This is a genomic window from Streptomyces sp. NPDC013457 (genome assembly GCF_043089925.1).
Taxonomy (GTDB): Bacteria; Actinomycetota; Actinomycetes; order Streptomycetales; family Streptomycetaceae; genus Streptomyces.
This window is the reverse complement of record NZ_JBICBL010000009.1, coordinates 1-368,442: the sequence shown is the minus strand read 5'-3', so window position 1 is coordinate 368,442 and position 368,442 is coordinate 1. Positions and strand designations below refer to the sequence as shown.

333 protein-coding genes, 1 tRNA gene, 1 rRNA gene, 5 pseudogenes and 1 riboswitch are annotated in these 368,442 nt (G+C 72.0%); of the genes and pseudogenes, 159 read left to right on the top strand and 181 right to left on the bottom strand.

What is annotated here, in order from left to right:
* Window positions 1-128: pseudogene (locus ACF1G2_RS25745) on the top strand (2-oxoacid:ferredoxin oxidoreductase subunit beta); the annotation flags it as partial.
* A gap of 42 nt (window positions 129-170) precedes the next feature.
* Here ACF1G2_RS25745 and ACF1G2_RS25740 read toward each other — a convergent pair.
* The 4 genes from ACF1G2_RS25740 to ACF1G2_RS25725 all read right to left on the bottom strand — a co-directional run bounded on the left by ACF1G2_RS25740 (window position 171) and on the right by ACF1G2_RS25725 (window position 5,871).
* Window positions 171-2,369 carry a bifunctional serine/threonine-protein kinase/ABC transporter substrate-binding protein gene (locus ACF1G2_RS25740; protein WP_391800521.1) on the bottom strand — a complete coding sequence of 733 codons (2,199 nt, stop codon included), beginning with the start codon at window positions 2,367-2,369 and terminating at the stop codon, window positions 171-173.
* A gap of 2 nt (window positions 2,370-2,371) precedes the next feature.
* Entirely contained in the window at window positions 2,372-4,558 is a 2,187-nt protein-coding gene (locus tag ACF1G2_RS25735; RefSeq protein ID WP_391800520.1) for a bifunctional serine/threonine-protein kinase/ABC transporter substrate-binding protein, read from the bottom strand.
* Window positions 4,555-5,379: a hypothetical protein gene (locus ACF1G2_RS25730; RefSeq protein WP_391800519.1), complete on the bottom strand. Its 825-nt coding sequence runs from the start codon at window positions 5,377-5,379 to the stop codon at window positions 4,555-4,557. Before ACF1G2_RS25730 ends, ACF1G2_RS25735 begins: the two co-directional genes overlap by 4 nt.
* 84 nt (window positions 5,380-5,463) lie before the next feature.
* Window positions 5,464-5,871 (bottom strand): winged helix-turn-helix transcriptional regulator, encoded by a 408-nt coding sequence (locus ACF1G2_RS25725; protein WP_391800518.1) that lies wholly within the window; start codon window positions 5,869-5,871, stop codon window positions 5,464-5,466.
* Between the two features lie 98 nt (window positions 5,872-5,969).
* Here ACF1G2_RS25725 and ACF1G2_RS25720 point away from each other — a divergent pair, with 98 nt between their 5' ends.
* Both ACF1G2_RS25720 and rarD read left to right on the top strand, forming a co-directional pair.
* The gene (locus tag ACF1G2_RS25720) at window positions 5,970-6,830 is read left to right on the top strand and encodes an NAD(P)H-binding protein (protein ID WP_391800517.1); all 861 of its coding nucleotides are present in this window, start codon (window positions 5,970-5,972) and stop codon (window positions 6,828-6,830) included.
* Between the two features lie 154 nt (window positions 6,831-6,984).
* A complete protein-coding gene (gene rarD / locus ACF1G2_RS25715) occupies window positions 6,985-7,998 on the top strand; it encodes an EamA family transporter RarD (RefSeq protein WP_391800516.1) in 1,014 nt (337 codons plus the stop codon).
* A 47-nt stretch (window positions 7,999-8,045) separates the two neighbouring features.
* Here the strand turns inward: rarD and ACF1G2_RS25710 are convergent, their stop codons facing one another.
* Window positions 8,046-8,381 (bottom strand): DUF6401 family natural product biosynthesis protein, encoded by a 336-nt coding sequence (locus ACF1G2_RS25710; RefSeq protein WP_391800515.1) that lies wholly within the window; start codon window positions 8,379-8,381, stop codon window positions 8,046-8,048.
* Window positions 8,382-8,669: 288 nt separating this feature from the next.
* Between ACF1G2_RS25710 and ACF1G2_RS25705 the strand changes: the two genes are divergently transcribed.
* The gene (locus ACF1G2_RS25705; RefSeq protein ID WP_391800514.1) at window positions 8,670-9,125 is read left to right on the top strand and encodes a VOC family protein; all 456 of its coding nucleotides are present in this window, start codon (window positions 8,670-8,672) and stop codon (window positions 9,123-9,125) included.
* Between the two features lie 25 nt (window positions 9,126-9,150).
* Here ACF1G2_RS25705 and ACF1G2_RS25700 read toward each other — a convergent pair whose 3' ends face one another.
* Window positions 9,151-9,660, bottom strand: coding sequence for a DUF1203 domain-containing protein (locus tag ACF1G2_RS25700; protein ID WP_391800513.1), 510 nt, complete (start codon window positions 9,658-9,660; stop codon window positions 9,151-9,153).
* Window positions 9,661-9,950: 290 nt separating this feature from the next.
* Here ACF1G2_RS25700 and ACF1G2_RS25695 point away from each other — a divergent pair, with 290 nt between their 5' ends.
* Window positions 9,951-11,267 (top strand): M28 family metallopeptidase, encoded by a 1,317-nt coding sequence (locus ACF1G2_RS25695; RefSeq protein ID WP_391800512.1) that lies wholly within the window; start codon window positions 9,951-9,953, stop codon window positions 11,265-11,267.
* Between the two features lie 92 nt (window positions 11,268-11,359).
* On the opposite strand, the gene ACF1G2_RS25690 is transcribed toward ACF1G2_RS25695, so the two are convergent.
* Both ACF1G2_RS25690 and ACF1G2_RS25685 read right to left on the bottom strand, forming a co-directional pair.
* Complete coding sequence (locus ACF1G2_RS25690; protein WP_391800511.1) at window positions 11,360-12,553, bottom strand: outer membrane lipoprotein carrier protein LolA; 1,194 nt, start codon at window positions 12,551-12,553, stop codon at window positions 11,360-11,362.
* Between the two features lie 157 nt (window positions 12,554-12,710).
* Window positions 12,711-13,721, bottom strand: coding sequence for a polyprenyl synthetase family protein (locus ACF1G2_RS25685; RefSeq protein WP_391800510.1), 1,011 nt, complete (start codon window positions 13,719-13,721; stop codon window positions 12,711-12,713).
* Window positions 13,722-13,896: 175 nt separating this feature from the next.
* Between ACF1G2_RS25685 and ACF1G2_RS25680 the strand changes: the two are divergent.
* Window positions 13,897-14,418 (top strand): annotated as a pseudogene (locus tag ACF1G2_RS25680) (MFS transporter); the annotation flags it as partial.
* A 35-nt stretch (window positions 14,419-14,453) separates the two neighbouring features.
* Window positions 14,454-16,451 (top strand): CocE/NonD family hydrolase, encoded by a 1,998-nt coding sequence (locus tag ACF1G2_RS25675; protein ID WP_391800509.1) that lies wholly within the window; start codon window positions 14,454-14,456, stop codon window positions 16,449-16,451.
* A 61-nt stretch (window positions 16,452-16,512) separates the two neighbouring features.
* Here ACF1G2_RS25675 and ACF1G2_RS25670 read toward each other — a convergent pair whose 3' ends face one another.
* The gene (locus ACF1G2_RS25670) at window positions 16,513-17,778 is read right to left on the bottom strand and encodes an LPXTG cell wall anchor domain-containing protein (RefSeq protein WP_391800508.1); all 1,266 of its coding nucleotides are present in this window, start codon (window positions 17,776-17,778) and stop codon (window positions 16,513-16,515) included.
* A 301-nt stretch (window positions 17,779-18,079) separates the two neighbouring features.
* On the opposite strand from ACF1G2_RS25670, the gene fahA reads away from it, so the two are divergent.
* Window positions 18,080-19,306 carry a fumarylacetoacetase gene (gene fahA, locus ACF1G2_RS25665; protein ID WP_391800507.1) on the top strand — a complete coding sequence of 409 codons (1,227 nt, stop codon included), beginning with the start codon at window positions 18,080-18,082 and terminating at the stop codon, window positions 19,304-19,306.
* 69 nt (window positions 19,307-19,375) lie between these two features.
* Here fahA and nuoN read toward each other — a convergent pair whose 3' ends face one another.
* The 14 genes from nuoN to ACF1G2_RS25595 are packed head-to-tail and all read right to left on the bottom strand — an operon-like array spanning window position 19,376 to window position 35,136.
* Entirely contained in the window at window positions 19,376-21,037 is a 1,662-nt protein-coding gene (gene nuoN / locus ACF1G2_RS25660; protein ID WP_391800506.1) for an NADH-quinone oxidoreductase subunit NuoN, read from the bottom strand.
* Window positions 21,034-22,626, bottom strand: coding sequence for an NADH-quinone oxidoreductase subunit M (locus tag ACF1G2_RS25655; protein ID WP_391800505.1), 1,593 nt, complete (start codon window positions 22,624-22,626; stop codon window positions 21,034-21,036). The genes nuoN and ACF1G2_RS25655 overlap by 4 nt, the downstream gene beginning before the upstream one ends.
* A gap of 3 nt (window positions 22,627-22,629) precedes the next feature.
* Window positions 22,630-24,525, bottom strand: coding sequence for an NADH-quinone oxidoreductase subunit L (gene nuoL / locus ACF1G2_RS25650; protein WP_391800504.1), 1,896 nt, complete (start codon window positions 24,523-24,525; stop codon window positions 22,630-22,632).
* 11 nt (window positions 24,526-24,536) lie between these two features.
* Complete coding sequence (gene nuoK / locus ACF1G2_RS25645; protein ID WP_260229523.1) at window positions 24,537-24,836, bottom strand: NADH-quinone oxidoreductase subunit NuoK; 300 nt, start codon at window positions 24,834-24,836, stop codon at window positions 24,537-24,539.
* Complete coding sequence (locus tag ACF1G2_RS25640) at window positions 24,833-25,660, bottom strand: NADH-quinone oxidoreductase subunit J (protein ID WP_391800503.1); 828 nt, start codon at window positions 25,658-25,660, stop codon at window positions 24,833-24,835. Before ACF1G2_RS25640 ends, nuoK begins: the two co-directional genes overlap by 4 nt.
* Window positions 25,657-26,253 (bottom strand): NADH-quinone oxidoreductase subunit NuoI, encoded by a 597-nt coding sequence (nuoI, locus tag ACF1G2_RS25635; protein ID WP_391800502.1) that lies wholly within the window; start codon window positions 26,251-26,253, stop codon window positions 25,657-25,659. Before nuoI ends, ACF1G2_RS25640 begins: the two co-directional genes overlap by 4 nt.
* Window positions 26,228-27,589, bottom strand: a complete 1,362-nt coding sequence (nuoH, locus tag ACF1G2_RS25630; protein ID WP_391800501.1) for an NADH-quinone oxidoreductase subunit NuoH — start codon at window positions 27,587-27,589, stop codon at window positions 26,228-26,230. Before nuoH ends, nuoI begins: the two co-directional genes overlap by 26 nt.
* The gene (locus ACF1G2_RS25625; protein WP_391800500.1) at window positions 27,586-30,069 is read right to left on the bottom strand and encodes an NADH-quinone oxidoreductase subunit G; all 2,484 of its coding nucleotides are present in this window, start codon (window positions 30,067-30,069) and stop codon (window positions 27,586-27,588) included. Before ACF1G2_RS25625 ends, nuoH begins: the two co-directional genes overlap by 4 nt.
* Window positions 30,066-31,418, bottom strand: coding sequence for an NADH-quinone oxidoreductase subunit NuoF (gene nuoF, locus ACF1G2_RS25620; protein WP_391800499.1), 1,353 nt, complete (start codon window positions 31,416-31,418; stop codon window positions 30,066-30,068). The genes ACF1G2_RS25625 and nuoF overlap by 4 nt, the downstream gene beginning before the upstream one ends.
* Window positions 31,415-32,158, bottom strand: coding sequence for an NADH-quinone oxidoreductase subunit NuoE (gene nuoE, locus ACF1G2_RS25615; RefSeq protein WP_383165782.1), 744 nt, complete (start codon window positions 32,156-32,158; stop codon window positions 31,415-31,417). Before nuoE ends, nuoF begins: the two co-directional genes overlap by 4 nt.
* Window positions 32,155-33,480 carry an NADH-quinone oxidoreductase subunit D gene (locus ACF1G2_RS25610; protein WP_391800498.1) on the bottom strand — a complete coding sequence of 442 codons (1,326 nt, stop codon included), beginning with the start codon at window positions 33,478-33,480 and terminating at the stop codon, window positions 32,155-32,157. Before ACF1G2_RS25610 ends, nuoE begins: the two co-directional genes overlap by 4 nt.
* Entirely contained in the window at window positions 33,477-34,208 is a 732-nt protein-coding gene (locus tag ACF1G2_RS25605; RefSeq protein WP_391800497.1) for an NADH-quinone oxidoreductase subunit C, read from the bottom strand. The genes ACF1G2_RS25610 and ACF1G2_RS25605 overlap by 4 nt, the downstream gene beginning before the upstream one ends.
* Entirely contained in the window at window positions 34,205-34,759 is a 555-nt protein-coding gene (locus ACF1G2_RS25600) for an NADH-quinone oxidoreductase subunit B family protein (RefSeq protein ID WP_003998928.1), read from the bottom strand. The genes ACF1G2_RS25605 and ACF1G2_RS25600 overlap by 4 nt, the downstream gene beginning before the upstream one ends.
* Window positions 34,760-34,776: 17 nt before the next feature.
* Window positions 34,777-35,136 carry an NADH-quinone oxidoreductase subunit A gene (locus ACF1G2_RS25595; RefSeq protein ID WP_030494815.1) on the bottom strand — a complete coding sequence of 120 codons (360 nt, stop codon included), beginning with the start codon at window positions 35,134-35,136 and terminating at the stop codon, window positions 34,777-34,779.
* A gap of 680 nt (window positions 35,137-35,816) precedes the next feature.
* Here ACF1G2_RS25595 and ACF1G2_RS25590 point away from each other — a divergent pair.
* Window positions 35,817-36,641: a C40 family peptidase gene (locus ACF1G2_RS25590; protein WP_391800496.1), complete on the top strand. Its 825-nt coding sequence runs from the start codon at window positions 35,817-35,819 to the stop codon at window positions 36,639-36,641.
* A gap of 80 nt (window positions 36,642-36,721) precedes the next feature.
* On the opposite strand, the gene ACF1G2_RS25585 is transcribed toward ACF1G2_RS25590, so the two are convergent.
* A complete protein-coding gene (locus ACF1G2_RS25585) occupies window positions 36,722-37,594 on the bottom strand; it encodes an NAD(P)-dependent oxidoreductase (protein ID WP_391800495.1) in 873 nt (290 codons plus the stop codon).
* Window positions 37,595-37,680: 86 nt separating this feature from the next.
* Between ACF1G2_RS25585 and ACF1G2_RS25580 the strand changes: the two genes are divergently transcribed.
* A complete protein-coding gene (locus tag ACF1G2_RS25580; RefSeq protein ID WP_391800494.1) occupies window positions 37,681-38,676 on the top strand; it encodes a helix-turn-helix domain-containing protein in 996 nt (331 codons plus the stop codon).
* Here ACF1G2_RS25580 and ACF1G2_RS25575 read toward each other — a convergent pair.
* From ACF1G2_RS25575 to ACF1G2_RS25555, 5 genes are all read right to left on the bottom strand, one after another.
* On the bottom strand, window positions 38,642-39,928 hold the full coding sequence (locus ACF1G2_RS25575; RefSeq protein WP_391800493.1) for a geranylgeranyl reductase family protein: 1,287 nt from the start codon (window positions 39,926-39,928) through the stop codon (window positions 38,642-38,644). The genes ACF1G2_RS25580 and ACF1G2_RS25575 overlap by 35 nt on opposite strands.
* 101 nt (window positions 39,929-40,029) lie before the next feature.
* The gene (locus ACF1G2_RS25570) at window positions 40,030-40,722 is read right to left on the bottom strand and encodes a demethylmenaquinone methyltransferase (protein WP_391800492.1); all 693 of its coding nucleotides are present in this window, start codon (window positions 40,720-40,722) and stop codon (window positions 40,030-40,032) included.
* Between the two features lie 143 nt (window positions 40,723-40,865).
* Window positions 40,866-41,504 carry a hypothetical protein gene (locus tag ACF1G2_RS25565; protein ID WP_391800491.1) on the bottom strand — a complete coding sequence of 213 codons (639 nt, stop codon included), beginning with the start codon at window positions 41,502-41,504 and terminating at the stop codon, window positions 40,866-40,868.
* A 7-nt stretch (window positions 41,505-41,511) separates the two neighbouring features.
* Window positions 41,512-42,711 carry a cyclic dehypoxanthinyl futalosine synthase gene (gene mqnC / locus ACF1G2_RS25560; protein ID WP_361437361.1) on the bottom strand — a complete coding sequence of 400 codons (1,200 nt, stop codon included), beginning with the start codon at window positions 42,709-42,711 and terminating at the stop codon, window positions 41,512-41,514.
* A gap of 60 nt (window positions 42,712-42,771) precedes the next feature.
* Entirely contained in the window at window positions 42,772-44,619 is a 1,848-nt protein-coding gene (locus tag ACF1G2_RS25555) for a serine/threonine-protein kinase (RefSeq protein ID WP_391800490.1), read from the bottom strand.
* Between the two features lie 226 nt (window positions 44,620-44,845).
* Here ACF1G2_RS25555 and ACF1G2_RS25550 point away from each other — a divergent pair, with 226 nt between their 5' ends.
* The gene (locus ACF1G2_RS25550; protein ID WP_391800489.1) at window positions 44,846-45,901 is read left to right on the top strand and encodes an alpha/beta hydrolase; all 1,056 of its coding nucleotides are present in this window, start codon (window positions 44,846-44,848) and stop codon (window positions 45,899-45,901) included.
* Between the two features lie 45 nt (window positions 45,902-45,946).
* Here ACF1G2_RS25550 and ACF1G2_RS25545 read toward each other — a convergent pair whose 3' ends face one another.
* On the bottom strand, window positions 45,947-46,819 hold the full coding sequence (locus ACF1G2_RS25545; RefSeq protein ID WP_391800488.1) for a menaquinone biosynthetic enzyme MqnA/MqnD family protein: 873 nt from the start codon (window positions 46,817-46,819) through the stop codon (window positions 45,947-45,949).
* Between the two features lie 270 nt (window positions 46,820-47,089).
* Between ACF1G2_RS25545 and ACF1G2_RS25540 the strand changes: the two genes are divergently transcribed.
* The 6 genes from ACF1G2_RS25540 (at window position 47,090) to ACF1G2_RS25515 (ending at window position 55,687) form a co-directional block, all read left to right on the top strand.
* Window positions 47,090-47,293, top strand: a complete 204-nt coding sequence (locus ACF1G2_RS25540) for a cold-shock protein (RefSeq protein ID WP_003967102.1) — start codon at window positions 47,090-47,092, stop codon at window positions 47,291-47,293.
* A gap of 101 nt (window positions 47,294-47,394) precedes the next feature.
* Window positions 47,395-47,832, top strand: coding sequence for a DUF1992 domain-containing protein (locus tag ACF1G2_RS25535; RefSeq protein WP_391800487.1), 438 nt, complete (start codon window positions 47,395-47,397; stop codon window positions 47,830-47,832).
* 151 nt (window positions 47,833-47,983) lie between these two features.
* On the top strand, window positions 47,984-48,499 hold the full coding sequence (locus ACF1G2_RS25530) for a DinB family protein (RefSeq protein WP_391800486.1): 516 nt from the start codon (window positions 47,984-47,986) through the stop codon (window positions 48,497-48,499).
* 156 nt (window positions 48,500-48,655) lie between these two features.
* The gene (locus tag ACF1G2_RS25525; RefSeq protein WP_391800485.1) at window positions 48,656-50,944 is read left to right on the top strand and encodes an FG-GAP repeat domain-containing protein; all 2,289 of its coding nucleotides are present in this window, start codon (window positions 48,656-48,658) and stop codon (window positions 50,942-50,944) included.
* A 102-nt stretch (window positions 50,945-51,046) separates the two neighbouring features.
* Complete coding sequence (locus ACF1G2_RS25520) at window positions 51,047-53,290, top strand: FG-GAP repeat domain-containing protein (RefSeq protein WP_391800484.1); 2,244 nt, start codon at window positions 51,047-51,049, stop codon at window positions 53,288-53,290.
* 108 nt (window positions 53,291-53,398) lie between these two features.
* Window positions 53,399-55,687 carry an FG-GAP repeat domain-containing protein gene (locus ACF1G2_RS25515; RefSeq protein WP_391800483.1) on the top strand — a complete coding sequence of 763 codons (2,289 nt, stop codon included), beginning with the start codon at window positions 53,399-53,401 and terminating at the stop codon, window positions 55,685-55,687.
* On the opposite strand, the gene ACF1G2_RS25510 is transcribed toward ACF1G2_RS25515, so the two are convergent.
* Window positions 55,684-56,100, bottom strand: a complete 417-nt coding sequence (locus tag ACF1G2_RS25510; protein WP_391800482.1) for an ATP-binding protein — start codon at window positions 56,098-56,100, stop codon at window positions 55,684-55,686. The genes ACF1G2_RS25515 and ACF1G2_RS25510 overlap by 4 nt on opposite strands.
* A gap of 91 nt (window positions 56,101-56,191) precedes the next feature.
* Here ACF1G2_RS25510 and ACF1G2_RS25505 point away from each other — a divergent pair, with 91 nt between their 5' ends.
* Both ACF1G2_RS25505 and ACF1G2_RS25500 read left to right on the top strand, forming a co-directional pair.
* Window positions 56,192-57,055, top strand: coding sequence for a Scr1 family TA system antitoxin-like transcriptional regulator (locus tag ACF1G2_RS25505; RefSeq protein ID WP_391800481.1), 864 nt, complete (start codon window positions 56,192-56,194; stop codon window positions 57,053-57,055).
* Window positions 57,052-57,294, top strand: coding sequence for a DUF397 domain-containing protein (locus tag ACF1G2_RS25500; RefSeq protein ID WP_391800480.1), 243 nt, complete (start codon window positions 57,052-57,054; stop codon window positions 57,292-57,294). Before ACF1G2_RS25505 ends, ACF1G2_RS25500 begins: the two co-directional genes overlap by 4 nt.
* Before the next feature lie 21 nt (window positions 57,295-57,315).
* On the opposite strand, the gene ACF1G2_RS25495 is transcribed toward ACF1G2_RS25500, so the two are convergent.
* Window positions 57,316-57,705 carry an SSI family serine proteinase inhibitor gene (locus tag ACF1G2_RS25495; protein ID WP_391800479.1) on the bottom strand — a complete coding sequence of 130 codons (390 nt, stop codon included), beginning with the start codon at window positions 57,703-57,705 and terminating at the stop codon, window positions 57,316-57,318.
* A gap of 48 nt (window positions 57,706-57,753) precedes the next feature.
* Between ACF1G2_RS25495 and ACF1G2_RS25490 the strand changes: the two genes are divergently transcribed.
* Window positions 57,754-58,389, top strand: coding sequence for an HAD family hydrolase (locus tag ACF1G2_RS25490; RefSeq protein ID WP_391800478.1), 636 nt, complete (start codon window positions 57,754-57,756; stop codon window positions 58,387-58,389).
* Window positions 58,390-58,616: 227 nt separating this feature from the next.
* Window positions 58,617-60,611, top strand: coding sequence for a protein kinase (locus tag ACF1G2_RS25485; RefSeq protein ID WP_391800477.1), 1,995 nt, complete (start codon window positions 58,617-58,619; stop codon window positions 60,609-60,611).
* Here ACF1G2_RS25485 and ACF1G2_RS25480 read toward each other — a convergent pair.
* Complete coding sequence (locus tag ACF1G2_RS25480; RefSeq protein ID WP_391800476.1) at window positions 60,600-61,004, bottom strand: Zn-ribbon domain-containing OB-fold protein; 405 nt, start codon at window positions 61,002-61,004, stop codon at window positions 60,600-60,602. The two genes, ACF1G2_RS25485 and ACF1G2_RS25480, sit on opposite strands and share 12 nt — an antisense overlap.
* Entirely contained in the window at window positions 61,004-61,453 is a 450-nt protein-coding gene (locus ACF1G2_RS25475) for a DoxX family membrane protein (RefSeq protein ID WP_391800475.1), read from the bottom strand. Before ACF1G2_RS25475 ends, ACF1G2_RS25480 begins: the two co-directional genes overlap by 1 nt.
* Before the next feature lie 180 nt (window positions 61,454-61,633).
* Between ACF1G2_RS25475 and ACF1G2_RS25470 the strand changes: the two genes are divergently transcribed.
* From ACF1G2_RS25470 to ACF1G2_RS25455, 4 genes are all read left to right on the top strand, one after another.
* Window positions 61,634-62,806, top strand: a complete 1,173-nt coding sequence (locus ACF1G2_RS25470) for a flavin-containing monooxygenase (RefSeq protein ID WP_391800474.1) — start codon at window positions 61,634-61,636, stop codon at window positions 62,804-62,806.
* A 163-nt stretch (window positions 62,807-62,969) separates the two neighbouring features.
* Complete coding sequence (locus ACF1G2_RS25465; RefSeq protein ID WP_391800473.1) at window positions 62,970-65,201, top strand: acetate--CoA ligase family protein; 2,232 nt, start codon at window positions 62,970-62,972, stop codon at window positions 65,199-65,201.
* 12 nt (window positions 65,202-65,213) lie between these two features.
* Window positions 65,214-66,002 (top strand): enoyl-CoA hydratase/isomerase family protein, encoded by a 789-nt coding sequence (locus tag ACF1G2_RS25460; RefSeq protein ID WP_391800472.1) that lies wholly within the window; start codon window positions 65,214-65,216, stop codon window positions 66,000-66,002.
* A gap of 68 nt (window positions 66,003-66,070) precedes the next feature.
* Complete coding sequence (locus ACF1G2_RS25455; RefSeq protein ID WP_391800537.1) at window positions 66,071-66,658, top strand: flavin reductase family protein; 588 nt, start codon at window positions 66,071-66,073, stop codon at window positions 66,656-66,658.
* Window positions 66,659-66,721: 63 nt separating this feature from the next.
* Here the strand turns inward: ACF1G2_RS25455 and ACF1G2_RS25450 are convergent, their stop codons facing one another.
* The 6 genes from ACF1G2_RS25450 to ACF1G2_RS25425 form a co-directional block, all read right to left on the bottom strand.
* Window positions 66,722-69,985: an ATP-binding protein gene (locus tag ACF1G2_RS25450; RefSeq protein ID WP_391800471.1), complete on the bottom strand. Its 3,264-nt coding sequence runs from the start codon at window positions 69,983-69,985 to the stop codon at window positions 66,722-66,724.
* 79 nt (window positions 69,986-70,064) lie between these two features.
* Complete coding sequence (locus ACF1G2_RS25445; RefSeq protein ID WP_391800470.1) at window positions 70,065-70,799, bottom strand: hypothetical protein; 735 nt, start codon at window positions 70,797-70,799, stop codon at window positions 70,065-70,067.
* A 168-nt stretch (window positions 70,800-70,967) separates the two neighbouring features.
* Window positions 70,968-72,269 carry an MFS transporter gene (locus ACF1G2_RS25440; RefSeq protein WP_391800469.1) on the bottom strand — a complete coding sequence of 434 codons (1,302 nt, stop codon included), beginning with the start codon at window positions 72,267-72,269 and terminating at the stop codon, window positions 70,968-70,970.
* A gap of 72 nt (window positions 72,270-72,341) precedes the next feature.
* Complete coding sequence (locus ACF1G2_RS25435; protein ID WP_391800468.1) at window positions 72,342-73,187, bottom strand: hypothetical protein; 846 nt, start codon at window positions 73,185-73,187, stop codon at window positions 72,342-72,344.
* Window positions 73,184-74,416, bottom strand: coding sequence for a DUF2306 domain-containing protein (locus ACF1G2_RS25430; protein WP_391800467.1), 1,233 nt, complete (start codon window positions 74,414-74,416; stop codon window positions 73,184-73,186). Before ACF1G2_RS25430 ends, ACF1G2_RS25435 begins: the two co-directional genes overlap by 4 nt.
* Before the next feature lie 109 nt (window positions 74,417-74,525).
* Complete coding sequence (locus ACF1G2_RS25425; protein WP_391800466.1) at window positions 74,526-75,041, bottom strand: helix-turn-helix transcriptional regulator; 516 nt, start codon at window positions 75,039-75,041, stop codon at window positions 74,526-74,528.
* Between the two features lie 153 nt (window positions 75,042-75,194).
* Here ACF1G2_RS25425 and ACF1G2_RS25420 point away from each other — a divergent pair, with 153 nt between their 5' ends.
* Window positions 75,195-76,172, top strand: a complete 978-nt coding sequence (locus tag ACF1G2_RS25420; protein WP_391800465.1) for a GlxA family transcriptional regulator — start codon at window positions 75,195-75,197, stop codon at window positions 76,170-76,172.
* A 59-nt stretch (window positions 76,173-76,231) separates the two neighbouring features.
* On the opposite strand, the gene ACF1G2_RS25415 is transcribed toward ACF1G2_RS25420, so the two are convergent.
* The 3 genes from ACF1G2_RS25415 to ACF1G2_RS25405 form a co-directional block, all read right to left on the bottom strand.
* On the bottom strand, window positions 76,232-77,485 hold the full coding sequence (locus tag ACF1G2_RS25415) for an MFS transporter (protein ID WP_391800464.1): 1,254 nt from the start codon (window positions 77,483-77,485) through the stop codon (window positions 76,232-76,234).
* An 84-nt stretch (window positions 77,486-77,569) separates the two neighbouring features.
* Window positions 77,570-78,625, bottom strand: a complete 1,056-nt coding sequence (locus ACF1G2_RS25410; protein ID WP_391800463.1) for a Zn-dependent alcohol dehydrogenase — start codon at window positions 78,623-78,625, stop codon at window positions 77,570-77,572.
* Between the two features lie 187 nt (window positions 78,626-78,812).
* Window positions 78,813-79,727, bottom strand: coding sequence for an SDR family NAD(P)-dependent oxidoreductase (locus ACF1G2_RS25405; protein WP_391800462.1), 915 nt, complete (start codon window positions 79,725-79,727; stop codon window positions 78,813-78,815).
* A gap of 71 nt (window positions 79,728-79,798) precedes the next feature.
* Between ACF1G2_RS25405 and ACF1G2_RS25400 the strand changes: the two genes are divergently transcribed.
* Window positions 79,799-80,767, top strand: a complete 969-nt coding sequence (locus ACF1G2_RS25400; RefSeq protein ID WP_391800461.1) for a cyclase family protein — start codon at window positions 79,799-79,801, stop codon at window positions 80,765-80,767.
* 230 nt (window positions 80,768-80,997) lie between these two features.
* Here the strand turns inward: ACF1G2_RS25400 and ACF1G2_RS25395 are convergent, their stop codons facing one another.
* The 4 genes from ACF1G2_RS25395 to ACF1G2_RS25380 all read right to left on the bottom strand — a co-directional run bounded on the left by ACF1G2_RS25395 (window position 80,998) and on the right by ACF1G2_RS25380 (window position 85,122).
* Window positions 80,998-81,453: an ATP-binding protein gene (locus tag ACF1G2_RS25395; protein ID WP_391800460.1), complete on the bottom strand. Its 456-nt coding sequence runs from the start codon at window positions 81,451-81,453 to the stop codon at window positions 80,998-81,000.
* Between the two features lie 401 nt (window positions 81,454-81,854).
* Complete coding sequence (locus ACF1G2_RS25390) at window positions 81,855-82,781, bottom strand: acyl-CoA dehydrogenase family protein (RefSeq protein ID WP_391800459.1); 927 nt, start codon at window positions 82,779-82,781, stop codon at window positions 81,855-81,857.
* Between the two features lie 14 nt (window positions 82,782-82,795).
* Complete coding sequence (locus ACF1G2_RS25385) at window positions 82,796-83,932, bottom strand: acyl-CoA dehydrogenase family protein (RefSeq protein WP_391800458.1); 1,137 nt, start codon at window positions 83,930-83,932, stop codon at window positions 82,796-82,798.
* A complete protein-coding gene (locus tag ACF1G2_RS25380) occupies window positions 83,932-85,122 on the bottom strand; it encodes an amidohydrolase family protein (protein WP_391800457.1) in 1,191 nt (396 codons plus the stop codon). The genes ACF1G2_RS25385 and ACF1G2_RS25380 overlap by 1 nt, the downstream gene beginning before the upstream one ends.
* Before the next feature lie 152 nt (window positions 85,123-85,274).
* Between ACF1G2_RS25380 and ACF1G2_RS25375 the strand changes: the two genes are divergently transcribed.
* Window positions 85,275-86,789, top strand: coding sequence for a class I adenylate-forming enzyme family protein (locus tag ACF1G2_RS25375; protein ID WP_391800456.1), 1,515 nt, complete (start codon window positions 85,275-85,277; stop codon window positions 86,787-86,789).
* Window positions 86,790-86,829: 40 nt separating this feature from the next.
* Here the strand turns inward: ACF1G2_RS25375 and ACF1G2_RS25370 are convergent, their stop codons facing one another.
* A complete protein-coding gene (locus tag ACF1G2_RS25370) occupies window positions 86,830-87,342 on the bottom strand; it encodes an EF-hand domain-containing protein (protein WP_391800455.1) in 513 nt (170 codons plus the stop codon).
* 89 nt (window positions 87,343-87,431) lie between these two features.
* Entirely contained in the window at window positions 87,432-87,806 is a 375-nt protein-coding gene (locus ACF1G2_RS25365) for an STAS domain-containing protein (RefSeq protein WP_352188791.1), read from the bottom strand.
* A 240-nt stretch (window positions 87,807-88,046) separates the two neighbouring features.
* Between ACF1G2_RS25365 and ACF1G2_RS25360 the strand changes: the two genes are divergently transcribed.
* Both ACF1G2_RS25360 and ACF1G2_RS25355 read left to right on the top strand, forming a co-directional pair.
* Entirely contained in the window at window positions 88,047-88,628 is a 582-nt protein-coding gene (locus ACF1G2_RS25360) for a sigma-70 family RNA polymerase sigma factor (protein ID WP_391800454.1), read from the top strand.
* Entirely contained in the window at window positions 88,625-89,935 is a 1,311-nt protein-coding gene (locus ACF1G2_RS25355; protein WP_391800453.1) for a maleylpyruvate isomerase N-terminal domain-containing protein, read from the top strand. The genes ACF1G2_RS25360 and ACF1G2_RS25355 overlap by 4 nt, the downstream gene beginning before the upstream one ends.
* A gap of 13 nt (window positions 89,936-89,948) precedes the next feature.
* Here the strand turns inward: ACF1G2_RS25355 and purU are convergent, their stop codons facing one another.
* Together purU and ACF1G2_RS25345 are read right to left on the bottom strand one after the other, a co-directional pair.
* A complete protein-coding gene (gene purU / locus ACF1G2_RS25350) occupies window positions 89,949-90,800 on the bottom strand; it encodes a formyltetrahydrofolate deformylase (protein WP_391800452.1) in 852 nt (283 codons plus the stop codon).
* A 46-nt stretch (window positions 90,801-90,846) separates the two neighbouring features.
* A complete protein-coding gene (locus ACF1G2_RS25345; protein WP_391800536.1) occupies window positions 90,847-91,293 on the bottom strand; it encodes a hypothetical protein in 447 nt (148 codons plus the stop codon).
* A 203-nt stretch (window positions 91,294-91,496) separates the two neighbouring features.
* On the opposite strand from ACF1G2_RS25345, the gene ACF1G2_RS25340 reads away from it, so the two are divergent.
* Window positions 91,497-92,783 (top strand): ABC transporter substrate-binding protein, encoded by a 1,287-nt coding sequence (locus ACF1G2_RS25340; protein WP_391800535.1) that lies wholly within the window; start codon window positions 91,497-91,499, stop codon window positions 92,781-92,783.
* Between the two features lie 54 nt (window positions 92,784-92,837).
* Here the strand turns inward: ACF1G2_RS25340 and ACF1G2_RS25335 are convergent, their stop codons facing one another.
* Together ACF1G2_RS25335 and ACF1G2_RS25330 are read right to left on the bottom strand one after the other, a co-directional pair.
* Window positions 92,838-94,394 carry a hypothetical protein gene (locus tag ACF1G2_RS25335; RefSeq protein WP_391800451.1) on the bottom strand — a complete coding sequence of 519 codons (1,557 nt, stop codon included), beginning with the start codon at window positions 94,392-94,394 and terminating at the stop codon, window positions 92,838-92,840.
* A gap of 180 nt (window positions 94,395-94,574) precedes the next feature.
* Window positions 94,575-95,957, bottom strand: coding sequence for a transcriptional regulator (locus ACF1G2_RS25330; protein WP_391800450.1), 1,383 nt, complete (start codon window positions 95,955-95,957; stop codon window positions 94,575-94,577).
* A 267-nt stretch (window positions 95,958-96,224) separates the two neighbouring features.
* Here ACF1G2_RS25330 and ACF1G2_RS25325 point away from each other — a divergent pair, with 267 nt between their 5' ends.
* Genes ACF1G2_RS25325 through ACF1G2_RS25315 form a run of 3 tightly spaced genes read left to right on the top strand, consistent with a single transcriptional unit; the run spans window position 96,225 to window position 99,453 of the window.
* On the top strand, window positions 96,225-96,902 hold the full coding sequence (locus ACF1G2_RS25325; RefSeq protein WP_391800449.1) for a bifunctional DNA primase/polymerase: 678 nt from the start codon (window positions 96,225-96,227) through the stop codon (window positions 96,900-96,902).
* 59 nt (window positions 96,903-96,961) lie between these two features.
* A complete protein-coding gene (locus ACF1G2_RS25320) occupies window positions 96,962-97,843 on the top strand; it encodes an ABC transporter ATP-binding protein (RefSeq protein ID WP_391800448.1) in 882 nt (293 codons plus the stop codon).
* Window positions 97,840-99,453: a transporter gene (locus tag ACF1G2_RS25315; RefSeq protein ID WP_391800447.1), complete on the top strand. Its 1,614-nt coding sequence runs from the start codon at window positions 97,840-97,842 to the stop codon at window positions 99,451-99,453. The genes ACF1G2_RS25320 and ACF1G2_RS25315 overlap by 4 nt, the downstream gene beginning before the upstream one ends.
* Before the next feature lie 159 nt (window positions 99,454-99,612).
* Here the strand turns inward: ACF1G2_RS25315 and ACF1G2_RS25310 are convergent, their stop codons facing one another.
* Window positions 99,613-100,338, bottom strand: a complete 726-nt coding sequence (locus ACF1G2_RS25310) for a dienelactone hydrolase family protein (RefSeq protein ID WP_391800446.1) — start codon at window positions 100,336-100,338, stop codon at window positions 99,613-99,615.
* Between the two features lie 389 nt (window positions 100,339-100,727).
* Between ACF1G2_RS25310 and ACF1G2_RS25305 the strand changes: the two genes are divergently transcribed.
* Window positions 100,728-101,174 carry a subtilase-type protease inhibitor gene (locus ACF1G2_RS25305; protein ID WP_391800445.1) on the top strand — a complete coding sequence of 149 codons (447 nt, stop codon included), beginning with the start codon at window positions 100,728-100,730 and terminating at the stop codon, window positions 101,172-101,174.
* Window positions 101,175-101,261: 87 nt separating this feature from the next.
* Here ACF1G2_RS25305 and ACF1G2_RS25300 read toward each other — a convergent pair whose 3' ends face one another.
* The gene (locus tag ACF1G2_RS25300) at window positions 101,262-101,657 is read right to left on the bottom strand and encodes a RidA family protein (protein WP_391800534.1); all 396 of its coding nucleotides are present in this window, start codon (window positions 101,655-101,657) and stop codon (window positions 101,262-101,264) included.
* 105 nt (window positions 101,658-101,762) lie between these two features.
* On the opposite strand from ACF1G2_RS25300, the gene ACF1G2_RS25295 reads away from it, so the two are divergent.
* Window positions 101,763-102,776, top strand: coding sequence for a helix-turn-helix transcriptional regulator (locus tag ACF1G2_RS25295; RefSeq protein ID WP_391800444.1), 1,014 nt, complete (start codon window positions 101,763-101,765; stop codon window positions 102,774-102,776).
* A gap of 473 nt (window positions 102,777-103,249) precedes the next feature.
* Complete coding sequence (locus tag ACF1G2_RS25290; protein ID WP_391800443.1) at window positions 103,250-103,798, top strand: DUF1062 domain-containing protein; 549 nt, start codon at window positions 103,250-103,252, stop codon at window positions 103,796-103,798.
* Between the two features lie 62 nt (window positions 103,799-103,860).
* Here the strand turns inward: ACF1G2_RS25290 and ACF1G2_RS25285 are convergent, their stop codons facing one another.
* Window positions 103,861-105,069, bottom strand: coding sequence for a hypothetical protein (locus ACF1G2_RS25285; protein WP_391800442.1), 1,209 nt, complete (start codon window positions 105,067-105,069; stop codon window positions 103,861-103,863).
* A gap of 86 nt (window positions 105,070-105,155) precedes the next feature.
* On the opposite strand from ACF1G2_RS25285, the gene ACF1G2_RS25280 reads away from it, so the two are divergent.
* Window positions 105,156-106,022: an arginase family protein gene (locus ACF1G2_RS25280; RefSeq protein ID WP_391800441.1), complete on the top strand. Its 867-nt coding sequence runs from the start codon at window positions 105,156-105,158 to the stop codon at window positions 106,020-106,022.
* Here the strand turns inward: ACF1G2_RS25280 and ACF1G2_RS25275 are convergent.
* Window positions 106,019-107,632 carry a DUF4157 domain-containing protein gene (locus ACF1G2_RS25275; RefSeq protein WP_391800440.1) on the bottom strand — a complete coding sequence of 538 codons (1,614 nt, stop codon included), beginning with the start codon at window positions 107,630-107,632 and terminating at the stop codon, window positions 106,019-106,021. The genes ACF1G2_RS25280 and ACF1G2_RS25275 overlap by 4 nt on opposite strands.
* Before the next feature lie 276 nt (window positions 107,633-107,908).
* On the opposite strand from ACF1G2_RS25275, the gene ACF1G2_RS25270 reads away from it, so the two are divergent.
* On the top strand, window positions 107,909-109,135 hold the full coding sequence (locus tag ACF1G2_RS25270) for a serine hydrolase domain-containing protein (protein WP_391800439.1): 1,227 nt from the start codon (window positions 107,909-107,911) through the stop codon (window positions 109,133-109,135).
* A 38-nt stretch (window positions 109,136-109,173) separates the two neighbouring features.
* On the opposite strand, the gene ACF1G2_RS25265 is transcribed toward ACF1G2_RS25270, so the two are convergent.
* Window positions 109,174-110,025, bottom strand: coding sequence for an alpha/beta fold hydrolase (locus tag ACF1G2_RS25265; protein ID WP_391800438.1), 852 nt, complete (start codon window positions 110,023-110,025; stop codon window positions 109,174-109,176).
* A 534-nt stretch (window positions 110,026-110,559) separates the two neighbouring features.
* On the bottom strand, window positions 110,560-111,252 hold the full coding sequence (locus ACF1G2_RS25260; protein ID WP_352190820.1) for a metal-dependent transcriptional regulator: 693 nt from the start codon (window positions 111,250-111,252) through the stop codon (window positions 110,560-110,562).
* Window positions 111,253-111,412: 160 nt separating this feature from the next.
* Here ACF1G2_RS25260 and ACF1G2_RS25255 point away from each other — a divergent pair, with 160 nt between their 5' ends.
* Complete coding sequence (locus tag ACF1G2_RS25255; RefSeq protein ID WP_391800437.1) at window positions 111,413-112,180, top strand: SIS domain-containing protein; 768 nt, start codon at window positions 111,413-111,415, stop codon at window positions 112,178-112,180.
* 26 nt (window positions 112,181-112,206) lie between these two features.
* Here the strand turns inward: ACF1G2_RS25255 and ACF1G2_RS25250 are convergent, their stop codons facing one another.
* The gene (locus ACF1G2_RS25250; RefSeq protein ID WP_391800436.1) at window positions 112,207-113,634 is read right to left on the bottom strand and encodes a PAS domain-containing protein; all 1,428 of its coding nucleotides are present in this window, start codon (window positions 113,632-113,634) and stop codon (window positions 112,207-112,209) included.
* Between the two features lie 244 nt (window positions 113,635-113,878).
* Here ACF1G2_RS25250 and ACF1G2_RS25245 point away from each other — a divergent pair, with 244 nt between their 5' ends.
* From ACF1G2_RS25245 to ACF1G2_RS25235, 3 genes are all read left to right on the top strand, one after another.
* Window positions 113,879-114,670 (top strand): Scr1 family TA system antitoxin-like transcriptional regulator, encoded by a 792-nt coding sequence (locus ACF1G2_RS25245; RefSeq protein WP_391800435.1) that lies wholly within the window; start codon window positions 113,879-113,881, stop codon window positions 114,668-114,670.
* A complete protein-coding gene (locus ACF1G2_RS25240) occupies window positions 114,663-114,869 on the top strand; it encodes a DUF397 domain-containing protein (protein ID WP_391800434.1) in 207 nt (68 codons plus the stop codon). The genes ACF1G2_RS25245 and ACF1G2_RS25240 overlap by 8 nt, the downstream gene beginning before the upstream one ends.
* Before the next feature lie 385 nt (window positions 114,870-115,254).
* Window positions 115,255-117,072, top strand: a complete 1,818-nt coding sequence (locus ACF1G2_RS25235; RefSeq protein WP_391800433.1) for an FG-GAP-like repeat-containing protein — start codon at window positions 115,255-115,257, stop codon at window positions 117,070-117,072.
* A gap of 9 nt (window positions 117,073-117,081) precedes the next feature.
* Here ACF1G2_RS25235 and ACF1G2_RS25230 read toward each other — a convergent pair whose 3' ends face one another.
* From ACF1G2_RS25230 to ACF1G2_RS25220, 3 genes are read right to left on the bottom strand one after another with little or no spacing between them, the layout of a single operon-like run.
* Window positions 117,082-117,903, bottom strand: a complete 822-nt coding sequence (locus ACF1G2_RS25230; RefSeq protein WP_391800432.1) for an ABC transporter permease — start codon at window positions 117,901-117,903, stop codon at window positions 117,082-117,084.
* Window positions 117,900-118,874: an ABC transporter ATP-binding protein gene (locus ACF1G2_RS25225; RefSeq protein ID WP_391800431.1), complete on the bottom strand. Its 975-nt coding sequence runs from the start codon at window positions 118,872-118,874 to the stop codon at window positions 117,900-117,902. Before ACF1G2_RS25225 ends, ACF1G2_RS25230 begins: the two co-directional genes overlap by 4 nt.
* A gap of 1 nt (window position 118,875) precedes the next feature.
* Window positions 118,876-119,679 carry an ABC transporter permease gene (locus tag ACF1G2_RS25220; RefSeq protein WP_391800430.1) on the bottom strand — a complete coding sequence of 268 codons (804 nt, stop codon included), beginning with the start codon at window positions 119,677-119,679 and terminating at the stop codon, window positions 118,876-118,878.
* Between the two features lie 166 nt (window positions 119,680-119,845).
* Between ACF1G2_RS25220 and ACF1G2_RS25215 the strand changes: the two genes are divergently transcribed.
* Window positions 119,846-120,727, top strand: coding sequence for a winged helix-turn-helix transcriptional regulator (locus ACF1G2_RS25215; RefSeq protein ID WP_391800429.1), 882 nt, complete (start codon window positions 119,846-119,848; stop codon window positions 120,725-120,727).
* Here the strand turns inward: ACF1G2_RS25215 and pdxH are convergent.
* A complete protein-coding gene (gene pdxH / locus ACF1G2_RS25210; RefSeq protein WP_391800533.1) occupies window positions 120,719-121,426 on the bottom strand; it encodes a pyridoxamine 5'-phosphate oxidase in 708 nt (235 codons plus the stop codon). The two genes, ACF1G2_RS25215 and pdxH, sit on opposite strands and share 9 nt — an antisense overlap.
* 285 nt (window positions 121,427-121,711) lie before the next feature.
* Between pdxH and ACF1G2_RS25205 the strand changes: the two genes are divergently transcribed.
* Window positions 121,712-122,821, top strand: a complete 1,110-nt coding sequence (locus ACF1G2_RS25205; RefSeq protein ID WP_383171123.1) for a citrate synthase 2 — start codon at window positions 121,712-121,714, stop codon at window positions 122,819-122,821.
* A gap of 121 nt (window positions 122,822-122,942) precedes the next feature.
* Here ACF1G2_RS25205 and ACF1G2_RS25200 read toward each other — a convergent pair whose 3' ends face one another.
* Window positions 122,943-123,995, bottom strand: coding sequence for an isopenicillin N synthase family dioxygenase (locus ACF1G2_RS25200; RefSeq protein WP_391800428.1), 1,053 nt, complete (start codon window positions 123,993-123,995; stop codon window positions 122,943-122,945).
* A 353-nt stretch (window positions 123,996-124,348) separates the two neighbouring features.
* Between ACF1G2_RS25200 and ACF1G2_RS25195 the strand changes: the two genes are divergently transcribed.
* Complete coding sequence (locus ACF1G2_RS25195; protein ID WP_391800427.1) at window positions 124,349-126,133, top strand: FAD-dependent monooxygenase; 1,785 nt, start codon at window positions 124,349-124,351, stop codon at window positions 126,131-126,133.
* A gap of 58 nt (window positions 126,134-126,191) precedes the next feature.
* On the opposite strand, the gene ACF1G2_RS25190 is transcribed toward ACF1G2_RS25195, so the two are convergent.
* The 9 genes from ACF1G2_RS25190 to ACF1G2_RS25150 form a co-directional block, all read right to left on the bottom strand.
* A complete protein-coding gene (locus ACF1G2_RS25190; RefSeq protein ID WP_391800426.1) occupies window positions 126,192-126,770 on the bottom strand; it encodes a TetR/AcrR family transcriptional regulator in 579 nt (192 codons plus the stop codon).
* Window positions 126,758-127,465, bottom strand: a complete 708-nt coding sequence (locus ACF1G2_RS25185; protein ID WP_391800425.1) for an enoyl-CoA hydratase family protein — start codon at window positions 127,463-127,465, stop codon at window positions 126,758-126,760. Before ACF1G2_RS25185 ends, ACF1G2_RS25190 begins: the two co-directional genes overlap by 13 nt.
* Before the next feature lie 19 nt (window positions 127,466-127,484).
* Complete coding sequence (locus ACF1G2_RS25180; protein ID WP_391800424.1) at window positions 127,485-129,062, bottom strand: 4-coumarate--CoA ligase family protein; 1,578 nt, start codon at window positions 129,060-129,062, stop codon at window positions 127,485-127,487.
* Between the two features lie 61 nt (window positions 129,063-129,123).
* Window positions 129,124-130,257 carry an acyl-CoA dehydrogenase family protein gene (locus ACF1G2_RS25175; RefSeq protein ID WP_391800423.1) on the bottom strand — a complete coding sequence of 378 codons (1,134 nt, stop codon included), beginning with the start codon at window positions 130,255-130,257 and terminating at the stop codon, window positions 129,124-129,126.
* Window positions 130,254-132,176 (bottom strand): biotin carboxylase N-terminal domain-containing protein, encoded by a 1,923-nt coding sequence (locus ACF1G2_RS25170; RefSeq protein WP_391800422.1) that lies wholly within the window; start codon window positions 132,174-132,176, stop codon window positions 130,254-130,256. The genes ACF1G2_RS25175 and ACF1G2_RS25170 overlap by 4 nt, the downstream gene beginning before the upstream one ends.
* Before the next feature lie 8 nt (window positions 132,177-132,184).
* On the bottom strand, window positions 132,185-133,783 hold the full coding sequence (locus ACF1G2_RS25165; protein WP_391800421.1) for an acyl-CoA carboxylase subunit beta: 1,599 nt from the start codon (window positions 133,781-133,783) through the stop codon (window positions 132,185-132,187).
* A gap of 19 nt (window positions 133,784-133,802) precedes the next feature.
* A complete protein-coding gene (locus ACF1G2_RS25160; RefSeq protein WP_391800420.1) occupies window positions 133,803-135,500 on the bottom strand; it encodes an acyclic terpene utilization AtuA family protein in 1,698 nt (565 codons plus the stop codon).
* The gene (locus tag ACF1G2_RS25155) at window positions 135,501-136,289 is read right to left on the bottom strand and encodes a TIGR03084 family metal-binding protein (RefSeq protein WP_391800419.1); all 789 of its coding nucleotides are present in this window, start codon (window positions 136,287-136,289) and stop codon (window positions 135,501-135,503) included.
* 153 nt (window positions 136,290-136,442) lie between these two features.
* Window positions 136,443-137,051: a TetR/AcrR family transcriptional regulator gene (locus ACF1G2_RS25150; RefSeq protein ID WP_391800532.1), complete on the bottom strand. Its 609-nt coding sequence runs from the start codon at window positions 137,049-137,051 to the stop codon at window positions 136,443-136,445.
* Window positions 137,052-137,155: 104 nt separating this feature from the next.
* Between ACF1G2_RS25150 and ACF1G2_RS25145 the strand changes: the two genes are divergently transcribed.
* Complete coding sequence (locus ACF1G2_RS25145; protein ID WP_391800418.1) at window positions 137,156-137,578, top strand: VOC family protein; 423 nt, start codon at window positions 137,156-137,158, stop codon at window positions 137,576-137,578.
* A gap of 81 nt (window positions 137,579-137,659) precedes the next feature.
* On the opposite strand, the gene ACF1G2_RS25140 is transcribed toward ACF1G2_RS25145, so the two are convergent.
* Window positions 137,660-138,706, bottom strand: coding sequence for a DMT family transporter (locus ACF1G2_RS25140; protein WP_391800417.1), 1,047 nt, complete (start codon window positions 138,704-138,706; stop codon window positions 137,660-137,662).
* A 117-nt stretch (window positions 138,707-138,823) separates the two neighbouring features.
* Between ACF1G2_RS25140 and ACF1G2_RS25135 the strand changes: the two genes are divergently transcribed.
* Complete coding sequence (locus ACF1G2_RS25135) at window positions 138,824-139,681, top strand: LysR family transcriptional regulator (RefSeq protein WP_391800416.1); 858 nt, start codon at window positions 138,824-138,826, stop codon at window positions 139,679-139,681.
* A gap of 22 nt (window positions 139,682-139,703) precedes the next feature.
* Here ACF1G2_RS25135 and ACF1G2_RS25130 read toward each other — a convergent pair whose 3' ends face one another.
* Entirely contained in the window at window positions 139,704-140,297 is a 594-nt protein-coding gene (locus ACF1G2_RS25130; protein ID WP_391800415.1) for an MBL fold metallo-hydrolase, read from the bottom strand.
* A gap of 94 nt (window positions 140,298-140,391) precedes the next feature.
* Between ACF1G2_RS25130 and ACF1G2_RS25125 the strand changes: the two genes are divergently transcribed.
* On the top strand, window positions 140,392-141,375 hold the full coding sequence (locus tag ACF1G2_RS25125; RefSeq protein ID WP_391800414.1) for a GlxA family transcriptional regulator: 984 nt from the start codon (window positions 140,392-140,394) through the stop codon (window positions 141,373-141,375).
* 10 nt (window positions 141,376-141,385) lie between these two features.
* Here the strand turns inward: ACF1G2_RS25125 and ACF1G2_RS25120 are convergent, their stop codons facing one another.
* Genes ACF1G2_RS25120 through ACF1G2_RS25110 form a run of 3 tightly spaced genes read right to left on the bottom strand, consistent with a single transcriptional unit; the run spans window position 141,386 to window position 145,478 of the window.
* Window positions 141,386-141,973: a DUF2867 domain-containing protein gene (locus ACF1G2_RS25120; RefSeq protein ID WP_391800413.1), complete on the bottom strand. Its 588-nt coding sequence runs from the start codon at window positions 141,971-141,973 to the stop codon at window positions 141,386-141,388.
* Window positions 141,912-142,742, bottom strand: coding sequence for a TetR/AcrR family transcriptional regulator (locus tag ACF1G2_RS25115; protein ID WP_391800412.1), 831 nt, complete (start codon window positions 142,740-142,742; stop codon window positions 141,912-141,914). The genes ACF1G2_RS25120 and ACF1G2_RS25115 overlap by 62 nt, the downstream gene beginning before the upstream one ends.
* Window positions 142,743-142,751: 9 nt before the next feature.
* Entirely contained in the window at window positions 142,752-145,478 is a 2,727-nt protein-coding gene (locus tag ACF1G2_RS25110) for an FAD-binding and (Fe-S)-binding domain-containing protein (RefSeq protein ID WP_391800411.1), read from the bottom strand.
* 50 nt (window positions 145,479-145,528) lie between these two features.
* Between ACF1G2_RS25110 and serC the strand changes: the two genes are divergently transcribed.
* Entirely contained in the window at window positions 145,529-146,647 is a 1,119-nt protein-coding gene (gene serC, locus ACF1G2_RS25105; protein ID WP_391800410.1) for a phosphoserine transaminase, read from the top strand.
* A gap of 84 nt (window positions 146,648-146,731) precedes the next feature.
* On the opposite strand, the gene ACF1G2_RS25100 is transcribed toward serC, so the two are convergent.
* The 3 genes from ACF1G2_RS25100 to ACF1G2_RS25090 all read right to left on the bottom strand — a co-directional run bounded on the left by ACF1G2_RS25100 (window position 146,732) and on the right by ACF1G2_RS25090 (window position 149,033).
* Window positions 146,732-147,097 (bottom strand): hypothetical protein, encoded by a 366-nt coding sequence (locus ACF1G2_RS25100; protein ID WP_391800409.1) that lies wholly within the window; start codon window positions 147,095-147,097, stop codon window positions 146,732-146,734.
* Window positions 147,098-147,165: 68 nt separating this feature from the next.
* Window positions 147,166-148,020, bottom strand: coding sequence for an ABC transporter permease (locus tag ACF1G2_RS25095; RefSeq protein WP_391800408.1), 855 nt, complete (start codon window positions 148,018-148,020; stop codon window positions 147,166-147,168).
* A complete protein-coding gene (locus ACF1G2_RS25090) occupies window positions 148,017-149,033 on the bottom strand; it encodes an ATP-binding cassette domain-containing protein (protein WP_391800407.1) in 1,017 nt (338 codons plus the stop codon). The genes ACF1G2_RS25095 and ACF1G2_RS25090 overlap by 4 nt, the downstream gene beginning before the upstream one ends.
* Before the next feature lie 77 nt (window positions 149,034-149,110).
* Here ACF1G2_RS25090 and ACF1G2_RS25085 point away from each other — a divergent pair, with 77 nt between their 5' ends.
* A complete protein-coding gene (locus ACF1G2_RS25085) occupies window positions 149,111-149,866 on the top strand; it encodes a TetR/AcrR family transcriptional regulator (protein ID WP_391800406.1) in 756 nt (251 codons plus the stop codon).
* Here the strand turns inward: ACF1G2_RS25085 and ACF1G2_RS25080 are convergent.
* On the bottom strand, window positions 149,832-150,824 hold the full coding sequence (locus ACF1G2_RS25080) for a WD40 repeat domain-containing protein (RefSeq protein ID WP_391800405.1): 993 nt from the start codon (window positions 150,822-150,824) through the stop codon (window positions 149,832-149,834). The two genes, ACF1G2_RS25085 and ACF1G2_RS25080, sit on opposite strands and share 35 nt — an antisense overlap.
* Window positions 150,825-150,975: 151 nt before the next feature.
* Here ACF1G2_RS25080 and ACF1G2_RS25075 point away from each other — a divergent pair, with 151 nt between their 5' ends.
* Together ACF1G2_RS25075 and ACF1G2_RS25070 are read left to right on the top strand one after the other, a co-directional pair.
* Window positions 150,976-151,671: a GDSL-type esterase/lipase family protein gene (locus ACF1G2_RS25075; protein WP_391800404.1), complete on the top strand. Its 696-nt coding sequence runs from the start codon at window positions 150,976-150,978 to the stop codon at window positions 151,669-151,671.
* Window positions 151,672-151,799: 128 nt separating this feature from the next.
* On the top strand, window positions 151,800-152,318 hold the full coding sequence (locus ACF1G2_RS25070; RefSeq protein ID WP_391800403.1) for a hypothetical protein: 519 nt from the start codon (window positions 151,800-151,802) through the stop codon (window positions 152,316-152,318).
* A 61-nt stretch (window positions 152,319-152,379) separates the two neighbouring features.
* Here the strand turns inward: ACF1G2_RS25070 and ACF1G2_RS25065 are convergent, their stop codons facing one another.
* The gene (locus ACF1G2_RS25065; RefSeq protein WP_391800402.1) at window positions 152,380-152,850 is read right to left on the bottom strand and encodes a carboxymuconolactone decarboxylase family protein; all 471 of its coding nucleotides are present in this window, start codon (window positions 152,848-152,850) and stop codon (window positions 152,380-152,382) included.
* 43 nt (window positions 152,851-152,893) lie between these two features.
* Here ACF1G2_RS25065 and ACF1G2_RS25060 point away from each other — a divergent pair, with 43 nt between their 5' ends.
* The 3 genes from ACF1G2_RS25060 (at window position 152,894) to ACF1G2_RS25050 (ending at window position 155,238) form a co-directional block, all read left to right on the top strand.
* A complete protein-coding gene (locus ACF1G2_RS25060; protein WP_391800401.1) occupies window positions 152,894-153,430 on the top strand; it encodes a MarR family winged helix-turn-helix transcriptional regulator in 537 nt (178 codons plus the stop codon).
* 87 nt (window positions 153,431-153,517) lie between these two features.
* Entirely contained in the window at window positions 153,518-154,507 is a 990-nt protein-coding gene (locus ACF1G2_RS25055; RefSeq protein ID WP_391800400.1) for an aldo/keto reductase, read from the top strand.
* A gap of 134 nt (window positions 154,508-154,641) precedes the next feature.
* Window positions 154,642-155,238 (top strand): HD domain-containing protein, encoded by a 597-nt coding sequence (locus ACF1G2_RS25050; RefSeq protein WP_391800399.1) that lies wholly within the window; start codon window positions 154,642-154,644, stop codon window positions 155,236-155,238.
* 99 nt (window positions 155,239-155,337) lie between these two features.
* On the opposite strand, the gene thpR is transcribed toward ACF1G2_RS25050, so the two are convergent.
* The 3 genes from thpR to ACF1G2_RS25035 all read right to left on the bottom strand — a co-directional run bounded on the left by thpR (window position 155,338) and on the right by ACF1G2_RS25035 (window position 158,085).
* Window positions 155,338-155,910 carry an RNA 2',3'-cyclic phosphodiesterase gene (thpR, locus tag ACF1G2_RS25045; protein WP_391800398.1) on the bottom strand — a complete coding sequence of 191 codons (573 nt, stop codon included), beginning with the start codon at window positions 155,908-155,910 and terminating at the stop codon, window positions 155,338-155,340.
* Window positions 155,911-156,247: 337 nt separating this feature from the next.
* Window positions 156,248-157,585, bottom strand: a complete 1,338-nt coding sequence (locus ACF1G2_RS25040) for an MFS transporter (RefSeq protein WP_391800397.1) — start codon at window positions 157,583-157,585, stop codon at window positions 156,248-156,250.
* Between the two features lie 56 nt (window positions 157,586-157,641).
* Window positions 157,642-158,085, bottom strand: a complete 444-nt coding sequence (locus ACF1G2_RS25035; RefSeq protein ID WP_391800396.1) for a MarR family winged helix-turn-helix transcriptional regulator — start codon at window positions 158,083-158,085, stop codon at window positions 157,642-157,644.
* A 132-nt stretch (window positions 158,086-158,217) separates the two neighbouring features.
* Between ACF1G2_RS25035 and ACF1G2_RS25030 the strand changes: the two genes are divergently transcribed.
* A complete protein-coding gene (locus ACF1G2_RS25030; RefSeq protein ID WP_391800395.1) occupies window positions 158,218-158,427 on the top strand; it encodes a ribbon-helix-helix protein, CopG family in 210 nt (69 codons plus the stop codon).
* Here the strand turns inward: ACF1G2_RS25030 and ACF1G2_RS25025 are convergent.
* Window positions 158,420-159,841 carry an NCS2 family permease gene (locus ACF1G2_RS25025; protein WP_391800531.1) on the bottom strand — a complete coding sequence of 474 codons (1,422 nt, stop codon included), beginning with the start codon at window positions 159,839-159,841 and terminating at the stop codon, window positions 158,420-158,422. The two genes, ACF1G2_RS25030 and ACF1G2_RS25025, sit on opposite strands and share 8 nt — an antisense overlap.
* Window positions 159,842-160,009: 168 nt before the next feature.
* Here ACF1G2_RS25025 and ACF1G2_RS25020 point away from each other — a divergent pair, with 168 nt between their 5' ends.
* Together ACF1G2_RS25020 and ACF1G2_RS25015 are read left to right on the top strand one after the other, a co-directional pair.
* On the top strand, window positions 160,010-160,288 hold the full coding sequence (locus tag ACF1G2_RS25020; RefSeq protein ID WP_391800394.1) for a DUF2530 domain-containing protein: 279 nt from the start codon (window positions 160,010-160,012) through the stop codon (window positions 160,286-160,288).
* 128 nt (window positions 160,289-160,416) lie between these two features.
* Window positions 160,417-162,825 (top strand): HAD-IC family P-type ATPase, encoded by a 2,409-nt coding sequence (locus ACF1G2_RS25015; RefSeq protein WP_391800393.1) that lies wholly within the window; start codon window positions 160,417-160,419, stop codon window positions 162,823-162,825.
* A 50-nt stretch (window positions 162,826-162,875) separates the two neighbouring features.
* Here ACF1G2_RS25015 and ACF1G2_RS25010 read toward each other — a convergent pair whose 3' ends face one another.
* The 3 genes from ACF1G2_RS25010 to ACF1G2_RS25000 all read right to left on the bottom strand — a co-directional run bounded on the left by ACF1G2_RS25010 (window position 162,876) and on the right by ACF1G2_RS25000 (window position 168,535).
* On the bottom strand, window positions 162,876-164,240 hold the full coding sequence (locus tag ACF1G2_RS25010) for a glycosyltransferase 87 family protein (protein WP_391800392.1): 1,365 nt from the start codon (window positions 164,238-164,240) through the stop codon (window positions 162,876-162,878).
* A gap of 96 nt (window positions 164,241-164,336) precedes the next feature.
* Window positions 164,337-167,492, bottom strand: coding sequence for a sacsin N-terminal ATP-binding-like domain-containing protein (locus tag ACF1G2_RS25005; RefSeq protein ID WP_391800391.1), 3,156 nt, complete (start codon window positions 167,490-167,492; stop codon window positions 164,337-164,339).
* 131 nt (window positions 167,493-167,623) lie between these two features.
* Window positions 167,624-168,535: a DUF3027 domain-containing protein gene (locus ACF1G2_RS25000; protein WP_391800390.1), complete on the bottom strand. Its 912-nt coding sequence runs from the start codon at window positions 168,533-168,535 to the stop codon at window positions 167,624-167,626.
* Between the two features lie 325 nt (window positions 168,536-168,860).
* On the opposite strand from ACF1G2_RS25000, the gene ACF1G2_RS24995 reads away from it, so the two are divergent.
* From ACF1G2_RS24995 to ACF1G2_RS24980, 4 genes are all read left to right on the top strand, one after another.
* Window positions 168,861-170,225, top strand: coding sequence for an MFS transporter (locus tag ACF1G2_RS24995; protein WP_391800389.1), 1,365 nt, complete (start codon window positions 168,861-168,863; stop codon window positions 170,223-170,225).
* 243 nt (window positions 170,226-170,468) lie between these two features.
* Window positions 170,469-170,948 carry a DUF2771 domain-containing protein gene (locus ACF1G2_RS24990; RefSeq protein WP_391800388.1) on the top strand — a complete coding sequence of 160 codons (480 nt, stop codon included), beginning with the start codon at window positions 170,469-170,471 and terminating at the stop codon, window positions 170,946-170,948.
* A gap of 7 nt (window positions 170,949-170,955) precedes the next feature.
* The gene (locus tag ACF1G2_RS24985; RefSeq protein WP_391800387.1) at window positions 170,956-171,633 is read left to right on the top strand and encodes a futalosine hydrolase; all 678 of its coding nucleotides are present in this window, start codon (window positions 170,956-170,958) and stop codon (window positions 171,631-171,633) included.
* The gene (locus tag ACF1G2_RS24980; RefSeq protein ID WP_391800386.1) at window positions 171,630-172,481 is read left to right on the top strand and encodes a 1,4-dihydroxy-6-naphthoate synthase; all 852 of its coding nucleotides are present in this window, start codon (window positions 171,630-171,632) and stop codon (window positions 172,479-172,481) included. Before ACF1G2_RS24985 ends, ACF1G2_RS24980 begins: the two co-directional genes overlap by 4 nt.
* Before the next feature lie 32 nt (window positions 172,482-172,513).
* Here the strand turns inward: ACF1G2_RS24980 and ACF1G2_RS24975 are convergent, their stop codons facing one another.
* Window positions 172,514-172,897 carry a cold-shock protein gene (locus tag ACF1G2_RS24975; protein WP_129767066.1) on the bottom strand — a complete coding sequence of 128 codons (384 nt, stop codon included), beginning with the start codon at window positions 172,895-172,897 and terminating at the stop codon, window positions 172,514-172,516.
* Between the two features lie 154 nt (window positions 172,898-173,051).
* On the opposite strand from ACF1G2_RS24975, the gene ACF1G2_RS24970 reads away from it, so the two are divergent.
* Entirely contained in the window at window positions 173,052-173,321 is a 270-nt protein-coding gene (locus ACF1G2_RS24970) for a hypothetical protein (protein ID WP_391800385.1), read from the top strand.
* On the opposite strand, the gene ACF1G2_RS24965 is transcribed toward ACF1G2_RS24970, so the two are convergent.
* On the bottom strand, window positions 173,309-173,947 hold the full coding sequence (locus tag ACF1G2_RS24965) for an HAD family hydrolase (RefSeq protein ID WP_391800384.1): 639 nt from the start codon (window positions 173,945-173,947) through the stop codon (window positions 173,309-173,311). The genes ACF1G2_RS24970 and ACF1G2_RS24965 overlap by 13 nt on opposite strands.
* A 156-nt stretch (window positions 173,948-174,103) precedes the next feature.
* Between ACF1G2_RS24965 and ACF1G2_RS24960 the strand changes: the two genes are divergently transcribed.
* From ACF1G2_RS24960 to ACF1G2_RS24950, 3 genes are read left to right on the top strand one after another with little or no spacing between them, the layout of a single operon-like run.
* Entirely contained in the window at window positions 174,104-175,108 is a 1,005-nt protein-coding gene (locus ACF1G2_RS24960) for a FecCD family ABC transporter permease (protein ID WP_391800383.1), read from the top strand.
* A complete protein-coding gene (locus ACF1G2_RS24955; RefSeq protein WP_391800382.1) occupies window positions 175,105-176,205 on the top strand; it encodes a FecCD family ABC transporter permease in 1,101 nt (366 codons plus the stop codon). The genes ACF1G2_RS24960 and ACF1G2_RS24955 overlap by 4 nt, the downstream gene beginning before the upstream one ends.
* Entirely contained in the window at window positions 176,202-177,059 is an 858-nt protein-coding gene (locus ACF1G2_RS24950; protein WP_391800381.1) for an ABC transporter ATP-binding protein, read from the top strand. The genes ACF1G2_RS24955 and ACF1G2_RS24950 overlap by 4 nt, the downstream gene beginning before the upstream one ends.
* Window positions 177,060-177,075: 16 nt before the next feature.
* Here the strand turns inward: ACF1G2_RS24950 and ACF1G2_RS24945 are convergent, their stop codons facing one another.
* Window positions 177,076-177,993 carry a hypothetical protein gene (locus tag ACF1G2_RS24945; RefSeq protein ID WP_391800380.1) on the bottom strand — a complete coding sequence of 306 codons (918 nt, stop codon included), beginning with the start codon at window positions 177,991-177,993 and terminating at the stop codon, window positions 177,076-177,078.
* Between the two features lie 62 nt (window positions 177,994-178,055).
* Here ACF1G2_RS24945 and ACF1G2_RS24940 point away from each other — a divergent pair, with 62 nt between their 5' ends.
* On the top strand, window positions 178,056-180,812 hold the full coding sequence (locus tag ACF1G2_RS24940; RefSeq protein WP_391800379.1) for a helicase-associated domain-containing protein: 2,757 nt from the start codon (window positions 178,056-178,058) through the stop codon (window positions 180,810-180,812).
* A 74-nt stretch (window positions 180,813-180,886) separates the two neighbouring features.
* Entirely contained in the window at window positions 180,887-182,545 is a 1,659-nt protein-coding gene (locus ACF1G2_RS24935) for a DNA repair helicase XPB (protein ID WP_391800378.1), read from the top strand.
* Between the two features lie 23 nt (window positions 182,546-182,568).
* Here ACF1G2_RS24935 and ACF1G2_RS24930 read toward each other — a convergent pair whose 3' ends face one another.
* Together ACF1G2_RS24930 and ACF1G2_RS24925 are read right to left on the bottom strand one after the other, a co-directional pair.
* Window positions 182,569-182,943: a hypothetical protein gene (locus ACF1G2_RS24930; protein ID WP_391800377.1), complete on the bottom strand. Its 375-nt coding sequence runs from the start codon at window positions 182,941-182,943 to the stop codon at window positions 182,569-182,571.
* Window positions 182,944-182,991: 48 nt separating this feature from the next.
* Window positions 182,992-183,171 carry a hypothetical protein gene (locus ACF1G2_RS24925; RefSeq protein WP_391800376.1) on the bottom strand — a complete coding sequence of 60 codons (180 nt, stop codon included), beginning with the start codon at window positions 183,169-183,171 and terminating at the stop codon, window positions 182,992-182,994.
* Window positions 183,172-183,406: 235 nt separating this feature from the next.
* Here ACF1G2_RS24925 and ACF1G2_RS24920 point away from each other — a divergent pair, with 235 nt between their 5' ends.
* Entirely contained in the window at window positions 183,407-185,437 is a 2,031-nt protein-coding gene (locus ACF1G2_RS24920; protein WP_391800375.1) for a HelD family protein, read from the top strand.
* Here the strand turns inward: ACF1G2_RS24920 and ACF1G2_RS24915 are convergent.
* Together ACF1G2_RS24915 and ACF1G2_RS24910 are read right to left on the bottom strand one after the other, a co-directional pair.
* Window positions 185,434-186,153 carry an esterase/lipase family protein gene (locus tag ACF1G2_RS24915; RefSeq protein ID WP_391800374.1) on the bottom strand — a complete coding sequence of 240 codons (720 nt, stop codon included), beginning with the start codon at window positions 186,151-186,153 and terminating at the stop codon, window positions 185,434-185,436. The genes ACF1G2_RS24920 and ACF1G2_RS24915 overlap by 4 nt on opposite strands.
* An 85-nt stretch (window positions 186,154-186,238) precedes the next feature.
* Window positions 186,239-187,108: an aminoglycoside phosphotransferase family protein gene (locus ACF1G2_RS24910; protein WP_391800373.1), complete on the bottom strand. Its 870-nt coding sequence runs from the start codon at window positions 187,106-187,108 to the stop codon at window positions 186,239-186,241.
* Window positions 187,109-187,191: 83 nt separating this feature from the next.
* Between ACF1G2_RS24910 and ACF1G2_RS24905 the strand changes: the two genes are divergently transcribed.
* Complete coding sequence (locus ACF1G2_RS24905) at window positions 187,192-187,929, top strand: SDR family NAD(P)-dependent oxidoreductase (RefSeq protein WP_391800372.1); 738 nt, start codon at window positions 187,192-187,194, stop codon at window positions 187,927-187,929.
* A 140-nt stretch (window positions 187,930-188,069) separates the two neighbouring features.
* Here the strand turns inward: ACF1G2_RS24905 and ACF1G2_RS24900 are convergent, their stop codons facing one another.
* Window positions 188,070-188,759, bottom strand: a complete 690-nt coding sequence (locus ACF1G2_RS24900) for a copper homeostasis protein CutC (protein WP_391800371.1) — start codon at window positions 188,757-188,759, stop codon at window positions 188,070-188,072.
* A 51-nt stretch (window positions 188,760-188,810) separates the two neighbouring features.
* A complete protein-coding gene (locus ACF1G2_RS24895) occupies window positions 188,811-189,776 on the bottom strand; it encodes a hypothetical protein (protein ID WP_391800370.1) in 966 nt (321 codons plus the stop codon).
* Between the two features lie 166 nt (window positions 189,777-189,942).
* Between ACF1G2_RS24895 and ACF1G2_RS24890 the strand changes: the two genes are divergently transcribed.
* Complete coding sequence (locus ACF1G2_RS24890; RefSeq protein WP_391800369.1) at window positions 189,943-190,233, top strand: heavy-metal-associated domain-containing protein; 291 nt, start codon at window positions 189,943-189,945, stop codon at window positions 190,231-190,233.
* A 114-nt stretch (window positions 190,234-190,347) separates the two neighbouring features.
* Window positions 190,348-192,612 (top strand): heavy metal translocating P-type ATPase, encoded by a 2,265-nt coding sequence (locus tag ACF1G2_RS24885; RefSeq protein ID WP_391800368.1) that lies wholly within the window; start codon window positions 190,348-190,350, stop codon window positions 192,610-192,612.
* 109 nt (window positions 192,613-192,721) lie between these two features.
* Here the strand turns inward: ACF1G2_RS24885 and ACF1G2_RS24880 are convergent, their stop codons facing one another.
* From ACF1G2_RS24880 to ACF1G2_RS24870, 3 genes are all read right to left on the bottom strand, one after another.
* Window positions 192,722-193,426, bottom strand: coding sequence for a hypothetical protein (locus ACF1G2_RS24880; protein ID WP_391800367.1), 705 nt, complete (start codon window positions 193,424-193,426; stop codon window positions 192,722-192,724).
* A gap of 35 nt (window positions 193,427-193,461) precedes the next feature.
* Window positions 193,462-199,959, bottom strand: coding sequence for an RHS repeat domain-containing protein (locus tag ACF1G2_RS24875; RefSeq protein WP_391800366.1), 6,498 nt, complete (start codon window positions 199,957-199,959; stop codon window positions 193,462-193,464).
* Between the two features lie 155 nt (window positions 199,960-200,114).
* Window positions 200,115-203,801, bottom strand: coding sequence for a LamG-like jellyroll fold domain-containing protein (locus tag ACF1G2_RS24870; RefSeq protein ID WP_391800530.1), 3,687 nt, complete (start codon window positions 203,799-203,801; stop codon window positions 200,115-200,117).
* Window positions 203,802-204,117: 316 nt separating this feature from the next.
* On the opposite strand from ACF1G2_RS24870, the gene ACF1G2_RS24865 reads away from it, so the two are divergent.
* Window positions 204,118-204,426, top strand: coding sequence for a hypothetical protein (locus tag ACF1G2_RS24865; RefSeq protein WP_391800365.1), 309 nt, complete (start codon window positions 204,118-204,120; stop codon window positions 204,424-204,426).
* A gap of 37 nt (window positions 204,427-204,463) precedes the next feature.
* On the opposite strand, the gene ACF1G2_RS24860 is transcribed toward ACF1G2_RS24865, so the two are convergent.
* The 3 genes from ACF1G2_RS24860 to ACF1G2_RS24850 all read right to left on the bottom strand — a co-directional run bounded on the left by ACF1G2_RS24860 (window position 204,464) and on the right by ACF1G2_RS24850 (window position 205,723).
* Window positions 204,464-205,090: a LysE family transporter gene (locus ACF1G2_RS24860; protein WP_391800364.1), complete on the bottom strand. Its 627-nt coding sequence runs from the start codon at window positions 205,088-205,090 to the stop codon at window positions 204,464-204,466.
* Complete coding sequence (locus ACF1G2_RS24855) at window positions 205,087-205,386, bottom strand: DUF2087 domain-containing protein (RefSeq protein WP_391800363.1); 300 nt, start codon at window positions 205,384-205,386, stop codon at window positions 205,087-205,089. The genes ACF1G2_RS24860 and ACF1G2_RS24855 overlap by 4 nt, the downstream gene beginning before the upstream one ends.
* Window positions 205,387-205,453: 67 nt before the next feature.
* Window positions 205,454-205,723 carry a hypothetical protein gene (locus tag ACF1G2_RS24850; RefSeq protein WP_391800362.1) on the bottom strand — a complete coding sequence of 90 codons (270 nt, stop codon included), beginning with the start codon at window positions 205,721-205,723 and terminating at the stop codon, window positions 205,454-205,456.
* 205 nt (window positions 205,724-205,928) lie between these two features.
* Between ACF1G2_RS24850 and ACF1G2_RS24845 the strand changes: the two genes are divergently transcribed.
* Complete coding sequence (locus tag ACF1G2_RS24845; protein WP_391800361.1) at window positions 205,929-206,588, top strand: hypothetical protein; 660 nt, start codon at window positions 205,929-205,931, stop codon at window positions 206,586-206,588.
* Between the two features lie 144 nt (window positions 206,589-206,732).
* Window positions 206,733-208,016: a Cmx/CmrA family chloramphenicol efflux MFS transporter gene (locus ACF1G2_RS24840; RefSeq protein WP_391800529.1), complete on the top strand. Its 1,284-nt coding sequence runs from the start codon at window positions 206,733-206,735 to the stop codon at window positions 208,014-208,016.
* Window positions 208,017-208,060: 44 nt separating this feature from the next.
* Here the strand turns inward: ACF1G2_RS24840 and ACF1G2_RS24835 are convergent, their stop codons facing one another.
* Together ACF1G2_RS24835 and ACF1G2_RS24830 are read right to left on the bottom strand one after the other, a co-directional pair.
* Window positions 208,061-208,336, bottom strand: coding sequence for a DUF4031 domain-containing protein (locus ACF1G2_RS24835; protein ID WP_391800360.1), 276 nt, complete (start codon window positions 208,334-208,336; stop codon window positions 208,061-208,063).
* On the bottom strand, window positions 208,333-208,689 hold the full coding sequence (locus tag ACF1G2_RS24830; RefSeq protein ID WP_391800359.1) for a hypothetical protein: 357 nt from the start codon (window positions 208,687-208,689) through the stop codon (window positions 208,333-208,335). The genes ACF1G2_RS24835 and ACF1G2_RS24830 overlap by 4 nt, the downstream gene beginning before the upstream one ends.
* Before the next feature lie 122 nt (window positions 208,690-208,811).
* Here ACF1G2_RS24830 and ACF1G2_RS24825 point away from each other — a divergent pair, with 122 nt between their 5' ends.
* The 3 genes from ACF1G2_RS24825 to ACF1G2_RS24815 are packed head-to-tail and all read left to right on the top strand — an operon-like array spanning window position 208,812 to window position 212,344.
* Window positions 208,812-209,831, top strand: a complete 1,020-nt coding sequence (locus tag ACF1G2_RS24825; RefSeq protein WP_391800358.1) for a MurR/RpiR family transcriptional regulator — start codon at window positions 208,812-208,814, stop codon at window positions 209,829-209,831.
* A gap of 29 nt (window positions 209,832-209,860) precedes the next feature.
* Window positions 209,861-210,796 carry an N-acetylmuramic acid 6-phosphate etherase gene (murQ, locus tag ACF1G2_RS24820; protein ID WP_391800357.1) on the top strand — a complete coding sequence of 312 codons (936 nt, stop codon included), beginning with the start codon at window positions 209,861-209,863 and terminating at the stop codon, window positions 210,794-210,796.
* Window positions 210,797-210,835: 39 nt separating this feature from the next.
* Complete coding sequence (locus ACF1G2_RS24815; protein WP_391800356.1) at window positions 210,836-212,344, top strand: PTS transporter subunit EIIC; 1,509 nt, start codon at window positions 210,836-210,838, stop codon at window positions 212,342-212,344.
* Between the two features lie 114 nt (window positions 212,345-212,458).
* Here ACF1G2_RS24815 and ACF1G2_RS24810 read toward each other — a convergent pair whose 3' ends face one another.
* The 3 genes from ACF1G2_RS24810 to ACF1G2_RS24800 all read right to left on the bottom strand — a co-directional run bounded on the left by ACF1G2_RS24810 (window position 212,459) and on the right by ACF1G2_RS24800 (window position 216,020).
* Window positions 212,459-213,970, bottom strand: a complete 1,512-nt coding sequence (locus ACF1G2_RS24810) for an alpha/beta hydrolase (RefSeq protein WP_391800355.1) — start codon at window positions 213,968-213,970, stop codon at window positions 212,459-212,461.
* 219 nt (window positions 213,971-214,189) lie between these two features.
* Window positions 214,190-215,284 (bottom strand): calcium-binding protein, encoded by a 1,095-nt coding sequence (locus ACF1G2_RS24805; RefSeq protein WP_391800354.1) that lies wholly within the window; start codon window positions 215,282-215,284, stop codon window positions 214,190-214,192.
* Between the two features lie 121 nt (window positions 215,285-215,405).
* The gene (locus tag ACF1G2_RS24800) at window positions 215,406-216,020 is read right to left on the bottom strand and encodes an isochorismatase family protein (RefSeq protein ID WP_391800353.1); all 615 of its coding nucleotides are present in this window, start codon (window positions 216,018-216,020) and stop codon (window positions 215,406-215,408) included.
* 104 nt (window positions 216,021-216,124) lie between these two features.
* On the opposite strand from ACF1G2_RS24800, the gene ACF1G2_RS24795 reads away from it, so the two are divergent.
* Window positions 216,125-217,147 carry a GlxA family transcriptional regulator gene (locus ACF1G2_RS24795; RefSeq protein WP_391800352.1) on the top strand — a complete coding sequence of 341 codons (1,023 nt, stop codon included), beginning with the start codon at window positions 216,125-216,127 and terminating at the stop codon, window positions 217,145-217,147.
* Here the strand turns inward: ACF1G2_RS24795 and ACF1G2_RS24790 are convergent.
* Window positions 217,122-217,514 (bottom strand): DUF2000 family protein, encoded by a 393-nt coding sequence (locus ACF1G2_RS24790; protein ID WP_391800528.1) that lies wholly within the window; start codon window positions 217,512-217,514, stop codon window positions 217,122-217,124. The genes ACF1G2_RS24795 and ACF1G2_RS24790 overlap by 26 nt on opposite strands.
* A gap of 107 nt (window positions 217,515-217,621) precedes the next feature.
* Here ACF1G2_RS24790 and ACF1G2_RS24785 point away from each other — a divergent pair.
* Window positions 217,622-218,370, top strand: a pseudogene (locus tag ACF1G2_RS24785) (AraC family transcriptional regulator).
* Window positions 218,371-218,423: 53 nt separating this feature from the next.
* Here ACF1G2_RS24785 and ACF1G2_RS24780 read toward each other — a convergent pair.
* The 7 genes from ACF1G2_RS24780 to thrC form a co-directional block, all read right to left on the bottom strand.
* A complete protein-coding gene (locus ACF1G2_RS24780) occupies window positions 218,424-221,486 on the bottom strand; it encodes an FG-GAP-like repeat-containing protein (RefSeq protein WP_391800351.1) in 3,063 nt (1,020 codons plus the stop codon).
* A gap of 244 nt (window positions 221,487-221,730) precedes the next feature.
* Entirely contained in the window at window positions 221,731-222,270 is a 540-nt protein-coding gene (locus ACF1G2_RS24775) for a GNAT family N-acetyltransferase (RefSeq protein WP_391800350.1), read from the bottom strand.
* Entirely contained in the window at window positions 222,267-222,734 is a 468-nt protein-coding gene (locus ACF1G2_RS24770) for an SRPBCC family protein (protein WP_391800349.1), read from the bottom strand. The genes ACF1G2_RS24775 and ACF1G2_RS24770 overlap by 4 nt, the downstream gene beginning before the upstream one ends.
* Window positions 222,735-222,882: 148 nt before the next feature.
* Complete coding sequence (groL, locus tag ACF1G2_RS24765) at window positions 222,883-224,511, bottom strand: chaperonin GroEL (RefSeq protein WP_391800348.1); 1,629 nt, start codon at window positions 224,509-224,511, stop codon at window positions 222,883-222,885.
* A 323-nt stretch (window positions 224,512-224,834) separates the two neighbouring features.
* Entirely contained in the window at window positions 224,835-225,038 is a 204-nt protein-coding gene (locus tag ACF1G2_RS24760; RefSeq protein ID WP_005315736.1) for a cold-shock protein, read from the bottom strand.
* 444 nt (window positions 225,039-225,482) lie between these two features.
* A complete protein-coding gene (locus ACF1G2_RS24755) occupies window positions 225,483-225,758 on the bottom strand; it encodes a MoaD/ThiS family protein (RefSeq protein WP_352191605.1) in 276 nt (91 codons plus the stop codon).
* Window positions 225,759-225,873: 115 nt separating this feature from the next.
* The gene (thrC, locus tag ACF1G2_RS24750; RefSeq protein ID WP_352191643.1) at window positions 225,874-227,190 is read right to left on the bottom strand and encodes a threonine synthase; all 1,317 of its coding nucleotides are present in this window, start codon (window positions 227,188-227,190) and stop codon (window positions 225,874-225,876) included.
* A riboswitch (SAM riboswitch) is annotated at window positions 227,184-227,336 on the bottom strand. (Overlaps the previous gene by 7 nt.)
* A gap of 133 nt (window positions 227,337-227,469) precedes the next feature.
* On the opposite strand from thrC, the gene ACF1G2_RS24745 reads away from it, so the two are divergent.
* From ACF1G2_RS24745 to ACF1G2_RS24730, 4 genes are all read left to right on the top strand, one after another.
* Window positions 227,470-228,411 carry a glucosyl-3-phosphoglycerate synthase gene (locus ACF1G2_RS24745; RefSeq protein WP_391800347.1) on the top strand — a complete coding sequence of 314 codons (942 nt, stop codon included), beginning with the start codon at window positions 227,470-227,472 and terminating at the stop codon, window positions 228,409-228,411.
* 56 nt (window positions 228,412-228,467) lie between these two features.
* Entirely contained in the window at window positions 228,468-230,255 is a 1,788-nt protein-coding gene (locus tag ACF1G2_RS24740) for a hypothetical protein (protein WP_391800346.1), read from the top strand.
* A 65-nt stretch (window positions 230,256-230,320) separates the two neighbouring features.
* Window positions 230,321-231,760: a trehalose-6-phosphate synthase gene (locus tag ACF1G2_RS24735; RefSeq protein ID WP_391800345.1), complete on the top strand. Its 1,440-nt coding sequence runs from the start codon at window positions 230,321-230,323 to the stop codon at window positions 231,758-231,760.
* A 186-nt stretch (window positions 231,761-231,946) separates the two neighbouring features.
* On the top strand, window positions 231,947-234,262 hold the full coding sequence (locus tag ACF1G2_RS24730) for an immune inhibitor A domain-containing protein (RefSeq protein ID WP_391800344.1): 2,316 nt from the start codon (window positions 231,947-231,949) through the stop codon (window positions 234,260-234,262).
* 40 nt (window positions 234,263-234,302) lie between these two features.
* On the opposite strand, the gene otsB is transcribed toward ACF1G2_RS24730, so the two are convergent.
* From otsB to ACF1G2_RS24715, 3 genes are read right to left on the bottom strand one after another with little or no spacing between them, the layout of a single operon-like run.
* Entirely contained in the window at window positions 234,303-235,145 is an 843-nt protein-coding gene (otsB, locus tag ACF1G2_RS24725; protein ID WP_391800343.1) for a trehalose-phosphatase, read from the bottom strand.
* A 23-nt stretch (window positions 235,146-235,168) separates the two neighbouring features.
* On the bottom strand, window positions 235,169-235,468 hold the full coding sequence (locus tag ACF1G2_RS24720; protein WP_391800342.1) for a DUF3263 domain-containing protein: 300 nt from the start codon (window positions 235,466-235,468) through the stop codon (window positions 235,169-235,171).
* 12 nt (window positions 235,469-235,480) lie between these two features.
* Window positions 235,481-236,752 (bottom strand): ABC transporter substrate-binding protein, encoded by a 1,272-nt coding sequence (locus tag ACF1G2_RS24715; protein ID WP_391800341.1) that lies wholly within the window; start codon window positions 236,750-236,752, stop codon window positions 235,481-235,483.
* A 209-nt stretch (window positions 236,753-236,961) separates the two neighbouring features.
* On the opposite strand from ACF1G2_RS24715, the gene ACF1G2_RS24710 reads away from it, so the two are divergent.
* From ACF1G2_RS24710 to ACF1G2_RS24690, 5 genes are all read left to right on the top strand, one after another.
* Complete coding sequence (locus ACF1G2_RS24710) at window positions 236,962-237,900, top strand: ROK family protein (protein ID WP_391800340.1); 939 nt, start codon at window positions 236,962-236,964, stop codon at window positions 237,898-237,900.
* Window positions 237,900-239,045 (top strand): N-acetylglucosamine-6-phosphate deacetylase, encoded by a 1,146-nt coding sequence (nagA, locus tag ACF1G2_RS24705; protein WP_391800339.1) that lies wholly within the window; start codon window positions 237,900-237,902, stop codon window positions 239,043-239,045. Before ACF1G2_RS24710 ends, nagA begins: the two co-directional genes overlap by 1 nt.
* A gap of 124 nt (window positions 239,046-239,169) precedes the next feature.
* Entirely contained in the window at window positions 239,170-240,096 is a 927-nt protein-coding gene (locus ACF1G2_RS24700; RefSeq protein WP_391800338.1) for a 1-phosphofructokinase family hexose kinase, read from the top strand.
* A 187-nt stretch (window positions 240,097-240,283) separates the two neighbouring features.
* A complete protein-coding gene (locus tag ACF1G2_RS24695; RefSeq protein ID WP_391800337.1) occupies window positions 240,284-241,429 on the top strand; it encodes a hypothetical protein in 1,146 nt (381 codons plus the stop codon).
* A 38-nt stretch (window positions 241,430-241,467) separates the two neighbouring features.
* Entirely contained in the window at window positions 241,468-243,333 is a 1,866-nt protein-coding gene (locus ACF1G2_RS24690) for a glycosyltransferase (RefSeq protein ID WP_391800336.1), read from the top strand.
* Between the two features lie 76 nt (window positions 243,334-243,409).
* Here ACF1G2_RS24690 and ACF1G2_RS24685 read toward each other — a convergent pair whose 3' ends face one another.
* Together ACF1G2_RS24685 and cdgB are read right to left on the bottom strand one after the other, a co-directional pair.
* Window positions 243,410-244,378, bottom strand: coding sequence for a CBM35 domain-containing protein (locus ACF1G2_RS24685; RefSeq protein WP_391800335.1), 969 nt, complete (start codon window positions 244,376-244,378; stop codon window positions 243,410-243,412).
* A gap of 107 nt (window positions 244,379-244,485) precedes the next feature.
* Entirely contained in the window at window positions 244,486-246,108 is a 1,623-nt protein-coding gene (gene cdgB / locus ACF1G2_RS24680; RefSeq protein WP_391800334.1) for a diguanylate cyclase CdgB, read from the bottom strand.
* Between the two features lie 337 nt (window positions 246,109-246,445).
* Here cdgB and ACF1G2_RS24675 point away from each other — a divergent pair, with 337 nt between their 5' ends.
* A complete protein-coding gene (locus ACF1G2_RS24675) occupies window positions 246,446-247,012 on the top strand; it encodes a flavin reductase family protein (RefSeq protein WP_391800333.1) in 567 nt (188 codons plus the stop codon).
* Between the two features lie 84 nt (window positions 247,013-247,096).
* On the opposite strand, the gene arfB is transcribed toward ACF1G2_RS24675, so the two are convergent.
* Entirely contained in the window at window positions 247,097-247,534 is a 438-nt protein-coding gene (gene arfB, locus ACF1G2_RS24670) for an alternative ribosome rescue aminoacyl-tRNA hydrolase ArfB (protein ID WP_361676583.1), read from the bottom strand.
* A 138-nt stretch (window positions 247,535-247,672) separates the two neighbouring features.
* On the opposite strand from arfB, the gene ACF1G2_RS24665 reads away from it, so the two are divergent.
* The 4 genes from ACF1G2_RS24665 to ACF1G2_RS24650 all read left to right on the top strand — a co-directional run bounded on the left by ACF1G2_RS24665 (window position 247,673) and on the right by ACF1G2_RS24650 (window position 250,601).
* On the top strand, window positions 247,673-248,248 hold the full coding sequence (locus tag ACF1G2_RS24665) for a TerD family protein (protein WP_352190192.1): 576 nt from the start codon (window positions 247,673-247,675) through the stop codon (window positions 248,246-248,248).
* 179 nt (window positions 248,249-248,427) lie between these two features.
* On the top strand, window positions 248,428-248,997 hold the full coding sequence (locus ACF1G2_RS24660) for a GNAT family N-acetyltransferase (RefSeq protein ID WP_391800332.1): 570 nt from the start codon (window positions 248,428-248,430) through the stop codon (window positions 248,995-248,997).
* 42 nt (window positions 248,998-249,039) lie between these two features.
* Window positions 249,040-249,447 (top strand): YciI family protein, encoded by a 408-nt coding sequence (locus ACF1G2_RS24655; protein WP_391800331.1) that lies wholly within the window; start codon window positions 249,040-249,042, stop codon window positions 249,445-249,447.
* A gap of 8 nt (window positions 249,448-249,455) precedes the next feature.
* The gene (locus ACF1G2_RS24650; protein ID WP_391800527.1) at window positions 249,456-250,601 is read left to right on the top strand and encodes an RNA polymerase sigma factor; all 1,146 of its coding nucleotides are present in this window, start codon (window positions 249,456-249,458) and stop codon (window positions 250,599-250,601) included.
* 46 nt (window positions 250,602-250,647) lie between these two features.
* On the opposite strand, the gene ACF1G2_RS24645 is transcribed toward ACF1G2_RS24650, so the two are convergent.
* Window positions 250,648-252,057, bottom strand: coding sequence for a M1 family metallopeptidase (locus ACF1G2_RS24645; RefSeq protein ID WP_391800330.1), 1,410 nt, complete (start codon window positions 252,055-252,057; stop codon window positions 250,648-250,650).
* A gap of 144 nt (window positions 252,058-252,201) precedes the next feature.
* Window positions 252,202-252,744: a heme-binding protein gene (locus ACF1G2_RS24640; protein WP_391800329.1), complete on the bottom strand. Its 543-nt coding sequence runs from the start codon at window positions 252,742-252,744 to the stop codon at window positions 252,202-252,204.
* Between the two features lie 294 nt (window positions 252,745-253,038).
* Between ACF1G2_RS24640 and ACF1G2_RS24635 the strand changes: the two genes are divergently transcribed.
* The 4 genes from ACF1G2_RS24635 (at window position 253,039) to ACF1G2_RS24620 (ending at window position 256,753) form a co-directional block, all read left to right on the top strand.
* Window positions 253,039-254,169 carry a sensor histidine kinase gene (locus ACF1G2_RS24635; protein WP_391800526.1) on the top strand — a complete coding sequence of 377 codons (1,131 nt, stop codon included), beginning with the start codon at window positions 253,039-253,041 and terminating at the stop codon, window positions 254,167-254,169.
* A gap of 25 nt (window positions 254,170-254,194) precedes the next feature.
* Window positions 254,195-254,821: a response regulator gene (locus ACF1G2_RS24630; protein WP_391800328.1), complete on the top strand. Its 627-nt coding sequence runs from the start codon at window positions 254,195-254,197 to the stop codon at window positions 254,819-254,821.
* 68 nt (window positions 254,822-254,889) lie between these two features.
* A complete protein-coding gene (locus ACF1G2_RS24625; protein WP_391800327.1) occupies window positions 254,890-256,101 on the top strand; it encodes an FAD-dependent monooxygenase in 1,212 nt (403 codons plus the stop codon).
* Between the two features lie 151 nt (window positions 256,102-256,252).
* Window positions 256,253-256,753, top strand: a complete 501-nt coding sequence (locus tag ACF1G2_RS24620; protein ID WP_391800326.1) for a hypothetical protein — start codon at window positions 256,253-256,255, stop codon at window positions 256,751-256,753.
* 9 nt (window positions 256,754-256,762) lie between these two features.
* Here the strand turns inward: ACF1G2_RS24620 and ACF1G2_RS24615 are convergent, their stop codons facing one another.
* Window positions 256,763-257,452 (bottom strand): pentapeptide repeat-containing protein, encoded by a 690-nt coding sequence (locus ACF1G2_RS24615; protein ID WP_391800325.1) that lies wholly within the window; start codon window positions 257,450-257,452, stop codon window positions 256,763-256,765.
* Between the two features lie 98 nt (window positions 257,453-257,550).
* On the opposite strand from ACF1G2_RS24615, the gene ACF1G2_RS24610 reads away from it, so the two are divergent.
* Both ACF1G2_RS24610 and ACF1G2_RS24605 read left to right on the top strand, forming a co-directional pair.
* Entirely contained in the window at window positions 257,551-258,750 is a 1,200-nt protein-coding gene (locus ACF1G2_RS24610) for an NAD(P)-binding protein (protein WP_391800324.1), read from the top strand.
* Between the two features lie 68 nt (window positions 258,751-258,818).
* On the top strand, window positions 258,819-259,817 hold the full coding sequence (locus tag ACF1G2_RS24605) for a zinc-binding dehydrogenase (protein ID WP_391800323.1): 999 nt from the start codon (window positions 258,819-258,821) through the stop codon (window positions 259,815-259,817).
* Between the two features lie 86 nt (window positions 259,818-259,903).
* On the opposite strand, the gene ACF1G2_RS24600 is transcribed toward ACF1G2_RS24605, so the two are convergent.
* The 3 genes from ACF1G2_RS24600 to ACF1G2_RS24590 form a co-directional block, all read right to left on the bottom strand.
* Window positions 259,904-260,380, bottom strand: coding sequence for a GNAT family N-acetyltransferase (locus ACF1G2_RS24600; RefSeq protein ID WP_391800322.1), 477 nt, complete (start codon window positions 260,378-260,380; stop codon window positions 259,904-259,906).
* A gap of 30 nt (window positions 260,381-260,410) precedes the next feature.
* The gene (locus ACF1G2_RS24595) at window positions 260,411-261,310 is read right to left on the bottom strand and encodes an aminoglycoside phosphotransferase family protein (RefSeq protein ID WP_391800321.1); all 900 of its coding nucleotides are present in this window, start codon (window positions 261,308-261,310) and stop codon (window positions 260,411-260,413) included.
* Window positions 261,311-261,418: 108 nt separating this feature from the next.
* Entirely contained in the window at window positions 261,419-262,084 is a 666-nt protein-coding gene (locus ACF1G2_RS24590) for a DsbA family protein (RefSeq protein ID WP_391800320.1), read from the bottom strand.
* A 129-nt stretch (window positions 262,085-262,213) separates the two neighbouring features.
* On the opposite strand from ACF1G2_RS24590, the gene ACF1G2_RS24585 reads away from it, so the two are divergent.
* Together ACF1G2_RS24585 and ACF1G2_RS24580 are read left to right on the top strand one after the other, a co-directional pair.
* On the top strand, window positions 262,214-263,614 hold the full coding sequence (locus ACF1G2_RS24585) for an NAD(P)/FAD-dependent oxidoreductase (RefSeq protein ID WP_391800319.1): 1,401 nt from the start codon (window positions 262,214-262,216) through the stop codon (window positions 263,612-263,614).
* A gap of 37 nt (window positions 263,615-263,651) precedes the next feature.
* Window positions 263,652-264,401 (top strand): ATP-grasp domain-containing protein, encoded by a 750-nt coding sequence (locus ACF1G2_RS24580; RefSeq protein WP_391800525.1) that lies wholly within the window; start codon window positions 263,652-263,654, stop codon window positions 264,399-264,401.
* Between the two features lie 22 nt (window positions 264,402-264,423).
* Here the strand turns inward: ACF1G2_RS24580 and ACF1G2_RS24575 are convergent, their stop codons facing one another.
* The 4 genes from ACF1G2_RS24575 to ACF1G2_RS24560 all read right to left on the bottom strand — a co-directional run bounded on the left by ACF1G2_RS24575 (window position 264,424) and on the right by ACF1G2_RS24560 (window position 267,379).
* On the bottom strand, window positions 264,424-264,684 hold the full coding sequence (locus ACF1G2_RS24575) for a hypothetical protein (protein ID WP_391800318.1): 261 nt from the start codon (window positions 264,682-264,684) through the stop codon (window positions 264,424-264,426).
* A gap of 35 nt (window positions 264,685-264,719) precedes the next feature.
* Entirely contained in the window at window positions 264,720-264,974 is a 255-nt protein-coding gene (locus ACF1G2_RS24570; RefSeq protein ID WP_391800317.1) for a hypothetical protein, read from the bottom strand.
* A 143-nt stretch (window positions 264,975-265,117) separates the two neighbouring features.
* On the bottom strand, window positions 265,118-267,211 hold the full coding sequence (locus ACF1G2_RS24565) for a restriction endonuclease (RefSeq protein ID WP_391800316.1): 2,094 nt from the start codon (window positions 267,209-267,211) through the stop codon (window positions 265,118-265,120).
* A gap of 90 nt (window positions 267,212-267,301) precedes the next feature.
* Window positions 267,302-267,379, bottom strand: a tRNA-Thr gene (locus tag ACF1G2_RS24560).
* A gap of 157 nt (window positions 267,380-267,536) precedes the next feature.
* Here ACF1G2_RS24560 and ACF1G2_RS24555 point away from each other — a divergent pair.
* The 4 genes from ACF1G2_RS24555 (at window position 267,537) to ACF1G2_RS24540 (ending at window position 271,790) form a co-directional block, all read left to right on the top strand.
* On the top strand, window positions 267,537-269,000 hold the full coding sequence (locus ACF1G2_RS24555) for an RNA-guided endonuclease InsQ/TnpB family protein (RefSeq protein ID WP_391800315.1): 1,464 nt from the start codon (window positions 267,537-267,539) through the stop codon (window positions 268,998-269,000).
* Window positions 269,001-269,259: 259 nt separating this feature from the next.
* Window positions 269,260-270,357, top strand: coding sequence for an ABC transporter ATP-binding protein (locus ACF1G2_RS24550; protein WP_391800314.1), 1,098 nt, complete (start codon window positions 269,260-269,262; stop codon window positions 270,355-270,357).
* Window positions 270,358-270,560: 203 nt separating this feature from the next.
* A complete protein-coding gene (locus ACF1G2_RS24545; RefSeq protein WP_391800313.1) occupies window positions 270,561-270,974 on the top strand; it encodes a hypothetical protein in 414 nt (137 codons plus the stop codon).
* Between the two features lie 99 nt (window positions 270,975-271,073).
* On the top strand, window positions 271,074-271,790 hold the full coding sequence (locus tag ACF1G2_RS24540) for an NDP-sugar synthase (protein ID WP_391800312.1): 717 nt from the start codon (window positions 271,074-271,076) through the stop codon (window positions 271,788-271,790).
* A 311-nt stretch (window positions 271,791-272,101) separates the two neighbouring features.
* Here ACF1G2_RS24540 and ACF1G2_RS24535 read toward each other — a convergent pair whose 3' ends face one another.
* From ACF1G2_RS24535 to ACF1G2_RS24510, 6 genes are all read right to left on the bottom strand, one after another.
* Window positions 272,102-273,700: a DoxX family membrane protein gene (locus ACF1G2_RS24535; RefSeq protein WP_391800311.1), complete on the bottom strand. Its 1,599-nt coding sequence runs from the start codon at window positions 273,698-273,700 to the stop codon at window positions 272,102-272,104.
* A gap of 143 nt (window positions 273,701-273,843) precedes the next feature.
* A complete protein-coding gene (gene rlmB, locus ACF1G2_RS24530; RefSeq protein ID WP_391800310.1) occupies window positions 273,844-274,803 on the bottom strand; it encodes a 23S rRNA (guanosine(2251)-2'-O)-methyltransferase RlmB in 960 nt (319 codons plus the stop codon).
* A 98-nt stretch (window positions 274,804-274,901) separates the two neighbouring features.
* Complete coding sequence (gene cysS, locus ACF1G2_RS24525) at window positions 274,902-276,302, bottom strand: cysteine--tRNA ligase (protein ID WP_391800309.1); 1,401 nt, start codon at window positions 276,300-276,302, stop codon at window positions 274,902-274,904.
* A gap of 348 nt (window positions 276,303-276,650) precedes the next feature.
* The gene (ispF, locus tag ACF1G2_RS24520) at window positions 276,651-277,154 is read right to left on the bottom strand and encodes a 2-C-methyl-D-erythritol 2,4-cyclodiphosphate synthase (protein ID WP_391800308.1); all 504 of its coding nucleotides are present in this window, start codon (window positions 277,152-277,154) and stop codon (window positions 276,651-276,653) included.
* Window positions 277,144-277,893, bottom strand: coding sequence for a 2-C-methyl-D-erythritol 4-phosphate cytidylyltransferase (gene ispD, locus ACF1G2_RS24515; protein ID WP_391800307.1), 750 nt, complete (start codon window positions 277,891-277,893; stop codon window positions 277,144-277,146). The genes ispF and ispD overlap by 11 nt, the downstream gene beginning before the upstream one ends.
* Window positions 277,894-278,283: 390 nt before the next feature.
* Window positions 278,284-278,766 carry a CarD family transcriptional regulator gene (locus ACF1G2_RS24510; RefSeq protein WP_003953493.1) on the bottom strand — a complete coding sequence of 161 codons (483 nt, stop codon included), beginning with the start codon at window positions 278,764-278,766 and terminating at the stop codon, window positions 278,284-278,286.
* A 638-nt stretch (window positions 278,767-279,404) separates the two neighbouring features.
* Between ACF1G2_RS24510 and ACF1G2_RS24505 the strand changes: the two genes are divergently transcribed.
* Window positions 279,405-280,085 carry a DUF461 domain-containing protein gene (locus ACF1G2_RS24505; protein WP_391800306.1) on the top strand — a complete coding sequence of 227 codons (681 nt, stop codon included), beginning with the start codon at window positions 279,405-279,407 and terminating at the stop codon, window positions 280,083-280,085.
* Window positions 280,086-280,186: 101 nt separating this feature from the next.
* On the opposite strand, the gene ACF1G2_RS24500 is transcribed toward ACF1G2_RS24505, so the two are convergent.
* Complete coding sequence (locus ACF1G2_RS24500) at window positions 280,187-280,867, bottom strand: response regulator transcription factor (protein WP_017242433.1); 681 nt, start codon at window positions 280,865-280,867, stop codon at window positions 280,187-280,189.
* Window positions 280,864-282,093 (bottom strand): sensor histidine kinase, encoded by a 1,230-nt coding sequence (locus ACF1G2_RS24495; RefSeq protein WP_391800305.1) that lies wholly within the window; start codon window positions 282,091-282,093, stop codon window positions 280,864-280,866. The genes ACF1G2_RS24500 and ACF1G2_RS24495 overlap by 4 nt, the downstream gene beginning before the upstream one ends.
* Window positions 282,094-282,355: 262 nt before the next feature.
* On the opposite strand from ACF1G2_RS24495, the gene phoU reads away from it, so the two are divergent.
* Window positions 282,356-283,036 carry a phosphate signaling complex protein PhoU gene (gene phoU / locus ACF1G2_RS24490; RefSeq protein WP_391800304.1) on the top strand — a complete coding sequence of 227 codons (681 nt, stop codon included), beginning with the start codon at window positions 282,356-282,358 and terminating at the stop codon, window positions 283,034-283,036.
* 292 nt (window positions 283,037-283,328) lie between these two features.
* On the top strand, window positions 283,329-283,481 hold the full coding sequence (locus ACF1G2_RS24485; RefSeq protein ID WP_391800303.1) for a hypothetical protein: 153 nt from the start codon (window positions 283,329-283,331) through the stop codon (window positions 283,479-283,481).
* A gap of 130 nt (window positions 283,482-283,611) precedes the next feature.
* Here ACF1G2_RS24485 and ACF1G2_RS24480 read toward each other — a convergent pair whose 3' ends face one another.
* The 4 genes from ACF1G2_RS24480 to ACF1G2_RS24465 form a co-directional block, all read right to left on the bottom strand.
* Window positions 283,612-284,079, bottom strand: a complete 468-nt coding sequence (locus ACF1G2_RS24480; RefSeq protein ID WP_391800302.1) for a GNAT family N-acetyltransferase — start codon at window positions 284,077-284,079, stop codon at window positions 283,612-283,614.
* A gap of 229 nt (window positions 284,080-284,308) precedes the next feature.
* Window positions 284,309-285,283, bottom strand: a complete 975-nt coding sequence (locus tag ACF1G2_RS24475; RefSeq protein WP_391800301.1) for a GNAT family N-acetyltransferase — start codon at window positions 285,281-285,283, stop codon at window positions 284,309-284,311.
* Between the two features lie 1,175 nt (window positions 285,284-286,458).
* On the bottom strand, window positions 286,459-287,142 hold the full coding sequence (locus tag ACF1G2_RS24470) for a DUF6082 family protein (protein WP_391800524.1): 684 nt from the start codon (window positions 287,140-287,142) through the stop codon (window positions 286,459-286,461).
* A 118-nt stretch (window positions 287,143-287,260) separates the two neighbouring features.
* Window positions 287,261-287,461, bottom strand: coding sequence for a hypothetical protein (locus ACF1G2_RS24465; protein ID WP_391800300.1), 201 nt, complete (start codon window positions 287,459-287,461; stop codon window positions 287,261-287,263).
* 384 nt (window positions 287,462-287,845) lie between these two features.
* Between ACF1G2_RS24465 and ACF1G2_RS24460 the strand changes: the two genes are divergently transcribed.
* The 3 genes and pseudogenes from ACF1G2_RS24460 (at window position 287,846) to ACF1G2_RS24450 (ending at window position 288,953) form a co-directional block, all read left to right on the top strand.
* Entirely contained in the window at window positions 287,846-287,986 is a 141-nt protein-coding gene (locus ACF1G2_RS24460) for a hypothetical protein (RefSeq protein ID WP_391800299.1), read from the top strand.
* 494 nt (window positions 287,987-288,480) lie between these two features.
* Window positions 288,481-288,642, top strand: a pseudogene (locus ACF1G2_RS24455) (site-specific integrase); the annotation flags it as partial.
* 14 nt (window positions 288,643-288,656) lie between these two features.
* Window positions 288,657-288,953, top strand: a complete 297-nt coding sequence (locus ACF1G2_RS24450) for a ribosomal protein L7/L12 (protein WP_391800298.1) — start codon at window positions 288,657-288,659, stop codon at window positions 288,951-288,953.
* A gap of 83 nt (window positions 288,954-289,036) precedes the next feature.
* Here the strand turns inward: ACF1G2_RS24450 and ACF1G2_RS24445 are convergent, their stop codons facing one another.
* Window positions 289,037-289,795 carry a phosphoglyceromutase gene (locus ACF1G2_RS24445; RefSeq protein WP_391800297.1) on the bottom strand — a complete coding sequence of 253 codons (759 nt, stop codon included), beginning with the start codon at window positions 289,793-289,795 and terminating at the stop codon, window positions 289,037-289,039.
* A gap of 124 nt (window positions 289,796-289,919) precedes the next feature.
* Here ACF1G2_RS24445 and ACF1G2_RS24440 point away from each other — a divergent pair, with 124 nt between their 5' ends.
* The gene (locus ACF1G2_RS24440) at window positions 289,920-291,257 is read left to right on the top strand and encodes an MDR family MFS transporter (protein ID WP_391800296.1); all 1,338 of its coding nucleotides are present in this window, start codon (window positions 289,920-289,922) and stop codon (window positions 291,255-291,257) included.
* Window positions 291,258-291,515: 258 nt separating this feature from the next.
* On the opposite strand, the gene ACF1G2_RS24435 is transcribed toward ACF1G2_RS24440, so the two are convergent.
* Window positions 291,516-292,019 carry a YbjN domain-containing protein gene (locus ACF1G2_RS24435; RefSeq protein ID WP_391800295.1) on the bottom strand — a complete coding sequence of 168 codons (504 nt, stop codon included), beginning with the start codon at window positions 292,017-292,019 and terminating at the stop codon, window positions 291,516-291,518.
* Entirely contained in the window at window positions 292,012-293,355 is a 1,344-nt protein-coding gene (gene mshA, locus ACF1G2_RS24430) for a D-inositol-3-phosphate glycosyltransferase (RefSeq protein ID WP_391800294.1), read from the bottom strand. The genes ACF1G2_RS24435 and mshA overlap by 8 nt, the downstream gene beginning before the upstream one ends.
* A gap of 165 nt (window positions 293,356-293,520) precedes the next feature.
* On the opposite strand from mshA, the gene ACF1G2_RS24425 reads away from it, so the two are divergent.
* The 3 genes from ACF1G2_RS24425 to ACF1G2_RS24415 all read left to right on the top strand — a co-directional run bounded on the left by ACF1G2_RS24425 (window position 293,521) and on the right by ACF1G2_RS24415 (window position 297,159).
* The gene (locus ACF1G2_RS24425) at window positions 293,521-294,327 is read left to right on the top strand and encodes a class I SAM-dependent methyltransferase (protein ID WP_391800293.1); all 807 of its coding nucleotides are present in this window, start codon (window positions 293,521-293,523) and stop codon (window positions 294,325-294,327) included.
* Between the two features lie 261 nt (window positions 294,328-294,588).
* Window positions 294,589-295,686, top strand: a complete 1,098-nt coding sequence (locus ACF1G2_RS24420) for an NlpC/P60 family protein (RefSeq protein ID WP_391800292.1) — start codon at window positions 294,589-294,591, stop codon at window positions 295,684-295,686.
* A 225-nt stretch (window positions 295,687-295,911) separates the two neighbouring features.
* Window positions 295,912-297,159, top strand: a complete 1,248-nt coding sequence (locus ACF1G2_RS24415; protein ID WP_391800291.1) for a PP2C family protein-serine/threonine phosphatase — start codon at window positions 295,912-295,914, stop codon at window positions 297,157-297,159.
* Window positions 297,160-297,287: 128 nt separating this feature from the next.
* Here ACF1G2_RS24415 and ACF1G2_RS24410 read toward each other — a convergent pair whose 3' ends face one another.
* The 3 genes from ACF1G2_RS24410 to ACF1G2_RS24400 all read right to left on the bottom strand — a co-directional run bounded on the left by ACF1G2_RS24410 (window position 297,288) and on the right by ACF1G2_RS24400 (window position 298,772).
* A complete protein-coding gene (locus ACF1G2_RS24410) occupies window positions 297,288-297,623 on the bottom strand; it encodes a DUF2516 family protein (protein WP_391800290.1) in 336 nt (111 codons plus the stop codon).
* 86 nt (window positions 297,624-297,709) lie between these two features.
* The gene (locus ACF1G2_RS24405; protein WP_391800289.1) at window positions 297,710-298,306 is read right to left on the bottom strand and encodes a hypothetical protein; all 597 of its coding nucleotides are present in this window, start codon (window positions 298,304-298,306) and stop codon (window positions 297,710-297,712) included.
* A gap of 28 nt (window positions 298,307-298,334) precedes the next feature.
* Entirely contained in the window at window positions 298,335-298,772 is a 438-nt protein-coding gene (locus tag ACF1G2_RS24400; RefSeq protein ID WP_391800288.1) for a helix-turn-helix domain-containing protein, read from the bottom strand.
* A gap of 180 nt (window positions 298,773-298,952) precedes the next feature.
* Here ACF1G2_RS24400 and ACF1G2_RS24395 point away from each other — a divergent pair, with 180 nt between their 5' ends.
* Window positions 298,953-299,438: a MarR family winged helix-turn-helix transcriptional regulator gene (locus ACF1G2_RS24395; RefSeq protein ID WP_391800287.1), complete on the top strand. Its 486-nt coding sequence runs from the start codon at window positions 298,953-298,955 to the stop codon at window positions 299,436-299,438.
* 99 nt (window positions 299,439-299,537) lie between these two features.
* Complete coding sequence (locus ACF1G2_RS24390; protein WP_391800286.1) at window positions 299,538-301,019, top strand: MFS transporter; 1,482 nt, start codon at window positions 299,538-299,540, stop codon at window positions 301,017-301,019.
* Here ACF1G2_RS24390 and ACF1G2_RS24385 read toward each other — a convergent pair.
* Window positions 300,925-301,866, bottom strand: coding sequence for a DMT family transporter (locus ACF1G2_RS24385; protein ID WP_391800285.1), 942 nt, complete (start codon window positions 301,864-301,866; stop codon window positions 300,925-300,927). The two genes, ACF1G2_RS24390 and ACF1G2_RS24385, sit on opposite strands and share 95 nt — an antisense overlap.
* 72 nt (window positions 301,867-301,938) lie before the next feature.
* On the opposite strand from ACF1G2_RS24385, the gene ACF1G2_RS24380 reads away from it, so the two are divergent.
* The 3 genes from ACF1G2_RS24380 (at window position 301,939) to ACF1G2_RS24370 (ending at window position 304,688) form a co-directional block, all read left to right on the top strand.
* Window positions 301,939-302,808 carry a LysR family transcriptional regulator gene (locus tag ACF1G2_RS24380; RefSeq protein WP_391800284.1) on the top strand — a complete coding sequence of 290 codons (870 nt, stop codon included), beginning with the start codon at window positions 301,939-301,941 and terminating at the stop codon, window positions 302,806-302,808.
* A gap of 170 nt (window positions 302,809-302,978) precedes the next feature.
* Entirely contained in the window at window positions 302,979-303,725 is a 747-nt protein-coding gene (locus ACF1G2_RS24375; RefSeq protein ID WP_391800283.1) for a hypothetical protein, read from the top strand.
* Between the two features lie 66 nt (window positions 303,726-303,791).
* A complete protein-coding gene (locus tag ACF1G2_RS24370; RefSeq protein WP_391800282.1) occupies window positions 303,792-304,688 on the top strand; it encodes a hypothetical protein in 897 nt (298 codons plus the stop codon).
* On the opposite strand, the gene ACF1G2_RS24365 is transcribed toward ACF1G2_RS24370, so the two are convergent.
* The gene (locus ACF1G2_RS24365) at window positions 304,613-305,380 is read right to left on the bottom strand and encodes a TetR/AcrR family transcriptional regulator (protein ID WP_391800281.1); all 768 of its coding nucleotides are present in this window, start codon (window positions 305,378-305,380) and stop codon (window positions 304,613-304,615) included. The two genes, ACF1G2_RS24370 and ACF1G2_RS24365, sit on opposite strands and share 76 nt — an antisense overlap.
* A gap of 97 nt (window positions 305,381-305,477) precedes the next feature.
* Between ACF1G2_RS24365 and ACF1G2_RS24360 the strand changes: the two genes are divergently transcribed.
* Window positions 305,478-306,455, top strand: coding sequence for an ATP-binding cassette domain-containing protein (locus ACF1G2_RS24360; protein ID WP_391800280.1), 978 nt, complete (start codon window positions 305,478-305,480; stop codon window positions 306,453-306,455).
* Window positions 306,448-307,191, top strand: a complete 744-nt coding sequence (locus tag ACF1G2_RS24355; protein ID WP_391800279.1) for an ABC transporter permease — start codon at window positions 306,448-306,450, stop codon at window positions 307,189-307,191. The genes ACF1G2_RS24360 and ACF1G2_RS24355 overlap by 8 nt, the downstream gene beginning before the upstream one ends.
* Window positions 307,192-307,201: 10 nt before the next feature.
* On the opposite strand, the gene ACF1G2_RS24350 is transcribed toward ACF1G2_RS24355, so the two are convergent.
* Both ACF1G2_RS24350 and ACF1G2_RS24345 read right to left on the bottom strand, forming a co-directional pair.
* Window positions 307,202-308,446 carry a GNAT family N-acetyltransferase gene (locus ACF1G2_RS24350; protein ID WP_391800278.1) on the bottom strand — a complete coding sequence of 415 codons (1,245 nt, stop codon included), beginning with the start codon at window positions 308,444-308,446 and terminating at the stop codon, window positions 307,202-307,204.
* A 105-nt stretch (window positions 308,447-308,551) separates the two neighbouring features.
* Window positions 308,552-309,127 (bottom strand): ABC transporter substrate-binding protein, encoded by a 576-nt coding sequence (locus ACF1G2_RS24345; RefSeq protein ID WP_391800277.1) that lies wholly within the window; start codon window positions 309,125-309,127, stop codon window positions 308,552-308,554.
* A 126-nt stretch (window positions 309,128-309,253) separates the two neighbouring features.
* Between ACF1G2_RS24345 and dtd the strand changes: the two genes are divergently transcribed.
* Complete coding sequence (gene dtd, locus ACF1G2_RS24340; RefSeq protein ID WP_383167877.1) at window positions 309,254-309,679, top strand: D-aminoacyl-tRNA deacylase; 426 nt, start codon at window positions 309,254-309,256, stop codon at window positions 309,677-309,679.
* A 42-nt stretch (window positions 309,680-309,721) separates the two neighbouring features.
* Here the strand turns inward: dtd and ACF1G2_RS24335 are convergent, their stop codons facing one another.
* From ACF1G2_RS24335 to ACF1G2_RS24310, 6 genes are all read right to left on the bottom strand, one after another.
* Window positions 309,722-310,702, bottom strand: a complete 981-nt coding sequence (locus tag ACF1G2_RS24335) for a YgfZ/GcvT domain-containing protein (protein WP_391800276.1) — start codon at window positions 310,700-310,702, stop codon at window positions 309,722-309,724.
* Window positions 310,703-310,711: 9 nt separating this feature from the next.
* Window positions 310,712-311,149 carry a Fur family transcriptional regulator gene (locus ACF1G2_RS24330; RefSeq protein ID WP_391800275.1) on the bottom strand — a complete coding sequence of 146 codons (438 nt, stop codon included), beginning with the start codon at window positions 311,147-311,149 and terminating at the stop codon, window positions 310,712-310,714.
* A gap of 104 nt (window positions 311,150-311,253) precedes the next feature.
* Window positions 311,254-311,826 carry an FABP family protein gene (locus tag ACF1G2_RS24325; RefSeq protein WP_391800274.1) on the bottom strand — a complete coding sequence of 191 codons (573 nt, stop codon included), beginning with the start codon at window positions 311,824-311,826 and terminating at the stop codon, window positions 311,254-311,256.
* Window positions 311,827-312,052: 226 nt separating this feature from the next.
* Window positions 312,053-313,006, bottom strand: a complete 954-nt coding sequence (locus ACF1G2_RS24320; protein ID WP_391800273.1) for a hypothetical protein — start codon at window positions 313,004-313,006, stop codon at window positions 312,053-312,055.
* Window positions 313,003-313,782, bottom strand: coding sequence for a hypothetical protein (locus ACF1G2_RS24315; RefSeq protein WP_391800272.1), 780 nt, complete (start codon window positions 313,780-313,782; stop codon window positions 313,003-313,005). Before ACF1G2_RS24315 ends, ACF1G2_RS24320 begins: the two co-directional genes overlap by 4 nt.
* Before the next feature lie 17 nt (window positions 313,783-313,799).
* The gene (locus tag ACF1G2_RS24310; protein ID WP_391800271.1) at window positions 313,800-314,558 is read right to left on the bottom strand and encodes a hypothetical protein; all 759 of its coding nucleotides are present in this window, start codon (window positions 314,556-314,558) and stop codon (window positions 313,800-313,802) included.
* Window positions 314,559-314,665: 107 nt separating this feature from the next.
* Here ACF1G2_RS24310 and ACF1G2_RS24305 point away from each other — a divergent pair, with 107 nt between their 5' ends.
* Window positions 314,666-315,028 (top strand): DsrE family protein, encoded by a 363-nt coding sequence (locus ACF1G2_RS24305; protein ID WP_137994334.1) that lies wholly within the window; start codon window positions 314,666-314,668, stop codon window positions 315,026-315,028.
* Between the two features lie 26 nt (window positions 315,029-315,054).
* Here ACF1G2_RS24305 and ACF1G2_RS24300 read toward each other — a convergent pair.
* From ACF1G2_RS24300 to ACF1G2_RS24270, 7 genes and pseudogenes are all read right to left on the bottom strand, one after another.
* Window positions 315,055-315,333: pseudogene (locus ACF1G2_RS24300) on the bottom strand (DUF3099 domain-containing protein); the annotation flags it as partial.
* A gap of 107 nt (window positions 315,334-315,440) precedes the next feature.
* Complete coding sequence (locus tag ACF1G2_RS24295) at window positions 315,441-315,728, bottom strand: DUF1416 domain-containing protein (protein WP_352191368.1); 288 nt, start codon at window positions 315,726-315,728, stop codon at window positions 315,441-315,443.
* A 39-nt stretch (window positions 315,729-315,767) separates the two neighbouring features.
* Window positions 315,768-316,607, bottom strand: coding sequence for a sulfurtransferase (locus ACF1G2_RS24290; RefSeq protein ID WP_260230573.1), 840 nt, complete (start codon window positions 316,605-316,607; stop codon window positions 315,768-315,770).
* A gap of 496 nt (window positions 316,608-317,103) precedes the next feature.
* Window positions 317,104-317,793 carry a DUF2993 domain-containing protein gene (locus ACF1G2_RS24285; RefSeq protein WP_391800270.1) on the bottom strand — a complete coding sequence of 230 codons (690 nt, stop codon included), beginning with the start codon at window positions 317,791-317,793 and terminating at the stop codon, window positions 317,104-317,106.
* A 79-nt stretch (window positions 317,794-317,872) separates the two neighbouring features.
* A complete protein-coding gene (locus ACF1G2_RS24280; protein WP_391800269.1) occupies window positions 317,873-318,991 on the bottom strand; it encodes a hypothetical protein in 1,119 nt (372 codons plus the stop codon).
* Window positions 318,992-319,001: 10 nt separating this feature from the next.
* Window positions 319,002-319,256: a MoaD/ThiS family protein gene (locus ACF1G2_RS24275; RefSeq protein WP_391800268.1), complete on the bottom strand. Its 255-nt coding sequence runs from the start codon at window positions 319,254-319,256 to the stop codon at window positions 319,002-319,004.
* Window positions 319,257-319,301: 45 nt separating this feature from the next.
* A complete protein-coding gene (locus ACF1G2_RS24270; protein ID WP_391800267.1) occupies window positions 319,302-320,105 on the bottom strand; it encodes an alpha/beta hydrolase in 804 nt (267 codons plus the stop codon).
* 227 nt (window positions 320,106-320,332) lie between these two features.
* Here ACF1G2_RS24270 and ACF1G2_RS24265 point away from each other — a divergent pair, with 227 nt between their 5' ends.
* The 5 genes from ACF1G2_RS24265 (at window position 320,333) to ACF1G2_RS24245 (ending at window position 325,525) form a co-directional block, all read left to right on the top strand.
* The gene (locus ACF1G2_RS24265; RefSeq protein ID WP_391800266.1) at window positions 320,333-321,130 is read left to right on the top strand and encodes a response regulator transcription factor; all 798 of its coding nucleotides are present in this window, start codon (window positions 320,333-320,335) and stop codon (window positions 321,128-321,130) included.
* A gap of 24 nt (window positions 321,131-321,154) precedes the next feature.
* Window positions 321,155-322,183: a LacI family DNA-binding transcriptional regulator gene (locus tag ACF1G2_RS24260; protein ID WP_391800265.1), complete on the top strand. Its 1,029-nt coding sequence runs from the start codon at window positions 321,155-321,157 to the stop codon at window positions 322,181-322,183.
* 110 nt (window positions 322,184-322,293) lie between these two features.
* Entirely contained in the window at window positions 322,294-323,355 is a 1,062-nt protein-coding gene (locus tag ACF1G2_RS24255; RefSeq protein ID WP_391800264.1) for a S1C family serine protease, read from the top strand.
* A 20-nt stretch (window positions 323,356-323,375) separates the two neighbouring features.
* Window positions 323,376-324,101 carry a response regulator transcription factor gene (locus tag ACF1G2_RS24250; RefSeq protein ID WP_391800263.1) on the top strand — a complete coding sequence of 242 codons (726 nt, stop codon included), beginning with the start codon at window positions 323,376-323,378 and terminating at the stop codon, window positions 324,099-324,101.
* Window positions 324,098-325,525 (top strand): sensor histidine kinase, encoded by a 1,428-nt coding sequence (locus ACF1G2_RS24245; RefSeq protein ID WP_391800262.1) that lies wholly within the window; start codon window positions 324,098-324,100, stop codon window positions 325,523-325,525. Before ACF1G2_RS24250 ends, ACF1G2_RS24245 begins: the two co-directional genes overlap by 4 nt.
* On the opposite strand, the gene ACF1G2_RS24240 is transcribed toward ACF1G2_RS24245, so the two are convergent.
* On the bottom strand, window positions 325,490-326,341 hold the full coding sequence (locus tag ACF1G2_RS24240; RefSeq protein WP_391800261.1) for a phosphatidylinositol-specific phospholipase C: 852 nt from the start codon (window positions 326,339-326,341) through the stop codon (window positions 325,490-325,492). The genes ACF1G2_RS24245 and ACF1G2_RS24240 overlap by 36 nt on opposite strands.
* Window positions 326,342-326,456: 115 nt before the next feature.
* Window positions 326,457-328,277, bottom strand: a complete 1,821-nt coding sequence (locus ACF1G2_RS24235) for a bifunctional metallophosphatase/5'-nucleotidase (protein ID WP_391800260.1) — start codon at window positions 328,275-328,277, stop codon at window positions 326,457-326,459.
* Window positions 328,278-328,412: 135 nt separating this feature from the next.
* Here ACF1G2_RS24235 and mshD point away from each other — a divergent pair, with 135 nt between their 5' ends.
* From mshD to pstB, 16 genes are all read left to right on the top strand, one after another.
* Window positions 328,413-329,339, top strand: coding sequence for a mycothiol synthase (gene mshD, locus ACF1G2_RS24230; protein ID WP_391800259.1), 927 nt, complete (start codon window positions 328,413-328,415; stop codon window positions 329,337-329,339).
* A 101-nt stretch (window positions 329,340-329,440) separates the two neighbouring features.
* Entirely contained in the window at window positions 329,441-329,824 is a 384-nt protein-coding gene (locus ACF1G2_RS24225) for a GntR family transcriptional regulator (protein ID WP_352191354.1), read from the top strand.
* On the top strand, window positions 329,821-330,672 hold the full coding sequence (locus tag ACF1G2_RS24220; RefSeq protein WP_391800258.1) for an ATP-binding cassette domain-containing protein: 852 nt from the start codon (window positions 329,821-329,823) through the stop codon (window positions 330,670-330,672). Before ACF1G2_RS24225 ends, ACF1G2_RS24220 begins: the two co-directional genes overlap by 4 nt.
* Window positions 330,669-331,637, top strand: a complete 969-nt coding sequence (locus tag ACF1G2_RS24215; protein ID WP_391800257.1) for an ABC transporter permease — start codon at window positions 330,669-330,671, stop codon at window positions 331,635-331,637. Before ACF1G2_RS24220 ends, ACF1G2_RS24215 begins: the two co-directional genes overlap by 4 nt.
* Window positions 331,638-332,121: 484 nt before the next feature.
* A complete protein-coding gene (locus ACF1G2_RS24210; RefSeq protein ID WP_391800256.1) occupies window positions 332,122-334,287 on the top strand; it encodes a BTAD domain-containing putative transcriptional regulator in 2,166 nt (721 codons plus the stop codon).
* Window positions 334,288-334,416: 129 nt separating this feature from the next.
* Window positions 334,417-335,775, top strand: a complete 1,359-nt coding sequence (locus tag ACF1G2_RS24205) for an iron-containing redox enzyme family protein (protein WP_391800255.1) — start codon at window positions 334,417-334,419, stop codon at window positions 335,773-335,775.
* Entirely contained in the window at window positions 335,772-336,140 is a 369-nt protein-coding gene (locus tag ACF1G2_RS24200; protein ID WP_352191349.1) for a Rieske 2Fe-2S domain-containing protein, read from the top strand. Before ACF1G2_RS24205 ends, ACF1G2_RS24200 begins: the two co-directional genes overlap by 4 nt.
* Entirely contained in the window at window positions 336,137-337,240 is a 1,104-nt protein-coding gene (locus ACF1G2_RS24195; protein WP_391800254.1) for a 50S ribosomal protein L11 methyltransferase, read from the top strand. Before ACF1G2_RS24200 ends, ACF1G2_RS24195 begins: the two co-directional genes overlap by 4 nt.
* A gap of 4 nt (window positions 337,241-337,244) precedes the next feature.
* Window positions 337,245-338,603 carry an APC family permease gene (locus ACF1G2_RS24190; RefSeq protein ID WP_391800253.1) on the top strand — a complete coding sequence of 453 codons (1,359 nt, stop codon included), beginning with the start codon at window positions 337,245-337,247 and terminating at the stop codon, window positions 338,601-338,603.
* A 294-nt stretch (window positions 338,604-338,897) separates the two neighbouring features.
* Window positions 338,898-341,225: an RNA degradosome polyphosphate kinase gene (locus tag ACF1G2_RS24185; protein ID WP_391800252.1), complete on the top strand. Its 2,328-nt coding sequence runs from the start codon at window positions 338,898-338,900 to the stop codon at window positions 341,223-341,225.
* A complete protein-coding gene (locus tag ACF1G2_RS24180; protein WP_391800251.1) occupies window positions 341,212-342,231 on the top strand; it encodes a CHAD domain-containing protein in 1,020 nt (339 codons plus the stop codon). The genes ACF1G2_RS24185 and ACF1G2_RS24180 overlap by 14 nt, the downstream gene beginning before the upstream one ends.
* Window positions 342,228-342,614 (top strand): NUDIX hydrolase, encoded by a 387-nt coding sequence (locus ACF1G2_RS24175; RefSeq protein ID WP_391800250.1) that lies wholly within the window; start codon window positions 342,228-342,230, stop codon window positions 342,612-342,614. Before ACF1G2_RS24180 ends, ACF1G2_RS24175 begins: the two co-directional genes overlap by 4 nt.
* Window positions 342,615-343,283: 669 nt before the next feature.
* Entirely contained in the window at window positions 343,284-344,420 is a 1,137-nt protein-coding gene (gene pstS, locus ACF1G2_RS24170; RefSeq protein ID WP_391800249.1) for a phosphate ABC transporter substrate-binding protein PstS, read from the top strand.
* 107 nt (window positions 344,421-344,527) lie between these two features.
* On the top strand, window positions 344,528-345,505 hold the full coding sequence (gene pstC / locus ACF1G2_RS24165) for a phosphate ABC transporter permease subunit PstC (RefSeq protein ID WP_391800248.1): 978 nt from the start codon (window positions 344,528-344,530) through the stop codon (window positions 345,503-345,505).
* Window positions 345,502-346,581: a phosphate ABC transporter permease PstA gene (gene pstA / locus ACF1G2_RS24160; RefSeq protein ID WP_391800247.1), complete on the top strand. Its 1,080-nt coding sequence runs from the start codon at window positions 345,502-345,504 to the stop codon at window positions 346,579-346,581. The genes pstC and pstA overlap by 4 nt, the downstream gene beginning before the upstream one ends.
* Before the next feature lie 28 nt (window positions 346,582-346,609).
* Window positions 346,610-347,386, top strand: a complete 777-nt coding sequence (gene pstB / locus ACF1G2_RS24155) for a phosphate ABC transporter ATP-binding protein PstB (protein WP_352191341.1) — start codon at window positions 346,610-346,612, stop codon at window positions 347,384-347,386.
* A gap of 287 nt (window positions 347,387-347,673) precedes the next feature.
* Here pstB and ACF1G2_RS24150 read toward each other — a convergent pair whose 3' ends face one another.
* Both ACF1G2_RS24150 and ACF1G2_RS24145 read right to left on the bottom strand, forming a co-directional pair.
* Window positions 347,674-348,672, bottom strand: coding sequence for an inorganic phosphate transporter (locus tag ACF1G2_RS24150; RefSeq protein WP_352192558.1), 999 nt, complete (start codon window positions 348,670-348,672; stop codon window positions 347,674-347,676).
* Between the two features lie 6 nt (window positions 348,673-348,678).
* A complete protein-coding gene (locus ACF1G2_RS24145) occupies window positions 348,679-349,299 on the bottom strand; it encodes a DUF47 family protein (protein ID WP_361436756.1) in 621 nt (206 codons plus the stop codon).
* 193 nt (window positions 349,300-349,492) lie between these two features.
* Here ACF1G2_RS24145 and ACF1G2_RS24140 point away from each other — a divergent pair, with 193 nt between their 5' ends.
* On the top strand, window positions 349,493-349,843 hold the full coding sequence (locus tag ACF1G2_RS24140) for a metal-sensitive transcriptional regulator (RefSeq protein WP_391800246.1): 351 nt from the start codon (window positions 349,493-349,495) through the stop codon (window positions 349,841-349,843).
* Window positions 349,844-349,929: 86 nt separating this feature from the next.
* Here the strand turns inward: ACF1G2_RS24140 and ACF1G2_RS24135 are convergent, their stop codons facing one another.
* The 4 genes from ACF1G2_RS24135 to ACF1G2_RS24120 form a co-directional block, all read right to left on the bottom strand.
* Entirely contained in the window at window positions 349,930-350,115 is a 186-nt protein-coding gene (locus tag ACF1G2_RS24135) for a hypothetical protein (RefSeq protein ID WP_391800245.1), read from the bottom strand.
* Window positions 350,116-350,224: 109 nt separating this feature from the next.
* The gene (locus ACF1G2_RS24130; protein ID WP_391800244.1) at window positions 350,225-351,031 is read right to left on the bottom strand and encodes a hypothetical protein; all 807 of its coding nucleotides are present in this window, start codon (window positions 351,029-351,031) and stop codon (window positions 350,225-350,227) included.
* Between the two features lie 555 nt (window positions 351,032-351,586).
* Window positions 351,587-352,303, bottom strand: a complete 717-nt coding sequence (locus tag ACF1G2_RS24125) for a phosphatase PAP2 family protein (protein ID WP_391800243.1) — start codon at window positions 352,301-352,303, stop codon at window positions 351,587-351,589.
* A 193-nt stretch (window positions 352,304-352,496) separates the two neighbouring features.
* Entirely contained in the window at window positions 352,497-353,525 is a 1,029-nt protein-coding gene (locus ACF1G2_RS24120; RefSeq protein ID WP_391800242.1) for an NlpC/P60 family protein, read from the bottom strand.
* A gap of 176 nt (window positions 353,526-353,701) precedes the next feature.
* Here ACF1G2_RS24120 and ACF1G2_RS24115 point away from each other — a divergent pair, with 176 nt between their 5' ends.
* The 7 genes from ACF1G2_RS24115 to ACF1G2_RS24085 all read left to right on the top strand — a co-directional run bounded on the left by ACF1G2_RS24115 (window position 353,702) and on the right by ACF1G2_RS24085 (window position 361,813).
* Window positions 353,702-354,490 carry a hypothetical protein gene (locus ACF1G2_RS24115; RefSeq protein ID WP_391800241.1) on the top strand — a complete coding sequence of 263 codons (789 nt, stop codon included), beginning with the start codon at window positions 353,702-353,704 and terminating at the stop codon, window positions 354,488-354,490.
* Between the two features lie 278 nt (window positions 354,491-354,768).
* Window positions 354,769-355,077 carry a hypothetical protein gene (locus ACF1G2_RS24110; protein ID WP_260230621.1) on the top strand — a complete coding sequence of 103 codons (309 nt, stop codon included), beginning with the start codon at window positions 354,769-354,771 and terminating at the stop codon, window positions 355,075-355,077.
* A 62-nt stretch (window positions 355,078-355,139) separates the two neighbouring features.
* A complete protein-coding gene (locus ACF1G2_RS24105; protein ID WP_391800523.1) occupies window positions 355,140-355,967 on the top strand; it encodes a hypothetical protein in 828 nt (275 codons plus the stop codon).
* Entirely contained in the window at window positions 355,957-357,309 is a 1,353-nt protein-coding gene (locus ACF1G2_RS24100) for a hypothetical protein (RefSeq protein WP_391800240.1), read from the top strand. Before ACF1G2_RS24105 ends, ACF1G2_RS24100 begins: the two co-directional genes overlap by 11 nt.
* A complete protein-coding gene (locus ACF1G2_RS24095) occupies window positions 357,306-358,859 on the top strand; it encodes an SCO6880 family protein (RefSeq protein WP_391800239.1) in 1,554 nt (517 codons plus the stop codon). The genes ACF1G2_RS24100 and ACF1G2_RS24095 overlap by 4 nt, the downstream gene beginning before the upstream one ends.
* Before the next feature lie 36 nt (window positions 358,860-358,895).
* On the top strand, window positions 358,896-360,299 hold the full coding sequence (locus tag ACF1G2_RS24090; RefSeq protein WP_391800238.1) for an ATP-binding protein: 1,404 nt from the start codon (window positions 358,896-358,898) through the stop codon (window positions 360,297-360,299).
* A 2-nt stretch (window positions 360,300-360,301) separates the two neighbouring features.
* Window positions 360,302-361,813 (top strand): type IV secretory system conjugative DNA transfer family protein, encoded by a 1,512-nt coding sequence (locus ACF1G2_RS24085; protein ID WP_391800237.1) that lies wholly within the window; start codon window positions 360,302-360,304, stop codon window positions 361,811-361,813.
* A 55-nt stretch (window positions 361,814-361,868) separates the two neighbouring features.
* Here ACF1G2_RS24085 and ACF1G2_RS24080 read toward each other — a convergent pair whose 3' ends face one another.
* Window positions 361,869-362,429, bottom strand: a complete 561-nt coding sequence (locus ACF1G2_RS24080; protein WP_391800236.1) for a GNAT family N-acetyltransferase — start codon at window positions 362,427-362,429, stop codon at window positions 361,869-361,871.
* Between the two features lie 134 nt (window positions 362,430-362,563).
* Between ACF1G2_RS24080 and ACF1G2_RS24075 the strand changes: the two genes are divergently transcribed.
* The 4 genes from ACF1G2_RS24075 to ACF1G2_RS24060 are packed head-to-tail and all read left to right on the top strand — an operon-like array spanning window position 362,564 to window position 366,284.
* On the top strand, window positions 362,564-363,466 hold the full coding sequence (locus ACF1G2_RS24075; protein WP_391800235.1) for an ABC transporter ATP-binding protein: 903 nt from the start codon (window positions 362,564-362,566) through the stop codon (window positions 363,464-363,466).
* Entirely contained in the window at window positions 363,463-364,293 is an 831-nt protein-coding gene (locus ACF1G2_RS24070; protein ID WP_391800234.1) for an ABC transporter permease, read from the top strand. Before ACF1G2_RS24075 ends, ACF1G2_RS24070 begins: the two co-directional genes overlap by 4 nt.
* A gap of 27 nt (window positions 364,294-364,320) precedes the next feature.
* Entirely contained in the window at window positions 364,321-365,622 is a 1,302-nt protein-coding gene (locus ACF1G2_RS24065) for a sensor histidine kinase (RefSeq protein WP_391800522.1), read from the top strand.
* Window positions 365,619-366,284 carry a response regulator gene (locus ACF1G2_RS24060; RefSeq protein WP_391800233.1) on the top strand — a complete coding sequence of 222 codons (666 nt, stop codon included), beginning with the start codon at window positions 365,619-365,621 and terminating at the stop codon, window positions 366,282-366,284. The genes ACF1G2_RS24065 and ACF1G2_RS24060 overlap by 4 nt, the downstream gene beginning before the upstream one ends.
* A 23-nt stretch (window positions 366,285-366,307) precedes the next feature.
* On the opposite strand, the gene ACF1G2_RS24055 is transcribed toward ACF1G2_RS24060, so the two are convergent.
* Together ACF1G2_RS24055 and rrf are read right to left on the bottom strand one after the other, a co-directional pair.
* Entirely contained in the window at window positions 366,308-368,299 is a 1,992-nt protein-coding gene (locus ACF1G2_RS24055) for a pentapeptide repeat-containing protein (RefSeq protein ID WP_391800232.1), read from the bottom strand.
* 55 nt (window positions 368,300-368,354) lie between these two features.
* Window positions 368,355-368,442: ribosomal RNA gene (gene rrf / locus ACF1G2_RS24050) — 5S ribosomal RNA — on the bottom strand; the annotation flags it as partial.

The window sequence follows — 368,442 nt, the reverse complement described above, 5'->3', positions numbered from 1 at the left end:
GCTCCGTCCGACGCCCCGTCTACGACACCCTCATGGCCGACCAGCTGGAGACCGCCATCGAGCAGCACGGCAAGGGCGACCTCGGCCAGCTCCTCGCGGGGAACGACACCTGGACCGTCGTCGGCTGACACCCGCCGCACCCTGAAGGGGTGAGGGGCCGCTGCGGCCCCTCACCCCTTCAGACGCTTCTTCTCCTCGTCCGTGAACTTCTCGAACTGCCCGAGGTAGCGCGGGGCGCCGTGCTCGATCCGGTACACGAACACCTCTTTGTTGTACCGGTACATCATCACGTTCTGTTCGTCGAAGCCGTACATCTTCGCGACGCCCTGGAACGAGAACGCGCGCATCGCGCCGCGCACGGCGATCCGTGTCATCGCCAGCTTCCGGCCCGACACCAGGTCCCTCATGCGGTCGGCCAGGCACGTCACCGCGTCGTACGCCTCCACCGCGAACCGCTCGACGGGCGCCGTGCCCGACAGGCCCCAGCGCCTGCGATAGGCGGCCGTGAACCCCTTGGCCGCGGGCACGAGCGCCGGATCGACGTAGGTGGTGCCGAAGTACCAGCCCTCGGCCGCCGGTCCGGCGGTGGAGAGGAACTCCGGTCCCAGCGCGTACTCGACGCTCCCGCACAGCCCGCCGTAGCCCTGCTGCTTCAGCGCCTTGGCGCACAGTCCGGCGCGGCGTGGGGAGACGCCCCCGTAGAGCACGGCGTCGGGGCGGGCGGCGACGACCTCGCGCGTCACCGGACCGAAGTCCTCCTCGTCCGCAGCGATCTGGTGGACGGTCACCGTCTCGCCCACCGCAGCCATGGTGGTCTGCGCGGAGTGGGCCGTACGCCAGGCGTAGTCGCCCGCCGCCCGGTCCTGCACGACGGCCGTCCGCTTGGCGCCGTGCACGAGGGCGATGCTGGTGAAGGGCAGTTGCAGCATGTCGTGATGGACGCGCAGCTCGCGGTAGACGGGGTTGATGGTCTGGAAGGGCAGGTCGCCCTGGTCGATCCCGACGGCGACGGTCGCCGTCACCAGCAGGTTCGCGTCGTAGGTGGGGGCGGCTGCGAGCAGGGTCTCGCGGGTGGTCGGGCCGATCAGGGCCATGACGGACGGGTCCTTCACGAACTCCCGTGCCAGGGCTCCGGCCCGGGGAGGGTGGCCCTCGTCGTCCAGCACCTTCAGCGCCAGGTCGAAAGGCCGGTCGGGGCGGGCGTTGAAGGTCTCGGCGGCCAGCCTGGCCCCGCGCTCCTGGGCGCGCCCGTCCGCCGCCCGGGGTCCGCTCAGGTCGGTCTGGATCCCGATCCGGTACGTGGGCAGGGCCCCGGGCGGCCCGCCGGTCGCCGGGGTGGCGGGGGTGCGGTTCACGAGCCAGGCCGTCAGTCCGCCCGCCCCGGCGACGGCGGCCGCGGAGCCGAGCGCCAGGAAGCGGCGCCGTGACGGGGAGGCGGCGTCCGGGGTGCCGGAGGCGACGACGACGGTGGGCTCCGCGACGGGCAGGTCCAGGACCCGTCCGGAGCGTTCGGCGATCAGTGCGGGCAGCCCGGGCGGCAGCCAGTCGCCCGCCGGCCCCTCGGCGGACCCCAGCCGCGCACGGACCTCCACGGCCGTCGGCCGGTCCGCCGGGTCCTTGGCGAGGCACGCGGTCACCAGCGGCAGCATCGCCTGCGGTACGTCGTCGAGGTCGGGTTCCTGGTGGACCGTGCGGTACACGACGGCGGCCACCCCGCCCGTACCGAAGGGGGGCCGTCCGGTCGTCGCGTAGGCGAGGACGCAGCCGAGCGAGAAGACGTCGCTCGGCGGACCGACCTCGCCCGCACCGGCGGCGCGGGCCTGCTCGGGGGCGAGGAAGCCGGGCGTGCCGATCATCGCGTCGGTGGCGGTGAGGGCGGTGGCCCCGGCCGACCTGGCGATGCCGAAGTCGATCAGCCGCGGCCCGTCGAGGGCGAGGAGGACGTTGCCCGGCTTGACGTCCCGGTGGACGAGTCCGGCCTCGTGCATGTCCGCGAGCGCGTCGGCGAGCCGGGCGCCCAGGGCCCGTACGCTCTCCTCGGGCAGGGCGCCGTGGAGGGCGACGGCCTCGGCGAGCGAGGGGCCGGGCACGAACTCGGTGGCGAGCCAGGGCTCGCGGGCCTCCGGGTCGGAACCGAGGACGCGGACCACCCAGCGGCCGGTGATGCGCTCGGCGACCCTGGCCTCCCGCCGGAACCGCTCACGGAAGCCGGGGTCGGCGGCGTGCTCGGCCAGGATCAGCTTGAGCGCGACGAGCGCACCGCGGGCGGACCGGGCGAGGTAGACCACGCCCATGCCACCGGCGCCGAGCCGGCCCAGCAGACGGTATCCGGCGATCGTGGAGGGATCGGCGGGACGGAGGGGCCGCACGGTCAGACCTGTCTGTTCTTGGGCGGTACGGCGGGGGCGAACTCCAGCGGTTTGTAACGGCCGTTCTCGACGGCGTACATGAAGGTGCCGACCCCCGTCAGGTGTCCGTCCTCGTGGTCGAAGACGTAGCCGCCCATGGCGCCGGTGTACTTGGCCTTGCGCAACGAGGCGACGAGCGACGTGCGGTCGGGGCGCTTCCCGCCCTTCGACGCCTTCTCCACCTCCTGGATCAGGAGGTTGACCATGTCGTAGTACTCGCCCGTGTAGAAGGCGGGGGTCCCGCCGTACCGCTTGCGGTGCGCGGCGATGAGGGCCGAGGCCTCCTTGCGGGTCGTGGGGTCGACGACCGGCGCGCCGATGATCCAGCCCTCCGCCGACTTCCCCGCCTCGGTGAGGAACTGCGGCGTGAACACGTGCTGCCCGGTGATCCTCATGCCGGTGAAGCCGAGTTCGTCGAGTGCGCGGGCGGCGATGACGGCGCTCGGGGCGAGGCCGCAGTGGACGTACGCGTCCATGCCCTCCGCGATCATGCTGCCGAGTACCCGCTTGTAGTCGGTGGTGGGTCCGGGGACGACACGGGGGAAGGGGACGACCTTCGCCTGCCGGAAGCCGAAGGTGGCGCCGCCGATGTACTGCCAGGCGTAGGTGTCGTCGGTCCGCTCCTGGAGGACGCCCGGCCGCACGCTCGGGGTCTTCGTCAGGACGTAGTAGGCGAGGCACATGCCCGCGTAGACGTGTTGCGGGCACGCCTGAACCATCGAGAGCCCCTGGCCGCCGGCCCGGTTGGAGAGCAGGTTGAGCCCGGCGGAGACCGTGATCACGGGCAGGAGCGCCTCGTCGTACGCGGGGAGGGCGGCCAGTCCCGTGTAGTCGGAGGTGGGCCCGATGACGCCGAGGACGTCGGGGTCGCCGGTGAGGACGCGGGCCGCGGCCAGGGCCCTGTTCTTGTCCCCGCCGTCGTCGGAGACCTTGAGTTCGAGGGTGAAGGGCTTGTTCTCACGGGCGTTGAACTGCTCGACCGCGAGTCGGGCGCCCCGCTCCTGCGCACGGCCGATGTCCTTGGCGGGGCCGGTCAGGTCGGTGTGGACGCCGATGACCCATCGTCGCTTCTTCGGCCCGGTGGCCGCCTTCCGGTCCTTGTCGTCGTTCCGCAGCGCGGCCCAGGCGGCGATGCCGCCTCCGGCGGCGAGGACGGCGCCGCCGGAGGCCAGGAGCAGGAACCTCCGTCTGCCGGTGCCCTGTTGGCCTCCGTCGTCCGCCGTGCCGAGCTGGGTGGACTCGATCTCGGGCAGGGCGAGCATGGCGGCGGAACGCTCGGCGATGGTCCGTACGACCGGGGCGGGCAGCCAGTCGTTCCCGGCGCCGGGCGCGTCCTCCGTCAGACGCTCGGCGATCTCCTCGGCGGTGGGCCGCCCGGCCGGGTCCTTGGTGAGGCAGGCGCGCAGGAGGTCCAGGAGCCCGTCCGGTACGCCGGCGAGGTCGGGCTCGTCGTGGACCGTGCGGTACAGCAGGGCGTCGACCGCTCCCGTACCGAAGGGCGGGCGGCCGGTCACCGCGTGCGCGAGGAGGCAGCCGAGTGCGAAGACGTCGCTGGGCGGGCCGATCTCGGCGGCGCGGGCCTCGGCCTGTTCGGGCGCGAGGAAGCCGGGGGTGCCGACGACCATGTCGGTGGAGGTGAGCGCGGTCTCGCCGGTGGCCCGGGCGATGCCGAAGTCGATCAGGCGTGGGCCGTCGACGGCGAGGAGGACGTTGCCGGGTTTGACGTCGCGGTGGACGAGTCCGGCCGCGTGCACGGCGGCCAGCGCGCGGGCGAGCGCGCCGCCGAGGATGCGTACGCTCCGCTCCGGCAGCGGGCCGTGCGCGGCGACGGCCTCGCCGAGGGAGGGGCCGGGGACGAAGGCGGTGGCCATCCACGGCTCGGGGGCGTCCGGGTCCGCGCCGGTGACGGGGACGGCCCAGGGGCTGGCCACCCGGCCGGCGGCCTCGACCTCGCGGCGGAAGCGGGCGCGGAAGTCGGCTTGGTCGGCCTGGTCGGCGTGGGTGACCTTCACGGCGGCGAGTTCGCCGTTGTCCGTACGGCCGAGGTAGACCACGCCCATGCCACCGGCGCCGAGCCGGCCGAGCAGCCGGTATCCGGCGATCGCCGAGGGATCGGAGGTCCTGAGCGGCTGAAGAGCTGCGGGGGTCATGACTGCACCTCCAGGCTGTCCTCGGCGCGCCCGACCATGGCGACCAGGGCCTGGATCTGCGCGTTGTCGACCTCCTTGGCCACGTGCCCGGGAGCGCCCTTGACGACGGCGGCGACGGTGATCTGTCCCACGCGGGACTGGTACCAGGAGTACGTCTGCTCGCCCTTGACCGCGTCGTTGACGTACGACCCCGCCTCTCTGAGCGAGTCCGCGGCGGTGAAGTTGCCACCGACGCCGAAGGGGCTGCCGAGGGACATCAGGCCGGTGATCCGCTCACCGTCGCGCAGTCGCTGTGCGGGGCAGCGGAGTGCCTCCTCCAGGGTCTCGGCCATCTCCCAGTCGGCGTCCGTCTCGGTGCGGTGGACGGTGACGGTGGCGGAGACCCGGAGGGCGCCCCGGCCCGCTCGTGCGGGGATCTCGCCGTAGGCGGTGACGCTGTGGAGCACGGTCCGCGGGCGGGTTCCGGTCTCCCAGGTGCACTGTGCGGAGAGGACCGGCCAGTAGTCGTCGGCGCTGAGGTACGGGGTGCGTCTGACGAAGTCCGCCCCCCAGGACTCGGGGCCCGCGACGATCGCGAAGGCGAGCCGCTTGGCCTCGGCCTCGTTCTTCGGGGCCCGCTTCGGGTCGGCGGTGAAGCCGAGTTTCGAGGGCGTCGGGGCGGGCTGGGCGGTCGCCGTTCCGGACGCCGTCGCCGAGGGTGTGCCCCCCTTGCCGTCGTCGCCTCCGCCGTCGTCGCCCGCGTCGGAGCACGCCGTCAGGATCAGGCCGCACGCGAGGGCTCCCCCGCAGGCGCGCAGCACTCTTCGGTACCCGTATGTCACGTATCCCCCACGCACGCTCACACTTGCCCCGAGTGGTGAGGAGATCGTACGACGTGTGGACACCAACTCGCCGCGTTTACAACATCATTGGGGCGAACCTGTGGCCTTTCCGGGACGTGCCTGGTCGTAGCGGGCGCGGGCCTCCCGGACCTGCGGGACCCGGGCGTCGGTCCAGCGCGCCAGCTCCCAGACCCGGCCGGCGGCCTCCTCGCCCAGTTCGGTCAGGCTGTAGTCGACGCGGGGCGGGATGACCGGCTTGGCGTCGCGGTGGACGAAGCCGTCGCGCTCCAGGGTCTGGAGCGTCTGCGTCAGCATCTTCTCGCTGACTCCGCCCACCTGCCGGCGCAGCTCGCTGAAGCGGTACGAGCGCTCCCGCAGCGCGATCAGGATCAGGACGCCCCAGCGGCTGGTGACGTGCTCCAGGACGAGCCGCGCCGGGCACATCGCACCGTCGACGTCGGCCAGCAGACTCTTCGGGCCACTTACTTCCATGCCAGTACCTTACTTCAAAGTGGGTACTTTCTCAGAGTTAGCGCCTCCCGTACGGTGAGTGCATCGCCCACCGCACCCCACGGGAGAAGGAACCACCCATGAGCATCGTCGTCACCGGAGCCACCGGACAGCTCGGCCGTCTCGTCATCGACGAGCTCCTGGCCCAGGTGGCCGCCGAGTCCGTCGTCGCCGTCGTCCGCGACAAGGCGAAGGCCGCCGCCCTCGCCGAGCGCGGCGTCGAGCTGCGGATCGCCGACTACAGCAGGCCGGAGACCCTCGCGGGGGCCTTCGAGCCCGGCGACCGCGTCCTGCTGATCTCCGGCAGCGAGGTCGGGCAGCGCGTGGCCCAGCACGCCGCCGTGATCGACGCGGCCAAGGCCGCCGGCGTCGCCCAGCTCGCGTACACCGGCATCCTCGGCGGGCCGGAAGCCGACTTCGACCTGGCCGCCGAGCACCGCGCGACGGAGACGCTGATCCTCGACTCGGGGCTGCCGTACACCTTCCTGCGCAACGGCTGGTACACCGAGAACTACACCGCGAACCTCGCCCCCGTCCTCGCCCACGGCGCCGTCGTCGCCAACGCCGGCGAGGGCCGCGTCGCCTCCGCCGCGCGCGCCGACTACGCCGCCGCGGCCGCCGCCGTCCTGACCGGCCCCGCCGAGGAGCACGTCAACAGGGCGTACGAGCTGAGCGGCGACGTCGCCTGGTCGCTGGCCGAGTACGCGGCCGAGGTCGCCCGCCAGACGGGCCGGGAGATCGGGTACGACAACGTCCCGGCCGGGACGCACGAGGCGATCCTGACCGGTGCCGGCGTCCCGGCGCCCTTCGCCGCGATCCTCGTGGACGTCGACAAGGCCATCGAGCGCGGGGCGCTCGCCCGGCGGACCGGCGACCTGTCCCGCCTCATCGGCCGCCCCACCACCCCGCTCGCCGAGACGGTCGCGAAGGCCCTCGGGTAGGCCGTGGGCCCCGCGCGGGCCCTCACCCGGGCGCCCTCAGGCCCCGGGAAAGGGCCGACGCGAAAGTCATGACCGTATCGCGGTACGGACATGACAGCCTGCCCTGTGCGGCGCTACCTTCATCAGGACGGCGTGGCGCAGGGCAGGAGGTTCGGTGAAGACGGACAACGAGGGACGAGCGGGTCTCCTCTACGGGATCGGTGCCTACGGGATGTGGGGTCTGGTCCCGCTCTTCTGGCCGCTCCTGAAGCCCGCCGGGGCGGTCGAGATCCTCGCCCACCGCATGGTGTGGTCCCTGGCCTTCGTCGTCGTCGCGCTCCTCGCGGTCCGCCGGTGGGGCTGGATACGGGAGCTGGTGCGCAGCCCGCGCAAGCTCGGCCTGATCACGCTTGCCGCGGCGGTGATCACCGTCAACTGGGGCGTCTACATCTGGGCGGTCAACGCCGGCCACGTCGTCGAGGCGTCCCTCGGCTACTTCATCAACCCGCTCGTCACGATCGCGCTGGGCGTCCTGCTACTGAAGGAGCGGCTGCGGCCCGCGCAGTGGGCGGCGGTCGGCGTGGCGGCGACGGCCGTGCTCGTCCTCTCCGTCGGCTACGGACAGCCGCCGTGGATCTCGCTGATCCTGGCCTTCTCCTTCGGTATCTACGGCCTGGTGAAGAAGAAGGTCAACATCGGCGGCCTGGAGTCCCTGGCGGCCGAGACCGCGATCCAGTTCCTGCCCGCCCTCGCCTACCTGCTGTGGCTCGGCTCGCAGGGTTCGGCCACCTTCGGCACCGGGGGCACCGGGCACGCGGCCCTGCTCGCCGCGACCGGCATCGTCACCGCCGTACCCCTGATCTGCTTCGGAGCGGCGGCGATCCGCGTACCCCTGTCGACGCTGGGACTGCTCCAGTACCTGGCCCCGATGTTCCAGTTCGTGCTGGGGATCGCGTACTTCCACGAGGCGATGCCGCCGGAGCGCTGGGCGGGCTTCTCACTGGTGTGGCTGGCGCTGACGATCCTGACCTGGGACGCGCTGCGGACGGCCCGGCGGAGCCGGGCGGCGCTGGCGGCCGCGGAGCGCGCGGCGGCCGGGTCGGCTGTGGTGGCGGCGACGGCGAGCAGTGCTGTGCGCGCCGACGCCGGGGCCGCCTCCGACCCCGGCCGGACGCCTGCCGTCTCCTGAAGAGGCCCACGAGGCCGTGAGCCCCGGGTCGCCGTGACCGCGGCGGCTCAGGCCGCCAGCAGGTCGTGCTCCCGGATCAGCCAGCACACGGCCGTCAGGCGCAGCGTCGCGAAGTCGTGGCCGACCGGCTCGCTCCAGTCGGCCTCCGACAGCGAGTCCGTGAAGCCGAGGACGTAGTCGGCCAGGTCCTCCCGGCGCACGCTCCGCCGGAGCGCGGGGGCCGTCTCGTCCGGCCGGCGCGGGGCGGGGACCAGGGCGTCGCACACGGCCGCCGCGTGCTGGTCGACAGCGGCCACGAGCCCCGGCTCGAAGGCGAACTCCGCCAGCCGGGGCAGGTAGGTGGCGACCACTCCGACCAGCGGACAGTCGGGCGAGTCGTTCATTCCTCCACACTAAGGGCGCCTCCGCTCACCCCGCCGTGACCTTCGTCGCAGCGTCCGGGACCTCCGGCGCCTCGTTCACGGCCCTGGCGCCCCGCAGCCCCGTCGCCGAGACCAGCGCCACCATCGCCACCGGCACGGGCGGCGGGCGACGGGCGACGGGCGACGGGCGACGGTCGGCGGGCGACGGGCGACGGTCGGCGGGCGACGGAGCCGGAACGACTGCCCATCGGGGTGAACGCGGGTCATGCCTCTCGCGACCCGGATCGCGCGAGCAGTACGACTGGTGGCATGACTCCGCTCCACTGGAAGCTCGTGATCGACACCGCCGACCCGCACGCCCAGGCCGCCTTCTGGGCCGCCGCCCTCGGCTACGTGGAGGAGGACCACAACGCTCTCGTCGAGCGCCTCCTCGACGCCGGCGCGGCCCCGCCCGAGCTGACGGTCATGCTCCCGGACGGCCGCCACGGCTGGCGCGATCTGGCCGCTGTCCGGCATCCGGACGATCCTTTCGAGGAGGAGTCGGGCACCGGGCGCGGCCGCCGCATCCTCTTCCAGCGCGTCCCCGAGCCGAAGACCGTCAAGAACCGCGTCCACCTCGACCTCCACCCGGGCCCCGACGCCCGCGACGGGGAGGTGGAGCGGCTGGAGTCCCTGGGCGCCTCGGTCCAGCGCCGGGTGTCGGAGTGGGGGACGACATGGGTGGTCATGACCGACCCCGAGGGGAACGAGTTCTGCGTGGAGTGACGGTGTCCGGGCGGGCGGCGCGCCGTCAGGCTCCCCGCCGTACCTCGAACTGGAAGCAGCCGTACTCGACGGCCCTGATGTGCACGAGCGCGACCCGCTCATCGGCGAAAGCCTCCGCGAAGGCCTGGTCGAAGGCCTCGGTCGCCTCGGCCGGGATCTCCAGGAGCCGCCCGCCGACGATCCGCCCCTCGGCGTCGTAACGGCGCAGCGTCCGCAGCGCTCCGGATCGGTCGAAGGGGTACGACTCCGGGGCGGCGGGCGGTCCGGCGCACTCCTCCGCGTGGACGAAGACCGGCCCCTGCTCGTCGTACGCCCCGGGGGCGGCCCCGCTCGCGGCGGCCCAGCGGCGGAGCGGCGCGTACGAGACGAGGGCGATCCGCTCCCCCGGCACGATGCTCCGCAGGCAGCAGCGCAGCGGGCTGCCCTCCTCGGCGGTTCCGGCGGTGTACGGCGCCACGGGCCGGCCGGCGTCGTCCGTGACCCGGAGTCCGGCGAGGACGGCGGGCTCGATGGCACGTGCGGTGTAGGTCGTCATGGCTCCAGCGTCACGCGCGCGCGATCCGCCCGCTGGCGGGATTCGGACCTGGCGTTCGGGGCGCGCACGGCACGTCCGCCCGCACACTCGTCCGGTGAGCGAACGCTTCTGACCGGTTTCCGCTCTTGACGCTCAGTCAAACTCTCGTTGAACATTCACCACGCACATCACACCACCCCGCATCGACACGCACAGCGCCACCGCACAGCTCCAACGCCCCGCGACTGCACAGCCGTCGGGGCGTCTCGCACGTTCCGTTCCCATCCCCGTTCGGAATCCGGAGCCCCCACATGAACCTCTCCGTTCCCAGACGTGCCGCCGCGCTCGCGGCCGTGACCGCCATGGCCCTCGCCGGGTTCACCGGCGCCACGGCGAACGCCGCGCCCAGTGCGCCCTCCGCCGCCGCTGCCGCGCCGGACATACCGCTCGCCAACGTCAAGCAGCACCTCACCGACCTCCAGGCCATCGCCACCGCCAACGGCGGCAACCGCGCCCACGGCCGCCCCGGCTACAAGGCGTCCATCGACTTCGTGAAGGCCAAGCTGGACGCGGCCGGATTCACCACCAGCATCCAGCAGTTCACCTCCAGCGGCGCCACCGGCTACAACCTGATAGCCGACTGGCCAGGCGGTGACCCCAACCAGGTCCTCATGGCCGGCGCCCACCTCGACTCCGTCTCGTCCGGTGCCGGGATCAACGACAACGGCTCCGGTTCCGCGGCCGTCCTGGAGACCGCGCTCGCCGTCTCCCGCGCCAACCTCCAGCCCACGAAGCACCTGCGCTTCGGCTGGTGGGGCGCCGAGGAGCTCGGACTCGTCGGGTCGAAGTACTACGTCAACCAGCTTCCCAGCACCGAGCGTTCGAAGTTCTCCGGGTATCTGAACTTCGACATGATCGGGTCGCCCAACCCCGGCTACTTCGTCTACGACGACGACCCCACCATCGAGCAGACCTTCAAGAGCTACTTCGCCGGCATCGGTGTGCCCACCGAGATCGAGACCGAAGGCGACGGCCGCTCCGACCACGCCTCGTTCAAGAACGTGGGCATCCCCGTCGGCGGCCTGTTCACCGGCGCCAGCCGGGTCAAGTCCAGCGCCCAGGTCCAGAAGTGGGGCGGAACGGCCACGGCCTTCGACCGCTGCTACCACTCCTCCTGCGACACGACGTCGAACATCAACGACACGGCCCTGGACCGCAACAGCGACGCCGTCGCCCACGCGATCTGGACCCTGTCGGCCGGTACGACCACCCCGCCCACCGGCACGGTCTTCGAGAACACGGCCGACGTGTCCATCCCGGACAACGGCGCCGCGGTGACCTCGACGGTCAACGTCACCGGCATCACCGGCAACGCGCCCTCGAACCTCGCGGTGGACGTCAACATCGTCCACACCTACCGCGGTGACCTCGTCGTCGACCTCGTCGCCCCCGACGGCTCGGTCTACAACCTGCACAACCGGTCCGGCGGCAGCGCCGACAACATCGTGCAGACCTACACCGTGAACGCCTCCTCGGAGGTCGCCAACGGTGCCTGGAAGCTCCGCGCCCAGGACCGGGCCGCGATCGACACCGGCTACATCAACAGCTTCAAGCTGACGTTCCCGTAAGACCGCAGGCCGTACGCCGGCCGTAGGCACGAAGAACTCCCGGGTGGGTCGGTGACCATCGCCCCCGACCCGCCCGGGGTCCCAATCCCGCGCTACTTCCCGGCGTTCGCCGCGTCCACCAGCGCCTGCTTCGTCACGGCGCCGACGTAGACCTTGCCGTCGTCCGTCATCAGCGCGTTCACGAGCTTCGTCTTGAAGACGGTGCCCGAGCCGAACTTCCCGCTGACCTTGTCCCCGAGCGCGTCCAGGAAGCCCTGGACCTCCTGCGGGGCCTCGCCCGTCTTCGGGGCCGGGGCGCCGGTGTCGATCTTCGCGATCGTGGTCCAGCCCTCACCGATGACGTTCATGCCCTCGGCCCCCGCGCCGCCGGCGCCGGGAACCATGCCGCCGAAGAGGCCGTCGAACTCCTTCTCCAGGTCCTCGGGCGCCTTGCCGTGCGCCGCGCCGTCCGCGCCGTCCGCGCCGGCCGCGCCCTCGGTCACCTTCGCACCCTTGGGCGCCTTGAAGTCGAACGTCGAGGCCGCCGGCCTGGCGAAGTCGACCTTCGTGAAGCCCGCGTCGACGACCGGCTTGCCACCCTCGACCGACGCCAGCGTGAACTTCAGCGGCGTCCCGGTCTTCGCGTCCACCGCGATCTTGACCGAGTCGACCGTCGAGCCGCCCTGCTTCGGCTTGATGACGAGCTGGTACGCGTCCCGGCCGGCCACCTTCGCCGTACCGCCCACGGTGATCGACGTGGTGTCGCCCGCCGCCTTCAGGACCTCGTCCGCGAGCTCCTTCGGGGTGCCCGGGAGCTCCTTCTCCTCGGCGGGGCGGTCCGAGGCGTCCCCCTTCTCGTGGAACACCTCGTTCGACGCGCTGTCGTACGCCCACACGTCGTCGCCGTTGTGGATCAGGCTGTACTCGTCCGAGCCGTCCACGATCGTCAGCTTCTGCTTCTCGGGGCCGTCCGCCGCCACCCGCAGGGTGTGCGTGCCCGAGACCAGCTGCGTCAGCCGCTCCTGCGGATCCACGGACGACGAGCCGCCGGACGGGGAACCGCCCGCGAAGCTGTCGGCCAGGCCCGCCACCGACGGCAGCCCCAGGTCCGTGGTCACCTTGAACGTGCCGGACAGCGTCTGCGTGTCCGACGCCGCGATCTTCTCGATCAGCTGCTGTGCCGTGATCTCCGGCAGGTCGGGGTCGCCGGACGCCGCCAGCGCCGGTACGAGTCCGATCGTCGCCGCGGCCACTCCGGCCACCGCCAACGGGACGACGTAGCGGCTCGCCTTACGGGTCTCTGCCATGGTCTGTCCTAACCTCCGTGGTCGATGACTCCATCTGACCAAAGCGGCGGCGCCGAATCGTCAGCCTCCGGCATCAACCTGACGTACTGCTACGGGATGACAACCCCTAGGGCATCTAGCCCGTCCGGCCACCCCGCCCGGCATCGACCCTCCGGCGTCAGCCCGCCCGGTGGACCACCGCGTCGCACAGCTCCTCCAGAGCCGACTTCGCGTATCCCCCGGGCAGCGGCGCCAGCATCGCCCGCGCCTCCTGCGCGTACCTGACGGTGTCCCGCCGGGCCTGCTCCAGGGCCGGGTGGACGCGCAGCCGGCGCAGGACCTCGGCGTGCCGCTCGTCGTCCGTCAGGTCGCCGTCGATGAGCTCGACCAGCTCCACGTCCTCGGAACGTCCGAAAGTCGCCGCCGCGGCGCGCAGGCGGAGGACGGGAAGGGTCGGGATGCCCTCCCTGAGGTCCGTCCCCGGGGTCTTGCCGGACTCGTGGGAGTCGGAGGCGATGTCGAGGACGTCGTCGGCGAGCTGGAACGCGACGCCGAGCCGCTCGCCGTACTGGGTGAGGATGTCGACGACGGACTCGTCCGCGCCGGACATCATCGCGCCGAAGCGGCAGGAGACGGCGACGAGCGAGCCGGTCTTGCCGGCGAGGACGTCGAGGTAGTGGTCGACGGGGTCGCGGTCGCCCTGCGGTCCTGCGGTCTCCAGGATCTGACCGGTGACCAGGCGTTCGAACGCCTCGGACTGGATGCGTACGGCCTCGGGGCCGAGGTCCGCCAGCGTGTGCGACGCGCGGGCGAACAGGAAGTCACCCGTCAGGACGGCGATGGAGTTCCCCCATCGGGTGTTCGCGCTGTCGACGCCGCGCCGGACGTCCGCCTCGTCCATGACGTCGTCGTGGTAGAGCGTGGCGAGGTGGGTGAGCTCGACGACGACGGCCGAGGGCACGACACCCGGCGCGTAGGGGTCGCCGAACTGGGCGGCGAGCATCACGAGCAGCGGCCTGAAGCGCTTGCCGCCCGCCAGCACGAGGTGCTGGGCGGCCTCCGTGATGAACGGGATCTCGCTCTTGGTGGCGTCGAGGAGCCCTGCCTCCACGGCCGCCAATCCGGTCTGGACATCGGCCTCAAGAGCCTGGTCCCGCACGCTAAGACCGAACGGCCCGACGACGGTCACGAGGGGGTCTCCTGTCTGCTGACGCCTGCTTCTGCTGCCGACGATCACACGGATTGTCGATGTGTCGCTCGATTCACTCAAGTCAGCGTATCCGGTCGCCTTTCGATCACCATGGGCGCCTTCCCGCCACCCCCGGTATGTTCGTGATCAGCTGATACGACCAGGAGTAGGCGATTTGTCCCGAACAGTGATCGAGCCGGACGCGAACGACGAGCGGCCTCCGCCCGAAGACGATCATGCCTTCTTCGGCCGGCCGAAGGGGCTCCTCACCCTCTCGGGCCTGGAGGCCTGGGAGCGGTTCTCGTTCCTCGGCATGCAGGCGGTCCTCGTCCTCTACTTCGCCGACACCGTGGCGAACGAGGGACTCGGCATGGACGCGGGCACGGCCGCCTCCTTCGCCGCCGCCTACGGCACGCTCGTCTACCTGGTCTCCGTCGCGGGCGGCTGGCTCGCCGACCGCAACAGCGCCGGCACGGGCCTCGCCGACCACCAGGGCTACCACTGTGGCTTCTCGGCGGCGGCGGTCGGCATGACCCTCGGCCTGCTCCGGTACGTCCTCGGCCGCCGTCACCTGGCCGGGCGCAAGCACTCGGCCGAGTTCGCGCTCGCCCCCGACGCCATGCGCCGTGCCGTACGGCTGATCGTCACCGGTGTGGTCGCCGCGGGCCTCGTCGTGATCGCCCTGGCGCCCTGGCTGCGCCGCACCATGCACCCCGTCCACTGAGGTACGACATGCGCATCCGCACCGAGTTCCCGTACGAGACGACCCACGAGGACGTCCGGATCCCCCTCCCGGACGGCACGAGGCTCTACGCCCGGATCTGGCGGCCGGTCACCGACGAGCCCGTCCCCGCCCTCCTGGAGTACCTGCCGTACCGCCTGACCGACTGGACGGCGCCCAGGGACCGGCAGCGCCACCCCTGGTACGCCGGGCACGGCTACGCCTCCGTACGGGTCGACGTGCGCGGGCACGGGAACAGCGAGGGCCTCCCGGGCGACGAGTACGACGCCGTCGAGCTGGCCGACGGCGTGGCGGTGGTGAACTGGCTCGCCGAGCAGCCCTGGTGCACGGGGAAGGTCGGCATGTTCGGGATCTCCTGGGGCGGCTTCAACGCGCTCCAGATCGCCGCGCTGGCCCCCGAGCCGCTGAAGGCGATCGTCACCGTCTGCTCGACCGACGACCGCTACGACAACGACGTCCACTACATGGGCGGCTCCGTCCTCGCCGTGGACATGCACGCCTGGGCCGCGACGATGCTCGCCTTCGTCTGCCGGCCGCCGGACCCCCGGTACCTGGGCGAGGAGTGGCGCGAGCTGTGGCTGCGGCGCCTGGAGTCCGTGGAGCCCCTCGTGCACACCTGGCTCGCGCACCAGACCCGGGACGCGTACTGGCGGCACGGGAGCGTCTGCGAGGACTACGGCGCGATCCGCTCGGCCGTGCTCGCCGTGGGCGGCTGGCACGACCCGTACCGGGACACCGTGCTGAGGCTGGTCGAGCACCTCCCCCAGGACCGGGTGCGGGGCATCATCGGGCCGTGGTCGCACCAGTACCCGGACCGCGGTCTGCCGCCCGGCCCGGCGATCGGCTTCCTCCAGGAGACCCTGCGCTGGTGGGACCACCACCTGAAGGGCGTCGATAACGACGTGATGGCCGAGCCGCTGCTGCGCTCCTGGATCAGCGGCTCCCACCCGCCGGCCACCGTCTACGACGAGCTCCCGGGCCGGTGGGTCGCCGACCCCGCCTGGCCGTCCCCGAACGTCACCCCGGTCACCTACGCCTTCGCGGGCGAACCGGTCCTGGTCGAATCCCCGCAGCAGACCGGTCTCGACGCCGGGCGCTTCTTCCCCTTCGGCAACGACGCCGATCTGCCGCCCGACCAGCGCGAGGAGGACGCCCATTCGGCCTGCTTCGACTTCCCCGTGCCGGAGGACGGCGAGCCGATCGAGATCCTGGGCCGGCCGCGCGTGAGCCTGAACCTGCGGGCCGGCGCCCCCACCGGGCAGGTCGTCGCCCGGCTCTGCGACATCGCCCCGGACGGCTCCTCGACGCTCGTCACCCGCGGCGTCCTGAACCTCTCCGCCCGCTACGGCCGCGACCGGGCCGTGGAGGCGCAGATCGGGGAGCCCGAGGACGTCGTCTTCGACCTCAACGGCATCGGCCACACCTTCCCGCCCGGCCACCGGGTCCGCCTCGCCGTCTCCTCCGCGTACTGGCCGTGGATCTGGCCCCAGCCGGACGCGGCGGGCTTCACCCTCGACCCGGTCACCTCCCACCTGACACTGCCGGTGCGCCGCCCCACGGACGACGCGGTGGAGTGGGAGCCGCCGGAGCAGTCCGAGCCGCTGGGCGTGAGCGTCCCGGAGACGCTGGAGGAGCCCCGCCCGGAGCGGCTGGTGGTACGGGACGTGGCCAGGGGCGAGTGGCGCCTCGAGGTGGACCCCCGGTACGGCGGTACGCGGGTCTATCCGGACGGCCTGGAATTCACCGAGGACGCCCTGGAGACGTACACGATCGTCGAGGACGATCCACTGTCGGCCCGCGCCCGCTCGGACTGGTCGATCCGGCTGCACCGGCCGGAGATGGCGTGGGACGTGACGATCGAAACGCGCTCGGAGATCTCGTGCGACGCGGACGCATTCCTCACGTCGAACGAGGTGGTGTGCAGACGGGGCGACGAGGTCGCCTTCCACCGGACATGGGAGAAACGCATTCCGCGCACGGCGGGATGACCGGAAAGGCGAAAGGGCTCGCATTCCGGGTGGAATGCGAGCCCCTCACCTATCGCGCGGATCAGGCGTCGGCGCCGGCCTTGCGGCGGCGGACGACGAACATCGCGCCGGCACCGAGGGCCACGGCAGCGGCGCCCGCGAGGGCGAACTGCGGCATGACGTCGTTCGCACCGGTCTTCGCCAGCTGGCCGGTGGACGTCACGGACGTGGTGGAGGTGCCGCCCTGCTGGGTGGTGCCGGTGTTGCCGCCGGACGTGGAGCCGCCCGTCGAACCGGTGGAGGGCTTCTCCTCGTCCTTGGCCTTGGCGGCGACGTCGAAGCCGACGAAGGCGCCCTCGGCGATGTAGCCGCAGGACCCGTCCTTGTTGTCATAGCCGGCTTCGGCCACGAACATGGCTTCGGACTTGGGGGCCTTGGCGTCGACCGTCAGGCGGACCAGGAGGTCGACCTTCTCGCCCGGCTTCATCGTCTCCAGGTCGATGAACCCGTGCTCCGCGTCCAGGTCCGCCCACTCGCTGTTCAGCGGACCCCACTCGAGCTTCGCGTGGTCGAGCAGGCTGTCCTTCTCGGCGAGCAGGTCGGTGGTGACGTAGGCCGCGTCGAGCGTCTGCTTGGAGTCGTTGGTGACCCGCAGCTTGAACTCGGCGCTGCCGCCGGCGACGACCTTCTTCGGGCCGGTCATCGAGATCGCCAGCTGGTCGCTGACGTCCTTGCAGTCCGGGTGCGGCGGCACGGCGTCCGCGAGCGCCTTCTTGGCCGCGTCGAGGAGCTTGAGGGCGGCCTCCTTGGCGATCCGCAGACGCTCGACCTCGGCAGAGGCGGCGTCGCGCGCGGCCTTGATGTCGCTCCGGGCCTTGGTCAGCTTCTCACCGGCGGCCTTGCGGTCGGCGGTGGCCGTCGTCAGGCCGGTCTTGGCGGTCTCGACGGCCTGCTCCGCGGCCGCCTTCTGCTCGGGGGTGGCATCGACGGGCAGTGCCTTCAGGTCGGCCTCGGCCTTGGACAGCTTCTCGTTCGCGGCACTCACCGCGGTGTCGGCCGTCGCGACGGCCTTCTCCGCGTCGGCGACGGCGAGCTTCAGCTTGCTGTCGGCGGCGTCGACGGCAGCGAGCGCCTTCTCGGCGCCGTCGTACGCGGCGACAGCGTCGTCGTACGCCTTCTGCGCCTCGGCGACCTTCTTCTGCAGCTCCTCGATCGTCGGCTGCTGCTCCTGCGTCTGCGACGGCGCGGACGGCTTGGTGTCGGCGAACGCCGGAGCGGCCGAGAGGAAGACGACGGGAGTCGTCACGGCGGCGGCCACGGCCGTCGCGAGAATACGGCGAATCTTCAAGGTGGACCTTCTGGTCAGGATCGGTCGACGAAAAGAAAGAAAAGGTGGGTCGCTCCTGCGGGGAAACTCACGCGGTGCGACTTCTCCAAGATCGTATGACCCGGATTACGCCCTGGAAAGGGGGAGTTGAACGCGCTCAAGCGCACAGGTCACGCACACGGCGCACACAGGACGAATAAAGCGCGCGAACATGGACAGTTGTGCACGGAGGCCCATCTTTTTGTGTGACCCATGTCATCCGCGTCGAGCGGTCCGCCCCGTAACGTGTCCCCCACACCTGTGGAAAGCGAGGCAAGCACCGATGCCCGAGCAGTCCCCGCTCGATCTGGCCGAAGGCGATCCCTTCGGCCCGCACAACCTTCCGTACGGCGTCTTCTCCCCCGCCGACGAGCCCGACCGGCGGAGGGTCGGCGTCCGCATCGGCGGCCATGTCCTCGACGCGGGGGCCGCGGCGCACGCGCTGGGCTCGCCCTACGCCGCGCTGCTCGACCGGCCGAGCCTCAACCCGCTGCTCGCCGCCGGCCGGACCGCCTGGCGCGACGTGCGCAGGGCGCTCACGGCCTGGGTGACGGTGCCCGCGCACCGCCCCGTCATAGAGCCGCTGCTCCACCCGCTGGACACCGTGACGCTGCACCTCCCGTTCGAGGTCGCGGACTACGTCGACTTCTACGCGAGCGAGCACCACGCCACCAACGTGGGCCGGATCTTCCGCCCCGACGGTGACGCGCTCACCCCCAACTGGAAGCACCTGCCCATCGGTTACCACGGCCGCTCGGGCACCGTCGTGGTCTCCGGCACCGATGTCGTACGCCCCGCGGGGCAGCGCAAGGCACCCACGGACCCGGCCCCGGTCTTCGGGCCCTCGGTGAAGCTGGACATCGAGGCCGAGGTCGGCTTCGTCGTCGGCACCCCCTCGACGATGGGCACCCCGGTCCCGCTGGCCGACTTCCGCGAGCACGTCTTCGGTCTGACGCTCCTCAACGACTGGTCGGCGCGCGACATCCAGGCCTGGGAGTACGTCCCGCTCGGCCCGTTCCTCGGCAAGTCGTTCACGACATCCGTCTCGGCCTGGGTGACCCCGCTGGAGGCCCTGGACGCGGCCCGTACGGCCCCGCCGGCCCGGGACTTCGACCTGCTGCCGTACCTGGACGACTCCGCCGACGAGGAGCCGGGCGGCTTCGACCTGCGGATCACGGTCGAGATCAACGGCGAGGTCGTCTCCGAGCCGCCGTTCGCCACGATGTACTGGACCGCCGCGCAGCAGCTCGCGCACATGACGGTCAACGGCGCCTCGCTGCGGACCGGTGACCTGTACGGTTCCGGCACGGTCTCCGGGCCCGAGACGCACCAGCGCGGCTCGCTCCTCGAACTGACCTGGAACGGCCGCGACCCGCTCGAACTGCCCATCGGCAAGCGCACGTTCCTCGAGGACGGCGACGTGGTCACGCTCACCGCCTGGGCCCCGGGCCCCGACGGCACGCAGGTCGCGCTCGGCGAGGTGACGGGCCGGATCGTCCCGGCGCCGTAACGAGCCCCGCACAGACGTCAGGGCCCGGCCCCCGCGCGAGCGGGGACCGGGCCCTGACGGCATCTCCGTCTACCGCACGAACACGCTCGCCTGGCCCGCCAGGTCCAGGAAGTACTGCGGCGCGAACCCGAGCACCAGCGTGACCGCGACGCCCACCGTGATGGTGGCCGCGGTGAAGGCCGAGGGCACGGCGACCGTGGGGCCGTCCGCCTTCGGCTCGCTGAAGAACATCAGCACGATCACCCGGATGTAGAAGAAGGCGGCGATCGCCGACGAGATGACACCGACGACGACCAGCGCGCCCGCGCCGCCCTCCGCCGCCGCCGAGAAGACCGCGAACTTGCCGGAGAAGCCGGAGGTGAGCGGAATGCCGGCGAAGGCCAGCAGGAACACCGCGAAGACCGCCGCCACGAGTGGCGAACGGCGGCCCAGCCCCGCCCACTTGGACAGGTGCGTCGCCTCGCCGCCCGCGTCCCGCACCAGCGTGACGACCGCGAAGGCGCCGATCGTCACGAAGGAGTACGCGCCCAGGTAGAAGAGCACGGAGGAGATGCCGGTGGGCGTGACGGCGATGACACCGGCCAGCAGGAAGCCGGCGTGCGCGATGGAGGAGTACGCGAGGAGCCGCTTGATGTCGGTCTGGGTGATCGCGACGATCGCGCCGCCCAGCATGGTGACGATGGCGACGCCCCACATGACCGGCCGCCAGTCCCAGGTGAGGCCCGGCAGCACCACGTACAGCAGGCGCAGCAGGGCGCCGAACGCGGCGACCTTCGTCGCGGCCGCCATGAAGCCGGTGACGGGGGTCGGCGCGCCCTGGTAGACGTCCGGGGTCCACATGTGGAACGGCACGGCGCCGACCTTGAAGAGCAGCCCCATGAGGACCATGGCGAAGCCGATGAGCAGCAGGGCGTCGTTGCCCATGGTGTCGGCGAGCGCCGGGTCGATCGAGCCGACCGCGCCGTCGACGACGTTCGCGATGGTGGCGTACGAGACGGAGCCCGCGTAGCCGTAGAGCAGCGCGATACCGAAGAGCAGGAAGGCCGAGGAGAAGGCGCCGAGGAGGAAGTACTTGACCGCGGCCTCCTGCGACATGAGCCGCTTGCGGCGGGCGACGGCGCAGAGCAGGTAGAGCGGGAGGGAGAAGACCTCGAGGGCGATGAAGAGCGTCAGGAGGTCGTTGGCCGCGGGGAAGACCAGCATGCCGGCGATGGCGAACAGCGCCAGCGGGAACACCTCGGTGGTGGTGAACCCGGCCTTGGCCGCGGCCTTCTCCTGGTCGCTGCCGGGTACGGCGGCGGCCTCGGCGGCGAAGGAGTCGACGCGGTGGCCGTGTCCGGCCGGGTCGAGCCTGCGCTCGGCGAAGGTGAAGACGGCGACGAGCGAGGCCAGCAGGATGGTGCCCTGGAGGAAGAGCGCCGGGCCGTCGACGGCGATGGCTCCCATGGCGGCGATGTGCGCCTTGGTGGAGCCGTAGCCGCCGGCGGCGAGGCCGACGATCGCGGCGAACGCGGCGACCAGCGCGAGCACGCTGAGGAACACCTGGCTGAGCCAGCGGCCCTTGCGCGGCACGAAGGCCTCGACCAGGACGCTGAGGACCGCGGCGCCGACGACGATGAGGACGGGCGAGAGCTGCACGTACTCGATGTGGGGTGACGGGATCTTGGTCACCGGTTCGGCGGCGGTCGTCCACAGGCTGTGGACGACGGGCGCGACGGCGGATGCACTCACTTGGCCGCCTCCACTTCGGGCTGGGGGTCCTTTTGCTGGACGTCGGACATGGTGTGCGTGACGGCGGGGTTCACGATGTCCGTCAGCGGCTTCGGGAACACCCCGAGGAAGATCAGCAGAGCGATCAGCGGGGCGACCACGACCAGCTCCCGCACCCGCAGGTCCGGCATCGTCCGGACCTCCTCCGTCGCCACCGGGCCCGTCATCGTCCGCTGGTAGAGGACGAGGGTGTAGAGCGCGGCGAGGACGATGCCGGTGGTGGCGATGATGCCGGCCACCGGATAGCGGGCGAACGTGCCGACCAGGACCAGGAACTCGCTGACGAAGGGGGCGAGGCCCGGCAGCGAGAGGGTGGCGAGTCCGCCGATCAGGAACGTGCCGGCGAGGACCGGGGCGACCTTCTGCACACCGCCGTAGTCGGCGATGAGCCGCGAGCCGCGCCGGGTGATCAGGAAGCCGGCCACCAGCATCAGGGCGGCCGTCGAGATCCCGTGGTTGACCATGTACAGCGTCGCGCCGCTCTGGCCCTGGCTGGTCATCGCGAAGATGCCCATGATGATGAAGCCGAAGTGCGAGATCGAGGCGTACGCCACCAGGCGCTTGATGTCCCGCTGGCCGACCGCGACCAGCGCCCCGTAGACGATGCTCACCAGGGCGAGCGCGATGATCACCGGGGTGGCCCACTTCGACGCCTCCGGGAAGAGCTGGAGGCAGAAGCGGAGCATCGCGAACGTGCCGACCTTGTCGACGACCGCGGTGATGAGCACGGCGACCGGTGCGGTCGCCTCTCCCATCGCGTTCGGCAGCCAGGTGTGCAGCGGCCACAGCGGCGCCTTCACGGCGAAGGCGAAGAAGAAGCCGAGGAACAGCAGCCGTTCGGTGTTGGTCGCCATCTCCAGCTGACCGGACGCCCGTGCCTCGGCGATCTCCGTGAGGGAGAAGTTCCCGGCGACGACGTAGAGACCGATGACGGCGGCCAGCATGATCAGTCCGCCGACCAGGTTGTACAGCAGGAACTTCACGGCCGCGTACGAACGCTGGGCCGCCGCGTTCTCGTCCGAGCCCGCGTGCGCCCGGTCGCCGAAGCCGCCGATGAGGAAGTACATCGGGATGAGCATGGCTTCGAACAGGATGTAGAAGAGGAAGACGTCGGTGGCCTCGAAGGAGAGGATCACCATCGCCTCGACCATAAGGATCAGGGCGAAGAAGCCCTGCGTCGGCCGCCAGCGGCTGGACTTGGTCTCCAGCGGGTCGGCGTCGTGCCAGCCCGCGAGGATGATGAAGGGGATCAGCAGGGCGGTGAGCGCGATCAGCGCCACCCCGATGCCGTCCACGCCCAGTTCGTAACGGACCCCGAAGTCCGCGATCCAGGAGTAGGACTCGACGAACTGGTACCGGTCTCCGCCGGGCTCGAAGTCGACGAGCACGACGACGGCGAGCACCAGGGTGACGAGTGAGACGAGCAGCGCCAGCCATTTGGCGGCGGTGCGGCGGGCGGCGGGGACGGCGGCGGTCAGGATCGCACCGACCGCCGGCACCGCTGCCGTCGCCGTCAGGATCGGAAAGCCCGCGTTGACTGCTTGCGACATCGGTTACACCGCCCTCATCAGCAGGGTCGCGGCGATCAGCACCGCAGTACCTCCGAACATGGAGACCGCATACGAGCGGGCGTAGCCGTTCTGCAGCTTGCGCAGCCGGCCGGACAGACCGCCGACCGAGGCGGCCGTGCCGTTGACCACCCCGTCGACCAGGGAGTGGTCGACGTAGACGAGCGAGCGGGTGAGGTGCGTGCCGCCCGTCACGAAGACGGCGTGGTTGAAGTCGTCCTGGAGCAGGTCGCGGCGGGCGGCCCGGGTGAGCAGCGAGCCGCGCGGGGCGGTGACCGGGACGGGCCTGCGTCCGTACTGGAGGTAGGCGATCCCGACGCCGATCACCATGACCGCGACCGTGGCCGAGGTGATGGCTCCGGCGCTGATCGGCGGGTGTCCGTGCTCGAACTCGGTCACGGGCTTCAGCCAGGTCACGAACCGGTCGCCGATGGAGAAGAAGCCACCCGCGAGGACGGAGCCGAAGGCCAGCAGGACCATCGGGATGGTCATCGACTTCGGCGACTCGTGCGGATGCGGCAGCTCGCCCTTTTCGTCGGCCTGCCAGCGCTTCTCGCCGAAGAAGGTCATCAGCATCACGCGCGTCATGTAGTACGCGGTGATGGCCGCGCCGAGCAGGGTGACCGCCCCGAGGATCCAGCCCTCGGTGCCGCCCTTGGCGAAGGCGGCCTCGATGATCTTGTCCTTGGAGAAGAAGCCGGACAGGCCCGGGAAGCCGATGATCGCGAGGTAGCCGAGGCCGAAGGTGACGAAGGTGACCGGCATGTACTTCCGCAGGCCGCCGTAACGGCGCATGTCCACCTCGTCGTTCATGCCGTGCATGACCGACCCGGCACCGAGGAAGAGCCCGGCCTTGAAGAAGCCGTGCGTGACCAGGTGCATGATCGCGAAGACGTAGCCGATGGGGCCGAGGCCGGCCGCCAGGACCATGTAGCCGATCTGCGACATCGTCGAGCCGGCCAGCGCCTTCTTGATGTCGTCCTTCGCGCAACCGACGATCGCACCGAAGAGGAGCGTGACCGCGCCGACCACGACGACCACGAGCTGGGCGTCCGGGGAGGCGTTGAAGATGTCGGCGGAGCGGACGATCAGATAGACACCGGCGGTGACCATCGTGGCCGCGTGGATGAGGGCGGAGACCGGGGTCGGGCCCTCCATAGCGTCCCCGAGCCAGGACTGCAGCGGCACCTGGGCCGACTTGCCGCAGGCGGCGAGGAGGAGCATCAGGGCGATCGCCGTCAGCTTGCCCTCGGAGGCCTCGCCGGTCGCCTCCAGGACCGGCCCGAAGGCGAAGGTCCCGAAGGTGGTGAACATGAGCATGATCGCGATCGACAGGCCCATGTCGCCGACCCGGTTGACCAGGAACGCCTTCTTCGCGGCGGTGGCCGCGCTGGGCTTGTGCTGCCAGAAGCCGATCAGGAGGTACGAGGCGAGACCGACGCCCTCCCAGCCGAAGTACAGCAGCAGGTAGTTGTCGGCGAGGACGAGGAGCAGCATCGCCGCGAGGAACAGGTTCAGATAGCCGAAGAAGCGGCGCTTGCGCTCGTCGTGCTCCATGTACCCGATCGAGTACACGTGGATCAGCGAGCCCACGCCGGTGATCAGCAGCACGAAGGTCATCGACAGCTGGTCGAGCTGGAACGCGATGTCCGCCTGGAAGTCACCGACGGCGATCCAGCTCCACAGGTGCTGGTACATGGCCCGGTCGTCCACGCTCCTGCCGAGCATGTCGGCGAAGAGGACGAGGCCGATGACGAAGGAGGCGGCCGCGAGCAGCGTGCCGAGCAGGGGCCCGGCCTTGTCGAGGCGCCGCCCGCCGCAGAGCAGGACGGTCGCCCCCAGCAGAGGCGCCGCGACGAGCAGCGCAATCAGGTTCTCCACGATTCAGCCCCTTACAGCTTCATCAGGCTGGCGTCGTCGACCGAAGCCGAGTGGCGGGAACGGAACAGCGACACGATGATCGCGAGCCCGACCACGACCTCCGCGGCGGCGACGACCATCGTGAAGAAGGCGATGATCTGGCCGTCGAGGTTGCCGTGCATCCGGGAGAAGGTGACGAGCGCGAGGTTGCAGGCGTTGAGCATCAGCTCGACGCACATGAAGACCACGATCGCGTTGCGCCGGATCAGCACCCCGGCCGCACCGATCGTGAACAACAGGGCGGCGAGATAGAGATAGTTCACGGGGTTCATCGCGTGGCCTCCTCGTCGTCCCGGTCGCGGCCGAGCCGCTCCTGCGCCCGCTGCTCCAGCGCCTTGAGGTCGGCCAGAGCCTCGCCGGACACGTCGCGGACCTGGCCGCGCTTGCGCAGCGTCTGCATCACGGTCAGCTCGGAGGGGGTGCCGTCGGGGAGCAGACCGGCGATGTCCACCGCGTTGTGCCGGGCGTAGACACCCGGCGCGGGAAGCGGCGGAACGTGCTTGCCCTCGCGGACGCGCTGCTCGGACAGCTCGCGCTGTGTGCGGGCCCGTTCGGTCCGCTCGCGGTGCGTGAGGACCATCGCGCCGACGGCCGCGGTGATGAGCAGCGCGCCGGTGATCTCGAAGGCGAAGACGTACTTGGTGAAGATGAGGGCGGCGAGGCCCTCCACGTTTCCGCCGTACGCGCCGTTCGCCGCGCCGAGCCCGTTGAACTCCGTCAGGGAGGCCTGGCCGATACCGCCGATCAGCAGGATGCCGAAGCCGAGCCCGCAGGCGACGGCCCACCAGCGCTGGCCCCTGATGGTCTCCTTCAGGGAGTCGGCGGCCGTGACGCCGACGAGCATGACGATGAAGAGGAACAGCATCATGATCGCGCCGGTGTAGACGACGATCTGGACGATGCCCAGGAAGTACGCGCCGTTGGCGAGGTAGAAGACCGCGAGGACGATCATCGTGCCGGCCAGACAGAGGGCGCTGTGCATGGCCTTCCTCATCAGGACCGTGCACAGGGCGCCGATGACGGCGATCGTGCCGAGGACCCAGAACTGGAAGGCCTCTCCGCCGGAGGTGGCGTAGGCGGCGAGCTGGGCGTTCATGCGTCCACCTCTTCCGCGTCGCCCTTCTCCCCCTTGGAGGTGGCGACCTGCTGGACGGTGCCCGGCGCGGCCTCGGTGACCAGGCCCCGGTAGTAGTCCTGCTCGTCCGTCCCCGGGAAGATGGCGTGCGGCGAGTCGACCATGCCCTCCTCCAGGCCCGCGAGGAGCTGCTCCTTGGTGTAGATCAGGTTCTCGCGGGAGGAGTCGGCCAGTTCGAACTCGTTCGTCATCGTCAGCGCGCGGGTGGGGCAGGCCTCGATGCACAGTCCGCACAGGATGCAGCGGGCGTAGTTGATCTGGTAGACGCGGCCGTAGCGCTCGCCCGGGGAGTAGCGCTCCTCCTCGGTGTTGTCCGCGCCCTCCACGTAGATGGCGTCCGCGGGGCAGGCCCAGGCGCACAGCTCACAGCCCACGCACTTCTCAAGTCCGTCCGGATGACGGTTGAGCTGGTGGCGGCCGTGGAAGCGCGGCGCCGTCGTCTTGCGCTCCTCCGGGTACTGCTCGGTCAGCCGCTTCTTGAACATGGCCTTGAAGGTCACGCCGAAGCCGGCCACCGGATTCTGGAAATCAGACACCGTCCGTCTCCTTTCCATCACTCGCAGTAGCAGTATCGGGGGCACCACTGACAACCAGGTCCCGGTCGCCGCGCGGCCTGCGCCGCGGTACGGGCGGCAGGGTCTGGCCGGGCTTGGGCGGTACGGGGAAGCCGCCGGCCATCGGGTCGAAGGGGAGCTCGTCCTCGGCCGGGCCCTCGGCCTCCTTCGCCCGCCTGTCGCGGTACATGTCGGCGACGAAGGAGAGCAGCAGGACGCCGATGACGGCTCCGGCGACGTACAGCACGATCGTCTGGAACTCGAAGTTCTCGTTGCGCAGGGCCCGGACGGTGGCGACCAGCATCAGCCAGAGCACCGAGACCGGGATGAGGACCTTCCAGCCGAGCTTCATCAGCTGGTCGTAGCGGACCCGGGGCAGCGTGCCGCGCAGCCAGATGAAGAAGAAGAGCAGCAGCTGCACCTTGAGGATGAACCAGAGCATCGGCCACCAGCCGTGGTTCGCGCCCTCCCAGAAGGTGGAGACCGGGTACGGGGCGCGCCAGCCGCCGAGGAAGAGCGTCACGGAGACGGCGGAGACCGTCACCATGTTCACGTACTCGGCGAGCATGAACATCGCGAACTTGATGGACGAGTACTCGGTGTTGAAGCCGCCGACGAGGTCGCCCTCGGACTCCGGCATGTCGAACGGGGCGCGGTTGGTCTCGCCGACCATCGTGACGACGTAGATGATGAACGAGACCGGCAGCAGGATGACGAACCAGCGGTCCGCCTGCGCCTCGACGATCGCCGAGGTCGACATCGACCCGGAGTAGAGGAAGACGGAGGCGAACGCGGCGCCCATGGCGATCTCGTAGGAGATCATCTGGGCGCAGGAGCGCAGACCGCCGAGGAGCGGGTACGTGGAGCCCGAGGACCAGCCGGCGAGGACGATGCCGTAGATGCCGACGGAGGCGATCGCGAGGACGTACAGCATCGCGATCGGCAGGTCGGTGAGCTGCATCGTGGTGCGGTGCCCGAAGATCGAGACCTCGTTGCCGGCCGGGCCGAACGGGATCACGGCGATGGCCATGAACGCGGGGGCCGCGGCGATGATCGGCGCGAGGATGTAGACGACCTTGTCGGCGCGCTTGACGACGACGTCCTCCTTCAGCATCAGCTTGATGCCGTCCGCGAGGGACTGGAGGAAACCCCAGGGTCCGTGCCGGTTGGGCCCGATGCGCAGCTGCATCCAGGCGACGACCTTGCGCTCCCACACGATGGAGAAGAGCACGGTGACCATGAGGAAGGCGAAGCAGAAGACCGCCTTGATCGCGACGAGCCACCAGGGGTCCGTCCCGAACATGGAGAGGTCTTCCGCGGCGAGCGGCGTGATCATGCCTGCACCTCCGTCGAGGTCGCCGGGCCGATACGGACCAGGTCGCCCGGGTGGGCGCCCGTGTCGGAGAGGACTCCGCCCCCGGTCGAGTTGAGCGGGAGCCAGACCACGCGGTCGGGCATCTCGGCGACCTGGAGCGGGAGTCGGGTCGACCCCGCCGGACCGGAGACGGCGAGCAGGTCGCCGTCCTTGACGCCCGCCTCCTCGGCGGTCGCGGCGGAGAGCCGGGCGACCGCCGCGTGGCGGGTGCCGGCCAGCGCCGTGTCGCCCTCCTGGAGGCGGCCGAGGTCGAGCAGGAGCCGGTGTCCGGCGAGGACCGCCTCGCCCTCGCCCGGACGGGGCGCGGCCTGCGCGGGCTCGGTGGGCTCGGAGGCCCGCTCGCCGTCCCAGCCGCCGAGCCGGTCCAGCTCGCGGCGGACCGCGCGCAGGTCGGGCAGGGCCAGGTGCGCGTCGAGGGCGTCGGCGAGCATGTGGAGCACGCGCGCGTCCGCCGGCGGCAGCGTCCGGGTCATCTGCTCGGGCTTGAGCGCGGCCTCGAAGAGCCTCGCCCTGCCCTCCCAGTTGAGGAACGTGCCGGGCTTCTCGGCGACCGCGGCGACCGGGAGGACCACGTCGGCCCGCTCGGTGACCTCGCTCGGCCGCAGTTCGAGGGAGACCACGAACGCCGCGTCGAGCGCCTCACGCGCCCGTGCCGGGTCCGGCAGGTCGCGGACCTCGACGCCGCCGACGAGCAGCGCGCCCAGTTCGCCGATGGCCGCTGCCTCGACGATCTGGCCGGTGTCGCGGCCGTAGCCGTGCGGGAGTTCGCGTACGCCCCAGGCCGCCGCGACCTCCTCACGCGCGCGCGGGTCGGTCGCGGGGCGGCCGCCGGGCAGCAGCGTCGGGATGGCGCCGGCTTCGAGCGCCCCGCGCTCCCCGGCCCGGCGCGGGATCCACACGAGCTTCGCGCCGGTCGCCGTCGCGGTCCGGACGGCGGCTGTCAGCCCACCGGGCACGGCGGCCAGCCGCTCGCCGACCACGATGACGGCGCCGTCCTGGCGCAGCGCCTCCGCGGCCCGCGTGCCGGCCTCGTCGAGTCCGACGCGGGACGTGAGCGCGTCCAGCCACTCGGTCTCGGTGCCGGGCGCCGCCGGGAGCAGCGTGCCGCCCGCCTTCGCCAGGCCCCGGGTCGCGAACGCGGCCAGCGCGTAGGTCTTCTGGCCCTTCGTGCGCCAGGCCTTGCGCAGCCGCAGGAAGACGCCGGGCGCCTCCTCCTCGGACTCGAAGCCGACGAGCAGCACGGCCGGGGCGGCTTCGAGGGCGGTGTACGTGACGCCCGTGCCGTCCAGGTCCCGGCCGCGGCCGGCGACGGTGGAGGCCAGGAAGTCGGCCTCCTCGCTGGAGTGGACCCGGGCCCGGAAGTCGACGTCGTTGGTGTCGAGGGCGACCCGGGCGAACTTGGCGTACGCGTAGGAGTCCTCGACGGTCAGCCGCCCGCCGGCCAGGACGCCGGTACGGCCCCTGACCAGTCCGCGGGCCGCCGCCTCCAGGGCCTCCGGCCAGGAGGCCGCTTCGAGGACTCCCGTCTCCGGGTTCCGTACGAGCGGCGTCGTCAGCCGGTCACGCTGCTGGGCGTACCGGAACGCGAACCGCCCCTTGTCGCACACCCACTCCTCGTTGACCTCCGGGTCCTCGGCCGCGAGCCGCCGCATGACCTTGCCGCGCCGGTGGTCGGTGCGCGTGGCGCAGCCGCCCGCGCAGTGCTCGCAGACGCTCGGCGAGGAGACGAGGTCGAAGGGGCGGGAGCGGAACCGGTACGCCGCCGAGGTCAGCGCGCCGACCGGGCAGATCTGGATCGTGTTCCCGGAGAAGTACGACTCGAACGGGTCGCCCTCGCCGGTGCCGACCTGCTGGAGCGCGCCGCGCTCGACCAGCTCGATCATCGGGTCGCCGGCGATCTGGTTCGAGAACCGGGTGCAGCGCGCGCAGAGCACGCACCGCTCACGGTCGAGCAGCACCTGGGCCGAGATCGGCACCGGCTTCTCGTAGGTCCGCTTGTGGCCCTCGAAGCGGGACTCCGCCTGCCCGTGGGACATCGCCTGGTTCTGCAGCGGGCACTCGCCGCCCTTGTCGCAGACCGGGCAGTCCAGCGGGTGGTTGATGAGCAGCAGCTCCATCACGCCGTGCTGGGCCTTCTCGGCGACCTGCGAGGTCAGCTGGGACTTCACCACCATGCCGTCGGTGCAGGTGATGGTGCAGGACGCCATCGGCTTGCGCTGGCCCTCGACCTCGACGATGCACTGCCGGCAGGCGCCGGCCGGGTCGAGGAGCGGGTGGTCGCAGAACCGCGGGATCTCGATCCCGAGCTGCTCGGCGGCGCGGATGACCAGGGTCCCCTTGGGGACGGAGATCTCGGCACCGTCGATGGTCAGCGTGACCATGTCCTCCGGCGGTACCGCCGGGGAACCGCCGCCCGCGGGGCCGGCCGTGGTGACCGTCATGCCGTCACCTCCTTGTGGTTGTCCGCCCAGGCGGTCGACTTGGCCGGGTCGAAGGGGCAGCCCCGGCCGGTGATGTGCTGCTCGTACTCCTCGCGGAAGTACTTCAGCGAGGAGAAGATCGGGGAGGCCGCGCCGTCGCCGAGCGCGCAGAACGACTTGCCGTTGATGTTGTCGGCGATGTCGTTGAGCTTGTCGAGGTCGGACATCACGCCCTTGCCCGCCTCGATGTCGCGGAGCAACTGCACCAGCCAGTACGTGCCTTCGCGGCAGGGCGTGCACTTGCCGCAGGACTCGTGGGCGTAGAACTCGGTCCACCGGGTCACCGCGCGGACCACGCACGTCGTCTCGTCGAAGCACTGGAGCGCCTTCGTGCCGAGCATCGAGCCGGCCGCGCCCACGCCCTCGTAGTCCAGCGGGACGTCGAGGTGCTCGTCGGTGAACATCGGGGTGGAGGAGCCGCCCGGGGTCCAGAACTTCAGCCGGTGCCCGGGGCGCATCCCCCCGCTCATGTCGAGGAGCTGGCGCAGCGTGATCCCGAGCGGGGCCTCGTACTGTCCGGGCGAGACGACGTGTCCGCTGAGCGAGTAGAGCGTGAAGCCCGGGGACTTCTCGCTGCCCATCGACTTGAACCAGTCCTTGCCCCGGTTGAGGATCGCGGGAACGGAGGCGATGGACTCGACGTTGTTCACCACGGTGGGGCAGGCGTACAGACCGGCGACCGCGGGGAAGGGCGGACGGAGCCGGGGCTGGCCGCGCCGCCCTTCGAGCGAGTCGAGCAGCGCGGTCTCCTCGCCGCAGATGTACGCGCCGGCGCCGGCGTGCACGGTGATGTCGAGGTTCAGGCCGCTGCCGAGGATGTTCCGGCCGAGGAAGCCGGCGTCGTACGCCTCGCGCACCGCCTCGTGCAGGCGGCGCAGGACGGGTACGACCTCGCCGCGCAGGTAGATGAACGCGTGCTCGGAGCGGATCGCGTAGCAGGCGATGATCATTCCCTCGATGAGGGAGTGCGGGTTGGCGAAGAGGAGCGGGATGTCCTTGCAGGTGCCCGGCTCGGACTCGTCGGCGTTGACGACGAGGTAGTGCGGCTTGCCGTCGCCCTGCGGAATGAACTGCCACTTCATCCCGGTGGGGAATCCGGCGCCGCCACGGCCGCGCAGACCGGAGTCCTTGACGTACGCGATGAGGTCGTCGGGCGACATCGCGAGGGCCTTGCGCAGACCCTCGTACCCCTCGTGCCTCCGGTACGTCTCCAGGGTCCAGGATTCGGGCTGGTCCCAGAACGCCGAGAGGACCGGCGCCAGAAGCTTCTCGGGGCTGCTGTTGTTGATCTCGGCTGCCAAGGTCATCACTCCCCCTCCCCACTGGCCGATTCGCCGCGCGGGTGGACGATCTTGTGGTGCGGGGTCTCGCCCTTGGCCAGCCGCAGCCCGACGAGCGAGGCCGGGCCGGCCCCACCGGTGGCCTCGACGGCCCCCTCGCGCTCGTCGGGGAAACCGGCCAGGATGCGGGCGGTCTCCTTGTACGTGCAGAGCGGCGCGCCCCGGGTCGGCTCGACCGGACGGCCGGCCCGCAGATCGTCGACGATCTTCTTGGCGGACTCGGGCGTCTGGTTGTCGAAGAACTCCCAGTTGACCATCACCACGGGCGCGAAGTCGCAGGCCGCGTTGCACTCGATGTGCTCCAGCGTGACCTTGCCGTCCTCGGTCGTCTCGTTGTTGCCGACCCCGAGGTGCTCCTTCAGCTCCTCGAAGATGGCGTCGCCGCCCATGACCGCGCAGAGCGTGTTGGTGCAGACGCCGACCTGGTAGTCGCCGGAGGGCTTGCGGCGGTACATCGTGTAGAAGGTGGCGACCGCGGTGACCTCGGCGGTGGTCAGGCCGAGGACCTCGGCGCAGAACTTCATGCCGGTACGGGTCACGTGGCCCTCCTCCGCCTGCACGAGGTGCAGCAGCGGCAGGAGCGCGGAGCGGGACCCCGGATAGCGGGCGATGATCTCCCGGGCGTCCGCCTCGAGCCGGGCGCGTACCTCGGCCGGGTAGTCGGGGGCGGGGAGCTGGGGCATCCCGAGACTGGTCTGTCCGTCCGTCATCGGTCGACGCCTCCCATCACGGGGTCGATGGACGCGACGGCGACGATGACGTCGGCGACCTGGCCGCCCTCGCACATCGCCGCCATGGCCTGCAGGTTGGTGAAGGACGGGTCGCGGAAGTGGACCCGGTAGGGGCGGGTGCCGCCGTCGGAGACGACGTGCACGCCGAGCTCGCCCTTGGGCGACTCCACGGCCGCGTAGGCCTGTCCGGCCGGGACACGGAAGCCCTCGGTGACCAGCTTGAAGTGGTGGATCAGGGCCTCCATGGAGGTGCCCATGATCTTCTTGATGTGGTCGAGGGAGTTGCCGAGTCCGTCCGGTCCGAGCGCGAGCTGCGCGGGCCAGGCAATCTTCTTGTCGGCGACCATGACCGCGCCGGGAGCCAGGCGGTCGAGGCACTGCTCGACGATCCGCAGCGACTGGCGCATCTCCTCCAGGCGGACGAGGAAGCGGCCGTAGGAGTCGCAGCTGTCGGCGGTCGGGACGTCGAACTCGTAGTTCTCGTAGCCGCAGTACGGGTCGGTCTTGCGCAGGTCGTGCGGGAGGCCCGCGGAGCGCAGGATCGGTCCGGTGGCGCCGAGCGCCATGCAGCCGGCGAGGTCGAGGTAGCCGACGTCCTGCATGCGGGCCTTGAAGATGGGGTTGCCGGTGGCGAGCTTGTCGTACTCCGGCAGGTTCTTCTTCATGGTCTTCACGAACTCGCGCACGGCGTCGACGGCGCCGGGCGGGAGGTCCTGGGCGAGGCCGCCGGGGCGGATGAACGCGTGGTTCATGCGCAGGCCGGTGATCAGCTCGTACAGGTCCAGGATCATCTCGCGGTCCCGGAAGCCGTAGATCATGATCGTGGTGGCGCCCAGCTCCATGCCGCCGGTGGCGATGCACACCAGGTGGGAGGAGAGCCGGTTGAGCTCCATCAGGAGGACCCGGATGACGCTGGCCCGGTCCGGGATCTGGTCGGTGATGCCGAGCAGCTTCTCGACGCCCAGGCAGTACGCCGTCTCGTTGTAGAACGAGGTGAGGTAGTCCATGCGCGTGACGAAGGTGGTGCCCTGCGTCCAGTTCCGGAATTCGAGGTTCTTCTCGATGCCGGTGTGGAGGTAGCCGATGCCGCAGCGGGCCTCGGTGACGGTCTCACCGTCGATCTCCAGGATCAGCCGCAGCACGCCGTGCGTGGACGGGTGCTGGGGACCCATGTTGACGATGATCCGCTCGTCGTCCGCCTTGGCCGCGGACTCGACGACCTCTTCCCAGTCGCCACCGGTGACGGTGTAGACGGTGCCTTCGGTGGTCTCGCGGGCTTCCGAAGCGTTGGGGTTGTTCACGAGTACGACCTCCGCTGGTCCGGAGCCGGGATCTGGGCGCCCTTGTACTCGACGGCGATGCCGCCGAGGGGGTAGTCCTTGCGCTGCGGGAAGCCCTGCCAGTCGTCCGGCATCATGATCCGGGTGAGGGCGGGGTGGCCGTCGAAGACGATGCCGAAGAAGTCGTACGTCTCGCGCTCGTGCCAGTCGTTGGTCGGGTAGACCGAGGTGAGCGACGGGATGTGCGGGTCGGCGTCCGGGGCGGACACCTCCAGGCGGATCAGCCGGCCGTGGGTGAGCGAGCGCAGGTGGTAGACGGCGTGCAGCTCGCGGCCCTTGTCGCCGAGGTAGTGGACGCCGGAGACGCCCGTACAGAGCTCGAAGCGCAGCGCCGGGTCGTCGCGCAGGGTGCGGGCGACGCGGACGAGGTGCTCGCGGGCGATGTGGAAGGTGAGCTCGTCGCGGTCGACGACCGTCTTCTCGATGGCGTTCCCGGGCAGGAGCCCCTGCTCGTCGAGGGCACCTTCGAGCTCGTCGGCGACCTCGTCGAACCAGCCGCCGTACGGGCGGGCCGCCGCGCCGGGCAGGCGCACGGAGCGGACGAGGCCGCCGTAGCCGGAGGTGTCGCCGCCGTTGTTCGCGCCGAACATCCCGCGCTGGACGCGGACCTCCTCGCCGTGCTCCCCGCGCTGCCCGGGCAGGTTCTGCTCGGAGAGCTCCTTCTCGGGGTTCGGTGTCTCGTCACTCACCGGAGAAGACCCTTCATCTCAATCGTCGGCAGGGCCTTGAGCGCCGCTTCCTCCGCCTCGCGGGCCGCCTCCTCGGCGTTCACGCCGAGCTTGGAGGTCTGGATCTTCTGGTGGAGCTTGAGAATCGCGTCCATCAGCATCTCCGGGCGCGGCGGGCAACCCGGCAAATAGATGTCGACCGGCACGATGTGGTCGACGCCCTGCACAATCGCGTAATTGTTGAACATTCCGCCCGACGAGGCGCAGACCCCCATGGAGATGACCCACTTGGGGTTCGGCATCTGGTCGTAGACCTGCCGCAGGACGGGCGCCATCTTCTGGCTGACCCGGCCCGCCACGATCATCAGGTCGGCCTGCCGCGGTGAGCCGCGGAAGACCTCCATGCCGAAGCGCGCCAGGTCGTAGCGGCCGGCGCCGGTCGTCATCATCTCGATGGCGCAGCAGGCGAGGCCGAACGTCGCGGGGAAGACGGACGCCTTGCGCACCCAGCCCGCGGCCTGTTCGACCGTCGTCAGCAGAAAACCGCTCGGCAGCTTCTCTTCGAGTCCCATAGGTGCCCCTCAGCCCCTCAGTCCCATTCCAGGCCGCCGCGCCGCCACACGTAGGCGTAGGCGACGAAGACGGTGAGCACGAAGAGCAACATCTCCACGAGCCCGAAAAGCCCCAGGGCGTCGAAGGTGACCGCCCAGGGGTAGAGGAAGACGATCTCGATGTCGAAGACGATGAAGAGCATCGCCGTCAGGTAGTACTTGATGGGGAAGCGGCCGCCTCCGGCCGGAGTGGGCGTCGGCTCGATGCCGCACTCGTATGCCTCAAGCTTTGCCCTGTTGTACCGCTTTGGGCCGATTAGCGTGGCCATGACCACGGAGAAGATCGCAAACCCCGCACCCAGGGCACCGAGCACGAGGATGGGCGCGTACGCATTCACGCTCCTCGCTCCTTCCAGTCGTCCTTGACCGTTGGACCGCACGGTCGGGCCATGGAAGATCGCCCCCATGTGAGGCAGTTCACAAGCCCGACTGCCCCGCATCCTATGCCCGCCCCTCTGTGATCTGCGACACGGGGTACAGCAACGACTTTGTGATCTCCACCACCTGACGAAGGATCATGAAGCCGGATGAGGGGTGATCTTGGTACTCGAAGCGCCCAGGTGATCACCAGTTGTGACATCCGGACCCGAAACCGCTGGTCGGAGGGGTGCCGCACTATCAAGAGGTGGCACCTACAGGCAAATTGGCGATGGACCCGGGTGAGTGATAAAGAACCGGCCCGTCGCCCGGTCGGGGGTCTCGCGGGAGCGAAGTGGACGTGTGCACCGATTCACGAGCGTCCCGACCGCCTGGCGGACATCATGCTGTGACCTGCGTCACAGGATTCCGTCGCAGAGAAAACGGGGCTTGGCCATCCGTGTGAAGAGGTGGTAAGCGGCGGTCAATTCGGACGTTTCATTGAAAACCCGTGATCAAGGGCCAGATGAGTCGTGCCCGTATTGTCCGTTACGGCGTCAATAAGGGCGCCAGATAAGCGGATTAGGTGGTTCCGAACGTAACTGTGGCGCAACCCACGTTTCTTGAAGGGAACCGTGAAGCCCTGATAGCGGTTGTACTCATGTCCCAGACCGCTCACATACCCAGCCACCGGAAGCCCCGCCGAAGCGCCTCCAAGCTCGCGCTCCGCGCCGGAGTTGCCGGTGGCGTCCTCAGCACCATCGCGGTGGCCGGTGCTGCCGGGCCGGCGAACGCCGATCCCGTGACCGAGACCATCGAGATGCCCACGCTCGGCTCGCTCGACACGGGCCTGGCGAGCGCCGTCTCCGCCTCCGCCGAGGCCTCCCAGCAGGAAGCCCTCGACCTGAGCCTCCAGGCCCAGGAGACGGCCGCCCTGGAGAAGGCCGCCAAGGACGCCAAGAAGGCCAAGGCCGAGGCCGACCGCAAGGCCGAGGCCGAGAAGGCGGAGCGGGCCGAGAAGGCCCGCGCCGAGGCCCGCGAGCGCGCCTCCCGGACACAGGAGCGCACCACGCTCTCCTCGTCCTCCGGCTCCTCCGACAGCGATTCCTCGTACAGCAGCGACGCCCCCACCGGGTCCGCCGCCGCGATCGTGGCCTTCGCCCGCGCCCAGATCGGCGACGCCTACATCTCCGGCGGCACCGGCCCCAACTCCTGGGACTGCTCCGGTCTCGTCCAGGCGGCCTACCGCCAGGCCGGCGTCGACCTGCCGCGCATCTCGAACCAGCAGTCCTCGATGGGTACGTCGGTCTCGCTGAGCAACCTGCAGCCGGGCGACATCCTGTACTGGGGCAGCCGCAGCGGCTCGTACCACGTGGCGATCTACGTGGGCGGCGGCAAGTACGTGGGCGCGCAGAACCCGTCGACCGGTGTCGTCGAGCGCTCCCTCGACTGGGACATGCCCTCCGGCGCGGTCCGCATCCTCTGATCGTCCGCACGCCGGCACACGTGAGAAGCCGTCACTCCTCGGGGGAGTGACGGCTTTTCCCTGTTTCGGGTTGATATGCCCTACTTGCGGAAGGCCTCGATGATCCGGGCGTAGCTGTCCCCGCCGTGGCCCGCCTCGACCGCGGCGCGCATCAGCTCCAGATGCAGCCTCGGCAGCCGGTCGTCGATGCCCCGCTCCTCCCCCGCGTGCAGCAGATGCCCGATCGCCGCCACCTGGACGTCGATCGTGGCGTCCGCGCCCGGATACTCCCCGGCGTCGATCTGCTCGGCGTACCCCGTCATGAACCAGGAGACCGTCGACAGCCAGCGGGTGGCCACCGCCGTGAAGTCCCGGGCCGGCACTCCGTCCGCGCCCGCGAGCGCGGTGGCGTGCAGCCAGCCGCCGAAGACGGACCACATGAGGCCGAGCAGCCCCGCGTCGTAGAGCGAGGCGAGCCCCGCGTCCGGGCCGAGGTCCACCGGGTCGCCCAGGACGGCGAGCGTCGCCCGGTGCGCGGCGAACAGCTCGGTGTCGCCCGCGTAGAGGATCATGTTGGAGCTGTCGCCGACCCCCGGCGGGGTCGTCATGACGGCGCCCACGAGATGGCCGATGCCGTGCTCGCCGGCCCACCGCGCCTCCTCGCGGGCCTGCTCGGGCGAACCGGTGGTGAGGTCGACCAGGGCCTTGCCCCGGAGCGAACCGGCCACGGGGGCGAGGAGTTCGCGTACGGCGGTGTGGTCGAGGACGCAGACCACGACGAGCTCGCTCGCGGCGACGGCCTCGGCGACGGTCGCGGCCCGGACGGCGCCCCGGGCGACCAGGGCGTCGGCCTTCGCCGGGGTGCGGTTCCAGACGGTGGTGCGGTGGCCGGCGGCGAGGAAGGCGTCGGCGAGGGCGGAGCCCATCTGCCCGAGACCGATGACCGTGATGTTCTGTGCGTTCATGGGATCCACGCTCGCAGCGGCGGAATCCGGCCGACAGTGGCAGGACCGACGACGAACGCACGATTCCTGCCGCACTTCTGGCGTACGGTCGGGGCATGAGCGCAGGGGTGGTGGCCATCGCCGTCGTACCGGACCGGCGGACCGGGACGTCACTGTGGGAGCTGTACGAACTCTCCCTGGCGTGCGGGGTCTTCGGCATCCCGCACCCCGACCTGGCCGACCCCTGGTACGAGCTGCGGCTCTGCGGGGACTCCGGCGACGGCGGGATCTTCTCCCTGCGCACCATCCACGGTCTCGACGGACTCGTCGGCGCGGACACCGTCATCGTGCCCTCCGTGCCCGACGCGGTCGTTGAGGAGGGCGAGGAGGTGCCGGCCGAGCTCGTCGAGGCACTGCGCGCGGCGGCCGCCTCCGGCGCCCGGATGGTCTCGCTGTGCACCGGCGCCTTCGCGCTCGCCGCCGCCGGACTGCTCGACGGCCGCCGGGCCACCGCCCACTGGCAGCACACCGCGCAGCTGGCCGCCCGGCACCCCGGGGTGATCGTGGACGACTCGGTGCTCTACACGGACGAGGGGACGGTCCTGACGAGCGCCGGGGCCACCGCCGCGCTCGACCTCTGTCTGCACCTGGTGCGCACCGACCTCGGCGCGGCCGTCGCCGGACAGCTCGCCCGCCGCCTCGTCGTCCCGGCCCACCGTCCCGGCGGCCAGGCCCAGTTCATCGAGGCCCCGCTCCCGCCGAGCGACGACGACAGCCTGGGACCCGTACTGCAGTGGGCGACCGAGCACCTGGCCGAGCCCCTGACCGTGGAGGAGCTGGCGCGGCGGGCCCGGATGAGCCCGCGCACCTTCCACCGGAGGGTGCGCGAGGAGTACGGGACCACCCCGCTGCAGTGGCTGCTCCAGCAGCGCGTGGCCCGGGCCCAGTCCCTGCTCGAGTGCACCGACCTGCCCGTGGAGCTGGTCGGTGACCACAGCGGTCTGGGGTCGGCGGCCAATCTGCGCCGCCACTTCACCCGGGCCGTCGGGGTGTCCCCGTCCGGGTACCGGAAGGCGTTCAGGCCTTCGGGGCCACCTTCGAGAGACCGTTGATGATGCGGTCCATCGCGTCGCCGCCCGTCGGGTCGGTCAGGTTGGCGAGCATCTTCAGCGTGAACTTCATCAGGACCGGGTGCGACAGGCCGCGCTGGGTCGCGATCTTCATGATCTTCGGGTTGCCGATGATCTTCACGAAGGCGCGGCCGAGCGTGTAGTACCCGCCGTAGGTGTCCTTGAGGATCTTCGGGTAGTTGTGCAGCGCCAGTTCGCGCTGGGCCGGGGTCGCGCGGGCGTGCGCCTGGACGATGACGTCGGCCGCGATCTGGCCCGACTCCATGGCGTACGCGATGCCCTCGCCGTTGAACGGGTTGACCAGGCCGCCCGCGTCACCGACGAGCAGCAGGCCCTTGGTGTAGTGCGGCTGGCGGTTGAAGGCCATCGGCAGCGCGGCGCCCCGGATCGGGATCGTCATGTTCTCCGGCGTGAAGCCCCAGTCCTCCGGCATCGAGGCGCACCATGCCTTGAGCACCTCGCGCCAGTCCAGCTCGCGGAAGGCGGAGGAGGAGTTGAGGATGCCGAGGCCGACGTTGGAGGTGCCGTCGCCCATGCCGAAGATCCAGCCGTAGCCCGGCAGCAGACGGTCCTGGGGGCCGCGCCGGTCCCACAGCTCCAGCCAGGACTCCAGGTAGTCGTCGTCGTGGCGGGGGCTGGTGAAGTACGTCCGTACGGCCACGCCCATCGGCCGGTCCTCGCGCCGGTGCAGGCCCATGGCGAGCGAGAGCCGGGTCGAGTTGCCGTCGGCGGCGACGACCAGCGGCGCGTGGAACGTGACCTCGCGCTTCTCCTCGCCGAGCTTGGCGTGCACGCCCGTGATGCGGCCGGTGCGGTCGTCGATGATCGGGGCGCCCACGTTGCAGCGCTCGTACAGCCGTGCGCCGGCCTTCTGCGCCTGGCGGGCGAGCTGCTCGTCGAAGTCGTCCCGCTTGCGGACGAGTCCGTAGTCGGGGTACGAGGCGAGGTCCGGCCAGTCCAGCTGGAGCCGGACACCGCCGCCGATGATGCGCAGGCCCTTGTTGCGCAGCCAGCCGGCCTCCTCGGAGATGTCGATCCCCATGGAGACGAGCTGCTTGGTGGCGCGGGGCGTGAGCCCGTCGCCGCAGACCTTCTCGCGCGGGAACGCCGTCTTCTCCAGGAGCAGGACGTCGAGCCCCGCCTTGGCCAGGTAGTACGCCGTCGTCGATCCCGCCGGGCCCGCCCCGACGACGATGACGTCCGCGCTGTGCTCGGAGAGGGGCTGCTCGGTCACGGCGATGTCTCCCGAAGGTCGAGGGGTGAGGGGTCAGGCGGCGTGAGGCACGTCGGCTGAAGTCTAGGAGAAGAGTGCTGGGCGTCCGGGGCCCGGGGCGTTCAGTCCTTGAAGCCCCGGTGCAGGGCGACGATGCCGCCCGACAGGTTCCGCCAGGCCACCTTCGACCAGCCGGCCTTCTGGAGCAGACCGGCGAGGGTGGGCTGGTCCGGCCAGGACCTGATGGACTCGGCGAGGTAGACGTACGCGTCCGGGTTGGAGGAGATCGCGCGGGCCACCGGCGGCAGCGCGCGCATCAGGTACTCCTCGTAGACCGTGCGGAACGGCGCCCAGGTCGCGTGCGAGAACTCGCAGATCACGACCCGCCCGCCGGGCTTCGTGACCCGGTACAGCTCGCGCAGGGCCGCCTCGGTGTCCTGGATGTTGCGCAGGCCGAAGGAGATCGTCACGGCGTCGAAGACGTCGTCGCGGAACGGGAGATTCATCCCGTCGCCGGCCGTGAACGGCATCCACGGGTGCCGCTTCTTGCCGACCTGGAGCATCCCCAGGGAGAAGTCGCACGGCACGACGTACGCCCCCGCGCGGGCGAAGGGCTGCGAGGAGGTCGCCGTCCCGGCCGCCAGGTCCAGGATCCGCTGCGCCGGGCGCGCGTCGACGGCCTTGGCGACCTCCTTGCGCCAGCGCCGGTCCTGACCGAGCGAGAGCACGTCGTTGGTGAGGTCGTAGTTCGCCGCCACGTCGTCGAACATCGAGGCGACTTCGTGCGGCTGCTTGTCCAGGGATGCGCGGGTCACTGGCGTTCGGCCTCGCAGACTCGGGTACGGAACGGACCCGCCCATTCTCGCAGGCGGCGGAGGGAAATCGACGGCGGGCATGCCCGTGCGTACGACGACCCGGCGGACGGGCCCCGACTCCCGTCCGGGCGGGACGCGCACGCTCAGCGGCGGCGGAAGACGAGGCGGCCGTCGAGAACGGTCGCGACGCAGGCCCGGGCGCCCCGGGCGAGGAGTTCGGACTCGTCGGCGACGGCGAAGACGGCGAACCGGGCGTGGTTGCCGGCCGCCAGCTGGTGCAGGTGCGCCACGGGGATGCCCGTCGCGTACGGATCGAGCGCGGGGACTCCTTCCGGCGGTGCCGGGGCCCGGCCCGCCTGGATCAGCCCCGACCTGCGCACCGCCTCCTGGACCGCCGGGCGCTCGTACGCCCCGGCCACCGCGACCGTGCCGTGCGCCAGCATCCGCTGGAGGCCGCGCCGGGCGCTCGCTCCCCAGCGCGCCTCGTCCATGGCGAGAGCGGTGAGCGCCTCGCCCGTGACCGGCTCGGTGCCGAGCTCGTCCGCCTCGCGCGGGTCCGGGTGGTAGGCCCGCTCGAGCAGCTCGGGTCCGAACGGGTTGAGGAGCGCGCGGGTCAGGACGCCCGGCCATCGCCGTACCCGTGCCTGCGGGTGGGCGGCGGACACCTCCTCGTACGGGCCGACGGCCGCGATCTCCGCGCCGCGGACGACGACGGCGCCGCCGGGCACGGGGGCGCGGCCCCCGCCCGGCAGCACCAGGTCCGCCGCGTGGATCGTCAGCACGGAGGCGTCAGTTGGCGTTCAGGAGCTTCAGCTCCGGGTGCGCCGTGCCGCCCTCGATCGCCGTGGAGGAGATGTGCGAGGCGACGCGCTCGTCGACGGGATCGTTCGCCGGGTCGTCGTGGACGACGAGGTGCTCGTACGTCGTGGAACGCTGCGCCGGCACACGGTCCGCCGTACGGATCATGTCGATCATCTCGCGCAGGTTGGAACGGTGCTTGGCCCCCGCGGACGAGACGACGTTCTCCTCCAGCATGATCGAACCGAGGTCGTCCGCGCCGTAGTGCAGCGTCAGCTGGCCGATCTCCTTGCCCGTGGTCAGCCACGAGCCCTGGATGTGCGCGATGTTGTCCATGAAGAGCCGCGAGATCGCGATCATCCGCAGGTACTCGAAGAGCGTGGCCTGCGTGCGGCCCTTCAGGTGGTTGTTCTCGGGCTGGTACGTGTACGGGATGAAGGCCCGGAAGCCGCCCGTCCGGTCCTGCACGTCACGGATCATCCGCAGGTGCTCGATGCGCTCGGCGTTCGTCTCTCCGGTGCCCATCAGCATCGTGGACGTCGACTCCACGCCCAGGCCGTGCGCGATCTCCATGATCTCCAGCCACCGCTCGCCGCTCTCCTTGAGCGGGGCGATCGCCTTGCGCGGGCGCTCCGGCAGCAGCTCGGCGCCGGCGCCGGCGAAGGAGTCGAGACCGGCCTTGTGGATGCGGGTGATCGCCTCCTCGACGGAGACGCCCGAGATGCGGGCCATGTGCTCGACCTCGGACGCGCCGAGGGAGTGGATGACCAGCTGCGGGAAGTCCTTCTTGATCGCCGCGAAGTGCTTCTCGTAGTACTCGACACCGAAGTCCGGGTGGTGGCCGCCCTGGAACATGATCTGGGTGCCGCCCAGCTCCACGGTCTCCGCGCAGCGGCGCAGGATGTCGTCGAGGTCACGGGTCCAGCCCTTGGCCGTGTCCTTCGGCGGGGCGTAGAAGGCGCAGAACTTGCAGGCCGTCACGCAGACGTTCGTGTAGTTGATGTTCCGCTCGATGATGTACGTCGCGATGTGCTCCGTACCGGCGTAGCGGCGTCGGCGTACGGCGTCGGCGGCCGCGCCCAGCGCGTGCAGCGGCGCCGAGCGGTAGAGGTCGAGCGCCTCTTCGGGGGTGATCCTGCCACCCTCTGCGGCGCGGTCGAGGACGGACTGAAGGTCGGCCTTCTCGGTCACCGGCTGAGTCCCTTTCGGAGGGTGGAATCTAAGGACCGAACCAGCCTACGCCAGCGCTTCTCAGGACTTCCGCAGGGTGCCGCTCGGGCGGCCCGCGGCCGCCTCGTCCGAGCGGTAGCGGAGCGTCCCGTCGGGGGCGAGGGTGAGGGTGAAGGAGGACTCGCCGGTGGTGCACAGGCCCTCGGTGCCGGGGCGGTCGGGGTCGGTGCGGTCCTCGATCCGGAGTTCGGTGGCGGTGGCGGAGGCGAGTGCGCCGATGCCGTGGCACCGCACGGTGGTACCGAGAAGGCTGATCGTGTGGGTGGTGCGGACGACGTCCTCACCGGTACCGCCCTCGGTCACCACGGCGGTCAGGTCTCCGTGCGGCGAGCCGTTGCGCTCGGTGGTGGGCCCGGTCCAGGTGCCGACGAAGGCGGCGGGGACCGAGCCGACGGCCGGGGCGGTGGTCGCGGTGGCGGACGGCTTGGGCGTGGGGGTGGGCGTGGGCGCGGTGGTGGGGGTGCGGTGCGTGGGCTCCGCGTCGGCCGGAGGGCTCGCCGTGCTCCCGCCCGTCCTGCCCGCGTCGGCGGCGCGCCGCCCGCCGGGCATCAGGTCGAAGAGGTACCCCGCCCCCAGGGTCACCGCGGCGAGCGCACCGGCGACGGCCAGCGCGACCGTGCAGCTGACCCGCCGCCCCGCGGCGAGCGAGAGCGTGGCCTGCCGCCGCCGGGGGGCTTCGCCTCCTGGGGCGGTGGAGTCCCGCACCCCGGCCGGGGTGCCCGGGTGGTGCGGCGGGTCCGGGGAGAACGAGCCGCCCGGGGAGACCGAGGAGAACGGCGGGCCGAAGACGCCCAACTCGGGAGCGGGCGGCCCGGGGTGGCCTCCCGGGCCGTCGGGCGTCAGGACGGGCGGAGGGCCGTAGACCCCCGACGGCGGACCGGTCATGGGCCCCTCGGGGGCGGGTTCCCACGCCGAAGGCGCCGTGAAGGGCACGGGACCCGAGACGTTCGGATCCGCCCCGATCCCTCCCGTGCGCGCGTCGAGCTCCAGGATCTGCACGGCCGTTCGGCTGATCTGCTCCACCAGCGGGGTCGGCAGCCAGCCCGCCGCCACCAGGGCGGCCGCACCCGCGGGGGCCAGCGCCGCCGCGAGCGCGGACGGGGCCGGGCGGGCGGCCGGATCCTTCGCGAGGCAGGACGCCACCAGCTCGCGCAGATCCCCCTCCAGCGCGCCCAGTTCGGGCTCCTCGTGGACCACCTTGTAGAGCAGGGCCGCCGAGGTGTCGCCGGGGAACGGCGGTGCGCCCGTCGCCGCGTACGCGAGGACCGCGCCGAGCGAGAAGACGTCCGACGCGCCGGTCGCGCCCTGCCCGACGATCTGTTCGGGCGCCATGTAGCCGGGTGAACCGATCGAGACCCCGCTCGCGGTGAGCGACGCCGTGCCGTCCGTGGCCCGCGCGATGCCGAAGTCGATGAGCCGGGGGCCTTCCAGGGTGGCCAGTACGTTCGAGGGCTTCACGTCGCGGTGCACCAGGCCGAGCGCGTGCACCCCCGCCAGCGCCTCGGCGAGGCCGGCGCCCAGCGTCCGTACCGTGTGCTCGGGCAGCGGGCCGACCGCCTCCACGGCCCGGGCGAGCGTCGGCCCGGCGACGTATCCGGTCGCGACCCACGGCACGGGCGCCTCGGGATCCGCGTCGAGGACGGGCGCGGTCCACCGGCCGCCGACCCGGCGGGCGGCCTCGACCTCGCGCCGGAACCGCGCCCGGAACTGCTCGTCCAGGGCGAAGTGCGGGTGCACGATCTTGACGGCGACGGTCCGGCCGCCCTCGTTGCGGGCCAGATAGACGCGGCCCATCCCGCCGGAACCGAGCCGGCCGAGGAGCCGGTAGGCGCCGATGGTCCTCGGCTCCCCTGCGTCGAGCGGCTGCATCTCTCCCCCTGGATGGACCGGAGCGTGGACCGGTTCGGTGGACCGGAACGCGGACCGGGCCGGGTCGTGGGCCGACTGTGCACCGAACCCCCGTAGGCCGACTGTGTCACCGAACCGTGGGCCGGATCACCACGATTCGGAACCGTACCCAGCCAACCGATCGCCCACCACGTCCCTCCTCCCTTCCGTAATCAGCCGCCGTGTCCGAAACACCCGGAGTCGCCCCGTGTCCCGCCTCCCCAGGTTCCTCGCCACCGCCCTCGCCCTCGGTACGGCCGCCGCGCTGCTGACCGGCTGCTCGCAGGAGGGCGCACCCGTCACGTTCGACACCCCCGAGTCGGCGTCGCGGGCCCGGGGCGCGGGCACCGGGGGCGCCGCGAAGAACGGCGACGGGCGGGGCCCCGAAACGGTTCTCCCCACCGGCCCCAAGGCGAGTTTCACGACGGCGAACACCCTGGACGACGGCACCCGGATCGGCGTGACCACGCTCGCGGGCGCGAAGTCCGGTTTCACGGGCAAGGTGTGGGTGTGGGCGCCGAAGCAGTATTTCGACCCGAAGTACGCCGGCAGCGGCTTCCCGGTCCTCGTGGCACTGCCGGGCGGAAACGGTTATCCGATGAATTACTGGATGGGCACGGACCTCAAACTCCAGTCGAGCATCACCGCGTGGTCGCAGGAGGGAAAGAGCCTGCCGTTCATTGTCGTGATGCCCGTCCTCAACCCGGACGACAACTACTACTACGACGGCAGCGATATACCCGGGCAGCCGAGAATGGGCACCTGGCTGGCCGAGGACGTGCCCGATTTCGTCCGCGCGAATTTCCGCACCTTCGCCTCCCGCGACGGCTGGGCTTTCATGGGCTCGTCCTCGGGCGGCTTCGCCGGGCTCAAGGCCGTGCTCCAACGGCCGGACCGCTTCAAGGCGGTGATCGCGTCGGGCCCCGACACCGTCCCCGACTCCCCGCTGTGGGCGGGTCACGAGGCCGAGCGGCAGGCGAACAACCCGGAGAAGCTGGCCGAGGCGCTCGGCGCGAAGCCGGACACGGAGCGGAACCGGGTCTATCTCGCGTTCCAGATAGGAACCGAGGAGTCCGGCATGGGCCGCCTGAAGTCCTTCATGAGGAACCACACGAAAGGCCCGGTGAAGACCCGGCTGCAGGTCATCCAGGGCGGCGGGCACAACGCCAGGAGTTATGTCCAGGGCATGGGGGACGGCTCGATCGCGTGGATCAGCCGGCAGATGCAGGGCCCGGTCCCGTCGGACCCGGTCCCGTCCCCCTGACCCGCCGGCCCGTCGACTGACCCGCCGCCCCCGTCCCCCGGCCCGTCAGCGCCGCGACGCGCCGAGCAGCTCGACCCGTACGTCCGCCGGGAAACCGGTCGTCGGACCGGTGCGGCGGGCGAACTCACGCACCCCCGCCAGCTGCTCGGGACCGAACCGGAAGTCCAGGGTCCGGAAGTACCGCTCCAGGAGCTCGGCGTCGAAGGACTCCCAGCGGGCCGCCTGCTCGGCGACCTTGGTGACCTCCACCAGCGACAGGTCCCGCGAGGCCAGAAACGCCTGGTGGACCTCGCGCACGGTCTCCGGCTCGCGGGCCAGGAAGTCCTTGCGCGCCGCCCACACCGCGAAGACGAACGGCAGGCCCGTCCACTCCTTCCACATCAGCCCCAGGTCGTGAACCTGGAGACCGAGCCGCGGGGCGTCGTGCAGGGAGGCCCGCAGCGCGGCGTCTCCGATGAGGACGGCGGCGTCCGCCTCCTGCATCATCAGGCCGAGGTCGGGCGGGCACGTGTAGTAGTCGGGGTGTACGCCGTACTGCTCGGCGAGCAGCAGCTGCGCGAGCCGTACGGAGGTACGGGAGGTGGACCCGAGCGCCACCCGCGCACCGTCGAGCCGCTCCAGGGGCCGCTGGGAGACGATCACGCAGGACATGACGGGGCCGTCGCAGCCCACGGCGATGTCCGGCAGGGCGACGAGACCCTCCGCGTTGCGGAGGTATTCGACGAGGGTGATGGGGCCGATATCGAGCCCGCCGCCCACCAGCCGCTCGCTGAGCTTCTCCGGAGTGTCCTTGGTCAGCTCCAGATCGAGCAGCGTTCCGGTGCGGGCCAGGCCCCAGTAGAGGGGCAGACAGTTCAGGAACTGGATGTGTCCGACGCGGGGCCGGCTGCGCTGGTGGTCATCGGTTGCATTGTCCACAGCGCGAGGCTAGACCCGTCTCGTACGGTGGACATCGCCGGGGCCACGCGTGGCGCGGACGTCAGCACATCGGGAGTTCGTCAAACGTGTGAGTGACGTGATCTTTCCCTCTAGTGCCACGCACACCCTGCGTGCTACGCTCATCGCAAGTTGCAGTTTGGTTTCCCTTGCAGTACAGAGCCTGCGGAGCATGTGACCCGCAGGCTTTTGTAGTTTTCAGACTTGTTTCAGGTTCTGGAGCAGGGCAACCCTTTGGCCCAAGGAGGGCTTATGGCTACCGGAACCGTCAAGTGGTTCAACGCTGAAAAGGGCTTCGGCTTCATCGCCCAGGACGGCGGCGGCCCGGATGTCTTCGTCCACTACTCCGCGATCAACGCGTCCGGGTTCCGCTCCCTCGAGGAGAACCAGGTCGTGAACTTCGACGTCACCCAGGGCCCGAAGGGCCCGCAGGCGGAGAACGTCACCCCGGCCTAAGTTGCCCGGGTCGGCGATCGCGCACGGCTAGAGAAGTACCCAAGGAGCCCCGCTCCGTGCTTTCGGGCACGAGCGGGGCTCCTGCCTTTTAGGCTGGACACATGACCGAACGGAAACCCCCCGGGGTCAGCTTCGAGTCGTTCGTGGACAAGCAGATCCGCGAGGCGACGGAGCGAGGTGACTTCCGGAACCTGCCCGGCTTCGGCAGACCGCTGGAAGACGACAGCGCGCCGTACGACGCGCTGTGGTGGGTCAAGAGCAAGCTGCACCGCGAAGGCACCCCCGTCCTCCCGCCCTCACTGGCGCTGCGCAAGGAGGCCGAGGACGCGAGGGAGGCGGTGGACCGGGCGGTCTCGGAGTCACAGGTCCGGCGGATCCTCGGCGAGATCAACACCAAGATCGCCGCGGCTCTGCTCCGCCCGCCGGCGGGCCCGCCGCTGAACCTCAAGCCGTTCGAGGTGGAGACGGTGCTGAGGGAGTGGCGTGCGACCCGGGCCGCCCGCGCCGAGCGTGACGACGAGGGCGGCCCGGGCACGTAGCTCGGAGGCGGTCCGGACCGCGATCCAGGAGCCGGCCACCACCGAGCAGGTGAACTCGCCGGCCTCCCGGCCGTCTCCCCGGCCTTTCTGACCTGCCCCGCGCCTCCTCGGTGGCCCACTGAAGGGAACACCGAGCGAGGAGTTGAGGGACATGAAGAGCGCCGACCTGCTGCTGGACGCGTTCGGGCGCGTCCAGGAGGCCGTACACGGGGCCGTCGAAGGGCTGTCGGAGGACGAGCTGGCTGAGCGGATCGACGAGGACGCGAACTCGATCGCCTGGCTGGTCTGGCATCTGACCCGCATCCAGGACGACCACGTCGCCGGCGTCTTCGGCACCGAGCAGCTCTGGACGGAGGACGGCTGGAAGGCCCGTTTCGACCTGCCCTTCTCCGCGCGCGCCACCGGTTACGGCCAGTCGAGCAACCAGGTCGCCAAGGTCAGGGTCTCGGCGGAGCTGCTGCTCGGTTACTACGACGCGGTGCACGCGCGGTCCCTGGAACACCTCGGAACCCTGACGGACGCGGACCTGGACCGCGTCGTGGACGAGGCCTGGGACCCGCCGGTCACGCTGGGCGTGCGCCTGGTGAGCGTGATCGCGGAGGACAACCAGCACGCGGGGCAGGCGGCGTTCGTACGGGGTGTGGTGGAGCGGCGGGAACCCGTGTGACGCCTGTCGGCGCGGATTGCTATTCTCCGGCGATCAGATCACGTGAGGCGATGATCCGGATGGGGGGAAACCTCCGGCCGCCTCCGTTGCTTCCGACCGCCTGCGCGCCCGCCCTTGGCCGCGCGCTGCGGTCGCCTAGGGGAGGGCCTCCGGTCCATGCGTCACCAGTCTCTTGCCGTACGCCGCAGATTCACCGTGTCGGTCGCCGTCGCGCTCGCCGCGACCCTGGGCGCCGCCCCGGCGGTCGCCGCCGACACGGCACCCGAGGTCACACCGGCCACCGCCGCCGACACGGCACCCGCAGTCACACCGGCCACGGTCGCCGGGCAGCAGCAGGCGGTGGTCCCGTTCCCCAAGGACGCCGAACTCGTGAGCGCGGGCAGGACCGGCTTCCTCACCTGGGGGAACGACGGCCACCCGATTCCGGCCCGTTGGACCCGGTACGCGGACGGGTCGACGACCGACGTCACGGCGTCGTTCACCTTCGGCTCACGCGACTCCGACGTGGTGGTCCAGGAGTCCGGCCGCTTCCTGTCCCTCCGGGACATGGAGACCGACTCCCGGGTCCTCTCCGTCGATCTGGAAGCCCTCGGCGGCAGAGCCCAGTTCGCCGGAGCCGTCCGCTCGACGCTCTTCGTCAGCTCGACGGACCCGGCGACCGGACGCAAGAGCCTCCGCCTGATCGAGAAGGGCGACGACGGCGCCCTCGGCCAGCGCACGGTGACCGGCCTGCCGGCGAACACCGACTCCGCCTTCGTCGTGGGCGCCGCGGGCGGACACGCGCTGGTCTCGGTCGGTACGGCCTCTCCCTCCGCCACCCACTGGGCCCTGGTCGACCTCGCGACGGCGGCCGTCACCGAGATCCGCGAGACGACCAACGTCGCCGGGGGGCCCGCGCTCTCCTCCACCCACGTCGCCTGGGTCGAGCAGACCGCCGTCCAGATGAAGACGCTCGTCGTCCTCGACCGCGCGACCCACGCCGTCCAGCGCATCCCGCTGGGCGCGACGGGCGACCTCACGATCGGGCTCGTCGGCAACTCGGTCGTCTACGCCCAGCGCGACGGGCTCCTGGAGCACAACCCCAGCCCTGTGTACGCGCTCACCGCGCGCGACCTGACGACGAAGACCACCCGCAGACTCCTCGACACCGTGACGTCCCTCCTCCCCGGCCCGGACGGCACGCTGACCGTCCAGGGCGGCACGCTGGCGGGCGGCGAGGGGCTCTACCGCATCTCCGCCGGGGCCGACGGCGCGCCTGCCGTCACCCAGGTCGCCACGAGCGGTGAGCCGACGAAGGTGACGCTGCTGGGCCACAGCATCCCCGCGACGATCGACCTGAGCCGGAACGGCGGCCGGGCGCGGCTGGAGTGGCGGCTCTCGCGCATCAACGTGACCATGACCGTCACCCTGCGCAACACCCGGACCGGCGAGACGCGGACGGATGACGTCCACCCCCTCTCCGACAGCTACGAGGACCCGAACCGCGCCTTCTACGACTGGGCGGGCGACGTGGCCTGGAACGGCACGCGCGACCTCTGGAGCGGGGCGACCGCGGGCCCGTACACCTGGCAGATCGTCGCCAAGCCGCTGAACGGCATCGGCCCCGACCTGCGCGCCTCCGGCACGTTCACCGTCACCCGCACGCCCGCGCCGCACGACTACGACAGCGACGGCTCCCCCGACGTGCTCACCCGGGACACGTCGGGACGGCTGTGGCGGGGCGACACGTTCTACCGCTCCGAGCTCGGCCGGCTCGACCAGAACATCGGCGAACTCATCGGCAGCGGCTGGCAGACGTACGACCACGTCGAGTCCACCGGCAACCTCGGTGGCCAGGCCACCGCCGACCTCGTCGCCCGGGACAGGGCCGGTGTCCTCTGGCTCTACCTCGGCAAGGGCGACGGCACCTTCGCCGCCCGTACGAAGATCGGCTCCGGCTGGAACACGTACACCCGGCTCGCCGGCGGCAGCGACCTGACCGGCGACGGACGTCCCGACCTCGTCGCCACCGACAGGGCCGGCGACCTCTACCTCTACACCGCCACCGGGAACTACAACGCCCCCTTCTCCGCACGGAAGAAGATCGGCCGCGGCTGGGGCATCTACAACGACCTCACCGCCGTCGGCGACATCGCCGGAGGCCCCGCCGGAGACCTCGTCGCCCGCGACCGGGCCGGTGTCCTCTGGCTCTACCTCGGCAAGGGCGACGGCACCTTCGCCGCCCGTACGAAGATCGGCTCCGGCTGGAACGCGTACACCCACCTCGTCGGCGTCGGCGACGCGAACCGCGACGGCCGCGCCGACCTGTACGCGGTGAACACGGCCGACCCCCACGGCCCGGTCCTCTACAAGGGCACGGGCGACTGGCGCGCGCCGTTCCGCTCGCGCGAGCAGATCGGCGCGCACTCCGACGGCTCCGACCGCCGGTACGACCACTTCGCCTGACCTCCGACAGACGTCGGACGCTCGTACAACCCTTCGTATCGATCACGAGTCTGACCGGGCGCGTAACCCCCCGCTGCGCCCGGTCGCCTGAGAGGAACCCCCTTGATCCACGCTCGTCCCGCCCGTCGCCGCCTCGTCGCCGCCGTCGTCACCGTGCTGGCCGTCACCGCCGGCGGGGGCGCGCTCACCGCTCCGGCGGTCGCCGCTCCGGCCGTCGAGGCGGCCCACGCCACCGCGGCGGCCGACGTGGCGCCGTTCCCGGTCAAGAGCACCGTCTTCGGTGCCACCGAGACGGGCTTCCTGGCCTCCGTGCAGGGCCCGCCGATGGATGAGTCCGGCCCCACCTACAGCGCCCACTGGGTCCCGGCGGACGGCTCCGCCGCGAAGGAGATCGGCTGGGGGTACACGAGCACGGGCTCGGGGAACCTCGTGGTCTCCTCCGGCACCACCGGAGCCACCCTCACCGACATCGCGACGGGTACGAAGTTCAAGTCGATCTCCTTCGGGACCGGCCACACGTACGCGGGCGCCGCCGGCAAGGCCCTCTTCACCACCGTGCTCAACGACAACGGCGACCGGCTCATCCACATGTACAGCGCCGCGAGCGCGTGGACGGGCAAGATGACCACCGGCCTCCCGGGCAACGCCACGGAGATCAAGGTCAGGCCCGGCACGGCCGCGCACGCCCTGGTGACCTACACGACCGGCACCGGCGCGGACGCGAAGAAGCACGTCGCCCTGCTCGACCTCGCCGCCAACGCGATCACGGAGACGTACGAGCTGCCCGCGGCGGCCACGACCGGCAAGAGCAACCTCGCCGTCTCCGCCACGCACCTCGCGTGGGTCGAGTACGACGAGAACGAGAACGTCACCGTCGTGGCCGTCGACCGTGCCGCCAAGTCCTCACAGAAGTTCGCGGTCGGTTCGGCCTGGCGCAAGGACATCGAGGTCGGCCTGGTCGGCGACTGGGTCACGTACGGCACCCGCAGCGGCCTCTCGGCCGACGTCGAGCCCGAGCCGCTGGCCGCCCTGACCGCGCGCAGCCTGAAGGACGGCACCACCACCCGCAAGCTCCTCGACCACACCCTCACCGCCGCCGTCGCGCCCGACGGCAGCCAGATGGTGCGTGGCGGCACCGTCGACCAGGGCGAGGGCGTCTACCGGATCGCCGCCGGCGCCGACGGCACTCCGGCCGCCACGCTCGTCGCGAGCAGCGGCGAGTCCACCAGGGTCGCCCTGCTCGGCAGCAAGGTCCCGAGCACGATCGACCTCGACGCCAACGGCGGCAGGACGCCTCTGGAGTTCACCCTCTCCCGGTACAACGTGCGGGGCACGGTGACCCTCCGGCACACGGCGACCGGCAAGGTGTACGTCATCGGCTTCGTCCAGCCCGCGAACGGCGTCGTTCGCTTCGACTGGACGGCCGACCTCGAGAACGAGACGTTCGGCGCCGAGAACGCTCTTGCCGGCGCCTACACCTGGGAGATCAGCGCCGAGCCGATGAACGCCATCGGGCCGACGCTGAAGGAGACGGGGGCCTTCACGGCCACCCGCAAGGCCGCCCCGCACGACTTCGACGACAACGGCTCGCCCGACGTGCTCGTGCGTGACAGCGCGGGCAAGCTGTGGCGTACCGACACCCACTACGACGCCACCAACAAGCAGCTGCGCCCGGCGGAGCAGACGCTCGTCGGCAGCGGCTGGAACATGTTCAACCAGATCGAGGCCGCGGGGAACATCGCCGGCAGCCCGGCCGGTGACCTGGTCGCCCGCGACACCACCGGCGTCCTCTATCACTACCTCGGCAAGGGTGACGGCACCTTCGCGAGCCGGGTGAAGATCGGCACCGGCTGGCAGATCTACAACAAGATCGCCGCCGGCTCCGACCTCAACGGCGACGGGAAGGCCGACCTCCTCGCCACCGACACCAGCGGGGCGCTCTACCTCTACAAGGGCACCGGCAGCGCCACGGCGCCGTACGCCGCCCGCGTCAAGGTCGGCACCGGCTGGGGCATCTTCAACCAGCTCACCGCCGTCGGCAACATCGCCGGCACCGCCGCCGGCGACCTCGTCGCCCGCGACACCTCCGGCGTCCTCTGGCTCTACCAGGGCCGTGGCGACGGTACGTTCGCGCCCCGGACGAAGATCGGCTCCGGCTGGAACGCGTACACCCACCTCGTCGGCGTCGGCGACGCGAACCGCGACGGCCGCCCCGACCTGTACGCGTACGGAGCCAACGGCACGTACCTGTACAAGAGCACCGGCAGCGCGACCGCTCCGTTCGGGGCGAGGGAGTGGGCCGACGTTCCCTACGGCATGCCGCTGACGCACACCTCGGTCGTGTGAGAGAAAATCCGCACCGCTGACGAACAGTTGTACAACCATCCCCCGCGATCATGAGTCTGACCGGGCGTGGCGCATGGTGCGCCCGGTCTCTCTGGGGGAGGACCTCTCTTGTTCCACGTACGAGCCGCAGCTCGTCATCGCCTCGCCGCCGCCGTGACCACGGTCCTCGCGGTCACGGCTGGTGCGGCCCTGACCACGGCCGCCCCTGCGAACGCCGCACCCACGGCACTTTCCGGCGTCCGGGCGGCCTCCACCGCGCCCGCCGACGCGCAGGACGCCGTCATCTCCATTCCCGCGACCTCCCGGATCGTCGGCGCCGGCCAGAGCGGCTTCCTGGCCGCCGAGGCCACCGACAGCGGAGCCGTCTTCCGCTGGACGAGCACCGCGACCGGCACGACCACGGAGCTGCCGAAGCGGTACAGCGGGTACTACGCCGGTGGTACCGACACCATCGCGACCGCGGAAGACGGCAAGACCAGCTACCTGCTCCACGACATGGCCTCGCCCGGCAGCACCCCGAAGACCATCGAGCAGCCGGACACCCGCCTGCGGTGGCGGGGGCTCGTCGGCCGGCAGCTCGTGTTCTCGTCCTGGGACTCGAACGCCGAGCAGGGCGAGCTCCGTCTCATCGGCGAAGGTATCCACGAGGGCTCCGACCGCAAGGTGACGGGCCTCCCGGCGAACTTCGTGTTCCAGGGCATGCAGCCGGTCTCGGCCACGACGATGGCCGTCCGCTACCTCGTGGACGATCCGGACGCCCGCCGCTTCCACTTCGCCGTCATCGACGTCGACACCGCCTCCGTCGTCGAGCGGCGCGAAGTCGGCCCTGCCGGGGGCGGTGCCGACTCGGCGGTCTCCGCGGACCGTGTGGCCTGGGTCGAGGGCGGGGGCCTCACGGCGGAACTGAAGTACGCCGACCGCGGCGGGGAGGGCAGCGCTCCGGCCGCGAAGGCCGTAGACCTGGGCAACGCCACCAACGCCCACGTCAGCATCCTGGGCGACTGGCTGGCCTACACCCCGGTGCCGTACGCGCAGTCTTCCCAGTACAAGAGCGGCGATCGCTACGCGTTCACCGCGCTCAACGTCGTCGACAAGCGGACGGTGAAGCTGCTCGACCACGCCACGACCGCCGTCCCCACCCCCGACGGCGCCCTCCTGGTGCGCGGCGGAACCCTGGCCCAGGGCGAGGGCGTCTACCGGGTCGCGCTCGGGGCCGACGGCACGCCCACGGCCACGCTCGTCGCGAGCACCGGCATTCCCACGGCACTCGAACTGCTCAAGACGGACGTTCCCGCGGTCGTCGACCTGGACAAGAACGACGGCACGGCGACGCTGTCCTGGACCCTCTCCCGGTACAACGCCGACGGCACCGTGACGATCCGTCACAACCGTACGGGGAAGACCGCGCAGCGCACGTTCGTCGGCGGGTCGGCCACCCACGGCACCCGGGTCGTCGACTTCCGCTGGGACGGGCTCCTCTCCAGCCCCGGGGACACCTCGTCCTTCGCGCCGGCCGGCGACTACACGTGGCAGTTCGACGCCACGCCCCAGAACGGCATCGGCCCGGACCTCAAGGAGTCCGGCACGTTCAAGGTCACCCGCACGACCGGACTGCACGACTACACGGACAACAGCAGCCCGGACCTCCTGTCCCGCGACGCCTCGGGCGTGCTGTGGCGCGACGACGCGGTCAACACGTCGTCCGTGCCGTACCCGTACTCGTCCGGCCGGGTGAAGATCGGCAGCGGCTGGCAGATCTACGACCAGCTGGAGGCCGTCGGCAACCTCGCCGGCAGCCCGGCCGGCGACCTCGTCGCCCGCGACAGGACCGGCGTCCTCTGGCTCTACCAGGGCAAGGGCGACGGCGGCTTCGCGGGCCGTACGAAGATCGGCGGCGGCTGGAACACGTACGACAAGATCACCGGCGGCAGCGACCTCGACGGTGACGGCCGGTCCGACCTGCTCGCCACCGACACCACGGGTGCGCTGTGGTTCTACAAGGGCACGGGCAACGCGGCCTCGCCGTTCGGCGCCCGGGTGAAGGTCGGCGGCGGCTGGGGCATCTTCAACCAGCTCACCGCCGTCGGCGACATCGCCGGCACCACCGCCGGCGACCTCGTCGCCCGCGACACCTCCGGCGTCCTGTGGCTGTACGAGGGCAGGGGCAACGGCACCTTCGCCCCGCGTACGAAGATCGGCGGGGGCTGGGGTTCCTTCACCCACCTCGTCGGCATCGGCGACGCGGACCGCGACGGCCGCAACGACCTCTACGCGGTCGGAAGCTCGGTCTCGGTCTCCAAATTCTACGCGGGCACCGGCAGCACGACGTCCCCCTTCAAGCCGGCCGCGTCCGGCGGCCTGCTCTGGAACTCGGGACCGGTCAACTCGGTGTTCTAGCCGCCCGAGCGGGGGCGACCGTACGGCACGGTCGCCCAGACCGTCTTGCCGACGCAGCGGTCCTTGACGCCCCAGGCGTCGGCGAGGGCGGATACGATCAGCAGCCCGTATCCGCCCTCGTCGGGCACGGCCACCGGTCGCGGTGCGCACTCCCCCCGCGCGTCCGAGACCTCGATCCGTACGTGGTCGTCCTCCCGCGCCATCCGCACCTCGAAGTCCCTCCCGGGCACCCGCCCGTGGGTCGCGGCGTTGCCGGCGAGCTCGGCGACGACCAGCTCCGCGGCGGACGGGTCCGGTACGCCCCAGTCCCGTAGCTGCTGCACGGCGAAGAGACGGGCCAGCCGGGCGCCGCGGCGGGTCGCCGACAGGCGCAGGACGAATTCCCCGGTGGGGGTGGCGTTTTCGGACTTCATGAGGCCGAGCCTGGCGCCCCGGGCCTACCCTGACCAGCAGCGACGGCACGACGCTGAGTGACGGTACGGGTACGCCAAGAAGGCGGTACGGATGTCGGGGAACCAGGAGGAACGGCCGGAACGGCCGTCCGAGGTCGACGGTACGGCGCACCTCTTCAGGGCGGTGGGCAGAATCATCAAGACCCTGCGGGTCAACGCCCGCATGAGCCAGGCCGACCTGGCCAAGGCCACGCATGTCAGCGAGGACCTGATCTCGTCGATCGAGCGCGGGGTCCGGACGCCCCAGCCGGAGTTCCTCCAGCGGGCCGACCCGGCGCTGGGGGCGGGGGGCGTACTGACGGCGGCGGTGGACGACGTCCGGGAGGCGCTGGCGCGGGCGCGGACGCGGCATCCGGACTGGTTCCGGCGTTTCGCCGACGCGGAGGCGCAGGCGGTGGCGCTGCACTATTACGAGGTGCAAGCGGTGCCTGGCTTGCTGCAGACCGAGGCGTACGCGAGGGCGGTGTTCCGCCACCGCCGCCCGGTCTGGGACGAGGAGACGATCGAACAGTGGGTCGCGGATCGCATGGCACGTCAGGCGATCTTCGACAAATGGCCCTCCACGACGATCAGTTTCGTCCTGGAGGAGGCGATCCTGCACCGCCCCACGGGGGGCATGGAAGTGCTGCGTGAGCAGTTGCGCAGGCTTCTCGACATCGGTAGTCGGCGCACCGTCCATCTCCAGGTGATGCCGCTGCAGAGGCAGGAACACCCGTCACTGGACGGCTCGTTCACGCTGCTGACCCCGAAGGGACGGCGCGAGGTCGCGTACACCGAGATCTACGGTCATGCCCGGTTGATCACCGATCCGGAGGAGGTACGCCAGTACGCCGAACGCTATGGGATCATCCGGGCGCAGGCACTCACGCCCCACGAGTCCCTCGCGAAGATCGAGAAGATGCTGGGAGAGCTATGAGCAGCACGGAACTGACCTGGTTCAAGAGCAGCTACAGCAGCGGCGAGGGCGGCAACTGCATCGAAGTCGCCTACGACTGGCGCAAGTCGAGCTACAGCAGCGCCGAAGGCGGCGAGTGCATCGAGGTGGCCGCCCACCCCACCACCATCCACGTCCGTGACTCCAAGGTTCCCCACGGGCCCCAGCTCGCCGTCGCCCCGACGGCGTGGGCGGCGTTCGTGGCGTACGCCGGAGTCTGACACCCCGCCGACTGCCGAGCGTCAGAACGCGAAGACGACGCCCGTCTTCGCGTTCAGCTCGCACGCGTTCCCGAACTCCTTCTTCCAGCCCACCGGCAGGTTGTCGAACGTGCCCTGCGCCTCCGCCACCACCGGTTCGTAGATCATCGGGCACACCATGTCGGCCTTGCCCGTCAGCCTGTCGAAGTCGCCGGCCGCCGCGTCCAGGGCGCCGCACGCGATCTCGGCGTGGGGGTGGTTGCCGCCGGTGGGGCCGCATCCGAGGTAGACCTCCTTCACGTCGCCGGTCGCGCCGGAGGTGATCGTGAGGAAGATCCGGGTGGGCGGGGTCGGCGCGGCGTCCGCCGCGCTCGCGAGGCCGAGGCCCGCGACGGTGGCCGTGGCCACGGCGAGGGGAAGGGTGCTCTTCATGCCCCGGGCAACGAGGCGCGCCGACCCCGGTCACTAAGCTCCACCCACATGACCGGGAAGTTCATCCTCTTCGACGTCGACGGCACGCTGATGGACGCCGTCGCCAACCAGCGCCGCGTCTGGCACGACTGGGCGGCCCGTCACGGGCTCGACGGGGAGGAGGTGTACGCGGTCGCGCTGCGTACCCGGCCCGTCGAGACCTTCGCCGCCGTCGCGCCCGGCCGCGACCCCGACGTGTGCCTGGCGCTGCTGCACGAGCTGGAGGACGCGGACGTACGGACCGGTGTGTACTCGGCCTTCGCGGGCGCGGCCGAGCTTCTCGCCGCGCTCCGTCCCGGCTCCTGGGCGCTCGTCACCTCCAACTACGAGCACCGGGTCCGGGGCCGTTTCGAGCGGACCGGCCTTCCGCTCCCCCACCTCGTCGTGGACGCCGCCGCCGTCGCCGAGGGCAAGCCGTCCCCGGCGCCCTACCTGCTGGCGGCCGAGCAACTGGGCGCCTCGCCCGCCGACTGTCTGGTGATCGAGGACGCGCCGTCCGGCGTCCGCTCGGGTCTCGACGCCGGCATGACGGTGTGGACGGTCAACGCCCCCGCGCCGACGGCCGGTGCGCACCGCCACTTCGCCACCCTGGCCGAGGCGGCTCCCGAGATCCTGGCCTTCTCCCTCCCCGCGACGGCCTCTTGATCGTCTTCGGGGGCCGGCGAGTCTCTTCCGCGTCGACCTGACCCAGGCGGCCCTGGCCTCGGTCGACCTGCGGCACGCCGATCTCACGACCGGGATCCTCCGGCGTGCCCGCTGCGTCCTGGCCGCAGGAACTCCATGATCGGCGAGGGCCGTGCCCGTCGCGTCCCCGCGGCCGCCTGCCTCCTAATAGCTTGATCTGCAAGCGACTTGACGGAGCGTAGGGTTCCATGGATAGCTCGGCTATCCTGCTGGCCATGCAGGGGGAGCTGGAAGACAACTCGTTCATGACCGGTAGCGGAGCCACGCCGTTGGAGTCAGGGGATCCCCGGCGGATCGGCGCGTTCAGGCTGCTCGGGGTCCTGGGGTCCGGCGGCATGGGGCGGGTCTATCTCGGTGCCGTGCCGGGGAGGTTCGCGGCGGTCAAGCGGGTGCTTCCCGTGCTGGCCGAGGACCCGGACTTCCTGAGCCACTTCGGGCACGAGCTCGACAACCTGGCGCGACTGCCCGGCGGGGCGAGCGTGAGGCTGCTGGCGAGCGACCGTACGGCCAGGCCGCCGTGGTTCGCGACCGAGTACATCCCCGGGATCACCCTCAACGAGGCGCTCAGGCTCCACGGCGGGCCGCTTCCCGTCCCCGCCCTGTGGCGGCTGCTGCGGGAGGCGGCGGCCGGGCTGAAGGCCGTGCACGCCGCCGACATGGTGCACCGCGACCTCAAGCCGTCCAACGTGATGCTGACGCCCGACGGTCTGTCGCTCATCGACTTCGGCGTGGCGCGCGCGGCCGACCAGAGCCGGCTGACCCGTACCGGCATGGTCATCGGCACGCCCGCGTACATGGCGCCCGAACAGGCCGTCGCCGAGCGCGAACTGACGGGCGCGGCCGACGTCTTCGGGCTGGGGAGCCTGCTCCTGTACGCGGCGACCGGCCGTCCGCCGTTCGGCGACGGCTCCGGGCCCGGCCTGCTCTACCGCGTCGTCCACGGGGAGCCCGACTTCGGGCGGCTCGCGGAGAGCGCCCCCGCCCTGGCACATCTCGTACGGGCCTGCCTCGCCAAGGACCCCACGGCCCGGCCGACCGCCGCGCAGGTCGTCGAGCTCGCGGACGGGTACGTGGAGGACACCCCGTGGCCGGCGGCCGTCATGACGCGGGTCGAGGCGCGGGCCGCGTTCGCCGCGGCGGCGCCGACGGCCGAGCAGCTCGCGGACCTGGACGCGGAGGCGGAGCCCACGGAGGACGGGCAGGCCGTGGACATCGGGACGGTGGCGCTCGTCCAGCGGGGGTCCGTGCCGCGGGGGTCCGAGGAGCCCGCGACGGCGGGATCCGACCCGGCCGCCGCCACCGGGGCCGGCGCCACGGGCAGGCCACGGGATCGGCGGAATCGGTTCTTCATGCTCGCCGTGCCCGTCGTCGTGACCACCGGCACCACCCTCACCTTCGCCCTCGGCCCCTACGAGATCGGCCGCCAGGGCGCCGGCCCCGATTCCTCGGCGGCACGGCCGTCCGCCACCTCGTCGCAGCCCGGGCCAGGCAACCCCGCGCCGACGGCCGCGACCGCGTCCGCCTCGCCCTCCTCCACCTCCCCCTCCTCCGCTTCGGGATCACCCTCGGGCCCCCCGCCCGGCCCCGGCATGGACGGTGCCGCGGCCGGGGGTGCGGCGGCCGGGGGCGGCGGCGCCGCGCCCGGCGGGGGCTCGGCATCGGGCGGCGGTTCGGGCGGTTCCAGCGCCTCGGGAGGCGCTGGAGGCTCCACCCCCTCCACGCCGAGAACCACGCGGCCGGCGTCCCCTCCCCCGGGCGGCGGCAGCGGGCCCTCGGGGACGTACTCCCTGGAGAACGCCTCCAGCGGCGAGTGCGTGGGCGAGTACAACCCGGGGTACGGCGTCTTCGCCAACACCTACGAGTGCGGTTCCGTGCCCAACAACAGCGGCACCATGTCGTACTCCTGGACCTACTCGGCGGGCTCGAACGGCACGTTCCGGCTGGTCAACAGGAAGACCGGGCGCTGCCTCCAGGCGGGCGGGAACCCCGGCGGCGTCGGCGTCGGGGACTGCAACGGCTCCAGCAGGCAGGCGTGGAGGTTCCACGCCACGACGTCCTCCGGCCGCACGATCATGAACGTGAGCAACGAGGAGTGCATGACGGTCGGGCCGCCGTTCCTGACCACGTACGCCTGCGACGCGGGCAGCCGCGCCCAGCTCTGGCGGAACATCTCAGCCCTCTGACGGCGGCCCGAAGACAGGTACAGCGAGCTCGCCCTCCGCCCGGAACGCGACCTCCAGATCCATCCCGATCCGGAGGGCGCCCTCCGTCACGCCCACGATCTCGGTCATCATCCGGGGACCCTCCGCCAGGTCGACCACGGCCGCCACGTAGGGCACGCGCCCGCCGAAGGGCGGGAGGTCGTTGCGGTGGACGACGGACCAGGTGTAGAGCGTGGCCCGGCCGCTCGCCCGCTCCCACGTCACGTCCTCGCTCCAGCAGTGCGGGCAGAACTCGCGCGGGTAGTGGTGCGCCCGGCCACACGCGGCACAGCGTCTGAGCAGCAGGCTCCCCTCCCCCGCCGCCTGCCAGTACGGGCGGGTGAAGGCGTCGACGTCGGGGTCGGCGGCCGTCATCAGAAGAGTCCGATCGCGTGGTCGAGGGACCAGGTCTGCCAGGACATGGCGAAGAGGGCGACGAGCGAGATGAGCGCCATCATGGCGTTCTGCCCCTGTTCGGCCCAGTCGTGGATCATCAGGCCGAGGTAGAGGAGGTTGAGGAGCAGCCCGCCGACCAGGGCGACCGGCGTGAGGAGGCCGAGGGTCAGCCCGAGGCCCAGGGCCAGTTCGGCGTAGACGACGACGTACGCCATCAGCTTGGGGCGGGGGGCGACGACCGACTCGAAGCCCCGCTGCACGAAGGGCCACCGGTGCTTTCCGGCGACGTCGGCCGCCCAGGCGATTCCCGTGCCGCGCTCGAACCAGCCCTTCTTGTCCTTGTGGCGCCAGCTCTCCAGCCACCAGAGGCCGAGGCCGATGCGGAGGACGGCGAGCCATTCGGCGCCGGTGAGCCAGACGGTCTGCATCGGTCGGTACCTGCCCCTCCTCGATCCTTATCTGACGGTACGTCAGTTCAGCGGATGGGCCGCCCTCTCCGCAAGACCCCCGCACGCCCCCGCAGATCCCACCCACGCGTGACCGTTTCGCAACCGATTCCCCTCTTGACCGAGACCCAACAAGTGAGCACGCCGTTACGCTGAGCACTCATGGCCAACACCCCCCATTCCAGACCCGCTCCACCCGAACGGCCCGATCACCCGGTCTATGTCATCGGAGGCGGACCCGGCGGGCTCGCCGTCGCCGCCGCGCTGCGTGCGAAGGGAGTCCGGGCCGTCGTCCTGGAGAAGTCCGACGCCGTGGGCGCCTCGTGGCGCTCCCACTACGACCGGCTGCGGCTGCACACCACCCGGCGCCTCTCCGCGCTCCCCGGCCTGCCCATGCCCCGCTCCTTCGGGCGGTGGGTCGCCCGCGCGGACGTGGTGCGGTACCTGGAGAAGTACGCCGAGGTCCACGAGCTGGAGATCGTGACCGGCGTCGAGGTCACGCGGGTCGAGCGGGCCGGCGAGGACTGGCTGCTGCACGCGACGGGCGGGCGCCGGCTGACCGGGCGCGCCGTCGTCGTCGCCACCGGGTTCAACCACAGCCCGCGCATACCGGAGTGGCCGGGCCTGGACGCGTACGGCGGCGAACTGGCGCACGCGAGCGCGTACCGCAACCCCGCGCCGTACGCGGGGCGGGACGTCCTCGTCGTGGGCGCCGGGAACACGGGCGCCGAGATCGCCGCCGACCTCGTCGAGGGCGGGGCGGCGCGGGTGCGGCTCGCCGTGCGCACGGTGCCGCACATCGTGCGCCGCTCGACGGCCGGCTGGCCGGCACAGCGCACGGGCATCCTGGTGCGGCGGCTGCCGGTCCGCCTGGTCGACCGGGCGGGCGGGCTGATGGCCCGCGTCGCCGTGCCGGACCTCTCGGAGCACGGCCTGCCGCGGCCGGACACCGGGCTGTACTCCCGGGTGCGGGAAGGGGCGATCCCGGTGCAGGACGTCGGGCTGATCGACGCCGTGCGGCAGGGGAAGGTGGAGATCGTGGGCGCGGTCGAATCCTTCGACGGCGACAAGGTCGTGCTGGCCGACGGCTCGGCGATCACTCCGGACGCCGTGATCGCGGCGACGGGCTACCGCCGGGGCCTGGAGCCCGTCCTCGGCCACCTGGGCGTTCTCGACGACCGCGGACGGCCGGTGACGCACGGGCGGCGGACTCCGCCTGAGGCGCCGGGGCTCTACTTCACGGGGTTCACGAACCCGATCAGCGGGATGTTCCGCGAGATGGCGATCGACGCGGAGAAGATCGCGCGGGCGATCGCACGACAGCCCCGCCGCTGACCCGCTTCAGGGGCGATCGTCCCGCCGGGCGGAACGATCGCCCCTGACGGGGCACGCGCCGTTCTGGATCGGTCCGGTCACGACCATTCCTGACTTGCCGTCAGATCTGTAATCTGACAGTGCGTCAGGTCAATTGTCATGGGCGGAAGGGTGGAGCGGAACGATGCTCGGATCGACTCACGGCACCTTCACCACCGATCTCCGCGCCCGCGTGGTCGCCTGCGGCGAACACTCCGGGGCGCCCGGGAACGCCGTGCACGGCTTCACCGCCGTCGAGGGCGACCTGGACGTCAGCGGGCGGCCGCTGCACGCTCCCGTGCCGGACCTGGACCGGTTCTTCCGGCCCGGGTCCGTCGCCGTCGTCGGGGCCTCCGACGCCGAGGGGCGGCCCAACACCGGGATCACGCGGCAGCTGATCGCCTGGGCCGAGCGGGTCGGCGCCCGGCTCGTGCCCGTGCACCCGACCCGTACGACCGTCTTCGGCATCGACTGCGTGCCCTCCGTCGGCGCGCTCGCCGAGCCCGTCGACCTCGCCGTCCTGCTCGTGGCCGACCCGCTCCCGGTGGTCGAGGAACTCAGCCAGGCGAAGGTGCGGTTCGCCGTCGTCTTCGCCTCCGGGTTCGCCGAGACCGGCGGCGAGGGCGCCGCAGCGCAGGAACGTCTCGCCGACGCCGTGCGCCGCTCCGGGATGCGCCTCCTCGGTCCGAACACCAACCTCAACGCCTTCGAGCGCTTCCGCGACGACCTCGACGGGCCCGCGATCGCGCTCATCACCCAGTCCGGCCACCAGGGGCGGCCCGTCCACACCCTCCAGGAGCTGGGGGTACGGCTCTCCCACTGGGCGCCGACGGGCAACGAGGCCGACCTGGAGACCGCCGACTTCATCTCGTACTTCGCGACCCGCCCCGAGGTCGGGGCCATCGCCTGTTACGTCGAGGGCCTCAAGGACGGCCGCTCCTTCCTCCTCGCCGCCGACCGCGCCGCCCGCCAGGGCGTGCCGGTCGTCGCGGTCAAGGTCGGGCGGACGGAGACCGGCGCGCGCATGGCCGCCTCGCACACGGGCAAGCTGACCGGCGCGGACCAGGTCGTGGACGCGGCGATGCGGCAGTTCGGGGTGATCCGGGTCGACGGTCTCGACGAACTCCAGGACACCGCCGCGCTGCTGGCACGGGCGCGCAAGCCGCTCGCCGACGGGGTGGTCGTGTACTCGATCTCCGGCGGGACCGGCGCGCACTTCTCCGACCTCGCCACCGCCGCCGGGCTGCGGCTGCCGACCCTGCCGCAGGCCAAACAGGACGAGCTCCACCAGTGGATACCGCCGTACCTGAACGTCGCCAACCCCGTGGACAACGGCGGGCACCCGGTGGGCGACTGGCGCGGACGGAAGATCATCGACGCGATCCTCGCCGACCCGTCGGTCGGCGTCCTCATCTGTCCCATCACCGGCCCCTTCCCGCCCATGAGCGACAGGCTCGCGCAGGACCTGGTGGAGGCGGCCGAGGCCACCGACAAGCTGGTGTGCGTGGTGTGGGGTTCGCCGGTCGGGACGGAGGCGGCCTACCGCAAGACCCTGCTCGGCTCGTCGCGCGTCGCCACCTTCCGTACGTTCTCCAACTGCATCGGCGCCGTGAAGGCCTACCTCGACCACCACCGCTTCAGCACCGCCTACCGCTCCCCCTTCGACGAGGCCCCGCGCACGCCCTCCCCCTCCTTCCGCAAGGCCCAGGCGCTGATGCGGCCGGGCCGCCAGCTCAGCGAGCACGCGGCGAAGCAGCTGCTGCGGGCCTACGGGATCAGGGTGCCGCGCGAGCAGCTGGTGACGAGCGCGGCGGCGGCGGTCCGGGCGGCGGCGCTCGTCGGCTATCCGGTGGTGATGAAGGCGTCGGGGGCGCAGCTCGCCCACAAGACGGAGCTGGGGCTCGTCAAGGTCGGGCTGACGTCGGCGAGCCAGGTGCGGGACGCGTACCGGGAGCTCACCGACATCGCCCGCTACGAGGGCGTCGACCTCGACGGGATCCTGGTCTGCCAGATGGTGGGGCGGGGCGTGGAGATGGTGGTGGGCGTGACCCGCGACCCGCTCTTCGGGCCGACGGTCACGGTGGGCCTGGGGGGCGTCCTGGTCGAGGTCCTGAACGACGCGGCGGTGCGCGTGCCGCCGTTCGGCGAGGACCAGGCCAGGGACATGCTCGGCGAGCTGCGCGGGCAGGCCCTGCTGAAGGGCGTACGGGGGGCTCCGCCGGCGGACGTGGACGCGCTGGTGGAGGTCGTGCTGCGGGTGCAGCGGATGGCCCTCGAACTGGACGGCGACCTCGCCGAACTCGACATCAACCCGCTGATGGTGCTGCCACGGGGGCAGGGCGCGGTGGCGCTCGACGCGCTCGCGGTCTGCCGATAGGAGCCCTGAGCCGTGACGGATGACCTGCTGCACGCGGTCGAGAACGGCGTCTCGTGGATCACGCTCGACCGGCCCGAGGCGATGAACGCGGTCACCTGGGACCAGCGCGAGCGGATCATCGCGCTGCTCGGGGAGGCGTCCGCCGACCCGGACGTACGGGCGGTGGTGGTGACGGCCACCGGGCGGGGCTTCTGCGCGGGCGCGGACCTGCGGGGCGGGCCGCCGTCGGGCGAACGTGTGCCGGGGGACGTGGCGCGGACGATCCGGCAGGGCGCGCAGCGCTTCATCGGGGCCGTACTGGACTGCGAGAAGCCGGTGGTCGCGGCGGTGAACGGGACGGCGGCCGGGATCGGGGCGCATCTGGCGTTCGCGTGCGATCTCGTCCTGGCGGCCGAGTCGGCGAAGTTCGTCGAGGTGTTCGTGCGCCGGGGTCTGGTGCCGGACGGCGGCGGGGCGTATCTGCTCCCGCGGCTGATCGGGCCGCAGCGGGCGAAGGAGCTGATGTTCTTCGGCGACGCGGTCTCGGCGCGGGAGGCCCGGGAGCTGGGCCTGGTGAACCGGGTCGTGCCGGCGGAGGAGCTGGAGAAGACCGCGCGGGAGTGGGCGGAGCGCCTGGCCCAGGGCCCGACGCGGGCGCTGGCGCTCACCAAGCAGCTGGTGAACGCCTCGCTCGACGTGGACCGCGCCACGGCCTTCGCGGCGGAGGCGGCGGCGCAGGAGATCAACATGACGACCCGGGACGCGAACGACGGCGTGCGGAGCTTCGTGGAACGCCGCACGCCTCGGTTCGAGGGGCGCTGAGGCGGGCACGGGGGTTCTCATCTGACGATCCGTCAGGTTCAATGGACGGTGTGATGGGACACGCTGGGATGGCGGCCACCGCCGTCCGATACCTCAGGTCGGCCGGATCACCGACGGCCGTCGAACCGCATCCACGACCGCTGCTGCGGGCGGTACGGGAAGACGAGCGGCTGCCCGTCGACCCGGCCGAGTTCCGGCGCGTGCTGGGGCACTTCGCGAGCGGGGTCACCGTCGTGACGGCCCTCGATCCGGACGGACCGACCGGGTTCGCCTGCCAGTCCTTCGCCTCGCTCTCCCTGGACCCGCCCCTGGTGGCCTTCATGGTCGCCCGTACGTCGACGACCTGGCCCCGGCTCGCCCGGGCCGGGGTCTTCTGCGTCAACGTCCTGGGCGCGGACCAGCGGGACCTCTGCCTGGGGTTCGCCAGGAGCGGCGCGGACAAGTTCGCGGGGGTGCCGTACGACGCCGCCCCGGCGACCGGCTCACCTCGCCTGACCGGCGCCCCGGCCTGGATCGACTGCACGATCGCCCAGGTCCACACGGGCGGCGACCACCTGATCGTGGTCGGCCGGGTGGAGGCCCTGGGCACCCCGGCGGACGACGACGGCGAACCGCTGCTCTTCCACCGGGGCCGGTTCGGCCGCTTCGGCGGCTAGAAGCCGCGCGGGCGGGGGGCCTCAGGCCGTCGCGGTTGTGCGCGGTTGTGCCTCCTGGACCCGTCAGATCGGGATGCCCGGTCCCTTCCGACGCAGTTCCTTGACCTTCGGGCCGTATTCGTCGACCGCGTACCCGACCTGATTGTTCTCCGGGCAGCACTGCCTCCCCAGAGCGATGCCCTCCGCGATCTGGTCCAGGACGTCCTCGTACTCACGCGGAGTCAGCGCCTCGCCGCACTTCTCCAGCCATCGACTGCCCTCTCGGGCAAGGACGACGAAAGCGTGCGGGGCCTGACCCCGGTACTTGACGGTCACGGTCGACAGGTCGTGCACGGCCCGAACCGCCGCCCTCACCAGCTGCAGACTGGCCGGGGTCTGCATCGAGGAACGCAGCCGCACTCGCGCGTCGGCCGTGATGACGAGACGGTCCTCACCCCCGTCGGGACAGCCTGTCGCGGCCGCGAGGTGGTTCTTGGCGAGATCGAACCTGCCCTGTTCGGCCTCGTACTCGGCGCGCTGCAACCAGTAGTGGTGATCGTTCTCCAGGAACTGGTGCGCGGCGTCATAGATCCGTCGAACGGCGTCGGCGTCGAGTTCAAGACGGCGCATGGTGTCGTGATTGAGCAGCTTGATCATGGCGCTGCGGTCGCGGTGCCGATTGTCCTTGATGTGCCAGGCGCGTCCCGCGTAGAACAGCAACAGCTTGGCGATCACCATTTCCAGATCGCTCTTGCGGTGATGCAGCACGGTCTCGACGACCGTGTCGGCGATGGTCCGCTGCCGACAGCGCAGGCGGCCGTCGCCGGTGCGCACCAGCAGCTTCATGCCCAGAAGCTCCTTGACCGCGGCACGGTGGCTCCAGTCCGGGGCGTCCGGGTGGGAGACGATCTCCAGCAGGTCCGCCTCGTCGATGCCTCGCTGCTGGAAGACGAGTGAGGAGTCGGAGAACGACACCACCGCGTAGGGAGCACGCTGGCTCTGCTTCAGTTCCTCGAACTCGCTCTTCACCTTCTGCGTCAGGGAAGTCCCGGTCACCGCTTCGATCATGGCGGCCAGCAGACCTTGGTCGCACTTGTCCCGGAGACTCGCGACCTTCTGGTGCATGAAGAAGTGATGCTTCAACTTCCCGATCAGCGCGTTCTTGTTCAGCGCCTTGATGATCTTCTCAAGGTCGTCGTCCGTCAGGAGCTGATCGGAGCTGACGGCCTCAGCGGGGAACTCGGCACCCAGCTCCCCTTCACGGGTAGCACGGATCGCCGCGATCACCAGCGTGCTGCCGTTCGCGTTCAAGTTCCTCAGGAGAGATGCCGCGCGCCCTGTGAACATGTCCACGTCGTCCACGAAGATGGTGTCGAAACCCTGCTGACGAGCCTGGTGCTCGATTTCCTGCGGCGACAGCGACGCCCCACGGTCCACCCAGCCGGCGTTCCGGCCCTTGTTGTGCAACCGATAGGCGACCTGCATCAGCGCGGTCGTCTTGCCGGACCCCGCAGTGCCCTTGACCAGGATGATCGGCAGCCGGTCCCCCTCAGCGGGGCGGCTGCGCCGCTCGATCGTGTCCACCAACGACAGCTGTGGCGCGATCTTCTTGCTCATGATGTCGCCCCACGTCGGGTCACGCCCTATCAGGAACTCACGACTCCCCGCGGGTGCCTCCTCGACCAGGCGGGCCACCCGGACGACTCCGACACCGTCGCGGGTCTCCGTGTACGCCTGGGTGAGCACCCGACGCCCCTGGACCAGCTGGCTGATTCCCGTGCTGAGGCGGCGCCGCACGAAGTCCGCGGGAACCACACGAATGTGGCGCAGGCCGGCATCCTCCAGCCGCGCCCGCTCGGCGGAACTTCCCTCAGGGCTGATGAGGAACGCAGGCAAGTCGTGCTGGCCGACGGCGCGTCCCGCGATCCTCAGGGTCTCCCAAAGGGCGGGGCTGCTCGGCGTACTGGACACGAAGGCCACCGGCCGAGTCAGAAGTTCCGCCCGAAGGCGTCGGAACCACAGGCTCCGCGCATCGCTTTCGGGCACCGACCAGGCATCGCTGAAGTCCTGCGGGGATCCGTCCTTGCCCAGCCAGCCGTGCATCGCCACGGCCTCCTGGGCGCTGCGCTTACCGGTCGGGAAGTGCTCGCGGGCGTCTATGAAGGACACGACGTCCGCGAGACCGGCATTCCGTTCGGCAGTCAGTGCGTCGCTCCCGGTGAAGTCGTACACGCGCGACCACGGGGCGCGGAGCAGCCCGTACGCCGTGCGCCCGTCCCGGTCGCTCGGCACCGACAAGGCCTTGAGATGCTCCTCCAACTGCTGTTCCGGGAGCTGCCGCCGTGCCGCGGCCCACGTCTCGTGGAGCGCGGGAACGGGATGCGGCACGGCACCGAAAGCGGCTTCGGCGAGCCGCTGGTTGAGCTCGTCGGTGGTGAGGACTCCATCGTCGGTCCCCGAGACCACCACGAGCACCATCTGGCCCGTCGCCATGTAGCGGTAGAAGTCGTCGACCAGAGCCTTCTCGTCGTACGCGTCCTCCGGCCGGCGGGCTGACGGCACGCGCGCGGGCTCGGATACGCGGGGCCGGACGGTCGTCGGCAGGACGCGGCCGTCGACGGTATCGGCAACCACCGGATCGGCGCGCAGGTCGATGCGCAGAAGCATGTGAGCCACACCGTTCCCGAAGGGCAGGTGCCAGCCCTCAGCGGTCCCCTCCCCTCCTCCGGCCACGGCGAGCAACGGCGCCACCTGCGGGGGCAACTCGGGCATCGCGCCGCTGTGCCCCGCCAGCAGCAGGGTGATGTCGTTGTGCTCGGCCCAGGTGGTGAAGGTTTCGCCGACGGCCTGGTCGAGCTGCTCGGCCGCGACTCCGGCGAGCGCTGTCGGAGCATCCTCGGCGACCATACGGAAGACCGTGTTCACACAGACCAGACCGATCGTGCGCTCCCCCACCTGCAAGCGCAGGGAGCCATCACCGGGCAGGAGACCGGGGTGCCGGCCGGGACAGGTGTCGGCGACCGCCTCCCCCCAGGCCACGAACTCCGGAAACACGTCGGAGCGCAGTGGCTGGACGATGTCTTCGGCCATCGCTCCGCCCCACACGTCAGGGGCGACCTGGTCCCAGCCGTTGGCCAGGTTCCTTGCGAGGAGGCGGGTGGCAGACATGGTGCGACGATCGCCCGCGCCCGGGACCAGACAGACGAACGGTTCGTAGTTCGCCTGCAGGCAGGCGAACTGGACCTCCAGGACGAAGTCCTTGGCATCGGCCAGGTCACCGCACGTGCCGAGCACGACGATCCCGGCCAGTCTGTGTCCCGCCCCGTGCACCCGCGCGACGTCCTCCAAGACGGCTTGCCGTGCGGGGCCGGCGTCGGGCGGCAGCGGTCCGAGGAGGAGAAGGTGAGCGACCGTCTCGGGTTGCGGCTCAGGCATCCTGCCACCTCACGGCCGTGACCTTCCCTCGTGGAACGTGCAGGGTCGCGCCCTGAGCCTCACAGACGCCCTTGGCCGGGTCGATCTCGACGAACGACGCCTTGAGGGAGGCCTTGACGATCTCTCCCTCGACTCGGCCGGAGGAGCCGGCCTCCTTCGAGCAGAGAGCGTCCAAGGCCTTCGCGTACGAGGGGTCGACCACGAGAACTCCCTTGGCGGTCTCCCTCTCCGGGTCGGTCAGGACGGCCAGCGAGAAGGCGGCCAGGCTCAGGGCTACGGCCACCGCCGCCACTCCGTTCGCCAACCGCTGACGCCGGTCGATCGTCTGGGTCTCGTCGCGCACCTTGTCGATCACGCTGTTGAGCAGCTGCTGCCGCGTGGCCACTTTCATCCCGTCCAGGGACTCCGGCACGGGAGAAGCGATGGCCCACAGGTAGAGCAGGGCGGCCGTCAACCAGAGCGCGACGGACGCGATGCCCAGCCACTGCATGACGGGCGGCCTGTCAGCGAGGGTCGTGACACTCAGAGCCGCCATGAGCCCGCCCGCGAACAGCGTCACGGTGGACTGCGCGGCCTGCGCCCGGCCACGGGCGAAACTGACGGATTGGACGAGTTGGGAGTAGTAGGTCTCCGAGACCGAGGTGACCACGGAGTCCAGAATCTGTTCGTATTCCCCGCGATCCTGGGGGGATTCCGGATGACCGACCACATGCTGCTCAGCGATCACTGAGCCCCCCTTCGCGTGAACAGGCCGCGAAGGTACCACCATTCATGACTGTCAATCAGAGGATCTTCGGACTGTGGATGCAGAGTTCCAGCCATCCGCCAAATCCCGCCCGCACCGCAGTCGGACGCCCACGCGCACGGGCGCGAACAAGTGCCCGAAGGGTGCTCCTCATACGCTCGGCAGCCCGACCGTGGGCGTCGTCGGCCGGCGGCGGATGACCAGGGCCATCAGTGCCGCCGCCGCGCACAGGGCGCCCGAGGCGTACCAGACCACGTCGTACGAGCCGAAGGCGTCCCGCGCCACTCCGCCCGCGAAGGCGACGACCGCCGCGCCCACCTGGTGGGAGGCGAGCACCCAGCCGAAGACGATCGCGCTGTCCTCCCCGTAGTGCTCGCGGCACAGGGCGATCGTCGGCGGAACCGTGGCCACCCAGTCCAGGCCGTAGAAGACGATGAAGAAGATCATCGGTGGGTGGACGGAGGGTGCGAGGAGCATCGGGAGGAAGAGCAGGGACACCCCGCGCAGGGCGTAGTAGACCGCCAGCAGGCGCCGCGCCTCGAAGCGGTCCGTGAACCAGCCCGAGGCGATCGTGCCGACGACGTCGAAGACGCCGATCACGGCGAGGAGCGAGGCCGCCGCGGTGATCGGCATGCCGTGGTCGTGGGCGGCGGGCACGAAGTGGGTCTTGACGAGCCCGTTCGTCGAGGCGCCGCAGATCGCGAAAGTGCCGGCCAGGAGCCAGAAGGGGCCGGTGCGGGCCGCCTTGAGGAGGACGGTCACGGCCCGGCGGGCCGCGCCGGTGACCGGGGCGGGCTTCGGGACGAACTCGCCGCCGTACGGGGCGAGGCCCACGTCCGCCGGGTGGTCGCGCAGCAGCAGCCAGACGAAGGGGACGACCGCGAGCGCGGAGAGCGCGACGGTGACCGCGGCCGGCCGCCAGCCCTCGTTCTCGACCAGCCAGGACAGCAGGGGCAGGAAGACCAGTTGGCCCGAGGCACCGGCCGCCGTGAGGATGCCGGTGACGAGCCCGCGCCGGGCCGTGAACCAGCGGTTCGTCACCGTCGCCGCGAACGCCAGCGCCATCGAACCGCTGCCGAGGCCGACGAGGACGCCCCAGTACAGGACGAGTTGCCAGGAGGCGGTCATCCACACCGTCAGCAGCGAGCCGATCGCGATGACGCTCAGCGCGACGGCGACGACCCGGCGGATGCCGAAGCGGTCCATCAGCGCGGCGGCGAACGGCGCCGTCAGGCCGTAGAGCGCGAGGTTCACGGAGACCGCGAAGCCGATCGTCCCGCGCGACCAGTCGAACTCGCCGTGCAGCGGTTCGATCAGCAGCCCCGGCAGTGAGGCGAAGGCCGCGGCGCCGATGATCGTGACGAAGGTGACGACCGCGACGAACCAGGCGCGGTGGACACGGGGCGTGCGGGAGGAGACGGGCGACGCGGGGGTCTCGGTTGTCTGGGTCACGTCACTCAGCTTCGTGGCCGGGAACCGCACCCGCCATTGGCCCGAATGACAGCTTTCGCAAGGATCGGGACATCAGCCTGTCGCGGAGCGACCCGTGGCGCGTACCCACAGCAGGCGCCCGGTCATCCCTGTCACGAGGAGGCCGCTGAGCAGCGCGAGGAGCGAGAGCCCGGGGCCCGACGCCCAGTCCACGTCCGGCGCGTGGACGGCGAGGACCACCAGCGACGCGAGCGCCACGGAGGGGACGGCGAGCAGTGCGGGGCGCAGACGGGACAGGTCGTCCTCGGCCAGGGAGCCCAGGACCCCGGCCCCGAGCGCGAGCGCCCATACCCCCAGGCCCTGCGCGTCGGCGCGGTTCACCGTCCACGGCACGAACCCCGACCAGAAGCCGGGCATCGCGAGCAGCCCCGCGCCGATGCCGGCCCACCCCGAACCCAGCACGGCGAGCGGGGGCTTCGACCAGCCGGGGAGCGGCACGATCCGCTCCGGCGGGCCGTGCACCGGCCGCCGGTACTGGAGGGCGAGGCAGAGCACCGCCGCGACCGCGAGCACGCCCAGGGTGGCGACCCAGCCGAGGCTGAACAGGACGAGGAACAGCGAGCCGCCCTTCGCCACCCACAGGGCCTCGCCGTTGAGCAGGCTCACCGTGAAGAGGCCCACCAGCACGACCACGAGGGGCAGGACGAGCGTCCGCGCCTCCTCCCAGACCCGCGCCCGGCCGACCGTGAACAGCGCGGGAGCCACGCCCAGCATGGCCGCCCCGACCAGGCCGGGGCTGAGCGCCTCGGGAGAGGTCCAGGCGCCGGCGGCACGACCGGCGGCGCTCGCCAGGGCGAGCAGCGCGCCCACCATGAGGCTGACGACCGCCACGACGGAGGCCAGCATCGCCACGCCGGGCGAAAGCTCCCGCCCGCTCATCGCCGCCCCACCTCCTGCTCCTGCTCTTCCGCCGCCACCGGCGCCGCCGCCACCGGCGCGGGTTCCACCGGCGCGGGTTCCCCCGCCTGCCCCGCGTCGGACGGGGCCTTCCTGGCCAGGAGTTCACGGCCGTACATCACCCGCAGGCTCACCACCGTCGTGGCCGCGAAGGCCAGCACCCCGCAGCCGATGGCGACGCCCGTGACCAGGGACGTCCACGCGTCGAGGCGGACGAACCGCTCCAGTACGAACGCCGCTCCGACCGAGAACACCGGGGCCAGGCAGAGCGCCACGAGGTGCAGCCGCCACTCCTCCCGCGCCCACCCGGCCCCGCGCCGCCCCGCGCTCCGGTGCCCGGCGGCCATGACCGCGTAGGTCACGGCGTACGGGACCAGATAGCCGACGAGCAGGCGCGGGCCCTCGTCCGCCGGTCCGTCGAGGAGGGAGACGGTCAGCCGGACCAGCGCGGCGGCACCGGCGACGTGCGCCGCGACGAACAGCGGGGCCGGGCACCAGCTGCCGTGGACGCCGGGGACGGCGGTCCGCCGGTCGAGCGCGCGCGAGGCGAGCAGCGCGCCGAAGACGACCACGGAGCCGAGGTGCATGATCGCGATCCGGTTGATCTCGGCCATGGACAGGCCGGGGAACAGCAGGGGCAGGCCGCCCCATTCGAGGCGGAGCAGCGGCGCGGTCAGCAGGAAGCCGTAGCAGAGCAGCATCCACCGCTGGTGCAGGTCGGGGAGGCGGGCGAGAGCGGCGAGGACGCCGAACGTCACACTGCCCACGGTGCCGACGAGGATGGTCGCGAGGACGACCCAGAACGCCGGGCCGCTGTACGCGTCCTCCGGTGCCGTACGGGCCAGGTAGAGAGCGGCGCCCGCCATCGAGGCGTACACCGTGACCGCGAACACGATGCCGGCGGCGCGGTGCAGGCGGCGGCGCCGACGGACCGCCGACAGGTACTGGACCGGCCCGAGCAGCATCAGCAGGCCGCCCAGGACCGAGTGCACGATCATCGGGACCAGGCTGCGCCCGTACGGTCCGATCCGGTCCCGCACGGCCTCGGCGACGTACTCCGGCGACACGATCCTGCCCATGAGCCACTCGCCGGGCGCGGGCGCACCGGGCGAGGCGTACGGCCACAACTGGGTCATGGCGACCGGCGCGTAGGCCACGCAGCCCACGGTCAGGGCGACGGCGGCCACCCTGCCCCACCTGGTGACACCCATGAGCACCCCTCGGCTTCCTCCATAGTCCTTTCTGGACTATGGAGGAAGGTAGAGGCGGGTGTTACCCACGGTCAACGGTTCTGCCCGACGCACTGCGGCACGCGTGCGGTCAGGGCTCCCGCCGCTCGACCCACTCCCAGAAGTCGACCATCATCCGCTCGTAGCGGATGCCGAACTCCAGCGCCTCGCGCTGCCCCCGGGTCAGCAGCTCGCCGACACGGTCCGCCAGGCCCTCGTACTCGTCGAGCGCCCGGCGGTGCTCGTCGACCTGCACCGGGGCGTGCACCCGCGGGCTCGCCCCGAACCAGAGCTTGAGGATGCCGCGTTCGCGGGCCTCGACCGGAACGAAGGCGGGGTCGTCGAGCCAGGCCGCCAGGGCGGTAGCACCCGCCTCGGTGAGCCGCATCAGACGCCGGTTCCGCCCGCCCGACTGCCGCGCCTCGGACAGCAGGCCCGCCTCCACCAGACGGTCGCACTGGGCGTAGACCTGCGCGTGCGGCATCGACCAGAACGGCGCCACGGTGCGCGCCGCCTCCACCTTCACGTCGTACGGACTGGCTTCGCCGAGCTTGTCGACGATGCCGAGCACGAGGTACGAGGGTGTGGTCAACCGGACTTCAGCCATGCCGGGACCGTACCGCCCACCGGAGCGGCGCCCCGAACGGTCCGGTCCGGGAATGCGCTCCCGGGCCGCGGACTTGTAGCTGGTGCGCCGAGGAGTGGCGCTCCGCCTGCCCGCCGGCCCCGGCGAGCGGTCTGGATCACAAAGGATTCTCTCGTGGCTCACCGTATCGCCGTCCTCGCCCTGCCCGGCCTCCTCCCCTTCGAGCTGGGCATCGCCCACCGGATCTTCGGCCGTGCCAAAGACGCCGAGGGCAGGCCGCTCTACACGATCGTGACCTGCGCCCCGGCCGCGGGACCGGTCCAGACGGACGCGGACTTCGCGATCCACGTGGAACACGGCCCGGAGGCGCTCGCCACGGCGGACACGGTCGTCGTCCCCGCCTCGTACGAACTCGGCCCCGTCTACGACGAGGGCCGGCTGACCGACGAGCTGGCGGCGGCGCTCGGGCACATCCGGCCCGGGACGCGGCTCGTCTCCATCTGTACGGGCGGGTACGTGCTGGCCGCCGCCGGCTACCTCGACGGGCGGCCGGCCACCACGCACTGGGCCTCCGCCGCGCACTTCCAGCGGCTCTTCCCGAAGGTGCGGGTCGACGCCGACGTGCTCTTCGTCGACGACGGGGACGTCCTGACCTCGGCGGGCGTCGCCGCCGGAATCGACCTGTGCCTGCACATCGTGCGCCGGGACCACGGAAGCGCCGTCGCCAACGACGTGGCCCGCAGGACCGTCGTACCGCCGCACCGGCACGGCGGGCAGGCCCAGTACATCGAGCGGCCGCTCCCGGAGGCGGGGACGGCGACCACGACATCGGCACGGGCCTGGGCACTCGCCCATCTGCACGAGCCGATCCAGCTGCGGGACCTGGCGGTACGGGAGTCGATGAGCGTACGGACGTTCACGCGCCGCTTCCGGGAGGAGGTCGGCGTCAGCCCCGGCCAGTGGCTGACCCAGCAGCGGGTGGAACGCGCCCGCCACCTCCTGGAGTCCACGGACCTGGCGGTCGACCAGGTGGCGCGGGACGCGGGCTTCGGCACGCCCCAGTCGCTGCGCTCGCACCTCCAGGCGGCGATCGGCGTGACCCCGACGACGTACCGCCGCACGTTCCGGACGGGGGCCGCCCCGGGCGGGTGAGCGCGCGGTCGATCGGTCCGCGCGGTCGGTCGGTCCGCCCGCAGTCGGTCCGTCCGCAGTCAGTCCGTCCGCGCGCGGTCGCGGCTCTCCGCGCCCGCCCCGGTGACCGGCGGCGCGTCCGCCGGGGAGCGCGGCGCGGCAGCGCGCACCCGGCGCCCCTCGCCCACCGCGCCGACCGCCGTGAGCAGCAGGGTCAGGGCGACGCCCCACAGGATCGCCGTCGAGGGCGGGACCACCTTCAGCAGACCGCCCGCCAGGGAGCCGCTCGCCGCGTAACCGGCGCCCACGGCCGCGTACATCACCGAGTACCCGGCGGCCAGGGCGTTCGGCGGGAGGATCTGGCGGAGCGCCAGGTTGCGCGTGAGCATGGCGGGGGCCTGGAGCAGCCCGGCGAGGACGAGGGCGAGGGCGATCGCGCCCGCCCACGGCAGGACGGCGACCAGCACGACGCCCGCCGAGACGCCGAGGATGAGGACCAGGCTCTGCACCGGCAGCGGCCCCGGCCAGCCGCCGCGGAGCCCGTACACGAACGCGCCGGCCGCCGAGCCGATCGAGAACCCGGCGAGCAGCGGGCCCGCCCAGCCGATCGCGATCCCGCGCTGTTCGAGGAGGGCGGGAAGGATCAGCTCGGCGAGGGCGAGCAGGGTCAGGCTCGCCGCGCCCGTCACGTACACCGGCCAGGCCCGTACGAGAACGCGCCGCATCGGTTCGCCGGGCCCCTCGGCGTCGTCCGCCTCCTTCCAGCCGGCGGGGAGCGCCCACAGGCCGGCGACGGAGGCGGCCATCAGGCCGCCCGCGAGCAGCAGGGGGACGCCGGGACCGGCGCCGAGGGCCAGGCCCGTCGCGAGCGCGGGGGCGGCGGCCCAGATGGCGAAGGTCAGGACGGACTCCATGGAGAGCGCCTGGGTGACCGCCTTCTCCGGGACCATGCCGGTCAGGAGGGCCCGCATCCCGCCGGGCGCGGCGCCGGGACCGGCGCCCGCGAGGAAGGCGAGGACGCCGAGGAGTGCGGGGTGCCCGGTTCCGGCGGGTACGAGGCCGAGACCGGCGAAGGCGAGGGCGCCCACCCCGAGCCCGGCGGCGAGCTGCGGCCGGGCCCGCCCGGCGTTCATCCGGATGCCGAGGACGGGGGCGGCGACGATCTCGCCGAGGACGTACGCGGCGGCGAGTACGGCTCCGAGGGTGTACCCGCCGGGCTGCTCACGCACCAGGAACACCAGGGCCAGCGGCGCCATCGCCACGGGCATCCGGGCCGCGACGGCGACGGCCGACCAGGCGAGCACGGGACGGGTGAAGAGGTCGCGGTAGGCCATGGCCACGACCGTAACGGCCGCCGCCCGACGGCCGACAGGGTCTGTCGGCCGGGGGCGTCCGGCGGGCGTCGGCAGGGCGCCGGGCTAGAAGGTCAGGACGCCCCGCGCGACCCTGCCCTGTTCCGCGTCCTCCGCCGCCTTCGCGAACTCCTCCACCGGGTAGGTGGCGGTGACGAGTTCGTCGAGGAGGAGACGGCCCTCGCGGTACAGCTCCGCGTAGAGGGCGATGTCCTTCTGCGGGCGCGAGGAGCCGTAGCGGCAGCCGAGGATCGACTTGTCGAGGAACATCGCGGCGGGCGGGAAGCTCGCCTCCGCGGTGGGGGCGGTCATGCCGAGGAGGACGGCCTGACCGTGACGGTCGAGGAGGTCGATCGCCGTACGGACGAGGCCCGTGTGGCCTACGCACTCGAAGACGTGGTCGGCCCCGGTGGGCAGGATGTCGCGGACGGACTCCGCCGAGTCGAGGAAGTGCGTGGCGCCGAAGCGGCGGGCGACCTCCTCCTTGGCCGGGTTGGTGTCGACGGCGACGATCGTGAGCGCGCCGGCGATCCGGGCGCCTTGGATCACGTTGAGCCCGATGCCGCCGGTCCCGATCACGACGACCGTCTCGCCGCGGTCGACCTTGGCGCGGTTGAGCACGGCGCCGACGCCGGTGAGAACGCCGCAGCCCATGAGGGCGGCGGAGGTGAGGGGGATGTCCTCGGGGATCTTCACGGCCTGGACGGCCTTGACGACGGTCCGCTCGGCGAAGGAGGAGTTGGAGGCGAACTGGAAGAGGGGCAGGCCTGTGCTGCCGCGCGAGAAGGGCTGCTTGGGCATCCCGATGGCCTTGCGGCACATGGTGGGGCGGCCGCGGTCGCAGTCGGCGCAGGCGCCGCAGTTGGCGAGCGTGGAGAGCGCGACGTGGTCGCCTTCGGCGACGTGGGTGACGCCGGGGCCGACGGCCTCGACGACGCCGGCGCCTTCGTGGCCGAGGACGACGGGCGCGGGGAAGGGGATGGTGCCGTCGAGGACGGCGAGATCGCTGTGGCAGAGCCCGGCGGCGCGGACGCCGACGAGGACTTCGCCGGGGCCGGGGTCGCGTACCACCAGGTCGTCGACGACCTGGACGTGCTTGCCGTCGTAGACGACGCCTCTCATGTGCGGCTCCTTGTCGTGAGCGGTGCGGTTGGGGTGTGCCCTGGAGGGTGGCCGGCCTTGTGGTGGGGCCCGGACTGGAGGCGCCCGTAAGGGCACCGTCCCGTGTGCCCACCCGTCCCGCTCTGCGGGACGATTGCCCACACCGGGGGGGTGGGGCATTCGGGCGAATGCCCGCACCGGTGGGTGGCTACTGGTTCGGGCGGGTGCCTTCTGCTGCCGCTCTGGCCATCTCCTCCAGGCGGGTCAGGAGTGGCATCGGATCCACGCCCACCGTTCCCGGCAGGAAGTCCGCGATGCGTTCCGGGGTCCACGGGCCCCCCTCCGCGTACCCCGCCCGCAGTTCCCTCGGCTGGGCCCAGACCGCGATCTTGGGGCCCGCGATCGTGTAGACCTGGCCGGTGATCTTCTCCTCGCGGGCCCGCTCCGAGAGCAGGTAGACGACCAGCGCCGCCACGTCCTCCGGCTCCCCGATCTCCTTCAGCTCCATCGGCACGTTCGCCGACATCCGCGTCCGCGCCACCGGCGCCACCGCGTTCGCCGTGACCCCGTACTTGTGCAGGCCCAGGGCCGCCGACCGGACCAGCGAGATGATCCCGCCCTTGGCCGCCGAGTAGTTCGCCTGCGCCACCGACCCCTGGTGGTTCCCGCTCGTGAAGCCGATCAGGGTCCCGGTGCGCTGCTTGCGCATCACCGCCGACGCCGCCCGGAAGACCGTGAACGTCCCCTTCAGGTGCGTCGCGACGACCGGGTCCCACTCCTCCTCGGCCATGTTGAAGAGCATCCGTTCGCGCAGGATGCCCGCCACGCACACGACCCCGTCGATCCGCCCGTACTCGGCGAGCGCGACGTCGACGATCCGCTGACCGCCCGCCATCGTCGAGATGTCGTCGGCGACGGCGACGGCCGAACCGCCCGCCGCCACGATCTCCTTCACCACCGACAGCGCGACCTCCGACGTCGGCTCCCCGCCCTCGATGGAGACCCCGTAGTCGTTGACGACGACCTTCGCCCCCTCCGCCGCGCACGCGAGAGCCACGGCGCGCCCGATTCCGCGCCCCGCGCCCGTCACCGCCACGACCTTGCCTGCCAAGAAGTTCCCCACGCCCGGCCCCTTCCCGCGTTTTCTGACGGTCCGTTAGATTCGTTCGTCGACAGGATTCTACGGTCCGTCAGATGCAGGAAAACAAGACCCTGGAGGCCCCGATGTCAGTCACCTCGCAGCTACCCGCCGAGTTCCACGACATCGCCAAGCGCGTCAACAACTGGGGGCGTTGGGGCCGGGACGACGAGATCGGCACCCTCAACCTGATCACCGACGACGTCGTACGGGACGCCGTCGCGACCGTCCGCTCCGGTCACCGCGTCCCCCTCGCCCTCGACCTCACCCAGGACGGCGTGCAGACCGGGATGATCCCGGGCCGGGTCAATCCCCTCCACGTCATGGTCCAGATCAACCAGGAGCTCTTCGGCCCGGGCACGGTCGCCACCAGCGACGACGCCGTGACCCTCGGCCTCCAGGCGGCCACCCACTGGGACGCCCTCACCCACGCCTCGCACTCCGGCAAGATCTACAACGGCCGCCCCGCCTCCACCATCACCCCGCACGGCCGCTCCGAGTTCAGCGGCATCCACACCGCCCGCCACGTCGTCAGCCGCGGCGTCCTGCTCGACGTGGCCGCCGCCAAGGGTGTCGACCGGCTGCCGGGCGACCACGCCGTCACCCCCGAAGACCTCGACGAAGCCGCCGAATTCGGCCGTGTCACCGTCCGGGCCGGCGACATCGTCCTCGTACGGACGGGGCAGATACGGCAGTACCTCGCCGGGGACAAGCACGCCTACGCGTTCCCCTCCCCGGGCCTCTCCCTCCGTACGCCCGAGTGGTTCCACGCCCGCGACGTCGCCGCCGTCGCCAACGACACGCTCACCTTCGAGATCTTCCCGCCCGAGGTCGAGAACCTGTGGCTGCCCGTGCACGCACTCGATCTCGTCGAGATGGGCATGCTCCAGGGGCAGAACTGGAATCTGGAAGGCCTGTCCACAGCCTGTGCACAGCGCGAGCAGTACGCGTTCCTGCTCTCCGCGATGCCGGAGCCCTTCGTGGGCGGTACGGGCACACCGGTGGCCCCGGTGGCGATCCTCTGAACCGTGGAAGCCGCAGGCGACAGACGTCGTAAGCGGCCGACGTCGTAAGCGGCCGACGTCGTAAGCAGAGACAGTCATACGCGGGTGGCGGCGCACTCGCGCGCGCCCCGAGCACGGCACGGCCGCCGCCACCCAAGACACGACCCGCACTCGTCGAGGGCGGCATCGCGCCCTCGTCGTCCCCTCACGTCGAATCGCTCACTCCAGAGTGAACAAAACGACACGAACCGTCAACAGTGCACCGAGGCGGTCGGCGTGGCCGGTGAGGCCTCCGAGGCCTTCACCACTCCCCGGTCCACCTCGCACCAGATGCTCTTGCCGGCCCCCTCACGCTGCCAGCCCCACCGGTCGGCCAGACCGTCCACCAGCTCCAGGCCTCGCCCGTTGGTGTCCTCGCCCTGCGCGTGGCGCGGCATCGGCGGCCGGTCGCTGGAGTCGGCGACCTCCACCCGTACCGTCCCGGCATCCGGGCAGCCCGCGCCGAACAGCATCCGCAGCACGGCCGGACAGCCCGTGTGGACCACCGCGTTGGTCACCAGTTCGGAGATGAGCAGCACCAGCGTCTCGGCCAGCGGCTCGTCATCCTCTATGCCCGATCCGGCGAGCCTCGAACGCGCCCAGCGCCGGGCGCGTCCCACCTCCGCCGGGTCCGGCCCGACCTCCAACTGAACCTGAAGCACCTGCACCGTTCACACCATCCGAACCGGCGGACACATCGCCTCGCGCCTCACAGCCATCGACGCCCTCACGGAACGTGATTCCCTTGTGAGACAGCATGGTTGACGTACAGTCACCGCAACAAGCGCTTCGGGCATATTCCAGCGCGAAGGAGTACGCATGGTCCATACTGTGCGACGCACGCTGCGGGGAGTCGAACAGGAGGGCGCCCAGCGCCTCCACGGGGTACGAGCGGCGGGCATCGCCCGCTCCGGGGCCGCCGTTTCGGCGACACCGGGACGATCCGGGCTCACAACCACTCGCATCCCACGGAGAGTACCGGAGCGGGACCCCGACTCCGGGCCGTGACGGCCCGCCCGAAGGACACAACCCGATATCGACGCTCCGTGAGCGCCCGCCCACGCCGCGCCTACAGGGCAAGCGCCTCCACCTCCTCCGCCCGTGCTCGCGTGAGGCCGCGCTCGGCCCTCACCCAGGCCCGTTTGAGGTGCAGGTGCACGTCCGCCTCCCAGGTGAAGCCCATGCCGCCGTGCACCTGGAGGCAGTCCCGCGCGCAGTCGACGGCCGCCTCGTCGGCGAGCAGCTTGGCGCCGGCGATCTCGACGGGGTCGCCGGTGACGGCGGCGGCGTAGACGGCGGCGCGGGCGACCTCCGTGCGCACGAGCATCTGCGCGCAGAGATGCTTGACGGCCTGGAACGCCCCGATGGCCTGCCCGAACTGGACGCGCGTCCGCGCGTAGGAGACGGCCGTCTCGGTGGTCCGAGCGGCACTCCCCACCTGCTCGGCAGCGGTGAGAAGCGCGACCTCCGGCCACGACACCGGACGGCGCCCGCGCGGGCGTGTTCCGCCCGTGCCCGTGCCCCCCGCGCCCACGGCCGCCCCTCCCACCGGGCCCGGCACGCGATGCAGCGGCGTCAGCGGATCCACCGACCGCACGGCCACCGCCCCCGTCACATCACCGAGCACCACGTCCGCCTCGTCGAGCCACTCCACCAACCCGCCGTCGACCGCCGTCACCACCACCTCCCCCTCCGCGGCCCCGTCCACCGCCCCCGCCGCCAGGTGCGTCGCCGCCAACGGCCCCGGCAGCAGCACCCGCCCCGCCTCCTCGAAGACGAGCACCGCCTCAGGCAGCCCGAGGCCCACGCCCCCCTCCGCCTCCGGCAGCCGGAGCGCGAAGAACCCGGCAGCGCCCAGCTCACGCCAGAGCGCCCGGTCGAGCGTGCCGCCCGCCTCCACCGCCGCCCGCATCGCCTCCCGGCCGAAGCGGCCGGCGAGCAGCTCCCGTACCCCCGCCTTCAGCGCCTTCTGGTCGTCCGTCAGCCGGAAGTCCACGAGACCACCACCCCTCACCGGCCCTTCGCCAGGCCGAGTATCCGCTCGGCGACGATGTTCGCCTGGATCTGCGACGTACCGGCCGCGATCGTGTACGACAGCGAGGAGAGCCGGTCCAGGTTCCACTCGCGCCCGAGGTCGAGCGCGTCGGGCCCGAGAACGGCGGCCGCCGCGTCGTACAGCTCCTGCCGCGCGTGCGAGTACCGCAGCTTGAAGACCGAGCCGCCGATCCCCGGCACTCCGCCCGTCGCCTCCGCCTCGCTGACGTTCCACTGGGTCAGCCGCCACAGCGCCCGGAACTCGGCGCTCAGCCGCCCGAGCCGCCTCCGCACCCCCGGGTCGTCCCAGGTGCCGTTCTTCCGCGCCGCCCCCGCGAGTTCGCCCAGCACGCGCCGGCACGCGACGACCTCGCCGACGAACGCCGTACCGCGCTCGAAGGAGAGGGTCACCATCGTCACGCGCCAGCCGTCGTTCTCCTCCCCGACCCGGTTGGCGACCGGTACGCGCACCTCGTCGAGGAACATCTCCGCGAACTCCGCCGACCCGGCGAGCGTCCGCAGCGGCCGTACGGTGATCCCGGGCGCGTCCATGGGCATCGCGAGCCAGCTGATCCCCCGGTGCTTCGAGGGCGCGTCCGGGTCCGTCCGTACGAGCAGCTCGCACCAGTCGGCGACCTCGGCGTGCGATGTCCAGATCTTGGATCCGGAGACCACGTACGCGTCCCCGTCCCGCACCGCCCGCGTCCGCAGCCCGGCCAGGTCGGATCCGGCGTCGGGCTCGCTGAACCCCTGGCACCAGACCTCGTCGCCGCGCAGCACGGGCGGCAGCCAGCGCTCCCGCTGCCCGGGCGTCCCCTCGGCGGCGATCGTCGGCCCCGCGTGCAGCAGTCCGACGAAGTTCGCACCCACGTACGGGGCTCCGGCGCGCTCGGTCTCCTCCAGGAAGATCAGCCGCTGGGTCGGGGAGGCGTCCCAGTGCACGTCCGCGTACCCGGCGTCGTACAGCCGCCGCTGCCAGCCGCAGTCGTACGCCCGCCGCCCCGGCCAGTCCAGCGGATCGGGCTTCGGCGGCAGCGTCGGCAGGACCCGGGCGAGCCACTCCCGCAGCCGCGCCCGGAACTCCTCCTGTGCCGCGCCGTCCGCGAGGTCCATCAGACGATGCCCAGGTCCAGCATGCGGATGGCGTTGCCGCGCATCAGCTTGTAGACCGTCTCGTCGTCGAGTCCCTTGACGTGGTCGAGTGCGACTTCCTTCGTGTGCGGGAACGTGGAGTCGACGTGCGGGTAGTCCGTCTCGAAGGTGGCGTTGTCGCGGCCGACGACGTCGAGCGAGGCGATGCCGTGCTTGTCGCGGAAGAAGCAGCAGAAGATCTGCCGGTAGTAGTACGTGGACGGGGGCTCGGGGATGAGGTCCCTGACCCCGCCCCACGCCCGGTGCTCCTCCCACACGTCGTCGGCGCGTTCCAGGGCGTACGGGATCCAGCCCATCTGGCCCTCGCTGTAGGCGAGCTTGAGCCGGGGGAACTTCACCAGCACCCCGCTGAAGAGGAAGTCCATCATCGAGGCCATGGCGTTGTTGAAGCTGAGGGAGGCCTGGACGGCGGGCGGGGCGTCGGGGGAGGCGGCGGGCATCTGGCTGCTGGAGCCGATGTGCATGTTGACGACGGTCCCGGTCTCCTGGCAGACGGCGAAGAACGGGTCCCAGTGGCCGGAGTGGATCGACGGGAGCCCCAGATGGGTCGGGATCTCCGAGAAGGTGACCGCCTTGACGCCGCGTGCCGCGTTCCGCCGGATCTCGGCGACGGCGAGGTCGATGTCCCAGAGCGGGATGATGCAGAGCGGGATGAGCCGGCCGCCGCTGTCTCCGCACCACTCCTCGACCATCCAGTCGTTGTAGGCGCGGACGCAGGCGAGGGCGACCTCCTTGTCCTTGGCCTCGGCGAAGGTCTGTCCGCAGAACCGCGGGAAGGTCGGGAAGCAGAGGCTGGCCTCGACGTGGTTGAGGTCCATGTCCTTGAGCCGCTCGACCGGGTCCCAGCAGCCGCGGCGCATCTCCTCGCGGGTGATGCCCTCCAGGGTCATCTCGTCGCGGTCGAAGCCGACGGCGGCGATGTTCCGCTTGTACGGGAACCTGAGGTCCTCGTAGATCCACCAGTCGGTCGGCGGACCGTCCGGGTCCATCGTGATCTGGTACTTGCCCCCGACGTAGGCGAGCTCCCCGATCCCGGCCGTCAGCGGCTGCGGCCCGCGGTCGCGGTACCTGGCCGGCAGCCAGGTCCTGAAGAGGTGGGCCGGTTCGATCACATGGTCGTCGACGCTGATGATCCGTGGAAGTTCCGTCATGAGACCCTCTCCCGTTCCCGCGTTTTCTGATGACCCGTCAGATATCGATCGGTCTCAGGCTAGCCCCCGCCCCCTGGACCGACAAGCAGCGCGCCTCTACGCTCTCCAGGCAATCTGACTGACCGTCAGTTGCGGACGGAGAGGGGAACGTCGTGACCGACACCGCACACACCCTGGGCACCTCCCGCACCCTCTGGGAGCTCGTCGAGCGGCGGGCCGCGCTCACGCCCGACCGGCCCGTCCTCCTCCAGGGGGACCGCGCCCTGACCTTCGGCGAGCTGCGCGAACGAGCCGAGCGGTGCGCCGCCGGACTGTACGGGCGGGGAGTGCGGCCGGGCACCGTCGTGGCCTGGCAGCTGCCCACCCGGATCGAGACCGCGGTGCTCTCCTTCGCGCTGGCCCGCATCGGCGCCGTGCAGTCCCCGGTGATCCCCTTCTACCGGGACCGCGAGGTCGGCTTCGCGCTGCGCGAGTCGAAGGCCGAGTTCTTCGCCGTGCCGGGCGTCTGGCGCGGCTTCGACCACACGGAGATGGCCCGCCGGCTCGGCGCGCGCGGGGTCTTCGAGGCGTACGACTCCCTGCCCGACGGGGACCCGGACGTCCTGCCGCCCCCGCCGGCCGACGGGACCGGCGTGCGGTGGATCTACTGGACCTCCGGCACGACCTCCGACCCCAAGGGGGTCCTGCACACCGACCGCTCGCTCATCGCGGGCGGCTCCTGCCTCGCCCACGCGCTGCGCCTGACCGCGGACGACATCGGCTCGATGGCCTTCCCGTACGCGCACATCGCCGGGCCCGACTACACGGTGATGCTCCTGCTGTACGGATTCCCGGCGGTGATGTTCGAACAGTTCGCGCTGCCCGAGGCGCTGGCGGAGTACCGCAGGCACGGGGTGACCGTGGCGGGCGGCTCCACCGCCTTCTACTCGATGTTCCTCGCCGAGCAGCGCAAGCAGCCCGGGCGGAAGCTGATACCGAGCCTGCGGCTGCTCGCGGGCGGCGGGGCGCCCAAGCCGCCGGATATCTACCACGCCGTCGTACGGGAGATGGGCTGCCAGCTCACCCACGGGTACGGCATGACCGAGGTCCCGATGATCACGATGGGCTCGCCGGACGACACGGTGGAGAACCTGGCGACCACCGAGGGCCGGCCGCCCGCGGGCATGGAGATACGGATCGCCGACGGCGGGGAGGTCCGGCTGCGCGGCGAGGCCGTCTGCCAGGGCTATCTGGACCCGGCGCAGAGCGCCGCCGCCTTCGACGAGGACGGCTTCCTGATCACCGGCGACGTGGGCCATGTGACCGCGACCGGACATCTCGTGCTGACCGGACGGATCAAGGACATCATCATCCGCAAGGGCGAGAACATCTCCGCCAAGGAGATCGAGGACCTCCTCCACCTGCATCCGGCGGTCGGCGACGCGGCCGTCATCGGCCTTCCGGACCCCGACCGCGGCGAACGCGTCTGCGCGGTGGTCGAGCAGCCCCCCGGCGCGGGCCCGCTGACCCTGGCGGGGATCATCGCGTTCCTGCGCGAGCAGGGGCTCTCCGTCCACAAGCTGCCGGAGCAGCTGGAGGTGGTGGAGGCCCTGCCCCGCAACGACGCCCTGCGGAAGGTGCTGAAGTACAAGCTCCGCGAGCGGTACTCCGGCACTCCCACCCCGTGAAGGCCCCCGTGAGAGCCCCCGGGAGGGGCCTGATCCGTGCCTACTCCGTCATGAAGTAGCGGGCGAACGCCGTCACCGCCTGCTCCTCGTCGACCGCGCCCGAGGCGACGGTCGGCAGCTTGCGGGCGCCCAGCGCGGCGCCGACGGGGGCGATGCCGAGGGCCAGCAGGGCTCGTTCCACGTCGGCGGGGGTCGTGGCGATGGCGAGGACGGCGTGCAGGAAGGGCCGGGCGATCTCGGCGAAGCGGTCGGGGTGGTCGTGCAGACGCTTCACCGCACCGCCCGCGAACTCCTCGCGGCTGACCTTCTGGTCGCCGTCGACGTCGGCGATCCCCGCCATGCCCTGCCAGAAGGCCTCGGCGCCGTCGGCGAGCGCCTGGCCCCGGTCGGAGCGGAAGGACACGCCGAACTCCGCCAGGACGCGTTTCGCCGCCGTACTGAAGTCCTCGCGCGAGATGGTCCCGTCGCCGTCCTGGTCGAAGGCGGCGAAACGGGACGCGATCCGGCGCTGGTAGACCTCTCCGGGTCCCTGCTCGGGTTCCATGGGCTCCATTCCGGGAGGGTACGACGAGACGGGCCACCGTGCCGAGGGGGCGGCGGGGCGGACGCGGGTGCGTTGCCGGGCGTCCTCCGAGGCAGGCCCTAGGCGGAGAGCGGCTGGGCCTCGTCGTCGACGGCGGCCTCCGCGTCGCCGTACACGTCGAAGAGGCGGCGCACGCCCAGCGCGGCGAGGACCCGGTTGACGTGCGAGGCGTCCTCCGAGCCCCGTGCGGGCAGCACGACGCGCAGCCGACCGCGGCAGGACCGCATCAGACGGCGCGAGGCGATGAGCACGCCCACCCCGCTGGAGTCGCAGAAGAGCACGCCCGAGAGGTCGAGGACCACGTCGTGGCGTCCGCCCGCGACGGCGTCGTGGACGCGTCTCCTGACCAGGGGTGAACTCAGCAGATCCAGCTCTCCGCGGATCCGCAGGACGGTCCAGGGGCCCTGCTCGTCTTCGTCGACGTCGAGGTTCACGCGATCGCGCCCTTCAAGCGGAAGCAGTCGTTCAAGCGGAGGCAGTCGTTCCCGTGCCCTCCCGCTGCCCAGGCGCGGCGTGCCGAAACCCCTCGTCCCGTGGATGGCGCTTTCCTTACCATCCGGTACCTCCCCGAGGGCGCAGTTGTCCCAAAGCGGAGTGCGCCGTCGGACGGGCCACTACTTTGGACGGAGAACTCGGGTCGGGAGGGCCGCGGAAGAGCACCGGAGGGTCGACGGATGGCGAAGGACACACCACCGCGCTGGGACCGCAGGATGCAGCAGCGGCTGGCGCGGGGTGAGGCCGCCGCGCTCGGCGAGCTCTACGACCGGTTCGCCTCGCTGGTGCACAGCCTCGCCCACCGGGTCCTGGACGACGACAGGGCCGCCGACCAGGTCACCCGCGAGGTCTTCGGCTACATCTGGGAGAACCCCGACGCCTACGACCCGAAGCAGGGCAACATGCGCTCGTGGGTCGCCAGGCTGACCCAGCGGCAGGCCGTGCACCGGCTGCGGGAGACCGAGGCCACTGCGTTCGCGGAGACCGGCGAGGGGTCGGCGGAGGAGCTGGAGCAGAAGGTCCGCCAGGCCTCGGTCGCCGCCCGCGCCGACTACATCGTGACGTCGATGCCCGCGCCGCTGCGGGCCGCCCTCGAGCTGGCGTACTTCCAGCGGCGCGACTACCGCCAGACCGCCGCGGATCTCGGGGTGACCGAGGACGAGGCGCGGCGCCGGCTGCGGCTCGGGCTGCAGCTGCTGTCCACGGCGAACACCCGCCCGCTGGAGGGGTCCTCGCCGCCCGGTTACGGACGCTCTCTGTGAACGGGCCCGACGACACGCCCGACGAGGTGGCGCGCGCTCCCCGGATACCGGGACCGCGCGTCGCGGCGGACGACCACGCGGACCTGACCGGGGACGTCGCCGTGACCACGCCCGAGCCGGCCGGGGAACCCGAACCCGCTCAGGCGCCCGCGCCGCCTCTCCCGGCACCGACACCGACACCGACACCGATGCCGACGCCACCGGCACCGCCGCCCCACAGCGTGCTCAAGTCCCTCCTCGGGGCGTGGGCGCTGTCGGCGTGCTCGCCGGAGGAGACACAGGCGGTCGAGGACCATCTGACCGTGTGCGCCCCGTGCGCCGACGAGGCGCTGCGGCTGCGGGACGCGGTCGGCCTGCTCCACTCCGAGCGTGACCTGGACCTCGACCCGCTGCTGCGCTCCCGGGTCCTGGAGAACTGCCTGGGGCGCCGTCCCGCCCGTATCCCCGTGCCCGCCTGGGCGGCTCCGTACGACGCGGAGACCGCCCGGCTCGACGCGCTGCTGCGGGACATCGGCGACTCGGAATGGCACGCGCCGGTACGCCTGAAGTGGTTCGAGGGCGAGCGAGGCGTGAGCCGTCGGACGACCGTGGCCGGGGTGATCGGCCATCTGCTGACGGTGGACGGCCTGGTCGCCACCTCCCTCGGCCTGGACGACCCGCTCGGCCCGAAGGCGACGGAGGTGTCGCCGCAGGAGCGTACGGAGGCGTACTGGCAGGGCTCGTACCATCCGCCGACGCGCGGGGTCCGCGAGCCGTGGCGCGAGCAGAGCCACACACTGATCCGCACGGTGTCGTTCGCGGGGCGGGGCGTGGCCGACCTGACGGTGACGTACGGCGACTTCGCGCTGCCGATGCGGGACTCGCTCCTCGAGCGGGCCTTCGAGTGCTGGGTGCACGCGGACGACATCGCGAACGCGGTGGCGTATCCGTACGAGCCGCCGAGCGGCGCGCATCTGCACGGCATGATCGACCTGGCGGCGCGGCTGCTCCCGGCGGCCCTGGCCGGCCGGCGCCGCGCGGGCCTGGCCTCCCCGCCGCGGCAGCTGGTCGCGGCGGGCGCGCCCGGTCGCTCGCTCCATCTGGAGGTCGAGGGCTCGGGCGGCGGCCACTGGTACATCGCCCTGGACTCCCCGGCGGCCGTCGGCTCCCCGGACCACGCGGTGGCCCAGGTGGCGATGGACGGCGTGGAGTTCTGCCAGCTCGTGGCGGGCCACGTCCCGCCCGAGGAGGCGGCGGCCGGCCAGGACGGCGACCGCGAGGCGATCCGTGACGTCCTGTTCGCGGCAGCCGGCCTGAGCCGCCTCTAGCGGGGCCGGGCCCTTACGCGAAGACGACCGTGCGGCGGCCGTTCAGGAGGATCCGGCGTTCCGCGTGCCACTTCACCGCGCGGGCCAGCGCCTGGCACTCCACGTCGCGGCCGACCGCCACCAGCTGGTCAGGGGTGACCTCGTGGCCCACCCGCTCGACCTCCTGCTCGATGATCGGGCCCTCGTCGAGGTCGGCCGTCACGTAGTGGGCCGTCGCGCCGATGAGCTTCACACCGCGCGCGTGCGCCTGGTGGTAGGGCTTGGCGCCCTTGAAGCTCGGGAGGAAGGAGTGGTGGATGTTGATGATCCGGCCCGACAGCTGCTTGCACAGGTCGTCGGAGAGGACCTGCATGTAGCGGGCGAGGACGACCAGCTCGACGCTCTCGGTGCGCACGAGCTCCAGGAGTTCGGCCTCCGCCTCCGGCTTGTTCTCCTTCGTGACCGGAATGTGCCGGAACGGGATGCCGTACGAGCCGACGAGCTCGGAGAAGTCCGTGTGGTTGGAGACCACCGCGACGATGTCGACGGGCAGCGCCCCGATCCGCGAGCGGAAGAGCAGATCGTTCAGGCAGTGGCCGAACTTCGACACCATCAGCACGACGCGCATGCGCTCGTCGGCCCGGTTGATGTGCCAGTCCATCGCGAACGAGTCGCCCACCGCCGCGAAGCTCGCCCGGAGCTTCTCCACGGTCACCGGCTCCTCCGCGGAGAAGTGGACGCGCATGAAGAACAGGCCCGTGTCCCGGTCCTTGAACTGCTGACTGTCCTCGATGTTGCAGCCCGTGATGAACAGATAGCTCGAAACGGCGTGCACGATGCCCTGTTTGTCCGGGCAGGAAAGCGTGAGGACGTACTGGTCGGTCATCCCCGTAGGGTGCCACACCGCGCAACGGCGGCAGGGCCCGCGTCCGTCAGGCGGACCGCGTGATGATACGGAGGACGTCCAGGGAACGAGGGGGCGTGTCGGGGTCCTCGCCGTCCGCGGACGCCATCCGTATGTGTGCCTCACGGGCGGCCCGTACGGCCTCCGGCCACCCGTGGTGCTCCATGTACGCCGAGAACGGCGCGTCCGGCCCCACCTGGTGCATGATCCGCAGCACCCGCAGCACGGCGACGTCCACCAGGGCGGCCTCGCCCGAGTCGCGGAAGATCGTCCCGACGTACTTCTCGGCCGACCAGTTGTCCAGCCAGGTGTCCTCCACGAGGCGGTAGACGGCGTCGGTGACGTCGCCGTACCCGTCGTGGCCGGCCAGCCAGGTCGTCTCGTGGAACCCGGGGTCGGAGAGCATGTGCAGCGCCGAGCGCACGTTGCTGCGCCAGCGCCACCAGGGCAAGTCGTTGAGCGGCATGCCGCCCATGGTGGAGGAGCGACGGCCGCGACGGGAAGAGTTCACCGAACCCGAGACTGGACTGGACACCGTTCGATCGTACGTTCCCTTCCAAGATCGGCGGACCGGGCCCCTCCCGAGCGGCTCCCGGCCCCGTCAATTCACCTTCACGTCACTTCCTGTTGAACCATGCACACTTCTGCGTTACCCGTGAGGCGGAATTGTGCATGGCCATGACCGGTAGGCGACTGACCTCACTCCTCGCGTATGTCACGACGGCGGCGGCCGGGGCGTCGCTGCTCACCGGCTGTGGCGTACTCCCTGGGACCACGGGGGGATCCAGGGAGCCCGTCACGGTGATGACCTGGGCCCCCGACGGCACCCGGGCCACCAACCAGCCCGGCATGCCCGCCATGGCGCAGGCCTTCGCCCGCTGGGTCAACGCCTCGGGCGGCATCGACGGCCACGAGCTGAAGATCCTCACCTGCAACGAGAAGAACACCTCGTCGGGCGCGGCGGACTGCGCCCGCCGCGCCGTCCGCGAGGACGTCGTCGCCGTCGTCGGCTCGTACAGCCAGAACGGGCGCGCCTTCATGGCCCCGCTGGAGGCGGCCGAGATCCCGTACATCGGCGGCTACGGCATCTCCGAGGACGAGTTCACCAGCCCGCTCTCGTACCCCGTGAACGGCGGCCTCGCCTCGCTCATGGCCGGTCACGGCCGCCAGCTCGCCGAGTCCTGCCGCAAGGTCTCCCTCGTACGCCCCGACACCCTCGCCGGGGACAAGCTGCCCGACCTGCTCAACTCGGGCCTGCGCAAGGGCAGTCACGACGGCGCGGTCGACATCCCGGCCGTCGAGGACGCCGCCGAGTACACCACGCAGGCCGAACGCGCCCGCGCCAAGGCCGGCGGCAAGGACGGCTGCGTGGCCGCCGTCCTCGGCGAGCGCACGCAGACGTTCTTCGACTCCTTCCGCCGCCTGCCCGGGGACGAGGACGGCGAGAGCGGCCCGGACGACGGCAAGGGCAGGGACGACCTCCGGATCTCCTCCGTGCTCGGCAGCGTCAGCCAGCCTCTCGTCGACCGCACCGGCGGCGCTCACAGTCCCTTCGAGGGCGCGTACGTCACGGGCTGGTACCCGGAGGCGAACGACACGCGCTGGGCGCCGATGCGCAAGGTGATCAAGGAGCACGCGTTCGCCGACAACCGGGTCGACCCGACCGACGCCGGCGTCCAGACGACGTGGATCGCGTACACCGTCCTGAAGAAGGTCATCGAGTCGCTCGACAGCGAGACGATCACGGCGGGCGCCGTCGCGCACGCCCTGGACCGCGGTGTCCAGATCGACACCGGCGGCCTCACGCCCGAACTGCGCTGGCGCTACGAGGACATGCTCGGCGCGCCCCGCTTCCCCCGGATCGTCAACCACGAGGTGACGTTCCAGGTCGTCCGCAAGGGACAGCTCGTGGCGCAGAAGCCCGGCTTCGTCGACGTCGGCGAGACCGTCCTCAGCGCCCCGTAGCGCCGACGACCGGCGCCCGGGGCCCGGGGCCGCGATGCGGCCCCGGGCGCCCTCCTACAGCTGGGTCGGAGCCCGCTTCGACAGCCCGTACTTGTCGGCGGTCGGGTTCCAGAGCGAGGCGGCCTCGCGCTTGGCGATCGTGGCGTCGGAGCTCTTCTTGCCCGCCTCGACCGTGTGCGTGGTCCCGCGGGCCTTGCCGCCCTTGCAGAGCTTCTTGTTGCCCTTCACCTGGTCCGCCCAGGCGGCGTAGTGGTCGTCGGCGGACGCCGAGGCCTGCCAGGCCTTGGTGAGGGCGGCGGTCAGGGCCGCGTTGTCCGGCAGCTTGTCCACGGTCAGGCCCTGCAGCCGGGTCACCAGGGCGCGGCGCTGCCCGGCGGCGTCCCTCAGATCGGTGGCGGCCTGGTCGAGGTTCTTGCACTGCTTGATGCTCTCGACCGAACGGATCACCGCGTCACGGCTGTTGTTGCTGTCGGCGAGCAGCTTGTCCAGCTCCTTCGCCTGCGGCTCGGCCGGGTCGGCGGCCGCCTTGCCGGTCGGCTCGGCCGAGGGAGCGCCGGAGCTGGCGGCCACGTTCTGGGCGGGCCCCTTGCCCTTGTCCTCGTCCCCGCCGCTGAGCAGCGCCCCGGCGCCGAGGCCGACGACCGCGCAGCCGACGACCACGGCGGCGATCAGCGCGACGGGCGACCTGCGGCGCGGCTCGGGCTCGTCGTCGTACTCGTCGTCGTACCCGCCCTGGAAGGGGGGCGCCGCGGCGGTCTGCTGGAACTGCCGCTGCGGCTGCTGCTGGCCGTACGGGGGCTGCTGGAACTGCGGCGGCATCTGCTGCTGCCGGGCCTGCTGCGGCTGCTGCGGCATGTGCTGCGTCGCGTCGCTGCGGAAGAGGTTGTCGAACTCGGCGGGCGGCTGCCGCTCACCGTGCGTCTGCGCCGGTACGGGAGCGATGTACTGGGTCGCGTCCGAGGCGCCCGCGGGCTGCTGCTGCCGCCCCAGGGGGCCGGTGCCGAGGAACTGGGTGTCCGAGCCGCCGCCCGCCGCGACGGGAGGGATGTGCTGTGTCGCCTGCATGTCACCCGCGGACGGTCCGGGGCCGGAGAGGCCCGGAGCGTTGTGGCCGGGCATCGGCTGTCCGGCGCCGGGGTGCGTGGGGGCGGCGGGCGGGTAGCCGTAGCCGCCCTCGGGGCCGGGCTGAGCGGGCGCTGCCTGGTGCGGGTATCCGTAACCGCCGGGCGGCGGGGTGTGGGACGGCAACGGCTGCCCGCCCGGTATCCGGCCCTGCGTCCCCGGCATCGCGCCGGGCATCGGCCCCGGTCCGCCGGCGGGCGGGCCCTGCGGCGGGACCGGCGCGAGGTACTGCGTCGCCTGCATGTCCGCGGCCCCGCCGGGTCCGGCCTCGGGCGGAAGCGGCTGGGCCGGCGGCATCGGCTGCGAGGGCTGGGGCTGCTGTCCCTGCGGTCCACCACCGGGACCCCAGGCGCCGCCCCACGGCAGGCCGCCGGCCGGGCCCGCGCCCTGGCCGGTCTCCACGCCGCCCTCCGCGGGCAGCACGACACCTTCGTGCGTGGGCCGTACCGCCGGATACTGCGGCTCCGGACCCTGTCCGCTCTGCGTCACCGGGACTCCTACTGATGGACCTACGGAATCGTCGGTTCACGCTACCGGGTGCGTCCGGCGCCGCGCACACGTGTGTGAGCCCGGTAACAGACGCACAACGCGACCACCGTCAACTGCCGTACCGGCGCGCCCCGATCGCCCCACAGCACGCACTGTGACGGTGACGCCCATCACACCAGGTCACGCCGCATGCAGCTCCAGCCGCGCGCCGAACTCCCGCACCACCGACTCCCCCGCGAACGGCTCCAGTCGCTCCTTGAGGTCGTCCAGGTACTCCGCACCGCGCGAGGACCGCAGCGTCGCGAGGAGTTCGAGTGCCCGCGTCCCCGTGTGGCAGGCCTGCTCCACCTCGCGCCGCTGCACCTGCGCCGAGGCGAGCAGCACCAGACCGATCGCCCGCCGCCTCGCCCGCGTGCCGGGATGGCCGGCGAGCGACTCCTCCGCCGCCCGCGCCGCCGCCTCCGCCTGCCCCAGATCCCGGTGGCAGTGCGCCAGTTCGTCGGCGAGGTACGCCCGGTCGAAGTGCGCGATCCACGACGGGTCGTCACCCGACTCCGGATCAGCCCGCTCCATGGCCCGTACGGCGCGGCCCGCGACCGCCTCGAAGGCGTGGGCGTCCCCGAGCAGCGCGTGGCCCCGGGCCTCCGCCGCGTAGAACATCGCCTCGGCCCGCGGTGTCACCCGCCCCCGCGCGCCCTCCTGCGCCGCCCGCGCCAGCTGCGCGATCTCCCGCGGGTTCCCGAGCTGGGCGGCCAGATGGCTCATCGACGCGGCCAGCACATAACCGCCGTAACCCCGGTCTCCCGCGGCCTGCGCGAGCCTCAGCGCCTGGATGTAGTACCGCTGCGCGAGCCCCGGCTGCCCGGTGTCCACGGCCATGTACCCGGCCAGCTCCGTGAGCCGCGCCACCGCCGCGAACAGCTGCCGCCCGACCGCCTCCCGGTACGAGCCCGAGAGCAGCCCCGCCACCACGCTGTTCAGGTAGTGCACGACCACCGGCCGGACATGACCGCTGCCGAACCGCCGGTCCAGGTCGACCAGCGCGGCCGTCATCGCCCGGACCGCCTCCACGTCCGAGACCCCCACGCGCGCCCCGGCCGACCGGGCCACGTGCGCGTCCGCGCCCGTGATCAGCCAGTCCCGGCTCGGCTCCACGAGCGCCGAGGCGGCCACCGTGGAACCGGAGAGGAAGTCCCGGCGCCCCACGTCGCTGCGCCACAGCTCGCAGACCTGCTCGATCGCGCCCAGCACGGTCGGCGAGAACTGCAGCCCGACGCCCGCCGCCAGGTTCCTGCCGTTAGCCATCCCGATCTCGTCGATCGTGACCGTACGGCCCAGCTTGCGCCCCAGCGCCTCCGCGATGATCCCCGGCGCCCGCCCGCGCGGCTGCTGCCCGCGCAGCCAGCGCGCCACCGACGTCTTGTCGTACCGCAGGTCGAGTCCGCGCTCGGAGCCGACCATGTTCACCCTGCGGGCGAGACCGGCGTTGGAGCACCCGGCCTCCTGAATGAGCGCCTGCAGCCGTTCGTTCGGCTGACGGGCGACGAGTGGCCTGGCTGACATGACTACCCCCTGAGGCCGGCGTGATCGAAGAGAACTGATCACTGCCCGGCGGATATCCGGTCAATGCCGATGTGAACACGCGAAACCGGACGCATCGGCCACGGGCAGCCGGCCGACACCCCCCACCACTGGCTACCCCGCCACCGCTCGCCGGCCCCACGCGCGCCCCCGTCCGTGCACCCATGCGCCCCGCCGTGCAGGATCGATGCTCCACAGCGCGCCGCACGCCGCCCGTAACCCCAGGTGACGGCGGGAGTTGAGTTCACCGTGGAAGAGACCATCGGAGTCACGGAAGCCGCACAGATCCCCAAGCAGCGAGGCGAGCAGCTGCTGGACAGCGCCGTGCGGTATGCGGAAGAGCGGCACTGGGACGTGTTCCCGGGGACCTGGCTGGAGGCGGTCGAGGGCCGGGAGCGCTGCTCCTGCGGCGCCGACGCGTGCGCCTCCCCCGGCGCGCACCCGGCCAGGCCCGACTGGTCGACCCAGGCGACCGGCAGCGCGGTCGGCGCGCGGCGCATGTGGTCGAAGCAGCCCAAGGCCTCGATCCTGCTGCCGACCGGCCGCACCTTCGACGCGATCGAGGTGCCGGAGTCGGCGGGCTTCCTGGCGCTCGCGCGGATGGAGCGGATGGAGCTCACCCTCGGCCCGGTGACCTGTACGCCGGAGCGCCGGATGTTCTTCTTCGTCCTGCCGGGCGCGGCAACCAAGGTCCCCGATCTCGTCCGCAAGCTGGGCTGGGCCCCGGCCTCGATCGACCTGACCACGCGCGGCGAGGGCTTCTACGTGGCGGCCCCGCCCACCCGCGTCGGCGGTCACGGCGCGGTGCAGTGGGCCCGGCGGCCCACCCCGGCGAACCGCTGGCTTCCGGACGCCGAGGAGCTGATCAGCGCACTCGCGTACGCCTGCGGGCGGGAAGCGGCGGCCGAGAGGGCTCGCAGGCCTTAGGGGTGCCCTCTAGGGTGTGCCCGTACGGAGTACGGGGACGACCGGAGGGTTGACGGACCATGCCTGACCAGGCATTTGACGATGTATACGAAGAAGGCGGCGCCGCACGGGCGGACGCCGCGACGGCGGGCGGCGCATCCGGGGCGGACGGTGATGCGGTGCCCGCCGTCCGTGTCGAGGGGCTCTGGAAGCGCTTCGGGCAGCAGGTCGCCGTCAACGGGATCGACCTGGTCCTGCCCGCGGGCAGGTTCATCGGTCTCGTCGGCCCCAACGGCGCGGGCAAGACCACCACTCTCTCCATGATCACCGGCCTCCTCCGGCCCGACGCGGGGCGGGTGCTCGTCGCGGGGCACGACGTCTGGCGCGACCCGGAGTCGGTGGCCCGGGTCAAGGCCAGGATCGGGATCCTTCCCGAGGGGCTGCGGCTCTTCGAGCGGCTCTCCGGCCGCGAACTCCTCGCGTACAGCGGGCGGCTGCGGGGGCTGCCCGGTGCGGAGGTCGACAAGCGGGCCGCCCAGCTCCTCGACGTGCTCGACCTGTCGGGGGCGCAGAACAAGCTGGTCGTGGACTACTCCACCGGTATGCGCAAGAAGATCGGGCTCGCCGCCGCGCTGCTGCACAACCCCGAAGTCCTCTTCCTCGACGAGCCGTTCGAGGGCGTCGACCCGGTGTCGGCGCAGACCATCCGGGGCGTCCTGGAGCGGTACACCGGCTCGGGCGCGACCGTCGTCTTCTCCAGCCATGTGATGGAGCTGGTGGAGTCGCTCTGCGACTGGGTCGCCGTGATGGCCGCCGGCCAGATCCGCGCCCAGGGACCGCTCGCGGCCGTCCGGGGCGACGCGCCGTCGCTGCAGGCCGCGTTCCTGGAGCTGGTCGGCGCCAACGGGCGGGAGGCGGCCGGGGACTCCCTGGACTGGCTGGGCGGCGGTACCGCCCGATGACCACGGCCTCCCCTCCCGACTCCCTGACCTCCGTCTTCGTCCGGCTCAAACTGTCGCTGCTGCGCAACGGGCTGCGGCAGTCGGCCGGCCGGACCGCCGCGTACATCGTCTCGATCGTGATCACTGCCGTCTTCGCGGCGGCGATGGTCCTCGCGTTCGTGCTGATGCGCGGCAGCGCGGACGCGGACTCGATCGTGATCCTGCTGACCGGTGTCCTCGCGCTGTCGTGGGCCGTGATGCCGCTCTTCGTGCCGGGCGGCGACGAGACGCTCGACCCGTCACGGCTCGTGATGCTGCCGCTGCCCCCCCGGCCGCTGGTGCGGTCGCTGCTCGTGGCCTCGCTGGTGGGCACCGGCCCGGCGTTCACCCTGCTCATAGGGGTGGGTGCGGCTCTCGCGCTCGCGCGGGGAGCGGCCGGCGTCGTGGTGGCGGTCCTCGCCGTGCCGCTCGTCGTCCTGGTGTGCGTGGCGCTCTCGCGGGCCGTCGCCGCCGCCAACGTACGGCTGCTGACCTCGCGCAAGGGCCGTGATCTCGCGGTGCTGAGCGGTCTGTTGATCGCGGTCGGCATCCAGGTGGTCAACTTCGGCGCGCAGCGGCTCAGCCGCGCCGGCGGACTCTCGTCGCTCGAACCGGCCGCCGAGGTGGTGGGCTGGCTGCCGCCGGCCTCGGCGATCGCGGCGGTGGACTCGGCGAGCGAGGGCGACCACGCGGTGGCGGCCGTCCAGCTGCTGCTGACCGTCGCCGTTCTCGTGGCGCTGCTGTACTGGTGGCAGCGGAGCCTGGTGAAGCTGATGACGACACCGGACGGTTCGACGATCGGCGCGTCGTCGGAGTCGTCCGGCCGGGACCGGTCGGGTACGGGACTCCTCGGGCGGCTGCTGCCGGGCGGGCGTACGGGAACGGTGATGGAGCGCACCCTGCGCTACATCGCGCGCGATCCGAAGACGAAGGCGGCCTGGATCACCTCGCTCGCGATCGGCGCGATCGTGCCGCTCTTCAACGCCGTCCAGGGCACGGGCTCGATCTACTTCGCGTGCTTCGCCTCGGGGATGCTCGGCATCCAGATGTACAACCAGTTCGGGCAGGACACCTCGGCGTTCTGGATGGTCGCCCAGACGATCTCGACGACGAGGGACGCGTACGCCGAACTGCGGGCGCGGGCGTTCGCGCTGCTCCTGATCACCCTGCCGTACACGGTCCTGGTGACGGCGGCGACGGCGGCGGTGCTCGGCGACTGGTCCTCCCTGCCGGAGGCGCTGGGCCTGGCGTTCGCCCTGCTCGGCGCGATGCTGGCGACGGGGGCGGTGACCTCGGCGAGCTTCCCGTACTCGATCCCGCAGGACAGCGCGTACAAGAACGTCGCGCCCGGGCAGGGCAGTCTGGCGTGGATCTCGATCTTCGGCGGAATGATCGGGGGCGCGCTGCTGTGCGCCCCGGTGATCGGGGCGACGATCTACCTCCACCTCGCGGACGAGGAGTCCCTGCTCTGGATCCTGCTGCCGGCCGGAGCGCTGTACGGCGCGCTGATCGCCTGGGGCGGCCTGAGACTGGCGGCCCCGCGGACGGCGAACCGGCTGCCGGAGATCCTCTCGGCGGTCAGCAAGGGATGACGGGGCCGTGCGGGCGGCGGGTCCGGTGACCGGCCGCCCGCACGGGCTTCCGCGCGGGCGGCCGCCTGTCAGCAGGCGCCGCCCAGGCCCCGCCCAGGCCCCACCACTCGCCGCCGGCGCGCTCAGCCGCCGCGAGGCTCGTACCTCGGGCGCGTCGGATCAACCCGTGACGGGCAGGCACTCGGCGAGCAGGGCGACGATGTCATGCCAGGCTCGCTGTGCGTGCCGTGGGTGATGGCCGACGCCGGGAGGCACGCTGTGGTCGACCGTCGGGTGGTGGAAGGCGTGAAGGGCTCCTCCGTAGACCACGAGGCGCCAGTCGACGCCGGCGGCCTGCATCTCTTCGGTGAACGCGATCCGTTGCGCGGGCGGCATGATCGGGTCTTCCGACCCGACCCCGGCCCATACCGGGCAGCGGATGCGGGCCGCCTCGCCCGGTCGGCCCGTGGTCAGTGCGTTGACGGTCCCGATCGCGCGCAGGTCGACGCCGTCGCGACCGAGCTCCAGCGCAATCGCGCCACCGGTGCCGTAGCCGACGGCGGCGATCCGGTCGAGGTCGGCCCGTGGTTCGGCGCGCAGGACGTCGAGCGCCGCGTGGCCGATGCCCCGCATCCGGTCGGGGTCGTCGAGCAGCGGCAGGCAACGGGCCAGCATGTCCTCGGGGTTGCTGAAATAGCGCCCGCCGTGAATGTCGAAGGCAAGCGCCACGTACCCCAGCTCGGCCAGAGCCTCGGCCCGGCGGCGCTCGACATCGCTGAGCCCCGTCCCCTCGGGTCCGATCAGGACTGCGGGCCGGCGCTCGGCACCGGCCGGGAGCGCGAGGTGTCCGATCATCGTCAGGTCGTCGGCCGGGTATTCGACCGCACGGGTTGTGATCGTCGTCATGCCACTGGACGGTAATGACCGTTGTGCCCGGTCGGGGTGGTGTTCACCGATGGCGGAGTGATCTGTCCCGACCGCACCACCTGGACACCGGACCATGATCGTTCTCGGCGCCGAACGCCGTACCGGTATCCCCCGAGGCCAGCTTCCGGTCGAACAGAGCCTCAGACAGCTGCTCCAATTTCGAACAAATTCTGCATCACCGCAGCTCAGACGGTCGTTCGAGATTGCACGACCATCCGTGGAGCGCTCTCGACCAGGCCGCGCACCCGCCCCCAACAGGCCGAACGTTCGGTCGTGACCGGAAAGCGGCGAAGGATGTGCGATCACCCTCCGCAGCAACAAGACTCCGAGGCGCAATCAGGAAGCACTCGTCTCGAAGGGACACCCCCGTGCGTTACGTCCTCCGCAACACCGCCCTCACCACGGCTCTCGCCACCGGCCTCGCCCTCGTCGGCGTCGCCGCGACGTCCGGCAGCGCCCAGGCCGAGCCGTCCGGGCTGTACCCGCCGTCGGCACTCGTCCTCACGATCGGCAAGGGCGAAGACGCGGCGACGGCGACGATCGACCGGGCGGTCACGCTGAACTGCGCCCCGACCGCGTCCGGCACCCACCCCGCCCCGAAGTCGGCCTGCGCCGACCTGAAGACGATCAACGGCGACTTCGCCCAGCTGGGCACCGCCTGGAGCAGCTCCGCGCCCTGTACGCGCATCTGGGAGCCGGTCACGGTCACCGGCGAGGGCGTCTGGGAGGGCAAGCGGATCAACTGGTCCGCCACGTACGGCAACACGTGCGAGATGCGCAGCGGGCTGGCGAAGACCGCGGTCTTCTCGTTCTGACCCGTAGAACACACAGCGCAGCGGCCGTCGGAAGGGCATCCCGACGGCCGCTGCCGTGTGCGCGGTCCTGGCCGGAGGCGCCTCACCTCACGCGACGGCGGTTCCCTCCAGCTCGATCATCTGGCCGGGGATCGCCAGCCGGGCCACCCCGAGCATGGTCGTGGTCGGCGCGACCCCGGCGGCGGCGAGGCGCGCTGCCAGCGTGCCGTAGTGCCGGAAGAGCAGGTCGACGTCGGTCGTGTAGACGTTGAGCCGGACCAGGTTCGCGACGGACATGCCGGCCGCGCCGAGCACGGCCTCCAGGTTGGCGACGCTCAGCGCGAGCTGCGCCGCCATGTCGCCCTCGTGCCGAGGTCTGCCGTCCTCGCCCATCGCGGTCTGCCCCGAGATGTAGAGGGTCCGGGTGTGCCCGGAGACGACCTCGCCCTGGTTGAACCCCATGTCCACCGACCAGGTCACCGGGTTGACCGCCGTTCGTTCCATCGCCACGTCAGCTCCATTCGTCTCGGGGAGAGTTGTGTCAGGGAGCCTCGCAAGAAATCACGACACCCTCCGTCACGTATTCCGGCGCTCGGTTAAGGTCCTCGCATGCGCGCCGACCGGCTGGTCTCCCTGGTGCTCCTGCTGCGCGGGCGCGGCCGGCTGACCGCGGAGACACTGGCCCGCGAGCTGGAGGTGTCCACCCGTACCGTGCTGCGCGACATCGAGGCGCTGTCGGCGGCCGGTGTCCCGGTCTACTCCGAGCGCGGGCGGCACGGCGGCTTCGCGCTGCTGCCCGGCTTCCGGACCGAGCTCACCGGGCTGAACCACGACGAGGCCCTCGCGTTGCTGACCGCCGCGTCGGGGCGCGGCGAGCGGGCGTTCGGGCTCGGGCCGGCACTCGCCTCGGCCCGGCGGAAGGTGGTCGACGCGCTGCCCGAGAGCCACCGGGCGACCGCGAGCGACGCGGCCAGGCGGATTCTCGTCGAGCCGGAGACCGACCTGCTCTCACGCCGGCAGACCGCCGACGAGGTACCCGTCGCCACGATGGCCGAGGTGCGGCGCGCCGTGCTCGCCGGGCACAAGCTGCGCATCCACTACGCGGCCACGGGCCGGCCACCGCAGTGGCGCACGGTGGACCCCATCGGCCTGGTGACCGTACGCGACCGGGGCTACCTGCTGGCCACGCGAGCCGGCGCGGACCGCACCTACCGGCTGTCGCGGGTGCTGGCCGCCGAGGAGCTCCCGGAGACGGCGGAGCGCCCGGGCGGGGTCGACCTCGCCCGGATCTGGCGGGAGCGCGCCGCGCGGTTCCTCTCCGACGACCACCTCACCGTGCAGGTACGGGTGGACCCGGCGCGCCGGGAGGAGCTCCTGGACACCGCGCTTGCCGTCCGCGCGGAGGAACCCGACGCGGACGGGCTGCTGCGGCTGGAGGTGACGTACCAGGACGCCCGGCACGCCGAATGGGCGCTGTGGCAGCTCGGCCCGGACGCGGAAGTCCTGGCCCCGGAGTCCCTGCGCACCGCCCTCCGCACCCGAGCAGCCACCATGGCCACCCGCTACGGCGACAGCGCCGGCCCGTCCACGCCTCGGCCACCCGCGCGGAGGACGCCCGGATGACGGCGGTCTTCACCGGAAGGCTGTCGTCCACCGTCCGCCCAGGGACATCGGTTCAGTTGGCGGACGCCAGGGCCCCCGTGGATGGCCCGGAGACTGAAGAACGATTCTGCGCGGGGTGTCATCGGACAGGGCGACTACCCGTGCCAGGCGCTCCCTTCAGGCGTGCCCTCGATCTGGGACGGCAGTTCATGCACGAGCGGCAGCCCGCCCTGGACGCCCTCCGGGAGCCGCGACCTGACCCTCGTCACCCTCCGCGTCCAGGGCCGGTAGCCCCGCCCCGTACACCCCGCGAAAAGCGGTGGATCGGCACCACCGTTCGCCCGTACCGTGCTGCCGAGCCACGTCGCCGAGCCAAAGGCAGGCCCTTGTACACCGTGTGAGAACCCCCCGAGCGCTGAACCGTCGCGCGTCGCGCCCTGCGTGCGCCGCGCTCCTTCTTGCTGCGGATTTCTCACTGAAACCGGTGTACTCCTGTGCTCAACAGCTGGGTGGTCATGCCCACCTGCCTTCCTGTCGTCCTCCGCCGCTGCCACAGCTGCGGCTCCGAACGCTTCCGGCCGAACGGCAGGTTCCGCGTCAACGCGAACCACAAGCTGCTCGACGCCTGGCTCCTCGTGCTCTGCACCTCCTGCGGGGATACGGCGAAGCTCACGGTCCTGGAGCGGGCGCACGTCCGCTCCGTACGACCCGAGCTGCTCGACCGGATGCACGACAACGACCCGCGCCTGGCGGCCGAGTTGCTGCAGGACCCGCTCCTACGGCGCCGCAACCGCGTCGCCCTCGACTGGGACGGGGCCTGGCGCCTCGACACCGGCGGACGGGATCACCTGGGCGGCGACGCCGTCGACGTCTCGGTACGCTTCGCCGCCCGGATTCCCGTACGGCCGGTCCGGCTGATCGCCGAAGGCTTCGGTCTGTCACGGGCCGAGGTCGAGCGACTGATCGCGGAGGGCAGGCTCGTCTCGGCGGACCGGCTGAGCGGCCGGCTCTCCGGCGACTTCGCCTTCCTGCTCAAGCGCTGAGCCCTCCACGGGAGCAGAGGTCTGTCCGGCGGCGACCGCCGCCGGACAGACCCGAGGCCCGCCTAGTCCTGCCAGTGGAAGAGCGCCGTGTCGACCGTGACGGCGTTCCGTCCGCCGAAGTAGTAGACGCAGAGGTCCGTGACCCGGATCGCGCCCGTGTCCCCGTCGATCCAGCGGAAACCCGCCGCCTCGAGCGCGCGCCGGGCGGCCTCCGAGAACTCGTACTCGGCGGTCGCGAACGGGCCGAGGGTGCTGATCAGGAGCCGGTCCCCACCGGCCTCGACGACGTGGTACGTCCCGTCCCCCTGCTGGTTGTCCTCGCCGCAGGAGACCGGCGGCTTCGGCGCCAGGCCGGCCTCGGTGAGGGCGGCCGTCGCCCGGCGGAGCTGGTCGTCCACGTCGACGCGGGCCGGCGGCTCGGCGCAGACGGCCTCGAGCCGCCACCGCGGGTCGCTCAGGCGCTCGCAGCCGGGACCGTACTCGTGGACGATCGGGCCGCGGAGCTCCTCGTCCAGGCCCTCGACCTCGACCCGGGGGCGCCCCAGGCGCTCGTAGACCGCACGGGCCTCGGCCCTGTCCTCGGTGAGGCGGTACAGCGCGTACGCCGCCCAGACCTTCGCCTCGGTCGTCGCCGCCTCGTCGAGGCAGGCGCGCAGACGGTCCGCGTCGGTCGCGAGCGACTGCGCGGCGTGCGCGACCCCGCGGTCCGGGTCCGCGAACGCGTAGGTCACGTCCTCGTCGGCGCGGTACCGCATCCAGACGCGGAACTCCCGGTCCTGGGGGCGCTCCTCGCCGAGTTGGGCCAGGATCGCCTCCGCTCCGTACCGGTCCACGAGACCGTCCAGACCGGCGTCGCCGGCGTCGCGGGAGTGCCGCCACGGCGAGGCGGCGATCGTCGCCAGCTCCCGCGCGGCCGTGCGGTCCCCGAGCAGGCCCCGCGCCTTCAGGAATGCGTCGCCCATGCCGTACGCGGTGTCGGACGCGCGGTCCTCGTGCCGCAGCCACGGCAGCAGCTCCGTCCGGTCGGCGAGCAGGTCGAGGAGGGCCCTGCGCACCTCGGGGGTCTCCTGGGGGTCCTGGACGCGCGCGATCAGCCCGGGGACGGACCGCTCGGGGACCCGGCCGGTCAGCGCGATCACGCACGGCCTGCGGCGCCACCACGGATTCCCGGGGTCCGCCACGTACCGTGCGAGTTCCTCGGCGTCGACCTCCCGCAGACCTGCGGTGTCGGCGGATCCGGCCTCCGGTATCAGGGCCCCGATGCTTCGCATCCGGGGATGCTACTGCCCCGGCAACGCCCTGGGCAGGCCCATTTCACCGGCGCGCACGGTCCGCCCGATGGGGACACCATGGACGTATGACGCTGCCCGGCGAGCGTGGCCTCGCCGTCGTCGAGGCCCCGTCCGTGCTCGGGTTGCGGCCGTCCGGTGTCCAGGAGCTGCCGGATGCCGTGCTCGGCGGAGTGGCTCGGGTCGCGCGGGTCGAACCGCCCGCGTACGACCCGGTGAGGGACCTCGGGACCGGCGTGCTCAACCCCGGCGGGATCGCGCGGTACTCCGTACAGCTGGCCGACACCGTCGGCGAGGTGCTCGACTCCGGGCGCTTCCCCGTCGTCCTGGGCGGCGACTGCAGCATCCTGCTCGGCAACCTGCTCGCTCTGCGGCGCCGGGGTCGGTACGGCCTGCTGTTCCTCGACGGGCACACGGACTTCTACCAGCCGTCCGCAGAGCCCACCGGCGAGGTCGCGTCCATGGAACTCGCCGTCGCCACCGGACGCGGCCCCCGCATGCTCGCCGACCTGGAGGGGCGGGGGCCGCTGGTGCGGGACGAGGACGTCGTCGCGTTCGGCTTCCGGGACGCGGACGAGTCCGCCGCGGCGGGGAGCCGGCCGCTCCCGCCCCGGCTGTACGCCCTCGACCTCGACGACGTGCGCGCGGCCGGGGCGGGCGAGGCCGCGCGCGGCGCCGTCGCCCGGCTCGCCGAACGGGAGGGCTACTGGGTCCACCTCGACGTCGACGTCCTGGACGACACGGTCATGCCCGCCGTCGACTACCGGCAGCCCGGCGGGCTGAGCTGGGCCGAGCTGGAGGACGTGCTGAGGACGGCCCTGGGCCACGAGCGTGCCGTCGGCTTCGACGTCACGATCTTCAACCCGCGGCTCGACCCCGACGGGACGATCGCCGCCCGCCTGACCGCCTGCCTGCGGCGGGCCCTGGCGGTCTAGGGGGTGCTGCGTCCGAGGATGTCGGCGAACACGATCACGGCGGCGCTCTTGCCGTACTTCTCCTCCTTCTCCGACGCGTAGTCGCCCTTCCTCACGAGCACCTGCTTGATGTTGATCCTGGTTCCGACGGGGAAGGTCATCTCCTGCTCGGACGCGTTGTTCTTGCCGAGCGACCTTCCCTGGTGCTCGGCAGGCAGGCCGAACTCCCAGACGACCTCCTTGCCCGCCACATACGTGTGGGTCAGCGGATCGCCGAAGGTCGTCGACAGGATCGCCGGCCATTCGATCGTCTGGTTGAGCGTCACGTAGCCGCCGTCCGGGTGGTTCTCGTCCTGCTTCAGGATCCCCTCGAACGAGTCGTAGATGTACTTGCTGTCGCCGCGCACCACCTGGCCGTCGGCGTTGGCCGGCGGCGTCTCGAAGTCGCTCCACACGCCGTTGATGCGGGCGAAGATGTCGTACGTGTTCCGGAGGTGCTGCGCGTCCCATCCCTCGACCGTGTCGTCGGTCGCGTAGTTCCGGGCGACGGCCAGGCGCTTCCACGCGTCGAGGACCTGCGTCTCCTTCGCCTGGAAGGAGAACTCGGGGGACGCGATCTCGGAGGGGCTGTAGCCGACCTCGCCGAGTGCGGCGAGCAGCGGGTTGATCCGGCGGTAGTCCGCGCTGAGGTAGTTCTCGCCGAGGTTGAGGTCCTGCTGCTTCTGCTTGGCGGCGAGGACCGCCGGATCGAGCTCCTGCGCGCGGGACTCGAGGTAGGCCCTGCGGGACTCCTCCCGGCCTTCGGCCGTTCCCCAGTCCTTGGCGACCGGGGACACACGGACCTTCTTGCCGCCGTCCTCGGGGGCGACGAGATAGGACCCGAAGCTGAATCCGGCGATCGAGTAGCCCATCGGACTGTCCGCGTCGTCCTCGTGCTTGACGACGGGCGTCCCCTTCGCCAGACCCGGAGCCAGGACGCGCTGGACGGCCGCCTCGCCGCCCGTCCCGGTGGAGTGGTCGTGCGCGTCGTGGGCGTGGTCGTGCGCGTCGTGGGCGTGGTCGTGCGTGTCGTGGGCGTCGTCGGTCGGTGCCGGGCCGGACATCGCGCGGACGGCGTTGGCCTCGGCCTCCCGCTCGAACCTGTCCGAGGGGTCACTGACCTTGAGACCGTCGCCCGTCTCGGTGCCCGCGACAGGTCCCTTGCGTTGCTGGATCACATGGGTCAGCTCATGCGCGAGCGTGTGCTTGTCCCCGCCGCCCCTGCCGACGACGACGTGGTTCCCCGAGGTGTAGGCCCGGGCACCGACATCGGCGGCCGAGCGCTGGGCCGCCTGGTCGGAGTGGATGCGTACGTCGGAGAAGTCCGCTCCGAGCCGGGCCTCCATCTCGCCGCGCAGCGAGGGTTCGAGCGGCCGACCCCGCGAGCCGATCACCTGGTGCACGGAGGAGCGCTGCACCATCCGCGTCACCGCCGCGTTGCCCACGCTGCGTTGCAGCGCGGCGAGCGAGTCCGGGGCGGGTACGGAGGCGCCCGGGGCCGTCGACTCGCTCTCGGCCCGCGGCCGGCTGCGGGCGCCCCGGGACGCGGCGGCGGGCCGCCCCGGCTCTTCGCGTTCGCGTTCGCGTTTCATCCTGGCTCCTGTTGCTGGGCGGCTTGCCTCCACTCCTAGCACCGGGGGCAGACCGCGCGAGAGGGCTGTGAAGGCAAGGCCGAGGGCAGACATCGCCGCCCCCGCGTCCCGACGGCGGCTCCCGTACGGGTCCGGTCCGGACTGCGGGGCGGGGGGGCCGGTCCGGGTCCGAACGAGTGGACTCACCGGGGGCCGTGGGCGTGGAAGGAGCGTGCGCGGCCGCCGCAGGGGTCACGTTGGCGTTCCTGATCCTGAACCGGAAGAGGCGCCCCCGACATGCGACGTACCCCCTCCCGCAGACTCTTCGCCGCAGCGCTCCTCGTGGCGTCCGTGCTGGCCCCCATGGCCACCGCTCCCGCCACCGCCGTACCCGTGTCCGCCCCCGCCGGCACCGGACACCACCGCGGCGAGGAGTGCCGGGACGGCGGTCTCGGACCCGAGCTGACCGCCCGTCTGGACAAGGCCATCGAGGACGCGCGTGCGCAGGCCGGCATCCCCGGCGTCGTCGCCGGGGTGTGGATGCCGGGCAAGGGCTGCTACGTCCACGCCACCGGTGTCGCCGACAAGGCCACCGGCAGGCCGATGACCACCTACGGCTCCGTGCGGATCGGCAGCGAGACCAAGACCTTCACGGTCACCGCGCTCCTGAAGCTCGTCGACGACGGCAGGATCGGCCTCGACGACCCGATCTCCCGCTACGTCGACGGCGTTCCCAACGGCGCCGCCATCACCCTTCGCCACCTGGCCGAGATGCGCAGCGGCCTCTTCCCGTACACCTCCGACCCGGACTTCATCGATGATCTGGAGAGCCACCCGAGCCGCCGGTTCACACCGCACGAGGTGCTCGCGTACGGCTACCGGCACGACAACACCTTCGCGCCGGGGGCCCGGTTCGAGTACTGCAACAGCAACCTCGTCCTCCTCGGCCTCGTGATCGAGAAGGTCACCGGCCGGCGTCTCGCCGACGTCATCGACCGGCGGGTGCTGCGCCCGGCGGGCCTTCGGGAGACGCTGTTCCCGCACGCGGCGGAGTTCCCCGAGCCGCACCCGCGCGGGTACACCGACCAGACGCCGGACGGCTCGGTCGTCGACTCCACGGACTGGAACCCCAGTTGGGCCTGGGCGGCGGGTGCGATGATCTCGGATCTGCACGACCTGCGCCGCTGGGCGAAGGTCGTCGCCACCGGCGAGCTGCTCAGCCCGGAGACCCAGGCCGAGCGGCTCAGGACGCTGCCGACGGGCATCCCCGGCACGAGCTACGGCCTCGGCATCTTCGAGACCGACGGCTGGATCGGGCACAACGGCTCGATCCCCGGCTACGAGACCGTGACCGTCTATCTGCCCTCGCAGAAGGCGACCATGGTGCTGATGCTCAACACGGACATCACCTCCGCGGGCCAGGAGCCGAGCACGCTGATCGCCCGGGCGGTCACCCAGGTCGTGACGCCCGACAACGTCTACGACCGGCCGGTCCCCCCGCCGCTGAGCGGCTCGGCCCACTAGGCGCCGCTGCGGGGACGCAGCCCCGCAGGGACGCGGGCCTAAGGAGTCAGGACGCCGTTGAGGAACGGCTCGATCGCCGTCCGCCAGGCGTCCGGGTGGTCGTAGTGGAGGAGATGACCGGCGTCCGGAATCTCTGCGTACGCCCCGCGCGGGAGGACGCGGACCATCTCCTGGGCCTCGGCGCGGCCCAGCTCGCCGTCCAGGCCGCGGACGATCAGCGTCGGGCAGCGGACCTGGGCGAGCGAGTCCCAGTGGGCGTCGTGGACCCAGGTCTCGCGGGAGGTGAGCATCTGGGCGGGGTCGAAGACCGGGTACCAGCCGTCGGGGCGCTCGGTCATCACCTCGGCGAAGAACTCGCCGCGCGCGGGGTTCGGCCGCTCGACCCAGGGGTCCTCGTCGCCGAACCACCGCCGTACGCCGTCGAGCGAGGGGAACGGCACCGGCCAACGGCGGAACCAGTCCTGCCACTCCCGCTGCGAGGCGGCCCCGAGGGCCGAGGCCCGCATGTCGCAGACGACCAGGGCCTGGACGAGATCGGGGCGCTCGGCGGCGAGCTGCCAGGCGGTGAGCGCGCCCATGGAGTGGCCGACGAGGGTGACGGGGCCGAGGCCGAGCTGCTCGACGGCGGCGGCCGCGTCGGAGACGTACGCCTCGCGGGTGAAGGGGCCCGCGGGGGGCTTGTCGCTGAGGCCGTGACCGCGCTGGTCGAGGGCGACGACGCGATGCCGCCCGGCCAGCCAGCGGGCCGTGGGGGCCCAGTGGGAGGCGCGGCCCATCAGGCCGTGCAGGAGTAAGACTCCGGACCCGGTCGTACCTGCCTGCTCTTCCGTGAACTCCCAGGCCGCCAGGCGTACGCCGCCGGCCCCGGTGACGTCGAGTCGTCGCACCATGTTCCCTGGCACCCCCTCTTTCCCATCGAGCGTGTCGAGCACCGCCAGACTATCGAACCCATATTCGAAAATGGGGTTCTGCCACGTAACACCCCTCGTTCGAGTGACCGCGCTCAAGGATTGACGAGCGCCGCCGAGGGGAGATCTTCAGCGGGAGGCGGACCGCTCGGGGAAAACGGTCCGAGGGGAATGACCCTGGGAGCTCGGGGCTCCGGGTCAGCACAGGGGAGGACAGGCCCCGGCGCCGATGGGCGCCGGGGCCCTCTGTCTGTCGGCACACCGCCCCGGACGACTCCATCGCACCCACCCCTCCCCGGCCGTACGGCTGCCCCCAGCGTGGCACGCCGAGGGCCACGGGCGTGGCGATTCCGCCGTAAAACGGGCCGCGAAGGCCCCAACGGGCCCGGGACCTGGGCGGAAGCGGGAATCCGGTGCTGCGCAGGACCCCGGAAACGCGGAGTCCCCGCGGGCTCACGGGAACTCCCGTCGATCCCGCGGGGACTCCGCGTCTCGCTTCCGCCGCGGGACCGGTCCTCAGCGCTTCGCCACGAAGACGTGGGCCGCCACGTCCGGCTCCAGCTCGGCCGCCTCGCCGCTGCTGCCGACCAGGACGCCTCCGGCCGACTCCGTCACGCTCACGACCGAGCCGGGCTGCACGCCCGCGCGGCGCAGCGTGTACATCAGCTGGGCGTCCGTCTGGATCGGCTCCCCGATCCGGCGCACGATCACGGTCTTGCCGTCCGCGCCCGGGTCCAGGTCGGCGAGGGAGACCATCGAGTCGTCCAGGAAGGACTCCGCCTCGGCCTTCTCGCCCAGCTCCTCGAGACCCGGGATCGGGTTGCCGTACGGCGACTCCGTCGGGTGCCGCAGGAGCTCCAGGACGCGCCGCTCCACGGCCTCGCTCATCACGTGCTCCCAGCGACAGGCCTCCGCGTGGACCTGCTCCCACTCCAGACCGATCACATCGACGAGCAGACACTCCGCGAGCCGGTGCTTGCGCATCACCCGCGTGGCCAGCCGCCTGCCCTCGTCCGTCAGCTCCAGGTGCCGATCGCTCGCGACGGCCACCAGACCGTCCCGCTCCATGCGGGCCACCGTCTGGCTGACCGTCGGGCCGCTCTGGTCGAGCCGCTCCGCGATCCGGGCGCGCATGGGGACCACACCTTCCTCCTCCAGTTCGAGGATGGTGCGGAGATACATCTCCGTTGTGTCGATCAGTCCGGACATACGTGCCCCTCGATGAGTCGTGCGCTGGCCCTGCACCAATTCTTACGCATCCCACCGACAACCGTGCCCCGCCGGTGAAACGAAGAGGAAAGGCAGTATTGACAGAGCAATGGTCCAGACCGCACCGTGATCCGCGACACGACGACAAGGAGCTTCGGGTATGGGCGACAGCGCGCGCGAGTCCAAGCTGGCAGGACAGTTCTTTGACGCGGCGATCGACCTGCTGCAGCAGGTCCGCGACCAGGACGCCGAGGAGATCGCCGCCGCCGGGACCGCGATCGCCGAAGCCGTCGCCGCCGGCGGCCGGCTCTTCGCCTTCGGCGCCGGCCACTCCTCGCTGGCCGCCCAGGACGTCGTCTACCGCGCGGGCGGTCTCGCCCTGATGAACCTGCTGGCCGTCCCCGGGGCCGTCGGCGTGGACGTCATGCCCGCGACGCTGGGCTCCGCCCTGGAACGTGTGGACGGTCTCGCCGGAGCGGTGCTCGACTCCTCGCCCGCCAGGGCCGGCGACGTGCTGATCATCATCTCGCTCTCCGGCCGCAACGCCCTGCCCGTCGAGATGGCGATGAACGCGCGCGCCCTGGGGCTCACCGTGATCGGTGTGACGTCGGTGGCGTACGCGACGGAGACGAAGTCCCGGCACGTCTCGGGGTCGTACCTGAAGGACCACTGCGACATCGTCCTCGACTCGCGGATCGCGATCGGCGACGCCGAGCTGACGCACGAGGCCATCGAGGCGCCCTTCGCCCCCGCCTCGACCGTCGTCACCAGCGCCCTGATGCAGGCCACGATGGCCGCGGCGGCCGAGGAGATGGTCCGCCTGGGCATCGAGCCGCCGCTGCTGCGGTCGGGGAACGTCGACGGCGGGCACGAGTGGAACGGCCGCGTGATGACCGAGTACGCCGACCGGATCTTCTTCCGCCACTGACCGAACCGGGAGCCCGGGCCACCCGGCTAACGCCGCCCGGGCCATCCCGAACCGGCCCCCGAACCGGATCCGGACCCCGGACCGGAGCCGGACCCCGGACCGGCCCCTGACCCCGGACCCGGACCCGCCAGGTCCAGCGAGGCCGCCACCCGTACCGCCACCGCCTCCGCGTAGACCGCGTCCGGGCGCTCGAAGGCCGTACGGGACGCGCCGCGCAGGAACGTCACCGCGCCCACCGTCCTGCCCCGGCTGCGCAGCGGCAGGCAGAGCGCGTGGACCGCGTCACGGGGCCAGTGGCGTGTCGTCGCCCAGTCCTCGGCCGCCTGCGGACCCGCCGTGGGGGGCGCCGACGCCCGTACCGGTCCCGTACGGGAGAGGGCCTGAAGCACCGGATGGCCCGAGGGGTATCGCAGCGGGATGCCGCCGCCCGCGACGGGGACGACCGGGCCCGGCTCGCCCGCCGGCGTCGCCGCCACCCGTACGAGTCTGCGCTCCCCCGCCGCCACGTCGACGAGCGCGTGGTCGGCGAACCCTGCCAGGGCGAAGTCGAGCAGGACCGTCGCCGCCTCCCTCGGGTCCTCGCACTCGGCCGCCACGGCGCCCGCCCGGTGCAGCTGGCTGTACCGGAACCGCAGCCGGTCCGCCTCCTGCTCGGCGAGCCGTTCCTCGGTGACGTCCTGGAACAGCCATCCGACGCCCAGCGGAACCGGCTCCTCGGCGAGCGGCGACGCCAGCCGCACGAACCCGCTGCGCCAGCACCGCCGCCGCTCGCCCTCCGGCGAGCGGAGCGTCACCCACACCTCGGCCGCCCCCTTCGGCGCGCCCTCCGCGAGCACATGCTCCAGCGCGGACTCCAGCTCCTCCACGCCCTGGACGATCAGCTCCCCCAGCGGCCGCCCGAGCAGGGTCGTACGGCCCGCGCCCATGGCCCGGGCGGCGTGGTCGTTGACGACGGTGGGGCGCAGGTCCACGTCGACGAGGACCACACCCCAGGACGCGTCCTCGAACAGCGCCTCGCTGAGCGCGATCGAGCGCTCCAGATCGATCTGCGCGTGGACCTCGCTGAAGGCGCAGTACACCCCGGCGGGCTTCCCGTCCGCGCCGCGCACGCCGGCGGACTGTGTCCGCACGAGGACGCGGCCGCCGTCCTTCCGTACCAGCGCGAACTCGTGGACGAGCCGCCCCGGCGCCTCCATCGCGGCCATCAGGCGGGCCAGCGCCTCGACCGCGTCGGCGGGCCGCGCCGCCCACCCCTCGAAGCCCCGGCGGCCGACGGCCTCGTCGGCGGACCAGCCGAGGATCCGCTCGGCCTCCTTGTTCCAGTGCGTGACGGTGCCGTCCGCGTCGAAGGCGCAGAGCGCCGCGTCCATTCCGTCGAGGAGCGCGGCGAGCAGATCGGCCCCCGGCCCCTCCGCGTCTCGCCGCTCCGCGGTCCCACTCCTGGCAGCACTCATCCCGGAACCCCCTGCAGGACGGTGTACGCACGTGCATCCGCACGCCTCAGATCATTCAACTTGAACGTGACGCAGGACACACCCGGTTCAATGAAATCGTTGCGTCCCGGAAACGAACGCGAGGCGCCTTGTACCGGAAGAGCCGCTCTCCCGCGGTCTGTTCGGGGAAACGCAGGGCGTGCCGAATGCCCCGACGCGGAGCGTGGGTAGACCAGGTCAAGGCGTTGAGGCACGGGAGTGGGGCATGGCCAGTGCGTACGGGAAATGGCTCAGGGAACGGCGCGAGGCGGCGGGGCTCACCCAGCAGGAGCTGGCGGACGCGACGATCATGAGCCGCACGCACATCGCGCACGTCGAGGCGGGGCGGCGCGTTCCGTCGAAGGAGGACGCGCAGCGGCTGGACAGGGCGCTGAACACGGACGTGTTGAGCAAGTTTCGGCCCGGCGAGGACGGAGCGGTCGCCGACTACTTCGAGGCCGCCCGGCTGCTGGAGCAACAGGCCACGATGATCCGTGAGTTCGCGCTGTCGTGCGTTCCCGGCATCCTCCAGACGCCGCGCTACGCCCGTGCGGCCCTGGGCGTCTCGTTCCCGCCGAGGAGCGAGGAGGAGCAGGCCGCCTTCATCGCCGGCCGGCTCGAGCGCGCGAAGATCCTGGACGATCCGGCGACTCCCGTGGTGTGGGCCGTGCTCGACGAGTCGGTGCTGCGTCGCCGGGTCGGCGGGCCGGCGGTCATGGCCGAGCAGCTGGAGCGGCTCGTGCACCTGGTGGAGACGGAGCGGGTCCGCGTGCACGTCCTGCCGTTCGGCCTGGGTGTCCACCCCCTGCTCCAGGGAATGCTGTCCCTGATGTGGTTCGAGGACCAGCCCCCGGCGGCATACAGCGAGGGCGTGTCCATCGGCAGGATGCACGACTCCCCGGCCGTGGTGGAGCGCCTCCAGGGCGCTTACGATCTTGCGCTGAGCGACGCCCTGCCCCTGACGGAATCACTCGCCCTGCTGCGAGCGACAGCGAAGGACTACGGACACCATGACTGAGCGCGCCATCCCCGACTCCTCCGCCCTGAACGGCTGGCGGAAGTCGTCCTACAGCGGAAACGAGGGCGGCAGCTGTGTCGAGGTGATCGACCACCACCCCGCCGGCGTCCCCGTCCGCGACTCCAAGTCGCTCGGGGGCCCCGCCCTGGTCTTCCCGCGCTCCGTCTGGTCGACGTTCGTCGCCGGGCTCAAAGGCTGACCGGCGGTCCGAAGCCGGAGAATAAACAGCTTGAGGCTTCGCGGAAGGGCTCCTAGGGTGTGGAGCACACGCGAAAGGAGGTGATCCGAAAAAATGGTTTCTTTTCGGACTCGTGAGGTGACTGCGGGCTAACGGCCTGCCGTCGCACTCTGTGCACCTCGGCAGGTCACCTGTCGACACCCAAGCAGTCACCCGACCCGTGGGCCGCCGGTAAGTCCGGCCGGCTCTCGTCCGAACTCGAGCGGACGGGACCAAGGCCCACGGGTCGTCTGCGTTCTCGGGTCAATCTTCCGGGCCCCTGCGTACAACCGGTTCTTCCGTTCGGTGGTCGAACCGGGTGGCGCGCATCCCTGTGCGACCGCCCAGCCGCCCAGGAGGACACCTCTTGCTTCCCGTACGCATGCCCCGGCGCCTCGGCGCCGCCGTCGCCACGGTCCTCGCCGTCACCCTGGGCGCCGGCCTCCTGACCGCCGCACCGGCAGGCGCCACCGTCTCCCTCCCGACAGCCGCCGCGGCGGACCCGATCGAGGTCCGTACGCTCGTGCCCGGCGCCGCGCTGCTGAGCGCGAGCGCAACCGGGTACATCACGATGGTCCCGAGCGACGACCAGTTCGCCAGGACGCTGCGATGGACCCCGTACGGGACGGGCGCGAGCCGTGACAGGGCGTACTCCGGACTCCGGGGCATCGTCGAGGCATCCGGGGACTTGATGGTCGTCTCCCCCGACGGGTTCGGTGCCTCGGCCACGGACATGGCCACCGGGGAGTCGTTCGGCCCGGACGAGATACCCGGCACGCTGGACCTGGAGTACAAGGGCACCGCCGGTGAGGCGGTCTTCGTGACCGCGCGTGATGGGCTGTACCTGCAGACGATGGGCTCCGGCCAACGTCATGTGACCGGTCTGCCGACCGGGACCTCGTACGAGAAGGTGACGCCGCTCGACGCCGGGCACGGCCTGCTCGCCTACGGCACCGCGGAGCGCGAGCAGCGGCGCGCGCTCGTCGACCTGGCCACGGCCTCCGTCACGGAGACGTTCCCGTACCCGGAGGGCGCACGGAACCGCGATGTCGCCCTCTCCGCCGGGCAGTTCGCCTGGGTCGAGGCCGACACCGGCGCGGACACCCTCCGGGTCGTCGTCCGCGACCGGACGACCGGGGCGGAGAGCGTCGTCCCCGTCCCGGACAGGACCGCCTCCTACCCACTGGACATCGAGCTGCTCGGTGACTGGCTGATGTTCGACGGGACCGCCCGCCATCTGCGGTCGGGCGAGACGGTCCAGGTGCTCGACCACGCCTTCGGGACGACCGCCACCCCGGACGGCTCGGTCAAGATCACGCAAGGCCGCAGCGGCGACGTCACCGGCGTCTTCCGCCTCACGCTCGGGGCCGACGGCCGGCCCGTCGTCCGGCTCCTGGGTCGCCAGTGGTCCGACACCTCCGTGATGCACGACGTGAACGCCGACGGCCTGCCGGACGTGCTCGCCCGGGACGCCAAGGGCGCGCTGTGGACCGACGACCTCGGGAAGGGCTCCGGTCCGGTCCGCCTGGGCACCGGCTATCAGGTCTACGACAAGATCGAGGTCGTCGGGAACATCGTCGGGTGGGGCGTGACCGCGGATGTGATCGCTCGCGACAAGGACGGCGTCCTCTGGATGCCCCAGCTCCACGGCGGAGGCGGCGTCCATGGGCGCCAGCGGGTCGGCGGAGGGTGGCAGACGTACGCCACCCTCACCGGCGGCGGTGACCTGAACTCGGACGGACGCGCGGACGTCGTCGCCATCGACAAGGCCGGAGTCCTCTGGCTGTACGCGGGCACCGGCGACGCCAACCGGCCCTTCGAGGCCCGCACGCGCATCGGCAGCGGCTGGAGCATCTACGACCAGCTCGTCGCCGTCGGCAACCTCGCCGGCGGTCCGGCCGGCGATCTCGTCGCCCGCGACAGGAACGGCGTCCTCTGGCTCTACCTCGGCAGGGGCGACGGCACCTTCGTCCAGCGCACGAAGATCGGCGGCGGCTGGCAGATCTACACCCAGCTCCTCAGCGCGGGGGACGCTGACCACGACGGCAAGGCCGATCTCTTCGCCGTCCACCCGGGCTCGAAGTCCGTCTACCTGTACTCCGGCACCGGCGACCGCCACCGGCCGTTCCACTCCCGCAAGGTCACCGACGTCCACGCGGGGGCCACGTACAACCACATGAGCTGATCAGCCGCACTAGGCCATCGACAGCCTCCCCGTGCGCTGTGAGCGGGCCTCGCCCGCGTGGAGGATGAGCGCGGCCGCCCCCAGGAGCAGGGCGCTCAGGGCCGTGAGGCCGAGGAGGGCCGGGGCGAGGTCCGTGAGCGTGCGGTGTTCCAGGAGGGCTCCGCGGACGGCGATCAGGCTGCCGGTGAGCGGGAAGGCCGCGCCGACGACCTGGATCACCGCCGGCAGGGCGAAGTGCGGCAGGCGGACGGCCGAGACGAACCAGAGCGGCTCGTCGAGGATCGTGTACAGGAACGCCGAGTCGCGCGAGAAGACCAGCAGGCTGTTGAGGAACGCGCCCCACGCGACCGCCGGGACGAGCAGGGCGAGGAAGACCACCGCGTACATCCACCAGGCCGAGACCGAGAGCGCGCCGAAGCCGGTGAGGGCCGCGACGGTGAAACAGGTGAGCAGCCAGGCGTTCTGGAGGAGCGCTCCCGCCCCGTTGGCGATCATGAGGGTGAGGCGGCCGGCCGGGGAGAGGAAGAGGAGCTCCAGGGTGCCCGTGGAGCGCTCGAAGGAGAAGTGCCAGGCGCTCTGGACGAGGGAGAAGAAGAAGGCGTACGCGAGCGTGCCGGTGGCCAGGAAGGCGAGGAGGCGGTCCGGGTCGGCGGCGAGCGGCCAGTTCGCGGCGGCCGGCGAGGCCGTGGCGACGGGGCGCAGCGTGTAGTAGGTGGTGGCCAGTTGGAGCACCGGCCAGACGAGCATCGAGAAGGCGACGAGCGGCTGGCCGAAGAGACGGCGGTGCTGCTTCAGCGCCTCCGCCGCGAAGACCCTCAGCGCGTGGTTCATACGAGGGCCTCCTCGCCGGTCTCCGCGAGGGCGAGGATCGCGTCCTCCAGGCTCGCCTCCGCGATCTCCAGGCCGCCGATCGAGCCGCCCGCCTCGACGACGGCCGCGGCGAGGGGGCCCGCCATGTCGTCCGGGTGGCGCAGGGTGATCAGCTCGGCCCCCTCGGGCAGGGGCTCGCGCGCCGCTCCGAAGCGTTCCGCGACCGCGGCGGTCGCCGGGCTCGGGTCGGTGACCGTGAGGCGGATCGTGCGGTGGCTGCCGGTGGCCGCCTTGAGCTCCGCCGGGCTGCCTTCGGCGAGGTGGCGGCCCGCGGAGATCACGTACACATGGCCGCAGAGCTCCTCGACCTCGGCGAGGTAGTGGGAGGTGAGGAGGACGCCCGTACCCTCCTCGGCGAGGCGGGCGACGACGCGGCGCAGGTCGCGGGCGATCGGGGCGTCGAGGCCGAGGGTGGGCTCGTCAAGCAGGAGGTAGGCGGGGCGGTTGATCAGCCCGCGGGCGATGGCGAGGCGCTGGGTCATGCCGCGCGAGTACCGCTCGACCATGGTGTCCGCCGCGTCCGTCAGGCCGACCAGGGCCAGCAGCTCGTCGATCCGGGGCCGCAGTTCACGCTTGGGCACGTCGTAGAGCTGGCCGAAGTACCAGAGGTTCTCCCGGCCGGTCATCCGGGTGTAGACCATGCGCTCGCCGCCCGCGATGAGGTTGATGCGGCGGCGGACGGCGCGGGCGTCGGCGACGGTGTCGAGGCCGTCGACCGTGACCTGTCCGGAGGTGGGGCGCAGCAGGGTGGCGAGGACCTTGATGGTGGTGGTCTTGCCGGCGCCGTTGAGGCCGAGGAGGCCGGTGATCCGGCCGGGCGGGATGTCGAGGTCGAGGCCGTCGACCGCCCGCTTGAGCGAACGCGGGCCGAAGAGGCCCTTGTCGCGTACGGGGAAGTCCTTGCGCAGCGCGCGCACCTGGATGCCCGTCATGTCAGTAACTCCTCTCTACGGCCCGGGCCTCGGCCCGCGGCAGGTACGTCAGGCCGAGCAGCAGGTACACGGCGCTCACCGCGACGCCCACCGCCAGCCTCGGCAGGAGGCCGGGCAGCGACTGGCCGCCGGTGGTCGCCGCGTGCAGGACGTCCGTCGCCGCGGTCGTCGGGAGCAGTTCGGCGAACCACTGGACGGGCTCGGGCAGGTAGGCGCGGGGGAAGGTGAAGCCGCCGACGAGGCCGAGGACGATGAAGACGGTGTTCTGCGAGATGTGGGCCTCGCCGGCGGCGATCATCAGCCCGCCGAGCCCGACCGAGAGCGCGAAGACCGCGCCGGCGAGGGCGAGGACGCCGAGGAGCAGCCCGGCGGCGGAGGCCACGGGGACGGAGAGACCCAGCAGGGCCACGAAGACGCCGAGCGCGAGGAACTCGACCAGGCTGCTGAGCACGGCGAAGGCGGTGAAGCCGGCGAGGTACGGGAAGCGGCCGGCCGGGGCGACGAGGAGGGCGCCGAGCGTGCCCTCACGCTGCTCGGTGATCAGCGCCTTGGCGGACCAGAGGATGAGGCGGACGGTGAACTGGAAGGCGGTGGCGCCGACGACGATGTAGGCGAGGTAGGCGGTGGTGCCGCTGCCCGTGGCGAAGTCGTCGGCGACGGCTCCGCCTCCGACGACGTGGTAGCCGAGGTACGCCAGCGAGATGGCGAGCGCGGCGGGCAGGACCGTGCCGACGGCGTAGGTCCATGGGTAGGCGCGGCGGGTCATCTGCCAGGTGCGCCAGGCGGTTGCCCGGGCTATGGGCATGCGGGTGTTCCCCTCCCCCTGTGGATCTCCGTGGATTCCGATGGCTCTCCGCGATCGGTCTCTGCCGGTCGACGCGCGAGTTCCTTTTCGGAACTTACAATGAGTTTCTATCGGGAACTCACTCGATGGCGCAAGATGGAGCGGTTGCCCGCCCGAGGAGGAGCGCATGGTCCGAGCCGTGCCCGAGCGCGACGCCGCCTGCGCGATCGCCCACGCCGCCGCCGTCGTCGGCGACTGGTGGAGCCTGCTGCTCGTCCGGGAGACCGCACGCGGCCGGCACCGCTTCGACGAGCTCCAGGGCGAGCTCGGCATCTCCCGCAAGGTCCTCGCCGAGCGCCTCGGTCACCTCGTCGACAGCGGCCTGCTCGACAAGGTGCCGTACCAGGAGGGACCGGTGCGCTACGAGTACCGGCTCAGCCCGGCCGGGCGCGCCCTCCTCCCCGTCCTGGTCGCGATGCAGGACTGGTCCGATCGCTGGCTGCTCGGCGACGGCACCCTCACCGCCTCCGCGGACGAGGACAGTGCCGAGGCCGTCCGCGTCCACGAGCTGCCCGGCACCCGGCTGCCGCGCCTGACCCTGCCCGCGCACACCGGCGCCGAGCGGGACCCCGTGGACCCGGACGCCGCCGCCACCGTCCTCTTCTGCTACCCCGCCACCGGGCGGCCGAGCCCGCTGCCCGAAGGCTGGGACGACATCCCCGGAGCGGTGGGCTGCACCCTGGAGAACCGGCTGTTCAGGGACGCGTACGGAGACTTCACCGCGGCCGGGATCGCCGTCCACGGGGTCTCGACGCAGCGACCCGACGAGCAGCGGGCCTTCGCCGCCGCCGAGGAGATCCCGTTCCCGCTGCTCTCCGACATGGACGCCCGGCTCTCGGCGGCGCTCCGGCTGCCGACCTTCCGCACGGCCGGTCAGGCGCTTCGGCTCAGGCGCGCGGTGCTGGTCGTGGACCGGGACCGGACCGTACGGCACGCGCGCTTCCCGGTCACCGACATCCCGCACGCCGTCGGGGAAGCGCTCGCGGAGGCGACGAAGCTGTCAGGGTGAGAGGCGCTCCACGCGCCAGTGGGCCTCGCCCGCCACGCCCTCTCCCCCACCCGCGGCATCGCGCACCGCGTCCTCGCCCCCGCGCACCGCGTCGCCCACCCCGTCGCCCTCGCGTACGTACCGCAGCCGGTCGTGCAGCCGGTTCTCGTGCCCCTGCCAGAACTCCACCGCCTCCGGCACGACCCGGATGCCGCCCCACTCCGGCGGCACCGGCACCTGCTCGTCCGCCGGGTAGCGCGCCGCCAGCTCCTCGTACCGGGCGAGCAGCTCCTCGCGCGACTCGATCACCGCGGACTGGTGGCTGGCCCAGGCGCCCAGCTGGGAGCCGTGCGGGCGGGTCCGGAAGTACGCGACGGTCTCGTCCCTGCCCGTACGGACCGCGCGGCCCGTGACGATGACCTGGCGCGCCAGCGGATGCCAGGGGAAGAGCAGCGAGACCTGCGGATTGGCCGCGAGCTCGCCGCCCTTGCGGGAGCCGTAGTTCGTGTAGAAGACGAAGCCGGCCTCGTCGTAGTGCTTCAGGAGCACCGTGCGGGAGGAGGGGCGGCCGTCAGGCGTCGCCGTCGAGACGATCATGGCGTTCGGCTCGTGGATCGCCGGGTTCGTGGCGGCGGTCTTGAACCAGCGCGTGAACTGTTCGATCGGTTCGGGGGCGAGGTCGGCCACAGTGAGCTCCGTGGTGCGGTACTGCTCGCGCATGTCGGCGGGATCGAAGGCGTCGGTCACAGGAATCATCCTGCCGCAGAGGCGGAGCCTGCCCGGCATCACGTGCCGCTAATCCTTCCTCGCCGGATCGGCGCACTGTGCCGGATGTCACGCTTCCCCGCATCATCGGAACCGTACAGACTCTTGGGCTGGGCGACTGTTCATATCCGACCAAGAGGCCTCAGCGGGCCGACAGGTCCCCCTCAGACCTCCCGGTCCTTCCGACCGAAAGGTCCGCCAACCCGCCGGATGATTGATCATCGATTGAGGAGCCGCATGATGTCCGACTTCGTACCCGGGCTCGAGGGAGTCGTCGCGTTCGAGACGGAGATCGCCGAACCGGACAAGGAGGGCGGCGCCCTGCGGTACCGCGGCGTCGACATCGAGGATCTGGTCGGTCACGTCTCGTTCGGCAACGTCTGGGGCCTGCTGGTGGACGGGGCGTTCGACCCCGGTCTGCCGCCGGCCGAGCCCTTCCCGATCCCCGTGCACTCCGGTGACATCCGTGTCGACGTGCAGTCCGCGCTCGCCATGCTCGCCCCGGTCTGGGGTCTCAAGCCGCTGCTCGACATCGACGCCGAGCAGGCCCGCGAGGACCTCGCCCGCGCCGCCGTCATGGCCCTGTCGTACGTCGCCCAGTCGGCGCGCGGCCAGGGGCTGCCGATGGTGCCGCAGAGCGAGATCGACAAGGCGCAGTCGGTCGTCGAGCGGTTCATGATCCGCTGGCGTGGCGAGCCGGACCCGCGGCACGTCAAGGCCGTCGACGCGTACTGGACCTCGGCCGCCGAGCACGGCATGAACGCCTCCACGTTCACCGCCCGCGTCATCGCCTCGACCGGCGCGGACGTGGCCGCGGCGCTGTCCGGCGCCGTGGGCGCGATGTCCGGCCCGCTGCACGGCGGCGCCCCCTCCCGGGTCCTCGGCATGATCGAGGAGATCGAGCGGACCGGTGACGCCACCGCGTACGTGAAGAAGGCGCTGGACAAGGGCGAACGCCTGATGGGCTTCGGCCACCGCGTCTACCGCGCCGAGGACCCGCGCGCCCGCGTCCTGCGCCGTACGGCCAAGGAGCTGGCCGCACCGCGGTTCGAGGTCGCGGAGGCGCTGGAGAAGGCGGCGCTGGAGGAGCTGCACAACCGCCGCCCGGACCGTGTCCTGGCGACGAACGTGGAGTTCTGGGCGGCGATCATGCTGGACTTCGCGGAGGTCCCGGCGCACATGTTCACGTCGATGTTCACCTGCGCGCGCACGGCGGGCTGGTCGGCGCACATCCTGGAGCAGAAGCGCACCGGCCGCCTGGTCCGGCCCTCGGCGCGGTACATCGGCCCTGGCCAGCGCAACCCGCAGGAGATCGCGGGCTACGCCGACATGGCGGCGTACGCGGGCTGAGCCCGCGGCAGCGCAGGAACTCTCCCGGGGCCGGCCCGCACAGCCCGCCCCGGCCCGAGCCCGGGACCGCCACGCGGTCCCGGGCTCGGCCCTGCGGGCGACGGACCGCGGGCCCCGGGCGTCAGGCCGTGGTGAGGCGGCGGTCCTCGGCGAGGAGGAGGTCCGCGTGGTGGCGGGCCGCGGCCAGCGGGTGGGCGCGGAGCTTGCCCTTCAGCTCGTTGCGGCCGTACTCGGCGAACAGCGGGTTCGCCGGGTCGGTCGTGATCCCGGGCGCCGCCGCGGCGTGCGGGAACGGCAGCGGCGCGATCCGGGCGTCGAGCCTCGGGTTGTAGAAGAACGGGACCGAGAAGCGCTCCGTTGCCCCGCGCGGGGAGACCACCCGGTGGTTGGTGGCGCGCAGATAGCCGTCCGTCGCCACTTCGAGCAGCTCCCCCAGGTTGACGACGAACGCGCCCGGCAGCGGCGGGACGTCGTGGAAGAGGCCGTCCTCCCGCTCGACCTGGAGACCCCCGACGTGGTCCTGCAGGAGCAGCGTCAGGAAGCCGTAGTCCTTGTGGGCGCCCACGCCCTGGTCGGCGCCGTCCCCGGCGCTTCCCGGGTAGCGCACCAGCTTCAGGTGCGGGTGGGCCCGCGCCCCGAAGATGTCGTCGTAGAAGCCCGTCGGCGCGCCGATCGAGGCCAGCAGCTCGTGCAGCAGCCGCTGGGCGACCGCGCTGAGCCGCTCGACCCAGTTGAGCGCGGCGAGACGCAGCTCGGGGAGGGCGGCGGGCCACTGGTTCGGGCCCTGGAGCCACCAGTACGGGGCCTCGCCGGGGCCCGGGACGCGCGCGGGACGCTCGGCTCCGATGTCGAGCTGGTCGCGCCAGTCGCGGGAGCCGCCGGTGCGCTCGTCGCCGATGCGGGTGTAGCCGCGGAAGTGCGGCGAGTTGGTGGTGTCGAGGGCGAGCCGGTCGGCCTCCGGGAGGGCGAAGAACGCCTTCATCGCGGAGGTGAGGGCCGCCGTCTCGGCCTGCGTGATCCCGTGCCCGACGAGCTGGAAGAAGCCGACGTCGTGGGCGGCGGAGTGCAGCTGGGCATGGAGGAGACGTCGGTCCTGCGGGCCGCGGTCGGCGGCGGAGAGGTCGACGATCGGGAGCTGGGAGCTGTACGGCTGGGTGTGCGACGAGTGCGTCATGGTGTGCGTCCGCGGGGTGTACGGGTGCCCGGGCGCACCGCCGGGGATGGGGCGGGGGCGCGGGTGCCTGAAGAGAAGAGGGGCTCGGGGGTCAGGCGGAGCGCCGACAGCCCATGCTCGTGACGCGGACGAAGTCCACGTGGCGGCGGCGTACGAGCGGAAGCATGGAACCAGCGTACTGCGGGGCGGCCGGGACGTATGTGGCGTGGGTCACGACGGCCTGTGGGGTCGGTCACGGCGCCCGCCCCGGCCGGCGACGGCCCCTCGGTCCCGCCCGGCTCGCCGCCCGCGGCCCGGCGGGCGACCATGGTGGTCGGGACCGGTCCGGGGGCCCGACGCGGTGGGAGGCACCCGTGGCAGAGACCCGTACGACCGACGTACTGATCGTGGGCGCCGGCCCGGTGGGGCTGAGCGCCGCCGCGGAGCTGCGCCGCCGCGGCGTGGAGTGCCGGCTCGTCGACCGGCTGCCGGCCCGCCTCCCGTACGCGAAGGCGGTCGGTGTCCAGCCGCGCACGCTGGAGATCTGGGACCGGATGGGACTGGCCCGCGCCGTCCTGGAGCGCGCCGTCCCGCTGCGCGGCCAGCTCGTCTACGTCGACGGCCGGGAGCAGGCCCGGTTCGAGCTCGCCCTGCCGCCGGAGGTCCCCTACCGGTTCGCCGCGCTGCCGCAGTACGAGACGGAGCGGCTCCTCGAGGAGTACGTCGCGGGTCTGGGCACGGTGATCGAGCGCGGCACCGAGCTGCTGTCGTTCGCCCAGGACGCGGACGGGGTGACCGCCCGGCTCCGTATCGCCTCCGGCGCCGAGGAGGAGCTGCGCGCCCGCTTCCTGGTCGGCTGCGACGGCGCGCACAGCACCGTCCGCAAGGGACTCGGCCTCAGCTACGAGGGCGGGGCCTTCCCCGAGGAGTACATGCTCGGTGATGTCGAGACCGACTGGGACCTGCCGTACGGGTACGGCCTGCGGTCCCTGCACCGCGCCGAGGACGGCTCGACCGACGACGTGCTGGTCTGCATCCCGCTGCCGGGAACGCGCCGGTACCGGATGTCCATGAGGGTGCCACCCGAGCTGTCCACGGACGGCGCGGGGAAGGCGCGGGGCGATGGCATCGCGCCCGGCCTGGAGCACGGCCGCGACAGCGTCGCGCACGGCCTGGAGGGCGGCCGGGTCCCCGAGCTGGCCCACATCCAGGCCGTCGTCGACCGGCTGGCCCCGACCCCGGCCCGGGTCTCCGCGCTGCGCTGGTCCTCCGTCTTCCGCGTCAGCCACCGGATCGTCGACCGGTACGGCGCGGGCCGGGTCTTCGTCGCGGGCGACGCCGCCCACATCCACCCGCCCACCGGCGCACAGGGCATGAACACCGGCATCCAGGACGCCTGCAACCTGGCCTGGAAGATCGCGCTCGTCGTACGCGGTGAGGCCGGGCTCGCGCTGCTCACCAGCTACGACGCCGAACGCCGCCCGGTCGGCGAGGAGGTCGTGGGCCGGACCGTGCGGCACGCGAACCGGGGCATCGAGAACGACTCCGAGGACCCGGCCACCCTGATGCTCCGGGAGGCACAGCTGCTCGTCTCCTACCGGGGCGGGCCACTCGCGGGCAGCCCCTACGGGCCGGACGACGCGCCCCAGCCCGGCGACCGGGCTCCCGACTGCGGCGGCCTGGCGCTCCCCCTCGCCGGCTACCCGCTGCGGCTCCTCGACGTCCTGCGCGGCCGCACCGGGCACGTCCTGCTGCTCTACGCGGACCAGGCCGCCGAGCTGGCCAGGGCCGCCGAGGCGGGCGCCGTGGTCGCCGCGGCCGTCGGCGGACGGGAGCCCTCGGAGACCGGCCTCGCTTCGGAAGGCGGTCTGGCCGCGGAGGACGGCCTGGCCCCGGCCGAAGGCCGCCCGTCCGGCGGGGGCGGCGCGGCGCCGGATGGCGGGCTCGCGACGGTCGCCGTGCTCGCCCGCGACGCCGACGCCGACGGGGCCGACGGGCTCTACGGGGACGCGGCGGGAGAGTTCGCCCGGCTCTACCGGCCCGAGGGCCCGACCGGCTTCCTGGTCCGTCCGGACGGGCAGCTCGGCGCCCGTTTCCCGCTCGCCGGCACGGCGGCGGCGCTGACGGGCTACCTCGCGGCCCTGTCGGTACCGTCCTGACCGCCGTGGCCGACGGGTCCGTTGTCCGGCCCGTCCCCGGCGGGTCGGGCTGCCCGCCTCAGCCCAGCGCCTCGTCCAGGAGCCTCGACCACTGGGCCACCACCCGGTCCCGGCGGGCCCGGTCGTCCGTCAGCAGGGTCGCGAGGCCGAGGCCACGGGCCATGTCCAGGAAGCCCTGGACGGTCTCCCGCACACCGGGGACCGACTCGTCCGCGGCGAGGAGGGTCACCGCCATGCGGTGGGACTCACGGCCGACGCGCGCCTCCAGCTCGGTCACGCGCGCGTGGAGCTGCGGTTCGTGGGCCGCCGCCACCCAGAGGTGGAGGGCGGCGCGGAAGAGCGGCCCGGTGAAGAGGTCGACCAGGGCCGACACGGCCTCGCGGCGGTCGCGGGCCGGAAGGGTGCGCAGCGCCTCCGACCGCTCCTCGGCGACGTACTCGACGGCCGCCGTGAAGAGGTCCTCCCGGGTCGGGAAGTGATGCTGGGCCGCGCCCCGCGAGACGCCCGCCCGCTCGGCGACCACCGCGACGGTGGAGCCCGCCCAGCCGTGTTCGGCCAGGCAGGACACCGCCGCCTCCAGGAGCCGCTGCCGGGTGGCGCGGCTCCTGTCCTGCTTCGGGCCGGTCACAACCGCCATTCGGGGTCCCGTCGTTCGAGGAAGGCCGTCATCCCTTCGCGTGCCTCGGCGGAGGCGAAGAGCGTGGCCGACCTCTGGACCAGGTCCTCCGCTTCGCGTTCGAAGGTTTCCAGGACTTTAGCCGTGACCAGGCGCTTCGATTCGGCCAGCCCCTGCGGTGAACCCTTGCGCAGCCCGTCGAGGATCGCGTCCAGGGCGTCCTCGCCGGCGGTCACCAGGCCCATCGCCCGGGCCTCCGCCGTCCCGAAGCGCTCCCCGGTGACGTAGTACCGGGCCGCCGCGCGCGGCTCCAGCTTCGGCAGCAGCGTCAGAGAGATGACGGCGGGCGCGACCCCGATCCGTACCTCCGTGAGCGCGAAGTCCGACGCGTCCGAGGCCACCACGATGTCGCACGCCCCGAGGAGCCCGAGTCCGCCCGCCCGGACGTGTCCGCGCACCACGCCCACCACCGGCTTGGGCAGCTCGACGATCTGCCGGAGCAGGTCCACGAAGGCGTACGGGCTCGGCGGGGCCTTCAGGTCGGCGCCCGCGCTGAACGTCGAGCCGGAGTGGGTGAGGACCACCGCCCGTACGGCGGGATCGCGCCCGCATTCGCCGAGCGCCCGCGCCAGCTCGGCGACCAGCGCCGCCGAGAGCGCGTTGCGGTTCTCCGGGGAGTCCAGCGTCAGTGTGGCGATGCCACCGTCCAGCTTCATGCGTCGTCCCTCAGCTCGGTCACTCGCGGTCCCTCAACTCACGACGCAGGATCTTCCCCGACGCGGCGCGCGGCACTCCGTCGATGAACTCCACGCGCCTGATCTTCTTGTACGGGGCGACCTTTCCGGCCACGTACGCCATGACGTCCCCGGCGCTCAGCCCCGGGGCGGTCGGCTGCCGGACGACGTATGCCTTGGGGATCTCCGTGCCCTCCTCGTCGGTGACGCCGATCACGGCCGCGTCGGCGATGCCCTCGTGGGTGAGCAGCAGGGCTTCGAGTTCGGCCGGGGCGACCTGGAAGCCCTTGTACTTGATGAGTTCCTTGACCCGGTCGACGACGAACAGCCAGCCGTCCTCGTCGACGCGGCCGATGTCGCCGGTGTGGACCCAGCCGTCGGCGTCGATCATCGCGGCGGTGGCGTCGGGGCGTCCCAGGTACCCCTTCATGACCTGCGGGCCCCGGATGGCGACCTCGCCCTCGGCCCCGGGCGCGGCGTCCTTCGACGGGTCGTCGAGGGACAGGATCCGCATCTCGGTGGAGGGCAGCAGCCTGCCGACGGCGCCGGGCGGAGGGCTGTCGGCGTCGAGGGGCACGACGTGCGTGCCGGGTGACAGCTCGGTCATCCCGTACGCCTGACGCACGGGCGGCAGCCCCAGCCGGGCCGAGCAGGCCTGGGCGAGGGAGGCGTCGAGCGGTGCGGCGGCGCTGACGATGTACTCCAGGGAGGAGAGGTCGTGGTCGGCGACGGCCGGGTGCTTGGCGAGCGCGAGGACGATCGGCGGAGCCACGTACAGGCCGTTGATGCGGTGCTTCTCGATCGCCGAGAGGAACTGGTCCAGGTCGAAGCGGGGCAGGACGACGACGGTCGCGCCCTGCCGCAGGGGCGCGTTCATCAGGGCTGTGAGGCCGTAGATGTGGAAGAACGGCAGGACGGCGAGGATGCGGTCGCCGGGACCCATGGGGACGAGGGGGTCGAGCTGGGCGAGGTTGGTGGCGATCGAGGTGTGGGTGAGCATCACGCCCTTGGGGACTCCGGTGGTGCCGGAGGAGTACGGCAGGGCGGCGACGTCCTCGTCGGGGTCGAAGGCGATGTCCGGTTCGGGGGCGGTGGTGGCCGCCATGGACTGGAGGGAGCGGATCCCCTCGCCCTCGGGTGCCTGGTCGCAGACGAAGATCTCCTCGACGCCGCCGGCGAGTTCGGCGGCCCGGCGGGCCGGGGCGAGCAGCGGGGAGACGGTGACGATCCAGCGCGCGGAGGAGTCCTGGAGCTGCTTGGCGAACTCCTCCGGAGTGGCGAGCGGGTGGACGGTGGTGACGGACGCGCCGGCGCGGGTGGCCGCGTAGAACGCGACGGGGAACAGGACGGTGTTGGGGCTGTGCAGGGCGACGACGTCCCCCTTGCGGACCCCGGCCTCGGCGAGCCCGGCGGCGACGCGCCGGTGGAGGGCGTCGACCTGGGCGTGGCTGAGGGTCGTCCCGCCCACCCCGTCGATCAGGGCCGGCGCGTCCCCGAACTCGGCGGACCGGCCGAGGACGGCCTCGTGGATGGGGAGGGAGACGACCGGGACGTCCGCGTACTCGCTGTGAAACACCATGCGTGCCCCCTGGGAGAGGTGGAAGGTGCGGAGATGGCGTGCCGGGTCAGGATGGACCGGCTCAGTACGACTTGGGGAGACCCAGGGACTGGTGGGACACGTAGTTGAGGATCATCTCCCGGCTGACCGGTGCGATCCGGGCGACGCGGGAGGCGGCGATCAGGCGGGCGAGGCCGAACTCGCGGGTGAGGCCGTTGCCGCCGAGGGTGTGGACGGACTGGTCGACGGCCTTCACGCAGGCCTCTCCGGCGGCGTACTTGGCCATGTTGGCGGCCTCGCCCGCGCCGATGTCGTCGCCCGCGTCGTACAGGGCGGCGGCCTTCTGCATCATCAGCCGGGCCAGCTCCAGTTCGATGTGGGCCTGGGCGAGGGGGTGGGCGATGGCCTGGTGGGCGCCGATGGGGGCCTTCCAGACGGTGCGCTCCTTGGCGTACTTCACGGCCTGGGCGAGGGCGTAGCGGCCCATGCCGATCGCGAACGCCGCCGTCATGATGCGCTCGGGGTTGAGCCCGGCGAAGAGCTGGAGCAGGCCGGCGTCCTCGTCGCCCACGAGGGCGTCGGCGGGGAGGTGGACGTCGTCGAGGATCAGCTCGAACTGCTTCTCGTTGGCGTCGAGTTCCATGTCGATCTGACGCCGCTGGAAGCCGGGGGCGTCCCGGTCCACGACGAAGAGACAGGGCTTGAGGTTGCCCGTCCTGGCGTCGGAGGTCCTGCCGACGATCAGGGTGGCGTCGGCGATGTCGACACCCGACACGAACACCTTGCGGCCGTTGAGGACCCAGCCCTCCTCGGTCTTCGTGGCCGTGGTCGTGATCCGGTGGGAGTTGGAGCCGGCGTCGGGCTCGGTGATGCCGAAGGCCATGGTGCGCGAGCCGTCGGCCAGGCCCGGCAGCCAGGCCGCCTTCTGCTCCTCGGTCCCGAAGCGGGCGATGACAGTGCCGCAGATGGCGGGCGAGACGATCATCATCAGGAGCGGGGCTCCGGCGGCCCCCGCCTCCTCCAGGACGATCGACAGCTCGGCCATGCCGCCGCCCCCGCCGCCGTACTCCTCGGGCAGGTTCACGCCCAGGTAGCCGAGCTTGCCCGCCTCCGCCCAGAGCGCGGCCCGGTCGAAGCCGGGACCGTGGCGGTGTCCGAGCGCCGCGACGGCGGCCCGGAGCGCGGTGAGCTCTTCGCTTTCGATCATGGTGCTCATACGGTCTGGTCCTCCTGTGCTTCGGTCTGTACGGACTGCTGTACGACGGCGAGCAGGGCGCCGACCTCGACCTGGCGGCCGGGGGCGGCGTGGAGCGCGGTGAGCGTGCCGGAGGCGGGAGCGACGACGCGGTGCTCCATCTTCATGGCCTCGAGCCAGAGGAGCGGCTGCCCGGCGGTGACGTGCGCGCCCGGCGCGAGGCCTTCGGCGACTCGGACGACGGTGCCGGGCATGGGGGCGAGCAGGGAGCCGGGTTCGCGCTGCTCGGCGGGGTCGGGGAAGCGGGGTACGGCGGTGAGGCGGTGCGGACCGACGTACACGGTGTCGCCGTGCCGGGCGACCTCGAAGTCCCGTACGACACCGTCGACTTCGAGCCGTACGCGATCGGCGGTGACGTTCACGGGCCGGACGCCCTCGGGGGCGGTGACGGCGTACCCCTCGCGGGTGGGCCGGTAGCGGACCTCGTGCTCGCCGTACGCGGCGATCCGGTCCTGCGAGCGCACGTTCCGCCAACCGCCGCCGAACCGGCCCCCGTGGGCGGCGGCCTGCGCGAGCGCGGCGGCGACGGCCGCGTACGCCCCGCCGGGCGGGGCCTGGGTGAGCGCGTCGAGGTTCCGTTCGTAGAACCCGGTGCCGAGACGGGCAGGATCGCCGAACTCCGGATGCCGCAGGCTCGCCACCAGCAGGTCGCGGTTGGTCACGGGCCCGTGGATCCTGGCCCGTTCCAGCACGTGGGCGAGCTTGCGCACGGCCTCGGCGCGGGTGGCCGCGTGCACGACGACCTTCGCGAGCATGGGGTCGTAGTGCACGCCGACGGCGTCCCCGGAGACGTAACCGGTGTCGACACGGACGCCCGCCGGGAACTCCAGGGCGTGCAGCGTGCCCGTCTGCGGGGTCCAGCCCGAGGCCGGGTCCTCCGCGTAGAGGCGGGCCTCGATCGCGTGGCCCTGCGCGGCGGGCGGCTCCGGGGCCAGCTGCCCGCCCTCCGCGACGGTGATCTGGAGGGCCACCAGGTCCACGCCGTGGACCTCCTCCGTCACCGGGTGCTCCACCTGGAGGCGGGTGTTCATCTCCAGGAAGTGCGCCTTGGGGGTCCCCCCTGCCCGAGCGGAGCCGAGAGTTGGGGGGACGTCGGCGACCAGGAACTCGACCGTGCCCGCGCCGACGTACCCGACCGCCTTCGCCGCCGACACCGAACGGTCGTAGAGCTCCGCGAGCAGCGACGGCGGCAGACCCGGCGCCGGCGCCTCCTCGATCACCTTCTGGTGGCGGCGCTGGAGCGAGCAGTCGCGGGTGCCGAGCGCCCACACCGTGCCGTGCGTGTCGGCGAGGATCTGCACCTCCACATGGCGGCCGTTCTCCACGTACGGCTCGACGAACACCTCGCCGTCCCCGAACGCGCTCGCCGCCTCCGCCGAGGCGGCCGCCATCTCCTCCTCGAGTGCGGCCAGTTCGCGCACGATCCGCATGCCACGGCCGCCGCCGCCCGCGGCCGCCTTCACCAGGACCGGCAGGTCCGCCTCGGTGACGGCCACCAGGGGCTCGACCCCGAGGAGCTCCTTCGCCCGGGTCTTCGAGGCCATCGCCTCGATCGCCTCCGGCGGAGGGCCGATCCAGACCAGGCCCGCGTCGAGGACGGCCCGCGCGAACTCCGCGTTCTCCGACAGGAAGCCGTACCCCGGGTGCACGGCGTCCGCGCCCGCCGCGAGCGCCGCCTTCACCACCAGGTCCCCGCGCAGATACGTCTCGGCGGGCGTCGCCCCCGGCAGCCGTACGGCCGCGTCGGCCTCCCGTACGTGCAGGGCGGAGGCGTCCGCGTCCGAGTACACGGCGACCGTCCCGACGCCCAGCTCGCGGCAGGTGCGGAACACCCGGCAGGCGATCTCGCCCCGGTTGGCGACCAGCAGCCTGGAGATCATCACTCGCCTCACATTCGGAAGACGCCGAAGCCGCCGCGCGCGCCCTCGACCGGTGCCGTGTGGATCGCGGACAGGCACAGCCCGAGGACCGTGCGGGTGTCGCGGGGGTCGATGACGCCGTCGTCGTACAGCCGCCCCGACAGGAACATCGGCAGCGACTCCGACTCGATCTGCGCCTCGACCATGGCGCGCAGCCCCGCGTCGGCCTCGTCGTCGTACGGCTGCCCCTTCGCGGCGGCGCTCGCGCGCGCGACGATGGAGAGCACGCCGGCCAGCTGCTGGGGGCCCATGACGGCCGACTTGGCGCTCGGCCAGGCGAAGAGGAAGCGCGGGTCGTAGGCCCGGCCGCACATGCCGTAGTGCCCGGCGCCGTACGACGCGCCCATCAGCACGCTCAGATGCGGCACGCGCGAGTTCGAGACCGCGTTGATCATCATCGCGCCGTGCTTGATGATGCCGCCCTGCTCGTACTCCCTGCCGACCATGTACCCGGTGGTGTTGTGCAGGAAGACCAGCGGGATGTCGCGCTGGTTGGCCAGCTGGATGAACTGCGCCGCCTTCTGCGACTCCGCGCTGAACAGCACGCCCTGGGCGTTCGCCAGGATGCCCACCGGATAGCCGTGCAGCTCCGCCCAGCCCGTCACCAGGCTCGGCCCGTACAGCGGCTTGAACTCGTCGAAGTCGGAGCCGTCGACGATCCGGGCGATCACCTCGCGCGGGTCGAAGGGGGTCTTCAGGTCCCCCGGAACGATCCCGAGCAGCTCCTCCTCGTCGTACTTCGGGGGCTCCGCGAGGGCCGGATCGGCGTGCGCCTTGCGGTGGTTGAGACGCGCGACGATCCGCCGGGCCTGGCGCAGGGCGTCGACCTCGTCGACGGCGTAGTGGTCGGCGAGACCGGAGGTGCGGGCGTGCATCTCGGCGCCGCCGAGCGACTCGTCGTCGCTCTCCTCGCCCGTGGCCATCTTCACCAGCGGCGGACCGCCGAGGAAGACCTTCGACCGCTCCTTGATCATCACGGTGTGGTCGGACATCCCCGGGACGTACGCGCCGCCGGCCGTGGAGTTGCCGAAGACCACGGCGATCGTGGGGATGCCGGCGGCGGAGAGCCGGGTCAGGTCGCGGAAGAGCGCGCCCCCGGGGACGAAGATCTCCTTCTGGGAGGGGAGATCGGCGCCGCCGGACTCGACGAGCGAGATGACCGGGAGCCGGTTGGCGTACGCGATCTCGTTGGCGCGCAGGGCCTTCTTCAGCGTCCACGGGTTGGAGGCGCCGCCGCGCACGGTCGGGTCGTTGGCGGTGATCAGGCACTCGACGCCCTCGACGACACCGATGCCGGTGACGATCGACGCGCCGACGGGGTAGTCGCTGCCCCAGGCGGCGAGCGGGGACAGCTCCAGGAAGGGGGAGTCGGGGTCGACGAGCAGCTCGATCCGCTCGCGGGCGAGCAGCTTGCCGCGCCCCCGATGACGCGCGATGTACTTCTCGCCCCCGCCCGCGAGCGCCTTGGCGTGCTCGGTGTCGAGGGCGGCCAGCTTGTCGAGCATGGCGGCACGGTGGGCCGCGTAGTCGGGTCCGCCCGTGTCGAGGGCGGAGGCGAGGACGGTCACAGCAGTTCCTCCGGGGCGGTCACAGGAGTTCCTCCGGTACGTCGAGTTCGCGGGCGCGCAGCCATTCGCCGAGGGCCTTCGCCTGCGGGTCGAAGCGGGCCTGGGAGGCGACGCCCTCGCCGAGGATCCCGGTCACGACGAAGTTCACGGCGCGCAGGTTCGGCAGGACGTGCCGTACGACGTCCAGGCCGGCGGTCTCCGGGAGGAGCCGCTTGAACCGTTCGACCGTGAGCGTGTGGACGAGCCAGCGCCACCCGGCTTCGGTCCGGACCCAGACGCCGATGTTCGCGTCGCCGCCCTTGTCGCCACTGCGGGCCCCGGCGACGCGGCCGAGGGGCACGCGCCGCGTCGGCCCCTGCGGGGGCGGCTCCGGCAGCGGTGGCTCGTCGACCGGCTCCAGCTCGCGCGTCCGGTCGGGCACGGGCAGGCCGACGCGGCTCCCGTCGGGCAGGACGGCCGTGTGCGGGACGTCGGCGGCGGGGACGTACACGGCCTCGAAGACGCCGTAGGGCGCGCCCCTGCCGGGTGGGGCGGTGACGTGGAAGCCGGGATAGCTCGCGAGGGCGAGTTCGATCGCGGCGCCGCTGAGGGCGCGGCCGACGGGCTCGGGCGCGGGGTCGCGGACGACGAGCCGGAGGAGCGCGCTCGCGGTCTCCTCGGTGTCGGCGTCCGCCCGGTCCGTCCGGGCGAGCTCCCAACGGACCTCGGCGGGGCGGGACCTGGAGTGCTCGAAGGCGTTCTCGACCTGCTCCCTGAGGAGTTGGGCCTTGGCGTCGATGTCGAGTCCGGTGAGGACGAAGACGACCTCGTTGCGGTGGCCGCCGATCCGGGTGAGCCCGGCCTTGAGGGTGGGTGGCGGGGCCTCGCCCCGTACGCCGTCGATCCGCACCCGGTCCGGCCCGTCCTGGGTGAGCCGTACGGTGTCGAGCCGGGCGGTCACGTCGGGACCGGCGTAGCGGGCGCCGGACGTCTCGTACAGGAGCTGCGCGGTGACGGTGCCGAGGTCGACGACGCCGCCGGTGCCGGGGTGCTTGGTGATGACGGCGCTGCCGTCGGCGTGGAGTTCGGCGACCGGGAAGCCGGGGCGGCGCATCGCGCGCCGGTCGTGGGCGGTGAAGAAGGCGTAGTTGCCGCCGGTGGCCTGGGTGCCGCACTCCAGGACGTGTCCGGCGACGACGGCGCCGGCCAGCTTGTCGTACTCCTGCGCGCCCCAGCCGAAGCGCCACTGTGCGGGGCCGGTGACGAGGGCGGCGTCGGTGACGCGGCCGGTGACGACCACGTCGGCGCCGGCGGTCAGGCAGGCGGCGATCCCGGCGCCGCCGAGGTAGGCGTTGGCGGTCAGGACTCCGTCCCGGGGCGGCAGCCGGTCGCCCTCGACGTACGCGACCCGGGTGGGCAGGCCGAGCCGGGCGGCGAGCGCGTCGAGGGCCTCGGCGAGACCGGCGGGGTTGAGGCCGCCCGCGTTGGTGACGATCCGGACGCCGCGCTCGTGGGCGAGGCCGAGGCCCTCCTCCATCTGGCGCAGAAAGGTCTTGGCGTACCCGGCCTTCGGGTCCTTCAGGAGGTCCCGGCCGAGGATGAGCATGGTCAGTTCGGCGAGGTAGTCGCCGGTGAGGACGTCGAGGGAGCCCGGTTCGCCGCCGGTGAGCATCTCGCGGACGGCGTCGAAGCGGTCGCCGTAGAAGCCGGAGGCGTTGCCGATGCGCAGGAGGTCCACCTACGCCCCCTGCGGTGCGCGGCCGGTCCCGGCAGGGCCGGCGAAGGCCTGGGCGACGGTGAGCCAGTGCGCGGCGTCGGCGCCCTCGGCGTCGAGCGCGGTGTCGTCGAGGTGGACGCGCTGGGTGACGAGGAGGCAGAAGTCGAGGGCCGGGCCGGTGATCCGCTGAGCGGCGTCTTCGGGTCCGTACGCCCACTCCTGGCCGTCGGGGGCGGCCAGTTCGACCCGGAACGGCTCGGCGGGCGGGGTGATCCCGCGGACGAGATAGGCGTAGTCGCGGGCCCGGACGCCGATCCAGGCGACGTGGCGCAGCCGGGCGGTCGGCTCGCGGACGACGCCGAGGGCGTCGGCGATGTCCTGGCCGTGCGCCCAGGTCTCCATGAGCCGGGCGGTGCCCATCGAGGGGGCGCTCATGGGCGGCCCGTACCAGGGGAAGCGGGCGCCGGGCGGGGCGGTGCGCAGGGCCATCTGCAGCCGCTCGCGTCCGACGCGCCACCGCCCGAGGAGTTCGGCGGGCGGCAGCGCGGCCCCCGTCTCCGCTCCCTCGTCGACGAACGTATCGGGCGCGGCGAGCGCCTTCTCGGCCTCGGCGCCGAACCCCTCGGGGTCGGTGACGGCGAGCAGGGCGGCCCGGTCGGTCCAGGCGAGGTGGGCGATCTGATGGGCGACGGTCCAGCCGGCGGCGGGGGTGGGCGCGGCCCATCCGTCGTCGCTCAGCTCCCGTACGAGCCGGTCGACGTCCTCGCTCTCACTGCGCAGATCGTCGAGTACGACGACAGGGTCGGACACGGTTCGCTCCCCTCGGGACACGGGCGTGTGCCGAGGAGCATGGCAGCGGCGCGAGAAACAATCAAGCGTGCTTGCTTTACTTTTTCGGCCGACTCTCGGTGCGACGGGGGCGCTTGGCGGCGCGCCGGGGTCCTCGGGGCGGCGCGGCGCGCGTCACGCCCCCGGGCCGCGGATCCCGGCCAGGAGGCCGTCCAGCGCGCTCACCGTGAGGTCGAGCGACTCGGGCGTACCGCTCCGGGCCAGCCAGAGGGCGGCCTCGTTCATCGCACCCGACAGCAGGCGCGCCAAGGGCTCGACGGGCTGCCGGGCGATGATCCCGGCCTCGACCAGGGCGGTCAGGGCCTCGGTCAGGTGCCGGGCGGAGGACTCCTCGTCCAGGGCCCGCCACTCCTCCCACCCCAGCACCGTCGGCGCGTCGACCAGCACGATCCGCCGTACGGCGGGGTCGGAACCGGCGGCCAGGAAGGCCCGGCAGCCGGCGCGCAGCTGCTCCCAGGGATCGTCCCGCTCCTCCGCGGCGGCCGCGACCCGCTCACCCAGCTCCCGCTGGACCTCGGCGACGACGGCCCGGAAGAGCCCGGCCTTGCTCTCGAAGTGGTGGTAGGCGGCGCCCTTGGTGACCCCGACGGCCTGGGCCACTTCGGCGAGGACCACGCCGTGGTAGCCGTCCTCGGCGAACCGTCGCCGCCCTTCGGCCAGCAGCGCCCGCCGGGTCGCCGCCCGCTGCTCCGCCCGGCTGCCCGCCGCCCGCGCGTCCGCCATCACTCCGTACCGCCCTTCCCGTTTCACATACCCCGGGTATGCTAACCGTACGATTCACATACTCTGGGTATGTGAAATGGACACACGCGCAGAGGAGTCATGCCATGAGGACCGGGCTCGACAGCTTCTATCCCGTGATCTGCACCCGCGACGTCGCCGCCGCACGCGACTTCTACACCCGCCACCTCGGCTTCACGACGACCTTCGAGGCCGACTGGTACGTGAGCCTGCGCCGCCCCGACGCCCCGCACTACGAACTCGCGCTGCTCGACCACACTCACCCGACCCTCCCCGAGGGATACCGCACGCCCACCCGGGGCGGCCTGCTGCTCAACTTCGAGGTGCAGGACGTCGACGCGGAACACCGCCGACTGGTCGGCGAGGCGGGCCTGCCCGAACTGCTGCCGCTGCGCACGGAGGAGTTCGGGCAGCGGCACTTCATCGTCGGGGCCCCGGACGGGGTGCTCGTCGACGTGATCACCCCGACCCCGCCGACCGGGGAGTACGCGGAGCAGTACGTGCCCTAGGGGGCGTCTCGCCGATCAGGCTCCGCGAGCCCGGCATGACCGGCGAGACACCCCCAGGACATGGAGTCCCGGGCCTGGACCCTAGGCCTGCGGCGGCAGGGCGGCGGCGCGCTTCATCTGGGTACGGACGGCGCCCATGCTCGCCGCGATGACCAGGGCGATCGCGAGCGCGTCGGTCAGGGAGAGCGCCTGGCTCAGGACGAGGAAGCCGGCGCCCGCCGCGATGGCCGGTTCCAGGCTCATCAGGATCGCGAAGGTGGGGGCGGGGAGGCGGCGCAGCGCGAGGAGTTCGAGGGTGTAGGGGAGGACGGAGGACATCAGCGCGACAGCGAGGCCGAGGCCGATCGTGGAGGGGACGAGGAGCTTGTCGCCCGCCTCGACGATGCCGAACGGCAGGCTCAGGACCGCGCCGAACGCCATCGCCAGCGCCAGCCCGTCCGCCTGCGGGAAGCGGCGGCCGGTGCGGGCGCTGAAGACGATGTACGTCGCCCACATCGCGCCCGCCGCGAGCGCGAAGGCCGCGCCGACCGGGTCCAGCCGGTCGAAGCCGCCGCCGCTGAGCAGGACGACGCCGCCGAGGGCGAGCCCGGCCCAGAGCAGGTTCATCAGCCGGCGCGAGGCGATCACGGAGAGGACGAGCGGGCCGAGGACCTCCAGGGTCACGGCGGCGCCGAGCGGGATCCGGTCCGCGGCCTGGTAGAAGAGGATGTTCATGCCCGCCATGGCGGTGCCGAAGGCGACGACCGTGCCCCAGTCGGCGCGACCGTAGCCGCGCACCTTGGGGCGGCAGACGATCAGCAGGACGAGGGCGGCGAGGACGAGCCGCAGCGTGACGACGCCGAGGGCGCCGGCGCGGGGCATGAGCATGACGGCGACGGCCGACCCGAACTGCACGGAGAGCCCGCCGGCGACGACGAGCGCGACGGGCCCGAGGCGAGCGGCACGAGTGGAGGCGGGCGCGGCGGCGGGCGCGGCACCCGGCGCGAGCCCCTGCGCGGAACCCGCCGCCGGCGCCGGACCCGAAGCGGGCGCCGCCGCCGGTGCCGCCCCCGCAGCCGCCGCCGGCGCCGAGCCTGCGGCGATGTCCTTGACCGGGCTGTCCACCGGCTCACTCCCTGCCTGGTTCATCAGATTGGACCTTCAAGTCCAGAATAATGGACTCGTCAAGTGGGTTCCGCCCTTCACGCTACGAGCGTCCGCGTGGCATGTGAAATGCCGATTGGGCTGCGGTTATGCTCCGGATGCATGAGCATCGAGCTGCGTCATCTCCGCTGCTTCCTCGCCATCGCGGAGGAGGGCAACGTGACCAGAGCGGCCGCCCGGCTCCACCTCACCCAGCCCGCGGTCTCCCGCACGCTCGCCGCGCTGGAGAAACACCTCGGCGTCCGGCTCGTCGACCGCTCCACACACCACCTGGCGCTCACCGCCGAGGGGCGCGCCTTCCACGACCGCGCGGCGGCGGCGGTCGCGGCGTTCGACGCGGCCCTCGACCCGGAGAGGCTGCGCCACCGGCCGCTGCGGCTCGGGCACGCCTGGTCGGCGTTCGGTCCGTACACCACGCCGCTGCTGCGGCGCTGGCAGCGCGAGCACCCCGAGACCCCGCTGGAGCTCCTCCGCGTCGACGACCGCACGGCGGGCCTGGCCCGCGGCGAGGTGGACGCGGCGCTGCTCCGGGGGCCGGTGGACGCGCCGGGCCTGGCGACGGAGGAGCTGGCGACCGAGCACCGGGTGGCCGCGGTGGCGACGGACAGCGCGCTGGCGTCCCGTACGACCCTGACGCTCGCGGACCTGGCGGACGAGACGGTCGTCCTCAACACGGTCTCCGGCACGACGACCCCCGCCCTCTGGCCCGCGCCACACCGCCCGGCCGCCACCCTGACGGTCGGCAACACCGACGACTGGCTCACGGCGATCGCGGCGGGCCGCGGGGTCGGCGTCTCCTCCGCGTCGACGGCGGCGATGCACCCCCACCCGGGCGTCACCTACCGCCCCCTCCCGGACGCCCCGCCGGTCCACGTCCTCCTGGCCTGGCGCGACGCCTCCCCCCACCCGTCCACCCACCTCCTGGTCGCGCTGGCCAGGGAGATCGCCCAGGGCGCCTGAGCGGGACCGTGGGGGCGGCCGGTCAGAGGACCGCGTCCGGGCCCGCGGGGAAGGGGTGGCCGTGGCCCGGGACGATGACGGCGGAGGCCGCGAGGACGCGGCGGCGTGAGGTGCGCAGTCCGTCGCGGTCGGGAGCCACCGGGTCCTCCGCCGGGCCGTCCGGGCGCCACCAGAGGTCGCCGACGAAGGCGACGACGCCCTCGGCCGTGCCGGCGAGCAGCGTGATGTCCTCCGGGCTGTGGCCGGGGGTGCGGATCAGACGCAGGGACGGGGTGAGTTCGTGGCCCTCGGCGTCCCGGTCGGTCCACTGGTCGTTCAGGTACTCGGCCTTGTGGTCGTGGACGCGCGCCCGGCCGAACAGGCCCACGTTCATGGTGTTGTCGGGGTGGTGATGGCTGAGCACGACGTCGGTGATGTCGTCCGGCCCCAGGCCCAGTTCGGCCAGCGGACCGAGGATGCGGTCGCGGCTCGCGACCATGCCCGGGTCGACGATCACATGGCGGTCGCCATCGGTCACGTACGAGACGGTGGCGGCGACGCCAGGGCCCGTGGACGTGGTGTAACCGGTGGTCAGGACGGTGTAGGTGGCGGTGTTGGCACGCGGCTCGTCTGTCATGTCCGCAAGCTTCGCCGGGCCGGAGGCCGTCGACGAGTGGCCGTGCTGCCACCCATCGCAGGTTTTGTGCCAGCCGCGTGCCAGACTCCCCCGCATGCCGCCCTTCCTCAGCGTCGCCGCCTACGCCCCGCCGCGCGTCGGCATGCTCGCCGTCGGGCTCGTCTCCGAGGTCTTCGGCGCACCCCCCGAGGGCCTGCCCCGCTTCGACTTCGCACTCTGCTCCGACCGGCCGGGGACGGTCACCACCGACCTCGGCGTGCCGCTCGCCGTCACCCACGGCCTCGACCGCCTCGCCGCCGCCGATCTCGTACTCGCCCTCCCCTGGGCCGACTTCCGCACCCCGCCGCCCGCTCCCGTGCTCGACGCGCTCAGGGCCGCCCACGCGCGCGGCGGTCTCGTCGGGGCGCACTGCGTCGGGGCGTTCGCGCTCGCCGCCGCCGGGCTGCTCGACGGGCTGCGGGCCACCACCCACTGGCGGTTCGCCGACCTGCTCGCGCGCCGCCACCCGTCCGTCACCGTCGAGCGGGACGCCCTGTACGTCGACGAGGGCCGGATCCTCACCGGCGCGGGCGCCGCGGCCGGCTTCGACCTCTGCCTCCATCTGCTGCGCCGCGAGTACGGATCCGCCGCCGCGAACACCGTCGCCCGCGACCTCGTCCTCCCGCCCCACCGCGACGGCGGCCAGGCGCAGTACGTCACCGCTCCCGTCCCCGAGAACTGCGAGGACGAGCGGCTTGCCGGTGTCCTCGCCTGGGCGCGCGAACACCTCCACGAGCCGCTGCCGGTGGCCGAACTGGCCCGCCGCGCCCTGATGAGCCGCCGCTCCTTCTCCCGCCGCTTCGCCGCCGCGACCGGGACGACGCCCCATGCCTGGCTCCTCGGCCTGCGGCTCGGCCGGGCGGAGGAGCTCCTGGAGACGACGGACCTCCCGGTCGAGGAGATCGCCCGGCTGGTCGGGTACGGCAGCGCGGCGGTCCTGCGGGAACAGTTCGTCCGCCGCCGGGGCGTACCACCGCGCACCTACCGCCGCGCGTTCACCAGGACGGACGCGGCGCCCGGACCGCCGGCCAGGCGGTGACCGGCCGCCCTCACCCCCGTGGGGCGGACTCGCGCCACTCGCGGCCGATGTCGCGCATCAGCGGCGGGTACACGATCAGGTGCCGGAAGGGGGCGATCGCGGCCATGTAGGCCTTGCCGAAAAGGCCGTTGGGCTTCACCAGGACGGCCATCTGGCCGCGGTGGCCGCCCGCGCCGTCGGGGACCCAGCTCAGGTGCAGCACTCCGTGCACGGTCCGGTTGGCCATCTCCGCCGCCCACTCGTCGTCCCGAAGGTAGAGGGGCGTGAAGGGCAGCCGCTCGAACTCCGGTCCCGTCGGGCCGTCGCGCAGGTCCTGCGGCAGCCTGTCGCGCAGGGTCGGCACCCGGGAGCCGAGCCCCTCGTCCCTGTCGTCCCAGCCGAGCAGCCTGCCGAGCCTCCAGCGGATCGCGAAGAGCGTGCGCGCGATCCAGGAGGAGTTGTCACCCGTGTCCCCGCCGGCGAAGTTCCGTACCAGGCGCGGGAAATCGTCGGGGCCGCCGGGCGTGGGCAGCGCCCAGACGTCGTAGAGGCGGAAGTCAGGCGTGATCTCGTGGATCCGCCACGGGCGGGACGTGTGCGCCGAGTCGGGGAGTTCCATCCTGTGCCTCCTGCGGTTCGTTCCGTACAGAGGAATGCGTCGTGCGGGGGTCGGGGCCGAGGACGCCCGCCGTCGTGCGGGGGTCGGGGCCGGGGGCGCCCGCCGTCGTGCGGGGGTCGGGGCCGGGGGCGCCCGCCGTCGTGCGGGGGTCGAGTCCGAGGGCGCCCGCGACCGCGGCGGCGACGAGCGACGTGTCGTCGGGGACGCGGCCGGCGAGGGCGATCGAGGTTCCTTCGAGCGCGCCGATGTAGGCCAGCGCGACATCCCCGGCCGGCGGACCGTCGGGGATGGATCCCGTCGCGCGCCCGGCCGCGACGTATTCGGTGCAGAGGTCGACGAGCCGGCGGTACCCCGTCTCCACCAGGTGCCCGATCGGGTGGTCCTGCCCGGAGAACTCCAGACGCAGCGCCACCGCCACGCGCGCGATGTCGCGCCGGCAGAAGACGGTGTGGGCGCGCGCGAGCGTCAGCAGCGCCGCGAGCGGTTCCCGCTCCCGCTCGACGTGGTGCCCGACCTCCCGGTCCCAGGCCCCGAAGACCCACTCGGACACGGCGAGAGCGAGGTCCTGCTTGTCCTTGAACTGGTGGTAGAGCGCGCCCCGCGTGTAGCCGGCGTCCCTGGCCACCTGCTCCAGGACGAGGTTGCTGTACCCGTTCCGGGACAGCCCCCGAGCGGCCGACTCGAGGAGCGCGTTGCGCGTGCGCTCCCTCCGCTCGGCCTGCGTCGAACGCCGCGGGGCCGGGGAGCCGGACTGCTCACGTACATTCATGTATGTATGTTACTGATCCCGCACCGCCTCCGCCAGGACCTCCGCCATGTGCCGGGCGGTGCGGCCCGCCAGGGCGTCGAGCTGGGTGCGGCAGGAGAAGCCGTCGGCCAGGATCACCGCGTTGTCGTCCGCCGCGCGGATCGCCGGGAGGAGCTGGTCCTCGGCACAGGCCACCGAGACCTCGTGATGGCCCGGCTCGAAGCCGAAGTTGCCCGCGAGACCGCAGCAGCCGCCGCTCAGCTCGCCCACCAGACCCATCCGTTCGCGCAGCCGCCGGTCCGGCCCGTCGCCCAGGACCGCGTGCTGGTGGCAGTGGGTCTGGCCGGCGACCGGGTGGTCCAGGCGGGGCGGCTCCCACGTGGGGGCGAACTCCTCCAGGGCCTGGGCGAAGGTCCGTACGGAGGCGGCCAGTTCCCGGGCGCGCGGGTCGTCCGGGAGGAGTTCCGGGAGGTCCGTCCGCAGGGTCGCCGCACAGGACGGTTCGAGGACGACCACGGGGTGGCCGAGCCCGGCCTCCATCGCGTCGAGCGTCCTGGTCATCGTCGCCCGCGCCCGGTCCAGCTGCCCCGTCGACACGTACGTCAGCCCGCAGCACACCCGCCCCGGCGGCAGCCCCACCCGCACCCCGGCCGCCTCCAGGACCCGTACCGCCGACTTGCCGACCCGGGGCGCCAGATGGTTGGTGAACGTGTCCGGCCAGAGCCACACGTCCGACGCCGTCTCCAGGCGCGTGCCGAACCAGGAGACGAACGTCCGCGACGCCACCTTCGGCAGCTCCCGCTCCGGGGCGACCCCCGCGAACCGCGAGGGGAGCATCCGCGCCAGGTTCAGGGCCGGGCCGAACATCCGCAGCCACTCCGGCAGCCGGCCCATCGTGACGTGCGACCACGGCCGCCGCCGGTCCGCGTAGTGCCGGTCCAGGAAGTGCGCCTTGTACGAGGCCATGTCCACGCCCACCGGACAGTCGCTCCGGCACCCCTTGCACGACAGGCAGAGATCGAGCGCCTCCCTGACCTCCTCCGAGCGCCAGCCGTCCGTGATCACCTCGCCGAGTGCCATCTCGTGCAGCAGCCGCGCCCGGCCCCGCGTCGAATGCCGCTCCTCCCCCGTCGCCCGGTACGAGGGGCACATCACCTCGGGCCCGGACGTCGGCCCCTCCACCCGGCACTTCGCCACGCCCACGCAGCGCGCCACCTCCCGGCCCACCACCGGCAGGGCCGTGAAACGCAGGCCCTCGTCCAGCGGCAGCGGCCGCACCAGCATCCCCGGGTTCAGCCCGCCGTCCGGGTCCCACACGTCCTTGACCTCGCCGAACAGCGCGACCAGCTCGGAGCCGTACATCCTCGGCAGCAGCTCCGCCCGCGCCCGGCCGTCCCCGTGCTCCCCCGACAGCGAGCCGCCGTGCGCGACCACCAGATCCGCCACCGCCTCCGAGAACGCCCGGAAGCGGCCCACGCCCGCGCCCGAGTACAGGTCGAAGTCGATACGGACGTGGATGCAGCCGTCGCCGAAGTGCCCGTACGGCGTCCCCCGCAGACCGTGCTCGGCCAGCAGGGCGCGGAACTCCCGCAGATACGCCCCCAGTCGGGCCGGCGGCACCGCGCAGTCCTCCCACCCCGGCCACGCCTCGCCGCCCCCGGGCATCCGGGTCGCCGTGCCCGCCGCGTCCTCCCGGATCCGCCACAGGGCCCGCCGGTCCGCCGCGTCGGCCACCACCGAGGCGTCCAGCGCGTCCGCCGCCCGCACCAGCTCGCGCGCCGCCGCCTCCCCGTCCGTCTCCACGAACAGCCAGGCCCCGCCGCGCGGCAGCCCGGAGGCGCCCCGCACCAGATCGGCCGCCATTCCCTCGACCGTCAGCGGCCCGTACGGCAGGAGCCCGGCCGCCGCGTCGGCCGCCGCGCTCTCGTCCGCGTACCCGAGGACCACCAGGACCGGTGAGGCGGGCAGCGGCACGAGCCGTACGGTCGCCTCCGTCACCACCCCCAGCGTCCCCTCGCTGCCGCAGAGCAGCCGGGCCACGTCGCCGCCCCGCTCCGGCAGCAGCGCGTCGAGCGCGTAGCCGGAGATCCGGCGCGGCAGCCCCTCCGGGTACCCGGTCCGCACCAGCGCCAGGTTCCGGTCGATCAGCTCCCGCAGCCCCGCCGGGGCCCCCTGCCACCCCGGCCCGGGGCGCAGCGCCTGGCCCCCGTACGTACGGACGTCGAGCGCGAGCACGTTGTCGGCGGTCGTGCCCCAGGCCACCGAGTGCGCGCCGCAGGCGTTGTTGCCGATCATCCCGCCGAGGGTGCAGCGGCTGTGCGTGGAGGGGTCGGGCCCGAAAGTCAGCCCGTACGGGCGAACCGCGTCCCGCAGCCGGTCAAGGACCAGACCCGGCTGGACGACGGCGGTCCGTGCCTCGTGGTCGACGAAGACGACCGAGCGCATATGACGGGTGAGGTCGAGCACGACGCCCGTCCCGGTCGCCTGCCCCGCGATCGACGTGCCGCCGCCCCGGGGGACGACCGGCACCCCGCGCGCACGGCAGACGGACAGCACCGCCGCCACGTCGTCGGCGTCCCGGGGCGCGACCACACCCACCGGGACCCGGCGGTAGTTGGACGCGTCCATCGTCATCAGCGCCCTCGCCGTGATGCCGAAGTCGACCTCTCCTGCCACGGCCGCGCGCAGCGCCGCCTCCAGCTCGGACCGCTCGTGGTGTTTTCGCACGAGGTCAGGATGTCTCACCTGTCGTCTCATCCGGCGGACATCGTCGGCCGTGTGCGGTCCGACCCGATACGCTCCGCCTCGTGGCTGAGATCCAGATTCCCGCTGACATCAAGCCCGCCGACGGCCGTTTCGGCGCGGGCCCCTCCAAGGTGCGTACGGAGGCGCTGGACGCCCTGGCCGCCACCGGCACCTCTCTCCTCGGCACGTCCCACCGCCAGGCTCCGGTCAAGAGCCTGGTCGGCGAGGTACGGGCCGGAGTGCGTGACCTCTTCTCGCTGCCCGAGGGCTACGAGGTGATCCTGGGCAACGGCGGTTCGACCGCCTTCTGGGACATCGCGACCCACGGGCTGATCGAGTCGAAGTCGCAGCACCTCACCTTCGGCGAGTTCTCCTCCAAGTTCGCGAAGGCCGCGAAGCTGGCCCCCTGGCTGGCCGAGCCGACCGTGATCTCCTCCGACCCGGGCACCCACCCGGAGCCGCAGGCCGAGGCGGGCGTCGACGTGTACGCGTACACGCACAACGAGACCTCCACGGGTGTCGCGGCGCCGGTCAAGCGGGTCGCGGGCGCCGACGAGGGCGCGCTCGTCCTGGTCGACGCGACCTCCGGCGCGGGCGGCCTCCCGGTCGACATCACCGAGTCGGACGTCTACTACTTCGCCCCGCAGAAGTCCTTCGCCGCCGACGGCGGCCTGTGGCTGGCGGCCTTCTCGCCGGCCGCCCTGGAGCGCGCCGCGCGGATCCACGCGTCCGGCCGGCACATCCCCGAGTTCTTCTCGCTCCCGACGGCGATCGACAACTCGCTGAAGAACCAGACGTACAACACCCCGGCGCTGTCGACCCTCTTCCTGCTCAACGAGCAGCTGAAGTGGATCAACGGCCAGGGTGGTCTGGACTGGGCCGTGGCCCGGACGAAGGAGTCCTCGCAGGCGCTGTACGGATGGGCCGAGGACTCCAAGTACGCGACCCCGTTCGTCACGGACGCGGCCAAGCGCTCGCAGGTCATCGGCACGATCGACTTCGCCGAGGAAGTCGACGCGGCGGCGGTGGCGAAGGTGCTGCGCGCCAACGGCATCGTGGACACCGAGCCGTACCGCAAGCTGGGCCGCAACCAGCTGCGGATCGCGATGTTCCCGGCGGTCGACCCGGCGGACGTGCGGGCGCTGACGGCCTGCATCGACTACGTGATCGAGAAGCTGTAACCCCTGGGTGTACGGAAGGCCCGGCATCGGACACGACCGATGCCGGGCCTTTCGCCGTTCCCACGGTCCGCCCGTCCGAGCGGTTCAGCCCATCTGCGCCTTGACGTGGTCGACGACTTCGTTGAACTCGACGGTCGGCGAGAACTCCACGGCGTCGACGTCCTCCAGCGCCTCCGGGGCGTGGCCGGGTTCCCAGTAGTACGCCTGGCCGGCTTCGTAGATCGTCTCTCCCGAAGCGGTCCGCATCCTGAGCCGACCCTTGAGCAGGTATCCCCAGTGGGGGCACTGGCACAGGTCGTCCTTCAGGCCCTTGAACGCCGGAGCCATGTCCAGCCCTGCGGGGAGGTGGATGAAGCCGAGGGTCATGCCACCGCCGACGTCCTTCAGGCGGACCTCCACGCCATCGCCCTCCATGGCGACAGGAGTGTCCTCGCGAGTGAATCCCGTCATGGTTCCTCCACGCGTTTTCCGGTCCCCTTCCAGTCTCGACCCGACGGCGGCTCCGGTCGACACGGGAGTCAGCGGCTGAGGCGCTGGAAGCGGCGCACCGCCAGCGGGAGGAAGACCGCCGTGATCGCGAGGGGCCAGACGAAGGCCATGAGCACGGCGTGCTGCTCCACCCAGCTGCCGCCGCCCGCCCCGGGGTTGCCGAACAGCTCGCGGGTCGCCGTGACCGTCGAGGAGATCGGGTTCCACGCGGCGGCCGGCGCCAGCCACGAGGGCATCAGGGCCGGGGCGACGTACACGCTGGAGACCATCGTCAGCGGGAAGATCACGGCGTACAGGGCGCCCGCGGCCTCGGCGTTCGGCAGGACGAGGCCGGCCCACACCCCGACCCAGATCAGCGCGAAGCGCAGGAGCAGCAGCAGGCCGAAGGCGAGCACCGTCGCGGCGAGGCCGCCGTCGGAGGTCCAGCCGATGGCGAGGGCGGTCGCGGCCAGGATGGTGAGCTCGGCGCAGGCGACGAGGAGGTCGGCGACGCCGCGGCCGGTGGTGACTGCGGACGGAGCCATCGGCATGGAACGGAAGCGGTCGACGACCCCCTTGCGGACGTCCATGACGACGGTGGTGGCCGTGTTCATGAAGCCGAAGGCCATGGTCGAGGCGAACATGCCCGGCATCAGGAACTCGCGGTAGTCGCCACCGCCGGGGACGCGCATGGCGCTGCCGAAGACGAATCCGTAGAGGAGCACGGAGACGATGGGGAAGCCGAGCACCCAGAGGATCGCGAGGGGCTGGCGGCGGTAGTTCAGCAGGGTGCGGCGGACCACGTTCCAGCAGTCCACGACGGCCCAGTAGGCGCGTCCGTGGCGGGTGTCGGGGGTGAGGTCGAGGGGGGCCACGACGGCGGAGACCGGGTCGGTGGTCGTCATGCGGCTGCTCCGTCCGTACGGGTACGGGTCCGGTCGTCGCCCGCGGCCTGACCGCCCTCGTCCGTGCCGTGGCCGGTCAGGCTGAGGAAGACGTCGTCGAGGCTGGGGCGGCGCAGTCCGATGTCGTCCACCGCGATGTGTTCGTCCTGAAGGGTCCTGGCCACCTCGGTCAGGGAGGTGACCCGGTCGGAGACGGGTGCGTGGACGCGCCGTTCGTGGGCGTCCACGACCGGTTCGCCGTCGGCGAGGCGGGCGACGATCGCGCGGGCGGCGGCGAGGTCGGCTGGTTCCGCCGTGACGACCTCGATCCGGTCGCCGCCCACGCGGTTCTTGAGCCCGTCGGGGGTGTCGTCGGCGATGGCCCGGCCGCGGTCCATGACCGTGATCCTGGACGCGAGCCGGTCGGCCTCGTCGAGGTACTGGGTGGTGAGCAGGACCGTCGTACCGCCCTCGACCAGGGTGCGGACCGCGTGCCAGACCTCGCCGCGACCGCGCGGGTCGAGCCCTGTGGTCGGTTCGTCGAGGAAGAGGACGCGCGGGGCGAGGATCATCGAGGCGGCCAGGTCGAGACGGCGCCGCATGCCGCCGCTGTACTTTCCCGCGCCCTTGTCTGCGGCCTCGGCGAGGTCGAAGCGGTCGAGCAGGTCGGCGGCCCGGTCGCGGGCGCGGCGGGCGCCGAGGTGGAAGAGGCGGCCGAAGAGCTCCAGGTTCTGCCGGCCGGTGAGGCCCTCGTCGACGGCGGCGTACTGGCCTGCCAGTCCGATCCGGGCGCGGACGGCTCGAGGGTCGCGGGCGACGTCGAGCCCGGCGACCTCGGCCCGGCCCCCGTCGTGCCTGAGGAGGGTGGCGAGGACGCGCACGGCGGTGGTCTTGCCGGCGCCGTTGGGCCCGAGGAGTCCGTGGACGGTGCCGGGGCGGACGGTGAGGTCGAGTCCGTCGAGGGCGTACGTGCTCCCGCGCCTGCCTCCGTACCGCTTGCGCAGGCCCTCGGCGAGGACCGCGTGTTCGTGCATGGGAATCCTCCGTTCGGCGAAACTGAGTACACCGTACCCGATTCAGAGTACGGCGTACTCAGTTTTAAGGTGAGCCCATGAAGGACGCGACGACGAGCAGCCTGGAACTCCTGTGGGGCACGGGCGGACGCCCCAGCCGCGGCCCCAAGCCGGGCCTCACCCTCGACCGGATCGTCACGACCGCGGTCGGAATCGCCGACGCGGAGGGCCTGGACGCGGTGTCGATGCGGCGCGTCGCCGCCGATCTCGGGGTCGGGACGATGTCGCTGTACCGCTACGTCCCCGGGAAGACCGAGCTGCTCGACCTGATGCTCGACCGCGTCCAGGGCGAGTCCCTCCAGGGCGACCCGGAACCGCCCGCCCACTGGCGGGACACCGTCGGGAAGCTGGCCCGCGCCCACCTCGACCTCTACCGCGCCCACCCCTGGCTGATCCGGGTCAACCAGGCCCGCTCGGTCGTCGGCCCCAGCGCGCTGCGCGGCCTGGAACTCTGCCTGACCGGACTCAAGGGCCCGCACGGGATGGGGCTGAGCGACCCCGAGACGATCGGGGTGATCATCACCGTGCAGAGCTACGTGGCCGGCGTCGCCCGCATGGAGATCGACACCGTGGAGGCGGTGAAGGACACCGGAGTGAGCGACGAGGACTTCTGGGCGGACCAGAGCCCGTACCTGGAACGGGCGATGGCGACCGGCGACTACCCCCGCATGGCGGCCCTCGCCGACGACACCTTCTCCAGGGAGTTCGACCACTTCGCCTTCGGGCTCGAACGGCTCCTCGACGGCTTCGAGGCGCTCGTCAGCCGCGCCGCAGGAGCCGCTTCGCCCCGATGACCAGGGCGGTCGCGGCGCCGAGCACGATCACGCCCACGGTGAAGTTGCCGCGCTCCTCGGCGGTCGCCGACGAGTCCGCGCCGCCCTGGCCCGGGTCCTTCGGCGATCCGCCGGGAGCGTCGGCCGAGGGGCGCGGGGCCGGGCCGTCGCGGTCCACCCGGACGACCCTGCTGTTCGCGCCCTCCGAGCCGAACATCAGCGCCGAGCCGTCCCTCGTGTACGTCACCGACTCCGCCTGCCCCTGGAAGGGCGCCCCGGCGGAGGTGCCCTCGTCACCGAGGCGGCCGTCCTTCCACACGTACTCCTTCGCGCTGAAGTAGCCGCGCAGCAGCAGCCGTTCGCCGTCGGGCGAGAAGGCGCCGTCGGTCACCCACGGCACGTCGTCGACGCGCCGGAAGACGTTCGCGCCCGACGTCGAGAGCCGCTCCGGGCCCGCGTACAGCCCGCCGGTGTTCTCGTTCTTGCTCGCGATGTAGACCCGGCCGGTCTTCGGATGCACCATCAGGGCCTCGGCGTTGCGCGGCCCGTCGGCGTACTTCACGTCGTACTGCTTAGCCGTCACGGTCTGGTTCCCGAGCCGCTTCGGCTCGGGGAAGCGGTAGATCCAGACGTGGTCCCAGGTGCCGTCCTTGTTGTCGCCGATGTCGCCGACGTAGATGTCGCCGTCCGGGCCGACGGAGATCGCCTCCATGTCGCGGGGCGTGCCGACGCCCTTCATGGTGAGTGTCGCGACCGTCTCGCCGGTACGGGAGTCGATGCCGTAGATCAGCGGCGCGTCCTGGTCGTTGTGCGTCCAGTAGACCCCGGGGTGGGCACGGCTCGCGGCCAGACCACTGGACTCGGAGATCCGGGGGTCCTTGATCGTGAAGTCCTGGTCCGCCTCGGCGGCCGCGGCCGGGGCGGCCGCCACGGTCAGAACCAGCGCGGCGGCGCCGACAACACCCAGGAGTGATCGCATGCCCTCCAGCCTGCCATGCCCCGGGTCGGGAGGCCGCCGGGGCAGCGGCCGCCGGCCGCCCGAGCGGTGGCCGCGACGCCCGCGCCGCCCGCTCCCCCGGGTGGCCGGGATCACGTCGCAGGGGGCGGGCGGCCTCCGGGATGATGTGACCATGCGTTTCATGTTCGTCGGCGACAGCTGCACCATCGGACAGGCCGGCGACCACACCTGGCGCTACCGGATGTGGCAGCACCTCGAAGCGGCGCTGCCCGGCCGGTACGAGATCGTCGGTCCGCGCACCGAGCTGTACGACTCCGCCGCCGAGGCGCCCGTCTCGCACGCCTACGCCGACCCCGCCTTCCCCGCGGCCGCCCGCCGTCATCTGGCCGGCTGGGGCGAGGGCTGGCTGCACATGGCGCCGCTGATCGGCGAGGCGGTGACCGCGGCCGGGGCCGACGTCCTGCTGGTCTCCCTCGGCCTGATAGACCTCGGGTTCTACACCAACAGCGCGCAGACCGTGGCGAACACGCGCGCCTTCGTCGCCGCCGCCCGCGCGGCGAACCCGCACGTCAGGGCCGTCGTCATGCCGGTCATCCCGAACGTCCGGGCCACGTACGACCCGCCGTTCGCCGCCGAGTGCGAGCGCTTCAACGAGCTGCTCGCCAAGGCCGTCGCCGACCTCGACACGGCCGCGTCGCCACTGTTGCTCGCGACGGCACCGGAGGCGTACGACCTGCCCACGGACACGTACGACGGCACGCACCCGGGGCCCTCCGGCGAACACAAGCTGGCGGCCGCGTTCGCCTCGGCGATGCACCAGGCGTGGGGCCTCGGGACCGCGTACGCGGTCCCGTACGGCGGTCGCTGACAGACCGTCGCGCGTTCTGACAGCGCCCCCCTGGGACTGTCAGACGCCTGCCCGCCGGGTGTCAGGCGGGATCGGCATCGTCTTCCTCGTCAGGAACGACGACACCGGACCACAGGAGACACACCCCGATGAACGCCGACCTCGCCGCCGTCATGCAGCTGCTCATCGCTCTCGCCTTCGTCAGCATCCCGATCGTCCGCCACCGCTTCGGCCCGGCCGCCACGACGGCCGCCGAGGCCGAGCTCACCCGCCAGGGCATACGGCCCGAGGTCCTCGCCGAGAACGACCTCAGGTTCGACGCGAGCGGGCACGAGACGTGGGCGCCGGTCTCGGTCGCCGCGATCATGACCGCCGTCGCCGCCCTCAACTTCGCCGGGCACGGGTGGGCCGCGACGCTGACCTGGGTCTTCCAGGCGCTCGTCATCCTCGGCAACGCCCTGATCCTCTACAGCAACGTCACCGCCGTCTCGGCCGTCAGCACCGCCTTCCAGCGCAAGGGCGACCGCGAGCTGGCCCGCGTCGACGTCCCCGCCTTCCTGGAGGCGGCCGAGAACGCCTTCCCCGGCTGGGTCCGGATCCAGCAGAACATCCGCCACGCCATCGTCTTCGGCGGCTCCGCCCTGGCGATCGCCGCGGTCTCCCTGTGACCTGTCGGCCGACCGGCCGACCGGCCGCTCGACGGCGGGCCCACGGCCGCCGAGGACCTCATCAGGCCGAGCGGGTCAGCCGGTTGGCCAGGGTCGACAGGGTGTACGCCCCGATGCCGAGGACGACCTCCAGGGCGTTCCGGCGGGTGTACCCGAACCCGAGAAAACGTTCCAGCTCCTCGTCGCTCACGGCTCCCGAAGCGGCGAGGAGCTGGTGCGTGAACTGCCGTACGGCCTCCAGGCGTTCGGGGTTCTCCGCCGGACCCAGCTTCGCGAGCTTCGCCTCGTGGATCCCGATGCACAGATGGCACTGGTTGCGGACGGCCACGGTCAGGACGACGGTCTCGCGGGAGTGCGGGTCGAGCGTCGTGGCCTCGAACATCGCGCTCAGCCGGAGGAAGCCGTCCAGCGCGTGCGGGGACTCGGCCATGCGGGCCACGGCCTGCGGGACGTGGCCCCAGGCGGCGGCGACGCGCTCCATCGGGCCGCGCGAGGCGGCGGGGGCGGTCTCTACGGTGTGATCGGTGAACAAGGCGACTCCAGGGCAGACGCGAGCAGAGAGTAGAATCGACAACATGGTTGACCAGTTCGATGCGAGAAACGTAAACCAGGTTGTCGATAACGGCAAGGGGGATTCGGACCCCGTCGCCGGCTACGAGCTGCCCCTGCTCCTCTTCGCCGGCTTCCGCACCCTCATCGACCGGCTCCACGCCGAACTCGCCCGCCAGGGTCACCCCGACCTCCGCCCCGCCCACGGCTTCGCCCTGCAGGCCATCGCGGCGGGCGGCCCGCGCGGTACGACCGCCAGCGACATCGGCCGCCACCTCGGCGTCTCCAAACAGGCCGCGGGCAAGACCGTCGACCGGCTCCTCGATCTCGGCTACGCCGAGCGCGCCGACGACCCCGCCGACGCCCGTCGCAAACTCGTCCGCCTCACCCCCCACGGCCTCGACGCCCTCGCCCGCTCGGCCGCGGTCTTCGACCGGCTCCACGCGGAATGGTCCGCGACCCTCGGCGCCGAGCGCGTACGGGACATGGAGAGCGCACTGCGCCGGGTCGTCCCCGCGGAGACCGCCTTCCGTCTCGACGCCGGCAGCTGGCTCGGCGGCTGACCCGGGCGGGCGACCCGGCCGACTCCGATGACCGCGCGCAGGAACCCCCTTGCCTGGAGCGCGCTCCAAGGCGTTGGCTTGGGGACCATGAAGTACACGCAGCTCGGACGCACGGGACTCAAGGTCAGCCGACTCGTCCTCGGCACGATGAACTTCGGCCCGCAGACCGACGAGGCCGACAGCCACGCGATCATGGACGCCGCACTGGACGCGGGCATCAACTACTTCGACACCGCCAACATCTACGGCTGGGGCGAGAACAAGGGCCGCACCGAGGAGATCATCGGCAGCTGGTTCGCCCGGGGCGGCGGCCGCCGGGAGAAGACCGTCCTCGCCACCAAGGTCTACGGCTCCATGTCCCGCGAGGGCGAGACCTGGCCCAACGAGGACAAGCTCTCCGCCCTGAACATCCGCCGCGCCGTGGACGCCTCCCTCACCCGGCTCGGTACCGACCACATCGACATCTACCAGTTCCACCACGTCGACCGGCTGACCCCCTTCGACGAGATCTGGCAGGCGATCGACGTCCTGATCCAGCAGGGCAAGATCCTCTACGCCGGCTCCTCCAACTTCCCCGGTTACAAGATCGCCCAGGCCAACGAGACCGCCGCGCGCCGCGGCGCCGTCGGCCTCGTCAGCGAGCAGTGCCTCTACAACCTCTTCGAGCGCCGCGCCGAGATGGAGGTCATCCCGGCGGCGCAGGAGTACGGACTCGGGGTCATCCCCTGGTCCCCGCTGCACGGCGGACTGCTCGGCGGCATCCTCAGGAAGCAGGTCGAGGGCGGACGGCGCGCGAGCGGCCGGGCGGCCGACAGCCTCGCCGACACGGCCGTACGCGCCAGGATCCAGGCGTACGAGGACCTGCTCGACAAGCACGGCGTCGAGCCCGGCGAGGCGGCACTCGCCTGGCTCCTCACGCGCCCCGGCGTCACGGGACCGATCGTCGGCCCGCGCACGGCGGAGCAGCTGGAGAGCGCCCTGCGGGCGGTCGAGCTGGAGCTGTCCGACGACCTGCTGGCCGGACTCGACGAGGTCTTCCCCGGCCCGGGACCGTCACCGGAGGCCTTCGCCTGGTGAACGGGCGGGGTCGGTGCGCCCCCCCGGCCGGGACACCCCGACGGGGGCATGCACGGGTACCCACCACCTGCGGGCCGCCGGCCAGGGGCCTGCACCCTCGGCCGGCGGCCCGCCCGCGGGTGATACTCGCGGACATGACACCCGACATGATCAAGACGCCCGACACCCCGGCCTGCGCCACCGCCCTGGAGGTGGCCACCGCCTACTGCTCGCCGGCGCTGCTGAACCACTCGGTCCGGGCCCATGTGTGGGCCGCCGCGTACGGCGCCGCGCAGGGCATCGACTTCGATCCCGAGCTGCTGTACGTCGCTTCGCTGCTCCACGACATCGGGCTGACGCCGGAGTTCGACAGCCACACGGTGGGCTTCGACCACGCGGGCGGCCATGTGGCGTGGGTGTTCGCCGCGGGCGCGGGGTGGCCGGCGGCCAGGCGGCAGCGGCTGGCGGACGTGATCGTCGCGCACATGGCGAACGACGTCGACGTCCAGGCGGACCCGGAGGGCTTCCTGCTGGAGCGCTCGACCAGCCTGGACATCTCCGGCCGGTACACGGACGACTTCTCCGCCGCGTTCAAGGCGGAGGTGCTGGCGCGCCACCCGCGCCTCGGGATCGCGGAGGAGTTCCTCGGCTGCTTCCGCGACCAGGCGGAGCGCAAGCCGACGAGTTCCGCGGCGGCCTCGATCCGCGCCGGCATCGCCGAGCGGGTCCTCGCGAACGCGCTCGACGCGTAGCTACTGGCCGAGCACCGACGACAGCGCGACGATCGCGAACATCAGTACGAGCACACCGGCCATGATCCGGTTTCGGGTCTTCGGGTCCACCCGACGAGGTTAACCTGCGCCGCCCAGCGGCCATGCGGCGACCGTCTCGTACCGGGGCTGCTCCCCCGGCACCCCGCCGGCCGGGAGGTTGCTGCGGACGAGGGCCAGCTCCGGTACCTGCCAGCGGGTGCCCTCGAAGGCGGCGAGCGCGTCGACGAAGGGGTGCAGGTCGAGGTCGGCGGCGCGGGAGCGGGCGACGGTGAGGTGGGCCTGGTAGCGGCGGTGCTCGTCCATCGCGACACCCGCGCGGCGCGCGGCGGCGTCGGCGCGCTCGGCGAGCAGGCGCATCTCGTCGAGGTCCCCGGCCGCCCCCGTCCACAGCACCGCCCGGCCGAAACGACCGCCGCCGTGCAGCCGCAGGCCGAACGGCGGCGTGCGGCGGGCGGCGCGGGCGAGCCGCGCGTGGAGGTCGGGGAGCAGCTCGTCGTCGACCTCGCCCATGAAGGCGAGCGTGAAGTGCCAGCCGGGCCGGGAGGTCCACCTCAGCCGCTCGGCGCCGGGCAGGTGGGCCAGGCGGTCGACGACGCCGGCGAGTTCCGTGAGCTGCTCCCGGGGAGGCAGTACGGCAGCGAAAAGCCTCATGCGGAAAGTCTCGCAGCGGCGGGTGCGCTCCGGGGACCGGCGCTGTCCGCCGCTCCGGGGCCGGCACTGTCCGCCGCTCCGGGGGCCGGCACTGTCCGCCGCTCCGGGGCCGGCACTGTCCGCCGCTGCGGGGGCCGGCGGCTGTCAGGCCGCGCCCGGGGCCGGCGCCTGTCCGCCGCCCTCGGAGGCCGCCGCCCGTCGGCCGGTCCGGCCCCCCGGGGCCGGCGCCTGTCCGCCGCTCCCGGGACCGGCGCCTGCCCGCCACTCCGGGGGCGGCGGCCGACCGGCCGCCGCGGGGGGCCGGAGCCTGGCGGGTCCGGCCCCCCGGGGGGCGCGGCTATGCCGCCGTCGCGAGCGCCTCGCGTTCCACGAACCGCACCCGCGGGTGCCCGTGGTGCCAGCCCAGGGACATCCTGAGGCCGCCGACCCGGGCCAGGACCAGGCCGATCGCGCCGGCCGCCACGAGCGAGACCAGGCCGCCGGTCGCGAAGCCCACGCGCGGTCCGTACGTGTCCGTGATCCAGCCCAGCAGCGGCGCGCCGATCGGCGTACCGCCCGCGAAGACCATCATGTAGAGGCTCATGACCCGCCCCCGCATCGCCGGGTCGGTCGCGAGCTGGACCGCCGAGTTGGCGGTGATGTTGACCGTCAGGCCGAACATGCCGATCGGCACGAGCAGCAGCGCGAAGAGCCAGAACGACGGCGAGAGCGCCGCCGCGATCTCCAGGACGCCGAAGACGACGGCAGCACCCACCAGCTTCCGCAGCCGCGTGGAGCCGCGCCGGGCGGCGAAGAGCGCGCCCGCGAGCGAGCCCGCCGCCATGAGGGTGTTCAGGAAGCCGTACGTCCCCGCGCCGACGTGGAAGATCTCCTCGGAGAAGGCCGTGAGCCAGATCGGGAAGTTGAAGCCGAAGGTGCCGACGAAGCCCACGAGGGCGATCGGCCAGATCAGCTCCGGCCGCCCGGCGACGTACCGCAGTCCCTCGCGGAGCTGGCCCTTGCCTCGCGGCGCGCGCTCCACGGGGTGGAACTCACTCGGACGCATCAGCCACAGTCCGGTGAGCGGGGCGAGGAAGAACAGGCCGTTGAGCAGGAACGACCAGCCGCTGCCGACGGTCGCGATGAGCAGGCCGGCGACGGCGGGGCCGACGAGCCGGGCGGACTGGAAGTTCGCGGAGTTCAGCGAGACGGCGTTGCGCAGCTGCTTCGGGCCGACCATCTCGGAGACGAAGGACTGCCGGGTCGGGTTGTCGACGACGGTGACCATGCCGAGCAGGAAGGCGACCAGGTAGACGTGCCAGACCTGGACGTGGCCGGAGAGCGTCAGGACGGCGAGCGCGAGTCCGCAGAGGCCGAGGGCGGCCTGGCTGATCATGAGGATGAGCCGCTTCGGGTAGCGGTCGGCGATGACACCGCCGTACAGGCCGAAGAGCAGCATCGGGAGGAACTGGAGCGCTGTGGTGATGCCGACCGCGGCGGCGGAGCCGGTGAGGCTCAGGACCAGCCAGTCCTGGGTGATGCGGGCCATCCAGGTGCCGGTGTTGGAGACGATGGCACCGGTGAAGAACAGCCGGTAGTTGCGGATGCGGAGTGAGGAGAAGGTTTCCCCCCGCCCGCGGGTGTGGGTGTCGGGTTTGTGGACGGGTGCGGAGTCTGCTCCGGGTCCCGTACTCAAAGTGCGTCGCCTCCTCGGCGTCGGGGCTGGGGGGCCGGAGGCCGTCCCCCCGAGGGTCAGAGGTGTGCGAGCTTCTCCAGGACGGGGGCGGCCGCGCGCAGCTTGGCCCAATCGTCCTCGTCCAGGCCCTCGGCGAGGGCGGCCAGCCAGGCGTTCCGCTTGCGGCGGGACTCTTCGAGCATGGTCTCGGCCCGCTCGGTCTGGCTGACGACCTTCTGCCTGCGGTCGTCGGGGTGAGGCTCCAGCCGGACCAGTCCCTTGGCTTCGAGCAGCGCCACGATGCGGGTCATCGACGGCGGCTGGACGTGCTCCTTGCGGGCCAGCTCACCGGGGGTGGCCGAGCCGCAGAGCGCCAGAGTGCCGAGGACCGACATCTCGGTCGGGCTCAGCGACTCGTCGACGCGCTGGTGCTTGAGTCGTCGGCCGAGACGCATGACGGCGGAGCGGAGCGCGTTCACGGCGGCGACGTCGTCGGCGGTGCCGTGGGACAGGTCAGGCATGTTCGTTAGCATAACTCATTAGCGGAGCTAAATACCACTCGGAATGCCCGTGCTCGAATCAGTCACCCGAACGAGTGAGAAGGATCCGAAAAGTGACGCACCGGGCCCATCCGTGCCGCGACCCTGACTGGCATGGGATCGACCGTGCTCAGCCTGCGCATCGACGGTGAGCTGTTCGACCGTCTCAAGGGACACGCCGCCAAACGCGGAATGAGCGTCCAGGACTACGTGGTCCGGACGCTCATCCGCGATGACTTCGACGAACGGTTCCAGTCGGCCGTCGACGAGACAGAGAAGTTCTACGGGCTGACGAAGCCCGATCAGGTCAGTCCGCTCACGTGAGGCCGAGGGCCGGCATCGCGTAGTAGAAGACGAAGACCGCCGACACCACGTACATGGCGACCGGCACCTCGCGGCCCCGGCCGGCGGCGAGCCGCAGCACGCTGAAGGCGATGAAGCCGATGCCGATGCCGTTGGTGATCGAGTACGTGAACGGCATCATCACCATCGCCAGGAACGCCGGCATCGCGATGGTGAAGTCACTCCAGTCGATCTCCTTGACCGACCCGGCCAGGATCAGGAAGCCGACCGCGAGCAGCGCGGGGGTCGCCGCCTGGGACGGGACCATCGTGGCGAGCGGCGTGAGGAACAGCGCCACCGAGAACAGCGCGCCGGTGACCACCGAGGCGAGTCCGGTACGGGCTCCCTCGCCGACGCCTGCCGTGGACTCCACGAAGCAGGTCGTGGCGGAGGACGAGGTGGCACCGCCGGAGGCGACGGCCAGGCCGTCCACCAGCAGGACCTTGTTGATGCCGGGGAAGTTGCCGTCCTTGTCCATCAGCTTGGCCTCGTCGCCGACGCCGAGGATGGTGCCCATCGCGTCGAAGAAGCAGGACAGCAGCACGGTGAAGACGAAGAGGACGCCGGTCAGCATCCCGACCTTCTCGAACCCGCCGAAGAGGCTCACCTCGCCGACCAGCCCGAAGTCGGGCGAGGCCACCGGGTTGCCGGGCCAGGTCGGGGTGGTCAGGCCCCAGGACGGGACGGTGGCGACCGCGTTGATCACCATCGCCACGACCGTCATGACGACGATGGAGATGAGGATGGCGCCCGGCACCTTGCGGATGATCAGCGCGAGGGTGAGCAGCGTGCCGAGGACGAAGACCAGGACCGGCCAGCCGGTGAGGTGACCGTCGCCGCCGAGCTGGAGCGGGACGGTGGTGTGCGCGGCGTCGGGGATACGGGAGACGAAGCCCGAGTCGACGAGGCCGATGAGCATGATGAAGAGGCCGATGCCGATCGCGATGCCCTTGCGCAGGCCGACCGGGACCGCGTTCATCACGCGCTCGCGCAGACCGGTGGCGACGAGCAGCATCACGACGAGGCCCGCGAGGACGACCATGCCCATCGCGTCCGGCCAGGACATCCGCGGCGCGAGCTGGAGGGCGACGACCGTGTTGACGCCGAGGCCGGCCGCGAGGGCGATCGGCACGTTGCCGATGACACCCATGAGGAGCGTGGAGAAGGCCGCGGTGAGCACGGTCGCGGTGACCAGCTGGCCGCCGTCGAGCTGGTGCCCGTACATGTCCTTGGCACTGCCGAGGATGATCGGGTTCAGCACGATGATGTAGGCCATCGCGAAGAAGGTGGCGAAACCGCCGCGGACCTCGCGGGCGACCGTGGAGCCGCGCTCGGAGATCTTGAAGAAGCGGTCGACGCCGGAGACGGGAGTGCCGTTCTCCGGGGCGGGGGGCATGGCCTTGGCGGTGGCCGTGGTGGTCATGGGGGTTCCTCGCGGGTGGCTGATTCGGCGGTTCATACGAAGGAAACCCGCCTCAGGCAAACCGTTTCAGTATGAACACATGAACGAAGGAGCGTCCATCTCCGCGCGTAGACCCCTTTTGTCGCCGCCTAGACTGACCGCATGGCGAAGTGGACCCCCAAGCACGAGGCACCCGAGCCCCTGGAGGGGCCCGTCGTCGCCACCATCACCGGCGGCACGATCCTCTGGTTCGTCCTCTTCCTCGTCCAGGTCCCGTTCTACGGCTGGTTCGACGACCGCGACCTGACCTGGTGGGTGTGGACGTGCCTGGCCGGGGCCGGCCTCGGCCTGATCGGCATCTGGTACGTACGGAAGCGCGACGCGGCCATCAAGAGGGACGCGGCGCGCAGGGCCGCCGAGGGCGCCGCCCCCACCCCGTAGGACGGCAGGACACCGCACACGACCGCCGGACACCCCGTAGTACCCCGGGAGGATTCCGGTCCTCCCGCGGTCTGATGTCCACGCCTCTCGGCGGGTGAACGGTCCGTTCCGGTCGTACCGTCGAGAACATGACTCAGCGGGCGAAGATCGACTCGGGCGGCAGCGGGAACGCGGCGGACGAGCCCCCCGTCGTCCACAGCGTCACCGGCCTGACCTCCGCCGAGGTCGCCGAACGCGTCGCCCGGGGCGAGGTCAACGACGTCCCCGTCCGCAGCTCCCGCTCCACCGTCGACATCGTCCGCGGCAACGTCTTCACCCGCTTCAACGCGATCATCGGCGTCCTCTGGGTGATCATGCTCCTCGTCGCGCCGATCCAGGACAGCCTCTTCGGCTTCGTGATCATCGCCAACACCGGCATCGGCATCATCCAGGAGCTCCGCGCCAAGAAGACCCTCGACGGGCTCGCCGTCATCGGCGAGGCGAAACCCACCGTCCGCCGCGACGGGGCCGCCGCCGAGGTCTCCACCTCCGAGATCGTCCTCGGGGACCTGATCGAACTCGGCCCCGGCGACAAGGTCGTCGTCGACGGCGAGGTGGCGGAGGCCGAGAGCCTGGAGGTCGACGAGTCGCTGCTCACCGGCGAGGCCGACCCGGTCGTGAAGAAGCCCGGCGACCGGATGATGTCGGGCTCCTTCGTGGTCGCGGGCGGCGGCGCGTTCACCGCCACCAAGGTCGGGCGCGAGGCGTACGCCGCCCAGCTCGCCGAGGAGGCCTCGCGCTTCACCCTCGTCCACTCCGAGCTGCGCTCCGGCATCTCCACGATCCTCAAGTACGTGACGTGGATGATGGTCCCGACCGCGATCGGCCTCGTCATCAGCCAGCTCGTCGTCAAGGACACCAACTTCAAGGACTCCATCGCCCGGACCGTCGGCGGCATCGTCCCGATGATCCCCGAGGGTCTCGTCCTCCTCACCTCCGTCGCCTTCGCGATCGGGGTGATCCGCCTCGGCCGCAAACAGTGCCTCGTGCAGGAACTGCCGGCCATCGAGGGCCTCGCCCGCGTCGACGTCGTCTGCCTCGACAAGACGGGCACGCTGACCGAGGGCGGCATGGACGTCACCGAGCTGCGGCCCCTGAACGGCACCGACGAGTCGTACGTACGGAAGGTCCTCGGCGCCCTCGGCGAGTCCGACCCGCGCCCCAACGCCTCGCTCCAGGCCATCATCGACGCCTACCCCGACTCCGAGGAGTGGCGCTGCACCGAGTCGCTGCCCTTCTCCTCCGCCCGCAAGTACAGCGGCGCGGCCTTCAGCGAGGGCGACGGGGACGCCTCCTCCTGGCTGCTCGGGGCGCCCGACGTGCTGCTGAAGGCCGACGACCCCACGCTCGCCGAGATCGACCACCTCAACGAGCGGGGGCTGCGTGTCCTGCTCCTCTCCCGCACCACGCGCGAGCTCGACTCCCCCGACGTCGCCCATGACGCGCGCCCCGCGGCCCTCGTCGTCCTCGAACAGCGGCTGCGGCCCGACGCCGCCGACACGCTCGCCTACTTCGCCGACCAGAACGTCGCCGCCAAGGTCATCTCCGGCGACAACGCGGTGTCGGTCGGCGCGGTGGCGGGCAAGCTCGGCCTGCCAGGCGCCGAGAACACCGTCGACGCCCGTCAGCTGCCGGCCGAGCCGTCCGCGATGGCCGACGAACTCGACCGCAACGCCGTCTTCGGCCGGGTCACCCCGCGGCAGAAGCGGGACATGGTCGGCGCGCTCCAGTCCCACGGCCACACGGTCGCCATGACGGGCGACGGCGTGAACGACGTCCTCGCGCTCAAGGACGCCGACATCGGCGTCTCCATGGGCTCCGGCTCGGAGGCGACCCGCGCGGTCGCCCAGATCGTCCTCCTGAACAACTCCTTCGCGACCCTCCCGTCGGTGGTGGCCGAGGGCCGCCGGGTCATCGGCAACATCACCCGGGTCGCGACGCTCTTCCTGACGAAGACGGTCTACTCCGTCCTCCTGGCGATCCTGGTGGTCTGCTCCCAGGTCGAGTACCCCTTCCTGCCCCGGCACCTGACCCTGCTGTCCACCCTCACCATCGGCGTCCCCGCGTTCTTCCTCGCGCTCGCCCCCAACAAGGAGCGCGCGAAGCCGAACTTCGTGCAAAGGGTGATGCGGTACGCGATCCCGGGCGGGATCGTCGCGGCGGCGGCCACCTTCACGACGTACCTCGTGGCCCGCTCGTACTACAGCGGCCCGGGCGCCCTGGACGCCGAGACGAGCGCCGCCACCCTGACCCTCTTCCTGGTCTCCATGTGGGTCCTGGCGATCGTCGCCCGCCCCTACACCTGGTGGCGCATCGCCCTGGTCGCGGCCATGGGCGGCGCCTTCCTCCTGGTCCTGGTCGTGCCCTGGCTCCAGGAGTTCTTCGCCCTGAAGCTGGTCGGCGTGACGATGCCCTGGACGGCGGTGGCGATCGCGGCGGCCGGTGGGGGCCTGCTGGAGCTGGTCTGGCGCTGGGTGGACCGGCGGTTCCCGGCCTGAGACGTCCGGGGGCTCGCCCTGAGGGCCCCGGCGCGCGAAGGGCCTGACGCCTAGAGGGTGTCCTGCTTTCCGGCCGTCGCCCTCCACAGGTGGTGGCAGGAGACCAGGGTCGCCGCGAGCAGGAGGCTGTTGCGGACGACCATCAGGGTGTTGCCCAGGGTCGTGCCCAGCATGACCTCCTGGTAGTACGTGGGGAAGACGAGCGCCGTCACCGCGGTCGCGGCGAGCAGCAGCCAGGCCACCGGGCGCTGCGTGGTGTGCCGGGAGGTGAGGCAGACCGCCGCCAGGCCCAGGAGCCAGACCATGTACTGCGGGCTGATCACCCGGCTGGTGACCGTGAACAGCAGGACCGCGGTGAGCGCCGCGTCGAACGGTGTCGCCTCGGTCCACCGTGAGGCCCGGCCCCGCCAGAGCATGAGCCAGCCGAAGGCGGCGGCGGTCGCCATCAGCGAGAGCTGCGTCACGGTCGCCACGTGCGCGCCGACGAACTCGATGGCGCCGTAGCGGACCTCGATCCCGATCGGCATCCCCGAGGCCCGCATCAGGGACAGCGCCGTGCCGCCCATCGACTCGATCTGCACGCCACGGGCGCCCTGTTGCAGGAGGAAGTCGAAACTGTGCCGGAAGACGAGGGCCAGGAAGGCCAGCAGTGCCACGGCGGTCAGGGCCGCGGACCGCCACGCCTCCCGGCTGGTCCGGCCGCGCTCGGTGCCCACCAGGGTGAGCAGCGGCCACACCTTGACCAGGGCGCCGAGCGCGGCGAACGCCCCGCCGAGGCGTGGATGGCGGCGCCCGGCGAGCAGTGCGAGGACGGCGAGAGCCGTCACCTGGATGTCGAACCTGCCGTGCGGGAGGTTCAGGAGCAGGGCGAGGCCGGCGGTCCACAGCCAGGCGCCCGCGAGCCGGCGGCCCGGGCGGGCCAGGGCCAGCGTGACCACGGCGTCGGCGGCGAGCGTGAGCACGAGGAACGCCGCGAAGTAGTCGAGGAAGGGCAGCAGCGACGGGAAGAGGAACAGCAGCCCGGCGCCCGGCGGGTACTGCCAGGTGACGTCGCCGACCGGGTAGGAACCGTCGGTCAGCCGCTCCGACCACAGCGGGTAGAGGTACTCCACCTCGGCCGAGACGTTGCTGACGCCGATGTCGTCCTGGACCAGCAGGCAGACCATGACGATCCGGGTCAGGACCCAGACCGTCCAGATCGCCGCGAGCGACTTCCGGGTGGACCAGGAGGCGGCCCACACCTCCCCGAGCCCGGCCGCCCGGGCGGGGCGGGGGACGTCCGGGCCGGCGGGGGCGTGGCCAGAGGCGGCGGGTTCGGCGGGGGCGGGGTCAGAGGTGGCCCGGTCGGCGGTGGCCCGGTGCGGGTGCTCCTCGGGAGAGCCGCCGCCCAGCAGGCCGGCCTTCTGCTGCGTCATGGCTCGGGAATGTAGGCCGGTACGCCGCCGCTCCCCGTGAACGCACCGCCCGCGCCCGCCGACGTCCCCCCGTCGGGCGGGCGCTCACAGGGCCAGTCAGTCGAACCACCTGTCGCGGGCCAGTTCCGCCGTACGCGACGGGTCCTCCAGGAGCGCCGCGACCTCGAAGCGGCGCGGCCACTGGCCCGCCGCCCAGGCGAGACCGGCCGCGACGCCCTCCAGGGTCGCGGCGTGGATCGTGCCGTCCGGGGTCTGGCGCCAGTCCAGTTCGACGCCCGCGGCGCGGAGCTCCTCGTGCTCGATGTACGACTCCGGGGTGGCCGGACCGAGGAGTGCGTGGACCGAGGGCGGGACGTCGTGCTCCTCGCCCACCGTGGTCACCTCGGCCTCGACGGACTCGCTCAGCCGCCGCACCTGGAACAGCTCCGCCAGGTCCGCCGCCCGCGCCGGGGCCACCGGCAGCAGGGGAAGCCCGCCCGCGAGCGGGAGGAGGTCGGGGGCGTCCGCGACCAGGGCCTCGGAGGCGTCGACGACCACGAGTTCGCCGTCCACGACCGCGCGAAGGTCGTCCGGGAGGGTGACCTGCTCGGGGTCCAGGTCGGCCAGCGCCGTGTACAGGGCGTGCAGTTGGGCGCCGGAGACCGTACGGTCCGGGTCGGCGAGCCGGCCGAGCAGTTCGGCCGCGCCGCCCGGCTCGTCGAGGAGCGCGGGGACGGAGGTCCGCACACCGAGCGCCCGCAGGACCTGCTCGTCCTCGAAGCCGGTCGCGTCGGCGGAGTCGTACAGGCCGATGAGGAGGGGGTCCGTGCCCGCGGCCCGCAGGCCCGCAGGCCGGCGGCCGTCGAGGACGGGGTGGTCGCGCAGCCACCAGGCCGTGTACGACCGTACGGTCTCGGTCGTGCCGTCCGGCATCAGGACCCGTACGGGCTGGGTGAGCGCGTCCCGCAGCGGCGGCCGCGCGAGCAGGGCGAGCGCCTGCGGCCAGGCGTCGTCGTCGACCAGGTCCAGGTCCCGTACGGCGACGATCTCGGTCGCGACCGGCGGCACGGGAGCCTCCGGCAGCCGGTCGAGGACGTCCTCGCACCAGACGTCGACCGCGTCGAGCAGTCCGGCGTCGTCGGTCTCGGCGAAGTCCCCCTCGCGGGGCTCCAGTTCGTCGGGGTCGAGGACGAGGTCGGTGGCCCGGACAAGGGCGAAGCCGGCGAGCACCCCGCAGGCGGCGAGCGGCTGCTCGCCCCAGCGGTCGGCCAGTTCGGCGTCGCAGAGGGCGAGTTCGTCCTCGCGCATCACGGCGGCGAAGGCGCTGCCGGGCAGGACCAGTTCACCGGCGGGCGCGAGCTCCCCGTCCTCGTCCGGGAGGGCGAGCGCGCCGAGCCAGGGCTCGTCGCCCGGCTCCAGCTCCGCGTCCCGGACCAGCGCGAGGACCGTCTCGGCCAGCTCGTCGGCGTCCAGGGTGTCGGCGTCCTCGTCCCAGATCTCGCCCGCGTCGAGGGAGGCTGCGACCGCCGCCCTGACCTGAGGAGTCGTCAGGACCGCGCGGGGCGTGGCCGGGAGCGCACCCAGCTTCTCCAGGATCGGGTGGGCGGCGTCCGGGTGGGCGACCTTGAGGCCGAGCCGGGTCAGGTCGGCGGGGGTGCCGTCCTGGGGAAGGAGTACGTGCCGGGGGCCGATGGTGGTGCGGATCCTGGCGTCCTCGGGCGCGTCGGCCGGGGCGGCCAGCGGCACCGGGAGGCCGGTCAGCCGGTCCGGGTCCACACCCGCGAGGGAGTCGTACAGCCGCCACCACCACGACGGCGGGCGGTCGACGCCGGCGAGACGGTCGATCGCCTCGGTCAGCGGGACCCGACCGATGCCGAGCGTGCGCAGCTCCGCCCGCCGTTCGAGCCCGGCGGGCAGCAGGGTCGGGAAGACCTCCGCCAGGACGGCGACGGTGTCGCGGCCCGCGCCCTCCACGACCTCGGCCTCCACCGGCCGCAGCGCGGGCACCTCCTCCGAGGGCGCCTCGGGCGCCAGGAACGCGACGCGCGGCAGCCGCTGGAGGATCGCCGCGCGGACCGCCCCGTCCAGGGCGCCCTTGCCGAGCGGTCCGGGCACCAGGTCGATCGTCGCGGACGTCACCGGCTCCCAGTCGGCGAGGAGTTCGGCGTACGCGTCCGCCGCGCGCTCGACGAGGAAGTCGGTGAGCGGCCCGGGGGCCGGGTGGCGGCGGGCGGTGTCCAGCGGGAAGGAGGCGATCAGCAGGGCGGGCACGCCGAGCGGCTCGTCGGTGGGGGTGGGGGCGTGGACGACGGGGGCGGTACGGGGGTGCAGCGGGGCGCCCTGGGCGTCCACGGGCACGGCCCAGGTCACCGACCAGAACGGGCGCAGCCGCTCCTCGACCGGCCGGTCCTTCAGGAGTGCGGCGTCGAGGGGGCCGCCGTGGCCTACGGTCCGCCAGCGGTGGGTCTCGCGGGTGGCGGAGTCCTCGATGTGGACGTACGACTCGTGCTCGGCGCGGGTGAGGACCCGTACGCCCTCCGCGGTCTCGACGACGACCTCGGCGAGGCCGGGCAGCGTGAGCAGCAGGGCGTCGTCGACGGAGGCGAGGAGCCGCTCGGCGAGGTCGACGGCGGCGGAGTCCCGCAGCGGAAGGACGACGACGGTGTCGTAGCCGTCGGGCGCCGTGCCCTCGGCGGGCAGCGGGAGGCGCAGGAGCGGTACGTGGCCGTCGCGGCGGCGCAGCTCGTCCCCGAGGCCGGGGCTGTGCCGGGCGGCCCCGGCGGCCAGCTCACGGGCCTCGGCGAGCGACCAGCGGACGCCGCCGTGGCGGCCGAGGACGGCGGGCTCGTCGGAGACGGCGAGGACGGCGGCGAACCCGACGCCGAACCGGCCGACGGCTCCGCGGTCGTGCTCGCGCTTGGCTGAGGCGCGGAGGGTGGAGAGCGACTCGACGCCGGTCGCGTCGAGCGGGGCGCCTGTGTTGGCCGCGGCGAGGAGCGCGGGGGCGTCGGGCCCTGCGGGGTGCAGGGTGAGCCGGAGCCGCCCGGTGACGCCGGCGCGGTGGGCGGCGTCGGCGGCGTTCTGGGCGAGTTCGACGACGAGGCGGTCGCGGTAGCCGCCGAGGGCGAGGTCCTCCTCGGCGTTGGCGTCCTCCCGGAACCGGGCGGGCCCGGCGCCCCAGGCATCGAGCACGCCTCTCCGCAGCCTGGCGGTGCCGAAGGGGTCGGCTCCGTCGGTCGACGTCCTGACGCTGACGCTCACGTCTGACTCCACTCTGCGGGCGGGTGTGTACCGGTGCCCGAAGGTACCGCGCGCGGGGACGACCCAGCGCGCCGCTCCCCGTCTGCACGGCCGTCCCGCCGCCCCGTCCCGGCACCCCGGGCCCGGGTGGACCGCCGTGCGCGTTACGAGTGGCCCAGGTCTTCCGAGGTGCCGTCCGGCTCCGTCGTCGAGCCCGAGTCCTTCGCCGGACGGAGCGGGAACGCGTCCGCGCCCATCGAGTCCAGCACCGGCGGCGCCGGACGCGGCGGCTTCGGCATGACCGCCGCCTCCGAGTGCCCGCCGCAGCCGTACGCGAGCGAGACGACCCGCCCGTCGGCCGGCGAGAACTCGTTCGCGCAGACGCCGAACGCCTGCTTCAGGGAGCCCGCCAGCGGCACCAGGAACGCGCAGGACTCGCAGGACGCGGGCGCCGCCTGTGCCATCGGGGTCTTCGCCCCGAACGACTCGTCCCAGCGGTCCGCCGCCACGTGCAGCCCGTACCGCGACAGCACCCGCGCCCGGCGCATGCCGAGCTCCTCCGCCACGGCGGCGATCGCGCCCCGGGACGGCGTACGGGAGACGATCTCGGCGTCCTCCGCGTCGAGGTGGTCCGCCATCTCCTCCGAGACCACGGAATTCGGCGGCGGCGTGTCCTCGCCCGTGTACCCCGGCTCCAGCCTGAGGTCGTCCTGCTCCGTCGGCAGCAGGTCACCCGGGCCCATGTCGCCCGGCCGCAGCCGCTCGCTCCACGGCACCCACTCGGGGGCCAGCAGGGCGTCCGAGCCGGGCAGCAGGACGGTTTCGTCGAGGGTGACGTTCTTGGCCCGGGAGGCGCGGGTGACCGTCACGGCCCAGCGCCAGCCGCGGTAGCCCGGCTCCTTGCACTCGAAGAAGTGCGTGACGACCCGGTCACCCTCGGCGACGGCCTCCACATGGGCCCCGACGATGCCGGGTGCGGCAGCCTCCTCGGCGGCCGTCCGCGCCAGGTCTACCGCCTCGGCGCACAGGCGGTCAGGGGTACGCGGGGTACGGCTTCGCGTCGTCGCAGCACTCACAGGTCTCGCTTCTCTCCTACGCCGTCTCACGGGTGCGCCGGCCGAGGAGCGGGAGCGAAAGCCCCGGGCGGCGGGCGGAGCGGACCAGGGGGCCGCATCGACGTCCGCGCCCGACATGTCTCGCGTCTCTCGGGCACACCTATCGTCATCCATTCTGCGGGATGCCGAAGAGGCGCGCGGCCGAGATCTTCCGCCGGTGGCGCGCTACGCACGCTACCCCCTCCGCCGCCCGCCGCCCACCTGCCCGCCCCAAGTGGCCCGGATCGTGGACCGCCTCCCGCCGTGGCACGGTTCACAAGTCCTGGCCGTGGGGCACTATGACGGAGTGGCAGCCGCACGGTCGTCCGCACGATCCGACGATCATGCCGGGCCGCTCAGCCGAGCGGGCCGGAAGGTCGGGCGCGCCCTGCACTGGCCGGTCACGGGCACGGCCAAGGGCATCCGCAGGGCGACGCACGCCCATGGCGCGGGCGAGTCGGGCCTGGGCAAGCTGATCGAGCTCCATGCCGTGAACGGCGCCGGAGACGTCATGATCACGGTCGCGCTCGCGTCCACGGTCTTCTTCTCGGTGCCCACGGACGAGGCTCGCGGCCGGGTCGCGCTCTACCTGGCGATCACCATGCTCCCGTTCACCCTGCTGGCCCCGGTGATCGGCCCGCTCCTCGACCGCCTGCCGCACGGGCGGCGCGCGGCGATGGCCGGGGCGATGCTGACCCGCGCGGTCCTCGCGATCACCATGTCCGGAGCGGTGGCGACCGGCGGCATCCAGCTCTATCCGGCGGCGCTCGGCGTGCTCGTCGCGTCGAAGGCGTACGGCGTGGTGCGCAGCGCCGTCGTGCCGCGGCTCCTGCCGCACGGCTTCTCGCTGGTCAAGGCGAACTCACGGGTCACCCTCGCGGGTCTCCTGGCGACCGGGATCGCGGCGCCGATCGGCGCCGGGCTCCAGCAGATCGGGCCGCAGTACCCGCTGTACGGGGCGTGCGCGCTGTTCCTGCTGGGCGCGTACTGGGCGTTCCGCATGCCGCACAAGGTCGACTCGGCGAAGGGCGAACGGCGGGCGCACCTGCTCACGCACGGCGAGAAGAAACCGAGCCTGCGGACGGTGGGGCCCTCGGTGCTGCACGGGCTGCAGGCGAACGCGGCGCAGCGGATGCTGTCCGGGTTCCTGATCTTCTACCTGGCGTTCCTGCTGCGCGAGCATCCGCTGTCGGGGCAGAGCGCGGCGGTGTCGCTCGCGATGGTGGCGGTGGCGGCGGGCGTGGGGAACGCGTGCGGGACGGGCGTCGGCTCGCTCCTGAAGGAGCGCGGCCACGCGCCGGAGGTGATCATCGCCGTGATGATCACGACGGTGTGCGGAGTGGCGATCCTCGCGGCGGCGTTCTTCAGCGGGGCGATGGTGGCCGTGCTGGGCGCGGTCGCGGGTCTGACGCAGGCGCTGTCGAAGCTGTCGCTCGACGCGCTGATCCAGCGGGACGTGCCGGAGGTGGTGCGCACGTCCGCGTTCGCCCGTTCGGAGACCCTGCTCCAGATGGCCTGGGTGGTGGGCGGGGCGATCGGCATCTCGCTGCCGCTGAGCGGCCCGGTCGGCATGTCGGTGGCGGCCGGCTTCCTGGGCCTGGGCGCGCTCCTCTCGGTCCGCGGCCTCCTGACGGCCGCCCGCAAACCCCTGCCGTCCCAGCACCCCGAGTGACCGGCCCGGCGTGCCGGCCGGCTCCCGGGGCGGGCGCCGGGATGTGCGGCACGCCCGGCCGTTGCCGCTTCCGCGCCGCCACACCGGGGGGAACGACCCGCGTGCCGGCCGGCCCCCGGGGCGGGCCCCGGGATGTGCGGCACGCCCGGCCGTTGCCGCTTCCGCGCCGCCACACCGGGGGGAAAACGCGGCGCGCCGCACCCCCGCGTGGCGGAGTTCGACACGCCCGATAGCCTTCGGGCCATGACCGTTGCGTTCTTCACCGGCTCGCGCCGCCGGGCCGCCGTCGCCCTCGGGGCCGTCTCCGCCGGCCTCCTCGTACTCTCCGCCTGCGACAAGCCGACTCCGCTCGCGACCCTGACGGTCGGGACCGACTCGGTGCACTCTGAGGCCGCCTGCTACAACGACGGCGACGCCATCAAGGAGTCGCAGATCCAGCAGTGCCTCAACAAGAAGGCCGAGAAGTCCATCACGGTCGCCGCGGACGACAAGATCCGCTTCGGCGTCGACCCGTCGATCGCCGAGAACGGCTGGACCATCTTCCTCGGCGGCCAGAACGCCGAGCCCGAGCCGTACCACAAGACGTACCGGACCATCCCGGCCAGCGCGTTCTTCTCCTCCCAGACCGGCGAGGCGACCAACGAGACCCAGGTCACGATCGTCGAGAACGACGGCAAGAAGCTGACCGGCGTCTGGCACTTCCTGCTGAAGAAGGAATCCTGATCCTCCGGTGACGGTCCGGATCCTGATCGTGACGGCCGTGGCGGCGGAGGCGGACTCCGTCGCGCGCGGCCTTCGCCACGACGGACCGCACCCCGACGCCGACGTGCTCGTCGGCGGTGTCGGGCCCGCGGCCGCCGCCGCGGCCACCGCCACCGCGCTCGCACGGGCCGCCACCCCCTACGGCCTCGTCGTCTCCGCCGGGATCGCCGGCGGGTTCCAACCCCTCGCGCCCCTCGGCTCCGTCGTCGTGTCCGACACGATCGTCTCCGCCGACCTCGGCGCGCAGACGCCCGACGGCTACCTCACCGTCGAGGAGCTCGGGTTCGGGCGGTCCACGCACCCCGTGGCGCCCGAGCTGGTCCGGCGGATCTCCGACGCCCTCGCCCGCGGCGAGCGGCGCCACACCGTCGCGCCGGTGCTCACCGTCTCCACCGTCACCGGCACCGCCGAGCGCGCCGCCGAGCTGGCGGCCCGTCACCCCGGCGCCGCCGCCGAGGCGATGGAGGGCTTCGGCGTGGCCGAGGCCGCCGCCGCCCACGGCGTGCCCGTGGTCGAGATCCGCGCCGTCTCCAACGCCGTCGGCCCGCGCGACCGCGCCGCCTGGCGCATCGGCGAGGCCCTGGAATCGCTGCGGCACACGTTCCAGCTGCTCAAGCCCACCGTCTTCGCGGAGCCCGCCCCATGACGCCCAAGCTCAAGATCGCGTACTCGCCGTGCCCGAACGACACCTTCGTCTTCGACGCCTGGGCCCACGGCCGCGTCCCCGGCGCCCCGCGCCTGGACGTGACGTTCGCCGACATCGACCTCACCAACGGCTGGGCCGAGGCCGCCGACCCCGCGTACGACGTCCTGAAGGTCTCGTACGCCGTGCTGCCCTGGATCCTCGACGAGTACGCCCTGCTGCCCTGCGGCGGCGCGCTGGGGCGCGGCTGCGGCCCCCTGGTGCTGACGCGGGAGCCGGGGGTGGACCTTGCCGGGAAGACGGTCGCGGTGCCGAGCGAGCGTTCGACGGCGTACCTGCTCTTCCGGCTCTGGGCGGCGGACGTCGTCCCGGGAGGGGTGGGGAACGTCGTCGTGATGCCGTTCCACGAGATCATGCCCGCCGTGCGCGACGGGAAGGTCGACGCGGGGCTCGTCATCCACGAGGCCCGGTTCACCTACCAGAACTACGGTCTGCACGCGCTGGCCGACATGGGCGCCCACTGGGAGGACACCACGGGCCTGCCGATCCCGCTCGGCGCGATCGTCGCCCGCCGCTCGCTCGGCCAGGACGTGCTGCGGAGCCTCGCGGAGGCGGCCCGTGCGTCGGTACGGATGGCCTGGGACGACCCGGCGGTCTCACGCCCGTACGTACTCGAGCACGCGCAGGAGATGGACCCCAAGGTGGCCGATCAGCACATCGGTCTCTACGTCAACGAGTTCACGGCCGACCTCGGCGAGGCCGGCTACGCGGCCGTGCGCGGGCTGCTCACCCGCGCCGCGGCCGAGGGGCTGGTGCCGCCCCTCGGCCCGGACGCGCTGTCGTTCCCCTAGGCGACGCCCCTACGCCGGCGCCCGGGGCGGGCTCACACGTCGAGCTGGTCCGCGACCGCCCGCAGCAGGCCCGCGATCTTGCCGCCCTGCGCCTTGTCGGGGTAGCGGCCGCGCTCCAGCATCGGCGTGATGTTCTCCAGGAGCGTCGTCAGGTCCTGCACGATGGACGCCAGTTCGTCGGGCTTACGGCGCTGCGCCGCGGCGACGGACGGGGTCGGGTCGAGAACCGTCACGGAGAGCGCCTGGTCACCGCGCTGGCCCGCGACCACCCCGAACTCCACACGCTGCCCCGGCTTGAGGGCGTCGACTCCGGCAGGGAGCACCGACGAGTGGACGAAGACGTCGCCGCCGTCGTCGCGGGAGAGAAAGCCGAAGCCCTTCTCGCTGTTGAACCACTTGACCTTGCCGGTAGGCACGTCTGTCCTCGTCCTCGTACTCGATGGGAATGCGCCGGGAATCCGGCTCTGGAGACCGATTGGCGGGTCGCCGAGGCACCAAGGCTAATGGGCTTCGGGCCGGTGACAAGACGTCGCCGGTCTGTTCCTTCGGCCTGGGAACTACCCTGGCCGAATGCGTAGTGAAACCCCTTCGGCCCCGTCGGACGAGAGCGCTCCGGGTGACGGTCTCGTCCGCGCCGGTGCGATTGTCTTCATCATCGGCGCGGTGGCGACGCTGGTGACGGTCGCGCCGCTGTTCCTGGGCACCGACCCGTTCCCGCCGATCGCGTACGCCGTGTGCATGCTGATGGGCGTCGGTTTCCTCGTCGCGGGTGCCGGCGTGCTGCGCTCGATCGGCGCGCAGCGACGCCAGGCGCGGGCGGCCGCGGTTCAGGGCCGGTAGGCCTGGTACCCCTCCAACCAGGTACGGAACGCGGTCAGGTCGGGCAGCACGACGTCCGCGCCGGCCGCGCGCAGCTCGGCCTCGTCGCACGGTCCGGTCGCCACGGCCACCGACAGGGCGCCCGCGTGCGCGGCGCCGCGCACGTCGCCGGTGTGGTCGCCGACGTACACGCCCGCGCCGTACTCGCGCAGCGCCTCCGCCTTGCCCTCGGCCCACAGTCCGCCGATGACGGCGTCGGGGTCGATGCCCAGGTGGGAGAGGTGCAGCTTGGCGTGGGGCTCGTTCTTCGCGGTGACGACGATGGCCCGGCCGCCCGCCTCGCGAACGGCTTGAATCGCATCCCCGGCGCCCGGCAGCGCGAGCGACGGCTCGATCGCGTACGTCGGGTAGAGCGCGCGGTACTGGGCGACCCGCTCCACGATCTCCGCCTCCGGGAACCAGTGGGCCAGCTCGTGCTCCAGCGGCGGCCCGAGCCGCGAGACCGCCAGATCGGCGTCGATCGGGACGCCGACCTGCGCGGAGAAGGCCTCGTAGGTGGCCTTGATGCCCGGGCGGGAGTCGATCAGCGTCATGTCCAGGTCGAAGCCGACGGTCAGCGGGAGTCGCGGGAGAGTCATGGGTGACATTGTGCCCGGGTGTTCGAATACGGCCGCTGCTTAGACTGTGCCCCGGCCCGCTCCACTGAGCCAAGGCTTACCGAAGTAGTCGCACCACCCCGCACCACCTGCACCACCTGCACCACCCGCAGCTCTCGCACCACCCGCACCTCCCGATGGGCCTCGATGACCGCCGCTCTCCGCTCCAGACGCGTTCTGGCCACCGCCGTCGCCGCCGTCGCCCTCCTCCTCGCGATCCTGCTCAGCCTCGCCGTGGGTGCCCGGGCCGTCGCCCCGTCCACGGTCGTCGACGCGCTGCTGCACGGCGGCACGGGCGACGACGCCGAGGTCGTACGGCAGATGCGCGTCCCCCGGACCCTGGTCGGCCTGATGGTCGGCGCCGGACTCGCGCTCGCCGGCACGGCCCTGCAGGGCATCACCCGGAACCCGATCGCCGACCCCGGCATCCTCGGCGTCAGCCAGGGCGCCTCGGTCGGCGTGGTCTTCGCGATCGCCTTCGCCGGGGTGCACACGCTGACGGGGTACGTGTGGTTCGCCTTCGCGGGCGCGGCCCTGGCCTCGGTCGCGGTGTACGCGATCGCCTCCGGCGGGCGCGGCGGGGCGACGCCGGTGAAGCTGGCGCTCGGCGGCGCCGCGATCAACGCGCTGCTGCTGTCGGTGACGACCGGGATCCTGACGACCAGGGCGTCGGCGCTCGACGAGTTCCGGTTCTGGCAGATCGGTTCGCTGGACGGGCGGGACGCCGAGGTCGTCGGGCAGATCTGGCCCTTCCTGCTGCTCGGCGCGGCGCTCGTGCTCTCCGTCGCCCGGGGCCTCGACGCGCTCGCGCTCGGCGAGGACGTGGCGAAGGGGCTCGGCCAGAAGGTCGCGACGGTACGGATCGTGGGCGGTGTCGGGGCGACCCTCCTGACCGGCGCGGGGGTCGCGGCGGCCGGACCGATCGCCTTCGTCGGTCTCGCGGTCCCGCACATCGCCCGCGCGATCGTCGGCGGCGACCACCGCTGGGTGCTGCCGATGGCGGCGCTCGTGGGGCCTGTGATGCTGCTGGTGTCCGACGTGATCGGCCGGGTGCTCTTCCCGCCGGGCGAGGTGCCCGCGGGTGTGATGACGGCGCTCATCGGGGTGCCGTTCCTGGTGACGCTGGTGCGCCGGAAGGCGGTGCCGGCATGACGACGACATCGGTACGGCGCGCACCTCGCGCGCCTCGCGCGTCCCGTGTGCCCGGTGTGCGTCCCGCCGGGTACGGGGTCGTACGGGCCGGGCGCGGATCGTTCCTGCTCCACCGGCGCTCGGCGCTGGTGGCCGTGGGCCTGGTGGTGCTCCTGGCGGCCGTCTCGGTCGCGTACCTCTGCGTGGGCGAGAAGTTCGTCGCGCCCGGCGAGGTCCTCGAGGTGCTGCTCGGGCAGGAGTCCCGGTCCGCGTTCGTCGTCGAGGAGCTGCGGATGCCGCGGCTCGCGGTCGGGCTGATGGTCGGCGCCGCGTTCGGGATCGCCGGCGCGCTCATCCAGACCGTCGCCCGCAACCCGCTCGCCAGCCCCGACATCATCGGCATCAGCCAGGGCGCGGGCGCGCTGACCGTCGGCGCGATGACCTTCGGGCTCACCTCGTACACCGTCCTGCCGTACCTCTCGATCGTCGGCGGCATCGGGGCCGCCGCGCTCGTGTACGTCTTCGCGTGGCGCGGCGGGCTGCACGCGACGCGCTTCGTGCTCATCGGGATCGGCTTCGCGATCGCGCTGCGCTCGCTGATCACCCTGTTCATGACCAAGGGCGACTACCTGGTCGCCCAGCAGGCCCAGATCTGGATGACCGGCTCCCTCAACGGGCGCGGCTGGGACGAGGCGGCGCCCATCCGCTGGACGCTGATCGTGCTGCTCCCGGCTGTCCTCTGGGCCGCCCGCGCCCAGCGGTCGGTCTCCCTGGACGACGACACGGCGACGGCGCTCGGCGTCTCGCTCGGGCGGGCTCGGCTGGGGCTCGTCCTCGTCGGCGTCGTGCTCGCCTCGGTGGCCACGGGGGTGGCCGGTCCGGTCGACTTCGTCGCGCTGCTCGCGCCGCAGATCGCCCGGCGGACGACCCGTACCGCTCAGATCCCGCTGCTGTGCTCGGCGCTGACGGGCGCGTGCGTCGTGGTGCTCGCGGATCTGCTGGGCAAGCGGCTGTTCTCGCCGACCGAGCTGCCGGTGGGTGTCCTGACGGCGGCGGTCGGCGCCCCGTATCTGATCTGGCTCATCGTCCGGAGCCGAAGCGTGGGAGGAAAGTCGTGAGCCGGCTGACCGCGCGCGAGCTGACGCTCGCGTACGAGGACCGTACGGTCGTGGAGGAGCTGGACCTCGCCGTACCGGACGGCAGGGTGACGGTGATCGTCGGCCCGAACGCGTGCGGGAAGTCGACGACGCTGCGGGCGCTCGGGCGGCTGCTCAAGCCGGCGGGCGGGGCGGTGCTCCTCGACGGGGAGTCGCTGGCGAAACTGCCGACGAAGCGGATCGCGCAGTCGATCGGGCTGCTGCCCCAGACCCCCGTCGCCCCGGAGGCGATCACGGTCGCCGATCTGGTGTCGCGGGGGCGGCAGCCGCACCAGGCGTGGTGGAGGCAGTGGTCGGAGGCGGACGAGCGGGCGGTCGTGGAGGCCATGGCCTCCACGGACGTCGCCGCGCTGGCCGACCGGGCGGTGGACGAGCTGTCCGGGGGACAGCGCCAGCGGGTCTGGATCGCGATGGCGCTCGCTCAGGAGACGGATCTGCTGCTGCTCGACGAGCCGACGACCTATCTCGACATCGCCCACCAGGTGGAGGTCCTGGACCTGGTGCGCCGCCTGAACGTGGCGCGGGGCCGGACGGTCGTCCTGGTGCTCCACGACCTGAACCAGGCGGCGCGGTACGCGGACCACCTGGTGGCGATGAAGGCGGGCCGCGTGGTGGCGGAGGGCGCGCCGGCGGACGTGGTGACGGCGGACCTGGTCCGCGACGTCTTCGGCCTGGACTCGGTCGTGGTCCCCGACCCGGTGACGGGCTCTCCCCTGGTGGTCCCGGCCGCGCCGTGGTCGGCCCCTGCGCACGAGGCGGAGGCCTCGCACAAGGCGCAGGCCTCGCACGAGGCGGAGGCCTCGCACGGTCCGTGACCCGGACACGGGCGTCCTAGCGGGCGCGGCGGGCGCGCCAGAGGAGGAAGGCTGCGGAGGCCAGCGCCGCGGCCTTCACGGTCCACGGCCAGGTCTCCGAGAGCGCCGCGCCCATCGCCTCTCCGCCCTGCTCGACCGGCTCCCCCCAGCGGCCCTGCACGCGGCCCCACAGCCAGACCACGCCCGCCGTGGCCGCCAGGACCGGGAGGACGACGACCGCCACCCTCGTCTCCGTACGGGACAGGCGGCGCGAGGCGTACGCCAGGAGCCAGCCCAGTGCCAGCGCCAGGAGGTTGCCGAGGATCACGCCTCCGAGCAGAAGGAGCGCGGCCAGCACGAGGACCGGGGCGCCCAGCCGGAAGCCGCCACCGCCCCCCTCCTCCTCCGCCACGGGCCGGCGTCCGCGCAGGACCCGACGCCAGAGCGGCGCCCGCGCCGCCGCCCCCTTCTCGGACGCGGCGCCCTCCTCGTCGTCCTCCGCCTCGCCCGGCGGGGGCTTCAGGATCTCCGGGATCTCCACCCCGCCGCGGAACCCCGGCACCAGGTCGTCCCCGGGCAGCGACTCCTCGGGCTCGCCGTCCAGCCGCCACCAGTCCGGCTCCGTGTCCGCCGCGCCGACCTCGTCCGTCCCCGCCAGGTGGGGAGGCGTCGGCCCCGTCCCGGTCCGCGGCTCCGGCACGGTCCTCGCCTCCGGGTCCTCCCGCCCGCCACCGGCCGCGCGGTCCACCACCTCGTCCGGTGAGCCCAGCTCGTCGAGGAGGGTGCGGACGGCCGCCGGACTCTCCCGGACGTACGTGGCGCGCCGGCGGTCGATCTCGCCCCGGAGCGACGACACGAGCCGCATCCGCTCCCCCGACGGCAGCTGCCGTCGCTGCGCCAGATCGCCCACCCGGCTCAGATAGTCGAAGACCAACTGGTCGCTCTCGATGCCCACAGTCCCCTCCACGGCCGGTACGCCCCGACGTTAGCGCCCGCGCAGGGGCTAACGTGGGGCGGATGGGGATCGGTGAGCTCGACCGGGAGGCGCACGTGCCCGAAGGAACCCGCGGTGCCGCCGCGCCGCGCACGCTCGCGGAGGCGCTGCGCGCGCGGGGCGACGAAGGGCTCGCCGCGCTGCTGCGCGCCCGCCCCGATCTGCTTTCGCCCGTGCCGAACGACCTGACCCAGCTCGCCACCCGGGCCGGCACCCGCGGTTCCGTGGTCCGCGCGCTCGAACGGCTCGACCGGTTCACGCTCCAGACCGCCGAGGCGCTGGCCGTGGCCCCGGACCCCGCCCCGTACCCCGTCCTCCTCGCCCTCCTCACCGGCGACGACGGCGACCCGGACATCGAGTCGGCGCTGCCCCGCGCCGTGGAGGTGCTGCGCGAGCAGGCCCTCGTGTGGGGCGAGGACGAGCGGCTGCGGCTCGTACGGACCGCGCGTGAGCTGCTCGCGCCGTCCCCGCAGCACCCGTCCCCGACCGGCCTCGGGCCGACCGTCTCCGAGGCGACGGCGGGGATGTCGCCCGGCCGGATCCAGGAGATCCTCGCGGCCGCCGGGCTGCCCGCGACGCACGATTCCGTCTCGGCGGTGGCGGCGCTGACAGAGCTCTTCACGGACCGGGACCGGATGGGCGCGCTGCTCGACACGGCGCCCTCGGACGCGCTGGCGGTGCTCGACCGGCTGGTGTGGGGGCCTCCGTACGGGGAGGTCACGGCGAACCCGGCGCCGCCGGTCCGCTGGCTGCGCGACCGGGGCCTGCTGCTGCCCGCCTCGCCCCGTACGGTCGTCCTGCCCCGGGAGGCCGCGCTGCACCTGCGCGGCGGCCGGGCGCACCGCTCGCCCGAGCCGCACGCGCCCGTGCTCGCCGTCCTGCGCGAGTACCGTCCCCAGGTTGTGGACAACGCGGCGGCCGGCCAGGCGTACACCGCGCTCGCGACGGTCGAGGAGCTGCTCAAGGGCTGGGACCAGGGCGGGCCCGCCGTCCTGCGCGCCGGCGGGATGGCCGTCCGGGACCTCAGACGCACCGCCGCGGCGCTCGACGTGACGGAGCAGGTCGCGGCGTTCTGGCTGGAGCTCGCCTACGGGGCCGGGCTGCTCGCCTCGGACGGGGAGGCGGACGAGCGGTACGCGCCGACGCCCGCGTACGACGACTGGCTCGATCTGCCGCCCGCCGAGCGCTGGGCGCGGCTCGCCACGTCCTGGCTGACGGGGACGCGGACCCCGGGGCTCGTCGGCGGCCAGGACGCGAAGGGCCGCGCGCTCTCCGCGCTGGGCCCTGACCTCGACCGGGGCGCGGCGCCGGAGGTGCGGCGCCGGGTGCTCACCCTGCAGGCGACGCTGCCGCCGGGGGTCGCGGCGGACCCGGAGACGCTGCTGGCCCGGCTGCGCTGGGAGCGCCCGCTGCGGGGCACGACGGCGGGCACCCCGGGCGCGCCGGACGCGGGCTCCGGCACCGGGTCCGGTACGGGCACGGCCCCCGGCGGCCGGGGTGGTGCGGGCACGGCGGGCACGACCGGCACGGCGGGTACGGCGGTCGGTGGGGCATACGGCACGGGCTCCGGCACCGGGCCCGGCAGCGGCTTCGGCACGGGCTTCGGCACCGGTCACGGCTCCGCCGTCGGCCCGGGCGTCGGCGTCGCCCACGGACCCGCCGACCTCCGTTCCCGGCTCGCCCTGTGGACCCTCGCCGAGGCCGAGCTGCTCGGGATCACCGGTCGCGGCGCCCTCGGCTCACCCGCCAGGGCGCTGCTCAACCTGCCGCTCGCCGAGGCGGCCGCCGAACCCGTCGCCGAGCACGGCGTCGAGCTGTCGGTCGCCGCCTCCCGCGCCGCGACCCTGCTCGGCCCGCTGCTCCCCGAGACCGTCGACCACGTGCTTCTCCAGGCCGACCTCACCGCCGTCGCGCCGGGACCGCTCCGCCGCCCGCTCGCCGACATGCTCTCCGTCCTCGCGGACGTCGAGTCGAAGGGCGGTGCGACCGTCTACCGGTTCACGCCCGGCTCGGTCCGTCGCGCGCTCGACGCCGGACGCAGCGCGTCCGACCTCCAGGACTTCCTGACGGCCCACTCCCGTACGCCGGTCCCGCAGCCGCTCTCGTACCTCATCGACGACGTGGCCCGGAAACACGGCCACCTCCGGATCGGCGCCGCCTCCGCCTACGTACGCTGCGACGACGACGCGCTGCTCGGCGAGATCCTGGCCGACAAGCGCTCCGCGTCGCTGCGGCTGCGCCGCCTCGCGCCGACCGTCCTCGCGGCCCAGACCGACCCGGCGGCGCTGCTCGACGGGCTGCGGTCGATGGGGTACGCCCCGGCCGCCGAGTCCGCGGCGGGCGACGTCCTGATCACCCGCGCCGACACCTACCGCACCGGCGCCCGCACCGCGCCCGCCCCCGTCCCCGACGGCCCGCCCGCCCCGGACAGGACCCTGCTCGGCGCGGCGGTCCGCGCGATCCGGGCCGGGGACGCGGCGGCGACGGCCGTCCGCAAGGAGCGCCCCGAGTCCCCGGAGGCCCCGGCGCGGGCCGCCGGCGAGCTGCCCCGCACCTCCTCCGCCGAGACCCTGGCCACGGTCCAGGCCGCCGCCATGACCGGCTCCGCCGTCTGGATCGGCTACGTCAACGCGGAGGGCTCGGCCAGCCAGCGCGTCATCGCCCCGGTACGGGTGGAGGGCGGCTTCGTGACGGGCTACGACCACACGGCGGACGAGGTCCGCACGTACCCCCTCCACCGCATCACGGGCGTCGCGGAACTGGCCGACGACCAGGTCTAGGCACCGGCCCGACCCGCGGCAGGCCGGACCTCAGGCACACTGGATGTTTGGCCGTGCGGAAGGGATGTACGTACGTGAACGGACCACTCATCGTCCAGAGCGACAAGACGCTGCTCCTGGAGGTCGACCACGAGCTCGCCGACGCCTGCCGGCGGGCCATCGCGCCGTTCGCCGAGCTGGAGCGGGCGCCCGAGCACATCCACACGTACCGGGTGACGCCCCTCGGCCTGTGGAACGCGCGTGCCGCCGGGCACGACGCCGAGCAGGTCGTCGACGCGCTCGTCGAGTTCTCCCGCTACCCCGTGCCGCACGCGCTCCTCGTGGACGTCGCCGAGACGATGGCCCGCTACGGGCGCCTCACGCTCTCCAAGCACCCCACCCACGGGCTCGTCCTCACCAGCACCGACCGGCCGGTCCTGGAGGAGATCCTCCGCTCGAAGAAGGTGCAGCCGCTGGTCGGCGCCCGGATCGACCCCGACACGGTGGCCGTGCACCCGTCCGAGCGCGGGCAGATCAAGCAGACGCTCCTGAAGCTCGGCTGGCCGGCCGAGGACCTCGCCGGTTACGTCGACGGCGAGGCGCACCCGATCGAGCTCGCCGAGGACGGCTGGGCCCTGCGCCCGTACCAGAAGCAGGCCGTCGAGGGCTTCTGGCACGGCGGATCCGGTGTCGTCGTGCTGCCCTGCGGCGCCGGAAAGACGCTGGTCGGGGCCGGGGCGATGGCCCAGGCCAAGGCCACGACGCTGATCCTGGTCACGAACACGGTCTCGGCCCGTCAGTGGAAGCACGAGCTGGTGAAGCGGACCTCGCTCACCGAGGACGAGATCGGCGAGTACTCCGGTACGAAGAAGGAGATCCGGCCGGTCACCATCGCCACGTACCAGGTGCTGACGACCAAGCGGAAGGGGATCTACCCCCACCTGGAGCTCTTCGACTCCCGGGACTGGGGCCTGATCGTCTACGACGAGGTGCACCTGCTGCCCGCGCCCGTCTTCAAGTTCACCGCCGACCTCCAGGCCCGCCGCCGGCTCGGCCTGACGGCGACCCTCGTCCGGGAGGACGGACGCGAGTCGGACGTGTTCTCGCTCATCGGCCCGAAGCGGTTCGACGCGCCGTGGAAGGAGATCGAGGCGCAGGGGTACATCGCGCCCGCCGACTGCGTCGAGGTCCGGGTCAACCTCACGGAGTCGGAGCGGCTCGCGTACGCGACCGCCGAGACGGAGGAGAAGTACCGCTTCTGCGCCACGACGGCGACGAAGCGGAGGGTGACCGAGGCGCTGGTGCGGAAGTTCGCGGGGCAGCAGATCCTCGTCATCGGCCAGTACATCGACCAGCTGGACGAGCTCGGCGAGCACCTGGACGCGCCGGTCATCAAGGGCGAGACGTCGAACGTGCAGCGTGAGAAGCTCTTCGACGCCTTCCGGAACGGGGAGATCAGCGTCCTCGTCGTCTCGAAGGTGGCCAACTTCTCCATCGACCTGCCCGAGGCGACGGTCGCCATCCAGGTGTCCGGCACGTTCGGCTCCCGGCAGGAGGAGGCCCAGCGGCTCGGACGTGTGCTGCGGCCGAAGGCCGACGGGCACCAGGCCCACTTCTACTCGGTCGTCGCGAGGGACACGATCGACCAGGACTTCGCGGCACATCGCCAGCGGTTCCTGGCCGAGCAGGGCTACGCCTACCGGATCGTGGACGCGGACGAACTGATGGCGGGCGAGGGCGGGCAGGCCGGCTAGCCGACCGCCCCTGGACCGCGCGGTCAGTCCATCAGCGCGATCACCGGGGCGATCACCGCCAGCGCGTACTGGACTCCGATCACCCGCTTGCGCGCGCCCCGGGCGAGGACCGCGCGGGGCGCCACGGCGGCGACGAGGCCGGCCAGGGTGCCGAGGCCCAGCGCCCAGAAGGCCACGTCCACCGCGGCTCCGGCCACGCCGTCGTCGCCGATGGTGTCCTCCAGGACGACGACCCCGGTGGCGATCAGCGAGAGGAAGAGCACCAGGAGGCCGCCGAGGGCGACCAGACGCAGCGCGGTGGCGGATTCGGGCGTCGCGGGGGCGTGATCGGCCGTCGCAGGAGCGGGATCGGCCGTCGAGGCGGATTCGGGCGTCGCGGGGGCCGTGGTCGTGTCCATGCCCCGATCACATCAGGGGCGGACGCCCCGGGGCATGAGCGGTCGTACTCAGTCCGGGCCGCCCACGTACCTGGGGCGCGGGTTCCGCACACCCGCCTCCTCGGCGTACTCACCGAGGAGGACCACGCTCACGGCGGCGGCGCCGTAGGCGCCTATCGCTCGGAGCGCGAGGCCGAGGCGGTGCGGGCGGGGGATCGGACGGTGCGTGGTGAAGGTCGCTGAGGTCATGCCTCCATCATGGAATCCGGACATTCCGAACACATCAGGCTGGGGGTGGAACCCTCGTCCACCTCAGGGGGGACCCCACCCCCTACGGGCCGTCCCCCGCGAAAACCATTCGCCTCCTCCTGAGGCCCGAAGCTACAATCTCCGACTTCCCCGCCTCCCTCCGTGGAGCGCCGTCGTCCGGTCGGAAACCGGCGGCCGCCCTGACCCGTACGCACACCGGCCCGGAGGCTCCCGCATGTCCACGTCCGTCGACCCGCTCGCGCGCGAACGCGCCCATCTCGCCGACTCGCGCGCCGCCCTGCGGGCGATGCGTGAGGACGTCGAGGCGCTCGACATCAAGGACGTCACCGCGAACTGGGTCAACTCGCTCGTCCTCGGCCGCCAGATCGAGGAGCGCATCAAGGCCCTCGCCGACCTCTCCCACACCCCGCTCTTCTTCGGCCGGCTCGACTACCTGCACACCACGCAGGAGGGCCAGCGCTTCTACATCGGCCGTCGGCACGTCCACGACGCCGACGGGGACCCGATGGTCATCGACTGGCGCGCGCCGGTCTCCCAGCCGTTCTACCGGGCGTCGAAGAAGGACCCGCAGGACGTGGGACTGCGGCGCCGGTTCGGCTACACGGGCGGCGAGCTCACCGCGTACGAGGACGAGCACCTCTCCGACCCCGCCGAGCAGGAGCGGACGAGCCGGCTGCTCCAGGCCGAGATCGAGCGCCCCCGCGTGGGTCCGATGCGGGACATCGTCGCCACCATCCAGCCCGAGCAGGACGAGATCGTCCGGTCCGGTCTCGGCGGCACCGTCTGCGTCCAGGGCGGCCCCGGCACCGGAAAGACGGCCGTGGGCCTGCACCGGGTCGCGTACCTCCTCTACGCGCACCGGGAGCGGCTCGCCCGCACCGGCACGCTGGTCATCGGGCCGAACCGCTCCTTCCTCCACTACATCGAGCAGGTCCTGCCCGCCCTCGGCGAGCTGGAGGTCCAGCAGGCCACCGTCGACGACCTCGTGGCGCACGTCGAGGTACGCGGCGCGGACGAGGCGGCGACGGCGACCGTCAAGGGCGACGCGAGGATGGCGGAGGTGCTGCGCCGGGCGGTCCGCTCGCACGTCACGCTGCCGACCGAACCGCTGATGGTGGTGCGCGGCTCGCGCCGCTGGCGTGTCCCCGCGTACGAGCTGGAGGAGATGGTCCGCGAGCTGCTGGACCGGGACATCCGGTACGGCGCCGCCCGGGACGCTCTTCCGCAGCGCATCGCGCACGCGGTCCTGGTGCGCATGGAGCAGGCGGGCGAGGCCCCCGACGACCGGGTGCAGGACGCGGTGGCGCGGAACACGGCGGTGAAGGCGGCCGTGAAGGCGCTCTGGCCGCCGGTCGACCCGGCCAGGCTGGTGCTGCGGCTGCTGAGCGACGCCGGGTTCCTCGCCGAGCACGCGGCCGGGATCCTGACCGAGGACGAGCAGAAGCTGCTGCTGTGGGCGAAGCCCGCCCGTTCGGTGAAGTCGGCGAAGTGGTCGGCGGCGGACGCGGTCCTGATCGACGAGGCCAAGGACCTGGTGGAGCGCACGCACTCGCTCGGCCATGTCGTCCTCGACGAGGCGCAGGACCTCTCGCCGATGCAGTACCGGGCCGTCGGGCGCCGCTGCACGACCGGTTCGGCGACGATCCTGGGCGACCTGGCGCAGGGCACCACACCGTGGGCGACCGGGAGCTGGGCGCAGGCGCTGACGCACCTGGGCAAGCCGGAGGCCGTGGTCGAGGAGCTGACCGCCGGCTTCCGCGTGCCGCGTGAGGTCATCGCGTACGCCTCCCTGCTGCTGCCGCACATGTCGCCGGGGCTCGCGGCCGTCGAGTCGGTCCGGGAGAACCCGGGCTCGCTGTCGATCCGCCACCGCGAGCCCGTGGATCTGGACGCGGGCGTCGTGGCGGCCTGCGTGGAGTCCCTGGAGCACGAGGGCTCCATCGGCCTGATCGCCGCCGACGCCCGGATCGAACCACTCGCCGAGGCGCTGGCGGCGGCCGGGCTCGCCTGCCTCTCCCCCGGCGAGGAGACGACGGCGGAGTCCCGGCTGACGCTCGTCCCGGCCTCTCTCGCTAAGGGCCTGGAGTACGACTACGTGGTCCTCGACGATCCGGCCGCCGTCGTGGACGGCGAACCGGACGAGCGGACCGGGCTCCGGAGGCTGTACGTGGCGCTGACGCGTGCGGTGTCGGGGCTGACGGTCGTCCACTCCTCGCCGCTGCCCGCGCAGTTGGCCGCCGCCTAGGAGGCGAGGAAGGCGCGGACGCCTTGGGAGACCCCGTCGTCGCCGAGCAGCGCGTTGTGGTCGAGGCAGCCCGCGGCGTTGTTGGCGGCGCCGGTCAGCGGCACGCTGTTGTCGGGGTTGATCACCTCGTCGCAGTTCGACCACCAGGTGGCGTACCGCACGGAGCCGGGGGTCTCGTCGCCCTCGGCCAGCCTCTTCTGGACGTAGGAGCCCGGGGTCATGTCGCGGCAGGCCTGGTCCCACAGGGCGCAGGCCCATGCGGTGCTCGTGCCGTGGTTGGGGCCGGCGAGTGAGACCCAGTGGGCCACGGAGGACTGGCCGGCGGCGTCGAACTTCACGTACCAGCGGGTGAGGAGGCTGCCGAAGGAGTGGGCGACGAGGTCCACGCGGCTCGCGCCGGTCCGCCGCTTCACGTCCGCGACGTACGCGGCGAGTTCACCGGCGAGGGCCTCGTTGACGGACCGGTGGGTGTCGTAACCGAAGGAGAACAGCTCGGCGTCGGTGTACCCGTCGGCCTTGAGGTCCTCGCGCAGGCCGCCCCAGACTCCGGGGTCCGCGTTGAATCCGTGGACGAGGACGACGGGGATGCGGGCCTGCGGCGCGGTGGCCGTGGCGGCGGCCGGCGCGGCGGCCGCCGTGGCCGTGGCCGTGGTCGGGACGAGCAGGGACGCGACGATCGCGAGCAGCGGGACGAACCTGACACGGAGTCTCAACACGCTTCCCCCTACGCGGTGTTACGCACGAGTAGTCAGGTGCATGGTGAGGCCTGCGGGTCGGGATGAACAGCCCTGTGCGCGAACCTCAGGCGCCGGACGCGAACTCGGGAAGCGCCTCGGTCCACGCGCGATGGGCGACGGCGGCGAGGACCTCGTTCCTGCCCCGGTAGCAGTGCTCCGTGACGAGGCCCCAGCCCAGCGCCCAGCCCCGGCCACGGGCCCACGTGGCGTCGTCGACCCGGGCGGCCTCGCGGAACAGCGGGCGGGTCTCGGCGGTCAGGAGCGTCCAGGCCGCCATCATGTCGCAGGCCGGGTCGCCGGTTCCGAGCCCGCCGAAGTCGATGACGGCGCTGAGCCGCCCCTCGCGGGTCAGCAGGTTGCCGGGCAGCAGGTCGCCGTGGACCCAGACGGGGTCACGGTCCCACTGCGGAAGGCGCAGCACCGACTCCCAGGCCGCCGCGGCGGCGGCGCCGTCGACCGTACCGTCGGCTCCGAGCTCGCGGATCGCGCGGTCGATGTGGTCGCCGGTCCACTCGGTGACATGGCCACCCCGGAAGGACCTCGGGCCGCCGGCGGCGTCCACGCCCCGCAGCGCGACGCCGAAGCGGCCCAACTCCACGGCGGCGTGCGCGAGATCGCAGATCGGCGCGTCGAAGGCGTCGGCACCGTCGAGCCAGTCGTACACCGACCAGGGCAGGCCGAAGCCCTCCCCGGGCCGCCCCGCTCCGACGGGAACGGGCACGGGCAGCGGGAGGTGCGGCGCGAGGTGCGGCAGCCAGCGCTGCTCCTTGACCACGCTCCCGGCGGTCTCGGCGGTCTTCGGCAGCCGGACAGCCAGCGCGTCGCCGAGGCGGTACATGTCGTTGTCCGTGCCGGCCGACGCCAGGGGCGTCACGGGCAGCCCGGCCCACTGCGGGAACTGGGCGGCGACGAGGGCGCGTACGAGGTCGGCCATGGCGGGGAGGGTAGCCAGCGTGCCCGGGCGCGGGCCATCGAATTACGGTGGGGGCGGCGCGATCGCGAGAAGGGTGGACCAGCATGTCCCGTACGACCGTCGTCACCGGTGGGAGCCGTGGGATCGGCGCGGCGACCTGTGTACGTCTGGCGGCCGAGGGGCACGACCTGGTGCTCGGGTACGTCCGTGACGAGAGCGCCGCCGAGGAGACGGCCGCGGCGGTCCGGGCGGCGGGCGCGCGGTGCGTCGTGGTCCGGGCGGACACGTCGGTCGAGGCCGACGTGGAGCGGCTGTTCGACACCGCCGAGGCCGAACTGGGGCCGGTGGACGGCCTGGTGAACAACGCGGGCGTGACGGGCCCGCTGGGGCGCCTCGCGGACGCGTCGACGGAGAACCTGCGACGGGTGGTCGAGGTCAACCTCCTCGGCTACCTGCTCTGCTGCCGACGCGCCGCCCGCGACATGGCGGCCCGGGGCGGCGGGGCGATCGTGAACCTCTCGTCCGCCGCGGCCACGCTCGGCAGCCCGGACGAGTACGTCCACTACGCGGCGACGAAGGCGGCGACGGACGCGCTGACCGTGGGCCTCGCCAAGGAGCTGGGACCGGAAGGCATCCGGGTCAACGCGGTGGCGCCGGGCGTCGTCGAGACGGACATGCACGCGGCGATGGGCGACCCGGACCGCCCGGCGAAGGCGGCCCCGACGATCCCGCTGCGCCGCCCGGGCCGCCCCGAGGAGATCGCGGCGGCGGTGGCCTGGCTCCTGTCCCCGGACGCCTCGTACACGACGGGCACGATCCTGAGGGTCTCGGGCGGCCGCTGAGGAGAACGGGCCCGGGTCGGACGCGGGCCCCGGCGGCGCGCGGGACCCCGGGCGAACGCAGCGGGACCCCGGGCGAACGCAGGGGGACCCCGGGCGGACGCGCGGGGGCGCACCCGCCCCGGGCGCGCCCCGCGGCGCGGCTACGCGTCCAGGGCCTCGCGCCAGACCCTGACCGCCTCCGGGGAGACCGGGGCCTTCCAGCCGTTCGGGCGGGCCGCGCCGCCGATGTGGAAGGCGTCGAGGCCCGCCGCGCGGAGTCCCGGGAGGTGGTCGAGACGCAGCCCTCCGCCCACCAGGATCTGCGGCTCGTAGCCCGGCTCGCCCGATCGCGCGGCTTCCGCTCCGAGGACCGCAAGGCCGTCGTCGACGCCCGTCGCCGCACCCGCCGTCAGGTAGGTGTCCAGGCCGGGCAGGTCCGCGAGCTGCTTGCGCAGCGCGTCGCGGTCGGCCGCGCGGTCGATCGCCCGGTGGAACGTCCACCGGCAGCCGTCCAGGACGGCGATCAGCCGCTCCACCGCCACCAGGTCCGCGTCGCCTTCGGCCGTCAGGAAGCCGAGTACGAACTCCTCCGCGCCCGCCTCCCGGAGCTCGCGGGCGCGGGCCACCAGGGCGTCGATGTCGCCCGCCGCGAAGCCGTCCGTCAGTCTGAGCATCACGCGCAGCGGGATGTCCACGGCGGACCGGATCGCGGCGAAGCCGGTCCGTGACGGGGTCAGCCCGTCGGCCGCCATGTCGGTGACCAGCTCGAGGCGGTCCGCCCCGCCGGCCTGGGCGGCGACGGCGTCCTGCTCGTCGAGGGCGATCACCTCAAGGACTGCACGGTTGCTCATCGAGCCCATTCCTCCATGAATGACGGCTACAGGTCTAGTCCAATGACCACCCTAGCCGTGCGGATGGTCCCCCGCATCGTGCGGTGCCTCATCCGCACCGTCCGTCGTCGTCTGCCCCGCGTACCCCGCATGGACCGTGAACGCCGCCGTCCGCACCTTGCCGTCGTGCTGGAAGTCCAGGAACAGCCGGTACGAGCCGGCGCTGGGCGCGGTCGCCGTGAAGGAGACGTCCGGGCCGGGACCGCCCTTATTGGGGTGGACGTGCAGATAGGCCAGGTCACCGTCGCGCAGCGCGACGAGATGACCGTACGCCCCGAGGTAGGGCTCCAGATCGGTGACCGGCCTGCCGCCCTTGCTGACCGTGAGCTTCAGCTCGCCCGCCCTGCCCGGGACGAGCGCGCCGCCCAGCGTGACCTCGTAGCCGTCGACGGTCGCGGTCCGCTCGGCGGCCGGGAGCGGCCGGGGTGCGTAGGCGCCGGGTACGGACAGGTCCACGCCCAGCGTCACGCCCGTGGCGTTCTTCGCGGCGGGCTTGAAGTCGGCGAAGGCCTTGTAGCCGCCCGCGGCCGGGAGGTCGACGGCGGTCGACCAGGTGCCGTCGGCCGCGCGCACGGGGTGGAGGTGACGGTAGACCGTGAGGTCCCGCGAGGCCACGATGAAGTGCAGGTCCTTGCCGTGCTCGGTGCTGTACGCGGTGACCTTCCTGCCCGCCGCGTCCTTGATCGAGAACTTCAGCACGCTCTTGCCCGCGGCCGGCTTCGGAGTCTCCATCGCGAGCGTGTAGCCGCCCTCGGAGATCTGGAGGCCCCCGGCGGCGGGCGCCTTCGCGACCCCCTCCTCGTGGCCGGTGCGCCCGGCCGCCTCCCCCTCGGGCTCGGCAGTCCCGCCCGCGTGCTCCCCGTGGACGGACTTCGCCGGTTCGCCCACGGGGCCGATCCCCTGGCCGACTCCGTACGCGGTGCCGAAGGTCGCGGCGAGGGCGGCGGCGAAGGCGGTGATCTTCACTCCGGTGTTCATGGCGGCTCTCCCGTACGTGAGTCGGCGTTCGATGCACCTCACGATACCCCTAGGGGGTATCAAGTCAAGCGGGGCGGATGCTTGCACCGAATACCTGAGGGGGGTATACATTGGAATCGATGAACGGATACCCCCCAAGGGTATCCGTCCCAGCGAGGAGGATGACATGGGTTCCTGCTGTACTCCTGACGGCGGCTGCTCGACCGGCTCCGGCGAGGCGGCGACCGCCACCGCCGTCGCCGACACCACCGCCACCGTCTACGCCGTGTCGGGCATGAGCTGCGGGCACTGCAAGGACGCGATCACCACCTCCGTCTCCGCGCTCGACGGCGTCGTCTCCGTGGACGTCGACGTCGCCGGCGGCCTGGTGACCGTGACCACCGGCGGCGCCCCGGACGACGCCGCGATCTCCGCCGCCGTCGACGACGCCGGCTACGAGCTCACCGGCCGCGCCTGACCGTCCGCCCCCGGCCCGGCCCGACACCCCGACCCGACCGCCGGGGCCCGTCCCCCGGCGGACCCCGGCCCCCGCCCGGAGATTTCGACGGTGCGGCAGAAAGAGGAGCAGGCAGTGACTACGAGCATTCCGGGCGCCGCCCAGGTCGAGCTCGCCATCGGCGGCATGACCTGCGCCTCGTGCGCGGCCCGTATCGAGAAGAAGCTCAACCGCATGGACGGGGTCGAGGCCACCGTCAACTACGCCACCGAGAAGGCGAAGGTCACCTTCGACGCGGACGTCTCCGTCCAGGACCTGATCGCCACCGTGGAGGCCACCGGCTACACCGCCGAGGAACCCGCTGCCCCGCGCGCCGAGTCCGGCGGCGAGGACGGGCCCGGCGACGAGGAGAAGGCCGACGAGGAGCTGCGGCCCCTCAGGCAGCGGCTGATCACCGCCGTCGCCCTCGCCGTCCCCGTCATCGCGATGGCGATGGTCCCGGCGCTCCAGATCGAGTACTGGCAGTGGCTCAGCCTCACCCTCGCCGCCCCGGTCGTCGTCTACGCCGCCTGGCCGTTCCACAAGGCCGCCTGGACCAACGCCCGGCACGGCGCCGCCACCATGGACACCCTGATCTCGGTCGGCACGATCGCCGCGTTCCTCTGGTCCCTTTGGGCGCTCTTCTTCGGGACCGCCGGTACGCCGGGGATGACCCACCCCTTCGAGTTCACCATCGCCCGCACCGACGGCGCCGGGAACATCTACCTGGAGGCCGCCGCCGGCGTCACCGCCTTCATCCTGGCCGGGCGGTACTTCGAGGCCCGTTCCAAGCGCAAGGCGGGCGCCGCACTCAAGGCGCTGATGCAGCTGGGCGCCAAGGAGGTCACCGTCCTGAAGGACGGCCGTGAGGTCACCGTGCCGACCGCCGAACTCCAGGTCGGGACGCGCTTCCTGGTCCGCCCCGGTGAGAAGATCGCCACCGACGGCTCCGTCGTCGAGGGCTCCTCCGCCGTGGACGCCTCGATGCTCACCGGCGAGTCCGTGCCGGTCGAGGTCTCCGTAGGCGACTCCGTCACCGGCGCCACCCTGAACGCGGGCGGCCGGCTCGTCGTCGAGGCCACCCGTGTCGGCGCCGACACCCAGCTCGCCCGCATGGCCAAGCTGGTCGAGGACGCGCAGAACGGCAAGGCGGCCGCCCAGCGGCTCGCCGACCGGATCTCTGCCGTCTTCGTCCCGATCGTGATCGCGCTCGCGCTCGGCACGCTCGGCTTCTGGCTCGGTACGGGATCCGGCCTCACGGCCGCGTTCACCGCCGCCGTCGCCGTACTGATCATCGCCTGCCCCTGCGCCCTCGGTCTCGCGACCCCGACCGCCCTCATGGTCGGCACCGGCCGCGGCGCCCAGCTCGGCATCCTGATCAAGGGCCCCGAGGTCCTGGAGACGACCCGCAAGGTCGACACGATCGTCCTGGACAAGACCGGCACCGTCACCACCGGCCGGATGACCCTCCTCGCGGTCCACACCGCCGACGGCGTCGACGAGACCGACGTCCTGCGCCTCGCGGGCGCCCTGGAGCACTCCTCCGAGCACCCCGTCGCCCAGGCCGTCGCCACCGGCGCCGTCGCCCGGGTCGGCACGCTCCCCACCCCCGAGGACTTCGCCAACGTCCCCGGCCTTGGCGTCCAGGGCGTCGTCGACGACCACGCCGTCCTCGTCGGCCGCGAGAAGCTGATCGAGGACTGGGCGATGGAGCTGCCCGAGGGGCTCAAGTCCGCGAAGGACGACGCCGAGAAGGCCGGCCGGACCGCCATCGCGGTGGCCTGGGACGGGGCGGCCCGCGCGGTCCTGGAGGTCGCCGACGCCGTCAAGGAGACCAGCCCCGAGGCGATCCGGCGGCTGCGTGCGCTCGGTCTGACGCCGATCCTTCTGACCGGTGACAACAGCGCCGTCGCCGAGGCCGTCGCCGCCGAGGTCGGCATCGACGAGGTCATCGCCGAGGTCATGCCCCAGGACAAGGTCGACGTCGTCAGGCGCCTCCAGGCGGAGGGCCGTTCGGTCGCCATGGTCGGCGACGGCGTGAACGACGCCGCCGCGCTCGCCCAGGCCGACCTGGGCCTGGCGATGGGCACCGGCACGGACGCCGCCATCGAGGCCGGCGACCTCACCCTCGTACGGGGAGACCTGCGGGCCGCCGCCGACGCGATCCGGCTCTCGCGCCGCACCCTCGGCACGATCCGCACGAACCTCTTCTGGGCCTTCGCCTACAACGTGGCCGCCCTGCCGCTCGCCGCGGCCGGACTGCTCAACCCGATGATCGCCGGCGCCGCGATGGCCTTCTCCTCGGTCTTCGTGGTCGGCAACAGCCTGCGTCTGCGCGGCTTCCGGGCCGCCGACATGTGACCTGCCACAAGGAAGGGCCTGTGCCTGACATGCAGAGGCGCCGTGGCCGGGGACGGCTGAGCCTCCCCCGACCACGGCGCCTTTTTTCTCGCGCTGCGGTGCGCCGTGATCAGCGCGTCGCGACCACCGCCACGGCGAGCGCCGCGAAGCCCGCGGCCCACAGGGCCGTACGGCCCAGGACTCCCGTGCCGGTGATGCGGCCGTCCGCCGCCGGGCGCCACAGCGCCGCCGGCTCCGACCACAGGTAGGCGGGGAATCCCGCTCCGAACACCAGGCACGCGGTCAGCCAGTATCCGGCGCTCGGGGCCCGCAGCCGTGCCCGCACCACGATGTCGGCCAGCACGGCCACCCCCGCCGCGAGGACGGCCCAGGCGAGCCATGCGGTGGAGATGAACCGCCAGTACAGCACCGGGACCAGGGAGGCGAGCCCGCCCAGCCTCTCCAGCGGATCCTTCCGGTCGAACACGACCGGCGTGGTGCCGAGCTCGTCCCGCACCAGCTCCTCGAACTCGGCCTCACCGCCCTCGCCCCCCGGAAGGGTCGCGAAGCGGTGGGTGAGCTCCCTGTCGCCGGCGTACCCGGTGGTCCACCGCACGCCGACCGCGTCGGGTGCGGTGTAGAAGACATGGACCACCGAGGTTCGGCCGGCGCGCACGTCGTCGAGCAGCTCCCGCATCGAAGCCTGGCGCGGGACCAGGTTCGACAGCAGGTCGACGGCCGCGGCGAGCAGAAGCAGCAGCGCGAGCACGCGGAACGCCCGGTGCACCGAGCCTCGGGCCCGTACGGGCAGACGGTCCAGCACAGGCACTGCCACTTCCGTCCCCTCTCTCATCTTCGATCAGCGGCCGGTCACGGACCGACCGTGATCGTCCAGTAGTAGGTCTGGTGCAGGGTGCCCATCTGCTTGCCCTGCCCGATGTCCGGGATGACGTGCGTCAGGGACTCCGTACCGGTCTCGTTGTAGGCGGCGAACGCGACCGTGAAGGACCGTTCGCGCTTGTTGACGTTGATGACCTGGTGGATCTGATCGTAGGAGCCCATGAAGGCCTCCGGAACCCCGGAGCCCTTGGCGCCGTCGGTCAGCATGCCGGTGATGTCGTTGAAGAAGTTGGTCTTGGGGTCCTTGTAGGAGGATCTTCCGCCCATCGAGGCGGGGTCGATGTCGTAGTCGGCGGCCTCGATCTGGCTCTTGAGCTGGTTGACGATGTTGAGGCTGTGCTTGTTGGCGGCGAGCTGCTGGGTCATGAAGCTGCCGACACCGAAGGCCCGGTTGCCTCCGTCTCCGTTCATCCACTCGTTGAGCAGGTCGTTCCAGGTGTCGGTGGAGCCGATGCCGGCGATGTCGGCACAGCCCGCCGCGACCCCGGAGGAGACCATGGCGCCTTCGACGCACGGGGTGGTCTCGTGGGTGAGGACCTGGACGTACTTCTTCAGGTCGACGCCCAGCGCGTGGTAGAGGCCACCCTTCCACTTCTTGGCGATGTTGTTCAGCGCGCGCTGGCAGGCGGCGTCGCAGCCACCACCGCCACCGCCACCGCCGCCACCGCCGCCACCGCCACCGCCACCGCCACCGCCGCCACCGCCGCCACCCTGGTACTCAGGGCACTGCGGGTTGGTCAGACTGGGGCAGGGAGCGCCGCCGCCGCTGGAGACCGGGATGCCGCCCTTGCAGGTGATCCCGTACTTGCTGGGGTTGTCGCACTCGGGCACCCGCTCGCCCGTCGGGTCGGCCTGGGTGACCGGGTTGTTGTTGGCGTAGGCGTACCCGTTGAGCGACTGGGCCTGGTCCAGGGTCAGCTTGGGGTCGGCGCTGATGAACTGCCCGGTGGACGGGTCGTACTGGCGGGCACCCACATGCGTCAGACCGGTGGTCGCGTCGGTGGTCTTCCCGAGGAAGCCCTTGTCGTCCGGCCAGGCGGCGCCGGTGACGGTGCCGCGGTTCTCGCCGAAGACACCGGTGTAGCGCTTGGTGAACGTCTGCGTGCTGTCCGAGCCGACGGCCAGGCTCTGCGTGCCGTGGTGGTCACCGGCCAGGTAGGACACCTTCTGGGCACCCGACTGGTTGGTGCGGACGGCGACGTTCATGCTGCCGGAGGCGTACGAGCGCTGGGCCCAGGTGGTGCCGTTGGCCCGCAGGTGCACCTCGGTGGCGCCGGCGTACAGGATCCGCTCGCCGCCGGTGGTGGCACGGACGAGCAGGGTGCCGTCGGCGTCGTAGAGGTAGTCCGTGGCCTTGGTGCCCTCGGTCAGCTTGGTGAGCTGGCCGGACTCCGACCACTTGAGGTCCTGAGGGCCGGTGGCGCCGGGACGCTTGGTGGTGTTGCCGGTGTTGTCGTAGACGTAGGAGCGGTCGGGCGTGGTGCAGTTGCCGCTTGCGCTGGTGCCGTTCAGGGTGTGCTTGCGGGCGGTCCAGCAGTACGTCGTCTTCGTGTCGCCGGTGCTCTTGTGCGAGGTGACGGAGGTGCGCTGGCCCGCGGTGTTGTACGTGTACGAGTCCCAGTACGGCGCCGGGCCGGACAGGGACGTCGCGCTGCGCGGGTCGGAGCACTTCTGCGAGGACGGGGTCCAGGCCTCGGTGAGCCGCCGGTGGCCGTCGTAGCCGAAGCACTGGGTCTCGGCCTTCCCGGCGCCGCCGAGCAGCGTCGGGTCGGTGATCGAGGTGACGTTGCCGGACAGGTCGAAGGTGTAGTTGAGGTCCTGCAGCATCCACGGGTGGGTCTGGTCGGTGACGTGCGAACGCGTCAGTCGGCCGGTGCCCTCCTCGTAGGTGTTCGTGACGTAGGTCTTCTTCACGGCCTCGGTGTTCGCCGTGCCCAGAGTCAGCTGCTGGGCCCGGCCGAGGGCCGAGTAGTCGACGCCCAGGAGGTAGCCGGTGGAGCCGCCGATCGAAGTGACGAGACCGAGGTCGTCGTACCCGTAGGCGACGGTCTCCGAGGCCAGTCCGCCGAGCGCGGGCTCGGTGGTGTTCTGCAGCGAGCCGTCGATGTTGTAGTAGCTGCTGTACGAGAGGGTCGTGGGCACCCCGGCGGTCACCAGCGGATCGGTCGCGGGCAGCGTCAGGGTCGAGGCGGTGGGCCGGGACATGGTGTCGTAGGCGGTCACCGACCGCGTGTACGCCTGGCCTGTCCTGCCGCCGACGTAGCGGACGGCACTGGCCCGCTGGCCCTTGAGGACGGTGTCGTAGGTGTATCCGGTGAGCTGGTTGGCGTCGGTGACCGAGCCCGTCCAGGTGCCGGTGACGCGGCCGAGCTCGTCGTAGCCGGTGACCACCGTGCCACGGGGGTCGGTGACCTTGACCGGCCGGTCGAGCGCGTCGTAGTACGTGGTCGAGGAGCCCTTGTCGGGGTCGCCGACCACGCGCTCACGCCCGAACACGTCGTGCGTGTAGGTCCACTGGGCGCCGTCCGGGCCGGTCACCGCGGACTGCTTGCCGTCCAGGGTGTAGCCGAAGCGGGTGGACGCGTAGGTGACGCCGAGGGCGCCGCCGTACTGGGTGTCGGTCGGCAGCGGCCCCGCGTATTCGCGGGTCTCCACGGCGCGGCCGCGGGCGTCGGTGATCGTCCGGGTCGCGGTGCCGCCCTCGACGGCGGTGGTGGCGGTCGAGTCACCGGTGTACGTGGTGGACGTCGACCACTTCTTCACGCCGTACACGAGCAGGGTGCTGGTCGTGGCCCGGCCGGCACCGTCGAAGGCGGTCTCGGTCTGCTTGGGCGCCTCGCCGTACTCGGCCCGCGTGTAGGTGCCGTTCGGAGTGGAGGTGGTGTCGAAGATCTCCTCGTACGACTCGTAGGCGAGGCCGCGCGAGTCGTAGCGGGTGTCGCTCAGGAGCCGGCCGCCGTCCGGGGTCGGCGCCTGGATCTGCAGCGGGCGCAGCAGCGCGTCGTAGATCGAGTACGAGGTGTTGTAGGTGGTTCCGTCCTTCTTCAGCTTCGCCGTGGAGACCCACGACTGCCTGGTGTCGGACATGCTGTACGTGTACTTCTGGCTGGGCGCGTAGCCGCCGCCCCGGTTGCGGTCGGGGAGCCAGACGTCGGTGAGCCGGCCGAGGGCGTCGTACGCGGTCTCGGTCTTCTTCAGGTTCGCGTCGTAGCTGCGCTCCGGCTGGCCGCGCCGCGCGTCGAGGAAGGTCGTCGTCTTGAACCCCTTGGGGTCCGTGGTGATCGTCTTCGTCAGCGGGCCCTGGTCGGCCGGGGTGTAGGCGGTCGTGGTCGCCTTGTCGTGGGCGTCCGCGAGGCTGACCGGGCGGCCGAGGGTGTCGTAGCCGGTGGTGGAGAGCTTCTGCCAGACGGGCTGGTTGTCCGTCCCGTAGCTCTTGGCCCGTCCGGTCCAGGTCGCCAGGCCCTTGGTGGGCTTCATCGTGGCCGACCAGGCGGCACCGTCGTAGGCGGTGGCGGTGTCGGAGAGCACGTCACCGCGGCGCGTGTCGTCGGCGGGCAGGTCGAGGTCGGCGTCCGCGACCGTGCAGGCCCGGCCGACGGTCCGGGTACGGGAGGCGAGCGAGACGAGCCCGATGGCGGTGTCCCGGGCGTACCAGGTGTACTCGCAGGTCTCGTCGCCGCTCTTGGCGTCGTCGCCCCGGTCCTCGACCTGGTACGGCATGCCGAACGCGTCGTGCTCGGTGACGGTGGTGTGGGCGCGCCAGGTGTTCGACGCGGTGAGCAGGGTGTAGCTGGTGGACTCGCCGACGCGCACGAAGCGGGCGACGTGGTCGGCGGCGTCGGGGACGTCCTGGCGGGCGGTCTCCTTCAGCCACGGCTTGTGGACCTCGGCGCCGATGGCGGTGGCGCCGTCGTAGGTGACCTTCTGCCGCAGCTTGCCCTGGAAGGCGTCGGTGTCGGCGACGGAGGCCACGCCGAGCGCGGGCGCGGAGAGCGGGGCGAGGCTGACGGACTTGGTGGTGCCGTCCTTCTTCTTGTCGCCGTCCATGCCCTGGAAGAACAGCGAGACGCTCTTGGAGCGGGTGGTGTTCAGGGCGCCGCCGTACGCGGTGACCTGACGGTAGCCGCGCCAGTCGGACCAGGTCCGCTCGTCCTTCGGGGTGAAGGGCTCGTCGCTGTGGTGCCAGGCGGCACCGCTGTACTCGTAGGAGTTCTCGACGGTGTCGTTCTGGCCGGCCGGGTCGGAGACGGTGACGGCCAGCACCCGGTACTTGTGGAACCAGTCGATCGAGGCCTCCTCGGCCCCGTTGATGTTCCAGAACTGCGGGTAGCAGCTACGGGTGTTGGTGTCGGGGGCGGCTCCGAGCACCTCGCCGCGCACGCACTCGGGAGCGGACAGGGACACGGTGGTGATGGCACCGGTCTCGGAGGTGACGGTGGAGATCCGGGGCCGGGACAGCGGCAGGATGTCGTCCGTGCCGTCCACCCGGTTGGGCCGCATGTGGTAGGTGAAGGAGACCGGCTTCAGCTCGATCGCGGTGCCCGCCTTGGCAGTGCGCACGATCGACTGGAGCGAGAGCACATGGTCGGAGCTGTCGCCGATGTCGCCGCCGTCCAGGTACTTCTGGTTCAGGGCCCAGGAGTCGACCGGGTCGTAGGCGCTCGTGGCGGCGTTCCACGAGAAGGTGTCGACGCTCGTGGTGCGCTTGCGGGAGAAGAACGACGGGCCGCCGGACTTGCAGTCGGTGTCGTCCTTGGAGCAGATCGCGTCGAAGGGGACGTCCGGCCAGTTGTCGGAGGTGGCGTCGGTCAGCGAGCCGCAGTCGGCGACCGTGCACCGCTCGGCGTGGCCGAAGGTCACCTTGGCGTCGGCGGTGTCGGTGAACAGGGCACCCTTGCGCAGGCCGTACTTGACCTCGGTGAGGTAGCCACCCCGGACGTACGAGGTGCTGGCCTTGGTGGCCTTGTTCTTCTCGTAGTAGTTCGACTCGGCGGTGTACCAGTACGTGGAGGCGTTCCCGGAGGGGTCCTCGACGAGGTCCACGTTCCAGCGCCAGGCCTGGGTCAGCGCCCGGTCCGCGAACGCGGTGCCCTTGTCGTAACCCGGCTCGCCCGAGTCGTCACCGAAGACGGGGACGGTCCAGGTGCTGTTGGTGCGCTCGGTCGAGGCGCCGTCGAGCTTGTTCCTGCCGAAGGTGTAGGTGGTGCCCTCGGTGACGACGGTCCAGTACTCGCCGTTGTCGTCGCCGTTGTCGGCGCCGGTGTGACGGGTCACGGTGGAGGCGTCGTCGCCCTCCAGGTGCCATGCACCGCTGGTCTTGTCCTTGACCAGCCGGTCGGACCTGCCGTTGAGGACGAGCCGGGCGTTGTCGTACTTCCAGCAGCGGTCGTAGACGTCCTCGTGGCCGTCGTCGTCACAACTGCCGTAGCCACGCTCGATGTAGGACTCGCCGAGCGAGAAGCCCTCACCGACCGCGCTGCCCTGGTTGTTCGAGGTCGCGGTGCGGCCGTCGACCGAACCGGAGTCGTAGGAGAGCGCGAGGGAGGGTGCCGGGCCGGCCGCGGCCGGCGGCAGGGTGAAGCCGTAGTTCCAGGTGAACGAGCCCGAGCCGGAGCCGGCCTCCCAGGAGGACGACGCGGCGAGCGGGGTCGCCGCGAAGTCGCCCGAGCCGTTCGCGGCCTCGCCACCGCCGACACCGTCCGCGGTGAGCGCGAACACGGTCGCACCGGAGGCCGCCGCCGACGCGGTCAGCAGCTGGGTGGACGGTCCGCCGGCGGTCTCGGCGAGCGCGAGATCGGCCGACACGGTCTGGGCGGACCGGTCGTTGTGCGACGTCACCGGGGTCTGCGTCCGGCACTCGGCCTTCGCCGGCGTGGTCAGCGCACATGCGGGCAGGGTCACCAGGCGCAGCCGCCCGGACCAGCCGCCGCCGACCGCGGAGGCGAAGGAGCCGTAGTCGACGGTGACCTTCGCCGTGCCGGCGGTGTCGGCCTCGGCGGTCAGCAGGACTCCGGTGACCCCCGCCCTGCGGGTCGCCTGCCGGTCGAGGACGGTCACGCGCGCGTCGGCGCCGGCCGCCCAGCCGGCCTTGCCCGGCTTCGGGGTCAGCGTCACCGGCAGCCCGCCGGGCTCTGCGCTCCCCGCCCTGCCCGCCGTGAGCGGCAGCTCAGCCGAACCGCGCGCGGGCCAGGCGGCCCGCTGTTCCCGGGTGGCCTCGGCGGCCTGGCCGTCGTTGGCCTTCCGCTCCCTGGCGACCAGGTCGCGGGCCTTCTTCGCCCCGCCACCCGTGATCTCCCTGACCTTGCTGACCCGCTGCTCGGGTACGTCGGGACGGCCGAGGCCGCCGGGGCCCGCCGCCTGGGCGACCGGTGTCCAGCCGACCGGTACGGCCAGCGCCAGTGCCAGCGCGGCCGCGAGGGTCCGGGCGCGACGACCGCCGCCACCGTCCCCTCTGTCGAATCTGCCCATGCCTGTCAACATCTGTGGATCCACCCCGAAAGTACGTAAGAGAGAACATCGGAAAACGAGTTGTGGAATGGCCACGTGCCCGTGTGTCCGGCGCGCGTGGGTACGACAGGGGCGGGAGGCTTCCTCGCCGGAAGCCCCCCGCCCTCACCCGTCGGTCAGTCGCCGACGGTGGTCTCGATCTGGTCGGCGCCGGCCATCGCCCCGGCCCAGAGCCGCACTTCGGCGATGCGCGCGGGCAGGTGGTGGCCCCACCCGCCGGAGGTGAAGCCCTTGCCGAGAGCGAAGTCACCGGAGCCGACCTGCGCGGTGAACGCCGTGGCCTCGCCATTGCGGTTGTGGCCCAGGTAGAGGCTGATGGCGCCGTCCTGGGCGTCGAAGACGCCGGTCAGCCGGACCAGGCTGTCCATGGCCGCGACCTCGTCGGAGACGACCGAGGAGAAGGTGCCGTCGGCGTTGAGCCGCCCGAAGTGCCACTTGCCGACCGGTGTGGTCCGCTCCTCCATGGTCTCCGGGTCGAGGGCGGTCTCCTTGCCGGTCAGCTGGAACCAGAAGCCCCACGCCGAGCCGCTCGCCGACCGCTGGCCGAAGACCTGGCCGGTGTGGCCGACGGGCTTGGTCAGCAGCTGCGCGCTGTCCAGCCGTACGGTCGTCGTGGCCGTGAACGACCCCGTGTCGTCCAGGACGGGGCCGGCGGCGGTGGCCGCGTCGTCGACGCCGTCGAGGACGATCTCGCCGCCCGCGACGGCGGCACCGCCGGAAAGAGTCAGCGCGGGGCCGTAGCCGACGGCCGAGTTGGGCACGGTGGAGCCGGTGGCGTCGGCAGCGTTCCAGTCGGCGACGAGCTCGGCGCCCGCGTACGTCTGCGAGGTCGGCAGCTTCGCCTCTTCGGCGATCTCCCGTGCCGTCAGGACCCGCTGCCAGACGGCGACCTCGTCGATGCTGCCCTTGAACGGCAGACCGTACTGGCCGTTGTACCTGTAGCGGCCGAACTGCATCGGGCCGGTCGCCGACCACGAGCTGACCACGTTGGTGTTGACGGCTTCCAGCTTGCCGTTCACGAACAGCTGGAGCGTCTTGGCCGCCGGGTCGTACGTGCCGGCGAGGTGGGTCCACACACCGGTCCGCGCGGGAGTGACCGCCTTGCGGCCCCAGTACGCGTCGGCCGTCGCCTCGTCCTTCTCCTTCACCCCGAAGTACCAGGTGTCGTACGGCTTCTCGTAGGTGACCACGAACGGGCTGTAGTTGGCGCCGTCCTGGGAGAGGACGACGCCGGTGGTGTCCTTGCTGTCCAGCCGGACCCAGGTGGAGAACGAGTAGCCGGAGCGGGTCTCCAGGACCGGGGCGGAGGTGGCGGCGTGACCGCCGCCGTTCAGGAGCAGACCGCGGTCGGTGACCGGGCCGCCCGGCAGCGGGGCCCCGGCGGCGTCGGTGGTCAGCTCACCGCGCCGGCCCCGGTCGTCCCGGACGGCCGTACCGGCGAGGGCGGCGTCCTGGCGGGTGGCGTCGGCACCGGTGTCGACGGCGGCACCGGAGGCCTCGCCGAAGCTCCACCGGCCGACGGGACCGTCACCGGAGGCGACGAGGTAGTCGACGACCTGCTGGGCACCGGCGCGGCCGAGTGAATCGACGGCCCGCACGTACAACCGGTGCGTGCCGGAGCCGTTCGGTGTGACCGTGGCCTTGAAGGTGCAGGCGACGCCGGGGGAACAGGTGTTGATCCAGGCGGCCTGCTCGGTGGAGCGGTACTGGACATTGGTGATGTTGGTGTCGCCGACGGCCGGCGCGAAGGTGACCGTGGACGACACGCCCGGGCCACCGGCGGCGGCACACGCGTTCGGAAGGCACTCGGAGTACGGCGCCCCCATCGTGACCTTGGGTGCCTTCGGCGCCGTCGTGTCGACGGTGAAGTGACAGGCCGCCGTATAACCGGTGTTGAGGCGGTTCGTGCCGTCCTCGTAGTACGAGAGCGTCAACGCGAGGAGCCGGTGCTTCACGCCCTCGGCCAGGGCGGGAAGGCTCTTCGTCTGGTTGACGTTGTCACCCGTGTACCCGGTGGTCGGGCTGTCGACGTCGGTGTGGGCGGTCACCCAGGAGGTGCCGTTCCACTTCTGCGTACGCCAGCGGATCCGCAGGCTGGCACCGGACTCGCCGCCCGCCGCGGTCTGCGGCCTGCCGTTCACGGCCGGAGTCGGGTCGCTGATGACGGCGGGGTCGTTCTCGTTCGGCGCGCAGACCGTGCCGTTGCCACTGACCACACCCACGCCGGTGGGCAGTGCGGGCAGCGCCACGAACTTCACCGACAGGACGGCGTCGTTCCTGAACCGCTTCCACGCGGAGGTGTCCGACTCGTTGTTCGCGCGGATCTCCAGCGTGAGGCGGGAGAACTTGCCCGCCGCGAACGACTTCACCGTCGGGGTGAGGTTCTCGTTCGTCTCTGCCGGGTTGTCGTTGAACTCGATGGGAGCGTCCGGCGAGTCCGGGTCGCAGAGCGAGCCACGGCCTGCCGAGACGTCCCGGTCGACCATCCAGTCCAGTTCCTTGGGCCGTGTGGTCCAGGTGGTGGAGGAGGAGATGTTGTCGGTGCGAACCAGGTCGACGGTGCGCGGGTCGCACTGGAACGCCCACGGCTCGGTCACCCGGAACGTGGCGTCCAGGATGTTCTTGCCCTTGAGGCTGGCCGGGGAGAACTCGAAGTACAGCCGCTGCACATAGCCGGGACCGCAGTAGTACCCGTTCCAGGAGCCGCACTTGCCCGCGCCCATGCCGCGGTCGTCGTCGCCGTTGCCCCAGCCGTACGACTCGTAGCCGTCGCTGCGCAGCAGCGTCCGCTCCGACTCGCCCCACGTCACCGTGGGATCGATGAAGAGCGGGAAAGCGGCGTCGGGGGTGTTCGCCAGCATCGCAGCGTCAGGCATGACGGAGAGCGAGCCCTTGCCGAGCTTCACGCCCATCCCCCTGACCTTGTCGCCCTGGCCGGGGGCGCGCCCGGTGCCGGAGGGGGCGGACTCCGAGGCGTCCGCGGAGGTGCCGGGTGCGGGGGACGCCGACGGGGCGGCCACCAGGGTCCCGGCCGGGCCCTTCGCGAGCGCCGGCTTCGCCGCGGGCACGGTCGCGCCCAGCCGCCCGGCCGCGCCCCTGCCCGCCGAGTCCCACATCTGGGCCGGAGGCGCCTTGAACACCGTACGGCCGTCGCCGTCCACCGCCGCCAGCGCGCCGGACGCGCTCGTGCGGACGGAGAGACCACGCGTCCTCAGGCCGAACGTCAGGGTTCTGATCCTCGGATCCGCCGCCGCCTCGGGCGTCTTGACGACGAGCACGTGCTGGAAGCTCTCCACCGTCGCCGTGACCTTCAGGTCCACGTCCGGCAGCACGTCCGGGTACACCGCGCTCGCGCCGTCGAGCCGGGGGGCGGGCAGCCTGCCGGGCCATTCGAGGGCCAGCGAACGCCCGGACTCCGCGATCGAGACCAGCGCGTCCTTGTTCCCGCCGCGCGAGAACGACATCTCGGCCGCGGCGGCCTTCGGGCCGATCGACCCGTCGGAGCGCCGCACCAGCGTCGCGTCCGGCGCACGCCAGCCACCGCCCGGGACAGCCACGCGTACGGGGACGGCGGACTCCTCCAGGGTGAACGTGGAGCCGTCCGGATTGGCGAACACGGTGGTCCGCTCCGAGCGTTCGCTCGTCACCTCCACCCGGTGTCCGGAGGCTCTGGCCGCCTTCAGCGCCCGTTCGGCCTCCGGTGTCGCTGTCGTCGTGGTCGCCCCGGCGGGTTCGGCCCGCTCCGCCGCCAGCGCGGAACCGGCCGGAACCACTCCGAAGAGGACGGAGGCCGCCGTCGCCAGCGCCACAGCGGCCCCACCTGTCCGTGAACTCCCCCGTCTGTACCACGATCTACCGGGATGTCTGCCAGCCCCCACGTCCCCTACCCCCACTGTTCACGTCTCAGAGATCGCAATGAATCGCCGGATTGAACCGTGGGTGCTCACGCAGCGTCAAGGATTGGCCGAAGATCGTGGGACAAACCACTCAGCACGTGATCGCACCGGGCGGCCCCGGGGTTCCCGGACGACCGGATTCCCGTTTCCGATGCCGTGATCGTCCGGTCGGAGGCCCGTGAGCCGACGTGTGTGCCGGACGCCTCGCACCTACGATCGGACCATGGCTGCCGCACTCTCTCTCTGGTCCCGGGACTCCGTGCTCTCCATCGGCTCGACGGGGTCCGTGCTCTCCATCGGCTCCGTCGGTTCGGTGCTCTCCGTCGGCTCCGTCGGATCGGCCGCGTCCATCGCCTCCGTCGGGTCCTGGCTGAGCGCGGGATCGCTGCTCTCCGCCCAGTCGTGCTGGTCGGTCATGTCCTGGCGTTCCAGGGGCGGTGTCATGGCGGCCGGCGCGCTCACCGTCGCCGGCGCGCTGCTCGTCTCCCGGTCCTCGGGGCTCGGGCGCCGCGGGCGTCACGCACGGCGGTAGCGGCCGTCGCCCGCTCCCGTCCCTTCCAGGGGTCCGCTCAGCTCACGAGGTGGATCGCCAGTCCCGCGATGAGCGTGCTCGACACGAGCGCCGTCCCGAGCCGTCCCCTCGGGCCCGTCAGTCCCCGGCCGAGGAGCGCGCCCCCGGAGGCGAGGAGGAGCTGCCAGCTGGCGGAGGCGACCAGGGCCGCCAGGACGAAGACCGTACGGTCCAGAGGAGTCGCCGGACCCGAAGGGCCCGTCGCCAGGATCAGGGCCACGAAGTAGATCACGGTCATGGGGTTCAGGATCGTGATGCCCAGGAACGTGAGGAAGGCGCGCGCCGGGGTGAGCGGTCCTTCGCGGTCGTCCCGGTTCGCGAGGTCCCGTGCGCGGTAGGCCCGTACGGCCGTCCACGCGGAGTGGGCGGCGAGGCAGACGAGGACCACCGCCGAGATTCGGCGCAGCGGGGTCATGACCGGTGTCAGGAGCGGCACGAGCGCCGAGCCGCCGAGGACCGCGACCAGGGCGTACACCCCGTCCGCCGCCGCGACGCCGAGCGCCGCGCCCGCTCCCGTACGCCAGCTCGTGCGCGCCGTGACCGCCACCAGATAGGCGCCGACGGCGCCGACCGGGATCGCGATGCCGTAGCCGGCGAGCAGGCCGGCCACCACCGCGGCGGTCACGCGACGGACAGGATCGGGCCTCCGGTGGAGCCGGGCTGCTGCTGTCGGCGGTAGCTGGCGCCGTCCTTCGTACGGGAGAGCAGGCCACCGGTCACGAGATAGCGGCGCAGCGCCGGGAAGTCCTCGTGCACGGTCAGGAGGGCCTCGTTGACCTCGCGCTCGGAGTAGGAGCGGGCCGGCTCGAAGAGCGTCTCGGCCAGGTGGGCGAGGAGCTGCGCGCGGCGCGGGGCCCTGCGCGGGATCGCCTTCAGTCGTCCTTCGGCGGAGAACAGGTCCGCCACGGGGTGGGAAGTCATGCGCCGAAGCGTGCCGCGCGGCGTCCCGCCCCGGCAACGCAATTTCGCGAGCGCGCCCGGCCCCGTCCTACGGCGTGATCCTGGTCGCCGGACCGTAGATCGTCGGCCGGATCTCCTGGGTGCCGAACTCCGCGAAGATGTCCGCCCCCTGCCGCATGAACGCCTCGAAGTCCTCCGCCGACTCCCACAGGTCCACCACGAACCATCCGCCCTCGGCGGGGGCTCCGGCGTGGGAGACGAACCCCTTGGGGGGCCAGAACGACGAGGCTTGAAGCTTCGCGTTGACCGACTCGTACTGCTGCTTCGTGACACCCGGCAAGGAGACGGTGACGATCACGGCCATGAGGGTGCTCGCTCTCTGAGGTGTGCGGATGCGCCGCTTCCCAGTCGAGCAGCGCGTCCCGCGCCCCGCACCACGACAGGTCCGTCCGGACGAACGGCCCGCCGGTGCACTGCCGGCCCGCCGACCCGAAGGAGATGAGGACCCGTCAGGCACACCCGGACACGAGCGGGCCCGGCCCTCGGGGCGGCAGAATGCAGCCATGACGGAACCCGTGGACCCCGCCCTGCTCCAGCGCTGGAACGCCACCCTGCGCGCCGCCCGCGCCGGCCGCGAGGGCCCGGACCCGACCCCGTACGGCCGGAACCTGCTGGCCCGCTGGGCGGAGCCGCAGCGCAGGTACCACACGGTCGACCATCTGCGAGCCGTCCTCGACCGCATCGACGAACTCGCCGACCAAGGCGGCGAGGGCGGGGAGCTTGAGCTGGTCCGGCTGGCCGCCTGGTTCCACGACGCGGTCTACCGGCCGGAGCGCTCGGAGAACGAGGAACGCTCGGCACTCCTGGCCGAGAAGGCCCTCACGGAGGCGGGCCTCACCCCTCACGAGATCGCCGAGGTGGCCCGCCTGGTGCGCCTGACGACCACCCACGACCCGGCGCCCGGCGACCTCAACGGCGAGGCCCTCTGCGACGCGGACCTGGCGATCCTGGCGACGGACGAGGGTACGTACGGGGGGTACACGCGCGCGGTCCGGGAGGAGTACGCGTTCGTCCCGGACGAGGACTTCCGGCAGGGCCGCGCGGCGATCCTCCGCCAGCTCCTCTCCCTCCCCCGCCTCTTCCGCACCCCGTACGGCGCGGCGGCCTGGGAGGAACGGGCCCGCAGGAACCTGACCCGGGAACTGAAGGAACTGGGGGCCTGAGGACCGCTCCGTCCGCATCGCGAGACTCCCGTCACGGCGGGAATGACAGGCCCAAACCGCAGGTTGACGCATGTCATGCCGTCAACCTCCGCCGAGCGCGCCGAAGCCGCCACCGCCCCCGCGGCGCCGTCCACGCCCACCCGCATGCCGCTGGCCGTCTACATCCTCGGCCTCTCCGTCTTCGCGCTCGGCACGAGCGAGTTCATGCTCTCCGGCCTCCTCCAATCCGTCGCCGACGACATGAACGTCTCCATACCCCGCGCCGGCCTGCTGATCTCGGCCTTCGCGATCGGCATGGTGGTCGGCGCCCCGCTGCTCGCCGTCGCGACCCTCCGGCTCCCTCGCAAGACGACCCTGATCGCCCTGATCACCGTCTTCGGCCTCGGCCAGGTCGCCGGTGCGCTGGCCCCGAACTACGCGGTCCTCTTCGCCTCGCGTGTCGTCAGCGCGCTCGCCTGCGCGGGCTTCTGGGCGGTCGGCGCGGCAGTCGCCATCGCGATGGTCCCCGTCGGCTCGCGCGCCCGCGCCATGGCGGTCATGATCGGCGGCCTCTCGATCGCCAACGTCCTCGGCGTGCCCGCGGGCGCCTTCCTGGGCGAGCACCTCGGCTGGCGCGCCGCGTTCTGGGCGGTCGGCGTGGCCTCGGCCGTCGCCCTCGTCGGCGTGGTCACCCGCATCCCGCACATCCCGCTGCCGGAGACCCGCCCCCGCCTCAAGAGGGAGCTGTCGATCTACCGCGACCGGCAGGTCCTGCTCTCGATCGTGATCACCGCACTCGCCGCGGGCGGCGTCTTCTGCGCCTTCTCGTACCTCGCCCCGGTCGTCACGGACGTCGCCGGGATCGACACCCGCTGGGTCTCCGCGATCCTGGCCCTCTTCGGCATCGGCGCGCTGATCGGTACGACGATCGGCGGCCGGGTCGCCGACGCCCACCTCTTCGGGATCCTGCTCAGCGGCATCACGGCATCGACGGTCTTCCTGGTCGCCCTGGCCGTCTTCGCCTCCAGCCCGGTCGCCGTGATCACCCTCTCCTTCCTCCTGGGTGTCTCGGCCTTCTACACCGCGCCCGCCCTCAACGCCCGCATGTTCAACGTCGCCGGCGCCGCCCCGACGCTGGCGGGCGCCACGACGACGGCCGCCTTCAACCTCGGCAACACGGCCGGCCCCTGGCTCGGCGGCACCACGATCGACGCCGGCCTCGGCTTCCCCTCGACGGCCTGGGCGGGAGCGGCCATGACGGTGGTGGCCCTGGCGACGGCCGCCCTGGCCCTGCGCCTCAGCCGCCGCACCTCGAACAGCCACGTCGTGGCCTCGTCGGCGTCACCCACACGCACGACCGACCAGCCGACCGACCAGCAGCCCTCTCCCCAGGCCGACCGGCAGACCGCCACCCAGGCCGACCTCGTCGCCTGCCGCACCGCCGACTGACCCGCCGACCGCGGGCCGCCGTGTGCGCCCGCCGCCCGCCCCGGTCACGGTCGCGGGGCGGGCCGCCCCTTGGGCCGGCGCAGGCCCGCCTCCGTGATCAGGCGTACGAGTTCCTTCGAGCCGACCTCGACCGCGCCGGCCTCCACCGCCGAGGCGTATCGCTCCGACGGGATGTCGTAGTGGTCGCGCTCGAAGGCGCGGGGCGGGGCGCCGATCTCGGCGGCGAAGGCGTGCAGTTCCTCGAACGAGACGTCGCTCACCAGGTGCGACCACATGCGGCCGTGACCCGGCCAGGTCGGCGGGTCGATGTAGAGGGTCACCTCAGGCCGCCCACCGGGGCGACCACGACGCCCGCCTTGCCGCAGACCCAGTGCGGGTCCGGGCCGAGCTCGGGTTCGACGTCCAGTGCGTGCGGGTCGCCCGAGGAGCAGACCGGGCACAGCGGCCAGCGGCCGTGCTGCTCCAGGAGCGCGTCCTGGACGTCCTGGGCGATGAGCCCGGCGACGAACGTAATGCCCTCGGGCCACTGCTCGACCCACCAGCGCCGGTGGGTGACGGCGTCCTCCACCATCGACACGACCTCGGCCGCGGCCACGTCGCGTGCCGCCAGATCGGCGAGGACCAGGGCGCGGGCGGTGTGGAGTGCCTGCTCCAGCGGGTCGATGTCGTCCATACACACATTGTCACCTGCCCAGCCTCAGGGGCGAAGGTCCTGTCCGCATCCGGGGTTCGTCCGGGACTTTCCGGGACCGATGGGGTCTTGACGCTCCCCCCGCTCGAAAATATCTTTCAGGTGTGACCAATGACGTGAAGGAAAGTTTCAGCGGCCAGGTGCCCCCACCCGGGGCCCCTCCCTCCGCGCCGCCCTCCGCCGCGTCCGGCGCCGGGTCCGGCCACCAGGCGCCGCCCTCCCCCGGAGCCTCCCCGGCGCGGGAGGTGCCCGCGCCCGCCGCCCTCGCGGCCAAGGTGCGCACCCTCGCGCCCTCCATGACCCGTTCGATGCAGCGGGTCGCCGAAGCCGTCGCCGGCGACCCGGCCGGCTGCGCCGCCCTCACCGTCACCGGCCTCGCCGAGCTCACCGGCACCAGCGAGGCGACCGTCGTCCGCACCGCCCGCCTGCTCGGCTACCCCGGCTACCGGGACCTCCGCCTGGCCCTCGCCGGCCTCGCCGCCCAGCAGCAGTCCGGCCGCGCGCCCGCCGTCACCGCCGACATCGCCGTCGACGACCCGGTGGCCGACGTCGTCGCCAAGCTCGCCTACGACGAGCAGCAGACCCTCGCCGACACCGCCGCCGGACTGGACACCGTCCAGCTCGGCGCCGCCGTCGCCGCCCTCGCCACCGCCCGCCGCATCGACATCTACGGCATCGGCGCCTCCGGGCTCGTCGCCCAGGACCTCGGCCAGAAGCTCCTCCGCATCGGCCTGATCGCGCACGCCCACAGCGACCCGCACCTCGCCGTCACCAACGCCGTGCAGCTCCGCTCCGGCGACGTCGCCATCGCCATCACCCACTCCGGCTCGACCGGCGACGTCATAGAACCCCTCCGCGTCGCCTTCGACCACGGCGCCACCACCGTCGCGATCACCGGCCGCCCCGACGGGCCCGTCTCGCAGTACGCCGACCACATCCTCACCACCTCCACGGCCCGCGAGAGCGAGCTGCGCCCGGCGGCCATGTCGTCCCGTACGAGCCAGCTCCTCGTCGTGGACTGCCTGTTCACCTGCGTCACCCAACGTACGTACGAGACGGCGGCCCCTGCCCTCGCGGCCTCGTACGAAGCCCTGGCCCACCGCCACTCGCCCCGCACCCGGTAACACCGGGAAACCCTCGAAAGAGCCCGCACGTGTCTTCAGCTACGTACTCCGAACTGCGCGCCCAGCTGGCCACCCTGACCACCGAGGCGTTCCGTCCCGAGCTCGCGGAGATCGACCAGCTCCCGACGCTCGAGATCGCCCGCACCATGAACACCGAGGACCAGACCGTCCCGGCCGCCGTCGCCGCGCAGCTGCCGCTGATCGCGGCCGCGATCGACGCCACCGCCGCCCGCATGGCCCGCGGCGGCCGGCTGATCTACGCCGGCGCGGGCACCGCCGGCCGGCTCGGCGTCCTCGACGCCAGCGAGTGCCCGCCCACCTTCAACACCGACCCCTCGGAGGTGCTCGGACTGATCGCGGGCGGCCCGTCGGCGATGGTGAAGGCGGTCGAGGGCGCCGAGGACTCGGCGGAGCTCGCGGCGGCCGACCTCGACGCGCTGGACCTCACCGCGGACGACACGGTGGTCGGCATCTCCGCCTCGGGCCGTACTCCGTACGCCATCGGCGCCGTCGCCCACGCCCGCACCCTGGGCGCGCTCACGATCGGCCTCTCCTGCAACGCGGACAGCGCGCTCGCGGCCGCCGCCGAACACGGCATCGAGGTCGTCACCGGTCCCGAACTCCTCACCGGCTCCACGCGGTTGAAGGCCGGCACGGCGCAGAAGCTGGTCCTCAACATGATCTCGACGATCACGATGATCCGGCTCGGCAAGACGTACGGAAACCTGATGGTCGACGTCCGCGCCTCCAACGACAAGCTCCAGGCCCGCTCGCGGCGGATCGTCGCCCTGGCCACCGGCGCGCCGGACGAGCAGATCGAGACGGCACTCACCGCCGCCGACGGCGAGGTGAAGACCGCGATCCTGATGATCCTCGCCGACATCGACGCCAAGGCCGCCGACCGGCGCCTCACCGATGCGGCCGGCCATCTGCGGGCCGCGCTCCACGCCGACGACACCCCCTGAACCTCCCCCCACCCCCGCACAGCAAGGCACCACCGCACCATGAGCACAGACGACAAGAACCGCGCCATCGCCGCCGCGATCCTCCCCCTCGTCGGCGGCGTGGAGAACATCGACTCCGTGGCCCACTGCATGACCCGGCTCCGGCTGGGCCTGCGGGACCGCTCGCTCGTCCAGGACGAGGCCCTGAAGGCCCTGCCGTCCGTGATGGGTGTGGTGGAGGACGACACGTACCAGATCGTGCTCGGCCCGGGCACGGTCGCCCGCGTGACGCCGGAGTTCGAGGCTCTGGTGGCGGCGGCCCCGAAGCCCTCGGCCGACGGCCTCGCCGCCCAGGGCGCGGCGATCAGGGCGGCGCGGAAGGAGAAGAACCAGACACCGTTCAAGCTCTTCCTCCGCAAGATCGCGAACATCTTCGTCCCGCTGATCCCCGCGCTCATCGGCTGCGGCATCATCGCCGGCCTCAACGGCCTGCTGATCAACCTCGGATGGCTCCCCGCCGTGACACCCGCACTCGCGGCGATGGCGAGCGGCTTCATGGCTCTGATCGCGGTCTTCGTCGGCTTCAACACGGCGAAGGAGTTCGGCGGTACGCCGATCCTGGGCGGCGCGGTCGCCGCCATCATCGTCTTCCCCGGGGTCGCGAAGATCGACGCGTTCGGCCAGACGCTCTCGCCCGGCCAGGGCGGCGTGCTCGGCGCGCTGGGCGCGGCGGTGCTCGCGGTGTACGTCGAGAAGTGGTGCCGTCGCCGGGTACCCGAGGCCCTCGACGTGCTGGTCACGCCGACCCTCACGGTCCTGGTCTCCGGCCTGGTCACCATCTTCGGCCTGATGTTCGTGGCCGGTGAGATCTCCACCGCGATCGGCGACTTCGCCAACTGGCTCCTCGCCCACGCGGGTGCCGGCGCGGGTCTCGTCCTGGGCGGACTGTTCCTGCCGCTCGTGATGCTGGGGCTGCACCAGGCCCTGATCCCCATCCACACGACCCTCATCGAGCAGCAGGGCTTCACCGTCCTGCTGCCGATCCTGGCGATGGCGGGTGCGGGCCAGGTCGGCGCGGCGGTCGCGGTCTACTTCAAGCTCCCCCGCAACGGCTCCATCCGCCGCACCATCAAGTCCGCCCTCCCGGCCGGCTTCCTGGGCGTGGGCGAGCCCCTGATCTACGGTGTCTCGCTCCCGCTGGGCCGTCCGTTCATCACGGCCTGCGTCGGCGGCGCGTTCGGCGGCGGCTTCGTCGGCCTCTTCAACATGCTGGGCGACAAGGTCGGATCCACGGCCATCGGCCCCTCGGGCTGGGCCCTGTTCCCGCTCCTCGACGGCAACCGGGGTCTCGGCGAGACGATCGCGATCTACGCGGGCGGGCTGCTGGTCGGCTACGCGGTGGGCTTCGTGGCGACGTACTTCTGGGGCTTCAGCCGCGAACTCCTGGAGGAGTTCGACGTGGACACGGACCCGGCGGCCGACACGGCTGCCGCCCCGGCGGCGGACCCGGCGACAGCGCCCGCGACCGACCCCGCCCAGGCCCCCGGGCCGGAGCCCGTGAAGGTCTGATCCCGTACGGGTAGCCCCATGAAGGTCTGATCCCGTACGGGTAGCCCCATGAGGGTCTGATCCCGTACGGGGAGAGGTGGGCCCGCGGCCGGCGACGGTGCGGGCCCGTCGCGCTCAGTTCGCGCAGTACGTGTCGCGGGCCGGGCGCTTCCCCGTCCGCAGGAACTCCGTCACCGCCGCGTTCCCGCACGCGTTGCCGTTGCCCACGTACATGCCGTGCCCGCCCTGGTCGACGGAGACCAGCCGGGCGCGGTCGCCGAGGGCCGCGCGCATCTTCAGGCCGGCGGCGTACGGGGTCGACGGGTCGCGGAGGCTCTGGATCATCAGGATGTCGGACGGACCCCGGTCGGTGATCCGGGTCGGCTTCTCGGCCGGGGCCTTCCAGAACGAGCAGGGCGTGATGTTCACCGGGAACCCGGCCGTGAGCGGGTGGCGCGCCCGGTCCGCCACGACGGCCCGCTCGTGGGCGGGGACGGAGCGCGGCCAGCTCACGTCGTTGCAGATGACGCCGACCATCAGCGCCGCGTCCTCGTCCGGCAGCGCGGCGGCGAGCTCGGGCGGAAGCGCGGGCCTGGTCTCCGGGCCCTGGGCGTCCACCACCAGACGGGCGAACCCGGCGAAGGCCGCGTCGCTGTAGAGCGCGTTCTGCAGGGCCTGCCGGAGGACGTTTCCGGTGAGCGGGGCGCCGGGGACGGTGGACTCGACCGGTGCCCGGTCCAGCCGCTCCGCCAGCGCGATCACCAGCGGACGTACGTCCTCGGGACGCTCCGCGAGCCGCAGCCCCTGGGCTGCCCGGTCCGGGTGCGCCGCCCACGCGGCGAAGTCGGGGAAGCGCTCCTCCGCGCCCTGCCCCAGGTACGCGAGCCAGCCTCTGGCGACCCGCTTCGGGTCCGGGTCGCTGCTGCTGTCCAGGACCCAGCGGTCCGTACGGTGCGGGAACCTCTGCGCGTACACCGCGCCGACGTACGTTCCGTACGAGACTCCCCAGGCCGACAGCTTCTCCTCGCCCAGCGCCTGCCGGAACCGGTCCAGGTCCCGCGCCTGGTTCGCCGTCGTCATGCTCGCGAGCTCGTCGCCGCCGTTGCGCGCGCACGCCTCCGCGGTACGCCGGGACCGGGCGACGTTCTCGGCGATGCTCCCGTCGGCGCCCGGCCAGGACCGGAGGGTGACCATGCGCCGGTCGTCCTCCTCCAGCCGGCAGTTCGCCTTCACGCTGCCGCCCACCCCGCGCGGGTCCATCGCCACCAGGTCGTACGTGCCGCCCAGTTCCCTCCGCAGCGCCTCCGCCTTCGTCGTCAGCCGCTGCACCCCGGAGCTCCCCGGGCCGCCGGGGATCACCGCCAGCGCCCCGCGCCGCTCACCGGGGCGGTCGCTGCGGATCCGCGAGACGGCGATCCCGACCTGGCGGCCCCGGGGGTCGCCGTAGTCCAGGGGTACGGAGAGGGTGGCGCACTCCTGCCCGGGCAGCGGCGTGGGCCTGAGGTGCGGACGGGTGACGGCGCACTCGGTCCACACGAGCCCGGCGGGCGACGGGGCCGCGGAGGCGGGGCCGGCCGCGGTCGGACCGGCCACGACGGCGGCGGAGGAGAGGGCGATCAGCAGGGCCTTGGATGCGTAAGTCGTCATGCGGCAAGTCTTGTTGACGCACCGTCATGATCCCATCCGGCAGCCGGGACAGTCCGGGGTGGGGCTGCCCCCCGGACCCCACCCCCGGCCCGCGCCGCCCCGGCCAGACCCCTGGCCCGGCCCGCACCGGCCCGCACCGCCCTGGCCCGCACCGCCCCGGCCAGACCCCTGGCGGCCCCACCCCCGTGGGGGCCGTCCGTCAGAGCGCGTTCGTGACCTTCAGGGCACGTTCGTGACCGTCTCGCAGCCGCCGGCCGCCACGTCCGTGCCGGTCTCGCCGTCGCAGACGTCGGGGGATCCGGCACCTCCCACGAGGATGTCGGCGCTCGGACCGGCCTTCAGCCGGTCGGCGCCCGCGCCGCCGAAGAGCTGGTCCTCGCCACCGGCCGTACCGACCGTGTTCTCGATGAAGAAGTCGGCGTTGTCGCCGAGCAGCCGGTCGTCGCCGCCCCGCCCTTCGATGAGGTCGTCGCCCGCGCTGGTGGGCGCCGTGGTGTTCACGGAGCTGTCACCGAGGAGGACCTCGCCGGCGCTCCCGCCGACGATCCGGTCGTCACCTGCACCGGACGCCGTCCCCTCCGCCGCGTTGTGGTCGCCGATGGCGAAGAACCCGCCGTCCGCACCCAGCTCCAGGAGGTCGTTCCCGCCGCTGCCCGAGGCGCTGCGCTGCGCGTTGTTGTCGCCGATGAGGATGTCGGTGCCGCTGCCTCCGCGCAGCACGTCGTCACCGGCTCCGGAGGCGTCGGTGAGGGTCGCGACGGAGTCCCCGGCCATGTCGTCGACGCCGGGACCGCCGTCCAGCACGTCGTCGCCGCCACCGGTCGCGCTCCTGCCCCGGCTGTCCCCGGCCACCACGTCGTCGCCGGGCCCCGCGAACACCTGGTCGTCGCCGCCGCCGGAGGCCGCCCCGGCGAGCGCGAAGCTGTCGCCGCCGAGCCGGTCGTCGCCCTCCCCGCCGTAGACACGGTCGTCGCCGCCGCCCACCGCGTCCCCGGTGAGGGCGAGGACGTCGCCACGGGCGTTGTCGTCGCCCGCCCCGGCGTTGACGTGGTCGTCGCCCAGGCCGCCCGCGACGGCGTCGTCCCCGCCCAGGGCGCAGATCAGGTCGTCTCCGCCCCCGCCGTCGATCACATCGGCACCGGCCGACCCGACGATCACGTCGTCGCCGGCGGTTCCCTGGATCGTCCCCGACCCCGTGAGGGTCGCGGGTACACCGAAGCACGTGGACGGTGCGGCGGCGGCGGTCCCCGCCGGCAGGCCGAGAGCGAGGAGCGCGGCAGCGGTCAGCAGGCCGGAAACGCGGTAGGGAATCACACGGACCTCCAGAAGCCCGAATCATCACGGAACGTCACACCTGTGGACGCTCGGTCACCGATCCGGACGCTACGTCGCCCCTCACGGGGCGGCGACCGCTGGCCGCATTCGGGTGCACCCCTCAGCGGCGACCGCCGCCGAGGTCCGCCGCGGAGGCCACCACGACCCCGTACAGGTCGGCGATCGTCGCGAGCGCACCCCGGTGGAGCTGTTCGGCGGGTACGCCGGCGACCGCCGTCCGCAGCGGGCGGGTCGCGCAGGCGTCGGCGACGACCGTGGGCCGGTTGCCCCGCAGGAACGCGCCCTCCGCCGTGAACGTCACGCACATGTGTGTCATGAACCCGGCGACGACGACGTCCTTGTGCCCCGCGGCGTCCACATGGGCGGCCAGGTCGGTGTCGACGAAGGCGTTCGGGACCTTCTTGACGACGAGCGGCTCCCCCTGGACCGGGGCGACGCTCGGGTGGATCGCGCCGATGTCCTCACGGATGTCGTACGGCGTGCCCTCACCGCCGTCGTTGACGACGTGCACGACCTTCGCCCCCTCCTCCCGGGCCCGGGCGAGGAGCGCTGCGGCGGAGTCGAGCGCGGCCTGCCAGCCGTCCAGCTCCATCACGCCCCGCGTGTAGGTGTTCTGGTAGTCGACGAGGATCAGCGTCGCGCCGGAGAGCGACGCGGGCGTCTGGTCGAAGCCGTTGAGTTCGCGCAGAGTCGTGGTCGTACGAGTCGTACCCATGGATGAAATACCCCCTGGCTCGGGCTGTTTCGCTACGTCTGAAACGCTATGGCCGACCGCGCGGCGTCGGCAATGTCGCCCGACTTGCAGATACGGACATCGAGATGAGCCAGGTGGAACGACTGATCGTCATCGTCCTCTTCGAGGGCGTCGACCTGCTGGACGTCACCGGACCGCCGGAGGTCTTCGCCCTCCTGCGCCGCGAGACGGACGACGCGTCCGGCTACCGGGTCGTCCTCGCCGCCGAGACCACGGACCCCGTCACCACCTCCGCGGGCGTACGGATCGTCCCGGACGCCACCTTCGACGAGCTGCTCGGCGCGGTGGGCGCCCGGGGCATCGACACCCTCCTCGTCCCCGGTTCCGTCGAGGTCGACGACCGGCGACGGGTCCACGCCCTCGCCGAACCCGCCGTCGTCGACCGGGTGAAGGTCCTCGCCGGGCGGACGCGCCGGGTCGCGTCCGTCTGCGTGGGAGCGCACATCCTCGCCGCCGCCGGGCTCCTCGACGGCAAGCGCGCCACCACCCACTGGTCGACCGCACGGCAGCTCGCCTCCGACCATCCGCTGGTCGAGGTCGACGCCGACCCGATCTTCATCCGCGCGGGTGACGTGTGGACCGGCGCGGGGATCAGCGCCTGCCTCGACCTGTCCCTGGCCCTCGTCGCCGAGGACTTCGGCGAGACGGTCGCGCTGCGGGTCGCCCGCCAGCTCGTGATGTACCTGAAGCGCCCGAGCGGCCAGAGCCAGTTCAGCGTCCCCCTCGAACCCCTCTCCACGACCCGGCGCATCGAGGACCTCCGCCACCACATCACCCGCCACCTCGACGAACCGCTCGCCGTCGACGACCTCGCGCAGTACGCGCACGTCAGCAGCCGCCAGCTGACCCGGATCTTCAAGGAGGAACTCGGCGTGACCCCGGGCGTCTACGTGGAGTCCGCGCGCGTCGAACGAGCCCGCGCCGCGCTGGAGACGACCGACGCCACCCTCGAACGGATCGCGTCCACCTGTGGCTTCGGCACGACCGACACCCTGATCCGAGCCTTCCGCCGCCGCCTCGACACGACCCCCACGGAATACCGCCTCCGCTTCCGCACGGCCCCTAGGGGTGCATCCGCGCGCCCTTGAGCACCTTGTCGACGGCGTTGCGCGGCCCGTACACGGCGAGCCCCACGACATCCAGCCGGTCCCCCGGCACCGCGCGGACAGCCGCGCGGTTGTCGCGGTCGTTGCCGGTGGCGAAGAGTTCGGAGGTGAAGACGGCGCGGGGCAGCGAGCGGGACAGCGCACGGCCGTGTGCGGCGGTGAGCGTCTCCTTCGTCCCCTCGAAGACGAGGACGGGCTGCCGGAACATCGGCAGGTACGTGGTGCCGTCGGCATCGGCGTACGGCTCGCCGATCACCTCCGGCGCCTCTGTGCCGAGGCCGCTGACCAGGAACACGGTCACGTTCAGCCGCTGCCAGGTCTCCAGATGCTCGCGCAGCAGGACGGCGATCTTGGTGTCGAAGCGTACGGGGGGGTTCTCGGGGGGCGTGTCGCCGGGCGTGGTCCATGGTCCGAGACTGCCGCCTCGTCCGTCCCGGCTTCTTGTACGTTCTTGGCATGGTGGCAGGGCACGAGGTCTCCGCGTGGCGCCCGGGTGTCCCGGGTGTGGTGGAGGTCTTCCACGCCCGGTTCACCGAGCACGCCTACCCGATGCACGTGCACGACGTCTGGACCCTGCTGATCGTCGACGACGGCGCGGTCCGCTACGACCTGGACCGGCGCGAACACGGCACCCCCCACGACACGGTGACGCTTCTCCCGCCGCACGTCCCCCACAACGGCTCACCCGCCACCGAGCACGGCTTCCGTAAACGGGTGCTCTACCTGGACCTCACCCAGCTGGACGAGAGCCTGATCGGCGCCGCGGTCGACGGCCCCGACATCGTGGACCCGATGCTGCGCGGACGGCTGGGACAGCTGCACGCGGCGCTGGCGCACCGGAGCGACGGGCTGGAGGCCGAGAGCCGCCTCGCCCTGATGACGTGGCCCACGACCTGCGGGATCTTCTCGACGAGCGACTGCTCGACGGTGTGACCCTGGCCGAGGCCGCGAAGCTGGTCCACGCCCACCCCACCCACCTGGTGCGCGCCTTCCCCTCGGCCTTCGGCATCGCCCCGCACCAGTACGTGACGTCGCGCCGCATCACCCGGGCCCGCTGCCTCCTCCTCGCCGGCCACCCGCCCCCCGAGGTGGCGTCGCGGACGGGCTTCCACGACCAGTCCCACCTGACCCGCCACTTCCGCCGCCATGTCGGCACCACACCAGGACGCTTCGCACGGCAGGGAAACACGGCGGCACACCCCTGAGGGCCCGGCCTTCCCTGGCGCGGGCCCTCAGGGCGTACGGACACGTCAGCGGATCAGTACAGGCCCTTGAAGCCGTTCCATCCGCCGCTGCCGATCATGGCGCGCGAGGCGTAGAGGCCGGTGCCGAGGTTGCCGTAGCGCCACAGCCTGCCCGAGGTGTCCCGGGCCACCAGGTCCGCACGGCCGTCGCCCGTGATGTCACCCATGCCCACCATGGACGAGTACGCGCCCCAGCCGCCGCCGACCTTCACCCGGGCCGTCACGCCGCCCGAAGCCGTGCCGTAGTACCGCCACAGCACACCCGAGGCGTCCACGCCCAGCAGATCGCCCCGCGCGTCACCGTTCAGGTCACCCGCCCCGACGATCTTCGAGTACAGCTTCCAGTTCGTACCGATCTTCACCCGTGAACCCAGCCGGTGATCCGCCGTCCCCGGGTAGAAGTACATGTCGCCGGTCGCCTTCTGGCGGGCGATCAGATCGATCCGGCCGTCACCGTTCACATCCCCGGAGGACGTCAGCACGTCGTACTGACCCCAGCCCGAACCGATCAGCGTGTACGGGGACGAGGCCGACAGCACCTTCCCGCAGCCCGGCCGGTACGAGCGCATCTGGTCATCGACACGCACGATCACGTCGCCGCAGCCGTCGCCGTTCGTGTCGCCGGACGGGACGAACACCGATGTCGTCGCGAACCTCGCACCCGTGCCGGCGATTCGCGCGGCCAGACCGCCCGTTCCGGTGCCCCGGTACATCGACACCAGCCCCGACGTGTCCGTCACCAGCAGATCGCCGAACCCGTCGTCCCCGGCCAGGTCGCGCCACTCCGGAACGCCACCGGTCACCGACAGCGACCCTGTGGCGGAGAGTGCGGCGCCCTGCCCGTCGGCGGGATCGGCAGTCAGGGTCCAGGTGTACGCCCCATTCGCCACGTGCCTGCCGCCCGTGTCCCTGCCGTCCCACACGGGCGCGACCGCACCACGGGCCGGGCCACCGGACAGCGTCCGCACGACAGCGCCGTTCGTCTTCCGCTTCAGCGTCAGGGACCACGATCCGGCGGGCTTCGACACCCACCAACGCGGCTTCCAGGAGGCCGACCTGAGGTTCGCGGCGGCCGGAGCGACGGCATCGGTGACCCTCAGCGGAGAGGTCACGACGCCGCTGCCGACGAGATGGATCCCACCCTGCGCGTCGGCCCAGGCGATCGTGCCGGTGGCCGGGTCGACCGTCCACACGGTCTCGGGCGAGACACCCTCGGCACCGATGTCGCGAACGGTGCCGGTGGCCAACTCCCTGATCTTGATGCGACCCTCGGAGAAGTAGGCGAGGAAGCCGTCGCCGAGCTCGGTGTGGGTGCTGTTGCCGATACCCAGAGGCGTCATCGTGCGGGTCCGAAGATCGTAGATACCCTGTCCTCCGAACATGCACGTCCAGTGCAGCCAACGACCGATGACGCGGGCGCTGGTCAAGGTGCAGCTGGGGATGGATGCGCTGTTCAGGAGTTCACCGGACCGGACGTCATAGCCGGTCACAGTGCCGTTGCCCGCTTCGTAGACCCAGAGAGTCGTCCCGTCGAGCGATGCCCCCAGGCCCGGCAGTGTGCGTACGGCCGTACCGGTGTCGGTGTCGAGCACCCGGCTCTTGGACGTCCCGTCGAACCCGAACACGTTGGCCACGGTCCAGCGGCCGGAGCTGCCGAGGATCCCGCCGGGTCCGGCATCGACCGCGGTACCGGGAAGCTGAGCGCCCTCGTCCACCCGGTGAACCGGAATGCCCTCGTGGTCGTAGATCAGACGGCCGTCACCCGCCTCCTGGACGGTGGGGCAGCCTTGGTCGATCCGGCATGCCTCGGGCAGTTCGGCAGGGACACGACCGCGATCCTGACGGGCAGCGTAGGCGAGGTCCGACGGCGTGGCGGTCACGGAGCGCGTGTACACCCCTGTCCGCCCGTCCGCGGCGACACCCTCCAGGCTGGTGAGACGGCCCTGCTGGAAGGAGAGGCGCCGGACGACGTTGACGACGTTCCGCGAGGCAACCGCGCTGTCTCGCACGGCCCGGGCTCGTCCGTCGGCATCGGCGGTCACCCTGTACACACCGTAGTCAGCGGTGCCGGGGCCGCCGTCGACCAGCAACCCGCCGTCGGGGGCGCCGACTGCACGACCCGTGGACCGCGCGACGAGGACGCGAGGGGTTCCGCCGGAGAGCGGAACGGCCTCGACGCGCAGGGAGGGGGCGTCGCCGCCCAGGATGCCGTTCAGCGGATCGTGGCGGGCGATGACAAGGTCGTCACCGACCAGCCCGAGGATCGAGCTGTCCTTCTCGTCGGTCACCGGCGTCCTGAGCGGTGCCCGTCCGAGATCGGCACGGTCGTACACCGAGAGCTGGGATCCCTGGCGGTACAGAAGCCGGTCGGGCGTGAGCGCGCTGTCACGCCTCGAGAGCGACACCAGGTCCGGCAGCGCGGTGGCGCGGGCCCGGGTGGTGTCGACCCAGTACGTCCGCCCGTTGAGCCCCAGGACGAGGCCGTCGTCGTCACCCAGCGAGACCGGTATCTCCATGCGGTAGAACCGCTCCGCGGGGGTGCCTTCGACCGTCCGGTCGCGGAGCACGCCGGACCGCGTGTCGAGCACATGCAGCGTGAGGTTCTGCGCCGTCGTGTCCCGGGTCAGGACGTTCCAGCCGAACACGCCGACGAGATCGTGCACGGCCGGCAGCGCCACTGTCCCGGTCTCTCCCGTGACCACGTCCTTGAGCGCGACGACCTTGCCCTCGTCGTCGTAGTCGGCCACGACGTCCGAACCGGTCCCCAGGCTGTAGGACCCATAGGGCGAGGTCGCGTTCGGGTCCACCACCACCGGCTTCGCGGCACCGCCATACGTTCGCCAGGTGTTGCCGACCCCCTCCTCGAAGTGGAGGTACCCGTGCTCGCCCGCGCTCAGCACACCGTTGCGCACAGGGACGACGCTGGAAGCGCCCGGGATGACCACCGCGGGCGCCGAGTCCACCGACTCCACCGGCGTCACCGCCCGGGCGAAGGGCTGGACGGGGCCGAGGACGACACCGGACACGCCGAGGACGGTGGCGGTGAGCAGGGTACTCAGGGGTCTCTTGCCGTACACGGAACTCCTCGGGTCATCGTTCTCTCGGTCCCGGGAGGCGGGGCAGGGAACTCACACGTCCGCACGCGGACGTGCGACAAGAGCCTGCGTTGAACTGCGGCGATACGCCGGTCGGGACATCACACGACCGGCGACCTCAGTGCCCCCCACTGCCGGTCGACCGGATCGTACAAGGCCGCTGATCCCCTCGTTCACCCGGATCCCGGCCCGCCCGGCCTGGCCCGGTCGACCGGCACTCCGCCCCCTACGGCACCCGCACCCGCCCGTACATCACCATGTCCCGTCGTTCCCCGCCCACTTCCTGCCAGGACCGCAGCAGGCCCTCCCGGGCGAAGCCGGCCCGTTCCGCCGTCTTCGCCGACGCCTCGTTCCAGGGTTCGACGAGCAACTGGAGGCGGGGGATGCCCAGTTCACCCATGGCCCACGCACTCAGCGCCGTCAGCGCCGCGCCGGCCGCGCCCTCGCCCCGGCAGGAGGGGGCGACCCAGTAGCCGACGGTCGCGCGGCCCTCGGGGAGGTCGCGGAGCCAGAGGCCGATCATGCCCGCCGGGCGGTCGTCGCGACGGCGGACGATGACGAAGGAGTAGCCCGCTCCCGACTCCGAGCGGTGCCACTGGCGGCGTACGAACCCCTCGCCCTCCGCCTCCGAGTACACCGGCGGGACCGTGGTGGTCAGCGGGATGTACGGGTCCGCCGACGCCTCCTCCACGAGCGGGAGGTCCGCGCGTTCCCAGGGGCGCAGGTCGTACGCCCCCGCGGGCAGCCGCGGCACGTCGAGGCTCACATCGTCCCCAGATAGGCCGCGAGACGGTCGTACTCCTCCTTGACCCCCGCCTCCATCCCCGTCGCCAGCGCCTGGTCGCGGATCTCCGACGACGGCCAGATCGATGTGCTGGTGAGCGCCGTGCCGCCGTCCGGGGTGTCGTCGAAGGTGAGGGTGACATGGACCGGTGGCCCCGGCATGAGCTCGAAGACCTCGGTGTAGACGAGGCGCTCGTTCGGGACGATCTCCTCGTACGTTCCGGAGAAGACGATCTCCCGGCCGTCGGGGGCCTTCTGGCCCCAGCGCCACGCGCCGCCGACCGTGAGGTCGACGTCGGAGATCACCGTGGGCAGGGCCGCCACGCCGTACCACTGGCGCACGTGCTCGGGTTTCGTCCACGCCTCCCAGACACGGGCGGGCGGGGCGTCGAAGGTCCGGGTGATGACCAGCTCGCGGTCGGCCGGTGTCGTCAGCAGCGTGATCATGGATCGCTCCCGCCTTCCGAGAGGCTCCGCTTCCGGGAGTGGCTGACCACCCCCACCCCACCAGCATCACCCCGAACGCCCGAGGGCGGCACCCCCAGCAGGAGTGCCGCCCTCGGTCGCGTACAGCGAGGAACTACCGAGCCGAGGCTCAGAAGTCCATGTCACCGCCCGGCATGCCGCCCGGAGCGGCCGCGGAGGCCTTCTCCGGCTTGTCGGCGATGACGGCCTCGGTGGTCAGGAACAGCGCGGCGATGGAGGCCGCGTTCTGCAGGGCGGAACGCGTCACCTTCGCCGGGTCGATGATGCCCTCGGCGATGAGGTCGACGTACTCGTTGGTCGCGGCGTTCAGGCCGTGGCCGACGGGCAGGTTGCGGACCTTCTCCGCCACGACGCCACCCTCGAGGCCGGCGTTGACGGCGATCTGCTTCAGCGGGGCCTCGAGGGCCAGCTTCACGATCGCGGCACCCGTGGCCTCGTCGCCCGAGAGGTCGGCCTCGAGCTTCTCGAAGACGCTGGAGGCCTGGAGCAGGGCCACGCCACCACCGGCGACGATGCCCTCCTCGACGGCCGCCTTCGCGTTGCGAACGGCGTCCTCGATGCGGTGCTTGCGCTCCTTGAGCTCGACCTCGGTCGCGGCACCGGCCTTGATGACCGCAACACCGCCGGCGAGCTTCGCCAGGCGCTCCTGCAGCTTCTCGCGGTCGTAGTCGCTGTCCGAGTTCTCGATCTCGGCGCGGATCTGGTTGACGCGACCGGCGACCTGCTCGCTGTCACCGGCACCGTCGACGATCGTGGTCTCGTCCTTGGTGATGACGACCTTGCGGGCGCGGCCCAGCAGGTCGAGGCCGGCGTTCTCGAGCTTGAGACCGACCTCCTCGGAGATGACCGTGCCGCCCGTGAGGATGGCGATGTCGTTCAGCATGGCCTTGCGGCGGTCGCCGAAGCCCGGAGCCTTGACCGCGACGGACTTGAAGGTGCCGCGGATCTTGTTGACGACCAGGGTCGACAGGGCCTCGCCCTCGACGTCCTCGGCGATGATCAGCAGGGGCTTGCCCGACTGCATGACCTTCTCCAGCAGCGGGAGCAGGTCCTTCACGGAGGAGATCTTGGAGTTGACGATCAGGATGTACGGGTCGTCCAGGGACGCCTCCATACGCTCCATGTCGGTGGCGAAGTACGCCGAGATGTAGCCCTTGTCGAAGCGCATACCCTCGGTGAGCTCCAGCTCCAGACCGAAGGTCTGGGACTCCTCGACGGTGATGACGCCTTCCTTGCCGACCTTGTCCATCGCCTCGGCGATGAGCTCGCCGATCTGGGTGTCGGCGGCGGAGATGGAGGCCGTGGAAGCGATCTGCTCCTTGGTCTCGACATCCTTCGCCTGCTCGAGCAGGGCGCCGGAGACGGCCTCGACGGCCTTCTCGATGCCGCGCTTGAGGGCCATCGGGTTGGCGCCGGCCGCCACGTTGCGCAGGCCCTCGCGGACGAGCGCCTGGGCGAGGACGGTCGCGGTGGTCGTACCGTCACCGGCGACGTCGTCCGTCTTCTTGGCGACTTCCTTGACCAGCTCGGCGCCGATCTTCTCGTACGGGTCCTCGAGCTCGATCTCCTTGGCGATGGACACACCATCGTTGGTGATCGTGGGGGCGCCCCACTTCTTCTCGAGGACGACGTTCCGGCCCTTGGGGCCAAGGGTGACCTTGACGGCGTCGGCGAGCTGGTTCATCCCGCGCTCGAGACCGCGCCGTGCCTCCTCGTCGAACGCGATGATCTTGGCCATGTGAAGTGGTCCTCCCGGACATGGGGTGGATAACGCTCCAGGACCGCGCCGACGCCCGCGACGGACGGCCTGCGTGCCCTGTGGTTCCTTGCCCCACCTGGCCGCGGACCTCGTCTGCCCGATCCTCGTAAGCACTCTCACCTTCAGAGTGCTAACGCCAATGATTAGCACTCGGCCCATGCGAGTGCAAGCGACTCCCGCAGATCGAGAGAGGCCGCCGCCACCTCCCCGCGCACGCACGAGGGGTCCGCATCCCGGTCAGGATGCGGACCCCTCGGCGTGAGAACGCGTGAGTGCGTACGTGGTGGCCGATCGCGCCGTGCTCAGACGGCGAGCTTGACCATGTCCGCCTGCGGACCCTTCTGGCCCTGCGAGATCTCGAACTCGACCCGCTGACCCTCTTCAAGGGTGCGGTAGCCGTCCATCTGGATCGCGCTGTAGTGGACGAATACATCCGCACCACCGTCGACCGCGATGAAGCCGTAGCCCTTCTCCGCGTTGAACCACTTGACGGTGCCCTGAGCCATGCCTAACTCCCCTATTACTGGCCCTTGCGCGGGACCGCACTTCGCGGACCCGGGTCAGACCCTGCGCCGGAACGCGTCGACCGCGGCTGAATGTATCTGCCCAACTGCCCTCTGCAACAGGTCAATCGGGCGAGAATTCTGGGCATGGCGTAAAGGAGAATTGAGGAGAATTCACTGAATTCCGGGGCAAGTCGGGCCCGGCAAAGCGCGCAGAAGGTACACAACGCACGTGCACTTTGGCTGCTTCTTGTCGCGTGCGGGCGCATTCTCATATGCGTCTGGCACGAGCAGCGGGGGAAAGCCGGGGGGACTTCCCCAACTCTACCGCGCTCAACCATGCAGAATTGCCCCCTCCGCTTCTCTCGCGGAAGGGGCAATTCGGTTACGCCGGGTAACGCGGGGGCGCCGGGACGGCCCTGAGGCCGCCCGTGCCGCGCCGGACGATCAGCCTCCGGCGACGGCCGGGATGATCGAGACGCCGGCGCCGTCCGGCGTCGCCGTCTCCAGGCCCTGCTCGAAGCGGACGTCGTCGTCGTTGACGTAGACGTTCACGAAGCGGCGCAGCTTGCCCTGGTCGTCCAGGACACGGGCCGCGATGCCCGCGTGGTTCTTCTCCAGATCGGCGATGACCTCGGACAGGGTCGCGCCCTCGGCGGCGACCTCGGCCTGGCCGCCGGTGTAGGTGCGGAGGATGGTGGGGATGCGGACCTTCACGCTCATGGGGTGTTCACCTTCGGTGGCTTCGGGCGGGGCGGACGGGGTGCCGGGTGGCGGGTGGCGGGGTGCGGGCGCGGCCGGGTCACCGGCAGCGCCCGCACCTCGGCGGTCGCGGGCGTCAGCCCGCCAGGCCTGCCTCGCGGAACGCGTCCAGGCTCGGGCGGATCGTCGCGGTCGCCTGCGAGGTATCGGCCACCGCGTCCAGCGTCTTGAGGCCGTCACCCGTGTTGAGAACGACCGTGGTGAGGGCCGGGTCGATGAGGCCGGCCTCGACCAGCTTCTTCGTCACGCCGACCGTCACACCGCCCGCCGTCTCGGCGAAGATGCCCTCCGTACGGGCGAGGATCTTGATCGCCTCGACGACCTGCTCGTCGTCGACGTCCTCCACCGCGCCGCCCGTGCGGCGGGCGATGTCCAGGACGTACGGGCCGTCGGCCGGGTTGCCGATCGCCAGCGACTTGGCGATGGTGTTCGGCTTCTGGGGCCGTACGACATCGTGACCGGCCTTGAAGGCGGCCGACACCGGCGAGCAGCCCTCGGCCTGCGCGCCGAAGATCTTGTACGGCTTGTCCTCGACCAGGCCCAGCTTGATGAGCTCCTGCAGACCCTTGTCGATCTTGGTGAGCTGCGAGCCGGAGGCGATCGGGATCACGAGCTGGTCCGGGATCACCCAGCCCAGCTGCTCGCAGATCTCGTACGCGAGCGTCTTGGAGCCCTCGCCGTAGTACGGACGCAGGTTGACGTTGACGAAGCCCCAGCCCTCGCCCAGCGGGTCGCCGATGAGCTCGGAGCAGAAGCGGTTGACGTCGTCGTAGTTGCCCTCGATGCCGACCAGCTCACCGCCGTAGACGGCGGCCATGACGACCTTGCCCTGCTCCAGGTCGTGCGGGATGAACACGCAGGAGCGGAATCCGGCACGGGCGGCGGCGGCGCCGACGGCGCCGGCCAGGTTGCCGGTGGAGGAGCAGGACAGCGTGGTGAAGCCGAAGGCGCGGGCCGCCTCCAGGGCCTGGGCGACGACGCGGTCCTTGAAGGAGTGCGTCGGGTTGCCGGAGTCGTCCTTGACGAAGAGCTTGCCGGGCTCGACACCCAGCTCACGGGCGAGGTTGTCGGCCTGGACGAGCTTGGTCCAGCCGGGGTTCAGGTTCGGCTTCTCGGCGACGTCGGCCGGGACGGGCAGCAGCGGGGCGTAGCGCCAGATGTTGGCGGGGCCGGCCTCGATCTGCTTGCGCAGCGCCTCGGGGTCACCGGTGGGGAGGTCGTACGCGACTTCGAGCGGGCCGAAACAGAGCTCGCAGGCGAAGATCGGGCCGAGCGGGAAGACTTCACCGCATTCCCGGCAGGAAAGGCCCGAAGCGGGACCGAGATCGACGGTCCGGGAGGTTTCGGTGGAAACAGTCTGTACAGCCATGGAGGCGAGGCCCTTTCTCCTCATCTTTCCCATGACGAATGTCGTCATGAGACGGATTTGGCACCTTCCCTAGCCGGGAGCCTCGCTGGCGCGTTGTGTCGCGGACGAGACCGACTGGAGGGTTGCCGGGGCTTCAACGGGCCGTTTCCCTCTGCCCCTCTGGATGAGCGGTATTCGATTGTGTGAAGCGGTTGTCAGACGCGGGTGGGACCCCGACATGCATCGGGCATCCGCGTTGTTCAAGACTGTAACCGAAGGCCCGGAGGGTTGAACCTGCCGTCCGAACCGCGAGATGGAGATCACGTGCTGGAGGAAGTGGAGCGCTGGCTGGGCCGGCGGTCCTGGTCCGTGGCGGACCGTTCGCTCGACCGCATCCTGGCGGCGAAGCACGGGACGACGGTCAGCGTCGTCCTGCCCGCCCTCGACGAGGAGGCGACGGTCGGCGACATCGTCTCCGTGATCCGCCGGGAGCTGATGACCGAGGCGGTGCCGCTCGTGGACGAACTGGTGGTGATCGACTCCGGTTCCACCGACCGTACGGCGGAGTTCGCGGCGGCGGCCGGGGCGCGCGTCGTGGCGCGCGACGCGATCCTGCCCCGGATTCCGGCCGTGCCCGGCAAGGGCGAGGTGCTGTGGCGGTCACTGATGGTGACGCGCGGGGACATCGTCTGCTTCGTCGACGCGGATCTGCGGGACTTCTCCGCGGACTTCGTCACCGGGATCGTCGGCCCGCTGCTCACCGAACCGGACGTCGACTTCGTGAAGGCCATGTACGACCGTCCGCTGGGCGACTCCCCAGGTCAGGGTGGGCGGGTGACCGAGCTGGTGGCACGGCCGCTGCTCAATCTGCACTGGCCGCAGCTGGCCGGCTTCGTACAGCCGCTCGGCGGCGAGTACGCGGCGCGGCGCTCGCTGCTCGAACAGCTGCCGTTCCCGGTCGGTTACGGAGTGGAGCTGGGTCTGCTCGTGGACGCCCTCCACACGGTCGGCCTGGACGCGCTCGCCCAGGTCGACGTCGGCGTCCGCAAGCACCGGCACCAGGACGGCCGCGCGCTGGGCCGGATGGCGGCGGCGATCTACCGGACGGCGCAGCTGCGGCTCTCGCGCGGGCATCTCGTGCGTCCCCGGCTGACACAGTTCGAGCGGGGCGACGACGGCTTCACCCCGCGGACGTACGCGGTGGACACCGAGGAGCGACCGCCGATGATCGACATCACGGAGTACACGCACCGCCGCGTGGCGTAGCGCCGGATGATGATGCTTTTTGCATACATTTCCGTTCTATGCCGTTCACCCCACGAATGACCACGTTGCCGGCGGCGCTCGGCCTCGCCGTCGGCTCACTCGGTTCGCTCGGCTCGCTCACCCTCGCCGCGGCCGGTCCGGCCGCGGCGGACGTGGTGGAGCCCTTCGGCAAACGCTACGAAGCCTCGCTGTACGGCGACTTCACGACCGTCGGCGCCACCGCTGCCGTGACAGCCGGCACCGAGTCCGGGTCCGGGTCCGGCACCGGCTCCGGGACCGCCCGCGTCGTGATCCCGGCCGGCGCCAAGGTCGCGTACGCCCGGCTCTTCTGGGGCGGGCACGACGGCACGTACAGAACGGCCAGCGGGGCCCTGTCGAAGCGGTGCGCCGGCTCCGGTCGCGAGGCCGCGACCACGTCGGGCGACCACGCCACGACCGAACCGCGCATCAAGGTCGGGGCGGGCCCGGAGACGACGGTCTCGATCGACAGCATGGTGACCGACCCGGCCGACATCGGCGGCGCGCACCACTACACGGGCGAGTCGGACGTCACGGCCGCGTTCGCGGGCGTGACCGGCACCGACGCGACGGTCGCGGTCGGCGGCATCTGGACGGCGCGGGGCACGGGCTGTGTGGCGGGCTGGTCCCTGACGGTGGTCCACGAGTTCCCCGGCCCCGAGCCGGCCTTCGCCCCGGAACGGCGGGCCGTCCGCGTCTACGGCGGGCACGTCCTCCAGCGGCCCACCTCCCCCGCGACCACGGTCGCCGTCGACGGCTTCCACCGGACGGCGGGCCGGGCGCGGGCGAGCGTGACGGCCTACGGCGGCGGGAGCACACCGGGCGCCGGCTTCCTCGTGGACGGCAGGAGCGTCACCGCGGCCCACCCCTCCGGTGGCCCGGGCGCCTCCCTCGTCACAGCGTTCGAGATCCCGGAGGGCACCCTTCCGGAGGGCGCCCGTTCGGCGGAGCTGACGTTCACCCCGACGGGCGACACGTACGTGCCCTCCGCGCTCGCCTTCTCCGTACCGGTGCCCGACCTGGAGATCACCAGGACGGCGAACCCGCGGAAGGTGAAGCCGGGCGACACCGTCACGTACACGATCACGGCGAAGAACACCGGCCGCCTCGACCATCAGGACGCCCGGTTCAGCGACGACCTGACGGGCACCCTGGACGACGCCGTCTACAACGGCGACGCGAAGGCGTCGATCGGCGCCGCGACGTACGACGGACGCTCGATCGCCTATACGGGCGACATTCCGGCGGGCGCGACGGCGAGGATCACCTACTCGATGACGGTCGACGACCCGGTGCGCGGTGACGGCAGGCTGACGAGTGGCGTCGAGGCCGCGTCACCGCGCACGAACTGCGGTCCGGGCAGCGAGGATCCGGCCTGTGCCGGGACCCCGGTCATCGCCCTGCCGAAGCCGAGCGCGACGCCCACGCCCACGCCGACGCCCACGCCGACGCCGACTGCCACGACCACAGGGACCCCGACTCCGGCTCCGACCCCGACCCCGAAGCGGACGGACCCGGTGGACCCGAAGGCCCCGGAAAACCCGGAGGATCCGGACGCCACCGCATCGTCCTCGCCGACCGGGGCTCCGACCCCGACCCCGTACCCGTACCCGGATCCGAGCGAGCCCGAGGTCGGGCTGCTCGCCGCCCCCGCCACCCACGAGCCGCGCACGACCGCCCCCCACGGCCCGCACGGCCCCGGCGGCACGATGGCCGAGACCGGATCGAGCGGCGAGCGGCTGTGGCTGCTCGGCGGTCTCGCACTCGCCCTGGCGGCCACCGGTGTGGTGGCCAAGGCGGCCCTCCGCGGGCGCCGCGAGCCATGAGGCGTGGATTCGCCAGACTTGTATACGTACGTTTGAGCGTTTACGTGACGGGCTAGGTTCGCGACATGGCTTCTGTGCTCGTGGCGTCCAACCGGGGTCCGGTCTCGTATGCCCTCGCCGCCGACGGGACGCTCACCGCCCGGCGCGGCGGGGGCGGTCTCGTCTCCGGGCTGAGCGCCGTGTCCTCCCAGGACAGCGTGTGGGTGTGCGCGGCGCTCGGGGACGGCGACCGCGAGGCGGTGCGGCGCGGGGTGACCGAGCCCGGCGTGCGCATGCTGGGCATCGCCCCCGAGGTGTACGCCGACGCGTACAACGGGATCGCGAACTCGGTGCTGTGGTTCCTCCACCACCATCTGTACGACGTGCCCCACGAGCCGGTCTTCGACGCGGAGTTCCGGCGCCGCTGGGAGTCGTACCGCGTCTACAACCGGGCCTTCGCCGAGGAGCTGGCGGCCCGGGCCGACGAGGGCGCGGCGGTCCTGGTGCAGGACTACCACCTGGCGCTGGTCCCCGGGCAGCTCCGCGAGCTGCGGCCGGACCTGCGGATCGGCCACTTCACGCACACGCCGTGGGCTTCGCCGGAGTACATGCGGATGCTGCCCGAGGACGTCCGCGAGGAGCTTCTGTGGGGGATGCTCGGCGCGGACGAGCTCGGTTTCCACACCTGGGGATGGGCGTCGTCGTTCGTCGCCGGCGCGCACATCGACAGCGCGCGCGGGTCGGCGGACGGATCCATGCCGAGCGGTGATCCCTGGCAGGGGGTGCACCACCGCAGGGCGGGAGGAGAGCCACGGCGCACCCGCGTCCGGGTCCATCCCCTGGGTGTCGACGGCGACGACCTCCGCTCACTCGCCCACACCCCCGAGGTCGACGACCGGCTGGCCGCGCTGCGGGCCGAGATCGGCGACCGGAGGACGATCGTGCGGGTGGACCGCACGGAGCTGTCGAAGAACATCGTCCGTGGCCTGCTGGCGTACCGGGAGCTGCTTCGCGAGCGCCCGGAGTGGCGGGGCGGGGTCGTCCACCTGGCCTCGGCGTACCCCTCACGCCAGGACCTGGCGGTCTACCGCTCCTACACGGAGGCGGTCGCCCGGCTCGCGGAGGAGATCAACACCGAGTTCGGCACCGACGACTGGCAGCCGGTGCTGCTGTCGGTAAGGGACGACTTCCCGCGCTCCCTCGCGGCGTACCGGCTGGCGGACGTGGCGCTGATCAACCCGGTCCGCGACGGGATGAACCTGGTGGCGAAGGAGATCCCGGTGGTCTCGGAGGCGGGGTGCGCGCTGGTGCTCTCCACGGGCGCCGGCGCCTACGACGAGCTGCGCGAGGACGCCCTGACGGTCAATCCGTTCGACGTCTCGGAGACCGCCCGCGCCCTGCACCGCGCGCTGACGATGCCCCCCGCCGAGCGCGCGGACCGTTCGAAGCGCCTGGCCGCCGCCGCGACCGCGCTGCCGCCGCAGCGGTGGTTCCTGGACCAGCTGGACGCCCTGCGTCGGGCCTGACCGACGCAGCCCTGGCCGCGGTCCGGTGGAACCCGGCCCGCTGCGGCGGATTTTCCGCGATCAACCCCTCCTCGCAGCGACTCCTTTCGTGTCAGACTCTGCCGCGATCGTTCCCCCAGGCGATCCGCAGGCGACAAAGAGAACCACGCGAACCATGCGATGCATGCATGCGAAGGGATCGCAGACGTGAAGAGATTTGTCGTGGGCATGACCGTCGGGTCGGCGCTCACCGCGCTCCTCGCCACGGGGCTACAGCCCGCCGTGGCACAGGAGCTCCAGAACACGTCGTCGGAAGCCTCGGGGACCACCTCCGCGCCCCGGTCCGACAACCGTCCAGGACCGCTCACGAAGCAGCGCACCGAGCTGCGCGAGCAGGCGATCGACAGGATCGCCAAGGGGAAGGCCAAGGCGAACGCCCGCGGAGTGGTCGAGATCGCCCCCGGCAAGTTCGTCGAGACCACGACCACCACGGCCGTCCGCGAGGAGAAGATCTTCACCATCCTCTCCGAGTTCGGCGACCAGGCAGCCGGGAAGTACGGCACGGTCCCCGGCCCGCTCCACAACGAGATACCCCAGCCGGACCGGAGCGTGGACAACTCCAACGCCTGGACCGCCGATTTCGACAAGGCGTACTACGAGAACCTCTTCAACGGCTCCGGCGAGTCGATGAAGACGTACTACGAGAAGCTGTCGGGCGGCCGCTACTCGGTGACCAACACCGTCGAGGAATGGGTCAAGGTCCCCGGCAACGCCTCCCTCTACGGCGACAACGCCGTCGAGGACACCGGCGGTTCGTGGGCCTTCGTCCAGGACACCGGCGACGCCTGGTGGAACGCCCGGATCGCGGCGGGCGAGACCCCTGCCGAGATCGACGCGTACCTCGCCCAGTTCGACGTCTGGGACCGCAACGACTGGGACCACGACGGCGACTTCGACGAGGCCGACGGCTACATCGACCACTTCCAGGCCGTCCACGCCGGCATGGGCGAGGACGCAGGCGGCGGCGCGCAGGGCGAGGACGCCATCTGGTCGCATCGCTGGTACGTCAACGGTGACGACTTCGGCCTGACCGGTCCGGACGTCGCCGGCACCCAGAACAAGGCGGGCGGCGCCCGGATCGGCCAGTCGAAGTACTGGCTGGGCGACTACACCACCGAGGGCGAGAACGGCGGACTCGGCGTCTTCTGCCACGAGTTCGGCCACGACCTCGGCCTGCCGGACTACTACGACACCGACGGCGGCGAGAACTCCACCGCCTTCTGGACGCTGATGAGCTCCGGTTCCTGGCTGAGCCACGGCGCCTCCGCCAACGCCGGCATCGGCACCCACCCGGGTCTGATGGGCGCCGAGGAGAAGCTGTTCCTCGGCTGGCTCGACCACGCGAACGCCGAGCTCGGCACCTCCGGCTCGTACACCCTGAACCCGGCGCAGTCCCAGGTCGCCGGCAAGGAGCAGGCGGTCCGCGTCGCGCTGCCGGACAAGACGAGCAGCACGAGCTACGCCACCCCGACCTCGGGCACGCACGCCTGGTGGACCGGCTCGGCCGACGGCCTGAACCAGTCCCTCACCCGGTCGGTCCCGGCCGCCTCGCGGGTCACCGTCAAGGCGAGCGCCTGGTACGAGATCGAGGCCGACTTCGACTACCTCTTCGCCGAGTACTCCCTCGACGGCGGCACGACCTGGGCCCGCGCGGGCGCGGCCGTCGACGGCTCCTCCGCCGGCAAGTGGACGACGCTGCGGTACGCGTACGACTCCCAGGGCAAGGCCTCGCTGTTCCGCTTCCGCTACCAGACGGACGGCGGTGTCCACTTCGCCGGCGCGTTCCTGGACGACATCTCGCTCTCCACCGGCGGGACGACGCTGGCGAGCGACGACGTCGAGCAGGGCGTGGGCGGCTGGACCGCCGGCGGCCGCTGGAAGATCTCGACCGGCACGGAGACGGCCACGTACCCGCGCTACTACCTGGTGGAGAACCGCGAGTACGTCGGCAGCGACGCACTCCTGGCCGAGGGCCCCTACCAGTTCAGCAAGGGCGTCACGGCACCCGACTGGGTGGAGTTCTTCCGGTACCAGAACGGCATGCTGGTCTGGTACGTCGACCGGTCCTACGACGACAACAACGTCAGCGCGCACCCGGGCGGCGGTCAGGCCATGGCGGTGGACGCCCGTCCGGCGCCGTTCCGGTTCGCCGACGGCACCGCCCCCAGCAACCGCCGTCAGCCCTTCGACGCGACCTTCGGCCTGGAGGCCACGGACGCGACCTGCCTCCACAAGGAGGCCCTGACGGGCAAGGGCAAGAGCCAGACGGTCGTCACCATGGCGGCGTGCGCGCCGTCGGTCCCGGGCATCGCGGTCTTCGACGACACGGACCCGAACGCGTACTACGACCCGGCCGCACCGCAGGCCAGCGTCAAGGTCGCGGGCCACGGCGTGAAGGTCACGGTCACCGGCGACGCCGGTGACGACCTGACGATCAGCGTGGTCAACCCGGCCGCGCACTGACACCCGGCGCGCACCGCCCCGCGGGGGCGGTGCGGGGGCCTCAGGCCTCCCGCACCGCCTCCGCCAGGTCCGTCAGGAACCGCACCACCCCCTGCGGCCCCGCCACCGACAGGTCGGCGCGGTCCGCGAGTTCCCCGACCTCCGTCGAGCCGCTGCAGACCAGCAGGCCCGGGGTGCCGTTCGAGCGGAGCTTCTCCACGGCCGCGAAGGCCGGCAGGTCGCCCAGGTCGTCGCCCGCGTACAGGACGGACCCGGCGCCCACCTCCCGTACGTACTCCGCGAGCGCCACACCCTTGTCCATGCCGGGAGGGCGCAGTTCGAGGACCATGCGGCCGGGTTCGAGGACCAGGCCGTGGCGGGTGGCGAGGTCGGCGAGCGGGCCTTTGAGGGCCTCGAACGCCGCCTGGGGGTCGGTCGAGCGGCGCGTGTGCACGGCGACCGCGCGGCCCTTCTCCTCGATCCAGGTGCCCGGCCAGGCGCCCACGCGGTCGAGGAAGCCGGGGAGCTCGGCGCGTACGGACGCCACTCCGGGGTGGACGGCGGAGGCCTGGACGGTGCCGGTGACCGCGTCCCAGCGCTCCGCGCCGTAGTGGCCGAGGACGACGAGGCGTTCGAGGCCGGGGACACCGGCGAAGCCGCCGTACCGTACCGCCACGCCCGCCGGGCGGCCCGTCACCACCGCCACCGAGGCGATCCGCGGGGCGAGGGCGGCGAGCGCGGGGACGGCGCCGGGGTGGGCCCGGGCCTGTTCGGGATCGGGGACGATCTCGGCGAGCGTCCCGTCGAAGTCGAGGGCGACGACGGCCTTCTCCGGCCGCGCGAGAAGCGCGGCCAGACCGTCGCGGCCTGCGGACGTGGTCGGGTGCGGAAGGCTGCTGACCATACGACGACCCTACCGACGCGGGCTCACCGGCGCTGCTCCTTCTCGGCACGGACCCGGCGCAGCCGGTTGACGGTCACCGGGTCGTGCCGGAGGGCGCGCGGGTCGTCGAGGAGGGCGTTGAGGAGCTGGTAGTAGCGGGTCGCGGAGAGGCCGAGCTGCTCGCGGACGGCGCGCTCCTTGGCACCGGGGCCGGGCCAGGAGCGGCGCTCGACGGCGAGCACGGCCCGCTCCCGCTCCCCGAGCCGGGCGTCACCGGCTCCCGCGTCACCGGCCCCGTCGCCGAACCCCTCGTCGACGGGTCCGGACTCGCTCGTGTCGGTCATACGAACAACCTATTACTCCGCGCCCTCGGCCGCCGTCGCCGCTCGTGCGATCTCGCCCAGCACGTCCGAGGGCTTCGCTCCCGGGGTGACGGCCTTGCCGATGTTCTGCTTGACGAGGTCGCTGACCTGGGCCCAGGACGTCTTGCCGACCGGCGGGAGCTGCGAGTTCGGCAGCTCCGTGAGGAACTCGCGCAGGCTCGCGTGCTCCTCGTCGCTCTCCATCCGGGAGAACGCGCTGACCGTCACCGGCAGCAGGTCGTTGTCGCCCGCGAACTTCAGCACGTTCTCGTCGCTGAAGACGAAGTCGAGGAAGTCGCCGATCTCCTCGCGGTGGCCGTTCTGCTTGAAGCCCATGATCCAGTCGGCGACGCCCATGGACGCCTTGGACCTGCCGTTCGCGCCGGGCAGCGCGACCTTGCCGACCTTGACGCCCTTCTTCTCGGCCTCCTGCATGAGCGAGGGGTGGCCGTTGAGCATGCCGACCTCACCGCGCGAGAAGGCGGCGAAGGCGTCCTTGCGGTTGAGCTTGCCGGGTGCGACGGGGCCGGTGAGCTTCTTCTGGACCAGGTTCGTCTTCAGCCAGTCGAAGGTCTCGACGTTCTGCTCGGAGTCGATCCGGTAGCGGTCGGTGCCGTCGGTGTAGCCGTCGCCGCCGCTGAGCAGCCACATCATCGTCTCGGCCTGCGCCTCCTCCGGGCCGAGCGGCAGTGCGAAGGGGTAGGTGACGTCCTTGGCCTTGAGTTTCTGCGCGGCGGTGGCCAGCTCGTCCCAGGTGGCCGGCGGCTTGCTGATGCCGGCCCGCTCGAAGAGGTCCTCGTTGTAGAAGAGCAGTCGGGTGGAGGCGACGAAGGGCAGGCCGTACTGGGTGCGCTTGTGCTCGCCGGCGGAGGCGAGGGGGGCCTGGAAGTTGGCCTGGACGGGTATGGAGAGCAGCTCGTCGGCGGAGTAGAGCTCGTCGGCCGCCGCGTAGTCGGCGTAGGCGCCGATCTGGGCGATGTCGGGGGCCTGACCGGCCTTGACCATCTCGGCGACCTTGCGGTCGACGTCGTTCCAGGACTCGATCTGGACCTCGACCTGGACGCCGGGGTGCTTCGCCTCGTAGGCGGTGGTGAGCTGTTCCCAGTACTTCTTGGTGGTGTCGCCACCGGTCAGGTCGTAGTCGGCCGCGACCAGCTTCAGGGTCACGTCGCCGGAGTCGCCACCGGTGAGACCGCAGCCGGAGAGCCCCGCGGTCATACCCAGCGCGGCGAACGTCGCGGTCAGTCCAAGAAATCGCCGCTGCACAGCGTCGCCCCACCCTCGTGCTCGTCGTTGAGCTGTGATTTTCACAGAAGAGGAAGCATAAGGTCTACACCACTTGGGTAGGCCTTCGGGATCGGGTGGAGACCTTGTGAAGCCGCGCACGGGCGGCCGTCACCCGGATTTGTATCCGTGCGCAACAATATGGGCCAGTGGACTAGACCTTTCGGCCCCGCACGCGCGAGACTGTTCCCGTGAGACACGTCATCGCCCTCGATGTGGGCGGCACCGGCATGAAGGCCGCCCTCGTCGGCGCGGACGGCACCCTGCTCCACGAGGCACGGCGCGCCACCGGGCGCGAACGCGGCCCCGAGGCCGTCGTCGAGACGATCCTCGACTTCGCGGCCGAGCTGCGCGCCTACGGACTGGAGCGGTACGGCGAGCCCGCCGCGGCCGCCGGAGTCGCCGTCCCCGGCATCGTCGACGCCGAGAACGGCATCGCCGTCTACGCCTCCAACCTCGGCTGGCGCGACGTCCCGATGCGCGCCCAGCTCAGCGAGCGCCTCGACGGCATCCCGGTCGCCCTCGGCCACGACGTCCGCACCGGCGGCCTCGCCGAGGGCCGGATCGGCGCCGGGAACGGCGCCGACCGCTTCCTCTTCGTACCGCTCGGCACCGGGATCGCCGGCGCCATCGGTATCGGCGGTGTCATCGAGGCCGGCGCCCACGGCTACGCCGGCGAGATCGGCCACATCGTCGTCCGCCCCGGCGGCACCGAGTGCGGCTGCGGCCAGCGCGGCTGCCTGGAGCGGTACGCCTCCGCCTCCGCCGTCTCCCTCGCCTGGGCCGCCGCCTCCGGCGACCCGGACGCCGACGCCGCCGACTGCGCCAAGGCCGTCGAGTCCGGCGACGCCAGGGCCGTACAGGTCTGGCAGGACGCCGTCGACGCGCTCGCCGACGGCCTGGTCACCGCGCTCACCCTGCTGGACCCCCGCACGCTCATCATCGGTGGCGGTCTCGCCGAGGCCGGGGAAACCTTGTTCACACCACTGAGGGCCGCCGTGGAGGAACGCGTCACGTTCCAGAAACTGCCCGCCGTCGTCCCCGCGGCCCTCGGGGACACCGCCGGATGCCTGGGCGCGGGCCTCCTCGCCTGGGATCTTCTCTCCCTCGACTCGGAGGTATCCGCCTGATGGCCGTTTCCACAGTTCTCGCCGGTGCCCGTGTGGTGCTGCCGACCGGCATCGTCGAGAACGGACGGGTGATCGTCGACGGCGGTCGCATCGCGGGCGCCGCGCCCGCCGACGCGCCCGCGCTCGACCTCACCGGCCATTGGGTCGTCCCCGGCTTCGTCGACATGCACAACCACGGCGGCGGCGGCGCCTCGTTCACCTCCGGCACCGTGGACGAGATCCTCACCGGCGTCCACACCCACCGGCTGCACGGCACCACCACCGTCGTCGCCTCCTTCGTGACCGGCGAGATGGACTTCCTGAGCACCCGCGCCGGGCTGCTCTCCGAACTCGCCGAACAGGGCGAGATCGCGGGCATCCACTTCGAGGGCCCGTTCATCGCGCCCTGCCGCAAGGGCGCGCACGACGAGACGCTGCTGCGCGACCCCGACCCGGCCGACGTCCGCAAGCTCATCGACGCCGCCCGCGGGCAGGCCAGGATGGTCACCCTCGCCACCGAACTGCCCGGCGGCATCGACTCCGTACGCCTGCTCGCCGAACACGGCGTGGTCGCCGCGATCGGCCACACCGACGCGACGTACGAGCAGACCGTCGAGGCCATCGACGCGGGCGCCACCGTGGCGACCCACCTCTACAACGCGATGCCCACCCTCGGCCACCGCGCGCCCGGTCCGATCGCCGCGCTCCTGGAGGACGAGCGGATCACGGTCGAGCTGATCAACGACGGCACCCATCTGCACCCGGCCGCCCTGGAGCTGGCGTTCCATCACGCCGGGCCGCGGCGGGTCGCGTTCATCACGGACGCCATGGACGCGGCTGGCTTCGGCGACGGCCGGTACATGCTCGGGCCGCTGGCCGTCGAGGTGAAGGACAGCGTCGCCCGGCTCGTCGAGGGCGGCTCCATCGCGGGCTCGACCCTCACCCTGGACCGCGCGTTCAAGCGCGCCGCGACCGTCGACGGGCTGCCCGTCGAGTCCGTCGTCCAGGCCATCTCCGCCAACCCGGCCCGGGTGCTCGGCATCGACGACCGGGTCGGCTCGCTCGAACCAGGCAAGGACGCCGACCTCGTCGTCCTCGACGCGGCCTTCGACGTCAAGGGCGTGATGCGCAAGGGCGCTTGGGTGGTTGAACCCGACCTGGCGTGATATCGCCCCATCAGCGGTACGGCGGTTGGTCCGGGGACTGGGCCAACCGCCTTCCGTTTGGCATGATCGTGGCGCGTTCTACGGCTGTTCCAGGAACTTTCGACGGGCTACGGGGGTACGGCAGGTGATTCTCACGGTCACCCTCAACACGGCGCTGGACCTCACGTACCGCGTCCCCGCCCTCACCCCGCACGCCTCCCACCGCGTGACGCAGGTGATCGAACGGCCCGGCGGCAAGGGCCTCAACGTCGCCCGTGTCCTCGCGGCCCTCGGCCACGAGACGGTCGTGACCGGCTTCGCGGGCGGCTCCACCGGCGAGATCCTGCGCGGGCACCTGACGGCGACCCCCGTCCGCGACGAGCTGGTCCCGATCGCGGGACACACCCGCCGCACCGTCGCGATCGCCGACACCACGACCGGCGACACCACCCAGCTGAACGAGCCGGGCCCGGCCATCACCCCCGCCGAGTGGACGGCCCTCACGGCCCGTTACACCGGCCTCCTCGCCGGCGCCTCCGCGGTGGCCCTCTGCGGCAGCCTCCCGCCCGGCATCCACGTCGGCGCGTACGCGGAGCTGATCCGGCTCGCCCGCGCCGCCGGCGTCCCCGTCCTCCTCGACACCAGCGGCGAGCCCCTCCGGCGCGGAATCGCGGCCCGCCCCGACGTGGTCAAGCCGAACGCCGACGAGCTGGCCCAGCTCACCGGCTCCCGCGAACCGCACCGCGCCACCCGCGACGCCCGCCGCCGCGGCGCGCACGCGGTGGTCTCCTCGCTGGGCCCCCAGGGCATGCTGGCCGCGACCCCCGACGGCCTCTGGCACGCGTCCCCGCCGGCCGCGGTGAAGGGCAACCCGACGGGCGCCGGAGACTCGGCCGTCGCGGGCCTCCTGGCCGGCCTGGTCGACCGCCTCCCCTGGCCGGACCGCCTCACCCAGGCGGTCGCCCTGTCGGCGGCGACGGTCCTCTCCCCGGTGGCGGGCGAGTTCGACCGGGGGGCGTACGAGGAACTGCTGACCCGGGTGACGGTCACGGAGCAGCCGGCGGCCGCGTAACGCAGCGAGAGGCCCCGCGGAACCGAAAGGTCCGACGGCGCTCACGCCTGCCGTCTTCCTGACGGCAGGCGTGAGCGCCGTCTTCCTGACGGGGTGCCATGAGAACACCTCCACAAACGATGATGATCGGACCGCATGCGCGATGTGAGGATGTGGGTGGGTTGATCGATCGTGAAGGAGAGTCGAGATGAGCGGCCAACTGGAACTTGCCGACGCATACGAAATGATCTATTCGGCGGCTTCGCGGATGATGTCGCAAGAGGAGCGTCCCGTGTGGCGCCTGGACAGTCCGGGCGGGCGGTGGTCGGAGGAGCGCCGGGCGGCATGGCGGGAGTTGGAGGCGGCGCTGTCCGTGTCCGAGGGCCCCGCGCCACAGGAGGGGGAACCCTCGGATCCGGCGCGCCATCTGATCTCCCGGCGTGCCGCCGGGCCGGTCGACCGCCCGATCACCTTCGCGGAGGCGGTGGCGGAGTGGGAGGCCCGGATGGCCGCGGACCCGGGCCCGTGGGAGGCCCGGATGGAGCCGTACGCGGACGACTACCTGGTACCGGGGCGGGCAGTGGTCATGCCCGAGGGTCACATGATGACGCTCACCTTCCCGTTCGCCGACCTGGTCAACCGACTGACGCCGGGTCGGCCTGCGCTGAAGATCACCGGGGATACGGCGGAGCTCAGCCGGCTGGTACACGCCGCAGCCGACGAACTGCGGGCGGCGATGGGCGCGAACGCCCCGACCTCGCACCCGGTCGGAGCAGTCGACGTGGCGCGCGTGTCCCACCGGCCTTCCGACGTGGACGACCTGCGGGCGCGATACGACGCGCTGTTCCTCGCGGCCCGGCGCGCATCGGACAACATGCCCACCCTGGAGTACATGCGGCAAACCGGGGATGCCTCCGTAAGTCCCCTCACTGCGAAGGCGGCGCAGGATGTTCAGAATCTCCTGGCCGGGCGGTCGCGGGTGTTCTGGCGGGAGCGGCACGAGCTGATCGACCCGAGCGTGCACACGACCGCGGGAGTGGACTGGCCCGAGGGCCGGCCGGTTCCCGGCCCGGTCGGAGCCGACGTGAAGTTCTTCGCGCGCAGCGCGGAGCTCGGACGGAAGCCGAGGCCACCGCACCCTGGAGAGGTACGCATCTTCCGCGAGAAGGGCGACCCGGACGACGTCGCCATCTCCGCCGTTCGCGCAGGAATCCTGGCGGAGATCCTCGACGAGTACGCCGCAAGGATCCACCCAGGAGCGGAATCCGGCATCATCCACTTCTCCGCCTACGACCTGACCGACTTCATCGACGAGGGAATCGGCCGAGAACTGCGGGAAACCTACGGATTCTGACGTGGGGCATGCGGTGATCGAAGAAAAACGGGGGATCGATGGCTGACCAGCGGTACAACATTCTCGTCGTGTCGGACAACAGCGGCAGAGGCTACGGGGGTGTCGAAGTCTTCAACCAGCAGATGGCCGAGGCTCTCGCCCGCCAACACAACGTCACACTGCTCACGGCCAACCCTGACATGCCCCAGCACGAAGGCATTCAGAGGCAGGTGACGACGCGCCCCCCGGAGGGCGTGAAGAGACGGGACTGGATCGAGCATCTCGCCGGCCAGGACCCTACGGAGTACGGGCTTGAAGACCCGGCGAACCAGCCCTACGACATCATCATGGGGCACTCGCGCTTCTCCGGACCGGCCGTTGCCCTGATGCGGGAGAAGTACGAGAGCTCACGCACGGTGCATTTCCTGCACACAAGCCCCGAACGACTTCCATTCGTGAAGGGACTTTCCCACGAAGAGGCGACGGAAAAGGCCGTCGAGGACTCTTCGATCGAACGCCTGGCCATGGCGCGCGCGGACGTCGTGGCCGGCGTCGGCCCTCTCCTCTCGGAAGCGAGCAGACAGCTTTCCTCGGAGGGTGCGCACATCCCACATTCCCATGAAGTCATCCCGGGCACCCGAATATACGATCCGGTGCAGCACGACCCTGCACCGGATCGACTGAACCTCTTGGTCATGGGGCGGGTCGACGATCCCCTCAAGGGCGTGGACGACGCCGCAGAGGCGGTACGCCTGCTGAACGAATCCGGCGTTCCGGTCCACCTCACCGTCCGGGGCGTCAAGGATGAGGAAATGGCGTCGGCGGTGGCCAAACTCGCAAGGCTCAGTGGCGGAAACGCAACGGTCAAGGGCCGCACGAGCAACGTGGAAGAGCTCAATGAGGACATCAGGGGCTCCCACGCGGTGATCATGCCTTCGAAGCACGAGGGTTACGGCATGGTGGCCGCCGAGGGACTCGCCCATGGCGTCCCCGTCCTGGTCAACGAGGAGAGCGGCGCCGCGATGTTCTTCCAGGACACCGATCGGGTGCCGGCGGAGATCGGCCAACGGTGCGTGGTACCCGAGCCGACCGACGGCACCCCCCGTTCAAGGGAATGGTTCCAGGCGATCAGCCAGTTTCATCGCGAGCTCCCGCAGCGCCAAGCCGACGCCCTCTACCTGCGGGAAGTACTCCAGCAGTATTCCTGGGACCACGCCATGCAGGCCCTGGTCCAGGCGACCATGGAGCAGACGCCGCTGCCGCAGCGCGGCCCCGAGATGATGGTCACCGCCCAGGAGCGGGACGCGGCCCGCACGGTCCAGGGGCCGAACGGGCAGGTACTGCGGCCCGAGGCGCCGGAACAAAGCCAACAGACACCGCAGCAGGCGGTGATCGGCCAACAGCGGCAGGGGCCCGGGCAGGAAGGCCCGGAGCAGGAAGGTCCGGAGCAGGAAGGTCCGGAGCAGGAGGGTCCGGGGCCGCGAACCCCCGGGCCGCAGACTCCGGCGCCCGCGACCCCCGGGCAGCAGACTCCAGCACCGCAGCCCCCCGGTCAGCAGACCCCGGCGCCGCAGACTCCCGGCCAGCAGCCCCCCGGTCAGGAGAATCCCGCGCCGCAGACCCCCGCGCCGCAGACCCCGGCCCCGCAGACCCCCGGCCAGCAGACCCCCGCACCGGAGCAGCCCCGCCCCACGTGGCAGGCGGGGTTCACGCACACCCAACCCGCCACCGGAAGTGGCCCCCGTACCGCCGCTCCCGAGAACTCGGCGCCCTCGTGGCAGGCGGGCTTCACCCACCAGCAGCCCGGCGCCGCCGAGCGGCGCGGTACCTCTGTACCCGCGCCTGGCGCCGGAGAGAGCGGTCCGGGACGGGCCGGGCCCCAGCAGGCGCCGCCCAGCCCCCGCGGCGACGGGGTCGGCATGTGAGTCGGCGCCGGGTGGACGCGTGATGCGTCCACCCGGCGCCGGGTGCTGTATCAGGGTGCCCTACGGGGGCGCCGGCTCAGAGGTTGCTGATCTTCACCCAGTCGAGGATCACGTCGCACTGGTTCCCCTGCTCGCAGGAGAGCTTGATCGTGTTCTGGCCCTTCTGGAGCGAGACCTGCGACCAGGTGGTCTGCCAGTTCTTCTCCAGGTTCGGGTCCGACGAACCGATGAAGTTCTTCAGGTTCATCGGGTTCGTGTTCGCCTTGTCGTTGACGGTCACGGTGGCGTTGGCGTCCTTCGCGGGGACCGCGTACCGGACTTCCATCTTGTACGTGCCGGCCTCGGGGACCTCGGTCTTCCAGGTCGCGGACGCACCGACGCTGTTGAATCCGGCCACGTAGGTGCCGCCCGCACCCTTCGCGCCCTTGATGGTCTTCTCGAGGTGCGCGCTGCCGCCGAGCTGGAGGACCGCCGCGTCCTGCTGCGGAAGTTCTGCCGGCGAGTCGTCGGGGCTGGGCTCGGCGCTCGGGCTCTGGGTGACCTCCGAGGAGCCGCCGGTCGGCTTGCCGCCCGCGGCACCGCCGTCGGTCTCCTCGCCGCCCTTGTTGGTGATGATGGCGGCCGTGATTCCGATCACGACGACCGCGACGACCGCGATCGCGCCGAGCAGCAGGCCGCGTGTGTTGGGGCCCCGGCCGCCGCCACCGCCGCGCTGGGGCGGGATCGTCGACTGCCGGGTCTGCTGATTGCCCGGGTACGTCTCGGGTGCCGCGTACTGCGGATGCGGCTGGCCGTACCCCGGCTGCTGCGGGACCTGCCCGGGCGGCGGACCGTACTGCTGCTGGCCGCCGTACTGGCGCTCGCCGACCGTTCTGACCTGGTTGTACGAGGTTCGCGGGACACCCGGCTGCGCGGCCGGTCCGGGGTAGCCGTAGCCACCGCCCTGACCCGGGGGCTGGGCGCCCGCCGCCTGGCCGTCCGCGTACAGGTAGCCGAACGGATCGTCGTTCTCGGGCGTGTTCGCGCCGTCGTTACCGGCAGCCATCCGGTCACTCCTATCCCATGCTCGCCAGCCGTCGCCGACCGGCCGAGCCTACCCCGAACGGGGAAGTCGACGATCCGGTCCTTGACAAGGAGGGGTGCCGTGGGCCGCTATCCGGCGCGCCTGTGGACCTTGGCGCGCGACCGCTTCTCGATGTACATCCGCTGGTCGGCGGAGTTCAGGACCTCTTCGACGGTCATGCCGCACTCGGCCCAGCCGATGCCGAAACTCGCCCCGACGCGGACCGCCCGGCCGTCGACCCGGATCGGCGGAATGATGGCGTTTCGGAGCCTCACGGCGAGGTCCGCGGCGTCGGCGGCGCCGAGGCCGTCGGCGAGGACGACGAACTCGTCACCTCCGAGACGGGCGACCGTGTCCCCGTCCCGTACGCCGGTGGTGAGCCGCCGGGCGACCTCGATGAGGACCGCGTCGCCGGTGTGGTGCCCGAAACGGTCGTTGATCGACTTGAAGCCGTCGAGGTCGCAGAAGAGCACCGCGAGCCCCTTCGTGCCGTCGTCGATCTCCCCGCCGGCGGGCGCGACGGAGTGGACGTGGTGGTCGTACGGCCCGCCGGCGCCGGGCCCGGCGTCGAAGCCGAAGCCGTGCTCGTGCCCGTACGGGGCGTCGTAGTCGGTCTCGGGGCTGGCGTGCGGGCGCTCGCAGAGCCGGGCGCTGAGCCGGGAGCGCAGCTCGGCGCTGTTGGGCAGGCCGGTGAGCGCGTCGTGGGAGGCGCGGTGGGCGAGCTGCAGCTCATGGCGCTTGCGCTCCTCGATGTCCTCGACGTGGGTGAGGAGGAAGCGGGGCCCGTCGGCGGTGTCGGCGACGACCGAGTTGCGGAGGGAGACCCAGACGTACGTCCCGTCGCGGCGGGCGAGCCGCAGCTCGGCGCGGCCGCCCTCCGCGGAGGTGCGCAGCAGGGTCCCGATGTCCTCGGGGTGGACGAGGTCGGCGAAGGAGTAGCGGCGCATCACGGAGGCCGGCCGGCCGAGGAGTCGGCAGAGGGCGTCGTTGGTGCGCAGCAGCCGGCCGTGCTGGTCGCCGCCCATCTCGGCGATGGCCATGCCGGAGGGGGCGTACTCGAAGGCCTGGCGGAACGACTCTTCACTGGCGCGCAGGGCCTGCTGCTCCCGCTCCAGACGGACCAGGGCGCGCTGCATGTTTGCTCGCAGCCGGGCGTTGCTGATCGCAATCGCCGACTGCGAGGCGTACATCTGCAGGGCCTCCTGGCCCCAGGGGCCGGGGTGCCTGCCGTTACGGGGCCGGTCGACGGAGATGACGCCGAGAAGCTCGCGTCCGGAGCCGGAGGAGTACATCGGGGCGTAGAGGCGGTCGTGCGGATGCCACTCGTCCTCGAAGCGCGGGGCGGGGCCTTCGGTGTGCCACTGGGGGACGTCGTCCTCGATGAGGACCCAGCCCTCGGTGTGCGGTATGAACCGCAGGTCACCCCAGGCGACACCCATGGAGAGGCGGCGCTCCCAGGACGCGCGGGAGCCGACGCGGCCGGTGATCAGCGCTTCGGCCGCGGGACTGCCGGCGAAGGCGGCGACGACGAGATCTCCGTCGGGGCGTACGAGGTTGACGCAGGCCAGCTCATAGTTGAGGCCCGCGACGATGCCGTTGGCGACGGTCTGCAGGGTGTCCGCCAGACTGCGGGCTGTATTGAGGTCGGCCACGACCTGATGCAGCTGCCGCAGGGTCGCAAGACGGACGTACGGCTCCGACTCGGTCTCCATCGCTCGCTCTCCCCGAGACCTCGACAGCAACTCCAGGGTTCTCATCGGCTCTCGTACTGCACTGTCTCCGCCACTGAATCACAGCGAGCTGTGCACCCGGTACACAGGGTCAACAAATACTGCGCTCTGTGACTCAAGTCACAAGACGTGATGAAGCGTGCCAGGGGGCACCGGAAACCGACCCCCACCCTTCCTGAACGCAAAGTGAACGGCGGGCGACCAGCAGGGGCTTCACGTGTCACCGCTTCCGGGACCGAGGTCCTAGGACCGGCGGGGGTGCCCGGTCTGGTCCCGGGGCCCGATGTCACGGCCCACGGGGCGGAGCTAGCGTGCGGATGTGCTGACGACGACCCTCACCTCGCCCCCCACCTCGGATCTGGCGATCCCTCATGCTGAGGGGGTGAGCAACGACGAGTTCCGGGCGGCGATGTCCCGCCTCGCGGCGGGCGTGGTCCTGGTGACGGCCCACGACCCGGACGACGGGCCGCGCGGCGAGGACGTCGGGATGACCGCGACCGCGTTCATGTCGGTCTCCCTGGACCCGCCGCTGGTCATGGTGAGCCTGCGCAACGGCTCCCGCATGGACGACCTGCTGACGGAGGTCCCCGTCTGGGCGGTCTCGGTACTCGCGGAGAACCAGCGCCATGTCGCGGGCCGTTTCGCGATGAAGGGCCGGGTGAGCGACCGTCTCCTCTTCGCGGACATCCCGTACACCCGGGGCGAGGAGAGCGGCGCGCCCCTGGTGACCGGCGCGCTGGCGACGCTCGAATGCCGTACGGAGAACCGCGTGGTGGCGGGTGACCACACCCTGGTGGTGGCCCGCGTCCTGACGTCGTCGGTGCCGAGCGCGACGCAGGACTCCCCGCTGACGTACTTCCGGGGCAAGTACCGGCACCTGGCCTGAGCCGCCGAGGACGCGGCCCAGACGCGGCACAGGGTTCGCCCACGTGCTGAGCGGGTCAGGCCCGCTCTCGGCCCCACTCGCCCGTCAGCCCCAGTCGCGGCCCTGGCGGCCCCGCTTCGTCTCCGAGCGCTGCTTCTTCACCCTCAGCCGGCGCTCGTTGATCCCCCGCGGGATCTTCGTCGCCCGGCGCGGCTTCGGCGGCGGGGCCGTCGCCTCCGCGAGGAGCGCGGCGAGACGCACCGCCGCCGTCTCGCGGTTGCGCCACTGCGAGCGGTGCTCCGACGCGCGGACCGTCACGACCCCGCCCACCAGCCGCGAGGCCAGCCGTTCCAGGGCACGCGCCTTCCAGACCTCGGGCAGCGCCTCCGTCGACGCCAGGTCGAAACGGAGCTCCACCTGCGAGTCACTGGTGTTGACGTGCTGCCCGCCCGGCCCCGACGACCGCGAGAAACGCCACATGAGCTCGGCCTCGGGCAGCGAGACGGAGCCGCGGATCAGATAGGGACCGGACATGTCATCCATGTTCCCCGGACCGGCTCCCGCGCGTCATCCTGTTTTCGCACCGCGGCGACACCGGTCCTGGACCGTGGAACCGGCGGGGCACCGTCCGCGTTATCCCGTGTGACGACATCACGAAGGTCACGAAGAAAGGCACATCCCATGGCTGTAAGCCTGTCCAAGGGCGGCAATGTCTCCCTGACCAAGGAGGCTCCGGGCCTGACCGCCGTCACCGTGGGCCTCGGCTGGGACGTCCGCACGACCACCGGCACGGACTTCGACCTCGACGCCTCGGCCATCGGCGTCGACGCCGCCGGCAAGGTCGCCTCCGACGCGCACTTCGTCTTCTTCAACAACAAGTCCACGCCGGACCAGACCATCGTCCACACCGGTGACAACCGCACCGGCGAGGGCGGCGGCGACGACGAGCAGATCAACGTGAACCTCGCCGCGCTGCCCCCGAACGTGGACAAGATCGTCTTCCCGGTCTCCATCTACGACGCGGTCAACCGCACGCAGAACTTCGGCCAGGTCCGGAACGCGTACATCCGCATCATCAACCAGGCCGGCGGCGCCGAGATCGCCCGCTACGACCTCTCCGAGGACGCCGCCGTCGAGACCGCGATGGTCTTCGGCGAGCTGTACCGCAACGGCCAGGAGTGGAAGTTCCGCGCGGTCGGCCAGGGTTACGCCTCGGGCCTGGAGGGCATCGCCCGCGACTTCGGCGTCAACCTCTGACGTACGTACGGCGGTAGGACGGCTCCAGCCACACAGGCAGGGCCGCCACACAGCCAGGCAGCCGTACGGGCAGGCAGCCCGCAGCAGCCCGCACAGGCAGGCAGCCGCACAGGCGGCCGAAGCCGTCCCCAGGGTGAGCCCCGGCGCGACCACCGCGCCGGGGCTCTACCCTTGCCCGCGTGATCGTCGAACCGCTCACCCCGGCCGAGGCCCACGCGCTCCCCGGCCCGCTGCTCACCGAACTCACGGCGCTGTTCGCCTCGAACCGGGCCTTCCACGAACTGACCGGCGACTTCCCCGACCCCGACGACATCCGGCCCGAACAGGTCGCCGCCGCCCTCGCCGACGAGTTCGCGCAGCCCGGCACCGAGGTGCTGCTGGCCCGCTCCGAGGGCCGGCTCGCCGGGATCGCCGTCACGCTCGCCCACCACCCCGACCCGGCCGACCCCGACCCCTGGCTCGGGCTGCTCATGATCGAGGGCGGCGCCCACCGCACCGGTCACGGCCGACGGCTCGCCGCCGCCGTCGAGGACCGCTTCCGCGCCGCGGGCCGTACGGGACTCAGGCTCGCGGTCCTGGAGGACAACGCGAAGGCCCTCGCGTTCTGGACCGCCCTCGGCTACGAGGAGACCGCGCGCCGGCCCGACCGCGCCCGCGCGCGGCCCTGCGTCGTCCTCCGTAAGGAACTCGCGGAGAAGAAGTCCGGCGGTGATGTCGAGAACGCGCAACCGGCTCCGTCCCCGAAGTGAACGTGACCACAATGGGTCGCATCAGCACCGAGGAGAACCACCATGGCCAAGTACCTGCTGCTCAAGCACTACCGTGGCGCTCCGGCTGCGGTGAACGACGTCCCCATGGACCGGTGGACGCCGGAGGAGATCTCGGCGCACATGCAGTACATGCAGGACTTCGCGGACCGGCTGGAGAAGTCCGGCGAGTTCGTCGACGGTCAGGCGCTCGCACCCGAGGGTGCGTGGGTCCGGTACGACGGTGAGGGGCGCCCGCCGGTCACCGACGGCCCCTTCGCCGAGACCAAGGACCTCATCGCCGGCTGGATGATCATCGACGTCGACAGCTACGACCGCGCCGTCGAACTGGCCGGGGAGCTGTCGGCCGCCCCCGGGGCGGGCGGCAAGCCGATCCACGAGTGGCTGGAACTGCGCCCGTTCTACGGTGTGCGGCCCACCGTCACCGAGTGAGCTCACCGATGGACGAGGCACAGCTCCGGAGCCTCACACCGGGCGTCCTCGCGATCCTCGTCCGCCGCGGAGCCGACTTCGCGGCGGCCGAGGACGCTGTCCAGGACGCCCTGCTCGAGGCCGTCCGCGTCTGGCCGGCCGATCTTCCCCGGGACCCCAAGGGCTGGCTGGTCACCGTGGCCTGGCGCAAATTCCTCGACGCGACCCGGGCCGACACCGCCCGCCGCCGCCGTGAGGACCGCGTCGACGAGGAGCCGCCGCCCGGCCCCGCACCCGCGGTGGACGACACGCTCCAGCTCTACTTCCTGTGCGCCCACCCGTCGCTGACGCCCTCGTCCGCGGTCGCGCTCACCCTGCGCGCCGTCGGCGGGCTGACCACCCGCCAGATCGCCCACGCCTACCTGGTGCCGGAGGCGACGATGGCGCAGCGGATCAGCCGGGCCAAGCGCACCGTCTCAGGGGTCCGGTTCGACCGGCCCGGCGACGTCGCCACCGTGCTGCGCGTCCTCTACCTGGTCTTCAACGAGGGCTACTCGGGAGACGTCGACCTCGCCGCCGAGGCCGTCCGGCTCACCCGGCAGCTCGCGGCCGTGATCGACCATCCCGAAGTGGCGGGGCTGCTCGCCCTGATGCTCCTCCACCACGCCCGGCGCGCCTCCCGGACCGCACCGGACGGCAGCCTGGTCCCGCTCGCCGAGCAGGACCGCGGCCGATGGGACACCCGGGCGATCGCCGAGGGGGTACGGATCCTGCAGGCGGCCCTCGCCCGCGACCGGCTCGGCGAGTTCCAGGCCCAGGCCGCCATCGCGGCGCTCCACGCGGACGCGCCGACCGCCGAGGAGACCGACTGGGTGCAGATCGTCGAGTGGTACGACGAGCTCGCGCGGCTGACCGACAGTCCGGTGGTCCGGCTCAACCGCGCGGTGGCGGTCGGCGAGGCCGACGGCCCGCGCGCGGGCCTGGCGGCGCTCGCCGCACTGGACGACTCCCTGCCGCGCCACACGGCGGTCGCCGCCTACCTGCACGAGCGGGACGGGGACGGGGTGACGGCGGCGCGGCTCTACGCCGACGCGGCCCGCAGGGCCCCCAACCTCGCCGAACGCGACTACCTGACGCGCCAGGCAGCCCGCCTCAACACCGAGGGGCAGGGCTGACGGGCCCACACTGCCGGGGGGGCACGGACCGGGCCGGGGGCCACCGTCACGGCGTGGCCGGCCGGCCCTTCCCGTACAACCACTCGTCCCACACCTCGTCGTCGAGATCCCGACCCGCCACGTCCTCCACATAGGCCGTGAAGTCGGCGGTGGAGGCGGTGCCGTGACGGTGGGCCGCGGGCCAGCCCGCGAGGATCTCGAAGAACTTCTCGTCACCGACCGCCTGCCGGATCTTGTGCACCACCATCGCGCCCCGCTGGTACACCGGCGGGTCGAAGAGGTTCTCCGCCGCGGGCGGCTCGGCCGGCGGGAAGGCCCAGTTGGCGTCCACGGGGAACGCCGACTCGAAGCTGCGCTGCGCCGGGGTGTCTTCGAAGTCCTCCGCGTACAGCCACTCCGCGTACACCGCGAAGCCCTCACTGAGCCAGATGTCCTGCCAGGTCGCGGGCGTGACCGAGTTGCCGTACCACTGGTGCGCCAGCTCGTGGGCGAGGATCTCCGGTGTGAACGCGTCCTGCGGGAAGACCGGCCGGGTCTGGGTCTCCAGCGCGTAGCCCGCGTCCGCGGTCCGTTCGACGATCGCGCCCGTGGCGGAGAAGGGGTACGGGCCGAAGTTCTCCTCCTGCCAGGCGACGACCTCGGGGATACGGTCCAGCAGCGGCGCGCTCTTCGCGGCGACGGTCGGGTCCGCGGCGGTCAGGACGGGCAGCCCGGACGGGGTCGCCGAGGCCTTCGTCACGTACCGGCCCACGCCGACGGTCGCGAGATAGCTGGCCATCGGCTCGGCGACGCTCCATACGGACGTCGTCCGGCCGTTCGCGGTGCGCTCCGAGGTCCGCACACCGTTGGAGACCGCCTGCGTCCCGGCGGGGACGGTGAGCGTGATGTCGTACGTCGCCTTGTCGGAGGGGTGGTGGTTGCCGGGGAACCAGGCCATGGAGCCGGTCGGCTGACCGAGCGCGAGCGCCCCGTCCGCGGTCCGCAGCCAGCCCTCCTGCGAGCCGTCCGCGTCCGTGATCGTTCGGGGTACGCCGGCGTACGTGACCTTGGCGCGGAACACGTCGCCCTTGTCGATGTCGTCGCGGGGCCGGAGCGTCAGCTCGTTCCCGGCCCGGTTGACCGCGGCCGGGACGTCGTCCACGGAGGCCGACATGACGGAGAGACCGGCGAGGTCGAGGTTGAAGGCGCTGAGGTCCTGCGTGGCACGGGCCGTGATCATGGCCGTGGCGTCGAGCCGGCCCTGCCGGGGCTCGTAGCGGAGGTCGAGCGCGTAGTGGGTGACGTCGTAGCCGCCGTTGCCGAGCTTGGGGAAGTACGGGTCGCGCAGCCCGGCCGCGCCGGGCGTACCGCTCACCCCGCCCACGTCGACGCCGCCGTCCGCGGCCGCGGTGCAGCCGCCGAGGACGAGCAGCGCGGCGAGGACTCCTGCCAGGCCGGCTCTGCTCCGTATGTCCACCAGTCGATCTTAGGCAGGGGTACGGCTCGGGTGCCGCTCGGCGGGCGTACGGCGACGGGTGCCGCCCGACGGGGGTCCGGGCGGCACCCAGATCGTGCGGGCGCGTACGCGAGGCCGCGTACGCGGGGCCGCACGGGGCCACGGTTACTTCGAGAGCGACGCGAGGCCCGCCTGCGCGAACTTCTCGTCGAGGTCGCCGCTGGGCGCACCGGCGACACCGATGCCGGCGATCGGCGCGCCCTTGGCGGTCACCGGGACGCCGCCGCCGAGGAACAGGGTGCCGGGGATGTCCTTCAGGTTCGGGGCCTGGGCGAGGCGCTTGGCCAGCTCCGAGGTCGGGGCGTTCCAGGAGACCGCGGTGAACGCCTTGCGCTCGGCCGACTCGTACGACTGCGGGCCGGCGCCGTCGCCGCGCAGGGTCACGATGGTGTTGCCGTTGCGGTCGACGACGGCGACCGTGATCCGCTGGTTCTCGTCCTCTGCGGCGTCCAGGGTGGCCTGCGCGGCCTCGGTGGCGGCGTCGATCGTCAGGTGCGTGGTCTGCTGGAGGTTCTTGTTCGACGCGTCGGCCTTGGCGGCGACGGCGGGCGCGGCGGCCGGGGCGGAGGCGTTCGCGGAGACGGCGCCGAACGTGCCGGCGGCGGCGATGGCGACGGTGGCGGCACCGAAGACGATCTTCTTCTTCATGACGGGCTCCTTGGGGCTGTGGCGGTGGTCGGTCCGGTTCGAGGCGGGTCGTTCGTTCGCTCCGCCATCGATCCTCCGGCCGGAACCGGGCCCGTACGGTCCACGGACCGGATGCCGCCGTCGCGCATGATGGACGACGGGGGTGTCAGCCGATCGGTTGATGCCCCTCTGGTCCTCCTGGGCCAGCATGGATACGTATCCCCAGGTCAGAAGGTTTCTCCACCGGTCAGAGGAGTACGTGTGACGGCGCAGGACCCCGACGCGGACCCGGACGCGCGCTGGCTCGCGCGGGTCATGCACCTCGCCTTCTTCCTCCTCCTCGGCGCGTCCCTGGCCCGCTTCCTGCTGCGGCACCCGTGGGAGGACCGCAGCCCGTGGATCGTCGCCCTCTCCGGCGCGCTCGCCGCCCTGTATCTCCTCGGCCCCGTGCTCGGCACCCGCCCGACCCCGCGCCGGATCGCCTGGCTGGTCACGGTCGTCGCCGTGTGGATGCTCCTGGTGGTCCTCGCGCCGAGCTTCGCGTGGTGCGCGGTGCCCCTCTTCTACACCGGCATGCGCACGCTGCCGCCGCGGGCCGCGCTCGTCCTCGTCACCCTCCTCAGCGTCTTCGTCGTGACCGCGCAGGTCCAGCTCTCGGACGACGGCTTCGACCCCAACCTGATCGTCGCCCCGCCGGCCGTCGCGGCGATCGCCACCGCCGTCTTCGTCCACGCACAGCGGCAGGCGGAGCGGCAGCGTGCGCTGATCGACGACCTGATCCGGACCCGCCGCGAGCTGGCCGCGACCGAGCGCCGTGAGGGCACCCTCGCCGAACGCCAGCGGCTGTCGATGGAGATCCACGACACCCTGGCGCAGGGCCTGTCCAGCCAGCAGATGCTGCTCCAGGCGGCCGAGCGGACCTGGGACGGCGATCCGTCGACCGCGCGCCGCCATGTCCGTACCGCCGAGTCCATCGCCGAGCGCAATCTCGCCGAGGCCCGCCGCTTCGTCCACGACCTCGCCCCGGCCGACCTCGCCGAGGGCGGCGGCCTGGAGGAGGCGCTGCGGATGCTGGCCGGGCGGGAGTCGGCCGCGTTCCGGGTCGACGGGGCACCGGTGGCCCTGCCCGAGCGCGCACAGTCGGCGCTGCTGCGCATCGCGCAGGGCGCCCTCGCCAACGTCCGCGAGCACGCGGGCGCCACCTCCGCCGCGCTGACCCTGACGTACCTCGACGACCAGGTCGTCCTCGACATCGCCGACGACGGGCGCGGCTTCGACGCCTCCGCGGCGCGCGACGGCGCGGGGGTGCGCGGCCACGGCCTGCCCGCGATGCGGGCGCGGGTACGCCAGCTCGGCGGCACGCTGACGGTGGAGTCCACCCCGGGCGAGGGCACGGTCCTCTCGGCCGCGATCCCCTTGCCCACGAACCTGGAGGCGGGCCGATGACGGCCCACGAACCCGGAGGTCGGCCGTGACCGTACGGATCCTGCTCTGCGACGACCACGCCGTCGTCCGCGCCGGGCTGCTCGCCCTGCTCGGCAGCGCCGACGACATCGAGGTCGTCGGCGAGGCCGGCAGCGGCGAGGAGGCCGTCGCGATGGCCGCCAAGCTGCGGCCGGACGTCGTCCTGATGGACCTCCAGCTCGGACCCGGCATCGACGGCGTCGAGGCGACCCGCCGGATCGCCGGGTCGGCGGCCGGCGTGCACGTCCTGGTCCTCACCACGTACGACACGGACGCCGACATCACCCGCGCCATCGAGGCGGGCGCGACCGGCTACCTCCTGAAGGCCGAGCGCCCCGAGGAGCTGTTCGCCGCGATCCACTCCGCGGCACAGGGCCGTACGACCCTCTCCCCGCCGGTCGCCAGTCGCGTCATGGACCGGATGCGGGGCGCCGCCGGGCCGACCCTGACCGACCGCGAACGGGACATCCTCGGCCAGCTCGCACACGGCCTCGGCAACCGCGAGATCGCCCGCGCGCTCTTCATCAGCGAGGCGACCGTGAAGACCCATCTCGGACGGATCTACGCGAAGCTCGGCGTGGACACCCGTGCGGGTGCCGTCGCCGTGGCGAAGGAGCAGCGCCTGCTCCCCTGACGCTGCTACTCTGCGTTGCCTTTCTATCGCAGAGTGTCAGTTCGTCTCGTCTCGTTGTGGGAGCGCACGTGAAGATCGCCTGCGTCGGCGGTGGGCCCGCCGGCCTGTACTTCTCGATCCTGATGAAGCGGCAGGACCCGTCCCACGAGATCACCGTCTTCGAACGGAACCCGGCGGGCTCCACGTACGGCTGGGGCGTGACCTACTGGGCCGGACTCCTGGACAAGCTGCGCGCGGGCGACCCGGAGTCGGCGCGCGCCGTCGACGAGGCCTCCGTCCGCTGGACCGACGGTGTCGCCATCGTCCGCGACGAGCGGACCGTCCACCGGGGCGACGAGGGCTTCGGCATCGGCCGCCGCCGGATGCTCACGCTCCTCGCCGAGCGGGCGGAGGCGCTCGGCGTACGGGTCGAGTTCGAGCACGGGATCCCCGGCCCCGACGCACCCGAACTGGCGGACGCCGACCTCGTCGTCGCGGCCGACGGGGTCAACAGCGCCCTGCGCGAGGCGTACGCGGGCCACTTCGGCGCCGAGGTCGCCACCGGCCGCAACCCGTACATCTGGCTCGGCACGACGAAGGTCTTCGACGCCTTCAGCTTCGCGTTCAAGGAGACCGAGCACGGCTGGATCTGGTGTTACGCCTACGGGTTCAGCGGCGAGCAGTCCACCTGCGTGGTGGAGTGCGCCCCGGAGACCTGGAAGGGGCTGGGGCTCGACACAAGGAGCGAGGCCGACAGCCTGAACCTGCTGGAGAAGCTGTTCCACGACCTGCTCGACGGGCAGCCGCTGATCGGCCGGGGGCAGGACGACGGCACGGCGCAGTGGCTGAACTTCCGCACGCTCACCACCCGCGTCTGGCACCGCGGCAACCTGGTCCTCGTCGGCGACGCCGCCCACACCACGCACTACTCGATCGGCGCGGGCACCACGCTCGCCCTGGAGGACGCCCTCGCGCTGGCGGACGCCCTGCGCGCCGGCGGGGACCTGGACGGGGCGCTCGCGCGGTACGGCGCCCGGCGGCGCGCCGAGCTCCTCTCGGCGCAGAGCGCGGCCCGCTACAGCGCCCGGTGGTACGAGAACCTGCCCCGCTACATGCGGCTCCCTCCGGCCCAGATGTTCGCGCTCCTCGGCCAGCGCCACTCGCCCCTGCTGCCGCACGTCCCGCCGCAGCTCTACTACCGCCTCGACCGCGCGGCCGACGGCCTGCGCCCCCTGCGCGAACTGAAGCGCCGGCTGGGCCCGAGGCTCGCCCGCACCCTGCACGCCAGGTCACGAGCCTGACCGGCCCCTGCCCACCCGGGCGGGGCAGGTGCCGCCCGCGCAGTACGCCCCCGCCGGTACGCCCGGGCCGTGCATCCCGCCCACCCGCGCCGCACGGCCCGCTCACCCGCGCGGTAGGGGCCGTACCGCCGCGCGTGGGACCATCGTCCCCGTGCTCGACATCGGCTACTCCCTCTCCCGTCGCTTCCCCGACCCCCCGCAGACCGACTACCGCCGCGCGGACGTCCACGCGCTGCGCCACGACCTGTTCTGCGGGGACGTCTACCTCGCCGACCCCAAGGCCGACCGCGAGGTGTCCACAGCCTGGGGATGGGTGCCGGTGCTCGACTTCGCGTGGGCCCTCTGCGACATCGTCGAGCGGCTGGACCGCGACCCCCGGGGCAGCCGGGCCTCGCAGCCCCAGTACGCCGAGCTCGACTTCACCGAGTCCACGGACCGCATGCTCTTCGAGCGCCGCTTCGGCTGGGTGGACGTGGAGGCCGACTGGATGCCGGGCGACGAGCCGCCGCTCACCTTCAACCACGCCGAACTGCGCCGCGAGGCCCGCGACTTCCTGCACGACCTGGTCGCCGACCTCACCGACATGCACGAGGGGCTCGGCGACAACCCCGTGATCTGGGACCTCCAGGCCCGCTTCCCCCGCGTCCCGTGACGCGCGCTCTCAGTCCTCCACCCGCACCCCCAGCTGCGCGGCGAACACCGGCGCCAGGTCCAGCAACTGCGCCGTACTGATCACCGCGCCCGCCAGCGCATCGACCCCCCGCGCGATCTCCAGACGCTCCACGGTCCGCAGGTCCACGTCCTTCATCCGGGCCCCGCCGAAGTCCGCCCCCTTCAGCACGCACCCCCGGAAATCCACCCGTTCGAGCACCGCGCCCGCGAAATCGGGCTCGTCGAGCACGCACTCCTCGAAGACGACGTCCTTCAGCCTCGCCGTCCGCAGGTTCAGGAAGTCGATCTTCCCTCCCCGTACGAGGACCCGCTCCAGGACCGCCCCGTGCAGCTGCGTCCCCCCGAGCCGCGCGTCCACGATCTCCACGTCCCGCAGCGACGCCTCCGCCAGGTCCGTACCGACCCCGCGCACCCCGTTCAGCACGGAATCGAGCAGGCGCGCTCTGTTCAGCCGCGTCTCGTCCAGCGCGCACTCCCGCAGCGCGCACTCCAGGAACCGCGCCCCTGACCCGCTCTGCCCGGACAGGTCACGCCCCTCGAACGCGACCCCGTCGTAGTCCCCGTCCGGCTCCAGCCCTCCTTCGTACGCCTCCAGCGGCGGCAGCCGGACCTCCGCCCTCCGCACCGCCGCGATCTTCTTCCTGCCGCCGCCACCGCCACTCGCCCTGCCCGTCACCATGACCCCATCGTGACGTACGCCACTGACAACGCCCCGATGTCACATCCCGGCCCCCCTCGCCCGTCCCCCTCGTACCAGCGAGAACGAGGGAGCGAGCGATGCAGCGGAACGACACGACCAGGCCCAGGACCGCCCGGAACCACATCACCGTCGTCGGCGGCGGGTTCGCCGGACTCACCGCGGCCATCACCGCCGCCGAGTCCGGAGCCGCGGTCACCCTCCACGAGGCCCACGAGGCACTCGGCGGCCGCGCCCGCACCGCCGGCGGCCCGTACCGCACCAACGAAGGACCGCACGCGCTCTACCGCAAGGGCCCCCACTGGACCTGGCTCGCGCAGCGCGACCTCATCGGCCCCCTCGCGCAGATCCCGCCCCTCGAAGCCGCCCGCTTCCGCTTCCACCTCCACGGCGCGCTGCGCCGCACCCCGCCGCTCGGCTTCCTGCGCCACACGCTCCGCACGGCCGACCGGGCCCCCGTCGACACCGACTTCCTCACCTGGGCCACCGGGATCGCCGGCCCCGAGACGGCCCGTCAGGCCGCCGCGTACAGCGGGGTCGCCCTCTTCCACCACGACCCCGGCGCGCTCTCGGCCCGCTTCGTCCAGGAGCGGCTGCACCGCGCCGCCGCGCTGCCGCCGGAGGCGCGGTACATCCGGGGAGGCTGGGGGCGGCTCATCGAGCGGATGGCCGCGTACGCCCGGGAGGCGGGCGTACGGATCGAGACCTCGTCGCGGCTCGACGCGCTGCCGCTCGGCGACGGCCCGGTCGTCGTCGCGACCTCCCTGGCGGCCGCCGCCCGCCTCCTGGGCGAGCCGGCCCTGCGCGGGGAGAGCGGCCGCACCGTCCTGTTCGATCTGGCGCTGCGCCGCCGCAAGGGCGATCCGTTCATCGTCTCCGACCTGGACGCACCCGGCTGGATCGAGCGCTTCACCGCGCAGGACCCCTCCCTCGCCCCGGCCGGCGAGCAGCTGGTCCAGGCCCAGCTGCCCATCGCCCCGGGCGAGTCCAAGGCGGACGGCGTCGCGCACGCGGAGCGCCTGCTCGACCTGGGGTTCCCGGGCTGGCGCGCGCGTACGGTCTGGCGCCGCGAGGCCCTCTCCGGCGGCCGGACGGGAGCGGTCGACCGGCCCGGTACGACCTGGCGCGACCGGCCGGCGATCGACCGGGGCGACGGCGTGTACCTGGTCGGCGACGAGGTGGCGGCGCCGGGCGTGCTGTCGGAGGTGTCGTTCACGAGCGCGGTGGAGGCGGTGTCGCTGGCGCTCAGGAGCCGGAGCCTTGACCTCAAGTCCGCTTGAGGTTGAAAGCTGGGGCCGTCACGACGTACCGACCGCGCGACACACCGACCACTTTTCGGGGAGTCATCATGCACGCGATCCGTCTCCACGCCTTCGGCCCGGCGGAGAACCTCACCTACGAAGAGGTCGAGGACCCGGCCCCGGGCCCCGGACAGGTGCGGATCGCGGTCACCGCGGCCGGCGTCCACCTCCTCGACACGACCCTGCGCCTCGGCGCGACGGGCCCCTTCCCCGCCCCCGCCGAGCTGCCCACGATCCCCGGCCGCGAGGTCGCAGGCACCGTCGAGGCGCTCGGCGAGGGCACGGACCCCTCCTGGCTGGGCAGGCGCGTCGTCGCCCACCTCGGCATGGCCCCCGGCGGCTACGCCGAACGCGCCGTCGTGGACGCCGGGCGGCTGCACGCCCTCGCGGACCACCTCGGGGAGGCGGAGGCCGTCGCGATGATCGGCACGGGCCGCACCACGCTCGGCATCCTCCAGTTCACCGAACTCGGCCCGGACTCGATCGCCGTCGTCCCCGCCGCGGCCGGCGGCATCGGCACCCTCCTCGTCCAGTACGCGAAGAACGCCGGCGCCACGGTCGTCGGCCTCGCGGGCGGCCCGGAGAAGGTGGCCCTGGTGAAGGAGAACGGCGCGGACCTCGCGGTCGATTACAAGCTCCCCGACTGGCCGGACCAGGTCCGCTCCTTCCTCGGCGGCAGGACCGCCACGGTCGTCTTCGACTCCGTCGGCGGCGCCACCGGCCTGGCGGCCGTCGACCTCCTCGGCAAGGGCGGCCGGCACGTCGTCTTCGGCTGGTCCGCCGCGGGCCTCCACGACGGCGGACCGCTCACCTTCACCGACGAGGAACTCGCGGCCCGCGGCATCACCTCGGAGTCCGTCCTGGGCCCCGTCATGATCCAGAAGGCGGGCGGCGACGTCCGCAACCTCGAACTCGCCTCCCTCGCCGCCGCCACCGCGGGCACACTCCGCCCGGCGATCCACCGCTTCCCCCTCAAGGAGGCCGCCGCGGCCCACCGCGCCCTGGAGACCCGCGGCACGATCGGCAAGGTCGTCCTGATCCCGTAACGCACCCACCCGAACCCCCCGCCCCCGTCGGCGGGGCCCCGCACCGGCCCCGCTGACACCCCCTCACCCCGGCGCACTCGGCAGCGCTACGCCCCTGTCCCCAGCCCGCGCAGGGCCCCGTCCGTCAGCCGGTACACCGTCCACTCGTCCTGCGGGCGCGCGCCCAGCGACTCGTAGAAGTCGATCGACGGCCTGTTCCAGTCCAGGACCGACCACTCCAGCCGCTCGTACCCCCGCTCCACACAGATCCGCGCCAACTCCGCCAGCAGCGCCTTCCCATGGCCGCCGCCCCGGCTCGACGGGCGGACGTACAGGTCCTCCAGGTAGATGCCGTGGACCCCGCGCCAGGTCGAGAAGTTCAGGAACCACAGGGCGAAGCCCACCGGCTCGCCCTCGTCCGACTCGGCGATGTGCGCGAAGGCCGCGGGACTCGGGCCGAACAGCGCCTCGTGGAGCTGCTCGGGGGTCGCGCGGACCTCGTCCAGCGCCTTCTCGTACTCGGCGAGTTCACGGACCATCGCGTGGATCACAGGGACGTCGGCAGGTGTGGCGGTACGAATCATGTACGAATCATGCGCCCCGGCTGCGACCAGTCAACGCCCCGCCGCCAGCAGGGTCCGCGCGATGGACACCTGGTCCGGATCGAGCGCCTCCTCGCCGTCCTCCACGTCCCACAGCCCGTTCTGCAGCACCCGGCCGAGCGTCCACGCGAGCGCACGGCCCCGGTCGAGACCCAGCCGTTCCGTCAGCAGGTCGAACCGCCACAGCGTCCCGGCGGCCGGATCCGCCTCCCACAGGTCCGTCAGCGCCGGAAGCAGTTCGAACCCCGGATCGCCCACCAGCGGCTTCGGATCGATCGCCAGCCACGGCTCACGCTCCGCCGCCAGGACATTGTCGTAATGCAGATCCCAGTGCAGCAAGCGGTCCCCCGGCTCCCCCATCACCTCCCGCACCGCCGCCGCGCAGTCCCGCAGCAGCGCCGCGTCCTCCGCCCCCAGCCGCGCCGCGGCGTCCGGGGTCTCGGCCACCATCCGCGCGGCGATGTCACCCAGCCCCCGCAGCCCGTCCGGCGCGGGCACCGCCACCAGACGCGCCAGCAGACCGGCCAGGATCCCCACCGCCTCCCGCGCGTCCGTCAGCGTCGACAGATGCCGGCCCTCGTCCAGCCGCTCCAGCAGCAGCGTGCCGGTCCCCGGATCGTCCGCGAGCAGCCGTACGGCCCCCGAGCCGTCCCAGACCCGAAGCGCCACGGCCTCCCCCGCGCTCTCCTCGTCGAGGAGCTGCATCTTCAGCGCCGCCCGCACACCGTCCTCGACCCGGGTCACCGGCAGGACGAGCGACGCCACCCCGTACATCGACGGCCCCGTCACCCGCAGCCCCCACCGGTCCAGGAACTCCCGCGCCCGCCCCGGCAACGCCGCGACGAACGCGCGCCCCGCCTCTCCGTTGAACCTCGCCTGCGACGCCACCAGTTCCGCCGGAATCTCGATCACAGGTCGACGCTACCGACGCCGGAGGCACAGCACATCCGAGTAGAACCACGCGCACCCCACGGCGGGACTCGCCCGCCACGCGCACCCCCACCCCGGGACTCACCCGCCTCACACACCGGCATCCCGCAACACCCGGGCGAACGCGTCCTCGTCGTACAGCGCACCGCCCACCCCCACCTGCTGCCCGTCGAGCAGCACCGTCGGCGTCCCGCCCACGCCCGACTCCTCGAAGTCCTTCTCCGCCGACGCCACCCACGCCCGGTACGACCCCTCCCGCACCGCCCGGTCGAACTCCTCGCCCCTCAGCCCCTCCACCCCGGCGGCCACCCGCAGGGGATCCTCCGCCCCGCCGCTCGCGAGCACCGCCGCCTGGAACTCCGCGAACCTCCCCGCCTCCACCGACGCCCGCAGCGCGTTCGCGGACCGCGCCGACGCCGTCCCGCCGCTCCGCGCGTCCAGAAACGACGCGACGACGTACGCGATCCGCACCTTCCCGGCGGCCGCGGCCTCCGCGAGCGCCACGCCCCCGCTCTCCTCGAACTTGGCGCAGTAGCTGCAGCGCGGGTCGAGGAACACGGTCGCGGTGTGCGGCGCCGACGGATCCCCGACGAGGATCCGCGGACCCTCGACCACCGTCGTGAGCCCGGCCGCGGCGGTCGAGAACGACACCGCCGGAGCGTCCACCGGCGCCGCCGCACAACCCGCCGCCGCGAGCCCCACCACCCCCGCCGCGGCGAGCGCCACGACAGCACGGACAGTCCTGGGTACGGGCATGAAAAGGTCCTTTCGGAACAACGGAATCCGCACCCTCGAACCTAGGCGGCACCCCCACCACGCCCACCCCGCCGAAAGACCCCGATCCAGGGGTCGAAGGCCCCCCGACCATCCAGTAGCCTCCCGCCCATGGTCAGCAGGAGCAGCACGGTCAACGGCGGCATCTCGTTCTGGTACACGCAGGAAGGCACCCCCGCGCCGCGCGAGCCCCTGCCCGGAGACGCCACCGCGGACGTCTGCATCGTCGGCGGCGGCTACACCGGCCTCTGGACGGCGTACTACCTCAAGAAGGCCGTCCCCTTCCTCAACATCACCGTCCTCGAAGCCGCGTTCTGCGGCTACGGCGCCTCCGGACGCAACGGCGGCTGGCTCTACAACGGCATCGCCGGCCGCGACCGCTACGCCAGGCTCCACGGTCACGAGGCCGCCGTCCGCCTCCAGCACGCGATGAACGACACCGTCACCGAGGTCGTCGAGGTCTGCGCCGCCGAGAACATCGACGCCGACATCCACCACGGCGGCGTCCTGGAGATCGCGCACTCCCCCGCCCAGCTAAACCGCCTCAAGGCCTTCCACGCCGTCGAGCTCGCCTTCGGCGAGAAGGAACGCGAGCTCTACGGCGCCCGCGAGACCGCCGACCGCATCCGCGTCGCCGGCGCCGTCGGCTCCTCCTGGACCCCGCACGGCGCACGACTCCACCCGGTGAAGCTCGTGAAGGGCCTGGCCGCCGCCGTCGAGGCCCTCGGCGTCACGATCCACGAGTCGACCCCGGTCACCGAGATCAAGCCCAAGCACGCCGTCACCCCGTACGGCACCGTCCGCGCGCCCTACGTCCTGCGCTGCACCGAGGGCTTCACCGCCTCCCTCACGGGCCAGCGCCGCACCTGGCTCCCCATGAACTCCTCCATGATCGCCACCGAGCCGCTCACCGACGCCCAGTGGGACGCCATCGGCTGGCAGGGCCGGGAGACCCTCGGCGACATGGCCCACGCCTACATGTACGCCCAGCGCACCGCCGACGGCCGCATCGCCCTCGGCGGCCGGGGCGTCCCGTACCGCTACGGCTCCAGGACGGACAACGACGGCCGCACCCAGCCCCAGACGATCGAGGCCCTCCGCGACATCCTCGTCCGCTTCTTCCCCTCCCTCGCGGGCATCGGCATCGACCACGCCTGGTCGGGCGTCCTCGGCGTCCCCCGCGACTGGTGCGCCACCGTCACCCTCGACCGCTCCACGGGCCTGGGCTGGGCAGGCGGTTACGTCGGATCCGGCGTCGCCACCGCCAACCTCGCGGCCCGCACCCTGCGCGACCTCATCCAGCAGGACTCCGGCCAGTCGGGGCCCACCGACCTGACCGGGCTCCCCTGGGTCGGCCACAAGGTCCGCAAATGGGAACCGGAACCGCTGCGCTGGCTCGGAGTCCAGGCGATGTACGCCGCCTACCGCGCGGCGGACCGTCGGGAATCCACCACCCACACGGCGACGTCGTCCCGCATCGCCCGCATCGCCGACCGTCTCTCGGGCCGCTGACGTGGTGCTTGTCATGCCCGGTCGGCGGACGTCGACGATGGAGCTGCTCGCCGGCGAGGCGACGGCGCGGGGGATGGCGACCCTGACGGCGGAGGAGATCGGCGCGGCGGAAGAGATCGGCGCGGAGGCGGGACCGGCGTACTGGTACGGCGGACCGGTGGCAGGGGCGCGGCTGGCCGCGCGGCTCGGGTTCGCCCTGCTCGAACCGGCGGACGACTGGCTCTCCGAGCTGCCGGAGGAGTTCACCGGGCGGGAGGTCCGTGCGGCGACCGTCGCGGACGCCTGGGCGATCGAACGGCCGACGTTCGTCAAGCCGCCCCGGGACAAGTCCTTCCCGCCGGACGTCTACGCCGACGGCTCCCGGCTGCCCGCCGGCCTGGACCCGGCGACGCCGGTTCTGCTCTCCGAGGTGGTGACCTTCGCCGCCGAGTACCGGCTGTTCCTGCTGGACGGGCGGATCGCCACGGGCAGCCGGTACGCGGTGTTCGGCCGGCTCGACCCCCGTCCGCTCGACAGGCACGGGGCGGTCGCCACGGAGATCACCGAGTTCGTGGAACACCTCGTCGCCACGGCCGGGCCCACCCTCCCGAGCGCCGTCGTCGTGGACGTCGGCCAGCTGCTCGACCCGTACCGCCCGGGCCACCGCTGGGCCGTGGTGGAGGCCAACATGGCGTGGTTCTCCCACGCGTACGCCGCCGACCCGGCGCGGGTCCTGGACGTCGTACTGCGCTCGGCGGGACCGCGCGAGCGAGTGCGGCCGGAAGACCTCCGGTTCGTACGGCACTGAACCCCGTCCCCACCGGACCGGATCACTCGGACGCGTACGCCCCGATCTGGTAGTCGAGCTCCGGGTCGGGCGGACCGCACCGCAGGACCGCGTCCACCGCCGGCCACACGCCGGTGGGCACGTCGTAGTTGAGAAGCATCAACGGATCGTCCGCATCCGGCGTGATCACTTCGCGGAGCTGCAGGACCTGTTCACGGGTGACGGGGAACTCGGTACGCAGGAATTCGTCCGCCTTGCTGTACCCCTGAAGGGACCAGACGACTCCGGGCTGCTCTGAAGACATCCGCGGATCCTACGTCCGCAGGGCTGCACGCATCCTCATCGGGGCTGGTAGTCCCAGAAGCAGTAGGCACAGGCGCCACGGCCGTCACCCGTGGCCTCGGCCAGGACGACACGACGACGAGGGTGAGTCTCCAGGCCCTGAGCCTGGGCGTACTCCTGCCCCTCTTCGAGAGCCTTGCAGGCCGACGAGCGATGGAAGACCGCACCGCCGGCCGTGACATAGACGAACTTGACCAAGCCCTCGGGGACAGGGGCGCAGTCCACGCACTGCTGGACGACCAAGTCATGCATGCATCGCTCATCCATGCAGCCCAGCCTAGTCGTCCAACCTGCCACGGGCCTCCCAAATACCCATCCCTGAGGGGGCGTTGGAGCCGAAGCACAAGCGAAGCCGCTCGCCCTCCATCAGGCCCGAGGGCCTTCCTCCTCCGCCCTTACTCCACCTCGATGCCGAAGTCACCCACCAGCTCCGCAAGCCCGCCCTGGTAACCCCTGCCGCCCAGAACGAAATCCCAGTGGCCACCTGCCCGCCGCCGGAACGACCCCAGCACCAGCGCGGTCTCCCCCGCCCGACCGTCCGACACATCGAGCCGGTCCACCTCGGAACCCGACCCGTCCCGCAGTCGAATGCCCGCGTCGACGAACCCCGCGAGGTCCGCATCCGGATTCACCTCCGGATCGACAGCCGCGACCAGAACCAACCGGTCGGCACGCGCGGGCAGGGACTCGAAAGCGACCTGGACCGCCGCCTTGTCGCCCCACAGGGCGGGCACCATCCGCACCGCCCCTTCAGGCGTCGAGACGTTGTTGAAGAAGACGAAGTGCTCCTCCCCCAGCACCCGGCCTCCCTCACACACCAGCGCGCACACATCCAGAGCCACCGACCCCGACCAGACCATCCCCAGCACGTTGACGTCCTCATCGGCGTCAGGCGCGGTCCGCACCTCGGGCACGACCGTCGGGGCCTCGGGCGCACCCGTGCCCAGCCGGCCCCGCAGGCCGTGCTGGTGCAGCAGATCCACCAGCTCCGCGCCCGTGATCAACGTCAGCGGCTTCCCGTTGGCGAACGTGTACGACCCCGGCCCGAACCCGGACGTCGTCACCAGTACGCCCTTGTTCGCCCCCGCACTCTGTACCGTGCCGTACAGATCACGCACCGCGCTCGGCGGCACCGTGTTCCGGTACCGCTTGGCCTGCACGATGATCGACCCGCCACTGATCGGATCCGGATCCAGCGCCTCGACGTCCACACCACCGTCGTTCGACCGCCGCGTCGTCACCGCCTGAAGCCCACGCGCCCGGAACAGCTCGGCCACGAGCCCCTCGAACGCGATCGGATCCATCGCCAGCAGATCAGGCTCCTCGCCCTCCGCCTGCAGCACGACGTCCGAACTCACCTGCTCCGGCAGCAACACAGGCCGCACCGAGACCCGCTCATCCGGCTTCGTGGACAGACGCCCCGACAAGGCGCCCGTCAGACAGTCCACCGCACTGACCAGCTCCAGATTCAGTCCGTCGAAGACCGTCCGCTCGACGATCACCGATGCCAGGCAGAGACGCGCTGCCAGCCCTGTCGCCGGATCCACACCCTCCACGATGCCGTTCAGAGCCACGCTCCGCAGGACTCCGAACCGGTCAGCCGCGAAAAGCTCCCGCACCGCGAGCAGCACACTCTGTGCCACCACGTCCCGGTAGAGCGCCCGCCGCTGCGTCACGGGGCGCGGGACCTCCTTCTCCTGGTCCGTACTGGGCAGGTACTTGACCCCCTTGGCCTCCGGCACCACGTCGTACGCCGGCAGATCCCAGTCCAGCACCAGCCCACGACCCCCACGGTCGTACGCAGCCGACACCTGCCGCGGAAACCCCTCCGGCCACGCGGTCGAGGCGTAGAGAACAGCCGAGAAAAACTCGACCACCGTCTCCGGGTCGCCGGCCCTCAACGACTCGACCATCCCCGCGATTCCGCTGTTGTGCGCGCGGATCTCCGCCAATCGGCCCGCCGCCCACTCGTCGTACTGCGCCCTGTACGCCGCCAACTGTTGCTGCCGCTGCGTCTCCGCCGTCTGCGCCGCGTACCAGTCCCGCTCGAACCTGGCCCGAGCCTCCTGCTCCGCCTGCGCCCGGCCCGACGCGGTCCAGGCGCTCTGCGGCTGGTAGTGCCGCTGTTCCGGCAGGGCGATCGGGTGCGCGAGCGGACCCGGTGCGAACGGCTCGACCTCCTCCGACCGCCTCATCGACTCCACGTGGAACGCCGGTGACACGGCCCCCCGCGCCAGCAACCCCGACAACAGCGCGACCCGCTCGTCCAGCTCTCGGGTCCGCCGCAACGCGTCCGCGTCACGATGCTGCCGATAGGCGGCCCGCTGCTCCCGCTGCATCCGCGCCACGTCCCGCTCGTGCGACCGCTGCGCCCGCTCCGCGTCCCGCTGCTGCCGCAGCACGGCCTGCAGCTGCCCCTCCCGCTCCCGCTGTGCCGCCCGCTGCGCCTCGGCCCACGCACCGATCAGCCCACTGGAACGCCGACTCATCCGCCGCACCCCTCCCCAGAACACCCCAGCCTGAAATGCCCCGTAAAACACAAGTGTCCCGGACCTGAGTGGTCCGGGACACGAGAATGGTGGAGCCCCCTGTCGGATTCGAACCGACGACCTACGCATTACAAGTGCGTTGCTCTGGCCGGGCTGAGCTAAGGAGGCAACGCCCGCGCCGCTCACGCGCGAGGCTCCCCCACTCTACACAGCGCCACGAACTGCCAGCCAAGAACTTTGCGGCCACCGTAACCACCCGCCCACACGTTCGTTGATCGGGCTGGAGTGCCATTCCGACTATCGGACAGCAGGGTGGGGAGGGGCGATGGCGGGGCTCTCGGCCGAGGCGCCGGTAAGGGTCGTCGGTGCAGACGCCGAACGCGTGAAGCGCGAGGCATTGGGCATCACGGACCGCCATGAGCGGCATGGCCGCGCATCCGGGGTGATCAAGCAGCGGGCCAAAGGATCCGGTACGCGGCAGCGTGTCTACCGCTACCGCTTCTACCCCACCGCGAACCAGGCCGTGCAGCTGCACCAGACCTTCGGTGCCTGCCGGTGGGTCTACAACGAAGGGCTGGCACTCCGATCCGGCGCCTGGGAGCGCCACCGGGTCTCCCTCGGCTTCGCGGAGACGTGTCGGGCTCTGACCGGATGGAAGAGGGAAGAAGGTCGGGAGTGGTTACGTGAGGTCTCGTCGACGGTGCTGCAGCAGGCGCTGCGACATCTCGACGGTGCGTTCACCCGGTTCTTCAAGAAGTCGGCGAAGCATCCGAAGCGGAAGAAGAAGGGCCGGTCGCGTGACTCCGCGACGTACGTCCGGACCGGCTTTCGGTGGGTGGAAGATCCAGAACGGCTGGGCACAGGCCGCGTGACGCTGGCGAAGCAGACGACCCCGCTGGACGTGCGGTGGTCGCGTCCACTGCCGGCAGGACACGTTCCGGTCCGGCTCGACGTGACGCGGGACCGTGCGGGGCGCTTCTTCCTGTCCGTGCTGGTGGAGGAGCGGATCGAGCCGCTGCCGCCGGTGTTCCTGCCCTCCGGGTCCGAGCCGAAGGCGGTGGGTCTGGACCTGGGCCTGGCGGCATTGGTGACACTCGACGACGGCTCGCTGCTCGAGCATCCACGTCTCATGCGGAAGTACGGGGAGGAGCTGGCCCGCCGCCAGCGTGCGCTGCACCGAAAGCAGCGAGGCTCGAAGAACCGGGAGAAGGCGAGAACGCGCATCGCGCGCCTCTACACACTCATCGGCGATGTCCGCAGGGACCTGCTGGATCAGTTCACCACCCGCCTCGTGCGCGAGAACCAAGTGCTCGTGGTGGAGGATCTGCCGATCGCCAATCTGATGCGCCCGGCGAAAGGCAAAGGACGGCGTCGTAAGGCGAAGCTGAACCAGGCGCTCAAGGATGCGGCCTGGGGTGAGCTCCTGCGGCAGCTCCGCTACAAGTGTGAGTGGTACGGCCGGACACTCGTGATCGTGGACCGGTTCTTCCCGTCGACTCGCCGCTGCTCGGTCTGTCACACCAAGGGGCCACGGCTGGACGTCTCCGTCCGGGAATGGGTTTGTGCGCAGTGCGGTGTCGTACACGGCCGGGATGCGAACGCGGCTGTGAACCTCCGCGACGAGGGGATGCGGCTGTACCGGCAGGTGACGGAGACCCTCCCCCCGGGGCAGACCCGTACCCTCGCTGATCCGGGCGTCAGAGCTGCCGGCCACTGTTCCGGCCGCATAGATCAAGAAGCACTACGGACCGACGGGCCGTCGGCCGGAATGCCTGTGGAGTTCACGTAAGACCGGGTGTGTACGGCCCGCGGGGCTGTACGGGATCGGCGATGGACGTCGAAGCAGGAAGCGCCGCGACAGCGGTAGGTCACAAGTGCGGTGCTCTGCCCTCACCGAGCCCGCCGGGAAATCTCACCGCCTCCGACTACTGACAGATCGGACACCGCCAAGGTAGCGTCACCCGAGGTTCACTCCGGTGGACTAGACCTCAATCCTTCCTTTACTCGGATCGTCCGGCACGTTCCTGCCGGTGAAGGGACACATCACCATGGCTTCTGTCACTTTCGACAAGGCGACCCGGCTCTACCCGGGTTCCGACAAGCCCGCCGTCGACCAGCTCGAGATCGAGATCGAGGACGGCGAGTTCCTCGTCCTCGTCGGGCCCTCCGGCTGCGGCAAGTCCACCTCGCTGCGCATGCTCGCCGGCCTGGAGGACGTGAACGGCGGTTCCATCCGCATCGGTGACCGCGACGTCACGCACCTGCCGCCCAAGGACCGGGACATCGCCATGGTGTTCCAGAACTACGCGCTGTACCCGCACATGACCGTCGCCGACAACATGGGCTTCGCCCTCAAGATCGCCGGCGTCAACAAGAGCGAGATCCGCGCCAAGGTCGAGGAGGCCGCGAAGATCCTCGACCTCACGCCGTACCTGGACCGCAAGCCGAAGGCCCTCTCCGGCGGTCAGCGTCAGCGTGTGGCCATGGGGCGCGCGATCGTGCGTGAGCCGCAGGTCTTCCTCATGGACGAGCCGCTGTCGAACCTCGACGCCAAGCTGCGTGTCTCCACCCGTACGCAGATCGCGTCGCTCCAGCGCCGCCTCGGCATCACCACGGTGTACGTCACGCACGACCAGGTCGAGGCCCTCACCATGGGTGACCGCGTCGCCGTCCTCAAGGACGGGCTGCTCCAGCAGGTCGACTCCCCGCGGAACATGTACGACCGCCCCGCCAACCTCTTCGTCGCCGGCTTCATCGGCTCCCCCGCCATGAACCTGGTCGAGGTGCCGATCACCGACGGCGGCGTGAAGTTCGGCAACAGCATCGTCCCGGTCTCCCGTGACGCGCTCTCCGCCGCCTCCGCCAAGGGCGACACGACCGTGACGGTCGGCATCCGCCCCGAGCACTTCGACGTGTCGGGCGCCACCAGCAAGGAGGGCCTGGCGGTCTCCGTGAACGTCGTCGAGGAGCTCGGCGCCGACGGTTACGTCTACGGATCCGCCCGCGTCGGCGGCGAGGACAAGGACCTGGTCGTCCGCGTCGGCGGCCGCGCCGTGCCCGAGAAGGGCTCCACGCTGCACGTCGTGCCGCGCGCGGACGAGCTGCACGTCTTCTCCACCTCGACCGGCGAGCGCCTCACCGGCTGAGTCCGCACCGAGGCTCCGTGCCTGCCGAACGGCCCCGCATCTCTTGCAGATGCGGGGCCGTTCGCGTACGTCGACAAATACCCCGGCATAGCCGCCAATTCAGACACCGGCGTCAACATGGGATTCGAATTTTCGCCTCGAACCATCCCCCGCGAGAGTGACTAAATGTCGCCATATCATCACCGGCCGCTACGCTCGCCTCCGTGACGCACACTGCCCGCCGTATCGGCCGCTCTCTCGCCCTCGTCCTGCCCGTCGTCCTGGTGCTCTCGGGAACGCTCGCGGTGTCCGCCGTTCCGTGGGCCGGCCAGGACTCCGACACCCAGATGCTGACCGCATCCTCGGAGGACGTCTCCGTCCCCGCCAAGTCCCGTGCCCCGCAGGATATTCTGCGCGACCGGCTCCTCGTGGAGCTTCAGGAGAAGGACCCCGGAACGGCGCTGACCCACCTCCAGCGGGAGGTCGAGAACAGCCCGTCCCTCGCCAAGCACTGCATGTCCATCGCGCGCGCCCTCGGCAAGGCGGCCGTCCGCCACTACGGCCCGACCCGCGCCCAGTCCTACTCCCGCCCCGTCTGCGACACCTCGTTCGCGACCGGCGTGATGTACGCGAGCTGAGCCGCCCGGCTCGCCCCGCGACCCTGACGACGGACACCGAAGACCGGACACCGAAGACGCTGAACGGCTCCTTCGCGCGGTGCGCATATCGTTCGCGGTATGCATACCTCCCCGACGCAGGCCGTGGTCCTGGCGGGCGGCCAGGGCTCGCGCCTGCGCCCGTACACCGACGACCGCCCCAAGCCGATGGTCGAGATCCCGGGCACCGGGACCCCGATCATCGGCCATCAGCTGTCCTGGCTCGCCGCCGAGGGCGTGACGGACGCTGTCGTGTCCTGCGGCCATCTGGCCGAGGTGCTCGAGGAGTGGCTCGCCTCCGCCGATCTGCCGCTGCGCGTGACGACGGTCGTCGAGGAGGAACCCCTCGGCCGCGGTGGCGGCCTCAAGTACGCCGCCGCTCACCTTCCCGAGCCCGGACAGCCCTGGTACGCCACCAACGGCGACATCTGGACCCGCTTCTCCCTGCGTGAGATGGCCGCGTTCCACGACGAGCGCGACGCCACCGCCACCCTCGCCCTTGCCCGCCCCCGGATCCCGTGGGGCGCCGTCGAGACCGACACCTTCGGGCACATCACCGACTTCATCGAGGCGCCGCCGTCGCCGTTCCTCATCAACGCGGGCGTGTACGTCTTCTCCGCCGCGTTCACCGACCTGCTCCCCGACCGGGGCGACCACGAGCGCACCACGTTCCCCCGGCTGGCCAGGGAGCGCCGTCTCGCGGGCTTCCCGCTGCCCCACGGGGCCTACTGGCGGGCGATCGACACGGCGAAGGACCTGACCGAGGCGGCGAAGGAGCTGGCCTCCCAGGGCGCCTGACAGCCCTCGTACACACCACGGCGAGGCGCGGGGCCTGTGACCGGCCCGTCGTACGGACTCACCGCCAGGCCCCAGGACTGCCGGCCGCCCGGCTGCCCGGCCGCCCGAGTTCCCGAGTGCCCGAGTGCCCGGCCGCCCGAGTTCCCGCCTGCCCGACTGCCCGGCCGCCCGAGTTCCCGACTGCCCGGCCTACCCGCCGCCCGGCAGCCCGTACGGGCCCCCTGCCCTCCCCGTCCCCGGAGCCCACCACGAAAGGGCGGCACCGCTTCCTCGCGGTGCCGCCCTTCGCCTGTTTCCGGGCTGTGCGTCCGTCAGCCCAGCAGGCCGCCGATCGGGTTCCGGTTGCCGCCGGTGCCGCCCGTCGACGAGCCGCCGCTCGTCGGCTCGGTCGTACCGCCGGTGCCGCCACCGCCACCGCCGCCGCTCGTGCCGCCGGTGCTCGTCGGGCCGGAGCTGGTGGACGGCGGGGCCGCCGGCCGCGACTGGGTCGGCGTACGGCTGCCGGTGCCCTGCGTGGCGGTCGGCCGGCTCTCCTCCGTACGGCCCGTCTCCCGTACGGTCTCGCTCGGCGAGGCCGTCTTGTCGTCCTCGCGCTCCCCGCTCGCGCCGGCCGTCGCCGACGGCTTGGGGCGGGTGGAGGTCGACTGGGACGGGGTGCGCTCGCCGGGCTCCTGCGGGAGCGTGCGGCCGGGCAGGTGGTTGATCGGGTCGTCGTTCGGGCCGGGGACCGTGACCATCTCCGTGGACCGTACGGCCCCGCCGAGCACCGAGCCGGTGAGCAGTGTGAGGCCGACGACGACGGAGGTGACGAGCGCCCCGCGGCGCAGGACGCGGCGGCGCAGGTCCCACAGCTCGGAGCGCGGTCCGAGGGTCCGCCAGGCCTCGCCGGCGAGACGGCCGTCGATGGAGTAGACGGGCGCGCCGGCGATGATCAGCGGGGACCAGGCGGCGAGGAAGATGATGTCGGCGGAGTCGTAGACGGGGACGGACTTCCAGCTCACCGTCAGCAGGAGCGCGGCGGAGAGCAGGGCGCCGATGACGGCCGCGACGCGCTGCCAGAGGCCGAGGACGGTGAGGACACCGACGACGACCTGGAGGAAGGCGACGGTGAGGCCGGCGCCGACCGGGTGCTGGAGGGCGAAGTCGCGGAGCGGTTCGGCCAGCGCCCAGGGGTTGAGCGAGTGGAGCCACTTCACCATGGAGCCGCGCTCGCCGCCGTCGAAGTAGACGGGGTCGCAGAGCTTGCCCATGCCGGCGTAGATGGAGATGAAGCCGAGGAAGACGCGGAGCGGGAGGAGGACGACGCCGAGGTTCATCCGGCGCCCGGGGTAGTAGGCGTGCCGGACGGGGTCGGCGCCGTGGCGCTGCTCACGGCCGCCGCGGTACTCGTCGCCGTTCGGGTCGTCCCCGCGTACGGTCCCGTCGCCGTCGCCGGTGCCGTACGCGCCGTCGCGGGACAGCTCGTACGGGCTGTCGTAGGCGTGGTCGAAGGCGCCTTCGGCGCGCCGCATCGGGGGAAGGAGCGGCGGGTCGGCGGTGACGACGGGGGTGGGCATGGTGTCGTCGATGCGCGGGATGGCCTGCGTGACGCCGGTGTCGTGGTGCGCGGGGGGTTCCAGCGTGGAGACGGAGGACTCCCGCACGGCCTGGAGCAGTCCGGTCGCTCCGGGCGCGGACTTTCCGGTCCACACGACGGGCCGGCGGCGGCCGGCGGCACCGCCCGCCGCTGCCGCGGCGGCGAGAGCCGGGCCGCGGGAGGCGGCGAACTTCGGCTGCTGGGCCGGGGCGAGCCGCACACGGAAGCTGGCGTGGTTCACGATGACCTGCGCGGGATCGGAATCCACTTTGAGCATGCTCAGCGCGGGCTGATCGTCGAACCCCGGCCGGGGCGTTCTGGTGTCCACACTCATCTAACCGAGTGACGCGGGGTTAGGACACTGCCTTGACGGGCTCTGAATGTCCGAGACCCGTCAAGATCGCGCCATCCGCGCCCAGGTACGCGAAAGGGCCCAGCTCAGGGAGGTGGGCCCGTTCGGTACGGCGTGTGGCGAGGTCAGTTCGTGCGGCGGCGGGCGACCTCGTAGAGGACGATGCCCGCGGCGACGCCGGCGTTCAGCGACTCGGCGCCACCGGGCATCGAGATGCGGACGCGGTAGTCGCAGGTCTCGCCGACGAGGCGGCCGAGGCCCTTGCCCTCGCTGCCGATGACGATGACGACGGGGCCGTCGAGCGCCTCCAGGTCCTCGACGGTGTGCTCGCCGTCGGCGGCGAGGCCGACGACCGTGAGGCCCTCCTTCTGGAAGCCCTCCAGGGCCCGGGTCAGGTTGGTGACGCGGGAGACGGGGGTCCGGGCGGCGGTGCCGGCCGAGGACTTCCAGGCGCCGGCGGTCATGCCGGCCGCGCGGCGCTCGGGGACGACGACGCCGTGGCCGCCGAAGGCGGAGACGGAGCGGACGATCGCGCCGAGGTTGCGGGGGTCGGTGACGCCGTCGAGGGCGACGATCAGCGGGTCCTCGTGGGCGTCGTAGGCGGCCGCCGTGAGGTCCTCGGGGTGCGCGTACTCGTAGGGCGGGACCTGGAGGACGAGGCCCTGGTGGTTCAGGCCGTTCGTCATCCGGTCGAGCTCCTGGCGCGGGGCCTCCATCAGGTTGATGTTGCCGCGGTCGCCGGCGAGCTTGAGGACGTCGCGGACGCGCTCGTCGTTGTCGATGAACTGCTGGACGTAGAGCGTGGTGGCGGGGACGCCGTCGCGCAGCGCCTCGAAGACCGGGTTGCGGCCGACGACCATCTCCGAGGTGCCCTTGGGGCCGCCTCGGCGCGGTGCGGGACGCCGGGCGGCGGCCTGCTTCGCCTGGGCGTTGGCGATGCGGTTCTTCTTGTGACCCTTGCGGGCGGAGGCGGGCGGCGTGGGGCCCTTGCCCTCCAGGCCCTTGCGCCGCTGGCCACCGCTGCCGACCGTCGCGCCCTTCTTGTTGGACGTACGGCGGTTCCTGCGCTGGCTGTTCCCGGCCATGACTACCTAATCCTCGGTGTTGCGTACGCATGTGCGTTCACGCGCGTACATAGGTCTGTAAGTGAAGTGTGCCGCCCGGCTCCCCGAGCGGCACATCATCAGCGGGTGCCCAGCGTCCAGCGGGGGCCGTCGGGGCTGTCCTCGATGGCGAGGCCGGACTGGCCGAGCTGGTCGCGGATCGCGTCCGCGGTCGCCCAGTCCTTGCGCTCGCGGGCCGACTCGCGCTGCTGGAGCACGAGCCGTACGAGGGTGTCGACGACGCCGTGGAGCTCTTCGCCGCGGTCGGTCTCCTCGGCCCAGTGCGGGTCGAGGGGGTCGAGGCCGAGGACGCCGAGCATGGCCCGGACCTCGCCGAGGCGGGCGATGGCCTCGTCCTTGTCGTCGGCGGCCAGCGCGCTGTTGCCCTGGCGCACGGTGGTGTGGATGATCGCGAGCGCCTGCGGGACGCCCAGGTCGTCGTCCATCGCCTCGGCGAAGGCGGGCGGCACCTCGGGGGCGGGCGGGACGGTCTTGCCCGCCTTCTCGGTGACGCGCTGGACGAAGCCCTCGATCCGCGCGAACGCGGACTCGGCCTCGCGCAGGGACTCCTCGCTGTACTCGATCATCGAGCGGTAGTGCGGGGTGCCCAGGTAGTAGCGCAGGACGATGGGGCGCCAGTGCTTGACCATCTCGGAGACGAGCACCGAGTTGCCGAGCGACTTGGACATCTTCTCGCCGCTCATGGTGACCCAGGCGTTGTGCACCCAGTACGAGGCGAAGTCGTCGCCGAAGGCCTTGGCCTGGGCGATCTCGTTCTCGTGGTGCGGGAAGATCAGGTCGAGGCCGCCGCCGTGGATGTCGAAGGCGGAGCCGAGGTACTTGTGGGCCATGGCCGAGCACTCCAGGTGCCAGCCGGGGCGGCCGCGGCCCCACGGGGTCTCCCAGTCGGGCTCGCCGGGCTTGGTGGCCTTCCACATGGCGAAGTCGCGCGGGTCGCGCTTGCCGGTGATGCCTTCCTCGGCGGGCTGGCGCAGGTCGTCGATGTCCTGGTTGGACAGCGCGAGGTAGCCGGGGAAGGAGCGGACGTCGAAGTAGACGCTGCCGTCGGCCTCGTAGGCGTGTCCGCGCTCGATGAGGCCGCGCATCATCTCGATCATCTCGGTGATGTGGCCGGTGGCACGGGGCTCGTAGGTGGGCGGCAGGCAACCGAGGGCGTCGTAGCCGGAGTTGAACGCGCGCTCGTTCTCGTAGCCGATGGACCACCAGGGGCGGCCCTGGTCTCCGGCCTTGGCGATGATCTTGTCGTCGATGTCGGTGACGTTGCGGATGAACGTGACGTCGTAGCCGCGGTACTCGAACCAGCGGCGCATGATGTCGAAGTTCAGCCCCGACCGGATGTGGCCGATGTGCGGGGCGGCCTGGACGGTGGCACCACAGAGGTAGATCGAGACGCAGCCCGGTGTGAGCGGGGAGAAGTCACGGATCTGCCGGGCGCTGGTGTCGTACAGGCGAATAGTCACCACTCCAGGGTAGTGGGCGTGTGGTAGTGCCCCGCGACCGATTGCCGCTCGCGGGGCGGGATTTTTCCGGCGGTACGTCAGGCGGGGCGGGGTCCGGCGGGTTCGGCGGGGCGGTCGGGCACGCGCGGGCCGGAAGCCCGACCGCCGTCCGGCCGTGAGGGACGGCGGACCGTCCGTGCCCCGGGCCCGTCCCGTCCGGGGCACACCACCGCGGACGGGTGCCGCCGGCCGGGTCGTTGTCGGCGGCACGTGGCGTCCGGCGGTCGGCGTCCGGCGGTCGGCGGCCGGGGGCCGGTGGCGGTCAGGGTCGGCGGCCGGTGGCGTCCGGTGGGCGGCGGCCGGCACCGGTCAGGGCCGGCGGTAGACCAGGGCCGTCGCCAGTGCCGCCAGGCCTTCCGCCCGGCCGGTGAGGCCGAGGCCGTCCGTGGTCGTGCCGGAGACGGAGACGGGGGCGCCGACGGCCGCGCTCAGCGCATTCTGCGCCTCGTCGCGGCGCTTGCCGACCTTGGGGCGTACGCCGATGACCTGGACGGCGACGTTCCCGATCTCGTACCCCTCGGCGCGGACGATCCGGGCGGCCTCCGTGAGGAGCGTGACGCCGGAGGCACCGGACCACTCGGGCCGGGAGGTCCCGAAGTGGGCGCCGAGGTCGCCGATGCCGGCGGCGGAGAAGAGGGCGTCGCAGGCGGCGTGGGCGGCGACGTCACCGTCCGAGTGCCCGGCGAGGCCGTACCCGTCGCTCTCAGAGCCGTCCCACAGCAGGCCGGCGCACCACAGCTCGCGGCCCTTCTCGAAGGCGTGGACGTCGGTGCCGATGCCGGTGCGCGGGATCGGCGGGAGGTCAGAAGCCATCGTTGGCCCTCCTGCGGGCGAGTACGGCCTCGGCCAGTACGAGATCGAGGGGCCGGGTCACCTTGAACGCCTCCTCGTGGCCGGGGACGACCACGACGGGCGCGCCGAGCCGCTCGACCATGCCGGCGTCGTCGGTCGCGCCGTCACCGGTGAGGGCGACGGTCGCGTGGGCGTTGACGAGGGTCTCGTAGTCGAAGCCCTGCGGGGTCTGGACGGCGCGCAGCCGGGCGCGCTCGGGCGTGGCGACGACGCTCTCGGGGTCGCCCTTCGTCTGCGCGGGCTCGACCTCCTTGACGGTGTCGGCGACCGGCAGGGCGGGGACGACGGCGACGGCCCCGTCCCGTACGGCCTCGATGACGGCGTCGACGGTGTCGACGGGCACGAGCGGGCGGGCCGCGTCGTGGACGAGGACGGTCGAGACGCCCTCGGGCAGTGCTGCGAGGCCGAGGCGTACGGACTCCTGGCGCGTGTCGCCGCCGGGGACGACGAGGTAGTCGGTGCGCTCGGGCAGCGCGTGGGCGTCGAGGAGGTTCTTGACCTCGGCGGCACCGTCGGAGGGCGCGACCACGACGACGAGGGAGACGGCGCGGGAGGCCGCCATCGCCCGGACGGCGTGGATGAGCATGGGGGTGCCGTTCAGCGCGCGGAGCGCCTTGGGGGCGCCCGGGCCGAGGCGTACGCCCCGGCCCGCCGCGGGGATCACAGCGGCGGTGCGCGCGGGACGCGTTTCGTCTGTCATCGGTTGCACTCCGGCAGGTTTGTTTGCTCGGCCGACATGGGTATGGCCTGAGCGAGCTGGACGCGACGCCTTGACCGGGCCCCTTCCGTGACGACGGTCGGGGCGTTGCGAGTGGCACAGAGCCGTGGGACGCGAGGGGGGGCAGGGGTACGGGAGTTTCGTGGACGGACGCGTCACGAGACGGACGTCACCCCGAGATCACCCGGACGTGAGATCGACCGGACGCGAGACCGACCGGAAGGTCACTCGGAAGATCACCCGGCGCAGTCGGCAGTGCTGGAACGCGTCGGGAGGATCCCCCGGACCGGACACGAAACATGCCGCAGCGCCCGGCGACAGCGCTGTGTGTGGGACACAGCACGTCATCGGGCACCGCGGCATAGCCTTCGCTCAGGACGCGAGGACCTCGTCGAGGAGGGCCTCGGCCTTGTCCTCGTTCGTGTTCTCCGCGAGCGCCAGCTCGCTCACCAGGATCTGCCGAGCCTTGGCGAGCATGCGCTTCTCACCTGCGGAGAGACCGCGCTCGCGCTCCCGGCGCCACAGGTCGCGGACCACTTCGGCGACCTTGATGACATCGCCGGAGGCGAGCTTCTCGAGGTTCGCCTTGTAGCGCCGGGACCAGTTCGTGGGCTCCTCGGCATACGGCGCGCGCAGCACCTCGAAGACCCGGTCAAGACCGTCCTGACCAACCACATCGCGAACACCGACGAACTCCGCATTGTCCGCCGGCACACGAACCGTCAGGTCGCCCTGGGCGACCTTGAGCACCAAGTAGGTCTTGTCCACGCCTTTGATCTGGCGAGTTTCGATGGCCTCGATCAGCGCGGCCCCGTGATGGGGATAGACCACGGTGTCGCCAACCTTGAACGTCATGTGACAGGTACCCCTTCCGTGGCTATCCAGGGTAACACGGAAACTGCTTCTTCTGAATGGCGTTTTCGCAGGTCAGGGCATATCTCAGGGCTTGACAACAGCGACGCGAACGTGCTGCGCGGGGCTCCCGGAAGCCGGTATTCGCAGGTCGGAGCCGCTGTACGGACGGAGAGAAACGCGCCCGCCACACCTGCCCGGAGCACCCCGGAGGAGGCGTGATGTCCCGTTTTGCCGGTTTCGGAGCGCACATCTTCACGTACTCCGTTCGAGGATCGGTCACCCGTGCGGATGCATCCTGGACCGAATCCCGAATTGATCACCCGACGGTGTGACGCGGGTTTTTCCATGAGGCACGTGAGGGAATGCGCGGACGGTCACCGAATTGATCAAGTCTGTTATGTGAACGGAGCGCCAATGCGACGTGATCCGGCCACGGCGAAGGCGATCACGAAGCGAGTGGCGACCGCGGCCCCACGGCCCGGGGGCCCGAAGGGGCGGGTCGGGTGCGGGACGGAGAGGGTGGCTCGGTAACCTAAGCCCGCTGACGCACCTTTAGCTCTTCCTTAGCCGGTTGGTCCTGAGCTCGACTCCAGCCGGTCGTCCCTGCCCGTCCGTACGTCCAAGGAGTTGCCGCCGCCGTGAGCCGCAGCCTTCGACGCGGCGCCCTCGCCGCCACCGCCATCGTGATCTCGATCGCCTCGCTGTCCGCCTGTGGCGCCGGCAACGACGCGCAGACGCTCGGCGTCCGGCCTGACAACGCCGCCGTCACCGTCGAGGACGTCAAGATCCAGAACGCCCTCGTGATCACCCAGCCGACCACCGGGGCCCCGGGCCCGGCCGTCGTCTCCGCCACGGTGTTCAACAACGGCAGCGCGCCGCAGACGCTCGACTCGATCACGCTCGGTGGCTCCCCCGCGCCGGTGGTGCTCAAGGCCGCCACGGGCTCCGGCCCGATCACGATCCCCGCGGGCGGCTCGGTCGTCATCGGCGGCAAGGGCAACGCCTCCGCCACGATCGAGAACGGCCACGAGGCCGTGAAGGACGGCAACGGGCAGGAACTCGTCTTCAAGCTCAGCCGGACCGGGGACGTCTCCCTGGCGGCCTTCGTCGTCCCGGCGACCGGCTACTTCGCCGCCTACGGCCCGACCGAGATCCCGCAGCCCCCGGCCGCCAAGCCGACCGCCACCGCGTCGCCGACCGGCGACGCCGGCCACGGCGGCGAGGCCACCCCGACGGGCACCGCGACCCCCACGGGCACCGCCACGCCGACCGGCACCGCCACGCCCACGGGCGGCGCGAGCAGCTCGACCGGTCACTGACACACCCGTCACACCCGTACGCGGAAGGGGCGCCCCACCGGATCACTCCGGCGGGGCGCCCCTTCACGTACGTACGCGGACCTAGGGCCGCGTACGACGGTTTACGGCTCGAACTTGTAGCCGAGGCCGCGCACCGTCACCAGGTACCGCGGCGCGCCCGGGTCGGGCTCGATCTTCGCGCGCAGGCGCTTGACGTGGACGTCGAGGGTCTTGGTGTCACCGACGTAGTCGGCGCCCCAGACCCGGTCGATCAGCTGCATACGGGTCAGGACGCGGCCCGCGTTCCGCAGCAGCATCTCCAGGAGGTCGAACTCCTTCAGCGGGAGGTCGACCTTGCCGCCGGAGACCGTGACGACGTGGCGGTCCACGTCCATCCGGACCGGGCCGGCCTCCAGGGCGGCGGGCGTGACCTCCTCCGGCTCACCGCGGCGGCGCAGCACCGCGCGGATGCGGGCGACCAGCTCCCGCGAGGAGAAGGGCTTCGTCACGTAGTCGTCGGCTCCTATTTCCAGCCCGACGACCTTGTCGATCTCGCTGTCCTTGGCGGTCACCATGATGACCGGGACGTTCGAGCGGCCGCGGAGCTGACGGCAGACCTCGGTGCCGGGCAGCCCCGGCAGCATGAGGTCGAGGAGGACGAGATCCGCCCCGTTGCGCTCGAACTCGTCGAGGCCGTCGGGCCCGGTCGCGGCGACCGCGACCTCGAAGCCTTCCTTGCGAAGCATGTACGACAGGGCGTCGCTGAAGGATTCCTCATCCTCGACGACAAGCACTCGGGTCACGGAAGGACCTCCGGGGCAGGGAGCGGTTCGGTCATGAGATCGGGGGTGGGGGAGGCGGGCGGACGGCGGTCCCGTACGGCGCCCGCCTCGGGCAGCCGCAGGGTGAACGTGGAGCCCTGGCCTTCGGTGCTCCAGACGGTGACCTCTCCGCCGTGCGAGGCGGCCACGTGCTTGACGATGGCGAGGCCGAGCCCCGTGCCCCCGGTGGCACGGGAGCGGGCCGGGTCGACGCGGTAGAAGCGCTCGAAGACCCGCTCGCGGTCCTTCTCGGAGATGCCGATGCCCTGGTCGGTCACCGCTATCTCGATCAGGTCGCCGCCGGGTGCCGCGACGCGGCGGGCCGCGATGCCCACCCGCGTACGGGCCGGTGAGTAGTTGACGGCGTTCTCGACGAGGTTGCCGAGGGCCGCGGCGAGCTGTCCACGGCTGCCCCACACGTGCAGGTCCGCGGTGCCTCCCGAGGCCATGGTGATCTGCTTGGTGGAGGCCGCGTGCCGGGAGCGGTCGATGGCCTCGGCGACCAGCTCGTCCACCCGTACCGGCTCGGAGTCCTCCAGCGGGTCGTCGTTCTGCACCCGGGAGAGGTCGATGAGCTCCTGTACGAGGTTGGTCAGGCGGGTCGCCTCGATCTGCATGCGGCCGGCGAAGCGGGTGACCGCCTCGGGGTCGTCCGAGGCGTCCATGACGGCCTCGGAGAGCAGGGAGAGGGCGCCTGTCGGAGTCTTGAGCTCATGACTCACGTTGGCGACGAAGTCGCGCCGTACCGCTTCGATACGGCGGGCCTCGGTCAGGTCTTCGACCAGGAGCAGCACCAGGCGGGAGCCGAGCGGGGCGACGCGGGCGGAGACCGCGAGGGCCTCACCGCGTCCCGTACCGCGCCGGGGCAGGTCGAGCTCGACCTGCCGTATCTCCCCGTCGCGGCGGGTGTCGCGGGCCATGTTGAGCATGGGCTCGACCGCCAGCTTTCCGCCGCGGACCAGACCGAGGGCGTACGCCGCCGAGCTGGCCTTGACCACGGAGTCGCTCTCGTCGAGCACGACCGCGGAGGATCGCAGCACGGAGAGCACGGTGTCGACGCCGGGCGGGAGCACGGCGTCGGTGTGCAGGGAGGTCCGGGTGGGTCGCGCCTGGTCGCGCTCGCTCCAGCGGAACGCCAGCATGGCGATCACGCCGGTGCACACCCCGGCGATCGCTGCCAATGCGGCGACCGCCGCGTTCACGTCCATGCCATCCAGGTTATGCGGGCCGATGGACACTCTCCCAGCCGTCCGTGTGGCTGCTCGAACAGTCGTCGCCCAGAGTTCACCGTAGAGACTGTGCTGGTTCATTTGGCCTGGCCGGAACAGCGGCGTACGTCGCCCAGAGTTCACCGAGGGGAAAGGGCTCATTCATGTGGGGTGGACGCGCCTGACTTGTCGGCGGTCGAACGTGGGAGCGTGGGGGTCCGAGCACGACCGGACCCCGGACGACTGCGAGAGAGGGACATCGATGCGGGACGCGTATCACGAGGAACTTGACTCGATCGGCGAGGGCCTGGTCGAGATGGCCCGCCTGGTCGGGTCGGCGATCGGGCGCGCCACGACGGCCATGCTCGACGCCGACCTGAAGCTCGCGGAGAGCGTGATCGCCGCGGACCAGAAGGTCGACGACCTGCAGCACGACCTGGAGGCCCGGGCGATAGCGCTCCTGGCCCGCCAGCAGCCGGTGGCGACGGACCTGCGGATCGTGGTGACCTCGCTGCGCATGAGCGCGGACCTGGAGCGGTCCGGCGACCTGGCGCAGCACGTGGCGAAGCTGGCGCGGCTGAGGTTCCCGGACACGGCGGTGCCGCGCGACCTGCACGCGACGATCCTGGAGATGGGCCAGCTGGCCCAGCGCCTGATGGCGAAGGCGGCGGAGGTCATCATCACGAAGGACGTCGACCTGGCGCTCCAGCTGGAGCAGGACGACGACGAGATGGACCTGCTGCACCGGACGCTGTTCCAGCACCTGATGGACGACCGCTGGAGGCACGGCATCGAGACGGCGGTCGACGTGACGCTGCTGGGCCGCTACTACGAGCGGTTCGCGGACCACGCGGTGTCGGTGGCGAAGCGCGTGGTGTACCTGGTGACGGGCGAGCACGCGGACGAGCTCCAGCAGTCGGACGCCCCGGTCGAAGGCGCGTAGCCCTCGGACGGGGGGGGGGGGGGGGGGGGCCGCCCCCCCCCCCCCCCCCCCCACCCCCCCCCCCCCCCCCCCCCCCCCCCCCGCCGGGGGGGGGGCCCCCGGGGGGGGGGGGGGGGGGGGGCCCCGCCCCCCCCCCCCCCCCCCGACCCTGCCCGCCGCCCGCGCGGCCACCCGGCGCGTGCGGGCGCGCGGGCGGCGGGCAGGGGCTCGCACTCCTGTGCGCCGTTGATGCGCCCGGTGGGGTGGGCATGCAATGGGGGGAGGCGACGTACGCCTTCGAGGAGGGACCCCCATGGCCGAATCCGCCACGACCACCGACCCCCAGCAGGAGGCGCCGCGCGACGCGGCCCTCCTGCCCGTCCTCGGCGCCTGCGGGTGCGGCGCGGGCTGCGGCTGCGGCTGCCAGTCCGGCGGGCCGTGCCAGTGCGGGGGCTGCTCGGGGTAGCCGTCGGACCGAAAAGCCCCGCCCGGGATTCGCCCCCGGGCGGGGCTTCTCACGCGCGGCCTTTTCACGCGGGCCTTTTCTCACGCTGGGCTTTTCGCGCGGGGCTTTTCGCGTCGCCGTCGCGGCGGCGTCACACGTCGAGCACGCCGACCGCCTGGCCCCCGGTGGTCTCACCGGTCTCGCGGAAGCCCAGCTTGCGGTAGAAGTCGCCGGGGCCGTCCTCGTCCCCCTCCCACGACACGTACATCAGGCTGCCGCCCCGCCGCCGTATCTCCTCACGCACCGCCTCGACGGCGAAGCGCCCGTATCCCTTGCCCTGGTGATCGGCGGAGATGTTGAGCCGCCAGAGGCCGCTGCGGTAGTCCTCGGGGTCCTTCTTCGGGGCCCACTGGATGTCGAGGAAGGCCATCAGGAAGCCGACGAGCTCGTCGCCGTCGAAGATGAGGCGGGGCCAGGCGGGCTCACCGAAGGCGTACGCCTCCGCCAGCGAGTTCGCGACGGGGGCGACGTTCTTCTCCTGGTGGGGATGCACACGCAGGGCGATCGCGGCGTCGACGTTGTCGGGGGTGATCTTCTCGAGACGGAGCGCGGTAGACATGACGCGGAGGCTACCGACGCCTCGGGGACCACGCTCGTGAATATGCCTCGCCGCGTAGTCGGCGGCGGCTGCGGTCAGTCGTCCCCCGGCGGGATGAGCCGGTCGGCGCTCTCGGCGTCGTCGACGTGGCCGTGGGCGTCGACGGTCAGCGGGGTGGCCCGTCCCCGCGCGGTTTCTCCACGGTCGGTCGATGTCTCGCAACCCCTGCGGTCTGCCGCCGTGGATGGACTCAGCGCCAGTCGTCGATCACATAGGCGTCCGGGTGGCTGTAGCCGGACTCGTTGGGCTTGTGCATGGTCACGCCTTGCAGCCAGGTACGGAAGCCACGGTGGATCATGCGCCGGTAGGCGTCCTCGCGCGCCAGGCTCATTCCGGCGTCCAGTTGCCCCAGCCCCTTCTCGACGGCCAGCTGCTCGCACGCGTCCAGCAGTCGTTCGAACCGGTCCGCGGCGTCCGGGCCCGGGCGCACGGCGCCGAACTTGACGAAGCACACGTCCTCACCGGCCTCCGACCCCGCCCCGCAGTGGCAGACAGCCAGTCCGTCGAGCTCGGAGTCGGCGCCCTCGAGGAGGATGGTGTCACCGAGCCCCTGGGCATGCGTGGCCATGATCTCGCGCTCCAGGCTGAGGCCCTCGTACACGGCCCCCGTCAGTGCGCGACTGCGGCTCAGCGCGCCGGTCCGCTCAGCGGCGGTCAGCTCGCGGTACAGCACTCGGCCGGGGACCGCGGCACCGGCGGCGACCGGCTTCTTCATGACGGCCGTGAGGAACCGGGGCCAGAAGCCGTACCGGCGGTAGAGCTCGAGGTGCTTGGGACTGTGCGAGAAGGTGAACAGGCCGAGGTGACTGTTCTCCCAGGTGTCGAAGCAGGCCATGACCGGTTCCATGAGGCGCCGGCCGACGCCCTGGTCCCACAGATCCGGACGTACGGTCAGCGGGCCGAAGAACCCGACGCTGCCCCAGTCGGCGGCGAAGTTCGATCCGACGACCTCGCCGTCGACGGTCGCCACGAAGGCCGCGTGTGGATCCGCCGCCCAGCGGGTGCGGACATAGTCGGCGGTCGCGAAGAACGTCTCCGGCTCAGGGGCCCCGAGGAAGGTCCCGAAGGCGACCCTGAAGATCGCGTCGGCCCGATCCAGGTCCGGCTCGGCCAGTGGACGGACCGACACCGAGGCGGCGACACCCGTTCGCTTCGCTCCGGGCATGATCGCTCTCCCTTCCGCCCCCGCTTCCATCGCACCACGGCCCTGACGGACCCGCAGAAGGCCCCGGGCATGAAGAAGCCCCCTCCTGGCGGGGAAACCGCTGGGAGAGGGCTCTTCGGCAGGCTTGGTTACTTCTTGCCCTGGTTCTGATCCGACCTGGGGCGCCGTGCGACTGATGGCCCCTGACCTGTGGCTCAGCCGTCGTGACCTGTCACCGTTGGTCGCCCTCGATCGCCCTCCCACGGCCCAGCCGCCGGCTACTTCTGCTTCTTCTGCGCCTTACGCTTCCGGACTTCGTAGGAGGACCACTCGCCGCGGTGACGGTCACACCTGGAGGCCCCGATCATGGCAAGGCGCTGACATCGAGTCCCCCTCTGCGTGAGTGCTCCGCACTTGGACTGTGTTCGAGCCACTACTCCCCCTCGTGACATCGGACGGACAGACCAGCCGAGTGTGTCGAGCGCTCCTGGCTCTGCGGAAGGCGCATGCAGGCGCATGCCTCTGGCCGGTGGAGGCACTGGGGCGCACGGCAACCACCTCTTTACAAGAGAGGGAAGGTGGGACGGGGGCTGACATGCACAGATACTGCGGGAGCTGATCGACATCCCAGAACCCGGCACTAGCTCTCATTCCCCGTGGTTTCCTGCACGATCTGGCACGGATGTGGCACGGTCTTCGCGGCTGTCTGTCAGTTCCGCGGGATAGCGTCCACCTGCGCGCGGTCGGCTTCCGAGGTGTCCAGCTCTGTAGTGCAGCTGCATCCCTGGTTCTGTCCGGGGGCGGCCCGGTGTAAGCCCGGGACCCAACCGTCGACCAGGCTCCGCCGATGGCCAAGAGTGCCCTGCCAGCGCCGGCCGCGCGCAAGCCCCCTGAGTCTGCCCACATGCGCTAACGGCTCCGGAGCCCCTTGTGCCTCCCCTGTCTCTGCTGGTCAGGTCAGCCGCCGTGCCCTTGTGACAGCCGCCAGTCCACGAATAGGTCGCGCGAGTCGATCAGGGGGCTCGCCGCCTGCGACCTGCGCTCCGCTGGTCGGGATCAACCCCAGGTTGAGGAGGGGCTGAGACTCCGCCGCCTGAAGGCTCACGACGCGCCTCCTCCTCAGTTCTGGCCGCAGTCGCAGGTCACGTGACAGGCGCTTGGGCAAACTCAAGCGCCAGGCAACCACGCCCTTGCCGCTATGGGGTGCGGGCCTCAGGAGCGATGAAGTACTGACTGTCGGAGATCGGCGGCCCGTCGGCAACTGCGGCCGCGTAGGCACTGTCGACTAGGTATACGAAGCGGCTGAGGTGTGGATCACCCACCGCTGTCGCGTGCGCGCGCCAGCTTGGACCGCTATTAGTCCAGTGCACACGAGCAACTTCCCCTCGGAAGTGACCCTCCAGTGCAACGCTCATCGCCTGATCGTTGATGCGCCTCAGGCGATGGTCACTGCTCCACATGCTCATGATCAGGTTGGTTACGAGGATCTGCTTCCGCCGCTCTTCCGTCATCGGGGTTCGTGGCGGTTCCCAACAGCGTATGAGCGCTGAGTCGCCCAAGGTCAAGATGGTCAATTCCCGGTGGGCAGCTCGGAAGGTCTGCTCTCCTTCCAGCCGGGCCTGTCGGGCCTGAACCGAGATCGATACGACCACGCCAAGGAGGGCAGCAGCCGAGATCACCACAGCGATCGCGCTGTAGGTCTGGCTGATCAGACTTAATTCCTGCCAGTTCAGACTGTCCGGAGCTATCCACGTGAGTAGGTGCGGGCCAGCTGCGACGAGCCCAATCAAGGTGAGACCCAAGGTGACGACGGTCGCCGTTCGCTGCGCACCCCGCGTACTTGTCATTGCCTGCTCCCATAGATCAGCTAATGCCTTCATCGTCACGGGGTCACCCGGCTCCCACAAGAGGCCGTGCCTTGACGTGCGTCGGCCTCGGGGCGCATCGCTAGGACAGCGTTGGAGTGGCGTCGAAGGCTCTAGAAGCAGCCCGCCGCGGCTAGATCGGTCGGAACATCTCGTGTGGCCACTCATCTGGAAGTTTGTTGGTGAAGAAAGCGTAGAGCGGCCCGTAGTCAGACTCGGTCACGAGGCCCTGCCATTGATCTAGTTCGTGGTGCAGGTAGCGACGCAGCAGACTGACGAACTGCTGAACCTCTTCGTCTGACAGCGGTCCCGTCGGCTCCTGCGTGGCGTCCATGAGGGGCAAGGTACCCGAGGGCTGCGGGGCGACCATGGGCGAGCTGCAGCCTCGAAAACCGTCGTGGCGCGAGTCACCGTGGGTTCAAATCCCACACCCACCGCCAGGTAGAACGGCCCCTGACCAGGTAAATCGGTCAGGGGTCGCTCTGCTCTTCATTCGCCACCAGTGACCGTCGTTCACCGCAGGGTTCCCCCCTTGTCGGGCACGCGGGGGGGCACGGACTGAATAACTAGGACGGCGAGTTACCCCGTGCCCTAAGCTAGGTAACCGCCTACTTCGAGCAAGATCGAACACTAGTCAGCCTTGTCGTGCCGGAGCGAAGAGCTTTGCGGGCTCACCCTGGTTAGCCGGACGACGGGCCTCCGAAAGAGGTCCTTCGTCATGCCCGAAATCACCTGGATTCAGATCTTTCTGTTGTGCTGGGTCTCCTTCCTGATTCTGGGGATGGTGGCTTTGCTGCGTTGTCGCCGCGAAGACATCGTTGAGGTCGTCCGGGAGCTGCGACGCGTCTTCCGTAAGTGATCCTCTGAGGATGCCGGGCAGTGCTGGGGCTGCACCTCATCAAGTGATCACGCCCAGCCTGTCCGGCCCTCCTCAGCCCGCCACTCACCTAACTCCCATCCCGTCTGCCGTCGGCCCACACACCGTGGAGCGGGCGCGGTGCCGGGCGTCCAGGTGGAGCGCGCCACTGTACGAACGACCTGGACGCCCGGTGCCGTGTCTGCTCGGCTTGTCCTGGGTCGACGGCAGACGGGATGGGAGTTCCCCACCGCCACACCCCACCGGCTGGCACCCGCGTACGGTGCCCCCGCCATCCCGGAGCCTGAGGCCCCGCCGGAGGCATGTCGGTGGCAGATGGAACCGCGGGCGGTTGGGGCTCGACTCATGCCCTTGGGCCTATCCCGTCTTGCAGGGGCGGGCGTCGGCGCAGCGGGGGCGGAGCGGGCCGAAGGCAGGAGCGGCGCCCCGAGCGGAGCCGGGAAGCCCGCCCGGCGGAGCGGAGCACAGCCGGGTGCCTTGACGCCGGGGAGAACATCAAGGCGCTGGCGGAGTACCTGGGACACTCGGACCCCGGCCTGACGCTGCGGGTGTACGCCCACCTCATGCCGAGCAGCCGGGAGCGGACACGTAAAGCTCTGGCTGCCGTCTTCGAAGGCGCCTACGCTCCTGGTCGCTGAGGATGGGGGGCGGGATGGCCGACGAGGAGTCCACAGAGTGCTTCACGCTGCTCTGCGATGACCCGTCGCACGAGGTGGTGCTCATCGCCTGCGGGCCGCGCGAGAAGGACGTGATCCTGGCAGTGCGCAAAGTGACTGGGCTGAGTTTGTGGCACAGCCGGGTCCTGGCGCGGCAGGCCCCGGTCACGGTCGTAGGAGGGCTGGGCGACTACGAGGCCCGGTCCGCCGCCTCGGTGCTCCAGGGCGCCGGTGCCAGAGCGGAGTGGCGGCAGGCACTGGAGCCCGGAGAAGGCACGGCCCAGTCCCCCTGACGGCCCACAGACGGCCCGAGCCCACGAAGAAGCCCCCTCCCGGCGGGGAAACCGCAGGTAGGGGGCTCTTTCGTGCGTAAGAGTTACTTCTTGCCCTGGTTCTTCACGGCCTCGATCGCCGCGGCCGCCGCCTCCGGGTCGAGGTACGTGCCGCCCGGGTTGAGGGGCTTGAAGTTCTCGTCCAGCTCGTAGGAGAGCGGGATGCCCGTCGGGATGTTCAGGCCCGCGATGGCCTCGTCCGAGATGCCGTCCAGGTGCTTGACCAACGCGCGCAGGCTGTTGCCGTGGGCCGCGATCAGGACCGTCTTGCCGTCCAGGAGGTCCGGGACGATGCCGTCGTACCAGTACGGCAGCATGCGGTCGACGACGTCCTTCAGGCACTCCGTCCGCGGGCGGAGCTCCGGCGGGATCGTCGCGTAGCGCGGGTCGGCCGACTGGGAGAACTCCGTGCCGTCCTCGAGCGCCGGCGGCGGGGTGTCGTACGAGCGGCGCCAGAGCATGAACTGCTCCTCGCCGAACTCCGCGAGCGTCTGCGCCTTGTCCTTGCCCTGGAGCGCACCATAGTGACGCTCGTTCAGGCGCCAGGAGCGGTGGACCGGGATCCAGTGGCGGTCGGCGGACTCCAGGGCGAGCTGCGCCGTGCGGATGGCGCGCTTCTGGAGGGAGGTGTGCAGCACGTCGGGCAGCAGGCCGGCGTCCTTGAGCAGCTCACCGCCGCGGACCGCCTCCTTCTCGCCCTTCTCGGTGAGGTTGACGTCCACCCAGCCGGTGAACAGGTTCTTGGCGTTCCACTCGCTCTCGCCGTGGCGGAGGAGGATCAGCTTGTACGGTGCGTCGGCCATGCGCCCGAGCCTAATCGACGCCCGACGATTGACGTGCACCGTCAATTCGCTGGCGTCCGTCGTATGAGATGCGTAAGTTACGGATGCCGTTGGAGGGACTTACACACACGGGGGCCGGCAACACATGTCCATCGACTCGCTCAGACGATCAGCACGCGCGACGGTCTCCGGACTCCCCGCCGGCTTCTGGTGGCTCTGGCTCTCCACCCTGGTGAACCGGACCGGCGCCTTCGTGCTCACCTTCCTCTCCCTCTACCTCACCCGTGAGCTCGGCCACTCCGCCTGGTTCGCCGGACTCGTCGTCGCCCTCCACGGTCTCGGCGGCGTCGCCGGCTCCCCGCTCGGCGGCACGCTCACCGACAAGTGGGGCCGACGGCCCACGATGGTCACCATGCACCTGGTGACGGCCTCCTGCGCCGCCGCCCTCGCGCTGGTCTCCACCGGCTGGGGCGTCGCGGCCGTCGTCCTGGTGATGGGCGTCTCCATGCAGGCCGTCCGGCCGTCCATCTCGGCGACCATCACCGACATGGTCCCCGAGCACGACCGCCGCCGGGCCTTCGCCCTCAACTACTGGGCCCTCAACCTCGGCTTCGCCGTCGCCGCCTTCGGCGGTGGCGCCGCGATCTTCCTCGGGTACCGCACCCTCTTCGTCGTCGAGGCCGTCGCGGTCACGCTCTGCGCCCTGATCGTCTTCCTCCGCCTTCCCGAGACACGCCCCGAGGCCCGCCGGAACCCGGCCGGCGAGATCGTCGAGAAGGACCGCGTCAGCGTCCTCGACGTCCTGCGCGACGCCCCCTTCCGCACGCTCGTCCTCCTCAACCTCCTCGTCTGCCTCGTCTTCACCGCACCCTGGGTCGGCCTGCCCCTCACCATGACGGCGGCCGGACTGGAGCCGGGTGCGTACGGCGCCGTCATCGCCGTCAACGGCGTCGTGATCGTCGGCTTCCAGCTGCTGGTCAACAAGGTGACCGAGAAGCGCTCCCCGGCCGTGCTGCTCACCGTCTCCTCGCTGCTCTTCGCCGTGGGCACCGGCGCCACGGCCCTCGCCGGCACTCCGCTGGTCTTCGCCGCCACCGTCGTCGTGTGGACCATCGGCGAGATGGTCCACGTCCCCACCAACGCCGCCGCGACCGCCAAGCTCGCCCCCGAGCACGCCCGCGGCCGCTACCAGGGCGTGATGGGCATGTCCTGGGCGCTGTCCGGCTTCCTCGCCCCGATCCTCGCGGGCTGGGTCGTCGACGGACCGGGGCCGGACTACCTCTGGATGGGCACCGCCGTCATCGGAGCCGTCGCCGCAGTCGGCTACACGACCCGGCTCCGCAAGGCCCTCGCGGACGACACCCCGGTGGACGCGTCACCGACACTCACCAAGCCCGTGGCCACCACCGCGGAAGCGCCCTCGCTCACCAAGCCCGTGGTCACCACCGCCCGCGAGCCCGAGCCGCAGGACGCGGCCTCGTGACACTCCGGCTCCCCCGTCCCTGAGTCCGCGAAGCCCCCGGCCCCTCGGCGCCGGGGGCTCTCGCGCGTCAGCGGCCGAGCGCCCGCTGGGCCTCGTACAGGTTCCGGGGGCGGACCGAGTCCGGATCGCCGTACGCCTCGACGCGCGCGTGGAGCTCCCCCGTGGAGTCCGGCCGGCACGGCCACGGCGGGTACGGAAGGGGTCGCGCAGGGGACGGCCAGGAGCACCCGATCCCGCGCGATTGCAGCGGGCGGAGAGTCAGTTCGCGGGCTTCTGGGTCAGGTGAGTGAACGCGTCGAGGTTGCGGGTCGACTCGCCGCGCGAGACCCGCCACTCGTACTCGCGCCGGATCGCGCTCGCGAAGCCCAGCTCCAGGAGCGTGTTGAAGGAGCCGTCCGCCGCTTCGAGGACCGAGCCGAGGAGCCGGTCCAGCTCGTCCGGGGTGACGGCGGCCAGCGGCAGCTTGCCGGTCAGATAGATGTCGCCCAGGCCGTCGACCGCGTAACTCACGCCGTACAGCTTGAGGTTGCGCTCCAGAAGCCAGCGGTGGACGCCCGGCTCGTTCTCGTCGGGGTGGCGGATGACGAAGGCGTTGAGCGAGAGGGAGTGGCGGCCGACGCGCAGCGACAGGGTGGTGAAGAGCTTCCGCGTCCCGGGGAGTTTCACCACGTACGAGCCGGGCTCGGGCGACTCCCACTCCAGTTCGGCGTCCTTGAAGGTGTCCTCGACGACCCGCCGTACGTCCTCAGCTTGATCAGCCATGGTGCGAGCGTACGCGACGGCGATGATCGTGCATCGCCGCCGTGTACACGTCCGCCGTGCCCGAGGCCGCCGTGTCCCAGCCGAAGGACTCCGCGTGCCGGGCCGCCGCCGCGCCCATCCGGGCGGAGAGCGCGGGGTCGGCCAGGAACCGCCCGAGCGCGTGGGCGTAGTCGGCCGGGTCGTGGCCCGGGACGAGGAAGCCGGTGGCACCGTCCCGCACCGCGACCGGAAGGCCGCCCACCGCGGCCGCGACGACCGGGGTCCCGGCCGCCTGCGCCTCGATGGCGACCAGACCGAACGACTCGCTGTACGAGGGCATGACCAGCACCGACGCCGCCCGGAACCAGTCCGCGAGCCGGTCCTGTCCGACCGGCGGGTGGAAGCGGACGATGTCCGCGATGCCCAGCCGCGCGGCGAGCTTCTGCAGCCCCTCGGGCTTGGCGAGGCCGCTGCCGCTCGGCCCGCCGACGATCGGCACGATCATGCGCGAGCGCAGCGACGGATCCCGGTCGAGGAGCACGGCCGCAGCTCGCAGCAGGATGTCGGGGGCCTTCAGCGGCTGGATACGTCCCGCGAAGACCGGGATGAAGGCGTCGGCGGGCAGCCCGAGGCGGGCGCGGGCGGCGGCGCGGCCGTCGGCCGGACGGAAGTGGTCCAGGTTCACGCCCGGGTGGACGACGGCGACCTTCGCCCGCTCCGCCTCGTAGAAGCGGACGAGCTCGTCGGCCTCCTCGGCGGTGTTGGCGATCAGCCGGTCGGCGGCGGAGACGATCTGCGTCTCGCCGATCACCCGCGCGGCGGGCTCGGGGGTGTCACCCTCGGCGAGCGCCGCGTTCTTGACCTTGGCCATGGTGTGCATGGCGTGGACGAGCGGGACGCCCCAGCGCTCGGCGGCAAGCCAGCCGACGTGCCCGGAGAGCCAGTAGTGGGAGTGGACGAGGTCGTAGTAGCCGGGGCGGTGGCCCGCCCAGGCCCGCATCACACCGTGCGTGAAGGCGCAGAGCTGGGCCGGCAGCTCCTCCTTGGCCAGGCCCTCGTACGGCCCGGCGTCCACATGGCGTACGAGAACGCCCGGGGCGAGCTCGACGGCGGGGGCGAGGCCGCCGGTGGTGGCCCGGGTGAAGATCTCGACCTCGATGTCGATGGCGGCCAGGCGCTTGGCCAGCTCGACGATGTAGACGTTCATGCCGCCCGCGTCGCCGGTGCCCGGCTGGTGGAGGGGCGAGGTGTGGACGCTGAGCATGGCCACCCGGCGCGGGGTCCGGTGACGTCCGGGGAGCCGGAGCCGGGGCGGCGTCGCCAGGGAGCCGGCGAGCCGGGACACGTACTGGCTCACGTCGACGGTCCTTCCGCTGAGGGGATGGCGGGCGGTGCGGGCACGGCAAAAGGGACGCGTAGTGCGTCCTTCACGCCCGACAACACCGGAATGCCGCCATCCATTTCCGTTTTGCCAATTCATTGCCGTGTCCCCACGGCGTGGCGCGCCCCGTACCCTCGTTCCATGGCCCCGCGCACCACGCTCCGCACCCCGAGCCGCCCCGTCGGCACGGCCACCCGCGGGACCACCAACCCCAACCGGCTGCGCCGCATGGACCGCTGGATCGCCGCCGTCCACGGCGCGGCCCTGCGCCGCTCCGCGGAGCCGCCCGTCGCCGTCGACCTGGGCTACGGGGCCGCCCCCTGGACCGCCGTGGAGCTCCTGGCCCGGCTGCGCACCGCCGACCCGCGTACCGAGGTCGTCGGCATCGAGATCGAGCCGGCCCGGGTCGCCGCCGCCCGTCCGTACGAGACGGAGGGGCTCACCTTCCTGCACGGCGGCTTCGAGGTCCCCGTACCGGGCGAGGTCGCGCTGATCCGGGCCGCGAACGTGCTGCGGCAGTACGACGAGGACGAGGTGGCCGCGGTCTGGGCGCGGCTGTGCGCGCGGCTGACGCCGGGAGGGCTGCTCGTCGAGGGGACCTGCGACGAGATCGGGCGGCGTCACGTGTGGGTGGCGCTCGACCGCACCGGCCCGCGGACGGTGACGTTCGCGACCCGCCTCGGCTCGCTCGACCGGCCGTCGGACCTCGCGGAGCGGCTCCCGAAGGCACTGATCCACCGCAACGTGCCCGGCGAGCCGGTGCACGCGTTCCTCCGCGACTTCGACCGGGCGTGGGCGGCGGCCGCTCCGTTCGCCTCGCTCGGCGCACGGCAGCGCTGGATCCGGGCCGTACGCGATCTGGCGGCGGACTGGCCCCTGACGGACGGGCACCGGCGGTGGCGCCAGGGCGAAGTGACGGTGAGCTGGGAAGCACTCGCGCCCCGCTGACGGACGCGCGCCGCTCGCAGTGCCACCCGAAGAGCCGCCCGAAGAGTCATCTGAAGGGCCATCCGGATGCCAACTGCCGGTGAATTCGCGGCACGTCGGGAACGCAACACCCACCTCACTCGTCCCCTGTGGGGGAAAGTGACCCGACAGGGCCCGGTATCCCCTGTTGCTTTCGCGTTCCGCGTGGCACCATCACCAAGGTCACGACGAAGTTACTGACGGTAAATCAGATACCGGTGCGGGCCGTACGAGGGGGAGCTTGTGAACCGACGCCGCCGTGTCAACGCCGCGATCACCGTGGTCTGCGCCCTGACGGTGCTGGCCTCGCCCGCGCTGACGCTCCAGGCCTCGGCGGCCCCGGCCGTTCCCAAGTCGGCACCCGCCTCGCCCACCGCACCCACGGCTCCGCTCCCGCCCGACGCTCCGAAGAAGACCCTCGAAGAGGTGCGCAAGGAGATCGACGGCCTGTACCGGAAGGCGGCCGCCGCCACCGACGCGTACAACCTCGCCGAGGAGCAGACCAAGGAGCAGTCCGCCGAGATCGTGCGGCTGGCCAAGATGATCGTCGCCGGACGCGAGAAGATCGACGCGCTCAAGGCGCAGGCGGGCGCGGCGGCCCGTGCCCAGTACCGCAACGGCGGGCTTCCCGAGGGCGCCCAGTTCGTCCTCACCGACGACCCGCAGCTCTTCCTGGACAACGCCGGCCGGCTCAGGGAGGGCCAGAAGGCCACCAAGGACCTGCTGGCCGAAATGACGAGGACGCAGGCCCAGTTGACCGTCTACGCCAAGGACGCGGGCACCAACTGGACCAAGCTGGAGGCCAACCGCGTCAAGCAGGCCGAGGCGAAGAAGGACATCGAGGAGAAGATAGCCGCCGCCAAGAAGCTCGAGTCCGAGCTGGCGGCCGAGGAGCGCGCGCGGCTGCAGCGCCTGGAGGAGCAGGAGCAGTACCGGGCGCAGACCGCCTGGCTGGACACCGGTGTCCTCAAGGGCCTGAACAACACGGCGACACCCCAGGGCAAGCGGGCGGTGGAGTTCGCGACGGCGCAGATCGGCAAGCCGTACGTGTGGGGCGCCGAGGGCCCGGACTCGTACGACTGCTCGGGGCTGACCCAGCGGGCCTGGGGCAAGGCGGGCCGGAACATCCCGCGCACCTCGCAGGAGCAGTGGCGCCTGCTGCCCAGGGTGGACATCAAGGACATGCGGCCGGGCGATCTGATCGTCTACTACAAGGACGCCAGTCACATCGGGATGTACGTCGGAAACGGGGCGATGGTCCACGCGCCGCGTCCGGGGCGGAACGTGACCCTCGCGGGTGCGGGTTCGATGGAGATCCTGGGAGTCGTCCGCCCGGAGTGACCCATGCCACCGGAGGGCTCCGTTCCGGAGGCCGTCCGGCGTGATGTTCGTCATGGCTCAGCGGGCAACAACCTCCCCATGCGCGGCATATGCCAAGGGACCATCGATGCTCGTACCGTGATCGCCATTCCGCTGCCCGGTGCGGTACCGCTATGGTCCCCGTCTGGCGGGACGTCGTTCGTCGCCCCGCCGCGCCCTCGGGGGGAGGGAAGGAAACCACGACCGATGCCCGTACCCGTACCGCGCCAGAGAATCGTCTCTGCTGAGGCGCCCGGCGCTGTGCCCGCTGTGACAGGCACCGATCTCACGCTGCTCGTCGTCGAGGACGACCCGGCGGGTGCCCTCGCCGTTCCCGAGATGCTCGACGACGTCGACGGGACCCGCGTCCGCATCCGTACCGCCCGGAACCTCACCGAGGCCGAGCGGCTCCTCACCGACGACGTGCACTGCGTCCTCGTCGACCTGGCCCTCCCCGGGCCCCGCGCCGCCGGCGACGACACGCTCGCGCCCCTGCGCCACATCCTGCGGCTCGCGCCGCGCCACGCCGTCCTCGCGCTCGCGGCCTCGGCCGACGCGGAGCTGGCGGCGGAGGCCGTACGGGTCGGGGCCCAGGACCACCTCTTCCGCGAGGAGCTCGACGGCCGGCTGCTGAGCCGGGCCATCCGCTACGCGGTCGAGCGCAAGCGGGCCGACGCGGTGCAGGTGAAGCTCACCGAGTCGCGGCTGCGGGCCCAGGAGAACGCCCGGCTGGAGCGCGGGCTGCTCCCCACCCCGCTCCTGGAGGGCTCCGACCTGCGGTTCGCCGCCCGCTACCGGCCCGGCCGCTCCCGCGCGCTGCTCGGCGGCGACTTCTACGACACCGTCCGCACCCCCGACGGCACGGTCCACGCGATGATCGGCGACGTCTGCGGGCACGGCCCCGACGAGGCGGCGCTCGGCGTGGAGCTGCGCATCGCGTGGCGCGCGCTCACCTTCGCGGGCCTCTGCGGTGACGAGCTGCTCTCCACGCTCCAGCGCGTCCTGGAGCACGAGCGGGAGAGCGAGGAGATCTTCGCGACGCTCTGCACGGTCGACATCGCCCCCGACGGGCGCCGGGCGGGCCTCTGCCTGGCCGGGCACCCCGCACCGCTGATCGCCCGCAAGGACCGGCCCGCGCGGCTGCTCCCGTACGAGGACGGCGGCCCGGCCCTCGGCCTGCTGCCGCGCGCCCGCTGGCCCCGGCGACAGGTGGAGCTGGGCGGGGCGTGGAGCCTGGTGATGTACACGGACGGTCTGATCGAGGGCCGCTCGGCGGGCCCGGGCTCGCCGCGGCTCGGCCAGGACGGGATGGTCGAGATGATCAACCGGCAGCTGGCGGAGGGCCTGCGGGGCGAGGAGCTCCTGGAGGCGGCGGTGGCGGAGGTGCGCTCGCTGAACGGCGGGGAGCTGACGGACGACGTGGCGGTCCTGGCACTGGAAAGGGCCCGGGGCTGACCCCGGGCCCCTTGGGTCCCATGGAACGTCTCGTACGGGCGGTGCGGTGCCGTTGCCGTTCGGGTGGGTACCGCCACAGGCTCTGCCGGCGGCACCTGAGGCCGTACCGCCCGACCGGCTCCGCGCTTCTACCGGCCGCCGTTGTAGGGACCGTACGGACCGTCGCTGCTCGATCCGCCGCGCCGGCCGCCGCCTGAGACCTGCTTGATGGCGGGCCGCACGTCGACCATGAAGACGATGGCGGCGATGACCCCGGCGATCTGCAGGAAGAACATGTCCAGAACCAGGTTCAGGACGAGGTTGATGCCGAGGATGATCAGCCAGAACTTCTTGGTCTGCTTGCCGGCCGCGCGATACGCGTCCTCGCGTGCCATGGCGGCGAAGACGAACGAGACGACGGCGAAGCCGAGGAAGACCAGGTCCGTCACCAGGGAGAGACCGAGGTCGAATCCGTCGCGCAACATGTCTGAACCGCCTAGTCAGTGATGGGGAGCCCTCGCGGCCAAGGTACCCGGTACAACGCGCCGGGCAACCTGATTGGTGCCCGCGGTCACTTCTCGGTGGCGGTGACCGGCTTCTTGGCCGGCGCCTTGCGCACGGTGGTCTTCCGGGCGGGCTTGGACGCCTCGGCCGTACCGGCGGGCTCGGCCGCCTTGGCGGCGGGCACCTGGGCCTTGGACTCGGCCTTCTTCGCCTCCGGCGCGCTCGCCGGCTCCGGCTCGACGACCACCGCGATCTCGGTGATCTCATCGGCCACCTCACCGCGCCACGCCCGGACGGCCTCCTCGCCGTGGGCGGCGACCTCCTCGTACTTCTCGCGCGCCTTGACCGCGTACTCGGCGGCCACGCCGACGCTCCGCAGGGCCAGGTCCTGAGCGGTCTCGCCGAGCTTCTTCAGGTCGGTGTCGAGGTTGCCGACGACCTCGGCGAGCTTCGACTGCACGGTGGCCTGGGCCTCCTTGGCCCGGTCCGTGACCTTCTCCTGCACGGCCTTGGGGTCGGTGTTGCGGACGGCGTCGATGCGCGCGGGCGCCTCGGCGGCGATCTGCTCGATCAGGCCGGGGACCTTCTTGGCCTGCTGGACGGCGAGGTCGGCGGTGCCGGCGGCGAAGTAGAGGGGGGTACGCAGTTCTTCGATGATGGCCATGGTGGTGGTCCTCCCGGATGTGTACGTACTAGCTCGGGGTGGGTCCGGCTGTGACGCCGGTGGCATCGGCGGCGTCGGCGGCGTCGGTCGCCTGGACCGCCTCGGCCGCTTCAGCCGCCTCGGCGGCGTTCTCCTTGCGGAAGGAGTCGTAGATCTGGAGCAGCACCTGCTTCTGCCGCTCGCTTATGGAGGGGTCGGCCAGGATGACGGCGCGCGTCTCCAGCTCGTCCCGCTCCTTCTCGTCGAGGATTCCGGCCCGCACGTACAGCGTCTCGGCGGAGATCCGCAGGGCCTTGGCGACCTGCTGCAGCACCTCGGCGCTGGGCTTGCGCAGACCGCGCTCGATCTGACTCAGATACGGATTGGACACCCCCGCGGCCTCCGCGAGCTGCCGCAACGACAGCTGCGCGGTGCGCCGCTGCTCACGGAGGTACTCGCCAAGGTTGCCGACGTTGAGTGATGCCATGACGGTGACGATGACATCCGGCGCTAACTTTTGCAAGCAGGCGCTTGCAAGAGTGTCGCGCCTCACCGTGCGGGCGTACGCCGGAGGCGAGGCGGCCACGCGAGCCGGGGAAGTCCGGCGGGCGGGGGTCGTCCGCTTTCTGATAATCCGCGACGGATCGAGTGACCTACCCTGGCTGGCATGACAGCCATGGCACCCTCGCGCACCGAACCGGACCTCTCCTACCTTCTCGATCACACCAGCCACGTCCTGCGTACGCAGATGACCGCCGAGCTCGGGGAGATCGGACTCACCCCCCGTATGCACTGCGTCCTCGTCCACGCCCTGGAGGAGGAGCGCACCCAGGCGCAGCTCGCCGAGATCGGGGACATGGACAAGACCACGATGGTCGTCACCGTCGACGCCCTGGAGAAGGCCGGCCTCGCCGAGCGCCGGCCTTCCAGCTCCGACCGGCGCGCCCGGATCATCGCGGTGACGGCGAAGGGGGCGGAGGTCGCGGCGGAGAGTCAGGAGATCGTCGACCGGGTGCACCACGGCGCCCTGGCCTCACTCCCCGACACGGAGCGCGAGGTGCTGCTGCGTGCGCTGAACCGCCTGGTCACCGGCCACCTGGAGACGCCCGTCGAAGGTGCACGGCCGGCCCGTCGGGCGCGACAGAAGGGCTGACCCCCACCCCCACCCCATCCTCGATCCGTAAAAGATAGTCTGCAACGGAACTATCTGCTACGGTCTTTCCTGTTGCCTCCGTCGAACAGGAGAGACCCCATGCCCGCCACATCCGCCCCCTCCCGCTCCCGCTCGCTCGCCCTCGGCGTCCTGGCCGCCGGGATGCTGATGACGATCCTCGACGGCAGCATCGTCACCGTCGCCATGCCGGCCATCCAGGGCGACCTCGGCTTCACCCCGGCCGGGCTCAGCTGGATCGTCAACGCGTACCTCATCGCCTTCGGCTCGCTGCTCCTCCTCGCCGGACGCCTCGGCGACCTGATCGGCCGCCGGCGGATGTTCCTCGCGGGCACGGCCGTCTTCACCGCCGCCTCGCTGCTCGCCGGCGTCGCGGCCTCCCCCGGCGTCCTGATCGCGGCACGCTTCCTCCAGGGCGTCGGCAGCGCGATGGCCTCGGCCGTGAGCCTCGGCATCCTCGTCACGCTCTTCACCGAAGCCCGCGAACGCGCCAGGGCCATCGCCGTGTTCAGCTTCACCGGCGCGGCCGGCGCCTCCATCGGACAGGTCCTCGGCGGGGTCCTGACCGACGCGCTCACCTGGAACTGGATCTTCTTCATCAACCTGCCCATCGGCGTCGCGACCCTCCTCGTCGCCCTCCGCGCCCTGCCCGCCGACCGCGGTCCGGGCCTCAGGGCCGGCGGCGGCGCGGACGTGCTCGGCGCGCTGCTCGTCACCGCCGGTCTGATGGTCGGCATCTACGCGGTCGTCAAGATCGAGGAGTACGGCGCGGCCTCGGCCCACACCCTCGGGCTCGGCGCGCTCTCGCTCGCCCTCCTCGCCGGCTTCGTCGTCCGCCAGGCCAGGATCGCGAACCCGCTGATGCCGCTCCGGATCCTGCGCTCGCGCAGCGTCTCGGGCGCCAACCTGGTCCAGATGCTGATGGTCGCCGCTCTCTTCTCCTTCCAGGTCCTCGTCGCGCTCCACCTGCAGAAGGTCCTCGCGTACGGCGCCGCCGAGACCGGTCTCGCGATGCTCCCGGCCGCCGCCGTCATCGGCGCGGTGTCCCTGGGCGTCTCGGCCCGCCTCAACGCCCGCTTCGGCGAGCGCGCCGTCCTGCTCTCAGGGCTCGCGCTGCTCGTGGTGATGCTCGGCCTGCTCACCCGGCTCCCGGTGCACGCCTCGTACGTCACCGATCTGCTGCCCGTGATGCTGCTGGCGGCCGGTTTCGGCCTCGCGCTGCCCGCCCTGACCTCGCTGGGCATGTCCGGCGCGCGGGAGGAGGACGCGGGCCTCGCCTCGGGCCTCTTCAACACCACCCAGCAGATCGGCATGGCCCTCGGGATCGCGGTCCTCTCCACCCTGGCCGCCACCCGTACCGAGTCCCTGACCGAGGCGGGCCGGCCCGTAGCCGAGGCCCTGACCTCCGGTCACCACCTGGCGTTCGCCGTCGCCACCGGGCTCCTGGCCGCCGCCTTCGCCGTCGCCCTCACGGTGCTGCGCCGGCCGAGGAACGGCGGGCGGGCCCAGCGGGAGCAGGGGCAGGGACAGCAGCGGGAGCGGGTCGCGGCGCCCGCCGCGTAAGCGCCACACCGGCGAGTACGACCGCCATCCCCACCACGACCCGTACCGTCAGCGGTTCGTCCAGGACGAGGGCCCCGAGCGCCACCGAGACGACCGGCAGCAGGTAGCCGACCGTCGCGGCGCTCGTCGGGCCCTCCTCGGCGATCATCCGGTAGTTGAGGTGGAAGGTCAGCCCGGTCGCGAAGACCCCGAGGACGACGACCGCGCCCACCCCCGCCCAGGTCACCGCCCCCGCGCCCCCGGCCATGGCCAGCGGCGCCGGCGCGCTGAGGACGGTCGCCGCCACGAGCTGGGCCGCGGAGAGCGCCACGGGAGCGGTGCCCCGGCCGGTGAGCCGGCGGGCCATGTACGCGAAGGCCACCGCATAACTCGCAGAAGCGCCGAGCAGGGCAAGCGCGCCCCAGCTCAGCAGCCCGGAGTCCCCGCTCCAGGGCGCGAAGATCAGCAGTACCCCGGCGAAGCCGAGGACGAGCCCGCCGGCCTTCGCCGCACCGAGGCCGCGCTCCGTGCCGATCACCGGCCCGATGAACAGGGACCAGAGCGGGGTGGTGGCGTTCAGAACGCCCGCGACACCGCTGTCGACGGACTGCTCACCGATGCCGAACAGCAGGAACGGCAGGGCGTTGCAGAAGAAGGCCGCGACCGCCAGCCGCCCCCACGTCGTCCGGTCCCGCGGCAGCTTCTGCCCGCCCGCCCACGCGAGCGCGAGCAGCACACCGGCCCCGAGCAGGCACCGTACGAAGGTGATCCACCCGGGGGTGAGGCCGTGGTCCAGAGCCAGCTTGATCCAGAGGAAGCCCGAGCCCCAGAGCAGGGCCAGGACGCCCATGCGCGTCGCCGAAGTCATGGCGTCCACGGTCCTCGCCGCGACTCGACAGGACAAGCGCAGGATCATGCATCCACCGTTAAGCTGTGCTACATGCTCGATGTGAGACGCATGCAGGTCCTCCGGGCCGTCGTCACCAGCGGCTCCGTCACCGCCGCCGCCGCGAACCTCGGCTACACGCCCTCCGCCGTGAGCCAGCAGATCAACGTCCTGGAGAAGGAGGCCGGCATCGCGCTGCTCGAACGCTCCGGGCGGGGCGTCCGGCCCACCGCCGCCGGGCTGCTGCTCACCGAGCACGCGGCCCTGATCGGTCGCCAGGTCGCCGAGGCCGAGACCGCGCTCGCGGACCTGAGGGCCGGGCGCACCGGGCAGGTGACCGTCCGGTACTTCGCCACCGCCGGCACCGACCTCGTCGCCCCGGCCCTGGCCCGCTTCCGGTCCGAACACCCGGGTGTACGGGTGGACCTGAGGATCGCCGAGGGCGCGGCGCCCGACCCGGAGGCGGACCTCACGCTCGTGGTCCGGCCGCGGGGCACAGCGTCCGCCGACGGCCTCCGCCTCGTCCACCTCGTCGACGACCCGTACCGGGCCGTCCTCCCCAGGGGCCACCGGTTCGCCGACCGCAGGCTCGTCGACCTCGCCGACCTCGCGGACGAGCCGTGGGTCGGCAGCGAACGCCCCGGCCCCTGCCTGGACGCGGTCCTGGAGGCCTGCGCGGCGGCCGGGTTCACGCCGGACATCGCGGTGGAGTGCGAGGAGTACGCCACCGCCCAGGGGTTCGTCGCCGCCGGCCTGGGGATCAGCCTGGTCCCGGTGGCGGGCCTGGGCAGCCGCCACCCGAACGTGGTCGTCCGTAAGGTCCGCGGCCCGGAGCCGGTCCGCTCGATCCACGCGGCGGTTCGGGAGTCCTCCCTGGCGCTGCCCGCCGTACGGGATCTCCTGACGGCGCTTCAGGAGGCGTGAGCCCGCCCCGAGGTCCCGGGCCGCCCTCCGGGTCGCTCCCGTGCGGCGCGTGTCCGCCGTTCCGGTCGTCGTGTTGACCCGGCCGGGTCCCGGGCCGTGCGAGGCCCGGCGAGGCGTAGTGGAGTGGGAGCTCGCCGACCGGCCCACGACACCGACAGGGAGCAACCGACGTGAGCCGACCTCCCGCTCCCCCGCCGCAAGAACCGCAGGAACCCCAGGAACCGCAGGAACCGCAGGAACCGCAGGCGCCCCAGGAACCCCCGCCACAGCAGACCGAGCCCGTCGGCGAGGCCCGCTGGCCCATGGCCGCGGCCGTCGTGACCGCCATGGTGCTCACCCTGCTGCTCCCCGACTCCCTGCGGATCGCGCCCAAGTGGGTGCTCCCGTCCGCCGAGGGCCTGCTCCTGCTGGCGCTGATCGCGGGCGACCCGGGCCGGATCGACCGCCGCTCCGCCGCACTGCGCGCCGTGTCGATCACCCTCGTCGCCGTGCTCGCGCTCGGCGCCGTCTGGTCGACCGTCCAGCTGATCGACGACATCATCCACAACGGGAGCGAGACCGCCGACGCCACCAGCCTGCTCCAGACCGGGGGCACGGTCTGGGCGGGCACGGTCCTCGCGTTCTCGCTGCTGTACTTCGAGCTCGACGGCGGCGGAGCGGCGGCCCGCCTCCACCGCATGCCCCCTACCCCGGCACTCGCCTTCCCCCAGCAGTTCAGCCCCGAGCTCGCCGCGCCCGACTGGCGCCCCCACTACGTCGACTACCTCTATCTCGGGCTCACCAACGCCACCGCCTTCAGCCCCACGGACGTCATGCCGCTTGCACCCTGGGCCAAGCTCACCATGGCGGTGCAGTCCCTCGTCTCCCTGGTCATCCTCGGCCTGGTGGTCGCCCGCGCCGTCAACGTGCTCACCTGACGGCAGACATATCGCCCTACTCGTTACATAAGGGTGGTTTCCGTCCGGGAGGGATACAGTCGGCTCGTGGCGGGAGCGAAGGTGCACTCCGAAGGAGCGGGACCGTTCACGACCCGGGTCACGTGGCGGCCCGAGACCGGGGTCACCGCGGTCTGGGAATCGCGCCTGGCGCGCAAGCGAGCCCTGCTGACCGTCCGTGCGGCGGGCGAGCCGGAGCCCCGCGCGCGGACGGCGGACAGCGTCTCGGTCGGCCGGATGCGCAGGCTGAACGCCGTCGCCGCCTGCGCGTTCACCGTCGGGGGCGCGCTGTTCGCCCTCGGTGCCGGGCTGGCCCAGTTCGGTCCGGGCGACATCACGAGTGCGTGGATCTACTTCACCGGCGGCCTCTGCTTCAACACCGGCGGGTACGCCTCACTGCTCCAGGCGATCAACACGCCCGACCGTGACCACGAGGCCGGGGCGCTGGCCGCGCGGCGCTGGAGATGGTGGAGCTACGAACCGGGCCGGATCGACTGGCTCAGCACCTTCGTGCTGTTCGCCGGCACCCTCGTGTTCGGCATCAACCTGGTGGGCTCGCTGCTGCACGGGCTCTCCGTGGAGCAGGTGAACAGGCTGGTCTGGGCCCCGGACATGGTCGGCTGCATCCTGTTCCTGATCTCCGGGCACCTCGCGCTGGTCGAGGTGTGCCACGGGCGGCCACGGATCCTCCCGCACGACCTCGCCTGGTGGATCGTGGCGGTCAACCAGCTCGGGTCGGTCCTCTTCATGGCCTCGGCGGTCACCGCCTTCACCCGGCCCTCGACCGGGGACCTGGTGAGCGTCGCCGTCGCCAACTGGGGCACGCTCACGGGAGCGGCATGCTTCGGCGTCGGCGGTGTGCTCCAGTTCTACGAGCGCCCGGCCCCCTCCACCAGCGGTGCGACCCCGTCGAGGATCCGGTCCAGACCGAACCGGAACTCGTAGTCGGGCTCGTCCGCCTGGTCCATCACGCCCGCGTCCAGCATCCGCGCAACCGCCGGATAGCGCTCCGGGTCTGCCAGCCGCCGCAGGGTGTGGCCGTAACGGGAGAGGACCACCTCCGGGCTCTCCCCGCTCGCGCTGATGACGGCGCCGAGGTCGGCCATCATCAGCGCCTCGTTGCGGACGAAGCCGCCGAGCAGCATGACGACCGAGACCTTGGTCCCCTCGTCCAGGCCGGTGCCCTCCAGGGCGACCATGGCCTGCTCCCACCAGGCGACGGTGTTCGGCGTCGCGGGCGGGCCGGAGAGCGGGATGCGGAGCATCCAGAGGTTGCGGTGGTAGACCTCGCGCATCGCCCAGGCCCAGTGCTCGATCCCCTCGCGCCAGCCGGTGCCGGGCGGGAGCGGGACGGGCGGGGCGCCCGTGGCGACGTCCTGCATCAGGACGTACAGCTCGCTCTTGGCGCCGACGTAGCGGTAGAGGGACATGGGCGAGACGCCGAGCTCCTTGGCGATCCGGCCCATGGAGACCGCGTCGAGGCCCTCCGCCGAGGCGACGGCGACGGCCGTGGTCACGATCCGGTCGAGGGTGAGCCCCGGCTTGGGGCCCTTGGAGGGGCGCTCGCGCAGCCCCCAGGCGGCCTCGATGCTCGCGGGCAGGAAGGTTCCGCCGCCCTCGGTCCTGTCGTCCGCCACCACATCCGCCCTTCTTCGCTTGACGGCCATCCTAGTAATGCGTAACCCTTACACAGTAACGCGTAGGGCATACGCAGTACTGATCCCAGGGGGAACCATGCCATCCGCCGCCGCGCCCGCACCACGCGCCGTCCCGGCCGCACCACCCGCCGTCGAAGCCTCCGGCCTGCGCAAGGCCTACGGGACCGTCCCCGTACTCGACTCCCTCGACCTCCGCGTCGAACAGGGCACCGTCTTCGCCCTCCTCGGCCCCAACGGCGCCGGCAAGACGACCACGGTCCGCATCCTCGCCACCCTCACCGCCCCGGACTCCGGCCGGGCGCGCGTGGCCGGATACGACATCGCCGGCGAGCGGTCCCGGGTGCGCCGCGCCATCAGCCTCACCGGGCAGTTCGCCGCCGTCGACGAGATGCAGACCGGCGCCGAGAACCTGCGCATGATGGCCCGGCTCTCCGGCCTCTCCCGCCCGGCCGCCGCCCGCCGCGCCACCGAACTCCTGGAGCGCTTCGGCCTCTCAGAGGCGGGTGGGCGCCTCGCCAGGACGTACTCGGGGGGCATGCGCCGCCGCCTCGACCTCGCCGCCGGTCTGGTCCGCGACCCCGGCGAGACCTCGGTGATCTTCCTCGACGAGCCGACCACCGGACTCGACCCGCGCAGCCGCAGGGAACTCTGGGACGTGGTCCGTGCCCTCTCCGACAGCGGTACGACCGTCTTCCTCACCACCCAGTACCTGGAGGAGGCCGATCGGCTCGCCGACCGGATCGCCGTCATGGACGCCGGCCGGGTCGTCGCCGAAGGCACCGCGCAGCAGCTCAAGGCCCGGTTCGCCGACCACCGGCTCGACCTCGTCCTGCGCGACCGGGAGAGCTACCTCCGGTTCGCCGACCGGGCCGTCCACCACGAGCCCGAGACCCTCACCCTCGGCGTCCCCACCGACGGCAGCGCCGCCCAGGTCCGGGCGCTCCTCGACGAACTCGACCCCGGCCGCACCGACATCGTCCGCTTCGCGCTGCGCACCGCGACGCTCGACGACGTCTTCCTGACGCTCACGGAGAAGGAGCCCCTCCATGTCTGACGCCCTCACCATGACCGCCCGCGGGCTCCGCCTCGGCCGCCGCAACGTCGACGCCGTCATCACCTCGATGATGCTGCCGATCATGCTGATGCTGGTCTTCGTCTACTTCTTCGGCGGAGCCATCGACACCGGCACGCGGTACGTGACCTACGTGGTCCCCGGCGTCCTCATCCTCTGCTCCGGCTTCGGCTCCGCCGGGACCGCCGTCGGCGTCAGCGAGGACATGAAGGGCGGGATCATCGACCGCTTCCGCTCGCTCGACATCGGCGGTACGCCGATCCTCGCCGGCCATGTCGGCGCGAGCGTCGCCCGCAACCTCGTCGCCACCGTGCTCGTCCTCGGCGTGGCCTTCGCGATCGGCTTCAGGCCCACCGCGACCCCGCTCGGCTGGCTCGCCGCGCTCGGACTGCTCGTCGCCTTCATCACCGCGATCTCCTGGCTCGCGGCGGCGCTCGGGCTGCTCACCCGCACACCCGAAGCGGCGGGCGGGGTCACGTTCTTCATGATGTTCCTGCCCTACCCGAGCAGCGCGTTCGTCCCGATCGAGACCATGCCGGGCTGGCTGCACGGCTTCGCCGAGCACCAGCCCGTCACCCCGCTCATCGAGTCGATGCGCGGACTGCTGCTCGACCAGCCGGTCGGCGACACGCCCTGGATCGCGCTGGCCTGGTGCGCCGGACTCATGGCCACGGGCATCGCCGCCTCGGGGGCGCTGTTCCGCCTCCGGACGAGGTGAGGGAGACCGCTCAGAATATGTCGGGGCACCACGGCCGGCGCGCGGACCGCAGCACCACGTCCGCGCGGGCGGCCGCACCCGCCGTCAGCTCCTCCACCCGGCCCAGTGCCACCAGCCGCGTCACCGACTCGTCGCCGAGCGAGAGGGTCCCCAACTCGGCGATGTCGAGGGCGAGGTCGGCGGATCCGGTCGTACGGGAACACTCCGCGCCCTCCGGGGAGGCGTCGAGCCGGTAGCGCCCGCCGGCCAGTCCGTCCGCGTCCCGCAGCTCCAGGACGAGGGAGCCGGAAGCCGCGTAACTACGGCCCTCCAGCACCTTGGCCACGTCCAGGACCCTGACCCACAGCATGTCGGCGTGGCTGACGACCCTCGCCGCGCGCGGGTCGGGCAGGAGCATCGGCAGGAGGTCGTCGGGGGCGCGGTAGCCCGACCGGACCGAGGTCACCCAGTCGATCGAGCAGAGGTACTGCCACAGCGCCCGCTCGGCGGCCGGGGTGCAGGCGATCAGGTCCCGGACGGAGACCGTGTTGACCGGCTGCTTGCCGTCGTCCCACTTGTCGTCCGAGCGGTAGGCGGCATAACCCTCCACCTCGCCGGACTCCGAGCGGTAGACGGCGTAGAAGGGCTCGGTCCAGGGCTCGGTCTGGAAACCGGCACCCGTGCCGCGCTCCCAGTCGCGCGCCTCCCGGTTCGGGACGCCGGCCCGGACGCGGGCCAGCCGGCGGTGGACCTCGGGGCCGATCTTGCGGATCTCGGCGCCGTCGGACAGCTCGATCGAGCCGCCGCACTCGGGCCGGCCCGTGCGGCGGGGGTCGAGCCCGGCGCGCGTCAGGTCGACGGCCCACTCGGTGGTCCAGGCGGCGGGCCCGAAGCCGTACCGGCCGTAGATCGGGTACTCGGCGGCGATGAGGGTCGCGACGGCGTCGCCCCGCTCCTTCGCCGCGGCGAGGTCCGCCGTCATCGCCCCCCTGAGCACGCCTCGGCGGCGGTGCGTCGGCGAGACGGTGACCTGGCTGACGGCGTCGGCGACGAGCGAGCCGCCCCCGACCGTGGACAGCTCCTGCGTGAAGGTACGGAAGGTGCCGACGATCCTGCCCTTGTCGAACACGCCGAGCGTGCGGGAGAGGTCGAAGTTCTGCCGCCGCGCCTCGGCCTCGCCGTCCCCGAGGACCGGTGGCCGCATGAACCCCGTCTTCACGGCACACAGCCACTCGCCGAACTCGGACTCGCCCACGGGGCGTACCTCAAGGCTCATGACGGCGAGACTATGCACGCCACCGATCCCGCGCACGCGAGTTTTCCCGCGCCACCGGCGCGGGCGCCCGCGCGCCCCGGCCTCACGCGCCCCGGCCTCACTCGCTCAGGCCAGGAGGTCGTCCACCTGCGCCTCGCCCTCGCGGTAGCGGCGGGTGATCTCCGCGCTGCAGTCGTCGGCCGTCCGCTGGAGGTCCTGCCGCCGGCGCGAGATCTGCTGCTCGTACCCCGCGAGCCGGCCCATCGCCGTGTGCAGCTCGTCGTCCGTCCGCGCCCCGAGGTCGGAGAGCTCGACCTCCGACAGCATCTCCGCAGCCAGCCGCCGGTACTCCTCGCTCCGCGGCGTCGACAGCGTCACGTGCCGCGCCGACGAGCCCCGACTCGACGGCACGTCCGCGAGGATCTCCGACAGGCGGTCCAGGACCGGCGACTCCGGATCCGTACGCCGCGCCAGCTCGGCCCTGAGGATGTCGATACGGCCCTGCAGCATCCGCCGTACGTAACTGAGGTCCGCCTCGTCGCCCTGCGCGTCACGGCGGAGCGCGCGCAGCTCCGGCAGCCTCAGGGCGGCGATGTCCGGCTGCCGCCGCTCCGGCAGTGCGGGCTCCGCCGTCCGCTGCACGGGCGGCCGTACGCCTACTCCGAAACGGGCCGGCGTCTGCCCGGCGCCAGGTGCACTCATGTGAATCGTCCCCTCGACCGGTGCGGAACCGCACCGCCTGACACGCATGGTGCCACTCCCGCCCCTGCGCGTGCAGGCGCTCTGCACCCGTTCAGCCCCTATGCGAAGGTCTGTAGGTTGGCCTGTATGCGTGCAGTGGTGCAGAGAGTGGACGGCGCGAGCGTCGTCGTCGCGGGCGAGACCGTGGGCGAGATCGTCGGCGAGGGGCTGTGTGTGCTGGTGGGAGTCACCCACGAGGACACTCCGGAGAAAGCGGCACAGTTGGCCAGAAAACTGTGGTCCGTCCGGATTCTGGAGGGAGAGAAATCCTGTTCGGACATTAATGCCCCCTTGCTGGTGATTTCTCAGTTCACCCTCTACGGGGACGCGCGCAAGGGCCGCCGGCCCACCTGGAACGCCGCGGCGCCCGGCCCGGTCGCCGAGCCGCTCGTCGACGAGGTCGTGGCACGGCTGCGCGAGCTGGGCGCGCACGTGGAGACGGGCCGGTTCGGAGCGGACATGCGCGTCTCGCTCACGAATCACGGCCCGTTCACGGTGCTCCTGGAGGTCTGAGGAGCCAGGTCCGGTCCTCAGCCCTGTCTTCCCGACCGGGCTCTAGGGCTCGACCACCGTCTCCTGCGCGGCGGCCGTGTCCCCGGCCATCAGCTCCGCGTCCACCGGCACGTTCCGCTTCACCATCGCCAGCGCGATCGGCCCCAGCTCGTGGTGGCGGCCCGAGGTGGTGATGAACCCCAGCTGGCGGCCCTCGGCGCCGTCCGACGCGAGCCGGATCGGGGTGCCGTGGCCCGGCAGATGGACCTCGCTGCCGTCCAGGTGCAGGAAGACGAGGCGGCGCGGCGGCTTCCCCAGGTTGTGGACGCGCGCGACGGTCTCCTGCCCGCGGTAGCAGCCCTTCTGCAGGTGGACCGCGCTCCCGATCCAGCCCAGCTCGTGCGGGATGGTCCGGTGGTCGGTCTCGAAGCCGAGCCGCGGCCGGTGCGCCTCGATCCGCAGCGCCTCGTACGCGAGCATCCCGGCGGCCGGGCCGTGCGCGGCCGCGAAGGTCTCCAGGTCGGCGCGGGGCAGGAACAGGTCGCGGCCGTGCGGGGTCTCCCGTACGACGACACCCGGCGGCACCTCGGCGATGGAGCCGGCCGGCAGGTGGACGACGGCGACCTCGTCCGTGCGGTCGGCGACCTCGACCCGGTAGAAGAACTTCATCGACTCCAGATAGGCGATGAGCTCGTCCTGCGTGCCGGGCTCGACATGCGCCCAGACGGTCTCGCCGTCGTCGACGAGGTAGAGCGCGTGCTCGATGTGACCGTTGGCGGAGAGGATCAGCGCCTCGGTGGCGCGGCCGACCGGGAGCTCGCTGACGTGCTGGGTGAGCAGCAGATGCAGCCAGCTCAGGCGGTCGTCGCCGGAGACGGCGACGACACCGCGGTGCGAGAGGTCGACGAAGCCGTCACCCGCGGCGAGGGCACGCTGTTCGCGGAACAGGTCGCCGTAGTGCGCGGCGACACCTTCGTCACGGCCTTCGGCGGGGACGGCGCCGGGCAGGGACAGCAGAGGGCTGTGCGCTGAATGTTGCTGCATGGGGCAAGCCTACGACTGCGTACCGGTGTCCTTGTTCGAACAGTCCCGGCATCGGCCGAAGATCGCGAAGTGCTTCATGTCCGTCTCGAAGCCGAAGGTCTCGCGCAGCTTCCCGGTGAACTCGGCGGCCACCTCGACATCCGCCTCGATGACCTCCGTACAGTCCCGGCAGACCAGGTGGAGGTGGTGGTGCCGGTCGGCGAGGTGGTACGTCGGCGCCCCGTGTCCGAGATGGGCGTGGGAGACGAGCCCGAGCTCCTCCAGGAGCTCCAGGGTCCGGTACACGGTGGAGATGTTCACACCGGCGGCCGTCCTGCGGACCTCGCCCAGGATGTCGTCGGGCGTCGCGTGCTCCAGCGTGTCCACGGCCTCCAGGACAAGCTGGCGCTGAGGCGTCAGCCGGTAGCCGCGCTGCCGCAGGTCGCTCTTCCAGTCGGTGCTCACCACGCCCCCAGTGTAGGAGGGCGTGGGCGCACACGGCTGGGTCTCGTGGGGCCGGATCGAAGAAGGCCTTCGGAAACGACCCTTCGGAGAAGGCCCGCGGAGAGGGCCTACTTGAAGAAGGCGATGCCGTCGTCCGGCAGGTCGCCGAGGTTGCGCGCCATCTCCGCGACCTCCTCGGGCGTCACGACCTTCTTCAGGTGCGCGGACATGTACGGGCGGAGCGGGACCTCGGGGGTCGCCTTCTCGCCCACCCACATCAGGTCGCCCTTGACGTAGCCGTAGAGCCGCTTGCCGCCGCTGTAGGCGCCGGCCGCCGCCGTACGGGCCACGGCGTCGGTGACCAGGTCGATCTGCGGCTTCTTGTCGGCCAGCTCGCCGTACCAGATCTCCACGATGCCCTGGTCGCGGACCATGACGGTCTCGACCTTGCGGTCCTTGTCGATCCGCCAGTAGCCGCTCTCGCTCTCCAGCGGGCGGACCTGCTTGCCCTCGTTGTCCAGGACCCACGAGTGCGAGTGGTACTCGATGAAGTCACGGCCGTCGTGGCTGAAGGTCACGGACTGACCGAAGTTGCACTTCTCGGCGCCGGGGAAGTCGGCCACGCCCGCGCCTTCCCACGTTCCGAGGAGGAACGCGAGGGGGACGAGGTCCGGGTTGAGGTCGGACGGGATCTCGATCATGAGCAGCTCTGTCGTTCCGTAGAGGTGATTACCGCTGGCCCTGGTACAGCTTCTTCACGGCCAGACCGGTGAACGCGAGCACGGCGACGCAGACCAGGGCCAGGAGGACTTCGAAGAAGATGATCACGGGTGCTCCTCGGATGAGCGTGAAGGCAGAACGGGCCGGGCCCCAGCTTAGTCTGCGGGGGCCCGGCCCTCTCTGCGAGGTCGGCCGGTGCGCGACGGGTCAGCCCAGGAGCTGGTTCTGGAGGGCCACGGTCTGCTGGAACGGGACCGTCAGCGCCTCCCCCTTGCGGGACTGGGTGACCAGCGCCAGGGTGTCGCCGGCCTGGATGTAGGCCCAGCGGGTCTGGTCGGTGTTCCGCGGCAGCTCGACGTGCGTGTACAGGACGGTGTACGGGACGCTGACGCTCGTCGGGAAGTCCCCGTCGACCTGCACCCCCTCGACACCGTCGAGGAGCGGACCGGTGGTCGCTCCGGCCTGCACGGCGTCGTCCTTGAAGGCCTCGGCGAAGGCCACCGAGTTGAACCGGAGCAGGTGGATCCGGGTCGTCGTACCGTCCGGCGTGGTCCAGCCCCGGGCCGCGATGTGCCGCAGGGCGGACTCCTTCAGCGCCTCCGACAGCTCGGGCCGTTCGTCCGTCCGGTACTGGGACAGGAACTGGTCCACGCCGACCCAGCCGCCGTTCAGCTTCGGGTCCGGCTTGGCGCCCTCAGGCGCGGGAAGGAGGAGCTTGCGCAGGTCGGCGTGGTGGATCTCGCCGTCGTTGCCCTCGGTGAAGGGCCGCGGCGCGTCCGCCGGGAGCGCGGGGAGGCTGAGCTCCGGGTAGACCCAGCGGCCGTCGCTCTCGGTCGCGAGACCGGGCACGTCGGTGCGCTCCATGGAGGTGATCCCGAGCGCGGTCCCGGTTCCGACGCCGGCGAAGACGAGCACGGCGGCGGTCCAGCGGGCGACGGCCCACAGGAGCGGCTTGCGGGAGGCCTTGGCCTGGGGCACCGCGCCCGGCTCGGCCTCCGCGGCGGGTACCTCGGTCGGCACGGCTTCGGCCTCCGCGGCGGGTACCTCGGTCGGCACGGCTTCGGCCTCCGCGGCGGGTACCTCGGTCGGCAGCGCTTCCGCTTCCGGGGCAGGCGCCTGCCCCGGGAGCTTCACGTCGGTGTCCGTCGTCTGCTCGGTCATACGTACTCCCCCGGGGACGTGATGTGGTCCAGCTGCTTGCGCACCAGCTTGGCGGCCGCCGCCCTGTCGAACGGCTTGGTGCCCGCGACGGTGACCGTGACCTCGACCTCGGAGTCGTACGCCGTGCAGTGCATCTCCACGAGCTCCCCGGCCTTCTCCGCCTTCGTCAGGTCCTTGTCCTCGGGGACCATGAAGCAGGCGGAGTTCTTGTGCCCGCCGATCTTCGGCCCCTTGGGGAACTCGAAGAGCTCGAAGAGATCCTTCCTGAGGTCGAACATCTCGCGGATCCGCTTCTTGTCCTTCATCTGCGTGACGCGGATGGAGACCACGACGTCGTTGCTCTCCGAGGCGAAGGAGCGGACGGCGATGCCCTTGATGCCGACCTTCTCGACGCGCTTCTCGTACGCCCGGCGCTTCTTGCCTGAGAGGCCCTTCCCCTCCTCCTTCAGCAGCGCGAGGGCCTCCTTGTCGCCCAGCTCGCCGTCGTTCCCGTACGACTCGATGTCGGGGCCGAGAACGTATCCCTCCGGCACCGGCAGGAGCAGCTTGCTGAGCGGCGTCGACGCCCGGCCGCGCGACGCGCCCGCGGCCGGGTCCTTGTCCCACTGCGTCGCCTCGGGCTCCTCCCAGGCGACGGTCGGGGCGCTGCGGTGGGCCGCGTCGACAGTGACGGCGGTGTAGGTGACGCCGCCGCCGATCGCGCCGAGGACGAGCACGGCCGGCAGGACGACCGTCAGCAGCTTGCGCCCACGGCCGGGCTTCGTCGGCTCGGTCACGGTGTTCAGGTCCTCGTTCACAGGCGCCCCAGCTGCTGCTCGGCGATCGATCTGATCTCCTTCGCGGAGATCTTCTTGGCGTCGACGACGAAGATCTCGGCCATGATGTCGCCGCGGTGGAAGTACGCCCGGGCCTCGTAGAGGTCCAGGTATCCGGCCTTCCGTTCCACCGGGAACACGTAGTAGCGGCCGTTGGCGGAGCCCTTGACCGCCTCCCCGTCGGAGGAGGCGAAGTCCTCGTCGGACATGTACTCCATCTGGCCCTCGGCGTGCTCCTGCGCGCCGAGGGTGTCGGTGGAGCGGTACTGCACCAGCCGGATCTCGGTGATCCGGTACGTGCCCTGCTGCCATGACGTGCGCGCGACGCGCCTGATGCCGCTGCTGAGCTGGAAGTCCAGCGCCCGGCCCGGGTTCTTGAAGTCACGGGCGTAGGCGGCGACCGACATCCAGCCGTCGCCGAGGTCCGAGAACTCCGTCTTCTTCGCGCCCGCCGGGCGCGGCAGGAGCAGCTTGCGCAGGTCGCCGTCCGTCTTGAGCCTGCGGTCCTCGGAGACCGGCAGGGGCGCGGCCTTCTGCCCCGCCGGGAGCGGCTTCGGGTAGGCGAGACCCGGCTGGTTCAGGGCGGGCAGAGCCGTCGGCTCCCGATCGGCCTGGACGCCGTAGCCGACGGCGGTGCCGCCGACGAGGCCGAGGACGGCGGCGAGGACGACGAGGCCGACCGTCCGTCCGGTCCTGCGCCGACGCGGCGCGGCGACGCTTTCTTCTGTGCTTTCCAAGAGAGGGTCCCCCCACGAGACCTGAAGCGAGGATTCCGTTATCCGCGCACAGCGCTGACTCGTGAGTGGTGCATGAGGTTGCAGGGGTCCGCATTACAGTTCGGTATATGGCGAAGAAGCTCGTGATCAAGGTGACCGCCGGGGCCGACGCTCCCGAACGCTGCTCCCAGGCCTTCACCGTGGCGGCCGTCGCCGTGGCCAGTGGGGTCGAGGTCTCGCTCTGGCTGACGGGCGAGTCGTCGTGGTTCGCGCTCCCGGGCCGGGCGGCGGAGTTCGAACTCCCGCACGCCGCGCCGCTCCCGGACCTGATCGACTCGATCCTGGCAGCGGGGCGGATCACGCTCTGCACCCAGTGCGCGGCCCGCCGGGAGATCACGGAGAAGGACGTCCTGGAGGGCGTCCGCATCGCCGGCGCACAGGTCTTCGTCCAGGAGGCCATGACGGACGGCACCCAGGCCCTGGTCTACTGACCGGCTGCCGACCGTCTGCCGGCCGGCTACTGGCCCTCGCGGCGCTTCTTGCCGTCCAGCTCGTCCCACCACTCGTCGGACTGCGGGTCCCCGGACGGATCGTCCCACCAGCGGTCCTCCGGGCCCCTCCGGTTCGCGATCATCGCGGCGACCGGCGGGATGAGCATGGCGACGACGCACATCCCGATGGCTACGGGCATCGAGAACAGCCGCACGACGGCCCAGGCGCCCACGAAGAGCGCCACACAGCCGCCCATCAGCCAGAAGTAGACGTGCCGACGACGCGCGTACATATCTTCAGAGTAAGACCGAAGGGCCGTGCCTCAAGTCCGGGAAAGCGTCCAACCCCCCAGGAGGCACGGCCCTTCGGCCGGTAGGCGGGGCTTCGTGTCCGAAGCCCTCATGGCGGTGATCAGACCGCGATCGCGACCTCGGCGAGGCCGCCGTGCTGCGCCACGACCTGGCGGTCGGCGGTGCCGCCGGGAACCAGGGCGCGGACGGTCCAGGTGCCCTCGGCCGCGTAGAACCGGAACTGGCCGGTGGCGGAGGTCGGGACCTCGGCCGTGAACTCGCCGGTCGAGTCCAGGAGGCGGACGTAACCGGTGACGGGCTCGCCGTCCCTGGTCACGAAGCCCTGGATGGTGGTCTCACCGGGCTTGATCGTCGAGGCGTCGGGGCCGCCGGGCTGTGCTCCACACATGTCTTTCGTCCTGTCCTTGGGTCCGTGCGTCCGGTGGTGTTACTTGTTGGCGCCGAGCTCGATCGGCACGCCCACGAGGGAGCCGTACTCGGTCCACGAGCCGTCGTAGTTCTTGACGTTCTCGACGCCGAGCAGCTCGTGCAGCACGAACCAGGTCAGCGCGGAGCGCTCACCGATGCGGCAGTAGGCGATGGTGTCCTTCGCCAGGTCGACCTGCTCGTCCTCGTAGAGGGCCTTGAGCTCGTCGTCCGACTTGAAGGTGCCGTCGTCGTTGGCGTTCTTCGACCACGGGATGTTGCGGGCGCTCGGCACGTGGCCGGGACGCTGCGACTGCTCCTGCGGGAGGTGGGCCGGCGCGAGCAGCTTGCCGGAGAACTCGTCGGGCGAACGCACGTCGACGAGGTTCTGGGCGCCGATCGCGGCCACGACGTCGTCGCGGAAGGCACGGATGGAGGTGTCCTGGGCCTTGGCCTTGTACTCGGTGGCCGGGCGGGCCGGGACCTCGGCCACGAGGTCGCGGGAGTCGAGCTCCCACTTCTTGCGGCCGCCGTCGAGGAGCTTCACGTCCTGGTGGCCGTAGAGCTTGAAGTACCAGTACGCGTAGGAGGCGAACCAGTTGTTGTTGCCGCCGTAGAGCACGACCGTGGTGTCGTTCGCGATGCCCTTCGCCGAGAGGAGCTTCTCGAAGCCCTCCTGGTCGATGAAGTCACGGCGGACCGGGTCCTGCAGGTCCTGGGTCCAGTCGATCCGGATCGCGTTGCGGATGTGGTTCTTCTCGTACGCGGAGGTGTCCTCGTCGACCTCGACGACGGCCACCTGCGGGTTGTCGAGGTTCGCCTCGACCCAGTCGGCGTCTACCAGGACGTCGCTGCGGCTCATGCTGTTCTCCTCCGGGGCAGTGTTCGGCGGTGTGGTGCGGTGTTGCGGTGCTGTGCGGTGTCGCGCAGGGGATTGCGGGTACGCGTCAGCGCCACGTACGGGCTACACGGGGGTGGCCCCGACCGGGGGTCGGAAGGGCCCGAGGAATACGGGACTGCGGCGTCCCGCTCAGACGGTGCGACAGAGCATGGCGGCGATGCGGCACAGGTCTACTGCCCGCCGCTTCGTGAGATCCGCCTGTCGCTTCATGCCCACGATCGTAGGGACGGACAGGCGGCCGTGTCACCGGTGTGTCGTATTTTGAGACGCGATCGTCCGAGATGTGAGACGAGATCGCGGAGAAACCGGGCGCCGCCAGGGTCCGGGGCGTGCCCGTGAGGTGATTTTTCTACGGGTCGGACGCCACCGTCTCACCATGTGGCCGAGCCCCGGTCCATACGGCCCCGGCCCCGCCCCGACGGCGTGCGGCGGCCCGGTCGCGGCCCGACGCCCGGTCTCAGCCCGCCAGGGTCACGTTCGTGCCCGTCACGGCGATCGCCACGCCGTCCTCGCGGGCCTCGACCTTCTCCAGCTTCATGCCCTGAGGCAGGCCGCCGATCTCGCGGTCGAAGTCGGTGCGCTTGCGGATCAGGGACTCCAGGCCCGGAATGCCCTCGCCCGGCACCTTGTCGGCGCGGACCCGGATGGTGTTCCCGTCGACCAGGGTCACCGAGGAGACGACGCTGCGGGTGACCGTACGGCCCAGGATCTCCACCCCGCCGGTGACCTTCAGCTTGCCGTCGCCGCCGTAGGCGACGGTCACGTCACGGTCGGCGGCGGCCGTCAGGTCTGCGTACGAGATCAGGGCGGTACCGGTCGCCGTGCGCGCGCGGGCGCCCGCGAAGTCGTCGTCGACCGTCACGTCCCGGAGCGCGGCGGTCATCTCGGTGATCCGGATCTTCCGGCTGCCGGCCGTGGCCTCGACGCCGGTCAGCGCGACGTCGACCTCGTCGAAACGCTTGTCCATCGCCTGGGTCAGGAACGGGAAGCCCTTGATGTCGACGTCCGTCGAGTCGGCCCGCGCCGGGCCGAGCCGCACGCGGTCGGCGGCCTCGGACTCGGCGTAGTTGACCGCGAGCCGGTCGACGCCGACGAAGATCCCGCCGAGCACGACGGCCACGATCAGCAATATGCGCAGTGCTCGCATGACCTGCCCCGCCCCCAAAAACTTGTCCGGCCCCCGACATCAAGATCGACGCGTCACGGGGCCGGATGGTTCCCCGGGGTCAGGCCAGGGCGCGTCCCAGCAGGTAGACGGCGGGGGCGGCGGCGGTCAGCGGGAGCGCGACACCGGCGGTCATGTGCACGAACCGCGAGGGGTAGTCGTAGCTCGCGACGTGCAGTCCGACGAGCGCGCAGACCCCGGCGGCGAGACCGAGCAGCGCCCCGGAGGTCCCCAGGCCGGTGAGGCCTCCGGCGGCGATCCCGGCGCCCGCGGCGGCCAGCAGCGCCACGACGACGGAGGCCGGGCGGGGCAGCGGGAGCGCGCGGGCGACGGTGGCGGCGGCGACCGCGAGGCCGCCGACGACCACTGCGTCGGGCTCCGCGCCGAGGTGCCCGGTGGCGACGATCGTCAGCGCGGCCGAGGCGACGGTGGCCATCAGGCCGTACATGCGCTCGTCGGGGTCGGCGTGGCTGCGGAGCTGGAGGACGAGGGTGAGCAGCACCCAGACGCCGAGGGTGCCGATGATCGCGGCGGGCGCGTTCTCGCGGCCGGCGGCCAGCAGGGCGACGTCGGCGGCCAGGCCGCCGGCGAAGGCGAGGGCGATGCCCTGGCGGGCCGGCCACATGCCGTTGAGCCGGAACCAGCCGGCGGCGGTGACGGCCTGGAGCAGGACGAGCGGGACGAGCAGTCCGTACGAGCCGAGCGCGGCGCCGCCGGCGAGCAGGCCGCCGAGGACCGCGGTGAGGGCGGCGGGCTGGATCCCGGGCGCGATGATCGGCGAGCGTCCCTCGGCCCGGGCGCGCTGGGCGTCGGTGAGGCGGGTGTGACCGGAGGTGGTGGGCGCGGAGTACGCGGCCGTGGGCCCGCCCTGGACGGGGGCGGCGGCCGGCGTCTCGTCCGGCAGCGGATGCGCCGTGGTCGCGGGCTGCGGAGGCAGGTAGGCGGTGGCGTCGTACGCCGTCGGCTGCTGCGGCTGCACGGGCTGCCGCTGCGGCTGCGGGGGCTGGACCACCGGCTGGTACTGCGTGTCCCAGGTCTGGCCCTGCCACGTCTGTGTGACGTGCGGGTCCTGGAGGCCGTACGGCTGCTGACCCGCGTAAGGGTCGTGGCCCGGCTCGTGACCCTGGGGGTATCCCTGGTCGTAGCCCTGCTCGTACGGCTGCTGCTGATCGCTGCTCATGCTGTGCGGTTCACCCTCCTGCGAACGGCGGGAGCACCTCGACCGTGCCGCCCTCGGCAAGGCGTACGGTCTCATGGCCGCGGGTCCCGACGGGGTCACCGTCGACGAGGAACGAACACCTCTGGAGTACGCGGGCCAGCTCGCCCGGGTGCTTCGCACGGGCGGCGTCCAGCGCCTCGGCCAGGTTCTCCGCGGTGTACGGCTCCTCGGCGACACCGGCGGCTGCCTTGGCCGCGGCCCAGTAGCGGATGGTTCCCGCTGCCATAGCGGCGCTCCCTTCGTTCGTGTGCGCGCCGGTGTCCATGATGGGCTATCGGCGGGTGAGCCAGTCCCCCAGACGGCGCAGCAGGTCCGCGTCGGCCGCGTTCTCGGCGTGGCCCATGCCGCGCTCCAGCCACAGCTCGCCCGCGCCCGCCTCCGCCAGCATCCGAGGGTGGTCGACGGGGAAGTACGGGTCGCGGTCGCCGTGGACGATCAGCAGCGGGGTCGGCGCGATCAGCGGGACGGCCTCCACGGGCGACAGCGGTACGGGGTTCCAGTCCTCGTTGTGGATCCGCGTCCGCAGTCCGTACCGGCCGACCAGGCGGCCCATGGGGCGGGTGATCACCCAGTGGACGCGGCGCATCGAGGGCGTCCCCCGGTAGTACCAGCGGGCGGGTGCGCTGACCGCCGCGACCGCGTCGGTGTGGCCGCCGGTGTCCCGTTCCAGGGCCGCGTGGCGCAGGACGACCGAGCCGCCCATGGAGAAGCCGACGGTCGCCACGCGCGCGTGGCCGAGCTTCCGGGCCCAGCGCACCGCGGCCGAGAGGTCGAGGACCTCGCGGTCGCCGACGGTGGAGCGACCACCCGAACGGCCGTGCCCGCGGAAGGAGAAAGTGACGACGGCCGCGTACCCGGCGAGCGCCTCGGCGGCACGGCGGACCGCGGGCCGGTCGGCCGACCCGGTGAACCCGTGGGCCAGGACCACGGCCGTATCGGTGACGCCCCGTGTACACGGTTCGTAAACAGCCTCGATACGGACACCGTCCGTGGTGAGCAAAGTGGCACGCTGGGGACGGGACGTGATCGAGGAGACATCCACGATGTGAAATCGCCCCTCTGCCTCGGAACTCATGTGGGCTATTCTCCTAGGCAGAGGATCCGGGCAACGCAGCCCCCGGGTCCTTTTGCGTTTCCCGACCGTTGTTACGGACGGATGAACAAAAGCTCTCAGGGCGCGAGAGCCGCATGTGAGACACGCAGACGTCCTCGCAGGGACCGAGGAGGAACCGACGTCATGGACGAGCGAACCGAGCACGACCGGCAGGAAACCCGGCCGGCCACTCCCGCAGGAGGCCGCCGATGAGTTCACTGCTGCTGCTGACCAACGCACTCCAGCCCTCGACCGAGGTGCTTCCCGCCCTCGGCCTTCTGCTGCACAACGTACGGGTCGCCCCGGCCGAGGGTCCGGCCCTGGTGGACACCCCAGGGGCGGACGTCATCCTCGTCGACGGCCGCCGTGACCTCCCGCAGGTGCGCAGCCTCTGTCAGCTCCTCCGCTCGACCGGGCCCGGCTGCCCGCTGATCCTCGTCGTCACGGAGGGCGGTCTCGCGGCCGTCACCGCCGACTGGGGCATCGACGACGTGCTGCTCGACACCGCGGGTCCGGCCGAGGTCGAGGCCCGGCTGCGGCTGGCGACGGGCCGGCAGCAGATCGTGGCCGACGACTCCCCGATGGAGATCCGCAACGGCGATCTCTCTGTCGACGAGGCGACGTACAGCGCCAAGCTCAAGGGCCGGGTCCTGGACCTGACCTTCAAGGAGTTCGAGCTCCTCAAGTACCTCGCGCAGCACCCCGGCCGGGTCTTCACGCGCGCCCAGCTCCTCCAGGAGGTCTGGGGGTACGACTACTTCGGCGGCACCCGAACGGTCGATGTCCACGTACGGCGACTTCGCGCCAAGCTCGGCCCGGAACACGAGTCGCTGATCGGCACTGTCCGTAACGTCGGATACCGCTTCGTCACACCGGAGAAGGTGGAGCGGGCGGCCGAGGAGGCGCGGGCGCAGGAAGAGGCCCGGGTCAAGGGTGGCGCGCAGGATGTCACCCCCTCGGAGGACAGGAACGTGGCGGAAGCCACAGTGCGACCTGCCGGTAGGTAGGTCACCCCGCGTAGACTGCCGCGCGTGGCCAAGGTGACGCGGGATGACGTAGCGCGACTGGCGGGTACTTCGACCGCGGTCGTGAGTTACGTCATCAACAACGGACCCCGGCCGGTCGCCCCGGCCACGCGCGAGCGTGTACTCGCCGCCATCAAGGAGCTGGGCTACCGACCCGACCGGGTGGCCCAGGCGATGGCGTCGCGGCGCACGGACCTCATAGGCATGATCGTCCCGGACGCGCGCCAGCCGTTCTTCGGCGAGATGGCGCACGCGGTCGAACAGGCCGCCGCCGAGCGCGGCAAGATGGTCCTCGTCGGCAATTCGGACTACCGCGACGAGCGCGAGGTCCACTACCTCCGTGCGTTCCTCGGGATGCGGGTCTCCGGTCTGATCCTGGTCAGCCAGGGCATGAGCGAGCGGGCCGCGAGCGAGATCGAGGCCTGGGACGCGCGCGTGGTGCTGCTGCACGAGCGGCCCGAGGCGCTGGACGACGTGGCCGTCGTCACGGACGACATCGGCGGCGCGCAGCTCGCCACCCGGCACCTTCTGGAGCACGGACACCCGTACGTGGCGTGTCTCGGCGGTGTGCCGAACACCCCGGCGGTCGGCGACCCGGTCGCGGACCACGAGGAGGGCTGGCGGCGGGCCATGCTGGAGGCCGGCATCTCGATCGAGGGACGGCTCTTCCAGGCTCCGTACAACCGCTACGACGCGTACCAGGTCGCGCTGAAGCTGCTCTCCGGCCCGGACCGGCCGCCGGCGATCTTCTGCTCCACCGACGACCAGGCGTTCGGCGTGCTGCGGGCGGCGCGCGAGCTGCGGATCGACGTGCCGACGGAGCTGGCGGTGGCGGGCTTCGACGACGTGAAGGAGGCGGCGCTGACGGATCCGCCGCTGACGACGATCTCCTCGGACCGCCCGGCGATGGCCCGGGCGGCGGTGGACCTGGTCCTGGACGACTCGCTGCGGGTGGTGGGCTCCAAGCGCGAACGGGTGAAGCAGTTCCCGTCGGCCCTGGTGGTCCGCCGCTCCTGCGGCTGCGACGGCGGCTGACCCCGCCGCACCCGGCCGCCCCTGGTCTTTATATGGGGCATACAGGGTTCTGTCGGGCTTCTCAGGCCGTCCTCAGAGTGCTCTCATGAACGGCTCCGAGAGTCTCTCCCATGACGGACCACCAGCAGCCGCAGCAGCCGTACTACCCGCCGCAGCCCCCGAGGCCGCCGTACGACCCGACGCAGCCCGTCACCACGGAGCCGGGCACGACGGTCTGGCCGTCCGGGGGTCACGTCCCTCCGACGGTCACTCCCCCGGCCCCGCCCGCGCCCGCCGCGGCCGCCCCGCTCCCGCGCCGGCGCGCCAAGCGGGGCGTCGGTCTCCTCGTCGCCGTGGCGATCGCCGCCGCGGCGGTCGGCGGCGGCACCGCGACCCTGGTGCAGCAGCTCACCGCGGACGGCGCCCCGACGGCGTCCGGCGTCAGCGGGACGAACGTCTCGGCGAGCAGCAAGGGCACGGTCGCCGGGGTGGCCCAGGCCGTCTCGCCGTCGATCGTGGAGATCTCCGCGTCCTCGGCGTCCGGCAAGTCCACCGGCTCCGGCGTGATCATCACGGGCGACGGCGAGATCGTCACCAACAACCACGTCATCTCCGGCGCCTCCTCGATCGCCGTCCAGCTGTCGAACGGGAAGACGTACGAGGCGAAGGTCGTCGGGACCGACCCCGACAAGGACCTCGCGCTGATCAAGCTGGAGGGCGCGTCCGGCCTCAAGGCGGCCACGCTCGGCGACTCCGACGACGTGAAGGTCGGCGACGAGGTCGTGGCGATCGGCTCCCCCGAGGGTCTGACCGGCACGGTCACCAGCGGCATCGTCTCGGCGCTCGACCGTGACGTGACGGTGGCCAAGGACGACGGCCGGGACCAGCAGCGGCAGCAGTACGACCCGCGGCAGGGGTGGCCGTTCGAGTTCGGCGGGCAGGAGTTCAACGGCGACACCGGTTCGTCGAAGACGACGTACAAGGCGATCCAGACCGACGCCTCGCTCAATCCGGGGAATTCCGGCGGCGCGCTGATCAATATGAACGGCGAGATCATCGGAATCAATTCGGCGATGTACTCGCCGAGTTCTTCGAGCGGCTCTTCGGCCGGCAGCGTCGGTCTCGGATTCGCCATCCCGGTGAACACGCTCAAGGCCGACCTGGACGAGCTCCGGGACGGCGGCGCGAACTGAACGCGTGCGAGGCTGGCCCCATGACTGGCCCGGTGAATGAAGGCGACCGCATCCTCATCGTCGACGACGAGCCCGCCGTACGGGAGGCGCTGCGGCGCAGTCTCGCCTTCGAGGGGTACGGGACCGAGGAGGCCGTCGACGGGATCGACGCGCTCGCCCGGATGGAGTCGTACGCCCCCGATCTCGTCGTGCTCGACGTGCAGATGCCCCGGATGGACGGGCTCACGGCCGCGCGGCGGATCCGGGCGGCCGGCTCGACCGTGCCGATCCTGATGCTCACGGCCCGGGACACCGTCGGCGACCGGGTGACGGGGCTCGACGCGGGCGCGGACGACTATCTGGTCAAGCCGTTCGAGCTGGACGAGCTCTTCGCCCGGATCCGGGCCCTGCTGCGGCGCAGCTCGTACGCGAGCGCCGCCGAGGCGCAGCCGGAGGGCGACGTCCTGAGCTTCGGGGACCTGCGGATGGACCTGGCGACCCGGGAGGTGACCCGGGCCGGCCGGGCGGTGGAGCTCACGCGGACGGAGTTCACGCTCCTGGAGATGTTCCTGGCGCATCCGCGCCAGGTGCTGACGCGCGAGCAGATCCTGAAGGCGGTCTGGGGCTTCGACTTCGAGCCGAGTTCGAACTCGCTCGACGTGTACGTGATGTATCTGCGGCGGAAGACGGAGGCGGGCGGCGAGCCGCGCCTCGTGCACACGGTGCGGGGTGTGGGGTACGTGCTGCGCGGTGGAGGCCCTGAGTGAGCGGTCCCGTGGTCTGGTTCCGGTCGCGGCCGCTGCGGTCCCGGCTGGCGCTGCTGACGGCGACGGCGGTCGCGGTGGCGGTGGCGGCGGTCTCGCTCGCCTGCTGGTTCGTGACACGGGCGCAGCTGGAGGCGGAGCTCGACTCCTCGCTGCGCGGCAGCCGCCTCACGGACGAGCAGGCGCGGATGCTGCTGGCCTCCTGCGCCCCGGGGGCGCGGGACCGCCCGATGCCGGCCGGGCCCGCGCAGACCCTGCAGATCGTCACCGTCACCGGCGACCTCTGCACGCTCGGCACCTCCCCGATCCCCGCCCGGAACGAGGACCTCGCGGTCGCGCGGGGCGAGCAGCCGTTCGCCCTGCACACGACGGACGCCGAGAACGGCACCGAGATGCGGGTCTACTCGTATCCCGTGTCGATCGCCGGCCAGCCGGTCGCGGTCTCGGTCGCCCGTCCGCTGTACGAGATCGACCGCTCGATGTCCACGCTCGGCTGGGTGCTGCTGCTCGTCTCCGGGATCGGTGTCGTGGGCGCGGGCGCGGCCGGGCTCTGGGTGGCGCGGACGGGCCTGGAACCGGTGAACCGGCTGACGGGCGCGGTGGAGCACGTGGCGGCGACGGAGGACCTGACGGTACGGATCCCGGTCGAGGGCGAGGACGAGATCGCCCGCCTGTCGCGCTCCTTCAACGCGATGACGGCGGCGCTCGCGGTCTCGCGGGACCGGCAGGCGCAGCTGATCGCGGACGCGGGCCATGAGCTGCGGACGCCGCTGACCTCGCTGCGTACCAACATCGAGCTGCTGGCCCGCAGCGAGCAGACGGGCCGGGCGCTGCCGCCCGAGGACCGGCGGGCGCTGATGGCGTCGGTGAAGGCGCAGATGACGGAGCTGGCGGCGCTGATCGGCGACCTCCAGGAGCTGGCGCGCCCGGACGCGGCGCAGCCGGGCCGGCTGGAGGTCGTCCCGCTGCACACGCTCCTGAGGTCGGCCCTGGACCGGGCGCGGCTGCGGGGTCCCGAGCTGACGTTCGTCACCGATCTGGCGCCCTGGTACGTCCGGGCGGAGCCGGCGGCGCTGGAGCGCGCGCTGGTGAACGTCCTGGACAACGCGGTGAAGTTCTCGCCCGCGCGGGGCACGGTGGAGGTGACCCTGATGCGGGGCGAGCTGACCGTCCGCGACCACGGGCCGGGCGTCGCGGCGGAGGAACTCCCCCATGTCTTCGAGCGCTTCTGGCGCTCGCCGTCGGCGCGCAGCCTGCCCGGCTCGGGCCTCGGTCTGTCGATCGTGGCCCGTACGGTCCACCAGGCCGGCGGCACCGTGGCGCTGACGGCGGCCGAGGGCGGCGGCACGGCGGCGGTCCTGCGACTGCCGGGCGCGCCGACGCCCCCGCCGTCAGTTGTGGCGGACGAGGGACTCGACCAGGCCTGAGCGGGTGTTGGGGAAGTCCATGGCGACGATGCCGAGCCCCTTCCAGCCGTTCGCGGTTCCGTCCAGGAAGCCGTGGACGCGGGGGTTGAGGTTGTCGGAGTTCCAGCGCGGCGGCAGCGACGCGGACGTGCTGACGAAGTTGACGTACAGCCTGCCGGGCTGTGCGACGGCCGTGCGGAGGTGGGCCTCGATCTTGGGGTACTTCGCGTTCGGCAGGGCGTTCCAGTCGTCCTGGATCGCGATGGCGCCGCCGTCCCACCACTTGAGGCCGGGCAGGCCTCCGTTGTCGGCGATGAGGACGACCTTGCCGCGGGCCTGGCCGAGAGTGGGGACGGTGTCCCCGATGCGGAAGAGGGAGCGCCAGCCCCGGTTGTCGAGGTAGTCGCCGAAGACGGCGCCGAAGGTGGCGTCGGACTCCGAGGAGTACTCCTGCTTGACGCGCATCAGGACGGTCTCGGAGGGGTGGGCGGCGAGGAAGTCCCGGCAGGCGATGAGGACGTCGCCGAACATCATGTTCTGGTACGAGGGGCCGTGGTGGATGGCGAAGGAGCCGCCGGTGACGCGGCAGCGGATGTCGAAGAACCGGATTCCGGAGGCGAGCTGCTGCGCGAGGGTGGTGTTCTGGCACTCGGACCAGGGGCCGCCGAAGCGGGCGCCGGAGTCGTGGGTGCCGGGGATGGTGAGCTTCTGGAGCGGGGTGGGGTCGCCGTGGCCGGCCATCCAGTCCTGAGTGGCGAGCGCCCGCGCGGGCGGGGCTCCCACCAGGAGGACGGCACCGGCTGCCGCGGCTCCCGCGAGAAAGCGTCGTCGGTCCATGCGCGGAGTATGACGCGTACGCGTCAATATCCGCCAGGGTCCGGCATGCGCGAAGGGGGCGGCGGACCGTCGGAACGGCCCGCCGCCCCCTGGCGACGCGGAGTTGCCCCCGGTGTTACTTGACGACCGTGATCCGGCCCGTGGCCGGCGGGGCCAGCGGGGCGCTCGCGGAGGAGTGCGCCGTCAGGTAGGCGGTGAACAGGTCCAGGTCGGACGCGCCGACCAGCTTGTTCTTGTGCTCCTTCAGGACGGCGAAGCCGTCACCGCCACCGGCCAGGAACTCGTTCATCGCGACCCGGTAGGTCTTCGACGGGTCGATCACCTCACCGTTCAGCTTCACCGAGGAGACCACGATCCGGTCGGCGCCGGTCTTCGTCATGTCCAGGGTGTAGGTGAAGCCCTTCGAGACCTGGAGGATCTTCGGGGCGGCCTGGTTCGGGCCGCTCACCTGCTGCTGGAGCGCGGTGACGAGCTGGGCGCCGGTCAGGTCGACCGCCGTCATCATGTTGGTGAACGGCTGGACCGTGTACGCCTCGCCGTAGGTCACGACCCCGTCGCCCTCGGCGCCGGACGCCTTGTGGACCAGCGGCGCGCGGACACCGCCCGGGTTCATCAGCGCGAGCTGCGCGCCGCCCTTGTCGGCCGGGGCCATACCCTCCAGCTGCGCGTCGGCGATCAGGTTGCCGAGCGGCTTCTCCGGCGCGTCGGCCGGGTTGTCGACGTCACCGGAGATGTAGCCGACCGGACGGCTAGCGATCGGCGCGGCGAGCGTCTTCCAGCGGTCGATCAGCCGGGTCATGTCCTCGGCCTTCGCCACGTCACGGGTGACGACGTGGTTCGCGGAGGAGACGGCGGTACGGACGATGTCCTTGGACCGGCGGTCGTAGGTCAGCGTCGTGTCGGTGTACAGCTTGCCGAAGGAGGCGGCCGAGGTGACCGTGCGCGGCTTGCCCGACGGGTCCGGGACGGTGCACGCGTACGCCTGGTGGGTGTGGCCCGTGACCAGGGCGTCGACCTGCGGGCTGACCTTCTTCGCGATGTCGACGATCGGGCCCGAGATGCCGTCGCCGGGACCGGGGCTGTCGCAGTTGTAGTTGTACGAACCCGAGGCCGGCGAACCGCCCTCGTGCAGCAGGGCGACGATGGACTTGACGCCCTTGCGCTCCAGGACCTTGGTGTACTTGTTGATCGTCTCGATCTCGTCGCCGAACTTCAGGCCCTTGATGCCCTCGGCGGAGACGATGCCGGCCGTGCCCTCCAGGGTGACGCCGATGAAGCCGACCTTGACGCCGTCCCGCTCCCAGATGAAGTACGGGTCGAGGATCGGACGGCCGGTCTTCTCGTTCGTCACATTGGCCGCGAGGTAGGGGAAGCGCGCCCCCTTGAACCGCTTGCCCTCCTCGAAGCAGCCGGCGGTCGGGTGGCAGCCGCCGTTCTGCATCCGGGCCAGCTCGCGCGCGCCCTCGTCGAACTCGTGGTTGCCCACCGAGCTGACGTCGAGCTTCAGCCGGTTCAGCGCCTCGACGGTCGGCTCGTCGTGGAAGAGCCCGGAGACCAGCGGCGAGGCGCCGATCATGTCGCCCGCGGCGGCGGTGACGGAGTACCGGTTGCCCTTACGGGCCTCACGCAGGTGCGTGGCCAGGTACTCGACGCCACCGGCGTCGATGGTCTTCGTCGTGCCGTCCTCGTTGGTGTGGGTGACCCGGCCGGCCGAGCCCGTGGGGGGCTCCAGGTTCCCGTGCAGGTCGTTGAAGGAGAGGAGCTGCACGTCGACGTAGCGCCCGTAGCCGTGGCCGTGGCCGCGCTCGTCACCCCCGCCCTTCGTCCCCGAGGCGCCCGCGGGCAGCGCGGCGACGAGCGCGCCGACGGTGGCGAGCCCCGCGCCGACGGCGAGTATCCGCCCCGCTGTCCTCTTCTTCTTCGGTGTCGCTGCCATCGTTCCCCTTGTCCCCGCGCCCCTGTGAGCGGCGCCTGTCGACTGCTGACGTACCGGGCGCAGCCTAGAGTCAACGCGCGTAGCGCAACAGGGGGTACCGGGTTACAACTAGGTTGATTCCGTAGGCTCGGAGGCATGACTCCTGACGCGGCACCGGCCCTCGAACCCGGCCGGCAGATCCACACTCTCGACGAGCTCTCCCCCGAGCAGGTGACGGACGTCCTCGACCTGCTGGAGGCGACCGACGGCGCCGACGGCGTCCACGCCGTGTCCGAGCAGGGGCGGCTGTATCTGCGCCACGGCCGGCGCGAGGGGGTGCGGCACTTCCTGCTCACCGTCGGCACCCAGCTCTACGGCTACGCGCAGCTGGAGGACACCGACCCGGTGGAGGCGCCGGCCGCCGAGCTCGTGGTCCATCCGTCGCACCGCGGCCGCGGTCACGGCCGGGCGCTCGGCACCGCGCTGCTCGCCGCCTCGGGCAAGCGGCTGCGGGTCTGGGCACACGGCGGGAAGGCCGCGGCCCGGCATCTGGCGCAGGTGCTCGGTCTGACCCTGTTCCGCGAACTGCGCCAGCTGCGCCGCCCCTTGGTGCCGCTCGACATCCCCGAGCCGACGCTCCCCGAGGGCGTCACGGTCCGCACCTTCGTCCCCGGCCAGGACGACGCGGCCTGGCTCGCGGTCAACGCGGCGGCCTTCGCCCACCACCCCGAGCAGGGCTCGCTCGCCCAGCGCGACCTCGACGACCGGTTCGCCGAGCCGTGGTTCGACCCCAAGGGCTTCTTCCTCGCGGAGAAGGAGGGGAGGCTGATCGGCTTCCACTGGACGAAGACGCACGCGGAGGAGCAGCTCGGCGAGGTGTACGTGGTCGGCATCCTGCCGGAGGCGCAGGGCAGCGGCCTCGGCAAGGCACTCACGGCGATCGGGCTGCGTCACCTGGCCGCGCAGGGGCTGCCGACGGCGATGCTGTACGTCGACGCGGACAACACGGCGGCGGTGACGGTGTACGAGCGGCTGGGCTTCGTCACGCACGAGGTGGACCTGATGTACCGCACGGAGTCCTGAGCACCGGTCAACACACCCGGAAGAAGGGGGCGGTTGACACCGCCCCCTCTCTTGCACCACCCTTTCACTACTTGATTAGTGAAAGGGTGGTGAGAAGGAACGTGCTCGAGTACCGCATCGACCGGCGCAGTGGCGTCGCCACCTACGTCCAGATCGTCCAGCAGACCAAACAGGCCCTGCGCATGGGCGTTCTGGAACCGGGTGACCGGCTGCCCACCGCGCGCGAGGTCGTCGAGGCGACGGCCATCAACCCGAACACGGTCCTCAAGGCCTACCGCGAGCTGGAGCGCGAAGGGCTCGTCGAGGCCCGCCGCGGCCTCGGCACCTTCGTCCGCGCGACGCTCGGCACCGGCCCCGCGGACTCGCCCCTGCGGGGCGAACTCGCCGACTGGGCACGCCGTGCGCGGGAGGAAGGACTGGAGCGGGAGGACGTGGCCGCGCTCTTCACATCCGTACTGAAGGAATTCTTCGAGGGGGACGCATGACCGACGAAACGGTCCTGAGCGCCGAGGGCCTGGGCAAACGGTACGGAGGGCGGGGGTCGGCTCGGCGCCGTGGCGACGGCTGGGCGCTGAGAGGGTGCACCTTCGCGCTCCCCGCGGGCCGGGTCTGCGCGCTCGTCGGCCCCAACGGCGCCGGCAAGTCCACCCTCCTCGCGCTGGCGGCCGGACTGCTGCCGGCCACCGAGGGCACGGTCCGGGCGCCCGCCCGCGAACACCTCGCGTACGTCGCCCAGGAGAAGCCGCTCTACCCGCAGCTCACCGTCGCCGAGACGCTGCGGATGGGCCGCGAGCTCAACCCGGGCCGCTGGGACGTGGCCGCCGCCGAGCGGATCACCGCCGAGCTCGACCCGGACGCGCGCGTCCGCGAGCTCTCCGGCGGCCGGCGCACCCGCGTCGCCCTCGCCCTGGCCCTCGGCAAGCGGCCCGGACTGCTCCTCCTCGACGAGCCGATGGCCGACCTGGACCCGCTCGCCCGCCGACAGCTCATGGGCGTCCTGATGGCGGACGCCGCCGAACGCGGCACGACGGTCGTCATGTCGTCGCACATCCTCACCGAGCTGGAGGGCGCCTGCGACCACCTGCTCCTCGTCGACGGCGGCCGCGTCCGGCTCGACGGCGCGATCGACGAACTCGTCGCCGCGCACGCCGTGCTCCGTGGCCCGGTCGCCGACCTCGCCCCCCACACGGTCGTCGAGTCCCGCACGACGGGCCGCCAGCTCACGGCCCTGGTCCGCCGGGAGGGCCGGATCGAAGGCCCCTGGCAGACGAGCGTCCCGACCCTGGAGGACCTCGTCCTCGCCCACCTGCGCCCCGAAGGAGCCTCCGTATGAGCACCCTCCCGCTGAAGGGCCAGCACTGGGTGACGGTCCGCCAGCACCGACGCACGCTCCAGGCCGCGGGAGCGGCGGTGGTCCTGGTCCTCGCCGGCATCCTGGGGCTGCGGATCTGGGACGCCACCGTCCCGGACGTCCGCGTGGTGGACGGATACGCGCTCCCGTCCGAGGACAGCCGGGCGTACGGCCTCCTGCGCCTGGCCCTGGAGTACACCGCCATCGGCATGGTCCTCCTCCCCCTCCTCGCCGGGGCCTTCGTCGCGGGACCGCTGATCGCCCGTGAGCTGGAGAGCGGCACGTACCGGCTCGCGCTCACCCAGTCCCTCACCCCGGCGCGGTGGTTCCGCGCGAAGCTCCTCACCGCGACGGTCGCGGCGCTCGCGGTCACCCTCGCTCTGATGGCGGTCTACCGGATCGGGTGGGGCCGGGTCTCGGGCACCTGGCAGCTGCACTGGTCGGACCGCGGCCCGTACGAGGCGACCGGCACCGTCCTCGTCGCGTACGTCCTGCTGGCCGTCGCCGTCGGCGCGCTCCTCGGACAGCTGATCCGCCGCACGGTGGTCGCGATGGCCGCGACCGGCCTGGTCACCGGCCTGGTCCTGGCCGCGCTCGGCGCGCTGCGCTGGACCTTCCTGCCGGTACGGACGGTCACCGGACAGCCCGTGGCCGACGGCTCCATGGCGCTGATGCCCGAGGACGGTCTGATCGTGGACCAGGGCCTGATGGACAGCACCGGAGGCCGGCTGCCCGGCTATTTCTGCGACCCCGAGGCCGTCGCGGCCGGCGGCTGCCGCGTCGACGTACCCGTCGTCGCCGAGTACCTCGACTACCACCCCCGGTCCCACTTCTGGCCCACCCAGCTCATCGAGACGGGCATCGTGCTCGCGCTCGCCGCCGTCACGCTCCTCGTCGCGTTCCGGGTCCTGAGCAGGCGCCACCCGTCGTCGCCCGCCGGAAGCTGACGCGGCGGACGAGGCCGGACGGAGTAGCGACGGAGCCGGCCGAACGGAGATCTGTGCGAACTCTCTCGGCCAAGGGATGTGATTGAGCCATCCGACGGGGCCGCCGAGAGCGGTCCCGTCACTCCCCCAATGTCGTGGTTGATGCCGAGTTGCCTCGGCGAACGTGCCGCCGTTGCCGGTGGCACGTTCGCCGCTCCGCCGCCTATTGCCGGATATCCGGTGGAATGCAACCACGGCCGAGTGTCAGCTTTTGACCCCGCGCCGGGCCAACTAGCGTGCCTCACATCCGCGTTCGCACCCTGCTTCACGCAGGTGCGCCGTCCACGGGTACACGGGGGAGGGATCTGCGTCATGCAATGCTGCGCCACGAGGGCTGTGCGAGGTCATGGGCCGTTCCAGGAGCATCCCGACACATCGAGGACCGTCTCCTGATCCACAGGTCAACGTTCCCCGTCGTCGACGCCCGGTCCTGGAGTGACAGCACATGCCCGAACCGACGCACCGCCTTGCCCTGCACCTGCTCGGCCCCCTCCGCATCTGGCGGGCAGGCCGGGAACTCACCGTGGGCCCGCCCAAACAGCGGGCCGTCCTCGCGCTCCTCGCAGGCCGGCGCGGCACCGTGGTCAGCCGCACGCAGATCGTGGACGCGCTCTGGGGCACCGACGCCCCGGCCTCGGCCGCCAACGCCGTGCACACCTACGTCGCCGCGCTGCGCCGGACCCTCGAACCGGACCGCGGAAGCCGGGAGTCCGGCGCGTTCATCGTCTCCCGCGCCGGCGGCTACGAACTGCGCGTACCCGCCGACGCGGTCGACTCCGCCGTCTTCGTACGCCGCTACGAGGAGGCCCGGCACCTGGTGGCCGCGGGCGACGCCCCGGCCGCCTTCGCGCGCTTCGAGTCGGCGCTCGGCCTCTGGCACGGCGAGGCGCTCAGCGGCATCCCCGGACCGTACGCGGCCCTCGAACGCACCCGGCTGCGCGAGCTGCGGTTCGCCGCGACCGAGGGCTGGATCGCCGGGCTGATCGCCACCGGCCACCTCGACGCGGCGATCGTCGCCTCCTCCGAGGCCATCGCCCAGGAGCCGCTGCGCGAACGGCTCCGCCACCTCCACATGCTGGCCCTGTCCCGGTGCGGACGGCAGGCCCACGCCATCCAGGCGTACGACGAGGCACGGACCCTCCTGCGGGAGGAGCTGGGCATCGACCCCGGCCGGGAACTGCGGGAGCTGTACGAGCGGATACTGGCGGGCGAGACCGCCGCCGAGAGCCCGCCCGCGACACCGGCCGCGCCCCGGGCCGACTCGCCCTGGCCCTCCGTCACGCCCCGGCCGCCCAGTCCGTCCGGTTCACCCTGGCCGTCCAGGCCGCCCCGGCCGGCCGCCGCTCCCCGGGCGCCCCGGTCGGCCCCGTTCCGGACGTACGCGCTCAAACCCGCCGCACACCGGCCCGCGCCGCTCCTGGCGGCCCGCCCGGAGCCACCCGCCCCCCTGCCGCGGCGCGGCCCCCTCGCCCCCCACGCCGGCCATACCTTGCACCAGCTCCCCGCCACCGCCCGCGTCTTCATCGGCCGCGAACCGGAGCTCCAGCAGGCCAGGCAGAAGCTCGACCAGGACACCGCCCGGTGCCGGAGCACGGCCCCGATCCTGACCGTCGACGGACCCGCGGGAGTCGGCAAGACCGCCTTCGCCCTGGAACTCGCCCACGAGTACGCGGACCTGTTTCCCGACGGACAGCTGTACGTCGACCTTCGGGGCACGGGCGACGGCGGTGCCCGCTCCGCCTTCGACGCACTCGCCCGCCTCCTCCAGGGACTGGGCGTCGAACACGACCAGCTCCCCCACGACCTCGAAGGACGCGTCACCCTCTACCGCACCCTCGTGCACGGCAGGCGGATGCTGCTCCTCCTCGACGACGCGTCCGACGCGGACCAGTTACGCCCGCTCGTCCCACCCGGCCCCTCGGCCGTCATCGTCACCAGCCGCCGCCTCCAGCGGGGGCTCGTCGCCCGCGAGGGCGCCCAGCGCATCGGGCTGCGTCCACTGGACCGGCAGACCGCCGCCGACCTCTTCGTCGCCCTCCTCGGTCCCGAGCGGTGCGCCGGACACCGCGCCACGGTGGAGCGCCTCGCCGAGTACTGCGGACGGCTCCCGCTCGGCATCCGGATCGCCGCCGGGACCCTGGCCGCCAACCCGCACCTGTGCCCGCGGGAGCTGGCCGAGCGGTACGAGGACCCCTGGACGCGGCTCGACCACCTGAGCGTCGAAGGGGACGGCGAGGCCAGCGTGCGCCGCGCGCTGGAGGCCAGCTACCTGTCCCTCTCCCCCGAGGCGGCCCGGCTCTTCCGGGCACTGGGCAGGTCCGGCGCCGGGACGGGCGGGCCCGCCGACACCATCGGGCCCGCGGACGCGACCGCCTTCGCGGACGGCGACCCGGCGGCCGCCCGGCGCAGGCTCGACGCCCTGGCCGACGTGGGCCTGCTGGAGCGCAGCGGCTCCGACGCGTACCGCTTCGACGAACTCGTCGGCATCTACGCCTCCGAGCGCGCGGCCGCCGCCGACCGGCCCACCGCCCGCTCGACGCTGCTGATGAGGCCGATCCACGACGACGGCTTCCCGGGCTGCTGTCTCCCCGACGCCCTCGCCCGCAGCTGAGAAGCCGGGGCCGCCCGGGACTGAAGAACGTGGGCCTGACACTCTTCAGACCTTCTTCAGACCCCCCTGCGCACAATCGCCTGCGTCACGACGACTGTCGCTGTGCAGTAACGGAGGGGCACGACCACGATGACCACGAGCACCAGCCCGGAAAGCGCCTTCGGCAACCTGACCGAGGAGAGCGTCCGGTACAGCCGCTTCTCACAGTTCCGCTCGACCAGCGAACCGTTCATCAAGGACAACCCGTACCACCGCCCCCTGAACCCCGAGCGCATCGCCGGGATCGACTGGGGCACACCCCTCGTCGAGGAGACGTTCGCCTCCGACCGGAGCCTGCTCGCGAACCGTCTGCTGATGAACGTCTACGAGAGCGACGCGCTGTTCCTGCCCGCCGCCGGACTGCGCAGGTTCGAGGACGACTTCAACGCCTTCTACCACTCCGAGAGCCGGCTCTCCGGCGAGCGGATCCGCCCCGAGGCGGAGCGCTTCGCCTTCGGCTTCCTCGACGACTCCGTCGGCGTCACCGGGCAGTGGGACGAAGACACCCTCCGCGCCCATCTGCGCCGCTCCGTCGACCTGGCCAACAGCCCCGGCAACCGCCCGGTGTTCGACGCGATCCGTTCCGCCGCCTCACCCAGGACGGCCGCCGGTACGCAGATCGTCCAGATGGCGCTCGACGGTCTGACCGAGGCCACGGCGATGTCGCAGAACCTGGGCGGCGCGTTCGGACCGGAGCAGAGCGAGCTCTTCAAGATCTTCGTCGACGAGTTCGGCTACGGCGTCTTCCCCGCGAAGCACAGCACGCTCTTCATGGAGCTCTGCTCCAGCGTCGGCATGGCCACCACCTCGCACCACTACTGGTTCTTCTACCTGCCCAGCTCGATCGCGATCAACAACTACTTCTACTGGGCGACCCGGAACCGCACCGGCTTCTTCCGCTACATCGGCGCGATGGCCTTCCTGGAGGCGACCTTCGCCGCCTGGTTCGGCGACCTCACCAAGGTCTTCCGCGACGTGTACGGCAAGGACGTCGACACCCGCTACTGCGACGAGCACGCGCACATCGACCAGCACCACGGCCGGATGGCCATCGACGACCTGCTCATCCCGCTCGCCCTCAAGCACGGCCCCGTCGCCGTCAAGGGCCTGCTCCAGGGCGTCGAGGAGATCCAGCTCCTCGACCGCCTCGCGGGCGCCGACCTGCTGGCCCAGCTCACCTGGGACCCGGCGCTCTCCGACGCCCCGTCGAAGACCGACGCACCGGCCGGCGAGGTCGTGGAGCTCGACAGCGACAGCCCCTTCGACACCCAGGTCGCCTCCGCCGACACCCGTCTGCACGTCCGCGGCGGCGAGGCCCTGCTGTACACCTCCGCCACCGGCGACCCGCTGCGCGTGCCGCAGGGCAGGTCCGTCGTCGTCCCGGCCGGCCGCCTCTACGGCGTCCGGGCCGAGTCCCGTACCCAGGTCGCCACCGGACCGGCCGCGTGAGCGCCCGTACGAAGGGGGCCGCGGCCGCCCCCGCGAAGCCCCGCACCCGGGCGGAGTTCGACCGCACCGAGCACAACGCGCTCGTCGCCGGCGACGAGATCTACTTCGTCATGGAACGTGACGACGCCGTGCACGTCCTGAGCAGCCGCTGCCCCCACCGCGGCGGCCCGCTCCACCTCGGCGAGGTCGAAGAGGGGAGGCTCGTCTGCCCCTGGCACGGCGGCCTGTTCCCGGTCGACCGGCTCTGTGACCGCTCGCACCCCGCCGTGCGCGTCGGACACACCGTCACCGTGTACCTCCCCGCCGGAGATGAGACGCCCGTCCCCATCCACACCATGGTCCGAGCAGGAGTGAACGCGGCATGACCCTCACCGCCACGGAAGACACACCCCTCGACCTGCTGGCACCCCGCCGTCCCGCGGACTCCGCCGACCCCTGCCAGACCCTGCTCGCGCTCGGCGAGGAGGCCATGGCGCAGCGTCAGTTCGAGCGCGCCTACGACCTGTTCAGCGCCGCGGCCCGCTGCGACACCGCCGGCGACGGCGAGCGCTACCGGCGCGAGATCAACCGCGCCGTGCGCGCCCTCGTCCCGCGCTGGCACTTCGGCATGATGAACGACACCGAGCGCAACCAGGCGTACGCCAAGGCGATCCAGCAGGTCGTCGGCGACGGGCAGCTGGTCCTCGACATCGGCACCGGCGGCGGTCTCCTCGCGCTGCTCGCCGCCCGCTCCGGAGCGCAGCGGGTCGTCACGGTCGAGGCCGTCGACGTCGTCTCCGCGACCGCCCGCGAGATCGTCCGGCAGAACGGGTACGACAACGTCGTCAGCGTCGTCTCCGGACTCTCCACGGACCTGCGCGTCGGCGTGGACCTGCCGCGCCGGGCCGACGTCCTGGTCACCGAGATCTTCGACTGCGCGCTGCTCGGCGAGTTCGCCGTACCCGCGCTGAAGCACGCCCGGCGGGAGCTGCTCACCCCCGACGCGACCGTGCTGCCCCGCTCCGGCCGGCTCTTCGCCCAGTTCGTGGAGAGCCCCGAGCTGCACTCGCTCAACCATGTCGGCGAGGTCGAGGGCTTCGACTTCAGCCCCTTCGCCTCTCTCACCTCGCTGGAGTACTTCTCCACCACCCTCACCAACTACCGGTACCGCCCGCTCACCGACCCGGTCGAGATCTTCCACTTCGACTTCGCCCAGGACATCGAACCGGCCTCACGGGCGTTCGAGATCGCTCCGCTGGAGGACGGAGCCGCCCACGCCGTCGTGATCTGGTTCGAACTCGACCTGGCCGAGGGCATCACGCTCTCCAACAGCCCTTCGGACACCGGCTCCCACTGGAAACAAGCCATTCAGACCCTTCCGGAGCCCTGGCGGCTGAAGAAGGACTCCCCACTCGGGTTCCGTGCCGCGCATGATGGCACGCGCGTGCTGGTCGGCCCCGCGAACAGGTCCCACACACCCAGGTGAGGTAATGGCAGTCACGAATGAGGGACAGACGTCCGAGGAGCGCAAGCCGAGCACCGGCCAACCCGGCTCCACCACAACCCCTCCTGAAGCGTCGAGTTCGGAACTCCACAAGACCCTGACCGTCCCCAAGGGCGTCGGTGTCGCCACCGGAATGATCATCGGCAGCGGGCTCCTCGTCCTGCCGGGCCTCGCCTACGACCAGGTCGGTTCCAGCGCCGTGTACGCCTGGCTCTCGGCGGCCGTCGTGGTCCTTCCGCTCCTCGTCGTCTTCGCGCGGCTCGGAGCCCGCTACCCGACCGCCGGCGGCGTCCAGGGCTTCGCCCAGGCCGCGTTCGGCTCACCGGGCTCCACCGTCGCGTCGGTCATCCTCATCGGCGCCTGCGCGTTCGGCGGAGCGGCGATGGCGATCAGCGGCGGCAACTACGTCGCCGCACTCCTCGGCGACAGCGGCATCGGCGGCTGGGTGGCCCTCGGCTACCTGGTGGTCATCGGTCTGCTCCAGGCGGCCGGTTCCCGGCTGGCCGGCGGCATCCAGTCGGCGGTCACCATCGGTCTGCTGCTGCTCCTCGCCCTGGTCGCCTTCGCCCCCGCGATGGTGGACTCCGGCTCCCTGCACGGCGACGTGGTCCCGCCGACCGAGTGGCTGGCCGCCCTGCCCGCCGTGGGCCTGGTGTTCTTCGCCTTCACCGGCTGGGAGCTGGTCTCGTCGACGGCCGAGGAGTACCGCAACCCGAAGCGGGACTTCCCGCTCGTCATCGGCATCACCTTCGTCATCGTCGTCGCGCTCTACCTGGGCATATCCCTCGCCGTCCAGCTCGTCGTCGCACCCGACGACCCGCTGCTCTCCGAGGCGCCGGTCGTCGCCGTCCTGGAGCAGGTCCTCGGCGACGCGAGCGGCCGGATCGCGGCCGCCCTGGGCGCGGCGATCATCTTCGCGACCCTGATGGGCGGCACCTGGGCGACCTCCCGGATCGTGTTCGCCACCGCACGGGACGGTCTCCTGCCGGACACGCTGGCCCGGGTCGACGCCCGCTCCGGCGCGCCCCGGCCCGCCGTACTGCTGTCGGTGCTGATGTTCGGCGGGGTGGTGGTCGTCGAGGCGTTCGACCTGATCAGCCTGACGATGGTCTTCCAGCTCTCCACGGTGAACTTCGTCATCGGCTACGCGATCGCCGTGCTCAGCTACGCCAAGCTGTACACGCGCCCAGCCCAGCGGCTCCTCGCGCTGGTGGCCGGAGCCCCGGTCGTGGCGATGCTGGCCGGGTTCGGCTGGGTGCTGCTGTACCCGGCGGCCCTGCTGGCCTTCGCGGCCCTGGTCCACAGGACCCGGCGGCGCCGGGCACGGGCCGAGGCGGACGTCTGACGAAGAGGCGGTACGGAGAAGGGCCGGGCATCCGCCCGGCCCTTCTGCTTGCCACCGGCCGTTCCGGCGTGCTACCTCTCGCCCGTCCGCCCCCGGATTTCGTAGCGGCACACGTTGCGCATGGATTCCCGCACGTCATGTCGTCGTTACCGGCCATTCAGACGCGCTTGCGACGCTCACGCAATGAAGCCCGTCGTGCCCGCGACCCCCAACGCGCTCCCCAAAGGGAGACTCCCCGCGCCCACGGCCCGCTCCGACGCGCCCGACCACCCCTTCGCGCGGAAGAATGGGGCCATGAGCAAGCAGCCTGCCGAGGTCCCGGTCCAGCCGTCCGCGAAGAACGCCAAGACGGCCCCCAAGACGCCCGCGAAGCCGTCCGCCAGGCCCGCCGCGAAAAGCAGCCGGAGCGACGAGCCGATCACGCGGCAGAACGCCCAGCCCACGGTCGGCTCCATAGCCGCGCACCGCCCGCACACCGTCAACCCGGAGCGGGGCTCCGACCTCGACCCGGACCTCGACGCCGATCTCGACGCGTACGAGGACGACACCTCGGGCGGCGAACTTCCCCAGGGCCGCTTCCTCGACCGGGAGCGCAGCTGGCTCGCGTTCAACGAACGCGTCCTCGAACTGGCCGAGGACCCCAACACCCCCCTCCTCGAACGGGCTAATTTCCTCGCGATCTTCGCGTCGAACCTCGACGAGTTCTTCATGGTGCGCGTGGCCGGTCTCAAGCGCCGTATCGCCACCGGCGTCGCCACCCGCTCCGCCTCCGGTCTGCAGCCCCGCGAGGTCCTGGAGCTGATCTGGACCCGCTCGCGCGAGCTCATGGCCCGGCACGCCGCCTGCTACCAGCAGGACGTCGCCCCGGCCCTCGCCGACGAGGGCATCCACCTGATCCGCTGGCCCGAACTGACCGAGAAGGAGCAGGCGCGTCTCTTCACCCTGTTCCGGCAGCAGATCTTCCCGGTCCTCACCCCGCTGGCCGTGGACCCGGCGCACCCCTTCCCGTACATCTCTGGCCTCTCCCTGAACCTGGCCGTCGTCGTCCGCAACCCGGTCAGCGGTCACCGCCACTTCGCCCGCGTCAAGGTGCCGCCGCTGCTCTCCCGCTTCCTGGAGGCCTCCCCCGAGCGGTACGTCCCGCTGGAGGACGTCATCGCGGCGCACCTGGAGGAGCTCTTCCCCGGCATGGAGGTGCTGGCCCACCACATGTTCCGGGTGACCCGGAACGAGGACCTCGAGGTCGAGGAGGACGACACCGAGAACCTTCTCCAGGCCCTGGAGAAGGAGCTGCTGCGCCGCCGCTTCGGCCCGCCGGTCCGCCTGGAGGTCGAGGAGTCCATCGACCCGTACGTCCTCGACCTGCTCGTCCGCGAGCTGAAGGTCTCCGACGCCGAGGTCTACCCGCTGCCCGGCCCGCTCGACCTCACCGGCCTCTTCGGGATCGCCGGACTCGACCGGCCCGAGCTGAAGTACCCGAAGTTCGTCGCCGGCACCCACCGGGACCTCGCCGAGGTCGAGTCCGCCTCCGCGCCCGACATCTTCATGGCGCTGCGGGAACGGGACGTGCTGCTGCACCACCCGTACGACTCCTTCTCCACCTCCGTCCAGGCCTTCCTGGAGCAGGCCGCGGCCGACCCCGACGTCCTCGCGATCAAGCAGACGCTGTACCGGACCTCCGGCAAGTCCCCGATCGTCGACGCGCTGATCGACGCCGCCGAGAGCGGCAAGCAGGTCCTCGTCCTCGTCGAGATCAAGGCCCGCTTCGACGAGCAGGCCAACATCAAGTGGGCGCGCAAGCTGGAGGAGGCCGGCTGCCACGTCGTCTACGGCCTCGTCGGCCTGAAGACGCACTGCAAGCTGTCCCTCGTGGTCCGCCAGGAGGGCGACGTCCTGCGCCGCTACTCGCACGTCGGCACCGGCAACTACCACCCCAAGACGGCCCGGCTCTACGAGGACCTCGGCCTGCTGACCGCCGACCCGCAGGTCGGCGCGGACCTCTCCGACCTGTTCAACCGGCTCTCCGGCTACTCCCGCCGGGAGACCTACCGCCGGCTGCTCACGGCCCCGAAGTCCCTGCGGGACGGACTGGTCTCCCGGATCCACCAGGAGATCGCCCACCACCGCGCGGGCCGCCCTGCCTACGTCCGGATCAAGGTCAACTCGATGGTCGACGAGGCGATCATCGACGCCTGCTACCGGGCCTCGCAGGCGGGCGTCCCGGTCGACATCTGGGTCCGCGGCATCTGCGCGATCCGCCCGGGCGTCGCCGGCCTCTCCGAGAACATCCGGGTCCGCTCGATCCTCGGCCGCTTCCTCGAACACTCCCGGGTCTTCGCCTTCGGCAACGGCGGCGAGCCCGAGGTCTGGCTGGGCAGCGCCGACATGATGCACCGGAACCTCGACCGGCGCATCGAGGCGCTGGTCCGGGTCTCCGACCCGGCCCACCGGGCGGCCCTGAGTCGGCTCCTGGAGACCGGAATGTCCGACACCACCTCCTCCTGGCACCTCGGCCCGGACGGGAACTGGACGCGGCACGCGACCGACGCCGACGGCCAGCCCCTGCGGCACGTGCAGGAGATGCTCATCGACGCGCGGAGGCGCCGGCGTGCACAACCCTGACCACCTTTCCGCCACTGCGGGCGTCACGGCGGGAGAGGTCCTCTCCCCCTACCTCCAGGCGCGGGCCGGAGACTTCCTGCGCGCCCTGCGCCTGCACACGGAGAGCGGCGCGGACACCGCCGGCGCGGAGGAGGCCGCCCGGTCCCTGCGCGCCGCCGCCCGCCGCATCGGCGGCACGCTGCACACCTTCCGTCCGCTCCTCGACGCCCCCTGGGCCGACCAGCTCCGCACGGAGCTGGCCTGGCTCTCCGGGACGCTCGCCCTGGAGCACGCCTGCACCGCCCGGCTCATCCGGCTGGTGGACGCCCTGTCCCGCCTGTCGAACGGGGGCCACGGCTCCGGCGCGCCGGGCCCCGGGGGACCCGTGCCCGCCGCGCGCGGCGCCGAGAGCGCGGGGCTGACGGTCGGCGCCGCCCGGGCCGGCGCCCTGCTGGAACGCCAGCTCACCCTGGCCCGGACGCGCGCCCACTCGGCCGCCCTCCAGGCGCTGGGCTCCTCCCGCTTCCACGCGGTCGCGGACGCCGTCGCGCTCCTGGCCTCCGAGGTTCCGCTCGGGCCCGCGGGGGCGGCCCAGGCGATCGAGGTCCTCGACGCCCCGGCCGCGGTCGTCGAGCGCCGCCTCCTGGACGCGGTCTCCGTCCTGCCGCTGGCCCGCGCGGCCCACCCGTACAACGCCGACGCCCTCGGTCTCGCGGCGGGCGAGGCCCAGGACGCGCCCTGGCACCAGACCCGGCTGCTGCTGCGGCTGCACCGGTACGCCTGCGAGGTGCTGAACGGCGACGCCGCCCCCGACCCGGTCCTCGACGAGGCCGGCCGGGCGCTGAACCGCCACCGCGACGCCTCCGAGGCGGCCGCCGCGGCCGCCGCCGCGGCCCGCACGCCCCGTATCGCCCCCGCCACCGCGTACGCCCTCGGCGTCCTCCACGCGGATCAGCGCCACGAGGTGGAAGCCTCCCGCTTCGCCTTCCAACGCGCCTGGCAGCCCGCCACGGCGCCCGTCCCGTGATCCGGGCGGCGGGGTGCGTCCTGTGGCGCCCCGCTCCCTCGGGCCAGGGCATCGAGATCGCCCTGGTCCACCGGCCCAAGTACGACGACTGGTCGCACCCGAAGGGGAAGCTGAAGCGGGACGAGTCCGTCGAGGAGTGCGCGCTGCGAGAGGTACGGGAGGAGACCGGCCAGTCCTGCGTCCTGGGCGCCCGCCTCCCGTCGGCCCGCTACTGGGCGAACGGGCAGCCGAAGGAGGTCACGTACTGGTCGGCCCGCGCCCTCGGCGGCACCTTCACCCCGTCGAAGGAGGTCGACCGCGTGGAGTGGCTGCCCCGTGACAGGGCGCGCCTGCGCCTGACCCAGCCCCGCGACCGAACACTCCTGGACGCCCTGACGCTCTGACCACCCCGACACCCGGACGCCCCGAGGCCCGGCAGGCCCGGCGGCCGGCAGTCCCGACGTCCGGGCGGCACCGACGCCCGGTCGGCCCTGACGCCCGGCGGCACCAGCGCCCGGCCTGCCCCGACACGCCCAGCAGGCCCGGCGGCCGGCGGTCCCGACGTCCGGCGGCACCAGCGCCCGGCAGCGACAGCAGCCAACGGCACCGACGCCCGACAGACCGGCGCCCGACAGCACCGGCGGCCGGCCTGCCCCGACGCGCGGCAGGCCCAGCGGCCGGCGGTCCCGACCGTCAGGCGGCACCGACGTCCGTCCGCCCCAGCAGCCGGCGGCACCGCAGCAGCCGGCCGCACCGCCGCGTCGCCCGGCCGCACCGCCGCGTCGGCGGGCGGCCGAGCGCGTGGTCCCAGTCGAACGGGGCCCACGGCGCCTCGGGGGCCGTCGCCCCGGGGTCCGCGTTCCGCCGCCCGCCCGAGGGCCCCGCACCGCGCCTTCCGGCACGGTTCACTTTCCGTTCACCCTCCCCCGTCGGCCGCTTCACCTGTTCTGCCTAATTTCGGTCGTACACGGTGCAGAGGCACAGCGCTGCACCCAGCACCCCGACACACACCGCCGTACAACGTTCAGGACAACCGGTCCGCGGCTGGCGGCTTCTGGAAGGAACACCCGAAAGTGAAGCTTTCGCGCATGAACGGGCTTCGCGCCTCCGCGATCGGTGCCCTCGTCGTCTCCGGCGCCCTCGTGCTGTCGGCGTGTGGCTCGGACAACAACAGCGGTACCCCGGCGAACGGCGACAAGACCTCGGCCGCCGCGTCGAACATCAAGTGCGACGGCGCCAAGGGCCAGCTCCTCGCCGCGGGCTCGTCCGCGCAGAAGAACGCCATGGACCTCTGGGTCAAGAACTTCCAGGCCGCGTGCTCCGGCGTCGAGGTCAACTACCAGGCCATCGGCTCCGGCGGCGGTATCACCAAGTTCAACCAGGGCCAGGTCGCCTTCGCGGGCTCCGACTCCGCCCTGAAGGACGAAGAGGTCGCCGAGTCGGCGAAGATCTGCAAGACCGGCAAGGGCATCAACCTGCCGATGGTCGGTGGCCCCATCGCCATCGGCTACAAGCTGGACGGCGTGGACAACCTGGTCCTGGACGCCTCCACGATCGCCAAGATCTTCAACACCGACATCAAGAAGTGGAACGACCCGGCGATCGCCAAGCTGAACCCGGGCGTCAAGCTGCCGGACACCAACATCCAGGCGTTCCACCGCTCCGACGAGTCGGGCACCACCCAGAACCTGGGCAAGTACCTCTCCACCGCCGCCCCGGCCGACTGGAAGCACGACCCGAAGACGAAGTCGTGGCCCGCCCCGGGTGGCCAGGCCGCCAACGGCTCCTCCGGTGTCGCCACCGCGGTCAAGGACGCCGAGGGCTCCATCGGCTACTTCGAGCTCTCCTACGCGACCGCCAACAAGATCTCCACCGTCAAGGTGAACACCGGCGCCTCCGCCCCGGTCGAGGCCACCCCGGAGAACGCCTCCAAGGCCATCGCCGCCGCGAAGGTCAAGGGCACGGGCTCGGACATGGCCCTCTCCCTCGACTACGCCACCAAGGCCGAGGGCGCCTACCCGCTGATCCTCGTCACCTACGAGATCGCCTGCGACAAGGGCAACAAGGCGGAGACCCTGCCGACCCTGAAGGCGTTCCTCAACTACACCGTCAGCGAGGAGGGCCAGAAGGTCCTCTCCGAGGCCGGTTACGCCCCGCTCCCGGCCGACATCGCGACCAAGGTCCGCGAGATCGTCCCGACCCTGTCCTGATCCCCGGCCGGGCCCGGTCCGTCGCCCCGCGTGACGGACCGGCCCGGCATCCGGTGCACCGCCGCCAGGAGCCGTACGCAGTACGTCTCCGCAGACCGGAGAGACCGATGGTTACGACAACCACACCACCCATACGAAACGGCCGACGCGCGAAGAGCGCGTCCCGCCCGGGCGACCGGGTCTTCCTCGGACTGTCCCGGGGATCCGGCATCACGCTCCTGGTGATCATGGCCGCCATCGCCGGCTTCCTCACCTACCGCGCGATCCTCGCGGTCTCCAAGGACTCCACGAACTTCTTCACCACCTTCGAGTGGAACCCCGCGGGTGCCCCGCCGGTCTTCGGCATCGCGGTCCTCGCCTTCGGCACGGTCGTCTCGTCGATCATCGCCATGGTCATCGCCGTGCCGGTCGCGATCGGCATCGCGCTGTTCATCTCGCACTACGCCCCGCGCAAGCTGGCCAAGCCGCTCGCGTACGTGGTCGACCTGCTCGCCGCCGTGCCCAGCATCATCTACGGCCTCTGGGGCGCGATCTTCCTCGTCCCGTACCTGGCCGGCCTGAACCTCTGGCTCGACCAGTACCTGGGCTGGACGTACATCTTCGACAAGTCCAGCGACGGCGTCGCCCGCTCCCTCTTCACCGTGGGCATCCTGCTGGCGATCATGATCCTCCCGATCATCACCAACGTGACCCGCGAGGTCTTCCTCCAGGTCCCGAAGATGCACGAAGAGGCCGCCCTCGCCCTCGGCGCCACGCGCTGGGAGGTCATCCGCATGTCGGTCCTCCCCTTCGGGCGTTCGGGCATCATCTCCGCCTCGATGCTGGGCCTCGGCCGCGCGCTCGGTGAGACGATGGCCGTGGCCGTCGTGCTCTCCCCCAGCTTCCTCATCTCGGGTCACCTGCTCGACCCGGGCGGCGGCACCTTCGCCCAGAACATCGCCGCGAAGTTCAACGAGGCCAACGAGTTCGGCCGTGACGCGCTGATCGCCTCCGGCCTCGTCCTCTTCGTCATCACCCTGCTGGTCAACGGCGCGGCCCGATGGATCATCGCCCGCCGCAAGGAGTACTCGGGGGCCAACGCATGAGCCACCACGCCATACAGGACCGCCCGCCCGTGAAGAGCGTCGTCAAGCACGACCCGCTCCAGCACGCCCGGCTCCCCCGCTGGACCCCCCTCGCCACCGCCATAGGGTCGATCGCCGCCGCCGTCGGCCTCGGTCTCGCGGCCGGCTGGCACAGCCGCATCCAGTGGGGCCTGATCGCCGCCCTGTTCTTCGTCCTCGCGACGTACGCGATCACCACCAAGGTCGAGGGCAGCCGCCAGGCCAAGGACCGGGTCGCGACCAGCCTCGTCTGGGTCTGCTTCATCCTGGCCGTGATCCCGCTGCTCTCCCTCGCCTGGGTCACGATCAGCAAGGGCCTGGCAGTCCTCGACCCGTACTTCCTCAGCCACTCGATGAACGGCGTCCTCGACGCCGAGGCCGGCGGCGGTGTCTACCACGCGCTGCTCGGCACGATCGAGCAGGTACTCATCGCGACCCTGATCGCCGCGCCGATCGGCCTGCTGACCGCGGTCTACCTCGTCGAGTACGGCGGCGGGAAGCTCGCCCAGGCCGTCACCTTCTTCGTCGACGTCATGACGGGCATCCCGTCGATCGTCGCGGGCCTCTTCATCCTCGCCACCTGGAATCTGATGCTGGGCTTCGGGCCCTCCGGATTCGCCGGCGCGATGGCCCTCGCGATCCTGATGATGCCGGTCGTCGTCCGCTCCACCGAGGAGATGCTCAAGCTCGTCCCGAACGAGCTGCGCGAGGCCTCCCTCGCGCTCGGCATCCCGAAGTGGCGCACGATCCTGAAGGTGGTCCTCCCCACCGCGATCGGCGGCATCACCACGGGCGTCATGCTCGCGGTCGCCCGCATCACCGGTGAGACGGCCCCGATCCTGCTCCTCGTGTTCGGTACGAAGCTGATCAACCCGAACCCCTTCGAAGGCGCCCAGTCCTCGCTGCCGCTCTACGTGTACGAGCAGTACGCGGTCGGCACCGACGCCGCCGTGGCCCGCGCCTGGGCCGCCGCGCTCGTCCTGATCGCCTTCGTCATGATCCTCAACCTGGTGGCCCGCGGCATCGCCCGCTGGAAGGCCCCGAAGACCGGCCGCTGACCGCGGTCACCTCTGGAAGTGAATTGATATGGCCAAGCGAATCGACGTCAGCGGCCTCTCCGCCTATTACGGCGCCCACAAGGCGATCGACGACATCTCGATGACCGTCGAGCCCCGCTCGGTGACGGCCTTCATCGGCCCCTCCGGCTGCGGCAAGTCCACGTTCCTGCGCACCCTGAACCGCATGCACGAGGTCACCCCCGGTGGCCGCGTCGAGGGCAAGGTCCTCCTGGACGACCAGGACCTGTACGGCGCCGGGGTCGACCCGGTCGCCGTGCGGCGCACGGTCGGCATGGTGTTCCAGCGCCCGAACCCCTTCCCCACCATGTCGATCTTCGACAACGTGGCGGCGGGTCTGCGGCTGAACGGCTCGTACAAGAAGTCCCAGCTCAACGACATCGTCGAGCGCTCCCTCAAGGGCGCGAACCTCTGGAACGAGGTCAAGGACCGCCTGAACAAGCCGGGCTCCGGCCTCTCCGGCGGCCAGCAGCAGCGTCTCTGCATCGCCCGCGCCATCGCGGTCGAGCCCGACGTCCTGCTGATGGACGAGCCCTGCTCGGCCCTCGACCCGATCTCGACGCTGGCGATCGAGGACCTGATCGGCGAGCTGAAGGAGCGCTTCACGATCGTCATCGTGACGCACAACATGCAGCAGGCCGCCCGTGTCTCGGACCGTACGGCCTTCTTCAACCTGGCGGCCGTGGGCCAGCCGGGCAAGCTGATCGAGCTGGACGACACCGAGCGGATCTTCTCCAACCCGAGCGTCCAGGCGACCGAGGACTACATCTCCGGCCGCTTCGGATAGCCCACACAGACCATGCGGCTCGGCCGCGTGGCGTCCTGCGGTGCTGCATGGCGGTGCCACCGCAGACGAAAGGGCCCGGCTCCCCTACAGGGGAGCCGGGCCCGACCATTTGTGGGGGTCCGAGGCTGCCGCCCCGACCCCGCCGTGGCGCCCGTCAGCCGAAGAAGAGCTGGACCACGTAGAAACTCAGCGCCGCCACGATCGCCGCGGCCGGCATGGTGATACTGCATCCCCCGGGGGATGACCCCCGGACCCCCAGCAGCACCCCGACCCCGCCGTGGCGCCCGTCAGCCGAAGAAGAGCTGGACCACGTAGAAACTCAGCGCCGCCACGATCGCCGCGGCCGGCATGGTGATGAACCAGCCGAGGATGATGTTCTTCGCGACACCCCACCGCACCGCGTTCACCCGCTTCGTCGCGCCCACGCCCATGATCGCGGACGTGATCACGTGCGTCGTCGAGATCGGCGCGTGGAACAGGAACGCCGAGCCGAACATGATCGACGCACCCGTCGTCTCCGCCGCGAAGCCCTGCGGCGGGTCGAGCTCGATGATCTTCCGGCCGAGCGTCCGCATGATCCGCCAGCCACCCGCGTACGTACCCAGCGACAGCATCACCGCACACGCGATCTTGACCCACACCGGGATGTCGTCCCCGGACTGCTGCACATCGGCGATGACCAGGGCCATCACCACGATGCCCATCGTCTTCTGGGCGTCCTGCAGACCGTGGCCCAGCGCCATGCCCGCCGCCGACACCGTCTGCGCGATACGGAAGCCGCGCTTCGCCTTGTGCGGGTTCGTCTTGCGGAACAGCCACAGGATCAGGCACATCACCAGGTAGCCGCAGATCAGACCGACCACCGGCGAAATGAACATCGGGATGACGACCTTGTCGAGCACGCCTCCCCAGATGACCTCCGTACCGCCGGCCAGCGCCGCGCCCACCATGCCGCCGAACAGCGCGTGCGAGGAGGAGGACGGCAGGCCGAAGTACCAGGTGACCAGGTTCCAGATGATCGCGCCGACGAGCGCGGCGAAGAGGATGCCCATCCCCTTGTCACCGTGCGGCGTCTCGATCAGGCCCTCACTGACGGTCTTGGCGACACCGCTGCCGAGGAACGCGCCGGCGAGGTTCATCACCGCCGCCATCGCGAGGGCGGCCCGCGGGGTCAGCGCCCGCGTCGACACCGAGGTGGCGATGGCGTTCGCCGAGTCGTGGAAGCCGTTGGTATAGGTGAAGCCGAGCGCGACACCGATGGTCACGATCAGCGCGAAGGTGTCCACGAAGCCTCAGGACTCCTTGACCGCGATGGTCTCCACCGTGTTGGCCACGTGCTCGAACGCGTCGGCCGCCTCCTCCAGCACATCCACGATCTGCTTGAGCTTGAGGACCTCGATGGCGTCGTACTTGCCGTTGAAGAGGTGGGCGAGAAGCTTGCGGTGGATCTGGTCGGCCTGGTTCTCGAGCCGGTTGATCTCGATCCAGTACTCGGTGAGGTTGTCCATCGTCCGCAGGTGCGGCATCGCCTCGGCAGTCAGCTCCGCCGCGCGGGCCAGCACCTCGATCTGCTGCTCGACACCCTTGGGCAGCTCCTCGACGTTGTAGAGGACGACCAGGTCGACGGCCTCCTCCATGAAGTCCATGATGTCGTCGAGGGAGGACGCGAGGTTGTAGATGTCCTCGCGGTCGAACGGCGTGATGAACGAGGAGTTCAGCTGGTGGAAAATGGCGTGGGTCGCGTCGTCACCGGCGTGTTCCGCTGCCCGCATCCGCTCCGCGATCTCGGCCCGGGCGGAAGGCTCCGCTCCGAGCAGTTCCATCAGGAGTTTCGAGCCCGTGACGATGTTGTCCGCGGACGCGGCGAACATGTCGTAGAAGCTCGTCTCCCTGGGGGTCAGACGAAATCGCACGTGGGGTCCTCGGGGTGCTGGGTTTCGGTCAGGCTGATGCTAGGCGCATCATCCGGCCACGGCTAACCGGCGTCCCTTCAGTGTCGCCCATCAGGCACAGTGATCTGCACGGGCCCCCGCCCGGATCGGCGGGGATCGGTACCATATACCCACGAGGGGTATATCTACCCTTTCTGGACAACGGGAGGACGCGATGACGACCACCGAGGCGGCCGAGGTCACCCCCGACACTGCCGCACCCGGCACCGACCACGACCACGGCGTGCACGGCTACCACAAGCAGAAGGACGAGCACCTCAAGCGGCTGCGCCGGATCGAGGGTCAGATCCGCGGTCTGCAGCGGATGGTCGACGAGGACACGTACTGCATCGACATACTCACCCAGGTCTCCGCCTCCACCAAGGCCCTGCAGTCCTTCGCGCTCCAGCTCCTCGAGGAACACCTGCGGCACTGCGTCGCCGACGCCGCGACCAAGGGCGGCGACGAGATCGACGCCAAGGTCGAGGAGGCCACGAAGGCCATCGCGCGGATGATGCGTACCTGAGACCGCGGGGCCGCCGACGACGGCCCCGGCCGGAACGGCGGCCGGTCACCCCGGTCGGTCGGCGCCGGCCGGTGAACGGCGGCCGGTCAGCAGCAACCGCCGGCCCGCTCCGCCGCGACCCTCAGCACCTCGTCGATCCGGTCGGCGCTGAGCCGTTCCCCGTCGGCCGCCGACGCCGCGATGATCAGTTCACCGCAGAGCTCGATCTCGGCGAGAGCGACGCAGTCCTGGTCAGTGGGGACTGTCGCGGTACTGGGCGGAGCCACGCGCATTCACCTCTTCCTGGCGGCGTCGGTCTCCCAGCGTAGGGAGCGCGCCACGCACCGCGCATGACTCGTCCGGACCATTTGGGAATGGCCTGCGGGTGGCTTCCCGCCGCCCCTACACCTTGATCTTCCCGGCGTAGATGTCCTTACGGTGCGGCAGCCGCACGTCGACGGGGGTGCCGAACCCGTACAGCAGGGTCGTCGACGCGACCGCGACCGTACGCCCCTGGTTGGCGAAGGTGAACTGGTGCCGGACCTTGCGCAGCCGGCCTTCCGCGTCCAGATACACGTCGAAGGGGACGGTGTCCGTGGCGAACCCTTTCGCCGCCGCGGCGAGCGCACCGCGCACCTGCGGAGAGGCGGCCCGCGCGGCCACCGCGATGTCCGCGACACCGCGGTAGTGGCTGACTTTCGCCCCTGCCAGGTCGACCTCGCCGACATAGGTCACCTGCTGCGCGCCGCGCAGCAGCTCGGCTGCGGCGGCCGGGTCGGTGGCCCCGCCGGTGATGAGGTTGCCGTCGTCGAGGGTGGTGGTGTCGACGCGGACCCACTTGTCGGCCGGGACGCCGGCGCCGCGGTTCTTCATGTAGAGGGCGCCGGGGGCGAGGAGTTCGGTGACGGGCCGGTGCTCACTGGCCCCGGCGGGGTCCTTGGGCAGGACGACCCGGAGGCTGCCGGTGCGGCGGCGGAAGTCGTAACCGCCCTCGCCGCGGATGGTCACCCGCGTCCCGCCGGCCGCCATCTCCATGCTGGTGCTGGCCTTGGAGGTGCCGGCCCGGGTCAGCACCTCGGCCGCGCCCCGCACGGTCCGCGTCGGGTCTCCGCCGGGCTTGGCGTCCTGCGCCTCGGAGCATCCGCCCGCCATCAGCGCCGCGGCGACGGCCCACGCCGCTCCCGGACGCCCGTACCGCTGCACCACCATCGCCTGCCAACCCCCAACGCCGTACCGCTGCTTGTCCGGGACCGCCCGATCCGCATAACGACGGCCTGGACGACCCGTCACGCGCAGTACGGTGGATCCGTGCACGAGCAGTCCCCGCATCACGCGACCACGACCGAACGAGGCTCCTTCGCGGTCGCCCACTGCAGCTGCGGATGGAAGGGCCCGGCGCGAAGATCCCGGGACAAGGCCCGCACGGACGCGGCGTCGCACACGGCGGACACGCGGAAGACGGCGTAACCACCGGGTGGGCCCCGAGGCCCTGCCTGCCGACAGGTGACGACGACCTGATGCCCAGGGACGACCGCCCGGTTCCACCGCCGCCCGTGTGCCGTTCGGTCCACCACTTCGGGCACGCATGAATCGACGGACGCGGGGCAGGCGGGCGTGGAGCGCATGGTGGGCCGCTCCTGCCGCCGGCACAGACATCCCCCCACCTGGGGCCGGCGGTCATACGAGAGGGCCCGCACTCCACCAGGGCGGAGTGCGGGCCCTCTGACGGTTCAGCGCGGACCACCACATCGGGGCGGACACGCTCTAGGCGGCGAGATCGTTCTCCCCGGTCCCCTGGCCGAGCCGGGGCTCGGGAATGTCCAGGGTCTCCGGCAGCGAGGACCGGTCGGCTGCGCGCCGGGAGCGGACGAGCCGGGCGCCGTGCTTCGAGCGGGCGATCGCCGAGACCAGCGGGGTCAGCAGGGCGTGGGCGATCGGCGCGAGCAGCAGCGCGACCGCCGTGCCGAGGGCGAAGCCGCCGATGACGTCGGTCGGGTAGTGGACGCCCATGTAGACCCGGCAGAAGCCTTCGGCGAAGGCGAGACCGATGGCGGCGAGGCCGAGCCTGCGGTGGGCGACGAAGAGCGCGACGGCGATGGCCATCGCCAGGGTGGCGTGGTCGGAGACGAACGAGAAGTCGGTCTTGCCGTCGACGAGGACCTCGAGGCCCTGGTGGTCGTTGAACGGCCGGGGCCGTTCGACGAAGCCCCGGATGGGGACGTTGACGAGCACGGCGACGCCGGCGGCCAGCGGGGCCCAGACGAGCGCGGCGACGGCCGAGACGGAGTCGGTGAGGGTGCCGCGGCGGCGGACGCTCCACCAGCACCAGAGCGCGACGAGGACGAGGGCGAGCATGATCCCGTACTCGCCGACGAAACCCATGACGCGGTCGAGCCAGGGCGGAGCTTCCCGCGCCAGCCCGTTGATGTCGTAGAGCAGGCTGACATCGGGGTTCGAACCGTCCGATGCGAGTCCAGCCATCTGCTGCGGCCCCTTGCCTTGTCACGTGAGTCGACCGTGAGCGGTCGGATCAGGGAACGAACCGCCTGAGGCGTACGTTCCGCTCTTCCTCGACGATCACTCCGACGTTACCGAAGAGTGACGCGCCGTCGCTGCTCAGGGCCTGTGCTTAACGGAGAGTTCCGGCCATGGCCGCTGCCCGGCCGACGCGGTGTCAGCTCTGCGGCAGATGCGTCGGCAGAGCCGCCGCGCCGTCCTTGGTCACCCGGGTCGCACCAAAATAGTCAGGCGTATCGATCTTGTCGAAACGGATGACGGCACCGGTTCGCGGCGCGTCGATCATGTAGCCGCCTCCGACGTAGATGCCGACGTGCCTGATGGCGCGGGAGTTGGTCAGATCGTCGGAGAAGAAGACCAGGTCGCCGGGGAGCAGTTCGTCGCGGGAGGGGTGCGGACCGGCGTTGTACTGGTCGTTGGCGACACGCGGCAGCTCGATCCCGACGCTGAGGTACGCGGCCTGGGTCAGCCCGGAGCAGTCGAATCGGCCATTCTGCGCCGCGGTTCCGGTACCGCCCCAGAGGTAGGGCGTCCCGAGCTTCTGCTGCGCGTAGTAGATCGCTCCGGCGGCCTGCCGTGAGGGCTCGACGCGACCGACGGGCCGGGCGAAGCTCTTCTCCAGCGACCGGATGATCCGTACGTAGTTCTGCGTCTCGCTGATCCGCGGCACGCCACCGGACTTGATGACCCGGTAGGCACCCGCGTTGTACGCCGCGAGCATGTTGTTCGTGGCATCGCCCGGCACGTCCTTCACATAGCCGGCGAGCTCGCAGTCGTACGAGGCGGCCGAGGGGATCGCGTCCTTGGGGTCCCACACGTCCCGGTCGCCGTCCCCGTCCCCGTCGATGCCGTGGCCGGCCCAGGTGCCGGGGATGAACTGGGCGATGCCCATGGCGTTCGCCGGCGAGACGACCCTCGGGTTCCAGCCGCTCTCCTGGTAGAGCTGCGCGGCGAGCAGGGCCGGGTTGATGGCGGGGCAGAGGTTCCCCCACTGCTGGACCAGCCCCTGGTACGCGGCGGGCACGGCGCCCTTGGCCAGCCCCACGGTGCCGTTCCTGGCGTCCCCGGCGCCCCCGAAGAGACCGGCGGCGGCGGCGTACGTACCGACGACGAGCAGCGCGACGAAGCTCAGGCACACGCCGAAGACCCCACCGGCCACCAGCCACGCCTTGCGCGCCCTACGCACCGTCAACCACCCCTGGGCTCTTGGCAGTCCATCGAGCGACAAGTCTAGGTGCGCCAGCCGCTCCAGGGGTGGGCGCCCTGTTACCCGTTTCGGACAAAAACCTGCAACCCCGGCCGGAGGCGGGGGCGTCTCTCGTCGCGTCGAACAGCAGGAACCGGCCACACAGGGGGACGATCATGAGCCACGAGGCGAACCATCTGACACGGGTGACACGGCTGGCGGTCGCCGCCCTGACGGCGACGCTGGCGGCGAGCCTGCTGACCGGCTGCGGCCCGGACGGCGGCACCGGCGCGGGCACACCGGGCGCGTCGGGGACGCCGAGCGCGAGGCCGACGGAGAACGCGAAGCCGACGGAGAGCGCGAAGCCGACGGAGAGCGCGAAGCCGACGGAGGAGGCGTCCCCGACCCGTACGGCGTCCCCGACCGGTTCTGCCTCCCCGGCCCGTTCGGCCTCACCGACCCGTACGGCCTCACCCTCCCGCCACCCCGCGCGCGCCCTGACGTGCGATCAACTCCGCCACGCGCGCGTGCAGACCGCCCTCGTCAAGCTGCCCGACCACCCGCACCCGGGGATGCGGCTCACCGACGGCCACTGGGAGAACGAGGACGGCGTCCAGGTCGACCTCCAGCCCCAGTGCGCGATCGGCCGGCTCGTGGGGGACGGCGCGGCGGACGCCGTGGGCGTCGTGAAGATCACCACGCCGGGCACGGGCCGCTACTACACGCTCGTCGTCTGGCGGAACGACCACGGGACCCCGGTCCCCTTCGCCACCGAGTCGCTCGGCGACCGCACTCCGGTGGTCTCCCTCGCGGTGACCCCGCCGGCCGTGACCGTCGTCCACCGCACACGCCGCGACGGCGAGCCCCTGGCGGTCAACACGCTGACCCGTACGGCTCTCTACCGCGTGGCAGGGGCCGGCCTCTACGAAGTCAGCCACGTCGACACCCCGTACGCGGGCGGATGACGGCGACACCTCGGGCCGTGTACGCGGCCTGAGGTGTAACAACGACAGTCATTGCCCGGAGTCACCCTCCGTGATACACAGAGTGACCATACGCTTCTTCGCATAGAAACCGGCCACCTCGCCGCAGGTCAAGACGGTGGGATCGGTCAAGTGTGCGGGGATCGGGTAAATAGAGCCGTCAAGCCGTCACACGCGAGCGGTTTCATCAGCGAAGATAGGGCGATGACCCCTGCCATCGGGCAGGGTCGACGAACTACCCAACAGGGGCGGTGAGTTACATGTACCTGGCGGCCGAAGAAGGCGACATCACCACCATCATCGGTGGAATCGCCCCGAACTGGGGGCCTTTCGGGAGCCTGGGCAACGAGGCCAAGGTGATGATCGAGGTCGTGATGGCCGTGGCCATCCTGCTCTGTCTCGGCATCGCCATCTGGGGAGCGGCGAAGCAGCGCATCGGCGCGACCGCACTCCGGGACACGTTCAGCGCCGAGCAGGGCAAGGGCCTGATCGTGGCCGGTCTCACCGGCGTCTTCATCATCGGGTCGCTGGGCACGCTGTTCACGATCGTGTACGGGATGGCCGTCTAACCACCGAGGTCGGTTCTTTTCCTGATGTCCAGTCACCACACGGTTGAGAGGGCGTGCCTGTCATGAGCCTCGGCGACGACAACGGCGGCTTCGGCGGCGGCTCGGGCCAGACCCGCACGCGCCTCCCGGAGGGCGGCAGCGGCGACCCCTACGACGACACCCGCCGCCCCCCGACCGCCCGCAGCTCGCGCTCGCTCATCACGGTGGTGGGCGTGGTGGTCCTCCTGATCGCCGCGATCGCCTTCGCGAACAGAGGAGACGGCGACCCGGAGAAGACGGACGCCAACCCCTCGGCCGCCCGAAACCCGACCGCGGCGACGGGCGTCCGCCCGGTGACGGGCAAGACCGGCCCGATCCCCACGGGCTTCGCCCAGAACGAACAGGGCGCGCAGAGCGCGGCGTCGAACTTCGCGGTGGCGCTGGGTTCTGACGGGATGTTCCGGGCCGGAACTCGGCGGACCATCGTCGAGACCACGCATGACCCTGCGGTGGTGGCCGGCCTGATGAAGAGGCTGGACGACTCCTACTCCCCCGGCTTCCTGGCGAACATCGGCCTCGGCGCCGACGGCACCGCGCCCAGCGGACTGACCTTCGTGTCGCGCACGATCCCGGTCGGCACGAAGGTACGGGACTTCAGCAACGACTCGGCGACGGTGGAGGTCTGGTGCACCGGACTCGTGGGCCTGGCAGGCGAGGGATCCACGAAGCCGGTGACCTCCAACTGGTTCACGATCACCGAGAAGCTCAGGTGGGTCGGCAACGACTGGAAGATCGTCTCCTCGGAGCAGGCCGAAGGCCCGACGCCGGTCAACGGCGACAATCGTGCTTCCACCGCGGATGACATCGCCGAGGCTGTCCAGGAGTACGGAGGGTTCACCTATGCCCGCTGACCGACGCTCGCTCGGCACGCTCGTCGCCGCTCTGCCCGCAGGCGTCGTGCTCCTCGCGTCGCGTGCCCACGCGGCACCCACGCCTACGCCGACGCCCAGCGCCACACCGAGCCCCAGCAACAACCCGTGTGACCTGATCGTCGGTCAGGCGAAGGACTACTGCGAAAACGGCCAAAGCAACGGCGCCGGCAACGGCCGTTCCGTGACCGACCCCACCGCCGCCCTGGACCCCCTCTCCTCCCTCGCCCGCGGCTGCGCCGACGCCGCCGTCTCGATCGTCGACGCCCTCTCCAAGGCCGTCAAAGAGACCGCCGACGTCGACTTCACCAACATCGAGTTCCTCGGCCGCTACGCCGTCGTCTTCGCCGCCGCCACCTTCCTCACCCTCCTCCTCTGGCTCCTCGCCGTCGCCAAGCGAGCCATCCGCGGCGTCCCCCTCACCACCGCCATCTCCGAGGCCATCGGCTTCCTCTGGCTGACCGTCCTCGCCTCCGCCTTCACCCCGCTCATCCTCTACACCGTCGTCAACGCCACCGACGCCGTCACCGAGGTCATCGCCTCCGGCACCGGGCAACAGACCGACGTCTTCTTCGGCAGCTTCAAGGAGGCCCTCCAGAAGGGCGACAACATCGGCGGCGGGCCGATCATGCTGATCATCGTCTCGCTCGTCAGCATCCTCGCCGCCGGCGTCCTCTACCTCGAGCTGTTCCTGCGCGCCGTCATGCTCTACGTCGGCGCCCTCCTCGGCGTCGTCGTCTACTCCGGCCTCGTCGACAAGAACATGTGGGGCCACGTCCGCCGCTGGGCCGGCATCATGATCGCGATCATCCTCGTGAAGCCGGTCATCGTCATCGTCCTCGGCCTCGCCGGCGCGCTCTCCTCCGGCACCGGACCCGACTCCTTCTCCGCGGTCGTCTCCGGCCTCGCGATCATCCTGCTCGCCATCTTCGCCTCCGCGATGATCTACCGCTTCGTCCCCGGCTTCGGCGACGAGATCGTCGCCTCCCGCAACAACCGCCTCCACCGCGCCGGCGAGAACGCCGCCGCCGCCGTCATCTCCTCCCCCGCCTCCCTCGTCTCCCAGGGCATCAAGACCCACAGCACCCGCGACAGCGGCGGCGGAACCCAGAACAGCGGTGGCGCCCCGCGCCCCGCCAACCCGCTCTCCGGCGGTGTCGCCGCCCACAGCAGCCGTGGCACGGCCGTCAGCTCCGGGGGCACCGGGGGCGGCGGCGGAACTGTCCCCTCCGCCGCACCCCCACCGCGTAGCAGCAGCCCCACGTCGGGCACCCCGCACAGCAACCGCAACAACACAGGAAGCACTGGAGGTGGAGGGCGTTGACGACCCAGTCCCAGCCGGTCACGCCCCGCCGTACGTATCTCATCGGCCGTGCCCGGCCGAACGCGATCGTCGGCAAGAACCGCGAGACCGGCGAGATCGCCCTGATCATCGCCGGCGCGTTCCTCGGCATGATGAGCGGACTCCTCGTCTCCGCCCTCACCCTGCGGATCGTGCTGCTCGTCGGCTTCCCCGTCCTGGCGCTCGCCGCCGTGTACGTGCCGTACAAGCACCGCACCTTCTACAAGTGGTTCGAGATCAACCGCAGTTACAAGCGCTCCCTCAAGCGCGGCACCGCCTACCGCTCCGCCGCCGCCGAGGCCGGCACCCGGATCGACGGCCGTGAGGTCGAGGTCGGCCCGCCGCCCGGCATCGGCCGGATCAGCTGGCTCGCCGCGCCCTTCGGCCCCGACGAGATCGCCGTCCTCCTCCACGCCGACCGCCGCACCGTCACCGCCGCCATCGAGATCGAGGGCCCCGGCGTCGGCCTGCGCGACAGCGAGGACCAGGAAGCCCTGGTGGACCGTTTCGGCACCCTCCTCAAGCACGTCGCCAACGGAGACGGCTTCGTCACCCGCCTCCAGATGCTCGCCCGCACCCTCCCCGCCGACCCCGACGCCCACGCCAAGGACGTCGCCCAGCGCGGCGACGCACAGGCCCCCGGCTGGCTCCAGGAGTCGTACGAGCAGCTCCAGTCGATGGTCTCCACCTCCAGCGAGCAGCACCGCGCCTACCTCGTGGCCTGCATGCACTACACCCGCGAACTCGCCGCCGAGGCCAACGCCATGGCCCGCGCGGCCCGTCACACCTCCGGCGCCCGCAAGCTCGACCGCGACGCCGGCCTCGCCGTCGTCATGGCCCGCGAGCTCACCGACATCTGCGCCCGTCTCGCCGAGGCCGACATCCGCGTACGGCAGCCCCTCGGCCAGTCCCGGCTCGCCTCCCTCGTGCACTCCATGTACGACCCGGACCACCCCATCGACCACATCCAGGCCATGACGAAACGAAACGCTTGGCCCGCCGAACTCGACGCCATGGAGCCCACCTACCTCCAGGCCAAGACCCGTGAGTCCTCCACCCGCGCCCCCTGGTGCCACGCCACCGCCTGGGTGAAGGAGTGGCCGATGACCCCCGTCGGCGTCAACTTCCTCGCCCCGCTCCTCGTCCACACGCCCGACGTGATCCGCACGGTCGCCGTGACCATGGACCTCGAACCCACCGAGGTCGCCATCGAGCGCATGCTCACCGAGAAGACCAACGACGAGGCCGAGGCCTCCCGCCAGGCCAAGATGAACCGCACGGTCGACCCCCGCGACATCGCCGCGCACGGCCGGCTCGACCAGCGGGGTGAAGATCTCGCCAGTGGCGCGGCGGGCGTCAACCTCGTCGGGTACATCACTGTGTCGTCGCGTTCGCCCGAAGCCCTGGCCAGGGACAAGCGCACGATCAGGGCCTCCGCCGGCAAGTCGTATCTGAAGCTGGAGTGGTGCGACCGCGAGCACCACCGGGCCTTTGTGAACACCCTGCCGTTCGCGACCGGCATCCGCCGCTAGAGCCGCCAGCCGCCAGCCGCTAAGGGGCCCGCCCACATGCGAGATCCACTCTCCGCCCTCACAGAAGCCTTCACCGCCTTCCTCTTCGGGAAGGTGGAGACGACCCGCCTGCCCGTCCGCACCTCGACCGGCCAGGCCCAGGCCGTCTACCTGCCCACCGCCGCGCCCGGCCTCGGCGACTCCGGCGTGATCATCGGCCGCGAGGTCTACAGCGGCAAGGGCTACATCTACGACCCGTTCCAGCTGTACGGGCAGCAGCTCCCGGCCCCCCACTGGCTGGTCCTCGGCGAGTCCGGTAACGGCAAGTCGGCGCTGGAGAAGACGTACGTCCTGCGGCAGTTGCGGTTCCGCGACCGGCAGGTCGTCGTCCTCGACGCCCAGGGCGAGGACGGCGTCGGCGAATGGAACCTCATCGCGCAGGAGCTGGGGATAACTCCCATCCGCCTCGACCCGATGGTCGCCGTCGACGCCGGCATCCGGCTCAACCCGCTCGACCCGTCGATCACCACGACCGGGCAGCTGGCCCTGCTCCGTACGATCATCGAGGTCGCGATGGGCCACGGCCTCGACGAGCGATCCGGCTTCGCGCTCAAGGTCGCCCACGCGTACGTCAACGAGCACATCACCGACCGCCAGCCCATCCTGACCGACATCGTCGAGCAGCTCCGCCACCCCAAGGCGGAGTCGGCGGAGGCGATGAACGTCGACATAGACGACGTACGCGCCTGGGGTCTGGACGTCGCGCTCGTCCTGGACCGGCTCGTCGACGGCGACCTGCGGGGCATGTTCGACGGCCCGACGACGGTCGGCATCGACCTCGACGCGCCGCTGATCGTCTTCGACCTGTCCCACATCGACCGCAACTCCATCGCCATGCCGATCCTCATGGCGATCGTCGGCGTGTGGCTGGAGCACACCTGGATCCGCCCCGACCGGAAGAAGCGCATCTTCCTGGTCGAGGAGGCCTGGCACATCATCAACAGCCCCTTCGTGGCGCAGCTGTTCCAGCGGCTGCTCAAGTTCGGCCGCCGGCTCGGCCTGTCCTTCGTCGCCGTCGTGCACCACCTCTCCGACGTCGTCGACGGCGCGGCCGCCCGCGAGGCCGCGGCCATCCTCAAGATGGCGTCCACGCGGACCATTTATGCCCAGAAAGCCGACGAGGCGAGGGCGACGGGACGGGTACTCGGCCTGCCACGGTGGGCGGTCGAGATCATCCCGACGCTCACCCCCGGTATCGCGGTCTGGGACGTCAACGGCAACGTCCAGGTGGTCAAGCACCTCATCACCGAGAGGGAACGCCCGCTCGTCTACACGGACCGCGCCATGACGGAGTCGTCGGCCGACCCGGCCGTCGACCCGGAACTGGAGTGGGAGACGGAACAGCGCGCCGCCCTCATGGAGCGGCAGCTCGACGATCCCTCCCGGTCGACGGTGGCGTGAGGATGGCGATGGCGAAGGGGCCGCGGGAGCGGCAGCAGGGCGGGGTCCCGGACGGGCTGGTGCTGGCCCTGGTCGGCGTCCCCGTCGGCCTGACGGCGCTCGCGTGGACGGCGACCGGTCTGGCGGCCCTGCTGTCGAAGGGCGCCTGGCCGGAAGGTGTCACCTTCACCCGGACCCCGATGGCCGTCCGCTCCCTGTTCGGCAGCCCGCAGGACCTGCCGGGCGCATGGCCGGACACCCCGGCGGGCGAGCTGTCGGGATACGGCCTGTTCTGGGGCCTGCTCATCGGCGAGCTGATGGTGCTGGTGGTCCTCACGGTGTTCGTGGTGGGGACGCTGGCACGCTGGAGAACGGTACGGGCGACCCGCCGCGTCGGCGCGTACGGGGTGAGTGCGGTCGCGAGTGCCGGGACGAGTGCGAGCGCGGTCGCGAGCGCCGGTGCGCGTACGAGCCGTGCGGCCGCCGAGGGCCTCGCGGAAGACACACCGCAGGCGGTCGTACAGCAGCCGCCCGCACCCAGGACGCCCCTGGAGGAGCACCCCCCGGCCGCGTCCCGGCCGCCCGCCCCGACCCCGGCGCCTGCCCCACCCTCCCTCGGCATCGTGTACGGCACCCCCGCAGAGCGCCGTCCCGCGGCCGTCCAGGCGATCCAGGACGCCGAGGGGCCCCTGCTCGTCGTCACCTCCGACCCGACGCTCTGGGCCTACACCAAGGACGCCCGCGGGAAGCTCGGCCCCGTCCTGCTCTACGACCCCGGCCACCTCTGCGACACACCCGCACGCCTCCACTGGTCCCCGTCCGCGGGGTGCGAGGACCCGGCGAGGGCCCAGGAGCGGGCGGTCGCCCTCCTCGCCCCCGTACGCCCGCCGTCCCGTCTGGACGTCGCGGTCGCCGACACCGCCGAAACGCTCCTGCGCTGCTGGCTGCACGCCGCCGCCCTGGACGACCGCCCCTTCAAGCAGGTCCACCGCTGGGCCCAGGGCACGGCCGCCCACGAGCCCGTACGCATCCTCCGCACGCACCCCAAGGCCGCCTCGGGACACGCCGGCCTCCTGGAGTCGGCGCTCACCGCGCACCCGGAACGGCGCGAGATCGCCCAGGAGTTGACGGCCCGTGCACTCTCCTCGCTCTCCTCGGTCCACATCAGGGACGCCTGCACCCCGAATCGAACTGATTCGCTGACGCTGGAATCATTCGTCGCCGAAGGGGGCACCCTCTATGTGGTCGGTGAAACCATCGAGGACCCGCGCACCCGCCCCGGCGGGATGCCCCTGCTCACCGCCCTCGCCGCAAGCGTGGTCGAGCACGGCCGCCGCATGGCCGCACGGTCATCCGACGGTCGGCTCGACCCACCAATGACCCTGGTCCTCGACGACGTCGCCGCCGTGGCTCCCCTTCCCCGTCTGCCGGAGCTGCTTGCGGACGGCCGGGACCAGGGCCTGCCGACCCTGGCCCTGCTCCGCTCCCCGGAACAGGCCCGCGCCCGCTGGCCGGAGCCCCTGCCCCAGCCCTAGGGCGCCATCGGGCCTCCGCCAGGGCGTCAGGCGCACCCGGCCGCCGGGCTCGACGTCAGACCCCCGGCCTCCGGACCTCGTACTCCACCTCGTGCGCCGAGTCGTCCCCCGGCATCGCCACCCGGACCCCCGTCGCCACGAACCCGAACCGCCGGTAGAAGGCAGCGGCCCGCGCGTTGTCCTCGTGCACGTACAGCCGCACCCGCCGCACCGTCGGCTCCGGCAGCGACCAGGACCACTCCACGCCCGCCCGGAACAACGCGTCGATCACACCCGTCCCGCGCGCCTCCGGCCGTACGTACACGCCCACGATGTGCGTCTGGTCGACCTTCGCCGCCTCACCGAGCCGCACGTCGTCCGACGGCCGCTCCACCAGCAGCGAGATCGTGCCCGCCCAGCTCCCGTCGGGCGCCTCGGCCACGAACTGACGGACCTTCGTCCCGCTCTCGGACGCGCCCTCCGCGCGCTCCTTCCAGAACGAGTCGGGCCGCTCGACGGCGTCCTCGTAGGTGTCCAGGAAGGCGATGCCCGCCACCGGGTCCTGCAGGGCGGCGAGCCGGATCTCGCGGGTCTGCTCCCACTCGTCGGCGCGGATGACACGTATCGAATAGTCCATGGTCCTGATCCTCGCCGCGGGCCACCACCCCCGACAAGCTCTTTCTTCCCGTCGTACCCCGGTACTACGTCACCCGCCGCGCTCCCGTCCACGGTCGGACGATCCGCCGCCGCCCGCTCCGTAGCGTCGTGGACATGATCCGAGCAGAAGAACTCACCAAGCGGTACGGCGACAGGACCGTCGTCCAGGACCTCAGCTTCACCGTCCGCCCCGGCACGATCACCGGCTTCCTCGGCCCCAACGGCGCGGGCAAGTCCACCACTCTGCGGATGCTCCTCGGCCTGGACGCCCCCACCCGCGGCCGCGCCACCGTCGGCGGCCGCGCCTACGCCGCGCACCCCGCCCCGCTCACCCAGGTCGGCGCGCTCCTCGAAGCCCGCTCGATCCACCCCGGCCGCTCCGCCCACCACCACCTCATGGCGCTCGCCCACACCCACGGCATCCCGCGCTCCCGCGTCGAGCACGTCCTGGGCCTCACCGGCCTCGCCGAGGTAGCCCGGCGCCGCGTCAAGGGCTTCTCGCTCGGCATGGGCCAGCGGCTCGGCATCGCCGCCGCGCTCCTCGGCGACCCGGAGACGGTCGTCCTCGACGAGCCCGTCAACGGGCTCGACCCCGAGGGCGTGCTGTGGATCCGTACGCTGCTCAAGTCCCTCGCCGCCGAAGGCCGTACGGTCCTGGTCTCCTCCCACCTCATGAGCGAGATGGCCCTGACCGCCGACCACCTCGTCGTCATCGGCAAGGGCCGGCTCCTCGCGGACACCACCGTCGACGCGCTCGTACGGGAATCGGGTGGCGCCTCGGTCAAGGTCGTCACCCCCGAAGCGGCCCGCCTCGGCGCCCTCCTGCCGCAGGCCCGGATCGTCAGCGAGGCCGTCGACACCCTCCGCGTCACCGGCGTCGAAGCCGCGGACATCGGCCGCGCGGCCGCCGCCCACGGCGTACCGCTCTTCGAACTCACCCCCGAGACCGCCTCCCTGGAGCAGGCGTTCATGGACCTCACCCAGGACTCGGTCGAATACCAGGGAGCAGCAGCATGACCGCGGCGACCACCCCGACCACCCCGACCACCCCGACCCCGACGGCCGTGGCCCCCGCCTCCGCGTACCGCGTCACCCCCACCCGCGTCCTGCGCTCGGAATGGCACAAGTTGTGGACGGTCCGCTCCACCTGGATCACCGTCCTCACCTCCGTCGCCTTCCTCCTCGGCGTCGGCATCCTCATGGGCGCCACCTACACCTCCGACGGCGGCGACTCCGACGTCGACACCGTCATCCTCACCCTCTACGGCTCCCAGCTCGGCGCGATCTCCCTCGCCGTCCTCGGCATCCTGGTCACGGCGGGCGAGTACTCGACCGGCATGATCAGGGCCTCGCTCACCGCCGTCCCACGCCGGACGCCCGTCCTGTGGGCGAAGGCCACCGTCTTCACGGCGACCGTCTTCACCGTCTCCTTCGTGACCGCCCTCATCACCTTCCTCACCGCGCAGCTCTTCCTCTCCGACACCGACCAGGCCGCCTCCCTCGCCGACGACGGAGTCCTGGCCGCCATCGCGGGCAACGCCGCCGGAGTCACCCTCCTCGGCCTCGTCGCCCTCGGACTCGGCGCCGCGCTGCGCTCGGTTCCGGGCGGCATCGGAGCCTTCGTCGGCGGGGTGCTGATCCTGCCGGAGGTCCTCGGCATGCTCCCGTACGACGCCGTCGAGAGGGCCATCACGTACTTCCCCACCCAGGCCGCCGGCGCCCTCGGCTCCGCGGACCCGCTGCCCCACGCGGCCTCCCCGGGCGGCGCGTTCCTCGCCCTGTGCCTGTGGGCGGCCGCGACCCTGATCGTCCCGGCGATGTTGCTGAAGCGCCGAGACGTCTAGCCGCCGGCGTACGAGGATGAACGCGTGATCACGGAGAAGCAGCCCGGCACGGAGCCCGGCAGGGAACCCGCCACGGACCCTTACGCGGAGCCCGACGCGGACCCTGGCACCCCCCGCACCGGCGGGGGACCCCGCACCGGCGAGGAACCCCTCAGCCGGTACATCCAGCGCCTGACCCAGCGCGTACGAGCCTTCGACACGCGCCGCCCCAGGGTCTGGGACGGGCTGCTCACCGCCTTCTGGGCGGCCGCCGCCCTGATCGACGCGATGGGCGGCTGGCGGAACACCGCCCCCGACCCCTCCGTACCGGCCTGGCTCGTCGTGGCCATGAGCCTGGCCTTCGCCGTCCCGCTCCTGTGGCGGCGCCGCCGGCCGATGGCGGTCCTCGCGGTGATGGCGTGCGTGGCGCTCGTGAACCAGGGGACCGGCGCGTTCCTCCAGGCCGGGCTCCTCCAGCTGCTCGCCGTCTTCCACATCGCGCTGCGCCGACCCCTGCGCACCCTCCCGTGGACACTCGCGCTGCTCACCCCGCCCCTGGTCATGGGCGCGGTCCGATACCCCCAGGGCAGCTGGGACCAACAGGTCGTCCCCACCCTGTGGGCGTACGCGATGGCCGCCCTGCTCGGCATCGCGGTCCGCTCCCGCCAGGACCACACCGCCGCCCTCGTCGACCGGGCCCGCCGCCTCGAGGTCGAACGCGACCAGCAGGCCCAGCTGGCGGCGGCCGCCGAACGCACCCGGATCGCCCGCGAGATGCACGACATCATCGGCCACAACCTCGCGGTCATCACCGGCCTCGCGGACGGCGGCAGGTACGCGGCCGCCAAGAACCCCGAACGCGCCGCCGAAGCCCTCGACGCCATCGGCACGACGAGCCGCCAGGCCCTCGCCGAACTCCGCCGCCTGCTGCGCGGCGAGGCGGTACGCGACCCACAGCCCACCCTGGACGACCTGGACGACCTCATCGCCGGCGTGCGGACCGCGGGCCTCCCGGTACGGCTGGACACCCACGGCGAGACCCCACCGCTCGCGACGGGCGCGCAACTGACGGTCTACCGCGTCGTCCAGGAGGCCCTCACGAACACCCTCAAGCACGCGGGCACCGGAGCCGAGGCGACCGTGCGCCTTTCGTACGGGCCGGAGGCGTCGACCGTCGAGATCACGGACACCGGCCGGGCGCACGGCACCGGAACCACGGGCACGGGCCAGGGCGTTACGGGAATGCGCGAACGCGCCGCGCTGTACGACGGCACGCTCGAAGCGGGCCCGCTGCCGGACGGCGGCTGGCGCGTACGGCTCCGACTCCCCCTGGAGGACTCCCCCTCGTGACGACGGTGCTGATCGCGGACGACCAGGCGATGCAACGCTTCGGCTTCCGCATGCTGCTGGAGAGCCAGGACGACATGACGGTCGTCGGCGAGGCGCCGAACGGCACCGAGGCGGTCCGCCTCGTGGACCGGCACCGCCCCGACGTCGTCCTCATGGACATCCGCATGCCGGGGCTCGACGGCATCGAGGCCACCCGCCGCATCGTCGCCACGGGCGCCCGCACCCGCGTCCTGATCGTCACGACCTTCGACCTCGACGAATACGCCTACGAGGGCCTGCGCGCCGGCGCCAGCGGCTTCCTGGTCAAGGACGCCCAGCCGGAGGAACTCCTCTCCGGCATCCGCGCCGTGGCGAGCGGCGACGCGGTGGTGGCCCCCAGCCTGACGCGCCGCCTCCTGGACGCGTACATCCACCACCTCCCTCCCACCCCGGGCCCACCCCGTGCGGACCCCCGCCTCACGGCCCTCACCGACCGCGAACGCGAGATCCTCACGGTCATCGCCCAGGGCTGGACGAACACGGAGATCGCCGAACGCCTCCACCTGGCGGAGTCGACGGTGAAGACCCACGTGAGCCGCATCCTCGCGAAGACAGGCGCGAGGGACCGCGTCCAGGCGGTCATCCTGGCCTACGACACCCACCTGGTGACACCAGGTCAATAAGGGCCGGTAGCCACCGACCCCGCCTATTCCGTCAGCACGGCCCCGTCCCAGACAGCGGTGCTCCGGTCCGTCCCGTCGAGGTACGCCTCCTCGAGGAGTGCGCCGGTGAAGTTCGTCCGGGTGAGATTCGCGGCCGGCATCGCCAGCTCCGTGTCGGCACCGAAGTCGGTCCCGCGCAGCCGGACACCGGTCAGGTCGGCATCGGTGAGGTTCGCCCCGGAAAGATCCGCATGCGAGAGAGAGGTGGCCGACTCCGGGTCCGAGCTGACCAGCACCGCGCCCGTCAGATCGACACCGGTGAGGACCGTGTCGTGCAGGTCGGTACTGTCCGCGACGACGCCCCTGAGGTCGGCGTCCTGGAACTCCGAGTCCTCGAAATCGCTGTTGCTCAGGAAGGCGTTGTTCATCGTCGCATCGTGGAGCCAGACGTTCTCGAACTCCCCGTCCTGGAGGTACGCCCGCGTGAGATCCGCACCCCTCATGTCCGCATCGGAGAAGTCCCCGGCGCTGAAGTCGGCACCGACGAGAAACGTGCGCCTCAGATCGATCACCCGCTCCCCCTCCACGCCGAGCGGCCGGCCGCCCAGCACATTGAGAGCCGCCTGGACGTCGTCCGAGGGCCGCGTGTTCTCATCCTTGCGCGCGGCCTCGATCTGGGCCTTCTTCGGGAGCCGCGCGTGTTCCCGTATGTACGAGCTGAGAACTTCGACGATCGCCGGTTGTTCGAGTGGAGACTCCCGCATCATCCGCTGCAGCGCGTAGATGCTGCTGATCCTGACGTTCACGTTGTCGTCACCGAGATTGGCCACGGTCTCGTTGTACGAGGTGGCGACCTGCTCCCGCTCGTTGACGCGCAATGCGTCGCTCGCCTGACGAACCGTCATCGCCGTGAAGACCAGGGCCAGGAGAGCCGGAACCGCGGGCACTGCCGTCGCCAACGCCAGATAGTGCTGTGCCTGCCAGCCTGCTCCGACGCCGCGTGTCGACGGCACGGCGGGTGCCGCCGAGGGCGGCGGGGTCGGGGCGGTCGAGAGGAGGGATGCGTCGAGCAGCGCGAGCCAACGGGATTCGTGCAGCCGGTCCTGAAGCTGGGCGAGCAGCCGGACGACATCGGGCAGGCGGGCGGTCCCCTCCCGGAGAACGCGGCCCGTCGCCTCGTGCAGGGTGGTCGCCACACGCCAGCCGTGCTCCTCGAGTTCCACCAGGCGATCCGCGTCGGCGGGGAGGCCCAGCCGGGCGAAGTCCTGCAGGGCGACCCGCAGTCGAGCCACCCGCGCATCCAGGACCGAACCCTCCGGGGCGGGGGTGCGGTAGGCGTCACGGCATGCCGCGAGCGCTTCCAGACATGCCAGGAGAGGAGCGTCCTGCTTCGCCCACACGGCGAACTCCCGAAGGGCCGACCGCCGGACCCACCAGGCTCCCAGGACCATCCCCACGGCCATACCGAAACCGAACCCCGACTCGACACCGGACCACCAGGGAACGAAGTTCGGTTCGCAGCCCCGGAGAAGAGACCATCCGAGGCACTCCTCATAGCCCTCGGTGAACCCCCAGTCCTCGAACACCCGCGAGAAGACGTCGTAAGGCCCCCAGACCCAGGCACCAGGCCCCTGTCCCCATGCCGGGAACATCGCACACCACGCTCCGAGCAGAACACCGCAGCTCACGAGCAGGACGGGTATCAGGCTCGCCCAGACCCACAGTCCACGCCTCAGCACCCGCGCCGAGCGGTCCGCCTCGACCAACCGGTCGAGCAGGTCCGCCTGAGGCGTCGCACTCGCCACCCCTTGATGCCGGCGCAAAGCCACAACCCGCCGTACCTCACGCCTCACCTCCTGAAGAGGGGGTCGCACGAACGCGCGAGGTACGAGGAGAATCCGGCGTCCGATACGACGATGCGGATCGTCGTACGCGGCAAGGCGGACGACCGTCCGCCAGACGAGAATCACGACCAACAGACTGCAGCCGCCGCCCGATAAGGCCCGCAGCCAGTCCCCCCAGGATGAAAAGTCCACAAACGCAAAAATGCCTCAACCCCCGGACCAGGTCCAGGGGTTGAGGCTAAAGATTGTTCGGCGGCGTCCTACTCTCCCACAGGGTCCCCCCTGCAGTACCATCGGCGCTGAAAGGCTTAGCTTCCGGGTTCGGAATGTAACCG

Bases quoted from the DNA above. Each gene is read 5' to 3' on its own strand.
- ACF1G2_RS24110 (WP_260230621.1), top strand. From the start codon at position 354,769: ATGTACCTGGCGGCCGAAGAAGGCGACATCACCACCATCATCGGTGGA.
- ACF1G2_RS25415 (WP_391800464.1), bottom strand. From the start codon at position 77,485: ATGGCCTACCGCGACCTCTTCACCCGTCCCGTGCTCGCCTGGTCGGCC.
- ACF1G2_RS25720 (WP_391800517.1), top strand. From the start codon at position 5,970: ATGAGCATCGTCGTCACCGGAGCCACCGGACAGCTCGGCCGTCTCGTC.
- ACF1G2_RS25400 (WP_391800461.1), top strand. From the start codon at position 79,799: ATGCAGGAAAACAAGACCCTGGAGGCCCCGATGTCAGTCACCTCGCAG.
- ACF1G2_RS24920 (WP_391800375.1), top strand. From the start codon at position 183,407: ATGTCCACGTCCGTCGACCCGCTCGCGCGCGAACGCGCCCATCTCGCC.
- ACF1G2_RS25185 (WP_391800425.1), bottom strand. From the start codon at position 127,465: ATGAAGCTGGACGGTGGCATCGCCACACTGACGCTGGACTCCCCGGAG.
- ACF1G2_RS24655 (WP_391800331.1), top strand. From the start codon at position 249,040: ATGGCCAAGTACCTGCTGCTCAAGCACTACCGTGGCGCTCCGGCTGCG.
- ACF1G2_RS25505 (WP_391800481.1), top strand. From the start codon at position 56,192: ATGTCGGGGAACCAGGAGGAACGGCCGGAACGGCCGTCCGAGGTCGAC.
- ACF1G2_RS25035 (WP_391800396.1), bottom strand. From the start codon at position 158,085: ATGCCTGACCTGTCCCACGGCACCGCCGACGACGTCGCCGCCGTGAAC.
- ACF1G2_RS24895 (WP_391800370.1), bottom strand. From the start codon at position 189,776: ATGAACACCGGAGTGAAGATCACCGCCTTCGCCGCCGCCCTCGCCGCG.
- ACF1G2_RS24755 (WP_352191605.1), bottom strand. From the start codon at position 225,758: ATGAGCGTGAAGGTCCGCATCCCCACCATCCTCCGCACCTACACCGGC.
- ACF1G2_RS24735 (WP_391800345.1), top strand. From the start codon at position 230,321: ATGGCTTCTGTGCTCGTGGCGTCCAACCGGGGTCCGGTCTCGTATGCC.
- ispF (WP_391800308.1), bottom strand. From the start codon at position 277,154: ATGGCTTCTGACCTCCCGCCGATCCCGCGCACCGGCATCGGCACCGAC.
- nuoI (WP_391800502.1), bottom strand. From the start codon at position 26,253: ATGGAAAGGAGACGGACGGTGTCTGATTTCCAGAATCCGGTGGCCGGC.
- ACF1G2_RS24600 (WP_391800322.1), bottom strand. From the start codon at position 260,380: ATGATTCGTACCGCCACACCTGCCGACGTCCCTGTGATCCACGCGATG.
- ACF1G2_RS25010 (WP_391800392.1), bottom strand. From the start codon at position 164,240: ATGACGCAGCAGAAGGCCGGCCTGCTGGGCGGCGGCTCTCCCGAGGAG.
- ACF1G2_RS24450 (WP_391800298.1), top strand. From the start codon at position 288,657: ATGGCCGACGAGGAGTCCACAGAGTGCTTCACGCTGCTCTGCGATGAC.
- rlmB (WP_391800310.1), bottom strand. From the start codon at position 274,803: ATGGCCGGGAACAGCCAGCGCAGGAACCGCCGTACGTCCAACAAGAAG.
- ACF1G2_RS25120 (WP_391800413.1), bottom strand. From the start codon at position 141,973: ATGGAACTCCCCGACTCGGCGCACACGTCCCGCCCGTGGCGGATCCAC.
- ACF1G2_RS25265 (WP_391800438.1), bottom strand. From the start codon at position 110,025: ATGGTGCGACGACTCGACGTCACCGGGGCCGGCGGCGTACGCCTGGCG.
- otsB (WP_391800343.1), bottom strand. From the start codon at position 235,145: ATGGTCAGCAGCCTTCCGCACCCGACCACGTCCGCAGGCCGCGACGGT.
- ACF1G2_RS25590 (WP_391800496.1), top strand. From the start codon at position 35,817: ATGTCCCAGACCGCTCACATACCCAGCCACCGGAAGCCCCGCCGAAGC.
- ACF1G2_RS25485 (WP_391800477.1), top strand. From the start codon at position 58,617: ATGGATAGCTCGGCTATCCTGCTGGCCATGCAGGGGGAGCTGGAAGAC.
- ACF1G2_RS24795 (WP_391800352.1), top strand. From the start codon at position 216,125: ATGAGCCAGGTGGAACGACTGATCGTCATCGTCCTCTTCGAGGGCGTC.
- ACF1G2_RS25490 (WP_391800478.1), top strand. From the start codon at position 57,754: ATGACCGGGAAGTTCATCCTCTTCGACGTCGACGGCACGCTGATGGAC.
- ACF1G2_RS24770 (WP_391800349.1), bottom strand. From the start codon at position 222,734: ATGATCACGCTGCTGACGACACCGGCCGACCGCGAGCTGGTCATCACC.
- ACF1G2_RS24970 (WP_391800385.1), top strand. From the start codon at position 173,052: ATGCGTAGTGAAACCCCTTCGGCCCCGTCGGACGAGAGCGCTCCGGGT.
- ACF1G2_RS25100 (WP_391800409.1), bottom strand. From the start codon at position 147,097: ATGACGGGATTCACTCGCGAGGACACTCCTGTCGCCATGGAGGGCGAT.
- ACF1G2_RS25270 (WP_391800439.1), top strand. From the start codon at position 107,909: ATGCGACGTACCCCCTCCCGCAGACTCTTCGCCGCAGCGCTCCTCGTG.
- ACF1G2_RS25345 (WP_391800536.1), bottom strand. From the start codon at position 91,293: ATGGGCGGCATGCCGCTCAACGACTTGCCCTGGTGGCGCTGGCGCAGC.
- ACF1G2_RS24380 (WP_391800284.1), top strand. From the start codon at position 301,939: ATGCTCGATGTGAGACGCATGCAGGTCCTCCGGGCCGTCGTCACCAGC.
- ACF1G2_RS25240 (WP_391800434.1), top strand. From the start codon at position 114,663: ATGACTGAGCGCGCCATCCCCGACTCCTCCGCCCTGAACGGCTGGCGG.
- pstB (WP_352191341.1), top strand. From the start codon at position 346,610: ATGGCCAAGCGAATCGACGTCAGCGGCCTCTCCGCCTATTACGGCGCC.
- ACF1G2_RS24990 (WP_391800388.1), top strand. From the start codon at position 170,469: ATGACCGTTGCGTTCTTCACCGGCTCGCGCCGCCGGGCCGCCGTCGCC.
- ACF1G2_RS24685 (WP_391800335.1), bottom strand. From the start codon at position 244,378: ATGGCTGCCGGTAACGACGGCGCGAACACGCCCGAGAACGACGATCCG.
- ACF1G2_RS25215 (WP_391800429.1), top strand. From the start codon at position 119,846: ATGGTCCGAGCCGTGCCCGAGCGCGACGCCGCCTGCGCGATCGCCCAC.
- ACF1G2_RS24615 (WP_391800325.1), bottom strand. From the start codon at position 257,452: ATGGTGACGGGCAGGGCGAGTGGCGGTGGCGGCGGCAGGAAGAAGATC.
- ACF1G2_RS24570 (WP_391800317.1), bottom strand. From the start codon at position 264,974: ATGCATGACTTGGTCGTCCAGCAGTGCGTGGACTGCGCCCCTGTCCCC.
- ACF1G2_RS24930 (WP_391800377.1), bottom strand. From the start codon at position 182,943: ATGGACACGACCACGGCCCCCGCGACGCCCGAATCCGCCTCGACGGCC.
- ACF1G2_RS24485 (WP_391800303.1), top strand. From the start codon at position 283,329: ATGGCCGAATCCGCCACGACCACCGACCCCCAGCAGGAGGCGCCGCGC.
- ACF1G2_RS24085 (WP_391800237.1), top strand. From the start codon at position 360,302: ATGGCGATGGCGAAGGGGCCGCGGGAGCGGCAGCAGGGCGGGGTCCCG.
- ACF1G2_RS25410 (WP_391800463.1), bottom strand. From the start codon at position 78,625: ATGAGAGGCGTCGTCTACGACGGCAAGCACGTCCAGGTCGTCGACGAC.
- ACF1G2_RS25705 (WP_391800514.1), top strand. From the start codon at position 8,670: ATGACTCCGCTCCACTGGAAGCTCGTGATCGACACCGCCGACCCGCAC.
- ACF1G2_RS25425 (WP_391800466.1), bottom strand. From the start codon at position 75,041: ATGGCTGAAGTCCGGTTGACCACACCCTCGTACCTCGTGCTCGGCATC.
- ACF1G2_RS25055 (WP_391800400.1), top strand. From the start codon at position 153,518: ATGAAGTACACGCAGCTCGGACGCACGGGACTCAAGGTCAGCCGACTC.
- ACF1G2_RS25500 (WP_391800480.1), top strand. From the start codon at position 57,052: ATGAGCAGCACGGAACTGACCTGGTTCAAGAGCAGCTACAGCAGCGGC.
- ACF1G2_RS25295 (WP_391800444.1), top strand. From the start codon at position 101,763: ATGCGCGCCGACCGGCTGGTCTCCCTGGTGCTCCTGCTGCGCGGGCGC.
- ACF1G2_RS25600 (WP_003998928.1), bottom strand. From the start codon at position 34,759: ATGGGACTCGAAGAGAAGCTGCCGAGCGGTTTTCTGCTGACGACGGTC.
- ACF1G2_RS25070 (WP_391800403.1), top strand. From the start codon at position 151,800: ATGAACGCCGACCTCGCCGCCGTCATGCAGCTGCTCATCGCTCTCGCC.
- ACF1G2_RS25315 (WP_391800447.1), top strand. From the start codon at position 97,840: ATGACCACGGCCTCCCCTCCCGACTCCCTGACCTCCGTCTTCGTCCGG.
- ACF1G2_RS24130 (WP_391800244.1), bottom strand. From the start codon at position 351,031: ATGGTGGTGCAGCGGTACGGGCGTCCGGGAGCGGCGTGGGCCGTCGCC.
- ACF1G2_RS24980 (WP_391800386.1), top strand. From the start codon at position 171,630: ATGACGCCCAAGCTCAAGATCGCGTACTCGCCGTGCCCGAACGACACC.
- ACF1G2_RS24415 (WP_391800291.1), top strand. From the start codon at position 295,912: ATGCCCGTACCCGTACCGCGCCAGAGAATCGTCTCTGCTGAGGCGCCC.
- ACF1G2_RS25230 (WP_391800432.1), bottom strand. From the start codon at position 117,903: ATGAACCACGCGCTGAGGGTCTTCGCGGCGGAGGCGCTGAAGCAGCAC.
- ACF1G2_RS24905 (WP_391800372.1), top strand. From the start codon at position 187,192: ATGTCCCGTACGACCGTCGTCACCGGTGGGAGCCGTGGGATCGGCGCG.
- ACF1G2_RS25725 (WP_391800518.1), bottom strand. From the start codon at position 5,871: ATGGAAGTAAGTGGCCCGAAGAGTCTGCTGGCCGACGTCGACGGTGCG.
- ACF1G2_RS24190 (WP_391800253.1), top strand. From the start codon at position 337,245: ATGGCAGTCACGAATGAGGGACAGACGTCCGAGGAGCGCAAGCCGAGC.
- ACF1G2_RS25200 (WP_391800428.1), bottom strand. From the start codon at position 123,995: ATGACGCACTCGTCGCACACCCAGCCGTACAGCTCCCAGCTCCCGATC.
- nuoH (WP_391800501.1), bottom strand. From the start codon at position 27,589: ATGATCACGCCGCTCGCCGCGGAAGACCTCTCCATGTTCGGGACGGAC.
- phoU (WP_391800304.1), top strand. From the start codon at position 282,356: ATGCGGGACGCGTATCACGAGGAACTTGACTCGATCGGCGAGGGCCTG.
- ACF1G2_RS24220 (WP_391800258.1), top strand. From the start codon at position 329,821: ATGACCGACGAAACGGTCCTGAGCGCCGAGGGCCTGGGCAAACGGTAC.
- ACF1G2_RS24695 (WP_391800337.1), top strand. From the start codon at position 240,284: ATGAGCGGCCAACTGGAACTTGCCGACGCATACGAAATGATCTATTCG.
- ACF1G2_RS24270 (WP_391800267.1), bottom strand. From the start codon at position 320,105: ATGAGTTCCGAGGCAGAGGGGCGATTTCACATCGTGGATGTCTCCTCG.
- ispD (WP_391800307.1), bottom strand. From the start codon at position 277,893: ATGACAGACGAAACGCGTCCCGCGCGCACCGCCGCTGTGATCCCCGCG.
- ACF1G2_RS25380 (WP_391800457.1), bottom strand. From the start codon at position 85,122: ATGACGGAACTTCCACGGATCATCAGCGTCGACGACCATGTGATCGAA.
- ACF1G2_RS25385 (WP_391800458.1), bottom strand. From the start codon at position 83,932: ATGGACCTCGCGGACGGCGCGGCACAGGAGGAGTTCCGGGCGCGGCTG.
- ACF1G2_RS24955 (WP_391800382.1), top strand. From the start codon at position 175,105: ATGACGACGACATCGGTACGGCGCGCACCTCGCGCGCCTCGCGCGTCC.
- nagA (WP_391800339.1), top strand. From the start codon at position 237,900: ATGGCCGTTTCCACAGTTCTCGCCGGTGCCCGTGTGGTGCTGCCGACC.
- ACF1G2_RS25030 (WP_391800395.1), top strand. From the start codon at position 158,218: ATGGGATCGACCGTGCTCAGCCTGCGCATCGACGGTGAGCTGTTCGAC.
- pstC (WP_391800248.1), top strand. From the start codon at position 344,528: ATGGTTACGACAACCACACCACCCATACGAAACGGCCGACGCGCGAAG.
- ACF1G2_RS24690 (WP_391800336.1), top strand. From the start codon at position 241,468: ATGGCTGACCAGCGGTACAACATTCTCGTCGTGTCGGACAACAGCGGC.
- ACF1G2_RS25250 (WP_391800436.1), bottom strand. From the start codon at position 113,634: ATGAGTGCTGCCAGGAGTGGGACCGCGGAGCGGCGAGACGCGGAGGGG.
- ACF1G2_RS24800 (WP_391800353.1), bottom strand. From the start codon at position 216,020: ATGGGTACGACTCGTACGACCACGACTCTGCGCGAACTCAACGGCTTC.
- ACF1G2_RS24890 (WP_391800369.1), top strand. From the start codon at position 189,943: ATGGGTTCCTGCTGTACTCCTGACGGCGGCTGCTCGACCGGCTCCGGC.
- fahA (WP_391800507.1), top strand. From the start codon at position 18,080: ATGCCCGAGCAGTCCCCGCTCGATCTGGCCGAAGGCGATCCCTTCGGC.
- groL (WP_391800348.1), bottom strand. From the start codon at position 224,511: ATGGCCAAGATCATCGCGTTCGACGAGGAGGCACGGCGCGGTCTCGAG.
- ACF1G2_RS24495 (WP_391800305.1), bottom strand. From the start codon at position 282,093: ATGGACGTGAACGCGGCGGTCGCCGCATTGGCAGCGATCGCCGGGGTG.
- ACF1G2_RS24325 (WP_391800274.1), bottom strand. From the start codon at position 311,826: ATGATCGAGATCCCGTCCGACCTCAACCCGGACCTCGTCCCCCTCGCG.
- ACF1G2_RS25455 (WP_391800537.1), top strand. From the start codon at position 66,071: ATGGCGGCCACCGCCGTCCGATACCTCAGGTCGGCCGGATCACCGACG.
- ACF1G2_RS25370 (WP_391800455.1), bottom strand. From the start codon at position 87,342: ATGGAGCCCATGGAACCCGAGCAGGGACCCGGAGAGGTCTACCAGCGC.
- ACF1G2_RS25710 (WP_391800515.1), bottom strand. From the start codon at position 8,381: ATGAACGACTCGCCCGACTGTCCGCTGGTCGGAGTGGTCGCCACCTAC.
- ACF1G2_RS24140 (WP_391800246.1), top strand. From the start codon at position 349,493: ATGACGACCACCGAGGCGGCCGAGGTCACCCCCGACACTGCCGCACCC.
- ACF1G2_RS25170 (WP_391800422.1), bottom strand. From the start codon at position 132,176: ATGATCTCCAGGCTGCTGGTCGCCAACCGGGGCGAGATCGCCTGCCGG.
- ACF1G2_RS24590 (WP_391800320.1), bottom strand. From the start codon at position 262,084: ATGCCCGTACCCAGGACTGTCCGTGCTGTCGTGGCGCTCGCCGCGGCG.
- ACF1G2_RS25330 (WP_391800450.1), bottom strand. From the start codon at position 95,957: ATGTCAGCCAGGCCACTCGTCGCCCGTCAGCCGAACGAACGGCTGCAG.
- ACF1G2_RS25015 (WP_391800393.1), top strand. From the start codon at position 160,417: ATGACTCAGCGGGCGAAGATCGACTCGGGCGGCAGCGGGAACGCGGCG.
- ACF1G2_RS25245 (WP_391800435.1), top strand. From the start codon at position 113,879: ATGGCCAGTGCGTACGGGAAATGGCTCAGGGAACGGCGCGAGGCGGCG.
- nuoE (WP_383165782.1), bottom strand. From the start codon at position 32,158: ATGACGGACGGACAGACCAGTCTCGGGATGCCCCAGCTCCCCGCCCCC.
- ACF1G2_RS25220 (WP_391800430.1), bottom strand. From the start codon at position 119,679: ATGCCCATAGCCCGGGCAACCGCCTGGCGCACCTGGCAGATGACCCGC.
- ACF1G2_RS25480 (WP_391800476.1), bottom strand. From the start codon at position 61,004: ATGACGGCCGCCGACCCCGACGTCGACGCCTTCACCCGCCCGTACTGG.
- ACF1G2_RS25190 (WP_391800426.1), bottom strand. From the start codon at position 126,770: ATGGCGGTTGTGACCGGCCCGAAGCAGGACAGGAGCCGCGCCACCCGG.
- ACF1G2_RS24320 (WP_391800273.1), bottom strand. From the start codon at position 313,006: ATGACCGAGCAGACGACGGACACCGACGTGAAGCTCCCGGGGCAGGCG.
- ACF1G2_RS24205 (WP_391800255.1), top strand. From the start codon at position 334,417: ATGACCACGAGCACCAGCCCGGAAAGCGCCTTCGGCAACCTGACCGAG.
- ACF1G2_RS24665 (WP_352190192.1), top strand. From the start codon at position 247,673: ATGGCTGTAAGCCTGTCCAAGGGCGGCAATGTCTCCCTGACCAAGGAG.
- ACF1G2_RS25255 (WP_391800437.1), top strand. From the start codon at position 111,413: ATGGGCGACAGCGCGCGCGAGTCCAAGCTGGCAGGACAGTTCTTTGAC.
- ACF1G2_RS24460 (WP_391800299.1), top strand. From the start codon at position 287,846: ATGCCCGAAATCACCTGGATTCAGATCTTTCTGTTGTGCTGGGTCTCC.
- ACF1G2_RS24830 (WP_391800359.1), bottom strand. From the start codon at position 208,689: ATGGACGACATCGACCCGCTGGAGCAGGCACTCCACACCGCCCGCGCC.
- ACF1G2_RS24390 (WP_391800286.1), top strand. From the start codon at position 299,538: ATGCCCGCCACATCCGCCCCCTCCCGCTCCCGCTCGCTCGCCCTCGGC.
- ACF1G2_RS24135 (WP_391800245.1), bottom strand. From the start codon at position 350,115: ATGCGCGTGGCTCCGCCCAGTACCGCGACAGTCCCCACTGACCAGGAC.
- ACF1G2_RS25430 (WP_391800467.1), bottom strand. From the start codon at position 74,416: ATGGGTGTCACCAGGTGGGGCAGGGTGGCCGCCGTCGCCCTGACCGTG.
- ACF1G2_RS24215 (WP_391800257.1), top strand. From the start codon at position 330,669: ATGAGCACCCTCCCGCTGAAGGGCCAGCACTGGGTGACGGTCCGCCAG.
- ACF1G2_RS25075 (WP_391800404.1), top strand. From the start codon at position 150,976: ATGCGTTTCATGTTCGTCGGCGACAGCTGCACCATCGGACAGGCCGGC.
- ACF1G2_RS24840 (WP_391800529.1), top strand. From the start codon at position 206,733: ATGCCGCTGGCCGTCTACATCCTCGGCCTCTCCGTCTTCGCGCTCGGC.
- ACF1G2_RS24610 (WP_391800324.1), top strand. From the start codon at position 257,551: ATGCAGCGGAACGACACGACCAGGCCCAGGACCGCCCGGAACCACATC.
- arfB (WP_361676583.1), bottom strand. From the start codon at position 247,534: ATGGATGACATGTCCGGTCCCTATCTGATCCGCGGCTCCGTCTCGCTG.
- ACF1G2_RS25095 (WP_391800408.1), bottom strand. From the start codon at position 148,020: ATGACGACCACCGACCCGGTCTCCGCCGTCGTGGCCCCCCTCGACCTC.
- ACF1G2_RS24195 (WP_391800254.1), top strand. From the start codon at position 336,137: ATGACCCTCACCGCCACGGAAGACACACCCCTCGACCTGCTGGCACCC.
- ACF1G2_RS25285 (WP_391800442.1), bottom strand. From the start codon at position 105,069: ATGCGAAGCATCGGGGCCCTGATACCGGAGGCCGGATCCGCCGACACC.
- ACF1G2_RS24295 (WP_352191368.1), bottom strand. From the start codon at position 315,728: ATGTGTGGAGCACAGCCCGGCGGCCCCGACGCCTCGACGATCAAGCCC.
- ACF1G2_RS25050 (WP_391800399.1), top strand. From the start codon at position 154,642: ATGACACCCGACATGATCAAGACGCCCGACACCCCGGCCTGCGCCACC.
- ACF1G2_RS24740 (WP_391800346.1), top strand. From the start codon at position 228,468: ATGACCACGTTGCCGGCGGCGCTCGGCCTCGCCGTCGGCTCACTCGGT.
- ACF1G2_RS25275 (WP_391800440.1), bottom strand. From the start codon at position 107,632: ATGAAACGCGAACGCGAACGCGAAGAGCCGGGGCGGCCCGCCGCCGCG.
- ACF1G2_RS25310 (WP_391800446.1), bottom strand. From the start codon at position 100,338: ATGACGACGATCACAACCCGTGCGGTCGAATACCCGGCCGACGACCTG.
- ACF1G2_RS24465 (WP_391800300.1), bottom strand. From the start codon at position 287,461: ATGGACGCCACGCAGGAGCCGACGGGACCGCTGTCAGACGAAGAGGTT.
- thrC (WP_352191643.1), bottom strand. From the start codon at position 227,190: ATGAGGAGAAAGGGCCTCGCCTCCATGGCTGTACAGACTGTTTCCACC.
- ACF1G2_RS24585 (WP_391800319.1), top strand. From the start codon at position 262,214: ATGGTCAGCAGGAGCAGCACGGTCAACGGCGGCATCTCGTTCTGGTAC.
- ACF1G2_RS24285 (WP_391800270.1), bottom strand. From the start codon at position 317,793: ATGCGAGCACTGCGCATATTGCTGATCGTGGCCGTCGTGCTCGGCGGG.
- ACF1G2_RS24115 (WP_391800241.1), top strand. From the start codon at position 353,702: ATGAGCCACGAGGCGAACCATCTGACACGGGTGACACGGCTGGCGGTC.
- ACF1G2_RS25525 (WP_391800485.1), top strand. From the start codon at position 48,656: ATGCGTCACCAGTCTCTTGCCGTACGCCGCAGATTCACCGTGTCGGTC.
- ACF1G2_RS25110 (WP_391800411.1), bottom strand. From the start codon at position 145,478: ATGAGACGACAGGTGAGACATCCTGACCTCGTGCGAAAACACCACGAG.
- ACF1G2_RS24290 (WP_260230573.1), bottom strand. From the start codon at position 316,607: ATGAGCCGCAGCGACGTCCTGGTAGACGCCGACTGGGTCGAGGCGAAC.
- ACF1G2_RS24275 (WP_391800268.1), bottom strand. From the start codon at position 319,256: ATGGCAGCGGGAACCATCCGCTACTGGGCCGCGGCCAAGGCAGCCGCC.
- nuoK (WP_260229523.1), bottom strand. From the start codon at position 24,836: ATGAACCCCGTGAACTATCTCTATCTCGCCGCCCTGTTGTTCACGATC.
- ACF1G2_RS25150 (WP_391800532.1), bottom strand. From the start codon at position 137,051: ATGGCGGACGCGCGGGCGGCGGGCAGCCGGGCGGAGCAGCGGGCGGCG.
- dtd (WP_383167877.1), top strand. From the start codon at position 309,254: ATGCGTGCAGTGGTGCAGAGAGTGGACGGCGCGAGCGTCGTCGTCGCG.
- ACF1G2_RS25625 (WP_391800500.1), bottom strand. From the start codon at position 30,069: ATGACGGTCACCACGGCCGGCCCCGCGGGCGGCGGTTCCCCGGCGGTA.
- ACF1G2_RS24410 (WP_391800290.1), bottom strand. From the start codon at position 297,623: ATGTTGCGCGACGGATTCGACCTCGGTCTCTCCCTGGTGACGGACCTG.
- ACF1G2_RS25135 (WP_391800416.1), top strand. From the start codon at position 138,824: ATGAGCATCGAGCTGCGTCATCTCCGCTGCTTCCTCGCCATCGCGGAG.
- ACF1G2_RS25435 (WP_391800468.1), bottom strand. From the start codon at position 73,187: ATGAGCGGGCGGGAGCTTTCGCCCGGCGTGGCGATGCTGGCCTCCGTC.
- ACF1G2_RS24305 (WP_137994334.1), top strand. From the start codon at position 314,666: ATGGCGAAGAAGCTCGTGATCAAGGTGACCGCCGGGGCCGACGCTCCC.
- ACF1G2_RS24470 (WP_391800524.1), bottom strand. From the start codon at position 287,142: ATGAAGGCATTAGCTGATCTATGGGAGCAGGCAATGACAAGTACGCGG.
- ACF1G2_RS24280 (WP_391800269.1), bottom strand. From the start codon at position 318,991: ATGAGCAGCGATCAGCAGCAGCCGTACGAGCAGGGCTACGACCAGGGA.
- ACF1G2_RS24350 (WP_391800278.1), bottom strand. From the start codon at position 308,446: ATGAGCCTTGAGGTACGCCCCGTGGGCGAGTCCGAGTTCGGCGAGTGG.
- ACF1G2_RS24965 (WP_391800384.1), bottom strand. From the start codon at position 173,947: ATGTCACCCATGACTCTCCCGCGACTCCCGCTGACCGTCGGCTTCGAC.
- ACF1G2_RS24925 (WP_391800376.1), bottom strand. From the start codon at position 183,171: ATGACCTCAGCGACCTTCACCACGCACCGTCCGATCCCCCGCCCGCAC.
- ACF1G2_RS25300 (WP_391800534.1), bottom strand. From the start codon at position 101,657: ATGGAACGAACGGCGGTCAACCCGGTGACCTGGTCGGTGGACATGGGG.
- ACF1G2_RS24900 (WP_391800371.1), bottom strand. From the start codon at position 188,759: ATGAGCAACCGTGCAGTCCTTGAGGTGATCGCCCTCGACGAGCAGGAC.
- ACF1G2_RS24760 (WP_005315736.1), bottom strand. From the start codon at position 225,038: ATGGCTCAGGGCACCGTCAAGTGGTTCAACGCGGAGAAGGGCTACGGC.
- ACF1G2_RS25470 (WP_391800474.1), top strand. From the start codon at position 61,634: ATGGCCAACACCCCCCATTCCAGACCCGCTCCACCCGAACGGCCCGAT.
- ACF1G2_RS24640 (WP_391800329.1), bottom strand. From the start codon at position 252,744: ATGAAGAAGAAGATCGTCTTCGGTGCCGCCACCGTCGCCATCGCCGCC.
- ACF1G2_RS25060 (WP_391800401.1), top strand. From the start codon at position 152,894: ATGGTTGACCAGTTCGATGCGAGAAACGTAAACCAGGTTGTCGATAAC.
- ACF1G2_RS25465 (WP_391800473.1), top strand. From the start codon at position 62,970: ATGCTCGGATCGACTCACGGCACCTTCACCACCGATCTCCGCGCCCGC.
- ACF1G2_RS25145 (WP_391800418.1), top strand. From the start codon at position 137,156: ATGAGGACCGGGCTCGACAGCTTCTATCCCGTGATCTGCACCCGCGAC.
- ACF1G2_RS25115 (WP_391800412.1), bottom strand. From the start codon at position 142,742: ATGAATGTACGTGAGCAGTCCGGCTCCCCGGCCCCGCGGCGTTCGACG.
- ACF1G2_RS25125 (WP_391800414.1), top strand. From the start codon at position 140,392: ATGCCGCCCTTCCTCAGCGTCGCCGCCTACGCCCCGCCGCGCGTCGGC.
- ACF1G2_RS24475 (WP_391800301.1), bottom strand. From the start codon at position 285,283: ATGCCCGGAGCGAAGCGAACGGGTGTCGCCGCCTCGGTGTCGGTCCGT.
- ACF1G2_RS24940 (WP_391800379.1), top strand. From the start codon at position 178,056: ATGGGGATCGGTGAGCTCGACCGGGAGGCGCACGTGCCCGAAGGAACC.
- ACF1G2_RS25555 (WP_391800490.1), bottom strand. From the start codon at position 44,619: ATGCAGCCGCTCGACGCAGGGGAGCCGAGGACCATCGGCGCCTACCGG.
- ACF1G2_RS25580 (WP_391800494.1), top strand. From the start codon at position 37,681: ATGAGCGCAGGGGTGGTGGCCATCGCCGTCGTACCGGACCGGCGGACC.
- pdxH (WP_391800533.1), bottom strand. From the start codon at position 121,426: ATGCGCGAGCAGTACCGCACCACGGAGCTCACTGTGGCCGACCTCGCC.
- ACF1G2_RS24960 (WP_391800383.1), top strand. From the start codon at position 174,104: ATGACCGCCGCTCTCCGCTCCAGACGCGTTCTGGCCACCGCCGTCGCC.
- ACF1G2_RS25675 (WP_391800509.1), top strand. From the start codon at position 14,454: ATGCGCATCCGCACCGAGTTCCCGTACGAGACGACCCACGAGGACGTC.
- ACF1G2_RS24090 (WP_391800238.1), top strand. From the start codon at position 358,896: ATGCGAGATCCACTCTCCGCCCTCACAGAAGCCTTCACCGCCTTCCTC.
- ACF1G2_RS24100 (WP_391800240.1), top strand. From the start codon at position 355,957: ATGCCCGCTGACCGACGCTCGCTCGGCACGCTCGTCGCCGCTCTGCCC.
- ACF1G2_RS24720 (WP_391800342.1), bottom strand. From the start codon at position 235,468: ATGACCGACACGAGCGAGTCCGGACCCGTCGACGAGGGGTTCGGCGAC.
- mshD (WP_391800259.1), top strand. From the start codon at position 328,413: ATGACTCCTGACGCGGCACCGGCCCTCGAACCCGGCCGGCAGATCCAC.
- ACF1G2_RS24400 (WP_391800288.1), bottom strand. From the start codon at position 298,772: ATGGCATCACTCAACGTCGGCAACCTTGGCGAGTACCTCCGTGAGCAG.
- ACF1G2_RS24080 (WP_391800236.1), bottom strand. From the start codon at position 362,429: ATGGACTATTCGATACGTGTCATCCGCGCCGACGAGTGGGAGCAGACC.
- ACF1G2_RS24540 (WP_391800312.1), top strand. From the start codon at position 271,074: ATGCATACCTCCCCGACGCAGGCCGTGGTCCTGGCGGGCGGCCAGGGC.
- cdgB (WP_391800334.1), bottom strand. From the start codon at position 246,108: ATGGAGACCGAGTCGGAGCCGTACGTCCGTCTTGCGACCCTGCGGCAG.
- ACF1G2_RS25340 (WP_391800535.1), top strand. From the start codon at position 91,497: ATGACCGGTAGGCGACTGACCTCACTCCTCGCGTATGTCACGACGGCG.
- ACF1G2_RS24845 (WP_391800361.1), top strand. From the start codon at position 205,929: ATGACGGAACCCGTGGACCCCGCCCTGCTCCAGCGCTGGAACGCCACC.
- ACF1G2_RS24855 (WP_391800363.1), bottom strand. From the start codon at position 205,386: ATGACTTCCCACCCCGTGGCGGACCTGTTCTCCGCCGAAGGACGACTG.
- ACF1G2_RS25260 (WP_352190820.1), bottom strand. From the start codon at position 111,252: ATGTCCGGACTGATCGACACAACGGAGATGTATCTCCGCACCATCCTC.
- ACF1G2_RS24565 (WP_391800316.1), bottom strand. From the start codon at position 267,211: ATGAGTCGGCGTTCCAGTGGGCTGATCGGTGCGTGGGCCGAGGCGCAG.
- ACF1G2_RS24185 (WP_391800252.1), top strand. From the start codon at position 338,898: ATGAGCAAGCAGCCTGCCGAGGTCCCGGTCCAGCCGTCCGCGAAGAAC.
- ACF1G2_RS24555 (WP_391800315.1), top strand. From the start codon at position 267,537: ATGGCGGGGCTCTCGGCCGAGGCGCCGGTAAGGGTCGTCGGTGCAGAC.
- ACF1G2_RS24385 (WP_391800285.1), bottom strand. From the start codon at position 301,866: ATGACTTCGGCGACGCGCATGGGCGTCCTGGCCCTGCTCTGGGGCTCG.
- ACF1G2_RS24480 (WP_391800302.1), bottom strand. From the start codon at position 284,079: ATGTCTACCGCGCTCCGTCTCGAGAAGATCACCCCCGACAACGTCGAC.
- ACF1G2_RS24425 (WP_391800293.1), top strand. From the start codon at position 293,521: ATGGCCCCGCGCACCACGCTCCGCACCCCGAGCCGCCCCGTCGGCACG.
- ACF1G2_RS25640 (WP_391800503.1), bottom strand. From the start codon at position 25,660: ATGAACGCCCAGCTCGCCGCCTACGCCACCTCCGGCGGAGAGGCCTTC.
- ACF1G2_RS24865 (WP_391800365.1), top strand. From the start codon at position 204,118: ATGGCTGCCGCACTCTCTCTCTGGTCCCGGGACTCCGTGCTCTCCATC.
- ACF1G2_RS25020 (WP_391800394.1), top strand. From the start codon at position 160,010: ATGGCGAAGTGGACCCCCAAGCACGAGGCACCCGAGCCCCTGGAGGGG.
- purU (WP_391800452.1), bottom strand. From the start codon at position 90,800: ATGACCGACCAGTACGTCCTCACGCTTTCCTGCCCGGACAAACAGGGC.
- ACF1G2_RS25475 (WP_391800475.1), bottom strand. From the start codon at position 61,453: ATGCAGACCGTCTGGCTCACCGGCGCCGAATGGCTCGCCGTCCTCCGC.
- ACF1G2_RS24815 (WP_391800356.1), top strand. From the start codon at position 210,836: ATGAGCACAGACGACAAGAACCGCGCCATCGCCGCCGCGATCCTCCCC.
- ACF1G2_RS25510 (WP_391800482.1), bottom strand. From the start codon at position 56,100: ATGAAGTCCGAAAACGCCACCCCCACCGGGGAATTCGTCCTGCGCCTG.
- ACF1G2_RS25205 (WP_383171123.1), top strand. From the start codon at position 121,712: ATGTCCGACTTCGTACCCGGGCTCGAGGGAGTCGTCGCGTTCGAGACG.
- ACF1G2_RS25360 (WP_391800454.1), top strand. From the start codon at position 88,047: ATGGCGAAGGACACACCACCGCGCTGGGACCGCAGGATGCAGCAGCGG.
- ACF1G2_RS25700 (WP_391800513.1), bottom strand. From the start codon at position 9,660: ATGACGACCTACACCGCACGTGCCATCGAGCCCGCCGTCCTCGCCGGA.
- ACF1G2_RS24435 (WP_391800295.1), bottom strand. From the start codon at position 292,019: ATGGCTGATCAAGCTGAGGACGTACGGCGGGTCGTCGAGGACACCTTC.
- ACF1G2_RS24240 (WP_391800261.1), bottom strand. From the start codon at position 326,341: ATGGACCGACGACGCTTTCTCGCGGGAGCCGCGGCAGCCGGTGCCGTC.
- ACF1G2_RS24605 (WP_391800323.1), top strand. From the start codon at position 258,819: ATGCACGCGATCCGTCTCCACGCCTTCGGCCCGGCGGAGAACCTCACC.
- ACF1G2_RS24075 (WP_391800235.1), top strand. From the start codon at position 362,564: ATGATCCGAGCAGAAGAACTCACCAAGCGGTACGGCGACAGGACCGTC.
- ACF1G2_RS25085 (WP_391800406.1), top strand. From the start codon at position 149,111: ATGAAGGACGCGACGACGAGCAGCCTGGAACTCCTGTGGGGCACGGGC.
- ACF1G2_RS24875 (WP_391800366.1), bottom strand. From the start codon at position 199,959: ATGGGCAGATTCGACAGAGGGGACGGTGGCGGCGGTCGTCGCGCCCGG.
- ACF1G2_RS24125 (WP_391800243.1), bottom strand. From the start codon at position 352,303: ATGGCTGGACTCGCATCGGACGGTTCGAACCCCGATGTCAGCCTGCTC.
- ACF1G2_RS24650 (WP_391800527.1), top strand. From the start codon at position 249,456: ATGGACGAGGCACAGCTCCGGAGCCTCACACCGGGCGTCCTCGCGATC.
- ACF1G2_RS25090 (WP_391800407.1), bottom strand. From the start codon at position 149,033: ATGCACGAACACGCGGTCCTCGCCGAGGGCCTGCGCAAGCGGTACGGA.
- ACF1G2_RS24210 (WP_391800256.1), top strand. From the start codon at position 332,122: ATGCCCGAACCGACGCACCGCCTTGCCCTGCACCTGCTCGGCCCCCTC.
- ACF1G2_RS25530 (WP_391800486.1), top strand. From the start codon at position 47,984: ATGAAGAGCGCCGACCTGCTGCTGGACGCGTTCGGGCGCGTCCAGGAG.
- ACF1G2_RS24810 (WP_391800355.1), bottom strand. From the start codon at position 213,970: ATGACGACTTACGCATCCAAGGCCCTGCTGATCGCCCTCTCCTCCGCC.
- ACF1G2_RS25320 (WP_391800448.1), top strand. From the start codon at position 96,962: ATGCCTGACCAGGCATTTGACGATGTATACGAAGAAGGCGGCGCCGCA.
- ACF1G2_RS24550 (WP_391800314.1), top strand. From the start codon at position 269,260: ATGGCTTCTGTCACTTTCGACAAGGCGACCCGGCTCTACCCGGGTTCC.
- ACF1G2_RS24510 (WP_003953493.1), bottom strand. From the start codon at position 278,766: ATGACGTTCAAGGTTGGCGACACCGTGGTCTATCCCCATCACGGGGCC.
- ACF1G2_RS25225 (WP_391800431.1), bottom strand. From the start codon at position 118,874: ATGACGGGCATCCAGGTGCGCGCGCTGCGCAAGGACTTCCCCGTACGC.
- ACF1G2_RS25080 (WP_391800405.1), bottom strand. From the start codon at position 150,824: ATGCGATCACTCCTGGGTGTTGTCGGCGCCGCCGCGCTGGTTCTGACC.
- ACF1G2_RS24910 (WP_391800373.1), bottom strand. From the start codon at position 187,108: ATGGCCGACCTCGTACGCGCCCTCGTCGCCGCCCAGTTCCCGCAGTGG.
- ACF1G2_RS25540 (WP_003967102.1), top strand. From the start codon at position 47,090: ATGGCTACCGGAACCGTCAAGTGGTTCAACGCTGAAAAGGGCTTCGGC.
- ACF1G2_RS24575 (WP_391800318.1), bottom strand. From the start codon at position 264,684: ATGTCTTCAGAGCAGCCCGGAGTCGTCTGGTCCCTTCAGGGGTACAGC.
- ACF1G2_RS25655 (WP_391800505.1), bottom strand. From the start codon at position 22,626: ATGTCGCAAGCAGTCAACGCGGGCTTTCCGATCCTGACGGCGACGGCA.
- ACF1G2_RS24635 (WP_391800526.1), top strand. From the start codon at position 253,039: ATGCACCTCGCCTTCTTCCTCCTCCTCGGCGCGTCCCTGGCCCGCTTC.
- ACF1G2_RS25495 (WP_391800479.1), bottom strand. From the start codon at position 57,705: ATGAAGAGCACCCTTCCCCTCGCCGTGGCCACGGCCACCGTCGCGGGC.
- ACF1G2_RS24250 (WP_391800263.1), top strand. From the start codon at position 323,376: ATGACTGGCCCGGTGAATGAAGGCGACCGCATCCTCATCGTCGACGAC.
- thpR (WP_391800398.1), bottom strand. From the start codon at position 155,910: ATGAGGCTTTTCGCTGCCGTACTGCCTCCCCGGGAGCAGCTCACGGAA.
- ACF1G2_RS25180 (WP_391800424.1), bottom strand. From the start codon at position 129,062: ATGGTGTTTCACAGCGAGTACGCGGACGTCCCGGTCGTCTCCCTCCCC.
- ACF1G2_RS24360 (WP_391800280.1), top strand. From the start codon at position 305,478: ATGCCATCCGCCGCCGCGCCCGCACCACGCGCCGTCCCGGCCGCACCA.
- ACF1G2_RS24580 (WP_391800525.1), top strand. From the start codon at position 263,652: ATGGAGCTGCTCGCCGGCGAGGCGACGGCGCGGGGGATGGCGACCCTG.
- ACF1G2_RS25695 (WP_391800512.1), top strand. From the start codon at position 9,951: ATGAACCTCTCCGTTCCCAGACGTGCCGCCGCGCTCGCGGCCGTGACC.
- ACF1G2_RS24395 (WP_391800287.1), top strand. From the start codon at position 298,953: ATGACAGCCATGGCACCCTCGCGCACCGAACCGGACCTCTCCTACCTT.
- ACF1G2_RS24255 (WP_391800264.1), top strand. From the start codon at position 322,294: ATGACGGACCACCAGCAGCCGCAGCAGCCGTACTACCCGCCGCAGCCC.
- ACF1G2_RS24445 (WP_391800297.1), bottom strand. From the start codon at position 289,795: ATGGCCGACGCACCGTACAAGCTGATCCTCCTCCGCCACGGCGAGAGC.
- pstA (WP_391800247.1), top strand. From the start codon at position 345,502: ATGAGCCACCACGCCATACAGGACCGCCCGCCCGTGAAGAGCGTCGTC.
- ACF1G2_RS24405 (WP_391800289.1), bottom strand. From the start codon at position 298,306: ATGGCCATCATCGAAGAACTGCGTACCCCCCTCTACTTCGCCGCCGGC.
- ACF1G2_RS24535 (WP_391800311.1), bottom strand. From the start codon at position 273,700: ATGAGTGTGGACACCAGAACGCCCCGGCCGGGGTTCGACGATCAGCCC.
- ACF1G2_RS25280 (WP_391800441.1), top strand. From the start codon at position 105,156: ATGACGCTGCCCGGCGAGCGTGGCCTCGCCGTCGTCGAGGCCCCGTCC.
- ACF1G2_RS24105 (WP_391800523.1), top strand. From the start codon at position 355,140: ATGAGCCTCGGCGACGACAACGGCGGCTTCGGCGGCGGCTCGGGCCAG.
- ACF1G2_RS25130 (WP_391800415.1), bottom strand. From the start codon at position 140,297: ATGACAGACGAGCCGCGTGCCAACACCGCCACCTACACCGTCCTGACC.
- ACF1G2_RS25735 (WP_391800520.1), bottom strand. From the start codon at position 4,558: ATGACCCCCGCAGCTCTTCAGCCGCTCAGGACCTCCGATCCCTCGGCG.
- ACF1G2_RS24355 (WP_391800279.1), top strand. From the start codon at position 306,448: ATGTCTGACGCCCTCACCATGACCGCCCGCGGGCTCCGCCTCGGCCGC.
- ACF1G2_RS24265 (WP_391800266.1), top strand. From the start codon at position 320,333: ATGAGTTCACTGCTGCTGCTGACCAACGCACTCCAGCCCTCGACCGAG.
- ACF1G2_RS25690 (WP_391800511.1), bottom strand. From the start codon at position 12,553: ATGGCAGAGACCCGTAAGGCGAGCCGCTACGTCGTCCCGTTGGCGGTG.
- ACF1G2_RS25140 (WP_391800417.1), bottom strand. From the start codon at position 138,706: ATGAACCAGGCAGGGAGTGAGCCGGTGGACAGCCCGGTCAAGGACATC.
- ACF1G2_RS25025 (WP_391800531.1), bottom strand. From the start codon at position 159,841: ATGCCCCCCGCCCCGGAGAACGGCACTCCCGTCTCCGGCGTCGACCGC.
- ACF1G2_RS25175 (WP_391800423.1), bottom strand. From the start codon at position 130,257: ATGAGCACCATGATCGAAAGCGAAGAGCTCACCGCGCTCCGGGCCGCC.
- ACF1G2_RS24335 (WP_391800276.1), bottom strand. From the start codon at position 310,702: ATGCAGCAACATTCAGCGCACAGCCCTCTGCTGTCCCTGCCCGGCGCC.
- ACF1G2_RS24440 (WP_391800296.1), top strand. From the start codon at position 289,920: ATGTCCATCGACTCGCTCAGACGATCAGCACGCGCGACGGTCTCCGGA.
- ACF1G2_RS24235 (WP_391800260.1), bottom strand. From the start codon at position 328,277: ATGGCAGCGACACCGAAGAAGAAGAGGACAGCGGGGCGGATACTCGCC.
- ACF1G2_RS25535 (WP_391800487.1), top strand. From the start codon at position 47,395: ATGACCGAACGGAAACCCCCCGGGGTCAGCTTCGAGTCGTTCGTGGAC.
- ACF1G2_RS24345 (WP_391800277.1), bottom strand. From the start codon at position 309,127: ATGAGTGCACCTGGCGCCGGGCAGACGCCGGCCCGTTTCGGAGTAGGC.
- ACF1G2_RS24070 (WP_391800234.1), top strand. From the start codon at position 363,463: ATGACCGCGGCGACCACCCCGACCACCCCGACCACCCCGACCCCGACG.